Source organism: Ensifer sp. ENS10, from assembly GCF_014852025.1.
Lineage (GTDB): Bacteria > Pseudomonadota > Alphaproteobacteria > Rhizobiales > Rhizobiaceae > Ensifer.
Map to the genome: position 1 here is coordinate 1 of NZ_JACVAS010000001.1, position 448645 is coordinate 448645.

The 448645-nt window shown below is 63.0% G+C and carries 438 protein-coding genes, 5 tRNA genes, 1 rRNA gene, 1 other RNA gene and 4 pseudogenes (1 of these 449 cut by a window edge); 228 read left to right on the forward strand and 221 right to left on the reverse strand.

Annotation, left to right across the window (positions count from 1 at the left end; genetic code table 11):
* From rrf to deoA, 11 genes are all read left to right on the forward strand, one after another.
* A 5S ribosomal RNA gene (gene rrf / locus IB265_RS00005) occupies window positions 1–105 on the forward strand; the annotation flags it as partial.
* A 256-nt stretch (window positions 106–361) separates the two neighbouring features.
* Window positions 362–438: transfer RNA gene (locus IB265_RS00010), tRNA-Met, on the forward strand.
* Between the two features lie 527 nt (window positions 439–965).
* Window positions 966–1679, forward strand: a complete 714-nt coding sequence (locus IB265_RS00015) for a lysoplasmalogenase (protein ID WP_057247710.1) — start codon at window positions 966–968, stop codon at window positions 1677–1679.
* Window positions 1663–3081 carry a coniferyl aldehyde dehydrogenase gene (locus IB265_RS00020; RefSeq protein ID WP_057247711.1) on the forward strand — a complete coding sequence of 473 codons (1419 nt, stop codon included), beginning with the start codon at window positions 1663–1665 and terminating at the stop codon, window positions 3079–3081. The genes IB265_RS00015 and IB265_RS00020 overlap by 17 nt, the downstream gene beginning before the upstream one ends.
* A gap of 93 nt (window positions 3082–3174) precedes the next feature.
* Window positions 3175–5445, forward strand: coding sequence for a heavy metal translocating P-type ATPase (locus IB265_RS00025; protein WP_057247712.1), 2271 nt, complete (start codon window positions 3175–3177; stop codon window positions 5443–5445).
* Between the two features lie 245 nt (window positions 5446–5690).
* The gene (locus IB265_RS00030; RefSeq protein WP_057247713.1) at window positions 5691–7226 is read left to right on the forward strand and encodes an ABC transporter ATP-binding protein; all 1536 of its coding nucleotides are present in this window, start codon (window positions 5691–5693) and stop codon (window positions 7224–7226) included.
* Window positions 7223–8356, forward strand: a complete 1134-nt coding sequence (locus IB265_RS00035; protein ID WP_057247714.1) for an ABC transporter permease — start codon at window positions 7223–7225, stop codon at window positions 8354–8356. The genes IB265_RS00030 and IB265_RS00035 overlap by 4 nt, the downstream gene beginning before the upstream one ends.
* Before the next feature lie 4 nt (window positions 8357–8360).
* Complete coding sequence (locus IB265_RS00040) at window positions 8361–9332, forward strand: ABC transporter permease (protein ID WP_057247715.1); 972 nt, start codon at window positions 8361–8363, stop codon at window positions 9330–9332.
* Between the two features lie 4 nt (window positions 9333–9336).
* The gene (locus IB265_RS00045; RefSeq protein ID WP_034805117.1) at window positions 9337–9729 is read left to right on the forward strand and encodes a cytidine deaminase; all 393 of its coding nucleotides are present in this window, start codon (window positions 9337–9339) and stop codon (window positions 9727–9729) included.
* Window positions 9726–10532, forward strand: coding sequence for a purine-nucleoside phosphorylase (locus IB265_RS00050; protein WP_057247716.1), 807 nt, complete (start codon window positions 9726–9728; stop codon window positions 10530–10532). Before IB265_RS00045 ends, IB265_RS00050 begins: the two co-directional genes overlap by 4 nt.
* Window positions 10529–11845, forward strand: a complete 1317-nt coding sequence (gene deoA / locus IB265_RS00055) for a thymidine phosphorylase (protein ID WP_057247717.1) — start codon at window positions 10529–10531, stop codon at window positions 11843–11845. The genes IB265_RS00050 and deoA overlap by 4 nt, the downstream gene beginning before the upstream one ends.
* On the opposite strand, the gene IB265_RS00060 is transcribed toward deoA, so the two are convergent.
* The 7 genes from IB265_RS00060 to IB265_RS00090 form a co-directional block, all read right to left on the reverse strand.
* On the reverse strand, window positions 11838–12362 hold the full coding sequence (locus IB265_RS00060) for a TIGR02281 family clan AA aspartic protease (protein WP_057247718.1): 525 nt from the start codon (window positions 12360–12362) through the stop codon (window positions 11838–11840). The genes deoA and IB265_RS00060 overlap by 8 nt on opposite strands.
* A gap of 188 nt (window positions 12363–12550) precedes the next feature.
* Complete coding sequence (gene upp / locus IB265_RS00065; RefSeq protein ID WP_057247719.1) at window positions 12551–13180, reverse strand: uracil phosphoribosyltransferase; 630 nt, start codon at window positions 13178–13180, stop codon at window positions 12551–12553.
* A gap of 114 nt (window positions 13181–13294) precedes the next feature.
* A complete protein-coding gene (locus IB265_RS00070; protein ID WP_057247720.1) occupies window positions 13295–14263 on the reverse strand; it encodes an adenosine deaminase in 969 nt (322 codons plus the stop codon).
* Entirely contained in the window at window positions 14260–15480 is a 1221-nt protein-coding gene (locus IB265_RS00075; RefSeq protein WP_057248218.1) for a phosphopentomutase, read from the reverse strand. Before IB265_RS00075 ends, IB265_RS00070 begins: the two co-directional genes overlap by 4 nt.
* Before the next feature lie 144 nt (window positions 15481–15624).
* Window positions 15625–16164, reverse strand: coding sequence for a TadE/TadG family type IV pilus assembly protein (locus tag IB265_RS00080; protein ID WP_057248219.1), 540 nt, complete (start codon window positions 16162–16164; stop codon window positions 15625–15627).
* Between the two features lie 59 nt (window positions 16165–16223).
* Window positions 16224–16847 carry a TadE/TadG family type IV pilus assembly protein gene (locus IB265_RS00085; RefSeq protein ID WP_057247721.1) on the reverse strand — a complete coding sequence of 208 codons (624 nt, stop codon included), beginning with the start codon at window positions 16845–16847 and terminating at the stop codon, window positions 16224–16226.
* Between the two features lie 115 nt (window positions 16848–16962).
* Entirely contained in the window at window positions 16963–17376 is a 414-nt protein-coding gene (locus tag IB265_RS00090) for a pilus assembly protein N-terminal domain-containing protein (RefSeq protein ID WP_057247722.1), read from the reverse strand.
* 256 nt (window positions 17377–17632) lie between these two features.
* On the opposite strand from IB265_RS00090, the gene IB265_RS00095 reads away from it, so the two are divergent.
* The 10 genes from IB265_RS00095 (at window position 17633) to IB265_RS00140 (ending at window position 26706) form a co-directional block, all read left to right on the forward strand.
* Window positions 17633–17818 carry a Flp family type IVb pilin gene (locus IB265_RS00095; protein WP_057247723.1) on the forward strand — a complete coding sequence of 62 codons (186 nt, stop codon included), beginning with the start codon at window positions 17633–17635 and terminating at the stop codon, window positions 17816–17818.
* Window positions 17819–17852: 34 nt separating this feature from the next.
* Window positions 17853–18032: a Flp family type IVb pilin gene (locus IB265_RS00100; RefSeq protein ID WP_057247724.1), complete on the forward strand. Its 180-nt coding sequence runs from the start codon at window positions 17853–17855 to the stop codon at window positions 18030–18032.
* A 111-nt stretch (window positions 18033–18143) separates the two neighbouring features.
* Entirely contained in the window at window positions 18144–18656 is a 513-nt protein-coding gene (locus IB265_RS00105) for a prepilin peptidase (protein WP_057247725.1), read from the forward strand.
* Between the two features lie 118 nt (window positions 18657–18774).
* Window positions 18775–19584, forward strand: coding sequence for a Flp pilus assembly protein CpaB (cpaB, locus tag IB265_RS00110; RefSeq protein WP_057247726.1), 810 nt, complete (start codon window positions 18775–18777; stop codon window positions 19582–19584).
* A 10-nt stretch (window positions 19585–19594) separates the two neighbouring features.
* Window positions 19595–21142: a type II and III secretion system protein family protein gene (locus IB265_RS00115; RefSeq protein WP_057247727.1), complete on the forward strand. Its 1548-nt coding sequence runs from the start codon at window positions 19595–19597 to the stop codon at window positions 21140–21142.
* Between the two features lie 56 nt (window positions 21143–21198).
* Window positions 21199–21894 carry a CpaD family pilus assembly protein gene (locus tag IB265_RS00120; RefSeq protein WP_057247728.1) on the forward strand — a complete coding sequence of 232 codons (696 nt, stop codon included), beginning with the start codon at window positions 21199–21201 and terminating at the stop codon, window positions 21892–21894.
* Window positions 21895–21912: 18 nt separating this feature from the next.
* Window positions 21913–23202 (forward strand): CpaE family protein, encoded by a 1290-nt coding sequence (locus IB265_RS00125; protein WP_057247729.1) that lies wholly within the window; start codon window positions 21913–21915, stop codon window positions 23200–23202.
* Window positions 23203–23223: 21 nt separating this feature from the next.
* Window positions 23224–24693 carry a CpaF family protein gene (locus tag IB265_RS00130; RefSeq protein ID WP_057247730.1) on the forward strand — a complete coding sequence of 490 codons (1470 nt, stop codon included), beginning with the start codon at window positions 23224–23226 and terminating at the stop codon, window positions 24691–24693.
* A gap of 8 nt (window positions 24694–24701) precedes the next feature.
* The gene (locus IB265_RS00135) at window positions 24702–25712 is read left to right on the forward strand and encodes a type II secretion system F family protein (protein WP_057247731.1); all 1011 of its coding nucleotides are present in this window, start codon (window positions 24702–24704) and stop codon (window positions 25710–25712) included.
* Window positions 25713–25722: 10 nt separating this feature from the next.
* On the forward strand, window positions 25723–26706 hold the full coding sequence (locus tag IB265_RS00140; RefSeq protein ID WP_057247732.1) for a type II secretion system F family protein: 984 nt from the start codon (window positions 25723–25725) through the stop codon (window positions 26704–26706).
* A 270-nt stretch (window positions 26707–26976) separates the two neighbouring features.
* On the opposite strand, the gene IB265_RS00145 is transcribed toward IB265_RS00140, so the two are convergent.
* The gene (locus tag IB265_RS00145) at window positions 26977–27798 is read right to left on the reverse strand and encodes a tetratricopeptide repeat protein (protein WP_192494603.1); all 822 of its coding nucleotides are present in this window, start codon (window positions 27796–27798) and stop codon (window positions 26977–26979) included.
* A gap of 131 nt (window positions 27799–27929) precedes the next feature.
* Here IB265_RS00145 and IB265_RS00150 point away from each other — a divergent pair, with 131 nt between their 5' ends.
* The 3 genes from IB265_RS00150 to IB265_RS00160 all read left to right on the forward strand — a co-directional run bounded on the left by IB265_RS00150 (window position 27930) and on the right by IB265_RS00160 (window position 30623).
* Entirely contained in the window at window positions 27930–29321 is a 1392-nt protein-coding gene (locus tag IB265_RS00150) for a M17 family metallopeptidase (protein WP_057247734.1), read from the forward strand.
* An 87-nt stretch (window positions 29322–29408) separates the two neighbouring features.
* Entirely contained in the window at window positions 29409–29759 is a 351-nt protein-coding gene (locus IB265_RS00155) for a helix-turn-helix domain-containing protein (protein WP_057248220.1), read from the forward strand.
* A 9-nt stretch (window positions 29760–29768) separates the two neighbouring features.
* Window positions 29769–30623: an NlpC/P60 family protein gene (locus IB265_RS00160; protein ID WP_057247735.1), complete on the forward strand. Its 855-nt coding sequence runs from the start codon at window positions 29769–29771 to the stop codon at window positions 30621–30623.
* Between the two features lie 51 nt (window positions 30624–30674).
* Here the strand turns inward: IB265_RS00160 and IB265_RS00165 are convergent, their stop codons facing one another.
* The 5 genes from IB265_RS00165 to IB265_RS00185 all read right to left on the reverse strand — a co-directional run bounded on the left by IB265_RS00165 (window position 30675) and on the right by IB265_RS00185 (window position 37519).
* Entirely contained in the window at window positions 30675–31634 is a 960-nt protein-coding gene (locus tag IB265_RS00165; RefSeq protein WP_057247736.1) for a glyoxylate/hydroxypyruvate reductase A, read from the reverse strand.
* Window positions 31635–31644: 10 nt separating this feature from the next.
* Entirely contained in the window at window positions 31645–33273 is a 1629-nt protein-coding gene (locus IB265_RS00170; protein ID WP_057248221.1) for an ABC transporter ATP-binding protein, read from the reverse strand.
* Window positions 33274–33281: 8 nt separating this feature from the next.
* Complete coding sequence (locus tag IB265_RS00175) at window positions 33282–34427, reverse strand: ABC transporter permease (RefSeq protein ID WP_057247737.1); 1146 nt, start codon at window positions 34425–34427, stop codon at window positions 33282–33284.
* Window positions 34427–35509 (reverse strand): microcin C ABC transporter permease YejB, encoded by a 1083-nt coding sequence (locus IB265_RS00180; protein ID WP_057247738.1) that lies wholly within the window; start codon window positions 35507–35509, stop codon window positions 34427–34429. The genes IB265_RS00175 and IB265_RS00180 overlap by 1 nt, the downstream gene beginning before the upstream one ends.
* A 177-nt stretch (window positions 35510–35686) precedes the next feature.
* Complete coding sequence (locus IB265_RS00185; protein ID WP_244495496.1) at window positions 35687–37519, reverse strand: extracellular solute-binding protein; 1833 nt, start codon at window positions 37517–37519, stop codon at window positions 35687–35689.
* Window positions 37520–37772: 253 nt separating this feature from the next.
* On the opposite strand from IB265_RS00185, the gene mepA reads away from it, so the two are divergent.
* The 6 genes from mepA to IB265_RS00215 all read left to right on the forward strand — a co-directional run bounded on the left by mepA (window position 37773) and on the right by IB265_RS00215 (window position 43999).
* Window positions 37773–38828, forward strand: a complete 1056-nt coding sequence (gene mepA / locus IB265_RS00190; protein WP_375293048.1) for a penicillin-insensitive murein endopeptidase — start codon at window positions 37773–37775, stop codon at window positions 38826–38828.
* 103 nt (window positions 38829–38931) lie between these two features.
* Window positions 38932–39315: a methylglyoxal synthase gene (locus IB265_RS00195; protein WP_057247741.1), complete on the forward strand. Its 384-nt coding sequence runs from the start codon at window positions 38932–38934 to the stop codon at window positions 39313–39315.
* 120 nt (window positions 39316–39435) lie between these two features.
* The gene (locus tag IB265_RS00200) at window positions 39436–40455 is read left to right on the forward strand and encodes a glucokinase (protein ID WP_057248222.1); all 1020 of its coding nucleotides are present in this window, start codon (window positions 39436–39438) and stop codon (window positions 40453–40455) included.
* A gap of 112 nt (window positions 40456–40567) precedes the next feature.
* Window positions 40568–42385: an ABC transporter ATP-binding protein gene (locus IB265_RS00205; RefSeq protein ID WP_057247742.1), complete on the forward strand. Its 1818-nt coding sequence runs from the start codon at window positions 40568–40570 to the stop codon at window positions 42383–42385.
* Window positions 42386–42510: 125 nt separating this feature from the next.
* Window positions 42511–43329 (forward strand): 4-hydroxy-tetrahydrodipicolinate reductase, encoded by an 819-nt coding sequence (dapB, locus tag IB265_RS00210; protein ID WP_057247743.1) that lies wholly within the window; start codon window positions 42511–42513, stop codon window positions 43327–43329.
* A 34-nt stretch (window positions 43330–43363) separates the two neighbouring features.
* Window positions 43364–43999, forward strand: a complete 636-nt coding sequence (locus tag IB265_RS00215) for a 2,3-bisphosphoglycerate-dependent phosphoglycerate mutase (protein ID WP_057247744.1) — start codon at window positions 43364–43366, stop codon at window positions 43997–43999.
* Between the two features lie 117 nt (window positions 44000–44116).
* Here IB265_RS00215 and IB265_RS00220 read toward each other — a convergent pair whose 3' ends face one another.
* Both IB265_RS00220 and IB265_RS00225 read right to left on the reverse strand, forming a co-directional pair.
* Window positions 44117–45004: a bifunctional helix-turn-helix domain-containing protein/methylated-DNA--[protein]-cysteine S-methyltransferase gene (locus IB265_RS00220; protein ID WP_057247745.1), complete on the reverse strand. Its 888-nt coding sequence runs from the start codon at window positions 45002–45004 to the stop codon at window positions 44117–44119.
* Window positions 45005–45109: 105 nt separating this feature from the next.
* On the reverse strand, window positions 45110–45607 hold the full coding sequence (locus IB265_RS00225; RefSeq protein ID WP_057247746.1) for a DUF2244 domain-containing protein: 498 nt from the start codon (window positions 45605–45607) through the stop codon (window positions 45110–45112).
* A gap of 22 nt (window positions 45608–45629) precedes the next feature.
* Between IB265_RS00225 and nth the strand changes: the two genes are divergently transcribed.
* Window positions 45630–46400, forward strand: coding sequence for an endonuclease III (gene nth, locus IB265_RS00230; RefSeq protein ID WP_057248223.1), 771 nt, complete (start codon window positions 45630–45632; stop codon window positions 46398–46400).
* 30 nt (window positions 46401–46430) lie between these two features.
* Here the strand turns inward: nth and IB265_RS00235 are convergent, their stop codons facing one another.
* Window positions 46431–47024 carry a TetR/AcrR family transcriptional regulator gene (locus tag IB265_RS00235; RefSeq protein ID WP_057247747.1) on the reverse strand — a complete coding sequence of 198 codons (594 nt, stop codon included), beginning with the start codon at window positions 47022–47024 and terminating at the stop codon, window positions 46431–46433.
* Between the two features lie 68 nt (window positions 47025–47092).
* Between IB265_RS00235 and IB265_RS00240 the strand changes: the two genes are divergently transcribed.
* Both IB265_RS00240 and IB265_RS00245 read left to right on the forward strand, forming a co-directional pair.
* Window positions 47093–47521: a VOC family protein gene (locus IB265_RS00240; RefSeq protein WP_057247748.1), complete on the forward strand. Its 429-nt coding sequence runs from the start codon at window positions 47093–47095 to the stop codon at window positions 47519–47521.
* Between the two features lie 87 nt (window positions 47522–47608).
* Window positions 47609–48601: an adenosine kinase gene (locus IB265_RS00245; RefSeq protein ID WP_057247749.1), complete on the forward strand. Its 993-nt coding sequence runs from the start codon at window positions 47609–47611 to the stop codon at window positions 48599–48601.
* Window positions 48602–48639: 38 nt separating this feature from the next.
* Here IB265_RS00245 and IB265_RS00250 read toward each other — a convergent pair whose 3' ends face one another.
* Window positions 48640–49191: an SH3 domain-containing protein gene (locus IB265_RS00250; protein ID WP_057247750.1), complete on the reverse strand. Its 552-nt coding sequence runs from the start codon at window positions 49189–49191 to the stop codon at window positions 48640–48642.
* 182 nt (window positions 49192–49373) lie between these two features.
* Here IB265_RS00250 and IB265_RS00255 point away from each other — a divergent pair, with 182 nt between their 5' ends.
* Window positions 49374–50378: a D-glycerate dehydrogenase gene (locus tag IB265_RS00255; protein WP_057247751.1), complete on the forward strand. Its 1005-nt coding sequence runs from the start codon at window positions 49374–49376 to the stop codon at window positions 50376–50378.
* A 65-nt stretch (window positions 50379–50443) separates the two neighbouring features.
* On the opposite strand, the gene IB265_RS00260 is transcribed toward IB265_RS00255, so the two are convergent.
* The 3 genes from IB265_RS00260 to recF form a co-directional block, all read right to left on the reverse strand.
* A complete protein-coding gene (locus IB265_RS00260) occupies window positions 50444–50914 on the reverse strand; it encodes a GNAT family N-acetyltransferase (RefSeq protein WP_210334372.1) in 471 nt (156 codons plus the stop codon).
* A gap of 7 nt (window positions 50915–50921) precedes the next feature.
* Window positions 50922–51683, reverse strand: a complete 762-nt coding sequence (locus IB265_RS00265; protein ID WP_192494604.1) for a molybdopterin-synthase adenylyltransferase MoeB — start codon at window positions 51681–51683, stop codon at window positions 50922–50924.
* 102 nt (window positions 51684–51785) lie between these two features.
* Entirely contained in the window at window positions 51786–52910 is a 1125-nt protein-coding gene (recF, locus tag IB265_RS00270) for a DNA replication/repair protein RecF (RefSeq protein ID WP_057247753.1), read from the reverse strand.
* Window positions 52911–53217: 307 nt separating this feature from the next.
* Between recF and IB265_RS00275 the strand changes: the two genes are divergently transcribed.
* Entirely contained in the window at window positions 53218–53862 is a 645-nt protein-coding gene (locus IB265_RS00275; RefSeq protein WP_057247754.1) for a DUF47 family protein, read from the forward strand.
* The gene (locus IB265_RS00280; protein WP_057247755.1) at window positions 53862–54866 is read left to right on the forward strand and encodes an inorganic phosphate transporter; all 1005 of its coding nucleotides are present in this window, start codon (window positions 53862–53864) and stop codon (window positions 54864–54866) included. The genes IB265_RS00275 and IB265_RS00280 overlap by 1 nt, the downstream gene beginning before the upstream one ends.
* A 45-nt stretch (window positions 54867–54911) precedes the next feature.
* Here the strand turns inward: IB265_RS00280 and IB265_RS00285 are convergent, their stop codons facing one another.
* Window positions 54912–56372 carry a serine hydrolase gene (locus IB265_RS00285; RefSeq protein ID WP_057247756.1) on the reverse strand — a complete coding sequence of 487 codons (1461 nt, stop codon included), beginning with the start codon at window positions 56370–56372 and terminating at the stop codon, window positions 54912–54914.
* 76 nt (window positions 56373–56448) lie between these two features.
* Window positions 56449–57348 (reverse strand): LysR family transcriptional regulator, encoded by a 900-nt coding sequence (locus tag IB265_RS00290; RefSeq protein ID WP_057247757.1) that lies wholly within the window; start codon window positions 57346–57348, stop codon window positions 56449–56451.
* Between the two features lie 143 nt (window positions 57349–57491).
* Between IB265_RS00290 and IB265_RS00295 the strand changes: the two genes are divergently transcribed.
* The 3 genes from IB265_RS00295 (at window position 57492) to IB265_RS00305 (ending at window position 60063) form a co-directional block, all read left to right on the forward strand.
* Window positions 57492–58241: an SDR family oxidoreductase gene (locus IB265_RS00295; RefSeq protein ID WP_057247758.1), complete on the forward strand. Its 750-nt coding sequence runs from the start codon at window positions 57492–57494 to the stop codon at window positions 58239–58241.
* A 287-nt stretch (window positions 58242–58528) separates the two neighbouring features.
* Window positions 58529–59164 carry a DUF1326 domain-containing protein gene (locus IB265_RS00300; RefSeq protein WP_057247759.1) on the forward strand — a complete coding sequence of 212 codons (636 nt, stop codon included), beginning with the start codon at window positions 58529–58531 and terminating at the stop codon, window positions 59162–59164.
* Window positions 59165–59169: 5 nt separating this feature from the next.
* Window positions 59170–60063, forward strand: coding sequence for a DUF2182 domain-containing protein (locus IB265_RS00305; protein ID WP_057247760.1), 894 nt, complete (start codon window positions 59170–59172; stop codon window positions 60061–60063).
* 60 nt (window positions 60064–60123) lie between these two features.
* On the opposite strand, the gene dnaJ is transcribed toward IB265_RS00305, so the two are convergent.
* The 4 genes from dnaJ to IB265_RS00325 form a co-directional block, all read right to left on the reverse strand.
* Window positions 60124–61254 (reverse strand): molecular chaperone DnaJ, encoded by a 1131-nt coding sequence (gene dnaJ, locus IB265_RS00310; protein WP_057247761.1) that lies wholly within the window; start codon window positions 61252–61254, stop codon window positions 60124–60126.
* Window positions 61255–61506: 252 nt separating this feature from the next.
* Entirely contained in the window at window positions 61507–63429 is a 1923-nt protein-coding gene (gene dnaK / locus IB265_RS00315; protein ID WP_057247762.1) for a molecular chaperone DnaK, read from the reverse strand.
* Between the two features lie 260 nt (window positions 63430–63689).
* Window positions 63690–65954, reverse strand: a complete 2265-nt coding sequence (locus IB265_RS00320; protein ID WP_057247763.1) for a transglycosylase domain-containing protein — start codon at window positions 65952–65954, stop codon at window positions 63690–63692.
* A gap of 264 nt (window positions 65955–66218) precedes the next feature.
* The gene (locus IB265_RS00325; RefSeq protein ID WP_057247764.1) at window positions 66219–66569 is read right to left on the reverse strand and encodes a hypothetical protein; all 351 of its coding nucleotides are present in this window, start codon (window positions 66567–66569) and stop codon (window positions 66219–66221) included.
* Between the two features lie 488 nt (window positions 66570–67057).
* Between IB265_RS00325 and IB265_RS00330 the strand changes: the two genes are divergently transcribed.
* Together IB265_RS00330 and IB265_RS00335 are read left to right on the forward strand one after the other, a co-directional pair.
* Window positions 67058–67963, forward strand: a complete 906-nt coding sequence (locus tag IB265_RS00330) for a DMT family transporter (protein WP_057247765.1) — start codon at window positions 67058–67060, stop codon at window positions 67961–67963.
* 109 nt (window positions 67964–68072) lie between these two features.
* Window positions 68073–68561 carry a hypothetical protein gene (locus IB265_RS00335; protein WP_057247766.1) on the forward strand — a complete coding sequence of 163 codons (489 nt, stop codon included), beginning with the start codon at window positions 68073–68075 and terminating at the stop codon, window positions 68559–68561.
* 171 nt (window positions 68562–68732) lie between these two features.
* Here IB265_RS00335 and IB265_RS00340 read toward each other — a convergent pair whose 3' ends face one another.
* The 4 genes from IB265_RS00340 to IB265_RS00355 form a co-directional block, all read right to left on the reverse strand.
* Window positions 68733–69692: a YbhN family protein gene (locus tag IB265_RS00340; protein WP_057247767.1), complete on the reverse strand. Its 960-nt coding sequence runs from the start codon at window positions 69690–69692 to the stop codon at window positions 68733–68735.
* A 420-nt stretch (window positions 69693–70112) separates the two neighbouring features.
* Window positions 70113–71504: a M20/M25/M40 family metallo-hydrolase gene (locus IB265_RS00345; protein WP_057247768.1), complete on the reverse strand. Its 1392-nt coding sequence runs from the start codon at window positions 71502–71504 to the stop codon at window positions 70113–70115.
* Between the two features lie 336 nt (window positions 71505–71840).
* Entirely contained in the window at window positions 71841–72284 is a 444-nt protein-coding gene (locus IB265_RS00350) for a MarR family winged helix-turn-helix transcriptional regulator (protein WP_057247769.1), read from the reverse strand.
* A 362-nt stretch (window positions 72285–72646) separates the two neighbouring features.
* On the reverse strand, window positions 72647–73033 hold the full coding sequence (locus tag IB265_RS00355; RefSeq protein WP_057247770.1) for a hypothetical protein: 387 nt from the start codon (window positions 73031–73033) through the stop codon (window positions 72647–72649).
* Between the two features lie 91 nt (window positions 73034–73124).
* Between IB265_RS00355 and polA the strand changes: the two genes are divergently transcribed.
* Window positions 73125–76133 (forward strand): DNA polymerase I, encoded by a 3009-nt coding sequence (gene polA, locus IB265_RS00360; RefSeq protein ID WP_093234291.1) that lies wholly within the window; start codon window positions 73125–73127, stop codon window positions 76131–76133.
* Between the two features lie 239 nt (window positions 76134–76372).
* Window positions 76373–77227 (forward strand): formyltetrahydrofolate deformylase, encoded by an 855-nt coding sequence (purU, locus tag IB265_RS00365; RefSeq protein WP_057247772.1) that lies wholly within the window; start codon window positions 76373–76375, stop codon window positions 77225–77227.
* A gap of 52 nt (window positions 77228–77279) precedes the next feature.
* Here the strand turns inward: purU and IB265_RS00370 are convergent, their stop codons facing one another.
* The 9 genes from IB265_RS00370 to IB265_RS00410 form a co-directional block, all read right to left on the reverse strand.
* Window positions 77280–77924 carry a TetR family transcriptional regulator gene (locus tag IB265_RS00370; protein ID WP_057247773.1) on the reverse strand — a complete coding sequence of 215 codons (645 nt, stop codon included), beginning with the start codon at window positions 77922–77924 and terminating at the stop codon, window positions 77280–77282.
* Between the two features lie 61 nt (window positions 77925–77985).
* Window positions 77986–81126: an efflux RND transporter permease subunit gene (locus IB265_RS00375; protein ID WP_057247774.1), complete on the reverse strand. Its 3141-nt coding sequence runs from the start codon at window positions 81124–81126 to the stop codon at window positions 77986–77988.
* A gap of 9 nt (window positions 81127–81135) precedes the next feature.
* Complete coding sequence (locus IB265_RS00380; RefSeq protein WP_057247775.1) at window positions 81136–82356, reverse strand: efflux RND transporter periplasmic adaptor subunit; 1221 nt, start codon at window positions 82354–82356, stop codon at window positions 81136–81138.
* Between the two features lie 258 nt (window positions 82357–82614).
* The gene (locus IB265_RS00385; RefSeq protein ID WP_057247776.1) at window positions 82615–83616 is read right to left on the reverse strand and encodes an ABC transporter ATP-binding protein; all 1002 of its coding nucleotides are present in this window, start codon (window positions 83614–83616) and stop codon (window positions 82615–82617) included.
* Between the two features lie 13 nt (window positions 83617–83629).
* Complete coding sequence (locus IB265_RS00390) at window positions 83630–84694, reverse strand: Gfo/Idh/MocA family protein (RefSeq protein WP_057247777.1); 1065 nt, start codon at window positions 84692–84694, stop codon at window positions 83630–83632.
* A complete protein-coding gene (locus IB265_RS00395) occupies window positions 84691–85530 on the reverse strand; it encodes a carbohydrate ABC transporter permease (RefSeq protein ID WP_057247778.1) in 840 nt (279 codons plus the stop codon). Before IB265_RS00395 ends, IB265_RS00390 begins: the two co-directional genes overlap by 4 nt.
* Before the next feature lie 11 nt (window positions 85531–85541).
* A complete protein-coding gene (locus tag IB265_RS00400; protein WP_057248225.1) occupies window positions 85542–86492 on the reverse strand; it encodes a carbohydrate ABC transporter permease in 951 nt (316 codons plus the stop codon).
* A 366-nt stretch (window positions 86493–86858) separates the two neighbouring features.
* Window positions 86859–88118: an ABC transporter substrate-binding protein gene (locus IB265_RS00405; RefSeq protein WP_057247779.1), complete on the reverse strand. Its 1260-nt coding sequence runs from the start codon at window positions 88116–88118 to the stop codon at window positions 86859–86861.
* 57 nt (window positions 88119–88175) lie between these two features.
* Window positions 88176–89072, reverse strand: a complete 897-nt coding sequence (locus tag IB265_RS00410) for an N-acetylmuramic acid 6-phosphate etherase (protein WP_057247780.1) — start codon at window positions 89070–89072, stop codon at window positions 88176–88178.
* A gap of 199 nt (window positions 89073–89271) precedes the next feature.
* Here IB265_RS00410 and IB265_RS00415 point away from each other — a divergent pair, with 199 nt between their 5' ends.
* From IB265_RS00415 to nagA, 4 genes are read left to right on the forward strand one after another with little or no spacing between them, the layout of a single operon-like run.
* Window positions 89272–90156: an N-acetylglucosamine kinase gene (locus IB265_RS00415; protein WP_057247781.1), complete on the forward strand. Its 885-nt coding sequence runs from the start codon at window positions 89272–89274 to the stop codon at window positions 90154–90156.
* The gene (locus tag IB265_RS00420) at window positions 90153–90917 is read left to right on the forward strand and encodes a GntR family transcriptional regulator (protein ID WP_057247782.1); all 765 of its coding nucleotides are present in this window, start codon (window positions 90153–90155) and stop codon (window positions 90915–90917) included. The genes IB265_RS00415 and IB265_RS00420 overlap by 4 nt, the downstream gene beginning before the upstream one ends.
* 28 nt (window positions 90918–90945) lie before the next feature.
* Window positions 90946–91968 carry an SIS domain-containing protein gene (locus IB265_RS00425; protein WP_057247783.1) on the forward strand — a complete coding sequence of 341 codons (1023 nt, stop codon included), beginning with the start codon at window positions 90946–90948 and terminating at the stop codon, window positions 91966–91968.
* Window positions 91965–93125, forward strand: coding sequence for an N-acetylglucosamine-6-phosphate deacetylase (gene nagA, locus IB265_RS00430; RefSeq protein ID WP_057247784.1), 1161 nt, complete (start codon window positions 91965–91967; stop codon window positions 93123–93125). Before IB265_RS00425 ends, nagA begins: the two co-directional genes overlap by 4 nt.
* Window positions 93126–93198: 73 nt before the next feature.
* Here the strand turns inward: nagA and IB265_RS00435 are convergent, their stop codons facing one another.
* The 3 genes from IB265_RS00435 to IB265_RS00445 are packed head-to-tail and all read right to left on the reverse strand — an operon-like array spanning window position 93199 to window position 96190.
* A complete protein-coding gene (locus IB265_RS00435; RefSeq protein ID WP_112994222.1) occupies window positions 93199–93924 on the reverse strand; it encodes a copper homeostasis protein CutC in 726 nt (241 codons plus the stop codon).
* Entirely contained in the window at window positions 93921–94832 is a 912-nt protein-coding gene (locus tag IB265_RS00440; RefSeq protein WP_057247786.1) for an ROK family protein, read from the reverse strand. Before IB265_RS00440 ends, IB265_RS00435 begins: the two co-directional genes overlap by 4 nt.
* Window positions 94829–96190, reverse strand: coding sequence for an amidase (locus tag IB265_RS00445; protein WP_057248226.1), 1362 nt, complete (start codon window positions 96188–96190; stop codon window positions 94829–94831). Before IB265_RS00445 ends, IB265_RS00440 begins: the two co-directional genes overlap by 4 nt.
* Window positions 96191–96394: 204 nt before the next feature.
* On the opposite strand from IB265_RS00445, the gene IB265_RS00450 reads away from it, so the two are divergent.
* Entirely contained in the window at window positions 96395–97132 is a 738-nt protein-coding gene (locus IB265_RS00450; RefSeq protein WP_057248227.1) for a sulfate transporter family protein, read from the forward strand.
* A gap of 102 nt (window positions 97133–97234) precedes the next feature.
* Window positions 97235–97444: a SlyX family protein gene (locus IB265_RS00455; protein ID WP_057248228.1), complete on the forward strand. Its 210-nt coding sequence runs from the start codon at window positions 97235–97237 to the stop codon at window positions 97442–97444.
* Window positions 97445–97524: 80 nt separating this feature from the next.
* Here the strand turns inward: IB265_RS00455 and IB265_RS00460 are convergent, their stop codons facing one another.
* The 3 genes from IB265_RS00460 to IB265_RS00470 form a co-directional block, all read right to left on the reverse strand.
* The gene (locus tag IB265_RS00460; RefSeq protein WP_057247787.1) at window positions 97525–98517 is read right to left on the reverse strand and encodes a BMP family protein; all 993 of its coding nucleotides are present in this window, start codon (window positions 98515–98517) and stop codon (window positions 97525–97527) included.
* Window positions 98518–99034: 517 nt separating this feature from the next.
* The gene (gene msrA, locus IB265_RS00465; RefSeq protein WP_057248229.1) at window positions 99035–99688 is read right to left on the reverse strand and encodes a peptide-methionine (S)-S-oxide reductase MsrA; all 654 of its coding nucleotides are present in this window, start codon (window positions 99686–99688) and stop codon (window positions 99035–99037) included.
* Between the two features lie 42 nt (window positions 99689–99730).
* Entirely contained in the window at window positions 99731–100048 is a 318-nt protein-coding gene (locus tag IB265_RS00470; protein WP_057247788.1) for a hypothetical protein, read from the reverse strand.
* A 381-nt stretch (window positions 100049–100429) separates the two neighbouring features.
* Between IB265_RS00470 and IB265_RS00475 the strand changes: the two genes are divergently transcribed.
* From IB265_RS00475 to IB265_RS36565, 4 genes and pseudogenes are all read left to right on the forward strand, one after another.
* A tRNA-Ser gene (locus IB265_RS00475) sits at window positions 100430–100519 on the forward strand.
* A 140-nt stretch (window positions 100520–100659) separates the two neighbouring features.
* Complete coding sequence (locus IB265_RS00480) at window positions 100660–100965, forward strand: putative quinol monooxygenase (RefSeq protein WP_057247789.1); 306 nt, start codon at window positions 100660–100662, stop codon at window positions 100963–100965.
* Window positions 100966–101091: 126 nt separating this feature from the next.
* Window positions 101092–101949 carry a sigma-70 family RNA polymerase sigma factor gene (locus IB265_RS00485; protein ID WP_057247790.1) on the forward strand — a complete coding sequence of 286 codons (858 nt, stop codon included), beginning with the start codon at window positions 101092–101094 and terminating at the stop codon, window positions 101947–101949.
* A gap of 140 nt (window positions 101950–102089) precedes the next feature.
* Window positions 102090–102194 (forward strand): annotated as a pseudogene (locus IB265_RS36565) (SAM-dependent methyltransferase); the annotation flags it as partial.
* A gap of 30 nt (window positions 102195–102224) precedes the next feature.
* On the opposite strand, the pseudogene IB265_RS37710 reads toward IB265_RS36565, so the two are convergent.
* Window positions 102225–102446: pseudogene (locus tag IB265_RS37710) on the reverse strand (aminotransferase class IV); the annotation flags it as partial.
* A 92-nt stretch (window positions 102447–102538) separates the two neighbouring features.
* Between IB265_RS37710 and IB265_RS00495 the strand changes: the two are divergent.
* Window positions 102539–102892 (forward strand): MerR family transcriptional regulator, encoded by a 354-nt coding sequence (locus IB265_RS00495; RefSeq protein ID WP_057247792.1) that lies wholly within the window; start codon window positions 102539–102541, stop codon window positions 102890–102892.
* Window positions 102893–103042: 150 nt separating this feature from the next.
* Here the strand turns inward: IB265_RS00495 and IB265_RS00500 are convergent, their stop codons facing one another.
* Window positions 103043–103465, reverse strand: a complete 423-nt coding sequence (locus tag IB265_RS00500; protein WP_113399017.1) for a DUF6636 domain-containing protein — start codon at window positions 103463–103465, stop codon at window positions 103043–103045.
* 198 nt (window positions 103466–103663) lie between these two features.
* On the opposite strand from IB265_RS00500, the gene IB265_RS00505 reads away from it, so the two are divergent.
* From IB265_RS00505 to IB265_RS00515, 3 genes are read left to right on the forward strand one after another with little or no spacing between them, the layout of a single operon-like run.
* On the forward strand, window positions 103664–103996 hold the full coding sequence (locus IB265_RS00505; protein ID WP_057247793.1) for a helix-turn-helix transcriptional regulator: 333 nt from the start codon (window positions 103664–103666) through the stop codon (window positions 103994–103996).
* A gap of 1 nt (window position 103997) precedes the next feature.
* On the forward strand, window positions 103998–104474 hold the full coding sequence (locus tag IB265_RS00510; protein WP_057247794.1) for an SRPBCC family protein: 477 nt from the start codon (window positions 103998–104000) through the stop codon (window positions 104472–104474).
* A 12-nt stretch (window positions 104475–104486) separates the two neighbouring features.
* Window positions 104487–105110, forward strand: coding sequence for a dihydrofolate reductase family protein (locus tag IB265_RS00515; protein ID WP_057247795.1), 624 nt, complete (start codon window positions 104487–104489; stop codon window positions 105108–105110).
* A 117-nt stretch (window positions 105111–105227) separates the two neighbouring features.
* Here the strand turns inward: IB265_RS00515 and IB265_RS00520 are convergent, their stop codons facing one another.
* The 4 genes from IB265_RS00520 to IB265_RS00535 form a co-directional block, all read right to left on the reverse strand.
* On the reverse strand, window positions 105228–106157 hold the full coding sequence (locus IB265_RS00520; protein ID WP_057247796.1) for a hypothetical protein: 930 nt from the start codon (window positions 106155–106157) through the stop codon (window positions 105228–105230).
* 47 nt (window positions 106158–106204) lie between these two features.
* A complete protein-coding gene (locus tag IB265_RS00525; protein WP_057247797.1) occupies window positions 106205–107011 on the reverse strand; it encodes a MerR family transcriptional regulator in 807 nt (268 codons plus the stop codon).
* Between the two features lie 126 nt (window positions 107012–107137).
* Window positions 107138–108334: a CmlA/FloR family chloramphenicol efflux MFS transporter gene (cml, locus tag IB265_RS00530; protein ID WP_057247798.1), complete on the reverse strand. Its 1197-nt coding sequence runs from the start codon at window positions 108332–108334 to the stop codon at window positions 107138–107140.
* 248 nt (window positions 108335–108582) lie between these two features.
* The gene (locus IB265_RS00535; RefSeq protein ID WP_057247799.1) at window positions 108583–108864 is read right to left on the reverse strand and encodes a BON domain-containing protein; all 282 of its coding nucleotides are present in this window, start codon (window positions 108862–108864) and stop codon (window positions 108583–108585) included.
* Window positions 108865–108995: 131 nt separating this feature from the next.
* On the opposite strand from IB265_RS00535, the gene IB265_RS00540 reads away from it, so the two are divergent.
* On the forward strand, window positions 108996–109940 hold the full coding sequence (locus IB265_RS00540; RefSeq protein WP_057247800.1) for an AEC family transporter: 945 nt from the start codon (window positions 108996–108998) through the stop codon (window positions 109938–109940).
* Between the two features lie 149 nt (window positions 109941–110089).
* Here the strand turns inward: IB265_RS00540 and IB265_RS00545 are convergent, their stop codons facing one another.
* Entirely contained in the window at window positions 110090–110791 is a 702-nt protein-coding gene (locus tag IB265_RS00545) for a cytochrome c family protein (RefSeq protein ID WP_057247801.1), read from the reverse strand.
* 156 nt (window positions 110792–110947) lie between these two features.
* Between IB265_RS00545 and IB265_RS00550 the strand changes: the two genes are divergently transcribed.
* Window positions 110948–111706, forward strand: a complete 759-nt coding sequence (locus tag IB265_RS00550; RefSeq protein ID WP_057247802.1) for a 3-deoxy-manno-octulosonate cytidylyltransferase — start codon at window positions 110948–110950, stop codon at window positions 111704–111706.
* A 10-nt stretch (window positions 111707–111716) separates the two neighbouring features.
* Window positions 111717–112571 carry a prephenate dehydratase gene (locus IB265_RS00555; protein ID WP_057247803.1) on the forward strand — a complete coding sequence of 285 codons (855 nt, stop codon included), beginning with the start codon at window positions 111717–111719 and terminating at the stop codon, window positions 112569–112571.
* An 8-nt stretch (window positions 112572–112579) separates the two neighbouring features.
* On the opposite strand, the gene IB265_RS00560 is transcribed toward IB265_RS00555, so the two are convergent.
* Window positions 112580–112816 (reverse strand): hypothetical protein, encoded by a 237-nt coding sequence (locus IB265_RS00560; RefSeq protein ID WP_057247804.1) that lies wholly within the window; start codon window positions 112814–112816, stop codon window positions 112580–112582.
* 240 nt (window positions 112817–113056) lie between these two features.
* Here IB265_RS00560 and IB265_RS00565 point away from each other — a divergent pair, with 240 nt between their 5' ends.
* Window positions 113057–113194 (forward strand): DUF1127 domain-containing protein, encoded by a 138-nt coding sequence (locus tag IB265_RS00565; protein ID WP_064817013.1) that lies wholly within the window; start codon window positions 113057–113059, stop codon window positions 113192–113194.
* Between the two features lie 162 nt (window positions 113195–113356).
* On the opposite strand, the gene IB265_RS00570 is transcribed toward IB265_RS00565, so the two are convergent.
* The 4 genes from IB265_RS00570 to IB265_RS00585 form a co-directional block, all read right to left on the reverse strand.
* The gene (locus IB265_RS00570; RefSeq protein ID WP_057247805.1) at window positions 113357–113725 is read right to left on the reverse strand and encodes a VOC family protein; all 369 of its coding nucleotides are present in this window, start codon (window positions 113723–113725) and stop codon (window positions 113357–113359) included.
* A gap of 74 nt (window positions 113726–113799) precedes the next feature.
* Window positions 113800–114507 carry a YafY family protein gene (locus tag IB265_RS00575; RefSeq protein ID WP_057247806.1) on the reverse strand — a complete coding sequence of 236 codons (708 nt, stop codon included), beginning with the start codon at window positions 114505–114507 and terminating at the stop codon, window positions 113800–113802.
* 28 nt (window positions 114508–114535) lie between these two features.
* Window positions 114536–115516 (reverse strand): NAD(+) diphosphatase, encoded by a 981-nt coding sequence (nudC, locus tag IB265_RS00580; protein WP_057247807.1) that lies wholly within the window; start codon window positions 115514–115516, stop codon window positions 114536–114538.
* A gap of 2 nt (window positions 115517–115518) precedes the next feature.
* The gene (locus IB265_RS00585; protein WP_057247808.1) at window positions 115519–115968 is read right to left on the reverse strand and encodes an HIT family protein; all 450 of its coding nucleotides are present in this window, start codon (window positions 115966–115968) and stop codon (window positions 115519–115521) included.
* A 64-nt stretch (window positions 115969–116032) separates the two neighbouring features.
* Between IB265_RS00585 and ffs the strand changes: the two genes are divergently transcribed.
* The 3 genes from ffs (at window position 116033) to IB265_RS00600 (ending at window position 118407) form a co-directional block, all read left to right on the forward strand.
* Window positions 116033–116130, forward strand: an RNA gene (gene ffs / locus IB265_RS00590) — signal recognition particle sRNA small type.
* A gap of 45 nt (window positions 116131–116175) precedes the next feature.
* On the forward strand, window positions 116176–118044 hold the full coding sequence (locus IB265_RS00595; protein ID WP_057247809.1) for a DNA polymerase III subunit gamma/tau: 1869 nt from the start codon (window positions 116176–116178) through the stop codon (window positions 118042–118044).
* A gap of 39 nt (window positions 118045–118083) precedes the next feature.
* On the forward strand, window positions 118084–118407 hold the full coding sequence (locus IB265_RS00600) for a YbaB/EbfC family nucleoid-associated protein (protein ID WP_057247810.1): 324 nt from the start codon (window positions 118084–118086) through the stop codon (window positions 118405–118407).
* Window positions 118408–118471: 64 nt separating this feature from the next.
* Here IB265_RS00600 and IB265_RS00605 read toward each other — a convergent pair whose 3' ends face one another.
* Window positions 118472–120283 carry a patatin-like phospholipase family protein gene (locus IB265_RS00605; protein WP_192494605.1) on the reverse strand — a complete coding sequence of 604 codons (1812 nt, stop codon included), beginning with the start codon at window positions 120281–120283 and terminating at the stop codon, window positions 118472–118474.
* A 140-nt stretch (window positions 120284–120423) separates the two neighbouring features.
* Between IB265_RS00605 and recR the strand changes: the two genes are divergently transcribed.
* Window positions 120424–121029, forward strand: a complete 606-nt coding sequence (gene recR, locus IB265_RS00610) for a recombination mediator RecR (protein WP_057247812.1) — start codon at window positions 120424–120426, stop codon at window positions 121027–121029.
* 42 nt (window positions 121030–121071) lie between these two features.
* On the forward strand, window positions 121072–122310 hold the full coding sequence (locus tag IB265_RS00615; RefSeq protein WP_057247813.1) for a lytic murein transglycosylase: 1239 nt from the start codon (window positions 121072–121074) through the stop codon (window positions 122308–122310).
* 226 nt (window positions 122311–122536) lie between these two features.
* On the opposite strand, the gene IB265_RS00620 is transcribed toward IB265_RS00615, so the two are convergent.
* Window positions 122537–124171, reverse strand: coding sequence for an MFS transporter (locus tag IB265_RS00620; RefSeq protein WP_057247814.1), 1635 nt, complete (start codon window positions 124169–124171; stop codon window positions 122537–122539).
* A gap of 272 nt (window positions 124172–124443) precedes the next feature.
* Between IB265_RS00620 and rimP the strand changes: the two genes are divergently transcribed.
* The 11 genes from rimP to IB265_RS00675 all read left to right on the forward strand — a co-directional run bounded on the left by rimP (window position 124444) and on the right by IB265_RS00675 (window position 138180).
* Entirely contained in the window at window positions 124444–125064 is a 621-nt protein-coding gene (rimP, locus tag IB265_RS00625; protein ID WP_057247815.1) for a ribosome maturation factor RimP, read from the forward strand.
* Between the two features lie 45 nt (window positions 125065–125109).
* Window positions 125110–126729, forward strand: coding sequence for a transcription termination factor NusA (gene nusA / locus IB265_RS00630; protein ID WP_057247816.1), 1620 nt, complete (start codon window positions 125110–125112; stop codon window positions 126727–126729).
* A gap of 5 nt (window positions 126730–126734) precedes the next feature.
* The gene (locus IB265_RS00635) at window positions 126735–127442 is read left to right on the forward strand and encodes an RNA-binding protein (protein ID WP_057247817.1); all 708 of its coding nucleotides are present in this window, start codon (window positions 126735–126737) and stop codon (window positions 127440–127442) included.
* A gap of 105 nt (window positions 127443–127547) precedes the next feature.
* A complete protein-coding gene (gene infB / locus IB265_RS00640) occupies window positions 127548–130247 on the forward strand; it encodes a translation initiation factor IF-2 (protein ID WP_057247818.1) in 2700 nt (899 codons plus the stop codon).
* A gap of 72 nt (window positions 130248–130319) precedes the next feature.
* Window positions 130320–130727 carry a 30S ribosome-binding factor RbfA gene (gene rbfA / locus IB265_RS00645; RefSeq protein ID WP_063893313.1) on the forward strand — a complete coding sequence of 136 codons (408 nt, stop codon included), beginning with the start codon at window positions 130320–130322 and terminating at the stop codon, window positions 130725–130727.
* An 8-nt stretch (window positions 130728–130735) separates the two neighbouring features.
* Window positions 130736–131671 (forward strand): tRNA pseudouridine(55) synthase TruB, encoded by a 936-nt coding sequence (gene truB / locus IB265_RS00650; RefSeq protein WP_057247820.1) that lies wholly within the window; start codon window positions 130736–130738, stop codon window positions 131669–131671.
* Between the two features lie 183 nt (window positions 131672–131854).
* On the forward strand, window positions 131855–133564 hold the full coding sequence (locus IB265_RS00655; RefSeq protein ID WP_057247821.1) for a sensor histidine kinase: 1710 nt from the start codon (window positions 131855–131857) through the stop codon (window positions 133562–133564).
* Window positions 133565–133824: 260 nt separating this feature from the next.
* Window positions 133825–134094, forward strand: a complete 270-nt coding sequence (gene rpsO / locus IB265_RS00660) for a 30S ribosomal protein S15 (RefSeq protein ID WP_029742369.1) — start codon at window positions 133825–133827, stop codon at window positions 134092–134094.
* A 351-nt stretch (window positions 134095–134445) separates the two neighbouring features.
* Entirely contained in the window at window positions 134446–136596 is a 2151-nt protein-coding gene (gene pnp, locus IB265_RS00665; RefSeq protein WP_057247822.1) for a polyribonucleotide nucleotidyltransferase, read from the forward strand.
* 81 nt (window positions 136597–136677) lie between these two features.
* Window positions 136678–137694, forward strand: coding sequence for a class I SAM-dependent methyltransferase (locus IB265_RS00670; RefSeq protein ID WP_057247823.1), 1017 nt, complete (start codon window positions 136678–136680; stop codon window positions 137692–137694).
* Window positions 137695–137958: 264 nt separating this feature from the next.
* Window positions 137959–138180 (forward strand): hypothetical protein, encoded by a 222-nt coding sequence (locus IB265_RS00675; RefSeq protein ID WP_057247824.1) that lies wholly within the window; start codon window positions 137959–137961, stop codon window positions 138178–138180.
* Window positions 138181–138257: 77 nt separating this feature from the next.
* Here IB265_RS00675 and fabI read toward each other — a convergent pair whose 3' ends face one another.
* Genes fabI through fabA form a run of 3 tightly spaced genes read right to left on the reverse strand, consistent with a single transcriptional unit; the run spans window position 138258 to window position 140853 of the window.
* On the reverse strand, window positions 138258–139064 hold the full coding sequence (gene fabI / locus IB265_RS00680; RefSeq protein WP_057247825.1) for an enoyl-ACP reductase FabI: 807 nt from the start codon (window positions 139062–139064) through the stop codon (window positions 138258–138260).
* A 4-nt stretch (window positions 139065–139068) separates the two neighbouring features.
* Window positions 139069–140292, reverse strand: a complete 1224-nt coding sequence (gene fabB, locus IB265_RS00685) for a beta-ketoacyl-ACP synthase I (protein ID WP_057247826.1) — start codon at window positions 140290–140292, stop codon at window positions 139069–139071.
* 45 nt (window positions 140293–140337) lie between these two features.
* Window positions 140338–140853 (reverse strand): 3-hydroxyacyl-[acyl-carrier-protein] dehydratase FabA, encoded by a 516-nt coding sequence (gene fabA / locus IB265_RS00690; RefSeq protein WP_029742379.1) that lies wholly within the window; start codon window positions 140851–140853, stop codon window positions 140338–140340.
* Between the two features lie 322 nt (window positions 140854–141175).
* Here fabA and irrA point away from each other — a divergent pair, with 322 nt between their 5' ends.
* Window positions 141176–141598 (forward strand): iron response transcriptional regulator IrrA, encoded by a 423-nt coding sequence (gene irrA / locus IB265_RS00695; protein WP_057247827.1) that lies wholly within the window; start codon window positions 141176–141178, stop codon window positions 141596–141598.
* A gap of 65 nt (window positions 141599–141663) precedes the next feature.
* Here the strand turns inward: irrA and IB265_RS00700 are convergent, their stop codons facing one another.
* Both IB265_RS00700 and IB265_RS00705 read right to left on the reverse strand, forming a co-directional pair.
* The gene (locus IB265_RS00700) at window positions 141664–142299 is read right to left on the reverse strand and encodes a trimeric intracellular cation channel family protein (RefSeq protein WP_057247828.1); all 636 of its coding nucleotides are present in this window, start codon (window positions 142297–142299) and stop codon (window positions 141664–141666) included.
* A 67-nt stretch (window positions 142300–142366) separates the two neighbouring features.
* Window positions 142367–143158 (reverse strand): YdcF family protein, encoded by a 792-nt coding sequence (locus IB265_RS00705; protein ID WP_057247829.1) that lies wholly within the window; start codon window positions 143156–143158, stop codon window positions 142367–142369.
* Window positions 143159–143360: 202 nt separating this feature from the next.
* On the opposite strand from IB265_RS00705, the gene IB265_RS00710 reads away from it, so the two are divergent.
* The gene (locus tag IB265_RS00710) at window positions 143361–143675 is read left to right on the forward strand and encodes a hypothetical protein (RefSeq protein ID WP_057247830.1); all 315 of its coding nucleotides are present in this window, start codon (window positions 143361–143363) and stop codon (window positions 143673–143675) included.
* A gap of 32 nt (window positions 143676–143707) precedes the next feature.
* On the opposite strand, the gene IB265_RS00715 is transcribed toward IB265_RS00710, so the two are convergent.
* Together IB265_RS00715 and IB265_RS00720 are read right to left on the reverse strand one after the other, a co-directional pair.
* Window positions 143708–143783 (reverse strand) — tRNA-Ala (locus IB265_RS00715).
* A gap of 200 nt (window positions 143784–143983) precedes the next feature.
* Window positions 143984–144373, reverse strand: coding sequence for a TIGR02300 family protein (locus IB265_RS00720; protein WP_057247831.1), 390 nt, complete (start codon window positions 144371–144373; stop codon window positions 143984–143986).
* A gap of 383 nt (window positions 144374–144756) precedes the next feature.
* On the opposite strand from IB265_RS00720, the gene aroA reads away from it, so the two are divergent.
* From aroA to rpsA, 3 genes are all read left to right on the forward strand, one after another.
* Window positions 144757–146103 (forward strand): 3-phosphoshikimate 1-carboxyvinyltransferase, encoded by a 1347-nt coding sequence (gene aroA / locus IB265_RS00725; RefSeq protein WP_057247832.1) that lies wholly within the window; start codon window positions 144757–144759, stop codon window positions 146101–146103.
* A 150-nt stretch (window positions 146104–146253) separates the two neighbouring features.
* Window positions 146254–146889 carry a (d)CMP kinase gene (cmk, locus tag IB265_RS00730; RefSeq protein WP_057247833.1) on the forward strand — a complete coding sequence of 212 codons (636 nt, stop codon included), beginning with the start codon at window positions 146254–146256 and terminating at the stop codon, window positions 146887–146889.
* A 147-nt stretch (window positions 146890–147036) separates the two neighbouring features.
* The gene (rpsA, locus tag IB265_RS00735; RefSeq protein WP_082615707.1) at window positions 147037–148761 is read left to right on the forward strand and encodes a 30S ribosomal protein S1; all 1725 of its coding nucleotides are present in this window, start codon (window positions 147037–147039) and stop codon (window positions 148759–148761) included.
* An 87-nt stretch (window positions 148762–148848) separates the two neighbouring features.
* On the opposite strand, the gene IB265_RS00740 is transcribed toward rpsA, so the two are convergent.
* On the reverse strand, window positions 148849–150444 hold the full coding sequence (locus IB265_RS00740) for a hypothetical protein (RefSeq protein ID WP_113479333.1): 1596 nt from the start codon (window positions 150442–150444) through the stop codon (window positions 148849–148851).
* Between the two features lie 401 nt (window positions 150445–150845).
* Between IB265_RS00740 and IB265_RS00745 the strand changes: the two genes are divergently transcribed.
* Complete coding sequence (locus tag IB265_RS00745; RefSeq protein ID WP_057247836.1) at window positions 150846–151175, forward strand: DUF6665 family protein; 330 nt, start codon at window positions 150846–150848, stop codon at window positions 151173–151175.
* On the opposite strand, the gene IB265_RS00750 is transcribed toward IB265_RS00745, so the two are convergent.
* Both IB265_RS00750 and IB265_RS00755 read right to left on the reverse strand, forming a co-directional pair.
* A complete protein-coding gene (locus IB265_RS00750; RefSeq protein WP_192494606.1) occupies window positions 151176–151934 on the reverse strand; it encodes a hypothetical protein in 759 nt (252 codons plus the stop codon).
* Between the two features lie 184 nt (window positions 151935–152118).
* On the reverse strand, window positions 152119–152673 hold the full coding sequence (locus IB265_RS00755; protein ID WP_057247838.1) for a BA14K family protein: 555 nt from the start codon (window positions 152671–152673) through the stop codon (window positions 152119–152121).
* 214 nt (window positions 152674–152887) lie between these two features.
* Between IB265_RS00755 and IB265_RS00760 the strand changes: the two genes are divergently transcribed.
* From IB265_RS00760 to IB265_RS00770, 3 genes are all read left to right on the forward strand, one after another.
* The gene (locus IB265_RS00760; protein WP_057247839.1) at window positions 152888–154321 is read left to right on the forward strand and encodes a phosphomannomutase; all 1434 of its coding nucleotides are present in this window, start codon (window positions 152888–152890) and stop codon (window positions 154319–154321) included.
* A gap of 77 nt (window positions 154322–154398) precedes the next feature.
* Window positions 154399–154485 (forward strand) — tRNA-Leu (locus IB265_RS00765).
* Between the two features lie 278 nt (window positions 154486–154763).
* Window positions 154764–155720: an adenylate/guanylate cyclase domain-containing protein gene (locus IB265_RS00770; RefSeq protein ID WP_057248231.1), complete on the forward strand. Its 957-nt coding sequence runs from the start codon at window positions 154764–154766 to the stop codon at window positions 155718–155720.
* A gap of 6 nt (window positions 155721–155726) precedes the next feature.
* Here the strand turns inward: IB265_RS00770 and IB265_RS00775 are convergent, their stop codons facing one another.
* The 3 genes from IB265_RS00775 to IB265_RS00785 form a co-directional block, all read right to left on the reverse strand.
* On the reverse strand, window positions 155727–157718 hold the full coding sequence (locus tag IB265_RS00775) for an adenylate/guanylate cyclase domain-containing protein (RefSeq protein WP_057247840.1): 1992 nt from the start codon (window positions 157716–157718) through the stop codon (window positions 155727–155729).
* Window positions 157719–157870: 152 nt separating this feature from the next.
* Entirely contained in the window at window positions 157871–158911 is a 1041-nt protein-coding gene (locus tag IB265_RS00780; protein ID WP_058324535.1) for a hydroxyacid dehydrogenase, read from the reverse strand.
* Window positions 158912–159108: 197 nt separating this feature from the next.
* Window positions 159109–159420 carry a hypothetical protein gene (locus IB265_RS00785; RefSeq protein WP_057247842.1) on the reverse strand — a complete coding sequence of 104 codons (312 nt, stop codon included), beginning with the start codon at window positions 159418–159420 and terminating at the stop codon, window positions 159109–159111.
* Window positions 159421–159528: 108 nt separating this feature from the next.
* Here IB265_RS00785 and IB265_RS00790 point away from each other — a divergent pair, with 108 nt between their 5' ends.
* Window positions 159529–160155 carry a ribonuclease D gene (locus IB265_RS00790; protein WP_057248232.1) on the forward strand — a complete coding sequence of 209 codons (627 nt, stop codon included), beginning with the start codon at window positions 159529–159531 and terminating at the stop codon, window positions 160153–160155.
* A 35-nt stretch (window positions 160156–160190) separates the two neighbouring features.
* Here IB265_RS00790 and IB265_RS00795 read toward each other — a convergent pair whose 3' ends face one another.
* Both IB265_RS00795 and IB265_RS00800 read right to left on the reverse strand, forming a co-directional pair.
* On the reverse strand, window positions 160191–160550 hold the full coding sequence (locus IB265_RS00795; protein WP_082615689.1) for a YqaA family protein: 360 nt from the start codon (window positions 160548–160550) through the stop codon (window positions 160191–160193).
* Between the two features lie 68 nt (window positions 160551–160618).
* Window positions 160619–160900, reverse strand: coding sequence for a SelT/SelW/SelH family protein (locus IB265_RS00800; RefSeq protein ID WP_057247844.1), 282 nt, complete (start codon window positions 160898–160900; stop codon window positions 160619–160621).
* 220 nt (window positions 160901–161120) lie between these two features.
* Between IB265_RS00800 and IB265_RS00805 the strand changes: the two genes are divergently transcribed.
* Window positions 161121–161576, forward strand: coding sequence for a DoxX family protein (locus IB265_RS00805; RefSeq protein ID WP_057247845.1), 456 nt, complete (start codon window positions 161121–161123; stop codon window positions 161574–161576).
* 129 nt (window positions 161577–161705) lie between these two features.
* On the opposite strand, the gene rnk is transcribed toward IB265_RS00805, so the two are convergent.
* Together rnk and IB265_RS00815 are read right to left on the reverse strand one after the other, a co-directional pair.
* Complete coding sequence (gene rnk, locus IB265_RS00810; protein WP_057247846.1) at window positions 161706–162119, reverse strand: nucleoside diphosphate kinase regulator; 414 nt, start codon at window positions 162117–162119, stop codon at window positions 161706–161708.
* Between the two features lie 151 nt (window positions 162120–162270).
* Window positions 162271–162498 (reverse strand): hypothetical protein, encoded by a 228-nt coding sequence (locus tag IB265_RS00815; RefSeq protein WP_162770853.1) that lies wholly within the window; start codon window positions 162496–162498, stop codon window positions 162271–162273.
* Here IB265_RS00815 and IB265_RS00820 point away from each other — a divergent pair.
* From IB265_RS00820 to IB265_RS00835, 4 genes are read left to right on the forward strand one after another with little or no spacing between them, the layout of a single operon-like run.
* A complete protein-coding gene (locus IB265_RS00820; RefSeq protein ID WP_057247847.1) occupies window positions 162473–163228 on the forward strand; it encodes a type 1 glutamine amidotransferase in 756 nt (251 codons plus the stop codon). The genes IB265_RS00815 and IB265_RS00820 overlap by 26 nt on opposite strands.
* On the forward strand, window positions 163225–163704 hold the full coding sequence (locus IB265_RS00825) for a GFA family protein (RefSeq protein ID WP_057247848.1): 480 nt from the start codon (window positions 163225–163227) through the stop codon (window positions 163702–163704). The genes IB265_RS00820 and IB265_RS00825 overlap by 4 nt, the downstream gene beginning before the upstream one ends.
* Window positions 163701–164264 (forward strand): sugar O-acetyltransferase, encoded by a 564-nt coding sequence (locus IB265_RS00830; protein ID WP_057247849.1) that lies wholly within the window; start codon window positions 163701–163703, stop codon window positions 164262–164264. Before IB265_RS00825 ends, IB265_RS00830 begins: the two co-directional genes overlap by 4 nt.
* Window positions 164265–164297: 33 nt before the next feature.
* Window positions 164298–164810, forward strand: a complete 513-nt coding sequence (locus IB265_RS00835; protein WP_057247850.1) for a GNAT family N-acetyltransferase — start codon at window positions 164298–164300, stop codon at window positions 164808–164810.
* A gap of 77 nt (window positions 164811–164887) precedes the next feature.
* Here IB265_RS00835 and lepA read toward each other — a convergent pair whose 3' ends face one another.
* Window positions 164888–166714: a translation elongation factor 4 gene (gene lepA / locus IB265_RS00840; protein ID WP_375293049.1), complete on the reverse strand. Its 1827-nt coding sequence runs from the start codon at window positions 166712–166714 to the stop codon at window positions 164888–164890.
* Window positions 166715–166784: 70 nt separating this feature from the next.
* Window positions 166785–168026: an MFS transporter gene (locus IB265_RS00845; protein ID WP_057247852.1), complete on the reverse strand. Its 1242-nt coding sequence runs from the start codon at window positions 168024–168026 to the stop codon at window positions 166785–166787.
* 220 nt (window positions 168027–168246) lie between these two features.
* Here IB265_RS00845 and IB265_RS00850 point away from each other — a divergent pair, with 220 nt between their 5' ends.
* The 4 genes from IB265_RS00850 to IB265_RS00865 all read left to right on the forward strand — a co-directional run bounded on the left by IB265_RS00850 (window position 168247) and on the right by IB265_RS00865 (window position 171121).
* Complete coding sequence (locus tag IB265_RS00850) at window positions 168247–168825, forward strand: helix-turn-helix domain-containing protein (protein WP_082615690.1); 579 nt, start codon at window positions 168247–168249, stop codon at window positions 168823–168825.
* A gap of 2 nt (window positions 168826–168827) precedes the next feature.
* Window positions 168828–169361, forward strand: coding sequence for a GNAT family N-acetyltransferase (locus IB265_RS00855; protein WP_057247854.1), 534 nt, complete (start codon window positions 168828–168830; stop codon window positions 169359–169361).
* A 281-nt stretch (window positions 169362–169642) separates the two neighbouring features.
* Complete coding sequence (locus IB265_RS00860) at window positions 169643–170668, forward strand: histone deacetylase family protein (protein WP_057247855.1); 1026 nt, start codon at window positions 169643–169645, stop codon at window positions 170666–170668.
* Window positions 170669–170767: 99 nt separating this feature from the next.
* Window positions 170768–171121: a hypothetical protein gene (locus IB265_RS00865; protein ID WP_057247856.1), complete on the forward strand. Its 354-nt coding sequence runs from the start codon at window positions 170768–170770 to the stop codon at window positions 171119–171121.
* Between the two features lie 56 nt (window positions 171122–171177).
* On the opposite strand, the gene IB265_RS00870 is transcribed toward IB265_RS00865, so the two are convergent.
* A complete protein-coding gene (locus IB265_RS00870; protein WP_057247857.1) occupies window positions 171178–171816 on the reverse strand; it encodes an exopolysaccharide biosynthesis protein in 639 nt (212 codons plus the stop codon).
* A gap of 243 nt (window positions 171817–172059) precedes the next feature.
* On the opposite strand from IB265_RS00870, the gene IB265_RS00875 reads away from it, so the two are divergent.
* Entirely contained in the window at window positions 172060–172722 is a 663-nt protein-coding gene (locus IB265_RS00875; RefSeq protein ID WP_057247858.1) for an OmpA family protein, read from the forward strand.
* Window positions 172723–172774: 52 nt separating this feature from the next.
* Here the strand turns inward: IB265_RS00875 and IB265_RS00880 are convergent, their stop codons facing one another.
* The 6 genes from IB265_RS00880 to epmA all read right to left on the reverse strand — a co-directional run bounded on the left by IB265_RS00880 (window position 172775) and on the right by epmA (window position 178810).
* On the reverse strand, window positions 172775–173599 hold the full coding sequence (locus tag IB265_RS00880; RefSeq protein WP_057248233.1) for a class I SAM-dependent methyltransferase: 825 nt from the start codon (window positions 173597–173599) through the stop codon (window positions 172775–172777).
* 98 nt (window positions 173600–173697) lie between these two features.
* Entirely contained in the window at window positions 173698–175125 is a 1428-nt protein-coding gene (locus tag IB265_RS00885; protein WP_082615691.1) for an MFS transporter, read from the reverse strand.
* Between the two features lie 88 nt (window positions 175126–175213).
* Window positions 175214–176107 (reverse strand): RNA polymerase sigma factor SigJ, encoded by an 894-nt coding sequence (sigJ, locus tag IB265_RS00890; protein WP_192494607.1) that lies wholly within the window; start codon window positions 176105–176107, stop codon window positions 175214–175216.
* Window position 176108: 1 nt separating this feature from the next.
* Complete coding sequence (locus IB265_RS00895; RefSeq protein WP_057247860.1) at window positions 176109–176540, reverse strand: carboxymuconolactone decarboxylase family protein; 432 nt, start codon at window positions 176538–176540, stop codon at window positions 176109–176111.
* 168 nt (window positions 176541–176708) lie between these two features.
* Window positions 176709–177761 carry a lysine-2,3-aminomutase-like protein gene (locus IB265_RS00900; RefSeq protein WP_057247861.1) on the reverse strand — a complete coding sequence of 351 codons (1053 nt, stop codon included), beginning with the start codon at window positions 177759–177761 and terminating at the stop codon, window positions 176709–176711.
* Window positions 177758–178810, reverse strand: a complete 1053-nt coding sequence (gene epmA / locus IB265_RS00905; protein WP_057247862.1) for an EF-P lysine aminoacylase EpmA — start codon at window positions 178808–178810, stop codon at window positions 177758–177760. Before epmA ends, IB265_RS00900 begins: the two co-directional genes overlap by 4 nt.
* Before the next feature lie 160 nt (window positions 178811–178970).
* On the opposite strand from epmA, the gene efp reads away from it, so the two are divergent.
* Window positions 178971–179540 carry an elongation factor P gene (efp, locus tag IB265_RS00910; RefSeq protein WP_057247863.1) on the forward strand — a complete coding sequence of 190 codons (570 nt, stop codon included), beginning with the start codon at window positions 178971–178973 and terminating at the stop codon, window positions 179538–179540.
* A gap of 165 nt (window positions 179541–179705) precedes the next feature.
* On the forward strand, window positions 179706–180947 hold the full coding sequence (locus IB265_RS00915) for a cyclopropane-fatty-acyl-phospholipid synthase family protein (protein ID WP_057247864.1): 1242 nt from the start codon (window positions 179706–179708) through the stop codon (window positions 180945–180947).
* Here the strand turns inward: IB265_RS00915 and IB265_RS00920 are convergent.
* Window positions 180937–181767, reverse strand: a complete 831-nt coding sequence (locus IB265_RS00920) for a lipo-like protein (protein WP_057247865.1) — start codon at window positions 181765–181767, stop codon at window positions 180937–180939. The genes IB265_RS00915 and IB265_RS00920 overlap by 11 nt on opposite strands.
* Window positions 181768–181930: 163 nt before the next feature.
* Between IB265_RS00920 and mbfA the strand changes: the two genes are divergently transcribed.
* Window positions 181931–182914: an iron exporter MbfA gene (gene mbfA, locus IB265_RS00925; protein ID WP_057247866.1), complete on the forward strand. Its 984-nt coding sequence runs from the start codon at window positions 181931–181933 to the stop codon at window positions 182912–182914.
* 71 nt (window positions 182915–182985) lie between these two features.
* On the opposite strand, the gene IB265_RS00930 is transcribed toward mbfA, so the two are convergent.
* Together IB265_RS00930 and IB265_RS00935 are read right to left on the reverse strand one after the other, a co-directional pair.
* On the reverse strand, window positions 182986–183606 hold the full coding sequence (locus IB265_RS00930) for a transglutaminase-like cysteine peptidase (RefSeq protein ID WP_057247867.1): 621 nt from the start codon (window positions 183604–183606) through the stop codon (window positions 182986–182988).
* A gap of 288 nt (window positions 183607–183894) precedes the next feature.
* Window positions 183895–184695 carry a carboxylesterase gene (locus IB265_RS00935; protein WP_057247868.1) on the reverse strand — a complete coding sequence of 267 codons (801 nt, stop codon included), beginning with the start codon at window positions 184693–184695 and terminating at the stop codon, window positions 183895–183897.
* A 219-nt stretch (window positions 184696–184914) separates the two neighbouring features.
* Between IB265_RS00935 and infC the strand changes: the two genes are divergently transcribed.
* From infC to pheT, 5 genes are all read left to right on the forward strand, one after another.
* A complete protein-coding gene (infC, locus tag IB265_RS00940; RefSeq protein ID WP_057247869.1) occupies window positions 184915–185451 on the forward strand; it encodes a translation initiation factor IF-3 in 537 nt (178 codons plus the stop codon).
* Between the two features lie 317 nt (window positions 185452–185768).
* Window positions 185769–185972, forward strand: coding sequence for a 50S ribosomal protein L35 (gene rpmI / locus IB265_RS00945; protein ID WP_025425550.1), 204 nt, complete (start codon window positions 185769–185771; stop codon window positions 185970–185972).
* 39 nt (window positions 185973–186011) lie between these two features.
* Complete coding sequence (gene rplT / locus IB265_RS00950; RefSeq protein ID WP_025425551.1) at window positions 186012–186416, forward strand: 50S ribosomal protein L20; 405 nt, start codon at window positions 186012–186014, stop codon at window positions 186414–186416.
* 272 nt (window positions 186417–186688) lie between these two features.
* On the forward strand, window positions 186689–187771 hold the full coding sequence (pheS, locus tag IB265_RS00955) for a phenylalanine--tRNA ligase subunit alpha (protein WP_057247870.1): 1083 nt from the start codon (window positions 186689–186691) through the stop codon (window positions 187769–187771).
* A gap of 131 nt (window positions 187772–187902) precedes the next feature.
* Entirely contained in the window at window positions 187903–190329 is a 2427-nt protein-coding gene (gene pheT / locus IB265_RS00960; RefSeq protein WP_057247871.1) for a phenylalanine--tRNA ligase subunit beta, read from the forward strand.
* A gap of 64 nt (window positions 190330–190393) precedes the next feature.
* Here the strand turns inward: pheT and IB265_RS00965 are convergent, their stop codons facing one another.
* The 3 genes from IB265_RS00965 to IB265_RS00975 form a co-directional block, all read right to left on the reverse strand.
* A complete protein-coding gene (locus tag IB265_RS00965) occupies window positions 190394–190792 on the reverse strand; it encodes a VOC family protein (protein WP_058326220.1) in 399 nt (132 codons plus the stop codon).
* Complete coding sequence (locus IB265_RS00970; protein ID WP_057247873.1) at window positions 190792–191151, reverse strand: nuclear transport factor 2 family protein; 360 nt, start codon at window positions 191149–191151, stop codon at window positions 190792–190794. Before IB265_RS00970 ends, IB265_RS00965 begins: the two co-directional genes overlap by 1 nt.
* Window positions 191152–191357: 206 nt before the next feature.
* Window positions 191358–192353, reverse strand: coding sequence for an aldo/keto reductase (locus IB265_RS00975; RefSeq protein WP_057247874.1), 996 nt, complete (start codon window positions 192351–192353; stop codon window positions 191358–191360).
* Window positions 192354–192599: 246 nt separating this feature from the next.
* On the opposite strand from IB265_RS00975, the gene IB265_RS00980 reads away from it, so the two are divergent.
* Together IB265_RS00980 and IB265_RS00985 are read left to right on the forward strand one after the other, a co-directional pair.
* Window positions 192600–193490: a LysR family transcriptional regulator gene (locus IB265_RS00980; protein ID WP_057247875.1), complete on the forward strand. Its 891-nt coding sequence runs from the start codon at window positions 192600–192602 to the stop codon at window positions 193488–193490.
* A gap of 89 nt (window positions 193491–193579) precedes the next feature.
* The gene (locus IB265_RS00985; RefSeq protein ID WP_057247876.1) at window positions 193580–194215 is read left to right on the forward strand and encodes a hypothetical protein; all 636 of its coding nucleotides are present in this window, start codon (window positions 193580–193582) and stop codon (window positions 194213–194215) included.
* Here the strand turns inward: IB265_RS00985 and IB265_RS00990 are convergent.
* Together IB265_RS00990 and IB265_RS00995 are read right to left on the reverse strand one after the other, a co-directional pair.
* Window positions 194167–194640 carry a GNAT family N-acetyltransferase gene (locus tag IB265_RS00990; RefSeq protein WP_057248235.1) on the reverse strand — a complete coding sequence of 158 codons (474 nt, stop codon included), beginning with the start codon at window positions 194638–194640 and terminating at the stop codon, window positions 194167–194169. The two genes, IB265_RS00985 and IB265_RS00990, sit on opposite strands and share 49 nt — an antisense overlap.
* A gap of 19 nt (window positions 194641–194659) precedes the next feature.
* Complete coding sequence (locus IB265_RS00995; protein WP_057247877.1) at window positions 194660–195610, reverse strand: aldo/keto reductase; 951 nt, start codon at window positions 195608–195610, stop codon at window positions 194660–194662.
* Between the two features lie 200 nt (window positions 195611–195810).
* Here IB265_RS00995 and IB265_RS01000 point away from each other — a divergent pair, with 200 nt between their 5' ends.
* Window positions 195811–196797, forward strand: a complete 987-nt coding sequence (locus IB265_RS01000) for a Gfo/Idh/MocA family protein (protein WP_057247878.1) — start codon at window positions 195811–195813, stop codon at window positions 196795–196797.
* 72 nt (window positions 196798–196869) lie between these two features.
* On the opposite strand, the gene IB265_RS01005 is transcribed toward IB265_RS01000, so the two are convergent.
* Window positions 196870–197286 carry a hypothetical protein gene (locus IB265_RS01005; protein WP_244495498.1) on the reverse strand — a complete coding sequence of 139 codons (417 nt, stop codon included), beginning with the start codon at window positions 197284–197286 and terminating at the stop codon, window positions 196870–196872.
* 129 nt (window positions 197287–197415) lie between these two features.
* Between IB265_RS01005 and IB265_RS01010 the strand changes: the two genes are divergently transcribed.
* Window positions 197416–198195 (forward strand): helix-turn-helix domain-containing protein, encoded by a 780-nt coding sequence (locus IB265_RS01010; RefSeq protein ID WP_057247880.1) that lies wholly within the window; start codon window positions 197416–197418, stop codon window positions 198193–198195.
* Between the two features lie 43 nt (window positions 198196–198238).
* On the opposite strand, the gene IB265_RS01015 is transcribed toward IB265_RS01010, so the two are convergent.
* From IB265_RS01015 to IB265_RS01030, 4 genes are read right to left on the reverse strand one after another with little or no spacing between them, the layout of a single operon-like run.
* Complete coding sequence (locus IB265_RS01015; protein ID WP_057247881.1) at window positions 198239–198451, reverse strand: hypothetical protein; 213 nt, start codon at window positions 198449–198451, stop codon at window positions 198239–198241.
* A gap of 14 nt (window positions 198452–198465) precedes the next feature.
* Complete coding sequence (locus tag IB265_RS01020) at window positions 198466–198828, reverse strand: hypothetical protein (RefSeq protein ID WP_057247882.1); 363 nt, start codon at window positions 198826–198828, stop codon at window positions 198466–198468.
* A gap of 9 nt (window positions 198829–198837) precedes the next feature.
* Entirely contained in the window at window positions 198838–199542 is a 705-nt protein-coding gene (locus IB265_RS01025) for a bifunctional 2-polyprenyl-6-hydroxyphenol methylase/3-demethylubiquinol 3-O-methyltransferase UbiG (protein ID WP_057247883.1), read from the reverse strand.
* Entirely contained in the window at window positions 199539–200579 is a 1041-nt protein-coding gene (locus IB265_RS01030) for a glycosyltransferase family 2 protein (protein ID WP_082615692.1), read from the reverse strand. Before IB265_RS01030 ends, IB265_RS01025 begins: the two co-directional genes overlap by 4 nt.
* Window positions 200580–200727: 148 nt before the next feature.
* Between IB265_RS01030 and IB265_RS01035 the strand changes: the two genes are divergently transcribed.
* The 4 genes from IB265_RS01035 to IB265_RS01050 all read left to right on the forward strand — a co-directional run bounded on the left by IB265_RS01035 (window position 200728) and on the right by IB265_RS01050 (window position 205530).
* Window positions 200728–202548, forward strand: a complete 1821-nt coding sequence (locus IB265_RS01035; protein WP_246805863.1) for a hypothetical protein — start codon at window positions 200728–200730, stop codon at window positions 202546–202548.
* Window positions 202549–202625: 77 nt separating this feature from the next.
* Entirely contained in the window at window positions 202626–204230 is a 1605-nt protein-coding gene (xseA, locus tag IB265_RS01040; RefSeq protein WP_057248237.1) for an exodeoxyribonuclease VII large subunit, read from the forward strand.
* 69 nt (window positions 204231–204299) lie between these two features.
* Complete coding sequence (locus tag IB265_RS01045) at window positions 204300–204884, forward strand: chloramphenicol phosphotransferase CPT family protein (RefSeq protein ID WP_057247884.1); 585 nt, start codon at window positions 204300–204302, stop codon at window positions 204882–204884.
* Window positions 204885–204939: 55 nt separating this feature from the next.
* Window positions 204940–205530, forward strand: a complete 591-nt coding sequence (locus IB265_RS01050) for an NAD(P)H-dependent oxidoreductase (protein WP_057247885.1) — start codon at window positions 204940–204942, stop codon at window positions 205528–205530.
* A gap of 6 nt (window positions 205531–205536) precedes the next feature.
* Here the strand turns inward: IB265_RS01050 and IB265_RS01055 are convergent, their stop codons facing one another.
* Window positions 205537–206019 carry a MarR family winged helix-turn-helix transcriptional regulator gene (locus IB265_RS01055; RefSeq protein WP_057247886.1) on the reverse strand — a complete coding sequence of 161 codons (483 nt, stop codon included), beginning with the start codon at window positions 206017–206019 and terminating at the stop codon, window positions 205537–205539.
* 101 nt (window positions 206020–206120) lie between these two features.
* Between IB265_RS01055 and IB265_RS01060 the strand changes: the two genes are divergently transcribed.
* The 4 genes from IB265_RS01060 (at window position 206121) to IB265_RS01070 (ending at window position 208115) form a co-directional block, all read left to right on the forward strand.
* Entirely contained in the window at window positions 206121–206999 is an 879-nt protein-coding gene (locus IB265_RS01060; protein WP_057247887.1) for an EamA family transporter, read from the forward strand.
* A gap of 64 nt (window positions 207000–207063) precedes the next feature.
* Complete coding sequence (locus IB265_RS36570; RefSeq protein ID WP_244495499.1) at window positions 207064–207342, forward strand: sigma factor; 279 nt, start codon at window positions 207064–207066, stop codon at window positions 207340–207342.
* Between the two features lie 35 nt (window positions 207343–207377).
* Window positions 207378–207695 (forward strand): hypothetical protein, encoded by a 318-nt coding sequence (locus tag IB265_RS36575; RefSeq protein WP_246805864.1) that lies wholly within the window; start codon window positions 207378–207380, stop codon window positions 207693–207695.
* Window positions 207696–207716: 21 nt separating this feature from the next.
* Window positions 207717–208115, forward strand: a complete 399-nt coding sequence (locus tag IB265_RS01070; RefSeq protein ID WP_057247888.1) for a VOC family protein — start codon at window positions 207717–207719, stop codon at window positions 208113–208115.
* Window positions 208116–208205: 90 nt separating this feature from the next.
* Here IB265_RS01070 and IB265_RS01075 read toward each other — a convergent pair whose 3' ends face one another.
* The 3 genes from IB265_RS01075 to IB265_RS01085 all read right to left on the reverse strand — a co-directional run bounded on the left by IB265_RS01075 (window position 208206) and on the right by IB265_RS01085 (window position 211190).
* A complete protein-coding gene (locus tag IB265_RS01075; protein WP_057247889.1) occupies window positions 208206–209459 on the reverse strand; it encodes an aminopeptidase in 1254 nt (417 codons plus the stop codon).
* Between the two features lie 88 nt (window positions 209460–209547).
* Window positions 209548–210426 (reverse strand): MBL fold metallo-hydrolase, encoded by an 879-nt coding sequence (locus tag IB265_RS01080; RefSeq protein ID WP_057247890.1) that lies wholly within the window; start codon window positions 210424–210426, stop codon window positions 209548–209550.
* A 92-nt stretch (window positions 210427–210518) separates the two neighbouring features.
* The gene (locus tag IB265_RS01085) at window positions 210519–211190 is read right to left on the reverse strand and encodes a glutathione S-transferase family protein (protein ID WP_057247891.1); all 672 of its coding nucleotides are present in this window, start codon (window positions 211188–211190) and stop codon (window positions 210519–210521) included.
* An 82-nt stretch (window positions 211191–211272) separates the two neighbouring features.
* On the opposite strand from IB265_RS01085, the gene IB265_RS01090 reads away from it, so the two are divergent.
* Complete coding sequence (locus IB265_RS01090) at window positions 211273–211728, forward strand: MarR family winged helix-turn-helix transcriptional regulator (protein WP_057247892.1); 456 nt, start codon at window positions 211273–211275, stop codon at window positions 211726–211728.
* Between the two features lie 272 nt (window positions 211729–212000).
* Here the strand turns inward: IB265_RS01090 and IB265_RS01095 are convergent, their stop codons facing one another.
* From IB265_RS01095 to tatA, 5 genes are all read right to left on the reverse strand, one after another.
* A complete protein-coding gene (locus IB265_RS01095) occupies window positions 212001–212588 on the reverse strand; it encodes a dual specificity protein phosphatase family protein (RefSeq protein ID WP_082615695.1) in 588 nt (195 codons plus the stop codon).
* Between the two features lie 110 nt (window positions 212589–212698).
* Entirely contained in the window at window positions 212699–213172 is a 474-nt protein-coding gene (ybaK, locus tag IB265_RS01100; protein ID WP_057247893.1) for a Cys-tRNA(Pro) deacylase, read from the reverse strand.
* 21 nt (window positions 213173–213193) lie between these two features.
* Entirely contained in the window at window positions 213194–213538 is a 345-nt protein-coding gene (locus IB265_RS01105) for an ArsC family reductase (RefSeq protein ID WP_057247894.1), read from the reverse strand.
* A 117-nt stretch (window positions 213539–213655) separates the two neighbouring features.
* Complete coding sequence (locus tag IB265_RS01110; RefSeq protein WP_057247895.1) at window positions 213656–214288, reverse strand: YitT family protein; 633 nt, start codon at window positions 214286–214288, stop codon at window positions 213656–213658.
* Window positions 214289–214295: 7 nt separating this feature from the next.
* Window positions 214296–215465: a tyrosine aminotransferase gene (gene tatA / locus IB265_RS01115; protein ID WP_057247896.1), complete on the reverse strand. Its 1170-nt coding sequence runs from the start codon at window positions 215463–215465 to the stop codon at window positions 214296–214298.
* 209 nt (window positions 215466–215674) lie between these two features.
* On the opposite strand from tatA, the gene IB265_RS01120 reads away from it, so the two are divergent.
* A complete protein-coding gene (locus IB265_RS01120; protein WP_057247897.1) occupies window positions 215675–216157 on the forward strand; it encodes an Lrp/AsnC family transcriptional regulator in 483 nt (160 codons plus the stop codon).
* Window positions 216158–216200: 43 nt separating this feature from the next.
* Here the strand turns inward: IB265_RS01120 and IB265_RS01125 are convergent, their stop codons facing one another.
* On the reverse strand, window positions 216201–217259 hold the full coding sequence (locus IB265_RS01125) for a succinylglutamate desuccinylase/aspartoacylase family protein (protein ID WP_057247898.1): 1059 nt from the start codon (window positions 217257–217259) through the stop codon (window positions 216201–216203).
* A 276-nt stretch (window positions 217260–217535) separates the two neighbouring features.
* Here IB265_RS01125 and IB265_RS01130 point away from each other — a divergent pair, with 276 nt between their 5' ends.
* On the forward strand, window positions 217536–218162 hold the full coding sequence (locus IB265_RS01130; RefSeq protein WP_113479338.1) for a glutathione S-transferase family protein: 627 nt from the start codon (window positions 217536–217538) through the stop codon (window positions 218160–218162).
* A gap of 105 nt (window positions 218163–218267) precedes the next feature.
* Here the strand turns inward: IB265_RS01130 and IB265_RS01135 are convergent, their stop codons facing one another.
* The 5 genes from IB265_RS01135 to IB265_RS01155 all read right to left on the reverse strand — a co-directional run bounded on the left by IB265_RS01135 (window position 218268) and on the right by IB265_RS01155 (window position 221645).
* Entirely contained in the window at window positions 218268–219179 is a 912-nt protein-coding gene (locus IB265_RS01135) for an alpha/beta fold hydrolase (RefSeq protein WP_113479339.1), read from the reverse strand.
* A gap of 215 nt (window positions 219180–219394) precedes the next feature.
* Entirely contained in the window at window positions 219395–219808 is a 414-nt protein-coding gene (locus IB265_RS01140; RefSeq protein WP_057247901.1) for a GFA family protein, read from the reverse strand.
* Between the two features lie 123 nt (window positions 219809–219931).
* Entirely contained in the window at window positions 219932–220399 is a 468-nt protein-coding gene (locus tag IB265_RS01145) for an SRPBCC domain-containing protein (RefSeq protein ID WP_058324578.1), read from the reverse strand.
* On the reverse strand, window positions 220396–220725 hold the full coding sequence (locus tag IB265_RS01150) for a helix-turn-helix transcriptional regulator (RefSeq protein WP_057248239.1): 330 nt from the start codon (window positions 220723–220725) through the stop codon (window positions 220396–220398). Before IB265_RS01150 ends, IB265_RS01145 begins: the two co-directional genes overlap by 4 nt.
* Window positions 220726–220886: 161 nt before the next feature.
* Window positions 220887–221645: an alpha/beta fold hydrolase gene (locus IB265_RS01155; RefSeq protein WP_057247903.1), complete on the reverse strand. Its 759-nt coding sequence runs from the start codon at window positions 221643–221645 to the stop codon at window positions 220887–220889.
* 149 nt (window positions 221646–221794) lie between these two features.
* Here IB265_RS01155 and IB265_RS01160 point away from each other — a divergent pair, with 149 nt between their 5' ends.
* Window positions 221795–222241, forward strand: coding sequence for a MarR family winged helix-turn-helix transcriptional regulator (locus tag IB265_RS01160; RefSeq protein WP_057247904.1), 447 nt, complete (start codon window positions 221795–221797; stop codon window positions 222239–222241).
* Window positions 222242–222277: 36 nt separating this feature from the next.
* Here IB265_RS01160 and IB265_RS01165 read toward each other — a convergent pair whose 3' ends face one another.
* On the reverse strand, window positions 222278–223240 hold the full coding sequence (locus tag IB265_RS01165; protein ID WP_057247905.1) for a LysR family transcriptional regulator: 963 nt from the start codon (window positions 223238–223240) through the stop codon (window positions 222278–222280).
* A 112-nt stretch (window positions 223241–223352) separates the two neighbouring features.
* On the opposite strand from IB265_RS01165, the gene IB265_RS01170 reads away from it, so the two are divergent.
* Window positions 223353–223778 carry a DoxX family protein gene (locus IB265_RS01170; RefSeq protein ID WP_057247906.1) on the forward strand — a complete coding sequence of 142 codons (426 nt, stop codon included), beginning with the start codon at window positions 223353–223355 and terminating at the stop codon, window positions 223776–223778.
* 134 nt (window positions 223779–223912) lie between these two features.
* Window positions 223913–224257: a nuclear transport factor 2 family protein gene (locus IB265_RS01175; RefSeq protein ID WP_309140256.1), complete on the forward strand. Its 345-nt coding sequence runs from the start codon at window positions 223913–223915 to the stop codon at window positions 224255–224257.
* Between the two features lie 42 nt (window positions 224258–224299).
* Here the strand turns inward: IB265_RS01175 and IB265_RS01180 are convergent, their stop codons facing one another.
* The 5 genes from IB265_RS01180 to IB265_RS01200 form a co-directional block, all read right to left on the reverse strand.
* Entirely contained in the window at window positions 224300–225043 is a 744-nt protein-coding gene (locus tag IB265_RS01180) for a trans-aconitate 2-methyltransferase (protein WP_057247908.1), read from the reverse strand.
* A gap of 12 nt (window positions 225044–225055) precedes the next feature.
* On the reverse strand, window positions 225056–226618 hold the full coding sequence (guaA, locus tag IB265_RS01185; protein ID WP_058324584.1) for a glutamine-hydrolyzing GMP synthase: 1563 nt from the start codon (window positions 226616–226618) through the stop codon (window positions 225056–225058).
* A gap of 160 nt (window positions 226619–226778) precedes the next feature.
* Window positions 226779–227417: a 5'-methylthioadenosine/S-adenosylhomocysteine nucleosidase gene (locus IB265_RS01190; RefSeq protein ID WP_057247910.1), complete on the reverse strand. Its 639-nt coding sequence runs from the start codon at window positions 227415–227417 to the stop codon at window positions 226779–226781.
* A complete protein-coding gene (locus IB265_RS01195) occupies window positions 227414–227866 on the reverse strand; it encodes a PaaI family thioesterase (protein ID WP_057247911.1) in 453 nt (150 codons plus the stop codon). The genes IB265_RS01190 and IB265_RS01195 overlap by 4 nt, the downstream gene beginning before the upstream one ends.
* Window positions 227867–227901: 35 nt before the next feature.
* On the reverse strand, window positions 227902–228270 hold the full coding sequence (locus tag IB265_RS01200; protein WP_244495501.1) for a TspO/MBR family protein: 369 nt from the start codon (window positions 228268–228270) through the stop codon (window positions 227902–227904).
* Between the two features lie 47 nt (window positions 228271–228317).
* On the opposite strand from IB265_RS01200, the gene IB265_RS01205 reads away from it, so the two are divergent.
* Window positions 228318–228872 (forward strand): GNAT family N-acetyltransferase, encoded by a 555-nt coding sequence (locus IB265_RS01205; RefSeq protein WP_057247913.1) that lies wholly within the window; start codon window positions 228318–228320, stop codon window positions 228870–228872.
* Window positions 228873–228886: 14 nt separating this feature from the next.
* Here the strand turns inward: IB265_RS01205 and IB265_RS01210 are convergent, their stop codons facing one another.
* The 10 genes from IB265_RS01210 to IB265_RS01255 all read right to left on the reverse strand — a co-directional run bounded on the left by IB265_RS01210 (window position 228887) and on the right by IB265_RS01255 (window position 240548).
* Window positions 228887–229972, reverse strand: coding sequence for a DUF1513 domain-containing protein (locus IB265_RS01210; protein ID WP_057247914.1), 1086 nt, complete (start codon window positions 229970–229972; stop codon window positions 228887–228889).
* Between the two features lie 78 nt (window positions 229973–230050).
* Window positions 230051–231040, reverse strand: coding sequence for a magnesium transporter CorA family protein (locus IB265_RS01215; protein ID WP_057248240.1), 990 nt, complete (start codon window positions 231038–231040; stop codon window positions 230051–230053).
* Between the two features lie 344 nt (window positions 231041–231384).
* Entirely contained in the window at window positions 231385–232500 is a 1116-nt protein-coding gene (locus IB265_RS01220) for an imelysin family protein (protein ID WP_057247915.1), read from the reverse strand.
* Complete coding sequence (locus IB265_RS01225) at window positions 232500–234029, reverse strand: di-heme oxidoredictase family protein (protein ID WP_057247916.1); 1530 nt, start codon at window positions 234027–234029, stop codon at window positions 232500–232502. Before IB265_RS01225 ends, IB265_RS01220 begins: the two co-directional genes overlap by 1 nt.
* Window positions 234030–234077: 48 nt before the next feature.
* The gene (locus tag IB265_RS01230; protein ID WP_113479341.1) at window positions 234078–235358 is read right to left on the reverse strand and encodes an imelysin family protein; all 1281 of its coding nucleotides are present in this window, start codon (window positions 235356–235358) and stop codon (window positions 234078–234080) included.
* Window positions 235359–235548: 190 nt separating this feature from the next.
* Window positions 235549–236838, reverse strand: a complete 1290-nt coding sequence (locus IB265_RS01235; RefSeq protein ID WP_057247918.1) for an RsmB/NOP family class I SAM-dependent RNA methyltransferase — start codon at window positions 236836–236838, stop codon at window positions 235549–235551.
* A 136-nt stretch (window positions 236839–236974) separates the two neighbouring features.
* Complete coding sequence (locus IB265_RS01240) at window positions 236975–237349, reverse strand: septal ring lytic transglycosylase RlpA family protein (protein WP_057247919.1); 375 nt, start codon at window positions 237347–237349, stop codon at window positions 236975–236977.
* A gap of 460 nt (window positions 237350–237809) precedes the next feature.
* Window positions 237810–238685, reverse strand: a complete 876-nt coding sequence (locus tag IB265_RS01245; protein ID WP_057247920.1) for an SDR family oxidoreductase — start codon at window positions 238683–238685, stop codon at window positions 237810–237812.
* The gene (gene queG, locus IB265_RS01250) at window positions 238673–239875 is read right to left on the reverse strand and encodes a tRNA epoxyqueuosine(34) reductase QueG (protein ID WP_057247921.1); all 1203 of its coding nucleotides are present in this window, start codon (window positions 239873–239875) and stop codon (window positions 238673–238675) included. Before queG ends, IB265_RS01245 begins: the two co-directional genes overlap by 13 nt.
* On the reverse strand, window positions 239856–240548 hold the full coding sequence (locus tag IB265_RS01255; protein WP_057247922.1) for a glutathione S-transferase family protein: 693 nt from the start codon (window positions 240546–240548) through the stop codon (window positions 239856–239858). The genes queG and IB265_RS01255 overlap by 20 nt, the downstream gene beginning before the upstream one ends.
* A 163-nt stretch (window positions 240549–240711) precedes the next feature.
* Here IB265_RS01255 and IB265_RS01260 point away from each other — a divergent pair, with 163 nt between their 5' ends.
* Entirely contained in the window at window positions 240712–241518 is an 807-nt protein-coding gene (locus tag IB265_RS01260; RefSeq protein ID WP_057247923.1) for an undecaprenyl-diphosphate phosphatase, read from the forward strand.
* Window positions 241519–241756: 238 nt separating this feature from the next.
* Here IB265_RS01260 and IB265_RS01265 read toward each other — a convergent pair whose 3' ends face one another.
* The 7 genes from IB265_RS01265 to dnaN form a co-directional block, all read right to left on the reverse strand.
* Complete coding sequence (locus IB265_RS01265) at window positions 241757–241918, reverse strand: hypothetical protein (protein ID WP_093236169.1); 162 nt, start codon at window positions 241916–241918, stop codon at window positions 241757–241759.
* Between the two features lie 239 nt (window positions 241919–242157).
* Complete coding sequence (locus IB265_RS01270; protein WP_057247924.1) at window positions 242158–243138, reverse strand: complex I NDUFA9 subunit family protein; 981 nt, start codon at window positions 243136–243138, stop codon at window positions 242158–242160.
* A 121-nt stretch (window positions 243139–243259) separates the two neighbouring features.
* Window positions 243260–243547 carry a DUF1330 domain-containing protein gene (locus IB265_RS01275; RefSeq protein ID WP_057247925.1) on the reverse strand — a complete coding sequence of 96 codons (288 nt, stop codon included), beginning with the start codon at window positions 243545–243547 and terminating at the stop codon, window positions 243260–243262.
* A gap of 105 nt (window positions 243548–243652) precedes the next feature.
* The gene (gene pyrF, locus IB265_RS01280) at window positions 243653–244357 is read right to left on the reverse strand and encodes an orotidine-5'-phosphate decarboxylase (protein WP_058324595.1); all 705 of its coding nucleotides are present in this window, start codon (window positions 244355–244357) and stop codon (window positions 243653–243655) included.
* A gap of 3 nt (window positions 244358–244360) precedes the next feature.
* On the reverse strand, window positions 244361–244948 hold the full coding sequence (locus IB265_RS01285) for a histidine phosphatase family protein (RefSeq protein WP_057247927.1): 588 nt from the start codon (window positions 244946–244948) through the stop codon (window positions 244361–244363).
* Between the two features lie 4 nt (window positions 244949–244952).
* Window positions 244953–245555 carry a phospholipid N-methyltransferase PmtA gene (gene pmtA / locus IB265_RS01290; RefSeq protein WP_082615696.1) on the reverse strand — a complete coding sequence of 201 codons (603 nt, stop codon included), beginning with the start codon at window positions 245553–245555 and terminating at the stop codon, window positions 244953–244955.
* A 236-nt stretch (window positions 245556–245791) separates the two neighbouring features.
* Window positions 245792–246910, reverse strand: coding sequence for a DNA polymerase III subunit beta (gene dnaN, locus IB265_RS01295; protein WP_057247928.1), 1119 nt, complete (start codon window positions 246908–246910; stop codon window positions 245792–245794).
* A gap of 252 nt (window positions 246911–247162) precedes the next feature.
* Between dnaN and rsmI the strand changes: the two genes are divergently transcribed.
* The 9 genes from rsmI (at window position 247163) to IB265_RS01340 (ending at window position 256787) form a co-directional block, all read left to right on the forward strand.
* Window positions 247163–248092, forward strand: a complete 930-nt coding sequence (gene rsmI, locus IB265_RS01300; RefSeq protein ID WP_057247929.1) for a 16S rRNA (cytidine(1402)-2'-O)-methyltransferase — start codon at window positions 247163–247165, stop codon at window positions 248090–248092.
* On the forward strand, window positions 248082–248450 hold the full coding sequence (locus IB265_RS01305; protein ID WP_057247930.1) for a YraN family protein: 369 nt from the start codon (window positions 248082–248084) through the stop codon (window positions 248448–248450). The genes rsmI and IB265_RS01305 overlap by 11 nt, the downstream gene beginning before the upstream one ends.
* Window positions 248451–248611: 161 nt before the next feature.
* Window positions 248612–249910, forward strand: coding sequence for an extracellular solute-binding protein (locus tag IB265_RS01310; RefSeq protein ID WP_057247931.1), 1299 nt, complete (start codon window positions 248612–248614; stop codon window positions 249908–249910).
* A 5-nt stretch (window positions 249911–249915) separates the two neighbouring features.
* The gene (locus IB265_RS01315; RefSeq protein WP_244495502.1) at window positions 249916–250920 is read left to right on the forward strand and encodes an ABC transporter permease subunit; all 1005 of its coding nucleotides are present in this window, start codon (window positions 249916–249918) and stop codon (window positions 250918–250920) included.
* A gap of 10 nt (window positions 250921–250930) precedes the next feature.
* Window positions 250931–251773 carry a sn-glycerol-3-phosphate ABC transporter permease UgpE gene (gene ugpE, locus IB265_RS01320; protein ID WP_057247932.1) on the forward strand — a complete coding sequence of 281 codons (843 nt, stop codon included), beginning with the start codon at window positions 250931–250933 and terminating at the stop codon, window positions 251771–251773.
* 66 nt (window positions 251774–251839) lie between these two features.
* Window positions 251840–252952 carry a sn-glycerol-3-phosphate import ATP-binding protein UgpC gene (locus tag IB265_RS01325; RefSeq protein ID WP_057247933.1) on the forward strand — a complete coding sequence of 371 codons (1113 nt, stop codon included), beginning with the start codon at window positions 251840–251842 and terminating at the stop codon, window positions 252950–252952.
* Window positions 252949–253938, forward strand: coding sequence for an endonuclease (locus IB265_RS01330; protein WP_057247934.1), 990 nt, complete (start codon window positions 252949–252951; stop codon window positions 253936–253938). The genes IB265_RS01325 and IB265_RS01330 overlap by 4 nt, the downstream gene beginning before the upstream one ends.
* 146 nt (window positions 253939–254084) lie before the next feature.
* Window positions 254085–255032 carry a glutathione synthase gene (gshB, locus tag IB265_RS01335; RefSeq protein ID WP_057247935.1) on the forward strand — a complete coding sequence of 316 codons (948 nt, stop codon included), beginning with the start codon at window positions 254085–254087 and terminating at the stop codon, window positions 255030–255032.
* A gap of 222 nt (window positions 255033–255254) precedes the next feature.
* Window positions 255255–256787: a YifB family Mg chelatase-like AAA ATPase gene (locus tag IB265_RS01340; protein WP_113479344.1), complete on the forward strand. Its 1533-nt coding sequence runs from the start codon at window positions 255255–255257 to the stop codon at window positions 256785–256787.
* Window positions 256788–256852: 65 nt separating this feature from the next.
* On the opposite strand, the gene cysK is transcribed toward IB265_RS01340, so the two are convergent.
* A complete protein-coding gene (cysK, locus tag IB265_RS01345) occupies window positions 256853–257821 on the reverse strand; it encodes a cysteine synthase A (RefSeq protein WP_057247937.1) in 969 nt (322 codons plus the stop codon).
* 136 nt (window positions 257822–257957) lie between these two features.
* Entirely contained in the window at window positions 257958–258575 is a 618-nt protein-coding gene (locus IB265_RS01350; RefSeq protein WP_057247938.1) for a LysE family translocator, read from the reverse strand.
* Between the two features lie 175 nt (window positions 258576–258750).
* Here IB265_RS01350 and IB265_RS01355 point away from each other — a divergent pair, with 175 nt between their 5' ends.
* On the forward strand, window positions 258751–259383 hold the full coding sequence (locus IB265_RS01355; RefSeq protein WP_057247939.1) for a LysE family translocator: 633 nt from the start codon (window positions 258751–258753) through the stop codon (window positions 259381–259383).
* 22 nt (window positions 259384–259405) lie between these two features.
* Here IB265_RS01355 and IB265_RS01360 read toward each other — a convergent pair whose 3' ends face one another.
* Entirely contained in the window at window positions 259406–259711 is a 306-nt protein-coding gene (locus IB265_RS01360) for an NIPSNAP family protein (RefSeq protein WP_057247940.1), read from the reverse strand.
* Window positions 259708–260622, reverse strand: coding sequence for a DMT family transporter (locus IB265_RS01365; protein WP_057247941.1), 915 nt, complete (start codon window positions 260620–260622; stop codon window positions 259708–259710). Before IB265_RS01365 ends, IB265_RS01360 begins: the two co-directional genes overlap by 4 nt.
* Before the next feature lie 131 nt (window positions 260623–260753).
* On the opposite strand from IB265_RS01365, the gene IB265_RS01370 reads away from it, so the two are divergent.
* Window positions 260754–261191 carry an Lrp/AsnC family transcriptional regulator gene (locus IB265_RS01370; RefSeq protein ID WP_057248242.1) on the forward strand — a complete coding sequence of 146 codons (438 nt, stop codon included), beginning with the start codon at window positions 260754–260756 and terminating at the stop codon, window positions 261189–261191.
* A gap of 107 nt (window positions 261192–261298) precedes the next feature.
* Here IB265_RS01370 and dut read toward each other — a convergent pair whose 3' ends face one another.
* Window positions 261299–261772: a dUTP diphosphatase gene (dut, locus tag IB265_RS01375; RefSeq protein ID WP_057247942.1), complete on the reverse strand. Its 474-nt coding sequence runs from the start codon at window positions 261770–261772 to the stop codon at window positions 261299–261301.
* Window positions 261773–261863: 91 nt separating this feature from the next.
* On the opposite strand from dut, the gene IB265_RS01380 reads away from it, so the two are divergent.
* Entirely contained in the window at window positions 261864–263447 is a 1584-nt protein-coding gene (locus tag IB265_RS01380; RefSeq protein ID WP_057247943.1) for a peptide chain release factor 3, read from the forward strand.
* Between the two features lie 77 nt (window positions 263448–263524).
* Here IB265_RS01380 and IB265_RS01385 read toward each other — a convergent pair whose 3' ends face one another.
* From IB265_RS01385 to IB265_RS01395, 3 genes are all read right to left on the reverse strand, one after another.
* Window positions 263525–264223: a B3/4 domain-containing protein gene (locus IB265_RS01385; protein ID WP_057247944.1), complete on the reverse strand. Its 699-nt coding sequence runs from the start codon at window positions 264221–264223 to the stop codon at window positions 263525–263527.
* A gap of 33 nt (window positions 264224–264256) precedes the next feature.
* Complete coding sequence (locus tag IB265_RS01390) at window positions 264257–265174, reverse strand: DMT family transporter (protein ID WP_057247945.1); 918 nt, start codon at window positions 265172–265174, stop codon at window positions 264257–264259.
* A 90-nt stretch (window positions 265175–265264) separates the two neighbouring features.
* Window positions 265265–266071: an AraC family transcriptional regulator gene (locus tag IB265_RS01395; protein WP_057247946.1), complete on the reverse strand. Its 807-nt coding sequence runs from the start codon at window positions 266069–266071 to the stop codon at window positions 265265–265267.
* Between the two features lie 177 nt (window positions 266072–266248).
* Between IB265_RS01395 and IB265_RS01400 the strand changes: the two genes are divergently transcribed.
* The 10 genes from IB265_RS01400 to IB265_RS01445 all read left to right on the forward strand — a co-directional run bounded on the left by IB265_RS01400 (window position 266249) and on the right by IB265_RS01445 (window position 279541).
* Window positions 266249–266836 carry an ANTAR domain-containing response regulator gene (locus IB265_RS01400; RefSeq protein WP_058324614.1) on the forward strand — a complete coding sequence of 196 codons (588 nt, stop codon included), beginning with the start codon at window positions 266249–266251 and terminating at the stop codon, window positions 266834–266836.
* 38 nt (window positions 266837–266874) lie between these two features.
* The gene (locus IB265_RS01405) at window positions 266875–268176 is read left to right on the forward strand and encodes a CmpA/NrtA family ABC transporter substrate-binding protein (RefSeq protein ID WP_082615708.1); all 1302 of its coding nucleotides are present in this window, start codon (window positions 266875–266877) and stop codon (window positions 268174–268176) included.
* A gap of 346 nt (window positions 268177–268522) precedes the next feature.
* On the forward strand, window positions 268523–269815 hold the full coding sequence (locus tag IB265_RS01410; RefSeq protein ID WP_057247948.1) for a CmpA/NrtA family ABC transporter substrate-binding protein: 1293 nt from the start codon (window positions 268523–268525) through the stop codon (window positions 269813–269815).
* A gap of 64 nt (window positions 269816–269879) precedes the next feature.
* Window positions 269880–270773: a nitrate ABC transporter permease gene (ntrB, locus tag IB265_RS01415; RefSeq protein ID WP_082615709.1), complete on the forward strand. Its 894-nt coding sequence runs from the start codon at window positions 269880–269882 to the stop codon at window positions 270771–270773.
* Between the two features lie 14 nt (window positions 270774–270787).
* Window positions 270788–271588: an ABC transporter ATP-binding protein gene (locus IB265_RS01420; RefSeq protein ID WP_057247949.1), complete on the forward strand. Its 801-nt coding sequence runs from the start codon at window positions 270788–270790 to the stop codon at window positions 271586–271588.
* A gap of 4 nt (window positions 271589–271592) precedes the next feature.
* On the forward strand, window positions 271593–274055 hold the full coding sequence (gene nirB, locus IB265_RS01425; RefSeq protein ID WP_057247950.1) for a nitrite reductase large subunit NirB: 2463 nt from the start codon (window positions 271593–271595) through the stop codon (window positions 274053–274055).
* A 4-nt stretch (window positions 274056–274059) separates the two neighbouring features.
* On the forward strand, window positions 274060–274395 hold the full coding sequence (nirD, locus tag IB265_RS01430; protein WP_057247951.1) for a nitrite reductase small subunit NirD: 336 nt from the start codon (window positions 274060–274062) through the stop codon (window positions 274393–274395).
* 230 nt (window positions 274396–274625) lie between these two features.
* Window positions 274626–277283 (forward strand): nitrate reductase, encoded by a 2658-nt coding sequence (locus IB265_RS01435; protein WP_057247952.1) that lies wholly within the window; start codon window positions 274626–274628, stop codon window positions 277281–277283.
* A complete protein-coding gene (gene cysG, locus IB265_RS01440) occupies window positions 277255–278757 on the forward strand; it encodes a siroheme synthase CysG (protein ID WP_057247953.1) in 1503 nt (500 codons plus the stop codon). The genes IB265_RS01435 and cysG overlap by 29 nt, the downstream gene beginning before the upstream one ends.
* 88 nt (window positions 278758–278845) lie before the next feature.
* Window positions 278846–279541: a DUF2268 domain-containing putative Zn-dependent protease gene (locus IB265_RS01445; RefSeq protein WP_112994153.1), complete on the forward strand. Its 696-nt coding sequence runs from the start codon at window positions 278846–278848 to the stop codon at window positions 279539–279541.
* Between the two features lie 69 nt (window positions 279542–279610).
* Here IB265_RS01445 and IB265_RS01450 read toward each other — a convergent pair whose 3' ends face one another.
* From IB265_RS01450 to IB265_RS01480, 7 genes are all read right to left on the reverse strand, one after another.
* A complete protein-coding gene (locus IB265_RS01450) occupies window positions 279611–280030 on the reverse strand; it encodes a GFA family protein (protein ID WP_192494608.1) in 420 nt (139 codons plus the stop codon).
* Between the two features lie 158 nt (window positions 280031–280188).
* Entirely contained in the window at window positions 280189–280989 is an 801-nt protein-coding gene (gene iolB, locus IB265_RS01455) for a 5-deoxy-glucuronate isomerase (RefSeq protein WP_057247956.1), read from the reverse strand.
* 237 nt (window positions 280990–281226) lie between these two features.
* Complete coding sequence (gene iolE, locus IB265_RS01460; protein WP_057247957.1) at window positions 281227–282126, reverse strand: myo-inosose-2 dehydratase; 900 nt, start codon at window positions 282124–282126, stop codon at window positions 281227–281229.
* 260 nt (window positions 282127–282386) lie between these two features.
* Window positions 282387–284240, reverse strand: coding sequence for a 3D-(3,5/4)-trihydroxycyclohexane-1,2-dione acylhydrolase (decyclizing) (gene iolD / locus IB265_RS01465; protein ID WP_192494609.1), 1854 nt, complete (start codon window positions 284238–284240; stop codon window positions 282387–282389).
* A gap of 75 nt (window positions 284241–284315) precedes the next feature.
* Window positions 284316–286253: a 5-dehydro-2-deoxygluconokinase gene (gene iolC / locus IB265_RS01470; RefSeq protein WP_057247959.1), complete on the reverse strand. Its 1938-nt coding sequence runs from the start codon at window positions 286251–286253 to the stop codon at window positions 284316–284318.
* Window positions 286254–286377: 124 nt separating this feature from the next.
* Window positions 286378–287232: a MurR/RpiR family transcriptional regulator gene (locus IB265_RS01475; RefSeq protein WP_057247960.1), complete on the reverse strand. Its 855-nt coding sequence runs from the start codon at window positions 287230–287232 to the stop codon at window positions 286378–286380.
* A gap of 89 nt (window positions 287233–287321) precedes the next feature.
* Window positions 287322–288449 carry a Gfo/Idh/MocA family protein gene (locus IB265_RS01480; RefSeq protein ID WP_057247961.1) on the reverse strand — a complete coding sequence of 376 codons (1128 nt, stop codon included), beginning with the start codon at window positions 288447–288449 and terminating at the stop codon, window positions 287322–287324.
* A gap of 272 nt (window positions 288450–288721) precedes the next feature.
* Between IB265_RS01480 and IB265_RS01485 the strand changes: the two genes are divergently transcribed.
* Window positions 288722–289528, forward strand: a complete 807-nt coding sequence (locus IB265_RS01485; RefSeq protein ID WP_057247962.1) for a class II glutamine amidotransferase — start codon at window positions 288722–288724, stop codon at window positions 289526–289528.
* 200 nt (window positions 289529–289728) lie between these two features.
* On the opposite strand, the gene coaBC is transcribed toward IB265_RS01485, so the two are convergent.
* Window positions 289729–290949, reverse strand: a complete 1221-nt coding sequence (gene coaBC / locus IB265_RS01490) for a bifunctional phosphopantothenoylcysteine decarboxylase/phosphopantothenate--cysteine ligase CoaBC (protein WP_110877872.1) — start codon at window positions 290947–290949, stop codon at window positions 289729–289731.
* A 345-nt stretch (window positions 290950–291294) separates the two neighbouring features.
* On the opposite strand from coaBC, the gene IB265_RS01495 reads away from it, so the two are divergent.
* The gene (locus IB265_RS01495; RefSeq protein WP_057247964.1) at window positions 291295–293106 is read left to right on the forward strand and encodes a diguanylate cyclase; all 1812 of its coding nucleotides are present in this window, start codon (window positions 291295–291297) and stop codon (window positions 293104–293106) included.
* A gap of 162 nt (window positions 293107–293268) precedes the next feature.
* On the forward strand, window positions 293269–294849 hold the full coding sequence (locus tag IB265_RS01500) for an ABC-F family ATP-binding cassette domain-containing protein (protein WP_057247965.1): 1581 nt from the start codon (window positions 293269–293271) through the stop codon (window positions 294847–294849).
* A 10-nt stretch (window positions 294850–294859) separates the two neighbouring features.
* Here IB265_RS01500 and IB265_RS01505 read toward each other — a convergent pair whose 3' ends face one another.
* Window positions 294860–295762, reverse strand: coding sequence for a cation diffusion facilitator family transporter (locus IB265_RS01505; RefSeq protein WP_057247966.1), 903 nt, complete (start codon window positions 295760–295762; stop codon window positions 294860–294862).
* 196 nt (window positions 295763–295958) lie between these two features.
* Between IB265_RS01505 and IB265_RS01510 the strand changes: the two genes are divergently transcribed.
* Window positions 295959–296741 (forward strand): DUF4239 domain-containing protein, encoded by a 783-nt coding sequence (locus IB265_RS01510; RefSeq protein ID WP_057247967.1) that lies wholly within the window; start codon window positions 295959–295961, stop codon window positions 296739–296741.
* Window positions 296742–296746: 5 nt separating this feature from the next.
* Here the strand turns inward: IB265_RS01510 and IB265_RS01515 are convergent, their stop codons facing one another.
* From IB265_RS01515 to ubiE, 8 genes are all read right to left on the reverse strand, one after another.
* Window positions 296747–298015 (reverse strand): MFS transporter, encoded by a 1269-nt coding sequence (locus IB265_RS01515; RefSeq protein WP_210334375.1) that lies wholly within the window; start codon window positions 298013–298015, stop codon window positions 296747–296749.
* A 237-nt stretch (window positions 298016–298252) separates the two neighbouring features.
* Window positions 298253–298723, reverse strand: coding sequence for a nucleoside deaminase (locus IB265_RS01520; RefSeq protein ID WP_057247969.1), 471 nt, complete (start codon window positions 298721–298723; stop codon window positions 298253–298255).
* 11 nt (window positions 298724–298734) lie between these two features.
* Window positions 298735–299328 (reverse strand): ankyrin repeat domain-containing protein, encoded by a 594-nt coding sequence (locus IB265_RS01525; RefSeq protein WP_057248245.1) that lies wholly within the window; start codon window positions 299326–299328, stop codon window positions 298735–298737.
* Window positions 299329–299880: 552 nt separating this feature from the next.
* Window positions 299881–300660: an SDR family oxidoreductase gene (locus tag IB265_RS01530; protein WP_113479346.1), complete on the reverse strand. Its 780-nt coding sequence runs from the start codon at window positions 300658–300660 to the stop codon at window positions 299881–299883.
* Between the two features lie 168 nt (window positions 300661–300828).
* Complete coding sequence (locus IB265_RS01535; protein WP_057247971.1) at window positions 300829–301089, reverse strand: hypothetical protein; 261 nt, start codon at window positions 301087–301089, stop codon at window positions 300829–300831.
* Window positions 301090–301259: 170 nt separating this feature from the next.
* Window positions 301260–301790: a GNAT family N-acetyltransferase gene (locus IB265_RS01540; protein WP_057247972.1), complete on the reverse strand. Its 531-nt coding sequence runs from the start codon at window positions 301788–301790 to the stop codon at window positions 301260–301262.
* Between the two features lie 226 nt (window positions 301791–302016).
* A complete protein-coding gene (gene ubiB, locus IB265_RS01545) occupies window positions 302017–303591 on the reverse strand; it encodes a 2-polyprenylphenol 6-hydroxylase (protein WP_057247973.1) in 1575 nt (524 codons plus the stop codon).
* Between the two features lie 5 nt (window positions 303592–303596).
* Window positions 303597–304373 carry a bifunctional demethylmenaquinone methyltransferase/2-methoxy-6-polyprenyl-1,4-benzoquinol methylase UbiE gene (ubiE, locus tag IB265_RS01550; RefSeq protein ID WP_057247974.1) on the reverse strand — a complete coding sequence of 259 codons (777 nt, stop codon included), beginning with the start codon at window positions 304371–304373 and terminating at the stop codon, window positions 303597–303599.
* A 173-nt stretch (window positions 304374–304546) separates the two neighbouring features.
* On the opposite strand from ubiE, the gene mutM reads away from it, so the two are divergent.
* The 4 genes from mutM (at window position 304547) to dnaA (ending at window position 309317) form a co-directional block, all read left to right on the forward strand.
* Window positions 304547–305437 (forward strand): bifunctional DNA-formamidopyrimidine glycosylase/DNA-(apurinic or apyrimidinic site) lyase, encoded by an 891-nt coding sequence (mutM, locus tag IB265_RS01555; protein WP_057247975.1) that lies wholly within the window; start codon window positions 304547–304549, stop codon window positions 305435–305437.
* A 51-nt stretch (window positions 305438–305488) separates the two neighbouring features.
* Complete coding sequence (locus IB265_RS01560; protein WP_192494610.1) at window positions 305489–306262, forward strand: enoyl-CoA hydratase; 774 nt, start codon at window positions 305489–305491, stop codon at window positions 306260–306262.
* Between the two features lie 301 nt (window positions 306263–306563).
* Window positions 306564–306830 carry a 30S ribosomal protein S20 gene (gene rpsT / locus IB265_RS01565; RefSeq protein WP_034797494.1) on the forward strand — a complete coding sequence of 89 codons (267 nt, stop codon included), beginning with the start codon at window positions 306564–306566 and terminating at the stop codon, window positions 306828–306830.
* Window positions 306831–307871: 1041 nt separating this feature from the next.
* The gene (gene dnaA, locus IB265_RS01570; protein WP_057248246.1) at window positions 307872–309317 is read left to right on the forward strand and encodes a chromosomal replication initiator protein DnaA; all 1446 of its coding nucleotides are present in this window, start codon (window positions 307872–307874) and stop codon (window positions 309315–309317) included.
* Between the two features lie 57 nt (window positions 309318–309374).
* Here the strand turns inward: dnaA and gcvA are convergent, their stop codons facing one another.
* A complete protein-coding gene (gene gcvA, locus IB265_RS01575; RefSeq protein WP_057247977.1) occupies window positions 309375–310319 on the reverse strand; it encodes a transcriptional regulator GcvA in 945 nt (314 codons plus the stop codon).
* Window positions 310320–310480: 161 nt separating this feature from the next.
* Here gcvA and IB265_RS01580 point away from each other — a divergent pair, with 161 nt between their 5' ends.
* The 6 genes from IB265_RS01580 (at window position 310481) to IB265_RS01605 (ending at window position 314803) form a co-directional block, all read left to right on the forward strand.
* Window positions 310481–311413: a DMT family transporter gene (locus IB265_RS01580; RefSeq protein WP_057248247.1), complete on the forward strand. Its 933-nt coding sequence runs from the start codon at window positions 310481–310483 to the stop codon at window positions 311411–311413.
* Between the two features lie 122 nt (window positions 311414–311535).
* Window positions 311536–311910, forward strand: coding sequence for a YciI family protein (locus tag IB265_RS01585; RefSeq protein WP_057247978.1), 375 nt, complete (start codon window positions 311536–311538; stop codon window positions 311908–311910).
* Entirely contained in the window at window positions 311907–313181 is a 1275-nt protein-coding gene (locus tag IB265_RS01590) for an RNA polymerase sigma factor (protein ID WP_058323675.1), read from the forward strand. Before IB265_RS01585 ends, IB265_RS01590 begins: the two co-directional genes overlap by 4 nt.
* A gap of 79 nt (window positions 313182–313260) precedes the next feature.
* Complete coding sequence (locus IB265_RS36580) at window positions 313261–313674, forward strand: DoxX family protein (RefSeq protein ID WP_244495504.1); 414 nt, start codon at window positions 313261–313263, stop codon at window positions 313672–313674.
* Between the two features lie 35 nt (window positions 313675–313709).
* Window positions 313710–314075, forward strand: a complete 366-nt coding sequence (locus tag IB265_RS01600) for a DUF1801 domain-containing protein (protein WP_057247980.1) — start codon at window positions 313710–313712, stop codon at window positions 314073–314075.
* Between the two features lie 113 nt (window positions 314076–314188).
* A complete protein-coding gene (locus IB265_RS01605) occupies window positions 314189–314803 on the forward strand; it encodes a glutathione S-transferase family protein (RefSeq protein ID WP_057247981.1) in 615 nt (204 codons plus the stop codon).
* A 30-nt stretch (window positions 314804–314833) separates the two neighbouring features.
* Here IB265_RS01605 and hemW read toward each other — a convergent pair whose 3' ends face one another.
* The 4 genes from hemW to rph all read right to left on the reverse strand — a co-directional run bounded on the left by hemW (window position 314834) and on the right by rph (window position 317916).
* Window positions 314834–316018: a radical SAM family heme chaperone HemW gene (gene hemW / locus IB265_RS01610; protein WP_057247982.1), complete on the reverse strand. Its 1185-nt coding sequence runs from the start codon at window positions 316016–316018 to the stop codon at window positions 314834–314836.
* Between the two features lie 82 nt (window positions 316019–316100).
* Window positions 316101–316745, reverse strand: coding sequence for an RdgB/HAM1 family non-canonical purine NTP pyrophosphatase (rdgB, locus tag IB265_RS01615; protein ID WP_057247983.1), 645 nt, complete (start codon window positions 316743–316745; stop codon window positions 316101–316103).
* A 17-nt stretch (window positions 316746–316762) separates the two neighbouring features.
* Window positions 316763–317182 (reverse strand): VOC family protein, encoded by a 420-nt coding sequence (locus IB265_RS01620; protein WP_057247984.1) that lies wholly within the window; start codon window positions 317180–317182, stop codon window positions 316763–316765.
* Between the two features lie 14 nt (window positions 317183–317196).
* Window positions 317197–317916, reverse strand: coding sequence for a ribonuclease PH (gene rph, locus IB265_RS01625; RefSeq protein ID WP_057247985.1), 720 nt, complete (start codon window positions 317914–317916; stop codon window positions 317197–317199).
* Between the two features lie 160 nt (window positions 317917–318076).
* Between rph and hrcA the strand changes: the two genes are divergently transcribed.
* Window positions 318077–319156 (forward strand): heat-inducible transcriptional repressor HrcA, encoded by a 1080-nt coding sequence (hrcA, locus tag IB265_RS01630; protein WP_057247986.1) that lies wholly within the window; start codon window positions 318077–318079, stop codon window positions 319154–319156.
* Window positions 319157–319421: 265 nt separating this feature from the next.
* Window positions 319422–320039, forward strand: coding sequence for a nucleotide exchange factor GrpE (grpE, locus tag IB265_RS01635; protein ID WP_057247987.1), 618 nt, complete (start codon window positions 319422–319424; stop codon window positions 320037–320039).
* A gap of 79 nt (window positions 320040–320118) precedes the next feature.
* Here the strand turns inward: grpE and IB265_RS01640 are convergent, their stop codons facing one another.
* Together IB265_RS01640 and IB265_RS01645 are read right to left on the reverse strand one after the other, a co-directional pair.
* Window positions 320119–321354: a D-arabinono-1,4-lactone oxidase gene (locus tag IB265_RS01640; protein ID WP_057247988.1), complete on the reverse strand. Its 1236-nt coding sequence runs from the start codon at window positions 321352–321354 to the stop codon at window positions 320119–320121.
* 11 nt (window positions 321355–321365) lie between these two features.
* Complete coding sequence (locus IB265_RS01645) at window positions 321366–322133, reverse strand: SDR family NAD(P)-dependent oxidoreductase (protein WP_057247989.1); 768 nt, start codon at window positions 322131–322133, stop codon at window positions 321366–321368.
* A gap of 151 nt (window positions 322134–322284) precedes the next feature.
* On the opposite strand from IB265_RS01645, the gene IB265_RS01650 reads away from it, so the two are divergent.
* On the forward strand, window positions 322285–323097 hold the full coding sequence (locus tag IB265_RS01650) for a helix-turn-helix transcriptional regulator (RefSeq protein ID WP_057247990.1): 813 nt from the start codon (window positions 322285–322287) through the stop codon (window positions 323095–323097).
* A 42-nt stretch (window positions 323098–323139) separates the two neighbouring features.
* On the opposite strand, the gene ptsN is transcribed toward IB265_RS01650, so the two are convergent.
* From ptsN to lptC, 6 genes are all read right to left on the reverse strand, one after another.
* On the reverse strand, window positions 323140–323604 hold the full coding sequence (ptsN, locus tag IB265_RS01655) for a PTS IIA-like nitrogen regulatory protein PtsN (RefSeq protein WP_057247991.1): 465 nt from the start codon (window positions 323602–323604) through the stop codon (window positions 323140–323142).
* Window positions 323605–323776: 172 nt separating this feature from the next.
* A complete protein-coding gene (hpf, locus tag IB265_RS01660) occupies window positions 323777–324349 on the reverse strand; it encodes a ribosome hibernation-promoting factor, HPF/YfiA family (protein WP_057247992.1) in 573 nt (190 codons plus the stop codon).
* A gap of 225 nt (window positions 324350–324574) precedes the next feature.
* Window positions 324575–326113: an RNA polymerase factor sigma-54 gene (gene rpoN, locus IB265_RS01665; RefSeq protein ID WP_057247993.1), complete on the reverse strand. Its 1539-nt coding sequence runs from the start codon at window positions 326111–326113 to the stop codon at window positions 324575–324577.
* A gap of 143 nt (window positions 326114–326256) precedes the next feature.
* Window positions 326257–327075 (reverse strand): LPS export ABC transporter ATP-binding protein, encoded by an 819-nt coding sequence (lptB, locus tag IB265_RS01670; protein ID WP_057247994.1) that lies wholly within the window; start codon window positions 327073–327075, stop codon window positions 326257–326259.
* A 12-nt stretch (window positions 327076–327087) separates the two neighbouring features.
* Complete coding sequence (locus tag IB265_RS01675) at window positions 327088–327648, reverse strand: LptA/OstA family protein (protein WP_057247995.1); 561 nt, start codon at window positions 327646–327648, stop codon at window positions 327088–327090.
* 15 nt (window positions 327649–327663) lie between these two features.
* Window positions 327664–328332, reverse strand: a complete 669-nt coding sequence (lptC, locus tag IB265_RS01680) for an LPS export ABC transporter periplasmic protein LptC (RefSeq protein WP_057247996.1) — start codon at window positions 328330–328332, stop codon at window positions 327664–327666.
* A gap of 263 nt (window positions 328333–328595) precedes the next feature.
* Here lptC and sppA point away from each other — a divergent pair, with 263 nt between their 5' ends.
* The 3 genes from sppA (at window position 328596) to IB265_RS01695 (ending at window position 330429) form a co-directional block, all read left to right on the forward strand.
* The gene (sppA, locus tag IB265_RS01685) at window positions 328596–329555 is read left to right on the forward strand and encodes a signal peptide peptidase SppA (protein WP_057247997.1); all 960 of its coding nucleotides are present in this window, start codon (window positions 328596–328598) and stop codon (window positions 329553–329555) included.
* A 129-nt stretch (window positions 329556–329684) separates the two neighbouring features.
* A complete protein-coding gene (locus IB265_RS01690) occupies window positions 329685–329987 on the forward strand; it encodes an integration host factor subunit beta (RefSeq protein WP_057247998.1) in 303 nt (100 codons plus the stop codon).
* A 97-nt stretch (window positions 329988–330084) separates the two neighbouring features.
* The gene (locus IB265_RS01695; RefSeq protein ID WP_057247999.1) at window positions 330085–330429 is read left to right on the forward strand and encodes a hypothetical protein; all 345 of its coding nucleotides are present in this window, start codon (window positions 330085–330087) and stop codon (window positions 330427–330429) included.
* Between the two features lie 33 nt (window positions 330430–330462).
* Here IB265_RS01695 and IB265_RS01700 read toward each other — a convergent pair whose 3' ends face one another.
* Entirely contained in the window at window positions 330463–330921 is a 459-nt protein-coding gene (locus IB265_RS01700; protein ID WP_057248000.1) for a carbon monoxide dehydrogenase subunit G, read from the reverse strand.
* Window positions 330922–331228: 307 nt separating this feature from the next.
* Here IB265_RS01700 and IB265_RS01705 point away from each other — a divergent pair, with 307 nt between their 5' ends.
* The 5 genes from IB265_RS01705 (at window position 331229) to IB265_RS01725 (ending at window position 337071) form a co-directional block, all read left to right on the forward strand.
* Window positions 331229–332383, forward strand: coding sequence for a class I SAM-dependent rRNA methyltransferase (locus tag IB265_RS01705; RefSeq protein ID WP_192494611.1), 1155 nt, complete (start codon window positions 331229–331231; stop codon window positions 332381–332383).
* On the forward strand, window positions 332380–333240 hold the full coding sequence (locus IB265_RS01710) for an RNA methyltransferase (RefSeq protein ID WP_057248001.1): 861 nt from the start codon (window positions 332380–332382) through the stop codon (window positions 333238–333240). The genes IB265_RS01705 and IB265_RS01710 overlap by 4 nt, the downstream gene beginning before the upstream one ends.
* The gene (gene lspA / locus IB265_RS01715; RefSeq protein WP_057248002.1) at window positions 333237–333728 is read left to right on the forward strand and encodes a signal peptidase II; all 492 of its coding nucleotides are present in this window, start codon (window positions 333237–333239) and stop codon (window positions 333726–333728) included. The genes IB265_RS01710 and lspA overlap by 4 nt, the downstream gene beginning before the upstream one ends.
* A gap of 55 nt (window positions 333729–333783) precedes the next feature.
* Window positions 333784–336060, forward strand: coding sequence for an ATP-binding protein (locus tag IB265_RS01720; protein WP_057248003.1), 2277 nt, complete (start codon window positions 333784–333786; stop codon window positions 336058–336060).
* Window positions 336061–336180: 120 nt separating this feature from the next.
* On the forward strand, window positions 336181–337071 hold the full coding sequence (locus IB265_RS01725; RefSeq protein ID WP_057248004.1) for a GNAT family N-acetyltransferase: 891 nt from the start codon (window positions 336181–336183) through the stop codon (window positions 337069–337071).
* 340 nt (window positions 337072–337411) lie between these two features.
* Here the strand turns inward: IB265_RS01725 and IB265_RS01730 are convergent, their stop codons facing one another.
* Window positions 337412–339697, reverse strand: coding sequence for an NADP-dependent malic enzyme (locus tag IB265_RS01730; RefSeq protein ID WP_057248005.1), 2286 nt, complete (start codon window positions 339695–339697; stop codon window positions 337412–337414).
* A gap of 103 nt (window positions 339698–339800) precedes the next feature.
* On the opposite strand from IB265_RS01730, the gene mutS reads away from it, so the two are divergent.
* The 18 genes from mutS to IB265_RS01820 all read left to right on the forward strand — a co-directional run bounded on the left by mutS (window position 339801) and on the right by IB265_RS01820 (window position 361416).
* Window positions 339801–342554 carry a DNA mismatch repair protein MutS gene (gene mutS, locus IB265_RS01735; protein WP_057248006.1) on the forward strand — a complete coding sequence of 918 codons (2754 nt, stop codon included), beginning with the start codon at window positions 339801–339803 and terminating at the stop codon, window positions 342552–342554.
* A 235-nt stretch (window positions 342555–342789) separates the two neighbouring features.
* A complete protein-coding gene (locus IB265_RS01740) occupies window positions 342790–345633 on the forward strand; it encodes a [protein-PII] uridylyltransferase (protein ID WP_057248007.1) in 2844 nt (947 codons plus the stop codon).
* Window positions 345630–347234 (forward strand): murein biosynthesis integral membrane protein MurJ, encoded by a 1605-nt coding sequence (gene murJ, locus IB265_RS01745; RefSeq protein WP_057248008.1) that lies wholly within the window; start codon window positions 345630–345632, stop codon window positions 347232–347234. The genes IB265_RS01740 and murJ overlap by 4 nt, the downstream gene beginning before the upstream one ends.
* Window positions 347234–347626 carry a VOC family protein gene (locus tag IB265_RS01750; protein WP_057248009.1) on the forward strand — a complete coding sequence of 131 codons (393 nt, stop codon included), beginning with the start codon at window positions 347234–347236 and terminating at the stop codon, window positions 347624–347626. The genes murJ and IB265_RS01750 overlap by 1 nt, the downstream gene beginning before the upstream one ends.
* Before the next feature lie 111 nt (window positions 347627–347737).
* Window positions 347738–348802: a tryptophan--tRNA ligase gene (gene trpS / locus IB265_RS01755; RefSeq protein ID WP_057248010.1), complete on the forward strand. Its 1065-nt coding sequence runs from the start codon at window positions 347738–347740 to the stop codon at window positions 348800–348802.
* 153 nt (window positions 348803–348955) lie between these two features.
* Window positions 348956–349447 carry a universal stress protein gene (locus IB265_RS01760; protein ID WP_057248011.1) on the forward strand — a complete coding sequence of 164 codons (492 nt, stop codon included), beginning with the start codon at window positions 348956–348958 and terminating at the stop codon, window positions 349445–349447.
* Between the two features lie 166 nt (window positions 349448–349613).
* Window positions 349614–350180 (forward strand): NifU family protein, encoded by a 567-nt coding sequence (locus IB265_RS01765; protein WP_057248012.1) that lies wholly within the window; start codon window positions 349614–349616, stop codon window positions 350178–350180.
* Between the two features lie 156 nt (window positions 350181–350336).
* Window positions 350337–350996 carry a tRNA (adenosine(37)-N6)-threonylcarbamoyltransferase complex dimerization subunit type 1 TsaB gene (gene tsaB, locus IB265_RS01770; protein WP_057248013.1) on the forward strand — a complete coding sequence of 220 codons (660 nt, stop codon included), beginning with the start codon at window positions 350337–350339 and terminating at the stop codon, window positions 350994–350996.
* 6 nt (window positions 350997–351002) lie between these two features.
* Window positions 351003–351500, forward strand: coding sequence for a GNAT family N-acetyltransferase (locus tag IB265_RS01775; RefSeq protein ID WP_057248014.1), 498 nt, complete (start codon window positions 351003–351005; stop codon window positions 351498–351500).
* A 100-nt stretch (window positions 351501–351600) separates the two neighbouring features.
* Entirely contained in the window at window positions 351601–352392 is a 792-nt protein-coding gene (locus tag IB265_RS01780) for a 1-acyl-sn-glycerol-3-phosphate acyltransferase (protein ID WP_057248015.1), read from the forward strand.
* Between the two features lie 70 nt (window positions 352393–352462).
* Window positions 352463–353863 carry a tRNA (N6-isopentenyl adenosine(37)-C2)-methylthiotransferase MiaB gene (miaB, locus tag IB265_RS01785; RefSeq protein ID WP_057248016.1) on the forward strand — a complete coding sequence of 467 codons (1401 nt, stop codon included), beginning with the start codon at window positions 352463–352465 and terminating at the stop codon, window positions 353861–353863.
* A gap of 27 nt (window positions 353864–353890) precedes the next feature.
* On the forward strand, window positions 353891–354946 hold the full coding sequence (locus tag IB265_RS01790; RefSeq protein ID WP_057248017.1) for a PhoH family protein: 1056 nt from the start codon (window positions 353891–353893) through the stop codon (window positions 354944–354946).
* Window positions 354947–354964: 18 nt separating this feature from the next.
* Window positions 354965–355471 carry an rRNA maturation RNase YbeY gene (gene ybeY / locus IB265_RS01795; protein WP_058329094.1) on the forward strand — a complete coding sequence of 169 codons (507 nt, stop codon included), beginning with the start codon at window positions 354965–354967 and terminating at the stop codon, window positions 355469–355471.
* A gap of 12 nt (window positions 355472–355483) precedes the next feature.
* Window positions 355484–356653, forward strand: coding sequence for a hemolysin family protein (locus tag IB265_RS01800; protein ID WP_057248019.1), 1170 nt, complete (start codon window positions 355484–355486; stop codon window positions 356651–356653).
* 265 nt (window positions 356654–356918) lie between these two features.
* Window positions 356919–358514, forward strand: coding sequence for an apolipoprotein N-acyltransferase (lnt, locus tag IB265_RS01805; protein WP_057248020.1), 1596 nt, complete (start codon window positions 356919–356921; stop codon window positions 358512–358514).
* A gap of 145 nt (window positions 358515–358659) precedes the next feature.
* Window positions 358660–359079 carry a helix-turn-helix domain-containing protein gene (locus IB265_RS01810; protein ID WP_057248021.1) on the forward strand — a complete coding sequence of 140 codons (420 nt, stop codon included), beginning with the start codon at window positions 358660–358662 and terminating at the stop codon, window positions 359077–359079.
* 200 nt (window positions 359080–359279) lie between these two features.
* Window positions 359280–360548 carry a methionine adenosyltransferase gene (metK, locus tag IB265_RS01815; protein WP_057248022.1) on the forward strand — a complete coding sequence of 423 codons (1269 nt, stop codon included), beginning with the start codon at window positions 359280–359282 and terminating at the stop codon, window positions 360546–360548.
* Between the two features lie 169 nt (window positions 360549–360717).
* Window positions 360718–361416, forward strand: a complete 699-nt coding sequence (locus IB265_RS01820) for a tRNA (guanosine(46)-N(7))-methyltransferase TrmB (RefSeq protein ID WP_057248023.1) — start codon at window positions 360718–360720, stop codon at window positions 361414–361416.
* A gap of 222 nt (window positions 361417–361638) precedes the next feature.
* Here the strand turns inward: IB265_RS01820 and IB265_RS01825 are convergent, their stop codons facing one another.
* Both IB265_RS01825 and IB265_RS01830 read right to left on the reverse strand, forming a co-directional pair.
* Window positions 361639–361896 carry a DUF1150 family protein gene (locus tag IB265_RS01825; RefSeq protein ID WP_057248024.1) on the reverse strand — a complete coding sequence of 86 codons (258 nt, stop codon included), beginning with the start codon at window positions 361894–361896 and terminating at the stop codon, window positions 361639–361641.
* A gap of 47 nt (window positions 361897–361943) precedes the next feature.
* The gene (locus IB265_RS01830; protein WP_057248025.1) at window positions 361944–362375 is read right to left on the reverse strand and encodes an Hsp20 family protein; all 432 of its coding nucleotides are present in this window, start codon (window positions 362373–362375) and stop codon (window positions 361944–361946) included.
* Window positions 362376–362640: 265 nt separating this feature from the next.
* Between IB265_RS01830 and IB265_RS01835 the strand changes: the two genes are divergently transcribed.
* Window positions 362641–363585: a nucleoside hydrolase gene (locus tag IB265_RS01835; RefSeq protein ID WP_057248026.1), complete on the forward strand. Its 945-nt coding sequence runs from the start codon at window positions 362641–362643 to the stop codon at window positions 363583–363585.
* Window positions 363586–363659: 74 nt separating this feature from the next.
* Here IB265_RS01835 and IB265_RS01840 read toward each other — a convergent pair whose 3' ends face one another.
* From IB265_RS01840 to IB265_RS01850, 3 genes are all read right to left on the reverse strand, one after another.
* Entirely contained in the window at window positions 363660–366059 is a 2400-nt protein-coding gene (locus IB265_RS01840; protein WP_057248027.1) for a methyl-accepting chemotaxis protein, read from the reverse strand.
* Window positions 366060–366448: 389 nt separating this feature from the next.
* Window positions 366449–367348 carry a ribokinase gene (locus tag IB265_RS01845; RefSeq protein ID WP_057248028.1) on the reverse strand — a complete coding sequence of 300 codons (900 nt, stop codon included), beginning with the start codon at window positions 367346–367348 and terminating at the stop codon, window positions 366449–366451.
* 51 nt (window positions 367349–367399) lie between these two features.
* Entirely contained in the window at window positions 367400–368593 is a 1194-nt protein-coding gene (locus IB265_RS01850; RefSeq protein WP_057248029.1) for a DNA recombination protein RmuC, read from the reverse strand.
* A gap of 150 nt (window positions 368594–368743) precedes the next feature.
* On the opposite strand from IB265_RS01850, the gene def reads away from it, so the two are divergent.
* The 3 genes from def (at window position 368744) to truA (ending at window position 371128) form a co-directional block, all read left to right on the forward strand.
* Window positions 368744–369268: a peptide deformylase gene (gene def / locus IB265_RS01855; RefSeq protein WP_057248030.1), complete on the forward strand. Its 525-nt coding sequence runs from the start codon at window positions 368744–368746 to the stop codon at window positions 369266–369268.
* A gap of 181 nt (window positions 369269–369449) precedes the next feature.
* Window positions 369450–370385 carry a methionyl-tRNA formyltransferase gene (gene fmt, locus IB265_RS01860; protein WP_113479353.1) on the forward strand — a complete coding sequence of 312 codons (936 nt, stop codon included), beginning with the start codon at window positions 369450–369452 and terminating at the stop codon, window positions 370383–370385.
* The gene (gene truA / locus IB265_RS01865) at window positions 370385–371128 is read left to right on the forward strand and encodes a tRNA pseudouridine(38-40) synthase TruA (protein ID WP_113479354.1); all 744 of its coding nucleotides are present in this window, start codon (window positions 370385–370387) and stop codon (window positions 371126–371128) included. Before fmt ends, truA begins: the two co-directional genes overlap by 1 nt.
* A gap of 119 nt (window positions 371129–371247) precedes the next feature.
* Here truA and IB265_RS01870 read toward each other — a convergent pair whose 3' ends face one another.
* From IB265_RS01870 to IB265_RS01890, 5 genes are all read right to left on the reverse strand, one after another.
* The gene (locus IB265_RS01870; RefSeq protein WP_057248033.1) at window positions 371248–371844 is read right to left on the reverse strand and encodes a hypothetical protein; all 597 of its coding nucleotides are present in this window, start codon (window positions 371842–371844) and stop codon (window positions 371248–371250) included.
* Window positions 371831–373024 (reverse strand): succinyl-diaminopimelate desuccinylase, encoded by a 1194-nt coding sequence (gene dapE, locus IB265_RS01875; protein ID WP_057248034.1) that lies wholly within the window; start codon window positions 373022–373024, stop codon window positions 371831–371833. The genes IB265_RS01870 and dapE overlap by 14 nt, the downstream gene beginning before the upstream one ends.
* A 207-nt stretch (window positions 373025–373231) precedes the next feature.
* Window positions 373232–376417 carry an efflux RND transporter permease subunit gene (locus IB265_RS01880; protein ID WP_057248035.1) on the reverse strand — a complete coding sequence of 1062 codons (3186 nt, stop codon included), beginning with the start codon at window positions 376415–376417 and terminating at the stop codon, window positions 373232–373234.
* Window positions 376418–376547: 130 nt separating this feature from the next.
* Entirely contained in the window at window positions 376548–377750 is a 1203-nt protein-coding gene (locus tag IB265_RS01885) for an efflux RND transporter periplasmic adaptor subunit (protein ID WP_057248036.1), read from the reverse strand.
* 84 nt (window positions 377751–377834) lie between these two features.
* Window positions 377835–378659 carry an alpha/beta hydrolase fold domain-containing protein gene (locus IB265_RS01890; protein WP_057248037.1) on the reverse strand — a complete coding sequence of 275 codons (825 nt, stop codon included), beginning with the start codon at window positions 378657–378659 and terminating at the stop codon, window positions 377835–377837.
* 140 nt (window positions 378660–378799) lie between these two features.
* Between IB265_RS01890 and IB265_RS01895 the strand changes: the two genes are divergently transcribed.
* On the forward strand, window positions 378800–379711 hold the full coding sequence (locus IB265_RS01895) for a LysR family transcriptional regulator (protein ID WP_057248038.1): 912 nt from the start codon (window positions 378800–378802) through the stop codon (window positions 379709–379711).
* 3 nt (window positions 379712–379714) lie between these two features.
* Here IB265_RS01895 and IB265_RS01900 read toward each other — a convergent pair whose 3' ends face one another.
* The gene (locus tag IB265_RS01900; RefSeq protein ID WP_244495505.1) at window positions 379715–380065 is read right to left on the reverse strand and encodes a helix-turn-helix domain-containing protein; all 351 of its coding nucleotides are present in this window, start codon (window positions 380063–380065) and stop codon (window positions 379715–379717) included.
* A gap of 133 nt (window positions 380066–380198) precedes the next feature.
* On the opposite strand from IB265_RS01900, the gene IB265_RS01905 reads away from it, so the two are divergent.
* The gene (locus tag IB265_RS01905) at window positions 380199–380516 is read left to right on the forward strand and encodes a multidrug efflux SMR transporter (protein WP_192494612.1); all 318 of its coding nucleotides are present in this window, start codon (window positions 380199–380201) and stop codon (window positions 380514–380516) included.
* 91 nt (window positions 380517–380607) lie between these two features.
* Here IB265_RS01905 and IB265_RS01910 read toward each other — a convergent pair whose 3' ends face one another.
* From IB265_RS01910 to dapD, 3 genes are all read right to left on the reverse strand, one after another.
* On the reverse strand, window positions 380608–382578 hold the full coding sequence (locus IB265_RS01910) for a DEAD/DEAH box helicase (RefSeq protein WP_057248040.1): 1971 nt from the start codon (window positions 382576–382578) through the stop codon (window positions 380608–380610).
* A 251-nt stretch (window positions 382579–382829) separates the two neighbouring features.
* On the reverse strand, window positions 382830–383213 hold the full coding sequence (locus tag IB265_RS01915) for a DUF805 domain-containing protein (protein ID WP_057248041.1): 384 nt from the start codon (window positions 383211–383213) through the stop codon (window positions 382830–382832).
* A gap of 4 nt (window positions 383214–383217) precedes the next feature.
* Window positions 383218–384075 (reverse strand): 2,3,4,5-tetrahydropyridine-2,6-dicarboxylate N-succinyltransferase, encoded by an 858-nt coding sequence (dapD, locus tag IB265_RS01920; RefSeq protein WP_057248042.1) that lies wholly within the window; start codon window positions 384073–384075, stop codon window positions 383218–383220.
* 367 nt (window positions 384076–384442) lie between these two features.
* Here dapD and IB265_RS01925 point away from each other — a divergent pair, with 367 nt between their 5' ends.
* The gene (locus tag IB265_RS01925) at window positions 384443–385342 is read left to right on the forward strand and encodes an LOG family protein (RefSeq protein ID WP_057248043.1); all 900 of its coding nucleotides are present in this window, start codon (window positions 384443–384445) and stop codon (window positions 385340–385342) included.
* A 104-nt stretch (window positions 385343–385446) separates the two neighbouring features.
* Here the strand turns inward: IB265_RS01925 and IB265_RS01930 are convergent, their stop codons facing one another.
* Window positions 385447–385968: an EF-hand domain-containing protein gene (locus IB265_RS01930; protein ID WP_162261268.1), complete on the reverse strand. Its 522-nt coding sequence runs from the start codon at window positions 385966–385968 to the stop codon at window positions 385447–385449.
* A gap of 127 nt (window positions 385969–386095) precedes the next feature.
* Complete coding sequence (locus IB265_RS01935) at window positions 386096–386809, reverse strand: pyrimidine 5'-nucleotidase (protein ID WP_082615700.1); 714 nt, start codon at window positions 386807–386809, stop codon at window positions 386096–386098.
* Between the two features lie 156 nt (window positions 386810–386965).
* Here IB265_RS01935 and IB265_RS01940 point away from each other — a divergent pair, with 156 nt between their 5' ends.
* The 4 genes from IB265_RS01940 (at window position 386966) to IB265_RS01955 (ending at window position 390649) form a co-directional block, all read left to right on the forward strand.
* Window positions 386966–387757, forward strand: a complete 792-nt coding sequence (locus tag IB265_RS01940) for a sterol desaturase family protein (protein ID WP_057248045.1) — start codon at window positions 386966–386968, stop codon at window positions 387755–387757.
* Window positions 387758–387814: 57 nt separating this feature from the next.
* A complete protein-coding gene (locus IB265_RS01945; RefSeq protein WP_057248046.1) occupies window positions 387815–388729 on the forward strand; it encodes a DMT family transporter in 915 nt (304 codons plus the stop codon).
* A 76-nt stretch (window positions 388730–388805) separates the two neighbouring features.
* The gene (locus IB265_RS01950) at window positions 388806–389885 is read left to right on the forward strand and encodes a bifunctional transcriptional activator/DNA repair enzyme AdaA (RefSeq protein WP_192494613.1); all 1080 of its coding nucleotides are present in this window, start codon (window positions 388806–388808) and stop codon (window positions 389883–389885) included.
* Complete coding sequence (locus IB265_RS01955) at window positions 389882–390649, forward strand: isocitrate lyase/phosphoenolpyruvate mutase family protein (RefSeq protein WP_057248048.1); 768 nt, start codon at window positions 389882–389884, stop codon at window positions 390647–390649. The genes IB265_RS01950 and IB265_RS01955 overlap by 4 nt, the downstream gene beginning before the upstream one ends.
* An 88-nt stretch (window positions 390650–390737) precedes the next feature.
* Here IB265_RS01955 and argB read toward each other — a convergent pair whose 3' ends face one another.
* Window positions 390738–391625, reverse strand: a complete 888-nt coding sequence (gene argB, locus IB265_RS01960; protein ID WP_058323632.1) for an acetylglutamate kinase — start codon at window positions 391623–391625, stop codon at window positions 390738–390740.
* Between the two features lie 157 nt (window positions 391626–391782).
* Here argB and IB265_RS01965 point away from each other — a divergent pair, with 157 nt between their 5' ends.
* From IB265_RS01965 to msrB, 4 genes are all read left to right on the forward strand, one after another.
* A complete protein-coding gene (locus IB265_RS01965) occupies window positions 391783–392322 on the forward strand; it encodes a sigma-70 family RNA polymerase sigma factor (RefSeq protein WP_057248050.1) in 540 nt (179 codons plus the stop codon).
* On the forward strand, window positions 392319–393041 hold the full coding sequence (locus IB265_RS01970) for an anti-sigma factor domain-containing protein (RefSeq protein ID WP_057248051.1): 723 nt from the start codon (window positions 392319–392321) through the stop codon (window positions 393039–393041). Before IB265_RS01965 ends, IB265_RS01970 begins: the two co-directional genes overlap by 4 nt.
* 169 nt (window positions 393042–393210) lie before the next feature.
* Window positions 393211–393768, forward strand: coding sequence for a fasciclin domain-containing protein (locus IB265_RS01975; RefSeq protein ID WP_057248052.1), 558 nt, complete (start codon window positions 393211–393213; stop codon window positions 393766–393768).
* Window positions 393769–393931: 163 nt separating this feature from the next.
* Window positions 393932–394432, forward strand: a complete 501-nt coding sequence (msrB, locus tag IB265_RS01980) for a peptide-methionine (R)-S-oxide reductase MsrB (RefSeq protein WP_057248053.1) — start codon at window positions 393932–393934, stop codon at window positions 394430–394432.
* A 36-nt stretch (window positions 394433–394468) separates the two neighbouring features.
* On the opposite strand, the gene IB265_RS01985 is transcribed toward msrB, so the two are convergent.
* From IB265_RS01985 to rpmH, 6 genes are all read right to left on the reverse strand, one after another.
* Window positions 394469–395008, reverse strand: a complete 540-nt coding sequence (locus IB265_RS01985) for a DUF1269 domain-containing protein (RefSeq protein WP_057248054.1) — start codon at window positions 395006–395008, stop codon at window positions 394469–394471.
* 160 nt (window positions 395009–395168) lie between these two features.
* Window positions 395169–395822 carry a ribosome biogenesis GTP-binding protein YihA/YsxC gene (gene yihA / locus IB265_RS01990; RefSeq protein WP_057248252.1) on the reverse strand — a complete coding sequence of 218 codons (654 nt, stop codon included), beginning with the start codon at window positions 395820–395822 and terminating at the stop codon, window positions 395169–395171.
* Between the two features lie 56 nt (window positions 395823–395878).
* On the reverse strand, window positions 395879–396811 hold the full coding sequence (locus IB265_RS01995) for a DMT family transporter (protein WP_057248055.1): 933 nt from the start codon (window positions 396809–396811) through the stop codon (window positions 395879–395881).
* Between the two features lie 156 nt (window positions 396812–396967).
* A complete protein-coding gene (gene yidC / locus IB265_RS02000) occupies window positions 396968–398761 on the reverse strand; it encodes a membrane protein insertase YidC (protein ID WP_057248056.1) in 1794 nt (597 codons plus the stop codon).
* Entirely contained in the window at window positions 398761–399159 is a 399-nt protein-coding gene (rnpA, locus tag IB265_RS02005) for a ribonuclease P protein component (RefSeq protein WP_057248057.1), read from the reverse strand. The genes yidC and rnpA overlap by 1 nt, the downstream gene beginning before the upstream one ends.
* Window positions 399160–399179: 20 nt before the next feature.
* A complete protein-coding gene (gene rpmH, locus IB265_RS02010; protein ID WP_077962533.1) occupies window positions 399180–399314 on the reverse strand; it encodes a 50S ribosomal protein L34 in 135 nt (44 codons plus the stop codon).
* Window positions 399315–399708: 394 nt separating this feature from the next.
* On the opposite strand from rpmH, the gene IB265_RS02015 reads away from it, so the two are divergent.
* The 3 genes from IB265_RS02015 (at window position 399709) to IB265_RS02025 (ending at window position 404068) form a co-directional block, all read left to right on the forward strand.
* Window positions 399709–401709 (forward strand): methyl-accepting chemotaxis protein, encoded by a 2001-nt coding sequence (locus IB265_RS02015; protein ID WP_057248058.1) that lies wholly within the window; start codon window positions 399709–399711, stop codon window positions 401707–401709.
* 549 nt (window positions 401710–402258) lie between these two features.
* Window positions 402259–403740, forward strand: coding sequence for a HAMP domain-containing sensor histidine kinase (locus tag IB265_RS02020; protein WP_057248059.1), 1482 nt, complete (start codon window positions 402259–402261; stop codon window positions 403738–403740).
* Window positions 403741–403991: 251 nt separating this feature from the next.
* Window positions 403992–404068 (forward strand) — tRNA-Arg (locus IB265_RS02025).
* 20 nt (window positions 404069–404088) lie between these two features.
* On the opposite strand, the gene IB265_RS02030 is transcribed toward IB265_RS02025, so the two are convergent.
* The 8 genes from IB265_RS02030 to IB265_RS02065 all read right to left on the reverse strand — a co-directional run bounded on the left by IB265_RS02030 (window position 404089) and on the right by IB265_RS02065 (window position 412781).
* Entirely contained in the window at window positions 404089–404544 is a 456-nt protein-coding gene (locus tag IB265_RS02030) for a hypothetical protein (protein WP_192494614.1), read from the reverse strand.
* Window positions 404501–404689: a hypothetical protein gene (locus IB265_RS02035; protein WP_158539360.1), complete on the reverse strand. Its 189-nt coding sequence runs from the start codon at window positions 404687–404689 to the stop codon at window positions 404501–404503. The genes IB265_RS02030 and IB265_RS02035 overlap by 44 nt, the downstream gene beginning before the upstream one ends.
* A 467-nt stretch (window positions 404690–405156) precedes the next feature.
* Entirely contained in the window at window positions 405157–405588 is a 432-nt protein-coding gene (locus IB265_RS02040) for a DUF1810 domain-containing protein (protein WP_057248061.1), read from the reverse strand.
* 40 nt (window positions 405589–405628) lie between these two features.
* Window positions 405629–406615 carry an aldo/keto reductase gene (locus tag IB265_RS02045; protein WP_057248062.1) on the reverse strand — a complete coding sequence of 329 codons (987 nt, stop codon included), beginning with the start codon at window positions 406613–406615 and terminating at the stop codon, window positions 405629–405631.
* 185 nt (window positions 406616–406800) lie between these two features.
* Window positions 406801–407385 (reverse strand): YigZ family protein, encoded by a 585-nt coding sequence (locus tag IB265_RS02050; protein WP_057248063.1) that lies wholly within the window; start codon window positions 407383–407385, stop codon window positions 406801–406803.
* Window positions 407386–407728: 343 nt separating this feature from the next.
* Window positions 407729–411436 carry a trifunctional transcriptional regulator/proline dehydrogenase/L-glutamate gamma-semialdehyde dehydrogenase gene (gene putA, locus IB265_RS02055; protein ID WP_057248064.1) on the reverse strand — a complete coding sequence of 1236 codons (3708 nt, stop codon included), beginning with the start codon at window positions 411434–411436 and terminating at the stop codon, window positions 407729–407731.
* Between the two features lie 186 nt (window positions 411437–411622).
* On the reverse strand, window positions 411623–411934 hold the full coding sequence (locus tag IB265_RS02060) for a YkgJ family cysteine cluster protein (protein WP_057248253.1): 312 nt from the start codon (window positions 411932–411934) through the stop codon (window positions 411623–411625).
* 40 nt (window positions 411935–411974) lie between these two features.
* A complete protein-coding gene (locus IB265_RS02065; RefSeq protein ID WP_057248065.1) occupies window positions 411975–412781 on the reverse strand; it encodes a phosphodiesterase in 807 nt (268 codons plus the stop codon).
* Window positions 412782–412979: 198 nt separating this feature from the next.
* Between IB265_RS02065 and IB265_RS02070 the strand changes: the two genes are divergently transcribed.
* Window positions 412980–414014 (forward strand): proline racemase family protein, encoded by a 1035-nt coding sequence (locus tag IB265_RS02070; protein ID WP_034797259.1) that lies wholly within the window; start codon window positions 412980–412982, stop codon window positions 414012–414014.
* Between the two features lie 133 nt (window positions 414015–414147).
* Here IB265_RS02070 and IB265_RS37550 read toward each other — a convergent pair whose 3' ends face one another.
* Together IB265_RS37550 and IB265_RS37555 are read right to left on the reverse strand one after the other, a co-directional pair.
* Complete coding sequence (locus tag IB265_RS37550; protein ID WP_309140260.1) at window positions 414148–414486, reverse strand: tetratricopeptide repeat protein; 339 nt, start codon at window positions 414484–414486, stop codon at window positions 414148–414150.
* A pseudogene (locus IB265_RS37555) lies at window positions 414463–415008 on the reverse strand (sel1 repeat family protein); the annotation flags it as partial. The pseudogene IB265_RS37555 and the gene IB265_RS37550, both read right to left, overlap by 24 nt.
* A gap of 214 nt (window positions 415009–415222) precedes the next feature.
* Between IB265_RS37555 and IB265_RS02080 the strand changes: the two are divergent.
* A complete protein-coding gene (locus IB265_RS02080) occupies window positions 415223–415846 on the forward strand; it encodes a FecR domain-containing protein (protein ID WP_057248254.1) in 624 nt (207 codons plus the stop codon).
* A gap of 61 nt (window positions 415847–415907) precedes the next feature.
* Here the strand turns inward: IB265_RS02080 and IB265_RS02085 are convergent, their stop codons facing one another.
* Window positions 415908–417770 carry a CHASE2 domain-containing protein gene (locus IB265_RS02085; protein ID WP_057248066.1) on the reverse strand — a complete coding sequence of 621 codons (1863 nt, stop codon included), beginning with the start codon at window positions 417768–417770 and terminating at the stop codon, window positions 415908–415910.
* A gap of 5 nt (window positions 417771–417775) precedes the next feature.
* Entirely contained in the window at window positions 417776–418480 is a 705-nt protein-coding gene (locus IB265_RS02090) for a Crp/Fnr family transcriptional regulator (protein WP_058323618.1), read from the reverse strand.
* Between the two features lie 261 nt (window positions 418481–418741).
* Between IB265_RS02090 and IB265_RS02095 the strand changes: the two genes are divergently transcribed.
* Window positions 418742–419164 (forward strand): DoxX family protein, encoded by a 423-nt coding sequence (locus IB265_RS02095; RefSeq protein WP_057248255.1) that lies wholly within the window; start codon window positions 418742–418744, stop codon window positions 419162–419164.
* Between the two features lie 98 nt (window positions 419165–419262).
* On the opposite strand, the gene IB265_RS02100 is transcribed toward IB265_RS02095, so the two are convergent.
* Both IB265_RS02100 and IB265_RS02105 read right to left on the reverse strand, forming a co-directional pair.
* Window positions 419263–419691, reverse strand: coding sequence for an RbsD/FucU family protein (locus IB265_RS02100; protein WP_057248068.1), 429 nt, complete (start codon window positions 419689–419691; stop codon window positions 419263–419265).
* A complete protein-coding gene (locus tag IB265_RS02105; RefSeq protein ID WP_057248069.1) occupies window positions 419691–420923 on the reverse strand; it encodes an ROK family transcriptional regulator in 1233 nt (410 codons plus the stop codon). Before IB265_RS02105 ends, IB265_RS02100 begins: the two co-directional genes overlap by 1 nt.
* Window positions 420924–421321: 398 nt before the next feature.
* On the opposite strand from IB265_RS02105, the gene IB265_RS02110 reads away from it, so the two are divergent.
* The 7 genes from IB265_RS02110 (at window position 421322) to IB265_RS02140 (ending at window position 428095) form a co-directional block, all read left to right on the forward strand.
* A complete protein-coding gene (locus tag IB265_RS02110) occupies window positions 421322–422347 on the forward strand; it encodes a sugar ABC transporter substrate-binding protein (RefSeq protein ID WP_057248256.1) in 1026 nt (341 codons plus the stop codon).
* A 197-nt stretch (window positions 422348–422544) separates the two neighbouring features.
* The gene (locus tag IB265_RS02115) at window positions 422545–423630 is read left to right on the forward strand and encodes an ABC transporter permease (RefSeq protein WP_057248070.1); all 1086 of its coding nucleotides are present in this window, start codon (window positions 422545–422547) and stop codon (window positions 423628–423630) included.
* Window positions 423630–424412 carry an ATP-binding cassette domain-containing protein gene (locus IB265_RS02120; RefSeq protein ID WP_057248071.1) on the forward strand — a complete coding sequence of 261 codons (783 nt, stop codon included), beginning with the start codon at window positions 423630–423632 and terminating at the stop codon, window positions 424410–424412. Before IB265_RS02115 ends, IB265_RS02120 begins: the two co-directional genes overlap by 1 nt.
* The gene (locus IB265_RS02125; RefSeq protein ID WP_057248072.1) at window positions 424409–425029 is read left to right on the forward strand and encodes a nucleoside triphosphate hydrolase; all 621 of its coding nucleotides are present in this window, start codon (window positions 424409–424411) and stop codon (window positions 425027–425029) included. The genes IB265_RS02120 and IB265_RS02125 overlap by 4 nt, the downstream gene beginning before the upstream one ends.
* 193 nt (window positions 425030–425222) lie before the next feature.
* Window positions 425223–426260, forward strand: a complete 1038-nt coding sequence (pyrC, locus tag IB265_RS02130) for a dihydroorotase (protein ID WP_057248073.1) — start codon at window positions 425223–425225, stop codon at window positions 426258–426260.
* Window positions 426261–426385: 125 nt separating this feature from the next.
* The gene (locus IB265_RS02135; RefSeq protein WP_057248074.1) at window positions 426386–427078 is read left to right on the forward strand and encodes an orotate phosphoribosyltransferase; all 693 of its coding nucleotides are present in this window, start codon (window positions 426386–426388) and stop codon (window positions 427076–427078) included.
* Window positions 427079–427168: 90 nt separating this feature from the next.
* Window positions 427169–428095, forward strand: coding sequence for a carbohydrate kinase (locus IB265_RS02140; protein WP_057248075.1), 927 nt, complete (start codon window positions 427169–427171; stop codon window positions 428093–428095).
* 15 nt (window positions 428096–428110) lie between these two features.
* Here IB265_RS02140 and IB265_RS02145 read toward each other — a convergent pair whose 3' ends face one another.
* From IB265_RS02145 to IB265_RS02160, 4 genes are all read right to left on the reverse strand, one after another.
* Window positions 428111–428326, reverse strand: a complete 216-nt coding sequence (locus IB265_RS02145) for a helix-turn-helix transcriptional regulator (protein ID WP_057248076.1) — start codon at window positions 428324–428326, stop codon at window positions 428111–428113.
* Window positions 428327–428329: 3 nt separating this feature from the next.
* Entirely contained in the window at window positions 428330–428884 is a 555-nt protein-coding gene (locus tag IB265_RS02150) for a DUF2975 domain-containing protein (RefSeq protein ID WP_057248077.1), read from the reverse strand.
* 299 nt (window positions 428885–429183) lie between these two features.
* Window positions 429184–430809, reverse strand: coding sequence for a glucose-6-phosphate isomerase (pgi, locus tag IB265_RS02155; RefSeq protein ID WP_057248078.1), 1626 nt, complete (start codon window positions 430807–430809; stop codon window positions 429184–429186).
* A gap of 140 nt (window positions 430810–430949) precedes the next feature.
* Window positions 430950–432650: a long-chain fatty acid--CoA ligase gene (locus IB265_RS02160; RefSeq protein ID WP_057248079.1), complete on the reverse strand. Its 1701-nt coding sequence runs from the start codon at window positions 432648–432650 to the stop codon at window positions 430950–430952.
* A 339-nt stretch (window positions 432651–432989) separates the two neighbouring features.
* Between IB265_RS02160 and IB265_RS02165 the strand changes: the two genes are divergently transcribed.
* From IB265_RS02165 to IB265_RS02200, 8 genes are all read left to right on the forward strand, one after another.
* Window positions 432990–434213: an MFS transporter gene (locus tag IB265_RS02165; protein WP_057248080.1), complete on the forward strand. Its 1224-nt coding sequence runs from the start codon at window positions 432990–432992 to the stop codon at window positions 434211–434213.
* A 187-nt stretch (window positions 434214–434400) separates the two neighbouring features.
* The gene (locus tag IB265_RS02170; RefSeq protein WP_057248257.1) at window positions 434401–435567 is read left to right on the forward strand and encodes an AI-2E family transporter; all 1167 of its coding nucleotides are present in this window, start codon (window positions 434401–434403) and stop codon (window positions 435565–435567) included.
* A gap of 326 nt (window positions 435568–435893) precedes the next feature.
* Window positions 435894–435980 (forward strand): K(+)-transporting ATPase subunit F, encoded by an 87-nt coding sequence (gene kdpF, locus IB265_RS02175; protein WP_057248082.1) that lies wholly within the window; start codon window positions 435894–435896, stop codon window positions 435978–435980.
* Between the two features lie 21 nt (window positions 435981–436001).
* Complete coding sequence (kdpA, locus tag IB265_RS02180) at window positions 436002–437711, forward strand: potassium-transporting ATPase subunit KdpA (protein ID WP_057248083.1); 1710 nt, start codon at window positions 436002–436004, stop codon at window positions 437709–437711.
* A 13-nt stretch (window positions 437712–437724) separates the two neighbouring features.
* A complete protein-coding gene (gene kdpB, locus IB265_RS02185; RefSeq protein WP_057248084.1) occupies window positions 437725–439842 on the forward strand; it encodes a potassium-transporting ATPase subunit KdpB in 2118 nt (705 codons plus the stop codon).
* A gap of 2 nt (window positions 439843–439844) precedes the next feature.
* Window positions 439845–440435 (forward strand): potassium-transporting ATPase subunit KdpC, encoded by a 591-nt coding sequence (gene kdpC / locus IB265_RS02190; RefSeq protein WP_057248085.1) that lies wholly within the window; start codon window positions 439845–439847, stop codon window positions 440433–440435.
* Entirely contained in the window at window positions 440436–443132 is a 2697-nt protein-coding gene (locus tag IB265_RS02195; RefSeq protein WP_057248086.1) for a sensor histidine kinase KdpD, read from the forward strand.
* Window positions 443129–443821: a response regulator gene (locus IB265_RS02200; RefSeq protein WP_057248087.1), complete on the forward strand. Its 693-nt coding sequence runs from the start codon at window positions 443129–443131 to the stop codon at window positions 443819–443821. The genes IB265_RS02195 and IB265_RS02200 overlap by 4 nt, the downstream gene beginning before the upstream one ends.
* 38 nt (window positions 443822–443859) lie before the next feature.
* Here IB265_RS02200 and IB265_RS02205 read toward each other — a convergent pair whose 3' ends face one another.
* Window positions 443860–445137 (reverse strand): alpha/beta hydrolase, encoded by a 1278-nt coding sequence (locus IB265_RS02205; protein ID WP_082615711.1) that lies wholly within the window; start codon window positions 445135–445137, stop codon window positions 443860–443862.
* Window positions 445138–445331: 194 nt separating this feature from the next.
* Window positions 445332–446495: a class C beta-lactamase gene (gene ampC, locus IB265_RS02210; RefSeq protein ID WP_200964154.1), complete on the reverse strand. Its 1164-nt coding sequence runs from the start codon at window positions 446493–446495 to the stop codon at window positions 445332–445334.
* Window positions 446496–447030: 535 nt separating this feature from the next.
* Between ampC and IB265_RS02215 the strand changes: the two genes are divergently transcribed.
* Complete coding sequence (locus IB265_RS02215) at window positions 447031–447282, forward strand: glycine zipper 2TM domain-containing protein (RefSeq protein WP_057248089.1); 252 nt, start codon at window positions 447031–447033, stop codon at window positions 447280–447282.
* A 17-nt stretch (window positions 447283–447299) separates the two neighbouring features.
* A complete protein-coding gene (locus tag IB265_RS02220) occupies window positions 447300–447650 on the forward strand; it encodes an EF-hand domain-containing protein (RefSeq protein ID WP_057248090.1) in 351 nt (116 codons plus the stop codon).
* A gap of 83 nt (window positions 447651–447733) precedes the next feature.
* On the opposite strand, the gene IB265_RS02225 is transcribed toward IB265_RS02220, so the two are convergent.
* Together IB265_RS02225 and IB265_RS02230 are read right to left on the reverse strand one after the other, a co-directional pair.
* The gene (locus IB265_RS02225; RefSeq protein WP_057248091.1) at window positions 447734–448408 is read right to left on the reverse strand and encodes a type 1 glutamine amidotransferase domain-containing protein; all 675 of its coding nucleotides are present in this window, start codon (window positions 448406–448408) and stop codon (window positions 447734–447736) included.
* 57 nt (window positions 448409–448465) lie between these two features.
* Window positions 448466–448645: pseudogene (locus IB265_RS02230) on the reverse strand (enoyl-CoA hydratase/isomerase family protein); its annotated part runs 425 nt beyond the window's last position; the annotation flags it as partial.

A 448645-nucleotide genomic window follows, 5' to 3' on the forward strand; every position in this document is an offset into this window, starting at 1 on the left:
CTGGCGGGGTGGCTGCACCCGTTCCCATTCCGAACACGGCCGTGAAACGCCCCAGCGCCGATGGTACTTCGTCTTAAGACGCGGGAGAGTAGGTCGCTGCCAGGTCTGCAAAACGCAAGAGAAACAAACCGAAATCTTCTCGACACACACTTCGGCCCTGCCGAAAACGGGCCGCCACCAAGCGGCCCTTTTGTTTTGCTAGGATCGACACGGATAACACGAGACAAATCCTTCCGGATTTGCTCGGCACAGACAAACAACGAGATTTTGCTTCGCAAAACTCGGACCGGACTAAACGGGATTTTGCCTTCGGCAAAACCCGGAAAGAGCGGATAAATCCCATAGGGATTTACCGCGATGGCGCGGGGTGGAGCAGCCCGGTAGCTCGTCAGGCTCATAACCTGAAGGCCGCAGGTTCAAATCCTGCCCCCGCAACCAATAAAATAGCCCGCTTCAAGCGGGCTTTTTTGTTGGTAACGGGTCGAGGATTTAACGCCTCGTCAGGGGCCCGCAGACAAGCAAAAGCCGACGCAGCGGGACAGAAAACTCCAAATCCTGCCCCCGCAACCAAACATCCCAAAAGCCCGCGCGGAGAAATCCGCCGGGCTTTTTTGGCGTTTCTCAACCACCAAAACCACCGTCACCACGCGAAACCACCACGCCCGCAAGCATAAAGCGCGCTGAAACGGCAAACCGCGACGCGATGCCAGACACTTGACCAACCCCTTCTAGCCAGCGGCGATTGTTGTGTTTTGACCAATGAAACCTGACGTCGCTGGGTGGCTAAGCAAGTAGAAGCAAGCGTATGGGCAGAGTGCACGACAGCGAAGCACATCCTGCTGATCGGCCCCTCCAGGCACCCGCTCTGCGCGATGCAGCTGGACAAGCTCTCGAAAATAGAAACTATCGCCATAATCAAAAGGGAGTCGCACCAGGCTCCGAAAATGGCGGGGGGATTCGCGAGCATGGCCTATCAGGGGACTTTGGGTATCGAGCGAACCCGACTGGTCTACGCACTCTTTCTCGTTTGCGCCGGACTGGCGATCCTCGGCAGTCTGCTTGCCGCTTCAGACGAGTCCCCTTGGCGCTGGTTGCACTATCTGACGAAGCCGACGGCGACCTTGTTGCTTTTCGTCGTGGTCCTGCGCAACAGCCCGGCCTCGTCACGCACCTACGGCATGGCAGTCGCCATCGGCCTGCTTTTTGCCGCGGCCGGCGACACGTTTCTGATGCTGCCCGGCGATTATTTCCTCGCCGGGTTGATCTGCTTCCTGCTGACCCATTGCGCCTACATCTTCGCACTCACCCGCGATGCCAAATTTGCGGCCCATCCCGGGCTGTTCGGTGCTTTCGCCCTGGTCGCCTTTGCCGTCGTCGCTGGCCTCTGGACGTCCCTGCCGCCGGAGATGCGCATCCCAGTCATCATCTACGCATTGGCGCTCGGCGCCATGGCCGCCCAGGCCATTTGCCGCCTAAGGCAGTTCTTGGGAACGCCGGCGCAGGCAACCGCGCGGTTTGCCGCCTATGGCGGCCTACTGTTCATGATCAGCGACACGCTGCTTGCCTATGGCCGCTTCCGCTGGCAGATCCCCTACAACGCACTCTGGGTGCTCGGCACCTATTATGCCGCCCAGTATTTCTTCGCCCGTTCGACGCAAGCCCATGACAGCAAACGATAATTCATCCGCGCAGCTTCGCTCCACCTTCGACCGGCTGCGTGGCGCATGGCTGGAGCAGCGTCCAACGACCGAGCAACGACGTGACGACCTGAGCCGGCTCAAGGATCGGCTGCGCGCCCGCAAGGACGAGATGTGCGAAGCGATCAATGCGGATTTCGGCCATCGCGCCCGGCATGAAACGCTGCTCGGCGAAGGCGGCGTCGTGCTCTCGGAGATCGACCACACGCTGGCGAAGCTCAAGCGGTGGGTCCGTCCGGAGCGGCGGAAGGCCGGATGGAAGCTCTGGCCGGCCAAGGCGGAAGTGCGCTTCGTGCCGCTTGGCGTCGTCGGCATCATCTCGCCGTGGAACTACCCGATCAATCTGGCGCTCGCGCCCCTTGTCGCGGCGATTGCTGCTGGCAACCATGTCTACCTGAAGCCCTCGGAGCATACGCCGAAAACGGCAGAGTTCCTGCGGTCGCTGCTCGCCGAGGTCTTTCCCACGTCGCGGGTGGCGGTCGCGCTTGGCGGCCCCGAGCTTTCCGCCAGTTTCTCGGCTCTTCCATTCGATCATCTGTTCTTCACCGGTTCCACCGCCGTGGGGCGCAAGGTGATGGCGGCAGCCGCGCAAAACCTGACGCCAGTAACGCTCGAGCTCGGCGGCAAGTCGCCGGCGATCATCGGAGAAACCGCCGATCTCGCAAAAGCCGCAAGGCGTGTTACGACCGGCAAGTTCTTCAATGCCGGACAGACCTGCATCGCGCCCGACTACGTTCTGATACATGAGAGCAGACGCGATGCCTTCGTGGACTTGCTGAAGCAGGAAATCGCCACGCGTTATCCGGCAAAGCGTCGCTTCGACGATTACACCGAGATCGTCAATGCCGGCCAGCACGAACGTCTGAAACGGCTGATCGCCGATGCCGATCGGCGCGGCCACAGGGTGGTCCCGCTTCTCGATGGGACACAGGACGCGCCCGGACGCCCACGCTTTCTCCCGCCGACAGTCATCCTCGATCCGGATCGCGACAGCGCCGTCATGGGCGAGGAGATCTTCGGCCCGATCCTGCCTGTTGTCAGCTACGCTTCGATCGACGCGGCGATCGGCCATGTGCTCGGCCATGACCGTCCGCTGGCGCTTTATTGCTTCACGCGCAGCGAGGCCGAAATCGAAGCCATGCTCTCGCGCGTCGTCGCCGGTGGCGTCTGCATCAACGACACGCTCTACCAGTTCGGCTGCAACGACCTGCCCTTCGGCGGCGTCGGCGCCAGCGGCATGGGACACTATCACGGGCGCGACGGATTCCTGACATTCTCCAAGGCAATGCCGATCTTGCGGAAATACGATCCGGCGCCGAGCGACCTGGTGAAACCGCCCTATAAAGGCATCGCCGACTGGGTGATCCGCTTCCTTTCGCGATAGCTGCCAAAAATACTGCATGCGCGCTGCAATTTCGCCTTGTAGCTCTAGTTGCTAGAGGTCGTAGCCTTGCTTCAAGATTGCAAGGAGCAGGTCATGGCGAGCACTATTCGAGAAGCCCGTTATCGCGTCGAAGGCATGGATTGCGCATCCTGCGCGACCAAGATCGATACGGCGGTACGCAGGCTGTCAGGCGTCGAGGACGTTTCGGTCTCCGTATCGGCAGGCACGATGTCGGTAAAATTTGCCGATGAGAATGATCTCGCGACATCGATCGTCAGCAAAGTCGGAAAGCTGGGTTATCGTCTGCATCCGATCAATGCTGGCCAGACGCTGGAACGGAAAGCAGCGCATGTGTGCTCCGGCCATGACCATGACCATGATCATGGGCATCACCACGACCACCACGATCATCACCGTGAGGGCCACGCCGGACAGAAGGGCGAAAACGCAGCGGCTGCGGCAATGGGCCTTCATGGCCATGACCATGGCCCGGCGAGCGGCCCGTGGTGGAAATCGGGTAAGGGCAAGCTGACGATCGCCAGCGGCCTGGCGCTGATATCAGCCTATGCGGTCGGCAAGATGGTTCCGGCCACAGAGCCCTGGATCTTCACGCTGGCCATGCTGGTCGGCCTGTTGCCGATCGCGCGCCGCGCCCTTGCCGCTGCCACCATGGGCACGCCGTTTTCGATCGAGATGCTGATGACGATCGCTGCCGTTGGCGCGGTCTTCATCGGGGCGACCGAAGAAGCGGCGATGGTGGTGCTGCTCTTCCTGATCGGCGAGTTGCTGGAGGGCGTAGCGGCCGGCAAGGCGCGCGCCAGCATCCAGTCGCTGACAGCACTCGTTCCAAAGACCGCCTTCGTCGAGCGGGAGGGCCGGCTGGACGAAGTTCCCGCCGAGACGCTCAGTGTCGGCGCTGTCATTCTCGTTCGTCCCGGCGACCGCATTCCGGCCGACGGCGTGGTGCTTTCTGGCGAGAGTGCTGTCGACGAGGCGCCTGTGACCGGCGAGAGCACGCCGGTGCGCAAGGAGGTCGACGACACCGTCGTTGCGGGCACCGTCAACGGTTCCGGTGCGCTGCGCGTGCGAGTGACGGCCGCTGCTGCGGACAACACCATCGCGCGGATTGTCCGCCTGGTGGAGGAAGCACAGGAAAGCAAGGCGCCGACCGAGCGCTTCATCGACCGTTTCTCGCGGTACTATACGCCAGGTGTCGTCGTGGTTGCGGCGCTGGTCGGCTTGCTACCGCCGCTTCTCTGGGGCGGCGCCTGGGATGAATGGATCTACAAGGGCCTCGCCATCCTCCTGATCGGCTGCCCCTGCGCTCTGGTTATATCGACGCCAGCCGCGATCGCTGCCAGCCTTTCGGCTGGCGCCCGGCGCGGTTTGCTGATGAAGGGCGGCGCAGTGCTGGAGAATGTCGGCAAGGTGACCGCCGCCGCCTTCGACAAGACCGGCACGCTCACCGAAGGCAAGCCGAGGGTGACCGACATTGTCGGCTTCGGCCGATCGGAGACCGAGGTTCTGCGCTTGGCGGCGGCACTTGAGCAGGGATCGAGCCATCCGCTTGCCCGTGCCATCTTGGAGCGGAGCGCGGCTGACGGCCTTGTCGTCCCCAATATCGCGACCGTAAATGCGGTCGGCGGCAAGGGGCTCGAAGGGTCAGTCGAGGGTGGCGCATTGTTCTTCGGCTCGCCGAAGGCGGCCGCTGAGCGGGCACCGATAACGGCGGCTGAGACGGCGCGTGTTTCGGCGCTCAACGACGAAGGCAAGACGGTTTCGGTGCTGGTAGCCGGTGGCGTGATTGCTGGTGCCATTGCCATGCGCGACGAGCCGCGGCCGGATGCGGCCGCCGGCGTCAAGGCGCTGACCGATGCTGGTCTGCGCGTCGTCATGCTGACCGGTGACAACCGCCGCACGGCGGAAGCAATCGGCCGCCAGTTCGGCATGGAGGTTCGCGCCGAGCTCCTGCCCGAGGACAAGCAGCGGATCGTCCGTGAACTGAAGAACGAGGGCTTCAACGTTGCCAAGATCGGCGACGGCATCAACGACGCGCCGGCGCTGGCGGCCGCCGATATCGGCATCGCGATGGGCGGCGGCACGGATGTGGCGCTCGAGACCGCGGATGCGGCGGTCCTGCATGGACGGGTGGGCGATGTGGCGGCGATGATCCGGCTGTCCCGTTCGACGATGCGCAACATCGTCCAGAACATCACCATCGCGCTTGGCCTGAAGGCCGTCTTCCTGGTGACGACGATCATTGGGGTCACCGGCCTGTGGCCGGCTATCCTGGCCGACACCGGCGCCACCGTGCTCGTCACCATGAATGCTCTGCGTCTGCTTCGGCCCGTGCGAGCCGCCTGAACAGCTAAAATGCCTCAAAAAGACGACCGGCGGCACATGGTGTCGCCGGTTTTTCGCGTCCAGGTGCCTGTGTATATTCACGCTGGACTCTCACCAGCGATCTGGTGAGAGTATAAGGAGAACTCGATTGAGGGCTTCCGCCCCGAAAAATCGATGATAAACTTATACCAAATGGTAAAAAAATCGCCGGCACGGTTTCTGGGAAGAATGCCGAAGCGGGCCAGTTTGGGGATCGCAAGGCCAATATGGACAATATTGCCATCGAACTGCGTGGGATCGACAAAAGTTTCGGCCCGGTCCACGCCAACAAGAACATCAATCTGAAGGTCCGCAAAGGGACGATCCACGGCATCATTGGCGAAAACGGTGCGGGGAAATCGACCCTGATGTCGATCCTCTACGGCTTCTATCAGGCCGACAGCGGCGAGATCCTCGTCGACGGCAAACCCGTTGCCATCCGTGATCCGAACGCGGCGATCGCAGCCGGCATCGGCATGGTCCACCAGCACTTCATGCTGGTCGAGAACTTCACTGTTCTGGAAAACATCATGCTTGGCGCCGAGGACAGCCAGATCCTCAACAAGGGCATTGCCAAGGCGCGCGTCGAGTTGAAACGGCTGGAGCGCGAATACGCGTTGGAAGTCGATCCGGACGCCGTCATCGAGGAGTTGCCGGTCGGTCTGCAGCAGCGCGTCGAGATCCTGAAGGCGCTCTATCGCCGGGCCGATATCCTGATTTTGGACGAGCCGACGGGCGTCTTGACGCCGGCCGAGGCCGATCACCTCTTCCGCGTGCTCGAGCAATTGAAGAGCCAGGGCAAGACCGTCATTCTGATCACCCACAAGCTGCGCGAGATCATGGCGATCACCGACGAGGTTTCGGTCATGCGCCGCGGCGAGATGGTGGCGACCCGCACGACGGCCGAAACGTCGGTCGAAGAGCTCGCCGAGCTCATGGTCGGGCGCCGCGTGCTCTTGCGTGTGGAGAAAGGCGAAGCCAAGCCCGGCGAGGTCAAGCTCGCCGTCGAGGGGTTGACCGTCAAGGATGGCCGTGGGGTTACCATGGTCGACAATGTCTCGTTCAATCTGCGGGCTGGCGAGATTGTCGGCATCGCCGGTGTTGCCGGCAACGGCCAGTCGGAACTGCTGGAAGCGATCTCCGGCATCCGCCGCGCCGTTTCCGGCTCCGTGCTCCTGAACGGCAAACCGATCGATGTCACCGGGCGCGCCGACCCCTCCGAGCTGCGTGATCGTGGTCTCGCCCATGTTCCGGAAGACCGCCACCATGTCGGCCTCGTCCTGAAGTTCGAAGAATGCGAAAACGCCATCCTCGGCTATCACCATGACAAGCGCTATCTCAACGGCGTCTTCCTCGACGTTGATGCGATTCGCAAGGACGCCGAGAAGCGTATCGGCGAATACGACATCCGCCCGCCGAACCCACGCTTGAAGACCGCGAATTTCTCCGGCGGCAACCAGCAGAAGATCGTGCTGGCACGCGAGATGGAGCGCGGGCCTGATGTGCTGATCATCGGTCAGCCGACGCGCGGCGTCGATGTCGGCGCCATCGAATTCATCCATAAGCGGATCATCGAGATGCGCGACCAGGGCAAGGCTGTCCTTCTGGTCTCCGTCGAGCTCGATGAAATCCGCGCCCTGTCGGACCGCATTCTGGTCATGTTCGCCGGCCGTGTCGTCGGCGAGCGCGATCCTGATGCGACCGAGGGCGAACTCGGCCTCCTGATGGCCGGTGTAGAAGGCCGCAAGGAGGCCGCAGAATGAGCACCCCTTATGCTAAGCTCCCGGGCTGGGTCGAATATGGCCTCATCCCGCTGATCAACCTCGCGGTCGCCTTCCTCGTTGCCGGCCTCGTGGTGCTGCTCGTCGGCGAAAATCCCCTGGAAGCGGCCTATCATCTGATCAACGGTGCCTTCGGCCGAGGCGAGTATTTGGGCTTCACGCTCTACTACGCCACCACCTTCATCTTCACCGGTCTTGCCGTCGCCGTCGCCTTCCATGCCGGCCTCTTCAACATTGGCGGCGAAGGCCAGGCCTATGTTGGCGGCATTGGCGTGGCGCTCGCCTGCCTCTGGCTCGATCAGACGATGCCCTGGTTCGTGGTGTTCCCGCTGGCGATCCTTGGGTCCGCCTTCTTCGGCGCGGCCTGGGCCTTCCTGCCCGGTTGGCTGCAGGCCAAGCGCGGCAGCCACATCGTCATCACCACCATCATGTTCAATTTCATCGCGTCGAGCCTGATGGTCTATCTCTTGACACGCGTCCTGAAGCCGCTCGGCTCCATGGCGCCGCAGACGCGGACCTTCGCCGAAGGCGGGCAATTGCCGAAGCTCGACTGGCTGCTTGCGATCTTCGGACTGAATGTCGGTACGGCGCCGTTCAACGTCTCGTTCCTGCTGGCGCTCGTTGCGGCCTTCTGTGTCTGGCTGCTGATCTGGCGTACCAAGCTCGGATACGAAATGCGCACCATGGGCCACAGCCCGTCGGCGGCACGCTACGCGGGCATGAGCGAGAGCCGCATCACCGTTATCACCATGATGATCTCGGGTGGTCTCGCGGGCATGATGGCGCTGAACCCGATCATGGGTGAACAGGCGCGCATGCAGCTCGACTTCGTGCAAGGTGCAGGCTTCGTCGGCATCGCCGTGGCGTTGATGGGCCGCTCGCATCCGGCCGGCATCATCCCGGCCGCGGTGCTCTTCGGCATGCTCTATCAGGGCGGGGCCGAGATCTCCTTTGAAATGCCGTCGATCTCGCGCGACATGATCGTCATCATCCAGGGCCTGGTCATTCTCTTCGCCGGTGCACTCGAAAACATGTTCCGGCCGGCAATCACCCGGCTGTTTACGATGCAGAGCCGCCGCGCAGCCGTCGTGACGCAGACCAAGGGAGCTTGAAGCCATGGATTTCTTCCACGTCATCGTGGTGCTTCTCGAGTCCACCATCCGTGTTTCCGTTCCGCTGATCTTCGCAGCCCTTGCCGGGCTCTTCACCGAGCGCGCCGGCGTTTTCGACATCGGCCTTGAAGGCAAGATGCTTGGTGCGGCCTTTGCCGCCGGCGCCGTCGCTGCGGTCACCCAGTCTGTCTGGATGGGGCTGCTTGCGGCGATCCTGATCTCGATCGCGCTGTCGCTGGTGCACGGCTACGCCTCGATCACCCAGCGCGGCAACCAGATCGTCTCCGGTGTCGCGATCAACTTCATCGTCGCCGGCTCGACCGTCATTCTCGGTGAAGCCTGGTTCCGCCAGGGCGGCCGCACGCCGGCGCTCGGGGAAGGTTCCCGTTTCCAGACGATCACCTTCCCCTATGCCGACAGCGTCAGGGAGATTCCGATCCTCGGCCCGATCTATTCGGACCTGCTTTCCGGCCATTTCCTTCTGACCTATGTCGCCTTCGCGATGGTGCCGATCAGCTGGTGGATCCTTTACCGCACCCGCTTCGGCCTGCGCTTACGCGCCGTCGGCGAAAACCCGGGCGCGGTCGACACGGCCGGCATCTCGGTTCTCTGGCTGCGTTATCGCGCAGTTATCTGCTGCGGCATCCTCTGCGGCTTTGCCGGTGCCTATCTGTCGCTGGCGATGACCGCCGGCTTCGTCAAGGGTATGACCGCTGGCAAGGGCTATATCGCGTTGGCGGCGCTGATCTTTGCCAAATGGCGGCCGTTCAACATCATGCTGGCCTGCCTGCTCTTCGGTTTCCTCGATGCGCTGGCGATCCGCCTTCAGGGCAATCCGCTGCCGCTGATCGGCCAGGTGCCGGTGCAGTTGATGCAGGCGCTGCCCTACATTCTGACCGTGATCCTGCTCGCCGGGTTTATCGGCAAGGCCATCCCGCCGAAGGCCGGCGGCGTCCCCTATGTCAAGGAGCGCTAGAACCATGGAAAAAGAACTGTTCGAGGCCGCGCGTGACGCGATGGCCAAGGCGCATGCGCCCTATTCGAAGTTTCCGGTCGGCGCGGCGATCCGCGCCGAAGACGGCAAGATCTATACCGGCGCCAACATCGAGAACCTGTCGTTTCCTGAAGGGTGGTGCGCTGAGACCACCGCCATCAGCCATATGGTCATGGCCGGCCAGCGCAAGATCATGGAAGTGGCCGTCATTGCCGAGAAGCTGGCGCTCTGCCCGCCCTGCGGCGGCTGCCGGCAGCGGCTGGCGGAATTCTCCGGCGCCAGCACGCGCATCTTCCTGTGCGACGAGACCGGGGTGAAAAAGACCCTGGCGCTGTCGGACCTTCTGCCGCACAGCTTCGAGACCGAGATCCTCGGATGACCGCCGCCGCTGAACTGCTGAAATCCAGGCTCGGCGGCCTTTCGCCGCGCTATGGCATCGTGCTTGGTTCCGGGCTCGGCTCGCTGGTCGATGCCGTGGACGAAACGCTGCGGCTTTCTTATGCCGACATACCGGGGTTCCCGGTCAGCAGCGTCTCCGGCCATGCCGGCGAACTCGTGGCCGGAACGCTCTCGGGCGTTCCTGTTGTCATGCTTTCCGGCCGAGTCCATTATTACGAACAGGGCGACGCCAACGCGATGCGCCTGCCGCTGGAAACCCTGAAGGAACTCGGCATCGAGTGCCTGGTGCTGACCAATTCCGCCGGATCGCTGCGGGAGGATCTGCCGCCGGGATCGGTGATGCGGATTTCCGATCACATCAACTATTCGGGCTTCAATCCGTTGATCGGCGTGGAAAGCGACGATCGCTTCGTCGGCATGACCAATGCCTATGATGCCGAGCTCGCCGGAAGAATGCAGGAGAGTGCCGAACGCCTCGGCATTCCGCTTCTTGGCGGCGTCTATATGTGGTTCTCCGGCCCGAGTTTCGAGACGCCGGCCGAGATCCGCATGGCCCGCATCCTTGGCGCCGATGCCGTCGGCATGTCCACGGTTCCGGAGGTCATTCTCGCCCGTTTCTTCGGGCTGAGGGTCGTCGCCGCTTCGGTGATCACCAATTTCGGCGCCGGCATGACCGGGGGCGAGATCAGCCATCACGAGACGAAGGACATGGCGCCGGTTGGTGGCAAGCGGCTTGCCGCGATCCTCGCCGACATGATCGCAGCCGACGCGGTGCGCGGGTGACGATGCTTCCGCAGGAAACAATCAGGCGCAAGCGCAACGGCGAACGCCTCGCTCCAGCCGAGATCGCGGATTTCGTCCGCGGCCTGTCGGATGGCTCCATCTCCGAAGGGCAGGTTGCCGCTTTCGCCATGGCGGTCTGGTTTTCCGGCATGAGTCGCGACGAGACCGTGGCGCTGACGCTCGCGATGCGCGACTCCGGCGAAACACTCGACTGGAGCACCATCCGTCGCCCGATCGCCGACAAGCATTCTACCGGCGGCGTTGGCGACAACGTCTCGCTGATGCTGGCGCCGATCGTTGCCGCCTGCGGCCTTGCCGTGCCGATGATTTCGGGGCGCGGGCTCGGGCATACGGGCGGCACGCTCGACAAGCTCGAATCGATACCCGGCTACGATATCCAGCCGTCGGCGGCGCTATTCCGCAGGACAGTCGACGAGATCGGCTGCGCAATCATCGGCCAGACGGCGAACCTCGCTCCGGCCGACAAACGGCTTTATGCGATCCGCGACGTGACCGCGACCGTCGATTCCGTGCCGCTGATCACGGCCTCGATCCTGTCGAAGAAGCTGGCCGCCGGCCTTCAGTCGCTGGTGCTCGACGTCAAGCTCGGCAATGGCTCCTTCATGAGCGATGCCAAGGAAGCGGAGGTGCTTGCGCGCTCGCTGGTCGATGTCGCCAACGGCGCCGGCGTTCGTACCTCGGCGCTTCTGACCGACATGAACGAACCTCTAGCCGATGCCGCCGGCAACGCGTTGGAGATCGAAAATTGCCTGGCCTTCCTCCGGGGCGAGAAGAAGGGCACTCGGCTCGAAACGGTCGTCCTGGCCTTTGCTGCCGAAATGTTGGTGGCGGGGGGCGTCGCTGGTGATGCCGAACAGGGCGAAGCGCTGGCGCGCAAGGCGCTTTCAAGCGGGGCGGCGCTCGAATGCTTCGGAAAAATGGTGCACGCGCTCGGCGGCCCGACGGATTTCGTCGAGCGCTCGGTGGCCTATCTCGGGCGTGCGCCGGTCATCTTGCCGGTCGAAGCGAAGCAGTCCGGCTATCTTGCAGCCTGTGAGACCCGCGAACTGGGCATGGCTGTCATTGCGCTCGGCGGCGGACGGTCGCATCCGGATGACAGGATCGATCATCGGGTCGGCTTCGATGCGCTGAAGCCGCTCGGTACGCGGATCGAGAAGGGCGACCTGATTGCCTTTGTTCATGCGGCCGATCGGGATGCTGCGGACGTAGCCCGTCGGCGTCTGCACGAACTCTATACGATCGATGATATGGAGCCGACGAAGCGTTCGCCGATTCTCGCGAAAATCACCTGACGAGGTGCAGGGCACCGTCCTCGACGCGGAAGGACGACAGCCGGTTCAGGAACGTCATGCCGATAAGCGTGCCGGAGAGCGCCTTGTCCGGCAGCACCAGTGCCTGAACGTCGCGTACCGATATGCCGCCGATCTCGATACGGTTCAGCATCGCCGGAGCCCCTTCGACGACACCATTGGCAGTATTGACGCGAGCCGTGAAGGAAAGCGTGCTTGGTGCAATGCCGAGCCGGCGTGCGGTCGAAAGGTTGATGGCGATGCTGCTGGCGCCGGTGTCGACCAGGCCGCGCTCGCTGCGGCCGTTGATGCGGAAAGTGCCAAAGAAGTGGCCCCTGCCATCGGCGTCGAGCACAACGCTCCGCCCCGCCGCATACTTTGCCGTGGTCGTCGGCGGGGCTGCAGCTTCCTTGGCAGCCGTCTTGTTACCGCCTTGCGTCAAGGCGGTCGTTGCCAAGTGCGGAACCACCATGGCTGCAAGTGCGGCCAAACCTGCCAATGCGAGCAAACGGACGAGCATGGACATCACCCTTCAATGGCATCGGATGCAGCAAACGCAAATTGCTGCGGAGACCGGTCTGCACGCCCGAAAAGGAGGCGCGATCGCTATGGAGCAGTAGACCGCATGACGCCTAAGACGACATAAAAAAGCCGCCGGATACCGGCGGCTTTCTCACGGATTTGCAATCCTGGTTAAGGATCAGGAAATCATTTGGTGCCGTACATGCGGTCGCCCGCGTCACCGAGGCCGGGCATGATGTATCCGAGTTCGTTGAGGTGGCTGTCGATCGAGGCCGTGTAGATCGGCACGTCCGGGTGTGCGCCCTGGAAATTGCGGATGCCCTCGGGAGCGGCCAGCAGGCAGAGGAAGCGGATGTTCTTGGCGCCGCGCTCCTTCAGCTTGTCGATCGCTGCGATCGACGAATTGCCGGTGGCGAGCATCGGGTCGACGACGATGATGAGGCGTTCGGACAGGCTTTCCGGCGCCTTGAAGTAATACTCCACCGCTTCCAGCGTCTCATGGTCACGATAGACGCCGATGTGCGAGACGCGGGCCGAAGGCACCAGCTCGAGCATGCCTTCGAGCAGCCCGTTGCCGGCGCGCAGGATCGAGGCGAACACAAGCTTCTTGCCCTCGAGGACCGGCGAGTCCATTACCTGCAGCGGAGTCTCGATCCGCTCCATCGTCAGTTCGAGATCGCGCGTGACCTCGTAGCAGAGCAACGTCGAGATCTCGCGAAGAAGCCGGCGGAAACCTGCGGTCGAGGTCTCCTTCTTGCGCATGATGGTCAGCTTGTGCTGCACAAGCGGATGATCGATCACTGTAACGCCGTTCATGGCTCACCTTTCCGGATTTTTTGTATCCGTCCTTTTTCCATGGAATGCGTCGTCGCCGCAAGGGTATTGGCCGGCCGGAGAACGTCATCCCCAGCCGACGGATGGCGGCGGTTCCTAGATCCGCGCGAGCAGCCGCTGGCGCGTCGGTTCGTCGACGAAGGCGGCCTCGATCGCCGTGCGGGTCATGCGGTTGATCTCCTCGTCGGTGAAGCCCATCACCGCAGAGGCGATGTCGTATTCCTGAGCGAGCGACGTATGGAAGAACGGCGGATCGTCGGAATTGAGCGTGACGCGCACGCCTGCCTCGTAAAGTGCCCGCAATGGGTGCGAGGCGAAGTCCGGGAAGACCTGCAGCGAGATGTTGGAGCCGGGGCAGACTTCGAGCACGACTCCGGCATCGGCAAGGCGCCGCACCAGATCCATGTCTTCGATCGCCCGAACGCCATGGCTAATGCGCGAGGGGTGCACGTGGTCAAGCGCGTCGCGCACACTAAAGGCGCCGGAGAGCTCGCCCGCATGGATCGTCAGGCCAAGGCCTGCGTCCCGTACAATGTCGAAGGCGCGGGCAAAATCGGCCACGTTGTGCATGCGTTCTTCGCCAGCGAGGTTGAAGCCGGTGACGAGCGCATGCTCCCGCCTGGCCGCGAATTCTGCGGTCTTGATTACGGACTCCGGGCCGAGATGGCGAATGCCTGTGATCAGCATGCGCGATTCGATCCCGGTCTTCTGCCTTGCGGCTTCCATGCCGGCGGCAAGGCCCTCAAGGTAAGCCTTCGCGCCCAGGCCGATCGTGTTGCCGTGGTCGGGCGAAACGATGATTTCACTGTAGATTGTGCCGGCTTCGGCAAGCTCCGTCAGATAGGCTTCGGCGAGCAGTGCGTAGTCTTCCTCGGTCCGAAACAGCGAGGCGATGGCGTCGTAGCATTTCACGAAGCTGGTGAAGTCTTCCCAGACATAGGCCCTGTCACGGATGATCGCGCTGGTGTCGATGCCATACTTCTCGGCCTGAGCTAAAGCCAGCTCAGGCGGCGTCGCGCCTTCGATGTGGCAATGCAGCTCCGCCTTCTTCAGATGCGCGGTCAAATGAGGCTTCTCCCATGATGGCCCGGCGCGATGCCGAGATGTTTGGCGACGGATTCGCCGATATGCGCGAAGGTGTTGGCGACGCCGAGCGAGCGGCTGCGCAGCGACGGTCCGAACATCAGCACCGGCACCCGCTCGCGCGTATGGTCGGTGCCGCGCCAAGTCGGGTCGCAGCCGTGATCGGCCGTGAGGATGACGATGTCGGTGGGCTGCAGGCGGCGGTCGAGATCCGGCAGGCGCGCATCGAAGGCTTCGAGTGCTGCCGCGTAACCGGCGACGTCGCGGCGATGGCCGTAGAGCATGTCGAAATCGACGAAATTGGTGAAGACCAGGCTGCCGTCTTCGGCCTCGTCGATGGCCGCGAGACTTGCGTCGAAGAGCGCCATATTGCCGTCGGCCTTCGTCAGCTTCGTCACCCCCTGGTGGGCGAAGATGTCGCCGATCTTGCCGATCGCGTGAACCGTGCGCCCCGCTTCCGTCAGCCGGTCGAGGATCGTCGGCTCCGGCGGCAGCACGGAATAGTCACGGCGATTGCCGGTCCGGGTGAAAGTCTGCGGGCTGGTGCCGACGAAGGGGCGGGCGATCACCCGGCCGATATTGTAGTCGTCGACCAGGCGGCGGACCGTCTGGCAAAGCTCAAGCAGGCGATCGAGCCCGAAGCTCTGCTCATGCGCCGCGATCTGGAAGACCGAGTCCGAAGAGGTGTAGCAGATCGGCTTGCCGCTGCGCATGTGCTCCTCGCCGTGGCGGGCGATGATGTCGGTGCCGGAAGCATGGCAATTGCCGAGGATGCCGGGAATGTTGCCTTCGCGGCAGATGGTTTCGACGAGCTCGGGCGGAAAGGCATCGCCTTCAGCCGAAAAGTAACCCCAATCGAACATGACCGGCGTGCCGCCGATTTCCCAGTGCCCGGAGGGCGTGTCCTTGCCGCGCGAGACTTCGCTGGCGGCGCCAAAGGCACCATAGACCCGATTGGGCACCGGCATGCCCTTGGGAATCGTGCCGTTGGCGAGCTTTGCTGCGTGAACAAGGCCAAGGGCGGACATGTTCGGCAGATTGAGCGGCCCTTCTCGCAAACCAACCCGATCTGCGGCGCCGGCGGCGCAGAACTCCGCGATGTGTCCGAGCGTGTTGGCGCCCAGGTCACCGTAGGCTTCGGCATCCGGCGCGCCGCCTAAGCCGAAGGAATCGAGAACGAATAGAAACGCACGCGCCATGATGCACCTGACAGCGGAAGCGCTCGCATCGCGCTCCGAAAGCTTCTGGAAGAACGCGACGACGCCGGAGGCGCGCGCCACGCACAATCCCGAAGGGATAGCGCTGCGCACGGCGCAATGCAATTGCGCCGGATCAGTGCCCGATCAGCAATCAGTGCATTTTATAGTTTGGGCGAGACGCGAGTGGAAGTAGGCCGTCTTGGAGAGGTCTATCGTCTTCGCAGTGGCCTGAAGGCTCGGAGCGTAGAGCAGCAACTCGTGCGGCACGGTCAGCTCCGTGCGAATGACAAAGGACTTGTTGGCCGTGAATTGGCCGGGCAGGGTGACCTTCGAATTCACGCTGTAGGGAACCCCGCCGGCCTGATCGTGCGACCAAATGACGGTCCCCTCATTGGTGCTTGAGACCTCGATACCGGTGATCTTCAGTGTGTAGTTCGCGTTCCCATAGGGTTCGAGAATACTCTTTGCGATATTCGGCACCTTGGCGAGGAAGGCTTTGTTGACTTCCGATTGCTGTGCGATGATGTCGGCGACGGCGCTTGCGGCGCGGGCCGTCTTGCCTGCGACCGTAAAACCGACCGAAAGCTCGAACGCACCGAGATAGGTTATGATCAGCAAGGGTGCGACGATCGCGAATTCAACGGCTCCGACGCCGCGTTTGTCCCGCCGCAGCGCGTGAAACATGGCAGAAACCGCCCGAAGGCGCAGGATCTTTTGCTTCGCAATCTGCTTCACGGCAAACCTCACTCGCTCTCGTTTCGGAAGGTGGCGGTTGCCACCATGAGATAGTCCTTCGGCATGCTCGCGCCGGCGGGCCGCAAGTTGGTGACGAACGGCCTGACGAGGTCGGTGATCACGCTCCACCGATAGTAGGCACGCACCACGTTGAAGGTACCCGGACCGCCGGGGGCAAACTTGAAGTCGCCCGTATCAATATCGGTCGAGCCGGCCTTGCGCGGGATGTTCACAGGAAACGTGCTGAGATCCGAGACCGCCCGGACATCCAGGTAGAACTGCGAGGGCTGGTTTGCTTCGGTGGCGGAGCATTTCATCAGGACTGAGATTTCATTGCAGAAGGCCTGGCGAAACTGCGCCTGAGTCATATCCGTGGCCTTCCCCCGCTGGAAGGTAATCTGGCCGGTACGGACCTTGCGCGCCATCGTCTCCGTTGCGTTCGCCAGGAGCTGGTCGCCGTAGAAGGCGGCAAAGGTTTCGAGTGAGGCGAAAATCACCACGAAGAAGGGCAGCGCGAGGATGGCGAACTCGATGCTCGTCGTGCCTTTGCGGTTGCGGATGAAGCGGCGCAGAATGCCTTTTCGCCTGATATCAGGCCCGCTCGCACGTTCGATTGCCTGCTCGCTGCTCATTGTGCCGTCCCATCATGTTACGCCAGACGGGCGGAAGATTATGGAGCAACCGTTGATATTTCGTTCCCGCAAATCATGTGCATTTTAACGAATCGCGGGTCGAAACCCATAAAATTCAGTTGGTGCTACCTGTGGTTTTACGTTCCGCGTGTCGTTCACAATTTGGCGTACAGGAGAGCACGGTGCGCGACGTCTGTTTGTAGACGCGCACGGTGTTGCCTTCATCGATCGACACCAGAATCCGCTCATCGACAATGGCGTTTCCATCCTGGTCGAGGATGACCAGATTGGTCGTGCCAAAATTGCGGCCGGTGATGACGATGGTTCGGGCGTCGGCAACCGTGGCGTCTGCCACTTCGGCATTGCCGATGATGACCTTGCTGACCGGGCGATCGAGTTTGAGCACGCGCGCGTGATCCATATAGACGCGCATCATGTCGTTCTCTGCGCCAGCGGCGACCACCGGGGCGAGCGATGCGATCACGAAAGCAAACAGGGCGGCTCGGCCGGTCGCGAATGGCATGGTCATGGCGGGTCCTTGAGGTGGGTTCACGCCATACTCACCCGTCTTGGTGAATGAACCGTTAAATCCATGATTTCGAGACCGGATAGGCCCCGCGCCGTTTTCTGTTCGTTTACCCAAAAATCAGGGATGCGTCGTTAACCTGTCGGTAACCGCCTTCTTTAAGTCGATGGAAATGCGCCAGGACTAGTTTGAGGCCATCCGATCAACGGCAACAGTTGGCGGAAGTGCTGAACAACAAACGCGAAGTAGGAGAATCATCATGAAGAAGATTTTTGCCCGTCTGATGAAGGACGAGTCCGGCGCGACCGCTATCGAGTACGGCCTGATCGCCGCCCTCATCTCGGTTGCCCTCATTGCTGGCGCAAGCACCCTGGGCGACGCGCTCAACACCACGTTCGACGGCCTGGGCGGAAAGCTCACGGATAGCACGACTGGTAAGCTCTAATCGGTCTGACCGGTTCAAGCGAGGCGAGATTCGCATGGCGAAGATTTTCCGTCGCCTGAAGCGGGATGACAGTGGTGCGACCGCCATCGAGTATGGTCTGATCGCGGTGCTCGTTTCCGCGGCCCTGATTGCCGGCGCAACCACGATTGGCAATACGCTCGATTCCGCGCTCAATGCAATCGGATCGAGTATTGCGACGAGCGGCAAGATCTAATGAACCGGTCTTGCAAGGAACAAATGGAGCCGCTGCAAAAGCGGCTCCATTTCTATCTGGAGCCCCACGGGGAATCGGAGATTGCGTGCGCTCATCTTGGAGGCAGGAACCATGACTGAGGCTGCTATTTTGGTGGTTTTTCCCTTTTGCCTGGCGTTTGCAGCCTTTTCAGACCTGCTGACCATGACGATTCCCAATCGCGTTTCGGTAGTGCTTCTGGGCAGCTTTTTTGTCGTGGCGCTGCTGGCGGGACTCGATCTCGGGGAGATCGGCCAGCATGTGGCCGCGGCCTTGGTTGTCTTTGCCGTGTGCTTCGGCCTGTTTGCTGCAAACGTGATGGGCGGCGGCGACGCCAAGCTCCTGACAGCCAGCGCCATCTGGTTCGGATTCACCCCGTCGTTGACCGCTTTTCTGCTCTACGTTTCCATTTTTGGAGGTTTGTTGACGCTTGCCATCCTGATGTTGCGCCGGCAGGAAAACACGATACTGGCGAGTGGCATCCCCGTTCCGCAGCTCTTGCTGACGGCCAAGAAAATTCCGTACGGCGTGGCAATCGCGCTCGGTGGCTTTGTTGCCTATCCGGCTTCGCCGCTTATGGAGGCGGTCTTTGCGCGCCTTTCTTAAGGCTCAAGCGCGGGGCATCACCTTTCGTTAACTCTCCTCATAAGTAATCCGTTAACTATAATTACACCAATTCCTGATCAATCTGATCCTGGCAATTCTTCGGGGCTCGGAAACGATCATGAAACCGGTTCGCATCATAATACTGGCGGTGGCCGTTCTGTCGGCTGCAATGGCTGGTCTATTGGCGATGAAACTGACGCGCGCACCTGCGCCGTTGGCCGCCGAGCCTCTGATCGAGCGGGCGCCGACCGTCAACGTCCTGGTTGCCAGCAAGAGCCTGCCTGTCGGATCGCGCCTGGCCGGCGATTCCATCCAGTGGATGGCCTGGCCGAAGGACGGTTTGGTTGACGGCCTGATCACCGACGAAAGTCAACCGTCGGCAATCGACGACCTCACCGGAGCCGTCGTTCGCTTGCCGATCTTCAACGGCGAGCCGGTCCGTCACGAAAAGGTCGCAGACTCGTCCAACCGCATCATGTCGTCGCTGTTGCCGGCGGGCAAACGCGCCGTCGCGACGGAAATCACCGTCGCTACCGGTGCCGGCGGCTTCATCCTTCCGAATGACCGTGTCGACGTCATCATGGTCCGCAAGGGCGATGGCGAACTCTACCTGACCGAAACCGTGCTCAGCAACGTGCGTGTTCTGGCGATCGACCAGCAGGTCGAGGAGAAGGAAGACGGCACCAAGGCCGTGGTCGGAACCACGGCCACGCTGGAGCTGACGCCCGACCAGTCGAAAGTAATGACAGTGGCGCAGCAGATGGCCGAGCGCATTTCATTGGCGCTCCGAAGCGTCGCCGATGCACAGGAATCCGACACCGACGCCGCAGACTATCTATTGAGCGGCGACGGTCAGCCGAGCATTCAGGTCATCAAATCCGGGTCCATCGTCAAGAGCGATGGCGCCCTCGGCCAGACACAGCAGTAACCAGGCTAGAATGGGGCATAAGGTGAAACGGAGCGGAAACACATTTCGGGCGTCTGTCGCAGCCGGCCTATCATTCTGCCTGGCGTTTACCGGCATGTATCTGCCGGCGCCGACGGTCGCACTCGCCGCTGCTTCCTCCGTCGTGCGGATCGTTGAAAGCGGCCCAGGCGTCAAGAAGAAGGTCAGTCTCGGCTTAAACAAGGCCGTGGTCGTCGACCTGCCGGCGGACGCGCACGACATTCTCGTGGCGGACCCGTCGCTGGCGGACGCAGTGACGCGCACCTCACGGCGTATCTATCTCTTCGGCAAATCCGTCGGCCAGACCAACATCTTCGTCTTCGGCCCCAATGGCGAGGAGATCGTCAGCCTCGACATCGAAGTCGAGCGCGATATCGCCAATCTCCAGTCCAATCTGCGTCGCTTCATTCCGGACGCCGACATCAATGTCGAGATCATTTCGGACAACATCGTCTTGACCGGAACCGTGCGAACGCCGCTCGATTCCACCCGTGCCGTAGACCTTGCGAAGGCCTTCCTCCAGGGCGGCGAGGCGACCACGCGCAACATCACCGCCCAGGGCAACAATGGCGATGCCGACATCTTCGCTGAAGATCGCCAGGTTTCGCAGATCGTCAACCTCCTGACGATCGACGGCGATGACCAGGTCAACCTCAAGGTCACGGTGGCCGAAGTCAGCCGCCAGGTGCTGAAGCAGCTCGGTTTCAACGGCCGTGTTAGCGACGGCGAAAGCGGCATCGGTTTCCGCAATCCGGCCAACCTCGGGGATGCGATCGGCGTTGGTGTCAACGCCGTGATCAACAAGTCTGTCGGCGGCACGATGATCTCCAGCTACATCAACGCGATGGAGCAGGCGGGTGTGATGCGGACACTGGCCGAGCCAAGCCTGACGGCGATTTCTGGTCAGGAGGCGAAGTTCTATGTCGGCGGTCAGTTTCGCCTGTCGGGAACCCAGGAAGTCACGACCGACGATCAGACCGGCGAAAACAGGGTCACGCGCGAAGTCAACGACGTCGAATACGGCATCCGCCTGAACTTCAAGCCTGTTGTCCTGGGACCGGGACGCATCAGCCTGCAGATCGAGACGAATGTCTCTGAGCCCACCTATGAGGGATCCGTCGTCACTGGCAACGGCACGAGCAAGATTCCTGGCAATACCTTTCTCGGCATCCGCAGGCGCGAAGCTTCGACCAGCGTCGAGTTGCCTTCCGGCGGCTCGATCGTGATCGCCGGCCTGGTTCAGGACAATATTCGCCAGGCGATGTCCGGCCTGCCGGGTGCTTCGAAGATCCCGATCCTCGGAACGCTCTTCCGCAGCAAGGATTTCGTGCGCAACGAAACCGAGCTCGTCATCATCGCGACGCCCTATCTTGTCCGTCCTGTCGCCAGAAGCGCGATCTCCCGGCCTGACGACAATTTCAATCCGGCCAATGATCTCGACAGCTACTTCCTTGGCCGCGTGAACCGCATCTACGGGCGGCCGGAGGCGGCCGCTCCGGCAGGGCGTTACCACGGCAATGTCGGCTTCATCTACAAATAGGTCGGGTCATGACGCTTCGAACCGGTTCCCACCAGAATTCTGAAAGGCCGACTGCCATGCCCCTGAGCACATCCAGCGCCTTCATGCGATGCACGAGCCGCGTGGCCATGCTGGCCATCGCTGGTATCTTTCTTGCGAGCTGCGGGACAAAGGACAATCTCGCTACTGGCTCGATTCCGGACGACTATCGCACGAGACATCCGATCGTGCTCGCCGAAGGCGAACGCGCCATCGACATCCCGATCGCATCGGGCGACCGTCGCCTGACCCAGGGCACGCGCGATGTTATCGCCGGGTTCGCTTCCGACTATCGCAATTCGGCAAGCGGCGTCGTGCAGATCATGATGCCGCGCGGCGCGGCCAACAGCCATGCTGCGCAAGCGATGCGCAGGGAAATCCGCGGCGTCCTGGTTGCTGCGGGCATTCCCGCCAAACGTCTGCTCGAAACGAGCTACGACGCCGGACCTTATGGAGACGCGGCACCGATCCGCTTGAGCTACGTTGCGATTACCGCCCAGACCGCGCCTTGCGGCACCTGGCCGGAAGATCTGAACCTCAACACACTGGAAAACAAGAACTATTACAATTTCGGTTGCGCCTCGCAATCGAACCTGGCCGCCCAGATCGCCAATCCGACAGACCTGCTCGGCCCGCGCCAGACGTCGCCGATCGACGCGGAACAGCGTGGCCAGGTGATCAAGGACTGGCGTGGAACCGACAAGAGCGACGGCCCGGTCGTCATCTTCAACTGATAGCGGCGGGATGAAGAAATGAACACGATCGATTATAAGATCGGCACCGGCGGCGAGGGGGACGAGCCTTTCTTCGACCAAGTGCGCACGGGCGATCTGGAGCAAGTCCGCCCGCTACCGCGGATCTCGATCCACGCATTCTGCGAAACCAATGCAATGCAGCAGCTGATGGAGCGTTGCGGGCGGGACCGGCGCATGGCCAAGGTCAGCTTGCGCATCAACAGCGGCAGCATCGACGCGGCCGCAAACATGTTCGCGACCGTGTCTACCCCCAATCTCATCATCCTTGAAACATCGACCGAACCACGGTCGCTACTGGCCGAGCTTACGCCGCTTGCAGAGGTCTGCGACCCGAGCACCAAGGTGATTCTCGTCGGCAAACACAATGATATCGGGCTCTATCGCGAGCTCATCCGCAACGGCATTTCGGAATACATGGTCGCACCGGTGTCTATGCCGGACATTCTCACCGCCGTTTCGGCGATCTTCGTCGACCCGGATGCCGAGCCCCTGGGCCGAAGCATCGCCTTCATCGGTGCAAAGGGCGGTTGCGGTTCGTCGGTGATCGCGCACAATTGCGCCTGGGGCATCTCCAGCCTCTTCTCGACCGAGACCATTCTCGCCGATCTCGACCTTCCCTATGGCACGGCCAACATCGATTTCGACCAGGATCCGCCGCAGGGCATTGCCGAAGCGGTGTTTGCGCCAGAGCGCCTGGACGAGGTGTTCCTTGACCGGCTGCTGACCAAATGCTCCGACCACCTGTCGCTGTTGGCCGCCCCCTCCATGCTGGACCGCGCCTATGATTTTGAGACCGGTGCGTTCCACCCGATCCTGGAGATCCTGCAGCGCAGCGCCCCCGTTTCCGTACTCGATCTTCCGCATCTGTGGACGGACTGGACCCGCGCCGTGCTCGGAGAAGCCGACGAAGTGGTGATTACCGCGATCCCCGATCTCGCCAGCCTGCGCAATACCAAGAACCTGCTCGATGCAATGAAGAAGCTGCGTCCAAACGACAAACCGCCCCACTTGGTTCTGAACCAGGTCGGGATGCCGAAGCGTCCGGAGATTACGGCGAGCGAGTTCTGCGATTCGCTGGAAACCGAAGCGGCGGCCATCATTCCCTTTGACGCGGCCCTATTTGGCAACGCTTCGAACAGCGGACGGATGATAGCGGAAATCGACAAGAAGGCGCCGGCGGCTGAAACGTTCTCACAGCTCGCGCATCTTTTGACCGGCCGGGTAACGATGAAGAAGGCTCGGCGCGGCGGACTTGGAAAGGTGCTTGCCGCGCTCGGCAGGAAATAGACTGGACATAGGATCACGCAAATGTTTGGCAAACGCGGAAACGAAGGCTTCGGCAAAAGCGGCACCCCGGGTCCCGCCGTTCCGCCGCCCGTGGTTGCTGCGCAACCGATGGCGACCGAGCGGTCCGCGGTTCCGGTTCTCGGCGAAACGACGTCCGCGATCCCGAAGATCCAGCCGGCCGCCCCATCGACGACCCGACGTCGCACAGCGCGAACGGAAGACTATTACGATACGAAGTCGCAGGTATTTTCGGCGCTGATCGACACGATCGACCTGTCGCAGCTCGCCAAGCTCGACACCGAGAGCGCGCGCGAGGAAATCCGCGACATCGTCAACGACATCATCACGATCAAGAATTTCGCGATGTCGATCTCCGAGCAGGAAGAGCTGCTCGACGACATATGCAACGACGTGCTGGGGTATGGTCCGCTCGAACCGCTGCTTGCCCGCGACGACATCGCCGACATCATGGTTAATGGCGCCGGTCAGACCTTCATCGAAGTCGGCGGCAAGGTGCAGGAATCGGAAATCCGGTTTCGCGACAACGCGCAGCTGCTGTCGATCTGCCAGCGCATCGTCGGCCAGGTCGGCCGTCGCGTCGATGAATCGAGCCCAATCTGCGACGCCCGCCTGCCAGACGGATCCCGTGTCAACGTCATTGCCCCGCCGCTCGCCATCGACGGCACGGCGCTGACCATCCGCAAGTTCAAGAAGGACAAGCTGACGCTGGAGCAGCTCGTGCGCTTCGGTTCGGTAACGGCGGAGGGTGCCGTCCTTCTGCAGATCATCGGCCGCGTCCGCTGCAACATTGTCATCTCCGGTGGCACCGGCTCGGGCAAGACGACACTTCTCAACTGCCTCACGCGCTACATCGACGCCGACGAACGGGTCATTACCTGCGAGGACACGGCCGAGCTGCAGCTGCAGCAGCCGCATGTCGTGCGCCTGGAAACGCGCCCGCCGAACATCGAAGGCGAAGGTGAGATCACCATGCGCGACCTCATCAAGAACTGCCTGCGCATGCGCCCCGAACGCATCATCGTCGGCGAAGTGCGCGGACCAGAGGTTTTCGACCTGCTTCAGGCGATGAACACCGGCCATGACGGCTCGATGGGAACGATCCATGCCAACACGCCGCGCGAATGCTTGAGCCGTATGGAATCGATGATCGCCTTGGGTGGCTACAGCCTGCCAGCCAAAACCGTGCGCGAGATCATTGCCGGATCGGTTGATGTGATCATCCAGGCATCGCGTTTGCGCGACGGCTCCCGGCGCATTACCCACATAACCGAAGTGGTCGGCATGGAAGGTGACGTGATCATCACGCAGGACCTGATGCGCTACGAGATCGATGGCGAGGACGCCGGCGGACGTATCATTGGCCGCCACACGTCGACCGGAATCGGCCGGCCGCATTTCTGGGATCGCGCCCGCTACTTCAACGAGGATAAGCGTTTGGCCGCCACCCTTGACGCGATGGACAAGAACTAGGAGCTGCGATGTTCGGCATAGACATCACCGTTCTGGCGCTGGCCGCCCTTGTCGCAATATCGGCGGCGGCGCTCGCCTACGGCCTTTTGTTCTCGCGTATCGAAAGCGAAAAGAAGGCGGAAGGCCGCGTGCGTAAGGTCAGCGCGGCTGAAACGGACCGCGCCAAGGTGAAGGCCGCGCGGGACCGCGTGAGCGAACTGTCGAAGCGGCGCAAGTCCGTGCAGGATTCGCTGAAGGAACTCGAGAAGAAGCAACAGGAGCGCTCGGCCAAGTCTTCCCCTTCGATGAAGGTGCGACTGACCCAGGCGGACCTCTCAGTTTCCTTGGGGCGCTTCTATCTGTTCAGCGCGCTTTTCGGCGCCTTCGCCTTTCTCGTCGCCCTGATCATGGGAGCCGGGCCCGCTATAGGCCTCGGCATAGCAGTGATCGCCGGCCTTGGCCTACCCCGTTGGTTTGTCGGCTTCCTGATCAAGCGACGCTGCAAGAAGTTCCTGGAGGAGTTTCCGAACGCTCTCGAGACCATGGTCCGCTCGATCAAATCGGGCCTTCCTCTCAATGACGCGCTCCGCCTCATTGCCGCCGACGCGCAGGAGCCGGTGAAGACGGAGTTTCGCCGCGTGGTGGAATCACAGCAGGTCGGGTTGAGCGTCACTGATGCCTGTGCCCGCATGATCAATAGCATTCCCTTGCCGGAGGTGAACTTCTTCGCGATCGTGATCGCCATTCAGGCGCAGGCGGGCGGCAACCTTTCCGAAGCCCTCGGCAACCTGTCGAAGGTTCTGCGCGAACGTAGGAAGATGAGGGCGAAGGTCAGCGCGATGTCGATGGAGGCCAAGGCGTCGGCGTGCATCATTGGTGCCCTGCCGTTCATCGTTGCTTTGCTGGTTTATCTGACGTCACCCGCATACATGATGGTCCTGTTCACCGACCCGCGCGGCCACTTGATTATCGGTCTCGGCCTCTTCTGGATGAGCGTAGGCATCATGGTGATGCGCAACATGATCAATTTCGATATCTGAGGGGGCATCGATGAGCACGGGCCTGATCAAGACACTGACCGATCCGAACGTTGTCCTGGCCGTTCTGGTTTCGCTCGCCGTGCTCGCGACTTTTTATTCGCTGATCGTGCCGTTCTTCGAACGGGGCGACCTCGGAAAGCGGATGAAGTCGGTTGCGAGCGAGCGGGAACAAATCCGAGCACGCGAACGGGCGCGGCTTGCTGATATGCAGGGCGGCAGGGCGAGCCTGCGTGGCCAAAACAACGCCTCCATTCGCCAGATCGTCGAACGGCTCAATCTGCGCACGGCGCTCGTGGATGACAAGACGGTCAACCGTTTGAAAATGGCCGGCTTTCGCTCACAGAATGCCCTCAATACCTTCCTGTTTGCGCGTTTCTGCCTGCCCTTCCTGTTTCTGCTCGTCGCCCTCGTCTACATCTTCGGGCTCGGCAACTTTGCCGAGAAACCGCTGATGGTACGTCTCTTCTTTGCGATCGGTTTCGCCTATCTGGGCTTCTACGCGCCGAACATTATCGTCGCCAATGCCGTCTCCAAGCGTCAGGCTTCCATTCGTCGCGCCTGGCCGGATGCACTCGACCTTCTCTTGATCTGTGTCGAATCGGGTGTGTCGATGGAACTTGCCATGCGGCGTGTCGCCGACGAAATCGCAGCCCAGTCGCAGCCATTGGCGGAAGAACTCGTGCTGACGACGGCAGAACTTTCCTTCCTGCCCGAGCGTCGCGCAGCACTTGAAAACCTCGGTCTTCGCACCGGCCTCGAAGAGGTCAGGTCGGTGGTCCAGGCACTCATCCAGGCGGACCGCTACGGCACCCCGATCGCCCAGGCCTTGCGCGTCCTTGCGCAGGAAAGCCGTGATCAGCGCATGAACGCGGCGGAGAAGAAAGCGGCGGCGCTGCCGCCGAAGCTGACGGTGCCGATGATCCTCTTCTTTCTGCCCGTGCTGGTTGCCGTCATCCTTGGACCCGCCGGCATTCAGGTGGCCGACAAGTTCTAGACCACCCTGCGTTCAGACGAACGCACGAACGACGCTCTGGAACCTTGATTCCAGAGCATCTTTTTCGCTTCCAGCGATTCCGCTCGACGCGGGATGCTCCAGCGAATTTCGGAGTGTAACTGAAAATCGTCGTCCGTTACGCCCACTGCTTAGGACAGTGTCGGCTTACGACGTCGCGCGGACTGATGCGCGCTTAAACGCATGCGTTTCTGAGGTGAAATACACCGGAGGAGGGGAGAGCCGCCTGACCGTGCCTCGCCTGCAAGGTGCTCAGTTGGTCTTCGCTTCGTCAGCCTTGGCCAACTGCTTCCACGCTCCCTGCTGGGAGAGCATCGAGCGCAGATAGGCGACGTTCGCTTCCGCCTGCTCGCTGGAAAGCTCCTGCCGGGCGATGGTCTCGGCCTCCTGAAAGCGGCCCTGAAGCCCGACGGCCAGCGCCAGGTTCTGGCGAACGCTGCTGTCAGCACCGGGCTGGGCCGCCGCCGATTTGAGATAGGTTTCGGCGGTGCGGAGATCCTTGGTCAGAAGATAGGACATGCCGAGATTGGAGAGCACCGACGGTTCGTTCGGCTTGAGTTCGAGCGCTTCGCGGTAGCGCGTGCGCGCCTCCTGCGGGCGTCCGAGTTGGTCGAGGATTGCGCCCTCGGCCGATTTCAGCTTCCAGTCCGGACGGTCCGGGGTCTGGGCGCGGCTGATCGTCGCCAGCGCCTGATCGAGCTGGCCGGCCGCGGCCTGCGCCTTGCCATAGGCGCCGAGCACTTCCCGGTCCGACGGATTGTTGATCGCGACCTGCTGCATGACCGCGAGGGCCTGCTCGTTGCGGCCGGTCATACGCAGGAGGTTGGCGTAGTTGAGCCCGGCTTCGCGATCCTTGGGGTTCTTTTCATAGGCCTGGCCAATGCTTTCGGCCGCCGCCGAAAGCTCGGTCGCGGTCATCGACTGAACCGGCGTCGACGTTCTCGAAATCGAGCCCGTGGTCAGCTCCTTCTTCGGCTGATTGGCGCAGCCTGCGAGCGAGAGCGCCACCAGCGCAATCGCCGCGCCCTGGAAGAAGTGAGCGACTTTCAACGGTGAAGTCGTGCGTTTGGCCATGAGTGTCCCCAGCATGCATTCGCGCACCTGAACTTCAGACAACACCGGCGCAACTTTCACTCCAGCAATAATCTGTTAACCCTAACGGAGCGTTAATGGCGCGATTCCATCTCTGTCAGCCGAGGACTTTCATGGCTCCCTATCAGTTCATCGAGCGGCCGTCGCCGTTCAACACCAGCGCCGGCAAGACCCTGCCGATCTTCGCGGTCACGCCGGCGCATATCGAGACGGGGACGATCGATCCGATCGCTTTGGACTGGGCGCGCAAGGCTGGCTTCACGGCCGAATCCGGCGCGGTGCTGTTGATCCCGTCCTCAGACGGCCATCTCGGCGGTGCGCTCTTCGGTCTCGGCAGCAACCCGTCGGAAGCGCCGTTTCTGGCCGGCAAGCTTGCGCGAGCACTGCCGGCAGGCAAGTGGCACATCGAAACCGCGCCGCTCACCGCCAACCGGCTGGCGCTCGGCTATGGCCTCGGTTCCTATCGCTTCGAGCGCTACAAATCCACCAAGGGCGAGCCGCCGACACTGCTGATCCCCGCCGACGCCGATGCGACCGATATCAAGCGGCAGCTCGCCGGCGTCTTCCTTGCGCGCGACCTGATCAACACGCCAACCAACGACATGGGTCCCGAGGCGCTCGAAGCGGCATTCCGCGCGCTTGCCGCCCACTACAAGGCCGATGTCTCGGTGATATCGGGCGAAGCGCTGCTGACGCAGAATTTCCCTCTGGTCCATACCGTTGGACGCGCCAGCGCCGAAGCTCCGCGCCTGCTTGAGCTGCGCTGGGGCAAGAAGGGCCACAAGAAGGTAACGCTGGTCGGCAAGGGCGTCTGCTTCGACACCGGCGGTCTCGACATCAAGCCGGCCGCCTCGATGCTCTTGATGAAGAAGGACATGGGCGGTGCCGCCAATGTCCTCGGCCTCGCGTTGATGATCATGGACGCCAAACTCAAGGTCGATCTGCGCGTCATCGTGCCGGTTGTCGAGAACTCGATCTCCGCCAATGCCTTCCGCCCCGGTGACATCTATCGCAGCCGCAAGGGGCTGACAGTTCAGATCGACAACACCGATGCCGAGGGCCGGCTGATCTTGGCCGATGCGCTCGCCTATGCCGACGAGGAGAAGACTGATCTTTTGGTCGACATGGCGACGCTCACCGGTGCCGCTCGCGTCGCGCTCGGCCCGGATCTACCGCCCTTCTTTACCGACGACGCCGACCTTGCCCATGATCTCTCGGAAGCAAGCCTCGAGGTCGACGATCCGATGTGGCGCATGCCGCTTTACAATGGCTACGACAAGGATGTCTCGGCACGGATCGCAGATCTCACCAATGCGCCGGCGGGTGGTATGGCCGGTTCAATCACTGCAGCGCTCTTCCTCCGGCGTTTCGTCACCAACACCAAGAGCTGGGTGCATTTCGACATCTTCGGATGGGCACAGTCCGAGCGGCCGCATTCGCCGGTTGGCGGCGAGGCGCAGGCGATCCGGGCGCTCTACCATCACGTCCAGAAGATGGCAAAATAGCCTATCGGAACGATTGGCAAGAAAGAAACGCTTGCGTAACGATCCGCCGCTATCGTGGCGGATCAGTTTCTTGCGCAGGAGCCGCCATTGCCGATCGAGCTTACGCCCTCCCAGGCCCTCGGGCTTTGGCATACGGTGTCGCTCGCCCAGGTGCGCGTCGACAGCCGCGACCTGACCCTGCGGCAGCTGGCGATCCTTCTGCACATCTACCTCGTGCCACCGCCCCACACGGTGCGCGGACTGGCGGCGACGCTTGGCGTTACCAAGCCGGTCATCACCCGCGCGCTCGATACCATGGGCGCTCTTGGTCTCGTGGACCGGGTGCGTGACGATATCGACCGGCGCAACGTGATCATCAAGCGCACCGTCGAAGGTGCGCTTTACCTTGAAAAACTCGGCGATCTGATCATTCTTCATGGTCGCAAATTGACCTTGTGAGTCTCAGCCATGTCGCAACTGCCGGACCGTCGTCTCAACGCCTATCGCAGCGATCTCGCCGAAATCGCGCTTCGCGGCCAGGTCGAGGCGGAGCGTTATGTCGAGGGAGAGGTGGCGACGCTCGCCGTGCCGGTCGCGCCGCTCCGTGCCCGCCCGGACGCCGCCTGCGGCACGGACACCGAGGTGCTCTATGGCGAGGGCGTGCGGGTGCTTGATACGGCCGAGGGCTGGGCCTGGGTCAAAGCCGATCTCGACGGCTATGTCGGCTATCTGCCGGAGACGGCTCTTCTGCGGCAGACGACCGTTCCGACCCATATCGTCACCGTGCCGCGCACATTCGTCTACAACGGTGCCGACCTCAAGTTTCCGCATGCCCTCGCTCTCTCGATGGGAAGCCGTGTCGCGGTCATCGGCGAGGCGGAAACGCGTGGCACGCGCTACTTCCTGCTTGAGGGCGGCCGCGCGATCGTCGCCAATCATTGTGCGCCCGTTGGCCACGCCGTCAGCGCCGACTACGTCGCCGTCGCCACCCGCTTCCTGGAGACGCCCTATCTGTGGGGCGGCCGCTCCGGCTTCGGCATCGATTGCTCAGGCCTCGTCCAGACGTCGATGTTGATGGCAGGCCGTGTAGTCGAGCGCGATTCCGACATGCAGGCGGCTCGACTCGGGATGCCGATCTCTCGTGAAGAGTTGCGGCGCGGCGATCTCGTGTTCTGGAAGGGCCATGTCGCGATCATGGAAGACGAACGCACGCTGGTCCATGCCAACGGCCACACCATGTCGGTCGCGCATGAAGGATTGGAAGAGGCGATCGCTCGCATTGGCTGGCTCTACGACCAGCCGACCGGCTATCGACGGCCCTGAAGCAAGCCACGTGCAGGCGGGTTGATTCCGCCGCACCTCGCTTCCGCTAAATCAATAGCCGGCTACTTTGTCGACCACGTGTTCGAGCGATTGACCGCTTTCGAAGCGGGCGATCTGCTGCTCGACATGGCGGAACAACGCCTTGACGTCGGAGGATGCCGCCACATGCGGTGTGACATACACGTTCGGCATGGTCCAGAAGCGGCTGTCGCTGGCAAGCGGTTCCTCTTCGAAGACATCGAGCGAGGCGCCGCCGAGCACGCCATTGTCGAGTGCCTGAACGATATCGGCTTCGACCTGGCTGCCGCCACGGCCGGCATTGATGAAAACAGGCGCACCGAACGGGCCGTTGCGGCTGAGCTTGGCAAACAGGCGCAGATTGAAGATGCCGCGCGTGTCCGGCGTCAGCGGCAGCAGACCGACGAGGAAATCCGTGCGCGCCAGGAACGTGTCGAGCTCGCTGCCGCCGAAGGTCTCGATGCCTGCGACGTCTCGCTTGCTGCGCGACCAGCCGACGACCTTGAAGCCCATGGTGGAGAGCTTGCGGGCGGCGTCCTGGCCAAGCACGCCCATGCCCATGATGCCGACCGTGATGTCTGCGGCTTCCGGCTGGGTCAGATCGCGCCATTCGCGCTTCGCCGCTAGCGCCTCATAGGCGCGGTGCTGGCGCAGATGCAGAAGACATTGCATGACGACCCACTCGCTCATGCGCGTCGTCAGCGTCTGATCGACGAAGCGCACGAGCGGCACCTCGGGAAGCCCGGGAAGCGTCAGCACGTGATCGACGCCGGCGCCGCCGGAGAAGACCACCTTGAGATCCGGCGCCCGCTCGAAGAGATCCGGCGCCGATTTCCACACCACTGCATAGTCGATCCCCGAGAGATCGCGGTTGTGGTGCACGACGTCGGCGCGATTGATCACCTCGCGATCGGGAAAGGCGCCGCGAAGAGCCGCCTCGACCTCCTCCGGAATGAACTTCAGATCGACGATGACGGGGCTCTTTGCGGACATTGCGGGCACTCTACTGGCGGATCGCGGTGAGATTGACGGCTTCGAGGTTGAAGGCCGCTGCCATCAGCGCCTTCGTGTAATCTTCGCTCGGCGCATTGAAGATGCGCTCGGCCGGCCCCTGTTCCACCACCTTGCCCAGGCGCATCACGATCATCTCGTTGGCAAGCGCCCGCACGACCTTCAGGTCATGGCTGATGAACAGATAGGCGAGATCGTGTTTGCTCTGCAGGTCGCGCAAGAGATCGACCACCTGCGCCTGCACGCTCATGTCGAGCGCCGAGGTTGGTTCGTCGAGCATGACGAATTGCGGCTTCAGCACCATGGCACGCGCAATGGCAATGCGCTGCCGCTGGCCGCCGGAGAACTCGTGCGGATAGCGCCAACGGGTCGAGGGGTCGAGGCCGACCTCTTCGAGAGCGGCGGCGACGCGGGCGTCGCGATCGTTCTCCGAAAGCGAACGTTCATGGATCTTCAGGCCTTCGGCGATGATATCGGCCACCGACATGCGCGGGCTGAGCGAGCCATAGGGGTCCTGGAAAACGATCTGCATCCGGTTTCGAAGCGGCCGCATTTCGTTGAAGCTGTAGCGGTCGATGTCCTTGCCGATAAAGGCGATGCGGCCCTTCGACGAGATGAGCCGCGTCAGCGCCAGGCCGAGCGTCGTCTTGCCGGAACCGGATTCGCCGACGACCCCGAGCGTCTGGCCGGCGCGCAGCTTCAGGTCGATGCCGTCGACGGCCTTCACATGGTCGACCACCTTGCGCAGAAAGCCGGCCTTGATCGGGAACCAGACCTTCATGTCGGAGGCTTCCATCACGATCGGCTTCGACGCGTCTGATGGCGGTGGGTTTCCCTTCGGCTCGGAGGCGAGCAGATGGCGGGTATAGGCGTGCTGCGGATTGGCGAAGATCTCGGCGGTCGGCCCGGTCTCGACGATCTTGCCCTTGGTCATCACGCAGACCCGGTCGGCGATCTTGCGCACGATGCCGAGGTCGTGGGTGATGAACAGCATCGACATGCCGTGTTCGTCCTTGAGTGTCTTCAGAAGCTCGAGGATCTGCGCCTGCACCGTGACGTCGAGCGCCGTTGTCGGTTCGTCGGCGATCAAAAGCTCGGGCCGGTTGGCCAGCGCCATGGCGATCATGACGCGCTGGCGCTGGCCACCGGAGAGCTCGTGCGGATAGGCGCTGAGGCGCTTCTCCGGCTCGCGGATACCGACCTGATTGAGAAGCTCGAGAATGCGGGTGCGCGCAGCGGCTCCTTCGAGCCCCTGGTGCAGTTCGAGGATCTCGCCGATCTGCCGCTCGATCGAATGCAGCGGGTTGAGCGAGGTCATCGGCTCCTGGAAGATCATGGTGATGTCGTTGCCGCGCACGTTGCGCAGCTCCGCATCGCCGGCCTTCAACAGGTCCTTGCCGTTGAAGACGATCTCGCCGCTCGGGTGGCTGGCCGAAGGATAGGGCAGAAGTTTCAGGATCGAATTGGCCGAAACCGACTTGCCGGACCCGGATTCGCCGACAAGCGCCACGGTTTCCCCGCGCTTGATCTCGAAGGAGATGTGGTCGACGGCGATCGAGGTGTTGCCGCCCTGGTGAAAGGCGACCGAGAGGTCGCGGACGGAGAGGATGGGATCTGTCATCGTCGCGCTCACCGGAATGTCTTTCTCGGATCGAAGGCATCGCGCGTTGCTTCACCGACGAAGATCAGCAGCGATAGCATCAGCGACATGACGCAGAAGGCCGTCAGTCCGAGCCAGGGCGCCTGCAGGTTGGATTTGCCCTGCGCGATCATCTCGCCGAGCGAAGGCGAGCCCGGCGGCATGCCGAAACCGAGGAAGTCGAGCGATGTCAGCGTCGTGATCGAGCCGGAGAGGATGAAGGGCAGGAAGGTCAGCGTTGCGACCATCGCGTTCGGCAGCAGGTGGCGATACATGATCGTGCCGTTGCCGACGCCGAGCGCGCGCGCCGCATTCACATACTCGAAATTGCGCGCCCTTAGGAACTCGGCGCGCACGACGCCGACGAAGCCGACCCAGGAAAACAAGAGCATGATGCCGAGCAGGATGAAGAAGCCCGGCGGCAGGATCGCTGCAATGATTAACAGGATGTAAAGCACCGGCATCGACGACCAGATCTCGATGAAGCGTTGCATCAGGAGATCGGTCCAGCCGCCGAAATAGCCCTGGACAGCGCCCGCGGTCACGCCGATCACCGCCGAGGCAATGGTCAGCGTCAGGCCGAACAGCACCGAGAGACGGAAGCCGTAGATCATCCGCGCAAACACGTCGCGGGCCTGGTCGTCGGTGCCGAGCCAGTTGAGATTGCCGACGATACAGTTGCGGTCGTTGAGCCCCTCCGGGTAGGCGGAGCAGCGCTCCTCCTTGTCCATCAGCCAGAAGGGTTTGGTGGGCGCCGAATGTGGGATGTTGGAATTGACGGTCTGATAGGAATAGCGGACCGGCGGCCAGATCATCCAGCCATTGGCCTCGATTTCGTCGCGGATGAAGTCGGAGCGGTAGTCGGTCTCGGCAAGGAAGCCGCCGAACTTTTCCTCCGGGTAATCGATGACAACAGGGAAGAGAAGCTCGCCCTTGTAGGAGGCGACAATGGGCCTGTCGTTGGCGATGAATTCGCCAACAAGGCTGAGGCCGAAAAGCGCAAGGAAGATCCAGAGCGACCAGTAGCCGCGTCGGTTCGCCCTAAAATTCTGCCAGCGCCGCTGGTTGACCGGAGACAGCCAGCCGCGCGGGGGCACCGCCACGCGGCTTGTCGGGGAGGTCGTCACGTCCACCATCAGACGTCCCTCCGCTCGAAGTCGATGCGCGGATCGACCCAGGTGTAGATGAGGTCTGACAGCAGGCTGACGAGCAGACCCATCAGCGAGAAGATGAAGAGCGTTGCAAAGACGATCGGGTAGTCACGCTTGACGACCGAATCATAACCGAGGCGACCGAGGCCATCGAGCGAGAAGATGTACTCGATCAGCAGCGACCCGGTGAAGAAGGCCGAGATGAAGGCGCCCGGGAAGCCGGCGATGATGATCAGCATGGCGTTACGGAACACGTGGCCGTAGAGCACCTGGCGATCGTTGAGACCCTTCGCCCGCGCCGTCGTCACATATTGCTTCTTGATCTCGTCGATGAAGGAATTCTTGGTGAGCAGCGTGGTGGTCGCAAATGCCGAAAGCAGCAGCGTGATCAGCGGCAGGGTCATGTGCCAGATGTAGTCGAGTGGCTTCTGCCACCAGGGCAGTTGCCAGAAATTGTCGGAGACAATGCCGCGGAGCGGGAACCAGTCGAAGAACGACCCGCCGGCGAAGATGACGATCAAGAGGATGCCGAACAGGAAGCTCGGCACGGCATAGCCGATGACGATGATGCCGGAGGTCCAGACGTCGAAGGCCGAGCCGTCGGAAACCGCCTTCTTGATGCCCAGCGGGATGGAGATTGCGTAGGAAAACAGCAGAATCCAGAGGCCGAGCGAGATCGAGACCGGCATCTTCTCCTTGATGAGATCGATGACCGAGGTGTTGCGGAAGAAGCTCTCGCCGAAGTCGAAGCGGATGTAATTCCACATCATCGTCGCGAAGCGCTCAAGCGGCGGCTTGTCGAAGCCGAATTGCTTCTCGAGCTTGGCGATGAATTCGGGATCAAGCCCTTGGGCACCGCGATAGCGCCCGCCTTCGTCGCCGCCGGCCTGCATCAGGTCGCCGCTGCTGCCGCTCAGGCGATCGGAGCCGCCAGCATTGGTGAGATCTGAAATCACCTGCTCGACCGGGCCGCCCGGCGCGAACTGTACGATGGCGAACGAGATCGCCATGATCCCGAAGATCGTCGGGATCATCAGAAGGAGGCGGCGCAGAATATAGGCACCCATCAGGCGAGCCTTTCGATCGACGTGTGGGCGATGGCCCGGACCGGCGAAGCGTCGGCATGCCGTCTATGGTGTCTCAATCCCTGTGTCTCCTTGCGGCTGTCAGGCCCGGATCGGGGCTTGTTTCAGTGATTCGTTTTTTTGCATTTGGAATCGAGACGCCATCCGAGTGCAAGGACTTCATTTGGGGGTAGCGTTTTTCGACCACCAGATCGACGGGAAGCCGATCGCATAGGTCGGGAGTTCGGCGGGGCGAGCAAATTTGTCCCAATAGGCGATGTTCATGTCGCGCTTGTAGTAAAGCGGCACGACGAAATTGTGGGCAAGGAGCACGCGGTCGAGCGCTTTCGTCGCCGCCACCAGCGTCTCGCGATCCTTGGCGAAAATGACCTTGTTGATCAGTGCATCGACACCCGGGTCGGCAATGCCGGCGTAGTTTCGCGAGCCCTGTTCCCCGGCGGAGCGCGAACCCCAATAGTCGAGCTGTTCGTTGCCGGGACTCAGCGTCTGTGCCCAGACGATCCAGGTCATGTCGTAGTCGAAAGCGCGCGTGCGATTGGTGTACTGCGAAGCGTCGACGGTGCGCACACGCGCGTCGATACCGATCTTCTTCAGGTTCTGGGCATAGGGAAGCGCGACGCGCTCGAGCGTGGCGCTGCTGAGCAGGATCTCGAATGAGAAGGGCTTGCCCGTCTTCGCCTCGACCATCCGATTGCCCTTGAGCTCGAAGCCGGCCTCCTTTAGCAGAGCGATCGCCTGGCGAAGGTTGTCGCGTCCCGCCTGTGGCGTGCCGCCCACCGGGTTCTTGTAGGGTGTCGTGAAGACTTCCGACGGCACCTTGTCCTTCACTTCGTCAAGGATCGCCAATTCAGCGCCCTGCGGCAGGGCCGACGAGGCGAGATCCGTATTCCAGAAGTAACTGTCGATCCGCGTGTACTGGTTGTAGAACACCGTGCGGTTCATTTCCTCGAAGTCGAGGGCATAGTTCAGCGCCTCGCGCACCTTTTCGTCATTGAAGGGCGGCCGGCGCATGTTCGGGACCAGAGCCTGCATGATGCCGGTGGCCCTCAGCGGATTGGGTAGGCTCTCGCGCTTGACGCGACCGTCCTTCACTGCCGGAAAATCATAAGCGGTTGCCCAGCGCGCCGCGATGTTTTCAAGCCAGTAATCACTGTTTCCCGAACGAAACGCCTCGAACTCGACATCCCGGTCACCGAAGAAGGTATAGCTGATCGAGCCGAAATTGTTCTGCCCGACATTGACGTTCAGCGACTTGCCCCAGTAGTCGTCCCTGAGCTCGTAGCGAATGGACGAGCCGGCCGAAAATGCGGCGATCTTGTAGGGGCCGGATCCCATCACCGGCTCAAGCGTCGTCTTGTTGATGTCGCGCGGCTTGCCGTCCGTTCCTTGGCCCTCCCACCAGTGCTTCGGCAGGATCTGCAGCTGGCCGAGGATGTGGGGCAGCTCGCGGTTGTTCTTCTCATCGAAATGGAAGGTGACGTCGCGTTCGCCGGTCTTTTCCGCCGAGGTCACATGCTTGTAGTAGTTGGCGTAGAGCGGATCGAGCTCTTTGCTCTTGTCGAAGCTGAAGATGACGTCTTCCGGCGTCACAGGCTTTCCATCCGCCCATTTGGCTTCCTGCCGCAGCCGGAAGGTTGCGGATGAAATGTCTTCTGGGAACGAAACGCCTTGGGCGAGCAGACCGTAAGCGGTCGAGATCTCGTCATCGGCGGATTTCAGCAGCGTGTCGAAGACGAGCGTCAGCCCGACTGCGGGTTGTCCCTTGTCGAGGACCGGGTTGAAGGTATCAAATGTTCCGGTGCTCGACAGTTTGACGTCGCCGCCCTTGGGCGCATCCGGATTGACATAGTCGTAATGGGCAAAATCGGGCTTGTACTTCAGTTCGCCGATGAGGGAGAGGCCGTGATGCCAGTCGGCATGGTCGGCGCGTGCTGCAGGAGGAAGGAGGAGAAGTGTCGCTGCCAGTAGCGACGCTGCGATTCCAGGTTTCACGGTCCTGCAGAAGTTTGGCATCCAGCCGGTACCCCTTATATTTCAATCTTCTTTTGCGAGAGCATAGGCGAAATCGGGGCAATTGACAGGCACTGCCGCAAATCAGGCAAAATTTTTGAGTCACATCCCGGTGATTCACAAGCGCGTGACGCGTAAGGCTGAGGCAAAGACGGGGCCTTAGGATCGGGGTTCGTCGGACAGGGAATGCCGCGAGTTGGCGCTGCTGTCCGCGAGACAAATGGGACGAAATTCAATGATTGCTCCACTTCGACGTTGCGGCTCGGCGTTTCTTGCGTTGCTGCTGGGAACAAGCCTTCTGATTGCCGACAACGCGGCGGCCGAGGATGTGCCGGCAAAGGCGCTGTTCGGTGCCAAGGCCCTGCCAGCCGAAATGGCCGCGAACCCCTATGGTTTCTACGCGAAGGGCTGCCTTGCCGGCGGTGTCGCCATCCCGACCGACGGGCCCACCTGGCAGGCGATGCGGCTGTCGCGTAACCGCCGCTGGGGTCACCCGCAGATGATCGCGCTGATCGAGCAGTTTTCGCACGATGCCGCCGAAAAGGTCGGCTGGCCCGGCCTGTTGCTTGGTGACATCTCGCAGCCGCGCGGCGGTCCGATGCTTTCCGGGCACGCGTCCCACCAGATCGGTCTTGACGCCGATATCTGGCTGACGCCGATGCCGCAGCGCACGCTCACCTATCGCGAGCGCGAGGATATTTCGGCGACCTCGATGCTGCAGAAGAACAAGTTCCTGACGGTTGATCGTTCCATTTGGACGCCAAAACACGCGCAGCTCATCATGCTGGCTGCCAGCTACCCGCAGGTGGAGCGCGTCTTTGTCAATCCGGCGATCAAGAAGAAGCTCTGCGACACCTGGACCGGGGACCGATCGGCGCTTGGCAAGGTCCGGCCGATCTACGGCCATGACTATCACTTCCACATCCGCATCAAATGCCCCGCGGGCGCAGCGAGCTGCAAGGACCAGGCGGCGGTGCCGGCCGGCGATGGCTGCGACAAGTCGCTGGCCTGGTGGTTTACCGACGAGCCCTGGGCAAAGCCGAAGAAAAAGCCGGGCGAAAAGCCGGTGAAGCCAAGGCTCACGACCATGGCCGACCTGCCGAAAGCCTGCGCACTCGTGTTGAACGGTCCGGCGCCTGCCTCGGAAGAGGCCGCCACGTTTGGCACGGCCTATCGGGCGGCGGCACCTGCCCCTGCGATACAGGGTATCGAGCAGGTGATCGGCGCTGCCGCCGGAGACGTTCCGCCGGCCGATATTCCGGTGCCGCTGGCCCGTCCGACCTTGCGATGATCATGAACGCGTGAGCGGGGTGGGCGGGCTTCAATCTTCCCATCGCCGCGGCGTTCATGTATAGGGCGATCAAATCGATTTAAAGATTGATGCGAGGCCCGACATGGCGGATCGGAAATGCATTGCCCTGATCGCTCACGATCAGAAGAAGGACGATCTTGCGGCTTTCGCCAAGGTGCATGAAGCGGTTTTGTCCCAATGGCGCATCGTTGCGACAGGCACGACAGGCGGCCGTGTCCTCGATGTCTGTCCGGGGCTCGATATCACGCGCCTGAAAAGCGGTCCGCTCGGCGGCGACCAGCAGATCGGCGCGATGATCGCCACCGGCGAGGTGCAGCTTCTGATCTTCTTCGTCGATCCTCTGACGGCAATGCCGCATGACGTGGACGTCAAGGCGCTGATGCGTCTCGCGATCGTCTACGACATTCCAATGGCCCTCAACCAGGCGACAGCCGAAAGGTTGATCGACTTCAACCCAAAATCATAAACGTGATCGCTTCTCATGAATTAGGCGGCTGCGGGCGGAAAACCGGACACACTTTCCCTTATCCCGCTCTAGCTGATAGACAGCGATATACCTGCCACGACGATCAGGATGGATCTTGCGATGCCCGGCACCAGTGAAAACGCCTTCCCCTTTCCGATCCTGATCGGTGATATCGGTGGCACCAATGCCCGCTTTGCCCTGCTCCTCGATGCTTTTGCCGAGCCGAAGCAGCTGCCGCCGATCAAGACCGGCGATTTCGAAACGATCGAGGAGGCGATGCAGAAGAGCATCCTCGACAAGACCTCGGTGCAGCCGCGTTCGGCGATTCTGGCGGTGGCCGGTCCGATCCGGGGCGATGAAATTCCGCTCACTAATGCCGGCTGGGTGATCAGGCCGAAGGACATGCTCTCGAGCCTTGGCCTCGAGGACGTACTGATCATCAACGATTTCGAGGCACAGGCGCTCGCCGTGGCCGCGCCGGCGGACGAGGATCTCGTGCAGATCGGTGGCGGCAGTGTTCGTCCCCTGACGTCGCGTGTGGTCCTCGGCCCGGGCACGGGTCTCGGCGTCGGCGGACTGGTCTTTGCCCAGCACACCTGGATCCCGGTACCGGGCGAGGGTGGCCATGTCGACATCGGCCCGCGTAGCGAACGCGACTTTCAGATCTGGCCCTTCCTCGAGCCGATCGAAGGGCGCATGGCCGGCGAGCAGATCCTCTGCGGGCGCGGCATCATGAATCTCTATCGCGCCGTCTGTGCCGCCGATGGCGTGGACCCGGTGCTCATCGATCCGGCGGAAGTGACGACGCACGCTCTGGCCGAGAGCGACAGGGCGGCGATCGAGACGATCTCGCTGTTCTGCACCTATCTCGGCCGCGTTGCCGGTGACATGGCGCTAATTTTCATGGCTCGCGGCGGCGTGTTCCTGGCGGGTGGCATCTCGCAGAAGATCTTGCCGGCGCTTATGAAATCACCGTTCCGTGACGCCTTCGAAGACAAGGCGCCGCACTCGGCGCTGATGAAGACGATCCCGACCTTTGCCGTCATTCATCCGATGGCGGCGCTCTCCGGTCTGGCCGCTTTTGCCCGCACGCCGAGGGATTTCGGTGTTGCAACGGAGGGACGCCGCTGGAGAAGCTGAGCAGTCGGCGCGCGCAAAGACTCGCCAAAGCGATACCAAACTACTATAGAGCCCCGGGAAAGGTCGGGCCGGAAACCGGCTCGCCACATTGGGTCCAGGGAAGACGGGCTTTTTGAGCGCCAGCAATAGAAAACAGCACGCGGTCGATTCCGATACGATCAGCGGAATTCTGAAACGGGTCATTGCGGAAAACGGTCGCGACCACATTCGCGGCTATGTCTTTGCCATAGCCTGTCTGGCCGTCGTCGCTGCAACAACCGGTTTCACGGCCTCGATCATGGAGACCGTGATCAACGAGGCTTTCGCCAACAAGCGGGCAGATATCGTCCTGCTCGTCTGCGGCGCGATCCTCGCAGCCTTCATTCTGCGCGGCTTCGCCACCTACGGCCAGGCCGTTGCCCTGTCGAAGATCGGCAACAACATCGTCGCGCGTTACCAGCGCCGGCTCTACGCCCATCTGATGGCGCTGAGCGTAGGCTATTTTAACGAGACGCGGTCGGCACAGCTTGCAGCTCAGATAAGCCAGAATGTCAGCGGCATCCGCGACGTGCTCAACCTGACGGTCACGTCGATCGCCCGCGATCTCCTGACCCTGATCGGTCTTGTCGGCGTCATGTTCGCCAAGGACTGGCTGCTGTCGATCATCGTCTTCGTCGCGGCGCCGCCATTGCTGCTCGGCCTGCGCTACGTTTCCAGGCGCCTGCGTTCGGCAACGCGCGAATCGATCGAGGTCAATAGCCGCGTTCTCGGTGCGATGCAGGAAACGATCCAGGGCATTACCATCGTCAAGGCCTTCACCATGGAAGGCGAACTGCGCGGCAAGGTCGATGCGATCATCGATCGGGCCGAGAACCGGGCGAACCGCATTGCGCGGTTGAGCGAGCGCACGGCGCCGATGACCGAAACCTTCGCCGGCCTCGCGATTTCTGCTGTGCTTGCCTATTCCGCCTTCCGCGCGATCTATGCGGACGTGCCGCCCGGCGCCTTCTTCGCCTTCGTGGTGGCTCTTCTGATGGCCTATGATCCGGCCCGCCGACTGGCGCGGCTGCAGGTCTCGATGGAGCGTGCTGCCGTCAATGCCCGCATGGTCTACGAAATCCTCGACACCGTGCCGCATCAGCGCGACAAGGCGGACGCCAAGGAACTGACCTTCACGAGTGCCGCCGTCGAGCTGCGCGACGTCCGTTTCCAATACGCCAATGGCGACGAGGTTCTGAAAGGCGTCAGCTTCGTTGCAGAAGGCGGCAAGACGACGGCGCTCGTCGGCCCCTCCGGTGCCGGCAAGTCGACGGTCATCAGCCTCATCCCGCGGTTCTACGATCCGGCTTCCGGCCAGATCCTGATCGATGGGCAGGATATTGCCGACGTTACCAAGCAGTCGCTGCGCAAGAGCATCGCCTATGTGTCACAGCAACCCTACCTCTTCGAAGGATCGATCCGCGACAACATCCGCTACGGGCGCATCGATGCGACCGACGCGGAGATCGAGGAAGCCGCGCGGCTTGCCTATGCGCATGATTTCATTCTGGCGCAGCCGCAGGGATACGATACCCCGGTCGGCGAAAACGGCATGACGCTTTCCGGCGGCCAGCGCCAGCGGCTGTCCATCGCCCGTGCACTCGTGCGCAATGCGCCGATCCTGCTGCTCGACGAGGCCACCTCGGCGCTCGATACCGAATCGGAAGCCGCCGTGCAGAAGGCGCTCGATTACGCCATGAACGGCCGTACGGTGATCGTCATCGCGCATCGCCTTTCGACCGTCGTCAATGCCGACAAGATCATCGTCATGAAGGATGGTTCCGTCGTCGAGGAGGGCACGCATGCCGAGCTTGCACGGCGACCGGACGGTCTCTACGCTCGGCTTCACAATCTTCAGGGCCAGTCGCCTGAGGCCAAGGCGCCCGAAGCGCCGGCCGGCGCCGAAATCTAGAACATTTCCAGCAAAAGCGCGTAGCGGTTTTGCGTCCGGAAATGCGTAAGAACAATGAGATAGAGCGTTTCCCGACGCCGTTTTGACTGGGAACGCGCTAACAGCGGACGAGAAGGAAATCACCGATGGGCGAACCCGATATGAAGCTCGTGGTGGTGGGTGCTGCAGGCCGTATGGGCCAGACGCTGATACGCACGGTCCACGCGATGGACGGCGTGCGCCTGCATGCCGCCATCGAACGCCCGGGTTCTCCCTTCATCGGCCGTGACGCCGGCGAAGTGGCCGGTCTCGGGCCGATCGGCGTGCCGGTCACCGACCAGCCGCTCGAAGCGTTCGTCGAGGCGGAAGGCGTGCTTGATTTCACAGCACCCGCGGGCACCGTCGAGTTTGCCGGCCTTGCGGCCCAGGCCCGCATCGTCCATGTCATCGGGACCACCGGCTGCTCGGCCGACGACGAGGCGAAAATCCGTGCTGCTGCGCGTCACGCCCGGATCGTCAAGTCGGGCAATATGAGCCTCGGTGTGAACCTGCTCGGCGTGTTGACGGAAAAGGCGGCGCGTGCGCTCGGCCCCGCCAATTGGGATATCGAAATCCTCGAAATGCACCACAAGCACAAGGTCGATGCGCCCTCGGGCACCGCATTGCTTCTCGGCGAAGCGGCGGCGACGGGACGCGGCATCAGCCTTGCCGACAATTCGGTGCGCGTGCGTGACGGTCATACGGGCCCGCGTCCGGCCGGTACGATCGGCTTTGCGACGCTGCGCGGCGGCTCGGTCGTCGGCGAACACTCGGTCATTCTCGCCGGCGAAGGCGAGCAGGTGACGCTCTCGCACAGTGCCACGGATCGCTCGATCTTCGCGCGCGGCGCCGTCACGGCGGCGCTTTGGGCACGCAGCCAGAAACCCGGCTTCTATTCCATGCTCGACGTTCTCGGGCTCAACTGACCTTTCCACTCTCAAGTCTCAAGGGGAATTCGACATGAGCGGTACTCTCGTCCTCGTCCGGCATGGCCAGAGCGACTGGAACCTGAAGAACCTGTTTACCGGCTGGCGTGATCCGGACCTGACGGAACTCGGCGTCGCGGAAGCCAGGGCCGGCGGCAAGGCGCTTGCCGAATATGGCATCAAGTTCGACATCGCCTTCACCTCGGACCTCGTCCGTGCCCAGCGCACCTGCCAGTTCGTGCTCGACGCCGTCGGCCAGTCCTCGCTCGAAACGATCCGCGACCAGGCGCTCAACGAGCGCGACTACGGCGACCTCTCCGGCCTTAACAAGGACGACGCACGCGAGAAGTGGGGCGAAGAGCAGGTGCACATCTGGCGCCGCTCCTACGACGTGCCGCCTCCGGGCGGCGAAAGCCTGCGTGACACCGGTGCCCGCGTCTGGCCCTATTACCTGACCGAGATCCTGCCGCGCGTGCTGTCGGGCCAGAAGGTTCTGGTCGCCGCCCACGGCAACTCGCTGCGCTCGCTGGTCATGGTGCTCGATCGTTTGACCAAGGAAGAGATCCTGAAGCTCAACCTCGCGACCGGCGTGCCAATGGTCTACAAGCTCAAGGCCGACTCGACGGTCGCTTCCAAGGAAGTGCTGGGCGACATGTCCGGCGCCCACTGAGCGCTGACAAATATGGAAATGAAGAAGGGGCGCCGAGCGCCCCTTTTTTGTTTTTCCAAGCAGTTCCAGGAAAGGTGCGAAGCGGCTTTCCGTCCGGATCTGCGTGACTTGAAAGCATCAGATCGTGCCGTCCGCCGCCTTGCCGGCTTCCCAGCCGAGGATCGCGCGCTTGCGCGTCAGGCCCCAGTGGTAGCCGGTGAGATCGCCGCTCTTGCCGAGTGCGCGATGGCAGGGAACCACGAAGGAGATCGGATTACGCCCGACCGCGGCACCGACGGCGCGCGAGGCCGTCGGCTGGCCGATCGTCCCGGCGATGTTCGAATAGGTGGTGGCGCAGCCGAGCGGGATCTTCAACAATGCCTGCCAGACCCGGATCTGAAAATCGGAGCCGATCAGGAAGATATGCAGCGGCTCTTCCTGGCGCCAGCGCGAGGGATCGAAGATGCGTGCCGCATAGTGGGCGGTGGCCGCACTGTCTTCGATATAGCTGGCGTTCGGCCAGCGTTGCGCCATGTCCTCGAAGCTCGCCTGTTCGCCGCCGCCATCGTTAAAGGCGAGGCCTGCCAGGCCGCGGTCTGTGATCATCACCAGCGCCGTGCCGAAGGGCGAGGGATGGTAACCGTAGCGGATCGTCAGGCCGGTGCCGCGCGCCTTCCATTCGCCGGGCGACATCGCCTCGTGGGTGACGAACAGGTCGTGCAGGCGGCTCGGCCCTGACAGGCCGACCTCGATGCTGGTTTCGAGCAGCGGCATGTCTTCCTGGCGCAACAGGCGCTTGGCATGGTCGAGCGTCACCGCCTGGAGGAAGGCCTTCGGCGAAAGCCCGGCCCAGCGGGTGAAGACCTTCTGGAGTTGCGTCGGCGACTGCTTCAGGCGGTGCGCCACCGTTTCGAGCGACGGCTGGTCGCGATAATCCTCGGTGAGCATTTCGATCACGCGGCTGACCGTATCGTAATCGGTGCCTTTCGGCGTGATGTCTGTGGGTACGGATGTCGCAATGTTCATGGCTCTTCTCCTGTCATGTCACAGGTAATCCCTTGCTGGTCCAGGAAACCACCCGAAACTTGAACGAATGCGCGGATTTGCGTCCCATTGGTCGTTCGGCGAGCGTCAGCGGCGGCGAACGGTCGCAAGCGCACCCGAGAGGGCGAGCGCGAAGGTCTCGCGATCGTCGCGATTGAGAAACGAACCGATGTCGGTCCGGCGGCCACCACCGCTGATCGTCATCGAGATGATGCCGATTTCCTGATGGCGGGCGACATTGAAGCGGGCCCAGAACGGATTGAAGCGGTGTTCGGTGATCTGGCCCGACGGCGTGAACTTGCGCACGGAAACATCGGTTCTGGAAACGCTGACCTCTTCGCGGCTGAGCGCCGAGCGGTAATTCAGCCAGAAGGCGCCGAACAGCAGCAGGTAGTCGAGCCCGAAGAAGAACACGATCGGCCAGGCGCCGATGACGAGGAAGACAAAAGCGTGCACCAGGCTGAGCAGTCCGGCGATCAGGAAGACGATCCTGAAGCCTTTTCGCCCGAGCGAACGATAGGGCGTAAGCTCGGCGGTGAAGACCGGCGCATCCTCGGGCGGGGTGGTGACGTTGCCATTGATCATGACCTTTGACTATAGATGCATCATGAAAAACGTGAAGCCGAAATTCCCCGTCAGCGCCGCAAAACCCAAGACGAGCCGCCGCGCAACGCCGCGGGTGAAGAGCCTCTACAGCCAGGACGAGCTCAAGGAGATTTTCCGCCGCTTCTCGATCCAGCGCCCCGAGCCGAAGGGCGAGTTGGAGCACGTCAACCCGTTCACGCTCGTCGTTGCCGTGGCGCTCTCGGCCCAGGCGACCGATGCCGGCGTCAACAAGGCGACGCGCGCACTCTTCGCCATCGCCGATACGCCGGAGAAAATGCTGGCGCTTGGGGAGGAAAAGGTCCGGGACTACATCAAGACCATCGGCCTTTATCGCAACAAGGCGAAGAACGTCATCGCGCTCAGCGAAAAGCTGATCCGCGATTTTGGTGGCGAAGTGCCGCGCACGCGGGAGGAACTGGTGACCCTTCCGGGGGTCGGTCGCAAGACCGCCAATGTGGTGTTGTCGATGGCCTTCGGCCAGTCGACGATCGCCGTCGACACCCACATCCTCCGCATCGCCAACCGCCTCTGTCTGGCACCGGGCAAGACCCCAGACGAGGTGGAAGACAAGCTGATCAAGATCATCCCGGATGAATACCTCTACCACGCGCATCACTGGCTGATCCTGCACGGGCGCTACTGTTGCAAGGCGCGCAAGCCCGAATGCGAGCGCTGCGTCATCGCCGATCTCTGCAAGTCGCCGGAAAAGACCTGCGAGATCCCGGCGCCGCTCGTCGAACTGCCGCCGCAGATCATCTCCGCCGCAGGCTGAGGCACCCTGGTGTTGTCTTGACGGTCGGCGTCAGGCCGACACCAGCCGGTCGATCAGCGTGCCGATCGTCTCCGCGTAAAGCTCGGCCGAAGCACCATCGGCGATGTCGAGCGCCGCGCGATCGAAGGCGGCCGAAAGCAGCGAGGCCATGGCCGACAGCCTTTCCGGGCCCGGCACTGCCGGCGCCATCGCCTCGGCAATGCCCTCCTCCAGGGTTCTCTGGGCATTGGCCGCGTCGATCGCGGCCATTTCCTGCTTGCCGAGCACCGCCGGCCCGTCGAGCAGCAGCAGACGGATTCGGCCCGGCTCGCGCATCGCGTCGAAATAGGCGCGGGCACCGACTTTCAGTGCGTCGCGGGGCGTGAGGTCGTTGGCCGTTGCCTGCTCGATCGATATCGCCACTGCGCCCGCCTCCCGCTCCGCCACGGCACGGAACAATGCCTTCTTGTCTTCGAAGTGGTGATAGAGCGCGCCGCGGGTCAATCCGGCGGCGGCAACAATATCGGGCGTGGAGGTATCGGCATAACCCCGGGTGACGAAAAGGCCACGCGCGGCATCGAGGATCGCGGTGCGCGTCGTGTCGGATCGCTCGCGATTGGAGCGACGGGAGACTTCCTGTTGCATGCATGCAGCCTGTATGTTAATTAAAGATACATACAGATTGTATGATATTGCCGGAGCGAGGGAAAGCCATGAAATCGACGAGCTACTATCCTGTCATCATGACATCAGATGTTGCCGCCACCGCCGCCTTTTACATCGAGCACTTCCGCTTCCAGGCGCTCTTCACCAGCGATTGGTATGTGCATCTGCAGTCGGTCGAGGACGAGCATGTGACGCTGGCGGTGCTCGACTACCGCCACGAGACGATCCCGGAGGAAGCACGTACGCCCACCCGCGGTCTTCTGCTGAATTTTGAGGTCGAGGATCCGGATCGCATTTACGCGCAAGCGGTTGCCGCCGGGCTTCCGATCCTGAAGACGTTGCGAGACGAGGTCTTCGGTCAGCGTCATTTCATCACCGCCGATCCGAACGGCGTGCTGATCGATGTCATCAAGCCGATCCCGCCGAGCGCCGAATTCGCCGCAGCTTACGACGAAAGCGCGCTTCCGACGGCCTGATGCGATGGCCCCACGTCTTTTGTCTTCCAAATGGCCGGAAAACCGGTATTAACGAACACCGGCCATCACGGAGACCGGACGAGGTTCATGACAAAATACGACGTGCTGACGATCGGCAATGCCATCGTTGATATCATCGCGCGCTGCGACGATGCCTTTCTCAATGAAAACGGCATCATAAAGGGCGCCATGAACCTCATCGATGCCGAACGAGCCGAGTTGTTGTACTCGCGCATGGGCCCGGCCGTCGAAGCGTCCGGCGGCAGCGCCGGCAATACGGCAGCCGGTGTCGCCAGCCTTGGCGGTCGCGCTGCCTACTTCGGCAAGACCGCGAGCGACCAGCTCGGCGAGATCTTCGCGCACGACATCCGCGCCCAGGGCGTTTACTTCCAGACGAAGCCGCTCGAAAACGTGCCGCCGACCGCGCGCTCGATGATCTTCGTCACCGAGGATGGCGAGCGCTCGATGAACACCTATCTCGGCGCCTGCGTCGAGCTTGGCCCCGAGGATGTGGAGGCCGACGTCGTCGCTGAGGCCAAGGTCACCTATTTCGAAGGCTATCTCTGGGATCCGCCGCGGGCCAAGGACGCCATCCGCGAGACCGCGCGGATCGCCCACGAAAACGGCCGCGAAACCGCGATCACGCTGTCCGACAGCTTCTGCGTTCACCGCTATCGCGAGGAGTTCCTCGAACTCATGCGATCAGGCACGGTCGATATCGTCTTCGCCAACAGGCAGGAAGCGTTGGCCCTCTACGAGACCGAAGACTTCGATCTGGCGCTGGAAAAACTCTCGAAGGATTGCAAGCTCGCTGCCGTGACTCTCAGCGAAGAAGGCTCGGTGGTCGTGCGTGGAGAGGAGCGGGTTCGGGTCCGCGCAACGCCGATCGCCCAGGTCGTCGATACGACCGGTGCCGGCGACCTCTATGCCGCGGGCTTCCTGCACGGCTACACGACCGGACGCTCGCTCGAAGACTGCAGCAGGCTCGGCAATCTCGCCGCCGGCATTGTCATCGGTCAGATCGGCCCGCGGCCGATGGTCTCGCTGGAAACGGCCGCCAAGCAGGCGGGTCTCGCCTGATTCGTCCTGATTGAATTTTGTGAAAAGCAGGCGTGGCCTTACTTGAAGGCCTCGCCGGGATAGGCGCCCCAGATCTCGCTCTGGGCGATCCAGCCTTCGACGCCCTGCGTCTCGGCATGGCACCAGTCGCCATTGCATTCGCCGACATGCACGATGACCCCCGGCTCCATGCGGGCGACGATCGGGGATGTACCCTGCGGATCGCGGCGCATGTTGACGAAGACGCCTTCGCCCTTGCCGCGCATCCAGGGCGCTGCGACGGCTGTACGGTCGCCGGAAAGCAGCGCCTGGTTGACCCAGCCTTCGGTGCCGTCGGCGTCGCGGATACGGCGCCAGTTATCGTATTCCTGGATGATCTCCACGGGAACGCCGGGCTTCATGTAGCGGAAGGCGACCGCGTAATCGACGCTCGGGCCGATCCGGAGATTGACGCTCTTCGACTTGAGGCTCACGAAGCGCGGCAGCGGCAGTCCGCTGGCGCCCTTGGCAGCTTGAGCGTAAGCCGCCGACGCCATGATCCCGGCGCCAAGGCAGGCGGCGATCAACGAGAACGAGAATCTGGAAATGACATGACGCATGACGAAGCTCATTTTCCGTGGCACTAGCTTTTGCGGGCGCAGTTCACCTGGGGCCCAACACACGGGCTGAAATCGCGGGGACGAACGCGCGAGTTTTGTTTGTCTTCCCGGTGGGGTCTGGTAGAAATTGCGGCTACAGGGAGAAAGTATCGCCCAACTTGGTTAAGGACCCGTCAACAAGGCCCGTCGCAGCAATGACAAGCAAGAAGAAGCCCACGGTCTACATCACCCGTAAACTGCCTGATATCGTCGAGACGCGCATGCGCGAACTTTTCGATGCGGAGTTGAACATCGACGACACGCCGCGCAGCCAGCCCGAGCTCGTCGCGGCGGTGAAGCGCGCCGACGTGCTGGTGCCGACAGTGACCGATCGCATCGATGCGGCGCTGATCGAGCAGGCCGGCCCACAGCTGAAGCTGATCGCCAGCTTCTCGAATGGGGTCGACAATATCGACGTCGACGCCGCAGCGCGCAAAGGCATCACCGTCACCAACACGCCGAACGTGTTGACGGAGGACACCGCCGACATGGCGATGGCGCTGATTCTCGCAGTGCCGCGCCGGCTTGCCGAAGGTGCGCAGATCCTGACCGATCGCAAGGGCGAATGGGCCGGGTGGTCGCCGACCTGGATGCTCGGCCGGCGCATTGCCGGAAAGCGCATCGGCATCGTCGGCATGGGCCGGATCGGCACCGCGGTCGCACGCCGCGCCAAGGCCTTCGGCCTTTCGATCCACTATCACAACCGTCACCGGGTGAACGCGGAAACCGAAGAGATGCTGGAGGCGACCTACTGGGACAGCCTCGACCAGATGCTGGCCCGCGTCGATATTGTTTCGGTCAACTGCCCGTCGACGCCGGCGACCTATCACCTGCTCTCGGCCCGCCGCCTGGCGCTGATGCGGCCTGACAGCTATATCGTCAACACAGCCCGCGGCGGCATCATCGACGAGACGGCGCTGATCAAGTCGCTGCGCGAAGGCAAGATCGCCGGTGCCGGCCTCGACGTTTTCGAGAACGAGCCGGCGGTCAATCCGAAGCTGATCAAGCTTGCCGGCGAAGGCAAGGTCGTGCTCCTGCCACACATGAGTTCGGCGACGCTCGAGGGCCGCATCGATATGGGCGACAAGGTGGTCATCAACATCCGCACCTTCTTCGACGGCCATCGCCCGCCGGACCGCGTGCTTCCGGGCCGCGACTGATCGCGGGGCGCCGCACGGTCCTGCCGTGCGGCTGTCCGTCCGGCCTGCTCAAGGTTAGAAGCTAGCTAGAGTGTCTTGCGCATCTCGATCGCCGTCGGCCGGGTAAAGCCGGGGTGGCACATCGTACCGGTTTCGACGAAGCCCCAGGCGGCGAACGCCCGGTGGTTTTCGGTGAGTTCGATGCGGGTGAGTAGCCGCAACGCCGAAAGGCCGAGCGCTCGCGCTGTCGCCTCCGCTTCCGCGAGCAGCAACCGGCCGATACCCTTTCCCTGTGTCTGTGGGGCAACCGCGAGCTTGCCGATGTAGAGGCAATCGGCTTCAGGCTTGCAAAAGATGCAGCCGACAAGCCGCTCGCCGTCGCTGACGCCAAAGGCGATCTCGTCGGCACTCTTCTGCCGGAGCGATTCGACGGTGAGTACGTGCGCCGAGGAGGGCGGGTCGACCCGTCCGTCCATGTAGGAGAAGGCGCCAAGGATCAGCTTCAGCAGCTCCTCGTGCCGGTCGAAACTTTCACTGATGCGAAAGATCTGCACCATGATCGGCCTACGCTCTGCGATGGTAACGGATGGTGTTGAACTGCGCCGTCAGCGCGTCATACATCAACAGCCGACCGACCAGCGGTTCGCCGAAACCGGCGATCACCTTGATTGCCTCCATCGCCTGGAGCGTGCCGATGACGCCGGTCAGGGCGCCGACGATGCCCACTTCGGCACAGGAGGGCACGACGCCGGCCGGCGGCGGTTCCGGGAAAAGATCGCGATAGGAGGGGTTCGGCCGCCCATCGCTGCCTGCCTTGTACGGCATCAGCACCGTCAGCGATCCGTCGAAGCGGCCGACGGCGCCGGTTACAAGCGGAATGCCGACCGCGGCTGCCGTATCGGCTGCGAGATAGCGCGTGTCGAAATTGTCCGAGCCGTCGATCACCAGGTGATATTGCCGGAACAGCGCCTCGGCATTGTCGGGGTTAAGCCGCAGCCTGTGTTCGTCGACGCTGACATGCGGGTTGAGTGAACCGATCGCTTCGGCTGCTCGCTCGACCTTGGCGCGATCGATGTCCTCGGTGCGGTGAATGATCTGCCGCTGCAGGTTCGAGAGTGCAACGATGTCGTCGTCGACGACGCCGATCCGGCCGATGCCAGCGGCCGCGAGATAGACGAGCACCGGGGCGCCGAGCCCGCCGGCGCCGATCACCAGCACACGTGCCGCTTTGAGTTTTTGCTGCCCCGCGCCGCCGATTTCCGGCAGCACGATATGGCGGGCGTAGCGGGCGATCTCCGATTGGTCGAGCTTGTTCTCACCGGTCATGCAACATCCTCCTCATCCCGCTCGGCCGGGTGGCCGATCGATTCTCAAGCGAGAGCGGATGCGGGCGGAAAACCGCACACACTTTTCCCCATCCGCTCTTGCTTATCCCGTAACGCTCCCGTGCGAAACGGTCAGGAAGCGGCCGCGATCGCCAAGTGCGTCGAACATCGCCTGGTCCGTTCCCGTCATGAAGGCCTGGCCGCCGAGGCCATCGACGAGGTCGAACAGCGCCGCACGCCGGTTGACGTCGAGATGCGCGGCGATCTCGTCGAGCAACATGATCGGCGCGTGGCCAGTCATGTCGCCGACGAGGCGCGCATGCGCCAGCACCAGTCCGACGAGCAGCGCTTTCTGCTCGCCGGTCGAGCAGCGTGCGGCTTCCATGTCCTTGTCCCGATGACGCACCAGCAGGTCGCTTCGGTGCGGCCCATCGAGCGTCCGGCCCGCCGCTGCGTCGCGCGGCCGCCCGTCGCGCAACATTGTCAGATATTGCTCTTCGAGATCATAGGCCGGGCGATGGCCCTCGTCGTCGAGAAAGCCGGACAGCGCCAGGCGGGCGGACGGAAAAACGCTGTCATCGACGTTCCGCTCGACGAGCGCGGTCAAGAGGCCGAGCATCTCCTGCCTTGCCAGCGCCATGGAAACCCCGAGACCGGCCATCTCTCGCTCAATTGCGGTCAGCCAGGACGGATCCGGGCGAAACTCGCTGAGCAGCCGGTTTCGGCTGCGCATCGCCCGATCGAATTCGCTGGCGCGTCGGCCATGCTCAGGATCGAGCGAAAGCACCAGCCGATCGAGGAAGCGCCGCCGGTCGGCCGAAGGCCCGGTGAAGAGCCCGTCCATCGATGGCGTCAGCCAGAGAACGCGCAGGTGATCCGTCAGTTCGTCGACGGTTGATGCCGGAGTTCCGTTGAGCCGCAGCCGCCGGGATTGGCCCTCGGTTACCCCGGCGGTGCCGGTGCCGATTTCGACCGGCCCCTCCATGCCCTCGACCTCCGCAAAGACGGAAAACCCGTCGCTCGCGCCGACGCGGGTGACGTCGGCGTAAGCCGCGCGCCTCAAGCCTCGTCCTGGCGAGAGGAAGGAAACCGCTTCCATCAAATTGGTCTTGCCGGCGCCGTTCTCTCCCGTCAGCACCACATGGCGCTGGTCGAGCTCCAGCGAGAGAGCCGCATAGTTGCGGAACTCCGTGAGCTTCAAGCGGTTGAGAAAGACCTTGTGGGGCATGGGCAAACCGGATTCGACGTTGGGCGCCAGCTACAGCGCCGCGCGTCATATCAGACGCGCAAAGGTCGCTGTAGCACTTTGAATTGCTGCATGTCTTCGTCCTTAAATCGAGGTCGATTTAAGGAGACATGCAGTAGGACGAAAGCGTTGGCCAAGGCAAGACGAAATGGCCAGCGCGTCGATATCGCCTGGGATAGGTCGATATCGGCAGGGGATAGGCGACAAACCCCTTGAATCAGGTGCTTTTCTTGAGCGCCTCGGTCAAATATGACAGTTTCATGACAATCCACGGATGGATATATTTGTAATGCTGGCTTGGTTCCGCAAACTGCTTCCCCGCGAAGATCGCTTCTTCGACCTTTTCGCAAAACACGCGCTCACCGTTGTCGGTGCCGCCGAAGCGCTCGACAGGCTGCTTGCCGGTGGCGACGACATGGAGAAACAGTGCGACCGGATCGTCGCGCTTGAGGATGAAGCGGATCATATTACTGGCGAAGTGCTCCTGGCGGTGCGCCGGTCCTTCATCACGCCCTTCGACCGCGGCGACATCAAGGACCTGATCCAGTCGATGGACGATGCCATCGACATGATGCACAAGACGGTCAAGACGATCCGGCTCTACGAGCAGAAGACATTCGATCCGGGCATGCGCGAGATGGCGACGATCATCGTCCAGGCCGCGCATCTGATCGGCGAGGCCATTCCGTTGCTCGACCGTATCGGCGCCAATCACAATCGCCTTATCGCCATCGCCGAGGAAGTTACCCGCATCGAGGGGCGTGCCGACGAATTGCACGACCTCGGCCTCAAGGATCTCTTCCGCCGTCACGGCGCCAGCAACCCGATGGCCTATATCATCGGCAGTGAGATCTATGGCGAGCTCGAAAAGGTGATCGATCGCTTCGAGGACGTCGCCAATGAAATCAGCGGCATCGTGATCGAGAACGTCTGATGGATGCGACGCTCGCCTTTCCGTTGCTCGTCGGGCTGATCGGCATCGCGCTGTTCTTCGACTTCCTGAACGGTTTGCACGACGCTGCCAACTCGATCGCGACAATCGTCTCGACGCGGGTGCTGAGACCGCAATACGCGGTCATCTGGGCAGCCTTTTTCAACTTCATCGCCTTCCTGTTCTTTGGCCTGCATGTGGCCGAGACGCTCGGCAAGGGCATCATCGATCCCGGCATCGTCACGCCGCTGGTGATCTTTTCGGCCCTCATGGGGGCGATCGTCTGGAACATCGTCACCTGGCTCTTCGGCATTCCGTCGAGTTCGTCGCATGCGCTGATCGGCGGCCTCGTCGGTGCCGGCCTTGCCAGCACCGGCTTTAGTTCCATCGTCTGGACCGGTCTTCTCAAGACCGTCGGCGCCATCTTCATGTCGCCGGCGATAGGCTTCTTCCTGGCCTTGCTCCTGGTGTTGATCGTCTCCTGGATTTTCGTGCGGCAGACGCCCTTTGCCGTCGACCGCACCTTCCGCGTGATGCAGTTCGTTTCCGCGTCGCTCTATTCGCTCGGCCACGGCGGCAATGACGCGCAGAAGACCATGGGCATCATTGCCGTTCTGCTCTTCTCGCAGGGCTATCTCGGTTCGGAGTTCTACGTGCCCTTCTGGGTGGTCATAACCTGCCAGGCGGCAATCGCGCTCGGCACGCTGTTCGGCGGCTGGCGCATCGTGCACACCATGGGCTCGAAGATTACCAGGCTCAATCCTATGCAGGGCTTCTGCGCCGAAACCGGCGGGGCGATCACGCTCTTTGCCGCCACCTGGCTCGGCATTCCCGTCTCGACGACGCACACCATCACCGGTGCGATCATCGGCGTCGGTGCGGCGCGGCGCGTCTCGGCGGTCCGCTGGGGGCTTGCCGGCAATATCGTGATTGCCTGGTTCATCACCATGCCGGCCGCGGCGGCGATTTCGGCGCTCGCCTATTTCCTGATCGATCTGATCTTCTGATCGAAGCGAACAGCGTCTCCCGCTTCAATCGGTGGGAGACGTGCATCATTTCTCGATCCGAGGCGCGGGGCTGTCCCGCCCGCCCTGATGCAAGGTCAGGCTCCCGGCGCGGGTGCCGGTTACGGTGAAGCTGATCTGCGCATCGATAAGCTTCGCAAAGAAACGGTGTTCGGCCTCCGGAAAGATTTCGATCCGATCCTGTCCCGTTGCCTGGGCAAACAGCCGATCTCCATCGCGAAAGATCGTCAGCTCGAAGCTGGGGGCCAGCCGATAGGTGCCGACATAGGCGTCATAGCTCGTCGGATCGACGGTTATCGCAGTGCGCCTGGCATTTGCCGGCGCAAGCGGAGCGTTGCGGTTGAGCAGGTGTTGGCCGATATCGTCCACGCCGACCTCGGTCGACGCATTGGAGAGGGCGACGACGCCGATACCGGTCGACGGTCGGTAGCCGACGAAGGACCGATAGCCGCCGGTCCCGCCATTGTGCCAGATAATCTGCTCGTCGCCCTTGCCCGAGATCACCCAGCCGAGTGCCTGCTGGTCGTCTCCCCCGTTGCCGAGCGGCTGCCGGGTCGCAAGTAGCATGGTGAAGGCCGGCGCCAGCGGCGATGACGTTTTCCCCATGGCCGCCTCCAGGAATATCAGAAGATCGTTCGTCGTGGAGCGCAGCGCGCCGGCTCCTTGCAGCGCGTTGAGATCCCAGTCTCTCACCGGCTCCAGCGCCGCATTGTGGCCCGTCGCCCGCCTTTCGGCCCAGCCGGGCTGCGACGAGATCGCCGTGTCCTTCATGTCGAGAGGCGCTGTGATGCGGCTGATGACGAGCTCTTCGTAGGAAAGGCCGGCCTTCAAGGCGAGCGCGTGGCCGAGAAGCCCGGCGCCGAGATTGGAGTACTCGTGCTCGACGCCAGGGCGCCGCAGCGGCTTGTGATGGGACAGGAAGGCATAAAGCTTTGCAGTGCCGTAGTCCGCATACGGATTGCTTGTGTCTGTCGGGTCCAGATTGGTGGGTAGCCGCGGCAGACCGGACATGTGCGTCGCCAGGTCCTTCAGCGTGATCGGCTCCTCCTTGTCGTCCGGCATCGCCACACCTGGCGGAAACAACGCGGAGACGGGCGTGTCGAGGCGCAGCGTGCCTTTTTCAATCGCGTCCGCGAGCAACAGCGCGGTGAAGACTTTGGTGACCGAGCCGATCTCGAACACGGTCCGTCCATCGACCGGGCGCGGGTCACCTTTGGCCGGATGGCCATGCGCGACGATGCGTCGTCCATTGGCATCGATGATTCCGACGACAATGCCGACCGACTGCTGCTGCTTGTCGATTCGATCGGTCAGAATATTCAGGATTTCGGCATCGGTCGGAGCCGCGGAAAGGTTGTCCGCATGGGCGGCGGTGCCAAGCGTCATGGCGACGATCCAGTTCAGAAAGAAGGTCCGCATGATGAGAAGATAGGAAACCAATCTTTGGTTGCGATGGGTGCGAAGCGCATGCCAGCCGATTTCGATCAAGCTTCTGTCGAGACTCGATCGGCAATCGGCGAGATACCGTCGCCGACAGCGATTACGCCGGGGTTGCGGAAACGCTTCACGGATCCCAATAGGGCGGATCGCCAAAAGCTTCCTTCAGATGTTGGGCGATGGCTCGGAGCTTGGCGGAGACGCGTCGTCCTTCCGGATGCGCCATGTAGATGAATTCGGGCTCCGGACGCAGCCCGACATCGATCTCACGCAATTGCCCTTTGCGCACCGCGGGGCCGGCGATGAAGGCGGGCAACAGCGCGATGCCGAGCCCGGCGACGGCGGCGTCGTGCATCATGTCGCCATTGTTCATGCCGAGGGCCAGGCGCGCCCTGACGATCGTTGCACCGGAAGGTCCCTCGAACCGCCAATCGGCCGCACCGCGATTGGTGTAGAAGACGCCGCGATGGCCTTCGAGCTCGGCAAGCGACGCCGGCGTGCCGTGTCGTTCAAGATAATCGGGCGAGGCGACGAGCAGGCGCCGGCTTCTGGCAAGTTTCCAAACCATCAGGCGGGAATCTGCGATCACGCCGTGGCGGACAATCGCGTCGTAGCCTTCCGAGGCCGCATCGACCCGCCGGTCGTCGAGGTCGAGCGTCAGTTCGATTTCCGGATGGCGCGCCAGGAACGGATAGAGCGCCGGACCGAGATGCCGGCGGCCAAAGCTGACGGGCGCGGCGATCCGAAGCGGCCCCGTCAGCTGTCCGCGCCGCTCGGCAAGGTCGCTCGCGGCCGCCTGCACCTCGCTGACGATCCTGACGGCGCGCTCGCGGAAGGCGATGCCGTCCTCGGTGAGCGTCAGCTTGCGCGTCGTGCGATGGAGGAGCGTGGCGTTGAGCCCGCGCTCCAGTTCCGCCACGCGTTCGCTGACGACGGATTTCGACAGGCGCAGGCGCCGCGCCGCTTCACTGATCGAGCCAGCTTCGGCGACCGCGACAAAGGCGGTTATTCCCTCGATCTTCACCATCGTTCGACTTTTCCGAATTCGAGTTCCACAATTGGGAGACTAATCCGAACGATCGTTTTCCGCCATATCTGTCTGCATTCGAGGATGACGGTTCCAGCCAACCGAGCCGATCTCCTCTTCAACCCAACAAGAGGACTTTCATCATGTCACGTTTGCAGAACAAGACGGCACTCATCACCGGCGGCACCAGCGGCATCGGTCTCGAAACCGCACGCCAGTTCATCGCCGAAGGCGCAAGGGTCGCCGTCACCGGCACCAATCCGAAGAACATTGCCGAAGCACGCGCCGTCCTTGGCGAGACAGCTCTGATCATCGAGGCCGATGCCGGCAATGTCGCCGGCCAGGCCGCCGTCGCTGAAAAGATCCGCGCCGCCTTGGGCACGCTCGATATCCTGTTCATCAATGCCGGCATCGCCAAGCTGCAGCCGATCGAGCAGTGGGACGAGGCAAGCTTCGACCGCTCGCTCGCCATCAACCTCAAGGGACCGTATTTCCTGATCCAGGCCTTGCTGCCGGTCTTTTCCAAACCGGCATCGATCGTGCTCAACACCTCGATCAACGCCCATATCGGCATGCCGACCTCAAGCGTCTATGCCTTGACCAAGGCGGGGCTGCTGTCGCTCGCCAAAACGCTCTCCGGCGAACTCATCGGCCGCGGCATCCGGGTCAACGCCGTCAGCCCCGGCCCGATCCGCACGCCGCTGCATGACGGCCATGCCCCGACGGTGGAGGAAAACAAGCAGGTTGTTGATGCGATCGCTGCGCAGATCCCGCTTGGCCGCTTCGGCAACGCAAGCGAAATCGCCAAGGCGGTCGTCTTCCTCGCCTCCGACGAGGCTGCTTTCACTGTCGGCGCCGAACTGATCATCGATGGCGGCATGGCGACGCTCTGATCACGGCTTAACTCTAACGAACAGACAGAAGCGCCGCGTGTTCAATCGGATGCGCGGCGCTTCCCGTCGTCTTCGGCCGGCCGTTGGCATCGCTGGTTGGGAGGAGTATATTTCTGCAATCTAATGGAATGCATCCAGTCGCAAGAAATCGACCTACAGCGCCGCGCGTCCAGACGCGCAAAGGTCGCTGTAGCACTTTGAATTGCTGCATGTTTTTGTCCTTTGGTCGGCTACGATGAAACGAACATGCAGTAGACCGAACACCGATCAGATCCCAGGAGGAGACGATGACGAGTGTGAGATGGATGATGAAGGGGCGCGAATTCATACATTGCAACTGCGCCTATGGCTGTCCTTGCCAGTTCAATGCATTGCCGACACAAGGCCATTGCAGCGCCGTCGGCGCATTCGAGATTGAGGAAGGCTATCACGGCGATACGCGGCTCGATGGGCTTCGTGGCGGCCTGATCGCCGCCTGGCCGGGCGCCATCCACGAGGGGAGGGGGCAGGTTGTGCCGATCGTCGATAGCCGCGCTTCGGCCGAACAGCGCGGTGCGTTGCTGCGCATCATGAGCGGCGAGGATACGGAACCGGGTGCTACCTTCTTCCAGGTCTTTGCGACGACCTTCGAAACCATGCACGAGCCCGTCTTTGCCGAGATCGATTTCGAGGTCGATGTCGGCGCGCGCACGGCGCGGCTGAATGTGCCGGGCTGGCTCGTCGCTCGCGGCGAACCCATCCTCAATCCGGTGACCGGTGCCGCCCATCAGGCGCGCATCAATCTCCCTCAGGGGTTCGAATACGACGTCTGCGAAGTCGGGCGCGGATGGGCCGATACGAAGGGGCCGCTGACCTTGGCACTGGCGGACTCGCATGCTCATTTCGCGCGCATGCACCTGACCGAAAGCGGCGTGATCCACTGACGTCGATGAAGGATACGGCGCTCGAAACCCTGCTCAGACGTGATCGCGCCATCGTTGTGGCGGCGTTGATTACGCTGACGGCGATCAGTTGGATTTACGTCCTGTGGCTGGCTTCGGCCATGGACATGACTGCGCCCCCGGCAGCCTCCGACACCATGGATATGGGTTCGGGCATGGACATGGACATGGAGATGCCCATCGACATGCCGATGAACATGCCCATGGAGGCGCAAGGGGGATCGATGACATCGATGGCGACTGCGGCCGCCGGTCCCTGGACCGCGGCAACCTTCGCCTATGCATTTGTCATGTGGGCTGTCATGATGATGGGTATGATGGTGCCGTCGGCAACGCCGATGATCCTGCTCTATGCCCGTGTCGGAAGACAGGCGGCGCAGCAGGGCAAGCCCTTCGCCGCGACCGGATTCTTCGCTGGTGGCTATCTGCTGGCCTGGACCCTGTTCGCGCTGGTCGCCGTTCTCGGGCAATGGCTCCTTGATCGCGCCCTGTTGCTCACTCCGGCGCTCTCGAACGCCAACGAAGCCTTGAGCGGTGCGGTCCTCGTCGCCGTCGGCCTGTTTCAGTGGACGTCGCTCAAGGATCGTTGCCTCAGGCAATGCCAGTCGCCGCTACTTTTCATCCAGAACCACGGCGGATTTCGCCGCGAGGCGGGTGCCGCCTTCGGCCTCGGCCTGCGGCATGGCCTTTATTGCGTCGGCTGCTGCTGGGCGCTGATGGCGCTTCTGTTCGTCGGCGGGGTGATGAACGTGTTGTGGATCGCGGCGATCGCCATCTTCGTGCTCGCCGAAAAGGTGGTGCCCGGCGGCCGGCTCCTGTCCCGGGTCGCTGGGGTGGTGCTCGTCATGGCCGGGCTGTGGCAGCTTGCGGCCATGACGTGAAGCTTACAGCACTGCGCGCCCTATCCGGCGCGCAAGATCGCTGTGGGAACGCCGGGCGCCTTAGTCGCTCAGCGTATCGAAGAAGTCCTTCATCCGGGCGAAGAAGCCCGTCGATTCCGGATTGTTGTCCTTCGAGGAGATCTGTTCGAATTCCTGTAGCAGTTCGCGCTGGCGCTTGGTCAGCTTCTGCGGCGTTTCGATCTGGATCTGGATGTAGAGGTCGCCGGACTGGGCCGAGCGCAGCACCGGCATGCCCTTGCCCTTGAGGCGGAACTGCTTGCCGGCCTGGGTGCCCTCGGGAACCGTGACGCGCGACTTGGTGCCGTCGAGCGTGGTCACATCGAACTTGCCGCCAAGGGCCGCCGTCGTCATCGAGATCGGCACGCTGCAATAGAGATCGGCGCCGTCGCGCTGGTAGAACTCATGCGGCCGGACCGAGAGGAAAATGTAGAGGTCGCCAGCCGGTCCGCCGCGAAGCCCCGCTTCGCCTTCGCCGGAGAGGCGGATACGCGTTCCGTCCTCGATGCCCGCCGGAATGTTGACCGAAAGCGTGCGCTCTTCGGTGACACGACCCTGGCCATGGCACTTGCCGCAGGGGTCGGTGATCGTCTGGCCGCGCCCGCCGCAGGTCGGGCAGGTGCGTTCGATCGAGAAGAAGCCCTGGGCAGCGCGCACGCGACCGGAGCCGTGACAGGTGCCGCAGGTCTTCGGGCTCGTGCCGGGCTTGGCGCCGGAGCCGCTGCAGACGTCGCAGGTGATCGAGGTTGGAACGCGGATCTGCGCGGTCTTGCCTGAGAAGGCTTCCTCGAGCGAGATCTCCATGTTGTAGCGAAGATCGGCGCCGCGTTCGCGGCCGCCCGAGGAACGCCGCTGGCGCCCGCCGCCCATCATCTCGCCGAAGATGTCTTCGAAAATGTCGGAGAAGCCGCCGGCCCCCCCGCCGCCGAAGCCGTTGCCCATACCGCCCTGCTCGAAGGCCGCATGACCGTAGCGGTCGTAAGCGGCGCGCTTCTGCGGGTCCTTGAGGGTCTCATAGGCCTCGTTGATTTCCTTGAAGGTCTTCTCCGCTGCCGCGTCGCCGGGGTTCTTGTCCGGGTGATACTTCATTGCGAGCTTGCGGAAGGCGCCCTTTAGCTCCTTCTCGTCGGCGTTCTTGGCAACGCCAAGCGTTTCGTAGAGATCACGTTTCATTCGTCGAAGATTATCCTGTTGGCATGCCAGCGCGAGGGCTCGGCGGCTGCCCGTTTACCTTGCCACCGATTTAGTAAACCTTGAAGCGCGATACCATAGCCCGAGCGGTGGTAGATGCGGTTTTTTGTCGGAAAAGTAACGTTTGCGGTGGCTCACAGCGTCCGTCGTCATTCTTGTCCGCATGAACGGCCCCTCCGGCCAACAAAAAAAGCCCGGGCGAACCCGGGCTTTTCGTCTGATCGAAGGGACGGATTAGGCCGAACGCTTGCGGTCGTCCTCGTCGTTGACTTCTTCGTAGTCGGCATCGACGACATCGCCGTCGCGCGCTGCGTCTGCTGCGGCATCCGCATGGGCGGCTTCCGTCTGCTGCGCTTCATAGATCGCCTGGCCGAGCTTCATGGAAACTTCCATCAGCGTGTTGGTCTTGGCCTTGATGTCTTCGGCGTCCGGCTCGGAGGCTTCGACGGCAGTCTTCAGCGCGGCAATCGCGTCGGAGATCGCCTTGCGGTCTGCTTCCGAAACCTTGTCGCCGTAATCCTTCAGCGACTTCTCGCTGGAGTGGATCAGGCTTTCGGCCTGATTCTTGGCTTCGACGCCCTCGCGGCGCTTCTTGTCGGCCTCGGCATTGGCTTCGGCATCCTTGACCATCTTTTCGATGTCGGCGTCGGAAAGACCGCCAGAAGCCTGAATGCGGATCTGGTGTTCCTTGCCGGTGCCCTTGTCCTTGGCCGAAACCTGCACGATGCCGTTGGCGTCGATGTCGAAGGTGACTTCGATCTGCGGCATGCCGCGCGGTGCCGGCGGAATGCCGACGAGGTCGAACTGGCCGAGCAGCTTGTTGTCGGCGGCCATTTCACGCTCACCCTGGGAGACGCGAATCGTCACGGCCGACTGATTGTCGTCGGCGGTCGAGAAGGTCTGCGACTTCTTGGTCGGGATCGTCGTGTTGCGTTCGATCAGGCGGGTGAAGACGCCACCGAGCGTTTCGATGCCGAGCGACAGCGGGGTGACGTCGAGCAGGAGAACGTCCTTGACGTCGCCCTGCAGAACGCCGGCCTGAATGGCGGCGCCCATGGCGACCACTTCATCCGGGTTCACGCCCTTGTGCGGCTCCTTGCCGAACAGCTGCTTCACGGTTTCCTGAACCTTCGGCATGCGGCTCATGCCGCCGACGAGAACGACTTCGTCGATCTCGGCAGCCGAGACGCCGGCATCCTTGAGGGCTGCCTTGCACGGCGCAACGGTGCGCTGGATCAGGTCGTCGACCAGGCTTTCGAACTTGGCGCGCGACAGCTTCATCGTCAGGTGCTTCGGACCGGAAGCGTCAGCCGTGATGAACGGCAGGTTGATTTCGGTCTGCTGCGACGAGGACAGCTCGATCTTGGCCTTTTCGGCAGCTTCCTTCAGGCGCTGAAGGGCGAGCTTGTCGTTCTTCAGGTCGATGCCCTGTTCCTTCTTGAACTCGCCGGCGAGGTATTCGACGAGACGCATGTCGAAGTCTTCACCGCCGAGGAAGGTGTCGCCGTTGGTCGACTTCACTTCGAAGACGCCGTCGCCGATTTCCAGAACCGAGATATCGAAGGTACCACCGCCCAAGTCGTAGACGGCGATCGTCTTGCCGTCCTTCTTGTCGAGGCCGTAGGCAAGGGCTGCCGCGGTCGGCTCGTTGATGATGCGCAGAACTTCAAGGCCCGCGATCTTGCCGGCATCCTTGGTTGCCTGGCGCTGGGCGTCGTTGAAGTAGGCCGGAACGGTGATGACGGCCTTTTCGACCTTTTCACCGAGATAGGATTCGGCCGTTTCCTTCATCTTCTGAAGGATCATGGCGGAGATCTGCGACGGGGAATAATCCTTGCCGTGCGCTTCGACCCAGGCGTCGCCATTGTCGGCCTTGATGATCTTGTAAGGAACCATGTCCTTGTCTTTTTGCGTGGTCGGGTCCTGGAAGGTCCGGCCGATCAGGCGCTTGATCGCAAAAAGCGTGTTTTCCGGATTGGTGACGGCCTGGCGCTTGGCCGGCTGGCCGACGAGACGTTCGCCGTCGTCGCTGAATGCCACCATCGAGGGGGTCGTGCGCGCACCCTCGGCGTTTTCGATCACCTTCGCGTCTTTTCCGTCCATGACGGCGACGCAGGAGTTGGTCGTTCCCAGGTCAATACCAATAACTTTAGCCATGTCGTTCTCTCCTTGCAGCGGACTGTCGGAACCCGGTCAGGCATTCGTAAGACAGCCCCTAACGGGATGGTCTCAGGATTTCTTCGCAGTCGAGACTGCGCCGATGCGGCGTATATAAGGACCGGCGTTTCGGACTGCAAGGCATTCTGCGGGGCGTTTGGGGGCAAATGCAAGTCCGGGATTTGCCTAGCTAGAAATGGGCTATGCGCGGCTGGTGAGAATGGCGCCAGTCGCACGCTTGCAGCGCCAGTCGCGCCGGCTCAACCGCCGGTCAAAATGTCGAAGAGGGTCGTGCGGCGCGTGGCACCCGTCGTCTGGCCGACATCGGCCGGTGGTACGAGACCGCCATTGCCCTGATCGGCGCTCTGGCCATCCCATTCGCCCCCCTGGTCTACCGGGCGCTGCCCCACTGCGACCGCGCCATTGACGCCCACGGGTGCTTCCGGGAAGGCTTCCGGATCGCCGGAGAGCAAGTCGCCGGCCGGTGCGCCCACGCCTTCATCGAAGACCGGCTGCACGCCCGTCGTGCCGAAGAGCGGCGAGGGCGAGAGGCCCTCATGGGCCGCCATCATGAAATCGTGCCAGGCCTTGGCCGGCAGGCCGCCGCCCGTGACCTTCTTCATCGACTTGCCGTCGTCGTTGCCGAACCAGACGCCGGTCGTCAGGTTCGAGGTGTAGCCGACGAACAGCGCGTCGCGGAAGGATTGCGTGGTACCGGTCTTGCCGGCCGCCTCCCAGCCCTTGAGCTGCGCTTTCTTGCCCGTACCCTTGGTCAGCACACGCACCATCATCTGGTTCATTTCGCTGACGATCGCCGGGTCGAGCACACGCGGCGGGTTGTCGTAGGTGTTTTCGTAAAGCACCGTGCCGTCGGCCTTGGAAATGCGGCGAATGACATGCGGCGTCGCCTTGAAGCCGCCATTCATGAATGGGGCATAGGCCGACGTCAGTTCGACGAGGCTGACTTCGGACGTGCCGAGCGCGATCGAGGCGTTTGCCTGCATCTCGGAATCGATGCCGAGGCGATGGGCGACCTTGACGACGTTCTGCGGCCCGACCTCCATCACCAGCTGTGCGGCGATGGTGTTCAGCGAATTGGCGAGCGCATCGGCGATCGTTACCTCGCCGCGATATTTCTGGTCGTAATTCTCGGGCGTCCAGTTGCCGATCCGGACCGGGCCGTCGTTGCGGATCGACATCGGCGTGCGGCCGATCTCGAGTGCCGCGGCATAGACGAAGGGCTTGAAGGCGGAACCCGGCTGACGCTTGGCCTTGGAGGCGCGGTCGAACTGGCTCTCTGCGTAGTCCTTGCCGCCGACGAGCGCCCGGATGGCGCCGGTGCCATCGATCGAGACGAGTGCTGCCTGCGAAGCGTCGAGCTTCTTGCCGTCGGCGTCTAGCGTGGCAGCGATCACCTCCTCGGCCTTCTTCTCGAGATTGAGGTCGATCGTCGTGTCGATGATGAGATCTTCCTTGATCTCGCCGATCATGCCGGGAAGCTGGTCCATCACCATGTCGGCGACGTAGTGTTCGGCGCCGGACCAGTAGCTCTTGGCCTTGGTCGGGGTCTGCGACATCGCCGTCTTGATCTCGCTATCGGTGACGTAACCTTCCTCGCGCATGGCGCCGAGAACCACCTGGGCGCGTTCTTCCGCAGCCTTCGGGTCGCGGGCCGGCGACAGGCGGGAAGGGGCCTTGAGCAGCCCCGCAAGCAGTGCGGCCTCGCCGAGGTTCACGTCGCGCGCCGATTTGTTGAAATAGCGCCGCGATGCCGCCTCCACGCCATAGGCGTTGGAGCCGAAGAACACCCGGTTGAGATACATCGCCAGGATCTGGTCCTTGGAATATTTCTGCTCGAGCCAGAAGGCGAGCAGCACCTCCTGCACCTTGCGTTCGAGCGTGCGCTCGGGCGAAAGGAACAGGTTCTTGGCAAGCTGCTGCGTCAAGGTCGAGCCACCCTGCACCATGCGGCCGGTGGTGAGGTTCGTCAGCATGGCGCGGGCGAGACCCAGCGGATCGATGCCGAAATGCGAATAGAAGCGGCGGTCCTCGATCGCGATGACCGCCTGCGGGATATAGGGCGACATGTTTTCCAGCGACAGCGCTTCGCCGCCGGTGGTGCCGCGATTGGCGATGGCGTCGCCGCTGACCGCAAGGATCTTGACGTTCGGCGGCCGCTCGGGGATCGACCAGCTCTCGGCGCTCGGCATGCGCGCGCCGTAGTAGAGCACCAGGCCGCCGACGCCCATGGCGCCCCAGATGCCGAGCACGATGCACCAGTAGAACAGCGTGCGGACAAGGCCAACAAAGCCGCCGCCGCCAGAGTTGCGCCGTGCGCTGCCGCGCTTGCCGGCTGCCTTCTTCTTGCTGCTGCCCTTCTTGCCGCTGCCCGAAGATTTGCCGCGGGGTGCCTTGCGGCTGGCGGTCACACGATCGCTGGCCTCGACGCGAAAATCGTCATCATCGTCCTGGTTTCCGCCGAACGATGGCTCGATCCGCTCTCCTGACCTGCCGTTTGTTGCCATGCCGTTTGGATTTGTCCCTCTGCCGTCTGCGGGGCCGATTGGCTCAACCACGACGGTGACTTCGATCTCGACGGCGGTACCGGCGCTCTGCGCCCATCCGCCACGGCGACCGGGTGAACTTTAAATGCGGCAATTTAAGGGGGAGTTAAGAAGCGCATCGTGAAATACGCATGGTCTTCAACAACTTGCGTTTAAGCGACGCGCTGCGCGTGGCAGTGGGTGAGACGTCCACTCCGTTGTGCTAACGAGCCCATATGGCCGCAACTACTGGATGGAGCTGCGCAGTGGCGTATCTTCGACCGCCACGTTCGATGCCGCAGCACCGGGCTCGGTAAAGTCGTAGAGCCATTGGCTATAGGGAAGCCGAAACAGAACCCGTTTCCCCAGGTGGTTCATCGCCACTTCCTCGCAGTCCTTCGCCTGGTAGGCCTGTCGGTCGCACATGGCGCGCGGGCTGTCCACCAGCCGGTAGTCGTGCCCTTGATAAACGAGCGCCGTCATCGCTCTTAACTTGAAGGAGCCCGGTGGCAGCACGACGAGGCGCAGGCTGGCGATCCAGGTGGCGAGGATCAGGACAACGATGATTGCGGTGGGGACCTGGAGCAATAATTTCATCTGAAAGCCTGCAATTATGGAGAGTGAATATATTTCTTCTAATATTGCTGGTCGTATATCAGGAAAGCTGAAGTAGAGTAAAAAGCTATCAAAGGTTGTGGTTTCCGGCTGGTTACCGCGCCATGCATGGCTTTCGCGTGCCGGCCCGGCGACGAGTTGTTCCCTGGCTCAGGCTCCGATCAGCGGGTCAAGATGGCTCGACCTGACGCTTCGCCTTCACGATTTTGTGCAATGCAAAAATCACGTCTTGAAATTGCTGCGACGCACGATTATTATATGACTTATCGAAGCGCTGCACCTCCTCCCGCGGCGCCCGATGCGGGTCGGTGGCACTCCTCCTCCCAGTCACCGATCAAGTTCGAGAGCCCCGTGTACCTCCTCCCACACGGGGCTCTTTTCATGTCTCGAATACGGCCGTGTTTCCCTGTATGTGGCACCTGTCGTGCGCAATTGGCGGCGCGGCGGGTTCTCGCAGGTATCGGCGCGCCATGACGTCCACCGTCTCACAGGCTTCCAAGGCAAACGGCTACATCTTCACGCTTCTGGCGATCGTCATCTTTTCGATCCAGGACGGGATCTCCAAGCATCTGGGCGCGATCTATCCGCCGGCCTTCGTCGCGATGATCCGCTATTGGGCCTTTGCACTTTTCGCGATTGCGCTGGCTGCGCGTACCAAGGAAGGCCTGAAGATCACGGCGACAACCAGGAGACCGTGGCTTCAGATCGTGCGCGGCGTGTTGCTGCCGACCCAGATCGTCATGGTGATCACGTCTTTCACCTGGGTCGGGCTTGCCCATTCGCAAGCGATCCTGGCGGCGACGCCTCTGTTCGTTGCCCTCCTGTCCATGCCGCTTCTCGGCGAGCGCGTCGGCTGGCGGCGATGGCTGGCAATCTCCGTCGGTCTCGGCGGCGTGCTTCTGATTCTGAAGCCCGCAGACGGCTTGTTCGACCGGACCTTCCTCTTGCCGCTCGGGGCGGCTCTGCTGCTTGCGCTCTATGTCATCGTCACGCGGCTCGTCAGCCGGCAGGATTCGGCGATGACCAGTTTCTTCTACACCGGCGTCGTGGGTGCTGCCGCGATCAGCCTGGTCGGCCCGTTCTTCTGGGTCACGCTTGCGCCGGCTGACTGGGGCTGGATGCTGCTGCTCTGCATCACCGGATCCTCCAGCCACTACTTCCTCATCCGGGCCTATGAGGTGCTGGATGCGGTGGCCGTTCAGCCGCTCACCTACCTCCAGCTCGTCTTTGCCTCGATCATGGGCGTGACGATTTTCAGCGAGACGCTGACGGTCAACATGATCGTCGGCTCCGTGCTGGTGGTCGCCGCCGGCATCTTCACCGTGTGGCGCGAGCGCGTCGTCGCGCGCCGCCGTGCCGGCTTGCCTCCGGCCTGAGCTCAGCGCCGCGTCGGCGACGACTTGGGGAAACATGCGGGTAGCGAATCCTGCTATGGCTTCGCCTTATTGTTGTGCTCGGCTGGCGCTCGACAAAAGGAGGACTGCCATGAAGCTTCGATCCACCGTCTTCGCCCTCGGCGCGTTTGCAGCGTTGAACGGCGAGGCTCTGGCACAGGAAGGCGTCGCCTATGTCGACGACCGCTCCGACGGGGCAGCTCTCGTCCGTTCGCTCTACAATGCCATCAACCGCAAGGAATATGCCCGCGCCTACGGCTATTTCGGCGAATCGAAGCCCGTCGGCGGCTACAAGTCCTTCACCCGCGGCTATGATCGCACCGTGTCGGTCGAGGTGAAGATCGGCAAGGTGAAAACGGAGGCTGGCGCCGGCAGCATCTATTCGGCGGTTCCGGTTGCGGTGAAGTCTATCGAGAAGCGCGCGCGGGTCCGGTTCTTCGCCGGCTGCTATGTCACGCGCATCATCAACCCGTCGCTACAGGTGCCGCCCTTCACGCCCTACCAGGTCGAAGCGGCGCGGCTTAAGGAAGTGAAAGGGCCGCTCGAGCAGGCGCTGCCGACGGTCTGCAACGCGCCCTGACGTGGGTCGAGGGAAGCGTAAAGTTTCCACCACGCCGCAATTCCAGTCAAAGTGAAGCAGGCGATCCCCTTAGATCACTTCATTGTTTCATCGAAACACTGAAGTGATCTAAGTCTTTGAAATTACGCAATTCCTGACGGAAAACCGTTTCGCACTTTTCCTGGAATTACTCTAGGGAAGGTCGGTCCCTCCCGGGGGAGGGCGTTGTGCCAAGAAGCGTGCCCGCTCGAAAACGAGGATCACCACCAATGCCAGGACAAACGGGATGACCAGGTAGAGCAGGCGGAAGATGGCCAGCGCCGCCAGAACGTCGGCCGGATCCATTTCCGGCAGGGCTGCGATGAAAATCAGCTCGAGCACGCCGAGCCCGCCCGGTGCATGCGAGAGCAGCGCCGCCGAGAACGAGGCGAGGAAGATCCCGAGGATGACGATATAGCCCGGGTTTCCGGCTTCCGGCAGTGCGAAATAGATGATCCCGGCAGCGCCGATCAGTTCCACGGGTGCGATCACCAATTGCCGGAAGACGATCCTCGGCTTCGGGTAGTGAAGGTGGAACCAGCGCGTGCGGAACGATGGCAGCCCGACGAGGCTGCCGATGACATAGAGCCCGATAACGACGAGGATGAGCACGCCTGTGGTCAGCGACATTTCCACCGGCAGGAATTCGGCGAAGCGCTCGATGATGTCGGGTCGCACCAGGAGGACGATGGCCGAAAGCACCAGTGTGCCGAGCGTGAAGGTGAAGGAGCAGAAGGCGACGAGCACGCCGACTTCACCTGGAGAAAGCCCCTTGGAGCGATAGGCCCGGTAGCGCACGACCGCGCCGGAAAAGACCGAGGCACCGAGATTGTGCGACAGCGCGTAGGTCGTGAACGAGCAGAGCGTGATGAACCAGATCGAGATGCGGTGACCGAGATGGTCGAGCGCCAGCCGGTCGTAAGCCGCAAGCGCCGCATAGGCGACCAGTGTCGAGCAGATCGCCAACAGCCAGCTTTTAAGCGAGATCGCGTTGAAGCTTGCGAGGAACTCGTCGAGCGAAAGGCCGCGGAGCTCGTGATAAAGCGCATTCACCGAAAAGAGGATCGCGAGAAGGCCGACAATGGGCCAGAAATAGGTCTGCAGCCTCTTCATACAGGCGCCGCGATCGGTGTGAGGACGTGGGCGAGGCGTTCTGAGGACACTTCTGTTGCAGCTGCCGGAGTGGTTCTCCGAGCGGAGACATCCTGTTTTCTAAGCTGCTTTGTCGTAGCGTCACGCCCGCAGCGCGACGCTTCGGTCCTTACCCTTGCCAATGATCCGATTTCCCTTTGTGATGTGTTTCACAAAAAGGAAGCACCTGAGACCCCTGAGGTCAAGGATTGAGGGTCTGCCGAAACCGGAGAAACCGCCGGGAAACGGTGAAGGGGAAACGGTAAAGCGCGGACATCGCGTCGATCGTTTGGAAATGCGCGCGCGTCGGTTGATGCACTGCGCGTGAGAGCTGCGTGATTGGCGTGTGTGCAACCGCAGTCGAAAGCCGCGGCGAAGCACTTCGCCGCGGCTCTGATGATGTCAAGCGGCGAGCGCGTCCAGGATACGGATCCAGGAGCGGATGCCCTTGTGGTAGGACTGCAGCTCGTACTTCTCGTTCGGCGAATGGATCCGGTCGTCGGAAAGGCCGAAGCCGACCAGCAGCGATTCCATGCCGAGCATCTTCTGGAAGTCGCCGACGATCGGGATCGAGCCACCCATGCCGATGATGACGGCCGGCTTTGGCCATTCGTCGGAAAGCGCCACCTTCGCCGTGTTGAGCAGCGGCGATTCATAGGGCAGGTGGATGGCCGGAGAACCGCCATGGGCGTGGAACTCCACCGAGCAATCCGCCGGAACCTTGGAGCGGACATAGGCGCGGAACGCTTCGCGGATCTTCTCCGGGTTCTGGTTGCCGACGAGGCGGAAGGAAACCTTCGCCGAAGCCTCGGCCGCAATCACCGTCTTGAAGCCTTCGCCGGTATAGCCGCCGGTGATGCCGTTGACTTCGGCGGTCGGGCGCGCCCAGGTCAGTTCCAGCACCGAACGGTTCTTTTCGCCCGACGGGATCGACAGGCCGATCTCACCGAGGAACTTCTCCGCCGTCTGGCCGAGCGTTTCCCAGGAAGCCTTGACCTGGGCCGGGGTCTCTTCGACGCCTTCGTAGAAGCCTGGGAGCGTTACGCGGCTGTTCTCGTCGTGAAGGCCGGCGAGAATGGTGGTGAGGATGCGGATCGGGTTGGCTGCAGCGCCGCCAAAATAGCCGGAATGCAGATCGCGGTCGGCAGCCCTGACGATGACCTCTTCGCCGACGAGGCCGCGCAGGCCCGCGGAGATGGCCGGCGTATCGCGGTCCCACATGCTGGTATCGCAGACCAGCGCATAGTCGGCCTTGAGCTCGGCGGCATTGGCTTCCAGGAAAGGCTTCAGCGACGGTGAACCGGATTCCTCTTCGCCCTCGAACAGAATGGTGACGCGGCAGGGCAGGCCGCCATGGACGTCCTTGTAGGCGCGTACCGCTTCGACGAAAGTCAAGAGTTGCCCCTTGTCATCAGCCGTGCCGCGACCGGTGATCACCTTGCGGCCGGGTTCGATTTCCTTGATGCCCGGCTCGAACGGGTCCGTGTCCCAGAGATTGAGCGGATCGACGGGTTGGACGTCGTAGTGACCGTAGAACAGCACATGCGGCGCATCAGGCTTGGCAGCATCGTGATGAGCGACGACCATGGGATGGCCGGGGGTGTCGCGCACCGAGGCGGTGAAGCCGAGGCTGTTGAGTTCCGCCACCAGCCATTCGGCTGCCTTGCGGCATTCCGCCTTGAAGGCCGGGTCGGTGGAGATCGACTTGATCCGAACGAGATCGAACAGCCGGTCGAGGCTGTCAGGCAGGTTGGCGTCTGCGCGTTCGAGAACGGGGGTGATATCTGCCATCATGCATATCCTTGCTTCAAGTTTTGCCGGAACCTACTGCATCAATCGCCAAATCGAAATCGATTTGCGCACGAAATCACGCGGGGTCGTTCTACTGCATGTCTCCTTTAATCGACTTCGATTTAAGGACAAAGACATGCAGCAAATCAAAGTTCTGCAGCGACCTTTGCGCGTCTGATAAGACGCGCGGCGCTGTAGAGCGGCGGCGACTGACGAGCATTCGACGCTGCGCCTTCAGACACGCAAAGGCACTGGACGCGCTCGCTCTGGTTTTAGAGCCTAAGGTCATTCGCTTTAAGCCAAATATTTTGATGGATCGATCAGGGGAGGTGCGAAGCTTCAGGCGCGGCCGTCGCCACGTGCCACGCTGGCAAGCGCCATGCGCATATATTCGAGCATCAGCTCGCGCTCGAAATTCCTGAGGCCGGAAAGCAGCGACTGGTCGGCGGCAAGGGCTGCTTCCTTGGCGGCTGCCTCCATCTCCTTTGCCCGTTCGGTTAGGAAGATCTGCTGCGAGCGCTTGTCCTGAGGGTGCTTGCGTCTGACGATGAGCCCGTCCCGCTCCATGCGGGAGAGCGTGTTGGCCATCGTCGCCTGCTCGATGTCGAGGCGATCGAGCAGTTGCTTCTGCGTCAAGCCTTCCTCGGCCCAAAGTTCGAGCAGAATCGGAAACTGACCGGGTGCGAAACCAAGCTTCTGGCCGCGCTCGTGAAGCGCGCGCGAAAAGCTCTTCGCCAGCAGGCTGGCCAGATAGGTCGCAGATTCCATACGATTGAAGGCCATGCCTATCGGTACGCCCGAAGCGTCATGAAGACAAGTTACAATGCAGGCGATGAACCTTGGGAAGCGCTGAGCTCACTTCGATTTGAGCGGACATTATCGAAAGCCTTGGTGCCAAGTAAAAAACCGTCACGGCGCGGAGGCGGCGCCGTGACGGTTTCTTGAAAACGGGACAAAGGCCCGGAGAGGGGGATAAGGCCTTTGTCCTCATCTGGTGCGGGCGGGGGACAGGCCAATCACCAGAAGACGGCATCACTCGGTGCCGTTGACTAAGATTTGAGGAGTCAAATGTGGCTTTTCAAGGATAGCCGGTGCGATTCCGACATTACAAATGCGTAACGTTTGCGTGAAAGCTCACGCACCTCTCAGCGATCCGTCGAGGCCCGGTTTCGCAAGGCAAAAATGAATTCCACAACGCCGATCGCCATTGCAACCATCATCGCCGTCTTTGCCATTTCGCCAGCTGTTTGATCTGGCGTGATCGATATGACGACAATGAAGGCAACGTTGAGTGCGGCGCGGGCTGCTGCATATTCCACCTTTTGCCAACGCGGCCAGGGAGCGCCGTCCGCGCGCTTGAAATGGGTATCGAGGCCCGCCATGGCGAGCAGATAGATGGGCGCAAAGACTGTCTTGATGATGACGAGGAATGTCGGATCGGCCGACAGGAGCCAGGAAATGAGGAAGCAAAAGACGGCAAAGCCTGAAAGAAGGAGATACTGTTGCAGGGCGTAACGCACGTCATGCGGCATGGCTGGCTTCCTCTGTGGCAAGTGGAGATTGTAGTGCCCGGCGGGAAAACCGCAATGGACCTTTGCCTCACCCCGCGCTATCCATTTGCCCATGAAAAACGGTGATCATCTCTTCCTCGTCGACGGCTCCGGATTCATCTTCCGGGCGTTCCATGCCATCCCGCCGCTCAACCGCAAATCCGATGGCCTCCCGGTCAATGCGGTATCGGGTTTCTGCAACATGTTGTGGAAGCTGCTCACCGATGCGCGTGACACCTCGGTCGGCGTCACGCCGACCCATTTCGCCGTCATCTTCGACTATTCCTCGAAGACGTTCCGCAACGCGCTCTACGATCAGTACAAGGCCAATCGGACGGCGCCGCCGGAAGACCTCATTCCGCAGTTCGGCCTGATCCGTCACGCGACCCGCGCCTTCAACCTGCCTTGCATCGAAAAGGAAGGCTACGAGGCGGACGATCTGATCGCCACCTATGCGCGCCTTGCCGAGGCGGCCGGCGCGGGTGTCACCATCGTCTCGTCCGACAAGGACCTGATGCAGCTCGTCACGTCGAACGTATCGATGTACGACAGCATGAAGGACAAGCAGATCTCGATCCCCGAGGTCATCGAAAAATGGGGCGTGCCGCCGGAGAAGATGATCGATCTCCAGGCGATGACCGGTGACTCCACCGACAACGTTCCCGGCATTCCCGGCATAGGCCCGAAGACGGCGGCCCAGCTGCTCGAGGAATACGGCGATCTTGAAACGCTGCTGGCGCGTGCCGGCGAGATCAAGCAGGCCAAGCGCCGCGAGAACATCATCGCCAATGCCGACCTCGCGCGCCTGTCGCGCCAGCTCGTGGAGCTCAAGACCGACACGCCGCTCGATGTCCCGCTGGAAGAGCTGAGCCTGGAGCCGCAGAACGGGCCTAAGCTGATCGCCTTCCTCAAGGCGATGGAATTCACCACCCTGACGCGTCGTGTCGCCGCGGCGACGGGCACGGACGCGGACGCCGTGGAAGCCGCAAGCGTGCCTGTGGAATGGGGCGCGGATGCGCGCGGCCCGGATCTCGACAAGGGAGACGCGGCGACGGCTGTCAGTGAAGGTTCCACCGCCAAGGCAGCGATCCGCGGTGAGGCCGCCGAAGCCGCCGCTGTCCTGTCACGTGCCGGCGAAACGGATGCGGCAGACGCCACGCCGCAGGCGCTGGCAGCGGCTCGAGCCGAAATCTTCGCGAAGGCACCGTTCGATCACAGCGCCTATGTCACGATCCGTGATGTCGCCGCTCTCGACCAGTGGATATCAGCCGCGCGCGATGCCGGCGTCGTCGGCTTCGACACGGAAACGAACTCGCTCGATGCCATGCAGGCCGATCTCGTCGGCTTCTCGCTGGCGATCGCCGACCATCGGGCGGACCCGACGGGCACCGCCATCCGGGCGGCCTACGTTCCGTTGATCCACAAGACCGGTGTCGGCGATCTCCTGGGGGGCGGGCTCGCCGAGAACCAGATCCCGGTCGGGGAGGCCCTCAGCCGGCTGAAGCGCCTGCTCGAGGACCCCTCCGTCCTCAAGGTCGCGCAGAACCTGAAATACGATTACCTCGTGATGAAGCGGCACGGCATCACCGTGGAGAGTTTCGACGACACGATGCTGATGTCCTATGTCGTCGATGCCGGCAACGGCACCCACGGCATGGATGCGCTCTCCGAGCGTTGGCTGAACCACAAGCCGATCGCCTACAAGGATATCACCGGCTCCGGCAAGTCGTCGGTGACCTTCGACTTCGTCGATATCGACAGGGCGACGGCCTATGCCGCCGAGGATGCGGACGTCACGCTGAGACTCTGGCACATCCTGAAGGCGCGGCTGGCCGCCAAGGGGCTGACGCGCGTCTATGAACGGCTCGAGCGGCCGCTGGTCGCGGTGCTTGCGCGCATGGAAGATCGCGGCATTACCATTGATCGCCAGATCCTGTCGCGGCTTTCGGGCGAGCTCGCGCAAGGTGCGGCGGCTCTGGAGGACGAGATCTACAAGCTCGCTGGCGAAACCTTCACCATCGGTTCGCCGAAGCAGCTCGGCGACATCCTGTTCGGCAAGATGGGCTTTGCCGGCGGGTCGAAGACGAAGACCGGGCAATGGTCGACCTCGGCGCAGGTGCTGGAAGATCTCGCCGCCGAAGGCCACGAGCTGCCGCGCAAGATCGTCGACTGGCGGCAGCTGACCAAGCTCAAATCCACCTACACCGATGCGCTTCCGGGCTTCGTCCACCCGGAGACAAAGCGTGTTCACACGTCTTACGCGCTGGCCGCCACCACGACCGGTCGCCTGTCGTCGTCCGATCCGAACCTGCAGAACATCCCGGTGCGCACCGCCGAAGGCCGCAAGATCCGCACTGCCTTTGTCGCGACGCCCGGCCACAAGCTCGTCTCGGCCGACTACAGCCAGATCGAACTGCGCGTGCTCGCCCATGTCGCCGACATTCCGCAGCTTCGCCAGGCCTTCGCCGACGGCGTCGACATTCATGCGATGACGGCCTCGGAAATGTTCGGCGTTCCGGTCGAGGGCATGCCGGGCGAGATCCGCCGCCGCGCCAAGGCGATCAACTTCGGCATCATCTACGGCATCTCGGCCTTCGGGCTCGCCAACCAGCTGTCGATCGAACGCTCCGAGGCCGGCGACTACATCAAGCGCTATTTCGAGCGCTTCCCGGGCATTCGCGATTACATGGAAGGCACCAAGGTGTTCGCCCGCGAGCACGGTTACGTCGAGACCATCTTCGGTCGCCGGGCACATTATCCGGATATCCGCTCGTCGATCCCGTCGCATCGCGCCTTCAACGAACGCGCCGCGATCAACGCGCCGATCCAGGGCTCGGCCGCCGATATCATCCGCCGCGCCATGGCGAAGATGGAGCCGGCGCTGGCCGAGGCGAAACTCTCGGCCCGCATGTTGCTGCAGGTGCACGACGAACTGATCTTCGAGGTTGAGGACGCCGAGGTGGAAAAGACCATTCCGATCGTCGTCTCGGTGATGGAGAACGCCGCCATGCCGGCGCTCGACATGAAGGTGCCGCTCAAGGTCGATGCGCGCGCCGCGACCAACTGGGACGAGGCGCACTAATCCGAGCGGCCCTGTGCCTGGTTTTCTGATGGAATTCCCTCAGAAAACCTCAAAAGTCATATGCGATGAATCTTGCAGCGCCCGGGGGCATTTAATGCCCTCGGGCGTCTTTCCATCAGGATGATAGAAAGCGTCGGCCGTCGCAGCCGGAACGATTGCCGGCGCGTTCAACTCCCCATAGGCAGCGGTTGGGAGGGGGCTCGAGGCCTCATCCGGAACCGCCGCAATCGGAGGAGATCATGGCGCCGAAGACCTTCATTCTTGTGCTTTCCTGCGACGACAAACCCGGCATCGTCGCGGCCGTCACCACCGAGCTTGCCGCGCTCGGCGCGAACATCGCCGAAAGCAACCAGTTCTGGGACACAAAGACCAACAGCTTTTTCATGCGCATCGCATTTCAGGTTGCGGCGAGCGTTCAGGCTGGTGATGTCGAGCGGGCCTTGCGCCCGGCCGTCGAGCGTTTCCAGATGCGGACCGTTCTCGCGGACGCCACAGTGAAGCCGAAGATCCTCATCCTCGTCTCCAGGTTCGATCATGCGCTCCTGCATCTCATCTACCAGATCCGTGTCGGCTGGCTGAACGCGGAGGTCGTTGCCATTGTCTCCAACCACGAGGACAGCCGAGGCACGGCCGAGGCCGAGGGGCTCGCCTACCACTGTTGGCCGGTATCGAAGGACAACAAGGCCGAACAGGAGGAGAGGCTGTTGCGCCTGGTCCAGGAGACCGGCGCCGACCTCGTCATCCTTGCCCGCTACATGCAGGTCTTTTCGGACAATCTGTCGAAGCGCCTCTACGGCAAGGCGATCAACATCCACCATTCCTTCCTGCCGAGCTTCAAGGGTGCCAGGCCCTATCATCAGGCGCATGAGCGCGGGGTGAAGCTGATCGGCGCGACGGCACATTACGTCACACCGGATCTCGACGAAGGTCCAATCATCGAGCAGGAAACCGAGCGCGTCAGCCATGCGCTGACGGCCGAGGACTTTGTCGCCACCGGCCGCGATATCGAAAGCCGCGTGCTCGCCCGGGCCGTCAAGCTGCACCTGGAGCGGCGCGTGATGCTCAACGGTCACAAGACGGTGGTGTTCAGCTAACAGGGTCCGAAAGCATCTGAGCCGGTACCCGCACGGGCGCCGGCTGAGGATGTCAGGGGCGTGCGGCAACGGCGGTTGCCGTGATCGCCGGCGCGCGGAAGCTGGCAAAGAGCCGGCTCAGGCCTTCGCGTCCCTCGGCCGTCAGATCGAAGGGACGGCCGAAGAGCAGCCATTCCGTACAGAGCCCGAGCATCATCCAGTGCAGCGTCCGCGTCGCCGAGGCCGGCGTCCAGCTCTCGTGCATCTGCCCCTTGGCAAGCGCGCGCGAAAAGGCGAGCTCAAGCAGAACATTGTGGCGTTCGTCGAGTTCTTTCTGGCGGGTCAGGACCTCGCTCATGTCGCCGTCGTAATTGGTGCGCAGCATGATCGTCAGGATGCGCTGGCGCTGCTCGTCGGCGGCGAGAACATCGAGCCAGTCGCCCATGGCGCCTTCGAGGATGGAAAGGGTATCGGCGGCTTCCGCCTCGATCTCGCGGGCGACCATGTCTTCCTGCGGCAGGGGCACGGCGTCGTGCAGTGCGAGGAACAGGTCGGTCTTATTGGCAAAGTGCCAGTAGATGGCACCGCGCGTTACGCCGGCGGCCTTGGCGATTTCTTCGAGCGTCGTGTTCGAGACGCCCTTTTCGTAGAAGACGCGCTCGGCGGCGCACAGGATCTTCTGTCGGGTTACTTCTGCGTCGGCTTTTGTTCGGCGCATTCATTCCTCCTCATCAGACGGCCCGCCGACAGTGATGTGCAGCGGGCCGTCTGTTGTCATTTTACTCGGCGGGCGTGGGGTTTTCTGCGGCTGCCGGTGTGTTTTCCACTTTCTTTCGACCGAAGAGCTTCGTGACGAACACGAAGAAGACCGGAACGAAGAAGATGGCGAGCACCGTTGCCGAGATCATCCCGCCCATGACGCCCGTGCCGATGGCGCGCTGGCTGCCGGAGCTCGCACCAGTGGCGATCGCCAGCGGCAGAACGCCGAGCGTGAAGGCCAGCGACGTCATCAGGATCGGCCGGAAGCGAAGATGTGCCGCCTCCAGCGTCGCGTCGATCAGCGACTTGCCCTGCTCGCGCAGTTCCTTGGCGAACTCGATGATCAGGATCGCGTTCTTGGCCGAGAGACCGATGATCGCGATCAGGCCCACTTTGAAGTACACGTCGTTCGGCATGTCGCGCATGGTGACCGCCAGCACGGCACCGATGACGCCGAGCGGAACGACCATAATGACCGCAACCGGGATAGACCAGCTCTCGTAGAGGGCCGCAAGGCACAGGAACACCAACAGGCACGACAGCGCGATCAGGAGCGGCGCCTGGGTGCCGGACTGGATTTCCTGCAGCGACTGGCCCGTCCACTCGTAGCCGAAGCCAGCCGGAAGCTGCCCGGCGAGACGCTGCATCTCGGTGATCGCGTCACCGGACGAATAGCCGGGTGCTGCCTCGCCGCTGATGCGGACCGACGGATAGCCGTTATAGCCGATCGTCTGCGTCGACGCCTTGACCCATTCCACCGTCGCGAAGGCCGACAGCGGCACCATGCCGCCATTGGCGTTGCGGACGTTCAGGTTCAGGAGGTCGGCGGTCTGCATGCGCTGACCTTCGTCCGCCTGCACCGTCACGCGCTGCATGCGCCCGGCATTGGGGAAGTCGTTGACGTAGGACGAGCCGAGGTTGGTCGAAATCGTCGAGTTGATGTCGGCGAAGGTCACACCGAAGGTGTTCGCCTTCTCGCGGTCGATGTCGACGCTGACCTGGGCCGCATCCGGCATGCCCTCGAAGCGGACGCCGGCAAGCACCTTGCTTTCGGCCGCCATGCCGAGAAGCTGGTCGCGGGCTTGCGACAGTGCCGCCTGGCCGAGACCGCCGCGGTCCTGCAGGCGGAACGAGAAGCCGCCGGTGGTGCCGAGGCCCTGGATCGCCGGCGGCGACAGCGCGAAGCTGATCGCGTCCTTGATCTGGCTCATCGCCATAGTCGCGCGCATCGCGATCGACTGTGCGGCGTTGTTGGCGTCGCGTTCCTTCCAGTCCTTGAGCGTCACGAAGGCAAGCGCCGCGTTCTGGCCGGTACCGAAGAAGGAGAAGCCGTTGATCGCGATGATGCGTTCGACGGCCGGCTCCTGGCCGAAGATCTTCTCGGCCTGCTCCACCACCTCGGTCGTGCGGTTGCCGGTCGCTTCCGACGGCAGCTGCATCATGACGATCACGAAGCCCTGGTCTTCGTCCGGCAGGAACGACGACGGCAGCTTCATGAACAGCCAGCCGAGACCGGCCAGCACGGCCACGTAGACGATCATGTAGCGGCCGGTCCGGTGGACAAGGCGCTTCACGATGCCGCTATAGCCGTGCGAGGTCTTGTCGAAGCTGCGGTTGAACCAGCCGAAGAAGCCGCGCTTGGCGTGGTGATGGCCCTTCGGCACCTGCTTCAGGAAGCTCGCGCAGAGCGCGGGCGTCAGCGAAAGGGCAAGCAGCGCCGAGAACAGGATCGAGACGACCATCGTCAGCGAGAACTGGCGATAGATCACGCCGACGGCGCCCGGGAAGAAGGCCATCGGGATGAACACGGAGGCGAGAACCAGCGTGATGCCGATGACGGCGCCGGTGATCTGCTTCATCGCCTTGCGGGTCGCTTCCTTCGGCGTCAGCCCTTCCTCGGACATGATGCGCTCGACGTTTTCGACGACGATGATCGCATCGTCGACGAGAATGCCGATCGCCAGCACCATGCCGAACATGGTCAGAACGTTGATCGAGAAGCCCATCGCCAGCATGACGGCGCAGGTGCCGAGCAGGGCGACCGGCACGACGAGCGTCGGGATGATGGTGTAGCGGATGTTCTGCAGGAACAGGAACATCACGATGAACACCAGCGCGACCGCCTCGACCAGCGTCGAAAGCACCTTCTCGATCGAGACGGCGACGAAGGGCGAAGTGTCGTAGGGGACCGAGTATTCGAGGCCCTGCGGGAAGAACTTCGCCAGTTCGTCCATGCGTTCCTTGATGGCCGCCGAGGTCGACATGGCATTGCCGCTCGGCGACAGCTGGACGGCGATAGCCGCCGACGGCTTGCCGTTGAGCCGCGTCGAGAAGGCATAGCTTTCGCCGCCGATTTCGATACGGGCGACGTCGCGCAGGCGAACGGACGAACCATCCGGATTGGCGCGAAGGACGATGGCGCCGAACTCTTCGGCGCTCTCCAGCTGGCCCTTGACGACAACGGGCGCGCTGATCTGCTGGCTGATCGGGTTCGGCTGGGCGCCGATCGAACCGGAGGCAATCTGGGCGTTCTGCGCCGTGATCGCGTTCGTCACGTCCGCCGCGGTCAGGTTCAGACCGAGCATCTTGTCCGGGTCGAGCCAGACGCGCATCGAGCGTTCGGTGGCAAAAAGCTGCGCACGGCCGACGCCCGGCACACGCTGGATTTCGCTCAAAACGTTGCGGCTGAGATAATCGCCGAGGCCGATGGCATCCATCGAGCCGTCGGTCGAGGTCAGGGCCACGATCATGAGGAAGCCGGAACCGGCCTCATCGACCTGAACACCCTGGCGCTTGACCGAATCGGGCAGGCGTGGCTCGACGCGGCGAACGCGGTTCTGAATGTCGACCGCCGCCTGTCCCGGATCGGTGCCGGGCGCAAAGGTGGCGCTGATTTCAACCGAACCGGAGGCGCTGGAGGTCGATTCGAAATAGAGCAGACCTTCGACGCCGTTCAACTCGTCTTCGATCAGTCGTGTGACGCTCTGATAGGTGTCCTGTGACGAGGCGCCGGGGTAGCTCGTGTTGATAGAGATCTGCGGCGGTGCGACGTCAGGATATTGCGATACCGGCAGAAGCGGGATCGCAATGACGCCGGCGACCATGATGAAGATCGCCACCACCCAGGCAAAAATAGGCCTGTCGATGAAAAAACTGGGCATCAATCAAACTCACTTTGTAGCTTCGGCAGGCTTTTCGTCGGCAGAGGCCGTCGTCTGGGCTGCTTCTGCCGCAGGCTTGGCATCCGGGTTCCAGTCCGTCGGCTCGACCGGGGCGCCGGGGCCGATCTTCTGGAAGCCTTCGACGATGACCTTCTCGCCGGCCTTGAGGCCGGAGGTCACCTGCCAGCGGGTGCCGATGGTGCGGCCGAGCGTCACATTGCGGAACTCGACCTTGTTGTCTGCGGCAACGACGTAGACCTGCGATTGGCCGGCATTGTTGCGCTGGACGGCCTGCTGCGGGACGGTGATCGCATCCTTCTCGACGCCCTGCTGGACGAGCACGCGCACATACATGCCGGGAAGCAGGTCGTTTTCGGGGTTCGGGAATTCGCCACGCAGCGTCACCTGGCCGGTCGTCGCATCGACGGCCGCTTCGGAGAACAGCAGCTTGCCTTTGTGTTCGTAGGCCGTGCCGTCGTCGAGCACGAGCTGGACTTCGGCTTCTTCGTCGCCGCTCAGCATCTTGCCGTCCTCGAGCGCCTTGCGCAGGCGGATGAGGTCGGTCGCCGACTGGGTGAAGTCGGCATAGAGCGGGTCGAGCTGCTGGATCGTCGCGAGATTTTCCGAGCTGTTGGTGCTGACGAGCGCGCCTTCGGTGATCATCGCGCGACCGATGCGGCCGCTGATCGGTGCCGTCACGTCGGCATATTGCAGGTCGAGTTTCGCTGCCGCGAGGCCGGCCTCGGCGATCGCAACATCGGCGTCGGCGGTCGCGAGCAGGGCCGCCGCATCTTCCAACTGTTGCGCGGCGACGACGTTCGCCTTCTTCAACTGTTCCTGGCGATCGGCCTTCTGCTGGGCCTGCAGGCGCACGGACTGGGCGCGCCGAAGCGTTGCTTCGGCCTTTTCGACCTGCACGCGGAAGGGCGCCGGATCGATGCGGTAGAGCACGTCGCCTTCATTGACCTTGGAACCCTGCTGGAAGACGCGCTCGACGACGATGCCGGAAACGCGCGGGCGGACCTCGGCGACGCGTGTCGCGGTAATGCGGCCGGGGAGCTCGTTGGTGATCGGCAGCGTTTCGGTCTTGGTCGTGAAGACCGCGACCGCGGACGGTGGGAATGCGGCGGCGGCCGGCTGCTCGTCCTCTTTCTGGCAACCGGAAAGAAGAATCACAGTTGCCAAGGCGGCGGCCAGTGTCGGTCGGTTCATGCGCATAGCGATGTCCATATTCGGTGACCGCAGGCAACGGCTGCATCTCGCAAGGTGCCCGTGCGGTCCGGAAGTGAAGGGGAGCGGAACCGGTATCAGGTTCGGCAAATACCGGAAAGCTAATATACAAACACAAATGTATGTTAATTCGCTTTGCAGTGCAACAGCGTGATGCGGTGCGTAGAATCAAAAAATAATTCAGCCGCCACAGGGATTTAGTCCCTGTGGCGGCTGGTTTTCACGCAGCTGTGATGGGGCGTCGGCCCCAAAATGGGGTCAGGCGAGAACGCGATCGTCGTCGCCGAAACGGTGCATGCTGCCCACCATCGGTGTCGCATAGACGATATCGTCAGGTGCATAGCGATGCTCGCCGAAGAGGCGGACGGTGATCAGGCCCACCTGCTCGGAATCGATGTAGACGATGGTGTCGGCGCCGAGATGTTCGACGTGCACCACCTTGCCCTTCCAGTCGCCGCTCTCGCGCGAAAGCGCCATGTGCTCGGGGCGAATGCCGATCGTCTTGGCGCTGATATCGCCGAGCCGCGCGCCCTCGATGAAGTTCATCTGCGGCGAGCCGATGAAGCCGGCGACGAAGACGTTTGCCGGCCGGTTGTAGAGGTCCATCGGCGAGCCGATCTGTTCGATCTGGCCGGCGTTCAAGACGACGATCTTGTCGGCGAGCGTCATCGCCTCCACCTGGTCGTGGGTCACGTAGATCATCGTCGCCTTCAGGCTGCGGTGCAGCCGGGCGATCTCGAGCCGGGTGTTGACGCGCAGCGCCGCATCGAGGTTGGAGAGCGGCTCGTCGAACAGAAAGAGCTTCGGTTCGCGCACGATCGCACGGCCGATCGCCACACGCTGACGCTGGCCGCCGGAGAGTTCGGCCGGGCGCCGGGCAAGATAGGGATCGAGCGACAGCATGCTCGCCGCCTTGCCGACCTTGTCGTCGATCTCGGTTTTCGGCTTGCCGGCCTGCTTGAGGCCAAGGCCCATATTGTCCTTCACCGTCAGGTGCGGATAGAGCGCGTAGGACTGGAACACCATGGCGATGCCGCGCTTGGCGGGCGCCACATGGCCGACTTCGGTGCCGTCGATCTGCACGCTGCCGGAGGTCGCGTCTTCGAGGCCGGCGATGGTGCGCAGCAAGGTCGACTTGCCGCAGCCGGACGGGCCGACGAAGATGACGAACTCGCCGTCCTTCACCTCGAGGTCGATGCCCTTCAGCACTTCATGGCTGCCATAGGCCTTGCGGATGGATTTGAGTTGAAGCGATCCCACCTGGTTGCCCCCTTTAGAGTTTGACTGGTCTGCCGGTGCGCACGCTTTCGTCTGCGGCAAGGCAGATGCGGAGCGACTGGACGGCATCGTTCATGTGACGGTCGAGGTCGATGTCTTCGCGAATGGCTTTCAGCACATAGGCCTGCTCGCGGTCGCAGAGTTCCTGGTGCCCGGGCTCGCCGTCCATCTTGAGATCCTCATCGGCCCTCAGGAAGCGACCATTGGGACCGGTTTCGGCGTTGTGCAGCCGGATCACCGCGGTCTTGGTATGTATGTCGATGTCGTCGGACTTGGCGTTCTGGTCCATGACGATCGACACGGAGCCCTTGGGTGACATCACGTCCTTCACGAAGAAGGCCGTTTCCGAGATCATCGGACCCCAGCCGGCTTCATACCAGCCAGCCGACCCATCCTCGAAGATCACCTGCAGGTGGCCGTAATTGTACATGTCGGGGGCGATCTCGTCCGAGAGGCGAAGTCCCATGCCGCGCACTTCCACCGGCTTTGCGTCGGTGATCTGGCACATGACGTCGACATAGTGCACGCCGCAGTCGACGATCGGCGACGTCGTCTTCATCAGCGACTTGTGCGTCTCCCAGGTCGGTCCGCTCGACTGCTGGTTCAGGTTCATGCGGAAGACATAGGGGCCGCCGAGCTTGCGGGCCTCGGCGATCAGCCGGATCCACGAGGGGTGGTGGCGCAGGATGTAGCCGATCACCAGCTTGCGACCGTGCTTCTTTGCAGCCGCGACGACGCGCTCTGCGTCGGCGACGGTGGTTGCCAGCGGCTTCTCGACGAAGACGTCGGCACCGGCTTCAAACGCCATGACGGCAAAGTCGGCATGGCTGTCGGAATAGGTGCAGATCGAGCAGAGATCCGGCTTCAGTTCGGCAAGCGCCGATCTGAAATCGGGATAGATCGTGTAGCCGCTGAGCTCCTCCGGCAGCGGCACCTTCGAACGGTTGACTAGACCGACGATCTCGAAGCCGGGGTTGTTGTGATAGGCGAGCGCATGGCTGCGCCCCATGTTGCCGAGCCCTGCGACGAGGACCCGGACGGGTTTGCTGCTTGCACTCACTTGACTGCTCCTGCCGTGATGCCGCGGATCAGCTGCCGCGAGAAGATGACGTAGAGAACGAGGACCGGAAGGATGGCGAGCGAGAGGGCCGCCAGAACCGCATTCCAGTTGGTGACGAACTGGCCGATGAAGATCTGCGAGCCGAGCGTCACCGTTTTGGTCGCCTCCGCCGGGGCCAGGATCAGCGGGAACCAGAGGTCGTTCCAGATCGGGATCATCGTGAACACCGCGACAGTCGCCATGGCCGGCCGCACCAGCGGCAGAACCAGGCGGAAGAAGATCGAGTATTCCGAAAGCCCGTCGATGCGCCCCGCGTTCTTCAGGTCATCCGAGACCGTGCGCATGAACTCCGAGAGGATGAAGATCGCGAGCGGCAACCCTTGCGCCGTGTAGACCAGGATCAGCGCCGTCAGCGTGTTGACCAGGTTGGCGGCGACCATGCCCTGGAGAATGGCGACGGTGCCGAGACGGATCGGGATCATGATGCCGATCGCAAGATAGAGGCCCATCACCGTGTTGCCGCGGAAGCGGTATTCCGACAGCGCGAAGGCGGCCATCGCCCCGAAGAGCAGCACCAGCGCGATCGAGACGATCGTGACGATGAAACTGTTCTGGAAATAGGTGGCAAAATCGCCCTGGCCGAGGACCGTTTCATAGCCGATCAGGCTGAAGGTCTGTGGCGTCGGGATCGTCAGCGGCGCCCGAAAGATTGCATTGCGGTCCTTGAACGAGTTGATGATCGTCAGGAACACCGGGAACAGCGACACCAGCGTGTAGGCGATCAGCGCCACGTGGACGAAGCCGGTGCGGAGAAAAGAATCGCGTGCTTTCGACATCTCCGGTCTCCTCAGAACTGGTAGCGGCGCATGCGGCGCTGAATGACGAAGAGGTAGAGCGACACGCCGGCGAGGATGATCAGGAACATCACCGTGGCGATCGTCGCGCCCATGGAGCGGTCACCGAGCTGCAGCTGGAAACCGAAGAAGGTGCGGTAAAGCAACGTGCCGAGAATGTCGGTCGAACCATCAGGCCCGGCAAGCGCGCCCTGCACCGTGTAGACCAGGTCGAAGGCGTTGAAGTTGCCGACGAAGGTCAGGATCGAGATGATGCCGATGGCCGGCAGGATCAGCGGCAGCTTGATCTTCCAGAACTGGCTCCAGCCGGTAACCCCGTCGCATTCGGCAGCCTCGATCACCTCATCGGGAATGTTGAGCAGCGCTGCGTAGATCAGCATCATCGGGATGCCGACATATTGCCAGACCGAGATCAGCGACACGGCGATGAGCGCGGAACCCGGCTTTCCGAGCCAGGGCGCAAACAGCGACTTCAGGCCAACGAGGTCGAGTATCCAGGGCGACACCCCCCAGATCGGCGACAGGATCAGCTTCCAGATGAAGCCGACGATCACGAAGGAGAGCAGCGTCGGCAGGAAGATCGCCGTGCGGTAGAAGGTGACGAAGCGCAGCTTCGGGATCGACAGCATCGCGGCGAGGGCGACGCCGATCGGGTTTTGCACGCACATATGGATGATGAAGAAGATGACGTTGTTCTTCAGCGCGTTCCAGAAGTCGTGAGCCCAGCGCTCTTCCCCAAACAGTGTCTGGAAATTGGCAAGCCCGACGAAGGCTGGCTGTCCGTCAACCGTGTTGTACAGAGAGAGCCTGAGCGTCTCGATCAGCGGCAGGATCATCACCGCCGAATAGACCAGGAAGGCCGGGAGCAGGAAGACGAGGATGTGCCAGCGCTTCGGCCGCCTTGCGGTCGGCTGTCCGTCTTGCACTGAAAGAGCGTCACTCATTGAACCATCCGTTTCTAGAAGACCGGTTCCCCAGACAATCACGATGCGCACCGACGCCACACGGCCGGTCTCGCCGTATGCCATCTGCCCTTTTTTGAGGGCTCATGACGAAGGTTAAGTCTATCGCGTTCTTTTGCAAACGACTGCGTCGGTGGCCTCCCACGATGGGAGGCCTGTGACGCGACGGCTGGGGGAGTGCCTCATCGGCCAATGTCGCCCCGCCCGGCCTTGCTGCAAGTGTCCCAAGGACAAAACATGCAGCAATTCAAACTGCTACGGCGCCCTTCTGCGTCCGGCAGGACACGGGTGCCGTAGGGCCGACCCTCCCCAAAAAGGGGAGGGAACCTGTTGCGCTTACGTCTCTTCTCACTTCGCCGGCTTGTACCAGGAGTCGAGGCCCTTCTGCAGCTTCTCGGCGGCAACCTCAGGCGTATCGGTGCCGTTGATTACGTTGGCCGATTCGACCCAGGTTTCGTTTTCGAGGCTCGGCGTGCCGCGCGCCAGGATCTGGTAGGTCGAGCGGATCGTCGGCTTGCACTTTTCGCGCCAGGAGACGAATTCCTGGGCGAGCGGATCGGTCATCTTCACCGGGGTAGAGTTGAGGCTGAAGAAGCCCGGCAGTGCATTGGCGTAGATGTCGGCGAACTCAGGCGAGGCAACCCAGCTCAGGAAGGTCTTGGCCTGTTCGGCATGTGCGCTCTTGGCATTGAGGCCGATGCCGATGTCATTGTGGTCCGAGATGTAGCAGGTGTCGCCGGCGTTTTTGACCGGCGGCGGGAAGGCGCCCATCTTGAACTGTGCCTGGGTGTTGAACAGGCCGATTTCCCACGAGCCGGCCGGATAGATCGCGGCGCGGCCGAGCGTGAAGAGGTTCTGGCTGTCCGGATAGGTCTGGGCTTCGAAGCCGTCGCCGAGATAGTCCTTCCATTTGGCGAGAACGCGGTAGGGCTCGACCCACGGTTCGTCGGTCAGCTTCTGCTCGCCCTTGATCAGCGCAGCGCGGCCTTCTTCGCCCTTCCAGTAGTTCGGGCCGATGTTCTGGTAGCCCATGGTTGCGGCTTCCCAGAGGTCCTTGGTGCCCATCGCCATCGGGATGTAGTTGCCGTCCGCCTTGATCTTGTCGAGGGCGGCGAAGAATTCGGCTTCCGTCGTCGGGATCTGGATGCCGAGCTGGTCGAAGGCGTCCTTGTTGTAGATGAAGCCGTGGATGACTGAAGCCATCGGCACGCAGAAGGTGGACTTGCCGTCATCGGTGGTCCAGGCGGACTTGGCGACCGGCGAGAAGTTTTCCATGCCCGGCAGCGCCGTCAGGTCGGCAAGGTGCTTCTTGTTGTAGAGTTCGAGCGAGACGTCGAACGGACGGCAGGTAACGAGGTCACCCGCGGAGCCGGCATCGAGCTTGGCGTTCAGCGCCGCATTGTATTCGGTCGGCGCCATCGGGGCGAACTTGACCTTGATGCCCGGGTTCTTCGCTTCGAAGGCAGGGATCAGTTTTTCCTGCCAGATCGCCAGGTCGTCGTTGCGCCAGCTTTCGATGGTCAGCGTCACGTCCTCGGCGTGCGCCAGCCCGGCCGTGCCGAGAATGCTCGAAGCGAGCAGCAGGCCTTTGATTGTTGTACGGGTCATGCAGGTTCTCCCTTTTTATAGGCGCCGCTTTGGCGCGGTTTGGATCCCAGAATTGATTCAGGCCGAGACGATACCGATCGCCCGGCGCAGATTCTGCTTGGCCTCTTTCAGAGCGGCGTCGGCGGCTGCAACGTCCTTCGCGCCCGAGGCGAGAAGGATCGCGACCTTGACCGAGCCGGAGGCCTCGTTGATCAGCCGGCCGGCCTCAGTGGCGCTGATGCCGGTGATGTCGGTGACGATGCGGATCGCGCGGCCGTGCAGCTTGATATTGTCGGCGCGCAGGTTGACCATGTGGCCGTCGAGCACGTGGCCGAGATGGATGCCGACCAGTGTCGAGAACATGTTGAAGGCGATCTTCTGTGCGGTGCCGGCGCCCATGCGGGTCGAGCCGGAGACCACTTCCGGCGGCGTCTGCAAGAGGATCGAGACGTCCGCGTCCTTGAAGAGCGCCGCACCCGGATTGTTGGCGACGGCGATTACCTTGGCGCCGCGCTTGCGGGCCTCGTCGGCAGCGGCAAGCGCGTAAGGGGTGGAACCGCTTGCGGAAACGGAAACGAGACAGTCGCCCGCGCCGATGCCCGCCTTGCGCACGTCCTCTCGGGCGAGGTCCATATCGTCCTCATAACCTCCCGCGAGGTCGCTGAGGCTGGCAGCGCCGCCGGCAAGCAGGATGACGATCTGATCCTGCGCGATACCATAGGTGCCGGGCAGCTCGAGCGCGTCGGCCATCGCCATGAGACCGGAGCTGCCGGCGCCCGCATAGGCAAGACGCCGCCCGGAGCTGAGCGCTTCGGCGGCAATCGAGGCGGCGGCGGAGATCGACTCGATCGCCGCATCGACGGCCTTGGCCGCTGCCTGCTGGCCGGCGGCGAGCAGTCGCAGCGCCAGCGCCGGATGCATAAGATCCAGGCCCTTGGCGTTGTCGTGACGCTCTTCGGTCTTTGCTGACGGCATGGGTCATGTCTCCTCTCGGTTGAAATTAATGCCAAAAAAATACCAATTGTCCAGCAGAATTTAACTTTTGGCGCCTGAAAAAACCGATCGTCTAAATTAGTCCTTGAATTTCAATGAATTGCAACGAAATCGAAAGCGTGGGCGGATTCAGACTTGGTTATTGGTATTTTTTTGGTATCCTCAATGGGCGGAGGTACTCATGACAAATTACCTGATAGGAATCGACGGGGGCGGGACGAGCTGCCGAGCTGCCGTGGCAACGGCAGATGGGCGCATTCTCGGGCGTGGCAAGGCCGGCGCCGCCAATATCCTGACAGACCCGGAAACCGCGCTCGCCAATATCGGCGGAGCCGCCCGCGCAGCCTTTGAAGAGGCGGGCCTCGACCCTGAGGGCATTGCCGCCGCCAAGGCGATCGTCGGTGTGGCCGGACATAATGTCGGCGATGCCGTGCATTACGTAAAGCGTCGTCTGCCCTTCGCCGCCGCGGATATCGAATCCGACGGTTTGATCGCGCTGCAGGGTGCGCTCGGCAACCAGGATGGCGCGGTCGCCATCCTCGGTACGGGCACCATCTATATTTTGCGCCAAGGAGATACGGTCAGTTATGTCGGCGGCTGGGGTTTCACCATCGGCGACCATGGCAGCGGAGCCCGCATCGGCCATGCGCTTCTGCAGGAAAGCCTGCTTGCCTTCGACAGTATTCATGCAGCTTCCGCGGTCACGGATAGCGTTCTGGCCGAATTCAACAACGACGCGCGCGATGTCGTCGATTTTGCCCGTCTTGCGAAGCCCGGCGAGTTCGGCCGCTATGCGCCGCGGGTCTTCGAAGGGGCTGCCGCAGGCGATCCCGTCGCCGTGCGGATCCTGAAGGCCGCCGCACTTACGGTGGATGAGGCGCTGGATGTCGTGGTTGCACGAGGCTGCGAGAGGCTTTGTCTGCTTGGCGGATTGGCGCCGCTCTATCGCCCCTGGCTTGCCGAGCGCCATCAGGCATTGCTCGTCGAAGCCGAGGCGGACGCACTGACCGGGTCGGTCGCTCTGGCCGCGCAACGGTTTGGCTCACATGCGAGGGCGAGTGCATGACGCACCAGCTCGCTTCCATTCTGCCGCTTGAGGGCCTGCAGTCCGGAGGATCGGGGCCGCTCTATCTCAAGCTTCGGCAATCGCTCGAAGACGCAATCCAGTCGGGCAAGCTCAACCATGGCGACGCCTTGCCGCCAGAGCGCGATCTTGCCGACTATGCCAACATCAGCCGCGTGACCGTGCGCAAGGCGGTAGACGATCTCGTGCGCGATGGGCTGCTTGTCCGCCGCCACGGTTCCGGCACCTTTGTCGTCAAGCCGGTCTCCAAGGTGCAGCAGTCTCTGTCGCGGTTGACGTCGTTCACCGAAGACATGGCGCGCCGCGGGTTGAACACCCATGCGCGCTGGCTGGAACGCGGCCTGTTTCATCCTTCGCCGGATGAGATGATGGCGCTTGGCCTTCCCGCCGACGCGCTGGTCGCCCGCCTCGGGCGCCTTCGCATCGCCGACGACATGCCGCTTGCGATCGAGCGCGCCAGCATCTCTGCGGAGTTCCTGCCGGACCCGCAGGCCGTCACCTCGTCGCTCTATTCGGCGCTTGACAAGACGCGGTCCCGGCCGGTGCGCGCCGTCCAGCGCATCTCCGCTTGCAACATCAAGGACCCGGATGCCTCGATGCTCGGCGTTGCCGTTGGCTCGGCCGGCCTTTCCATCGAACGCGTCTCCTATCTCGCATCCGGACGCGTCGTCGAATTCACCCGCTCGCTCTACCGGGGCGATGCCTATGACTTTGTCGCGGAACTGACGCTGTCGGAATCCTAAAGCGACCGCCCGCAGAAAGGAATTGACCATGCAGACCAATATGCGCCGAGAAATCGACGAGATCCCCGAAGCCGCCCAGCGCCTGCTGGAACGCTCGGCCGATCAGCTCAAGGCCGCCGGCGCGGCACTCCGCGTCAAGGATCCGGCCTTCCTGGTCACGATCGCCCGCGGCTCCTCCGATCATGCCGCGCTTTTCCTCAAATATGCGATCGAGCTGCAGGCCGGTCGACCGGTCGCCTCGCTCGGCCCGTCGCTCGCCTCGATCTACGGCGCCAAACTGAAGCTCGGCGGTGCCGCGGCGATCGCGATTTCGCAGTCGGGCAAGAGCCCGGATATCGTCGCTATGGCCCAGGCCGCGACCGATGCCGGCGCCGTCTCGATCGCGCTCACCAACACGCTGCCCTCGCCGATCTCCGAGGCCTGCACCAACCCTCTCGACATTCTCGCCGGTCCGGAAATCGCCGTTGCGGCCACCAAGTCCTACGTCAATTCGATCGTCGCCGGCCTTGCCGTGCTCGGCGAATGGACCGGTGACGCAGCGCTTAAGCGGGCAGTCGCCGATCTGCCGAACCAGTTTGCGAAGGCCGTCAAGCTCGACTGGCAGGCCTTTGCCGACGATCTCGGCGAGGCGGAATCGCTCTATGTGCTCGGCCGTGGCCCGGCGCTTGCGATCGCCAGCGAGGCGGCGCTGAAGTTCAAGGAAACCTCCGGCATGCATGCGGAAGCCTATTCCGCGGCCGAAGTTCTGCACGGGCCGGTGGCGCTCGTCGGCGCCAAGTTCCCGGTGCTGACGCTTGCGGCCCGTGATGCAGCCGAAACTTCGGTCGCCGGCATTGCCGACGGTATGGCCGAAAAGGGCGCAGTGGTTCATGTTACATCGAGCCTTGCCGGCAAGGCCAAGCGCCTGCCGTTCGTCGAGACGGGCCACCCGATCACCGACGCGCTGACCTTGATCCTGCCGTTCTATGGCTTCGTCGAAGCCTGGTCGCGCTCGCGCGGTCTCAACCCCGACGCACCGGCGAGCCTCAAGAAGGTAACGGAGACGAGATGAGCGAGAGGAAAGCAATCACCGGCGCCCGCCTGTTCGACGGCGTCGAATGGCATGACGGCTGTGCTCTCGTGATCGAGGCCGGCCGCGTCAAGGCGATCGTGGCAGTGGCGGACGTCCCCGCCGATGCCAAAAAAATCGATGCGCATGGCATGCTGCTGGTGCCGGGCTTCATCGACCTGCAGGTCAACGGCGGCGGTGGTGCGCTTCTGAACGAAGAACCGTCCGTCGAGGGTATCCGGCAGATCTGTTCGGCGCATGCCAAGTTCGGCACCACCGCACTGCTGCCGACGCTGATCACCGACACACGCGAAATCAGAAGCGCCACCATCAAGGCGGGTCTCGACGCCAAGGCCGCTGGCGTGCCGGGTTTCCTCGGGCTGCATCTCGAAGGTCCGCATCTCTCGGTCGCACGCAAGGGCGCCCATGATCCGACGCTGATCCGTCCGATGGACGATGCCGATCTCGCCGAAATGCTCGATTGCGCCAAGGCGCTCGGCGTGCTGATGGTGACCGTGGCGCCCGAAAACGCCACCCGGGAACAGGTGCGGGCGCTGGCCGAAGCCGGCGCCGTCGTCAGCCTCGGCCACACCGATGTCGGTTACGAAACCGCCGTCGCCTATGCCAAGGCGGGCGCAAGGACGGTGACCCATCTCTTCAACGCCATGAGCGGCCTTGGCCATCGCGAGCCGGGCGTGGTCGGTGCGGCACTTGCCACCGGCACGCTGCATGCGGGCCTGATTGCCGACGGCTACCATGTCGAGCCGGCCTCGATGGGCGTGGCGCTGCGCGCAAAAGTCGGCCCGGGCCAGATCTTCCTGGTGACCGACGCGATGTCGCCGATCGGCACGGACATGACCAGCTTCCAGCTGAACGGCCGCGAGATCCTGCGCGAGGGCGGTCGCCTGACGCTTGCCGACGGTACGCTCGCCGGCGCCGACATCGACATGCTGTCGTCGGTCCGTTTCGTGCACGACAAGCTCGGCCTGCCGGTGGAAGAAGCCTTGCGGATGGCCTCCGCCTATCCGGCCGATGCTATGGGTCTCGCCACCCACAAGGGACGGCTGAAGCCCGGCGCCGATGCGGATTTCGTGCTTCTGACGCCGGAGCTTGGCATGGGCTCTACCTGGATCGGCGGCACGCAGGTCTACGCCGCCTGATCATAACGCATCAAGCAAAAGCCCCGGACAGCGCAAATGTTGTCCGGGGCTTTTCATTTCGGGCAACGTTGTCTCAGCGCGCTGAAAGTCTCGCCTTCATCGCCCGGACCGTTTCCGCATCGGTGCGGCGCCGGTCGGCCGAAACGAAGCCCATTTCGACCAATCGCGGATCCTGAGCCGGCTCACGAACGGAGCAGGAGGAGTGCACTTCGCTGACGGTCACCCGGTCGAGAAGGGCATCGACCGTATCGAGGGTGACGCCGGACCCCGGCATGATCGACAGCCGGCCCTTGGCGAGATCGACGATTTCGGCCAACCGATCGATCGCCTGCGGTGCGCTCCTGGCACCGCCCGAGGTCAGGATGCGTTCGAAGCCGAGCTCGACCGCCACCTCCATCGCCTCGGCGAAATCCGGAACCAGATCGAAGGCGCGGTGCAGCGTCATCCTGAGTCCGGCCGCATGGCCTGTGAGCTTGATCAGCATCGACTTATCGAGGCGACCGTCGGCAAGGGAGGCGCCGAGCACCACGCCGGCGAGACCTGCCGCCCGCGCCGCGTCGATATCGCGACGCATGACATCGAGGTCCGCGGCGGAGAAGACGAAATCGCCCGGGCGAGGGCGGATCATGGCGTAAACGGGCACCGGCGGCGGACCGGCCAGCGCCATCAGTCCGGGATTGGGCGTCAGGCCACCGACGGACAGGGCGGCGCAGAGCTCGATCCGGTCTGCGCCGCCCTCGATCGCCGCGTAAAGCCCGTCGGCATCGTCGACGCAGACTTCCAGTTTGATGTCGCTCATATCTTCTCCTCGCCGAGGCCAAGCAGCGCCGCGCCGATCAATCCGGGCTCGACCCGGCATTCACCACGCACCACCAGCGGCCGTTCGAACTGCCGGAGAATCCGGCTACGCACTGTCCTGTCGATTTCGGCGAGCAGTTCCTCGGAATTGGAGAGTCCGCCGCCGACAGGCACGATCGTCGCGCCGGTGATGTTGATGACGAGTGCCAAAGGCGAACTCACGAGATCGACGAGCAGATCGACCGTGCGCTTTGCCTCTGCATCCCCAGCCTTCCAGGCCTCGATGATCTCATGGCTTGAAAGCGTCTTGCCATGGGCGGTCTGGTGCAGCCGCTCCAACCCGCGGGCGCCGCCAACGGTATCGACGCAGCGCTTCTGGCCGCAGCCGCAGTCATAGGCGGGAATGGCGATCGGCGGGTTGCCGGCCTCGGCCGCGATCGCCGGGCCGTGTCCCCATTCGCCGGCAAAGCCGCCATCGGCATTGATCAGCCGGCCGTCGATCACCAGGCCGCCGCCGACCCCGGTGCCGAGAATGGCGCCGAAGACGATACGGTGGCCGCGCCCGGCGCCGGCACCTGCTTCGGCAAGCGCGAAACAGTCGGCGTCATTGGCGATCTTCACCGGCAGGTGCAGCGCCGCTTCGAGTTCGGTGACTAGGTCACGTCCGTCGATGCAGGGGATGTTGGCGCATTTGATCCGCCGCGTCTCGGGATCGATGACGCCGGTGATCGAGATCGCCACGCAATCCGGGTGTCCGCCCGCTTCGTCCAGGACCGATTCGAGCGCCTCAATGAACTGGCGGAAGTTGCTGAGCGGCGTTGTCCGTCGCGGCAACGGAAAGATCCGGTCGCGCGAATGCACGATCGCGCCCTTGATCGCCGAGCCGCCGATGTCGAAACAGACGATCATGCCTCACCCCGGATGATCGTTTCGGCAGAGAGCGCGACGGAGAGCAGCCGATCGTCCTGGTGATGCGGCGCGGCAAGCTGCAAACCAACGGGCATTTCGGCCGCCCCGGTACCGCAGGGAATGGAGATGCCGCAGAAATCCAGGAAGTTACCGATCGACGTGTTGCGCAGTGTCTTGGCGTTGGTCTTGAAGAACAGCTCGTCGTCCTCGATCAGTGGCGCGATCGGCGGCGCCACATGCGGCAGGGTCGGGTGGGCGATGAGCTCGTTCGGCTTCAGGCTGTCGACCGTCTCATGGATCAGTTGGTCGCGCGCGTCGAGCAGGGCAATGTAGTCGGGCATGGTGATCTTCTCGCCGAGCCTGGTGCGGGCAACGACACGGGGATCCATCTCATTGGCCTCGTGCCCGGCCAGCCGCTCGCGATGAAGCGCATAGGCCTCGGCCGTCACCAGGGCGCCATGGCGCGCCATCAGCCCGAAGACCGCCGAGAAGGTCGGGAAGGCGCGGCGGCTGATAGCAACGCCGGCTTTCTCGAGCCGCCTGATGGCATCCTCGAACGCCTCGACGACTTCCGTTTCCGCATCGTCGAAGACCACCGTTTCCGGGATCACCAGCGCGACGCCTGAAAGGTCGGCGCGGCGCACGGTCGGAGCCGTCAGCCCGTGCATGGCAGCGTCCACCCACACGGCGTCCTGCACCGTGTGGCAAAGGGGCCCAAGCGAATCCAGGCTTTCAGCCAGCGGAAAGACGCCCTTCATCGTGTAGCGGCCGCGTGTTGCTTTGTAACCGACAATGCCGGTCATCGCCGCGGGGATGCGGACGGACCCGCCGGTATCGGTGCCGATGGCTGCTGGCACCAGCCCGGCCGCGACCGCGACCGCCGAGCCTGACGACGAGCCGCCGGGAATGCGCTCAACGTCGGTGGCCGCGGGGTTCCTCGGCGTGCCGTAATGCGGGTTGATGCCAAGGCCCGAAAAGGCGAACTCGCTCATATTGGTGCGGCCGACGCTGACCATGCCGGCTGCGGCAACGGCGGCAACGACCGGAGCGTCGCTCCTCGCCGGGGCGTGCGTCTGCAGCACCTTCGAGCCGGCGGTCGTGACGCTGCCGGCCACATCGAAGAGGTCCTTCCACGCGACCGGCAGGCCGTCGAGCAGGCCGAGCGAGCGTCCCGCCCTGAGGCGTTTCGAGGCGGCCTCGGCATCCCGCGTCGCGCGCTCAGGCGTCAGTTCGACGAAGATGGCATAGTCGCCGTGTGCGTCGATCGCCGCATAGGTTTGCTTGGCGAGGTCCACGGGGTCCAGCTTGCCGCTCTGCACCAGCACGGAAAGGCTGGCGAGTGTCTTTTGTTCTGTCATGTCATCCTCCGCGGAATGCTGTTCTTGCCTGCGGCTGCTGTCCGCTACGTCTACAATATCGCCGCCCTTGGCGTTTTCCATGCTTCCCTTAGACGAGGCGCGTGAATCTTGCATAAAGACTGGCTTCCGCCGCGTGTGTCTTGTCGCTGGTGGTGCCCCTGCCTACATGCATCATCGAACCTTGGGCCATACTGGAGAGCGATGATGATCTTGGACGCGGCGCGACTTTCGCTTGCCAATCTCCTTGCGCCCGAGACCCGATCGGTTTTCTGGAAGGTGCTGGGCCTGACGATACTGGCGCTCGTCGCGCTCTGGTTTGCGGTGCGCGAAGTGTTTATCTGGCTGGCGCTGCCGTGGATCGATACGCTGATGCCAGGCACGCCCGTCTGGGCCGGTTGGCTGACCTTCGTCGTCGGCATCTTCGCGAGCCTCGGGCTGGCGCTCGCCTTGGCTTTGCTTCTGGCCCCCGTCACCGCGCTGATCGCCGGCTTCTTCCTCGACGATGTTGCCGAGGTGATCGAGAAGCGGGACTATCCGAGCGAGCCGCAGGGCCGGCCGCTGCCGCTTGGCGAGGCGATCGCCGGATCGCTGAAGTTTCTCGGCGTTGTCATCCTCGGCAACCTGCTGGCGCTCTTCCTGCTGCTCGTTCCGGGCGTCAATCTCGTCGCCTTCTTTCTGGTCAACGGCTATCTGCTCGGCCGCGAATTCTTCGAGTTCGCGGCAATGCGCTATCGTGCACCGGCGGAGGCGCGGCTCTTCCGCGAGAAGCACCGTTCCACCGTTTTTCTCGCCGGCCTTCTGCTCGCGGCCTTTCTGGCGGTGCCGTTCGTCAACCTTTTGACGCCGCTCTTTGCTGCCGGACTGATGGTGCATCTGCACAAGCGGCTTTCGGCAAAGGATCCCGGATTTTCGCTCTCGGGCAGTGCGGCGGCGAAGGCCTGAGAGGCTCTTGCTTGACATGATGCCGGCTATGGCCAATCTGCCGGCAAGATCCCATTGTGCTGCGCGGGCGCGCCGGCGCGTGGCAGGACGGAGTTGGCGGACATGAACAAGACGGACGAACGGATCACCCACCTCGAGGAAACGGTGGCCCACCAGGCCAAGACCATCGAGGAACTTTCCGATCAGCTTGCCGAGCAATGGAAGGTGGTGGAACAGACGCGCGCCAAGCTCGACCGGCTGACCGAGCGTTTCCTGTCGCTCGAGGAGCAATCGCTCGATGCGCCGGCGATCACCCGGCCGCCGCACTACTGATCGAGCGCCACGGCAAACGGAAATTAAAAGGCCGCCGGTCCAACGAACCGGCGGCCTCTCTATTTACATAAGTGCTGCTCTTAGTAGGGGCAGGACTCGTCGCTCATGTAGTCGTGAACTTCGACCTTGCCGGCAATGATTTCGGCTTTCACCTTTTCCACTGCGTCGAGCATCTCAGGCGTGATCAGTGCCTTGTTGTTGTCGTCGAGCGCATAGCCGACGCCATCTTCCTTGAGGCCGAGGTTGGAAATGCCGAACTCGAACTTGTCGTTCTTGGCCGCCGTGAAGGCTTCATAGACGGCAACGTCGACGCGCTTCAGCATCGAGGTCAGGACCTTGCCCGGCTGCAGGCCGTTCTGGTTGGAGTCGACGCCGATGCCGAGCTTGCCCGCATCTGCTGCTGCCTGCAGAACGCCGACGCCGGTGCCGCCGGCTGCGTGGTAGACGACGTCCGAGCCTTGGTCGATCTGCGACTTGGCGATTTCGCCGCCCTTGACCGGGTCGTTCCAGGCGTCCGGCGTCGTTCCGGTGTAGGCTTCCAGAACCTTGACGTCAGCGCCGGTCGACTTGGCGCCGCCAACGTAGCCACAGGCGAACTTGTGGATCAGCGGAACGTCCATGCCGCCGATGAAGCTGACGGTCTTCGACTTCGAAGCGAGGCCGGCGAGAACGCCGACGAGGTAGGAGCCTTCCTGTTCCTTGAAGACGACCGATTTGACGTTCGGCTTCTCGACGACCATGTCGATGATCGCAAACTTGATATCAGGGTATTCCGGCGCGATCTTCTCGAGCGAAGCCGCCCAGTTGAAGCCGGCCATGACGATCGGGCTGTTGCCGTCGCTCGCAAAGCGGCGCAGCGCCTGTTCACGCTGGGCATCGTTGGCGATTTCGAACTCGCGGTATTCGACGCCCGATTCCGTCTTGAACTTTTCGGCGCCGTTGAAGGCAGCCTCGTTGAAGGATTTGTCGAACTTGCCGCCGAGATCGTAGATGATCGCTGGCTTGATGTCGGCGGCCAGTGCCGTCGCGGACATCATCGAAAAGGCAAAGAGACCGAGAATGGTTTTTTTCATTGTGCAGCCCTGTTGTCGCTATTGATCTTATTGGGTCCTCCCGCCGGCTCCCCGACGGAACCTGTCTGCGGAACCCACCCCCTTCTCCTTGGGGCTAGGGTGGCGCATCCTTGCACGGTCACGGCAAAAAAACACTCAAAATTTTTCAGATGGTAAAAATACAAGCCACAGAAGCCGGTACCCGTAAGGCACCGGTTCTGTTGCGCTTTTGAGATCGCCGGCAAGTGTGCGCGCCCATCCGGCGCGACCTCTGGGTTGTGGGTATCGCGCTTGCTTTCGAGAGGGCCAAAGCGGCCCCCGGTGTCGGAGCGGGATGAGGAAAAGTGTGTGCGGTTCTCCGCCCGCATCCAGCGCTTGTTTACACGAAACGATCTGGTGAAGGTTTGGGTCGATTGAGGCCAAGCACATCGGCCTGTCTAGAGCATCCCGCTCTCGAGTGGAACCACCGGAGGCGGAAAGATGCTCTAGAATCAAAGTGCTAGAGCGTCCTTTGTGCGTCAGTCGAACGCACGGCGCCCTAGTACCCGATCGGGCAACTCACCCCGGTGCCGCGCAGGCCGCAATAGCCGTTCGGGTTCTTCGCCAGATATTGCTGGTGGTAGTCCTCGGCGAAGTAGAATGGGCCGGCCTTGCCGATCTCGGTGGTGATCGTGCCGCCATGGTTGGAATACTTCAGCGCCGCCTGGAAAGTGGTGCGCGCGGCCTTGGCCTCCGCCAGCTGCTCGTCGTCATAGGTGTAGATTGCCGAGCGGTAGGTGGTGCCGATATCGTTGCCCTGGCGCATGCCCTGGGTCGGGTCGTGCTCCTCGAAGAAAGTCTTGAGCAGGGTCGCAAGCGGAACCGTCTCTGGATCATAGACGACCAGCACCACCTCGGCATGGCCTGTGAGCCCGGTGGTCGTCTCCTGATAGGTCGGGTTCCGTGTCAGCCCGCCAGCGTAACCGACAGCCGTCACGTAGACACCGGGGATCTTCCAGAGCAGCCGTTCGGCGCCCCAGAAGCAGCCCATGCCAAGCAGGACCTGCTTCGTGCCGTCGGGGTAGGGGCCATTCAGCGGCCGCCCGGAGACGAAATGCGTCTCGGCCGTCGGGATCGCCTCGTCGCGACCCGGCAGCGCTGTCTGCGCATCGGGCATGATCGTCTTCTTGTTGAACATGTCGATCAGGAACATCAGCATACTCCTCGTCGGTGCAGAGACGGGCTCCGCTAAAAATCAGGCGGCGAAGCGGCCCGCGGCCGGCCGCTTCTTGTAACCGACCATCCACAGAACGAGCGCGAGCAGCGCCAGCACGGCGAAGGCCGGCTGCATCAGCAGCCAATGCAGCACCGAATGCCAGATCGTCTGCGCCGTATCGGAACGCTGCGCAAACTGGATCCAGCTCGCCGTGTCGGCGCCCAGCGCCTCCAGGTCGTCGCCAAGCGAGGTCATCACCAGTTCCGATGCGGCGACCGACTGAATCGCGTCGACGGCGCCGGCAAGCACGGCGGCAAACAACACGACGGCGCTCGCCAGCCTTAGTAGAAACCGCATCGGTCCAATTATCCCTTCATGTCACTGGTCGCGTCATGTCATGGTCAAGCGCAACGCCCCGGCGGCATCTTCTTCGATCGCAGGGGTCTCGGACAAGGCCCAGTGGCGAAATTATGCGGGGATCGCAGTAGAGCCGAGCTGGCATCTGGACGCTGCCGGGACGTGACACTCGTCCCGGCGCAAGAGATAAGCGTGCCGCCTGGTATGCACAATGGGGACGACGGGCCGCTCGTTTCACAAGATGTCAACAATCTGTCAGAAAGCAGTTGATCCCAAGCAAATCATCGGTATATAGACGCGCGTCCGCCGGTTTACACCGGTCGACACCGAAGGGCCCCGCCCTTCCCATCCAGCCGGATTGACCATCGGCTGCTGACGGATGGACAGGTGGCCGAGTGGTTGAAGGCGCACGCCTGGAACGCGTGTATACGTGAAAGCGTATCGAGGGTTCGAATCCCTCTCTGTCCGCCATTTCTCTCCCTTGCCACAGCGATCAATATCAAGACGTTGCCAACCCGCTTGGCGCCAACCCGCAAAAAATCTTCTTCGGCGCGATCCGTTTCGCCTCTCCGGTTCGTCTTTGCTGTGTCCGTAGCAAAGGAGACACGCTGATGACCACCGAACCTGTCACACTCGTCAATCTGCTGAAGGTCGAACCCGGCAAGCAGGCGCAATTGATTGCGCTCCTGAAGCGCAACATCGAAACCGTGATCAGCACGCTCGGCGGTTGGCACACAAGCCGGCTGATCGCCGCCAAGGACGGCGCCAGCGTCATCATCTATTCGGAATGGGAGACGCCGGCGGCCATTGAGGCGATGCGGGCCGATCCCCGGATGAAGGCCTACTTCCCGCAGATCCTGGAATTGGCAAGCCTTGAGTCGATCCTGGGCGAGGCCGTGTTCAGCGATAACAGGTGATGTCGATCCGCCGCCGACGCCCGCCGACAGTGGCCGGAAGGCGGCGGACATTTCTTTGGACCCGCGTTATCGTGCCGTCGTCGCCGATGGGCTGACGCCTGGAAATGCGCCCATGGAGCTCGATACATGAACGTGGAAGATTTCGAGGATCGCCTGCGCGAGTTCAGGCCGCGGCTGCATCGCTATTGCGCGCGCATGACCGGCTCGGCCGTGGACGGCGAGGACGTGCTGCAGGATACCTTGATCAAGGCCCTGCAGGCGCGGGCGGACGGTGTGGTCGTGGACAATATCGAGGGCTGGTTGCTTCGCATCGCCCACAATACCAGCCTCGATTTCCTGCGCCGGCGGTCCCGGCACAGGGTCGTTCCGCTGCGCGATGATCTGGAGGACGCACGGCTGCCCGAAGCGGACATCGTTGCGGTCGGCTTTCACACCTTCCTGCAGCTGCCTGAACTTCAGCGCTGCGCCGTGATTCTCAAGGATGTGCTCGGACATTCGGTCGAAGAAATCGCGGATATTGCCGACTGCACGCCGGCGGCTGCCAAGTCGGCGCTCCAGCGCGGACGCGCGTCGCTCCGGCAACTGGCGGATCGCCCGGACGATATGCGGCTGCCGCTGATGTCCGATGCCAACCGGCAGAAGATGGCGACCTATGTGCGCCTGTTTCAGGGGGGCGATTTCGATGCGATCCGCGCCATGCTGGCCGAAGACGTCAAGCTCGAGCTCGTCAACAGGCTGAGGCTGGAGGGCCGTGAGGGCATTGGCCGCTACTTCACCCGCTATGCCGAGGAGACGAGGTGGCGGTTCGCGCTCGGTGCGATCGAGGGGCGTCCGGTCATGCTGGTTTTCGACAGCGCCGGGCCCATGGAGATGCCTGCGCATTTCGTTCTTCTCGATTGGCGCGAGGACGAGATCGCTGCGATCCGCGACTTTCTCTTCGCGCCCTATGTGCTTGAAACCGTCGATTGGGTTCGTCTGGCCTAGCGCGAAGGGGCCTTCGCTGATTGACCGTCCGATCTCCGCCATTTGTTGACGATTGCGCGGTAGCCGGAATCCCTTGACCGGCGTGGCTCCGGCCTCGACCGTGCCGAGGAGATCTGGTCGCGCTCTGGGGAGCAGGCAGCATGAAGACGGCGAGTGACGCGCGTTTCTGGGACCGGACGTCGCAGCGATACGCCAAGGGGGCGATCGCGGACCCGGCCGGATATGAGCGCACGCTCGACCGTACCCTCCGCCGGACCTGCGTCGATTGCCTGTTTGATGTGGGCGCGCAACTCTTCGTCGGGCAGCGCGCGGCCGAAGAAGGAGAGAGAGGCGTTGCTGAGGCGCTTCAGATGCAGGTCCAGACCTCTGATCTTGCAGTCCCTGACCTGAATTGCGGTGAAGTGGGCGAAGCCGGCAAAAGCCAAGGGGATCAGATCGGCAGCGCTGGCCGGGCGGCCGTTGAGCGCTGCGGGATAGAGGCTTGTTTCGTTCGGCATGGTCTTGCTCCTGGGTGTGTTCACATGAAGGAGCCAATAGGTCTAAGGTCTGACAGCGCTGTCAGAGTCAAGGGCGAGGCGAAGGGACCGGAATGAAAATAGGCGAGCTGTCGAAACGCACCGGCGTCAGCATTCGGATGCTGCGCTACTATGAAGCCGAAGGGCTGTTGAAGCCTGGACGCACCGAAAGCGGCTATCGCGACTATGATCTGGCGGAGGTGAGAACCGTCGAGCGCATCAAACTCCTGGGCGCCGGCGGCATGACCCTTCCGACGATCCTGCAGTTCCTGCCGTGCGTTCGCGGAGAAGGTCCGATCTTTGAGCCCTGCGACGAACTGCGCGTCACCCTGCACGAGCAGATCCGGCTTGTCGAAGAGAAGACGGAAAAGCTGGCGCAGAGCCGCAGCGTCCTGGAGACTTTTCTGCAGGAGATAGGCGAGCGCTGATCTTCTGCCGGATCGAGCTACCGCGTGCTGCGGCGACCCCTTGCTGGCCTCGTCAGCGCTAACGCGACAGGATTGCGACCAAACCCGCTCTGGCCATCAACCAGAAGTCAGGGCGCGCGGCAAACCGTATGCACCTTTCCTGCTGCCGCTCTAATAGACGTCGGTCTTCGATCGACTGATGTAAAAACCGTGGCCGTCACTGCGCTCGCAGCTGAGCCCGGTCTTGCTGGACCGACAGCTAAACGGCCCCTTCTTCCAGCTGTTGCCGTAGCTCAGGATATGGGAGCCGTCGCAGCATGCTGTATCGCCCGCGTTCTGGAATCGTCGGGCCTTGCCCGCCTTTCCCAGAATGAACCTCTGATAGGTCGGTTCGATGCGGTCACAGCCAAGTTCCGGGCCGCCGTCCTCCGGGACATAAACATCGGAGCCACCGGCTGGCGTGTATTGGCAACCGATGTTGCCGGTCGGCATGTTGAAATAAATCAGACCGCCATCGGCGGGGAAATTCTGCTCTGCTGCATTCCCGTCGAATGCGATGAGCGCGGCGACCGCGAACACAAGAAAGCGCATCATTCGAGCTTTGGCCCCTGACCTTTGTCGATCCCGCAAAGTGCAGCAAGTAAAACATATCAGCGGGAAATGGGGAAATGGTCTCGGCTCTCGACCTGCGGTCGACGGCACGGCGCCGTGAGACAAATTGGCTCGAGCCTGTCGGGGAGGACTTCAATAGTTAGCTGTTGCGCTAAGTGTTTGGTCATGATACTTAGCCTTATGGAACAGTATTCAGGCCGATTGGACGTGATCTTTCAGGCGCTCGCCGATCCCACCCGGCGCGCCGTGCTTTCGCGGCTCGGCGGCGGCCCGGCGAGCATCAGCGATCTCGCCAGACCCTTCGACATGGCCCTGCCGTCCTTCATGAAGCACATCCACTTCCTGGAAGGCAGCGGCCTGATCCGCACGCACAAGCAGGGCCGGGTGCGGACCTGCGCCATCGAGAAGGCGCAATTCGCCGTGGTCGAGACCTGGCTTTCGGCGCAGCGCGCGCTCTGGGAAGGCCGTGCCGACCGGCTGGAAAAATTCGTCACTGAACACGAGGAGGAATGACATGATCCGCTCTCCAGATCCCGAACTCGACCTGACGATGGCACGCATCATCAAGGCGCCGCGCGCGACCGTCTGGCGCGCCTGGAGCGATCGGACCCGGCTTGAGCAATGGTGGGTCCCGGCGCCGGCAATATGCAAGGTGATCGATATGGACCTGAAGCCGGGCGGCGGCTTCGTGACCCGGATCAGCGAAGGCGGCGGCGAGTTCGTGCCGCATATCAATGCCTGCTTCCTCGCGGTCGACGAACTCTCGCGCATCGTCTTCACCGATACGCTCGTTGCCGGCTGGCGGCCGGCCGAGAACGCCTTCATGACGGCAATCATCACGCTCAGCGACCATCCGGCCGGCACTGAGTACGCCGCCCACGTGATGCACCGCAACGGCGCGGACCGGAAGATGCACGAGGAGATGGGTTTCCACGACGGCTGGGGAACGGTGGCGGAGCAACTGGCCCGGCTCGTCGAGCAAACCCATTAAGGAGGCGAAGACATGCGCAACATCGTCCTGCAGATGATGACGACGCTCGATGGCCGCCTCGACGATCCGCTTGCCTGGATGGGCACGGTGGTCGATGAGCAGTACCGGGCGATCGACCGCCTCTATGCCGGCTACGACACGGTACTCGTCGGGCGCACCACCTACGAGGAGATGGTCGGCTATTGGCCCGGCGCGCTGAACGATGAGGTCAACGGCGAGACCAATCGCGTGATGGCCAAACGCATGCACGACTCCCGCAAGATTGTGTTCTCCCGCACCGGTGAGCAGGCAATCAGCCCCTGGCACAATGCCGAACAGGTCGTGGCTGCCGACGACGCCGCACTTTCGCGCTACCTGATGGAGCTGAAGGCTGAGCCCGGCGGCGATATCCATCTCTCGGGTGGCGCCAGCCTGGCGCAGACGGTGATCGGCCTCGGGCTGGTCGATCGCTACCACTTCTTCGTCTATCCCGTCGTCTCGCCGGGTGAACCGTGGTTCGCCCGGCTGAGGGATAAGAACGAACTGCAGCTGATCGGCAGCGAACACTACGACAACGGTGTCGTCGGACTTCACTACGCAACCGTACGCGACGCCAAGTCGGAGCGGCCGAAGAGCTTCTCCGAGCTCATTGCCTAAAGCAATTCCAGGAAAAGTGCGAAGCGGTTTTCCGTCCGGAATTGCGCCCGTGCCAAGTGAAGCAATTCCAGGAAAAGTGCGAAGCGGTTTTCCGTCCGGAGTTGCGTGTTGCTGGAATCAGTCTCCGCCTCGCAGGGCGGAGAGCAGCCGATCGTAGGTCGGAGCCAGCCGCCGCAGGGCTTCCGCCGCTTCCGCATCTCTGCGCAAGACCAACGGATATTGCAGCGCGCCGATGAGTCGCGCCTGTTCGCCGGCAACGGCGGCGGACTTGGCAAAGCCGGCGCGCTCGAGGCAGGTTTCGGCGTCAGCCGCACGGCGGGCGCCGACGCGAACGGCGAAATGGATCAGGTGCGCCCGCAAGCCCTTGTCACAGCGTTCCTCGATGCGCGCCGCCAGCGCTTCGGCGGCCTCGGCATTGCCGAGGCTCCTAGGCGGCATCGCTCGATCCGTAACCATCGACAGCCAGTGGATCGCGGCCGGGATCGAGGCCCGGATCCCGTCCACCTCCGAGACCTCCGCCACCCGCGAAAAGCCCGACCGCATCGTGAAAGAATCGCCGTAGGTGAGCGTCTTCGCGCTCCAGGCCGCCATGAAATCACTGATCGGCAGCGAGGCGTAGGGGTAGCCCTGCGGATCGTGCATCAGCACCCGCTCCTCGTCGAGCGCGAGGACTACGACATAGTGGTCGGCCTCGATCGGCCCGGTCATGCCGGGCTGATGGCGGAGATGTCCCATTTCCACCGGGCCGACCCAGACCGGGCCATCCTTGAGCGTCGACCGGAGGCGAGAAAGCGCGTCCTCGGCATCGTCACCCTTGCTGACTTCCGAGGTCCAGCCGAGCGCAGCAAGCGCGCCGTCGAACCCGGCTTCCGGGTCCCAGCCATAGGGGTCGAAGAACGGCAGCGAGCCGCCGATGAGCTGCATTCCGAACGGGCTGCTTGTGGCAAATTCGATGACGGCGGGCGAGGGCGCCGCCTCGCCGAACATCATGGCGAAGGAATTGGCGTAGCAATAGGGGCCGGAGCCCACATAGGGAACGTGCTGCATCGGATGGAACCCTTGAGCGATTGAGGGGGGATGTGAAGGGAGGCTTGTTAAGGCACGATGGGATAGGCGACATCGAAACGGGCGTCGCCGCTGCCGGGGTAGATTTCGTAGGGGCTGCCGAAACAATTGAGATCGTTGCTGTGCTCGAACCAGGCCTCGATCGCGTCGTAGACACGCAGCACCGCCGGAAAGGTCTCGAACGTCTCGGACACCGGCAGGAATGCTTCGCGCCCAGCCGGCTGAAGTCGCATGCGCAGATCACCTGACGGTTCGAGGCTGCCGGTGTAGCCGATCGCGACCTCGACGAGGCCCTTGCCATCATGGTTCACGGGCTCGTGGAAATGCAGCGTCATCGGCCCATCGTCGTCCTTGCCGCATAGTGCCAGGTAGCTGCGGATCGCCGCTTCGGCGCTTTCCGTGAAAGCGTCGAGCGCATCGACCGTCACATGACCCTGCCGATAGACGATCTTCGAAGGGGCAGTGTCGCGGACGCGGACGGCTTTGATCAGCGGATCATCGCCGCCGGACGATTGCCGGAAGATCGCCTGCACCAGCTCGCTCTGCTCCTCGAGCCGTTTGGTCTGTACCTCCAGCCAGGCGCGAAGTTCGGCGAGGCGCACTTCGGGCTGAAGCTCGATCAGGCGGGCGATTCGGGCGATCGGCAGGCCCAATTGCCGCAGCCTTGCGATCAAGCGGGCGCGGCCCGCCTGCTCGGCGGCGTAGTAGCGGTAGCCGGTCACCGGATCGACGTGGGCGGGCACGAGCAGGCCCTGCTCAACATAGAGCCGGAGCGCCTTCGGCGACAGTCTTGTGGCAGCGCCGAAACGGCCGGCGAGGAAAAAAGAATCGGTCATGAGACAAGTCTGGGGCCTGCCCCAGGGGCGAGGTCAAGAGGCATCTTGCGGTCTTGCTGGCAGCCGCCGGACCGGTTGGCTGAATACCTCCCGGAGCAGGCAACCGCTCCGGGAGGTACATGGCAGCTATTGTCTTCCACGTCGGTTCAGGAGCGCCAGCGCCAGGAGCGTGACCGTCGCCATCACCAGGCAGTAGCCGACGAGCGGCCAGGCCGTATAGCCCTTCAGAAACAGAACGGCGCCGGTGCCGACGACGGCGACGATCACGCTCTGGATGCAGAAGTAGAGCGCCACCGCCGTTCCGGCGATCGCGTCAAAGGCCTTCAGCGCGCCGTTCGCAGTCACCGAGGCGCTCATGACAATGCCGACGGCGATCACCCACATCGGCAGCACGAAGCTTGCGAAGGAGGGTGTCGTGAAGACTTCGCCGGCGGCAAGCAACAGCCCGCCAAGGATCAGCGCTGCCATGCCGCGCATGAGGCAGCCGGACATCCCGTAGCGGCCGACGAAACCCTTGGCGAAGCGCGTGGTCAGGATCATCACCACTGCCGCCGTCGCGAAGGCGAGGCTGAAGCCGAACTGCGAATAGCCGGCGCGATCGATGAGCAGGCGCGGCGCGGTCGAGAAGAACACGAAGAACGCGCCCATCGCCGTGCTGAAGCCGAGCGTATAGGTCCAGAACGCGCCGTTCCTGAGAATGGGCTTAAAGCTGGGCTTCCCGTTGCCGGAAGGGATTGGCCGGGTTTCCGACCAGCGCAGCAGCGCCTGGCCGAGCGCGGTAAGACCGAGCACGCCGAGCGTCAGGAAGATCGCCTGCCAGCCGAGAGCGCCTGAGATCAGCGCGCCGGCAATCGGTCCGAGCGCCGGAACGAAGGACAGCATGGCGCTGAAGAGGCCGTATATGGTGACGCCTTCCGGACGTGCGCCATAGACGTCCCGCACCGTCGCGAAGGTCGCGACCAGCGCCGCCGAGGCGCCCGCCGCCTGCGCAAGCCGGAGTGCCACGAAGACCGGCGCTGAGGTGGTGACCGCCAGCAGCAATGACGTCAGTGCAAACAAAGTCGCGCCTCCGAGAAGCACCGGACGGCGGCCGAACCGGTCGGAGAGCGGGCCGAAGAGCACCTGTCCCAAGCCCAGCATGAGCATGTAGAGGCTCAGCGTCAGCTGGACGATTGCCGGCGACGTGCCGAGAATGCCGGGCATTTCCGGCACGACAGGCAGATAGATGTCCATGGCGAGCGACGCCAGGATATCGAAAGGCGCCATCAGCAGCAGAGCCGCCGGCAGCGTATAGGGCCAGGTGGGCAAGTTATGATCGGGCATGATGAAACATCCGCGCAAATGGGTAACATTCGGCGGCGATCTGCCACTTCATCAAATCTTGGGAGTGTGAGCCGACAGACGCCGCAACAACTTTTTCAAACCGTTGTTGCGGCTTACCTGGTTGCTGACTCGTCGGTCCTCATCTGCGGCTCCTGCAGGCTGACGGCAATGCCAGGCCCATATCGACATCAATAGTGGCGCATGTCCTATCATTCGGCTTTTGACGTGGCAACCCGTCGGATCACCGCTCAGGCATGCGGGTCGGCGTCGCCCGGCTTCGCGTTCAGCCGGTTCTCGACGCTGGCAACACCGATCACCGATGCCGCCGCATCCCCGGCGCAGGCGACGTCCGTTTCGCTCGCGACCTCACCGGAAAGAACGACGAGCCCGCCAAGCGCCATCACCGAGATGCGGCTCGTGTCGACCAGGGCGGCATACTGGATGAAGCGCAGCACCTTGTCGGCGAGCGCGTCATCCGTCAGATGCGGATCGTCGTCTCCATGGGCATAAATGGGCTTATCTGGCGGCATGGCATGTTCCTCATGCTCTTCCCGAACGCCTGCGGTCTGCGAAGGTTCCCTTGAAAGTGCTCTGCCGCGCCGCGCTTGCGATCCTGGCGTGAACGCGGTTATTGCTGGCAGTCCCATCCCAAGGCCTGCGCATGTCCGACATCTTCCAGAACGTTCTGCCCATCTTCGTCCTGATCCTTGCCGGCTGGCTGCTGGTTCGGTCAGGCTATCTGAAACCGGCTGTCGGCGAAGCGCTCGGCGACTTCGTCTTTCGTGTTGCCGTTCCCGTTCTATTATTTCGCACGATTGCCGAAGCGGATTTCAAGGACGGTTCGCCCTGGCCGCTCTGGGTCGCCTACTTTTCCGGCGTTGCCGTCACCTGGGCGGCCGGGCATCTGGCTGCAACGCTCATCTTCCGGCGTGACCCACGCATGGGCGTTCTTGCCGGCGTCTCCTCGGCCTTCGCCAACACCGTGTTCATCGGCTTGCCGTTGGTTTCACGCATCGTCGGCGAGGAGGGAATAGTGGCGATTTCGATCCTGCTGTCCGTCCATCTGCCGGTCATGATGATCGCCGGCACGCTGCTGATGGAGCGTGCCGAGCGCCGTGCAAGCGGCAAACCAGGGCAAAGCCCGTTGCATCTTCTCGCCGGCGTCGGCCGCAACCTGGTGCGCAATCCGCTGGTCATCGGGCTTGCTTGCGGCGCAGCGTTTCATCTCGTCGGCCAGCCGCTTGGCGGACCTGTGAAGACTGTCGTCGATCAGCTTGCCTCGATGGCGGCGCCGGCAGCGCTGATCTCGATCGGCATGGCGCTAGACAAATACGGCCTTGCCGGCAATCTCGGTCTTGCTTCCTTTACGAGTGTGCTGAAGCTCCTCGTCATGCCCGGGGTCGTGTTCACCAGTTGCCACCTGCTTGGCCTCAACGACAACTGGACGACGGCGCTGGTGCTGACATCGGCCGTTCCAACCGGCGTCAACGCCTGGCTGATCGCCAACCATTTCAACGTCGGCCACGCACTCGCCTCCTCGACCATCACATTGACGACCGCGCTCGGCGTCGTCAGCGTTTCGGTCTGGGCCTATCTGCTGGTGTGACTGCTTCGGAACTTCGGGAAGTGTTTCCTCGGGAGGAGCGAAATCCCGTCTATCGATTCGCGTGGATGTGTCGCGTCACCGTGCCCCGCAAATGCAAAAGGCCCGGCGCGAGCCGGGCCTTTCGAATGGGTTGTTTCCAACCGCTAAGCTTATTGCGCCGGTGCCGGCTGGCCTTCGGCAGGCTTGGATTCCGTCGCCGGAGCGGCCTGGCCTTCAGCCGGCTTGGTTTCGGTTGCCGGAGCCTCTGCCGGCTTTGCGCCTTCGGCGCCAGCAGCCGGTGCCGCTTCGGCAGCGCCGCCAGCCGCATCCGGCAGCGGAGCCGGAGAATCGGCCTGCTCGCGCAGCCACGCGATCAGGTTGGCGCGCTCGTCCGGCTTCTTGACGCCGGCAAAGCCCATGGCGGTGCCCGGAACGTGCTTCTTCGGCGCTTCGATGAAGAAGCTCAGGTGGTCGTAATCCCAGACGACCTTGCTGCCCTCGGAGAAGGTCTTCATGCCGGCCGAATAGCTGAAGCCTTCATGCGAGGCGATCGGACGGTTGACGAGGCCCCAGAGGTTCGGACCGACTTTGTTTGCGCCGCCCTTGTCGGCGGTGTGACAGCTTGCGCACTTCTTGAACACGGCTTCACCGGCAGAAGCATCGGCCTTGAGAAGCAGCGGCTTGATATCGACTTCGACTTCTGCGGCGCCGCCGGCGCCGGCTTCAGACGTGCCCTCTTCGGCAACGATCGCGAAGCCTTCCTTCTCGGGAGCCTCGGAGTGGAAAATGCCTTCCGATGCAATGGACACGGACATCAGAACGAAGACCGTCCCCAGAAAGGCACCCACGCCCATGTTCACATATGAATTCATCTGCAAACGCTCCCTTTGCCACCGGCGCAAACAAAAACCCGGCCTATCTTGAAATCGCGCGGAACCTATGTCTTTTGGCTCTGCGTTGCAACAGTGATTATCGGCCCCTAACTGAGACTTATTGACACTTTCAGCGGGGTTTTTGAAGGCCAGATCATGAATCGCGAAAATTCAGGTAAAGCCATCGTGCTCATTCCGGCGCGCATGGCCTCGACTCGCCTGCCCGGAAAGCCGCTCGCCGACATTTGCGGCCTGCCAATGATCGTCCAGGTGGCGAAACGCGCCGAGGAAGCGGACGTCGGCCGCGTGGTCGTCGCCGTCGACGACCAGCAGGTCTTCGACGTGGTGCGGGAGGCCGGCTTCGAAGCGATCATGACCCGCATCGATCACCAGTCCGGATCCGACCGGATCTATGAAGCGCTGCAGAAGGCCGACCCGACCGGCGAAGCGGAGATCGTCATCAACGTGCAGGGCGATCTGCCGACGGTCGAGCCGGCATCGATCCGTGCCGCACTGAACCCGCTTGAAAACGCCAGCACGGATATCGCGACGCTGACGGTGGCGATCGCCGAAGAGAGCGAAAAGACCAATCCGAACATCGTCAAGGTCGTTGGTTCGCCGCTTTCGGACACGCGCCTGCGCGCACTTTACTTTACCCGCGCGACCGCGCCCTACGGCCAGGGGCCGCTCTACCATCACATCGGTCTCTACGCCTATCGCCGCCAGGCGCTGGAGCGCTTCGTATCGCTAAAGCCCTCCGTGCTCGAACGCCGCGAATCGCTTGAGCAACTGCGCGCGCTCGAGGCCGGCATGCGCATCGACGTCGAGATCGTCGATTCGGTTCCGCTCGGCGTCGATACGCCGGTGGAGCTGGAAAAAGCCCGCCGTATCCTTTCCGCCCGCCATCCCGAATAAGGAAGCTACCGTGACCGTCAAGACCAACAGGATTTCCTTTCAGGGCGACTACGGCGCCAACTCCGACATGGCCTGCCGCGACATGTTTCCGTCGATGGAGCCGCTGCCCTGCCAGACATTCGAGGATGCCTTCGTCGCCGTCGAGAACGGTGACGCCGATCTCGCGATGATCCCGATCGAGAACACGATCGCCGGCCGCGTCGCCGATATCCATCATCTGCTGCCGGAATCGCGGCTGCACATCGTCGGCGAATACTTCATGCCGATCCGTTTCCAGCTGATGGTGCTGCCCGGCGTCACGCGTGACGAAATCCGCACCGTGCACAGCCACATCCACGCGCTCGGCCAGTGCCGCAAGATCGTGCGTTCCAATGGCTGGAAGCCGGTCGTCGCCGGCGATACCGCCGGCGCGGCGAAGCTTGTTTCCGAAAAGGGCGACCGCTCGATGGCGGCGCTTGCACCGCGGCTTGCCGCCGATCTCTATGGTCTGGAGATCATCGCCGAGAACGTCGAGGACACCGAAAGCAACGTCACCCGCTTCGTCGTGCTTTCCCGTGAAGAACAGCGCATAGGGCGTTCCGCGGACGACGAGTTGATCATCACCACCTTCGTCTTCAATGTCCGCAACATTCCTGCGGCCCTCTACAAGGCGATGGGCGGTTTCGCGACCAACGGCATCAACATGACCAAGCTCGAGAGCTATCAGCTCGGCGGCAAGTTCGTGGCGACGCAGTTCTACGCCGATATCGAAGGCCATCCCGACGATATCGGCGTGCGCCACGCCATGGACGAGCTGCGTTTCTTCTCCGAGAAGGTCCGCATCCTTGGCACCTACAAGGCGCACCCGATGCGCGGCGTGCTCTGACGCTTGGCTCAGACCTGCTCGAAAGTTCCTCGAAAGGGAAAGTCGGGCGAGACGAGCCGCCACACCTCACCGGACGCAAGGTGCCGATACCACTTTTCGTCCGGTAAGCTCCCCGCGCGAGATGTCCTCACCGGGACCTCCAGGGCGATCCCCGCGCCCACCTGATCTGCAATCCAGCGCTCGAAGCGATCGAATTCCGGCGGCATCTGAAAGGCTGCGATCTTCTCCCATTCGCATGTCGTCATCTTCGTTTATCAAGCCTGGCTAATAGAATTGGCTGTGGCAACACCCCTTCGTTCCGGCCGTGATCCAACGCGGTTTTGCAACGGGAATCATCAGCTTAACGATCGTGTCGCGACGTAAGAAAGTGGCAAAAATTCGTTAACCGGCTACGCGTCTGGCGCATGCCTAATCTGCAATCGCGGCGGTACACAAATTTTAGGCAAATGCCTATCTAACGCTCGTTCACGTAAGGAGTGTTAAAGATGAAGATCCGTCAGAAGATCATGGAATATGCGAAGACCCGCCGTGCGATCCGCGAGCTGAACGCTCTCGACGATCACGCACTGAGCGATATCGGTCTGTCCCGTTCGCAGATCCAGGCCGCCGTTTACGGCCGCTAATCCGCATCATTCGCGTATCCCGCCGCGTCTGCATGTGTCCTTTGATCGTTCCGATCAAAGGACAAAAATATGCGGCAATGTAAGTGCTGCAGCGACCTTTGCACGTCTGCTAAGACGTGCGGCGCTGTAGGGCTGGCGGGATACGCGCCGCTGTCCTCTCGATCACGAATCGAAGAGGCGGACGCGCAGCCGGTGACCATCCGGATCGAGCGCGACGAAGGTCGGACCGAAATCCATCTCGGTCAATTCCTGCGCAATCTGCAGCCCTTCCGCCTTCCATTTCTCGTAGTGCGCGCGCACTGCGCCCTCATCCTCCACCATGAACGCCAGTTCCGAGCGATGGCCTGATGCCGTCGGCTCCGGCGCGACCGTATGTTCGGCCCAGAGCCCGAGGGTGAAGCCGCCGGGCAGTTCGAAGGACGAAAAGGTCTGGTAGGTGACGCTTGGTTCCTGCGCGAGGACATCCCGGTAGAACGCCACGCTCGCCAGCGGGTCCTTGACATAAAGAACGATGAGATTTGCCTTGGCCATGTTGTTTCCTCCTTGTTGCGGGGAATTGCAGGCTAGGCGTGGTGGCTGCCAACTTCTGTCAGCATCGAGAGTTGTCAGGAGCCGACCGTCTGGCGCTTGGATGCGGCGATGTCCTGGCTGGCGCGCCAATCCTTCATCAGTACCTGGCGGCGACGAGGATAGCGCGCTTCGGTCACGGTCATCCGGCGCATGCGGTCAGCGCGGAAGTGCCGGAAGTCCAGGCGCAGTTCACACCACGCCATGACCATGCGGACGTTCTCGAAGAAGCCGAGCGCAAAGGGCCAGATCGTGCGCTGCGTTGCACTGCCATCATTGTCCACGTAGTCGAGTTCCACCTTGCGCTCGTTGCGGATCGCCCGCCTGAGTGCGGCAATGTCGATGCCGTTGGTGGCCGGCGGGCTCGGCCCGACGAGCAGGGTCGAGCTGTCCAGCTCCTCGCGAAGCTCGGCCGGAAGCACCGCGGCGATCTTGGCAAGGGCGTTTGCTGCAGCACCTGCGAGATCGTCGTCGGTACGCTTTGAAACCCAGCGCGATCCGAGCACCAGTGCCTCGATTTCCTCCGCGGAAAACATCATCGGCGGCAGCATGAAGCCGGGTTTCAGCACATAGCCGAGCCCCGGTTCGCCCTCGATATGGGCGCCCTGAGCCTGCAGACTGGCGATATCGCGATAGAGCGTTCGGAGGCTGACACCGGTCTCTTCCGCCAGCCGCTGGCCGCTCACCGGCTGGCGGTAGCGCCGGAGCACCTGCAGAAGATCCAGCAGCCGTTCGGAGCGGGACACGGTCGGCCCTCCTCGTAACCCGTCGCCCTCAGGCCCGCTCGTCCCAGGCGAGCCAGTCGCGCATCAGCTGGTGCGCGATCGCGCCCTTCGGCGGCGGAATATGCTCGTCGCCGGTATTGGCAACGCCGGTCGAGCGTTCGAGCATCGCGATCGTTTCCTCGCGGGTGAACCAGCGCACGTCTTCCAGCTCCTGCTCGTCGCGCTTGATGACGGTCGATTTCGCCTCGGCGTAACAACCGATCATCAGCGTGTGCGGCATCGGCCAGGGCTGCGAGGCATGGTAACGCACCCGGCCGATGTGGATGCCGGACTCCTCGTGCGTTTCCCGGCGCACGGCATTTTCGATCGTCTCCCCCGGCTCGACGAAACCGGCAAGGCAGGAATACATGCCCGGCGCGAAATGTGGGCTGCGGCCAAGCAGGCAGAGGTCGCGCTCAAGGTCGATCGTCATCATGATGACGACCGGATCTGTTCGCGGAAAGACCATGTGGCCGCAGGCGGTGCAGACCCGGCGATAGCCGCCGGCCGTGCCTTCCATCGGCCCGGCGCAGCGGCCGCAGAAGCGGTTGTTGGCGTTCCAGGTAATGAGGCTCGAGGCCTGGGCGAATTGGCCGAGCAGTTCCTCCGGCAGCATCTGCTGCCGGTAGAGCGTGCGGCCATCGGCGATCTTGAAGGGTTCAGTGATCGTCTCTTCGGTCAAGCCCGTCGGCACGGCAAGCCGTGGCTCGCCGTTCGGCAGGTAGCCGAGCAGGATGGTCTCGTCGAGCACGGGTTCGAGCCCTTCGAGTTCGTAAGGGGCAAACAGCGGGTCGATGATCTTCTCGTCGTGCTTGACGATCAGCTTCGGTCCCGAGAAGGCCAGGAAATGGGCGCCCGGGTGCTTGAGCGCCAACTCGACGCAATCGTCGCTGCGGTGCTCCGACTGGCGGTCCAGATGGTTTTCGGAAAAGGCGACGAGAGTGCTTGGCTCCGGATGCGGGCTACGAAGGTCAAAGATCGATTTCGTCATGTTCAGAGGTTTTCCAGAATGCGCGCTGCGAAGTCCCGATGTTCTTTCTCGTCCCACGGCTCCGGCTTGCCGAAGCCCCAGACCGGCCCCGGCCAGTTCGGGTCGCCGTCGTTGCGGGCGATGATATGCACATGTAGTTGCCGAACGATATTGCCCAATGCGCCGACATTGATCTTTTGAGCGCCGGTGACCGTCTTCAGGGCGGTTGCCGCCATGGTCGTCTCGAAGGTCAGCATCGTCTGGTCGAGTGGGGTCAGGTCGAAGATTTCCGAAATGCCTTCACGCTGCGGAATGAGCACGAGCCAGGGCCAGCGGCGGTCGTTCATCAGCCGCATCTGACACAGGCCGATCGAGGCGATCGGGATGCCGTCGCGTTCGAGCCGCTCGTCAAGAGTGAAGGTCGCCAAGTCATTCTCCTCAGGCAAAGACAACGGATTCACCTTGTTTTGCATATCGATATCAGTTTTTTGATGGCTTGGCTTGCATTTGCTTTCGATATTGCCGATATGGAAGCCGGGAGGTTGGTGGTGGACGAGCCACTCGCCAACCGGGTCAGGTCCGGAAGGAAGCAGCCCTAACGAGCCCCGGCACGGGTCATCGTGCCAGCCTCCCACCTTTTCCGTCCTGTCGGGACAAGAGTTCGAACAGCGGCAGGGTCGATGAGCGACGACACGTCCATTTCATCCGTTGAGAAACCGGCCGCCTACCGTGTTCTGGCGCGCAAGTATCGCCCCAAGGATTTCTCCGACCTGATGGTCGGCCAGGAACCGATGGTGCGCACGCTCACCAACGCTTTTGAAACGGGTCGCATCGCGCAGGCCTATATGCTGACCGGTGTGCGCGGGGTCGGCAAGACCACCACCGCCCGCATCCTCGCCCGTGCGCTGAACTACAAGACCGCTGAGACCGACAGGCCGACGATCGACCTTCGTGTGCCGGGCGAACACTGCCAGGCGATCATGGATGGCCGCCATGTCGACGTCATCGAAATGGACGCCGCCTCGCATACCGGTATCGATGACATCAGAGAGATTATCGAACAGGTTCGCTACCGCCCGGTATCGGCGCGCTATAAAGTCTACATCATCGACGAAGTGCACATGCTCTCGACCCAGGCCTTCAACGGCCTGTTGAAAACGCTCGAAGAGCCGCCGGAACATGTGAAGTTCATCTTCGCCACCACCGAAATCCGCAAGGTTCCGATCACGGTTCTGTCGCGCTGCCAGCGCTTCGATCTGCGCCGCATCAGCGCGTCTGATCTCGTCGGCCTGTTTTCGACGATCCTCGGCAAGGAAGGCGTTTCCTTCGATCCGGAAGCGCTCGCCATGGTCGCCCGTGCTGCCGAAGGCTCGGCGCGTGACGGCCTGTCGCTGCTCGACCAGGCGATTGCGCACGGCGGCGGTGCGGTCGAGGTCGAGACCGTGCGCTCGATGCTCGGCCTTGCCGACCGCGCCCGCATCGTCGATCTCTTCGACCATGTCGTCAAAGGCGATGTTGCGGCCGCACTCCAGGAATTTACCGCGCAATACGAAGCCGGCGCCAATCCGACGGTCGTTCTGACCGATCTCGCCGATTTCACCCATCTTGTCACTCGCATGAAATATGTGCCGGAGGCGGTCAACGATCAGTCGCTGAGCGAGATCGAGCGCACCCGCGGTGCCGTCTTCGCCGAAAGCGTTGCGGTCACGGCACTCTCGCGTATCTGGCAGATGCTGCTCAAGGGCATTCCGGAAGCGGAAAGCTCGTCGCGCCCGGCGGGAGCTGCCGAAATGGTGCTGATCCGGCTGGCGCATGCCGCACACCTGCCGGCGCCGGAAGAGGCTGCGCGACGCGTGCTTGAGCTTTCCGGCGGTGAAGGCGGCGGCGCCCGTTCCGGGCCGGTTGGCGGCAATGGCGGCGGGGCACAGGCCTCCGCCTCAGGATCGATTTCGGCGCAGGCAACGCAGGCGATGCCGGTGCAGCGCCCGACGAGCAACGGCGCGACGATGCTGCGCGCCGTGCCGGATGCAGCACCCCAGCCGGTCACCGTCGGCCGTATCGAGGAGCGACCCGCGGTGGCCCCAGCTGCCAAGCCGCAGCCGTCGGTTCCGGTCAATTCGATCGCAGATATCGCCGAACTTTGCGCCAAGAACCGCGACATCAAGCTGAAGACGCTGGTGCGCGGCTTCCTGCGGCTGGTGCATATCGAGGCCGGTCGTCTCGACGTCAATGTTTCCGACGATGCGCCGAAGACGCTGCTTGGTGAAGTCGCGGTCAAGCTCAAGGAATGGACCGGCATCCATTGGATCGTCAGCTACAGCCGCGAGCGCGGCGAGCCGACGCTGATCGAGGCCGAACAGCGGGCGCAGGAACAGCGCGTCAACGACGCACGGCAGGACCCCGATGTCGCTGCCATTCTTGCCCGCTTTCCGGGTGCCAAGATCACCGACGTGCGCATTCGCGCCGTCGAGGAAGAGGCCGAGAGTGTTGCTCCGGCTACAGCCGAATCCGCCGACGGCGATATCGTCCCTGGCGACGACATCGAATAGTCCCGTCTGCGAGCAGAAACAGAAAAACAGGAGACGACGATGCGCGACATCATGGGGATGATGGGCAAGGTCAAGGAAATGCAGGCCAAGATGGAGAAGATGCAGGCGGAGATCGCCGCACTCGAAGTCGACGGCACGTCCGGCGGTGGTCTGGTGACCGTCCGCCTCGACGGCAAGGGCACCCTCAAGAGCCTGAAGATCGATCCTTCGCTCTTCAAGGAAGACGACGTCGAGATCCTCGAAGACCTGATCGTCGCCGCCCACAAGGACGCCAAGGACAAGGCCGAAGCCGTCCAGGCGGAAAAGACCGCCGAACTGACCGCCGGCCTGCCGATCCCGCCCGGCATGAAGCTGCCGTTCTGACCGGTTTGAACGAGTTGGAGCGCGGTGCGTTCGGAAAACCGCACGCATTATTCCGCATCCCGCTCTATTGATTGGGCGCCGGTGGCGTGTCCGGCCGCGGAGGGTTCGCCCCGCGTGGATTGGTATCCATGCTGGCGGTGATCCTGAGATCCACCTTCTGGCTGGAAGGTGGAGGAATCGGGCGCCGATCGAGTTCGGCGCCTATGGCTGCGAGCTTCTGGGTAAGCTCGTTCAGCGCTAGGCGATCAGCCATTGTAACGCCGACGAGGCCGGTCGGATCGTATTCCGTCAGGATCGCCGGATAGTCGATCCTGCGCTCGGTCGCCGGTTCCATGTAACGATTGGACAGCTTGCGCAGCGACTCGGAAAGTGTCGGCAGCATCGTCATCGCCCGGCGCCATCGATGTTCGTTGAAGTCGAAATTCTTGAGCACGACGTCGCCGGCCTTGCCGCCGAGCATGCTCAGGAAATTCACGGTTTCTCCATCCATGTCGAGATTGAGCCCGCCTTCCTTGGCATCGTCGAGCCTCACCTCGACAATGCGTTCGCTGTAGCCATGGAGTTGGCTCTGTAGCGTGTCCTGCCAGTTGCGGGCTGTGTCGAGGATAGCGCCGACGAACCCCAGGAGCCCCTTGACCGGATAGACTGGCGTTGCCTTGCCCTCGGCCGTCCGGCGCGGCAGGTGGACGCGGCTGCCACCTGATCCGTCCTCATCCTCTCCATGGCGCCTCGGATCGTAACTCGCCAGCGAAATACCGAAGGTCGGGCGACCGGGCAGTAGTCCGTCGAACAAATGGATCGGGAAATTGCTGGTGATGCCGCCATCGGAAAACAGGCAGCGGATATGGGTCGACGGATCGCGCCGGGCTGCCGCGCGCAGGGAATAATCGTAGCGATAGAGTGGAACGCCGCGGATCAATCCGGGGAAGCTGAGACTCATGCGGGCGATGATCGCCACCGGCAGCTTCCTTGCCGGCGGTAGCTGGTAGTAATCCCGCACGCCGTCCGGCCCTACGATGTCGCGTGGTTTGCTCTCCTTCAGGAGGTAGCTCATGATGGACGGCGGAAACAGCCTTTCGAATTCCGACTTGCGGTAATTGTGCACCCGGTCGCCAAAGGGTAGCTCGTAAGGCCGCCGCGAAGAGAGATCGGTGGTGACGCTCTTCAACGTTAGATCGCCGATCGTCAAAGGCCGCGCTTCTCCGTCGGAGCGAACCGGGCCGGCAATGGCTTCGATCCGCTCGGCAATCCAGTTGGTGAATGCAGGTTTCTTCGCGCCCGGTTGGGTCAGGCCGCTGCATAGGCCGAAGTCGTGGGCCGGCAACACCACCGCGACCGCGCGATAGAGCTGATAGGTCAACATCGCCATCGCGCCGATCAGGACGACGAGCGCCCCCAGGATGCCAAGCGCCCAGTCGGTCGCGGCGATGCCGGCGACGATCAGCGCGAGGCCGGGGAGGGCGGCAAGAAGCAACGCCAGGTGAAAAACCCTGAGGGTCTCCAGAGCTGCCGCCACCACCTTGTTTCCCTGCGTTCGCACCATCGCCATCCCGACGCGAAAGAGCGGCGCTGTTTCCGCCGATGGCTGGAAGAAGGTCGGGAGATTGGCAGCCAGCTCCTTCGGCATCGCATCGATCAGCGCGAAGCCAGCGTTCTTTTCGTCCGCCGTTGCGGCACTTTGGCGTCGGTATTCGGCGGCCGCTGTCATGACGGCGGCAATCGCACCGGCCGATGTGCCGCCGATGTGCATGAAGCGGTAGCGGGTCGCGAGTTCGGTAATGGCGCGCGGGAAGACCACACCGGAGGTGATGCCGCCTTTCATGATCAGATCGCATTCATCGCTGGGGGCTGCATAGCGGAAAGGCGTATTGGTCATCGGAGCCTCCATCTGCTGCAATCAACAATAGATTGCGCCTTGCTCGAATGCACGCCGATTTCTCCTGTGCCCTTTGCGATGGCCCACTGCAGTGTGCGAAGTCGATTCCGTTCGGGCTCGATATGGGCTAAAAGCGCCGCATGGCAAAACGAGTCACCGGCCCCGAAATCGAAAAACTCATCCAGCTCCTGGCAAAAGTCCCGGGGCTCGGGCCGCGTTCGGCACGGCGCGCCGCCCTCCATCTCGTCAAGAAGAAGGACCAGTTGCTGGGGCCGCTCGCCGACGCGATGGGCGAGGCGCACCGCAAGGTCCGTATTTGCTCCTGCTGCGGCAATGTCGATACGATCGATCCCTGCACCGTCTGCTCCGACGAGCGTCGCGACCAGTCGGTCATCATCGTCGTCGAGGATGTTTCCGACCTCTGGGCGCTGGAGCGCGCCGGCGCGATGAACGCCGCCTATCACGTGCTTGGCGGCACGCTCTCCCCGCTCGACGGTGTCGGTCCTGAAGACCTCAACATCAAAGGACTTGTCCAGCGCGTCGCCAATGGCGGCGTCCGCGAACTGATCATCGCCGTGAATGCGACGGTCGAGGGCCAGACCACGGCGCACTACATCACCGACCAGCTCGAGGGCATGGAAGTGAAGATCACCCGGCTTGCCCATGGCGTGCCTGTTGGCGGTGAACTCGACTATCTCGACGAGGGCACGCTGGCCGCCGCCCTTCGCGCCCGCACGTCGATCTGACGCTATTTTCGAACGCCGCGATCCAACCGATAGGGAAGCCTTATGCTGAGACTTCTTTCACTTTCGACCTTGTTGCTCTGTGGCTGGCTGGGGTTCGCGCATGCCGCGACGAAGGCGGATGTCGAGGCGGAGTTTCGCGCCTGGCTCCAGAGCGATCTCTGGCCGGAAGCGCAGAAGGCTGGCATTTCCGCCGGTTCATTCAAGGCCGCCTTCGCCGACGTGAAGCTCAACTGGGACCTGCCGGATCTGGCGCCTCCCGGCTTCCCGAAGCCGAAAGAGCAGAAGCAGAGCCAGGCGGAGTTTTCCTCGCCCGGCAGCTACTTCTCGGAGAAGCGCCTGCAAGGACTGGCGGCAACCGGCCGCAGCCTTGCCTCCACCCATGCGTCGACCCTGAAGAAGATCGAACGCACCTATGGCGTTCCGGCCTCGGTGGTCGTGGCGATCTGGGGCCGTGAGTCCGGCTTCGGCCGTGCCAAGATCCCCTATCCGGTCGTTGATGTGCTGGCGACCAAGGCCTTCATGTCGTCGCGCCCCGACCTTTTCAGACGCGAGCTGATCGCGGCGCTGCACATTCTCGACAGCGGCGACGTCGACGAGACGGCGATGCGCGGTTCCTGGGCCGGCGCCATGGGCCAGCCGCAGTTCATGCCGTCGAGCTTCCTGCAATATGCGGTCGATTTCGACGGCGACGGCCGCCGCGACATCTGGAATTCGGTGCCGGACAGCCTGGCGTCGATCGCCAACTATCTCGTCAAGAAGGGCTGGCAGCGCGGCCGCGACTGGGGCTTCGAGGTGTCGATTCCCGACGCTGTCTCCTGCGCACAGGAAGGCCCGGACCTCGCACGGCCGATTTCGGACTGGGCCAACAAGGGCATCACGCGGATTTCCGGCAAGGCCTTCCCGTCGCATGAACTGTCGGCGTCGTCGATGATGCTGGTGCCGGCCGGCCGGCATGGGCCGGAATTCATCGTCACGCCGAACTTCTATGTACTCAAGGAATACAACAACTCCGACCTCTATGCGCTGTTCATCGGCAATCTCGCCGACCGCATCGCCACCGGCGGCGGTGCGTTCCGCGGGAGCTGGGGCGACGTCGGCAACATGCTGCGCTCGGACGTTCTCGCCATGCAGAAGGCGCTCGTCGCCAAGGGCTATGACGTCGGCAAGGTCGACGGCCTTCCCGGCTACAAGACGCGCCGCTCGCTTGGCGACTGGCAGGCAAAGAGCGGGCTTGCCGCCACCTGCTTCCCCGATGCCTCGCTGAAGGCGAAGCTGCGCTAAGGCAATTTCCAACCAGAGGCGTCGACGCTCTCTCAAGCTGAACCGCTGAACCGAAAGAGGCCCTGCGTGACGGGGCCTCTTTCGTTGCATTGGTCGATGTCAGCGTTGGGGGCGACAACGGCATTTAGAGCAATTCCAGGAAAAGTGTGAAACGGCTTTCCGTCCGGAATTGCGTAATTTCAAAGACTTAGATCACTTCAGTGTTTCGATGAAACAATGAAATGATCTAGTGCATGTCGACATCGACCTGGCGTTTGTAGCGCTCGTAATGCGTCGGCACGATCGTCTGGCGTTCGATCATCCGGTGCACGCGCGGTGGTGCCGCACCGCTGTGCAGTGCCGTCAGCTTGTCGCCGACGGCGGCGTCGGCCTGGGTGCGCCGCTGGTTGTGGCGCACATATTCGACCCAGGTCGGCACGTGATAGGTCTCGGTCCAGGTCGTCGGGTTCTCGAGGTCGCGCATCAGCGCCCAGTGGCCCGCACCGTCGCGGATGCGGATGCGCCGGCGTTCCGCCATGGTCGTGAGGAACTCGGGGATATCGTCGTCCGCGATCTCGTAATCGATCATGATGACGATGGGGCCGCTGCGCGGCTTCAGGTCCAGTTCGAGCGGCGGTTCGTTGAAGCGGTTGAGCGGATCAAGATTGAGCGAAGTGAACTCCGGCAGGGGCAGCCGGAAGCCGACCACGACGCCAGCGAACATCAGCAGACAGGAGCCCATCAGCGCATTGGCGGCACCATATTGTTCGGCCGCCGTGCCCCAGAGCCAGCTGCCGCCAGCAATGCCGCCGAAGGTCATAGTCTGGTAGAGCGATAGCGCCCGGCCAACGACCCAGCGCGGTGTCGAGAGCTGTACTGTCGTGTTGAACAGCGACAGCGCCAGCACCCAACAGGCGCCGGAGACGAGCAGCACGAGACAGCTGAGCCACGCATAGGTGCTCCAGGCCGTGATCGCGGCGCTGGCGGCAAAACCGGTGAAGGCGATGCGCACGATCGCCTCGCTCGACAGCTTCTCCCTCAATCGCGCACTGAGCAGCGCCCCGCCGATCGCGCCGAGGCCGAAGGCGCCGAGCATCAGGCCGTAGGTGAGCGGCCCGCCTTGAACGAGGTCGCGGGCGACGAGCGGCAAGAGTGCGAGGATCGCGCTTGCCGAAAGACCGAAGAGAAAACCGCGCAGCAGAACCTTGCCGATGTTCGGCGACATCGCGACATAGCGCAGGCCCGCGGATATGGCGCGGCCGAGCGTCTCACGCGGCAAGGTGTTCGTCGGCACTTCCCGCCGCCAGCGCACCAGCGCAAAGAGGATCGCGAAATAGCTGAGCGTATTGGCGAAGAAGGCGGCGGCAGCCCCCGCCGCGGCGACGATCGCGCCGCCGATCGCCGGGCCGACGCTGCGGGTGATGTTGAAGCCCATGCTGTTGAGCGCGACTGCCGCCGGCAGGTCGTCGCGCGGGACCATGTCGCCGACCGAGGCCTGCCAGGATGGGTTGTTGAGCGCCGTGCCGCAGCCGATGAGGAAGGTGAAGAGCAGGAGCAGCCAGGGCGTGATCAGTCCGACATAGGCGCAGATGGTCAGAAGCGCCGAGACGGAGAGCATGAAACACTGCGCCACCAGCATGATCCGCCGCCGATCGAAATTATCGGCAAGCGCGCCCGAGATGAGCGAGAAGAGCATGATCGGCAGCGAGGTCGAGGCCTGCACCAGTGCCACCATGTTTGCCGACGGTGAGATCGAGGTCATCAGCCAGGCGGCGCCGACCGATTGGATGAGGCCGCCGAAGTTGGATGCGAGGCTCGCGATCCAGATCGTGCGGAAGATGTCGTGCTTAAAGGGTGCAAGCGGCGAATTACGGTGGGGCACCTCGTCTTCTCTCTTGTCCTTGATTGTCGTCTCGAAGCGGTTCTATCCCTGTTATAGGCCCGAGGACGCGAAGTGCCACCCGCTGAAATTGACCTTGTTGTCGAAGATCGTCGTCTGCGAGCGGATCGGCGCATTTGGAGCGCACGGCCCAATGCCTTGCAATTTGCGGCGATGAAGCGTATATGAGCCTCAAATTCTTGATCGGTAGATGAAGAGTGGGCCCGTCAGGACCCGCTCTTTTTTATTAGCCGGTCCGATGAGGAGATGATCGTTTGTCCGATACGACAACGGCTGAAAATGCAAATGAACCGCGCCTGATCACCGAAACCGGTCTCGACCAGCGCATCGCCGACATCATCGAGCCGGTCATCGTGCCGATGGGTTACCGCCTGGTGCGCGTGCGCATGTCCGGCCAGAACGGCCTGACGTTGCAGATCATGGCCGAGCGCAACGACGGCACCATGACCGTCGAAGACTGCGAAGAGATCTCCAAGGCCATTTCGCCGGTGCTCGATGTGGAAGATCCGATCGACAAGGCGTATCATCTCGAAGTGTCGTCGGCCGGCATCGACCGTCCCATGGTGCGCAAGTCCGACTTCTTCCGCTGGCAGGGGCACCTGCTGAAATGCGAGACGTCGGTTCTGGTCGATGGCCGCAAGCGGTTCCGCGGCAAGATCGTTTCCGTCGATGACGATGGTTTCCGGCTTGAGCGCGACCAGCCCGCGTACGGCGAGGAACCTGTCGTCGTCATCCCGTTCACCACGCTTGCCGAAGCGCGGCTGATCCTGACCGACGATCTGATCCGTGATGCGCTGACGGCCGACAAGAAGGCGAAGGCCGAGCGCGCCGCGAACGAGAATTTCGAAGACGAAGATTCACCTATTGAGGAATAAGTCGGGCGGAGCGTGAAGCCCCCTGCAACCCAACGGAGATAAGACATGGCAGTCAGTGCTAACCGGCTCGAGCTTCTGCAGATCGCGGATGCCGTCGCGCGTGAAAAGGTGATCGACCGCGAGATCGTTCTGGCCGCAATGGCCGATGCGATCCAGAAGGCCGCCCGCTCGCGCTATGGGTCGGAATCGAACATCCGCGCCGACATCAACTCGAAGACCGGTGAAATCCGCCTGCAGCGTCTTCTGGAAGTGGTCGAAAAGGCTGACGACTATTCCACGCAGATCCCGCTCGAGCTTGCTCGCGATCGCAATCCGGACGCCAAGCTCGGCGATTTCATCGCCGACCCGCTGCCGCCGATGGACTTCGGCCGCATCGCCGCCCAGTCTGCCAAGCAGGTCATCGTCCAGAAGGTTCGCGAAGCCGAGCGTGATCGCCAGTTCGACGAATTCAAGGATCGCGTCGGCGAGATCGTCAACGGCACGGTCAAGCGCGTCGAATACGGCAACGTCATCGTCGACCTCGGCCGTGGCGAAGGCATCATCCGCCGCGACGAGATGATCCCGCGCGAAAACATGCGCTACGGCGACCGCGTCCGCGCCTTCGTCTACGACGTTCGCCGCGAACAGCGCGGCCCGCAGATCTTCCTGTCGCGTACCCATCCGCAGTTCATGGTGAAGCTCTTCACCATGGAAGTGCCTGAGATCTACGACGGCATCATCCAGATCAAGTCGGTTGCCCGTGACCCGGGTTCGCGCGCCAAGATCGCCGTTGTCTCCAACGACTCGTCGATCGACCCGGTCGGCGCCTGCGTCGGTATGCGCGGTTCGCGCGTTCAGGCCGTCGTCGGCGAACTGCAGGGCGAAAAGATCGACATCATTCCGTGGTCGCAGGATCCGGCATCGTTCATCGTCAACGCGCTGCAGCCGGCGGAAGTGGCCAAGGTCGTTCTCGACGAAGATGCGGAGCGCATCGAAGTGGTCGTTCCGGACGAGCAGCTTTCGCTCGCCATCGGCCGTCGCGGCCAGAACGTTCGCCTCGCCTCGCAGCTGACCGGCTGGGACATCGACATCCTCACCGAACAGGAAGAGAGCGAGCGTCGCCAGAAGGAATTCACCGAGCGCACCAACCTGTTCATGGACGCGCTCGACGTCGACGAAATGGTCGGCCAGGTTCTGGCGTCCGAAGGCTTTGCCGCCGTCGAGGAGCTTGCCTATGTCGACCTCGACGAAATCTCGTCGATCGACGGCTTCGACGAGGAGACCGCTACCGAAATCCAGACCCGTGCGCGCGAATTCCTCGACAAGCTCGAAGCGGAAATGGATGCCAAGCGCAAGGAACTCGGCGTTGCCGACGAGCTGCGCTCGATCGACGGCCTGACGAGCCAGATGCTCGTTGCGCTCGGCGAAGAAGGCATCAAGACGATCGAAGACTTTGCCGGCTGCGCCGCTGACGACCTCGTCGGCTGGAGCGAACGCAAGGACGGCGAGACCAAGCGCTTCGAGGGCACCTTCTCGAAGTTCGACGTTTCGCGCGCCGAAGCCGAAGCCATGATCGTTCAGGCCCGCCTCGCGGCCGGCTGGATCACGGAAGAGGACCTGGCAAGCGATGAGGTCGAAGGCGAAGAGCCGATCGACGTTGCCGAAGGCGCCGAGCAGGACGCTTAAGGACGATGACCGCCTCTGATGATGCCGACAGCCTGCCTTCGGACACATTGCCCTTGGATGGGGGCCCGAAGGATCGGAGCGGCAGCACGCGGACGTGCATCGTCACCCGCGAAAGCGGTTCGCCGGATGAGTTGATCCGCTTCGTTGCCGGGCCCGACGGTCGCGTCGTTCCCGATCTGAAGCGTCAGCTTCCGGGACGCGGCTGCTGGGTGAAGGCCGAGCGGGCGCTCGTTGAAAAGGCGGTGGCGAAGAAGTTCTTCGCCCGCGCCCTGAAGGCGGACGTCAAGGCCGACGCGACGCTCGCCGACGACGTCGACCGGCTGCTCGCCGAGCAGTTGGCCGGCATGATGAACATGGCGCGCAAGGCGGCCCAGTTCATCTCCGGCGCGACGAAGACGGAGCAGGCCGTGCGCGGTCTTGCAGCGCTTGCCGTGTTCCATGCGGCCGATGCTGCAGCCGACGGTGTGCGGAAGATAGACCAGGCCCGCAAGGCGATGAGCTTCGTGGCCGACGATGAAATGGAAATACCTTCGTTCCGTCCCTTCACCGGGGCGGAAATGGAGGGCCTTTTAGGAAGTAATGCTTTTATCCATGCCGCAGCGCTTGCAGGGCAGGCGGGTGAGGGTGTAGTGAAGCGCGCAATCATGCTCGAAAAGTACCGAGGATCCGTCCCGGTCCGGGCCGACGGCGGCGCTGGCAAGCCACAGCAATGACCCGCGTCACCAGCACAGTCTGGCATCGCGTACATTGTTTGAGACAATTTGGAAGACAGGGTCAGGTGATACGCATCCGGCCCTGATCGCTAGGAACGGAACGGAATGACCGACAACAACGACGACAAGACAGGCAGCGCAGCAGGCAAGAAGACGCTGACCCTGAAACCCCACGGGGTTTCGCAGGGGACCGTGCGTCAGGACATGGGCCGTGGCCGCACCAAGGCGGTCGTGGTCGAAACCAAGAAACGCCCCTTCCATCGCCCCAAGGACGAGCGTCCGATCACGCCGGTCGCCGCGGCTCCCGCAGCACGCCCGGTCGAACAGCGTCCGGCTCAGCCGCAGCCTTCCGGCCGCCCGGCCCCGCAGCCGCAGCAGCACTCGACGCGCCAGGAAGCCAATCAGGCCAACCGTCCGCGTGTGGGTGTCGTTCTGAACCAGCTTTCCGCCGGTGAGATCGATGCGCGCCGCCGTGCTCTCGCCGAAGCGCAGATCCGCGATGCCGAAGAAGCGGTCATCCGCGCCGAGAACGAAGCACGCCGCAAGCGCGAGGAAGAAGCCCGTCTCCTTCAGGAGAAGGAAGAGGCCGCACGCCGCGCCGCTGAAGAAGCGGCCCGCCCGGCTGTCGAGCCTGAAGCAAAGGCCGAAGAGGTTGTCGAAGAGCGCCCCGTGGCAGCTCGCGCACCGGCTTCCACTGAGCGTCGCGTCGACAACCGCCCGCAGGCTGCACGGCCTGCTGAAGCGGCAACTGGACTTCCGACCCCGGCTCCGGCCGGCGCTCTGCGCGGCCGTAAGGTCGACAACGAAAAGGATGACGATCGTGGTCCGCGTTCGGGCGCAGGCCCGGCACGCGGCAAGGTCGTGCGTCCCGAGCCTGCCAAGGTTCCTGCCCGCCCGAAGGCCGACGACGGTCGTCGCCAGGGCAAGCTGACGCTGACCGCTGCCGTCGACGAGGATGGCGGCCAGCGCGCCCGTTCGCTGTCGGCCATGCGTCGCCGCCAGGAGAAGTTTAAGCGCAGCCAGATGCAGGAAACCCGCGAGAAGATCTCGCGCGAAGTCATCCTGCCTGAGACCATCACCATTCAGGAACTGTCGCAGCGCATGTCTGAACGCGCCGTCGACGTCATCAAGTACCTGATGAAGGAAGGCCAGATGATGAAGCCCGGCGATCTGATCGACGCCGATATGGCTGAACTCATCGCCGGCGAATTCGGCCACACGGTCAAGCGCGTCTCGGAATCCGACGTCGAGGAAGGCATCTTCAACGTGACCGATTCCGACGAGGAACTGCTGCCGCGTCCGCCGATCGTCACGATCATGGGGCACGTCGACCACGGCAAGACCTCGCTGCTCGATGCGATCCGCCACGCCAACGTGGTGGCCGGCGAAGCTGGTGGCATCACCCAGCACATCGGCGCCTATCAGGTCGAGCAGAACGGCAACAAGATCACCTTCATCGACACCCCCGGCCACGCGGCGTTCACCGCCATGCGTGCCCGCGGTGCCCAGGCGACCGACATCGCGATCCTGGTGGTTGCGGCCGACGACAGCGTGATGCCGCAGACGATCGAATCGATCAACCACGCCAAGGCGGCCGGTGTTCCGATCATCGTGGCGATCAACAAGGTCGACAAGCCGTCGGCAAATCCGCAGAAGGTTCGCACCGAGCTGCTGCAGCACGAAGTCTTTGTCGAATCCATGGGCGGTGAAGTCCTCGACGTGGAAGTCTCCGCGAAGAACGGCACCAACCTCGACAAGCTGCTGGAAGCGATCCTGCTGCAGTCCGAAATCCTCGACTTGCGCGCCAATCCGAACCGGACGGCCGAAGGTACGGTGGTTGAAGCCGAGCTTGACCGTGGTCGCGGTGCGGTTGCAACCGTCCTCGTCCAGAAGGGCACGCTGCGTCCTGGCCAGATCATCGTCGCCGGCGACCAGTGGGGCCGTGTGCGCGCTCTGGTCAACGACAAGGGTGAACACGTCAAGGAAGCCGGTCCGTCGATGCCGGTCGAGGTTCTCGGCCTGTCCGGAACACCGGCTGCCGGCGACAAGTTCGCCGTCGTCGAGAACGAAAGCCGCGCCCGCGAGATCTCCGAGTACCGCCAGCGGCTCGCCCGTGAGAAGCAGGTTGCCCGTCAGTCCGGCTCGCGCGGCTCGCTCGAGCAGATGATGACCCAGCTCCAGACCTCCGGTCTCAAGGAGTTCCCGCTGGTCATCAAGGGCGACGTGCAGGGTTCGATCGAAGCGATCGCCGGTGCTCTCGACAAGCTCGGAACCGACGAAGTGCGTGCCCGCATCGTGCATTCGGGTGCCGGTGGTATCACCGAGTCCGACATCTCGCTCGCCGAGGCGTCGAACGCAGCGATCATCGGCTTCAACGTCCGCGCCAACGCGCAGGCCCGTTCGGCCGCCGAGCGCGCCGGCATCGAGATCCGCTACTACAACATCATCTACGATCTGGTGGATGACGTGAAGGCGGCGATGTCGGGTCTGCTCTCGCCGGAGCGCCGCGAAACCTTCCTCGGCAACGCCGAGATCCTGGAGGTGTTCAACATCACCAAGGTCGGCAAGGTCGCGGGTTGCCGCGTCACCGAAGGCAAGGTCGAGCGTGGCGTCGGCGTCCGTCTGGTTCGCGACAACGTCGTTATCCACGAAGGCAAGCTCAAGACCCTCAAGCGCTTCAAGGACGAAGTCTCGGAAGTCAACGTCGGTCAGGAGTGCGGTATGGCCTTCGAGAACTACGAAGACATCCGCGCCGGCGATACGATCGAGTGCTTCCGCGTAGAGCACATCACGCGGACGCTTTAAGAACCGTCCGATTAGAGATTATGCGGGCGCCGGGTTGTCCTTCGGCGCTCGCATTTTTTTGAGGTACCGTCCATGACCAAAGCCACATCCTCTGCCCCTTCACAGCGCATGCTGCGCGTCGGCGAACAGGTGCGCGCTGCCATCACCCAGGTTCTGCAGCGCGGCGAGGTCCGCGATCCCGTGATCGAGAAGACCGTCATCGCGATCTCGGAAGTGCGCATGTCGCCGGATCTGAAGATCGCCACGGCCTATGTCACGCCGCTCGGCGTGCCCAACCATGACGAAGTCATCGACGCGCTGAACCGCAATGCCAAGTACATCCGCGGCCGCCTCGGCCCCCAGCTTCGGCAGATGAAATACATGCCCGACGTTCGTTTCCGCGACGATACGAGCTTCGACAACTACAAGAAGATCGATGAGCTGCTGCGTTCGCCGGAAGTCAGCCGCGATCTCGACCAGTCCAGCGAAGACGAAGAATAGTAGATTTCATGTCCAAACCGCGTAAGCCCAAGGGCCGCCCGATCTCGGGCTGGCTGATCCTCGACAAGCCGCTCGACTTCGGCTCCACTGAAGCCGTCTCGAAGATCAAGTGGCTGTTCAAGGCCCAAAAGGCCGGCCATGCCGGCACGCTCGACCCGTTGGCCTCCGGTATGCTGCCGATTGCACTCGGTGATGCGACGAAGACCGTTCCTTACGTGATGGACGGCCGCAAGATCTACGAATTCACCGTTGCCTGGGGCGAGGAACGCTCGACCGACGATCTCGAAGGCGAGGTTACGCATTCCTCGACCGAACGACCGAACGAAGAGGCGATCCGCGCGCTGCTGCCGAAATATACCGGCGTCATCAGCCAGGTGCCGCCGCAGTTCTCTGCGATCAAGATCGATGGCGAGCGTGCCTACGACCTCGCCCGCGATGGCGAAACGGTCGAAATTCCGGCTCGTGAAGTCGAGGTGCACCGGCTGACGCTCTTGGGTGCCGCTCCCAATCTCGCGCATTTCGAAATCGAGTGCGGCAAGGGCACCTATGTGCGTTCGCTCGCGCGTGACATGGGCCGCGATCTCGGTTGTTTCGGCCACATCGCCTCGCTGCGCCGCACCTTTGTCGCACCGTTTGGTGAAGAGGACATGGTGCCGCTCGCCGATCTGGTGGCGCTGGAGAAAATCGAGAGCGACGAAGAACGCCTGGCGGCGCTCGACGCCTATCTGATCGAGACCGGTGAAGCGCTTTCCAACCTTCCGCATGTTGCCGTCAACGATGATCAGGCGCACCGCCTGAGAATGGGCAATCCCATCATCCTGCGCGGGCGCGATGCGCCGCTTGCGACGCCTGAAGCCTATGCGACGGCACGCGGCAAGCTGGTCGCCATCGGTGAGATCGCCGAGGGTGAGTTCCGCCCGAAGCGTGTTTTCGCCACCGGCTAAGCGCCCGGAAGCGTTTGCCTTTGCCCCATCCTTGACGCATGATCCCCGGCATGGGCTTCCAATCCATCCGAGGTGATTCCGTTTCCGTCCCGTGCTCCGGAGCCGACTGCCGATCGCACCGACTCTTGCGGCGCGCGCCGAAAGCGGCTGTGTGCCGGCGCGGAACGAAGAAGGGCGACTGAGGTGACGGGCGTGCTGGACGAAGAAAAGCGGAAGGCTGCGAACGGTCTGGCGACGATCGTCGATCTCGTTCGTCATCGCCTGACCCGGCCGTTCAGTTTTTATCTGACGTCGCTGCTCCTGGTGGCCATCGTTCCGGCCTTCATCTTTTCGCTCGTGGTGCTGAAGCGCAGCGTCGACCAGCAGGAACAGGTGATCACGGCGCTGCTGCAGGCTTCGACCGGGTCGGTGACGCGCATCGTCGAACGTGACATCGAGGGCATGCTGACGACGCTCAAGGTGCTGTCGACATCACAAGAGATCGAAGACGGCAATATGGAGGCCTTCTACCGCAGGGCCGCCACGGCGCTCGCCGAAACGGACTCCTACCTGATCGTCATCGACCGCAAGCACAACCAGCGGCTCAACACCAGGGTGCCTTTCGGTGCGCAACTCAGCAAAGCCTCGGATACGGGCTCGGTCGAGCGGGCCTTCACCAACAATGGTGCGCCGCTCGTTTCCAACGTCTTCTTTGGCCAGACCGCGGGAAAGTGGGTTTTCAACGTCTATCTGCCGGCGAAATTGGCGACCGGTGAGGAGTATCTGCTGACGCTGACGCAAAACGCCGAGAACATGGCCAAGGCCGTCAACCGCGACACGCTTTCTCCCGGTTGGAACGCGGCACTCGTCGATGGCGCAGGCAAGGTCATCATCTCGTCGGATGCGGCCGTCAAGGCCGGGGAACCATTCTTCCTCGACAAGGTGCCGGCGATCAGCATCGGTGTCCGCAACATCAAGGAAAACGGCACTAAATATCGCGTCGCGACCGAGTTTTCCGTCGTCACGGGATGGCGGATCATCGCCTGGGCGCCTAGCGCGACCGTCGATGCACCGGCCGTCTGGTCGTTCCTGTGGCTGTCGCTCGGCGGCATCCTTTTCGCGGGCATCGCGATTGCCGGCTCGCTGGCGATTGCGCGGCTGTTGTCGCAGGGCGTCAAGCTCGTGGCGCAGGATGCCCGCCGTCTCGGCGCCGGCGAACGGATCGAATCGCGGCCGCACATGATCTCGGAGGTCGAGCAGGTCTCGGCAGCGCTCGCACGGGCAGCGGCGGCGCGCGGCAAGGCCGAAAACGAGATCCGCTTCCTCATGCGCGAGGTGGCGCATCGCTCGAAGAACCAACTGACGGTGATCCAGTCGATGCTCAACCAATCGGTCTATTCGGCCGAGAGCGCGTCGGACTTCGCCGACAGCTTCCGCAAGCGCATTGCCGGGCTCGCGCGCTCCACCGACCTGATGATCACCAACGCCGCGCAAGGGGTCGATTTCCGCGAGCTCGCCCAGAACCAGTTGCAGCCGTTTACACCTGACGACCCGAAGCGCGTGATCTTCTCCGGCCCGGCTCTGAGGCTCGACACGCAGATCGCCCAGACCCTCGGCATGGCCCTGCACGAACTCGCAACCAACGCCACCAAATACGGCGCGCTCGCCAACACCACCGGGGTCGTCAAGCTGAGCTGGTCGCTGGAGGATGAAGGCATTGCCATTCGCTGGCGGGAGGAGGGCGCGGATCTCGCCGACAAGCCCTCCGATCCGATCCGCAAGGGCTTCGGAACACTGGTGCTGGAGCGCATGCTCGGCATGGCGCTGAACGCCGCGCTGGAGCGGGTGATGCATGCCGATGGCATCGAGTGGCGGATCACCATTCCGCGCGAGGCGAAGGACGAAGATTCGTGAATGCGGATGGGCCCCTTTAAAAACGGCGCGAAGGTCGGCCGGAGCGTCGATCGCGACCGTCGGAAATCGGCCGCGACCGACAAGCTTCCGAGGCCCTCCGGAAGCCCATCGGGGTGCAGGTCCATGACCCTTTCCTTTTTCATCCAATTCGTTTATAGGCACGCCAGCAAAAGGCGCATGCCCGTTGCATTCACGGCCGCAGCTGGACGACATCCCGGCTGACGGCGTCCCTAAATCCTCGAAATCGAAAGGATCATCCGATGTCGATTGCTGCAGAGCGTAAGGCTCAGCTCATCAAGGAATTTGCAACCGTTGAAGGCGACACCGGTTCTCCGGAAGTCCAGGTTGCTATCCTGACGGAACGGATCAACAACCTGACCGAACACTTCAAGGGCCACAAGAAGGATAACCATTCCCGCCGTGGTCTGCTCGCAATGGTTTCCAGCCGTCGTTCGCTCCTCGACTATCTGAAGAAGAAAGACGAAGCGCGCTACACCAAGCTGATCGGTGCCCTGGGCATCCGTCGCTAAGCGACTTATCCGGCGGGTCTTTGCGGCCCGCCGGCTTTTTTATGGAGCGTTCAACGCTCAAGCAATGATCTCTCCGGCCGCTTAGGAAGCGTGGTACCAGGAGAGAATCCAGCGAACCGGATGGGCCGGTATCGCGGATCAACCGATGGCCCGTCATGGGGCAGGATTGCAGGATGCTTCGGCTCTGCTTGCCGGAACGCCGCAGATAAGCGGCGCGGTGAAGCGGAAACAAGCCGATTTCAAGCGTGAAGCCTCCCGTTGTCTTGCCCGTGATGCGCCATTTCATGCGGCCCCTCGACCACCCGCGCTGCAACAGCCGCGGAAAGGTCCGCCGCACATGAAGGACAGAACATGTTCGATACCCACAAGGTTGAAATCGAATGGGCTGGGCGTCCGCTCAAGCTCGAAACCGGCAAGGTCGCCCGTCAGGCTGACGGCGCCGTCATCGCCACCTACGGCGAAACCGTCGTTCTCGCCACCGTCGTTTCGGCCAAGTCGCCGAAGCCGGGCCAGGACTTCTTCCCGCTGACCGTCAACTACCAGGAAAAGACCTACGCTGCCGGCAAGATCCCGGGTGGTTACTTCAAGCGCGAAGGCCGTCCGAGCGAGAACGAAACGCTCGTTTCGCGCCTGATCGACCGTCCGATCCGTCCGCTTTTCCCCGATGGCTACAAGAACGATACCCAGGTCATCGTCACGGTCATGCAGCATGACCTCGAAAACAACCCCGACGTTCTGTCGATGGTTGCCGCTTCCGCAGCGCTGACGCTGTCGGGCGTCCCGTTCATGGGCCCGATCGGCGGCGCGCGCGTCGGCTACATCAACGGCCAGTACGTGCTGAACCCGCATCTCGACGAGATGGACGAATCGACGCTCGACCTCGTTGTCGCCGGCACCCAGGAAGCGGTGCTGATGGTCGAATCGGAAGCCAAGGAACTGGCTGAAGACGTCATGCTCGGCGCCGTCGTCTTCGGTCAGAAGGGCTTCCAGCCGGTCATCGACGCGATCATCAAGCTCGCTGAAGTCGCTGCCAAGGAGCCGCGCGAATTCGAACCGGAAGATCATTCCGCGCTGGAAGCCGAAATGCTCGGCATGGCCGAAGCCGAACTGCGCGACGCCTACAAGATCACCGAAAAGGCTGCCCGCTACGCTGCCGTCGATGCCGTCAAGGCGAAGGTAAAGGCACACTTCTTCCCGGAAGGTGCGGAGCCCAAGTACACCGCTGAAGTCATCGGCGCCGTCTTCAAGCACCTGCAGGCCAAGATCGTTCGCTGGAACATCCTCGACACCAAGAGCCGTATCGACGGCCGCGATCTGGAAACCGTTCGTCCGATCGTCTCGGAAGTCGGCCTTCTGCCGCGTACCCACGGTTCGGCGCTCTTCACCCGCGGTGAGACGCAGGCGATCGTCGTTGCCACGCTCGGCACCGGTGAAGACGAACAGTATGTCGACAGCCTGACCGGCATGTACAAAGAACGCTTCATGCTGCACTACAACTTCCCGCCCTTCTCGGTCGGCGAAACCGGTCGCATGGGCTCCCCGGGCCGTCGCGAAATCGGTCACGGCAAGCTCGCCTGGCGCGCTATTCGCCCGATGCTGCCGGAGGCCGAGCAGTTCCCCTACACACTGCGTGTCGTATCCGAGATCACCGAATCCAACGGCTCGTCGTCGATGGCGACGGTTTGCGGCACCTCGCTCGCTCTCATGGACGCCGGCGTTCCGCTGGCAAAGCCGGTTGCCGGTATCGCCATGGGCCTGATCAAGGAAGATGAGCGCTTCGCCGTTCTCTCCGACATCCTCGGCGACGAAGACCACCTCGGCGACATGGACTTCAAGGTCGCCGGTACCGACGCTGGTATCACCTCGCTCCAGATGGACATCAAGATCGAGGGCATCACCGAAGAGATCATGGGCATTGCGCTCAACCAGGCCAAGGGTGGCCGTCTCCACATCCTCGGCGAAATGGCCAAGGCCATTTCCGAAAGCCGTGGCCAGCTCGGCGAGTTCGCTCCGCGCATCGAAGTCATGAACATCCCGGTCGACAAGATCCGTGAAGTCATCGGCTCCGGCGGCAAGGTCATCCGCGAAATCGTCGAGAAGACCGGCGCGAAGATCAACATCGAAGACGACGGCACCGTGAAGATCGCCTCCTCGTCCGGCAAGGAAATCGAAGCGGCCCGCAAGTGGATCCACTCGATCGTCGCCGAGCCGGAAGTTGGCCAGATCTATGAAGGTACCGTTGTGAAGACCGCCGACTTCGGCGCCTTCGTCAACTTCTTCGGCGCCCGCGATGGCCTCGTCCACATCTCGCAGCTCGCTTCCGAGCGCGTTGCCAAGACGACCGACGTCGTCAAGGAAGGCGACAAGGTCTGGGTCAAGCTCATGGGCTTCGACGAGCGCGGCAAGGTTCGCCTGTCGATGAAGGTTGTCGACCAGGCCACCGGCAAAGAAGTCGCTGCCGAGAAGTCTGAGAAGAAGGGCGACGGCGAAGCCGCCGAATAAGCGAGCTTCACCCGAATGCATTCGGGGCGCGGGGCGGAACGCTCCGCGCCCCTTTCTTGTAGGAAGATGACGGATAGACCGATGAGCCGAGATGCGTTGAAGACCCTGTTTTACCCGTTCGATAGCGGTGTGATCGACCCGCCGGGCGAAGGCGAGCGTGTTCTCTTTCTCGGCGCCGAGGCGGGCTACAGGCTGCCCAAGGGCTTCGAAGCCTCGATCGCCGCCGTTCAGCCGCTGCGGCCGCTCTATCGCGCCCTGGAGGCCATGCGCGCCGATGTGACGCCTGAGATCACCGGCGAGGACTACGACGTCACGCTGGTGCTCTGTGGCAAGCATAAGGGCGAGAATGAGGACCGGATCGCCGAGGCGCTGAAGCGCACCCGCGAGGGCGGCCTGATCGTCGTTGCCGGCGGCAAGGAAGACGGCATCCAGTCGCTGAAGAAGCGGATCGCCAAGTTCGAATGGGACGGCGATCATCTGCCGAAATATCACGGCGTCGCCTTCTGGTTCACCCGTCCCGAAGACGTCACCGACGCGGTGCACAAGCTCGCCAAGGTGCCGGTGCGCGTCGATGGCCTGTTCGAGGCTTCGCCGGGCATGTTCTCACACGACCGCATCGACGCGGGTTCGGAACTGCTCGCTTCGCGTCTGCCGAACGACTTCCACGGCCATGCCGCCGATTTCGGAGCCGGCTGGGGCTATCTCGCCGTCAAGCTCGCTGAAGCCTCGCCGGGCCTCAAGGGCGTCGATCTCTTCGAAGCCGACCATGAGTCGCTCGAAGCTGCCCGCGTCAACATGATGGCAAACGTGCCGTCGACGCCGGCGCGCTTCCACTGGTTCGACCTGACGAGCGAAGAGCCGCGCGACAAGTATGATCTCATCGTCATGAATCCGCCCTTCCATGAGGCCCACGCCGCCGAGCCGGCGCTTGGCATTGCCATCATCAAGACGGCGCTGAAGGCGCTGAAGCAGGGCGGAAAGCTGATGCTGGTCGCCAACCGCGGCCTGCCCTACGAGCAGGTACTGGCCGAGAATTCCAAGGAATACGGCGAAACCTGCCGCAACGCCCGCTTCAAGGTGCTCTGGGCGAAGCGCTGAAGACCATCAAGGATTAAGCAAGGAGCCGGGCCAATCGCCCGGCTTTTTTCGTTCCGGGTCTACAGCGCCGCGCGTCTTATCAGACGCGCAAAGGTCGCTGTAGCACTTTGATTTTCTGCATGTCTTCGTCCTTAAATCGAGGTCGATTTAAGGAGACATGCAGTAGCGCCCCGGCCAACGGGCAGCGACAGTTTGCCTGTTGCCATCGCCCCTGTTCGGGCTCACCATGACGCCGTCGGTATTTCTCGTCGGAGGATGAGTGCCATGACGTGGGGAGTGAACAGGCCGCCTTTGACCGAGGATGCGGCCGAGGCTGTTGCCAAGGACATAAAGCATGCCGAGGGACATGGAGCGACCTCCGAGGTACCCATGTCGTTCCTGAAGAGCCTCTATCACCTGCCGCTGGAGCCGGGGCGGCGCACGCATACGGGGTTCATCGCGCTGGCGATCGTCGTCGCCGTGCTCGCACTCTTTCTATTTCCCTGAGCGGCTCATGAATGACAAAGCCCGCGGATCGAGGCCGATCCGCGGGCTTTGTTCCGTTTTCCGGTCGGTTGAGGGTGTTACTCGACGTCGGCCGTCCGCAACGTGTCGAGCGCCGGCATCGAGGTGATGTTGTAGCCGGAATCGACGTAGTGGATTTCGCCGGTGACGCCGCGCGACAGGTCCGAGAGCAGGTAGAGCGCGGAATTGCCGACGTCGTCGATGGTGACAGTACGACGCAGCGGCGAATTCTTCTGCTGCCAGGAGAGCATCGCCCGGGCGTCGGAAATACCGGCGCCGGCAAGGGTGCGGATCGGGCCGGCGGAGATCGCGTTGACGCGAATGCCGCGCACGCCGTAGTCGGCCGCGAGGTAACGCACGGAAGCCTCGAGCGCCGCCTTGGCAACGCCCATGACGTTGTAGTTCGGCATGACGCGCATCGAGCCGCCATAGGTCAGCGTCAGCATCGAGCCGCCATCATTCATCAGCTCGGCAGCACGCTTGGCGATTTCGGTGAAGGAGAAGCAGGAGATCACCATCGTGCGGCTGAAATTGTCGCGCGAGGTGTCGGCATAGAGGCCCTTCAGCTCGTTCTTGTCCGAAAAGCCGATGGCATGCACGATGAAGTCGAGATTGCCCCAGCGTTCCTTGATCGCATCGATCACGGCATCGACGGACGCAATGTCTTCGACATCGCAAGGCAGCAGGAAGTCCGAGCCGAGCTCGGCGGCGAGCGGCTTGACACGCTTGCCCAGCGCCTCGCCCTGGTAGGTGAAGGCGAGTTCCGCCCCTTGCGCCGCAAGCGCCTTGGAAATGCCCCAGGCAATGGAATGGCTGTTGGCCACACCCATGATGAGGCCACGCTTTCCGGTCATCAGTCCCGTCATGGTGTTATCCGTTGTAGCGCTGGAAGACGAGCGTCGCATTGGTGCCGCCGAAGCCGAAGGAGTTCGACAGAACCGTATCGATCTTGGCATTGTCGATGCGTTTGCGAACGATCGGAACGCCGTCGAATTCGGGGTCGAGTTCGGTGATATGCGCGCTTTCGCCGATGAAGCCGGCCTGCATCATCAGGAGGCCGTAGATCGATTCCTGCACGCCGGCAGCACCCAGCGAGTGGCCGGTCAGCGACTTGGTCGACTGGATGTGCGGCATCTTGCTGCCGAACACTTCGCGGATCGCGCCGATTTCCTTGCTGTCGCCAACCGGCGTCGAGGTGCCGTGCGTGTTGATGTAGTCGACATCGCCCTTCACCGTCGAAAGCGCCTGGCGCATGCAGCGGATTGCGCCTTCGCCCGAGGGAGCCACCATGTCGTAGCCGTCGGAGGTCGCGCCGTAGCCGACGATTTCGGCGTAGATCTTCGCACCGCGGGCCTTGGCGTGTTCCAGTTCTTCGAGAACGAGAACGCCGGCACCGCCGGCAATGACGAAACCGTCGCGGTTGACGTCATAGGCACGGGACGCGGTCGCCGGCGTCTCGTTGTATTTCGAGGACATGGCGCCCATGGCGTCGAAGAGGTTGGACATCGTCCAGTCAAGATCTTCATGGCCGCCGGCAAACATCACGTCCTGCTTGCCCCACTGGATCATCTCAGCGGCGTTGCCGATGCAGTGCGCCGAGGTCGAGCAGGCCGAGGAGATCGAGTAGTTGACGCCGTGGATCTGGAACCAGGTGGCGAGCGTTGCGGATGCCGTGGACGACATCGCCTTCGGAACGGCGAACGGGCCGATGCGCTTCGGGCTCACATTCTTGCGGGTGATGTCGGCCGCTTCGACGATCGTGCGGGTGGACGGACCGCCCGAGCCCATGATGATGCCGGTGCGTTCGTTGCGGGCAACGACGGTTTCTTCGAGGCCGGAGTCGGCGATTGCCTGTTTCATCGCCACGTGGTTCCAGGCGCCGCCCTGCGACAGGAAGCGCATGGCGCGACGGTCGACGAGCTCGGTCGGATCGAGCGACGGGGCGCCCCAGACCTGGCACTTGAAGCCGTTCTCCGCGAAATCGGGAGAAAACGTGATGCCCGACTTTGCATCGCGCAGCGACGCCGTGACTTCGTCCGCGTTGTTTCCGATCGAGGAAACGATGCCGAGGCCCGTGACAACAACCCGTCTCATGATACTGACCTTTTCTTTATTTCGTTCGGTGCAGGCAGGCCTGGACTACTCGGCCTTATCCTTGGACAGACCGACGCGCAGGTCGGTTGCCTGATAGATAGTCTCTCCATCGGCCTTCAGCCAGCCGTCGGCGGTGCCAAGCACGAGCCGGCCGCGCATGACGCGCTTGAAGTCGATGCCGTATTCGAGAAGCTTGGTGTGGGGACGAACCATGCCCTTGAACTTCACTTCGCCGGTGGAAAGCGCCATGCCGCGGCCAGGCTCGCCGAGCCAGCCCAGGTAGAAGCCGGTCAATTGCCACATGCCGTCGAGGCCGAGGCAGCCCGGCATGATCGGATTGCCCTGGAAGTGGCAGGGAAAATACCAGTCATCGGGGCGCACGTCGTATTCGGCGCGCAGATAACCCTTGTCAAAGGCACCACCCGTTTCGGAAATCTCGGTGATGCGATGAACCATCAGCATCGGCGGCAGCGGCAGCTGCGCGTTGCCAGGGCCAAACAACTCGCCACGGCCGCAGGCCAGGATTTCCTCGTAGCTGAAGCTGGATTGTCTGGTGGTCATGAATGGATGCTTCCCCGAATGACTTAACGTGTTGTCCGATCTGCTTTAGAGCAAGTTCGGCTTGAAATGAAGCGTGGCGAACCCGAACCTTCTCGTTTCCGGCCAGGTTACCGCCGCCTCAGATGGCATTTTCGTTCCGCCGTCGCTTACAGGATCAATGTGGGCGCGACCAGAGTTAATTGCCAGCCTTCCCCGAGTTTGACCGGTTTTTCGGGCTTTGCAACGCATGTTTGACCGAGAATCTATTGAAAGCGCGGGGCGCAAAAGTTATATCGCAACGGAAGTATTGTGAATTTCGCCGGGATACATGGAACGACCCTTGATGACGAAAGCAACAGAAGTGAGTTCGGAAGAAAGGCTGCGTCACTCAGGCCTGCGTCCGACCCGTCAGCGCGTTGCCCTCGCCGATCTGATCTTTGCCAAGGGTGACCGTCACCTGACCGTCGAGGAACTGCACGAGGAGGCTGTCATGGCCGGGGTGCCTGTTTCGCTCGCAACCGTCTACAATACGCTGCACCAGTTCACCGAGGCCGGCATGATCCGTGTCCTGGCGGTGGAAAGCGCCAAGACCTATTTCGACACCAACGTGTCGGATCACCATCATTTCTTCGTCGAGGGCCAGAACGAGGTACTCGATATCCCCGTCAGCAACATCCAGATCGACAATCTCCCGGAACCGCCCGAGGGCATGGAGATTGCGCATGTCGACGTGGTGATCCGCCTGCGCCGCAAGAACGGCCGCTGATCCGACCGAGGTCGATCATCAAGATAAATTGATTGCAGATCTTGCGTCTGTCGGCGTGTGAGCCTTCACATCACGTCGTCGGGATCGCGACCCGGCAACGCCTTGCCCGTCGGCAGGGTCCAGCCAAACTTGAGCGCGCCGCCGCGCACGGCAAAGGCGGAGAGAACACCCAGTGTCGACGTTGCCACAAGCGGCAGGCCCGCGACCGTTGCAAGCACGAAGGCGCCGGCGCCGACGAGCGCCGCCGTAACATAGATTTCCGGCCTCAGAAGCACGGAAGGCTCGCCGGCGAGCATATCGCGTAAGACCCCGCCGAAGGTGGCGGTCAGCATGCCGGTGACAAGTGCCACCGTCGCCGAGCCGGTGGCAGCATACCCCTTCGCAGCGCCCATGACGCAATAGGCTGAAAGGCCGATCGCATCGAGCCAGACGAGCACCCGGTAGCGCGAGCCGAAGAGATGGGCGGTGAAGAAGAGGATGACCGCCACGGTGGCGCAGACCAGAAGATAGGTCGGGTTGGTGACCCAGAAGACCGGTGTCGCGCCCAAAACGACATCGCGCATCGTGCCGCCGCCGATCCCGGTCACCGAGGCGAGGAAGAGATAGCCGATGATGTCGAGCTGCTTGCGTGACGCCGACAGCGCTCCGGTCGCTGCGAAGACGGCCACACCGGCGTAGTCGAGAATTTCGAGGATCGGCATGGGTGCTCCGGGCAAGATTCGGCGGTTCGCTTTGAAGCTGGGCTATCTCGGGCCCCGCCGTCAACTCTCAGGGCGCCGGCAGGATCGAGGGTGTCCGGCCGGCAAGGTGATAGGCGAGGAGGCCGATCCATTCGCGCACCGCCGTCGTCGTCAATTGTGCGTTGAGCGACGGCTGGGTGAAGTCGAAGCTAAGGCCAAGCTTGCCGCTGGTGCGGTAATCCGTCGGCCAGGGAATGACCGGGATGTCGAGCGCGCGGAAGAGCCCGACCGAACGGGGCATATGGAAGGCGGAGGTGACGAGTGCGCAATTCGAGAGCCCATTCGCAGCCAGCAGATCCTTGGTGTTGCGGGCGTTCTCGAACGTCGTGCGCGACTGTTCTTCGCGAATCAGCCGTTCGCCGCCGACGCCGAACGCGGCGAGGAAGCCCTGCGAAGCCTCGGCGTCGCCGGCATAGGCGCCGCTGAAGGAGCCGTCACCGCCGGAAACCAGAATACGCGCCTCGGGGTAGCGTTTTGCGAGCGCCACCGTCTCGATGAAACGGTCCGCCGCCTGGTTGAATTCCATGCCGCCGCGGCCTGCCATCACCTCGTTCTCGAAGGCGCCGCCGAGCACGATGATGCAGGAGAGCGTTGCAGGTGATGGCGAGGGGCGTGTGAAACGATCTTCGAGCGTCTGGAGCGCGTAGGGCCCCGCGGTGGTGAACAGGCTGATGAAGAGCACCAGCGCGCCAAGCCCGCCAAGGAAGCCGCCGATGCGGCGCAGGCCCGCCGCCGTCGCCAGCAGCCCGGCAAAGGCGGCGAAGAACGAGAACGACAGCGGCTGTGCGGCCAGCCAGAAGATTTTCGAGATCAGGAACATGGCATCAGCTTCTGCGTTCCGATGCTTAACAAATTATAAACGCGCGCTGGAGGGGCCGGCTGCACCGATGCGTTGACTGTGCAGCTTGGTCGCCTTGTTCGCCTTCGCGCAAGGTCGCTCGCGTAGCCTGTTCATCCGAACGTTGCACGGGTGGGTCCGGGCACCACTTTCATTTGAAGCCGAAAGGAGTATCATCTGGGAGATGACCACGATATCGGGCTTCAGATCCCAGCTGTTTCGTGCCGCCAATGAGGTCCATGAACTCACCCCGGTGCAGGCACAACGGCTGCTCGAAGGCGCAGTGGCGCTGATCCGCTGCATGCGCGAACAGACCGGCATGGAACCCAACACCGATGCACCCGATGTCACCAATGTCCTGCTGAACATCGCCGCTTCCGTGCCCACTCGCTCGGAGCGCGAAATCCGCAACGCCCTGCTCGAGTCGGCCGACATCATCCGGCTACTGACGATGATCCTGGATTCGCTGGACGAATTGGAAAGCAGTGACGGACCTTGAAGGTCCATCGGTCATCAATCGAAGAAGAAGTTTGGTGGAGCTAAGCGGGATCGAACCGCTGACCTCTTGCATGCCATGCAAGCGCTCTCCCAGCTGAGCTATAGCCCCATATCGGGTTCCGGCTAGGCCGGTCCGGGAAATTCGTCGGGCTGTTGTGTCCGGCGAGTGGCGGCTTATTACTTCCCCTTTTTGAGGATGGCAAGCCGAAAAATGCGTGGCCTGTGGATTTATTTCCAGTCCGGGCCGATTTTCTCCCGTCCGGGCCCTATAGGCCGAGGACGGGAGCATTCCCATGTCATTTGAAGCGCTTAGACGTCTTCTTCGTCGTCGGAGACGCCGATGAGGCCGCTCATGTCGTCGTCGTCTTCGTCTTCGTCGGCTTCGAGGAAGGTGTCGTCGTCGTCACCGTCGATCTCGACATCGTCGTCGCCGAGATCCGGCAGGTCGTCGCCGCCCGCTGCCTCATCATCGGCATCCTCGAGCGAAACGAGTTCGACTTCGGTGTTCTCTGCATCGACTTCCGTGACGTCTTCTTCTTCTTCCTTCTCGAGCACCTTGGCGACCGAGGTTTCTTCGAAGAAGTTCAGCGGATAGGACTTGCCGGTGTAAGGCGAAACGATCGGATCACGGTTCAGATCGTAGAATTTGCGCCCGGTTTCCGGGTCGATGCGCTTTGTTCCAAGTTCCGGTTTTGCCACTGTCAAAGCCTCTTGAATGGCCGGCCGAGCCGGCTCTTGCCGAAAACCGGCGGGTGGAAAGGGTATCAAGCCTATGATGATTAGCCGGTCCCCATAATCATCTTGACCGCATCTGTCAAAGGCAAAACTTGCAAGGCCCTGTGTCACGGGCGTTCCGGCGCGCGCAAGCATGGCCGCGCGCCGCGATTCAAGGAAGCATGCAGCAGGGGTTGTGGCAGGAGTGCTGCCGATAGCAGGCCGGCCTGCAAGACGCCTTACGAGTTGCATTGTCTTCTTCAATCCTATCCGGTCTAAGGATAAAAACAGTCAGTCATTCAGCTGCCGCCGCGACTTTGGCGCGTCTTGAGCGCGCGACACTGTCTTGCATGTTTCGAGGATTCCGCATGTCGCAAGGATTGGGCCAAAGCCCTGCCACCGCCCGCAAATCAGACGGCCTTAAGGGGACGGTCCGAATTCCCGGCGACAAGTCGATCTCGCATCGGTCGCTGATGCTGGGCGGGCTTGCCGCCGGCGAAACGCGTATCACCGGCCTGCTCCAAGGCGCGGATGTGATCGCCACCGGCCGGGCCATGCAGGCGATAGGTGCCAGGATCCGCAAGGAGGGCGACACCTGGATCGTCAACGGCGTCGGCAATGGTGCGTTGCTTGCGCCGGAAGCGCCGCTCGATTTCGGCAACGCCGGCACCGGTTGCCGCCTCATCATGGGTCTCGTCGGCGTCTATGATTTCGAAACGACCTTCATCGGTGATGCCTCGCTCAGCCGGCGGCCGATGGCGCGCGTGCTTGATCCCTTGCGTGAGATGGGCGTGCAGGTAGAGGCTGCTACGGGTGACCGGCTGCCGGTGACCCTTCGCGGACCGAAGACGCCGACGCCGGTCACCTACCGCGTGCCGGTCGCGTCCGCCCAGGTGAAATCGGCGGTGCTCTTCGCCGGTCTCAATGCGCCCGGTATCACCACCGTCATCGAACCGGCGATCACCCGTGACCACACGGAGCGCATGCTGCGCGGATTCGGCGCCGAACTCTCGGTGGAAACCGATGCCACCGGTGTCCGCACCATCCGGCTCGAAGGCCGCGGCAGGCTCGTCGCCCAGGAGATCGATGTGCCCGGCGATCCGTCCTCGACGGCTTTCCCGCTGGTCGCGGCGCTCGTCGTTCCGGGTTCTGACATCACCATCCGGAACGTGCTGATGAACCCGACCCGTACGGGGCTGATCCTGACCTTGCAGGAGATGGGCGGCGACATCGAGGTGATCGACATCGGGCAGGTCGGCGGAGAAGACGTGGCGGATCTGAGGGTACGCCATTCCGAACTGAAAGGCGTTACGGTCCCCGAAGAGCGTGCCGCCTCGATGATCGATGAGTATCCCATTCTCGCCATCGCCGCCGCCTTTGCCGAAGGCGCGACCATCATGCATGGTCTCGATGAGCTGCGCGTGAAGGAGTCCGATCGCCTCGCCGCCATCGCCGCGGGCCTGAAGCTCAACGGTGTCGACTGCGAGGAGGGCAGATCCTCGCTCGTCGTGCGCGGTCGCCGCGGCGGCAAGGGCCTCGGAAATGCCTCAGGCGGAGTGGTGAAGACCCATCTCGACCACCGTATCGCCATGAGCTTCCTTGTCCTGGGTCTTGCCGCGGAGCACCCCGTCAAGGTGGATGACTCGACGATGATTGCGACGAGCTTTCCGGGGTACATTGATCTGATGGCGGGGCTCGGGGCGAGGATCGCGTGAAGCCGACGGGCGAACCGGCCGATATCCGCTCAGGTTCGTCGGCGGAGGATGCTTCTTTGATTGTGTGGATTAAGATAGTCGCTGTTCAAGCATGGAAGCCAGCATCGCTTTCAGTTACAGGCCAGTAACAACATCGATTGCAGGAAACTTATGATCACCATCGCCATCGACGGGCCGGCAGCGGCCGGCAAGGGCACGCTCTCGCGCCGGATCGCCGAGGAATACGGCTTTCATCATCTCGATACGGGGCTGACCTATCGTGCCACCGCCAAGGCGCTGCTGGATAGCGGGCTGCCGCTCGATGACGAGGCGGTCGCCGAGAAGATGGCGCGCGAGGTCGAGCTCGCCGGGCTTGATCGGTCGGTGCTTTCCGCCCACGCGATCGGCGAGGCGGCATCGAAGATCGCCGTCATGCCGGCGGTGCGCCGGGCACTGGTCGAGGCGCAGCGCGCCTTTTCGCTGCGCGAGCCCGGAACGGTGCTCGACGGACGCGACATCGGCACGGTTGTCTGCCCGGGTGCGCCGGTAAAACTCTATGTCACTGCGTCGCCGGAAGTACGGGCGAGACGCCGTTACGACGAGATCATCGGCAGCGGTCAGCCGGCCGACTATGCGGCGATATTCGAGGATGTGAAGAAGCGCGACGAGCGCGATATGGGCCGCGCCGACAGTCCTTTGCGGCCGGCCGAAGACGCGCACTTGCTTGATACGTCTGAAATGAGTATAGAGGCGGCGTTTCAGGCCGCGAAGACTTTGATCGATGCGGCCCTGATCAAGAAGATCTGAAGAAGAGCCCTTTCACAACCCTCGTTTGAAACGCTCTTCTTGCATAGCCTGAAATTCCGTCCACGCGCCGGATTGCCCCTTCGATGGGGCGGACTGGGTTCAGGCCTGTTCAACACCAGCCCCCGGCGCATGTGCGTCTCGAATGAGATGCATGCAGGAGATTCCATGTCTGCTACCAATCCTACCCGTGACGATTTCGCCGCTCTTCTCGAAGAATCCTTCGCGAAGACCGATCTCGCCGAAGGCTATGTTGCCAAGGGCATCGTTACGGCCATCGAAAAGGACGTCGCCGTTGTCGACGTCGGTCTGAAGGTCGAAGGCCGCATCGCTCTGAAGGAATTCGGCGCGAAGGCCAAGGACGGCTCGCTCAAGGTCGGCGACGAAGTCGAAGTCTACGTTGAGCGCATCGAAAACGCGCTCGGCGAAGCTGTTCTGTCGCGCGAGAAGGCTCGCCGCGAAGAAAGCTGGATGCGCCTGGAAGTGAAGTTCGAAGCCGGCGAACGCGTCGAAGGCATCATCTTCAATCAGGTCAAGGGTGGCTTCACCGTCGATCTCGACGGCGCCGTTGCCTTCCTTCCGCGCTCGCAGGTCGACATCCGTCCGATCCGCGACGTCACCCCGCTGATGCACAACCCGCAGCCCTTCGAAATCCTCAAGATGGACAAGCGCCGTGGCAACATCGTCGTATCGCGTCGTACGGTTCTGGAAGAGTCCCGCGCCGAACAGCGTTCTGAAATCGTTCAGAACCTTGAAGAAGGCCAGGTTGTCGAAGGCGTCGTCAAGAACATCACCGACTACGGTGCGTTCGTCGACCTCGGCGGCATCGACGGTCTGCTCCATGTCACCGACATGGCATGGCGTCGCGTGAACCATCCGTCGGAGATCCTGAACATTGGCCAGCAGGTCAAGGTTCAGATCATCCGCATCAACCAGGAAACCCACCGCATCTCGCTCGGCATGAAGCAGCTCGAGTCGGATCCGTGGGATGGCATCGGTGCGAAGTACCCGGTCGGCAAGAAGATCTCCGGTACCGTCACGAACATCACCGACTACGGTGCGTTCGTCGAGCTGGAGCCGGGCATCGAAGGCCTGATCCACATCTCCGAAATGTCCTGGACCAAGAAGAACGTACACCCCGGCAAGATCCTGTCCACGAGCCAGGAAGTCGACGTTGTCGTTCTCGAAGTCGATCCGACCAAGCGTCGCATCTCGCTCGGCCTCAAGCAGACGCTCGAGAACCCGTGGCAGGCATTCGCGCATAGCCATCCGGCTGGCACCGAAGTCGAAGGCGAAGTCAAGAACAAGACCGAATTCGGCCTGTTCATCGGCCTCGACGGCGATGTTGACGGCATGGTGCACCTTTCCGACCTCGACTGGAACCGTCCGGGCGAGCAGGTCATCGAAGAGTTCAACAAGGGCGACGTTGTTCGCGCCGTTGTTCTCGACGTCGACGTCGACAAGGAGCGCATCTCGCTCGGCATCAAGCAGCTCGGCAAGGATGCAGTCGGCGACGCCGCTGCTTCCGGCGAACTGCGCAAGAACGCCGTTGTTTCGGCCGAAATCATCGCGATCAACGATGGTGGCATCGAAGTGAAGCTCGTCAACCACGAAGACATCACCTCGTTCATCCGCCGCGCTGACCTCGCGCGCGACCGCGACGAACAGCGTCCGGAGCGTTTCTCGGTTGGTCAGGTTGTCGACGCCCGCGTCACCAACTTCTCCAAGAAGGACCGCAAGATCCAGCTGTCGATCAAGGCTCTGGAAATCGCTGAAGAGAAGGAAGCCGTTGCTCAGTTCGGTTCGTCCGACTCGGGCGCTTCGCTCGGCGACATCCTTGGTGCGGCTCTGAAGAACCGCCAGAACAACGAGTAATCGTTGCCTGACACCTGAACTGAAAAACCCGCGGAGAGCGATCTCCGCGGGTTTTTCTTTGGCCGAATTCTTGCTCGGGTCGCGCCCTCAGCCGAGGCCGCCGAGCCTGCGATAAAGATCATAGGCGTCGGGTGCTTCCGGCGTCTCGCCCTCGAGCATGGCTTCGTCCGTTGGCTCTGCTCCATCCCCTTGATCGTGGCCGTCGCCTTCTTCTGCGCCCTGCTCTTCGTCCGATGCTTCATCTTCCGATCCGCCAGGCATTTCGTGGCTGAGATTTTCGGTCTCCGCCGTGTCGTTGGCGGCCGGCGGGTAGGGGATCATGGCAAAGGGAATGGCTTCGCGCGGCAGGCCGTTTTCGACCAGCCTGGCGATGACCTGCTGCATCGTCTGTTCATCGGTTGCGCGCTGCGGCCGCATGTCCACAGGCAGGCGCTGGGCAGCCTTCGTGTCCTCGGCCTGGTCGTCGAGCAAGGACGGCAGGGCGTTGCCGCCGTCCGGGGCCTCGCGCTGGCGCGCCGCGGCGTCGTTTGCGCGCACCAGTGTGACGGTTTCTTTTGACGGGACCGGCGCCGGCGCGTCGGTACCATTGGCGTGCTCAGCCGCCGGCTTGGTCTCGGCGCCGGCCGCGCTTCCGGGCAGGGTTACGCTGTCGCGAATGAGCGTCTTGATCGCCTCGAAGAGCACCCGCACCGGCCGGGCCTCAGGATTGCCGCGGCCGGTCGCCGTTGCTGTCTTGGCGTCCTTCTCCTCCGCATCAGGCATTGGGCCATAGGTGCCATCGGGGTCGGCGTCCTCAGCGGTTTCGGCAGTCGCGTCGGCTTCGGCCGGCGCCGCCGTGCTCTCGCTGGCCGGGACCTCGGTTTCGGCATGCCCGCCATCGGGCGGCGGCCCGGTTTCCTCAGGCTCAGGCCCGAGGGCCGTTTGCGGCGCTTCCTCGACTTCGCCTTCGCCTGCCAGCAGGGCGGCGGCGGTTTCGACCGGCGTGCTTTCCTGTGGCGTGGGCTTGCCTGTGCTCGCACGCGTTTCGCTTCGCTCCGGTGCGGCGTTTCGGGCTTTTGAGGGCGCCTCTGTCGTTCCGGCCTGGTCCAGGTCATCACCCCGCGGTTCGAGCGCGTCGGTGTCGTTGCCGACCCCAAAGGTCTTGCGCAGCACCGCCTGCAGCAGCGCGACTTCGCCGGCAACCGGGGTACGCGCAGCAACCGGGTTGAAAGGCATTGCCGGCTGGAGAGAGGGGTTACGCAGGATGACGTCGCGCGCTTGAGTGGGCATCGGAGTGACGGTGCTGCTCGGGGCACTCGTGCCATTGCGGATCGCGGGCAGTTCGGCAAGCAGGCCGACCCGGACGGCGAGGCTGCGCCCGCCGAGCTGGCGCTCGAGCAACAGCCGATCGGATGCAGGCATCGTTTCGAGGAAGGCCACCAGGCGCCGAACGAAATCGCGCCCGCCTTCCTGAGGCAGGGGTGGGAACTTCAGGATGCGCGCCAGATCCTCCATCAGCCGCACCAAAGCGTCCTTGGAGAGGATTTCCCGGCCCGAGAGGTGTCGGGTCAGGGCGTCCAGGATCTTTTGAATGGCTTCGCCGCGTTGGCCGGCGGGCAACAGCGCTGCCGGCTGCTGCGCTTTGGTGTTCGTGTCTTCTGCGGTAGCGGCCGCGGCTCGGGCCGTCTGGATGGGTATCAGCATTCTGGTCTCCATCTCGCTTGACCTCAGGTTGACCAATCGTCGTTGACCGACGAAACGCGAGTGCACGCTTGGACACGGACCGATTTCCGGCTCGCGTGCGAACTGTTTTCTTTGTCACTTACGGGTTGGCGCCTCATGCGCGTCTACAGCGCCGCGGGTCTATGAGACGCGCAAAGGTCGCTGTAGCACTTTGAGTTGCTGCATGTTTTTTAAAGAAACATGCAGGGGTCCAATGGCCGGACAGCCGCGACCAGGTCGCGGATAAGGGAATCGGCATGATCACTGAGGCTAGGTGAAAGAGGTTTATGAAATCTTAACCAAGTTTCGATCGCTGCGGCAGCCGCCCGCCCTTGCCTGCGGGCTTCGACAGCGCCATCTTCAGGACTTCTGAGGAGTTTCGGATGAGCGTTCGTCCCCCAAAAGCCCTGAGCCCGACCTTCTCGACCACCGGCGCCTTCAACGTGCTCGAATATGAACTCATGTCCGAGCGGGCCGATGCGCTCGGCCGGCATGGGCTGAAGGTGGAAAAGGCGCTTGCCGCACTGTCGGAACTGAAGGCGGAGGCGGCCCCGGATTTGCGCGAGCGGCTTCTCGATGAAGCAGCCGATGCCGTCTGGGCGTTTTTCATCCAGCGCGAGATCTGCGGGCTGCGTGACAGTCGCGATGCCGTTCGCCGCTACTGCATTCCCAAGGAGGTCATGGCAAGGCTCGGTATCGTGCGGAGGAAATGATCAGAAGTTTTGCGCCGTCAGGCTGTACAGGCCGTTCTCGTCGAAACGGACCAGGTTTTGCAGCTCGGCTTCGCGGCGCTCGGCGACATTTTCCATCTCGTCCTTGAGTTGGAGCGCACGAAGCTGCTCGTTTTGTTCGACCAGCGACTGCTTGTCGGTTCTGCGCGTGGGATCGCTGCGCAAGCTGTCGACTTGGGCTTCCTCGAGCGAACCGGATTCCGCTGTGCTCTTCAGCCGATCCACCGCCTTGGCAGCCTGTGCCTGGCTTTGAGAACTCTTGCCGCTCGTCTCTCCAAGCGCTGCCTTCAGTGTCTCGTTTTCCCGCCCGCTCGGATTCTTGAGTGCCTCAGCCAGTTCGGTGAGGGAGAGGCCGAGTCTATCCAGCCCAAGCTGCTCCTCGACCTTGGCGATATCGCTCGGATCCAGATCCTTGATCTGGTTCTCGAGCGCTCTGGCGAAGGCGGCGTCGGATGTGAACGTCTCGCGGTCGAGGTCGAAGAACGCTCCGACTTGGCGAACGAGAGCCGCGCGATTGCTGTTGGGGTCGTTCTGGGTGCGATCGAAGAAGTGCGCGTTGATCTTGTCGTTGGCCGCCCTACGGGCATCGTCGGACTGGACCTGCGCCTTCAGGACCTTGTCGTCCTTGGTGCCCTTGGCCTTTTCTTCTTCTTCCGCCTGCCGCTTTTCGATGTCCTTGAGGATCGAGCCGACCAGGCTGGTCGTTGCGGTGGCGGTCGATTGCTGGGTCGGAAGCAGCATGTATGATCCCCGGACAGCATCGTGGAGCTTTCCGAAAAGGTAGGTCGTCGCGGTTAATGCCGGCTTAACCGACGTTTCCCACAAATCGGGACCGATCGGGCAGACGAAGCCATCTGCTCCGCGATTGCGCACGGAGAAATGCGTGAGGCAGCATCGCCTTTGCGCGGCGGCGCGTCAGTCTCGCCTATCGGTAAGGCGAGTAGCAGACCCTGTAGGCACCACCGTAGCTTAGGAACCGGTTGGTCGCCGGATTGTAGGAGCGGTAGCGCGACATGCACCAGCTCACATGTGAGCCGCCGCGAACATACTGGTCCCGATAATAGTAGTTATTACCGTAGTAGCTATTACCGTAATAGCGGTTACCGTAGTAGCGACGCGGATAGTAGCCGCCATAGTAACGGGGATAGTATCCACCGCCATAGTAGCTGCCGTAGCCGCCGCCATAATAGCCGCCGGAGCCGAAGTAGAAGCTCAGGCCCGAACCACCATAATATGGGCCACCCCATCCTCGCCGGTAGTAAGGCCCTCCTCCCCATCCTGGACCCCATCCGCGACGCCAGCCGTACCCGCCATATCCGCCGTAGCGCCGGTGGTAATACTGCACATTCTGGACGTCGCCCTGTGCCTTGATCTGGAGATCGGGCGCCTGGATCGGCATTGCCTCGACAGGTCCGATGGGGGTGATCAGGGAGGTGGCGGCCAAGCTGCAGCCGATAACGAAATTGCGAAATCCCGTCATTTTATCCTCACTTTCAGAAGGCCATGCCTTCCGTTTGTGTCCCTGCCTGTATTACGTTTGTTTTTCTTGGTTTATTCATGGCGCCGGACGCTGTGTGTGGTTGCGGGAACCACTGGATTTCCGCCCGTTGCTCTCTTCAGTACGATGCGCCTATCCGTCGGTCGTGTCACTGTGGTTCTTGTCCGGTCCCTTCCCGTCGTCAGCGAGGTACACGATGCAATTGAAGTTTGGCACCAGTGGTTTGCGCGGCCTCTCCGAGGAACTGAAGGGCGAACCCTCCGCCCGCTATGCGACGGCCTTCGCCCGGCATCTTGTGGAGTCCGGGCACAGCAAGCCTGGCGATCCCATCCTCATCGCCCGCGATTTTCGCGATTCGAGCCCGGAGATCGCGGCCGTTTGCGCCGCGGCGCTGTCGCGCGAGGGGCTGCGCGTTTTTGACTGCGGCACGGTGCCGACGCCCGCACTGGCGCTCTACGGCCTCGCCAACGGGGCAGCGGGCTTGATGATCACCGGCTCCCATATTCCGGCCGATCGCAACGGCATCAAGTTTTATCGCCCGGATGGCGAGATCGACAAGGCGGACGAGGTGGCGATCAGCCGCATCGCCGACGGCATTGCAAACCAGATCGCACCGGTCGCCGATGCCGGAACCGGTGAGGACCACGCGGCCAGGGCCGCCGCCCTCTTCATGGAACGGAACCGGCAATTGCTGGCGGCCGGGGCGCTGTCCGGGCTCAAGGTCGGTGTCTACCAGCATAGCACCGTCGCCCGCGACCTGATCGCCGACCTGCTGACCCACTCTGGTGCCGATGTCGTGGCCCTTGGGCGCTCGGAACACTTCATTCCTGTTGATACCGAGGCGGTTTCGGCGGAGACGATCGAGCGGCTTCAGGATTGGGCGCGCGAACATCGCCTCGATGCGATCGTGTCGGCGGATGGGGACGGCGACCGGCCCCTCGTCGCCGACGAAAATGGGCTGCCCCTGCGTGGTGACCTGCTGGGCCTGATGGCTTGCGGTTTCCTCGGCGCCAGACTTGCGGTCACTCCGGTCACGTCGAATTCCGGCCTTGAGGGCAGGGAAGGGCTTTCCGTCCTGCGCACCCGCGTCGGCTCGCCCTTCGTGATCGCCGGCATGCAGCAGGCGCTGAAAGAGGGTACGCAGAAGGTCGCCGGCTTCGAGGCCAATGGCGGTACGCTGACCGCGAGCCCCTTTGAGATCAATGGCGCAACGCTGGAAGCGCTACCCACCCGGGATAGCTTTCTGCCGATTGTCGCGGCACTGGCCGCGGCGGCTGAGGCCAAGCTTTCGCTTTCCGCGCTCGCCGCTTCCTACCGGTTGCCTGTGGCGCTCAGCGATAGGCTCGAAAATTTCCCGGTGGAAACAAGCGCCCGGCTGATGGCCTATCTGCGCGGAGACGAGGCAAATCTTGCGGAATTCCTGGCGCCGATCGGCGGCGTCGCTGCGGTGAGCGACATCGATGGGCTGAGAGTGACGCTGGATGATGGTCGGATCATCCATTTCCGACCCTCGGGCAATGCGCCGGAGATGCGGTGCTACGTCGAGGCGGAGTCGTCTGAGGCTGCCGAAGCGCTGCTCTCAAGGGGGCTATCCACAATCCGCCGGTGGGCAGAATCCGCTTCGAACTGAGTTTTTTGCAATCCGACACGAAAACTTCAAAAACCCTGTTGACACTTCAGCTCGGGCCTTTTACACCCCAGCCCGTCGCCCAGATGGCGGAATTGGTAGACGCGCCAGCTTCAGGTGCTGGTACTCGCAAGGGTGTGGAGGTTCGAGTCCTCTTCTGGGCACCAAATTCCCAACCAAGTCTTTGATTTGGTTTTGAAAAACCCCGGTTAGCCGGGGTTTTTTCGTTTCTGGCGTTTGCCCGCAAATCGAGGCGATTTCCTGTCGCGCGGCGCGCTCTTTCCGTCGATATGGTTGCGCGTCGCCGTTATTTTCGCGCGACGCGCCTTGAAGCTTTGACCGGCAGCATTGATATTCTATTCGCAACGAAGTGGCGTGCAGACCGCACGAACGCGGCACCATGCAATCGTCCGCCGGGGCGGCGGAACTGAGCGAGGACGAGGCGATGTCTGAGACGCGTCGCAAGCTGACGACTATCCTATCCGCGGATGTTCAGGACTACACCCGGCTGATGCGTGCCGACGAGGAGGGCACGCTCGCCACGTTGAAGCGCTATCGCGATGCCATGGGACGGCTCATCGAGGCGCATGAGGGCCGTGTCGTCAACACCTGGGGCGATGGCCTCATCGCGGAGTTTCCGAGCGTCGTCGAAGCCGTGCGCGCGGCGATCGACGTGCAGAACGAGTTGGCCGGTCGCAACGAGAAATGCCCCTCGGACGAGCAGATGCTGTTTCGCATAGGCATCAATCTCGGCGACGTGATCGCCGAGGGCGACGACCTCTATGGTGATGGCGTCAATGTCGCGGCGCGCCTGCAGGCTTCAGCACCCGCCGGTGGCATCGTCATTTCGAATACGGTCTATGACCAGGTGCGCAACAAGGTCGCCGTCGGGTTCGATTTTCTGGGGCCGCTGGAGGTGAAGAACATCGATGGTGGTGTTCCGAGCTACGCCGTGCGCATCGGCACGGCCGATCCCCGCCCGGCAATCGGCATCCAAGGCTTCGGACGTTCCGCTGGTCAAGCGAGCGGGAATGGCGGCCGATCAGGGGCTGAGGCAAAGGGGGGCGGCGGGGCGGTCGCCGCGGCGAAGCGAGGATCTCTTCCCGTGCTCGCCGTCATCGCCGCAGGACTGGTCGTGCTGAACCTCCTCACCTGGAACGGGGTGCTCTGGTCCGTTTGGCCATTGCTCGGGCTCGGCATTTTGTCGGGCCTTGCGTGGCTCAAGGCAAACCCGTGGGTGGATCGCGGCATCGGTGTGCTGGCCCTTTCCGGGCTGGTGCTCCTGACGATCAACGTGCTGACGTGGCATGGAGTGTTCTGGGCCGTCTGGCCGCTACTCGCCTTTGCTGTCGTCGCCGGTATCCGCTGGGTCACCCGATCGCGCCGCAGTGTTGGTCACTGAGGCCGCCTATACGCTTTCCCCGCCTTGCGTGCCTTCCGGCTTGGTTGCCGGCATGTCTGCGGCTGCCGGCTCTGCGCCCAGCACCTCATAGATCTCCAACGCAGAGGCGCGGCCCTTCGCCTGCGCCGAGCCGAGGGGCCGGAAGCGGATAGCGGTGCCGGCATGGGCGACGACGGCGCCGCTCGCCATGATCGTGGTGTCGTAGTTCTTGTTCATGCCTTCCAGGCGGGAGGCGACGTTCACCGTATCGCCCATCGCCGTATATTGCAGTCGCTCCTTCGCGCCGACATTGCCGACGACGGCGGTGCCGGTATGAATGCCGAAACGGGTGCGGAACTCCGGAAGACCCTTTTGACGCTGCGCCTCGTTGAAGACACGCAAGCGTTCCTCGACCGCCAGCGCGCACCGACAGGCATGTTCTGCGTGCTTTTCGTCCGCCGCCGGTGCGTTCCACATCGCGAACACCGAATCGCCGAGGAACTGGATGATCGTTCCGTCGTGTTCTCCGACGGTCTCGCTGAAGATGTCGAAATACTCCGACAGCATCGCCACTACATCTTCCGGCGGATATTTTTCGCTGAGCGTGGTGAAGTCGTAGATGTCGGTGAAGAGCGCCGTCACCTCCTGTCGCCAGGCGGAGCGTCCGCTGAACTGACCGGACTCGATGCCCTTGCGCACCAGTTCCTTGGGCACATAGAGCGCGAAGGTGAAGATCGCGTCTCGCGCCCGGTTCATGGCCCCGCCGAGCGTGGAGATCTCGCTGACATGCGACGAGACGTCGATGGGCGTCGTGAAGTCGAGATCCTGCAGCCGGTTGGCGCTGGCCGTCAGCTGGTTGAGCCCCTTGGTGATCAAATGCGCAAGCACCAGCGAAGCGAGCACCGCGAGCGCCACGACCGATCCGGAAATCGCCAGCCCTTGCACGAGCGTCTGGTTGGCCTCCGCCATCAGTTCGTCCAGCGGCGCCGCCACCACGGCGCGGTTGCCGGAGAGAAGCAGCGCGGATTCGAGCGGCGTCACCATGACGAGATAGGTTCGGTCTCCGACCTCGACGAAGTCGGCCTTGCCGGGCTTAGGCGGATTGAGGCGGATGCTCTGGATCAAGGGATCGCTCTCGGCCTGCACGATCGGGCTATCCTTGTCCTTCGCCGCCATGATGCGTCGCATCATCACCAGGTCCGAGTGGATGATCGGACGCCCGACGGCATCGAGGATGAAGGAGACGGACCCGGCCGTCAGCCGCTCGCGGGCCAGGAAATCGGTGATCGTATCGAGAATGACGTCCGCGCCGATGACGATCTCCGGATTGCCCCGATGCGCTTGCGAGATCGTCATGCCCAGCGTTTCGGTGGTGGCACTTTCATAAGGGCCGGTCGAGACCGCGGCCTTTCCGTTGACCGCCGCGCGATACCACGGCCTGGTCCGCGGGTCGAAGCCGGTAGGTGGCAGCCGCCGCTCGGAAAACTGCGTGCCGTCCTTGTCGAGGAAGAGCACGCGCTGCAGAGACTTGCCGCTCGCATCCTTTTCCATCGAGCGCACGGCAATGGCAGCACCACGTGGCGCGTCCAGCGCCATGCGCCAGGCGACCTGCTTGAGATCGACCACCTGAAAGAAAGCACCGTTGGGATAGCCGACATAGACCCCGTCAATATGCGGCGAGCGGGTGATGCCCTCGCGCAGCACCGCCACCTTGTCGTTCATGCGCTCCGGCGGCGGCACGAGGAAGGAGTTGGCGACCGAGGAAACGAGGTTGACGAGGGCCGAGGTATCGCCCGAGAGCACGCCCAGTCGATCCACGAGGCGGTTCATGAAGCCGCGCATATTGGCCTCGGCGTCGGCGATCGCGGCGTTGCGCGAGCGATGATAATCGAGCCCGACGAGTGTGGCCGAGACGACAATCAGCATGGTGACGATGACCAGGCTGAACAGCGACCGCAGCGAGCTGTTCCAGCCATCGCGTGTTCTGCCTTGTCGAGCACCGGACGCCGTGTCTGCCATTGCGGTTCTCTGCTTCCGTACCGATCAACTGGCGACGACCTTAGCGTGCAAGGATGGTCGCATGTGCAAGGAAAGTTAAATGCGATTCCCATAAAACACGTTAACCGGCGGGATGCACGCCCCGCCGACACCCGCCTCAAAAAATCGCTGGGTCAGTTCACCGTCACCGGTTTCGAGCGCATGCGCGCGACGGTTTCCCGCTCGGCCCGCTTGCAGCGCATCGGCGGCAGGTTGCGGTCCATCAGATCCATGTCCTCGAGCACCATGTCGCCCATCTTCTTGAAGGCGCTGTCGAGCGCGCCGGCGCGGTGGGCGGAGCGCAGGAAACCTGGCAGGCGGCGAACCGGATGATCGAGCGGTAGCGGCTCTTCCGGAAAGACGTCGCTGGCCGCCACGATATGGCCGCGTGCGACCGCCGCCATCAGCGCATCGAAATCAACGACGCCGGCGCGGCTCAAGAGGATGAAGGCAGCGCCAGGGCGCATGCGGGCAAAGGCCTTTTCGCCGAGGAAGCCTTCGTTCTCGCTGGTGACCGATGCGACGACGAAGACGAAGTCGCTGTCGCCGAGGACCGTATCGAGCGATGCCGGCTCGACGCCGTTGTCCCTCAGGATCGAGGCTGGCATCCAGGGATCGAAGACGCGGATCCTGGCGCGGAAACCGGAGAGCACGCGGTTCAGCGCCTTGCCGAGATCGCCGAAGCCGATGATGCCGATGTCGGCGCCGGCGAGAAGCCGCGCCGATCGGTTGCCGTCGCCGCCCCACAGTTCACGGCCTTCGCGGAAGGCAAGGTCGGCGTCGACGATGCCGCGGGCGATGTTGAGCGCCATGGCAAGGCCGAGTTCGGCGACCGGTTCGGCAAAGACCTGACCGGTGGTCACCACATGGATGCCGCGCGCAAACAGCACCTCGTAGGGCATGTTGTTGATCAGGTTGCTCTCGACATTGAGGATCGCCCGGAGTTGTCCCATGCGCTGGAGCGTTGCATGATCGAGCGGCGGCTGGCCGATGATGTAGCGCGCTTCGGACAGGATATCGTCGCTAAGCCCGGCGATATCGTCCGGTTCGGCTTCGACGATCCGGTAACGCTGGTGCAGGTCCTTCAGCGCCTGCGGCGTGAAGATCAGGTCAAGCGTGCGTGGAGCGGGCGCGCTGATGGCAAGCGGCCGATTGTTGGCCATAATATCGGGCATGGTTCCTCCCACTGCATGTTTCCTTTGATCGTAACCGATTCAAGGATGAAAACATGCAGCAATTCAAAGTGCTGTAGGCGGAGGCAGTCCCGCTTCCGTACCGTCAGGCTAGGAAGAAATCCCCGCCTTGCCAAGCGGCGTGGTCGTCGAGGAGGCAAGCTTGCGAGCAACGCGACGGGCGCCGAGGCACGCCTGCTTCAATAGCCGAGGCCGCGTTTCTGGCGATAGAGCGACGGCGGCAGGTCGCTGCCCTGGAAGACCGGTCCATCACCGCGGCGGCAATTGTAGATCGTGTCGTAGACGGGGCCGCCGCGGGCCGTCGATTCGAACGGATAGTTGCGGTCGACGAAGGTCTGTTCGCAGACGGTATGGTCTCCGCCGCCATTCAGCGGATCCATCTGGCGCACGCCGGGCAGGTCCCGGTAGGTCTGTGCCGTTGCCGGGACGATGGAGAGCCCCAAAGTCAGCGCGAGGGCCGAAAGGGCGAGAGCGGAGCGAAAAGACGTCATTGTCAGGACTTTCGAACGGGCGACCGTCTGGCGGGATACGGTAACGGTATCGCCGGCGCCAAACTTGCGCTATAGGCCACACCACTTCGTTTGATCTGGGGATTTTCGATGGCGAATGCAATAAGGGTCCATGAAGGCGACATTTCCGCAGCCGATGCTGCGCGCTATACCGGTGCGATCGCCATCGACACTGAAACGCTTGGTCTCATCCCCCGCCGTGACCGTCTCTGTGTCGTACAGCTTTCGCCGGGCGACGGCACCGCCGACGTCATCCGCATCGCCGCCGGCCAGAGGCAAGCGCCGAACCTCGTCGCCATGCTCGCCGATCCGGCCCGCCAGAAGATTTTCCACTTCGGCCGCTTCGATATCGCCGTGCTCTTCCACACGTTCGGAGTGACGACGACGCCGGTTTTCTGCACCAAGATCGCCTCGCGGCTGACCCGGACCTATACCGACCGCCACGGCCTCAAGGACAATCTCAAGGAAATGCTCGACGTCGACATTTCCAAGCAGCAGCAGTCGTCCGATTGGGCGGCGGACATCCTCTCGCCGGCGCAGCTCGAATATGCGGCTTCCGATGTACTGCACCTGCATGCGCTGCGCGACAAGCTGACGGCCCGCCTGCTTCGCGACGGCCGCATGGAGCATGCCGACGCCTGCTTTGCCTTCCTGCCTACGCGCTCCAAGCTTGATCTGCTGGGCTGGGACGAGACGGATATCTTCGCTCACAGCTGAGCCGTGATCGCAACGTCTGATCGCTTTGCTTGGCGTCAGGGCGTCAGGTACAGGACGACGGCATAACGTGCCGCCTTGCCGATGGCGACGAACAGCAGGAATAGCGGCAGCTTCATGCGCAACAGGCCGGCGACCAGCGTCAGCGGGTCGCCGATGACGGGCAGCCAGGAAAGCAGCAGCACCGGCTGGCCGTAGCGGGCAAAGAGCGCCTCCGCCTTCTGTCGGCTTGCCGGAGAAACCGGAAACCAGCGTCGACCTTCGAAGCGGATCAGGAAGCGCCCCAGCGCGAAGTTGACGACGGCGCCGAGCACGTTGCCGAGCGTTGCCGCAACGAACAGGGCAGGGCGGCTTGTTTCTCCATGCAAGGCGGCAGCAACGACTGCAGCCTCCGACATGCCAAAGAGCAGCGTCGCCGACAGGAACGCAGCGGAAAAGACGCCGGCAAGAATTCCGAAATCCAGGATCAGCTCCTGTCCGTATGGCCGAGATCGCGCTCCGGATCGATGATGTCGCGGATGCGCTGTTTCAGTTCCTTGGGACCGGGGAAGCCGCCGTCGCGCTTGCGTTCCCAGACGAGCGCGTCATCGACGCGGATCTCGAAATTGCCGCCGGTGCCGGGAATGAGCGCCACTTCGCCGAGCGATTGCCCGAAGGTCTGCAGCAGTTCCTGTGCCATCCAGCCGGCGCGCAGCAGCCAGTTGCATTGGGTGCAATAGAGGATGGTGATACGCGGTTTCGGATCCATCGGCCTGGTCTCTGACGTGTGTCGGGGCGGCGACCATACCGGCGGCGCCAGGTGGAAACAACTGCGTCGCTCCGCCTCAGATGCTCACGTCCTGCTCACATAATTGTCAACAAATATAGTCATGTTTTTATCGGGGGATAGCTTGCTTTGCGCTGCCGTCGCGGCGAGACAATGCGGCATTGCACAAATTGTCGCACCCCAACCGCCGGAGAGGCCATTCATGACCGACGTCACCGCTTCCAGTTCCCGCCCGCGTACCATCCTGCCGGCGCTGGAAAAAATTTATCTGCCGCTGGATACATCAGCCGAGACGCTGCTGCGTGTTCTGGCGGGTGCCCTGCTCGCGGTCCACGGCTTCGGCAAGATCACCGATCCCTTCGGCGCGATCGGCATGGTTGAAGGCCTCGGCTTTTATCCCGGTGTCTTCTGGTCACCGCTGCTGGCTGCGACCGAATTCTTCGGCGGCATCCTGATCGCGATCGGCCTGCTGACGCGCCCGGCTGCTTTCGCCGGCATGATCGTTCTGCTTGTCACAGTCTACTTCCACGGCATCGTGCAGGGCGAGGGTCTCTTCGGCGCGGAGAAATCCATCCTCTGGGCAGCGATCCTGTTCTTCTTCGCCATCCGTGGCGCTAACAGCCAGTCGGTCGACGCAAAGCTCGGCAAGCAGTTCTGATCGATCGAACGTTGACTAGGGAAACGGGGAGGCGGTGAAGACCGGCCTCCCCGTTTTCGTTTGGCGGCACGTAGCGCCCACGCCGCCGGCCTGCCTTCAGAGAATACGCGATTCCGGATGGAAACCGTTTCACACTTTTCCTGGAATTGCTTGGGGCGTCACGCTGCGAATGGTCATGCGGTGGACCTTGCCCGACCGGTCCTGCCAGTCGATCGACTGGCCGACGGAAAGACCGATCAGGGCTGCTCCAACAGGCGTCAGCACCGAGATGCGTCCGGTCTCGATATCGGCCTCGCCGGGGTAGACGAGCGTCACCTGCTTGGCAAAGCCGTTGTCCGCCTCGAAGGCAACGCTGGAGCCCATCTGCACGCTGTCGGCAGGCAGCGCCTCTGGCGCGCCAATGCGGGCGCGGTCGAGCTCTGAGAGCAGCGCTTCGGCCACGTCGGGCACGCGGTCGAGCGCGGAGGACGCCAGCGCCGTCAGCCGCTTGTGATCGTCGGCATTGATGATGATGGGGGGAAGTTTCTTGCGGGATGCCGCCATGATGTGACCTGCCGTGTTCGGCCGTGGCGCCCACGGGCGCACTCGGAATCAATTTTCTGGGAATTCGGCGCTCGTTCAGCCGCGTCTAAAATTTCTTCTGCCGACGCGAAAGGCTCCCCTTACCCGGAGAGCGCAAGCATCCGGGCTGGGGTCAGGTTCCTGCGATCGGGCACACCCGGAAGCAGTGATAGGAAGAAATCGTCGACATCATGATGCCCCAAAGGTCGGAAAGTTTGACCGGGAAGTCAAGGCCCGTGGCGGAAGCGCAAAGCGCAGGGCGGATCATCGCGCCTCTTGAACAGCGGCCACGCTCGTGTTCAATCTCGGTTCGCGACGGCGAAGGGAAGGTGACGATGCGGGTATTGGTGGTTGAAAACATGGCGAAGACCGAGCTCGGCCAGGTGGGCACGGCGCTTCGCGAGGTCAAGGCGCAGATCGAGATCCACCGCGCCTATCTGGGCGAAACCGTTCCTGCAACGCCCGAAGGTTATGATGCGCTCGTCGTGCTTGGCGGCGAGCAGAGCGCGCTTGACGATGCCACCTATCCCTATTTGCCTGAACTCGCCGCACTGATGCGCGCCTTCGGGGACAGCGGACGCTCCGTGCTTGGCATCTGCCTCGGAAGCCAGCTTCTTGCGCGCGCCTATGGCGGGGAAAATCTGCTGGGCGCCGCCAAAGAGTTCGGCTGGTGCCAGATCCAGGTGCGCGGCGAAGGCGCTGAGGACCCGGTGCTGTCCAGCGTCGGTGAGAGCTTCCCGATCTTCCAATGGCACGGCGATACCTTCACCCTGCCCGAGGGCGCCGTGCATCTCGCCGAAAACGCCGTCACCACCCATCAGGCCTTCCGCATCGGCCGCGCCGCCTATGGCACCCAATTTCATTTCGAGGCGGACACCCATCTCGTCGAGGACTGGAACCGTGCGTTCCCGGATACGATCAACCGGCTCGATCCCACCTGGCTTGCCCGCTATCGTGAGCACGCCGCCCGCCATGGCCGGGAAGCCGATGCTGCCGGCCTGACGCTGGCGCGCGCCTGGGTGGCGACGATCGGTCGGCGTGTGGGCGCCGCCGCGATCGCGGATCCGGTATTGGAGGAGATGGACAGATGAGCGAGACACTAAACGGCGGTTGCTTCTGCGGCAGGATCCGATACCGGCTGAAGGCCGCGCCGATGTTCGTCAATTGCTGCCATTGCAGCGATTGCCAGCGCCAGGTCGGCAGCGCTTTCGTCGTCAACGGTGTCATCGAGCGCGAAAACATCGAGCTCACCGAGGGCGAGCCCATCGTCGTCACGCTCCCCACCGACAGCGGCCGCCCGCACGACGTCTATCGCTGCGCCGAATGCCAGACGGCGCTCTGGAGCGACTATGGCCGGCGCAGCTGGCTCTCCTTCCTCCGCATTGCGAGCCTCGACCGTCCCTCGGACTTCCCGCCGGATGCGCACATTTTCACTCGCTCCAAGGTGGAGTGGCTGTCGCTCGAAGGCGGCGCTCCAGCCTTCGAGATCTATTACGACATGAAGACGATGTGGCCGGCCGAAAGCCTGGCCCGGCGCGAAGCGGCGGAAGCAAAGGCAAGAGCATGACCGCCAGCGAACGCGACAAGATGGCCGCAGGTGAATGGTACTCGTGCCTCGATGCCGAGCTCGATGCGCTTCGGCTGACGGCACGCGAAGCGGTCCACCAGCACAACACCATGTCACCGGCCGCGCGCGGAAGCATGGCGCCGGCTTTGCGTGCACTGTTCGGTGCGGTTGCCGATGACGTCTTCATCGAAGCACCGTTCCATTGCTCCTACGGCATCAACACAAGTCTCGGCGCCCGCGTCTATCTCAACGCCGGCTGCACGATCCTCGACAGCGGTCGGGTGACGATCGGCGAGGGCACGATGCTGGGACCGAGCGTGCAGATCTATTGTGCCGAGCACCACAAGGACGCGGATCTGCGTGGCCAGGGCCTCGAAGTCGCCCGCCCGGTGACGATCGGCGCGGATGTCTGGATCGGCGGCGGCGCCATCATCCTGGGCGGTGTGACCATCGGCGATGGTGCGATTGTCGGCGCCGGCGCGGTGGTGACGAAGGATGTGCCCGCCGGGGCGACCGTCGCCGGAAACCCGGCACGCCCGCTGCCGCGTGCAGGAAACTGAATACTTTAGACCTTTTCAAGGAGTGTTTTTCTTATGGTCGATGCGACGAAAACGATCCATGTGCGCCCGGCGCGGCGGGACGATGCGCCTGTTCTGTGCGCCTTCCTCAACGAGATCATCCGGATCGGCGGCACCACCGCCCATCAGACGCCGTTCACGCCAAAAAGCTTTGCGGAACACTATCTCGAAGGTCCCGGCTTCGTCAGTTGCTTCGTTGCGGAGGATGAGAATGGTGAGCCTTGCGCTTTCCAGGGACTGGAGCGCTCGGACGGAATACCCAAGGATTGGGCCGATATCGGCACCTTCTCCCGCCCCGGCAACAAGGTCAAAGGCGCCGGCACGGCGCTTTTCGAGGCCACCCGCGACCACGCCCGTTCCATCGGCTTCAAGGCGCTCAACGCCACCATCCGCGCCGACAACGTGGGCGGCCTCACCTATTACGGCAGGATGGGCTTCACAGACTACAAGATTGATAAGGCGGTGCCGCTGAGTGACGGGCGGCTGGTGGATCGGATTTCGAAGCGGTATTTGCTCGACGCGGACTGACGCGCGTCTTAGTGGCAAACCAAAAAGGGCGACCCGAGGCCGCCCTTTTCAAACGTAGAAGCATGCGGTTCTGCCGCTTACTCGTCGCCCATCTTGAGTGCGGCGATGAACGCTTCCTGCGGGATCTCCACCTTGCCGAACTGGCGCATGCGCTTCTTGCCGGCCTTCTGCTTTTCCAGAAGCTTGCGCTTGCGGGTGGCGTCGCCGCCGTAGCACTTGGCCGTCACGTCCTTGCGCAGCGCGGAGATGGTTTCGCGGGCGATAACATTGCCGCCGATTGCCGCCTGGATCGGGATCTTGAACATGTGCTTCGGGATCAGTTCCTTGAGCTTCTCGCACATCTCGCGACCGCGCTTTTCCGCCGCCATCCGGTGTACCATCATTGACAGGGCGTCGACCGGCTCGCCGTTGACGAGGATCGACATCTTCACAAGGTTGCCTTCCTTGTGGTCGGTGATCTGGTAGTCGAACGAGGCGTAGCCCTTGGAGATCGATTTCAGGCGGTCGTAGAAGTCGAAGACGACTTCGTTGAGCGGCAGGTCGTAGGTCAGCATCGCGCGGGTGCCGACATAGGTCAGCTCGATCTGGATGCCGCGCCGGTCCTGGCAGAGCTTCAGGATGCCACCGAGATAGTCGTCGGGCGTCAGGATCGTCGCACGGATCCACGGCTCGTGGATCTCGGCGATCTTGACGACGTCGGGCATGTCGGCCGGGTTGTGCAGCTCGCGTTCCGAGCCGTCGGTCATGAACAGCTTGTAGACGACCGAAGGGGCCGTCGCGATCAGGTCGAGGTCGAACTCGCGCTCCAGCCGTTCCTGGATGATTTCAAGGTGCAGCAGACCGAGGAAGCCGCAGCGGAAGCCGAAGCCGAGAGCTGCGGACGATTCCATTTCGAAGGAGAACGACGCGTCGTTGAGGCGCAGCTTGCCCATGGCCGAACGCAGGTCCTCGAAATCGGCGGCGTCAACCGGGAAGAGGCCGCAGAACACCACCGGCTGTGCCGGCTTGAAGCCCGGCAGCGCCTTGGCGGTCGGGCGCTTGTCTTCGGTGATGGTGTCGCCGACGCGGGTATCGGCCACTTCCTTGATCGAGGCGGTGATGAAGCCGATCTCGCCCGGGCCGAGCGCATCCATCGCGACCATCTTCGGCGTCAGCACGCCGACACGTTCGATCGTGTACTTGGCGTCGGTGCCCATCATCCGGATGGTCATGCCCTTCTTGAGCGTGCCGTCGATGATGCGCACGAGAACCATGACGCCGAGATAGGTGTCGTACCAGCTGTCGACCAGCAGCGCCTTCAAGGGGGCCGCATCGCCGCCGTCGCTCTTCGGCGCCGGCAGCTTGGTGACGATCGCTTCGAGCACGTCGGGAATGCCGAGGCCGGTCTTGGCCGAAATCAGCACGGCGTCGGACGCGTCGATGCCGATCACTTCCTCGATCTGTTCCTTGATCCGCTCCGGTTCGGCGGCGGGAAGGTCGATCTTGTTGAGCACGGTGACGAGCTCGTGGTTGTTGTCTATCGCCTGGTAGACGTTGGCGAGCGTCTGGGCTTCCACACCCTGGGAGGCGTCGACGACGAGCAACGAGCCTTCGCAGGCCGACAGCGAGCGCGAGACTTCATAGGCGAAGTCGACGTGGCCGGGCGTGTCGATCAGGTTGAGCACATAGGTTTCGCCATCATTGGCCTTGTAGTGCAGACGCACCGTCTGGGCCTTGATGGTGATGCCGCGCTCGCGTTCGATATCCATGCTGTCGAGCACCTGCTCGGACATCTCGCGCTCGGCGAGGCCGCCGGTGGACTGGATCAGCCGGTCGGCAAGCGTCGACTTGCCGTGGTCGATGTGGGCCACGATCGAGAAGTTGCGGATATGCGAAAGGGGCGTCTTCGAAGATGTTGTGCTCATGGGCCGCATATAGCAGTGCCTTCAACCGCCGCAAAGCGGGAAATGAAGGCTTCGTTCACTATAAATCGGGCTATTCGGCGCCTGCCTCAGCATCGACGAGCGCGCCGGCATTCGGCACCTGTGCGCTCCTGATCTCGAAGCTTTCGCGCTCGGCTGCTGGCACCTCGTCGCGTTTCCTCAGTCGCATGAGCACGAAGAGCGCATAAAGTGCTGCAACCGCCATCGCCGCATAGATGAAAGTGCGCTGCCCGAACACCGGTGTCAGCAGTGTCACCAGCATCGGCACGACGGTCGCGGCGATCGACCAGGCGACCAGCATGGTGCTGGCAAGCGGCACGAAATCGGCGGGATCCGTACGGTCGTTGGCATGGGCGTTGGCGATCGAATAGACCGTCTCGATCGCGCCGGCAAAGAGCGCAAAGACCAGCATCAAGAGGATCAGATTGCTGAAGGAGGCGGAGAGCGCGAAGAAACCGGCGACAAGGATCAACAGGCAGGTGCCGATCAGCACAAGGCGTCGGTCGATCCGGTCCGACAGCGTGCCCATCGGATACTGGATGGCGATGAGCCCAAACTGCATGACGAACATCAGATTGGCGACGTCGCGCTGGCTGACATCATTGGCGGCCGCATAGATCGGCGTGAAGCCCTGCACCACCATCGACAGGCCGCCGGCGGCAAGCACGCCGATGAAGGCAACGGGGGAATTGCGCCAGACCATCGGGATATCGATGCTGACCTTGGCCGGTGCCGGCGGCGTCGGCAGCCGCGTCAGGCCGATCGGCAGAAGCGCAAGGGCGGTGAAAAAGATGGTCACGAGCGGCGGCAGGTTGCCATCGGCCGGGATCTGCCCGAACAGCCAGGCGCCGGTGCCGAGCCCGATGACATAGGCCATGTAGAACAGCGCCATCGCCTTGCCGCGCCAGTGGTTCTCACTCGCATGGTTCAGCCAGCTCTGGGCGATAATGAAGTTGGTGTTGCCGGATGCACCATAAATGCCGCGGGCGAGTACCCAGAGAAGCGGGTGCATGCCGAGCGCGATCGTCAGTGCCGAGAGGATGACAAGCGCCATCGAGCAGGAGAAGGCGCGGGCATGGCCGACGCGGCGGATCATCGGCCCCGCGATGACGCAGCCGACGAGCCCGCCGAAGGCGATCATCGTCACGGCCGCACCCGGCACCCAGTCCGGCGCGTCCGAGCGCGTCAGCGCGAAGGGCACATAGGCGAGCATCATGCCGTTGCCGATCGCGACCGAAGTCATCGAGGCAACGATACTGGCGATCGAGGTCAGCGAGGAGGGCTGCGTTGTCATGTCCAACCTGTCGATGGAAGGCCGCGCCTTCGGGCGCGCTGGCGTGATGGATGAGGACTATCTAAAGTATTGAAGTGTAAGCTTTTCTCGTTTCTGCTCACGAAGCTGCCATGATAGCCGAAAGGCCGTCGATGCGCTGTCGCCAAAGCGGCATCGCATGCCCGTATTTTCAGTCTTTCCCAGTCTTGACTCCACTATATGAGAAATGCAATCTCAAATAATGGAAAACATCACCGACCCCCTCGAACATGCCATCGGCGAGCGCATTCGCACCCTGCGCACGGAGCAGAATCTGACGCTCGACGAACTCGCCACCAGCTCCGGCGTCAGCCGGGCGATGATCTCGCGTATCGAGCGTGGTGAAGCGAGCCCGACGGCCCAGCTCCTCGCCAAGCTCTGCAGCGCGCTCAGCACCACGCTTTCAGCGCTCTTCGCCTTCGAGGCTAAGGAAGCATCTCCGCTTGCAAGGCGTGCAGACCAGCGCCTCTGGCGCGATCCGGAATCCGGCTATCTGCGCCGCTCCGTCTCGCCGGATGGCCTCGGCTCGCCGGTCGATATCGTCGAGGTCGAGTTTCCGCCGGGTGCGCGCGTCGTCTTCGAGCGGCAGCCGTCTGACCGAGGGATTACCCAACACCTCTGGCTCTTCTCCGGTCGGCTGGAACTGACAACCGAATCCGGCTCCCATTCGCTGGAAGCAGGCGACTGCCTGTTCATGGGGCTGGGGGCTGGCCACATCTTCCACAACCCTCACGATGAGCCGGCTCACTATGCCGTCGTCCTCTGCCGCACCAAGGTTTGATCATGTCCGATATCCAGATCCGTCTGCTCGATGAAACCCAGGCCCGCGCCGCCATGCCGGCGCTTGCCGAGGTACTGTCCGATTGCGTCGAGGGTGGCGCCTCGGTCGGTTTCATGCAGCCCTATCCGCCGGAATGCGCGGTTGCCTATTGGCAGGGCGTCGCCGAAGCGGTTGCCGGCGGCGACACGCTGCTGATGGTGGCGGAGGAAGCGGGCCGCATCCTCGGCACCGTGCAGGTCGGCGTTGCACAGATGCCGAACCAGCCGCACCGCGGCGATCTGAAGAAGCTGCTCGTTCATCGCGCAGCCCGCGGCAAGGGCCTGGCGCGGCGGTTGATGGAGGCTGTCGAACGCGAAGCGGCGGCGCGCGGCAAGACGCTGCTGGTGCTCGATACGGCGACCGGCAGCGAGGCGGAGGCGATCTATCCGCGCCTGGGCTGGGAGCGCGTTGGCGTCATTCCCGATTATGCGATGTGGCCGGAAGGCGGGCTCTGCGCCACCACGTTCTTCTACAAGCGGATCGCGTTGAGCGAGTGATCGACATTGGTGAAATTGCCCCTCACCCTAACCCTCTCCCCGCGGGGCGGGGAGAGGGGACGAGCCCGCCTCACAGTATTGTTGCACCGAGCCGTGGTGAGGGGGAGGTTCACGGTGCGATGCCTATTGTCGCCCGCGAGCGGGTGCCGCGAGTCTCCTTCGCCCCGCTGGCGGGGAGAAGGTGGCCGGCAGGCAGGATGAGGGGCCCCGTCGAGGTTGCGAAGTCCGAAACCTTGGGTACGGTACCGGCACCCGTCGATTGCCTTTCAGGACACCTCCCCATGCGCATCTTCTACACCGAGGATCATAAGCTCCGCGACGCTAAGACCGAGCTCTTCGGTGGCGAACTCGTGCCGCCCTTCGAGGCGCCGTTCCGTGCCGAATGGATTCTCGCGGCGGTAAGGGAAGCGGGTTTCAAAGATGTCGTCTCGCCGGAGCGTCACGAGCTCGAGGTCGCCCTTAAGCTGCACGCGCCCGATTATCTCGAGTTCCTCGAAACCGCCTGGTCGCGTTGGGTCGCCGACGGCTATCGCGGCGAAGCGATCGCGACCTGTTTCCCGGCCCGACGCATGCGCCAGCACCCGCCGAAAGATATCGACGGTGCGCTCGGCTACTATTCCTTCGCGGCGGAAACGGCGATCACCGAAGGCACCTATGCAGCTGCACGGGCGGCGATGGACTGCGCCATCTCGGCTGCCGACCACATCCATGCGGGCAACCGCGCCGCCTTCGCGCTCTGCCGTCCGCCCGGTCACCATGCGGCGATCGATCTTTATGGCGGCTATTCCTTCATCAACAATGCCGCCTGTGCCGCCCAGCGCCTGCGCGATCACGGCGCCCGCAAGGTTGCGGTGCTTGACGTCGACTTCCACCACGGCAATGGCACCCAGGATATCTTCTACGAGCGCGGAGACGTCTATTTCGCCTCGCTCCACGGCGATCCCGTCGATGCCTTCCCCTATTTCCTCGGCTTTGCTGACGAGGAGGGCGCCGGCGAGGGGCTTGGCACGACGAAGAACTATCCCTTGCCGCGTCGTACCGGCTACGATGTCTGGTCGGATGCCATGGCCGACGCGCTGTCACGCATCGCCGCCTTCGGTGCTGAGGCGCTGGTCGTCTCGCTCGGCGTCGACACTTTCGAGCGCGACCCGATCTCGTTCTTCCGGCTGACGTCTGAAGACTACATCCGCATGGGCGAGGCCCTGAAACGCTCAGGCTTGCCGGTCGTCGTCTGCATGGAGGGCGGCTACGGCGTGCCGGAAATCGGGCTCAACGTTGCCAATGTGCTGACGGGCCTCTCCGGCTGAGCACTCGTTGTTGAAAAACAGCAGTGCCCTCTATTGACCTCAACTTTACTTGAGGTCGTACGACTGCTCCTGTTCAAAAGAGATCAGAGGAAAAGAGTAATGAGCAGCCTATCGAATACGTCCGTTGTCGCGCCGCTTTACCGCATCAACAAGTACACCGTGCCGGTCGAGGCGCGGCAGCAGTTCGTCGAACTGGTGGACAAGACGCTGGCCGTCATCCGCAAGCAGGATGGCTATGTGAAGGACCTGTTCCTGGAACAGCATGCCGGCCCGGGCCAATTCGATTTCATCACCATGATCGAGTTCGCCAATGCCGACGTCGCGCCCAAGGTCGCCGCTGCACTCGGCGAGTTCGACCGCCAGCTCGGCCTCGATCGCGAGGCAATGATGAAGACGCTCGGCATCCGCACCGACTTCGCCAGCTACCGGGCCTTCGGCGGTCTGGCTGCTTGAAAAACGAATGGCCCGGCAGTCAGCCGGGCTCACCCAATGTCACGGAACGAGTTTCGTCAGGAGACGAAGAAAGACGACAGTCCCTGACCGGCGGCGAAGGCCATGTAGGCAAGCACGGTGAAATAGACAGTCGTTGCGATCAGGAATAGGTAGCCGCCGGCGACCATCAGCCCGTCGCGCTGGATGATGCCGAGCGAGAGCAGCAGGATCGCGATTCCCGGCAGTGTGTTCGACAGAGGGATGAGCCCGAGCGGGAACATCAACAGCACGCCGCCGGCCATGATCATCAGCCCGTTGAAGCGGTTCATCACCGCGCCCTGCGTCAGGAAACCCAGGCGCGGGCGGACGTAGCGATCGAGCTTGGAGACGATGCTCGCCCCCTTTTGCAGGGTCGGAACTAGCTTTTCTGTCTCGATCTTGCGGTCGAGAATGCGTTGCGGCACCCAGGGCAGGCGGTTGAGGGTGATCGATACGGAGATCAGGATGATTGCGGCGCCGAAAACGGTGCTGACGCCGGGGATCGACACCGGCAACAGGAACGGCAGCGTCAGCAGGGCGCAGAGCAACAGAAATCCCTGTTCGCCGATCTCGGTCATCAGTTCGCGCAGCGTGATCGTCTCGCCGCGAATGGAGGCAATCATGCCGTTGAGCGTGTCGCTGAGACTGCGTTGCGTGTCGCCGAACTCGATTGCCATCAAATCTGCCTCGTCTTTATCAATGAGCGGCGGCGGAAAGCCGCACACATTTATCCTGGTCGCTAGATGTCCGTCCTATCAAGGGCATGTGAAGGATCGGTTATAGTGGCCCGACCGGCACACCCGGTCCGAGCAAACCGGCATTTGCCGGTAAACCATGGCGTGATTGGGACGCCTCTTCATCTTCCTGCCGCAATCGCTAGTATGAAGCACCTTTGAGCACCAATGGGGACAACTGATTCCATGATCAAGAAATGCGCCATTCTGGCTGTTGCGGCCATCTATCTTTCGGGATGCACGACCACCGATCCCTATACGGGTGAGCAGAAGATGTCGAACACCGCCGGCGGCGCGCTGATCGGCGCGGGCCTCGGTGCAGCGACCGGTCTGCTCGTTGGCGGCAGTGCTGCCGGACGGCGCGACTCGGCGCTTGTGGGCGCCGCAATCGGCGGCCTCGGCGGCGGCCTGATCGGCAACTACATGGACAGCCAGGAAGCGGAACTGCGCGCCCAGCTTCAGGGCACCGGCGTTTCGGTCACCCGCGCCGGCGACCGCATCATCCTCAACATGCCGTCGAACATCACCTTTGCGACCGACCGCGACCAGGTGATCCCGGCCTTCTACGACACGCTGAACTCGGTAGCGATCGTGCTGCGCAAGTTCAACAAGACGATGATCGACGTCGACGGTCACACCGATGCGACCGGCAGCGCCTCCTACAACCAGGGCCTCTCCGAGCGCCGTGCCGCCTCGGTGGCCAACTACCTGGCAGGCCAGGGCGTCGACCAGCGCCGCATGTCGGCCATGGGCTACGGCAAGGAGCGTCCGATCGCTTCCAACGCGACCGAGTCCGGCCGCGCGCAGAACCGCCGCGTCGAAATCTCGATCGCGCCGATCAAGGCCTGATCGGCAGACATCGATTGCTTGCAAGGGGCTGCGCCGCGAGGCGCGGCCTTTTTCATGTCTGCTTGAAACGGTAGCGCAGCAGGCGCCCCATACGGCGCAGCATCGGGACCGCGCTGAAGAACTGGATCGCGATCCGCGCCATCGGTGACATGCGCGCGATCTGCGCGGCATCGTAGTTGTAAATGTCTTCGAGCAGTGTCAGCCCGGGCACGCCCCTCTCCAGCGACCGTGCGTCCTCGATCCCCCAACGAAGCTCAGCACCTGTTGCACGCAAGGACGGGTTGAAGCGCAGCAGTTCGATGCCGAGATGGCTGTAGGCGTCGAAGACGATCTCGCCGCCGGCAAGGCAGGTGACGACCCGTCGCAGGAGGTCCCGCACTTCCTGATCGCGAAGATAGGGCAGCACCCCTTCGGCGACGACGATCGTCGGCCGATTGTCGGGGATGCGGTCGATCCAGTCCCGCTCGGTAATGGAGGAGGCGATTGCAGTGCAGCCGACGCGATCGGGAAAGAGGCGCTGCCGCAAGGCGATGACATCCGGAAAGTCGACGTCGAACCAGGCGACGGAGGAAGGCGGATCGAGCCGCAGGATCCGCGTGTCGAGGCCGCAGCCGAGGTTGAGCACGATCGCATCCGGATGGCTCGCGATGAAAGCCCTGGTCCATCGGTCGAGCAGATAGGCGCGCATCGCGATGCCGATCGTCATGTCGTGACCGACATCAGGCGCTTTCGCCTTGCCGTCGAGGCGCCGCAACAGCTCGGCAGCAAAGCGATCGTGCAGAAGAGAATCGGGTAGTGCGCTCTCCGCAGCCTTCGCTCGAAGCGTGATCAGCAGCGTTTCGCGCACGCCATGAAGGCCGATGCCCTCGGCTTCCATCGTTTCCTCCTGACCGCGCTCCATCGAATGAGTCGGGACGCCGCAGTCTTTTCGTTGCGACCCGCCGTCGTTTCGGCGGGCCGCATTGCCCGATAGGCTCACGCCACCGTGCGTCTCGCGCGCCGTACGCGCCTGGCGGTCAGCACTGCCAGCACGGGCAGCAGCGCGAACAGACCGAAAAGCCAGGTCGTCGCGAGCGCCACGCCACCCTCCGACGACGCCTCGATCCCGGCGAGGTTGGCAGTCAGTCCGGCAAGCGCTGCGCCGAGTGCAGCGGCAAAGAGCTGGACAGTGGTGATCGAGCTCGATGCCTTCTCCGCTTCGCCCTCCGGCGCGAATTCGTAGACGGCGGTAACGATATGCGGCCAGGCAAAGCCCATGCCGAAGCCGACCGCGATGATGCCGACGCAGAGCGGCGCGGCGATCACCAGGAACTCTGCGCCTGCCATCGGCATGAACAGGGCGATCAGGGCCAGGCCGATAAAACCGAAGGCCGGACCGGCAAAGATTGTCTGTTTCGCCCGTTCTCCGTGCCAATGAGCACTTGTCATCGATCCCGCCGTCCAGCCGATCGACATCAGCGCAGCGATATAGCCGGCCACCAGTGGCGATAGCCCATGCAATTCTTGCAGCAGGTACGGCACATAGATCTCCGGCTGCAGGCCGACCATCAGCAGGGTGATCGTAGCATAAAGGGCGGCCAGCGGGGAGGTGAGTGTGAAGCTGCCGGAGGGCAGAAGCTTGCCCGTCACTCGACGTTCGACGAATAGAAGGCTCAGGAACAGGAGGATCGCAACGCCGACGCAGCCGATCTGCTCCGAGGCCATCGTGCGCGTGCTCGCGACCGAAAGCGCAAGCACGATGCCGACGAGGAGCAGGAGTTGCAGCAGAGGGAGCGGCGTGCGCTCCTCTTCGCCGGTGGCCTTGCGCGGCAGCGTCGAGAAGGCGAGTGCGGCAAGCAGCGCCGTCAGCGGCAGGAGAGACCAGAAGGCAACGCGCCAGGTGGAGAACTCGGCAAACATGCCGCCGATCGCGGGCCCGATCAAGGTCGCCGTTCCCCAGGTTGCCGAAATCAGCCCGATGGCGCGGGTCCAGAGTTCGGGCCGGAAGACCTGCCGGATCACGCCGTAGGCGAGCGCATAGAGCAGGCCGCCGCCGAAGCCCTGGATCGCGCGGCCGGCAAGCAGCATCGCCATCGAAGGGGCTGTGGCGCAGAAGAGCGTCCCCAGGCCGAAGACGAGCGCGCCGATCGCATAGGCGCCGCCGGCGCCGACGGCGCCGAGCAGCCGCGCCGACAATGCGGCGCCGAGGATCGAAGTCGCGACGAAGACGGTGGTGCTCCAGGCATAATATTCGAGCCCGCCGATCTCGCGCACGATCGACGGCATGATCGTCGTCACCACGTAGATGTTGAGCGCATGCAGCGCGACGCCGCCGCTGAGCACCAGCGAATGCACGGCGTTTTCGCCCGTCAGCAGCGCGCGCCAGCCGGCTTCCTGTGGGGGAGCGGGAGTTTTTTCAAGCATGTCAGTACCTCACGCAGGACATCGCAAGCGAACGCGCACCGGCTCATCCGGTATCGGAAGATCGCGTTCGCTCGGCGGTGCCGCTATGTCAGTGGAGCGCAGCCTCGCCAAAATGCGTGAGCTTGTCCGGGTTGCGCATGATGAAGATGTCGTTGACGTTTCCGTCACGGTCATAGCCGAAGGCGACCGTCGCGGCGATCTCGTTTTTCGCCTCGTCCCGAAGCACGATGCCGCGACCGCCATTGATGTCGCCGATTTCCCAGACGTAATGCGCCCAGTATTCGGTAAGCCGATCGATGATGAAGGCGAGCACGGTCTCCTTGCCGGAGAGCACGCCAAGCACGGTCGCCACCTTGCCGCCGCCGTCGGCCGTCAGCTTCACGTCGGCCGAAAGCAGCGTCGTAAGTCCGGCGACGTTGCCGCCGTGGATTGCCTGGTGGAACGCGGATAGCAGCTCATCCTGGCGCTCGCGCGGGGTCTGGTGCCGGGTTTTCTCCAGGCCGATATTCGTCTTGGCGCGCGATACCAGCTTGCGGGCGGCCGTCTCCTGCATGTCCAGGGTTTCCGCCACCTCGTCATAGGGCTGGCCGAAAATCTCGTGCAGCAGATACGCTGCGCGCTCCTTCGGTGTCAGCCGCTCGAGCATCAAAAGGAATGCGGTGGTGAGCGAGGAGGTCAGCGCCAGCTTCTCCTCGGCATTGTCGGCGCTTGTCGTGTGGATCGGCTCGGGCAGCCACGCGCCGACATAGTCGACGCGTTTGCGGTGCGCGGCCTTCAGCAGATCCAGGCAGCGGCGCGTGCAGGCGGTCGTCAGCCAAGCCGCCGGCGTTTCGATCGATGCCCTGTCGACCTCCTGCCATTTCAGGAACGTGTCTTGCACCGCGTCTTCTGCATCGGCGCGCGAGCCGAGGATGCGGTAGGCAAGGCCGAGGAGGCGCGGGCGCGCCTCCTCGAAGATCTGCATGTGCTGCCTGTCATTCATGTCAGTGCCTCGAAATCTGGATGCGGTTCCAAAGGTTGATCATCGCCACCGTCGAGGTGATGACGCTGATCTCCTTCTCGCTGAAGTGCTGGCGCAGCTCGGCGCGGAGCGGTGCGAAGTCGGTGCGCGGTTCGAGTTCGGTCAGCGCTTCGGTCCAGGCAAGCGCTGCCTTCTCGCGCGGTGTGAAATCATTCACCTGGTCCCAGACGATGATTCGGTCGAGCCGTTCGTTGCTCTCGCCCTCGGCGCGGGATTCCTTGGTGTGCATCTTCACGCAGAAGCCGCAGCGGTTGATCTGCGAGGCGCGCAGCTGCACGAGATTGTGGATCGTCCGGTCGAGCCCGTGCAGGTCCATGGTCTTGTGCACATCGGCGAGCGCGCCGAGCACATCCGGGATTTCCTGTTCGTAGCGGACGGCTTTCGTATCGGTCATGGTCTCAACTCCATCGTTGTTGTGTTGCCTATGACCATGTGACGATTGACGTCGAAAGCCTGTGACGCGGCTCTACGATTTTTCTCGAAAATCGCCAAGAAAAATACAGGTCCGCAATATTTAGATGAAATTTCAATGTGTTGGCGAGACGCGATTTCTCGCGGCGTATCAGGCTTTCGGCGGGTAGCTGTGCTCGCCGCCGCGAAAATCGGTGACCGTGTAGCAGCCGCCGCCATCGGCCGCGATCGTCGCGGCGCTGATGACCGCCTTGCCGTGACCACCTGGAATGTCGAGGATGTAGGTCGGCTGGCAAAGGCCGGAGACCCGGCCGCGCAGGGCTGCGACCAGCGCCTGGCCTTCCTCGATCGACAGACGGAAATGGCTGGTGCCAGGGGCCAGATCCGGGTGATGAAGATAATAGGGCTTGATCCGTGTCTCGACGAAGGCGCGCATCAGGCTAGCCAGCACATCCGCGTCGTCGTTGACGCCCCTCAAGAGCACCGACTGGCTGACCATGACGATGCCGGCATCGATCAGTCGTGCCGAGGCGGCGCGCGCCTCTTCAGTCAGCTCGCGCGGGTGGTTGGCGTGCAGAGCCACATAGGTCGCCTTGCCGTTAGCCTTCAGTGCAGCGATCAATTCGGCGTCGATGCGCGACGGCTCGACCACCGGTACGCGGGTGTGGAAGCGGACGATCTTCACATGCGGGATCGGTTTCAGCCGTTCCATGAGCTCGGTGAGCCGCCGCGGCGACAGCACCAGGGGATCGCCGCCGGTGAGGATCACCTCCCAGATTTCCTCGTGTTCGGCGATGTAGGCGATCGCCGCATCGAGTTCGGCGGGTGTCAGCGTGCCGAGCCCCTGCGGCCCGACCATCTCGCGGCGGAAGCAGAAGCGGCAATAGACCGGGCAGACATGCACGGCCTTCAAGAGCACCCGATCCGGATAGCGATGGACGATGCCGGCAACGGGACTGTGCGGCTTGTCGCCGATCGGGTCTTCGCGCTCTTCGGGAAGCAGCGTCAGCTCGGCGGCATCGGGCACGAACTGCCGGGCGATCGGATCGGCGGGATCGGTGGGATCGATGAGGCCGGCAATGACAGGGCTGATCGCAACCGCATAACGCTCGGCGACGGCGGCAACCGCGGCCTCATTGCTGCGGTCGACGAGACCTGCCTCAACGAGCTCTCGCGCAGTCTTGATCGGGCGATGTACGTTCACGGCTGCGTCTCCGCCACCGGTGCCCAGAGCACCTGGTCGATACGCGACGCACCGGTTGCAAGCATCACCAGCCGGTCGAAGCCAAGCGCAATGCCGCTCGCTTCGGGCATGATCGCGAGTGCTGCCAGGAAATCCTCGTCGAGCGGGTAGGTCTCGCCGTAGACACGCGCCTTTTCCGCCATTTCCATCTCGAAGCGCCGGCGTTGTTCGGCGGCATCCGTCAACTCGCCGAAGGCATTGGCGAGCTCGACGCCGCAGGCATAGAGCTCGAAGCGCTCGGCGACGCGCCGGTCGCGCGCGGCCGGTCGCGCCAGCGCCGCTTCGGCAGTCGGGTATTCGTCGAGGATCGTCGCACGGCCGAAGCCGAGATGCGGCTCGACCTTTTCCACGAGCACGCGGCTGAAGAGATCGGCCCAGGTGTCGTCGGAGGCGACCCGAAGTCCGGCTGCGGTCATAGCTGCGGCGAGGCGCTCGCGGTCGGTCTCGCCGTCGGCGGCGACCGAGGTCAGCAGGTCGATGCCGGCAAAGCGCTCGAAGGCGTCCGCGACGCTCAGCCGCTCGGGCTTGGCGAAGGGGTCGCAGATGTGTCCCTGGAAGGTGAATTGTTTGGCCCCGGTGGTCTCTGCCGCAAGAGCGAGGATCTCGGCGCAGTCGCGCATCAGCGCCTCGTAGCTTTCGCCGGCGCGGTACCATTCGAGCATGGTGAATTCAGGGTGATGCAGCGGTCCACGCTCGCGGTTGCGGTAGACATGGGCGAAACAGGCGATGCGCCGTTCGCCGGCGGAAAGCAGCTTCTTGCAGGCAAATTCCGGCGAGGTGTGCAGATAGAGTGGATGGCTCGATCCGTCGTGATGGAGAGCCTCCGTCGCGAAGGCGTGCAGATGCGCCTCGTTGCCGGGCGAGACCTGCAGCGTCGCCGTGTCCACCTCGATGAAATCGCGTGTCTCGAAGAACCGGCGCAGGGCCGATTGGATCCGGTTGCGGCCGAGAAGAAACGGGCGCCGGTCGGCATGGACATCGGGTGTCCACCAGGGTGAGGCATGCGACATGATCGGTTCAGTCCAGGCTTTCTTCGCGCAGACAGCGGCTCAGGCTGGCTATTTGCACGAAATTAGGGTAGTTGCGGCGCGAAATCCTTCTTTCCGCGTCCTTCAGGGCCAGTGTTTCCGGCCCGCGGTGTCGCGCATACCTCTGTTACAAGGAAGACTAATGGTCAAGGTCATCGCTTCATCTGTCCGTAAGGGCAACGTTCTCGACGTCGACGGCAAGCTCTATGTCGTGCTTACCGCCCAGAACTTCCACCCGGGCAAGGGCACGCCGGTGACCCAGGTCGACATGCGCCGCATTTCCGACGGCGTGAAGGTCTCCGAGCGCTACCGCACGACCGAACAGGTCGAGCGCGCCTTCGTCGAAGACCGCGAGCACACCTTCCTCTATGAAGATGCCGAAGGCTTCCACTTCATGAACCCGGAAAGCTATGACCAGCTGGTCATGAGCACCGACGACATCGGCGACCTCAAGGCCTACCTGCAGGAAGGCATGGCCTGCATTCTTTCGGTGCACGAAGGTCTGGCGATCGCCATCGACCTGCCGCGTCACGTGACGCTCGAAATCACCGAGACCGAGCCGGTCGTCAAGGGCCAGACGGCATCGTCGTCCTACAAGCCGGCGGTTCTCTCGAACGGCGTCCGCACGCTGGTTCCGCCGCACATCCAGGCCGGCACCCGCGTCGTCATCGCGACGGAAGACGGTTCCTACGTCGAGCGCGCCAAGGACTGAGGCTAACGCCGAATAACAGTTGAACGGGGACGGTGGCGAAGGCTGCCGTCCCCGTTTTCGTTCCGGGAAGAGCTTGATGAGCAACCAGAAATTTAAGGGGAGCATTTCGAAAAACGGGTGCTAGGATGCCGGCGCTGATACGACAGTTGTCTCAAGAGGGCCTGCATGTTCCCATTGTCGCATATGATGAAGTCGTTCATTCGCAAGGGTCGCCTGACGGTGATCGACGCCGACGGCAAGCGCCACGTCTTTTCCGGCACGCCCGGACCGGAGGTGACGATGCGGCTCACGGACAAGAAGCTCTACCGCAGCCTCGTCTTCAACGCTGAACTCGCCGCCGGCGAAGCCTATATGGACGGCACCATGCGCTTCGAGGAGGGCTCGACGCTCAGGGACTTCCTGACGCTTTTCTCGATCAATCGGCTGTCGCTCGGGTCCTATCCGATCCAGAAACTTCTGCGGGCGGTGAAGATGCGGTTCCGCAAGCGGCAGCAGGCCAATCCCAAGGGCAAGGCGCAGCAGAACGTCGCGCATCACTACGATCTCGGCAACGAATTCTACAAGCTGTTCCTCGACGAGAACATGCTCTACTCCTGCGCCTATTTCCGCGAGCCCAACGAGACGCTCGAAAAGGCCCAGCGCAACAAGCTGAGGCTGCTCGCCTCCAAGCTCTGCCTGGAACCCGGCATGAAGGTGCTGGATATCGGCTGCGGCTGGGGCGATCTCGCGATGTACCTTGCCGAGCTCGCGGATGTGCAGGTGCTCGGCGTGACGCTTTCCAAGGAGCAGCAGGCGCTTGCCACCGAACGGGCGCGGAAGGCAGGTCTAGGGGACCGGGTGCGTTTCGAGCTTAAGGATTACCGCGATGTCCAGGGGCCCTTCGACCGCATCGTTTCGGTCGGCATGTTCGAACATGTCGGCGTGCATCACTATGACGAGTTCTTCAAGAAGCTGAATGCGCTGATGCCGGATGACGGCCTCGCGGTGCTGCATTCGATCGGTCACATGAGCCCCCCCGGCATGGCGAGCTCCTGGCTTCGGAAATACATCTTCCCGGGCGCCTATTCGCCGGCGCTCTCGGAGGTCTTCGAGGTGGTCGAGCGCAACAGTCTTTGGGTCACGGATCTCGAATTCTTGCGGGTGCACTACGCCACGACGCTCGCCCATTGGGGCGCGCGCTTCGAGGCCAACCGCGACAAGGTGATCGGGCTTTATGACGAGCGCTTCGCCCGCATGTGGGAGTTCTATCTGATCAGCGCCGAGATGATGTTCCGCACCGGCAGCCAGCTCGTCTTTCACATGCAGCTCTCGCGCTCGCGCGATGCGGCGCCGATCGTGCGCGATTACATCACCGATCGTCAGCGCGATTTCATGGCCCGCGAACAGGCGCTCGCCCTCAACCTTTGAACGGGTGATCGCCGTCGCCGTTCCAGCGCAGCCGCTTGTAGTCGAAGCCGAATTCGAGCGTCGGCTTGACGATCGCGAAGAAGGGCGAGAGGTCGAAATCCCTGGGCGTATAGAGCGAGTGGTGCCGGATGTGCAGGATCTCCTCGCGCGAATAGGTCGAGGTCGCCGCCGCCCGCCCGGGCGCGCGTGTGACTTCCGGCAGGATCGGATAGCGGATCTGCTCGAAGGCGGCAGCAATCAGCGTCGAGCAGATCGCCCGCGTCGGATCGCCGGAGCCGAAGGCAAGCAGGCGCCGCCGCCAGCGCACCGGCACCGGCGGGGTCGGCATGAAGTAGCGCAGCATGTCGAGGATGTTCTTCAGGTCATACTTCATCCCGAGCCGCGAGATCATGAAGCCGACGAGCGCCGTGCGATCATCCGGCGTCAGCGCGATCGGCCGGCAGATGCGCGTGTTGAACGACGCGTATTTCTTCAGCGGCACCGCAACACAACCCTCGCCGATATTGACCTCGATGAGTTGTGGCCGCTCGATGACCGGCAGCGTTGCCTGGTCGAGCGTCAACGGCATCTGGTCGCCGGCAAAGAACGCGGCGTGTGACCAGGTCGATTGCGTCAGATACTTGATCGCCGCCGAAACCCTCTGGTTGCCCTCGATCAGGAGAACGTCGCCCGGGCGCAGCGTGCGCGCCAGGGTTTCCTGATCGGAAGGGGTGTAGGGCTCGTAGCCGGATGTCTGCGCTTGCAGCCGCGCGGCAAGCCTGGCTCCAAGCCGATCCAGTAACGTGTCCTTGCTTTCGGAAAGCGGATAGATGGTCCTCATCGAGGCGATCGCTCCGGAAATGAAGGGAATTCGCGAGAGCCTTCATCGTGGCTCAGCCGCAACACTCTGTCGAGAGATTGTCGCATGATTGCATGGCTTTGGCCTTGACGGTGCCGTCTCGGTTTTCTATTTTTAGAATTATTCTAAAGAAGGTTTTCTCCCAATGTTTTCGCGCCTCTTCTCCCGTTCCAAACGTCCCTTTCTTTCCTTAAGCGAGCAGGAAATCCTGGCGCTCGCGATCTCGTCCGAAGAGGACGACGGACGCATCTATCTCGCCTATGCCGATGCGCTCCGGCAGCAATATCCCCATTCGGCAAAAGTGTTTGAGGAGATGGCGGAGGAAGAAAGCCACCACAGGCAGTGGTTGATCGATCTGCACGTCCAGCGCTTCGGCAGCCGCATTCCCCTTGTCCGGCGCGAACACGTGCGCGACTTCCCCGAGCGCAAGCCCGACTGGCTGATTGCCGAAATGCCGATCGAAAAGGCGCGCGAGGAAGCCGAAGCGATGGAGGAAGCGGCGCACCGTTTCTATGTCGAGGCCGCGGCGAGAACCCAGGATGCCGCCACCCGCAAGCTGCTCGGCGATCTCGCGATCGCGGAAAAATCGCATGAATCGCTCGCCCGGCGGCTTGGCGAAGAGCACACGCCCGAGGACGTGCGCGCCGAAGAGGACCAGACGTCGCGCCGCCAGTTCATCCTCACTTACGTACAGCCCGGCCTTGCCGGCCTGATGGATGGTTCGGTTTCGACGCTGGCGCCGATCTTTGCCGCCGCCTTCGCGACCCAGGATACCTGGCAGACCTTCCTCGTCGGTCTCTCGGCCTCCGTCGGCGCCGGCATCTCCATGGGCTTCACCGAGGCGGCCCACGATGACGGCAAGCTCTCCGGCCGCGGTTCGCCGATCAAGCGCGGCCTTGCCTCCGGCATCATGACCGCACTCGGCGGCCTCGGCCACGCGCTCCCCTATCTGATCCCGCATTTCTGGACGGCGACCGCCACGGCGGCGGTGATCGTCTTCTTCGAACTCTGGGCGATCGCCTTCATCCAGAACCGCTATATGGAAACACCGTTCCTGCGGGCGGCATTCCAGGTGGTGCTCGGCGGTGGCCTGGTGCTCGCGGCCGGCATCCTGATCGGCAACGCGTGACGGGTGAGCGGCAAATACGAAAAAGGGCCGGTCTGACCGGCCCTTTTTGAAACTCTTTACTTTGCTTTGGATCAGTTGCCGACCGAGCCGACGACGACTTCGGCGCCGTTCTGGATGGTGACCCAACGGCCGCTGTGGTTCGAGGCCTGGCGCTTCAGGTAGCGGTAGGGCGTGTTGGTCCAGAGCCTTACGCCGTTTTCGAGATTGTCGAGAATGAAGTCGCCCTGCGCCGTGCGCACGGTCAACACCGCATGGCCTTCGCCATCGGGCTTGCGAACGACGGTGATCAGGAGATCGCTCGCCGGGAAGCCCTTGCTCATCAGGCGCTTGCGCTTCTCAAGCACGAAGTCCTCGCAGTCGCCGGCGTTGTCCGGATAGGACCAGACTTCGTCCCTGCCGTGCAGTTCCAGGTCGGTGACCGGCGTGATCTCGCGATTGACCGCAGCATTCACCTGCCGGATGGCGGCCCAGCCGCGTTCGGTCACGCGCGGAGCAACCGTTCCCTTGGAGCGCACATTGCATTCGCTCTTGTACTTCTGGCAGAATTCGTAGTGGCCGATCGGCTGCGATGTCGCCGAGCCGGTCTGCATCCATGGAGAAGAACCTGCCTGTGCAGGAATTGCCGTGTTTGCTGAAATGAAAAGTGCGCAGAACGCCGCGATACTTCCCTTAACTCCAGTCCAAGACGCCATACAAGTCCCCTGCAACGCGGTATGCCGGGCTCTTCCTGTCCGGACGTATTCGCGCAATCCTGAGTTGAAGGCAGCTTCTTTAGGTTCGTCCCCGTCGCTGCTCTAATCGTTAATAAAGAGTTAATAGCGTCGGCGCGGCAGAGTCAATCGCCGGAATCGGGACATCGGATTTTATGGTTAAAAGCGAGACCACGCGCACGAAAACCCTTGCATCGTGGGCGGTCCACGGGGCAGCGCGGTTTTGGGGCAATTTGCGGCGGAAGGGGCGGGGCGTTCTCCCGCCCGGGCTCAGGCGAGCATCGTGCCGATGGCCTGCTTCATTTTAGCGATGTCTTCTTCACGCGAAAGGCGATGGTCGCCATCGCGGATGAGTGTCATGACGACATCGTCGGAGGGCAGGTGCTCCATCAGCCGCAGCGCATGGGTATAGGGAACGTCGGGGTCGCGCATGCCTTGCAGAATGTGCACCGGACAGCCGGTGGTGATCGTGCCCTCAAGCACCCGGTTCACGCGCCCGTCTTCGATGAGGGCGCGGGTGAAGATGTTCGGCTCCGGGCTGTACTCGGAGGGTTCCTCGAAAAAGCCGCGTTCGGCAAGCGAGGCCCTCTCCGCTTCGGTCAGGTTGGGTTCGATCAGTTCGGCGGTGAAATCCGGCGCCGGCGCAATCAGCACCAGGCCGGCGACACGGTTTCCGTCGCCACGCTGCCTGAGCTCCTGGATGACCCGCAGCGCAATCCAGCAGCCCATCGACGAGCCGATCAGCACGACGCGGCCCGGCGCCGCCCGATCAATGACCGCAAGGCTCTCCTCGAGCCAGCGCGAGATCGTGCCATCAGTGAAGGCGCCGCCGGAGGCGCCGTGGCCGGAATAGTCGAAGCGCACGCAGGCCGCGCCCCGTTCCATGGCATAGCGCTCGACCTCGACCGCCTTGGTGCCGGTCATGTCCGAACGGTAGCCGCCGAGCCAGACGAGCGTCGGCTGTCCCGATGGCTTCTCCGGGTGGCGCACGCGCATCGCGATCCTGCGCTGAGCCGCATCCGTGCCGACCTCGATGAAGCTGATTTCCGTCTCGGCTGGCGTATTGTGCATGCCCGTAATCTCCAAAAGCCCGTTTAACTGGCGATTTTCTTTCTAAAACAGATTCGCCTTGGTATCGACAGGTGGTGATTTTCCTTGAAAGCCGTGCTATTGACTCTCGCGCCGCAATTCACACATTGCCGTCGGTGACAGATTCAGGCGCTTCGTTTGTGATCGCGCCGGCGAACGAATTAAACAACATTTCGGAAATAGCTCGAGGAGAGTACGACCATTCGCAGACCGTTCAAAACGGACGCCCCCGTCAAGGAGGGACCGCGCTCAAACAAGGAAATCCGGGTGCCCCGGGTTCAGCTTATCGATGCCGAAGGCCAGAATATCGGTGCCGTCCCGATCGACCAGGCGCTCCGCATGGCGGAAGAAGCAGGTCTTGATCTGGTAGAGATCGCACCGAACTCCGAACCGCCGGTGTGCAAGATTCTGGATCTTGGCAAGCTGAAATACGCCAACCAGAAGAAGGCGGCCGAAGCGCGCAAGAAGCAGAAGATCGTCGAAATCAAAGAAATCAAGATGCGCCCGAACATCGACACGCATGACTATGACGTGAAGATGAAGGCGATGAACCGGTTCTTCGAGGACGGCGACAAGGTCAAGGTCACGCTGAAGTTCCGCGGCCGCGAAATGGCCCACCAGGAACTGGGCATGAAGCTTCTGCTCCAGGTCAAGGATGATACCCAGGCGATCGCCAAGGTGGAGGCCGAGCCGAAGCTCGAAGGCCGCCAGATGATGATGGTTCTGGCGCCGCGCTAAGCCGCCGCTGCCGTCAGTCGTAAGACCAAATTGATGAAAGCCGCCTTCCGGGCGGCTTTTTTCTTCGAGGCTGGCGGCGGCCGCCGCAGATCGCGCTCCCGCCTGGAGCATGCGCTGACGAACGTGCTAGAGGTGTATGGGGAAGCGTTCGGCCACCGCTTGCAGCGCCATCTTCGATTCCCCAGTTGCGCTTTTCGGCATGTGCGGTTATAAGCCCCCGTCCGAACGGTCCGGCAGGGCATGCCGTGGCCGTTCTTAACGCTGGAAATGGACCTCGTCTGTCCGTTTCGAATTCTTAAGAAAAATGGAGTAGCAAAATGCCCAAGATGAAGACGAAATCGTCTGCCAAGAAGCGGTTCAAGATCACCGCTACTGGCAAGGTTCGTGCAGCAGCTGCTGGCAAGCGCCACGGCATGATCAAGCGTTCCAACAAGTTCATCCGCGACGCACGTGGAACCATGGTTCTCGCGGAGCCTGATGGCAAGAAGGTCATCAAGAACTACCTGCCCAACGGTCTCTAAGACTTTCAGGCATTTTGGACACGTTAAGGAGATCATGACATGGCACGTGTAAAACGCGGCGTAACCGCTCACGCCAAGCACAAGAAGACACTCAAGGCAGCCAAGGGCTTCTACGGCCGCCGCAAGAACACCATCCGCGCTGCGAAGGCTGCGGTTGATCGTTCGAAGCAGTTCGCTTACCGCGACCGCAAGGTCAACAAGCGCAACTTCCGCGCTCTCTGGATCCAGCGCATCAACGCTGCCGTCCGCGAATTCGGCCTGACCTACGGCCGCTTCATCGACGGCCTGAACAAGGCTGGCATCGAAGTCGACCGCAAGGTTCTGTCCGACATGGCTATCCATGAGCCGGCAGCATTCGGCGCCCTCGTCGAAGCTTCCAAGAAGGCGCTTGCCTACCTCAAGGAAGCCGGCACGACAAACGAGTTTGAAAGCGCTGTCCGTTAAGCCAGCGTTTTCCCAAAACCGTACTTAAAATTCGTTGGGAAACCCGCGCTGGCAGGGCTAGCGCGGGTTTTTCTTATTTCGCGAGATGAACGTGCGAGACGATCGAAAGGAACTGCCCCGGTTCCACCTTCCGACGACGCTTCAGCCGGGCCTCCGGCTTCGTCGTCCCTGCGTCTTTGCACTGGCATTCTTTGCGACCGCGGCGCGATCACATTCCTGAAGACTTGAGCCGATATAGAACCGAACCCATTCCCGCATCGAGGCAGGACAGAATGAGCGAACTGGAAACACTGGAACGGATACTGCTGGCGGACATCGATGCCGCAGGTGATGAGGGATCGATCGAGGCCGTGCGCGTCAACGCGCTCGGCAAGAAGGGCTCGATCTCCGAGCTCCTGAAGACGCTGGGCACCATGACGCCGGAAGAGCGCCAGACCCGCGGTGCGCAGATCAACGCGCTGAAGACCACGGTCGCCGACGCGATCGCCGCCCGCAAGTCGGCGCTGAAGGATCAGGCGATCGCCGAGCGCCTGGCGCGAGAGACCGTCGACATCAGCCTGCCGGTCCGCTCGTCGCCCGCCGAGCGCGGCCGCATTCATCCGATCAGCCAGATCGTCGACGAGATCACCGCGATCTTCGGCGACATGGGTTTCTCGATTGCCGAAGGTCCGGATATCGAGACCGACTACTACAACTTCACGGCGCTGAATTTCCCGGAGGGCCACCCGGCCCGCGAGATGCACGACACCTTCTTCTTCAATCCGGATGAGAAGGGCGACCGCAAGGTGCTGCGCACGCACACCTCGCCGGTGCAGATCCGCACCATGGAAGCGCAGCAGCCGCCGATCCGCATCATCATCCCCGGCAAGACCTATCGCCAGGATTCCGACGCGACCCATTCGCCGATGTTCCACCAGGTCGAAGGCCTGGTGATCGACAAGGCGGCGAATGTCGCCAACATGCGCTGGGTGCTGGAAGAGTTCTGCAAGGCCTTCTTCGAGGTCGACCAGGTGACGATGCGCTTCCGTCCGTCGTTCTTCCCCTTCACCGAGCCGTCCTTCGAGGTCGATATCCAGTGCGACCGCTCCGGTCCGATCGTGAAGTTCGGCGAAGGCACCGACTGGATGGAAATCCTCGGCTGCGGCATGGTGCACCCGAACGTGCTGCGCTCGGGCGGGCTCGATCCTGACGAGTACCAGGGTTTTGCCTGGGGCATGGGCCTCGACCGCATCGCCATGCTGAAATACGGCATGCCTGACCTGCGTGACTTCTTCAATGCGGACGTCCGCTGGATGACCCATTACGGCTTCCGCCCGCTCGACATGCCGACGCTGTTCGGCGGTCTCTCGGCCTGATCGCGCAGCTGATCAGAGTGGATGCGCTCACATTCGTTCGCGCTTCCGCTCTTTCTTTTTGTTTTGCCGCATTTGTGCGACGTCAGGTGATGCCACCTGACTGCAAAATGCTCTAGGACACAGGTGAAATCATGAAATTCACGCTTTCCTGGCTCAAGGACCACCTTGATACCGACGCTTCGCTGGAAGAGATCTGCGCGCGGCTGACGATGATCGGGCTCGAGGTCGAGGACGTCGACGACAAGGCCGCCTTCAAGCCCTTCGTCATCGCCAAGGTCGTCTCGGCCGAGCAGCATCCGAATGCCGACAAACTGCGCGTGTTGATGGTCGACACCGGCTCGGGCGCCCCGATCCAGGTCGTCTGCGGCGCGCCGAATGCGCGCACCGGCCTCGTCGGCGCCTTTGCCGCTCCCGGAACCTACGTGCCCGGCATCGACGTGACGCTCGCCGTCGGCACCATCCGCGGTGTCGAAAGCCGCGGCATGATGTGCTCGGAAAAGGAGCTGCAGATCTCCGAAGACCACAACGGCATCATCGACCTGCCGGCTGACGCGCCGGTCGGTACGAGCTACGCCGCCTATGCCGGTCTCGACGATCCGATGATCGAGATCAACCTGACGCCGAACCGCCCGGACTGCACCAGTGTCTACGGCATTGCCCGTGACCTCGCGGCCTCCGGCCTCGGCACGCTGAAAGCACGGCCTGCGCCCTCCTTCGCCGTCGAAGGCGAAACGCCGGTGAAGCTGACGCTCGACCTCGGCGAAGACAGGCACTTGTGCCCCGGCTTCTCGTTGCGGCTCGTGCGCGGCGTCAAGAACGGCCCGTCGCCGAAGTGGATGCAGCAGCGGCTGCTGGCGATCGGCCTTCGCCCGATCAACGCTTTGGTCGACATCACCAACTACATGACCTTCGACCAGGGCCGACCGATGCACGTCTTCGACGCCGCCAAGGTCAAGGGCAACCTGACGGTCCGCCGCGCCAGGGACGGCGAGACGGTGCTGGCGCTCGACCAGCGCGAATACAAGCTCGGCCCCAACAACGTCGTCATATCGGACGAAAAGGCGATCGAATCGATCGGCGGCGTCATGGGCGGCGAGCATTCCGGCTGCGACGAGAACACCACCGACGTGCTGATCGAATCGGCGCTCTGGGATCCGATGAACATCGCCAAGACCGGCCGCACGCTCGGCATCATCACCGATGCGCGTTACCGTTTCGAGCGTGGTGTCGACCCGGAATACATGGTGCCCGGCCTTGAGCGCACCACCGAGCTCGTGCTCGAGCTCTGCGGTGGCAAGGCCGCCAAGGCGGAAGTGGTCGGCTATGCCGGCTATCAGCCGAAGATCGTCGATTTCCCGGTTTCCGAGGTGAAGCGCCTGACCGGCCTCGAGGTTTCTTCGGAAGAAAGCGTCTCGATCCTGAAGAAGCTCGGCTTCGGTGTCGAGGGTTCGGGTGAACGCTTCAAGGTTTCGGTTCCATCCTGGCGTCCGGATGTCGACGGCAAGGCCGATCTCGTCGAAGAGGTCATGCGCATCCACGGCGTCGACAACATCGTCGCCGCCCCGCTGCCGAGCCATGGCACGGTCAACGGCAAGATCCTGACGACGCTGCAGATCCGCACCCGCCTTGCCAAGCGTACGCTTGCAAGCCGCGGCATGCTGGAAGCGGTCACCTGGTCGTTCATCTCCGAGGATCAGGCAAAGCTCTTCGGCGGCGGTGCGCCGGCGCTCAAGCTCGCCAATCCGATTGCCTCGGACATGTCGGACATGCGCCCGTCGCTGCTGCCGGGTCTGTTGACGGCCGCCCAGCGCAATGCCGACAAGGGTTTTGGCGACGTCGCGATCTTCGAGGTATCCGGCACCTATGAAGGCGATACGCCGGACGCCCAGCGCCGCGTCGCTGGCGGCATCCGCCGCGGCACCGCCTCGCTGAACGGCGCCGGCCGTCTGTGGTCGAACGCGGCCAAGGGCGGTGGCAAGGCGGTCGACGTTTTCGACGCCAAGGCTGATGCGATTGCGGTGCTCGAAGCCTGCGGTGTGGCGATGGGCAACGTCCAGTTCGAGCCGGGTGGTCCCGCCTGGTACCATCCGGGCCGCTCCGGCACGATCAAGCTCGGCCCGAAGATCGTTCTCGGCACCTTCGGCGAGTTCCATCCGAAGACGCTGGAAGCGCTCGACGTCTCCGGCGCGCTCTGCGGCTTCGAGATCTATGTCGACGCCATGCCCGAACCGAAGAAGAAGGCGACCCGCACCAAGCCGGCGCTCGATCTCTCGCCGTTCCAGGCGGTCAAGCGCGACTTCGCCTTCGTCGTCGACAAGGCGGTCGAGGCCGGCGCCATCCTGCGCGCCGCTTCCGGCGCCGACCGCAAGCTGGTCACCGGCGTCAGCGTCTTCGACGTCTTCGAGGGCGCTTCGCTCGGCGAAGGCAAGAAGTCGATCGCCATCGAGGTCACCATCCAGCCGGTCGAGCGCACGCTGACCGACGAGGATTTTGAAGCGCTCACCGCCAAGATCGTCGCCAATGTGACGAAGTCGACGGGCGGCGTTCTGCGGGCGTAACCGGCTCAAGCACGTATCAATCGAAAGGGCCGCTGCGATCCAGCGGCCCTTTTCGTTTTGCGGTTCAATCCACGCGCTGCATCAGTTCGATGCGATTTCCGAAGGGATCGTGGACATAACATCTGCGGTAGCCGGCAAGCGGCTCGTCCTGGGCGATCGTCACACCGGCCGCTTCGAGCCGCAGCGTCAGGCGGTCGAGATTGTCGACGAGAAAGGCCGGGTGGGCCTTGCGTGCCGGCCTGAAGTCTTGGTCGATGCCGAGATGCAGGCGGATGCTGCCCTGTTCGAACCAGCAGCCGCCACGCGCGAGAAGATTGGCCGGCTTGCTCACCTCCGAGAGGCCGAGGAGACCGCTGTAGAAGCCGCGTGCCGCCGGTTCGGCACCCGCCGGCATGGCAAGCTGGATATGGTCGATGCCGATGAGCCTGCCCGTCGGCTCGGGTTTCTCTGGGGGTGCCGTCATCACGCGTGCTGATGGAAGACCTTGTTGACGATCACCCAGCGCCCGTCGATCTTCACCAGCGACAGATGATCGGAATAGCGTTCGCCGGCGAAACTGTCGACCACCCTCACGGTTGCAGTGTCACCGGTGATATCGATCTTCTGCACGTCCATCTCCGGCTGGGTTCCAGGGGGGGCTGCACCCGTCTCGATGATCGTCTTGATGAAGCCGTCGCGCGTCGTCCATTCGAGCGCGCCCTTGTAGTTGCCGATAATCGCCGCATCGGGGTGAAACGCCTTGCGCAGCGCGCCCTCGTTGGCAAAGGCCATGCCGTCGACATAGAGGTGCACCACCGCGCTGATCGCCTGCTCGTCGGACATTCCCGCTCCTCCGGATTTGTTGCCGTTGGTTGAGAGGTAGTGCGTCCGGCGTGAATTTCGATGGGAATCTCCCCGCCCTTCACGGGAGGCGGGGAGAAATGGAGCATTCCAGGAAAAGTGCGAAGCGGTTTTCCGTCAGGAAATGCGGTGAAATCACAGAGATAGAGTGTTTCCAAGACTCCGTTTCTCCCTGGAAACGCTCAAGGTCAACGGTTGGTGAGCGCCAGCGAGGCGTCCGTGTAGCGATTGCCGGCGACAAGTGCCGGCGATAGCGCTTCGGCGAGGCGGCTGGATTCCTCGGCACTGAGCGGGATGCCTGCCGCGGCCGCATTCTGCTCCAGATGGTCGAGCTTGCGGGCGCCCGGGATAGGCACGATGAAATCACTCTGGTTGATGACCCAGGCGAGCGCGAGTTGAGCCGCGGTCACGCCTTTTTCCTCAGCCAGCGCTTGAAGCGTTTCGACCAGCCGGACGTTGGCGTCGAAATTCTCCGCCTGGAAACGCGGCAGCGAGCGCCGGAAATCGTCGGCTTCCAGATCATCGGCCTTGCGCAGCGCGCCGGTCAGCATGCCGCGCCCGAGCGGACTGTAGGGCACGAAGCCGATGCCGAGTTCGCGGCAGGTGGCGAGCACGTCCGCTTCCGGGTCACGCGACCACAGAGAATACTCGCTTTGGACAGCGGCGATCGGATGAACCTTGTGGGCCCGACGGATGGTGGCGGCACTCGCTTCGGAAAGGCCGAGGGCCCGCACCTTGCCCTCGCGCACCAATTCGGCCATGGCGCCGACGGTATCCTCGATCGGAACCTCCGGGTCGACACGATGCTGGTAATAGAGATCGATGACATCGGTTCCGAGCCGCTTGAGCGAGGCTTCGGCCACCGCCTTCGCGTGCTCCGGCCGTCCGTCGACGCCCTTGATCGCCTGGGCCGCCGGCACCCCGGCTTCGATGCGGAAGCCGAATTTGGTGGCGATCGTCACCTTGTCGCGCATGGAACCGAGCGCCTTGCCGAGCAGTTTCTCGTTTTCGAAAGGACCATAGACTTCGGCTGTGTCGAAGAAGGTGATGCCGAGGTCGACGGCGCGGTGAAGGGTGCGTATCGATTCCGCCTCATCGGCTGCGCCATAGGCGAAACTCATGCCCATGCAGCCGAGGCCGATGGTGGAGACGGTAAGGTCGTTCCCGAGTTTGCGGGTCTTCATGTCGTTTCCTTTGTCTGGCTGTCACGCGTCGGAACGAACGCGCTGGGAGGGCGCGTCTATCGTCCGAGGCATGAATTGGTGGCTGGACACCGCCGATGCGCCTGAATGGCGGGCGACGGTTCCTCGTTGCCATCGCAGACGAGCTCCTCGCTTCGTCCAGACGTTGGCGACGATTGAAGAATAGGGCCATACGCGGCGGCTGAAAATCACTGTCAATTCTCACGGGCTGTTCTATTATTTCGATCAATGAACAGAACGCAGCTCTCTCAACTCGCGGTATTGGCCGCCGTTGCCGCCCATGGCAGTTTTCGCGGGGCCGCCCGAGAACTCGGCGTGGCGCCGTCGGCCGTCAGCCACGCCGTCGGCAGCCTCGAGGCGAGCCTCGGCATTCGCCTGCTGGCGCGCACCACACGCAGCGTCGCGCCGACCGAGGTGGGGCGCCGGCTGCTGGAAAGGCTGGCGCCGGCGCTGGAAGAGATCGCCCATGCGCTGGAAGCGGCCGCCGACGCCCGCGAGCGTCCCGCCGGCAATCTGCGCATCACGGCGCCGCGGTTTGCAGCAGATCTGATCCTCGCGCCAAGGCTCGGCGCGTTCCTGGACCTCTATCCGGAGATCGTCCTGGAGATCGCCAATGAGGATGGCTTCACCGATATTGTCGAAGAAGGCTTCGACGCTGGCATCAGGCTCGGCGAAAGCCTGGAAGCCGATATGATCGCCGTCAAAGTTGGGCCTGAGCTGGAAAGCGCCGTCGTCGCTTCGCCCGACTACTTCGAGCGCCACGGCCGGCCGCAGCACCCACGCGACCTGGCGGAGCATCGTTGTATCCGCCGACGCTTCTCCAACGGCACGCTTTATCGCTGGGAGTTCGAGAAGGGCGGCGAGGAGCTGACGGTATCGGTCGAGGGCCCGCTGATCCTCGGCGAGGACCGGCCGATCATCAAGGCGGCGATGGGCGGCGCCGGCCTTGCCTATCTCTTCCTGTCGCGGGTGGAAACGGCGATCGCCGAAGGACGGCTGGAGCGTGTCATGGAAGACTGGTGCGCACCCTATGCCGGCCCCTATCTTTATTATCCAAGCCGCAGGCAGATGCGGCCGGCACTGCGCGCCTTCATCGATTTCTTCCGGCACAGCAGATAGCCGCGGTGTGGAAACGGGTGGCGCCGTTGGGCCGGATTTGGAATGCCATTGGTCTCGCACTCCGTTTGTTCGGATGAGAAAGGAAAACGATGAAGAAGCCCGGTTCGATGAAGGGTCTCGAAGATCTCGGCCGGGTACGGTTGTCCAGGAATTTCTTCTTCCGCGACTTTCTGCATTCGGAGATCGCCGATTTCTATCGCATCCCGAACATTCCTGACGATCCGGATCTCGCGATCGAGGCCGGGCGCCGCCTCTGCGAGGAGTTGCTGGAGCCGCTAGAGGCGACCTTCGGTCGCCTCGTCATTCGCTCAGGCTACCGCAACCGCGCCGTCAACGGCTTCGGCAATGCCAATGGTCTCAACTGCTCGACCAATGCCGCTTCGGCCGCCGACCATATCTGGGACATGCGCGATGCCGACGGATGCATCGGCGCCAGCGCCTGCATCGTCATCCCCTGGGTCTGGGATCGCCGCGGCGATATCGGCGGCTGGCAGTCGATCGCCTGGTGGATCCACGACCATCTGCCCTATGCCTCGCTTTGCTTTTTCCCGAAGTTATGGGCCTTCAACATCCAGTGGCACGAGCGGCCGGCGCGTCGGATATCGAGTTTTATCCAACCGCGCGGGCTGCTGACGAAGGCCGGCATGGCAAATCAGGCCGGTAGCCATGCGGAGGCCTATGCCGGATTTCCGGATTTGAGGAACGTGCCGAAATTGACCTTGTAGCGCACGTGGTCGTCGGTCCCGGAGTAGCGGTCGTAGAGCCGCCGCGCCATGGCATTGTCGGCCTCGGTGTACCAGTAGAGCCGGTCCCAGCCTTTCTCCTGACAATGCGCGATGAGATCGTCGATCATTGCCCGTGCCACGCCCTGGCCGCGTGCGGCGGGATCGACATAGAGATCCTCGATGTAGCAGATCGGTTGCCGGAAGAAGGTGGCGAGCTGCTCCTGGCAGATGGCAAAGCCCACCGTCTTTTCGTCGAGGATCGCCAAGCGCGCGAAAAGCGGCGTCGAGGGATCGGTCAGCCTCTTCCAGGTGAGGTCGATGATGTCCCCGGCGAGATCGGTGCCGGAAAAGGCGACATAGCCGGCCCAGAGGCGGCGCCAGTCCGCCTCGTCGCCGGCTGTCGCAGCGCGTGTCGTCAATGCCATCGGGTTGGTTTTGCTCCCGTCATTCGCCCACATCGTTGAGCTTCCGGATCGCTTCATCCGACAGCTCCAGTGCGGCAGAACGAATGAGGCTCTCCAATTGCGCGAGGCTGGTGGCGCTGGCGATCGGCGCCGTGACGCCCTTGCGCGTCCGGATCCAGGCGAGCGCGATTTCCGCCTGGGTCGCTCCGGTGTCGGCGGCGATGTCGTCGAGCACGCCGAGGATGCGCATGCCGCGCCCGTCAAGATATTTCTCGACGCCGCTGCCGCGTGCCGAGCCTTCGAGGTCCTTGTGCGTCCGGTACTTTCCCGAGAGAAAGCCGCGCGCCAGCCCGAAATAGCTGATGACGCCGATCTCCTCGGCAATGCAGAGATCGCGCAGCGGCCCTTCGAACGCGTCGCGGTCGTAGAGATTGTATTCCGGCTGCAACACCTGATAGCGCGGCAGGCCCTGGTTTGCGGATACGTCGAGCGCCTCGCGCAGTTGCAGCGAGTTCAGGTTGGAGGCGCCGATGGCCCGGACCTTGCCCTCGGTCAGCAATTGGTCGTAGGCCGCCAGCGTCTCCTCGTAGGGCGTTTCCGGATCGGGCCAGTGGGAGAGATAGAGATCGATATGGTCGGTTTGCAGCCGCTGCAGCGAATCCTCGACCGCCTGCAGGATCCAGCGGCGCGAAAGCCCCTTGCGGTCGGGCCCGAGTTCGGAGCCGACCTTGGTGACGATGACGGCCTTGTCGCGCGACCGTCCCGACTGTTTCAGCCATTTGCCGATGATCGTCTCGGATTCGCCGCCCTGATTGCCCGGCGCCCAGGAGGAGTAGACATCAGCAGTATCGATGGCGTTGAATCCGGCATCGAAAAAGGCGTCGAGCAGCGCAAAGGAGGTCTTTTCGTCGGCGGTCCAGCCGAAGACATTGCCGCCGAAGACAAGGGGCGCAATTGTCAGGTCGGTACGGCCAAGTCTCAGTTTTTCCATGGTTTCGCTCCATTGGACTGGATGAAAGCATAACGCGATCGGGAGGATTGCGAAGGGAAAGATAGGGCAGAAAAGCTGACATTGTCACCCGTCTGCCGGGTTTTTTCTGCGAAACGCGAATCTCGGCCGGAACGGTATCAATCGCTTGATAGGTACGTACCTCGGCGCTAGTCTCGGCCGCAAAATCAGGGAGCTTCACCATGTTACGTTTCGGAATTCTGTCCACGGCCCGGATCGGCCGCGACCTCGTCGTGCCGGCCATTCAGGACGCGGAAAACTGTGTCGTTTCGGCTGTAGCCAGCCGCGACTTCGCAAAAGCCCGGGCGATGGCAGACCGCTTCTCCGCACCGCATGCCTTCGGTTCCTACGAGGAGATGCTGGCGTCCGACGTGATCGATGCGGTCTATATTCCGGTGCCGACGGCACAGCACGTGGAATGGTCGATCAAGGCGGCCGACGCCGGAAAACACGTGCTGTGCGAAAAGCCGATTGCGCTGCGGGCCTCCGAGATCGATACGCTGATTGCCGCCCGCGACCGCAACGGTGTCGTGATCGCCGAAGCCTTCATGGTCACCTACAGCCCCGTCTGGCGCAAGGTGCGCTCGCTGCTGGCCGAAGGCGCGATCGGCCGGCTGCGCCACGTCCAGGGCGCCTTCACCTATTTCAACCGCGACCCCAACAACATGCGCAATATTCCGGCGCTCGGCGGCGGTGGCCTGCCGGATATCGGTGTGTACCCGACGATCACCACCCGCTTCGTCACGGCCAAGGAGCCGCTGCGGGTGCAGGCAAGCACCGATCGCGATCCGGAATTCGGCACGGACATCTATTCGAGCGTGCGGGCAGACTTCGGCGATTTCGAGCTGAGCTTCTATATCTCCACCCAGCTCGCCGCCCGCCAGGTCATGGTCTTCCATGGCGACAAGGGCTTCATCGAGGTGAAGTCGCCCTTCAACGCCGATCGTTACGGCCGTGAGGAGGTGGAACTCACGAACCAGAACCACGCCCAGTCCCAGCTCTTCCGCTTCCAGGATGCCCGCCAGTACAAGCTTCAGGCGGAAGCCTTCTCGCGCGCCGCCAAGGGTGAGGACGAGGAAGTGGTGACGCTCGAGAATTCGCGTCTCAATCAGAAATTCATCGACGCGATCTATCGCGCCAGCGCCAAGGATGGCTGGGAGACCATCTGAGGCCATCGAAGAAGACGAGAAGGTCCGCCGGTATGACCGGCGGACGCCTTTCGCGATCTCTTGAGACCATCGTCAGGCGATCGCCGCGCGCTCCTGCGCCAGACCGCGCAGCTTGAAGAACAGGAAGTCGGCGACGCCGATCATGCCGATGACGACGAGGGCAATGCCGGCGGCGGAAAGATTGGCATAGGCCGTGAGCAGCAGCGCCAGGCTGGCCACCTGCCAGAGCACGTCACCGGCAATGCTGATGCGCGCCGAGGCCGCCACCGGGCCGCCATTGCGCGCCGCCGAGAGGTGGAATATCCCCCAGATCAACAGACCGGCACCCAACGCCTTCAACATGACAGGCGTGATGAAGGGCGTTGCGGCGGCATTGACCAGTGCAGCCAGCGGCACTGCTGCGAGGATCAGCACGGCACCGGAGGCGAGTGAGAAGGCGCCGTCGGCGAGGAAGGTCTTGTTGAGCAGGCTGCGGTTCGAGAGGGTCATCTTCGGCTCCATCCGTTTGTCGATGGCCGGATGTTGCGCCGATGACGTCATCAAACCAATTACCTCTGACGTAATGGATTTTACTCGGCCCGCGCGCCAGTTTTACGGACAAATGGAGAATCACGACACATGCAGTTTGGCGAACATCTGAAGGAATGGCGCGGACACCGCCGCATGAGCCAGCTCGACCTAGCGGTTGCCGCCGGCATTTCGGCGCGTCACCTCTCGTTCCTCGAAACCGGCCGCTCGAAACCGTCGGAAGGCATGATCCTGCGGTTGGCCTCGGTACTGGAAGTCCCGGCCCGCGACCAGGGGACACTGTTTTCGGCAGCCGGCTATCGACCGCGCATGGCGACGCGGCCGGCCGCAGGCCTGGACGCCATGCCGCCGGCCGTCGCCAATGCCATCAGGCTCATCCTGGCGCGCCACGATCCCTATCCCGGCCTGGTGCTCGACCACGAATATACGTTGCTGGTGGTCAACCCGGCGCTGGCGAGCCTCGCCACGGCGGCCGACATTCCGTTCCAGCCGGGAGAAAATTTCCTCGACACCTTCCTCGGCAACGACAATGTGCGCAAGCTGGTCGTCAATTGGGAGCCGGCGGCCGCCGATCTCGTCCAGCGCGTGCGCACGGAGGCCTGGCTGCAAGGACCGCGCAGCGGCCTCGGCAAACGCCTGGAGAAGGTCGCCTCCAATCCTGCGGTGGTGCGCGCGGTCGAGAACCATCCGGATACTGACCGCTTTCCCGTTCTTCCAATCGAACTCGATGTCGGCGGCCTGCGGCTGAGCTTCATCACCACGCTGCAGACCTTCGGCTCGACCCAGGATGCGCTGGTGGAGGGTGTGCTGATCGAATCCTTCTTCCCTGCGGACGAGGAGACCAAGGCGTTTTTCGAGCGAAAAGGATAAGTGCTAAAGCGTCCTTTGTGCGTTCGTCTGAACGCGCGGCGCTCTAGCGGCTGTCGCGCTGCAGGCCGACTGCGATGGCGCCGCATAGCATCAACGCGACGCCCATATTATAGGCGCCGATCGCTGCCGCCGCTTCGACCCAGCTGCCGCTGGCACCCGCCAAAGCCAGCAACACCGCACCGACCAGCAGGCAGACACGCGCAGAGCGCAGACCGCATGTGATGATGCCGAGGAGGAAGGAGGCGGTGACGATCATGGTCCCGGGTATCCTTACGAGTTGATGATGATCATGCCGCCGATGATCAGCGCGGCACCGAGGGCGTAGCGCAGCGTTACCGCCTCGCCGAGAAAGACGGCGGCAAGCAGCGGCACAATGCAGAAGGTGAGCGCCATGAACGAATAGGCGATCGTCAGCGGCACGGACTTGATCGTGAAGATCCAGATGATCGTGCCGATGCCGTAGACGGCCAAGGCGGTGAGCAATGTCGGGTTAAGGGCCAGCGCCAGCAGCCCTTGCGCGTTGGCATCCCCGGTCTTGGCGCTTGTCAGCTTGAAGAGGATCTGACCGGCCGAAATCAGCACCGGCGTGAAGAACAGTCCGAACCAGACGGCGGGCTGAAGATTGAGGTTCATCGCCACGTCTCACACCGCCAGAGCTTTGTCTTCGCGATAGTAGATGTCGCGGCCGATATCGATGCACTCGTGCTCGGCTGGCACCGGATGCACCGCGCGAAGGAAGGAGTGGGTATAGGGGAAGAAATTGAAGTGCGGATTGAAGGTGTAGCGATACTCGCGCTCGCGTGGCACGACAATGATCAGGCGCCGGCGGGCAATCCGTCGAAGTTCGGAGATCGCTTTGCGATAGTCGAGGATATGTTCGATGACATGGGTGCAGACGACGGTGTCGAACTCGCCATCCGCAAATGGCAGGTCCTCGATCATCGCCGCGTGATATTCCACGCCCTCGATCCGGGCCGCGTCGTCGATGGCGAAGTCGACGCCTGTCAGGCGCTTGACCTCGGGATTGGCAGCGCGGATCCGTTTCAACAGAACGCCGGTTCCGCAGCCGACGTCGCAGACGCTGTCGCCGGCGATGCTTGCGGCGATCTTGCGTACGCAGGCTTCGGAATTGTCCGTTCCCTCGTGAACCCTCGGATGGCGCCGATAGAGGTCTTCGTATTCGCGTGCCGACAGGAACGGCGCCCGTGCGCGAAACTCCGCGAGATGCGCGATGTGCTTGCCCCAGGCGAGGCTCGCCATGCCCTTGAACAGGCGCGAATCCCTGAGGATCGGCGGTATGACGTCTTCGATGATGAAGCGTATGCGGTTGGTTGTTTCCCGGTTCATCCGTGATGTTCCCGAACGATCCGTGCCTGCGTTCCGATCACCAAGTCCTCGGTCTGGGACAAAGCGAGGCCGCCCTTCGCGCTGTCGAGGGGAGCGGCCCGTGCGGCGGTTGCGATATAGTGAAGACGAAGCTGCTCGGTCCGGGCCCGTGAGACGGAATCGAGGATCAGGCCCGCCGTGAACATGATGATCGACACCATCAGCATGGCCAGCGCGAAGACCCAGGTCGGCATGCGCGGCACGAGCCCGGTGGCGAAATACTCGAGCAGCACCGGCATCATGAAACCGACGCTCGTCGAGAGGAAAGCCATGCCGATCAGTCCGAAGAACGTGAAAGGCCGCGTTTCTTTCATGAGCATTGCGAAGGTCCAGAGGATCTTGGCGCCGTCCCTGTATGTCGACAGCTTGGAATGGGAGCCGTCGGGTCTTCGGCCATAGTCCAGTTCAAGCTCTGCGACCGGCAGTTTCAGCCGCGAGGCATGGACCGACATCTCCGTCTCGATCTCGAAGCCGTTCGAAACGGCAGGGAAGCTCTTGGCGAACCGCCGCGAAAAGACCCGGTAGCCGGAGAAGATGTCGTTGAAATCCGTACCGAACATCGATCGGTAGAGAAGGTTGAAGAGCCTGTTGCCGAGCGCATGACCCTGTCTGCCCGCGTCGTTGTGGACGCCGCGCCGCGTCCCGACGACCATGTCAGCGCGCTCTGTGATCAAGGTGCGGATCAGATCTTCCGCATCCGTCGGACAATAGGTGCTGTCGCCGTCGGCCATCACATAGATGTCGGCATCGATATCGGCGAGCATCCGGCGCACCACGTGCCCCTTGCCCTGCCGGCGCTCGCGCACGACGGTCGCACCGGCAAGCATGGCCTTCAGCGCCGTGCCGTCCGTCGAATTGTTGTCGTAGACATAGATCTGCGCCGTCGGCAGTGCCGCCTGGAAGCCCTGAACCACTTGCCCGATGGTCGACGCTTCGTTGTAGCAAGGCAGCAGAACGGCGATGTTGAAACGGTCGAACATCCGGGTGGCTCGGCTCATGTTGGGTCGGCGTCATCATAGGCATCAGGGTGTTAACAAGACGCCAAGGGCCGCGTCCGTGCGCGCAACCCCCCAAATTGTCGCGGGCTTTACGCTTTTTTGAGCGCTCGTCGTTAGGTTGCGATGTGATCGAGACGGGCGAGGATCCATGGCGAACGGGACGGCGACGCTTTCTGAGGCGATTTCGAAGAACGCGCCGAGGCCGTTCTGGTCGAGCCTGCGTTCGATGGTGTTCGTCTACGGCGCTCCCACCATCCTCGTCCTTGTCGCCCGGTTCCTGATGGCGTCCGACTATGTTGGCCGCGACAATGATGATGTCATGCGTCTGGTTCAGGTCCGCGATCTCCTCGCTGGCCAGAGCTGGTTCGACCTGACGCAAGCCCGCCTCGGCCTGGAAGGCGGCACGCTGATGCACTGGTCGCGCCTCATCGACCTGCCGATCGCCGCACTCATTTCCGTCTTCAGGCCGTTCGTCGGGACGGCGCAGGCTGAAACTTTGGCCTTGGGGTTCTGGCCGATTTCGCTTGCGATCCCGTTGCTGGCGGCCATGGGCCTGGCCGGCCGTCGTGCCGGTGGCGTGGCGGCGATGCATTTCTGCCTGGGACTCACCACGATCTTCATCGTCACCACCAATCGCTTCCTTGGCGGCTCGATCGATCACCACAACGTGCAGTTGGTACTCGTCGCAGCCATGGCAGCAACGCTGGTCGATCGAGAGTTTCGCGCGTCGAGCTACGCCATTGCAGGATTGGCGGCGGCGCTGGCGATTGCCATTGGTGCGGAAACGACGCCGTTTGTGGCCGTGGTCTGCGCGGTCGTTGCCTGCCAGTGGGTTTGGGTCGGCCGACAGGCTTCGCAGGCTACCGTTGCCTTTGGCCTTTCGCTCGCTGCAAGCCTGAGCCTCTTCTTCTTCGTGACGGTACCGCCGCGCCTCTACCTGGCTGCAACCTGCGACAACCTCTCGATCGCCTTCTATTCGCTGGCGCTGACCGGAGGCGGCCTGCTGGCGCTTGCCGCCGCCACGCTAAGCCATCGGTCGACGGTCGTCCGGTGTTTTGCCCTTGGCGCTTGCGGCCTGGGGGTCATTGCCGTGGCACTGTTGGTGGCGCCGCAATGCCTGGGCAATCCCTTGGCAGCACTTGACCCGCTGCTCCGCGAGCTGTGGCTCGACAACGTCACCGAAGCGCGCTCTTTCGCAGCCGTTGCAACGGGGGAACCCGCGAGCATCGGCGCCTACTATTTCACCGGTGCCTTTGCCGCGCTTCTCTGTGCCTGGCGCATCTGGCGCCGCGATAGGGTCGATCTCAACCTCATCCTCTTCGCGCTTGTGTTTTCGAACCTGATGATTGCGCTCATCCAGGTACGCGGAATGGCCTTTTCCAATCTCCTGGCGATCGTACCGATCGCGTTGCTGCTCTCGAATCTGCGTGCCCGCTCAAACGGCGGAACGGCAGGCGTGGGCGCGTCTCTGCTCTATGTCGGCACGCTTCTCATTTCGGTTCCAGCGGTTTGGGCCATTGCCGGGGTTCTTGTCGACAAGGGAATCGGAGGAGTTGTGGCGGGTGAAACCGCAACCTCGAACGGTAAGGCGTGCCTGACAATGTCATCGCTGACCGATCTGGAAGGCTTGCCGCCGTCGTTCATTGTCGGGCCATCGGATATCGGTGCAACCCTGCTTCGCCGCACCCAGCACCGCGTGCTGAGCGCACCCTACCATCGCAATGCCGCCGGCATGCTCATGGAGCTGAAGATCGGTCTGGCACCGGCCGAGGACGCGGCGGCCATGTTGCGCCAGCTCGGACATCCGGTCCTGGCCTTCTGCGCTGCGGACGTGCAGGCGCGAATGATCGCCGCGCGGGCGCCACAAGGCTTCTATGCTGAGCTTGCCGCCGGGCGCGTGCCGGCGTTCCTTTCGCCCCTTCCGGTTTCCGAGGGTTCGCCCATTCGCCTCTATGCGCTGAAACCGTAAGCGGCGTCGGCCGCTTGGGGCGTTGGAAAGCGCAACGGATGTGCTGGCCTTCGGCGAAGGGTGCGGTAAAAGAAGCCATGGCTTCTTTCTTCGACAGCGATTCTCCGAGCAACCTCACCGAATATTCGGTGTCCGAGCTTTCGGGCTCGATCAAGCGAACGGTCGAGCAGGCCTTCGATCAGGTGCGCGTACGCGGCGAGATCTCGGGCTATCGCGGCCCGCACTCGTCGGGCCATGCCTATTTCGCGCTCAAGGACGACCGGGCGCGCATCGATGCGGTGATCTGGAAAGGCACTTTCTCGCGCCTGCGCTTCCGCCCGGAAGAGGGCATGGAGGTGATCGCGACCGGCAAGGTCACGACCTTCCCGGGCTCGTCGAAGTACCAGATCGTTATCGAATCGATGGAGCCGGCCGGTGCCGGCGCGTTGATGGCGCTCCTCGAAGAGCGCAAGCGCAAGCTGGCTGCGGAAGGGCTGTTTGATGCCAACCGCAAGCGGTCGCTGCCCTACATGCCCAAGGTGATCGGCGTCGTGACCTCGCCGACGGGCGCTGTCATTCGCGATATCCTGCACCGCATCGCCGACCGCTTTCCGGTTCATGTCGTCGTCTGGCCCGTTCGGGTCCAGGGCGACGGTTCCGGTGACGAGGTAGCGGCAGCGATCCGCGGCTTCAATGCGATCGAGCCCGGTGGGCCGATCGCCCGGCCGGACGTGCTGATCGTTGCCCGCGGCGGTGGCAGCCTTGAGGACCTCTGGGGCTTCAATGACGAGGCGGTGGTCCGGGCTGCGGCGGCTTCCGAGATCCCGCTAATTTCCGCCGTCGGTCACGAGACCGACTGGACGCTGATCGATCACGCCGCCGACCAGCGGGCGCCGACGCCGACGGGTGCGGCGGAAATGGCGGTGCCGGTCAAGGCCGATCTCGAAGCCGGGGTCTCCGGCCTCTCGGCCCGCCTCAAGGCGGCGGTCGGGCGGCAGATGGACAATCGCCGCCAGGCGGTGCGTTCACTGGCGCGCGCCCTGCCGTCGCTCGATCAGTTGTTGGCTTTGCCGCGCCGCCGCTTCGACGAGGCCGCCCTCGGCCTCGGCCGTGGCCTGCAGATGAACACCGCCAACAAGCGCCGCCAGTTCGAGCGCGTCTCGTCTGAGCTGCGTGCCGATCTTCTCAAAGGCAAATTCTCGGAGCGCCGCCAGCGTCTGGTCGATGCCATGAACAAGGCCGAGCGCATCGTCGAGCGGCAGGTGCATCGCGGCGAGGCGCGGGTCCAGGCGGCGGATGCGGCGCTGCGCGCGCTGCCCTCACGCCTCATCGGCCAGATCCATCGCGCCTCGGACCGCGTCGGAGGCCTTGCCGCCCGGTCCGACGTTGCCGTGCGCGCCGACGTGCGCCGCCTTCGCAGCGTCATCGTCGCCCAGGACCGCATCCTGCAGTCGCTCTCCTATCGCAACGTCCTGCAGCGCGGTTTCGCGCTGGTTCGCGATGCCGATGGCGGTCCTGTGCGCCAAGCGGCGGCCGTCTCCGCCGGCATGGCACTCAGCCTGGAATTCGCCGATGGCCGCGTTTCGGCGATTGCGGGCGAGGGGGAGAGCGAACCGGTTTCTCCGCCGTCGGCGCCGCGCAAGAAGCAGCAGAAGCCCACGGAGCCGGCGGCAGACCCGCCAAAGCAGGGTAGCCTGTTCTAGAGCGTTTCATCCTGCTGTCACGGAGGTGGCATAACGCCAGCGTTCGCTCCCTCGGAGATTGAGTCGGATATGGTCGAACGAGCCAAGATCATCTTCATCCATGGTGCCTCCAGCAGCGGCAAATCCACGCTGGCGCGCGCGGTCCAGGCGCAGATCGGCGAACCGTTCTGGCACGTCTCGATCGACCATCTGCGCGACTCGGGCATGCTGCCGATGGAAAGATTTCGGCGCGGAGATTTTCGCTGGAGGGACCATCGTGCCCGTTTCTTCGAAGGGTTCCATCGCTCGCTGGTTGCCTATGCTTCGGCCGGCAACAATCTCCTGCTGGAGCATATTCTCGAGGAGCCCGGCTGGGCGGCTGAGCTGGCGGTGATGTTCGAGCCCTTCGATGTCTTCTTTGTCGCGCTTCACTGTGAGCTTGCGGAACTCGTGCGACGAGAAACGCTTCGGGCCGATCGACCAATTGGCAGCGCCGCAGACGACTTTCACCGCATTCATGAGGGGCAGCGCTACGACCTTCAGCTTCATTCGCGAGACGCGGCCGAAGACAACGCGGCTAAGCTCATCTCCGCCTGGACGTTGCGCCGGTCGCCATCCGTCTTCGATGAACTCGCTCTCAAGGCTCGATCGAAAAAGGCCGTTCCGCCTCGTTAGCCGGGCAAAAGCTTGCCTTCGTTTTCGGCCCCAGCCTACGAATGAGGAACAACAGATGCATATTCTGCTCGTGCTTGCTCACCCGCTCGAAGACAGTTTTGCCGCGAACGTGGCGCGTGAAGCGCGTGCTGCTTTGGAGGCGAGCGGCCATTCCGTCGACCTGCTCGATCTCTATCGCGAGGATTTCGATCCGCGCCTGAGCATGGCGGAGCGCGGCAGCTATTTCACCGACGCCTATGATCGATCGGCAGCCGCCGACTGGATAAAGCGGCTGCAGGCAGCCGATGGCATGGTCCTTGTCTTTCCGCAATGGTGGTTCAATTTCCCGGCGATCCTCAAGGGGTTCTTCGACCGGGTCTTCGCACCGGGCGTCGCCTTCGACAACGACCCGGCCGGAGGCCGCATCATCCCGCGCCTCCACAACATCAAGGTCTTCTGGGCGCTGACCACGACAGGTTCGCCCTGGTGGGTGGTGCACCTCTATATGGGCAATCCGGTGAAGCGGCTGCTGAAACGCGGCATCGCCGCCTTTTGCGCCAAGAGGCTGAATTTCCGCATGCTCAGCCTGCACGACATGGACAGGGCGACTGACGCCAAACGCAAGGCGCACCTGGCGCGTGTCCGTCGGCTCGTCGCCCGTATCTAGCCGCAGCTACTCGAAAGCCGCGAGATACTTGCGCAGCAGCCCATCAAGCGTCGCGCGTTCCTCCGGCGAGAGCTCTGAAACGACGCGATGCTGGTTCGCCACATGGGCGGTTGCCGCTTCGTCGACGCGGCGCAGCCCTTCGTCCGTCAGGGCGATGATGACGCTGCGCCGGTCCTCTGGATTGGCGATCCGCTCGACCAGTCCCGCCTTCTCCAGCTGGTCGATGCGGTTGGTCATGGTTCCGGAGCTGACCATGGTCGTATCCAGAAGTTCGCCGGGCGAGAGCCGATAGGGTGCGCCGGAGCGGCGCAGTGTTGCCAGCACGTCGAAGCTCGAGGCCGAGAGGCCGCGTTCGGAAAACGACTTCTCGATTTCCCGGGCGATATGGGTCGAAACCCGTGACAGACGGCCAAGCAGGCCCATGGCCGACACGTCGAGATCCGGCCGTTCCCGGTGCCACTGGGCCAATATCCTGTCAACGCGATCCATCCGAAGCCTCCATCGTTTCGCCAGCTATAGGGTATCTTGACGTAGAGATAAACTATGGTAGCCTCGATTTATCTTGATATAGAGATTCTTGAGATAAAGATATGAGCAGGAACCGTAACGTCGATCTCGCCTTGACCGCACTCGCGCCGGCCATCTGGGGCAGCACTTACCTCGTAACGACCGAGTTTCTGCCATCGGGCTATCCGTTTACGGTCGCCATGCTGCGCGCGCTGCCAGCCGGGCTTCTCCTGTTGCTCATCGTCCGGCGCCTCCCTGAAGGCATCTGGTGGCCGCGTACCTTTATCCTGGGCGCTCTCAACTTCTCCTTCTTCTGGGCGATGCTGTTCGTCTCTGCTTACAGGCTACCGGGCGGCGTCGCCGCAACGGTAGGCGCCGTCCAGCCGCTGATCGTCATCCTACTGTCGCGCGTCTTTCTCGGCTCGCCGATCCGCGTACTCAGTGTTGTTGCCGGTCTGGCCGGCATTGCCGGCGTCGCCCTCCTGGTGCTGACGCCCGGCGCCGTGCTCGATCCGCTCGGCGTTCTTGCTGGCCTCGCCGGTGCCGTCTCCATGGCCTTTGGCACGGTGCTGAGCCGTCATTGGGCGCCACCGGTGCCGCCGCTCACCTTCACCGCCTGGCAATTGGCGGCGGGTGGTCTGCTGCTCGTGCCGGTGGCGCTGTTCTTCGAGCCGTCGCTACCGCCGCTGACCACGGCCAACGTCCTCGGGCTTGCCTATCTCGGCCTGATCGGCGCCGCCTTCACCTATCTGCTCTGGTTCCGCGGCCTGTCGCGCCTCGAACCGTCAGCCGTATCGCCGCTCGGCTTCCTGAGCCCGGTCGTTGCCATCCTGCTCGGCTGGGGCGTGCTTGGCGAGCATCTGACGTCGGTCCAGGCCCTCGGTATCCTCGTCGTCTTCGCCAGTGTCTGGCTCAGCCAGCGCGCACAATTGATGCCGAAGGTACGACCGGCCCGCGCCTGAGCGTGGTCTTGCAACCATAGGGCAAGCGCTTCACATTGCCGGGAACCTCAATCCCTGAGCCCTGATGACCGAGCACCTGACGCCGGCGCACTATTTCGATCTCCTCCGCTTCGCCAAGCGCCAGACCCGCCGTGCGGCCGAAGCGGAGGATTTGCTGCATGAAGCGTTGATCGTGGCGCTCAAGGCAAAGCGCTTCCCCACGTTGGTGATCGCGCCTGGTTCCGCGGTGTCATTCGCAAGCTCGCCGCGATGCAGGCGCGCACGGCCGCTCGTCGTCTTCGGCGCGAGCGACAGGCGCCTGAGCCGGAAACGCAGGGCGCGGCGGCGTCGAGCGATCCTCTAAGCTTTGCGGCCACGCTCGCGCCCAGTCTCAGGATCGTGATGCTGCTCGCCATTGCGGGTCATAACCGACTGGAGATCCGCCATCTCCTCAAGATTTCCGACGAGGCGCTGCGTCAGCGCATCCTGCTGCTGCGCCGAGCCTGGCGCGATGCCGGCCACCTCGAGACCAATCTGGAACTGACCGGGCTGCGTTATCCGCTGGATAGCGGCCGCATCCGCCAGGCGCTCCTGCCGGTGACGCGCAGCGGCCGTGCCGCCTTTGCTAGCCACGATCCCGATGGTCACCTCTTCGCGGTCAATTTTTCTTTGCGTGCGTCTCACGAAACGGCGGCCGGCGGCAACAAGCCGGTGTAACCAACAGAAAGGGAGCAACCAATGCTGTCGAAACCACGTATCGGAGCCATCTGCTACTACGTCTCTGATATCATCCGGACGGAAGCCTTCTATCGCGATGTGCTTGGTCTTGAGGTGCAGCGGATGGATGACGATGAAGCCGGCGTCTGGCTGATGGCCACCATCGAAAGCAATGTCGAGCTGATCTTCTTTGTCGCCGAAAGCAAGCCCGGCAATTCACCGATCGTCGTCTTCGATCTCGCCGAGGGTGGCATCGACGATGTGGTCGGTGGACTTGCCGAAAAGGGCACCACGATCGTCACGCCGGTGAGCCACGCGCCAGGCGGCTGGTCGGCGGAATTCGCCGATCCAGATGGCCACGTGCTGTCGCTCTACCAGTCGGCGGAGATGCCGCGTCTGAAACGCGTTGCCAACGGCTGACGGGGTCAACTCTCCAAAGGAAAGGCCGCCGCATTTTTAGCGACGGCCACCGAAACTTTCAGAATGCCCGAGTCGGGGGAGAAGCCGTGATCAGGCCCACTCGCCCTTCCGCATGACCGGAACGCGGCTGCCGTCGGCGCGCACGCCGTCGATGTCCACCTCACCCGAGCCGATCATCCAGTCGATATGGATCAAGCTTGAATTGCCGCCCTGGGCGCGGATCTGTTCCGGCGTCAGCTTGGCATCGTCGACGAAGCAGCCGGAATAGCACTGGCCGAGCGCGATGTGGCAGGAGGCGTTTTCATCGAACAGCGTGTTGTAGAAGAGGATACCGCTTGCCGAGATCGGCGAGGAATGCGGCACCAGCGCCACTTCGCCAAGCCGGCGTGCACCCTCATCTGTGTCGAGCACCTTGTTCAGCACCTCTTCGCCGCGCGAGGCCTTCGCCTCGACGATGCGGCCGCCTTCGAAGCGCACCTGGATATTGTCGATCAGCGTTCCCTGGTGCGACAGCGGCTTGGTCGAGGAGACATGGCCCTCGACGCGCAGCGCATGCGGCGTCGTGAACACTTCTTCGGTCGGGATGTTCGGGTTGCAGGTAACGCCGTTCTTGGCTTCCGACGCGCCGCCGCACCACAGATGACCATCGGCCAAGCCCACGGTCAGGTCGGTGCCGGGGCCGGTGAAGTGCAGTGCTGCGAAACGCTCGCCATTCAGCCAGGCCGAGCGCCGGGCAAGATTGGCATTGTGCTCTTTCCAGGCCGCAACCGGATCGGCGACATCGACGCGCGAGGCGGCGAAAATGGCGTTCGCAAGCTTCTCGACGGCAACGTCTTCCGGATCGTTCGGGAAGACGAGCTTTGCCCAGGACGGGTTCGGGTAGGAAACGATGTTCCAGTTGATGTCGAAGTTCGAGATCTTTTCGAGCGCCGGCTTGTAGGCGATCGAGTTCGCCTTGTTGGCGCGCGCGACCTTGGCCGGGTCCTGCGCCGACAGCATCATCGGATTGTCGCCGGAGATTGCGAGGCGCGCCGCACCGCCGGCAAAGGCCTTGGCCATGCCGTCGAAGAGCCAGTCGCTCGCCCGGTCGAAGCTTTCGTCGGGAGCGTAGGCATAGCGCGAAAGCGTCGTGTCTTCATCGGAGTAGAGTGTCGTCACCAGTCCGGCACCCGCCTTGTAGGCGTGCTTGGTGATGAGGCGGACGAGTGGCATTGCCGCCACCGGCGCGGTCATCACCAGGTCCTGGCCGCGCTGGAGCTGCAGGCCGACCTGGATCGCGACTTCCGCAAGCTTGTCGAGTTTCACCGGATCGATGGGAGTGGGCGTATTGGCGGGATAGGTCATGATCTGCCTGTCTATTGAATCGGAAGAAGAAGATTTAGAGCGCTTTGCGGCGAAAATGAAGGCTGAACGCCAGAGCTTCGTCCGGTGATCAGCGTGCCGCGCGGGCAGCCCGCACCCGTTCGACATTGCTCCGGTGCACCGCCTCGTAGGGTTCGAAATAGAGGATCGCGCCTGAGGCGATCTCCTCGGCGGCGAAATCCTTGAGCGTGCCGATAGGGGCGCCGGTCGCGATCGCATCGGTCAGCCGTTCGATGTAGAGGCGATTGGCATCGATGAGCTCCGGCCCGTAGCCGCCATCAGCTATCCTCTGGCGGTCGCCGTGAGCAGGCAGGATCCTTTCGATCGGCCATTGCCGCAGGCGCACGAGTTCGGCGACATGCGTCGCCGTCTGGTCAGCCTCGCTGATATAGGTCGTTGTATCCTCGAGCGTATCGCCGGCAAGCAGCAATTTTTCCTCGGGGAGCCAGATGACGTTGCCGTCGGCACTGTGGATGGCGAAGTGGTGCAGCTCGACTCGACGTTCGCCGACAGTGAGCGCGAGCGTCCGTTCGAACAGCCGGTTCGGCATGACGAGGGGCCGGATCGGTGGCGTCGCTGTTTCGATCTTTTCGCGGTTTTCGTGAAGTCTCTCCGCCGTCAGCTTCAGCGCGATGATCTCGCAATCGGCAAAGACAGCGTTTCCGGCGACATGGTCCTTGTGCCAATGGCTGAGCACCACGCGGATCGAGGTGACGCCGAGGCTTTCGAGGTGATTGCGGATCGCCCGGGCATGGTCGAGCGAGATATGCGTGTCATAGACCAGCGCCTCGCGGCCATCGACGATGGCATAGGAGGCGACGCCCAGTTCATAGGCGCCGTCGTCGAGCCAGTTCGGCGCCTCCGAATGAAGCCGTACGCCAGCGACACGCCCGTCGTAATAGGCAAAGACGCCGGGGTAGGGCTCCAGGATCGTCAAGGTCGAAGTCATGTCCGTCACGTTGCGCTCCTCCAGCAGGGCTTGGGCACTGTCATAGGGCAGTCCCAAGCCAAACTGAAGGACGACATGATAGACTTATCGGCCTACGCCTGCCGGGCGTTGAGCAGATAGGCGTCGTGATCCCTGAGGAACACCATCAGCCGCTCGCCGTAATCGGCCGTCACCGCCGCTTTGACGCTCGGTCGCTCGGAGAGCGCCTTGCGCCAGACACGGACGCGATCGAGCCCGTCGAAGATGCCGTGATCGGCGAGTGTGTCGAAAAGATCGAAATAGCGGAAGATCGGCGCGAAGACCGCATCGACCAGTGAAAAGCCGGCGCCGGCGAAATAAGGGCCGTCGCGCAATGCCGCCTCGATGGTCGCAAACTTGCTGGCGAGCGCCTTGCGCTTCTGCTCGTAGGTTTCCTGGTCCTTGGCAGTCTCGAAGCCCCAGAGATCCGAAAGGATCTTCGAACCAAACTCCATCCAGCCGCGATGCCGGGCGCGCTCCAGCGCATCTTCAGGGTGAAGCTTCGGGCCGGCTTGGCTTTCCTCGACGTACTCGGCGATAACGGAGCTTTCGAACAGCACGGCTTCGCCGCCTTGCTGCGGCACCTGCAGCAGCGGCACCTTGCCGAGCGGTGAGATCTTCAGGAACCAGTCGGGCTTGGCCTTGAGGTCGATATAGGTCCGCTCGAACCGAACGCCTTTTTCGTCGAGCGCGATCGACGCACGTTGCACATAGGGGCAGAGGTGGTGGCTGACGAGGGTAAGCATGGCAGTCTCCCGGTTGAACAAGTAGATGCATTTGCATGTATGTGGGCTTGATTCGATTTTCAAGATGGATGTAATTGCATCTATGACCACTGAGACAAGAAACGACGGAAAGCGTCCCGAACCGGAAACCACGGAAGCCTGGATCGGGTTGATGCGCGCGCGTGAGCGCGTGCTTGCGCGGATCGAGGCCGATTTCAAGGCTTCAGGCTTGCCGCCGCTCGGCTGGTACGACGTGTTGTGGGAGCTGGTTCAAGCGGAAGGTGGTCGTCTGCGTCCCTTCGAGATCGAGGCGCGCACGCTGCTTGCGCAATACAATCTCTCGCGCCTGATCGATCGGCTGGTGAAGGAAGGCCTGGTCCGCCGCGAAGCCTTCGACGCCGACGGACGCGGCCAATGGGTAGTGATCACGCAGGCGGGCCGGGTGATGCGCGAACGCATGTGGCAGACATATGGCCCATCGATCGAGGCCCATGTCGGCGCGAGACTGACCGAAGCAGAGGCGCGGCAACTGGCGGCGCTGCTGGCGAAGCTCAGGTAGGGCGTTTCAAGCGTGCAACGGCTTCGCGTCTTCGCAATGCCAGGTAATCGGACTGCCGCCTGTGCGCAAGTTTGCCCCTCACCCTAGCCCTCTCCCCGCAGGCGGGGAGAGAGGACGTGCCCCGCTCGCAACGCTGTCGAACGGAGACACTGTGAGGAGGAAATCGAGGGAGATACTTGCTGTTGAGGTGAGCGGTTGTCGCGAGTCTCCTTCGCCCCGCCTGCGGGGAGAAGGTGGCCGGCAGGCCGGATGAGGGGCAGCAAGCGCCGTCCTCAACTATTGAGACCAAAAGATTTTTCGAGGGCTTCCCAGGTTTCGTCCATGGCAAACGTGCCCGAGAGATAGGGGAGCGCGACATGGCCATAGAGCGGCGAAAGCTGCCACTCGGCCGTCTCCTCGTCGACGCCGGCGATCTGTTGCAGGTAGATCGTCGAGACGAGCCCGGTGCGGTCGGCGCCGGCCTTGCAGTGGATCAAGAGCGGCTTCGGCGCGTCCCGGAGGATCGCCATCAGCGCGTCGGTTTCCTTGGCGTCGATCTCCGCCGAGGCGGACATGGGAAAGTTGATGAGCCGGATACCGTTGCGCTCGGCGGCAGCAACCTCGTCGCGGTACCAGCGCTCATTCGGTTTCTCGCCACGCAGGTTGAGAATGGTGCGGATACCGTAGCCCTTGGAATAGGCGGCGATCGCCTCAGGGCTTGGCTGCGCCGAACGATAGACCTCACCAGCGACGAGCGTGTGGAAGTTGCCGGTCCATTGCAGGCCGACGAGATAGAGCGCCAAGGCTGCACCAAGCGCACCCGTGACGACGACGAGGCGTTTCAAAAGACGCTTCGCGGTGAGAAACCCTGCAGATGCCATGAGACAGACCCGACGCCGTTCGTGAGCGGACGTGCATGCGAAAGTTGCACAGTTTCATCCCGCTTCTGCGGCACGTATAAGGCATCTGCGATATTTTGATGGCGGGCGTTTCAGGCGATCAGCGCTGCCGCGATCGCCTTCAGTGCGGCCTGTGCGTCGCGCGGCGCGAGCCGGACCTGCAGCCCGCGCTGGCCGCCATTGATATAGACCTCAGCCTCGGCAAGCGCTGCCTCCTCGATCGCCGTCGGCACGAGCTTTTTCTGGCCGAACGGGCTGATGCCGCCGACATGGTAGCCGGTCAGCCGTTCGGCATCGGCCGGCTTCATCATGGCGGCCGACTTGCCGCCAAAGGCGCTAGCAAGCTTCTTCATGCTGACTTCGCGGTCGGAGGGCACGACGCAGCAGACCGGCTTACCGTCCACTTCTGCCATCAGGGTCTTCAGCACCCGGCTCGGATCTTCGCCGAGCGCTTCCGCCGCCTGCAGGCCGACGCGCTCGGCACTGGGATCGTAGTCATAGCTGTGCACGCTGAAGGCGACGCCGGCCTTCGAAAGCATCTGCGTGGCGCGCGTGGTCTTCGACATCGTTTGGCTCCGGCTCAGGTGCTACAGCGCGGCCTCGTAGAGGTCAGGCTTGAAGCCGATCAAGAGATTGCCGTCGGCCTCGAGCACCGGGCGCTTGATCATCGAGGGCTGCGCCAGCATCAGCGCAATTGCCTTTTCCTGGTCAAGGTCCTGTTTGTCGGCGTCGTCGAGCTTGCGGAAGGTCGTGCCGGCGCGGTTCAGCACCGTTTCCCACCCGGCTTCCTTGCACCAGCGTTCGAGGTGCGGGCGGTCGATCCCCTCGGCCTTGTAGTCGTGAAAGCGATAGTCAATGCCCCGGCCTTCGAGCCAGGTGCGCGCTTTCTTCATCGTGTCGCAGTTCTTGATGCCGTAGATCGTAACCGTCATTCCATGCCCCAACATCGTCGTGAGCAACTCCGGGAAACCATCCGGAATCGCACAATTTCAAAGCGTGGCAGGAGTGATAGCGTCCCGGCGAGCCCGAGGGAAGACGCCGACCTTGCTTCAGGTCACGCCGGCGTAGCGGCCCGGCCTGTGGTTGATCGCCAGCGTCATGTTGACGACGGCCGCACCCACGACCGAAAGCACGAGGTTTGCGGGTGGCAGCACGAAGTAGGCGGCGGCAAGGATGGCGAGATCGACCGCGAGCTGGAAGTAACCGGCGCGGACGCCGAACTTTTCCTGAAGATAGATCGCTACGATGTTGATGCCGCCGAGCCCGGTGCGATGGCGGAAGAGGATGAGCAGGCCCGTGCCCATCAGTCCGCCGCCGACAACCGCCGCATAGATGGGATCGAGCCGGGCGATCTCTACCCACCCGGCCGTTAGCCGCGAAAACAGCGAGACGAGGCTGACGGCGATGAAGGTGCGCAGCGCAAACATCCAGCCGAGCCGTTTGACCGCCAAAATGTAGAAGGGCAGGTTGACGAGGGAGAAGACCAGCCAGAACTCGGCGCCGGTCGCATATTGCAGGAGCAGCGCCAGGCCCGATGTGCTGCCGCTCAAGAGCATCGCCTTGCTGTAGATGATGACGCCGAGCGACATGATCAGCGTGCCCATGAGAATCGCCAGCGCATCCTCATAGAGGCGATGGCGTTCTACCGGGGCTTCGGACACGTCGATACTGCGCTCGGCCATCTTATCCTCAGAGGCTTTTGAACTTGGCGATGACGCCCTCGACTTCGGCCGTCTTCAGGCCGGCGATGTTGATGCGGCCGGAGCCGGGCATGTAGATGCCGTGCTCGTTGCGGAGCCGCATGACATCGGCCTCTGTGAGTGGCAGCAGCGAGAACATGCCTTCCTGGCTGGCGACCGCGCCGAGCGCCTGCCAGCGATCGCGCAGGCCCTCGGCCAGCGCCCGTCGGATGTTGGTGATACGCAACCGCATGGTTTCGAGTTCTTCCTTCCAGTCGCGCTTAAGGTCGGCGTCGGAAAGGATCAAACGCACGATGGCGGCGCCATGATCCGGCGGCATCGAATAGCTGGTGCGCGCGAGGCCGGCGAGGTTGGAGCGGACCGTATCGGCCGAGGAGGACGAGGTCGTCACCGCGAAGATCGCGCCGGCGCGCTCGCGATAGAGGCCGAAGGACTTGGAGCAGGAGACGGCAACCAGCGCCTCGGGCACGACGCCGATCAGGTGGCGAAGGCCGGCGACATCCTCGTCGAGGCCACGGCCGAAACCCTGATAGGCGAGATCGACGAGCGGCAGTAGGCTGCGCTCGGCGATGACGGCGGCAAGCTCCATCCACTGTGCTTCGGTAATCACGCCGCCGCTCGGGTTGTGGCAGCTCGCATGCAGCAATACGGCGTCGCCGGCAGAGGCTCCCTGCAGCGCGGTGATCATGTTGTCGAAGAGCACCGTCTGTGTTGGTACATCGAAGAACGGGTAGCCGGCGGGTTCAAGGCCGGCCGTCTTGAAGATGCTCGCATGGTTCGGCCAGCTCGGCAGGCCGATCCAGATGCGCTTGCCGCCCATCTGATGGATGAGGTCGGCCGCGAGCCTGAGAGCGCCGGACCCCCCCGGCGTCTGCACGCCGGCAATGTGGCTGCGATCGATGGTATCGCCGCCGACCAGCGTCCAGAGATGATCGATAAAGACGAGGTCGCCTTCCGGGCCGACATAGGCCTTGCTGTCCTGGGTTTCGAGCAACCGCTTCTCGGCCGCCTTGACGGCGCGGAAGATCGGCGTGTGGCCGGTTTCGTCGCGGTAGACGCCGACGCCGAGATCGACCTTTCCGGGGCGCTCGTCCTTGCGGTAGAGCCCGATCAGGGCGAGCAACGGATCGTCGGGTTGGCGGGTCAGTGCGTCGAACATGCCGGAAAATCCCCCTTGAGTGGCAGCGATGCGTTATCGGTCGAGAATGCCTGCCGGCCGCCGTTCCTCCGGCTTGCCCTGCGACTTCCTTCTTAAGTCAGGATCAGCGCAAAATCGATGCGATTTTTGCCGCAGAAGCAATATCGACAGCGTGCTATTTGCGCAAAACTCTGCAATTGATTTGCTGATTTGCGCGTTGGAGCTTGGTTATGGTTGAAAAGGTGGCGATGGAGCTGGATCAGGTCGACCGACGCATCATCCGTCTGCTCGTCGAGGATGCGTCGTTGAGCAACAACGAGCTCGCGGCCCGGGTCGGTCTCTCGCCGGCGCCACTGTCGCGCCGCCTCGCCAGGCTCTATGCGACGGGCGTCATCCGCCAGCAGGTCGTGGTCGATCCGAAGGCGGCCGGTGTCGGCTTCCAGGCTTTCGTCGAAGTGACGCTGGAGCGCACCGCAAGCAAGGTCGGTCACCGTTTCATCGAGTTGGTCTCGCGCATGCCGGAGGTGGTGGAATGCCACACGGTCGCCGGCGACTTCGATTTTCTCCTGAAGATCGCGGTGCGCGACGTCGCCGACTACAAGCGCCTGCTATGGAGCGAGTTCGAACAGATTGCCGAGATCAAGACGCTGCGCTCGACCATCCTTCTCGATAGCCCGAAGATGACGGCCGCCACCTTGGGTGACGGCCGCTGAATGAGCCGATTGGGGATGGCTTCGCGCGTTCTCGGGATTGCGCTTAGGCTTCGAGCGGTCCCGGCTTGCGCAGGGCGTTGGAGGGCTGAGCGCAGGCGATCTTCATCAGGTCCGAACGTCGGCGTGCAAGGCGGGTCGAGACGCGGGTGACGATCAGCCCATCCTGCGGCGCGCGCACGTCGAGCGAGCCGTCGAGCCGGCCGGGACGGGTGAGAATGGTCGCGAGCAGGTCACCGGCCTTTACGCTTTCGCCGATGTCGCGATGAAACAGGATGGCGCCCGCCTCCGGCGCGCGGATCATCTCGATGTTGTCGAGGGGCGCGACGATGCCAGAGAACGGCGCGATCGCCTCTTCGTCACCGGTAACGACGCCACGGGCGACGAGGAAGCGGAAGACACCCTCTGCGTCCTTACGGGCAAGCTCCGGATAGACGTCGCGCGTGCCGCGAAGCTCGACCGTGACCGAGAGGCGTCCGGGAAGACGCGCCTTCTTCTGCCCGGTCTCATACTTCCAGGCATAGGCGACAGCCTCCTCGAAGGCGGAACTTTCGCCGTCCGAGAGGAAGACCGCTTCCATGTCGAGCGCAGAAGCGAGGTCGCCCGCCTCCGGCCAGAAGGCGTCGTCGATATAGGCGTATTGCAGCGCCTCGTCGTCGCAGTGAAGGTCGAGCATCAGGTCGGCGCCGAGCGCCATATGCAGCAGCTGGCGCTTCAACCGGTCGGTCGCCGAATAGCGATCGAGATCCTCGATGAGGTAGTCCCGGTCGGCAAGCGAGATCAGCGGAAAATCGCGGTTGAAGTTGGTGCGTGAGCCGAGGTCGAAGCGGCCCTGCAACTCGCCGAAATGCGATTGCGCCGTGCCGATCGGGTTCGCCTGCGGTACGACTGTGATGTCGCCGAGGATTGCGCCGTCTTTTTCTGCCTGCTGCAATCTTTGCAGAAGGAAATGCGCCAGCGCCGTGCCCGGCAGCTCGTTGGCGTGCAGCGCCGCCTGGATATAGGTCTTCGGTGCCGCGGCATTCCTGCCCTTGAAGCGGTAGACAGGCAGGCGCCATTCGATGCCGGACGTATCGCCGGCGATGATGATTTCGGAAATGTCCATGGGCTCCTCCCGTATCGTTTTGTTGGTGGCGCTTATCGGCATTCCAACGGCGCTCCGCAAGTCGCTAAGAACCGGGGTGCGGAATCGGGTTGCGCCGAAGTCGCTCTGGCTTTGACCGCCGGGGAAGGCCTATTGTTCCCAGAAACCGCTACAGCGCCGCGCGTCTTATGAGACGCGCAAAGGTCGCTGTAGCACTTTGAAGTGCTGCATGTTTTTGTCCTTATAATCGGCGACGATTAAAGGAAACATGCAGCGGCACAGGCAGGAGACGGCAAAATGATCCTGATCGGCCAATACGACTCTCCGTTCGTTCGTCGCGTGGGCATCGCGCTCACGCTCTACGGTATCCCCTTCGAACACCGCCCCTGGTCGTCCTTCGGCAACGCCGACGAGATTCGCGCCCACAATCCGCTGACGCGCGTGCCGACCCTGGTGCTGGACGATGGGCTGGCGCTCACCGACAGCCACATCATCCTCGACTATCTCGATAGCCTCGTTTCCGACGATCAGGTCATGTTCCCGCGAACCGAGCCGGCACGACATCGGGCACTCCGGATCGCCACGCTCGCCACCGGCCTTGGCGACAAGGCGGTCAGCCTGTTTTACGAGAAACGCCTGCACGGTGAGGTCTCGGCGCTCTGGGTCGATCGCTGCCGCCGCCAGATCGAGGAAACGCTCGGCGTGCTCGAGGCGAGCCGTGCGCAAGGCCAGAGCGAATACTGGCTCTCGGAGCGCATCGGTCATGTCGATATCGTCGTTGCGGTCGTCCTGCGGTTCCTTAACGACGTGCATGCCGATCTTGTGGCGATCTCGAACTACCCTCATCTGCAGGCACATGCGCAGAAGCTGGAAGCGCTCCCGGTGTTCCAGACGATCAGCCAGCCTTTCATTCCGCCGGCTTGAGGCTTCGGCGCGATCCGGCGAGCGGCAAAGTGCAGCAATGCCGCGCGTCGGAGAGGACGCGCGGCGATCTCGATCGGCAATGCTGGCTGGCTTCAGGCGCTCCGGCTACTCGGCATCGAGGAAGCTGCGGATCGCTTTCACCGTGGCCCCTGGTTGCTCCTCTATCAGCCAGTGGCCGGATGCCGGAATGACCACTCCCGTGACGTTTTCGGCAGCCGCGCTGGCAACGACGGCCATCGTGGGGCCGAAGGATTTTTCGCCGCCAACGGCCAGAACCGGCATGCCGAGTTTGCCTTGCTTCAGGAGGGCCTGGTTGTCGGTCGCGTCCTGGTCGAAGGCTGCGAACTGGGCGAAACCGGCGCGCATCGCCCCCGGCTGGGCATAGAGCTTGGCGTAGTGTTCGCGCGATGCTTCGTCCCACTTCTTCGGGTCGGCGGAGAATTCGTTCCAGAAGCGATCGAGATAGATGCGCTCGCGGCCGGCAACCAGGCGCTCCATGTCAGGCCCGCCAAAACGGAAGTGCCAGAGCAGCGGGTTCTTGAGGATCTCTTCCCAAGGGCCGATGCCGGGAAGCGGCGCATCCATGAGCACAAGTTTTGTCGTCCGGGACGGGTACTGCGCGGCAAATTGGTAGCCGACCATGTTGCCGATGTCGTGCGCGACAACGTCGACTTTTTCCGCCTTCAAGGCGTCGAGCACGCCGGCGATATCCTTTGCTTCGTTCTTCTTGTCGTAGCCGGTTGCCGGTTTCTCAGAGAGCCCCATGCCCCTGAGGTCGGGCACGATGACGCGGTGGTTGCGGGCAAGCTCGGCGGCAAGCGGCGCCCACATGTCGCCGGTCTCGCCATAGCCGTGCAGCAGCACGACAGTTGGCCCGGACCCGCCGATGCGGACGTGAAGGGTGGTGCCGTTGGTGGCGATGTCCTGGGTGGTGAAGGTCGCCGGATAGGGCTGAACGTCGGCCAGGGCCGGGGCGGCAAGGGCGATGGCTGCGCCGGCAATGAGGGAACGGAGCATTCTGTCTCTCCTGTTTGTCGGTATGTGCCAAAAGGCGTTTCGATAAGCAGAAAATGACATTGGATAGTTGTTCGAACTAGTAGCCGAAAAGCGGAGTTATTGTTCGCCTTTGCCGAACGCTGTGCGGTCTTGTTCGCGTTCCCGCCGGGGTAGCGACCAGATGAGTGTGGGCGGGCACTCCAAGGCCCGCCCTGCGAAACCTTCCGTTGCCGATCCTAAGCCGGCGGCATGGTCTCGAATTTGGTCAGGGCCGGATCGAGATGGTCCCAGGCATGGCCGCGTATGCCGTAGGTCACGACCTGAGGCTTGTAGCGGCTGGGATCGTCGAGGCTTGCCGCGCGAACACTGAAGAACTCCGGCATGGCCGAGAAGGTCATGTAGACGGGTGAGCCGCAGGTGGGACAGAAGCCGCGCGTCTTCACATGGCCACTATCGGCGACCATGTCCCAGTGCGTCGCTTCACCTTCGAGCTTCACCCCGTCGCGGCGGAACGTCATATGTGAACCATGCCCGGTTCCGCTCTCCTGCTGGCAGTCGCGGCACTGGCAGTCGTTGGAGAAAACCGGTTCTCCGGAGATTTCGTAGCGGATCGCACCGCAGGCGCATCCGCCGATATAGGACTTGCTCATACATTCCTCCTGTTTCGGGCACGGCAAAGCCTGGCGCGCGGCCGTAAGGGCGACGCCGACCATTCTCTTTGCTCGTTCGGGTTGGTGAGGTGCCGGATTGCCGTGACGATCCGGCTTTAGCATTTAGTGCTGTTCGTCGGTGACAGAGCCGAGGCGCGACAGGACCTTCGTCCAGCCCTCGCTCATGTTCTTGTAGGCGCTGTCGTTCTTCGGCGTGACGAAGCCGGAATGCACAAGGCGAAGACGGGTGCCGTTGTCGACCTTTGCCAGCGTCCAGGTGACGACCGTATCGAGGCGGGAGCCGTAGCCGGTATTGCCCTCGTGCCCGCCCTGCCAGGAGTAGACGAAGCGCTCATGCGGACGCACCTCCAGCACCTGGCAACGGATCGTCCCGTCCCAGGCGCCGGCCGGCGTCGTCTGGAAGGTGAAATGCGTGCCCTCCACGGGTTGAAAGCCCGTCGGCGGCATGATCCATCGGCCCATCAGGTCGCCGTTGGTCAGCGTCTTCCAGATCGTCTCGGGCGTATGCGGAAACACCTCGTCGACGACGATGTCTTGCGTCTCGGACTTCAGAACTGCTGCGTCGGTCATGGATCAATCTCCTTGAGAAGTGTGCGTAGGTCGGCAAAGCGCTCGCGCCAGAAGGTGCCGTAGTGGCTCATCCAGTCGACGAGCGGCGCCAGGCCTTCGGGCTCGGCGCGGTAATAGACGTTGCGGCCCTCCGGACGCTCGGCGACGAGACCCGCCTGCTTCAGCGATTTGAGGTGCTGGGAAATCGCGCCCTGCGTCACGCCGCTGCCGCGGGTGAGCTCGACCACGGTGATTTCCTCGGCATTGGCGATGCGCTCGAAGACGGCGCGCCTTGTCGGGTCGGCAAGGGCGCGCATGACGGCGGTGATGGGGGCGGTTTCAATCATCATGGCTAAATCATTAGTGTAGGCTGATTGATTAGTCAACGCTATTTGTTTCGCCCGGCGCTCCTGAAACGATAAGGCTGTCGTCCGAGTTTGGGTTCGAGACGAGAAAAAGGGGCGCCACCCAAGGTGCGCCCCTTTGTATTGTTGTCGGTTGAGGTTGCTTATTCGCTGGCTTGAGCGGCCTGTTCGATAAGCGCTGCGACGGCATCGGGCTTCGAGACGTAGACGGCGTGGCTGCCGGATGTTTCGACGACGGTGGAGCCGGCGCGTTTTGCCATCTGGCGCTGGGCGGCCGGCGGGATCATGTGGTCGTCGGTGGCGACCAGATAGAAGCTCGGCTTTTCCTTCCAGGCCGGCGCGGTGACGGCACCGGCTGCCGCTTCCACGCCCCACGGCACCTGGGAGTCGGCCATGAAGGCTGCAATCTCGGGATCGACGTCGGCCGCGAAGGCGGCGGCGAACTTCGCCTTGTCGAGCGCCAGGAAACCATCGACCGGCGGCAGGATCGGCGGAACGGAGGCGCCGGCCGGCGGGTTGGCGATCAGCGTGGAAACGGACTCGCCCTTATCCGGCGCGAAGGCGGCGATATAGACGACGGACTTCACCTTTTCGTCGGTACCGGCTTCCGAGACGACCACGCCGCCATAGGAATGACCGACGAGTACGACCGGGCCATCCTGTGCGGCGATCGCGCGCTTGGTGACGGCAACGTCGTCTGCAAGCGACAGGGTCGGGTTCTGGACGATGGTGACGTTGTAGCCGTCCTTCTTGAGGATGTTGTAGACGCCCTGCCAGCCGGAGCCATCGACGAAGCCGCCGTGAACGAGCACGACATTCTTGGTGGCGGGGGCGGCCTCAGCCGGTGTGAGCGCGCTTGCGGAGAGGGCGAAAGCGGCGGCAGTGATGAGGGTCTTGATCATTTTCGGGTCTCCTTGGTTGAGTTGGTTTCCGCGAAAATCGTTATCGCGATAATCATCGTATACGCCGACTCGATTTCGTTGTAAAGATACTTTTTATCGCGATATTGATTTTCGCAGCACAAGGTTCGAACTGCGCCAAGGAGACTACGATGTCTGATGCACCCACCCTGCCACTGGACAGCCAGCTCTGTTTTTCGATCTATTCGGCGTCGATCGCCATCAACCGCGTCTACAAGCCCATGCTCGATGCGCTGGGTGTGACCTACACGCAGTATCTCGTCCTGAGTACGCTTTGGGAAAAGGACGGCCTGACGATCTCGGCGATCGCCGATCGGCTGAGCCTTGAATCCAGCACCATTACGCCGGCGGTCAAGCGGTTGGAGGCCGCCGGTTTCGTCGGCCGGCATCGCAGCATGGTCGACGAACGCCTGGTCGAGGTTCACCTCACCGCCAAGGGTCGGGATCTCCACGTGAAGACCGGATGCTTGACGGCCTCCCTGCTGGAGCATTCGGGTTTCACCGTACCGGAGATGATCGATCTGAACGAAAGGGTCCAGAAGTTGCGCAACGGAATGCGGGACGCAGCCAAGGCGTAGAGGCGGGCGAGCATTGCGACGCGGTTGGGCGCCGGGCTATGTCTGCTTTCTTCGCTGGTGCGGTCGTTTCCAGCCCATCACCGCTTCCGCGCTCCAACCCGCATCCGTCAGCCCGGCGATCAGGAAATCAGCCAGGGCAGAGACCTTGGCGGGTCGCGCGCGGGCCGTCGGCGTCACGAAGTACAGTCCGCCTTCCGGTAGACGCCAGTCGGTGAGAACAGGTTCCAACCGTCCGTCCGGAAAATACTGGGTGGCGATGAACTCGGGGAGCTCGGTCATCGCCAGCCCTTCGAGTACTGTCGGCAGCAAGGCCTCCGCGCTCGTCCCTCGCAGCAACCCCCTGGGCGCAACCGCCACTTCCTCGCCGGTCTCGTGATGGGTGAAGCGCCAGACGTCCCGTTTCGCCCGGTTGGCGTAGCTCAGACACTGGTGGGCGATAAGGTCGTGCGGGTGCTGCGGGCGGCCATTTGTTTCAAGGTAAGCCGGCGAAGCGACGACGAACCGTTGGACAGGTGCGATCAGCCGCGCGACGAGCGATGAATCCTCCAGCACGGCGATGCGCAGCGCAGCGTCGAAGCCATCGCCGATGAGGTCCGTCTGCGCATCGGTCAAGTGAAGGTCGACTGCAATCTCGGGGTAGCGCCGAAAGAATTCCGGCAGAAGGGGAGCGACCCAGCGCGTGCCGAAGGACAGCGGCGCCGCTAGCTTCACCAGCCCTCGCGGACGGCTGGCGGCCTCGCGCGCCAGGTCCTCCGCCTCTTCGGCATCCGCGAAGATCCTGGACGCCCGTTCGGCCAGCATGTGGCCGTAGTCGGTCAGGGCAAGTCGGCGCGATGTTCTATTGAGCAGACGACCGCCAAGTCGCTCTTCGAGACGGGTGACGGCGCGCGATACGGTTGCGACCGAAACCCCCATCGTCCGTGCCGCCGCAGCGAAGGAACGCTCCTCCGCCACCTTGGCAAACATCGCCAGCGCTTCGAAATCGGGCAGCTTGGACATCGACAATTCTGCAATGATGACTTTCAATCATTTCTATTTCGAAAAGAGCGGAGTTGCAACATCATGGCCTGGTCCGCAACGAATTGCGAAGTCCACGTCAAGGAGACGTTCAATGTCTGCGACCCGTTATCTTCCCTTTGTCGGCCGGCTGCTGATCGGCCTTCCCTTCGCCATGAGTGGTTTCAGCAAACTCGGCGCCTACAGCGCCACGACCGGCATGATCGATGCCGTCGGGCTGCCTTTTCCACCGCTGGCCTTCACCGTGGCAGTGCTTGTCGAGCTTGGTGGAGGTCTGCTTCTCATTGCCGGCTATCGCACCCGATCCGTGGCGGCTGCTCTCGCGCTGTTCTCCCTCGCAACGGCCTTCTCGTTTCATAGCAATTTCGCCGATCAGAACCAGATGATCCATTTCCTCAAGAACGTCATGATGGCGGGTGGGCTTCTTCAGATCGCTGCATTCGGCGCCGGTGCTTTCAGCATCGACAATCGGCACCAGGCCGGCGAGCCGGGCACAGGCGCGGCGGTTGCCGCCCATTAGTCAGCCAATGCCGGATCGGCGGATGTTGCCACCGGGCTGAGCGATCCAGACCTGACCCTGTGCCCTGTCCTCACGCTTCCGGCAATCGGCCCGACCCCAACCGGAGAAATGTGATGTCTTTCCCCGTTTCGACCTTGTTGCTTCGCAACCTCCACGACGTGTTCGGTGAGATTGACGCTGAGCGCCGGCGTGCCGCGATCGACGAGATCTTCCATGAAGACGCCGTGTTCTATGACCCCAATGGCGGTATCTTCCGCGGCCGCGACGAGATTGATCGGATCGCGGGCGTGATCAAGGCCACACATCCCGACTTTCAATACCAGCCGATCGCCCCAGCTGAGGAAATAGGCAATGGCGGCCGGGTCCGGTGGGTGTCAGGCAGTCCCGGCAAAACAGCGGCCTATGCCGGGACCGATTTCATCATCGCCCGGGATGGCAAGATCGCCGCCGTCTATCTCTTTTTTGATGCGCTTGCATAGATCAGACGCATCGCGATCGCTTTCCGGGCACCGGGCAAGCGGCTATCTCAGCCGGCCGATCGGAATGATCTCGGGCGCGGAAGTTTCGAACGAACTGCCGTCCCAGCCGCCGAGCCACTGTTCGACGACGAGCCCGGCCTCGTCCATCATCGCGACGAGGTCTTCATGGGAAGGGAAGGCGATTTTCGACTGGGCCGCGTAAGTGCGTCCGTCGGCTGCGATCCGATAGAAAGTTCCGTATTCCACGATACCCGTCGCCGGATCATGCTGCACGTCGTTCCAGGCGAGAACCTGGCCTAGGACCGGATGAACGATGTCCCGTTCGGATTCGGCCGCGGTCCACTCCCGCCATTCTTCGACCAGCGGATTGCGGCTGTCGAAAATGAAGCGCCCGTCGGGAGCCAGATGCGCTGCGATGGTCTTGAGTGCGGCGAGCTGATCCTCCCTGGTCAGGAAGACCTGGAAGGCATGGCCGCTGAGCAGCACCATATCGAAGGTCTCGTCGAGGCGGATGGTCCGCCCGTCGCCCTCGACCCAACGCACCCGGTCGCCGCCGGGTCGTGACCTCGCGACATCGAGCATCGCGGCCGCCGGATCGACGCCGACGACCCGTTTGCCACTCACAGCAAGAGCAGCAGCCAACAGGCCGGTGCCGCACCCCAGATCGAGGATCGAGGTGCGCCCAGCGGCCATGGTCTTCAGATATTCGGAATCAGCGGTCCAGCCGTTCTCGATGTCGTAGAACTCTACAAGGCTTGGATCGCTATAGAGCTTGTCTGACGGCATCGAGATGACTGCTTATTCCCACTCGATCGTGCCCGGCGGCTTCGAGGTGACGTCGTAGACGACACGGTTGATGCCGCGGACCTCGTTGATGATGCGCGTTGCCGCGCGGCCGAGGAATTCCATGTCGTAGTGGTAGAAGTCGGCCGTCATGCCGTCGACCGAGGTGACGGCACGCAGCGCACAGACGAACTCATAGGTGCGGCCGTCGCCCATGACACCGACGGTCTGCACCGGCAGAAGCACGGCAAACGCTTGCCAGATGGCGTCGTAGAGGCCGGCCTTGCGGATCTCGTCGAGATAGATCGCATCAGCCTCGCGCAGGATCTCGAGCTTCTCGCGGCTGATGCCGCCCGGGCAGCGGATGGCAAGGCCCGGGCCCGGGAAGGGGTGGCGGCCGATGAAGCTGTCGGGCAGGCCGAGCTCGCGGCCGAGCACGCGGACTTCGTCCTTGAACAGTTCGCGCAGCGGCTCGACGAGCTGCATATTCATGCGCTCCGGCAGGCCGCCGACATTGTGGTGCGACTTGATCGTCACCGACGGGCCGCCGGTAAACGAGACGCTTTCGATCACATCGGGATAGAGCGTGCCCTGGGCAAGGAAGTCCGCGCCGCCGAGCTTCTTCGCCTCTTCCTCGAACACTTCGATGAACAGGCGGCCGATGATCTTGCGCTTGGTCTCGGGGTCGCTGACGCCTTCGAGTTCGCCGATGAAGCGGTCGGACGCGTCGACGTGCAGGAGGTGCAGGTTGTAATGCTCCTCGAACATCGCAACGACGTTCTTCGCCTCGTCCTTGCGCATCAGGCCGTGGTCGACGAGGATGCAGGTGAGTTGGTCGCCGACAGCCTCATGGATGAGGAGTGCCGCGACCGAGCTGTCGACGCCGCCCGAAAGCGCGCAGATCACCTTCTTGTCACCGACCTGGTTGCGGATCGCCTCGACCGCCTTGGCGCGGTAGGCCGACATCGACCAGTCGCCCTTGATGCCGGCGATCTTGTGCACGAAGTTGGCAATCAGCTTGGCCCCGTCGGGGGTGTGCACCACTTCGGGGTGGAACTGCACGGCGTAATATTTGCGCTTCTCGTCGGCGATGAAGGCGAAGGGCGCGTTGGCCGAGGTCGCGACGACCTCGAAGCCCTCGGGGATCGCGGTGACGCGGTCGCCATGCGACATCCAGACCTGGTGGCGCGAGCCGACGGACCAGAGGCCTTCAAACAGCGGGCAGTCCTTTTCGACTTCCAGGAAGGCGCGGCCGAATTCGCGGTGATGTCCGCTCTCGACCTTGCCGCCAAGCTGGGCGCACATGGTCTGCTGGCCATAGCAGATGCCGAAGACCGGCAGGCCGGAATCGAAGATAACCGAGGCCGCGCGCGGCGAGCCGATGTCGAGCGTCGAGGCGGGGCTGCCGGAGAGAATGACGGCCTTCGGCTTCAGCTGGCGGAAGCCTTCCTCCGCCGACTGGAACGGCACGATTTCGCAATAGACACCGGTTTCGCGCACGCGCCGGGCGATGAGCTGCGTCACCTGGCTGCCGAAATCGACGATGAGGACGGTATCGGGATGGGCTGTCTGGGTCATTGGGGGCCTTCAAACAAGCTTGATCATGGCGAGCCTTTAATGAAAGGCCGTCATCAGCGCAACGATTCAATTGCACCCCGACAATTCCGGGGTTTCAGAGCGGGATGAGGAAAAGTGTGTGCGGTTTTCCGACCGCATCCCGCTCTGACTTACGATCACATTAGAGCCGGATCGCGCCGCTTGAGATCGCATTCTCCAACCGGTCGATCACGGCTGCAAGCTTCTCGTCGATGACGTGCAAATATTCCGTCCAGTCGCTGACGTGCTTGAGCTCGGCCTTGCCGTCGGAAATGCCGCGAAGCGCAATTAGCGGAACCCCGAAGGACTGGCAGGCGCGCAGGACCGCAAAGGTCTCCATCTCCACCATGTCGGCGTCGATCGTCTCGTACGCCGCGCCCGAGACGATGTTGGCGCCGGTCGAAAGCCGGGCCTCCGGCACGCCGGGAATCCTGAGCGGCAGCGGCACCGCGGCCGGCAGGTCGAGAAACGGCGTTGCGCCCTTCTCGAAGCCGAGCGGCGAGGCATCCATGTCGCGATAGCCGACGGAAACGGCCTGGTAGACCTCCGTCTGTTCCAGCCTGGCGGCACCGGCGGACCCGAGCGAAACGACCAGATCGGGCAGGGCTCGCTCCGCGGCGAGCTCCGCGAGCGTTCGCGTCAGCACCACGGCGGCCTCGACCGGGCCGACGCCGGTCATCAGCGGTTTGATCCGCTGCTTGAGGTGCGTCCCGTATTCGGCATCCACGGCCATGACGTAGAGAACCCTGCGTCCGGCAACGGTTTTGACGGCAAAACTCATCCTTCGATCCCCTGGCGTCCGCGTACCACCATCATCGTCCCGGTCATCGAGGCGATCAGCTTCGCCGGCCCATCGGCGCGGATCGCGTAGCCGCGCCCGTCGGAGACGATGATCGTCGAGCCGGGTTTGGTCACTTCACCGCGAAACAGGAAACGCTCGCCGCGCCCCGGCGAAAGCAGGTTGACCTTGAACTCGATCGTCAGGATCGAGGCATCCGGGTCGATCACCGAATAGGCGGCATAGGTGCCGGCCGAATCCAGCGCCGCCGAGATCACGCCCGCATGCAGGAAGCCATGCTGCTGCGTCAGCTTGTCGTCGAACGGCAGTTCGATCTCGACCGTGCCCTGTTCAACGAGCGTCAGTTCGGCGCCGACCGTGCGCATTGCCGCCTGCCGCGCGAAACTCTCACGGATGCGCTTTCGGAAATCGGGGGGATCACGGTCGTCCATCAGTCCACATGGTCTTTTTTTGTCGGGTGGCATCATTATGCCTGCGGGACAGTGGCACGCTCGTGAAGGTCCGACAAGTTCAATTCATGAGCAAAATCGAGCTGTTGAGCGTCGTCGCAAACGCAACCCAGGCGAGATAGGACCAGGAACAGCAGGGCCGAAACGCGATCCCGCCGCCGGCTTGCGACGACGAAACCGGCGACTGCAATCAATAGCGCGATGATCAGGCCCGAGGAGATGTCCTCAATCCCGAAGAACAGCGGCGACCAGAGGAAGTTGAGGAACATCTGCGCCAGCCACAATCGCATGGCGGCGCGAGACCGAGACCAGTGGCGAATAGGACTGCGCACACGATCGTTCTGTTCATGGCCTCGACAGATAAAACAGACTTTCTGGCTTTCCATGGGGGCTGCCGTTTTGAAGCCGTGATCTGCCACCTATATCATGTGCCATGAAGAGCTTCAGACGCATCGACATCCGGCCGGCCGGTCCGGATGACATCATGATGATCGCCTCCGTCATCGTCGAAAGCTGGCGATCGACGTTCCGCGGACTGATTTCCGACGCCTTCCTCGATGGGATGAGCGTCGAAGAGCAGGCGCTGCGCCACGCAAGGCGCATGCGCGTCGCCGATGTCTTTCATCTGGTCGCGGTCGACATGAGCACGAACAAGGTGATCGGTTTTGCCAATTATGGAAAAGCCCGCTCGATGCCGCCGCGTTTCGATCGCGAGCTCTACGCGCTCTATATCCTCAAGGAATTCCAAGGCGCCGGCATCGGCTCGGCACTGGTGCGCAGCGTTGCCGCCCATTGCCGGGAACTGGGCGGCAAGTCCCTGTTTGCCTGGGTGCTTTCCAGCAATCCGAACAGGGCGTTCTATGAGCATCTGGGTGCGGTTGCCGTCGGCCAGGGTCAGGTAAGCCTCGGCGGTGAAAACCACGACCAGATGGCCTATCGCTGGGACGACTTGGCAAAGCTCTCCGGCGCGGGCCGCTTTTCGGCCTGAGGCATGTCTCCGGCCTATGCCAAACGAACGATGTGCTGATCCCAGGCGACCCGGCTTTGGCGCTCCTTGAAGTGGCCGTCATAGGACGAAACGGCAAAACCGTGGTCGGCTGTGGCGACCCCTGCTGCATCGACGACGCGCTCTTCCTTCAAAACAGCGCCGGTGCGGGCATCGAGCGTCACGGCCACGTTGCCCTTCGGTGAGGTCAGGCCGATCAGCCCTTCGTGCCGGTTGACGGCGATCGCGCCGACATAGTTCGCCAGCGCTTCCGTCGTGCGTTCGGGCAGCGACAGGAATTTCAGGTCCTCGCCCTTGGAGAAGGATCCGACCAACGGCGGCAGGTCGTTGCGCGCGCCTTCGTACTGGCAGGCAAACCAGATCTCGCCCTTCGGGCCGATGTCGACGTGGCGCGTCGAAAGACGGCTGAGTTCAGCAGGCAGACCGTGCCTCTGTACGAGCGCGCCGGTTTTCGTGTCCACCAGCGTCAGGCTCGGCTCCATATGGTCGAGATTGAGCTTGGTGCGGCCGAAGTCCGGGTGGGTTTCGATGCCGCCATTGGCGATCGCGAGCAGGCGTCCGTCGGCAGCGAGCGTCATGTCGTGCGGACCGATGCCATAGGTCGGGAATTCGCCGATGCGGGCGAAGTTGTCGGTGCCGTCATAGATGCCGACCATGCCGCGATTGCCGGCAAAGTCGTTCTCGGTAGCATAGAGCAGCTTGCCATCCGCCGAGAAACAGCCGTGACCGTAAAAGTGCCGGCCCTCTGCTGCAGCGATGACCACTGGTTCCGCCGAGCCGTCGGTCGAAAGGATCATCGCATAGGTGCCGGGCCGGCGGGCGAAGGCGACCGCTCGATGGCTGACGGGCGAATAGGCCATGCCATGCGCGCGCGCCGGAAGCGTCGTACGGTCGATGATCTCGCCGGCTTCCGTCAGCGTTGCAACGCCATAGCTTCCATCCGGCGCCATGAAGGCCGAGGCGAAGACGGCATCGGCTCTGCCTAGGGCGAAAGCCCGGTCAAGCGCCAGGCTTGCCACCCAGGCTGCGCCTGCCATTTTCAGGAAACTGCGCCGGTCGATCAGACCCGTGGCGGCTGTCATGCCATCCTCGCTCGTCGTGGAAATCTGCAGCCCTGAACGGAGGTGCCGCTCAGGGCTGCGATATAGCAGGTTGCGGGGTCAGAGCCAGCCCCGGCGCTTGAAGTAGAAATAGGGCACGATCGCCGATATCACCATCAGCATCAGTGCCGCAGGATAGCCGAACTCCCACTGCAGCTCCGGCATCACGCCGAAGTTCATGCCATAGATCGAGGCGACCAGCGTCGGCGGCAGGAAGACGACGGCGGCGACCGAGAAGATCTTGATGATCTGGTTCTGCTCGAGATTGATGAGGCCGAGCGTCGCGTCGAGCAGGAAGTTGATCTTGTTCGACAGGAACAGCGCGTGGTCGCCAAGCGAAGTTGCATCCCGTTGGATCAGCTTGATCCGCTGCCGGCTTTCCTTTCCTGCCTTGCGTGGCCCCATGCCTTCGAGCGCCACGTGATAGGCAACGAGCCGACCGATGCTGACGAGGCTTTCGCGGATGACCGTCAGGAGGTCGCCCTTCTGGCCGATCTGCTCGATCAGCGACTGCAGGTCGCGCGTCTTCTTGGTGGCGCTGGCATTCGTCTTGCGGAACACTTCGCGCGAAATCGCGTCGACCTCGCTGCCGGCGCGCTCCAGCGCGTCCGCCGTGCGATCGATGATCGCTTCCAGCAGGCCGAGCATCACCAGTTCGCCGGTCTCGCAGATCTGGCCGTTGGCCTTCTGGATGCGGTTGGAAAAGGTCTGAAACGGCTTGGGGTCGGCATGGCGTACCGTGACCAGCGTCGCGCCCTTGAGGATGAAGGTCACCGGCACCTTGACCGGATAGTCGCTGTCGAGCTTGGCGGTGGCCGTCATCGTCATGAACTCGGCGCCGTCCTCCTGGTAGAGGCGGTCGGAAAGCTCGATTTCCTGCATCTCGTCACGGGTCGGGATCTCGATGCCGAGCTGGCCCTCGACGAGGCGCGTTTCCTCAACGGACGGATTGAAGAGGTCGAACCAGATGGCGGGCGTCGGCGATGCGATGCCGTCAAGCATGTCGACGAGCACGAGGTGGCTGTTCTGGCTTTTGTAGATGCGCAGCATATAGGGCTCCATAGGGCGAGTCATCCGACCGCCACGGAGCCCTGATCAAATCAGGACCGGACGGCCGTGAGCGTGAAGGCTCGACTTCGACTGTCGGGGTTCATTGTGAGTTGGTCCTTGTGGTGAAACGTGCCCGCGAGAGCGGACACGGGAAGCGCTTTGCGCCTAAAAGCCTTGATTGTCAACACTCTGAGTTTGAGCGGGATGCGGGCGGAAACCGCGCACACTTTTCCTCATCCCGCTCTGGAGCGCGTGCGTTCAATTGAACGCACTAAGGACGCTCCAGCACTTTGATGCGAGAGCATCTTTTCCGCTCCAGTGCCTACACCTGCGAGCGGGATGCTCTAGTCACCGTCGGCGAAGGAGAAGCCGGCGCCAAGCCCGATCGCGCCTCCGAAATCCTTGTTCAGACGGTTGAGGAGGTCGTTGGTGTTGAGCGACAGGAAGGCGAGCTTGGCGCGCTTGTCGTCGTCAGTGAGCGCGGCATCGATCGGCCCGTCGATGTTGCCGGCCATGCCGATCACCGACTTGAAGACGAAGTCGGCCGAACCCGCCACGGAGCGGCTGTCTTCCGGCAGCAGGCTTTGCATGTCAGCGACATCGAACAGCGTCTTGAGCCCGCGCACGTTGCCGGCGATCGAGGCCATGGTGTTGCCGGAGCGCCAGTAGATCGCAAGTTTCGGATGCCCCTTGTCGTCCTTGCCTTCGTAGAACGGCTTCAGCCGCTGGTCCTTCACCGTCTCGACGCCATGGACGAGAATGCCGAGCAGTTCGGTCGTCGCCTCGCGATTGTCGCGGAATTCGGGATTGTCGGGGCCTGGGTGTTTCCAAGCGGCCTGGATTCCCTCCGGCTTCTGCCAGGCGGCCAAAAATTCGTTGGCGATCGTGTCGAGGTTCCCAGTGATCGCCAGGCCATAGCGGCAGCGGAAGTCACCCTCCTTGCCCGAAAGCGCCTCGGCGCCGGTGCCATAGAGAACATATTCGAGTGCGCCCAGCCCTTGCGCCGCGACGCTCTTGCCCTTGAGCTTGGCTTCGTCCGTTGCGCTTTCGTCCGCCTTCGAAAGGATCGCCTGCACCTGCTTGAGCCCGGTGCTCTTGCGATCGGGGTAGAAGAGGAAGCGTTCGAAGCGGTTCTGTTCGAGAGCCGGACCAAGCCTCACGACCTCGATCGCCGACCAGGCGGCGACCAGGTCGGAGAACGCACTCTGCGCGTTCTTGAGTGCCGGCTGCGACGGCGCCTCGCAGAGCTTCGCCGTCGCTTGCCTTGCAGCGGCGGTCTTTTCCGACAGGTTGCGGTAGCCGGGAATGATGAAGTCGTCGACGGCCTTGGCCATGACGGCGGGCACGGCGGCCTCGTTGACGACGCGCGGCGAGAGCGCGCTCCCCTCCTGAGCTATTGCGGGCAATGCGGTCGTCAGCGCCAGGGAGAACGCGAGGGTGAGCGTATGCGTAGAGGGCATCAGAGTGACTCCAGGAAGGCAAGGAGATCGCGGCGATCGCTTGCGGCAAGGGCGGCGAAAGCATCGCGGGCCTTCTGCCCTTCGCCGCCATGCCAGAGGATCGCTTCGGTGAAATTGCGGGCGCGTCCGTCGTGCAGCAGGAAAGTGTGCCCACTGACGGTCTTCGTCAAGCCGATGCCCCAAAGCGGCGGGGTGCGCCATTCTCGGCCGGTGGCGACGCCCACTTCCTGGCCGTCCGCGAGACCTTCGCCCATGTCGTGCAGCAGGAAATCGGAATAGGGCCAGATGAGCTGGAAGGACTGCGCCTTGTTTGCGGCATCCCGGCGGGTGACGAATTTCGGCGTGTGGCAGCTCGTGCAGCCGAGGTCGTAGAAGACCTTCTTGCCACGAAGTGTTTCGGCAAAGCTCGCCTTGCGACGCGCCGGAACGGCAAGGTTCTCCGAATAGAAGGTCACGAGGTTAAGCACCGGATCGGGCGCTTCGGTCGGACCAAGCCGTTCCTGCACACCGGTCGCCATGGTGAGGCATTTCGCTTGGGCGGCTGTGCAGTCGCCATGCGGCCGGTCGGCGTCGGGGGAGGAGATGCCGATATCGGTGGCAAAGGCATCGGCGCTCTGCTGCCGCACGGTGGCATTCTGCGCCTTCCAGCCGAAACGTCCGATGGTCAGCCTGCCGGACTTCGCGTCACGTCTGAGCGCCGGGCGGCCGCTGATCCCGTCGCCGTCGGCGTCGTCAGGATCGGCAAGCGCGAGGATGTCCGCCTCTTGGATCGCCTCGATGAGGCCGAGCCCGATCATCGGCTGGGCCACGCGCGGTGAGAGCGTCGTTGCCGGATCGAGCGGTCCGTAGGCAAGGTCGGTCACCGAGTAGCGCGGCCGGCGCAGTGAAACGGTCTCGCCGTCGGGGAAGGTGAAGGGTTGCTCGGTGTAACTGACCTTCAGATGGCCTTCGGCAGCAAGGCCCGGCACGGCGCTATCCTGAAGCTGGGCGCCATAGACCGGATCGGGGAAATTCACGGCCTGATGCGCCTCGATCGACCGGCGCTCTTTGTCGTCGCGCGGCGGGCGCGCCAGACGGAAGAACATCGAAGTCGTATCGGTGGAGCCCTCCGGCGGGCGTCCGCGTCCGTCCTTCAGGTGGCAGCTCTGGCAGGCGCGGGCGTTGTAGAGCGGGCCGAGCCCGTCGGATGCCTGGGTCGAGGAGGGCGAGGAGACCCAGAGCTTGCGAAACAGCGCGTTGCCGAGCTTGAAGCCTTCCTCTTCCTGGAAGCTGAGATTGGCCGAAAACTGCGAGAAGCTGTCGGCATTGACGGGCGCGATCGAGGTCGCAGCACCGCCGGACATGGCCTCGAAGCTTTCCGCCTTGGAAAAATCCGCAGTCGGTCGCGTCACCGTTGCGACGCGATCGCGGTCGGTGTTGCTCAGGTCGATACGTTTGGTCGGAAGATCGTCGCCCGCGGCGGCGGGCAAGGCGAGAAAGAGCGCCTGCGCAAAAAGAAGCGCGAAAAGGCGAGGAGCGCCAAGTTTCATCGGTAGAGGATCGGGCCGCACCGGTTTCGGGCGGCCCGCCTTTTCAGCTTATTGGAAGACGGCGTTAGGATTGTCCAGGCTGTCGGAACCTTCAAGCTCGATCGTGCCGAGATCCAGCGACGCAATGACGCGCTGAACGGTCTTTGCCTGGGCGATCAGGCCGTCGATCGCTGCCTGCACCGTGGCGTTGCCCTCGGCATTGCCTTCGCCGATCATCTGGTCGTAGGCCTCGGTGGTCTCCGCGCGCTTGGCCATCGCCTGCATCTTCTCGACTGTAGTCGAAAGGTTGCCGGTCATTTCCTTGTCGAGCGCTGCGTCCTTGGCGGCAACGAGTTCCGAAAGCGACGGGCCGGTCATCTTGGTGCCGTCGACGCGGATGTACTCGCCCGTATAGGCCGACTGGATGCCGATCGCGTCGTGCAGATGCGAGTTGTGCGTGTTGTCGGAGAAGCAATCATGCTCTTCTTCCGGATCGTGCAGCAGCAGGCCGAGCTTCATGCGCTCGCCGGCAAGTTCGCCATAGGAGAGTGAACCCATGCCGGTGAGGATGGCGACGAGACCAGCCTTCGGATCGGCCTCGACGGCCTTGGTTGCGGCACCGTCCGGTGTCCAGTTGGCGACCATTTCCTTGAGGTCGGAAACCAGGAGCTCGGTCGCGGCCTTCAGATAGGCGGCGCGGCGGTCGCAATTGCCACCGGTGCAGGCCTTGGTGTCGTAGTCGGTATAGGGGCGGTTTCCGGCGCCAGCCTTGGTGCCGTTCAGGTCCTGGCCCCAGAGCAGGAATTCGATCGCGTGGTAGCCGGTGGCGACGTTCGCCTCGATGCCGCCGGCTTCCTGCAGCGTGCCCGCCAGGAATTCCGGCGTGATGTTGCTGGCATCGACGTCCTTGCCGTCGATCTTGATCGTCTTGTTGGCGATGACGTTGGCGGTGAACAGCGCGTTCTCGTCGCTTTCGCTGCCGTAGCTCGGGTCGACATAGTCGATCAGGCCTTCGTCCAGCGGCCAGGCGTTGACCTTGCCTTCCCACTCGTCGACGATCGCGTTGCCGAAGCGGTAGACTTCGGTTTCCTGGTAGGGGTTGCGGGCCTTCCGCCAGGCGTCGCGCGCGGCCTTCAGCGTTTCTTCGCTCGGCGTCGCGATCAGCGCGTCGACCGCCTTGTCGAGTGCCTCGGCCGTCGTCAGCGCATCTTCGAACTTGGCATGGGCGACGGCGGTGTAGTGCTTCACCACGGCGGCGGCATCGGTTGCGGCGTGGGCCGGCTGCAGGGCCAGCGCCGACGTTGCCGTCATGAACGCCAGCGCGGCGCCGCGGATGAATTTCTTGGTCATGACCCTCTCCTGTTGCTTCCTTCGGCGCAGCCGATCGAGCCCGCAAACGCGGCATCGTTCAGGCGTCGGGCCATGAGAAAAGGCCCCGGCCGGGCCTGCCTCTCATGAACCAAAAGCAAACTTGTGTCAAAGTGTATAGTTTAGAACGTTTTCAATCTGATGCCGGGTCCTCGGCGGCATGCGAAGGGCATCAGCCCTTGCGTTGCATCAGGCAGAAGAAGAAGCCGTCCGTGCCGGTCGAGGCGGGCGTCAGCGTCACCGTCTTCATGTCGGCCGACCAGGGTTGCGGCTTGTCGGTTCCAAAGAGCGTCGCCCAGATGTCGGCTGCCGACAGGATCTCGAATTCCGGGTTGTCTTCGCAGAAGCCGTAGACCTGGGCCTCGTTTTCCTCAGGCAGTACCGAGCAGGTGACATAGATGAGGTGGCCGCCCGGGCGGACGAACTGGGCAGCGCTCGCCAGCGCTTCCTCCTGCTGGGAGATGCGCTCTTCAAGATTCTTCTGGTTGAGGCGCCATTTCGTGTCGGGCCGGCGGCGCCAGGTGCCGGTGCCGGTGCAGGGCGCATCGACCAGCACCCGGTCGAAGCGGCCGGCGAGCGGCGCGAGGCTGTCGGTGGATTCATGCACCTGGACATTGCGGGTGCCGGCGCGCTTCAGCCGTTCGATGATCGGCGCGAGGCGTTTGCGGTCGGTGTCGTAGGCGTGCACCTGGCCCTTGTTGTTCATCGCCGCCGACATGGCGAGCGTCTTGCCGCCACCGCCGGCGCAATAGTCGAGCACCTGTTCGCCTTCCTGCGGAAAGGCGAGATCGGCAACGATCTGCGAGCCTTCGTCCTGGACTTCGAACCAGCCCTTCTGAAAGGAAAGCTCCGCCGTCACGTTCGGCAGGCGCGAGGCGCCTTCGCCGGCCGGAATGCGAATGCCGTTGCGGGCGATCGTCGCCGGTTCGGCGCCGCTGCGCTCCAGCGCCTTCAGCACCTTGGCGCGCGAGGCCTTCAGCGTATTGGCACGCAGGTCGAGCGTCGGCCGGCCGGCGAGGGCCTTCGCTTCATCGAGCCAATCGTCGGAGAAGTTTTCCTCGAAGGAGGCCTGGACCCATTCGGGAATGTCGCCCTGGATGTGGGCTGCGGCGTCTTCGAGGCGGCGCGTGGCGAAGGCTTGCGCCATCTCGGCTGACGGCATCTCAGGCGCAAATTTGTCGCCGTCGAGTTCGGCAGCGAGCGCTTCCGGGGTGAAGCCCCATTGCCGGTACATCACGGCATGGCCGAGCGCCGACGCGCTGTCGCTGTCCATCAGGAAGGCGTGCGAGAGTTTCATGCGAAGGGCGTCGTAGACGATGTTGCCGATCGCCGAGCGATCGCCGGATCCGGCGAAGCGATGGGAGAGGCCCCAATCCTTGAGCGCGTCGGCGACCGGGCGCTTCCGCTTTTCGATATCCTCAAGAACCTCAATGGCTCCAGCGAGCCTGCCGCCCAAACGCATCTTCGATCAACTCCTTTTTCGCCGTGGTAACGGCGATGGCATCGAAGAGCAAGACGGCGGAGAAGATTAACCGCCGAGAATGGTCTTTCTCAAGTAAACCCACCCGACGATCGGTCGGATGGCAGTATTTCAAAAATCAGGAATTGATGACGCGATAACAGATGCTGGCGTGGCCGGAGCGGATCATGCCGATCTGCGAGGCTGCAGCCTTGGAAAGGTCGATCACGCGGCCACGAATGAATGGCCCACGGTCGTTGATCCGAACGATCACGCTCTTGCCGTTGCGCTTGTTGGTGACCTGAACCTTGGTTCCGAACTTCAGGCTGCGGTGGGCGGCGGTCAGGCGGGCGGCATTCATGCGCTCGCCGGAGGCGGTCTTGGAGCTCAGCGCGTACCAGGACGCGCCGCCGCAGCCGGCGCCGGCTGCATGGCTATCGGAAACGGAAACGAGACCGATAGCGGTCGTGAACAGCGCTGCAGCGGCAGCAGCCTTGATCTTCGCTGGCGTCAACTGGCGATCCCCTCGGTCAAATGGTTGAATAAAAATCTTCTGGGAACCGCTAATTGGGGCGAAAAATGGCGAAAACGTGCTTCAACCATTTACGATCTATTAGGATTTATTAAAAAATGACGAAAATTCAAAAACGAAGATTGTTTGAAATAGTTTAAATGGAGCCAGGAAGTTCTTTGGAATCAGCGGTTGAACGCTCACAGCCTTCCGCACGCAGGCGCAACTCAGTGGTAAACGAAAAATTTCATTAAAAATTTCGAATTGGACGAAATTTCCGGAATCCGGATGGTCGAAAACTCGTTACTAGCGCACAGGTTGTATTCAATTCGTCAAGTATCGAATGAATATCCAGAGAAAGTCACAATTCTGGCGGCGCTGCCGCCGCCATTACTGATGGACTGACTATCGGCTTTCTATAAGCATTTCGGGTTATGTTATTGATTGAGCGCCGAGTTGCGTTTCAGGCGTTGCGCCATGTGCCGGATTGCCAGAGCTGCGCAAGCGAAACGCGATAATCCGGATACGCGAACTCGAAACCGGTGGCGCGCATGCGGGCGTTCGATACCCGCTTGTTCTCGCCATAGAAGGAGCGGGCCATCGGTGACAGCTCCGCCTGCTCGAAGGGAATTTCCGGCGGCGGTTCGACGCCCATCAGCCGCGCGGCCTCAAGCACCACGTCCTGTGGTGGCGCCGGCTCGTTGTCGGTGATGTTGAAGACGCCGCTCGTGCCGTTGTTGGCGAGGAACAGGGTGGCCGCGCCGATATCTTCGACCCGGATGCGGTTGAACACCTGCCCAGGCTTGATCAGGCGCCGGGCCGTGCCGTTTGCGAGATTGCAGAAGGCGTTGCGTCCGGGGCCGTAGATGCCGGCAAGCCTCAACACGGCAACCGGAATGCTCTGCTTCGCGCCGAAGGCGATCCAGGCATCCTCCGCCTCCACCCGCTCGACCGAGCGGGCCGAGACCGGTTTGCGCAGCATGTCCTCGGTGACCCATTCGCCGCCGTGGTCGCCATAGACGCCGACGGTCGAGAGATAACCGATCCACTTGAGGTTCGGCGCCAGTTGCGCGAGATCCGGGCTGGAAGGGCGAAACATTGGATCGCCGTCGCGGCCGGGCGCGATCGACTGGATCAGGTGCGTCGCCTGGCCAAGCGCAGCAGCGAGTTCGCCGGAGACCGTTTCGCCGTCGAAGAGGATCGGGCGGATGCCGGCCTTTTCAAGCTTCGTTGCCTTCTCCTCGGTGCGGGTGGTGCCGACAACGCTTGTCGCCGTCGGGGCCATGGTCCGCGCGATTGCCATACCGGAGTAACCGGCGCCAAGGATCAGGACTTGCATCGGCTCACTCCCGCCATTTGCCATTCGTTGAGGACGTCTTCGTCGGTCTCTGGCTCGCATTGTTCGGCAAATTCCGCAAGCGCCGCCGGCGCGACCAATCGTGACAGCGCCCAGACCGCCATCGCCCGCACCACGGGCGAGGTATCGCCGATGCGCGCCCTGACCGCAGGCACGAGCGCCTGGTCGCCGGAGTTTCCGGCGGCGATCAGCACGTTGCGCACGAAACGGTCGCGGCCGATGCGCTTGACCGGCGAGCCCGAGAACAGGCTGCGGAAGGCCGGGTCGTCGAGGCCGAGCAAAGCTTCCAGCGATGGCGCCTTCAGGTCCTCGCGCGCCTTCAGCTTCATTTCGGAGGCTGCCTGCGCGAACTTGTTCCAGGGGCAGGCGGCGAGACAGTCGTCGCAGCCATAGATGCGGTTGCCCATCAACGGGCGCAGCTCCGGGTCGATTGGACCCTTGTGCTCGATGGTCAGGTAGGAAATGCAGCGCCGCGCGTCGATCTGATAGGGCGCAGGAAAAGCGCCGGTCGGGCAGGCATCGAGGCAGGCGCGGCAGGAGCCGCAATGGTCGCGCTCCGGCTCGTCGATGACGAGGTCCGCCGTGGTGAACAAGCTGCCGAGAAACAGCCAGGAGCCGAATTCGCGACTGACGAGATTGGTGTGCTTGCCCTGCCAGCCGAGGCCGGCCTTCTCCGAGAGTGGTTTCTCCATCACCGGGGCGGTGTCGACAAAGACCTTGACGTCCTCGCCGGCGCGCGCGGCGAAGCGGGTCGCGACTTCCTTGAGCTTGCCCTTGATGATGTCATGATAGTCGCGGTTCTGGGCATAGACCGAGATCGCGCCGCGATCGGTCTTTTCGAGAATCCCGCGCGGATCGTCTTCCGGCCCGTAATTCATCGCGAACATCACCACCGAGCGCACGTCGCTCCAGAGCGTGCGCGGATCGGAGCGTCGCTCGGCAGTCTCGGCCAGCCAGTCCATCGTGCCGTGGAAGCCGTCGTCGAGGAAGTCCTGGAGCCGAGCCGGCGCCTCGGGAATGGCGTCAGGGCGGGTGATGCGACAGAGATCGAAGCCCTTGTCTGCCGCCTCGGCTTTCAGGAATTCGGTCAGCTTCAGCCGCCGTCGATCCCCATTGTCAGCCTTGGCAGCGATGCCGGGCACGGATTCATCCTCAGAAGTCGAGGTCCGCATAGTGCGGAACCGGAGTCACGCCGCGCACACGCTCGGCAAGCAGCGGGCGGAAGGAGGGGCGGGACTTCAGCCGCTGGTACCACTCCTTGGCGGTCGGGGCATCCGACCAGTCGATCTCGCCGAGATAGTCGAGCACGGACACCGTCGCGGCCGCGGCGAGATCCGCATAGGAGATGCGGTCGCCGGCAAGCCAGGTGCGCGAACCGGCGAGCCAGGAGAGATACTTCATATGCTGGCGGATATTGGCGCGCGAGGTGCGCAGGACCTTGCTGTCGGGCGCGCCGCCGCCCTGGTCCGGTGTCATTTGCAGCTTGAAGATCCGCTCGCGCACCAGCGGCCGCGTCACGTCCGCTTCCATCTTGTGCAGGAACCACTCGACCAGGCGGCGGATTTCCGCCCGCTGGAACGGGTCCTCGGCCAGAAGCCGGCGATCCCGCTTCATGATTCCGTTCGTTTCGTCGAGATATTCCGAGATGATCGTGGCGCCACAGAGCGCTCTCATACTGTCGTCAACATAGACCGGTAGCGTCCCGGCCGGGTTCAAGGCCAGGAAGTCGCGCCGGTTCTCCCAGGGCTGTTCCTCGGACAATTCCGTCTGATAGCCATATTCCGAGAGGATAAGGCGAACGAACCGTGAAGCGGAGGACATGGGGTGATGATACAGTGTCGGCATCGATGATCTGGCTTCTCAGAGTCTTTTTTGCTGGGGGCGTCAGCGTGGCGGCGCAAGCGTCTGGCCACGGCTCCTGTGATAGAGCTATAGAAATTTGTGGTGGCAAACACAAGCGAATCAGCCTTTTCCTCCCACTCCAAAACTTGTCAGGAAAATCTCATATATGGCGGATCAATCGATCATCAGCGCGCTTGTCCTCGGACTCATCGAGGGCTTGACGGAGTTTATCCCTGTTTCGTCGACGGCGCACGTCCTCCTTGCCGGCCACTTCCTCGGCTTCAGGTCGCCGGGCAACACCTTCGCCGTCCTCATCCAGCTCGGCGCCATTCTGGCCATCCTGCTCGTCTATTTCCAGAAGCTTCTGTCGATCGCGCTGGCGCTGCCGACGAGCATCAAGGCGCGCCGCTTCGTCCTGTCCGTTTTGATCGCCTTCCTGCCGGCGGCCGTCATCGGCGCAATCGCCCATGATTTCATCAAGACGGTGCTGTTCGAAACGCCGATGCTCATCTGTGTCGTGCTGATCGTCGGCGGCTTCATCCTCTACGCGATCGACCACCTGCCGCTGAAGCCGCGCTACACTGACGTCATGGACTATCCGCCGTCGCTGGCGCTGAAGATCGGCCTGTTCCAGTGCCTGGCGATGATCCCCGGCACCTCGCGTTCCGGCGCGACGATCGCCGGCGCCCTGCTGATGGGGACCGACAAGCGCTCGGCCGCGGAGTTCTCGTTCTTCCTGGCGATGCCGACCATGCTCGGCGCCTTCACGCTGGACCTCTATAAGAACCGCGACGCGCTCTCCTTCGACGATTTCACCCTGATCGCCGTCGGCTTCATCGCGGCGTTCGTCGCCGGCATCTTCGTCGTGCGTTCGTTGCTCGATTTCGTCTCGCGGCGCGGTTTCACGCCCTTCGCCATCTGGCGCATCGTCGTCGGCACGGCCGGCCTGATCGGCCTCTGGTTGCTCGGCTGATCTCGGGATCAACGATCTCAAATGAAAAAGGCGCGTTCTGGACGCGCCTTTTTCTTTGACCTCAGTCTTCTTCGAACTCGGATAAGGCCTCAAAAACAAAGCCGCGTGCGTCTCAAGGTGAAACGCACGCGGCCACTGGCCCCCGCCAATAACTCTAACTATGCCCTTCCAAAGCAATTCCAGGAAAAGCGCGAAGCCGCTTTCCGTCCGGAAACGCCTGATCTAAAGGGCGCCGGCCTTAGTTGCCGGAAAGATCGATCGATGCCGTCGTGCACGGATCGACGCCATAGGCCGGCGCGCAACCCTTGCCGCTGCTCGCGACCGTGTTCGGCGCGATGAATGAGCCAGCCAGAATGATCAGTGCCGCAGACGCAAAAAAGATTGCGATCGACTTGCCCATGGACGCTATGCCTTTCGAGATTGCTGCTGCCGCCCGCCGTCATGCCTTGCGATCGGGGCGCGAGGCGGTGTTTAGTCGCTGGATATGACATGATCAATATCAGGACATGTTGAATTTGCGGTAAATGCCATTCGCTTTCTTAACTGCGGCAGAACTGCAACGCTGTTGCCTGGATACCACAGCAAACGGCCGCCCGTGGGTACCGGCGGCCGTTCAAAATAAGATGGGCTTTGCGGCGATCAGGCGCCGCGGCCGCTGCGCGTGTACTGGCCCTGCGGGCGATAGCGCACCAGATAGGTCGGCAGGATCGACTCCAACATGGTCGGATCGATGCCAATGCCGGCGAACGTACGTCCCTCGGAAACCGCCTTTGCCGAGACGACATTGTCGGATTTCAGCAACACCACCTGGTCGGGGGTGAGCGGCGGCGTGATGAAGGGGACCATCGACGCGATGCTGCCGATGAAGGATGCGACGCCGAAGGGCAGCGAGACGAGCGTGCGCTTGCGGTCGATCGTGTTCAGCATGATCTCGAGACAGTCGCGGAAGCTTAAGACATCCGGGCCGCCGAGTTCGTAGATCTTGCCCTTGGTGATCTTGCCGTCGACGGCGCGCGCCACGGCCTCGGCGACATCGGTCACGTAGACGGGCTGGAACTTGGTGTGGCCGCCGCCGATCAGCGGCAGGACCGGCGAGAAGCGGGCCATGTTGGCGAACTTGTTGAAGAAGCCGTCCTCGGGACCGAAGACGATCGACGGACGCAGGATGATCGCGTCAGGCTTCGTTTCCAGGATCGCCGCCTCGGCGCGGCCCTTGCTGCGGGCGTATTGCGACGGCGAGGAAGCGTCCGCGCCGATCGCCGAAATGTGCGTCAGCGTGGCGCCGACGCTACGTGCCGCTTCTGCCACCGCGCGCGCGCCGAAATCCTGGACGGCGTCAAACGTGTTGCGGCCTTTTTCAAACAGCACGCCGACGCAGTTGATGACGTGGTCGGAGCCTTCGACGGCGCGATCGACGGATTTCCGGTACCGCAAGTTCGCCTGGACAAAGGAGATCTGGCCGACATTGCCGAGCGGCTGCAGGTGGCCGGCAAGGTCGGGCCGGCGAACGGCAACGCGAATGCGGTAGCCGCGCTTGGCGAGTGCGCGCACGACATGACGGCCGACGAACCCGGATCCGCCGAAAATCGTCACCAGCGGCGGAAGGTTGGACAAGGTCATGGGAAACGCACTCCTGATCGCAGAGGAAAGAATTGATTGCTACATAGCCCAACAGCCGCGAGAGGTGAAGGCCAATCCACGCGGCTTGTCGGGTCTGTCGGAAGATGGGGATGCCGGGTCGTCAGACGCCTTCGACGACGACCATCTCCGCGTCGGCGACTTCCTGGCGGATCGCGGCGGCAATCTGGTATTCGGGCGAGTTGTAACAGTCGACCGCTGCCTGCAGCGACGGAAATTCGATGACGACGTTGCGCGCGCGCACGCCGCCCTCAAGGCGATGATGTTCGCCGCCGCGCGCGAGAAAATTCGCGCCGTATTTCTCGAAGGCCGGCTTTGCTGCCGTCACATAATCCTTGTAGCGCTCGGGGTCGCGGACATCGACCCGTGCGATCCAGTATCCCTTGGCCATAGTGAGCTCCTCGTCTTGCACCGCTGAAGGCTGACGCGAGACTTACTTCCGGCAAATTTTGATTGAGGTCAAGCGGATCGCGATGGGTTCCTGGCGCCGCCCGCATCAGCGGGCAAGCGCGCCGTTCATTTCCGCGAGAATGGCGCGGGCGGCCGCAAGCGGCTCCGCGGCTGCGACGATTGGGCGCGCGACGACGAGGTGGCTGGATCCGGCCTTCAAGGCTTCGGCCGGCGTCATCACCCGCTTCTGGTCGCCCTTGTCGGCGCCGGCAGGGCGGATACCCGGCGTCACCAGCGCCATGTTCGGTCCGATGATCTTGCGGACCGCTGCGGATTCTTCCGCCGAGCAGACGATGCCGCCCATGCCGGCGGCGCGCGCCTGTTCGGCCCGGCGCAGCACCAGCGTGTGCGGGTCGTATTCGTAGCCGGCATCGATCACGTCCTGCTCGTCCATCGAGGTGAGCACGGTGACGCCGAGGAGGCAGAGATCGGAACCTCTAGCGGCTTCGACGGCCGCCTTCATCGCCTTCGGATAGGCGTGCAGGGTCAACATCGACATGCCCATCTTGACGATGTTCTCGACACCCTTGGCAACCGTGTTGTCGATATCGAGCAGCTTCATGTCGAGGAAGACGTTCTTGCCGCTGGCGGCAAGGTCGCGCGCGAATTCGAGCCCGCCGGCAAAGACCAGCTGATAGCCGATCTTGTAGAAGGAGACGTCGTTCCCGAGCGTCGACACGATCCTCTCGGCATCGGCGATCGTCGGAAGGTCGAGGCCTACGATCAATCTGTCGCGCGCGGTTTCGGTCATCGTCTAGATCCCCTGCCAGTTTTCCATCGGGGTCCAGTCGCATGCGACGGCGCGATCCGCAAGGCGGAAAGCGAAGACGTTGCCGCCGCCACCGCCCTTCTGGTCGGAACTGCGGGCAATCGGCGCGCCGAGCAGCCGGCACTTCAAAAGGGTGCCGACGCCGCCATGGCCGACGAAGGCGATTGGGATCTTGGTGTCGTGCCCTTCGAGGACACGGAACACTGCGTCCGAGATCCGCGTCTGGGCGTCGATCGCGCGCTCCCAGCCCTTAAAACTTTCCGCCGGATGGGCGAAGAACCAGTCGGCCGCCTTCTCGAATTCCGGCGGCGGTAGGAAGCCGGTGGCGGAGCGATCGTTCTCGCCCATGTCATGGTGAATTTCGACCGTCAGGCCGGCGGCATCGGCAAGCAGCTGGGCCGTTTCGATCGCCTTGGTTTCGTCGCTCGAGACGATCCTCCCGAGCGAGCGCACCCACGGCAACGCCGCCGTCAGGGCCGCACGATCGCGGCCAACAGCGGAAAGTCCCCATTGCGGGACGGGCACGTCCGGATCGATCCAGACCTGCGGATGGGTGACGTAGACGCCGAACATCCCGTCAGTGCGCCCGACGATAGACCCAAAGCTGTGCCGGCGGGATGTTGCGCACGACGAAGTCGAGATGCTGGATGCTGTAGCGGTCCGGCATGGCGACGACGGGCGAGAGCGGCCCATAGGAAATCTGCACGACCGGCCGGCCGGCCGGAATGCGCGAGAGCAGGTCGTCGATCAGCTCGACGCGCCGATGCATCGGGAAGTTCAAGAGCGGCACTGCCGAGACGACACTGTCGAAGGTCTGTCCCTTCAGCTCGCCGAGCGTATGTTCCAGATCGAAAGCATCGCCATTGACGAAATTGACGCCGGCGAAGTTGGCCCTGAGCTGGTTATAGAAGTCGGTCGAATATTCGACCGAGACAAGGCTCGATGCGGGCAGGCCGCGTTCCAGAATTGCCTTCGTGATGACACCCGTGCCCGGGCCCAGCTCAAGAACCGGCAGGCCCGAAGCGGGATTGATGACGCTCGCCATTCGGCGCGCGGTTATGGAAGAGGTCGGCAGGATTGCGCCGACAGCCTTGGCATTGCTCATCCATCCCTTGAAAAAGCGAATTTCCTCATCGAACTTCCGTCCGAGCCGTTCCTTCACCTTCACGCGCAAATTCATTGAACCCCTCAAAACCGTCGTCCTCTCCTCATACGGGCCGCCCGCTGTAATCCCGGCTCGCTGATTCGAGCCGGTCCGGGCGGCGGCAATCATAATGTGTCCCCATCTGCGGCAAAAACAAGTCTGTCTGCGCCTGAAAGCGTCGGCTTATCAACAGCCGCCGGATGGATCGATCAACAAAAAACCCGTCACGAGCGGGCGTGACGGGTTGGCATTTCGCGCCGCGTCAGGCCCGGTTACACGCGCATCGGCATGAGCACGTAAAGTGCATCCTCGGCAGCAAGATCGCGAACGAGCGTCGGCGAGCCCGGATCGGCCAGCATGAAAATCGCATCGGTGCCGGTCAGCTGCGAGGTGATGTCGAGCAGATACTTGGCGTTGAAGCCGATTTCGAGCGGGTCGTGGTCGTAGCCGACGGGCAGTTCTTCCGTGGCGCTACCCGAATCCGGATTGTTGACCGTCAGCGTCATCTGGCCTTCGTTCAGCGCCAGCTTGACGGCGCGGCCGCGCTCCGACGAGATCGTCGAAACGCGGTCGACGGCCTGGGCGAAGGACTGGCAATCGACGCGCAGTTCCTTGTCGTTGTTGGCCGGGATCACGCGCTGGTAATCCGGGAAGGTGCCGTCGATCAGCTTCGAGGTCATGACGATCGAACCCATCGTCAGTCGGATCTTGGCGTCCGAGACTTCGACGGTGACGACGAGGTCCGGGTTGTCGAGCAGCTTCTGCAGTTCGCTGACGGTCTTGCGCGGGATGATGATGCCCGGCATGCCTTCGGAGCCGGACGGGGCTTCAACGTCAGCGCGGGCGAGGCGGTGACCGTCCGTGGCGACGGCGCGCAGCTTCAGTTCGCCCTTGCTCTCGACGGTGTGCACGAAAATGCCGTTGAGATAGTAGCGGGTTTCCTCGGTTGAGATCGCAAACTGGGTGCGATCGATCAACATCTTGAGGTCGGTCGCCTTGAGGCGGAAGGAGTGCGAGAAGCTGCCGGCGGTGAGATCCGGGAAGTCGGACTGCGGCAGGCACTGCAGCGAGAATTTCGAACGGCCCGAGGCAACGGTCATCGCCGTGCCCTCGGCATTGGTGGCGAGCAGCACTTCCGAACCGTCAGGCAGCTTGCGCACGATGTCGTAGAGCAGATGCGCCGGCACCGTGGTCGCGCCCGACTGTTCCACCTGCGCCGGTGTCGCCTCGGTGATTTCGAGGTCGAGGTCGGTCGCCTTCATTTCGAGGCTCGCACCGTCGGAACGCAAGAGCACGTTCGAGAGGATCGGGATCGTGTTTCGCCGCTCGACCACGCGGTGCACGTGGTTCAGCGATTTCAGGAGGTTGGACCGCTCGAGAGTAATGCGCATGGGATGCCGCTTTCAACCATTGCCCGGCAGACGAGGCGTCCGCCTGAGCGTCAACTGCGAGTGTCCCGGCCGACCGACCGGAAATATGTGGACCGGCAAAATGGCAGAAACAGCGCCCGGAACGCAAGGGGTTTAAGGGCTTCTGTCCCCAGATGCAGCGCGCTGGACCATTGCCTTGCCCTTGCCCTGCCCTGCCGGCTCACTCATAAAGACCGGACCGACGCATCGGTGAGCACGATCAGGACGTTACAGGTGGAAAAGCAGAAGACATCGGAAGCATCGGGCGGGCAGAGAGAGCGTAGCTATCGCCTGCACAATGTCAGCGTTCCGGCCCGGCCCCTCGATGCGGCGCTCTATCTGGTGGCGACCCCGATCGGCAATCTCGGCGACATTACGCTGCGCGCACTGGAAACGCTTGCCGGCGCCGATGTGCTCGCCTGCGAGGACACGAGGGTTACGCGCGTGCTGCTCGACCGCTATGGCATCGTGAACCGGCCCTACGCCTATCACGAGCACAATGCCGACGAAGCCGGCCCCCGGCTGCTTGCAGCACTCGCCGAAGGGCGATCGGTGGCGCTCGTTTCCGACGCCGGAACACCGCTGGTTTCCGACCCGGGCTACCGGCTGGGGCAGCTTGCGATCGAAGCCGGTCATCGCGTCGTGCCGATCCCGGGCGCCTCGGCGCCGCTTGCAGCACTCGTCGGCTCCGGCCTGCCAAACGATGCCTTCCTCTTTGCCGGTTTCCTGCCGACCAAGGACAAGGCGAAACGCGATCGCCTCAGGGAATTAGCGGCCGTGCCGGCGACAATCATGTTCTTTGAATCGCCGCACCGCATCGCCGCGACAGTGGCGGCCGCAGCCGAGGTGCTGGGCGAGGGTAGGCGGGCTGCCGTCTGCCGCGAGCTCACCAAGACCTTCGAGGAGTTCCGCCGCGGCACGCTCGGCGAGCTTGCTGCACATTATGGAGAAGCTGGCGCCGTCAAAGGCGAGATCGTGCTCGTCATCGGGCCGCCGGATGCCGCACCCGAGCCGGAAGCGGCCGATGTCGACGCCCTGCTGCTGAGCCTTGTCGCCGACATGCCGGCCGGCAAGGCGGCGACCGAAGCCGCCCGCCAGACGGGCGTGCCGCGCAAGGAGCTCTATGACCGGCTGCTGCAGCTGAAGAAGCGCCATGACGGCTGACGGCAGCGACCGGCGGAAGCTGAAAGCGCTGAGGCGGGGGCAACTCGCCGAATACCGCGCGGCGCTCTGCCTGCTGCTGAAGGGCTACCGCATCGTCGCCATGCGCCATCGCACCAAGCTCGGCGAGATCGACATCATCGCCCGGCGCGGCGATCTCATTGCCTGCGTCGAGGTCAAGGCGCGCCGCTCGGCCGAGGACGGCGTATTCGCGGTGACGGCCACGGCGCAAAAACGCATTCGCGCTGCGAGCGATCTCTGGCTGGCCAGGCAACCGGACTTCAACAGGCTTTCCGTGCGCTACGACATCATCACGGTGACCCCTTGGGGCTGGCCGCGGCATCTGCCGGATGCCTTCTGAACCGGCGCGGGATGAGGGAAAATGATTGCGGTGTTCCGCCCGCATCCCGCCTTGGAACAAAATCGCGAATTTGTAATCGTTCCGACATAAAAGCGTTACGGGCCTGTCATTGAACGTCACTAGTCCAAGCCATCCGCAACCCGGTGGAGAGGGACCAAGTCATGTTCAAGAAGTTTTCATTCGCAGCCCTTAGCTTCGCTTTTTCCGCGACGTCATCATTTGCCGCGACCAATATCACCTGGTGGCACGGCATGGCCGGCCGCAACGGCGAAGTCATCAATGAAGTTTCCAAGAAGTTCAACGAAGCCCAAAGCGCCTGCGCGCTGACCCCGGTTTCCAAGGGCACTTACGAGGAAGCGCTCGCTTCCGGCATCGCCGCATTCCGTTCGGGCGAACAGCCGAACATCCTGCAGGTCTTCGACGCCGGCGCCGCCACGATCATCAACGCCAAGGGCGCGGTCATTCCGGCCGAAGACCTGATCATCAAGGCTGGCCACAACTTCGACCGCAACGCCTTCATTGACGGCGTGCGCTACTTTTACGCCGACAGCGAGGGCAAGTTCGTCGGCATGCCGTTCAATTCCTCCGCGCCGATCATGTACATCAACGACGAGGCCCTGAAGAAGGCCGGCGTCGAAGCGCCGAAGACCTGGGAAGAGTTTGAAGCGGTTGCCCCGAAGCTGAAGGAAGCCGGCTACATCCCGCTCGTCCAGTCGCAGCTCACCTGGCAGTTCACGGAGAACTTCTTCTCCCGCAACAACATCCAGTTCGCCACCAACAACAACGGCTATGACGCCGTCGTCGACACGCAGCTGAAGGTCACCGACCCGAACCTCATCATGATGTTCGACAAGCTCAAGGCCTGGAAGGACGAAGGCTACTTCGCTTTCTACGGCGCCGGCTGGAACGACAACCAGAAGGTCTTCGAAGAAGGCAAGGCTGCGTTCTGGATCGGTTCGTCGGGCTCCTTCGGCGGCCTGCAGAAGACGGCGCAGATGCCGTTCTCGGCAACCTTCCTGCCCTATTGGGGCTCGATCAAGGGTGCCGGCACCAATTCTTTCATCGGCGGCGCGGCACTGTTTGCCATGTCCGGCAAGTCGGATGAAGAGAACAACTGCGTTGCCGACTTCTTCCAGTTCCTGACCTCGCCGGAAATCCAGTACTTCTACCACAAGGCCACCGGTTACGTTGCCATCACCAAGGCAGCCTACGAGCTCGCCCAGAAGGACGGCTACTACAAGGAAAAGCCGGTTGCTGAAGTCGGCATCAAGCAGCTGCTGCTGCCGGCCGGTGACTGGTCGAAGGGCTACCGCCTCGGCTTCTACCCGCAGATCCGCGAAATCATGGAACGCGAATACGGCCGCATCTTCTCGGGCGAAACGACCGTCAAGGACGCTTTCGACACGATCGAAAAGGAAGGCAACGAGCTGCTCGCTCGCTTCGCCAAGACGGCCGGCTGATCTCCATGTCGACCGCGACAGATCTCCTCCCCGCCTCGCGGGGAGGAACCGGAACCCAAACCGGCGGGCGTCGCTTCGGCGCCTTCCGGTTTTTCGGTGGCCAGTCGAAGAGCGGAGGAGAAGGCGTTGCCAAGCGCGTTCAGTTCTCCTCGCCGTTCCTGCCCTACCTCTTCCTCGCGCCACAGCTCGCGATCATCTTCATCTTCTTCTACTGGCCGTCGGTTCAGGCGATCCAGTCGTCCTTCTATCTGGAAGACCCCTTCGGCTTCGGCTCGACCTTCGTCGGCATGACGAACTATACCGACGTGCTGAAATCGGGCGAGTATCTCGGAATCGCCCGCTTCACTGCCGTCTTCACGGCGCTCGTCACCTTCTTCGCGCTGTCGATCGGCTTGCTGCTCGCCGTCAAGGCCGATGGCGTCATCCGCGGCAACGCCGCCTACAAGACGCTGCTCATATGGGTCTATGCCATCGCGCCGCCGGTCGCCGGCCTCATCGGCATGATGTTCTTCGACCAGCATATCGGCCCGATCGTCGAACTCGCCCGCTGGTTCGGCTGGGACATCAAGGTCGGTCTGAATTACTTCGACACCGCCTTTTCCATGGTGGTCGTCTCCGTCTGGAAGCAGATCCCGTATAACTTCATCTTCTTCCTCTCGGGCCTGCAGGGCATCCCGGTCTCGGTGCGCGAGGCGGCGGCGATCGATTGCCGCTCCGGCTTCCGCCGCTTCTGGACGGTGATCCTGCCGCTCTTGGCGCCGACCGCCTTCTTCCTGTTGATCATCAATGTCACCTATGCGCTGTTCGATACCTTCGGCGTCATCGACGTGATGGTGAAGGACAAGGCCGCCAACAACCCGATCACCCTTGTCTACAAGGTCTACATGGACGGTTTCCGCGGCAACGATCTCGGCGGCTCTTCGGCCCAGTCGGTGATCCTGATGCTGATCGTCTTCGTTCTCACCATCTTCCAGTTCCGCTTCATCGAGCGGCGCGTGCACTACAACTGAGGCGGCGCCGATGTATCGCACCAAGATTTTCGACCACGTCATCCTGCTCTTCGGCGTCTTCATCATGGTGGCGCCGGTCGTCGTCGCCTTCATGACCTCGACGCACGAGGCAGCCGATATCCACCGCAATGGCCTCAGCCTCACCTGGGGCGGCCATTTCGTCGAGACCTACCAGACGGTCTTGACCCGTCAAGGCGGCTTCACCGGCAAGATCACCGGCTTCAACATGATGCTGAACTCGATGATCCTCGGCTTAGGTTTCGCCGTCGGCAAGATCGTGCTCTCGATGCTCGCGGCCTATGCGCTGGTCTATTTCCGCTTTCCGCTGGCGACCTTCTTCTTCTGGGTAATCTTCACCACGCTGTTGCTTCCGCTCGAAGTGCGCATCCTTCCGTCCTACGAAGTGATGAACACGCTGAAGCTGACCAACACCTACACCGGCCTGATCGTGCCGCTGCTCGCCTCGGCGACGGGTACGTTCTACTTCCGGCAGTTCTTCAAGTCGGTGCCGGACGAGCTGCTTGAGGCGGCGCGCATCGATGGCGCCGGGCCGTTCAAGTTCTTCATCGACGTGCTCGTGCCACTGTCGCGCACCATGATGGCGGCGATCTTCATCATCATGTTCGTCTACGGCTGGAACCAGTACCTCTGGCCCACATTGATGACCACCGACGAAGGCTTCTTCACCCTGGTTCGCGGCATCAAGCAGATCCTGCTTGTCTGGGTCGGCTCGAACATCCCCGACTACAACGAGGCCTTTGCACTGGCGATCCTCGCCATGCTGCCGCCTGTGATGATCGTCGTGATCTTCCAGCGCTGGTTCATCAAGGGCCTGACCGAAAGCGACAAGTAAGCGGAGTGGAGGCGGGACAACTGTCCCGCCCGCTTCTGAAACGGTACCATTTTAACGGAGGCAGCCATGGCGGCCATTACCATCGCCGAGGTCTCGAAGATCTATCACGGCAATGTCGAGGCGGTGAAATCCGTCTCGATCGATATCGAGGACGGCGAGTTCATCGTGCTGGTCGGCCCGTCCGGCTGCGGCAAGTCCACGCTTTTGCGCATGGTCGCCGGGCTCGAGACGATTTCGAAGGGCACGGTGACCATCGGTTCGCGCGTCATCAACGACGTCGATCCGGCCGAGCGCGACATCGCCATGGTCTTCCAGAACTATGCGCTCTATCCGCACATGACCGTCTACGACAACCTCGCCTATGGCCTGAAGAACCGCAAGACGCCCAAGGCCGAGATCGATGCCCGCGTCGCCGAAGCCGCGCGGATGCTGGAAATCGAGCCCTATCTCGCGCGCAAGCCGCGCGCCCTTTCCGGTGGCCAGCGTCAGCGCGTCGCCATGGGCCGCGCGATCGTGCGCAAGCCGGCGGCCTTCCTGTTCGACGAGCCGCTCTCCAACCTCGACGCCAAGCTGCGCGTCTCGATGCGCGGCGAGATCAAGCGCCTGCAGAAGCGCCTCGGCACGACCTCGCTCTACGTCACCCACGACCAGCTCGAAGCGATGACGCTCGCCGACCGGCTGGTGGTGCTGAACGGCGGCCGGATCGAGCAGATCGGCCGTCCGCTCGACGTCTACCACCGTCCGGCCTCGACCTTCGTCGCGAGCTTCATCGGCTCGCCGGCGATGAACCTGATCAAGGGCCAGATCGAGGGCGGCAGCCTGCAGATCGGCCTCTACAGGATTGAGCTTGGCAGCCGCGCCCCGGTCGAAGGCGCTGTGACCGTCGGCCTGCGCGCCGAGGACCTCCGGCTTGCCGGTGTCGGCGAGGATGCGATGCTGTTCCAGGTCGACTATGTCGAGGAGCTCGGTGCTCAGCGGCTCGTGCACGGCACCATCGAGGGCCAACCTCTGACGATAGCGCTCTCTCCGGAAATGCCGCTTTCCGGTGATCTCGCCGTGACGATTGCCGTCGACCGCCTGCACTTCTTCTCGCCCGAAACCGGCAAGCGGCTGGAACGGGGCACGTCTTTTGCCGGTGATGCACCGGCGCAGAACCTTCGGCTGGAGACGGCATCGTGATCCATGAAGCCGTTGAGCAGCTTGCCGTTCCATCGCTCGAACTGCGTGCAGGATTTGCTTCGATGCTGCGCACCATTGCGGCCCATGACGCCGCCATGGCCGCGCGACCGGAAATGAACAGCATCGAGGTCGGCGCCGCGCCGTCCTCGACCGCGCCGCTCGCCTTTCCCTTCACCGTCGCTGCCTGGAACCTGGAGCGCTGCCTGTTCGCACCGGAAAGTGCTGGACATCTCGCAGCAACCAAGGCCCCAGTCGTGCTGCTATCGGAAATGGACAACGGCATGGCCCGCACCGGCCAGCGCCATCCGACCGCCGAAGTCGCTGCTATACTCGGCATGCAATATGCCTATGGCATCGAATTCATTGAGATGGGCCTCGGCTCCGATACCGAGCGCGCGTTCTGCGAGGATGATTTCAACGCCAGGGGCTTTCACGGCAATGCGCTGATGGCTTCGGTGCCGCTCGGCCGGCCCTTCATGCTGCGCCTCTGGGGCGAGCGTCTCTGGTTCACCGATGGCGAACAGCCGCGTCTCGGCGAGCGTTTCGCGATCGGTGCCGTTATCGAGACCGAGTCAGGCCCCTTCGTCGCCGTCTCCACCCATCTTGAAAGCGCGACGACCGCGGCCTACCGCGAACGCCAGGTCAGGGAATTGATCGATGCGCTCGACGAAGCCTTTCCCGGTCTGCCGGTGCTGATCGGCGGCGATCTCAACACCGGCAACCATGCTGGCGGCGACTTCGAAGCCGAAGGGCTCTTTGCGATGAGCGCTGCCCGCGGCTTCACCCGTCACGGTGGACCACTTGAGGTGATGACCACCCGGCCGAGCCTGATCACCCGTTGGCCGGAGCGCGCGATGAAGCTCGACTGGTTCCTCGCGCGCGGCCTGAAGATCGGCGAAACCAGGATCATTCCCTCGCTCGATGAAACCGGCCGGCCGCTTTCGGATCACGATCTCATCACCTGCGTGGTCGAAGGCTTCGAATAGGCTCAGCTCTCCTTGCCTAAGGCACGCCCGCATTCTACATGTCGAGGGCTTTTCCAGTGCGGGAGAGGGCAGCGGTTTTCTCGTCCTCTTCCGTTCTGACGATTTGAAATCGATCACGCTTGGCGTGATCCACAGGGGACGGGAAGATGGCGAAAATCGTCAATGTCGGGGTCCAGATGGACCATGTGTCGGGCATCAATATTGCGGGTGATTCTACCTTCGCCATGAGCCTCGAGGCACAGTCGCGCGGCTACCGCCTTTTCCACTACACGCCCGAAAAACTGTCGCTGCGCGACGGCAAGGTCTATGCGAGCGTGCAGCAGATGACGCTGCGCGACGTCAAGGGCGATCACTTCACGCTTGGCGAAGCCGAACGCGTCGATCTGTCGACCATGGACGTCATCCTGCTCCGCCAAGATCCGCCCTTTGACATGGGCTACATCACCTCGACGCATCTTCTGGAACGCCTGCATCCGAAGACGCTGGTTGTCAACGATCCGGCCTGGGTGCGCAATTCGCCGGAGAAGATCTTCGTCACCGAATTCGCCGACCTGATGCCGAAGACGCTGATCACCCGCGACCCCCAGGAGATCGCCAGCTTCCGCCAGGAGATGGGCGACATCATCCTGAAGCCGCTCTACGGCAATGGCGGCGCCGGTGTCTTCCATTCGACCCGTGACGACCGCAACCTGTCTTCCCTTCTGGAAATGTTCGGCCAGATGTTCCGTGAGCCCTTCATCGCCCAGGAATACCTGCCGGCGGTACGCAAGGGCGACAAGCGCATCCTGCTCGTCGACGGTGAGCCGGTCGGCGCCATCAACCGCGTTCCGGCCGAACATGATGCGCGCTCCAACATGCATGCCGGCGGTCGGCCGGAGGCGACCGAGCTTACGGCGCGCGAAAGGGAAATCTGCGCCCGCATCGCTCCGGCGCTGAAAGCCCGCGGCTTCCTCTTCGTCGGCATCGACGTCATCGGCGACTACATGACCGAGATCAACGTCACGTCGCCGACCGGCATCCGCGAAGTCAAGAAGTTTGGCGGCGCCGATGTTGCGAGCCTGCTCTGGGACGCGATCGAGCGCAAACGCGCCTGATCCGGCGCTTCCGGTAGAACCTGTCTCCGGATGACGGAGATTGCCGCGGCTTCCGCCCGCGGCTGCGGGGGTGCGCCCTTGCCAACGGCAGCGCGTAGGTCTTGCCTCAGATGTTCCGTAATTGTTCTTGTTTTTGTGCGTGAACCGTGCAAGGCTCCGTCTTGCAACCCAAGGCGGTTGCGGCGCCCGTAATGACGGGACGCCCGGGGCGAGGGAGCAACCATGGTCGCGCGCGTCAGCACGGTCGCATTTCAGGGTATCGAGGGTCTGCCGGTCGACGTTCAGGTGATGATCGCGCCGGGCAAAGTCGGCATGCAGATCGTCGGCCTGCCGGACAAGGCGGTGGCCGAAAGCCGCGAGCGGGTGCAGGCAGCGCTTCATGCTTCGGGTCTGGCGCTGCCGGCCAAGCGCGTCACCGTCAATCTCGCCCCCGCCGATCTGCCGAAGGAGGGCAGCCACTTCGATCTTGCGATCGCGCTCGGCCTGATGGCGGCGCTCGGGGCCATCCCCGGCGATGCGCTGGCGCCCTATGTCGTGATCGGCGAGCTCAATCTCGACGGCACCATTGCCGCCGTTGCCGGCGCGCTTCCCGCCGCCATCGGCGCCAATGCGCTCGGCAAGGGGCTGATCTGCCCGGCCGAAAGCGGGGCGGAGGCGGCCTGGGCAGGTGCGGAGATCGACATTCTCGCGCCGCGCAGCCTGATCGCGATCGCCAATCATTTCCGCGGCACGCAGGTGCTGTCGCGGCCCCAGGCCGCGATCCGCTCGGGCGCTGCCAACCTGCCCGATCTCGCCGACATCAAGGGACAGGAAAGCGCCAAGCGGGCGCTGGAGGTGGCTGCTGCTGGCAACCACAATCTGCTGATGGTGGGACCGCCGGGATCGGGGAAATCGATGCTCGCCGCACGGCTGCCGTCGATCCTGCCGCCGCTCAATCCGGCCGAGCTGCTCGAAGTGTCGATGATCCACTCGATCGCCGGGCAGTTGCCGGGCGGCAAACTCTCGGACCGGCGGCCGTTCCGCACGCCGCACCATTCCGCAACCATGGCCGCCATGGTCGGTGGCGGCTTGCGCGCCAAGCCCGGCGAGGCCTCGCTCGCCCATCATGGCGTCTTGTTCCTGGACGAGTTTCCGGAGTTCACGCCGCAGGTGCTCGACGCACTGCGCCAGCCGCTCGAAACCGCGGAATGCATCATCGCCCGCGCCAATCACCGGGTGAGCTATCCCGCCGCCATCCAGCTCGTCGCCGCCATGAACCCCTGTCGCTGTGGCATGGCCGGCGAGCCCGGACGCAGCTGCGCCCGCGGCCCGCGCTGCATGACCGATTACCAGGCGCGCATCTCCGGCCCGCTGATGGACCGCATCGATATCCGCATCGACGTGCCTGCCGTCAGTGCCGCCGATCTGTTGAAGCCGGCTGCAGCCGAAAGCAGTGAGGTCGTCGCCCGTCGGGTTGCCCGCGCCCGTGCCCTGCAGACCGACCGCTTCGCTGCCCTCGGTCATCCGGAGTTGACGAGCAACGCCCGGTGTTCGACATCGATGATCGAGAAGATCGCCGAGCCCGACGCGGCCGGCCTGCAACTCCTCCGGGATGCCGCCGAGAAGATGAAATTTTCTGCGCGCGGCTATCATCGTGTGCTGAAGGTCGCACGCACGCTCGCCGATCTCGATGGCGCGCAGACGGTCGGCCGCATCCATCTGGCCGAAGCGATTTCCTACCGCATTGCCGGCGAGAGGCTGCAGGCGGCGGCGTAGAGGTCGGTTCGAAACAAAAGGGCGCCGCGAGGCGCCCTTTCCTTTCGTGGGAGAAGGCTTGTCGATCAGCCGCCGAGGCCTTCAAACAGCGCGGTCGAGAGATAGCGTTCGGCAAACGACGGGATGATGACGACGATGGTCTTGCCGGCGTTTTCTTCGCGCTGGCCAACCTCGATCGCCGCCGTCAGTGCTGCGCCGGCGGAGATGCCGACCGGCACGCCTTCGAGCCTGGCGACGAGGCGAGCAGCCTCGATCGCTTCGCCGCTGTTGACGGTGACGATCTCGTCATAAACGGAGGTGTCGAGGATCGCCGGCGCAAAGCCCGCGCCGATGCCCTGGATCTTGTGCGGGCCCGGGTTGCCGCCGGAAAGCACAGGGGACTCTTCCGGCTCGACCGCGATCACCTTGATCGAGGGTTTGCGCGCCTTCAGCACCTGGCCGGCACCGGTAATCGTGCCGCCGGTGCCGATGCCGGACACGAAGATGTCGACAGCACCTTCGGTGTCGTTCCAGATTTCCTCGGCGGTCGTCTTGCGGTGGATTTCCGGGTTGGCCGGGTTCTCGAACTGCTGCGGAATGATGGCGTCGGGCAGCGTCTCGACCAGTTCCTGCGCCTTGGCGATCGCGCCCTTCATGCCCTTGGCACCTTCCGTCAGCACCAGCTCGGCGCCAAAGAGGGCCAGCATCTTGCGGCGCTCGACCGACATCGTTTCCGGCATGGTGAGGATCAGCTTGTAGCCCTTGGCGGCGGCGACGAAGGCGAGCGCGATGCCGGTGTTGCCCGAGGTTGGCTCGATCAGGGTCGTGCGGCCGGGAGTAATCTTGCCCTGGGCTTCCAGGCTCTCGATCATCGCCACGCCGATGCGGTCCTTGACCGAGGCGATCGGGTTGAAGAATTCGAGCTTGGCGAGCAGGTTCGCCTTGACGCCCTTCTCCTTGGCAAGCTTGTCCAGCCGCACGATGGGTGTATCGCCGATCGTCTCCGTGATCGAGGAATAGACGCGGCCGCGGCCGGGCTTGCGTGTGTCGGACATGGGTTTCTCCCTTGGGCGTGAACTGTCAGCTATGAGAATAGGAACAATGACTGCTCAATTCCAGAACGACAAACACGCAGCGACGATTCGCCGGAGGAAAAAGCACCGGCGAAGTTGTTGTTCAGGAAAAGTTTTTTCAGCTCGCGCGGACGGCGATATAGGCGGCCGTTCCCGCCAACACGCTGGCTGCGACCCGGTTCAGTGTTCGGAGCGCCTTTGGCTGCTTGAGCAGCAGACGTGCGCGCGCCGCGAGCAGCATATAGGGAACCAGCACGGCCAACAGCACCAGGAAGGTTGCCGTCAGCAAAAGGCCGTAGTCGCGGGGGCCGATGTCTGCGATGTCGATCAGCGTCGGCACCAGCGCCACATAGAACAGCATCGTCTTCGGGTTGCCGAGGGTGACGAGCAGGCCGGACAGGAAGGACATCACCGGACTCGTCGACGGCTTCGCTTTGATATCCTCGGGCAGCAGCCCCGCGGTCCAGAGTTTCCAGGCGATGTAGCCGAGATAGAGGACGCCTGCAAATTTCACGACCAGGAAGACCGTGGTGAAGGTCTGGGCGATCAGCGCCAGCCCGAGCACGACAGCCGTCAGGTAGATAATGTCGCCGAGTACGATGCCAAGACCCATGAAGAAGGTTTCGCGGAAACCGGAGCCGAGCGCACGGGCGACGAGCGCCGTCACGCCGGGACCCGGTATGGCCGCAGCGATGAAGAGTGCGCCGCTATAGGCAACGAGAGCCGCGAGCGTCATGGACATTCCTTCCGATGGTGATGCCGATTTCTAGCGCAGACGGACAAAAAAGGGAAATCAAGGAACGACGACCGATAGGCGCCTGACGACAAAATTGATCGGGTGACAAGTCTGGCGTTGTCCGCCGACGCGGGATCGGTAGAGCTTGCAGAAAACGAGCGAAAGGCGCCTCTCCATGCCCGAGTTGAAAGATATGATCGGCTTTGCCCTCCTTGCTCTCGGCATGGTGCTGACGCCGGGGCCGAACATGATCTACCTGATCTCGCGTTCGATCAGCCAGGGGCCGGGCGCCGGATTGATCTCGCTCGGCGGCGTTGCGCTCGGTTTCGTCGTCTACATGATTTCGGCCGCACTCGGCATCACCGCGCTGCTTCTCGCCGTTCCCTTTGCCTATGATGCGCTGAGAATTGCCGGCGCCGGCTACCTTCTCTATCTCGCCTGGCAGGCTGTGCGGCCTGGCGGGCGTTCGCCGTTTCAGGTCCGCCATCTGCCGAAGGATGGGCCGAAGAAGCTGTTCGTCATGGGGTTTCTGACGAGCCTGCTCAATCCCAAGGTGGCGGTGCTCTATCTCTCGTTGCTGCCGCAGTTCATCCGGCCGGAACTCGGCAATGTGCTCGGCCAGTCGCTGGTCTTCGGGTCGATTCAGATCATGACCAGCGTTACCGTCAACGCGATGATCGCGCTTGCCGCCAGCGGCATCGCGGCCTTCCTCGCCGGGCGACCGCTGTTCATGGTGGTGCAGCGCTGGGCCATGGGTACGGCGCTTTTCGGCTTCGCGCTGAGCATGGCATCGGAGGCGCGGCGTTAATCCGCGCTTTATCGACCAGGGACTATTCGAAGACCGGCCGCATGAAGCTGCGCTCATAGCTGACGATGCAGCGCGTCTTCTCGGCATAGGCGAAGGCTTCCTGGCATTCCGGATCCGCGGCCATTTCCTGGCGGTAGCTTTCATAGGCCGCAAGGCTCGGAAAGCTGAAGAGCGCGAGCGCGATGTTGTTTGCCCCTTCATGCGGCATGAAATAGCCGTGATGCGTGCCGCCGAGACGGTTGACGAGCGGAATCCAGAGCTTGGCATAGTGCTCGAACTCGGCGGCCTTGTAGGGGTCGATGACGTATTTCAGGTAGCAGGTGATCATGCGGTTCTCCCTTCGCGCTCCCGCTTGATAGAAGAGGGCAGGCGAAGTTTCCAGCCGAGATTCATGCCGGCGGCGGCAATGAGGATGGCGATCGAGCCGAGGATCTGGATCGGTTGCAACTGATGGCCGAAGGCGATGCGATCGACGACGATGGCGGCGATCGGGTAGACGAAGGAGAGCGCGCCGGTCATATGCGTCGGCAGTCGCTGGATCGCGCCATAGAGCAGCACATACATCAGCCCCGTGTGGACGATGCCGACCGTGACCAGGATCGACCATTGCGCGGCACCAGACGGGGCGGGCGCCGCGAGCGCCATCGGCGCCAGCATCAAGGTGCCTGTGATCACCTGGATCAGCGCGATCAGATGCGGCGGCGTACCCTTGAGCAGCTTCGTCGCGATCGCTGCGATCGCGTAGAAGAAGGCCGCGCCGATCGCCAGCGCAACACCCGTCAGATAGCTTTCCGGCGCGAAGCCGTGGCCGGGTTTGGCCGAAATGATCGCCAGCATGCCGGCAAACGAGACCGACAGCCAGAAGATCTTGGTGGCCGTGATCTTCTCGCCGAGGAAGAGCGCACCGAGCCCCAAGAGCATGAAGGGCTGGGTGTTGTAGACCATCGTCGCGATCGAGATCGAGGCGTGGGAATAGGCGGCGAAGAGCAGCAGCCAGTTGACGACGATCGCGACGCCGCCGACGATCGAAAGCAGCAGCATCCGTCGGCTGAAGTGGCGGCGATCGAACAGACCGAGAAACCAGGCAATGCCGACGAGTGTCACGGCGCCGAAGACACAGCGCCAGAAGACGACGCTCGTCACCGGCTGCCCCGACTTCAGCACGAACCAGCCGATGGTTCCGGAAATCAGCATCGCGGCTGTCATCTCGATGCTGCCGCGTTTGAGTTCGGTATTCATGTTCGCCGCTCCATGTTGGTGATCGGAGAATAGCCGGTGCTTGCAGCCTTTCCCATGGATGAACGAAGGCAATTGTGTTATATTGCCTAATTATCGAAGTTCTGTTCGTTACTATGACTTATGGTGCCGTGATGCTGGACGAGATTGACCGACGGATCCTAGACATTCTGGCAGCCAATGCCCGGGTATCGCTGAAGGAGCTGGCGCAGGAGGCAGGCCTTTCCTCGCCGAGTGCTGCGGATCGTCTGCGCAAGCTGGAAGAGCGCGGCGTTCTCGATGGCTTCACCATCGCCCTCAATCCCCAGAAGGTCGGCTATCCCCTGCAGGCGGTCATCCGCGTGCGGCCGATGCCGGGCATGCTGCACATCGTTGAGCGGCTGATCCAGGACACGCCCGAAATCGTAGAATGCGACAAGGTCACCGGCGACGATTGCTTCATCGCCAAGCTCTTCGTGCGCGACATGGCGCAGCTCGACACGATCCTCGACCGGATCGCCGAGAAGGCGCAGACCAACACTTCGATCGTCAAGTCGTCGCCGGTCAAGCGCCGCTTGCCGCCGTTAATTTAAGAGAGCAATTCCAGGAAAAGTGTGAAGCGGTTTTCCGTCCGGAATTGCGTAGACGAGAGCAATTCCAGGAAAAGTGTGAGGCGGTTTTCCGTCCGGAATTGCGTAGATTAAACCCCGGTCGAGCCGAAGCCGCCGGCGCCGCGCGTCGTCTCGCTGGCATTGTCGCTCTCGCGGACAGTCACCTGCGTGACCGGCGCGATCACCATCTGGGCAATGCGCATGCCGCGCTCGATGATGAAGTCTTCGTCAGCGAGATTGATGAGCAGCACCTTCACCTCGCCGCGATAGTCGCTGTCGATGGTGCCGGGTGTGTTGAGGCAGGTGATGCCGTGCTTGAAGGCGAGGCCCGAGCGCGGGCGGATCTGCGCTTCATAGCCCACGGGAACCTCGAAGATGAAGCCGGTCGGAACGAGGGCGCGTTTGCCCGGGGTGAGCATGAGCGGCCGATCGCCGGGAACGGCTGCGCGCAGATCCATGCCGGCGGCGCCTGCCGTCTCATAGGCGGGCAACTCGAGGCCTTCGCCATGCGGCAGGCGAACAAGGTTGAGGGTCGGGCGGGATTCGGATGGGTGCGTGCTCATGACCGCATAAGCCGGGCGGCGGGCGCCTCGGTCAATTGCATAATCGGGGCCGAGCCTGTAAAGGACGCGGCAACTCACAGGATTCTACGACATGGCTGAAACTCTCGCCGAGGCGGTCTCCCGCCGCCGCACATTTGCGATTATCGCCCACCCGGACGCCGGTAAGACCACGCTCACCGAAAAATTGCTGCTGTTCGGCGGCGCCATCCAGCTCGCCGGCGAGGTCAAGGCCAAGAAGGATCGGATCCAGACCCGTTCGGACTGGATGAAGATCGAGCGCGAGCGCGGCATCTCGGTCGTCACCTCGGTGATGACCTTCGAATATGGCGGCAACGTCTTCAACATTCTCGATACGCCCGGTCACGAAGACTTCGCCGACGACACCTACCGCACGCTGACGGCGGTGGATGCCGCGGTCATGGTCATCGACGCCGCCAAGGGTATCGAGCCGCGCACGCTGAAGCTTTTCGAAGTCTGCCGCATGCGCGATATTCCGATCATCACCTTCGTCAACAAGATGGACCGCGAAAGCCGCGATCCCTTCGAGATCCTGGACGAGGTCGAGGAAAAGCTGGCGCTCGACTGCGCGCCCGTCACCTGGCCGATCGGCCGCTCGAAGACCTTCTGCGGCTCCTACAATCTCGCCCACGACACCGTGCGCGGCTCCGACACGCAGGAAATCCCGACCAAAGTCAACGGTCCGGAGATGGCCTCCCATCGCCTGCCGGAAAACGAGCGCGACGTCTTCACCGACGAGCTGACGCTGGCGATCGAGGCCTGCAAGCCCTTCGACAAGAAGGCTTTCCTCGAAGGTCACCTGACGCCGGTGTTCTTCGGTTCGGCGCTGCGCAACTTCGGTGTGCGCGATCTCATCAACGCGCTCGGCGACATCGCACCGCCGCCGCGTGACCAGGTGGCCGATATCCGCACCGTGCACGCCACCGACGACAAGATGACGGCCTTCGTCTTCAAGATCCAGGCCAACATGGACCCGAACCATCGCGACCGTATCGCCTTTGCCCGCGTCTGCTCCGGCAAGCTGGAGCGCGGCATGAAGGCGCGGCTGTCGCGCACCGGCAAGCAGTTGGGCCTCAGTGCCCCGCAGTTCTTCTTCGCGTCGCAGCGCCAGCTCGCCGACACCGCCTATGCCGGCGACGTCGTCGGTATCCCCAACCACGGCACGCTCCGGATCGGCGACACGCTGACCGAGGGCGAGTCGCTGGTGTTCCAGGGCGTGCCGAATTTTTCGCCGGAAATCCTGCGCCGCGTGCGTCTGGAAGATGCAATGAAGGCCAAGAAGCTGAAGGAAGCGCTGCAGCAGATGGCGGAAGAGGGCGTCGTGCAGCTCTTCTCGCCCGAAGACGGCTCGCCGGCAATCGTCGGCGTCGTCGGCGCGCTGCAGCTCGACGTGTTGAAGGAGCGCCTCAGCGCCGAATACGGCCTGCCGGTTTCCTTCGAAATGTCGCGCTTCTCGGTCTGCCGCTGGATCTCGGCTGATCAGCCTGCCGAACTCGACAAGTTCGTCACGGCCCGTCGCGGCGACATCGCCCGCGACCTCGATGGCGACCCGGTGTTCCTGGCGCAGGACAGCTTCTCGCTGCGCTACGAGGCGGAACGCTATCCGGCGATTAAGATGGTCGCGATCAAGGAGTATCACGTCGCCAAGGCGGCGTGATCGATTTCTCGTCCGGCCGGTGCCTGAGGCATCGGCCGGTTTTCCGGCGCCTGCCGCGCCGTGTCGGAACGACTTCCCTAAATCGAAAAATCGAAACGCGGTGACGAGCGATCCAGCATGGCCATGCTCGGGCGAGTGCTCCAAGCTGCAGAGATCGCTTCCGAAAGCGCAGTCATCAAACGCGCGACGTCCTCTCGCGCCGTTTCGTGCATGGCTTCGGCAACGATCAGCGCATGCGCCGTCTGCGGCCGGATCGCCGAATGGCCGCTCTGCCGGTTGGTCCAGCGCCGGGCATGGGCCCGTCCTTCGGCATCCGCGAAGATCACTTCGCCGGGTTCCGGGTTTTCCGTTTCGTCTGCGAAGGTCAGATAGGTCTCGTTGCCGACCGCGCGGCGGACGTGCAGAAAATCGCTGACGTTCGAAAGGTCGAAGACCGCGATGGGAATCGCGGAGGCGAGCGAGGCGGCGTTGCACAGATCGATCAGCGGATGGATCGCCGGCAGGCTGCCTTCTTTCCGGAAGCGCCGGAGCAGCGCCTCGGAGGCGGAGCGATACTGTGTCGGCTTCAGCCCCATCCTGGCAAAGGTTCGGCGCCATGCCTGGATTTCCGGCAGATCGCTTTCCGATCCGGCGCCGAGGCGGTCCTCTGCGATCGCCTGGAAGCGGCGAACATGGTCCTCGACCGAAACTTCGCTGCGTACGTTGTCGATGAAGAGTGCGCCGACGTTGAGCTCCGGGAAGTCGCGCCAGATATCGTCTGCGTGTTGGAAGTGCATGGAGGCCCTCGGATTAGATGCGTTCATTCTGGCTCAAGCCTTCCCTGCCTGAAAGGCGCGCGCTGTCCTTCGGCTGGCGCGGATCTGGGGCACGGTCAGGCCAAGTACGGCGGCGAGCACGCAGCCGATCCCAAGCAACTGATGGGTGCCGACCGGTTCGCCGAGCAGAAGAAAGGCAAAGAGCACGGCAGAGACAGGCGCCAGCGCCGTGAAGACGGAAGCCTCGGTGCCGCTCACCCTTGCGGAGCCGGCATACCAGAGCACGAAGCCCACCACCGTCGGAATGAGCGCATAGTAGAGAACCGCAACGATCGCGCCCTTGTCGATCCGTGCGGCCGAAGGTGCCTCGAAGAGCGCGGGGATGAGGGCGACGGCGAGGCCGAGACCTGCCATCAGCGTCGAAAGGGCAAGCGGAGAGATCTCGGCCCTGACGCGCTTGTTGATGAGGATGAACAGGCCCTCGCAGATGACGGCGCCGAAGATGAGGGCGATGCCGAACGGGGAGTGCGCGGCGCCTTCGCCGGGCTTGAAGACGATGGTAAGCACGCCGGCAGCGGCGAGCACGATCGCCGCAAGCATCCGGCGGTCGGGGCGCTCGCCGAGAAGCAGGATGGCGATTGCGGCGGAAACGATCGGCAGGGTCCCGATCACCACGCCTGCGTCGGTTGCGGACGTCAGGCTCAGGCCGGCGATCAGCAGGGTGGTGTAGCCGACGCTACCGGCACCCGCCTGGGCGATGAGGATCAGCCAGTCGCGCCACCCGAGTTTCGGCCAGGGCGTCTTGGTCAGTCGCATCAAGAGCAGGAACAGCGGGAAGGCGATGGCGAAGCGCAGAGCTGTCGCGGTGAAGGGCGCAAGCCCGGCGGCAATGATCTTGCTGGCGATCACCGTGCTGCCGACGAGGATCATCGCCAGCGACAGATAGAGATAGCCCTGAAATTTTTCCGACATGTCCGTTCTCCGTTGCAGTGCCGCGCTGTCGATGCGCAGGTTGAGCAATGCGCCGGAGGGGGAGACGGGTCTTGAACGGAATTGCGGGTGTTACTTCCTGGCCTCGGCATAGGTGCCGGGCGAGAGGCCGTATTTGCTGACGAAGACGCGCGTCATGTGGCTCTGGTCGGCAAAGCCGGCCGCGAATGCGGCCTCTGCCAGCGGTGTGCCTGCGCCGATCAGTCGGCGGGCGAGATCGATGCGGCGCTGGACGATATAGGCATGCGGCGTCAGGCCGACCGCTTTCGCGAAGTTGCGCACCAGCTGGAAGCGGCTGAGCCTCGCCTCGGCGGCGAGGTCGGTAAGCGTGATCGTCGCCGTCGGATCGTCGTCGATCATCGTTTTTGCAGCGGTGACGGTTGCCGGCCTTTCGTGATGCTGGGGTTTCCCGGTGCCAAGAACGTTCGCAAGCAGCAGCAGAAGCTGCTCCTCGCGCCGGATCGTCTCATCCTCTGCTTCGGGACCGGTGATCGCCGTGAACAGTGCCCGGAACTGGTTTGCCGCTTCGGCGTCCTTAAAAGCCGGTGAGGCAAATTCTCCAGCGTCCGAGCGGCCCTGGCTGATATCCGCGGCGGCGGTGGCAATGACGGAAGGATCGAAATAGAGTATGCGCCAGGAACGGCCGGCGTCACCGATCGGTGCGCCGTCGTGCACCTCGCCGGGGTTGACGGTGATCATGTCGCCGGCGCCGGCCTCGACCATGCCGCGGCCGCTGAGCGATTTCTGTGCGCCCTGGTAGATGAGGCCGATGCCGAACTGGTCGTGGGTATGGCGGGCGAAGGAATGGCGCGTTTCCGCCTCCACCGCGTCAATGCCCGCGGTAGCGCTGCGCAGCATCCTGAACTGACCCTTTGCCATCCGCGCGCCGCTCCTTTTACTACGACGTCTTTTACATCGTCCGACCGCATCCCGCTATCGTCCTCAACCTCGCCCAATCGATTGGCGTTTCGCCTAAATTTTATGCATCTAATACAAATGTCAAAACATTAGGCAAATCCTGTTGCGAAAAATGCTGCGCTGCATCATGATCGAGCGATGACGCACCGGGACCTCACCATTCTCGTGATTGACGAGAACGCCATCCGCGCCTCGATCATCGAGGAAGGCTTGCATGAGGCCGGTCATCGCAAGGTCACAGTCATTCACGAGGTCCAGGGCGTCGCGCGCACCATCGACACGCTCAGGCCCGATGTCATCGTCATCGATATCGAAAACCCCAACCGCGACATGATGGAGCATCTGTTCCAGCTCACCCGCACCGTCGGGCGGCCGATCGCCATGTTCGTCGACCGCTCCGATACGGCGTCGATAGAGGCGGCGGTGGAGGCGGGCGTCTCCGCCTATGTGGTCGACGGGCTGAAGAAGGAACGCGTCAAACCGATCCTCGACATGGCCGTCAGCCGCTTTAATGCCTTCAGCCGGCTGCAGCGCGAGCTCGCCGATGCGAAATCGGCGCTGGAAGAGCGAAAGGTGATCGAGCGCGCCAAGGGCATCCTGATGAAGATGCGCGGGCTTTCAGAGGACGAGGCCTTCGCACTGCTGCGCCAGACGGCGATGAACGAAAAGAAGAAGATGTCGGAGATCGCGCAGAGCGTGGTGACGGCCGCGGGCCTGCTGATGTGAGAGCGCGGTTTCCGATGCTGTCGGAAGGAGACACCGGAGTGAACATCATGACGACCATCGACAATTCGCGACCCGGAGCGGCGATGGGTGACGGGCTGCCGGCGCCGGTGAGACTGGGCGGCGAGGGGGCACGGACGATCCGCGCCGGCTTCATTCCGCTGGTCGATGCCGCCGTGCTGATCGTGGCGGCGGAACTTGGCTTCGCGCGCAAGGAGGGGCTGACGCTTGATCTCGTCAAGGATGTCTCCTGGGCCAATGTACGCGACCGCCTCGCCTTTCGTCAGTTCGATATCGCCCATATGCTCTCGCCGATGCCGGTCGCCGCCATGCTCGGCCTCGGCTCCAATCCTTCGCCGACGATCGCCCCTTTCTCGCTCGGGCGCGGCGGCAATGCGATCACGCTTTCCAACCGGCTCTTCGCCCGCATGCAGGAGGAAGGCGCCCTTGGCGAAGTAGAGGATGCGCTCGCCCATGCGCGTGCGCTCGCCGCGGTGCTTGCCCGCATGCGCCAAAGCGGCGAGGCGGCGCCAAGGCTCGGCGTCACCTATCCCTTCTCCTCACACAATTACGAGGTCCGCTACTGGCTTGCCGCAGGCGGCATCGATCCGGACCGCGACGTCAAGCTTGTGGTGGTACCGCCGCCGTTGACCTCGGATGCCCTTGCCGCCGGCGCCATCGATGGTTTCTGCGTCGGCGCGCCCTGGAACATGGTGGCCTCCGAGCGTGGACTCGGGCGCATCGTCGCCGCCAAGCAGGACATTTGGCCATTGGCGCCGGAAAAGGTGATCGGCATGCGGCCCGAATGGGCGGAGAGCAACGCCGAGACCGTATCGCGCCTGCTTCTGGCGCTCGACCAGGCGGCGCGCTGGTGTGATGAGCCGGACAATCGCGGCACGCTTGCCGAACTGCTTGCCGCCCCCCGTTACATCGGTGCCCCGATCGAAATCATCCGCCGGGTTCTCGCCGGAGAGTTCGCCATCGACGCGGCCGGCAACAGGCGTGTGATCGATGATTACTTCGTCTTTCATCGCGACCACGCCAACTACCCCCGTCCCGGCCAGGCGCTCTGGATCTATAGCCAGATGGCGCGCTGGGGACAGGTGCGGCTATCGCCCGAGATGCAGGCGCTGGCGGCTGCCGCCTATCGCCCCGACCTCTATCGCCACGCGCTCGGCGAGGCCGCCGCTCCCGCCGCTCCCGCTATTCGTGTCGAAGGCGAGAGGCCGGGCGAACGCTTCATGGATGGGCACGTTTTCGATCCCGCAGATATCGGGGCCTATGTTCGCACTTTCCCCGTTCGCGCTTTGGCGGAGAGCGTTTCGGTCGAGCAGGAGGGTTGAGGATGGCGCACCATGTTTGTGCAGAATCCCGATGCGGAATGTGTGCACCGCACAATAATTCAGCAGAGTCTACAATAGGCGCATTTATGGGCGCCGCATCTGCATCCGGAAATTACGATTTGAATTCAAACCACTAAGGGGCGTGGCGGCGAACTGGCACGGCCCTTGCTTTTCTAGAAATGCTTCGGTCAACGGCGATTGAAGCTATCTCAAACGCCAGATCGCGTTTGCCAACGACACCGACGTCGCAAGGTTTTTGTTTTCCGAGGGTTCCTCCCGATCCCGGACGCAAGCACCGAGCGGCGTTTTTTTATGTCCGTTATCCGGCCAGCAGAGGAACCTGCGCATGACCAAGTTTTCGACCGGCGGTCTGACCCGCCGAAGCCTGCTGAAGACCACCGCGACCGTTGCGCTCTTCGGCGCGGTCAAGTCGGCCTTCCCATCCGGTGCCTTTGCGCAAGGCTCCGGGCCGGAAACCACCAAGGCCGTGCTCGGCTTCATCGCGCTCACCGACTCGGCACCGCTGATCATCGCCAAGGAGAAGGGCCTCTTCGACAAATACGGCATGACCGAAGTCGAGGTGGTCAAGCAGGCCTCCTGGGGCACGACCCGCGACAACCTGGTGCTCGGCTCCGCCGGCGCCGGCATCGACGGCGCCCATATCCTGACGCCGATGCCCTATCTGATCTCGACCGGCAAGGTCACTCAGAACAACCAGCCGCTGCCGATGGCGATCCTTGCGCGCCTCAACCTCGATGCCCAGGCAATCTCGGTCGGCCAGGCCTATGCCGACCTCAAGGTCGGCCTCGATGCATCCGCGCTCAAGGAAGCTTTCGCCAAAAAGAAGGCCGAAGGTGCCGCCGCCAAGGTGGCTATGACCTTCCCCGGCGGCACCCACGATCTCTGGATCCGCTACTGGCTCGCCGCCAGTGGCATTGATCCCGATAGCGATGTCGAAACCATCGTCGTGCCGCCGCCGCAGATGGTCGCCAACATGAAGGTCGGCACCATGGACTGTTTCTGCGTCGGCGAGCCCTGGAACGAGCAGCTCGTCAACCAGAAGATCGGCTACACCGCCGTCAACACCGCCGAAATCTGGAACGAGCATCCGGAAAAGTCCTTCGCCATGCGCGCCGACTGGGTGGAGAAGAATCCGCGTGCTGCCAGGGCGCTTACCATGGCGATCCAGGAGGCGGCGCAATGGTGCGACGACATGGCGAACAAGGACGAACTGGCGAAGATCGTCGGCAAGCGTAGCTGGTTCAACGTGCCGCCGAAGGACATCGTTGATCGCCTCAAGGGCGAGTACGACTACGGCAATGGCAAGGTCGTCGAACAGAGCCCGCACTTCATGAAGTTCTGGCGCGATCACGCCTCCTATCCCTTCCAGAGCCACGATACCTGGTTCCTCACCGAGAATATCCGCTGGGGCAAGTTTGCGCCCGATACCGACGTCAAGGCGCTCGTCGCCAAGGTCAACCGCGAGGATATCTGGCGTGAGGCCGCCAAGGATCTGGGCGTCACCGACGTGCCGGCTTCCACCTCGCGTGGCGTCGAAAAATTCTTTGACGGCAAGATCTTCGATCCCGCGGATCCGCAAGCCTACCTCAAGAGCCTTTCGATCTCGCGCGTCGCCTGAGCCATCGCCGATGCTGGCCGGCATGGCCCGCCAGCATCCGCTTTCGAATACCAAGGAGAACGGCATGACCGTCACCAACCTCAAACTCAAGGGCCAGTCGGCGCCGCGACCTGCCGCGCGCGTGATCGCCTTTACCCGCTCGGCGAAACCCGGAAGCAGCCGTCCGCTGCTCGAAAGGCTCGCCGCCGGTGCCGCGAACATCGCGCCGCTCATCGTCACGCTGTCGCTGATCCTCATCACCTGGCAGGTTGTCTGTTCGGCGCCCGATTCCAGCCTGCCGTCGCCGGCGCGGGTGCTGGAGGAAAGCTGGGAGCTCATCGCCCATCCCTTCTATATCGGCCAGGGCGTCGACCAGGGTCTCTTCTGGCATATCGCGGCGAGCCTTCAGCGCGTCGCGGTCGGCTATGCGCTCGCAGCGGTCGTCGGCATCGCGCTCGGCGCGCTGGTTGGCCAGAGCCAGCTTGCCATGCGCGGGCTCGATCCGATCTTCCAGGTGCTGCGCACTGTGCCGCCGCTTGCATGGCTGCCTTTGTCACTGGCTGCTTTCCAAGACGGCAACCCCTCGGCGATCTTCGTGATCTTCATCACCGCCATCTGGCCGATCATCATCAATACCGCTGTGGGCATCCGCAACATCCCGCAGGATTATCAGAACGTCGCCAGGGTGCTGCGCCTCAACGCCTTTGAGTACTTTTCGAAGATCATGTTGCCGGCCGCCGCCCCCTACATCTTCACGGGGCTGCGCATCGGCATCGGCCTCTCCTGGCTGGCGATCGTCGCGGCTGAAATGCTGATCGGCGGCGTCGGCATCGGTTTCTTCATCTGGGACGCTTGGAACTCCTCGCTGATCAGCGACATCATCGTCGCGCTGATCTATGTCGGCATCGTCGGTTTCCTGCTCGATCGCCTCATCGCCCTCGTCGGCCGCGTTGTCACCCGCGGCACCGCAACCGCTTGAGAGAGGGGAAAGCCATGACCAAGAGCTATCTTTCGCTGGAACTGATCGACAAGAGTTTTGAACGCGGCGGCGTGCGCACAGAAGTGCTGAAACAGGTGTCGCTCTCTGTGGACAGGGGCGAGTTCATCTCGATCATCGGCCATTCCGGTTGCGGCAAGTCGACCTTGCTCAACATCGTTGCCGGCCTGACGCTGGCGACGACCGGCGTCGTGCTGCTCGACGGCCGGGTCGCTGACGAGCCGGGGCCGGACCGCGCCGTCGTCTTCCAGAACCACTCGTTGCTGCCCTGGCTGACCGTCTACGAGAACGTCCGCCTCGGCGTCGACAAGGTCTTCTCGCGCACCAAGAGCAAGGCCGAGCGCCACGACTGGACGATGCGCAATCTTGAACTCGTGCAGATGGCGCATGCGACGGACAAGCGCCCGTCCGAAATCTCCGGCGGCATGAAGCAGCGCGTCGGCATCGCCCGCGCGCTTGCCATGGAGCCGAAGGTGCTGCTGCTCGACGAGCCTTTCGGTGCGCTGGACGCGCTGACCCGCGCGCATCTGCAGGACCAGGTGATGCAGATCCATGCCGAGCTCGGCAACACGGTGCTGATGATCACCCATGACGTGGATGAGGCGGTGCTGCTTTCCGATCGCATCGTCATGATGACCAACGGCCCATCGGCCCGCATCGGCGAGATCCTCGACGTGCCGCTCGCCCGCCCGCGCCGCCGCATCGAGCTTGCCGGTGACCGAACCTACCTCAAATGCCGCGAAGCCGTGCTCAAGTTCCTCTACGAGCGCCACCGCTTCGTCGAAGCTGCGGAGTGATCCCATGGCTGAACACACCACTGAAAAGCTCGTGATCATCGGCAACGGCATGGCGCCGGGCCGCATGCTGGAAGAACTCTTCGAGAAGGCCTCGGGCCGATACGCGGTGACGATCTTCAACGCCGAGCCGCGCGTCAACTACGACCGCATCATGCTGTCGCCGGTGCTTTCGGGCGAGAAGGACTACGAGCAGATCATCATCCACGGCGACGGATGGTACATCAAGCACGAGATCACGCTCTACAAGGGCCACAAGATCATCGCCATCGACCGTGACGCCAAGACCGTCACCTCCGACCATGGCGTCACCGAGAGTTACGACAAGCTCGTGATCGCGACCGGTTCGGTGCCATTCATCATTCCGGTACCGGGCAAGGACCTGCGCGGTGTCATCACCTATCGCGATCTCGACGATGTGCAGGCGATGCTGCTTGCGGCCCAGTCGCGCGAAAAGGCTGTCGTCATCGGTGGCGGTCTTCTCGGCCTCGAAGCGGCAGCCGGTCTCAATGCACGCGGCATGGACGTCACCGTCCTGCACGTCATGCCGACGCTGATGGAGCGGCAGCTCGACCCGTCCGCCGGCTACCTGCTGCAGAGGGCGGTCGAAGAGCGTGGCATCAAGGTCATCACCAAAGCGAATACCAAGCGGATCGTCGGCGACGAGAAGGTCGAGGGCATTGAACTCGACGACGGCCGGATCATCCCGGCGACACTGGTCGTGATGGCGGTCGGCATCCGACCGAATGTCGGCCTTGCCAAGGAGGCGGGGCTTGCCACCAACCGCGGCATCGTCGTCGACGCCGGTATGCAGACGTCCGACGGCCACATCATGGCGCTCGGCGAATGCGCCGAGGTCGGCGGCATGGTCTATGGCCTGGTGGCGCCGCTGTATGAGATGGCGCGGGTTGCCGCGCGTCACCTGGCCGGCGATCGCAGCGCCGCCTTTGTCCATTCCGATACGCCGACAAAACTGAAGGTGACCGGCATCAACCTCTATTCGGTCGGCGATTTCGCCGACGGCGACGGACGCGAGGAGATCGTCCTTCGCGATGCTACCGCCGGCATCTACAAGCGGCTGGTGCTCAAGGAGAACCGCATCATCGGCACGGTGCTCTACGGCGAGACCGGCGACGGCGCCTGGTTCAACGATCTGATGAAGCGTGGCACCGACATTACCGAAATGCGCGACACGCTGATCTTTGGCCAGGCCTATCAGGGAGGGTCGCCGCTGGACCCTATGGCGGCCGTTGCAGCCTTGCCGGATGATGCGGAAATCTGCGGCTGCAACGGCGTCTGCAAGGGCAAGATTGTCTCGACGATCGCGACCAAGAGCCTGACCTCGCTCGACGACGTGCGCGCCCATACCAAGGCGTCCGCCTCATGCGGCTCCTGTACCGGCCTCGTCGAGCAACTGATGTCGCTGACGCTCGGAGACACCTACAATCCCGCTGCCGTCCAGCCGATGTGCACCTGCACCGAGCTCGGCCATGACGACGTGCGCCGGCTGATCAAGGCCAAGGGGCTGAAGACCATTCCCGCCGTGATGCAGGAGCTGGAGTGGAAGACCTCCTGCGGCTGCGCCAAGTGCCGCCCGGCGCTCAACTACTATCTCGTCTGCGACTGGCCGGACGAATATGCCGACGATTACCAGTCGCGCTTCATCAACGAGCGCGTCCACGCCAATATCCAGAAGGACGGCACCTATTCGGTGGTGCCGCGCATGTGGGGCGGCGTCACCAATTCCGGGGAATTGCGGGCGATCGCCGACGTGGTCGACAAGTTCGATATCCCCCTGGTCAAGGTGACGGGAGGCCAGCGCATCGACCTGCTCGGCATCGAGAAGGAAGACCTGCCGGCGGTCTGGGCGGATCTCGGCAAGGCCGGCTTCGTCTCCGGCCAGGCCTATGCCAAGGGGCTGCGCACGGTGAAGACCTGCGTCGGCTCCGACTGGTGCCGCTTCGGTACCCAGGATTCGACGGGGCTCGGCATCCGCATCGAAAAGTTCATGTGGGGCTCGTGGACGCCGGCCAAGCTGAAGATGGCGGTCTCCGGCTGTCCGCGCAATTGCGCGGAAGCCACCTGCAAGGACATCGGCGTCGTCTGCGTCGACAGCGGCTTCGAGATCCATTTCGCCGGTGCTGCCGGGCTCGACATCAAGGGTACGGAGGTGCTCGGGCTGGTGAAGACCGAAGACGAGGCGCTGGAGCATATCGTGGCGCTGACGCAGATGTACCGCGAACAGGCCCGCTATCTCGAGCGCATCTACAAATGGGCGAAACGCGTCGGCCTAGACGAAATCCGCCGCCAGATCATGGGCGATGCCGACAAGCGCAAGGCCTATTTCGACCGCTTCGTCTTCAGCCAGAAATTCGCCCAGGTCGATCCCTGGTCGGAGCGCGTCTCCGGCAAGGACAAGCACGAGTTCCGGCCGATGGCGACGGTCGGTTTTTCAGAAGCCGCGGAGTGAGGGGATGGATATGAACTGGATCTCAATCGGCGACATCTCCGACATTCCGCTGAGGGGCGCGCGTTGCGTGAAGACACCCCAGGGCAAGATCGCCGTGTTCCGCACGGGCGAAAACGAGGTGTTCGCCATCGAGGATCATTGCCCGCACAAGGGTGGACCGCTGTCGCAAGGCATCGTGCACGGCACGGCGGTGACCTGCCCCTTGCACAATTGGGTGATCTCGCTCGAAACCGGCAAGGCGCTCGGCGCCGACGACGGCGCAGTGCGCACGATCCCGGTGCGCAACGACGGCGGCGCGCTGTTCATCGCACTCGAAAGCCTGCTGATCGCGGCGGAGTAATCGCATGGATGATTGCGTTCCCCGTTCTGTTCTCTTGCGCGCTACCTCACGCTCTTCCTCATCCTTGTGCTTGTCACAGGGATCCAGCAGCGCCGCGTCCACGGCGCGAAGGGGACCCATCACGCGAAAGATTTCGCGTGATTGGATTCCTGTCACAAGCACAGGAATGACGGAGGAAGGGCTTCAGGGCGCCGGTTCAACAGCGCCTCGATGCCGGAGGAGGACAGGCAATGCCCTCTGAGACGAGAACCACCTGTCCCTATTGCGGTGTCGGCTGTGGTGTTATCGCGACGGTGGCCGAGGACGGCGCCGTCTCCGTTCGCGGCGACGTCGAGCATCCTGCCAATTTCGGCAGGCTGTGCTCCAAGGGCTCGGCGTTGGCCGAGACCCTCGATCTAGACGGCAGGCTTCTTTACCCCGAGGTCGACGGCAAGCAGGCCGGCTGGGACGAGGCGCTCGATATCGTCGCCACACGTTTCGCTCAGACGATCGCAGAACATGGGCCGGATTCGGTTGCCTTCTATGTCTCCGGGCAGTTGCTGACCGAAGACTATTACGTCGCCAACAAGCTGATGAAGGGCTTCATCGGCTCGGGCAACATCGACACCAATTCGCGGCTCTGCATGTCCTCCTCGGTCGCCGGTCATCGCCGCGCCTTCGGCTCGGACACGGTGCCGGGCTGCTACGAGGATCTGGAGCTTGCCGATCTCGTGGTGCTGACGGGCTCCAATCTCGCCTGGTGCCACCCGGTGCTCTACCAGCGCCTTGCCGCGGCAAAGGCGGCGCGGCCCGAGATGCGGGTGGTGGTGATCGATCCGCGCCGCACGATGACCGCCGATATCGCCGACATGCATCTTGCCATCCGGCCGGATGGCGACGCGGCGCTGTTCAACGGCCTTTTCGCCCATCTGGCCGCCAGCCCCACTAACGACCGGTCCTTTATCGCTGCCCATACCAGCGGCTTCGCCGAAGCCTTCGCAGCGGCGAGCGCGCTTGACGAGTCCGCCTTGGCACAATCGACCGGGCTCGAACCGTCGGAAATCACCGCCTTCTTCCGCCTGTTCGAAACGACGGAAAACGTCGTCACCTGCTACAGCCAGGGCGTCAACCAGTCCTCCTCGGGCACCGACAAGGTCAACGCCATCATCAACTGTCATCTCGTCACCGGCCGCATTGGCCGGCCGGGCATGGGGCCGTTTTCGCTGACCGGTCAGCCCAATGCCATGGGCGGCCGCGAGGTCGGCGGCCTCGCCAACATGCTTGCCGCCCATATGGACATCGAAAAGGCCGGGCACCGCGATCAGGTGCGCCGCTTCTGGGGCGCGCCATCGATCGCGACCAGGCCGGGGCTGAAGGCGGTCGACATGTTTCGTGCGGTTGCAGACGGCCGGATCAAGGCGATCTGGATCATGGCGACCAATCCCGTGGTCTCCATGCCGGATGCCGACGCCGTCGAGGCCGCACTCAAGGCCTGTCCCTTCGTCGTCGTCTCCGATGTGCTCCAGGAGACCGACACCACCCGTCACGCCCATGTGCTCCTGCCCTCGCTCGGCTGGGGCGAGAAGGACGGGACGGTCACCAATTCCGAGCGCCGCATTTCCCGTCAGCGCGGCTTTCTCGCGGCCCCGGGGGAGGCCCGCGCCGACTGGTGGCAGCTGAACGAAGTGGCGCGCCGTATGGGGTTCCAGGGTGCCTTCGCCTATACCTCACCCTCAGAAATCTTCGCCGAGCATGCTGGTCTTTCGGCGTTCGAGAATGACGGGCGGCGCGATTTCGACATCGGCGCCCATGCGGAGATCGATGCTGCGGCCTACGACGCGCTCGCGCCGTTCCAATGGCCGCAATCGCTGGGGAAGCCAGAGGGCGAGACCCGCTTCTTTGCCGATGGTGGCTTCTTCCACGCGGATGGGCGTGCCCGCTTCGTCGCGGTTGCGAGCGCCGTGCCGGCCCGCGTCAGTGGCGGCTTCCCTTTGACCTTGAACACCGGCCGCGTGCGCGACCACTGGCACACGATGACCCGCACCGGTAAGAGCGCGCGCCTCTCCGCCCACCTCGCCGAACCTTTCGTCGAGATCCACCCGCGTGACGCGATGGATCTTGGCATCGCCCCCGCCGATCTCGTTTCCCTTGAGAGCCCTTACGGCTCGGCGATCGTCCGCGCACTCATCACTGAGCGCCAGGCGCGTGGCAATCTCTTCGTGCCCATGCACTGGAACGACCAGTTTGCCGCCAAGGCGCGCATCGATGCGCTGGTCCCGCCGGTTACCGATCCGGTCTCGGGCCAGCCGGCCTCGAAAAATGCCGCCGTTGCGATCCGCCGTTTTTCCGCTTCGACCTACGGCTTTGCGGTCAGCGCGTCGAAACCCTCGGGTCTCGATCTCGGCTACTGGGCCGTCGCCAAGGCGAGGGGCGGTTGGCGTCTGGAACTTGCTGCAGAGACGACGCCGGAGGATTGGGTCGCCTGGTGCCGGAAGACCTTTGGCCTTACTGGGGACATCGAGCCGATCGGCTATGCGGATGGGCCCTCCGGCCAAAGACGGCTCGCCTTCTTCGACGGCGATCGCTTGCTGCTGGCGCTGTTTCTCGCACCTGAACCCGTCGCCGTAGCCCGCAACTGGGCGGTCGAACAGCTGAGCGCCTCGCATACGGACCTGCGCACGCGCTTTGCGCTCGTTGCCGGCCGGCCGGGCGCCGACCGGCCGGACCCCGGCGCGACCGTCTGCTCCTGTTTCAATGTCGGCGTCAATCAGATCGTCGCGGCTGTCCGCGGCGGCTGCCGTTCGGTTGAAGCTGTCGGGCGGGCGCTGAGCGCCGGAACCAATTGCGGCTCCTGCCGCGCCGAGATCAGGGGGATCGTCGATGGATGCCTTGCTGCCGCTGCGGAATGAAATTCAATCGCGCCGCGAGCCGGTGAGCATGGCCGCGCTTGCCAAGCTGCCGGTCTTCTGGTCGCTCGAAGCCAAGCGTGTCGTGGTGGCGGGCGGCAGCGATGCCGCGGCCTGGAAGGCGGAACTGCTGGCCGCCTGCGGCGCCGAGGTTCATATCTATGCGCCGGAGGAAGAGCTCGGCGAGGTCTGCGCGGCTTTGATCAGCCAGGGCGCCGCTCATCCCACTGGTCGTCTCGTCCATCACCGCGAGAGCTGGCAGGCGAATGTGCTTGCCGGTGCCGCGCTTGCGGTCGCCGATTGCGAGAGCGACGACGAAGCGCAAGCCTTTTTTGCGGCGGCGCAACAGGCCGGCGTACCGGTCAATGTCATCGACAAGCCCGCTTTCTGCCAGTTTCAGTTCGGTTCCATCGTCAACCGCTCGCCGGTCGTGGTGTCGATCTCGACCGATGGTGCGGCACCCATCCTCGCCCAGGCGATCCGCCGGCGCATCGAGACGCTGCTGCCGCCGGTGCTGAAGGATTGGGCAGCGCTGGCGCAGGCTTTGCGAGACAAGGTCAATGCCCGGCTCAAGCCCGGCGCGCCGCGCCGCGCCTTCTGGGAGCGGTTCGTCGATCTCGCTTTTCAAGCGACACCGGAGGAGGGTGTCGAGACGCGGCTGGTGGCGGAGATGGAGCGCTTGTCGGCGAACCATGCCGCCACCGGTCGCGTGACGCTTGTCGGCGCTGGCCCCGGCGACAGCGAGTATCTGACGCTGAAGGCGGTACGGGCCCTACAAGCCGCCGACGTCATCCTGTTCGACGATCTCGTTTCGAACGAGGTTCTGGAGCTCGCCCGGCGCGAGGCCAAGCGCATGCTGGTCGGCAAGCGCGGCGGGCGCGAGAGCTGCCGGCAGGAGGACATCAACGACATGATGGTGGCGCTGGCGCGCGCCGGCAAACGTGTCGTTCGCCTGAAGGCCGGCGATCCCATGATCTTCGGCCGTGCCGGCGAAGAGATCGCCCGTCTGGAGCAGGAAGGGATCCCGGTCGATGTCGTGCCCGGCATCACCGCCGCAAGCGCCATGGCGGCGCGTCTCGGCCTGTCGCTCACCCATCGCGACCATGCCCAGGCGGTGCGCTTCGTCACCGGCCACTCCCGTCATGGCGGTTTGCCGTCGGACATGGACTGGCGCGCTTTGGCCGATCCGAAGACCACGACGATCTTCTACATGGGCGGTCGCACTGCACCTGCTATCGCCGCGCGCCTCCAGGCGGAGGGATTATCCGGCGAGACCCCGGTCGTCATCTCGGCCAATGTCAGTCGCGACAACGAGCGGCGCTGGCAAGGCGCCTTGCGCGACCTTGCCACAGGCATCGCCGTGATCGGCTACGACGATCCGGTCCTGATCGGCATAGGTGCCGCTTTTGGCGTCAGGCGGGTGCCGAGGGCGGCCATCCGACCTGCGCCTTTTGCCGCAGGTTCGCTTGCAGGTTGAAACCTTCTCTCGCTCGGCGTTGCAATCACCGGCCGCATGCTTACCTTGCCGCGCGGTAGAGTGATGTCGATGACGGGAGATTCGCCAGATGCTGGACCTGCGTGTTCACTTCCTTGAGGCCTATGGATCGCTTGCCGCTTGGCGCGAACAGATTTTGCGCCAGGTGGACGAGACGGCCGAGCGGGTCGGCGCGCGTGTTCCTGCCGCCGACAGTGCCGCTCCCATCGATATCGTCGTCGAAAACAGGCCGGGAGAGACCATTCCCGAACTGGGTGTGGCCGGTAGCTGCTATCGCAGAGGATTGGTCTACCTGACGCTCGACCCCGACAACGAGAACTTCCATGCCAGCCTTGCCGCCGGCGAGTTGCGGAGAATGTTGACGCATGAGCTGCATCATTCCTTCCGCCACGCGACCTGCGGCTACGGCTCCAAGCTCGGCGAAGCTCTGGTCACCGAGGGCCTTGCGGATGCCTTCGATGTCGAGATCAATGGCGGCGACGGCCATCCTTGGAACCACGCGATTGCAGCGGGCGATTGGGCAGATTTGCTGGAGCGCGCCGAGCGGGAACTCTGGGCGGAGGGCTATGATCATGCCGGCTGGTTCTTTGGCTGCGATCGTGCGCTGCCGCGCTGGGCCGGCTATACGATCGGCTATCACCTTGTGAAAACTTATCTCGCAGCGAACCCCGATGCACACCCGTCGCAGATGACGGCGACACCTGCTTCCGTCGTCATCGGCGAAGCCTGGGCGCCGTTGAAGCAAGGCCTGCTGGCCGCCGCTTGAGCGGCCAGAGCGGGATGAGGAAAAGTGTGTGCGGTTTTCCGCCCGCATCCCGCTCTAAACCATCGTGATCTAAGAGTAGGGCGCCTCATCGCGGTCGCGTCCGGGCAATTTCCTGACATCGCCGATCCAGGGCAGCGCCGAGGAGCACCAGATCTGCGACCGTGGCTTGAGCTCCCGGCGCTGGTTGATCGTGCCGACCCGGATGCCGACTTCCAACGCATCCTCGTCCGTGCCGGTCGTATAGATCGGCGAGCCGCAGTTCGGGCAGAAGAACTGCAGCCGCTGGCGACCGTTTTCAGCGACCTTCGTATAGAGATTCGGTTCGCCGCCGGTCAGCCGGAAGTTCTCGCGGGCAGTACCTGCGGTCACGCGATAGGCGGATCCCGTCAGTTGCTGGCAATCGGTGCAATGGCAGATCGCGACGTCGCCCGGATCGATCTCGGCCTCATAGGTCACGTAGCCGCAGTGGCATTGCCCGTCGATGCGCATGGAGGCCTCCCTGAAAGCACAGAAGCTAGAGCGGAGCAGCAAAAAGTGTATGCCGCTTTCCGGGTTTGAGCTTGGATAGCTCACGCCTGACTATCGACGACAATCGCCACTGGCTGCAGCGGCTGGAGGCATGGGGCCACGATTGCGTAAGTAGAAACTTACACGCCGGTGAACAGCCACTCGTGTTCGCGGGCGTTGTGGAACTTCCAGATACGCTTCGGCCCGGCCATGACGTTGAGATAGTAGACGTCGTAGCCGTGTACTGCGGCAACGGGGTGATATCCCTTCGGCACCAGCGTCACGTCGCCGTCCTCGACCGCCATGGTCTCGTCCAGCGAGCGGTCGTCGGTATAGACGCGCTGCATGGCGAAACCCTGCGGCGGGTTCAGCCGGTGATAGTAGGTCTCTTCCAGATAGCTTTCGGCCGGCAGGTCGTCCTGGTCGTGCTTGTGCGGCGGGTAGGAGGAGGTGTGGCCGCCGGGCGTAATCACTTCTACGACGAGCAGAGACTGCGCCGAACCGTCATCTTCCGGCATGATGTTGGTGACGTAGCGGGTGTTGGTGCCCTTGCCGCGCGTCATCTGCGGATGCGTGCCCGGCGCGATGACCTTCGCCTTGAAGCCCTCGCCGCCCGGTGCCGAGCAGATGGCAAGATCCAGATCCGAAGTCGCCGTTGCCTGCCAGCGGCTGCCCTTCGGCACATAGACGGCATAGGGCTGGCCCTCGAACGGCGTCATGCGCCCGCCGAGTTCGCCGAAGCTTTCGCCGTCAACGGATACCTTCGCCTTACCGGAGACCAGCACGAGGCAGACTTCCTTGTCACCGGTCTCGCCTTCGGTCGTTTCGCCGGCCTTCAGCCGTTCAAGCGCGAAGCCGACATAGGTCCACCCGGCGCTCTCCGGCGTCACGTTTTGCATCAGGCCCGATTTGGCCTTCGGTTTGACGAGCAGCTTGGACATGTGACGGTCTCCCTGATTCCTTTCCCGGGGCGCTCTGAACGTGTGGCTTGCCCCTCACCCTAACCCTCTCCCCGCAGGCGGGGAGAGGGAATCTGGAGTTTGCCGCATGCTCTCCACCTTACGTCGCGAGGAATTGGGGAGCCAGCGGCATATCCCTTCTCCCCGCAAGCGGGGAGAAGGTGGCGGCAGCCGGATGAGGGGCAATCCCCGTGAAGTCCGGCGACCGAAACCGTGAGCTTACTTGTCGAGCCCGGCTTCCTTGGCAAGGGCCTTCAGCGACTTCAGCCCGAGTGACTGGTATTCGAACGGGTTGCGCACGGCCGAATCCTGTTCGGCCTCGATCACCAGCCAGCCGGAATAGTCGTGCTCGGCCGCGATCTTCAGCACGGGCAGGAAGTCGACGCCGCCCTCGCTGTCGCCGGGCACGGTGAAGACGCCGCGGCGCACGCCTTCGAGGAAGGAGAGGTCTTCACCTTCGACGACTTTGCGGATGGCCGGCCGCACGTTCTTGCAATGGATGTGGCGTACACGGTGCATGTACTTGCTTGCGACTTCCGCCGGATCGGAGCCGCCGAACCAGGCGTGGCCGGTATCGAGCAGCAGCTTGGTCGCCGGCCCGGTGTTCTGCATCAGGAGGTCGATTTCCTCGCCGGTCTGGACGATCGTGCCCATGTGGTGGTGGTAGACGAGGTCGATGCCCTGGCCGGCGCAATACTCAGCGATCGCTTCGAGGTCGGCACCGAACTTCTTCCACTGGTCGGCCGGCAGCACCGGCTTATCGTTGGCAACCGACTTCGTGTCGTCGCCATGAATGGCGTTCGAGGTTTCGCAGACGATCGCCACCTTGCAACCATTGTGCTTCAGGAGGTCGAGATGTGGCTGGATCGCCTTCTTCTCGGCCTCGACGTCGTGGGTGAGCAAGTTGGTCGAATGCCAGCCGGAAACGAAGACGAGATCGTAGGAGGCGAGCTTCTGCTTCAGTGCCTCCGGATCGCTTGGCATCTTGTGCCCCTTCTCGATGCCGTCGAAGCCGATCTTCTGGCAATCGGAGAGGCAATCCTCGAGCGTCAGATGCGCGCCGATCGTATGATCGTCGTCGTTGCTCCAGGCGATCGGGTTGGTTCCGTAGCGGATCATGTTAGTCGTTTCCTATAGCATTGTCCGCGCAGGCGGATCGTTCGTGGTGCCTCATGGGTGCGCAGCGGGGACGGGGCGATTGCCCCCTCATCCGGCTGCCGCCACCTTCTCCCCGCAGGCGGGGAGAAGGGAAATGCCGCGCCCTCCGTGTTCCCTCTCCCCGCTCGCGGGGAGAGGGTTAGGGTGAGGGGCCGCTCTCGATGTCTCATCCTTCCGGACGTTGCCCGACAGGCAAAGACGCGGGCGCCGAAAGGGCAATCTTAGCCGAAGCGCTGGGAGGTGAGCGCCTTTACGTAGCCCTCGCGCGCCTCGTTGACTTGCTTGCGGCCCGAGACTTCGGGCACTGCCACATCCCACCAGTGGCCGCCGGCCTCGGTGGTGATCAGCGGGTCGGTGTCGATGACGATGACGGTCGTGCGCGCCTCGCCCGCCGTCTCCTTGAGGGCCGCTTCGAGCTCGGAGATCGAGCCGACCTTGCGGGTGACGGCGCCCATCGCGGCAGCGTGGGCCGCGAAGTCGATCTGCGGCAGCTCGACGTGATGGGTGTCCTTCAAGAGATTGTTGAAGTTGGCGCCGCCGGTGCCCATCTGCAGCCGGTTGATGCAGCCGTAGCCGGCATTGTCGAGCAGCACGATGGTGAACTTGGCGCCGAGCATGATCGAGGAGGCGATCTCCGAGTTCAGCATCATATAGCTGCCGTCGCCGACCATGACGATGACATCGCTCTCGGGCTTGGCAAGCTTGACGCCGAGGCCGCCGGCGACCTCGTAGCCCATGGTCGAGAAGCCGTATTCCATGTGGTAGCCGCCAGGCTCTTCCGCCTGCCAGAGCTTATGCAACTCGCCCGGCAGACCGCCGGCGGCGCAGACGAGGGTCGTGTTCTTGCCGCCGCGGGCGCGCTGGACGGCGCCGATCACCTGGGCATCGGAGGGAAGCGCCGCATTGGTCGTGGCGGTCGCCTTGTCGGCAGCCGTCAGCCATTCGGCCTTGCCGGCCTTGGCCTTGGCGGTCCAGCTCGGGTCGGCCTTGTAGCTGCCGAGACCGCCAGAGATCCGGTTGAGACCGGCGCGGGCGTCGGCAATCAGAGGCAGGCCGTTGTGCTTGCCGGCATCGAACGGCTGGACGTTGAGGCCGATGATCTTGAGGCCCTCATTCTTGAAGAGCGCCCAGGAACCGGTGGTGAAATCCTGCAACCGCGAACCGACGGCGAGAACCACATCGGCGTCCTCGGCGAGCGCGTTGGAGGCGGAAGTGCCGGTGACGCCGACCGAGCCCATGTTAAGGGAATGCGAATGCGGCAGCGCCGACTTGCCGGCCTGCGTTTCGACGACGGGAATGCCGTGCCGTTCGGCAAAGTCGCCGAGCTCCTTGGTCGCTTCCGAATAGAGCACGCCGCCACCGGCGATGATGATCGGCTTCTTCGCTTGCTTCAGCGCTGCGATTGCCGTTGCCAGTTCGTCGAGATCGGGCTCGATGCGGCGCGGCACCCAGACCTTCTCGTCGAAGAAGTTTTCCGGATAGTCATAGGCTTCAGCCTGCACGTCCTGGCAGAGCGACAGCGTGACGGGGCCGCAATCAGCCGGATCGGTGAGAACCTGCATGGCGCGGCGGAGCGCCGGCACGATCTGTTCGGGCCGTGTGATGCGGTCGAAGTAACGCGACACCGGACGGAAGCAGTCATTGGCCGAGATCGTGCCGTCGCCGAAGCTTTCCACCTGCTGCAGCACCGGATCGGGGCGGCGATTGGCGAAGACGTCGCCGGGCAGGAACAGGACAGGCAGGCGGTTGACATGGGCGAGTGCCGCCGAGGTCACCATGTTGAGTGCGCCGGGGCCGATCGAGGTTGTGCAGGCCATGAAGCGGCGGCGGAAGCTCGCCTTGGCAAAGGCGATCGCTGCATTGGCCATGCCATGTTCGTTCTGAGCGCGGTAGGTCGGCAGCGTGTCCTTGATTGCATGCAGCGCTTCGCCGACGCCGGCAACGTTGCCGTGGCCGAAGATGGCGAAGACGCCGCCGAAGATCGGTACCTTCTTGCCGTCGATCACGGTCATCTGGCGGGTCAGGAACCGCGCCACGGCCTGGGCCATGGTCAGGCGCACGGTCTTCTGGCTCATTGTCTGTTTCCTCCTCGTGGCGGAATCGTCCCGTTCCACCCTGTCCGCAGCATTATCGATGGTTATCCGTCGATCCTATGCCGCCTTTGTTTCACCCAGTTGCAGCCAGAGATCCACCAACGCCCCAAATTTTCCGGCCATGTCGGCGATCGCCTGCTCGTCTGTCATCGTACCGCCGAGCCAGGCCTTGCCGGCATCGGCGAAGATCGTGCGGCCGACGGCGAAGCCTTTGACCGTCTTCGAGGTGCGGGCGGCTGCAAAGCCATCCTTCAACTGCTCATAGGGCGCCTCGAGGCCCAGGAGCACCACGCCGCGGCAGAGCGGATCGCGGGCCTCGATCACGGCGTCGATCGCCGCCCAGGCGCCGCGGCTTGCCTGCGGCTCGAGCTTCCACCAGTCGGGCTTGAGGCCGGCGTCGTAGAGTTCGGTCAGCGCCCGCGGGATCGTCTGGTCGTCGAGCTTGCCATGCTTGCCGGCGATGATCTCGATCAGGATCTCGCGACCGACCTTGCGGGCCGCTTCGAAGGCCGAGCGGAGCTTCGCCACCTGCTGCGCCTTGAGGTCTGCGGGATCATCCGGGTGGTAGAAGGAGAGCACCTTGATGCAATGATCGACCGGCCAATCGATCAGGCGGCTGCCGAGGTCCTGGCTGAATTCGAACTGCAGCGGCCGCGAGCCCGGGAGCTCGATCGGCTTGCCGATCCAGAAATCGTGGTGTGCGCCGGCGGCATAAAGCGCATCGCGGCCGTATTTATCGTCGATCAGCATGCCGAAGCCGGAGCGACCGGCCGCGACCTGGGCGGCGGCCTTGACCGCCAGCACCTTGAAGGCGGGAATACGGGCAAGCAGAGCCTGGTCGCCGGCGGCCATATCTTCGAGCTGGCTGCGATGGTCGATCGCAAGCGCCATCAGAAGCGGAATGTCGCGGCGACGGGTGGTCGCCCAGTGAACGTGGTTGATCGCCTCGTCCTTGCGCAGCGCCCGTTCCTTGCTGCCGTTTTCCAGGAAGAACTGCAGCTCGGTCCAGGTCGGAATTTCAGGCGCACAAAGCAGCCGCGATACGGCAAAGGCGCCGCAAGCATTGGCCCAGGTGGCAGATGTTGCATGCGGTTCGTTCTTCAGCCAGCCGCGCAGGAAGCCGGACATGAAGGCGTCGCCGGCGCCGAGCACGTTGTAGACCTCGATCGGGAAGCCCTTGCCGACGATGCCGTCTTCGAGATTGTCGGAGATAGGGCCGTCATAGACGATGCAACCCATCGGTCCGCGCTTCAGAACGATCGTCGCCTTGGAAAGCGAGCGGATTGTCTTCAGCGCTTGCAAGAGGTCGCTTTCGCCGGACGCGATCAGCACTTCCTCTTCCGTGCCGACGATCAGGTCGCAATCGGCAAGAACGGTCTTCAGGTGCGCCGAAACCCGGTCGGAGGCGATGTAGCGGCTCTCGCCGGCATCATGGCCGGCAAGACCCCAGAGGTTCGGACGGTAGTCGATGTCGAAGACGATCTTGGCGCCGCTTTCCTTGGCAAGGCGCATGGCCTTGCGTTGGGCGGCGTCGGTGTTCGGCTTGGAGAAATGCGTGCCGGAGACGAGGATGGCGCGGGCCGAGCGGATGAAGTCTTCCGAAACGTCGTCTTCGCAGAGCGCGTTGTCGGCGCAGTTGTCGCGGTAGAAGAGCAGCGGGAAGGACTTGTCGTTTTCGACCGCGAGGATGGCGAGCGCCGTCAGCCGCTCCGGATCGGTGACGATGCCGCGCGTCTCGACGCCTTCACGGATGAGCTGCTCACGGATGAAGCGGCCCATCTGTTCGTCGCCGACGCGGGTCAGCAACGCCGACTTGAGGCCCAGGCGGGCCGTGCCGACCGAGATGTTGCACGGGCACCCGCCGACCGACTTGGCAAAGCTCGAAACGTCTTCAAGCCGCGTGCCGATCTGCTGGCCGTAGAGATCGACCGAGGCTCGGCCGATGGTGATCAGGTCGAGCGACTTTGCTCCCTGTGCCGAAACGTTCTGGCTCACTGCTTCCTCCCCGCGGACACCTTGGCGGGCCCGACCATTTTCGTACTGTGGGTGATGGCGGTATGAAACATAAATTCCGACGTTTCGTCAATATGGAATTTTCATTCTATCTGTTCCGTTTGACCTAGCCACCTTCGGCAAGGCGCTGACGCTTCTCGGCGATGGCGACGGTCAGCGCCATGGCGAAGGCCATGCTGGCGGAGAGCGAACGGAACCCGGCATGGTCGGCCTCGACCAGTTCGAACCAGACCTTCGAGGATTCCGCGAGCGGCGAGAAGGCCGAATCCGTCAGCGACACGACCGGCACCTTGCGTTCCGCGAGAAGCCTCGCCTGGGCGGCGCTTTCGGAGGCATAGGGTGAGAAACTGACGGCAAAGGCCGCATCGTTCTTCGTCGCCATGGCCAGCACATCCTCGTCGATGCCGGCGGCCGTGCCGACGAGCTGGTACTTCACCTTCAGCTTGCCAAAGGCATAGGCCATGTAGCTGGAGATCGGGTAGGAGCGGCGCTTGGCGATCAGGTAGATCGTGTCAGCTTTGGCCAAAATGTCGACGGCCCGCTCGAAGGCTCCCGGATCGACCGAAGAGGCGATGTTGTCGAGCGAGCGGTGGGCGGCGGCGACGAAGCCGTTGAAGATCGAGCCGCTTTCGAGCCTGCTATGGTCGTTGTTGCTCAGCGCCTTCAGCCGATCCTCGTAGCCGGGCGTGCGCTCGCGCAGCCGCGCGCGAAAGATCTGCTGCAGGCTGGAGAAGCCCTCGAAGCCGAAATGCTGAGCGAAGCGCACCAGCGTCGACGGCTGCACTTCGGCGGAGGTGGCGATGCTCGCCGCCGTGCCGAAGGCGATTTCGTCAGGATTGTCGAGCGAATAGGCGGCGACCTGGCGCAGCCGTTTCGGTAGCTGCGCCTTGCGTTCCAGAATGGCGGCCTTCAGCGCCTCGAAATCCTGCGGGACCTCCGTCGTCGTTTCCGGCATGGCCATGTCTTATTCGTCTCCTCGGTCTTCGGTGTCGTTTGCATCCTCACTCTAATCGATTAGCCGGGAACGGCATAGAACAGACGTTCCATTTTCTAGATATGCACCCATTCATTGGTCCTGGCAGACTGATAGGTCGCCGACAGCACCTTCTGTACCTCAAAGCCTTCGCGGAAATCGGTCGAGGGTGATTTGCCCCCGGCGATGGCGTCGAGGAATTCCTTGACCTCGATCGCCTTCAGGTCGTTGAAGCCGATCTGGTGGCCGGGAGCCACGCAGAAGGCGCCATAGGGCGGATGCTCCGGTCCCGCCCAGATGGTGCGGAAGCCGCGGGTGCGGATGTCGTCGCCGGTCTTGTAGAGGCGGATTTCGTTCAGCCGCTCCTGGGTGAAGACGATGCTGCCCTTGGAGCCGTAGATTTCGAAATCGTGCTGCATCTTGCGCCCCGTTGCGATCCAGCTGGCCTCGAAGCTGCCGGTGGCGCCGTTCTCGAACCGCACGAAGGCGCGCGTGATGTCGTCGACCTCGACGGCGCGTGTTTCGCTGGAGCCGGCGGCAACGGGGCGTTCCGGAATCTGGATGATGGTTTCGGCCAACACCGCTTTGATCGGGCCGACGAGGTGGCGCATGGAGGCGATGATGTGGCTGCCGATATCGGCAAGCGCGCCGCCGCCGCTGGCCGGGTTCAGGCGCCAGCCCCACGGCACGTTGGCATCGGCCATGAAATCTTCCGCATGGATGCCGCGCATCGAGCGGATCTCGCCGATCTCGCCGCTTTCGATGATGTCTTTGGCAAGGAAGATCAGCGGGTTCTTGAGATAGTTGAAGCCAACCTGGGTGACGACGCCGGCCTTCTCGGCGGCCTCGACCATCTCGCTGCATTCGGCGACGGTCGGCGCCAGCGGCTTTTCGCAATAGACATGCTTGCCATGGGCGATTGCCGCCAGCGCCATTTCCTTGTGCAGGAGGTTCGGCGTGGTGATGTCGATGATGTCGATATCCGGATCGGTCAAAAGTTCGCGCCAGTCGGCAGTCGCCTTGCGGAAGCCGAGTTGGCCGCGAGCCCGTTCAGCGCTCTCGGTGGTCACGTCGGCGACCGAAACGAGATCGAGCTCGAAGGGCAGGTCGAAGACCCGCGCGGCAATGGTGAAGCCGAGCGCATGGGCCTTGCCCATGAAGCCCGTGCCGATCAGGCCGATCCCGAGTTTGCGCTTGCTGGCCATGTTGAAGTCCTCCCGGTCGGCGCCGCTGCAATCGGTCCAAAATGAAATGAATTGTGCAAGTTTTGTCAAGATGGAATATTTATTCGAAATGCGACGGTAATAGGGGAACGGTGTCCATCGAAACGGCCAAATCTGTGCGTTCCGGCCAGGCTCATCTTGACCAAGGGGGAATGTGTTAACGCATTTTTACCATGTTCCGTTGGAACATCGCACTTCGTCATGGTTAACGAATCGCTCCGGAGTCTACGGGGCGGAGCTGGAGTGAAATCAGCATGTGCCGCTGGGCAGCCTATCGCGGGGACCCGCTCTATCTCGAGGAACTGGTAACCTCTCCCGCGCACTCGCTGATCGAACAGTCCCATTGCGCGACGCGGGCGAAGACGGCCACCAATGGCGACGGCTTCGGCATCGCCTGGTATGGCGATCACCCGGAGCCGGGGCGCTACCGCGATATCCTGCCCGCCTGGTCGGACTGCAATCTCAAGAGCATTGCCCGCCAGATCCGCTCGCCGCTCTTTCTTGCCCATGTGCGCGCCGCGACCGGCGGTGGCACAAGGCGCGACAACTGTCATCCTTTCGTCTTCGGCCGCTGGTCGTTCATGCACAACGGCCAGATCGGCGACTTCGAGCATCTGCGCCGGCCGATGGAGAGCATGCTCGACAACGATCTCTATTCGGCGCGCACCGGCACGACCGATTCCGAGCTTCTGTTCCTGCTTGCCATGCAGTTCGGGCTCGACCGCGATCCGCTCGGCGCGATCGCCGAGGCACTCGCCTTCGTCGAGCAGCTTGCCGAACATCTCGAACGCCAGGTGCTGGTCCGCTTCACCGCCGCCTTCTCCGACGGCCAGGATCTCTACGCCGTGCGCTATGCCTCCGACTGGAAGGCGCCGACGCTCTACGCGGCACCCATGGGCCCGAGCGGCGGCTATTGCCTCGTTTCCGAGCCGCTCAACGACGACGATAGCGCCTGGGTGGAAATCCCGGACGGCACGGCGGTCATTGTCGGTGAGAATGGTGTCGATGTCCGGCTGTTCTCGACGCAGGGGACGCCGGTGAAGACACGTCAGATGGCTTGAGGCGCAGTATCTTGATGGTCGATGGCAGGTGGCCCCTCATCCGGCTGCCGCCACCTTTTCCCCGCAGGCGGGGAGAAGGGACATGCCGCACTCTCCCGAATCTATCTGCTTGCTGCGAACGCTTCGTTCACTCAGGGCACGTCCCCCCTCGCCCCGCTTGCGGGGAGAGGGCTAGGGTGAGGGGCATCGGTAATTCGGAGCTAGCCCTTGTCGATCCGCGCCAGTTGCTCGGCAATCATCACGGCCAGCTTTTCCGCAACCGCGTCCTTGTCCATCTCCGGCCAGTCGTCGTTGCCGGCAGGGGAGATCAGCTTCACCTTGTTGCGGTCGCCGCCCATGATGCCGGTTGCCGGCGAAACGTCGTTGGCGAGGATGAAGTCGGCGCCCTTGCGCTCGAGCTTGGCGCGGCCGTTGTCGGCGACGTTTTCGGTCTCGGCGGCAAAGCCGATCACGAGCTTCGGCCGCTTGGTATGATGGCCGACCGTCTTCAGGATATCGGGGTTTTCGGCAAGCTGCAGCGGCGGCGGGGCCTCGCCCGGCTTCTTCTTGATCTTGTTGCCGGCAGCGCTGGCTACCCGCCAGTCGGCAACGGCGGCAACCATCACGGCGACATCGGCGGGCAGGGCGGTTAGCACCGCGTCGCGCATTTCCTCGGCCCGCTCCACGTGCACGACCTTGACGCCGGCGGGATCCGGGATCGTCACCGGGCCGGAGACGAGTGTGACATTAGCGCCGAGCTTTGCCAGCGCGGCGGCGATCGCGTGGCCTTGCTTGCCGGAGGAACGGTTGGCGATGTAACGCACTGGGTCGATCGGCTCATGCGTCGGCCCTGAGGTTACGATCACGCTGCGCCCGGCAAGCGGCTTCGCGGCGCCGCCGAGAAGATCCTCGACGGCGGCCACGATCGAAAGCGGCTCGCTCATGCGGCCTTCCCCGGCCTCGCCGCTTTCCGCCATCTCGCCGGCTTCGGGGCCAATGAAGCGGATGCCGTCTTTGGCGAGCGTCGCCCGGTTGCGGCGCGTTGCCGGATGCGCCCACATCTTCGGGTTCATCGCGGGAGCGATCAGCACCGGCCGGTCGGTCGCGAGCAGGATGGTGGAGGCGAGGTCGTCCGCATGGCCGTTCGCCATCTTGGCCATCAGGTCGGCGGTCGCCGGCGCAACGACGATCAGGTCGCACTCGCGCGCCAGTCGGATATGGCCGACATCCTGCTCGTCCTCGCGCGAAAAGAGATCGATATAGACGTGCGAGGCGGACAGCGCGCCGACGGCAAGCGGGGTCACGAACTGCTGCGCGCCGGCCGTCATCACCGGCCGCACGCTCGCCCCGCGTTCCCGCAAACGTCGGATGAGATCGAGGCTCTTATAGGCCGCGATGCCGCCGGAGATGATCAGGAGAATACGCTTGCCCGACAGTGTCATTTGCACCCGGCCTTTCGGCCGTCCTCTTGCCCGGCATGGGCTGCCGGGTTCTACGCGATACCAGAATATTCCAGCGGCTGGCCTCACCAGCGCCTTCGAGATCGAACCTACTTGAGCGATCCGCTGCGCGCAACGTGTCCCACCGGAGGAGGTAGCCTGCGCTGACATCCGTGCGATATGGCGTTTCGCTATGCTGGCCCCCCGGGCATCACCACCGGTTGTTCCCGCCCGTAGCGCGCAATGGAACAAAAGCCGTGCCGCCCGCGTCAACATGCTCCGGGCCTGTTGCCGAAGCCAGGGAATGCGATTAATCCGCTTTCAATCCGCGCAGGGTAAGCTCTTCTCATGCGAATAAATGCGATCACCAACTGGGCCTACGGCGTTACCGTGCTTCTGACGGGGCTTTCGGGCGCCGCCTTCATCCTGTCGACGAATAGCGCTCTCGAGGAGAGGCGCGCGGTCGAACAGCATCTTGCCCTCGATACGCTTGGCGAAGAACTTGCGCTCGGAGCGGAAGTACGGACCGACGAGGCGCGCCTTTACGTCATGCGCGGCGACGAGCGTCACCTCGAAACCTTCCATCGCGCGGAGGAAGAGGAGCGCAAGCGCGAAGAGGCGATCAAGACGGCCACGAGTTTCGGCGCGTCCCAGGGCGAGATCGCAGCCCTTCAGGAGACGATGCGCGAGGCAGAGGCACTCGACAAGATCGAGGTTGCCGCCATCGAGGCCTATCAGAAGGGCGATCGCACGACCGCCCTGGAGAAGCTATTCGGCCCGGAGCACGAGCGCCTGCAGACAGCGCTTCTCGACACGGTCGCACGGTTTCGAGACTTGACCAATGCTCGCACAGGCGGGGCGCTCAACGAGGCACAGGCGCGCAGCGACTGGTTCGCCATCGCCGCCAAGACGATGCTTGGCATCACCGCCGCCCTGTTCCTGAGCGTGCTCTATTTCATTCTCAAGCGCCGCGTCGCCATGCCGCTCACCCGCATGAGCGGCATCGTCACGCGTCTCGCCGAGCAGGACTACGCTGTGGAAGTGCCGCTCGATCGGCGCCGCGATGAAATCGGCGAGATGAACAAGGCGATCCATATCTTTCGGGAAAACGGTATCGAACGTGATCGGCTCGATGCGGAGCGGCGCCTGGACCAGCAGACCAAGGACCTGATCCTGCAGATGATGCACCGGCTGCAGGCCTGCCAGAGCCAGGACGAACTGGCCGAGGTCGTGGCCCGCTTCGCGCCGCAGGTCTTTCCCAATCTTGCTGGCCATCTCTACGTGCTGAGCGACAGCCGGACGCTCTTGACCCGCGTCGGCAGTTGGTTCGATCCGCAGCATTCTGCGCCATCCTTCCCGTCCAGCGCCTGCTGGGGACTTCGCCGCGGCCGGCCGCATGTCAGCAATCGCGGTCACAGCGACATCGCCTGCCAGCATCTCGACGACGATGGCGCGGTCGGTCTCTGCGTGCCGCTGACAGCCCAGGGCGATACCATTGGTCTCCTCTATTTCGAGGAGCGCTCTGACGAAACATTCGCAGTCGAAGCATCGCGCCTCTATCTCGAATTGATCGCCGAAAACATCGGGCTGGCCGTCGCCAATCTTCAGCTGCGCGAGAAGCTCACCAATCTGGCGGTGCGCGACGCGCTGACGGGCCTGCTCAACCGGCGCTGCCTCGACGAGGCGCTGAACCGTGAGCCGCGCGGGCAGGGCGGCAAGCCACTCACCTGCCTGATGATCGATATCGACCATTTCAAGCGCTTCAACGATGAGTTCGGCCACGATGCCGGCGACGTCGTCATGCAATATGTCGCGCAGATCATCGTCGATACGGTGGCCGACGCCGGCAGCGCCTATCGTTTCGGCGGCGAGGAATTTACGGTGTTGCTGCCGGAAGCAGACGAGGCGGCAGGTTTCGAGCTTGCCGAGCGGCTGAGGACCCGGATCGGCACCACCCCTCTGTCGCATCGCGGCCGGATTCTGGGCACGGTTTCAGTCTCGGTCGGCATTGCCTCGGCTCCGGACGACGGGCCCGTCGCTACCCTGCTGACGCGGGCTGACGCCGCTCTTCTCGACGCCAAGAACCACGGCCGAAACCGAAGCGTGCGCGCCTCCGGGCTGACTTTCGGCCATGACGAGGCGCGGCGCAGCCTCGCCTGATCCTCCGCTTATCGCCGCGCGGCAATCGAATGTCCCGCCTTGAAACGGGCGCATTCGATGCTATCTATTGCCGCGATAGAAATTTGAACAGGATACACGCATCGATGGATTTCACCCTGACCGCCAAGCCGAACCGTCTTGCCATCAGGGAAAACCGTATCCATGCCTGCTTCGATTTCACTCTCCCAACTTTCGTGGTCCACGCCTGAGGGCCGAAGCCTCTTTTCCAATCTCGACCTGAGCTTTGGTGCTTTGCGCACCGGTCTCGTCGGCCGCAACGGCGTCGGCAAGTCGACGCTCCTGCGGCTGATCGAAGGTTCACTCGCGCCGCAGGCCGGCAAGGTTACGGTCACGGGCAGCCTCGGCATGCTCAGCCAGACCGTCCAGGTCGCGGACAATGAAACCGTCGCCGACCTGTTTGGCATCCGCGATGCGCTTGGCGTCCTCAAGCGTGCGGAAGAAGGGCTGGCCAGCATGGACGAGCTTGCCGCGGCCGACTGGACGCTCGAATCCCGGCTGGAGGCAGCACTTGCGCGCGTCGGTCTGGAGGCGTCGGCGGGGACGCGCCTTGCAGCACTTTCCGGCGGGCAGATGACCCGCGTGAAGCTTGCCGCCCTCGTCTTCCAGGAACCGGATTTCATCCTGCTCGACGAACCCACCAACAATCTCGACCGCGAGGGGCGGGCTGCCGTTGCCGCGTTGATGGCGGGCTGGCGCGGCGGCGCCATCGTCGTCAGCCATGACCGCGAACTCCTGGAGACGATGGATGCGATCGTCGAGCTGACATCGCTCGGCGCCACGACCTATGGCGGCAACTGGAGCCACTACCGCGAGCGCAAGGCGATCGAGCTCGCGTCGGCCCGTCACGATCTCGCCGACGCGGAGCGCCGTCTGGCCGAGGTCCAACGAAAAACGCAAGAGATAGCCGAGCGCAAGGCGCGCAAGGACGCGTCAGGCCGCCGTAAGCGGGCCAAGGGGGATGAGCCGCTGCTGCTGCTCGATGCGAGGAAGGAGCGCAGCGAGAAGACGGGCGGCGACAATGCCCGTCTTGCCGAGCGCCGCCGCGATTCTGCGATCGGCGATGTGGCCGAGGCACGCGAACGCATCGAAATCCTGCAGCCGCTGACCGTCCGCCTGCCTGCGACCGGCCTGCCCGCCGGCCGGGGCGTGCTGCAGGTCGATGCCGTCACTGCGGGTTATCAGCCGCGAACGCCAGTGATCGACCGGCTGTCGCTCTCGATCGTCGGCCCCGAGCGCGTAGCACTCACCGGCCGCAACGGCTCGGGCAAGACGACGCTGCTGTCGCTGTTGACCGGTGATCTCAAGCCATGGTCCGGCAATGTGCGTGTCCTGGTCGAATACGCCATGCTCGACCAGCAGGTGAGCCTGATCGATCCCCGTCTTTCGATCCGTGACAATTTCCGGCAACTTAATCCTGACGCCAGCGAGAACGACTGCCGCGCGGCGCTCGCCCGTTTCATGTTCCGGGCAGACGCGGCCTTGCAGGTCGTTTCGAGCCTCAGCGGCGGCCAGATGCTGCGTGCAGGGCTTGCCTGCGTGCTCGGCGGCAGCAGCCCACCGCAGCTCTTGATCCTCGACGAGCCGACCAACCATCTGGATATCGAATCCGTCGAGGCGGTCGAGGCGGGTCTCAGAGCCTATGACGGCGCGCTGCTCGTCGTCAGCCACGACCACGCCTTCCTGGAGGCGATCGGCATCAACAGGCGGATCGAGCTTTCCTGACGGGGGAAGATTACTCAGCCCAGCGCGCTTCGCCGGTAAAGGCGATCGTCAGCCAGCGGTCGTGGCCGGGATCGCCGATCTCCTCGCCGACCTCGGCGCGGATCCGGTCGAGTTCGGCGAGGGTGCCGACCTTGGTTTCCGGCGTTCCGATAAGATAGACCTCGATCGTCTTGGAGCGCCCGACCTTGGCGACATAGGTGCGATAGTCGGCAAAGCCGTGGCGCGCGACCGCATTTGCCGCCGCCTGACGCACGCGCTCGTCGAGTTCGGCAGGCGCGACCAGGAAGATCTCCTTCAATGCCTGGAAGACCGTGCGGATCGGCAGCGGAATAAGGCAGAGCGTCAGCACGATCAGGATCGCCGGGTCGACATAGGGCGTCCAGTGTTCGTAAGCCGTACCCTTCAACGCCGCGGCGATCACGAAGGCGACGAGCAGGGCCGAGGTGATCGCACCGGACATCGCCCAGGCACGCACGTCGAGCGCCAGGAACTCCGAGCCGATCGGCCGGTTTGCCCGGCGAATGTAGAAAAACATGACGAGGCAGATCACCACGACGACGGCGGCATAGGCAATCGCCCAGTCGAAGGCGAGATGGTTGCCACCCGACAGGAGCGATCCGACGGCGTTGACCATCGCGTAGAAGGAAAGCAGCGTCAGCAGCCCGGCATTGAAGAGCAGCACCATGGGCTCGATATGCCAGAAACCCATCTGGAACCGCTTGCTCTGCTTCGGGATCAGTTGCGTCACGCCGAGCGCAAGCACGGTCATGGAGGCATCGACGGCCGAGAACACGCCGTCGAAGACGATGGAAACCGAGCCCGAAAGCAGACCGAAGATCACGCCCGTCACCCCGACGACGACGGTGGCCGCGATCGATTGCTTGAGGACTGTCTGTTCGCTTGGGGCGGTCATGATGTTGTTTTTACTCCTGTTTCGGCGCGGCGCTTACGGGTTGGCAATGTCGAAATGGTGGCGGCGGCTGCAAACATAGCGGTTTGCCTGCAGGCAAGACAGCTGTTGCGTGCATTTGCTAATAAAGCGAGGCGTTGTGTTTCCAGGCCTCGACGCTCAGAATTGCCGATGTTATCGGCGGCCGGCGGAGGGGAAAATGATCGTCGAGATGTTGCTCGGTGCCTTATTCGTCTTCGGCACGGTCGCCCTGACGCTCGCGTCCTACTTTGCAATGCGGCTGATCATGGGCGGCGAGGCGGAAGGGCACGAAAAGGAACTTGCCAGTTTGGTCATCTTTCGCATTTCGGCGCTGCATGGCTTGATCCTCGCGCTGGTCTTTGCGCAGGAGATGGTCGAGTACCAGCAGCTCAAATACGAGATGGCTACCGAAGCCGGGGCGACCGCTGACATCTTCTACGACGCCGAACGTTACGGTGAAGCCGTCAAGGCGCCGATCCAGCAGGCGATCTCCGCCTATGCGGCCGAGGTGATCGATGGTGAATGGCAGTCACTGGCGGACAAGGGACGTCTTTCACCACAGGCTTGGGTGCACTGGGATCGCGCCTATCAGCACGTGCTGAACCTGGTCCCGGCCGACAAGCGCCAGGAGAGCCTGCGCAGCCAGATGCTGGAGCGGCTGCACGACATCTCGCAAAGCCGGACCAAGCGGGAAAGCAATGTCGCGGACTCGATCGACAGTATCTTCTGGTTCGCGGCACTCTCCGGCGTCATCTTCATCGCGCTCGCCTATTATTCCTTCCCGCCAATGCGGCGCAATCTGCTGCTGCTCTGCCTCTTCGGCGCGTACACGGGCATCATTCTGTTTCTGATCTATGCCTTCTCCAATCCGTATCAGCCGCCAGCGGCGTTGGCGCCGGGGCCGCTCGAACGGGTGCAACAGCAGATCAACGCCTCGTCGGCGCCTGCGACGGGAGGATAACGGCGCTAGGCGAATTGACCCAGCCGCAGGAGATCGCCGCTAATGGCGCCACCGTCGGACGCATCGGCGCGCGCGGTCTCAGGGCGCGGCGGCGGCATGGAGTGGCCGATCGCAAACAGAAGCGCGCTTGCCGCCGAAAGAAATGCAAACAGCAGGAACATGCCGGCGCCGCCGATGGTGCCGAGTGCCAGGCCGCCGATCAGTGGCCCAAGGAAGTTCCCGACCGTCGAGAGCGAATGGGCGCCGAAATAGGTGCCGCGATTGCCGGCATCGGAGATACCATCGACCAGCACATATTCCGAGGGCACGACGAGCACCTCGCCGATGGTGAAGAGGATCATCGAGGCGACGAGCATTTCCATTCCGGACGAGGCCGCAAAACCGACTTCGCCAAGCAGAAACAAGAGGCAGCCGAGTGACAGTGCCGGCAGCGCGCCGATCCGTTCGATGACGAAGCGGGCAGGCGTGCTGGCGATCAGCACCGTTGCGGCATTGGTCGAAACCAGGAGCGCGAAGAGGGTGACGCCATCCGCAAAGCCGGTGTTGAGATACTGCGACAAGGTCACCGACCATTGACCATGAACGGCCAAGAGCAGCGTGCCGCCGATGACGAAGAATACCAGCCTTCGGTCGCGCAGGGCGGCAACAAGCCCGCGCCAGCCACCGGCAGCCTGTGTTGCCCCTTTGGTTTGGATCATCTGCCTGTTGCCGGCTTCGGGCACGTTCAAGAAGAGCACCAGGCCGAAGGCTGCGTGCATGACGCCGGCGCTGACGAACAGCGTCGAATAGGCAGCACCGACCCAGACGCCGATCAGCGGCCCGATGGCCCAGCCGGCATTGATGGCGAGATAACGCCAGGAGAAGACTTTAAGGCGCAGATGCTCAGGCGCTGCATCGCTCATCAAGGCACGCGCAACCGGTTCGTAGACGGCGGCTGCGACGGCAGACACGATGTGCGCCAGCGCGAAGGCGGCGATCGATTGCGCCAGTCCGAGCCCCGCCAGCGCCAGCCCGGCCATGAAAAGCGCTGCGGTCAGCACCCCTTTTCGGCCGATGCGATCGGACAGCGTGCCGGCAAAGGGGCTGACGATTGCGCCGAGCAGCGGGCCGGCGCCGATGAGAGCGCCGATGCCTGCGGGGCTGAGGCCAAAATCACGCTGCAGGCGGATCGCGAGGAAGGTCAGGCTCATGCCCTTCGCGATCGTCACCACGCCGGAACCCGCGATGAGAAGCAGCGCAACACGGCGACCCGCTTTTTCGGAATAGGCATTCATCACGGGCACCTGCAGGCTGGGAGCGCTCGGTTTCCGTGGGAATGTCGAGCGACGGGAGTAAGGAAGAAGACTCCCTTTGCGATTACATCCGTCGCGTGTACTCGGCAAGTGGGCAGCTATCCAGCGGCAATCTGTCCCTGTCGGCTGAGGGCGTCGGTTTCCCACTCGGCCGTGGTCTGAACGAAAATGCAAGGCGGCCACCGGCCGTGGCCGCCTCAGGGCTGTTTCACCTGCCGGCTATTCGTTCCCCTGCCGCTCCTGCCAGGTCACGTAGAGCGGTGTTGTGTCGGAATCGTCGACCGGTACATGGCGGAAGCGCATGGCCTGCTCGGCAAGCGGTTTTGCCAGTTCCGCGTAGATCGCCGCTGTCGACAGGCCGAAAGATTCGGCATCGGCGTTCGAGTTCGCATAGGCGATCTCGGTGATCCCGGCCATGCGCATGGCCGCAAGGCACATCGGGCAGGGCTGTCCACTGGCATAGACGGCAGCACCTTCGAGCCGCGGGGAGCGGAGCGTCCGGGCGGCGGCACGCAATGCGTTGAGTTCCGCATGCGAAGTCGGGTCCCCGGTCGACAGCATCTCGTTGACGCCGCGGCCGACGATCTCGCCGTCCTTGACGACGACAGCGCCGAAGGGCCGTCCGCCATCCTCGATGTTGCGGCGGGCAAGCGTTACCGCCTCGGCCAGATAGGTCTGTTCCTGGTTCATGGGAGTTCTTTCTAACGCGCGCCGGCGTCGACCAGCAGCGTTTCAATGCTGCCGTAGCCGCGCTGGCGCGCGTGGCTCAGCGGGCTGACGCCTTCGCCATCGGCGAGGTTGACGTCGGCGCCGGCCTTGATCAGCAGCCGCACGATCTCGGTGTGCTTTTCGCCGCCGGTGCCAAGGATGATCGCCTCAAGCAGCGCTGTCCAGCCGAGGCGATTGACGTGGTTGATATCGACGCCGGCTTCGATCAGCGCCTTGACGGTCTCGACATGGCCGCGCTCGGCGGCCGGAATGAGCGCCGTGCCGCCATAGCGGTTCGTGCTCTTGAGGTCGGCGCCATGGGCCAGCGTCAGCTTCATGATTTCGAGATGGCCACGTGCGCCGGCGTAGAGGTAAGGACTGTCCTGGATCTTGTCCTTGGCGTTGACGTCGGCGCCGGCCTCGATCAGCGCGCGTGCCGCATCGACGCGGTTTTCGTGGGTGGCGACGAGAAGGGCCGTGGCGCCGCTGGCATCACGGGTCTCGATGCTTGCGCCCTGTTGCAGCAGCGATTTGACCTTGTCCGTATCACCGGCCTCGGCAGCAGAAATCAGTTGGGTTTCGAGCATGGAGGCCCCCACGGCTGCGGGTGAAAGGCTGAAGGCGGCGATCGATGCGCCGACCAGCGAGCCGAATAGTCTTGGTCGCATTTGGTCTTTCCGATCATGCCGACCGGTCGAACAGGCCGACCGATCGCAGTGGTTCCGGTTAAGGGCGAGACGTGGAAGCCCGGAATTGGCCGCGCTTTCGTGCCGCTCTCGCTCTTTGCGATCTCGTGCTTACTTGAGCCGGCCCGTGACCTTTTCAAGGGCGCAAGATGCGCGTCTTGCCGAACCTGTCCCGCGCCCGGCATGGCGCCCTGGACGCCGACCGTAGGTGGCGGGCCATCCATTTGGAAATTAAATGTATGAATGATGAAAAGGGGAAATATGAATGCGTTGCCGTTCGACCTGGATCTGCTCATAGCATTCGCGACCGTGGTCGATTGCTGAGGCTTCAGGGCCACGGCGAGCCGATTGCATTCCACCTGGTCATCAGCCCGGAGGTGATGGGTACCAGAAGCGAGGTGTGATCTGACGGATAATCACACCATCCGTGGACGGACGCTGTCCTGAACGGCCCTAGAGCATCGAGCGGCTGAGACCGCCGTCGACGGGCAACGCGACGCCGGTGATGTAGCTTGCTTGGCGGCTGGCGAGGAAGGCCGCGGCCGCGCCGAATTCCGCCGGCGTGCCGTAGCGCCCAAGCGGGATCTCCTGCTGGCTGCGCGCCGCGACCGTGGCGATATCGACGCCCTCGCTTTCGGCATCCATCCGGTCGAAGCTGAGCGTGCGGTCGGTGGCAAGCCGCCCTGGAAGAAGCAGGTTGACGGTCACGCCCTCGGCTGCGACCTCGCCGGCAAGTGTCTTCAGCCAGCCTGCAACAGCGCTTCTGAGCGCATTCGAGGCGGTGAGCCCGACGATCGGCTCGCGGATGCTGGTGGAGGCGACGGCGATGATGCGTCCGAACCGGCGTTCCCGCATGCCGGGCAGCAGCCGTCCGGTGATGCGCATGCCGGCCAGCACCATGGTTTCGAATTGCGCCCGCCAGAAATCGGGCTCGATCGCCGAGGCCGGCGAGGGCGGCGGTCCGCCGCCATTCAGCACCAGAATGTCGATCGCGCCGAAATCGGCTTCGAGCCGATCCAGCAGGCGGTCGAGCATATCGGGTTTCGAGAGGTCGAGCGCGTAGCCCCGCGCCGACGGGCCGATGTCGCTTGCGACCTTGGCCGCCGATGCGGCATCGCGACCGGTCAGCGCAACGATGACGCCTTCGCTTGCCAGCGCCTCGGCAATGCCGCGGCCCAATCCCTTGCTGCCGCCGAGCACCAGCGCGCGCTTTCCAGCAATACCAAGATCCATGACCGGTTCTCCTCGATGTGGAATTCAGAATGACCAGGAACTGGAGCTACTACAGTTTTACTCGAAGCGGAATCGAATTGACCGTCGGCGAATGGCGAAGGCAGGCCGAACGGAAAAGCCCGACCGGAAAACCGACCGGGCTTTTGCCCCTCGCCCTTCTTGAGTGCATCAGCGGCAGATGCGAATTTTCTTGAAGTAGACGTTGCCGTAGTGGTCGTAGCGCTTGACCTTCTTGAGGAAGCAGTACGGTTCGTCTTCGTAATAATAGGGGCCGCCGTAGTAGTCGCCGACATAGCCGACATGCCCACCCCAGCCATGACCGTAGTGGCCATTGCTGAAGCCGATCGAGAAACCGCCGGCCTGCGACGGGGCGGCAAAGGAGACGGCGGCGGTAACGGCAACAACGGCTGCGATGATGATCTTGCGCATGATGGTCTCTCCTCTGGATTGGTTGGGATGATCGCTTCGTCATCCATGAGAAGAAGGTCTCACATCGCGGATAAGCGCGCAGTTCCGGATGGAACATGGTCATGGCCGGCTGCTGCCAAGGGGGCTGCGAACCCGGCCATGACCGGTGCCGATCGGCGCATTGCCGCCCGTCAGGCAGCGCGCGATCCGCTAGGAGTGCGGATGCGCGCCATCGCGAAGACGTCGGCCAATGCGCCGTTCCTGAGCGCATAGGCCCTGTGTGTGCCCTCCATCTCGAAACCCGCCTTGCGGTAGAGTGCGATCGCAGACTCGTTGTCGGTGAAGACCGTGAGCTCGATGCGGCTGATGCCCAGCCAGTTGTCGGCGGCATCGATCAAAGCCGTAAGCAGTGCCTTACCGATGCCTTCGCCACGGTGATTGTCATCGACGCTGATGCCAAGGGCAGCCGAATGCTGACGACGTCCCTTGCTGCGGTGCAGGCCGGCCATGCCGACTATATGCCCGTCGCGTTCGGCAACGATGACCGTGTCGTCGTCCGATCTTGTCTCGATCCACTTGCGCGTTTGTTCCGGGGTGGAAAAGGGCAGTCGGAGTGTTCCAGATCGGATGCCTGGCTGGCTCATCAAGGCGGCGACCGCCTCCCAGTCGACGATGCGCGCCGCGCGGATCTTGGTTTCAGGAGGAGCGTGTGTTTCGGTCATTGTTTCCTCTCTTTGCGCCGAGGAAACAGGACCCGACCCTGCTCGCCTCGGCAGGGTTGGTGGGGGACATTTCGCTTAAATCAGCGCAACAGGTCTCCCGCACACCCCTGGGGTATGCGTGCAAAGCACCATTGCGATTGTCGAGCGATTGTCCATGGCGGAAGAATAACAAGCGCAAGTGGAAAGGCAAGTCCGCAGAACGCGCAGAACGCTCTGCGCGCCGCGATCAGGTGACCTGCCAGGCGATATAGACGAGCGTGGCGGCGATCAGCCAGAGGGCGACGCGGCCTGAACGGGTATGCCGGGCCTCCGCCTTGCCGATCGCGTGCGCCGTCTCGGCGTCGAAGCGCAGGCCGTTCTCGCTCATCGCCATGATCTCGCTGGAGAATTTTTCCGTGCGGGCGGCGATCTCGGGGGCGGCCTCGGCGAGCCGGAGCGCCGCGTGCAGGCCGTCGCGCAGATCCGTGACGATGCGCTTCGGTCCGAGATTGTCGCGAATCCATTTGCCGACGACCGGTTCCGAAGCCTTCCACATGTTGAAGCGCGGATTGAGCGTGCGGGCCACACCTTCGACGACCACCATGGTCTTCTGCAGCATGACGAGCTCGGGGCGCGTCTGCATGTCGAAGAGTTCAGTGACCTCGAAGAGCAGCGTCAAGAGCTTCGCCATCGAAATGGTTTCGGCCGGCTGGCCGTGGATCGGCTCGCCGATCGCGCGGATCGCCTGGGCGAAGCTCGCGGCGTCGTGATGCGAAGGCACATAGCCCGCCTCGAAGTGCACGTCGGCGACGCGCTGGTAGTCACGGGTAATGAAGCCGAAGAGGATTTCCGCCAGGAACCGGCGCTCTTTCTTGCCGAGACGGCCGACGATGCCCATGTCGACGGCGACGATATGGCCGGCATCGTCGACGAAGAGATTGCCCTGGTGCATGTCGGCATGGAAGAAGCCGTCGCGCAGCGTGTGGCGCAGGAAGGACTGAATAAGCGTCTCGGCAAGCTCGTTGAGGTCGTGTCCGGCGGCCTGCAACCCCTCGATATCCGACATCTTGACGCCGTCGATCCATTCCATCGTGACGACGTCGCGCCCGGTCCGTTCCCAATCGACTTTCGGCACGCGGAAGCCGGAATCGTCCTTGGTGTTTTCGCCAAGCTCGGAAAGGGCGGCGGCCTCCAGACGAAGGTCCATTTCGATCTTCGTCGTCTGCTCCAGAGTCTTGGTGACCTCGACCGGCTTCAGCCGGCGCGTATAGGGCAGGAACCGTTCCTGCATATGGCTGACGAGATACATCGCCTCGATATCGGAGGCGAAACGCTGGCGCACGCCGGGGCGGATGACCTTGACGGCGACCTTTTCGGGCTTGCCGTCGCGAAGCACGATGGCCGGATGCACCTGCGCGATCGAGGCGGCCGCCATCGGTTCGGAGAGCTCGGCGTAGAGGTCCTCGACCTTGCGGCCGAGCGAACCTTCGATTGCGGCCTTCGCCTCGCTCTGCGGGAAGGTCGCCATGCTGTCCTGCAAGAGCGACAGGTCGGCCGCGAACTCTGCGCCGACGACATCCGGGCGCGTCGCCAGGAACTGACCGATCTTGACATAGGAGGGCCCGAGGCGGGCGACCGCGCGTGACAAGCGGTCGCTGCGTTCCTCGCCCGGCACCCTGCGGCGCGCCAGAAGTCCTGCCGCCTTCTGGGCGAAACGGGCAAACGACGGCAGATGCTCGGTTGGGACGGCTGAGACGACGCCTTCGCGCACGAGAACCCACCCGATCCGCGCAAGGCGGACATATGTTCCAGGCGTGCTCATCGGGTTCAGATTTTCCAGCCGGAATGCAGCGCTGCGATGCCGCCGGTGTAATTGGTGAAGGAGACGCGTGAGAAGCCGGCCTCCTTGATCATCGTCGCGAAGTTGCGCTGGTTCGGGAACTTGCGGATCGATTCCACCAGATACTGGTAGGGCGCCTCGTCGCCGGTGATCAGCTTGCCGAATTTCGGGATCGCGTTGAACGACCAGGCATCATAGAAGCGATCGAGCAGCGGCATCTCCACTTCGGAGAATTCCAGTACCAGCAGGCGACCGCCGCGCTTCAGCACCCGGTGCGCCTCTTTCAGCGCCACGTCGATGCGCGGCACGTTGCGAATGCCGAAGGCGATCGTATAGGCGTCGAAGGAATTGGCCTCGAAGGGCAGTTCCTCGGCATTGGCCTCGACGAATTCGAGATTGGCGGAAAGCTTCCTCTTCTCCGCCCGTTCGGCGCCGACGGCGAGCATCGAGCCGTTGATGTCGAGCACGGTCGCATGCGCCTTGCGGTCGGAGGCCTCGATGATGCGGAAGGCGATATCGCCGGTGCCGCCGGCAACGTCCAGAACCTTGTAGTCTTCGCGGCGCGGCGGGTTGAGGGCGGCGATCATCGCGTCCTTCCAGGCGCGGTGTAGGCCGGCCGACATCACGTCGTTCATGATGTCGTAGCGCTTCGCCACCTTATGGAAGACGTCGTTGACGAGCGGCTGCTTTTCGCCGGCGTCGACATTGCGGAAACCGAAGGATGTTTCCATGCCGCCATCGGCCGATACGCGCTGATCCGTCATACGAAGAACTCCACCTGAACCAATTTTTCCGGCACCATAGCGAAAAGGCCCCATCCGCGCTATCTCGTGGACGGGACCGCGCCTGCGGCATAGCGCACTCCCTATAGGATAAGAAGGCCGCCAAGGAAATGCCAACCACCGCATCCGGTGGCTGAGATCGTAGGAGTGCATTTATGCCGGAGTTGCCCGAGGTCGAAACCGTCAAGCGCGGCCTGGCGCCGACCATGGAGGGCGCGCGGATCGTCAATGCGGAATTGCGCCGTCCGGACCTGCGCTTCCCGTTTCCGGAGAATTTTTCTTCGACCGTTGCCGGCCAGCGCATTGTCTCGCTGTCACGGCGGGCGAAGTACCTGATGATCGATCTGGAAGCCGGCGACGTGATCATCGCCCATCTCGGTATGTCCGGTTCCTTCCGCATCGAGGCAGGGCCGGCTGCAGCGACGCCGGGCGAGTTTCACCATCCGCGCGGCAAGGACGAGAAGCACGATCACGTCATCTTTCATCTCGACGGCGCCGAAGGCCCGGTGCGGGTGATCTACAACGACCCGCGTCGTTTCGGTTTCATGGATCTTGCCCGCCGCGACACGGTGTCAAGCCACGCCTATTTTCGCGCGCTTGGCGAGGAGCCGACCGGAAACGCGCTCGATGCCGCCTATCTCGCTGTACGCTTTTCCGGCAAGGCGCAGCCGCTGAAGGCGGCCTTGCTCGATCAGAAGAACATCGCCGGTCTCGGCAATATCTATGTCTGCGAGGCGCTCTGGCGCTCGAGCCTGTCGCCGGTGAAGCCCGCGGGCGAACTCGTCGACAAGCGTGGCAAGCCCAAAGATGGCCTGGTGCGCCTGACGGACGCGATCCGCGAGGTGATTACCGATGCCATTGCGGCTGGCGGCTCGTCGCTGAAGGACCACATCCAGGCCGACGGCTCGCTCGGTTACTTCCAGCACTCCTTCTCCGTCTACGACCGCGAAGGAGAGGCTTGCCGCACGCAGGGCTGCAACGGTACGGTCGCCCGTATCGTGCAGGCGGGCCGGTCGACCTTCTATTGCCCGCATTGCCAGAAATGAACGTCGGGCTGTCCGCGGCCTGGCGTCGGAGATGAACCGGAGGAAACAGGAATGACCTACGAAACGCTGCTGGTCGAAACGCGCGGCCGCGTCGGCCTCGTGACGCTCAACCGTCCGCAGGCGCTGAATGCGCTGAATTCGACCGTCATGCGCGAGCTTGCCGCAGCGCTGAAGGCCTTCGATGCCGACAAGGAGATCGGCGCCGTCGTCGTCACCGGCTCGGAGAAGGCATTTGCAGCCGGCGCCGACATCAAGGAGATGCAGGCGCTCGATTTCGTCGACAGCTATCTTGGCGATTTCATTGGCGGCTGGGACCAGGTGGCTGCGGCCCGCAAGCCGGTGATCGCCGCTGTCTCTGGCTATGCGCTCGGCGGAGGCTGCGAGCTGGCGATGATGTGTGACTTCATCATCGCCTCCGAGACCGCGAAGTTCGGCCAGCCCGAAATCACCCTCGGCGTCATTCCCGGCATGGGTGGCTCGCAGCGCATAACGCGCGCCGTCGGCAAGGCGAAGGCGATGGACCTGGTTCTGACCGGCCGCATGATGGACGCGGCGGAGGCGGAACGCGCAGGACTCGTTTCGCGTGTGGTGGCGTCGGAGAAATTGATGGAGGAAGCGCTGGCTGCCGCAGAGAAGATCGCATCCTTCTCGCTGCCGGCGGTCATGATGGCGAAGGAGGCGGTGAACCGCTCTCTCGAGCTGACGCTCGCCGAAGGCCTTCGTTTCGAGCGGCGTCTCTTCCATTCGCTGTTTGCGACCGAAGACCAGAAAGAAGGCATGGCCGCCTTCGTCGCCAAGCGTAAGCCGGAGTTCAAACATCGCTAGAGCGGGATGAGGAATAGTGTTTACGGTTTTCCGCCCGCATCCCGCTCAAGCCTGTTAGAAACGATCACGTTTATGGTTTTGGGTCGATCAGACCCAAGACCATCGTGATCTAAGCCAGAGCACGGCGCAGATTCTAGAAAATGCGCGTTGACGGGGCGGCTGTTTCCCGCTATACGCCGCCCTCAGTTTGGAACGCCATTTTGGGCTTTCCGGAAATATTCCCGAATTGCTTTGATGACAGGTCGCAGTGACCCGGCACGGCGAGGGCGGAGTTCATGTCAGTTTTCGAAGAGAGGCACCAATGGCCAATACAACTTCGGCGAAAAAGGCGACCCGCAAGATCGCACGCCGCACCGCAGTGAACAAGGCCCGTCGTTCGCGCGTTCGCAACTTCATCCGCAAGGTCGAAGAAGCGATCGCTACCGGCGATCAGGCAGTTGCAGCCGCAGCGCTCAAGGCAGCTCAGCCCGAGCTGATGCGCGCAGCCACCAAGGGCGTCCTGCACGCCAACACTGCATCGCGCAAGGTTTCGCGCCTCGCGCAGCGCGTGAAGTCGCTTTCGGCCTAATCCGGCTAAGAAAAATCTGTTGACGAAAAGCCCGGCCCTTGCGCCGGGCTTTTCGGATTCATACTTCTGTCATCGCGATGGTTAATCCGACGGTATTACGTTGTGTCAATGCGATGACAAAATTTATGAAATAAATTCAATGACATACGGGAGGTCCTTATCAAAAGGATGTCTCTGGCCGGGGCTCTCCTGACCCCGTAATGAGTCAAGCGATTTTTTATTTTTTTTCTTTTTCGCCAGCTAAGCAAAGGGCGAAAAATCAAAACCCTTGATTCAAAAGCGATTCTTCACGGACTCGGAATGCGGCAAGCAAAAGGCAGGCTGAGAGTCAACGGTCAGTGCCTAAGGTTGCTTAAAAATCGCGATTGATCTTGCCCATCGATCCTGCCTAAATGCCCTCCACAGGGGACACGGACCACATCTGTAAAGGAAGCAGAAGACGCCATTTCGAAGAAATGGTTTCGATGTTTCTGTCCTTTGTATCAGGGCGGCTCCGCGTCGTTCAATCAGACAAGTCGAAGGTGAAAAAACCGGATGGTTCGTTCCACTCCGGGTGAGGAGCTTTCGTCCTATGGTTGTGTGGCGGGGCTTGGCTCGTGACGGCGGGTGCAAGCGGCGCCTGCCGGCAGACAAAGGTCCAACGCGCGGCTCATCGCTTCGTACGAGGGTGCGAAGAGCTGTTGACGAGGAGGAGGATCCGAGGCGGTGCGGAAGCGCACCGGAGGATTGTTGACAAGAGGCGCGAGGGGACATCTCCGGCCACAGGTGGGCTGGTGGATGCGCGTAGCGCGCAGCGAGGCGGGAGATGAGGAGCCCGGCGTCGACTGCGACTGTGACGTTCGGCGAGTGCGGCATGGCCTTTCGGGGCGCCGCGGGCGACGGACATACGAGATGACGCCGGCAGTGATGACGGCATCTGAACATGAACTGGAAGGCGGCAAAATGCAGATGAATTTGGTGACGGCGGGCGCACTTCAGAAAGAAGGAGACGCATTCCAAGCCGGAAGCAATCTATCTCAGGCGGCGGGGGAAAAAGTCGACATGAGGCACGACGCACTGTTCGAGCGAGTAAGTGCGCGTCTCAAGGCTCAGGTCGGTCCGGATGTCTTTGCGAGCTGGTTTGGGCGTCTGAAGCTCCATTCCGTATCCAAGAGCGTCGTGCGCCTCTCGGTGCCGACCACGTTCCTGAAGTCCTGGATCAACAATCGTTATCTCGATCTCATCACGTCGCTCTTCCAGCAGGAAGACGGCGAGATTCTGAAGGTCGAAATCCTGGTGCGCACCGCGACCCGTGGCGCCCGGCCGACGACACAGGAAGACGTGTTGCCGCAGGCGACCGAAGCGGCTCCAACCGCACCGGCGCGCCGTCCGGCAGCAGCCCAGCCGGTCGCAACCGTTGCCGCAGCGGCGATTGCGAGCGTACAGAGGCCTGTCCAGGCGCCGCTTTTCGGCTCGCCGCTCGACCAGCGCTATAATTTCGAAAGCTTCGTCGAGGGTTCCTCGAACCGCGTGGCGCTTGCCGCTGCCCGGACGATCGCGGAAGCCGGCGCCGGTGCCGTGCGGTTCAACCCGCTCTTCATCCATTCGAGCGTCGGTCTCGGCAAGACGCACCTCCTGCAGGCCATCGCCATCCAGGCGCTGCAGAGCGCGCGTGCACCGCGTGTCGTTTATCTGACGGCCGAATATTTCATGTGGCGTTTCGCCACCGCCATTCGCGACAACGATGCGCTGTCGCTCAAGGAGTCGCTGCGCAACATCGATCTGCTGATCATCGACGACATGCAGTTCCTGCAGGGTAAGTCGATCCAGCACGAGTTCTGCCATCTCTTGAACATGCTGCTCGACTCCGCCAAGCAGGTCGTCGTCGCCGCCGACCGCGCTCCGTGGGAACTGGAATCGCTCGACAGCCGCGTTCGCTCGCGTCTCCAGGGCGGTGTCGCCATCGAGATGGACGGCCCCGACTACGACATGCGCCTCGAAATGCTGAAGCGTCGGCTGGACGTCGCCCGCCAGGACGATGGATCGCTCGACATTCCCGGCGATATCCTGAGCCATGTCGCCCGCAATGTGACGGCGAGCGGCCGCGAGCTGGAAGGCGCGTTCAACCAGCTTCTGTTCCGTCGTTCCTTCGAGCCGCAGCTTTCGATCGAGCGCGTCGATGAACTGCTCGGCCACCTCGTCAATGCCGGCGAACCACGCCGCGTGAGGATCGAGGACATCCAGCGCGTCGTCGCCAAGCATTATAACGTCTCGCGCCAGGAGCTCGTCTCCAACCGTCGCACCCGCGTCATCGTCAAGCCGCGCCAGATCGCCATGTATCTGTCGAAGACGCTGACGCCGCGCTCCTTCCCGGAGATCGGCCGTCGCTTCGGCGGACGTGACCACACGACGGTGCTGCATGCCGTGCGCAAGATCGAAGAGCTGATTTCGGGCGATACCAAACTCAGCCACGAGATCGAGCTTCTGAAGCGTCTGATCAACGAATAGTCGCAGCTGACTGTTTCAAAGAAAAGGCCCGGTTTTCCGGGCCTTTTTTCGTTTGGGCTAACGCACCGCCTTCAACGTCGGTCGCTGAGACGGCCTGATCGGCTGGTCCTCGACGACCTGCGATGTGCGGGCCTCCGCGATGATCCAGCTGCGAAAGGCGACGACAGGCGGTCGGTCGAGAGCGGCCGGCGGATAGACGAGGTGATAGGCAAGGCCGGTCATCACTCCCTCCGGGAAGGGGGCAACCAGCAGGCCTTCCGCAAGCTCCCGCGCCACGAGCGACAGGCGCACCAGGGCGACCCCGTCGCCGGCCTTGGCCGCCTCGATGGCGCCGTTGCTGTTGACGAAGACCGGCCCGCGCCCGGGATCCACCCCTTCGGCCCCTGCCGCATCCAGCCACAGCCGCCAGTCCTGGCGGTGCACGTCGTGCAACAGCGCATGGCGGGCGAGGTCGCTGGGCGTGTCGAGCGGCAGTTTGGCCCGAAGCGCCGGATGGATGACCGGAACCGGGTCGTCGTCGATCAGCCGTTCGCTGACCAGACCGTCATACCGGCCGAGCCCATGCCGGATGGCGACGTCGACGCCGTCACTGTTAAAATCCGTCAGCCGGTTCGTGGTGCTGATGCGGACGTCGATGCCAGGCACCTTCTGTTCGAAGGCGCCGATGCGCGGCACCAGCCATTGCGCGGCGAAGGTCGGCGTGCAGCTCACCGTCAGCACCGGCGCACGTTTGCGCGCCGTCAGCTCCTCGGTTGCCTCCCGCATCATGCGGAAGGCACGTCGGAGCGTTGCGAAATAGAGGCTGCCGTCTTCCGTCAGAACCAGTTGCCTGGGCCTTCGTTCGAAGAGCGTTACACCCAGCGTCTGCTCCAGCTCCCGCACCTGCAGGCTGACGGCGCCCGGCGTGACGTTGAGTTCGTGCGCGGCCTTGGTGACGCTTGAATGACGCGCCGTCGCCTCGAAGGCGCGAAGCGATGCAAGGGAGGGAAGGGATGTGGTCATGGTTTAACCAAACTCAATCATCCAGCGAGAAATGATCGTTTGTCCGAAGCGTAATATGCTGAGAATAATGGCATAAATTCACGACGGTCAACACCGTTTCGATTTAGTCAGATAAACAAATGAGGGTTTTCGCGATGGTGCAGCCGGTTCAGGCCAAGGTCATGGGAGCGCGGGAATGGGGCATGTTGATCATGCTCTCTCTCCTCTGGGGCGGCTCCTTCTTCTTCATCGGTATCGCCGTCAAGGCGCTGCCGCCATTTACGATCGTGGCGCTGAGGGTCAGCCTCGCGGCGGTCGCACTGCTCGTTTTCCTGCGCCTTGCGGGACTGTCGATGCCGCGGGACCCGCGTGTGTGGCTGGCGTTCTTCGGCATGGGGCTGCTCAACAATCTCATCCCCTTTTCGCTCATCGTCTGGGGGCAGACGCATATCGCCAGCGGCCTCGCCTCGATCCTCAACGCCACCACGCCGCTTTTCGGCGTGATCGTCGCGCATCTGCTGACCGATGACGAGAAGCTGACCGTCAACCGCTTCGCCGGCGTGGTCGTCGGTTTCCTGGGCGTTGCCATGATGATTGGTCCGGCGGCACTCGGCGGGCTCGGCTCGAACCTTGTTGCTCAGCTTGCCGTTCTCGGTGCGGCGCTCTCCTATTCGCTCGCCGGTGTCTTTGCCCGCCGCTTCAAGCGCATGGGCGTGGCACCGATCGTGACGGCCACCGGCCAGGTCTCTGCTGCCAGCATCATGCTGGTGCCGCTGTCGCTGCTCGTCGATCATCCCTGGACGCTTACGATGCCCGGCCTCGACGTCTGGGCCGCAATCGTCGGCATTGCTCTGGTCTCCACGGCGCTCGCTTATGTCCTGTTCTTCCGCATCCTGGAAACGGCTGGAGTCACCAACCTGATGCTCGTCACCTTCCTGATCCCGGTCAGCGCCATTCTGCTTGGCGCGACGTTCCTGGGCGAGACGCTGGAGCCCAAGCACTTTCTCGGCATGGCGCTGATTGCAGCGGGTCTGGCAGCAATCGACGGGCGACTTCTTCGCCTCTTTTCTCGGCCGGCCGTCGACCCCAAGTTAGAGTGCCGCGAGAACGTCTGAGCGTTCCCTTCTTACACGCATTGCGGGCCGGTGGGCGAAAGCACCACCGGCCCTGTTTTTTTCAGCTGGGTTGTCGGCTATTCCTTGCCGCCACCGTCTTTGTTTCAGGAGCAGGAGTTCCGATGCTTTACGCCGTGTTTTGCTACAACAACGAAAATGTCACCAGTGAGTGGAGCAAGGAGCAGGATGATAAGGTCATGCGTGACTTGGCGGCCGTACAGAGCAAATATGCTGAAGCCGGAAAACTTGGGCCGGTGGCCCGCCTGATGCCAACGACAACGGCGACGACGCTTCGGCACACTCACAGCGAGACGATCGTCACCGACGGCCCTTTCGCCGAAACCAAGGAACAGTTGCTCGGCTTCTATGTCGTCGACTGCGCGTCTATGGACGAAGCACTCGAATTTGCTCGTGATCTGAGTTCTGCCAACCCGGCGGCCGGCTCCTACGAAATCCGACCCCTTGCCATCTACAAACCCAGTGAGCTTGCTTCATGACAGACACAGCCTGGATAGACCTCGCACTCGTTTCAGCCCGGCCGCAGGCAGTGGGCGCATTGCTGCGCTATTTCCGTAATCTCGATACGGCCGAGGAAGCGTTCCAGGAGGCTTGCATCCGGGCTTTGAAGACCTGGCCGAAGAGTGGCCCGCCGCGCGATCCTGCGGCGTGGCTGATCTTCGTCGGCCGCAACAGCGGCATCGACAAGGTCCGGCGCCAGTCCCGCGAGACGGCGCTGCCACCGGAGGAAATGCTCTCCGATCTCGAGGATCAGGAGAGCAATCTCGCCGACCGGCTGGATGGCTCGCAATATCGCGACGACATTCTTCGGCTGCTGTTCGTCTGCAGCAACCCGGCTCTGCCGGCAACCCAGCAGATCGCGCTGGCTCTGCGCATCGTCTCGGGCCTTTCGGTCAAGCAGATTGCCCGCGCCTTTCTCGTCAGCGAAGCGGCGATGGAGCAGCGCATCACCCGCGCCAAGTCCCGCGTCGCGGCGGCCGGCCTTGCTTTCGAAACGCCCGATGTTGCCGATCGTGCCGACCGGCTCGCCGCCGTCGCAACGATGATCTATCTCGTCTTCAACGAAGGCTATTCGGCGATGAACGGCCCGGAAAGCGTCTCGGCCGATCTCTGCGAGGAGGCGATCCGGCTCGGGCGTCTGCTGCTGGAGCTTTTTCCCGCGGAACCGGAGATCATGGGGCTGACGGCGCTGATGATGATACAGCATTCCCGCGCGCGCGCCCGTTTCGATGCCGATGGCGCCGTCATCCTGCTCGAAGACCAGGATCGCGGATTGTGGAACCGCCCACTGATTGATGAGGCGCTGGCGCTGATCGACAGGGCGATGCGCCACCGCCAGCCCGGCGCCTATCAGATCCAGGCCGCGATCGCTGCCCTGCATGCGCGGGCGGAACGCCCTGAAGACACCGACTGGGCGCAGATCGACCTGCTGTACCAAGCGCTCGAACGGCTGCAGCCCTCGCCGGTGATTACCCTCAACCGGGCCGTTGCCGTCTCGAAGCGTGACGGTCCGGAGGCGGCACTCGCCATGATCGAGCCGCTGGCCGGCAAACTGTCTGGCTACTTCTATTTCCACGGCCTCAGCGGCCACCTCCTGAAGCAGCTCGGCAAGGTCCGCGAGGCACGCGTCGCTTTTGATCATGCCATCGCGCTTGCGACCAACGCCGCCGAATGCGCCTATATCCGCATGCAACTCGACAAGCTCGACGAGGAGCCGGGCGTCGAAGACGCCGTCGTCAAAAAAAGATGAAAAAGCCACGAGGCGGCTGTCGGGGCGGGCCGCCTTGCTTCGTCCTTGGACTGAAAACGAGATCCAAGGAGAAATCCCAGTGAATACCAGCCTTGCCATTTCCGCCCCGACTGCCAAATCCGTCATCCTCGGCCGCGTCCTCAGTGGCGTGCTCGTCGCCTTCCTGGTCTTCGATGCCGTCATCAAGCTCGTGCCGCTTCAGGTCGTTACCGAAACCATCTTGGCGCTTGGTTACTCGGCAGATCAAAACCTGGCGCGTCTGCTCGGGGTGCTCACGCTGCTCTGCACCGTGCTCTACGTGATCCCGCGGACCTCGATCCTCGGCGCCATTCTGCTGACCGGTTATCTCGGCGGCGCCATGGCGACGCATCTTCGGGCCGGCAGTCCACTCTTCAGCCATCTGTTCTTCGGTTTCTACCTGGGCGTCATCGCCTGGGGCGGCCTGTGGCTCCGAGATTCGCGCCTGCGCAGCCTGATCCCATTCAAGAACTGAAAACTGCCTTCCAACCGAACAAGTGAAAGTCGATCATGACCAGGACTGTCGAAGATTACATTGCCGGCCTTTCCGGGGTTCCGGGAGACGTGGCAAAACGTCTGCACGCAGCGCTCATTGCCGCAGGCGGGCTCACCGATATCGTGAAGTGGGGCCACCCCATCTACGAGGCCGGCGGCGCAGTCTGCCTCCTGAAGGGAGCAAAGGATCACGTGACCTTCGGCTTCTGGCGTGGGGCGGAGATGCTCGATCTCGATCCGCGCCTGGAAAAGGGCGGCGGCAAGGGTGACATGGCCTATATCCGCCTGCGCGCCACGGACGACGTCGACGACGCCCATGTGGCCCGCTTGGTCGCAAAGGGCATTGAACTCAACCGGCTGAAAGGCGATCCGATGAAGTAGCGGTTCGCGAAACAAACTTGCAGCGCTGCCGGTAAAACAGAGCGCCTTTATCGGCTGCGATGCAATATCTCTTCACGGGAACAGGCATTCACGCCAGATCCCGCGAGGCAAACATGATCCTCTACTATCAGACCCACTCCCCCTTCGCCCGCAAGGCGCTCGTCTTCGCCCACGAGGCCGGTCTCGCCGAACGGCTGAAGGTCATCCACCACGAGACCAGCCCGACTCGGCGCAACGACGAAGTCTATGCCGAAAACCCGCTTGGCAAGGTGCCGGTGCTGTTGCGCGAGGGGCAGGAACCGATCTTCGACAGCGACGTCATCTGCGCCTATCTCGACACGCTGCAGGATGGACGCAAGCTGATCCCGGAAAGCGGCGAACCGCGCTGGCGGGCGCTGCGCATGCAGTCTGTGGCGCAGGTCCTCGCCCAGACCGGCATCGGTCTTCGCTGGGAATGGGAGCGTCGGCCGGAGCACTTGCGTTTTCCGGAACTCGCCAAGGGGTATGAAGAGAAGATCGAGGAGACCTACGATTGGCTGGAGCGCACGCTGGAGCCCGAGGCGGCCGTTGATATCGGCCAGATCGCGCTGGCGACGGCGCTCTCCTGGATGGCATTTCGCAACCTGCCATCGTTCCGTAACCGCCCGACGCTGACACGCTGGTTTGACGTGTTCGAGGAGCGCGCCTCGATGCGGTCGACACCGCTCTCCGGTGAAACGTTCGATTGAGTCTGTAGCCGGCGAAGACCGCCTGCTGCCTCAGGGGCAAGCGAGGTCGGCCACCACGGCGTCGAGGATCAGCATTCCGGCCGGCGTGCAGCGCAGGCGCGAATTGCCGAGCCGCTCGATGAAGCCGTTGTCGATCAGGAACTGTTCGCGCTCCGGGTCCGGATCGCGGCCGGAAAGGGTCTGCCAGCGGGCAAGGTCGACACCTTCCTTGAGGCGCAGGCCCATTAGCAGCAGTTCATCCGACTGCGCTTCGAGGTCGAGCGCCTCGCGTTCGACCATGCCGTGGCCGTAGGTCTCGACGAGGCGCAGCCATTCCTCGGGCTTGCGTTCGGTGGCCGTCGCGACCTTGCCGCCGCCGATGCCGAGGCGCCCGTGTGCGCCGGGGCCAATACCCGCATAGTCGCCATAGCGCCAGTAGGTCAGGTTGTGCCGGCTTTCAGCACCCGGACGGGCGTGGTTGGAGACCTCGTAGGCCGGCATGCCGATCGATGCCGTGATCGCCTGCGTTGCCTCGTAGAGCACGGCCGATTGTTCGCCGTCCGGAACGATGAGCTTTCCGGCCTTGTGCAGGCCGTAGAAGGGCGTGCCCTCTTCGATTGTCAGCTGGTAGAGCGACAGGTGATCGACCGCGTAGGAGACGGCCTCCTTCAACTCGCGCTCCCACTCTTCGACCGTCTGGTTCGGGCGGGCATAGATCAGGTCGAAGGACATGCGCGGGAAGATCTCGCGCGCCAGCCGGATCGCCTTCAGCGCGTCTTCGACATTGTGCAGCCGCCCCAGGAATTTGAGGTCGCGGTCGTTCAGCGCCTGGACGCCGAGCGAGACGCGGTTGACGCCAGCAGCACGATAGCCGTGGAAGCGCGTCGCCTCGACACTCGAAGGGTTGGCTTCCATGGTGATCTCGATGCCGTCGGGCACGTGCCAATGGCGAGCGATACCCTGGAGGATCGCGTCCACCGTCGAGGGCTCCATCAGCGACGGCGTGCCGCCGCCCATGAAGATGCTGGTGACGGTGCGCGGACCTGAGAGCTCACGCACCTCTTCCATCTCCTTCAGGAAAGCGGCAACGAAACGCGGCTGGTCCACGGGCTGGTGGCGCACATGGCTGTTGAAGTCGCAATAGGGGCATTTGGCCGCGCAGAACGGCCAGTGTACATAGACCCCGAAACCGGGGTCCATGCCGTCACCAATCGCCGATAGCGTGGCCGTCTGCATCGTTGCGTCTCTCATGGTCACTTTCAGTAGGGAGCGGGATGCGGGCGGGAAACCGCACACACTTTTCCTCATCCCGCTCAGATCAGGCTCCGAGGCAGGTCTCGGCAAAAATCTTGAAGGCGCGGGCGCGGTGCGACAGGGCCTGCGCATCGCCCGGCTTCCAACCGTGTTTCTCGTCGGCGCTCATTTCGCCGAAAGTGGTCTCGTAGCCCTTCGGCTGGAAGACCGGATCGTAGCCAAAACCCTGGCTGCCGCGCGGCGGCCAGACCACGAAGCCTTCGACCTCGCCACGGAAGAGCTCGACATGGCCGTCCGGCCAGGCAAGGCAGAGCACCGAGACGAAGCGGGCGGCGCGCTCGGAGGGCGTCGTTGCGCCCTTTTCCTGCAGTGCGTTTTCGACCTTCTCCATCGCCATGGCGAAATCACGGCTGCCGTCCTCGCGCTCGGCCCAGTTGGCGGTATAGACGCCGGGCGCGCCGTCGAGTGCGTCGATTGAAAGACCGGAATCGTCCGAAAGCGCCGGCAGACCCGAGGCCTTGGCGGAGGCGAGCGCCTTGATGGTGGCGTTCTCCTCGAAGGTGGTGCCGGTTTCGTCGGGCTCGATGAAATTGAGGTCCGCCGCCGACTTCGCCTCGAAGCCGAGCGGGCCGATGAGATCGCGGATTTCGCGGATCTTGCCGGCATTGTGGCTGGCGACGATCAGCGTCTTGTTGTCGAGTTTGCGCATGGTATCTCGTTTCATATTCATTCGATGGACCAGAGGCCCGGCTCCGCACATTCAAGGCTGTTGCCGGCCGGATCGCGGAAGTAGAACGACCGCGCGCCGTTCGGCCAGCGCAGATCGCTTTCGATCTTGATACCGGCCGCTTCCAGTTTCGCTTTCCAGGCGTCGAGCGTCTCGGCGCGCACGCGAAAGCACATGTGTCCCCGGCCGGTCGTGCCATGCGGTGGCACCGGCAGGGCGGCGTCCGGCGCTGGCGGTTTCACCGTCTCGGCCGGATTGAAGATCAAAAGCACGCCTTGGCCGCAGCGGAAGAACACGTGCCGGTTTCCAGCGCGGGTGATCTTCTCAAGGCCGAGAACGCCGCCGTAGAAGGCCTCGGCGGCATCGAGATCGGTCGCGTAGAGCGCAGTCTCGAGTATGCCTTCCAGTGCCGGGGCCATCTTTTCTCCTGTGGTCAGCCTGCAATCGCCTGCTTCTGCAGCGCGACCAGTTCGGCAATGCCGTTCTTTGCCAAGCCCATCAGGCTTGCGAATTCCTCTTCCGAGAACGGCTTGCCTTCGGCCGTGCCCTGGATTTCAACGATGCCGCCGGAGCCGGTCATGACGAAGTTGGCGTCGGTCTCGGCGGCGGAATCTTCGAGGTAATCGAGGTCGATCACGGACTGGTTGGCGAAGATGCCGCAGGAGATGGCGGCGACATGGTCCTTCAGGACCTTCTCGACCTTGACCATGTTGCGCGCTTCCATCCACTTCAGGCAATCGTAGAGAGCGATCCAGGCACCGGTGATCGAGGCCGTGCGCGTGCCGCCATCGGCCTGAATGACGTCGCAGTCGATCGAGATCTGGCGCTCGCCGAGCGCCGGAAGGTCGACGACGGCGCGCAGCGACCGGCCGATCAGGCGCTGGATTTCCTGGGTGCGGCCGCTCTGCTTGCCGTTTGCCGCCTCACGCTTCATGCGCTCGCCGGTGGCGCGCGGCAGCATGCCGTATTCCGCCGTCACCCAACCCTTGCCGCCGTTGCGCAGCCAGGCCGGAACCTTTTCCTCAAGGCTGGCGGTGCACAGCACGTGCGTGTCGCCGAACCGCACCAGACAGGAGCCTTCCGCGTGCTTGGAAAAATTGCGCTCGAAAGAAACCTTGCGCATTTGGTCGGTTTTTCTGCCGGATGGCCGCATCGTCAACTCCTATCGTATCTCGTCAGCCTTCTAGAGCATGGCGCAGGCAAAGGGAACCGGTGGATAGCCGGGGGACCAGTCGATTTTTCCCTTTTGCCATCGGGCGGCAGGATCATTATATTCCGGGCACGGCAGGATGTGCCTGCGAGTGTGGAGTGACATGGTACTGCGCAATCCCGGAGCAAAGGAAATCGCAGCCGCGCTGGATGAGCGCTCGGGCGAAATTTTCCGTCGCATCGTGGAAACCTATCTGACGAGCGGCGAGCCGCTCGGCTCGCGCAATCTGTCGCGGCTCCTGCCGATGTCGCTCTCTCCCGCTTCCGTTCGCAATGTGATGAGCGATCTCGAAGATCTCGGTCTCATCTACTCGCCGCATGTCAGCGCTGGCCGTCTGCCCACCCAGACGGGGCTGCGCTTCTTCGTCGATGCCTTCATGCAGGTCGGCAATCTCTCGGTCGAGGACCGGGCGTCGATCGACCGTCAGGTGCGGCGCGATGATCATATGCAGCCGGTCGATGCGCTGCTGACCGAAGCCAGCCAGATGCTGTCAGGCATGTCACGCGGGGCCGGCCTCGTCATCACCGCCAAGGCCGATCCCGTACTGAAGCATGTCGAGTTCATTCGCCTGGCGCCGACCAAGGCGCTGGCCGTTCTCGTCGGCGAGCACGACCAGGTGGAAAACCGCATCATCGAACTACCCGCCGGGGTCACCAGCTCGCAGCTCACCGAAGCCGCGAATTTCCTTAACGCCCATCTTGCCGGCCAGACGATCGGAGAGGTGCGCACCCAGCTTGAAACGGTGAAGCAGACGGTGCGCGGCGAACTCGACGCGCTGTCGCAAGACCTCGTCGAGCGCGGTCTCGCCATCTGGTCGGGCAATGAAGGCGACGAGAAGCCGGCGCGGTTGATCGTGCGCGGCCGTGCCAACCTGCTCGAAGGGCTGGAGGGGGCCGAGGATATCGATCGGCTGCGCATGCTCTTCGACGACCTCGAAAAGAAGGACAGCCTGATCGAGCTGCTCGATCTTGCCGAGAGCGGTCCGGGCGTCCGGATCTTCATCGGCTCGGAAAACAAGCTCTTCTCGCTCTCCGGCTCCTCGCTGATCGTCGCGCCCTATCGCGATGGCGAGGATCGCATTGTCGGCGCGGTCGGCGTCATCGGACCGACGCGGCTCAACTACTCCCGCATCGTGCCGATGGTCGATTATACCGCGCAGCTGATGTCGCGGCTTTCCCGCTAAAGGCGGGCTTTTAGTCGCTGCATGTCTCCTTAAATCGACCTCGATCAAGGACAAAGACATGCAGCAAATCAAAGTGTTACAGCAACCTTTGCGCGTCTGATCAGTCGCGCGGCGCTGTAGGAGCGCGATTGAACCCTTGATTTTTCGGCCCCAAACCTCGATATCGGCTTCAAATCCAGTCACAGGGCATTTTTGCTGACACGCAGGCTCGCGCTTGCGGCGTGGAAATGCGAAGGACGATAGAGACGACACTGCGGAGAACGTCATGACCGACGATACGAACAAGCACGGACCCGAGGCCACCGACGAGGTATTCGATGCCGCGCCCGATGCGGCCGACGCCGCTGAAGCTGCGCCGGTTGCCGAGCCCGATCCGTTGGAGCTCGCCAGGGCGGAGAGCGCCGAGCTGCGTGACAAGTACCTTCGACTTGCCGCCGAGATGGACAACCTGCGCCGCCGCACCGAACGCGACGTGAAGGATGCGAAGTCCTATTCCGTCGCCGGCTTCGCCCGCGACATGCTCGCCGTTTCGGATAACCTGCGCCGCGCCCTCGATGCCATTCCGGCAGAGGCCAGGGAAGCAGGCGAGGCTGGCCTCACCGCCCTGATCGAGGGCGTGGAAATGACCGAGCGCTCGATGCTTTCAGCGCTTGAGCGCCACGGCGTCAAGAAGCTTGAGCCGGAAGGCCAGAAGTTCGACCCGAACTTCCATCAGGCAATGTTCGAGATTCCCAATGCGGACGTGCCCAACAACACGGTGTTGCAGGTCGTTCAAGCCGGCTACGTGATCGGTGACCGTGTTCTGCGTCCGGCCATGGTCGGCGTCTCCAAGGGCGGACCGAAGGTCGTGGCCGGCGAAAACGGTGACGCACCGACTGCCTGATCCAACTGATCAGAGTTTAAAGAAACGCCGCGCGAAGTTCGCGCGGCGTTTTTGTTTTGAGCGGCGTCAGCCGCAAACGCTATCCGAAAAGCTGGTGTAGGTGATCGTTGAGGAAGCGGCCCTCCGGATCGACCTTGGCCCTCAGCGCCCGGAAATCGCCTGCACGGGGATAGAGCGCCGTCACATCCTCGGCGCCGAGGAAATGCAGCTTGCCCCAATGCGGCCGTGAGCCGTACTGCCGCAGGATCGTATCGACATCCCTCAGGTAGTCCCAATAATCGGTTCCCGGCTCGCCCGAGACCGAGAGCGTGATCGAGTCCTGCTCGAAGAAGGGGCTGATCCAGCCGGTGTCTCCGGCGGTGAAACGGTACTCGATCGGATAGATGCAGGTCGGGTGCTTTTCCAGCATCAGCTTGCGCACCGCCTTCACCGCATCCTTGCCGTGGGCGACGGGCACCGCATATTCGAGTTCGTGGAAATTCGGCACGTATTCGATCGGATAGATCTCGGAGGAATATGCGATCTTCTCGAAGCGGCGCTCCGTCGGTGCTTCCTCGGTGATGTCGATCACCTTCATCTCGCAGACGTCGGAGGTGCTGTCTGTGGTCGAGACCGATGCGGTGTCCGGCAGGCAATAGCAATGCCGGCTCTCGGGCACTGGGCACCAGAAAAAGCCGAAGTGGCGGTGTTTGGCGGCCAGTTCGTCGTGCTGTTCGATCATTTCGTCGAAGGTGCAGCGCCAGAGCCTTTCATGCAGATTGTAGCTGTCCATCGCCTGCAGCGTGATCTCCGAGATCACACCAAGCATGCCGACCGATACCCGCGCCGCCTCGAGCAGATCCGGTGTCGTCTCGTCGACAACGAGAATGCTCCCATCCGGCTGCACCAGGCGCATGCCGACGATCTGCGAGGCCATGTTGCCGAGCTTGGCGCCGGTCCCATGCGTCCCGGTCGTCAGCGCGCCAGCCAACGCCTGGCTGTCGATGTCGCCCTGATTGATCAGCGACAGGCCGTTGGATTTCAGCACCTTGCCGAGCTGATTGATGGTGGTACCCGCCTTCACCGCGACGCGCTTGCGCGCGTAGTCGATGCCGACGACACCCTGCATGTTGGAGAGCGTCAGCTGCAGCCCGCTGGTCAGCGCCACCGGCGTGAAGGAATGGCCGGAGCCGGCGCAGCGCACGTTCAGCCCTTGCGACGTCGCCTCGCGCACCATTTCGGCAAGAGCTGCCTCGCTCTCCGGCGCGCCGCGATGACGCACGATGCATGATTGGTTTCCGACCCAGTTGCGCCAGTGGCCACCTGCCTGAAGCATTTTCCCCTCCCTCAAACCGCGGTGAAGCAATTGTCGACGAACAGATGCGTGCCGTTGATGAAGCTCGCCTCATCGCTCGAAAGAAACAGCGCCGCGTTCGCCACCTCTTTCGGGTCGCACATGCGGCCCTGCTGCACGGCGATGGCCGCCTCCGAAACGTCGACCCCGTATTTGCTGAGGCCGACGAGCTCGCGCTTGCCATGATCGGTGGCGATAAAGCCCGGGCAGACGGCATTGCAGCGGATGCCGCGGTCGCGGAACTCGACGGCGATGGCGCGGGCGAACATGTGGCAGGCGCCCTTGGTCGTGTCGTAGAGCACCTCCATCGGCGTTGCCGCCACGGCCGAGATCGACGAGGTGCAGACGATGCTGCCGCCGCCGGCGGAAAGCATGCCGGGCAAAACAGCCTTGGTCATCAGAAACATGCTGCGCACATTGACCGCCATCAGTCGGTCCCATTCGTCTTCCTCGACCTCGAGGAAGGGGCCGACGGCAAGAATGCCGGCGTGATTGAAGAGCACCGTGATGGCGCCGAACGCCGCCTCCACCGCCTTGACGGCCGATGTCACTTCTGCGGATACCGAGACGTCGGCAGGGGCAAAAATCGCCTCGCCGCCATTGGCGCGGATCGATGCCGCGACCTCTTCGCCCTTGCTGCGCGGCAGGTCGACGATACCGACCTTGGCGCCTTCGCGCGCGAAAAGCTCCGACGCCGCCAGGCCGCAGCCTCCCGCGCCACCGCTGATCAGCGCCACCTTGCCTGAAAGCCTGCCTGCCATTGCGCCCTCCTCATCGGCGTTCGCCGCAGTGTTCGCCAAGGGCGACCCGTTTCGCGACGACCTGTTGCTCTCCCGGGGGGAATTATTGTTGACGAAGCAGGGGCTGTCGATATCCCATGGGGGATACGAGGAGCGGGGGGATGAAACCGGAATGCTGGCAAGGGAGTCCGCTGATATTTCGGCGATGATCGGTCTGATCGGCACGCAGGATTTCGGCCAGGCGCTCGACCGGATGCTGCGGTCGTTCACCAGTTTCGACCTCTCCGTCGCCTTTGCCTATCCGTACGATGCCAGGCCGATCGTGCTGCACGACGGCTACACGGCAAAGGTATCGGCGAGCGCGCTTTCCGCCTATCTCGGCGGCGCCTATCTGCTCGATCCCTTCTACGTCGCCTGCTCTGCCGGCCAGCCGGCCGGCCTCTGGCGCATGCGAGAACTCGCGCCGGACCGATTCTTCCAGTCCGACTTCTCGTCGTCCGCCGAGGTTCACCCCTGCGTATCGATGGAATCGGGTGTGCTGGTGGAGGAGGTCGGCTTCGTCATTCCGCTCGACGGTGGCCTGCAGGCGACCTACTCGCTGATGCGCGGCCGCGGCGGCCAGCCTTTCAGCGAGGCCGAACTCGAGCGACTGCGCGTCTATGAGCCGATCGTGCGCGAGGCGGTCCGCTCGAACTGGCGCCAGCACGGCCGGAGCTTTGCGCCGCCGCCCTCCGAAGAGGGCGACAATGTAATGGAAGCGGCGTTCGACAGCCTTTGTTCAGACCGGCTGACGAAGCAGCAGCGCAACATCGTGCGGCTGATCCTTCGGGGACACAGCAACCTTTCGATCGGCAAGGTGATGAACATTGCCGAGGGAACGGTCCGGATCCATCGCAAGAACATCTATCGCCGGCTCGGCATTTCGAGCCAGGGCGCTTTGTTCCGGATTTTCATAGATCATTTGAACGGTCGTCAGCTTTACTGACGCAGGCACTGCGCGTCCGGCGGACGCGCGCCGTTGCTATTTTCAGGCGGCGTGCGAGGTCGCGTCGTCGTCGAGCAGCGTGTAGATCGCGCTGGCGGAATCGCTCGAGCGGATCTTGGCGACCATGTCCTGATCACGCAGGACGCGGGCAATGCGCGACAGGGCCTTGAGGTGATCGGCGCCGGCACCTTCCGGGGCGAGCAGCAGGAAGACGAGGTCGACGGGCTGGTCGTCGAGCGCTTCGAAATCGACAGATGTTTCCAGTCGCGCGAAGATGCCGATGATCGAGGGAAGATTGTTGAGCTTGCCGTGCGGGATGGCGATGCCATTGCCGACACCGGTGGAGCCAAGACGCTCCCGCTGCAGGATCACGTCGAAGATTTCACGCTCGGGAAGCCCGGTGATCTTTGATGCTTTTGCCGCCAATTCCTGGAGGAGCTGCTTTTTCGAGTTGGCCCTCATGGCCGGGATGATCGCATTTTGATGCAGTAGACCTGCCAATGCCATTCTTTTGTCCTCGTTCGCCGGTTAGAGCCGGACAACATCATCATAAATGCGTCGCAATGGCTCTAACCATCTTTGTCATGGCGGGTTCCATGCACAGAAAAGTCACATTTTCCGGCCTGCCCGCTGATTCTGGGCGCGGGGAGTGCCGGCGTGCCGGCACTCCCCTATCCGCTCATGCTTTGATATTGGCAGCGTCAATCCAGCCAATATTTCCATCGTTGCGTCTGTAGACGATATTCAGATCGTCCTTGCCGGGGCTACGGAACATCAGGACGGGTTCATCGGTCATGTCGAGTGCCATCACGGCGCTGGCGACAGACATCGTCCTCAATTGTTTCGTGCTTTCGGCGACGATCGTCGGTGCATAATCCTCGGGGACCTCATCGTCCTCGAACGGCACCGAATCCATCACTGTGTAAGCCACTTCGGCAGCATTCGTACCGTTGCCGTTATGGTGATCCTTCAGCTTCCGCTTGTAGCGGCGCAGACGCTTTTCGATGCGATCCGACGCCGCGTCAAACGCAGCCTGTGGGTCGTTCGCCTGACCGTTCGCCTGCATAACCACGCCCGTATCGAGATGAAGCTTGCAGTCGGCGCTGAAGCGCGGCCCGGATTTTTCCACAGTGACCTGGCTTGAATATCCTCCGTCGAAATATTTGGTAACGGCCTGCTCGATCTGCTCGCCGATGCGAGCTCGAAACGAATCGCCGATTTCCATCTGTTTACCGGATACACGCACACTCATGGAGTTTCCTCTCTCGTTCGTGATTTGCGCAGCCAGTCTATTCCAAGCGGTCCCGTCATCCAAGCCTTTCAGGCTTGCGGGCGCGCCTCTGTCGCAGCTACCGGTCGTACCGGTCCGCTTCCGGGGCGAGCTTGTCCCCGGCAATTGCGGCGGGCTCATATCGCCTGTGTCGGAGAGAGTCAATCGAAGGTCGCAAAAAAGTTAATGCGGCTTAACTTCCGGTGCTCAGAAACCGGCGGCTTTGGCCAGCGCCCGCTTTTCCCGTCGCCGCTGTACGGAGGAGGGGATGCTCATCGCTTCGCGATATTTGGCGACAGTGCGACGGGCAAGGTCGATACCAGCCTTCTTGAGGACATCGACGATATCGTCGTCGGAAAGCACCGCTTCGGCGCTTTCCTCCTGGATCATCGCGCGGATCCGGTGGCGCACGGCTTCCGCCGAATGGCTGTCGCCGCCCTCGGCCGAGCCGATCGAGACGGTGAAGAAATATTTGAGTTCGAACAGCCCGCGCGGCGTCAGCATGTATTTGTTCGAGGTGACGCGGCTGACGGTCGATTCATGCATCTTGATCGCGTCAGCGACGGTCTTGAGGTTCAGCGGCCGTAGGTGACCGATGCCGTTGGCCAGGAACGCGTCCTGCTGGCGAACGATCTCCGTGGCGACCTTCATGATCGTTCGGGCGCGCTGGTCGAGGCTGCGTGTCAGCCAGTTGGCGTTCTGCAGGCATTCGTTGAGGAAGGCTTGGTCGGCACTGTTTTTCTGCGTCCCGCGCGAGACCTTGGCGAAATAGTCCTGGTTGACCAGCACGCGCGGCAGCGCGTCCGGATTGAGTTCGATCATCCAGGAGCCGTCGGGCGCGGCCCGCACGACGATGTCGGGCACGATCGCCTCGCTGACGCTGGTCTCGAAACTGGTTCCGGGCTTCGGATCGAGCTTGCGGATTTCCGCCAGCATGTCGATCAGGTCCTCTTCATCGACGCCGCAGATCTTCTTGAGCGTCGCGAAATCGCGCCGCGCCAGCAGTTCGAGATTGGCGAGCAGTGCCTCCATCGCCGGATCGAGGCGGTCGCGGGCGCGCAACTGGATTGCAAGACATTCGCCAAGCGAACGCGCGAAGACACCGGGCGGATCGAACTGCTGCAGCGTCAGCAATACCCGCACGACATCCGTATGCGCGGCGCCCAGCCGTTCGGCGACTTCGCCAAGGTCCGCCTGGAGATAGCCGGCGTCGTCGAGCTGATCGATAAGGTGCTGCGCGATCAGCCGATCCGAGGGGGCGGGCAGCGCAAATGGCAATTGCTCCGTGAGCGTCTCGCGCAGGCTCTTGCGGCCGGCAACGAAGTCGTCGAGGTCATAGTCTTCGCCTTCACTGCTGCCGGGCATCGATTTCCACTGGCCGAGCAGTTCCGGGGCATCGGCGCGCTGCGGTGTCGTGTCGTCCTGAAAGACATTGGCGAAGTCGGCGTCGAGTTGCTCGCCAAGCCGCTCGCTGGTCGGCGATGTCGCGCTGTCGTAGAGATCGTCCTGCGCGCCGAAGTCGTCGCCGGCAGGCTCGTCCCCGGCTGTGCTCTCGCCGCGCTCCGGCGTGCCTGGCAGATCGTCATTCGCCTGAAATTCGAGCAGCGGGTTCTTTTCGACTTCCTGGGCGATGAACTGATTGAGTTCGAGATGCGTCATCTGCAGCAGCTGGATCGACTGCATCAGCTGTGGCGTCATCACCAGGGACTGGGACTGGCGCAGATGAAGGCTGGCGGACAGTGCCATGCTGACGCGAAACTCCCGAGAAATCTCCTGGGCCGCGGTGTTTCTCCGGTCGCCGGGGTGGCCCTTATCAATTGGCCCAAAAATTGCTTATCGAGAAGGTTTGGTCAAGCGTGGTCGCGGGCGGAATCGCCCGCGAAGCGGTCTCAAAGGCTGAAATTGTCGCCGAGATAGAGCCGGCGCACGTCAGGATTGGTGACGATATCGTTGGCGCGACCATGAGTCAGCACTTCGCCGGCATGGATGATATAGGCGCGGTCGATGAGGCCGAGCGTCTCGCGGACGTTGTGGTCGGTGATCAGCACGCCGATGCCGCGCGAGGTCAGGTGACGGACAAGCGCCTGGATATCGGCGACCGAGATCGGATCGACACCGGCAAAGGGCTCGTCGAGCAACATGAAGGTCGGATCTGTCGCAAGCGCACGGGCGATTTCGAGACGCCGCCGCTCGCCGCCCGAAAGCGCAATCGCGGGGGACTTGCGCAGGTGCGTGATGTTGAACTCGCCGAGCAGGTCGTTGAGCTTGCTCTCGCGCCGCTCCAGGTTCTTGTCATGGACCTCGAGCACGGCGCGGATGTTTTCCTCGACCGTCAGCCCGCGAAAGATCGATGCTTCCTGCGGCAGGTAACCGACGCCAAGACGGGCACGCCGGTACATCGGCATGGTCGTGACGTCGTTGCCATTGATCTCGATCGAGCCTTCGTCGACCGGTACGAGGCCGGTGATCATATAGAAGCAGGTGGTTTTGCCGGCGCCGTTCGGTCCGAGCAGGCCCACGGCTTCGCCGCGCCGCACCACCAGTGAAACGCCGTTGACGACGCGGCGCTCGCGATAGGCCTTCGTCAGGCCGCGCGCGATCAGCGTGCCGTCGTAACGCGCCTTGTCGACCGCGTGTCCGGAAACAACCGCAGCTGTCGCCGACGGCTTGCGGACCCGTTTGCGCTTGTGAAGGAAGGGAAAGTGCACGAGCGATCTACGTCAGTTCTGCTTGCGGGACTTCGGGTCGAGCTGGATCTGCACGCGGCCGCCGCAGGCTTCGAGCTGAGCCTCCCCGGTTTCCATTTGGACGTTGAGCTGGCAGCCGACGAAGACGTTTTTGCCTTCCGACAACACCACCTTTTCGCCCTTCAGCACGAAGACCTGTTTCGTCATGTCGAAGGAACCGGTGTCTGCCGTTGCCTGCTGCGTGCCCGAGCTCAGGAAAACCTTCTGGCTGACCTCGATGCGGTCGATGTCGGCGTCGCCGCTCGAAACCGAGCCGCCGCCGGACTTGTAGTACACCACCATGTTGCCGGCCTGCAGCGTCGTCGTGCCCTGCACGACCTTGACGTTGCCGGTGAAGATCGCCTTGCTCTCCGGATCCTTGATTTCGAGCTTGTCGCTCTCGATCTGGATCGGCTTGTCGTTGGAGAGTTCAAGGCCCTTCATCTTGCTGGATGTGGCCTGCGCCGAAGCGCCGGAGGCAATGATCAAAGCGCCGACACCGGCAATCGCCAGGCTGGCGGAAATCTTGAAAAAAGAGGCGGTTGTGACCGACATGGAGTGCACCGGGTCCTATTTCGCGTTCTTGCGGATGGCGGTGGGCTCGACGTTCACCCTCACCATGCCCTCAAATATTACAATACGTCCCTTATCCGTCATTCGCAGCGTCTGCGCAATGATCGAACCGCCCTTCATGCTGATCGCAACGGGCTGTTTCGTTTCCATCTCGCCGGCATTGATGTCCAGATAGGCCGACTGGAAGTCGGCGTTGATGCCATTATTGACGGAAATGGTGAACGGGGCGTTCATATCGAGCGTATTGGCGCCGCGGTCGTAGATGCCGTTGGTGGCGTCCACCGTCGCGACCATCGAATCCTTCATCGGCATTTCCGCATGGATCGTCTGCAGCGTGATGATGTCAGGATTGGCGATGTCCTGGAGCGCTCGCTGGGCCTTCATCGAATAGCTGATCCCCTGCTTGTTGCGGCCGGAGATGGCCGGATTCTGCATCACGATCTTGCCGTCCTCGATCGTCGCCGTTTCGAGTTGCAGATCGACGGGCATGAAGGCCCGGACGAAGGAAACGGCGGCAAAGATCACCGCGATGACGCCGGCGACCACGGGCAGGATGACTTTCAGCCGGCGGACGCGCACGGAGTGTCTCGCGGCGAGCGCATAGGCGTCGGCGGAGCTCTCACCCGTATCGGCAAAAATGCCCGGGGCTGGCGCGTGGTTCAACATGAAAGGGCCTGTCGGTTCTACTGCTTTTATCGCTGAACCCATCAAGGGATCATATACATACAATGGTGTAAGTCGTCGCAAATATGGATATTTTTTGCTGCTGCACAATGGCGCTGCAAAAAAACTCGGGTGAAGCACGAAAACGCCAGCCGCGGCTTTCAACCGTGGCCAAGCGCGTTTATGGAATATGCCTCTGCGCGCGCAGATAGCACGTTCCCGCGGAAACTGACAGAAGCTGCGCCAACAATTCGGGAGAAACCCACATGGACGAACTCGCCATCGCCGATCGCCGCAGCCTGCGCCGGAAACTCAGTTTCTGGCGCTTTGTGGTGGCGGGGCTGCTTCTTGTGGCAGCGCTCGCGATCTTTGTCTGGTCGGGCGCTGCGGACGATGTCGGCCGCACTCGTCAGCACGTGGCTCGCGTCACCATTAGTGGTCTGATCCAGGACGACCGGGAGCTTCTCGATCGCCTCCAGAAGATCGCCGACAACGACAGCGTCAAAGCACTGGTCGTCACCATTTCGTCCCCGGGCGGCACCACCTATGGCGGCGAAGTGATCTACAAGGCGATCCGCAAGGTTGCCGCCAAGAAGCCCGTTGTCTCCGATGTGCGCACGCTCGCCGCTTCTGCGGGTTACATGATTGCGCTCGCAGGCGACACGATCGTCGCGGGCGAAAGCTCGATCACCGGCTCCATCGGTGTCATCTTCCAGTATCCGCAGATCAAGGACCTGATGGACAAGCTCGGCGTGTCGCTGGAATCGATCAAGTCGCGGCCGCTGAAGGCGGAGCCGTCGCCCTTCCATCCGGCGAGCGACGAGGCGAAGGCGATGATCCAGTCGATGATCGATGACAGCTATGCCTGGTTTGTCGACCTGGTTGCCGAGCGCCGCAAGCTTCAGCGCCCCGAGGCGCTGCTGCTCGCCGACGGCCGCATTTTCACCGGCCGCCAGGCGCTGAAGGCGAAGCTCGTCGACACGCTTGGCGGCGAGGACGAAATTCGCGCCTTTCTGACGGAGAAAAAGGTATCGAAGGACCTGCCGATCGTCGATTGGGAAGCACCGCGCAAGACCCTGCCTTTTGGCCTCGGCGCGCTGGTCGGCAACTGGATCAAGATGTTGGGATATGACGCTTTTCCGGCAATGAGCGGCCTCGAAAAAATTGCGGGCGACAAGTTGTTTCTTGACGGTCTTGTTTCCGTTTGGCAGGTTGATGGCCAATGAGGAAGGCGACATATACCCAGCCTGAGCCGTGAGGAGTTGGCGGCGTTTTTGCAAGCGTCGTCGATATTCTTGCAGCAATCACAATGCAGACCGAAAAAGCAAAACAAACAAGAATTTGAGGGGGCGACAGTGATCAAGTCAGAACTGGTGCAGATTGTTGCAGCTCGCAATCCGCATCTCTATCACCGCGATGTCGAAAACATCGTCAATGCGGTTCTCGATGAGATCACGGACGCGCTCGCGTCAGGCAACCGGGTCGAACTGCGCGGCTTCGGTGCCTTCTCCGTCAAGAACCGGCCGTCGCGTTCCGGGCGCAACCCGCGCACCGGCGATTCCGTCTTCGTCGAGGAAAAGTGGGTGCCGTTCTTCAAAACCGGCAAGGAATTGCGCGAGCGCCTTAATCCCGGCATGAATGGTGACGACGAAGACTGATCGTCTTTCTCGGTCTCAGCGGCCTGGCGCAATGGACGCCCGTCGTCCCGCGTGGCCAACGGAAACCACGCGGCCGCTCGCAAGCTGGAGCGCTTGAATGTTCAAGAAACTGATCAATATCGTTGTTCTCATTCCGGTTGGCGTGATCCTGATCGTTCTCAGCGTCGCCAATCGCCAGAGCGTGACGCTGGCACTGAACCCTTTCCGCCCGGAAGACAGCGTGCTTTCGGTCAGCGCGCCCTTCTTCGTCTTCCTGTTCCTTGCCGTCATCGTCGGCATGATCCTCGGCGCAGCAGCGACCTGGTTCAGCCAGGGCACGTACCGTCGCCGTGCACGCACCGAGGCGAATGAGGCGGTGAAGTGGCATCGCGAAGCCGAGAAGCATCGCAGCCAGGCAGAAAAGCTCGCCACTCAGGCGACGTTGGCTGCCCCTCAGAACTGAACGTTTGACTTGACGCTGCGGAGTGGCGAGCCGTCAGCTCGCCGCTTCCGCGGTACCGCTGACGGCGGCGCCGAAGTCGGTAAAGAACTGCTGGGCCAACTTCTTTGCGGTCGAATCGATGAGGCGCGAGCCGAGTTGGGCGAGCTTGCCGCCGATCTCTGCCTTGACGTCGTAACGCAGCACTGTGTCTGCGCCATCCTCCGTCAACGTGACGTCGGCGCCCCCCTTGGCAAAACCGGCGATCCCGCCCTTTCCTTCGCCCGAGATCGTGTAGCCCTCTGGCGGATTGAGATTGGAGAGCACGACATTGCCGGTGAAGGAGGCAGAGACCGGTCCGATCTTGATCTTCACAACCGCTGCAAGTTCGGTCGGCGAAGTCATCTCCAGCGACTGACAGCCGGGGATGCACCGTTTGAGGATTTCCGGATCGTTGAGGCCGCGCCACACGGCGTCGCGCCCAGCCGAAATCCGTTCTTCGCCGGTCATGTCCATGCGCTTTCCTCCCATTGCAGTGCCGCGCATCGGCATCGACGCGCCAAAGTCGTTGTAACACTTTAGGTCTGCTGCAGAATTTTGTCCTCACGCCGTTTCCGACCCGAGGAAATTTGCAGCGGGTTCTCCCGCGCCGATCTTCGCAAAACGGAAACGACTTTGCCAAGTGCATCAGCGATGCTATTTGCAGCTTCAATAGATGCTGCGGCTGAAGGCTGCGGCGACAAACCTCATGGCGTCCGCCCGCGCGCACTCGATACTGCAGCGGGCAGGCGGCACATGCACTAACAAGCCCAGGGATCTCAGCGTGAAGGAAAAGGACCGGCGGTCGAAGAATGCCTCCGTGACGATGGCCAAAGGCCGCGGCGCCGAGGCGCGTGGCGGCGGTCGCCACGATCAGAAGCGTCCGGTACCGCCGAAGGGCGGCGGCTTCAAGGAACGGCCGGCGCGCCCGGTGGCAGCGCAGGCCGCGGAGACACGCGACAGGCCCGCCAAACAGGCAGCCGTGCAGGAAGCACCTGTAGGGGCGATTGCTCGGCGAACCGGCGAAAAGCCGGCCGAGCGCGTGCCGCTCATTCTCGAGACCGTGGGCGCTTCCGGCTACCATCTGATCGACAGCGGCGCCGGCGAGAAGCTCGAACAATACGGTCCCTATCGCATCGTGCGTCCCGAGGCGCAGGCGCTCTGGCCGCGCAGCCTGGCGGACGGCGTCTGGGAAAAGGCCGACGCGATTTTCACCGGCGACACCGACGAGGACGGCATGGGCCGCTGGCGCTTTCCGGGCGCCGTGCTCGGCGAAACCTGGCCGATGCAGCTTCTCGGAACCGATTTCCACGGCCGCTTCACCTCGTTCCGCCATGTCGGCGTCTTCCCCGAACAGCTCGCGCACTGGAGCTGGGTCAAGGACCAGGTGGAAGCTGCAGGGCGACCGCTCAAGGTTCTGAACCTGTTCGGCTATACCGGGGTCGCCTCGCTGATCGCCGCCAAGGCCGGCGCCGAGGTCACCCATGTCGACGCCTCGAAGAAGGCGATCGGCTGGGCACGCGAGAACCAGCTGCTGGCGCGGGCCGACAAGCTGCCGATCCGCTGGATCTGCGACGACGCAATGAAGTTCATCCAGCGCGAAGAGCGCCGCGGCAGCCGCTACGACATCATTCTGACCGACCCGCCGAAGTTCGGCCGTGGTCCGAATGGCGAGGTCTGGCAGCTTTTTGATCACCTGGCGGCGATGCTCGACATCTGCCGCGAGATCCTCTCGCCGGAGGCGCGCGGCCTGGTGCTGACCGCCTATTCCATCCGGGCGAGCTTCTATTCGATCCATGAACTGATGCGCGAGACGATGCGCGGCCGCGGCGGCCGGGTGGAATCGGGCGAGCTCATCATCCGCGAGGGCGGGCTTGACGGACGCGAGCCGGGCAGGGCGCTTTCGACCTCTCTCTTCAGCCGCTGGGTACCGCAATGACGAACGACAGAAGCGAACACGGCGCCGGTCGTGTGGGTCAGGTAAAGGAGGTCACGAGCCTCACCAACCCGATCATCAAGGATATCCGCGCGCTGGCACAGAAGAAGCATCGCGACGAGACGCGGTCCTTCATGGCCGAAGGCCTGAAGCTGGTGATCGACGCGCTCGATCTCGGCTGGAAGATCAAGACGCTGATCTATGCCAAGGCGGCCAAGGGCAAGCCGCATGTGGAGCAGGTGGCGGCGAAGACCTTCGCCAAGGGTGGTCTGGTGCTCGAGGTCAGCGAGAAGGTGCTGACGACGATCACCCGGCGCGACAATCCTCAGATGGTCGTCGGTATCTTCGAGCAGCGCTACCAGGCGCTAAAGGATCTGAAGCCGCAACTGGGAGAAACCTATGTGGCGCTGGACCGGGTGCGCGATCCCGGCAACCTCGGCACGATCATCCGCACGGCCGATGCCGCCGGTGCCTCCGGCATCATTCTCGTCGGCGAGACCACCGACCCGTTTTCGCTTGAAACCGTGCGCGCCACCATGGGCTCGGTCTTCGCGATGCCGGTGGCACGCGCCAGCGTGGACGACTTCATCCGCTGGCAGAAATCCGCCGGCGTGAAGGTGGTTGCCACCCATCTCGCCGGCGCCGTCGATTACCGCACCATCGATTACAAGTCGAAGCCCGTGGTGATCCTTATGGGCAACGAACAGGCGGGTCTGCCGGAGGAGCTTGCCCGTGAGGCAGGTGCGCTCGCACGCATCCCGCAGGCCGGACGCGCCGATTCACTCAACCTTGCGATCGCTACCGGCATCATGCTGTTCGAGGCGCGCCGTCATCTGCTGACGCTGGACGCCCGCGCATGAGCGAGAGGCAGGTTCTGTTTTCGCGGCCGCTGCCGATCGCGGTCTTCATCCTTCTCGCGCTCATCGCCGATCAGTTGATCAAGTATCTGGTCGAGATCTACCTGCCCTTTAATCAGGCGGTCCACGTCGTGCCGATGCTGGCGCTTTACCGTACCTACAACTATGGCGTCGCCTTCTCGATGCTGTCGGGCATGGAAGGCTGGTTCATCGTCGGCATGCGGCTTGCCGTCGTCGCTTTCGTGCTCTGGCTCTGGAAGCGCACGCCGAAGGACCGGTTCTTTGCGCATTTCGGCTACGCGCTGATCATCGCCGGCGCACTCGGCAACCTCGTCGACCGGCTGATCTTCGGCTACGTGATCGACTACATCCTTTTCTATACCGAAACATGGTCCTTCGCCGTCTTCAATCTGGCCGATACCTTCATCACCATCGGCGCCGGAGCCATCATCCTTGACGAACTGCTGCACGCGAAAAAGGCCGATCGTTAAGATTTTACCGGTGCATTGAAGCCATTCGGAACGCTTGTCGTGTTAGCCGGATTGCATGAGCGAACCGTCACGATTGCTGGAGCGGATCGAATCCGGCTTCCGGACAGGAAGCCGGACGGGTGACGCGCCGCCGGTGGCTCCGCTCCCTGTCGAGGTATCGCCTCCGGCTCACGAGCAGGAAGCACCCGTCAAGGGCAAGCGCCATGCGGTCAATCAGGCGTCGCTGGCATTGCTCGGCCTTGTCGCCTCCGGTCTCATTCTCGTCATCGGCATGAGCGCCGGCTTTTACCTGTTTTCCGCAGCGATTGCGGCGGCAGGCTCTGTCGGCGTGTTCCTGCTCGTCGTCGAAGCCATACGGTCGTTCGATGGCAGGCAGGCAGGCGACGAAGCGGACCGGGATCGCGATTGGCATCGCTCCGAGACGTCGGCGTTGCTCTCGACCATTCACGATGCGCTGGGTGACCTCGCGATCATGCGCGGCATGGACGGAAAGATCGTTCATGCCAACGCGGTCTTCCATCAGGTCTGCGGCCACTCCGATGTCCACGGCCTCGATTGCGCGGCGCTTGGCCTGAGCTTCGAGCCAAAGGCTGCGCCCAATCACTATCTGGTCCGGATTGCCGCATCGGACGGCGTGCGCCTTTACGACTGGCACGACGTGATCGCCCGCGATCCGGCAAGTGGCAGGCTCATGCGCCACAGCATCGCGCGCGACGTCACCGAGGAGGCCGCGGCGGCGCGTGAGCGCGAAGCGGCGCGCCGGCGGGCAGAGGAGGCGAGCAAGGCGAAGTCGAGGCTTCTCGCCACAGTCAGCCATGAGATCCGTACGCCGCTTTCCGGCATCCTCGGCGTGAGCCACCTGCTCGGCCAGACCCGGCTGTCGAGCGAGCAGAAGAACTACCTCGCCGGCATGCAGCAGTCCGGCCATGCGCTGGTCCAGCTCGTCGAGGACCTGATCGATTTCTCGTCGCTGTCGGCCGGTCGCTTCCAGTTTCGCCCGACCCGACAGGATCCGCGTGGCGTCATCGAGAGCGTGGTGGAAATGCTCTCCAACCGGGCGCATGAGAAAGGCATCGAGATCGGTGCCACGGTCGCCGTCGATGTGCCCGCTGAGATGGCCTTCGATGCGGCGCGCCTGCGCCAGGTGCTCTTCAACGTGATCGGCAATGCGGTGAAGTTCACCGAGGTCGGCGGCGTCTTTGTCGGCGCCGATACGGTCGACGAATGCGTGCGGATCCGGATCGACGACACCGGTCCGGGCATGTCGCCTGACGACCTGAAGCGCATTTTCGAGGAGTTCGAGCAGGCCGGAAACGACGAACAGCGGGCGAAGGGCACCGGCCTTGGCCTCGCCATCTCCCGCAGGATCATGCAGGCCTGCGGTGGCAGCCTTACGGCCGCAAGCGCGCCGGGACGCGGCAGCCGTTTCGAAATTCGTCTGCCATTTGCCGAGATCGAGGCGGTCGCACCGGAGCGCCGGTCGTGCCTTGCGGGCTCGCATGTCCTGGTGATGGCGCCCGATGGTCCGGCCTCGGCGGCGCTCGCCGCGACGATCGCGACACTCGGCGGGCGGTGCCATCGTGCCACCACGCTTGCCGCGGCCCAGCATGTCCTTGCGGACGTGCTCGCCGGCGGCGCGCCGCTGACGGACGTGATCGTCGACCACCGCCATGCCCAGCAATACAAGCAGCTTCTTTCCCTGCAGCCGTCCGTTGCACGGCTGGAGGTGCGGCGCACCTATCTGATCAATCCGGAGGAGCGCAACAGCCACCCCGTCAACCAGATGGACGGCTACGAGGCATGGCTGATCCGGCCGCTGCGCGAAAAGTCCCTGGTCGAGGTGCTGCTCGGTCGCCTGAAGGGTATCGAGAAACGCGACGCGATCAACGACAACCGGCCCGTTCTGCGAGAGGAGCCTGCGACCACGCCTGTTTACAACAGGGCGAATGGGATCCTGCTGGCCGAAGACGATCCGGTCAACGCGCTGATCGTTCGCACCGTGCTCCAGCGCTCGGGGTATTCGGTCCGCCTTGTCAGCGACTTCGGCGCCGTTGCTGAGGCCCTGCATGCGCCCGGCCAGCGCTCGCTTCCGGAGCTGCTGGTGACCGATCTCAACATGCCGGGTGGCGACGGCCTTTCGCTGCTGCAGCACCTGCGCGCCGATGAGGCCGCGCGATCCGCGCCCCGGCTGCCCGTCATCGTCCTGACGTCGGATGTTCGTGCCGACATGCGCGAAAGGCTGATGGGCGCCGGCGCCGACTTCGTGTTGTCGAAGCCCGCCGATCCGCAGCTGCTGACATCGGAGATCGCCCGCCTGCTGCGCGAACGGTAACTTCGGCAGTGGTAACCGTAACCATCGGGGCGTGGGGGTTGTATGCCGCTTTCATGTCACTATGTTGTTGCAGAAACGTGGTCTAAGCCCGGCAGATAGAATTGATTCGGGATGACGCGGATGGCCATCGAGCTACTGGATTCAGCGAACGTGGTTGACACTTCTCAGGCTTGCATCGGCAAGAAGGCTGCCGCCCCGACGACTGACGTTCTTGGCAGGATCGCCAATCTCGAGACGCGCCTGGCACGGACGGCATCGGAGATCGATGCCGCCCAGGCCGTACGCTACAAGGTTTTCGTCGAAGAGATGAATGCGCAGGTTGGCGCCGAAGCCGACCGCCGCAAGCGCGACATCGACAGCTGGGACGCGATCTGCGATCACCTTCTGGTTCTCGATACCTCGATCGAGGGCGATGCCGAGGATCAGATCGTCGGCACCTATCGCTTGCTCCGCCAGGACGTGGCCGAGCGCTCGGGCGGTTTCTACTCGGCTTCCGAATTTGCCATCGACCAGCTTCTCGCTCGCCATCCGACCAAGCGCTTCATGGAGCTTGGCCGTTCCTGCGTGTTGCCGGACTACCGTACCAAGCGGACGGTGGAACTGCTTTGGCAGGGAAACTGGGCCTACGCCCTCAAATACGGCATGGACGCCATGTTCGGCTGCGGTTCGTTCCCCGGCGTGGTGCCGGCCGAGCATGCGCTGGCGCTTTCCTTCCTGCATCACAACATCCGCGCCCGTGACGAATGGGCCGTGAGCGCACGTCCGGAACTGCATCGGACCATGGATTTGATGCCGGCCGAGGCGATCAATGCGAAAAAGGCGCTCGGCGCCCTGCCGCCGCTGATCAAGGGCTATATGCGTCTGGGCGCAATGGTCGGCGACGGCGCGGTGGTCGATCATGCATTCCGCACGACGGATGTTTTGATCGTGCTGCCGATCAGCAATATCTCCGGCCGTTATCTCAATTATTACGGCGCAGACGCAGGGCGGTTCGCGACCTCCGTCTCCTGACGGGCGCGCGACTGGATTAACCAAGTCTTAATGACGAGTTTGACTTTCGAGACTGAAAGAGAGACTTGTATTGTCAAGTTATTCTCTAATTTCATCACGAGAGAATAGAGAAAATAACGGAGGAATGGCCGATCATTTCCGGAGGTTGGCCGGCATGAAATCCCAAATCCTCCGTCTTTCATTACCTGAAACGTAGTTCGGTTGCCTGATTATGAGCTCGCTTCTTCTCTCCAGGGGATGCGGGCTCTTCTTTTTATAACTTGTAGCGATTTGTTACTATTTCGGCAGACCTGGCGACTTTGAGTGCCAGGCCTGCGCCAAAATAGTACATCCGTCGGTGTCACATGCCGGCGTTGTAGGCGGCAATCGCCGCCATGTTGACGATGTCGGAATCCTTGGCCGACATCGAGACGATCTGGATCGACTTGTCGAAGCCGACGAGCAGGGGACCAATCACCGTCGAGCCGCCGAGTTCCTGCAGCATCTTGGTCGAGATCGACGCCGAGTGGAACGCCGGCATGACGAGCACGTTGGCGGTGCCGGAGAGGCGGCAGAACGGATATTGCTCCATGACGCGGGCGTTGAGCGCCACGTCCGCCGCCATTTCCCCGTCATATTCGAAGTCGACGCGGCGCTTGTCGAGGATGTTGACCGCCTCGCGCACCCGCTCGGAGCGTTCGCCCGAGGGGTGGCCGAAGGTGGAATAGGCGAGCATCGCCACGCGCGGCACGTAACCGAGCCGTTTGGCGAGGCCGGCTGCCTCCTCGGCGATATCGGCAAGCTCCTCCGAAGAGGGCATGTCGTGCACTGCCGTGTCGGCGACGAGCACGGTGCGGCCGCGGCAGAGCGCGATCGAGACGCCGATGACGCGATGGCCCGGCTTCGGATCGATGCAGCGGCGCACGTCCTCGAGGGCGGTCGAATAGTTGCGGGTGAGGCCCGTCACCATCCCGTCGGCGTCACCGAGTGCCACCATGCAGGCGGCGAAGTGGTTGCGGTCGTTGTTGATCAGGCGCTGGGCGTCGCGGAAGAGGAAGCCCTTCCGCTGCAGGCGGGCATAGAGATAGTCCGTATAGGCGCCGACGCGCTTGGAAAGGCGTGCATTGACGATCTGGATGCCGGGGCGGTCTAGGTCGATGCCCTCGCGCTCCGCCGTCTCGCGCATGCGCTCCTCGCGGCCGAGCAGGATGGCGGTGCCGAGCTGCTGGTTGGCATAGGCGATCGCCGAGCGCATGACCTGCACCTCTTCGCCTTCGGCAAAGACAATGCGCTTCGGCTGGCGCCGGACGCGTTCGTAGATACGCTGCAGCGTCGAGGCGATCGGGTCGCGGCGGGCGGAAAGCTGACGGCCATAGGCTTCGAGATCGGTGATCGGCTTCTGCGCGACGCCGCTTTCCATCGCAGCCTTGGCGACCGCCATCGGGATCGACGAGATCAGCCGCGGATCGAAGGGGACCGGGATGATGTATTGCGCGCCGAAGCGTGGACGGTTGCCCTGGTAGGCGGCCGCAACATCATCAGGCACATCTTCCTTGGCAAGGCTTGCCAGCGCTTCAGCCGCCGCGATCTTCATCGCGTCGTTGATCGTCGAGGCGCGCACGTCGAGCGCGCCGCGGAAGATATAGGGGAAACCAAGCACGTTGTTGACCTGGTTCGGATAGTCCGAACGGCCGGTCGCGACGATCGCGTCGTCACGGATGCGGGCGACTTCCTCCGGCGTGATTTCCGGATCCGGGTTGGCCATGGCGAAGATGATCGGCCGCGGTGCCATCGAGCGGACCATGTCTTCCGAAAGCGCACCCTTGGCCGAAAGGCCGAAGACCACGTCTGCGCCCTCGAGCGCTTCTGCGAGGGTGCGGCGGTCGGTCTTGACCGCGTGCGCCGACTTCCACTGGTTCATGCCTTCGGTGCGACCCTCGAAGATCACGCCCTTGGTGTCGCAAAGGATGATGTTTTCCGAATTGAAGCCCATCGACTTGATGAGCTCGATGCAGGCGATGGCAGCAGCACCCGCGCCGTTGCAGACGAGCTTCGTCGTCTTGAAGTCGCGGCCGGTCAAAGCCAGCGCATTGATCAGGCCGGCAGCGGCAATGATCGCGGTGCCGTGCTGGTCGTCGTGGAACACCGGGATGTCCATGACCTCGCGCAGCTTCTGCTCGATGATGAAACAGTCCGGGGCCTTGATGTCTTCGAGGTTGATGCCACCGAAGGACGGCCCCAGGAAGCGCACGCAGTTGATGAACTCGTCGACGTTCTCGGTATCGACTTCGAGGTCGATGGAATCGACGTCGGCGAAGCGCTTGAACAGCACCGCCTTGCCTTCCATGACCGGCTTGGAGGCAAGCGCCCCGAGGTTGCCGAGGCCGAGGATGGCGGTGCCGTTCGAGATGACGGCGACCATGTTGCCGCGCGTCGTGTAGTCATAGGCGGTGCTGGGGTCCTCGGCGATCGCCTTCACCGGCACCGCGACACCCGGCGAATAGGCAAGCGACAGGTCGCGCTGGGTCGCCATGGCCTTGGTGGGGGAAATCTCCAGCTTTCCGGGACGACCCTGCGAGTGAAAATCGAGCGCTTCTTGCGCGGTGACGCTCGTCATTGTGCGATCGGTCTTGTCGGTGGCCGGCATGTTTCCTCTATCCTCCTGTGGGCGAGCCTTGCGGCGCGCCTCTTTATGGTTGTCGTCTACAATTGCTTGGGGATAGTGTGCCATCTCTTTTTTCGGAACAATCATGAATTTCGTGACAGACCAATCGAACCGCGCCGGGGAGGTGTTGTCCGCAGCCGAACTGGCGAGCGAGGAAAGCCGTTCCACGGCCACGCCGATGATGGAACAGTTCATCGAGATCAAGGCGAACAACCCGGATTCGCTGCTGTTCTACCGCATGGGCGACTTCTACGAGCTGTTCTTCCAGGACGCGGTCGAAGCGTCGCGCGCGCTCGGCATCACGCTGACGAAGCGCGGCCAGCACATGGGACAGGAAATCCCGATGTGCGGCGTACCGGTGCATGCCGCCGACGATTATCTGCAGAAGCTGATCGGCCTCGGCTTCCGCGTCGCCGTCTGCGAGCAGGTCGAAGACCCGGCGGAGGCCAAGAAGCGCGGCGGCAAGTCGGTGGTGCGCCGCGACGTCGTGCGCCTGGTGACACCGGGCACGATCACCGAAGAGAAGCTGCTGTCGCCGTCGGAGACCAACTACCTGATGGCGCTGGCGCGCATCAAGAGCGGGTCCGAACCCGCTTACGCGCTTGCCTGGATCGATATCTCCACCGGCATCTTCCGGCTGGCCGAGACCGCCGAAAGCCGGCTGCTCGCCGATATCCTGCGCATCGAGCCGCGCGAACTGATCCTTGCCGATACGGTGTTTCACGATCCGGAATTGAGGCCCGTCTTCGACGTGCTCGGCCGCGTGGCCGTGCCGCAGCCGGCGGTGCTGTTCGACAGCGCGACGGCCGAGGGCCGCATTAGCCGCTATTTCGGCGTCAAGACGCTCGACGGCTTCGGCACATTCTCGCGCGCCGAATTGGCCGCCGCTTCGGCTGCGATCTCCTATGTCGAGAAGACCCAGCTTGCCGAACGTCCGGCGCTCGGCACCCCCGAGCGCGAAAGTGCCGCCTCGACGCTGTTCATCGATCCGGCGACCCGCGCCAACCTTGAACTGGTCAAGACACTCTCCGGCGCGCGCGAGGGCACGCTGCTGAAGGCGCTCGACCGCACGGTGACGAGCGGCGGCGCCCGGCTTCTCGCCGAGCGGCTGATGTCGCCGCTGACCGATCCGGACCGTATCAACCAGCGCCTCGACTCGATCGAGATCCTTGCGGATCAGCCTTCCTTCGCAGGCGACCTGCGCGACGCGCTGCGCCGTGCGCCGGATATGCCGCGCGCCCTGTCGCGACTGGCGCTCGGCCGCGGCGGTCCCCGTGATCTCGGCGCCATCCAGGCCGGCTTGCATGCGTCGGCGTCGATTTCGCGCCGGATGGCGGCCGGCACGCTATCGGATGAGCTGAAGGAAGCACGCGCCGCGATCGATGCGCTGCCTGCGGGTCTGCTCGGCCTGCTCGACGCCACCCTTGGCGAGGAACTGCCACTGCTGAAGCGCGACGGCGGCTTCCTGCGCTCAGGTGCCAATGCCGAGCTCGACGAAGTCCGGGCGCTGCGCGACCAGTCGCGGCGGGTGATCGCCGGGCTGCAGCTGCAATATTCCGAAGAAACCGGCATCAAGTCGCTGAAGATCAAGCACAACAACGTGCTTGGTTATTTCATCGAGGTGACCGCCGGCAATGCCGGCTCGATGACCGATACGGATGCCGGCCGCGCCCGCTTCATCCATCGCCAGACCATGGCCAATGCCATGCGCTTCACCACGACGGAGCTGGCGGAACTTGAAAGCAAGATCGCCAACGCCGCCGACCGCGCCCTGTCGATCGAGCTTGAAGCCTTCGAGGCGATGACGGCCGAGGTCGTTGCGGCTGCCGAGACGCTCAAGGCGGCGGCATTGGCGCTGGCGACCGTGGACGTCTCCGTCGGCCTTGCCGTGCTTGCTGAGGAGCAGGCCTATGCACGGCCTAACGTCGACCGCTCGCGCAAGTTCGCGATCGACGGCGGCCGCCATCCTGTCGTCGAGCAGGCGCTGAAGCGCCAGGCAAGCAATGCCTTCGTCGCCAATGGCTGCGATCTCTCACCTCCTGAGGGCGAAGAAGGCGGTGCGATCTGGCTGCTCACCGGTCCCAACATGGGCGGTAAATCGACCTTCCTGCGCCAGAATGCGCTGATCGCGATCATGGCGCAGATGGGCACTTTCGTTCCCGCCGCAAGCGCCCATATCGGCATCGTCGACCGGCTCTTCTCCCGCGTCGGCGCCTCCGACGATCTGGCGCGCGGCCGCTCGACCTTCATGGTCGAGATGGTCGAGACGGCGGCAATCCTCAACCAGGCGACCGACCGCTCGCTGGTGATCCTCGACGAGATCGGTCGTGGCACCGCCACCTTCGACGGCCTGTCGATCGCCTGGGCGGCGGTCGAGCACCTGCATGAGGCAAACCGCTGCCGCGGCCTGTTTGCCACCCACTTCCATGAGCTGACGGTGCTTTCGGAAAAGCTCGGCCGTCTCTCGAACGCGACGATGCGCGTCAAGGAATGGCACGGCGACGTGATCTTCCTGCACGAGGTAGGCCCGGGCGCTGCCGACCGGTCCTATGGCATCCAGGTCGCCCGCCTTGCCGGCCTGCCGGCCTCGGTGGTGGCGCGTGCCAAGGACGTGCTCGCCAAGCTCGAGGATGCCGACCGCAAGAACCCGGCGAGCCAGCTGATCGACGATCTGCCGCTCTTCCAGGTGGCGATCCGCCGCGAAGAGGTGAAGGCCGCAGGTCCGTCCAAGGTCGAGGAGGCGTTGAAGACGCTGAACCCAGACGACATGACGCCGCGCGAAGCGCTCGACGCGCTCTATGCGCTGAAGAAGGAACTGAGCGTCGCCAAGGCGGGATGAGGAAAAGTGTGTGCGGTTTTCCGCCCGCATCCCGCCAACCGCTGGCTAAAGCGGCGCGCGCCTTTTTCCTGTGCAGCCTTCCGTAAAAAGGCTATACAGCGCCGCGCGCCTTTGCCGGCGCGGCGATTGAAATGCTGTGTGGTCTTTGTTCGGCCTCGGTCGTAAGGATCATGCAGGAGCGCTCGATCGCGAGCGAACCACGCAACCAGTCGGACAGGACGCCCCTCGGCACTACATGGGCAGACACGAAACTTTCTTTCCCGAAATCCTCGATGTCGCAGCGCTCCGGGCAAAATGCGACTTCATCGCCTCGGCCCATGCCGAGCAGCGCGAGCCGATGCGCCAGGCGCTGCTGGCCGCCTTCAAGCAGGCAAACGTCGCCGGCCGGGCCAAGGCGCGCGAACTGTTTTATGCCGACGGAGCCGGCATTCTGTGCGCCGAGCGCATTTCCTGGCTGCAGGATCAGCTGATCACCGTACTGCATGATTTCGTGCTGAACGAGATCTTCGACGCTGCCAATGCGCCGCCGGCCTCGCGCATCGCGGTGGCTGCGGTCGGCGGTTATGGCCGCGGCACGCTGGCGCCGGGCTCGGACATCGACCTTCTGTTCCTGCTGCCGGTCAAGAAGGCCGTGTGGGCGGAACCGGCGATCGAGTTCATGCTCTATATCCTCTGGGATCTGGGCTTCAAGGTCGGCCACGCCACCCGCACCATTGACGAATGCATCCGCCTGTCGCGCGCCGACATGACCATTCGCACGGCCATTCTCGAGACGCGTTACATCTGCGGCTCCGAGACGCTGAGCGCCGAGCTCGAAACGCGCTTCGATCATGAAATCGTGCGCAACACAGGCCCGGATTTTATCGCCGCCAAGCTTGCCGAGCGTGATGAGCGCCACCGCAAGGCCGGTGATACGCGCTATCTCGTCGAGCCGAACGTCAAGGAAGGCAAGGGCGGTCTTCGCGACCTGCACACGCTGTTCTGGATCGCCAAATATTTCTACCGCCTCAAGGACACCGCCGACCTCGTGAAGGTCGGGGTATTGTCGCGGCAGGAGTACCAGCTTTTCCAGAAGGCCGAGGATTTCCTCTGGGCTGTGCGCTGCCATATGCATTTCCTGACCGGCAAGGCGGAAGAGCGGCTCTCCTTCGACATCCAACGGGAGATCGCCGAAGCGCTGGGCTACCACGACCATCCGGGCCTTTCCGCCGTCGAGCGCTTCATGAAGCACTTCTTCCTGGTGGCGAAGGACGTCGGCGACCTGACCCGCATTTTCTGCGCCGCACTCGAAGACCAGCAGGCCAAGGATGCCCCCGGCATCTCCGGCATCATCGGCCGCTTCACCCATCGCAGTCGCAAGATCCCCGGCACGCTCGATTTTGTCGACGACGGCGGCCGCATCGCGCTCGCGAGCCCCGACGTCTTCAAGCGCGATCCGGTCAACCTGCTGCGCTTCTTCCACATCGCCGACATCAACGGGCTTGAGTTCCATCCGGCGGCACTGCGCCAGGTGACGCGGTCGCTGAGTTTGATCAAGCCGGCGCTGCGCGAAAACGAGGAGGCGAACCGCCTCTTCCTGTCGATCCTCACCTCGCGCCGCAAGCCGGAACTCATCCTCAGGCGCATGAACGAAGCGGGCGTGCTCGGCCGCTTTATTCCGGATTTCGGCAAGATCGTCTCGATGATGCAGTTCAACATGTATCATCACTATACGGTCGACGAGCACCTGCTGCGCACCGTCGACGTGCTCTCGCGCATCGAAGGCGGCATCGAGGAGGAGGCGCATCCGCTGGTCGCCCAGCTGATGCCGGGGATCGAGGAGCGCGAGGCGCTCTACGTCGCCGTGCTGCTGCACGACATCGCCAAGGGCAGGCCCGAGAATCACTCGACCGCCGGCGCAAAGGTGGCGCGCAAGCTCTGCCCGCGCTTCGGGCTGTCGCCAAAGCAGACCGAACTCGTCGCCTGGCTGATCGAGGAGCATCTGTTGATGTCGATGGTCGCCCAGACGCGCGACCTCAACGACCGCAAGACGATCGTCGACTTCGCCGAGCGGGTGCAGTCGCTCGACCGGCTGAAGATGCTCTTGGTTCTGACCGTTTGCGATATCCGCGCCGTCGGTCCAGGCGTCTGGAACGGCTGGAAGGGGCAACTGTTGCGCACGCTCTATTACGAGACCGAACTGTTGCTGTCGGGCGGCTTCTCGGAACTGTCGCGCAAGGAGCGCGCCGCGCATGCCGCGATGATGCTCGGCGAGGCGTTGACGGACTGGTCCGAGAAGGAGCGCGACGACTATGTGCGCCTGCATTATCAGCCCTATCTGCTGACCGTCGCGCTCGAAGATCAGGTGCGCCATGCACGCTTCATCCGCGAAGCGGACGCCGCCGACAAGGCGCTGGCGACGATGGTGCGCACGCACCAGTTCCATGCGATCACCGAAATCACCGTGCTTTCGCCCGACCATCCGCGTCTCCTGACCGTGATCGCCGGCGCCTGCGCTGCCGCCGGCGCCAACATCGTCGATGCCCAGATCTTCACGACCTCTGACGGACGGGCACTGGACACGATCCTGGTGAACCGCGAGTTCGCCGTCGACGGGGATGAGATGCGGCGAGCGGGCAGCATCGGCAAGCTGATCGAGGACGTACTTGCCGGCCGCAAACGCCTGCCCGAAGTGATTGCCAGCCGGACGAAGGTGAAGAAGCGCACCAAGGCGTTTACCGTGACGCCCGAGGTGACGATCAGCAACACATTGTCGAACAAGTTTACGGTGATCGAGGTCGAGGGCCTCGACCGTCCGGGCCTCTTGTCCGAGATCACCGCAGTGCTTTCCGATCTCTCGCTCGATATCGCCTCGGCGCACATCACCACCTTCGGTGAGAAGGTGATCGACACCTTCTATGTCACCGACCTCGTCGGTCAGAAGGTGACGAGCGAGAACCGTCAGATGAACATTGCCGCCCGCCTCAAGGCCGTCATGGCCGGTGAGGGTGACGAAGCCCGCGACCGCATGCCCTCCGGCATCATCGCGCCGCCACCGGGTGTCTCCTCCGCTCAAAGAACGACAAAAGCCGAAACATGAGTCTGGTCAAGAAATTTGCAACCGTCGGCGGCGCGACGCTTGGAAGCCGCCTGTTCGGCTTCATCCGCGAAACCTTCATGGCGGCCGCCCTCGGCACCGGCCCGGTCGCCGATGCCTTCAACACGGCCTTCCGCCTGCCGAACACCTTCCGCCGGCTGTTTGCCGAAGGGGCCTTCAACTCCGCCTTCGTGCCGCTCTTTGCCAAGGAGATCGAGGCGAACGGCATGGAGGGCGCGCGGCGCTTTTCCGAGGAAGTCTTCGGCGTTCTCTTCACCGTGCTTCTGTTCCTGACGATCGCGATGGAACTGACGATGCCCTTCATCGTCAGCAAGCTGATCGCCCCCGGTTTTGCCGACGATCCGGAAAAGCTCGGCAACACCATCGTCTTTGCAGGCATCATGTTCCCCTATCTCGCCTGCATGTCGCTGGCGGCGATGATGGGCGGCATGCTGAACTCGCTGCATCGCTTCTTTGCGGCAGCGATTGCGCCGGTGTTCCTCAATGTCATCCTGATCGCGGTGCTGGCCTACGCCTGGTATGAGGGCCAAGATCCGGTGGCCGTCGGCTATGCGCTGTCCTGGGGGGTCATGGCGGCCGGTCTGGTGCAGCTTGCGATCGTCTGGATCGCCGTGCGCGACGCCGGCATCAAGATCGGCCTCCGCCGGCCGAAGATGACCGCCAGTGTCAGGCGCCTGCTGGTGCTAGCCCTGCCGGCGGCGATCACCGGCGGCATCACCCAGATCAACCTCTTGATCAATACCAATATCGCCTCGGCGAGCGAAGGCGCGGTCTCGTCGCTGGTCTATGCGGACCGGATCTACCAGCTTCCGCTTGGCGTCGTCGGCATCGCGGTGGCAACCGTGCTGCTGCCGGAACTTGCCCGGGCGCTGCGTTCCGGCAATGTCAACGAAGCGTCGAACCTGCAGAACCGCTCGGTCGAGTTCACGTTGTTCCTGACGCTGCCGGCGGCAGCTGCGTTGCTCGTGATGTCCGAGCCGATCGTCCGGCTGCTCTTCGAGCGCGGCAAGTTCTCGCCGGAATCGACCGTCATCGTCGGTCACATCCTGGCAATTTACGGTCTCGGCCTGCCGGCTTTCGTCTTGATCAAGGCCTTCATTCCCGGCTTCTTCGCGCGCGAGGATACGCGCACGCCGATGATCTTCGCCGCCATCTCCGTCGTCGTGAACGTCTCGCTGGCGCTGACCCTGTTTCCGCGGCTCGGCGCAAGCGGCATCGCTACAGCCGAGATCGTCGCCGGCTGGGTGAACGCCGTCCTGCTCTTCGCAACACTCGTCTGGCGCGGCCATTGGGGCAGGGACATCCCGTTGCTGACCCGCATTCCGCGCCTCGCCATCGCGGCGGCGGGCATGGCTGCGGCGCTGTATTTCGCGATCGACTGGTTCGCCTTCGAGCTCTCTTCCGCCGCGCCGCTCGTGACACGGGCAGTAACCCTGCTCGGTCTGGTCTCGGTGGCGATGGTGATCTACTTCGCGCTCGCCTTCGGTCTCGGCGGCGCCAGCCTCGGCATGATCCGCCGGAGCATCAAGCGCAAGGCCAAAGCACCGGCAGAACCCGCTGCAGCACCGGAGGCGAGCGACTGATGCGCCAGACGATCGCACGCATTGCCCTGGTCGTGCCGGACTACGATGCCGGCATCGCCTTCTATTGCGGCAAGCTCGGCTTCGACCTCGTGGAAGACACGAGGCTCGACGACAGCAAGCGCTGGGTCGTCGTTCGCCCCAAGGGCGCGGTTGAGACTTCGCTGCTGCTTGCCAAGGCCGACGGCGAACGCCAGGAGGCGGCGATCGGCAACCAGACCGGCGGCCGTGTCGGCTTCTTCCTCTTCACCGACGATTTCGCGCGCGACCATGCGGCGATGCTGGCCGACGGCGTCGCCTTTCTGGAAGCGCCGCGCCACGAGCCCTATGGCACGGTGGCGGTCTTCAGCGATCCGTTCGGCAACCATTGGGATCTGCTGCAACCGGCGGAATAGACGAGGCTGCGGCGACCTCTTGATTGCCTACCGCCACCCGTGCATAAGCCATGCCGTTAGCTACATGGGCGACAAAGCCCTGGGGCCCTCCACCAGCCTATTGAGGACGACATGAACGAATTCAAGCCGCTCGTATTCTCCGGCGTACAGCCGACGGGCAATCTCCATCTCGGCAATTATCTCGGTGCGATCCGCAAGTTCGTGGCACTGCAGGAAAACAACGACTGCATCTACTGCGTCGTCGACCTGCATTCGATCACGGCCCAGCTCGTGCACGAGGACCTGAAGGGGCAGATCCGCTCGATCGCCGCCGCCTTCATCGCTTCGGGCATCGATCCGAAGAAACATATCGTCTTCAATCAGTCGGCCGTGCCCCAGCATGCCGAACTCGCCTGGATCTTCAATTGCGTCGCCCGCATCGGCTGGATGAGCCGCATGACGCAGTTCAAGGACAAGGCCGGCAAGGACCGCGAGAACGCCTCGCTCGGTCTGCTAGCCTATCCGAGCCTGATGGCGGCCGACATTCTCGTCTATCGTGCCACCCACGTTCCTGTCGGTGACGACCAGAAGCAGCACCTGGAGCTGACGCGCGACATTGCCCAGAAGTTCAATATCGACTTCATGGAGCATATCCGCAGCGCCGGCTACGGTGTCGATATGGTTGTCGGCGAAGAGCCGATCCACGCCTATTTCCCGCCGGTCGAGCCGCTGATCGGCGGCGCGACGCCGCGCGTCATGTCGCTGCGTGATGGCACGAAGAAGATGTCGAAATCCGACCCGTCCGACCTTTCGCGCGTCAACCTGATGGACGACGCCGAGACGATCTCGAAGAAGATCCGCAAGGCCAAGACCGATCCGGATGCGCTACCAAGCGAGGTCGAAGGGCTCAAGGGTCGTCCGGAAGCGGAAAACCTCGTCGGCATCTATGCGGCGCTGTCGGACAAGACCAAGGAGCAGGTGCTGGCCGAGTTTGGCGGGCAGCAGTTCTCGGTCTTCAAGCCGGCGCTCGTCGACCTCGCGGTCGAGGTCCTGTCGCCGATCACCGCCGAAATGCGCCGCCTGATGGGCGACACCGCTCACATTGACGCCATTCTCCGCGATGGCGGCGAGCGAGCGCGGGCGCGGGCGGAAAAGACGATGAGCGAAGTGCGCGAGATCATCGGTTTTCTGCAGTAGTTGACTGAATCCGGGTCCTCGGACCCGGATTCACTTCGGTTCAGGAGTCGGAGCGGACCAAGAGCGGAAGGCCACGGGCACTTTTCCGTGTCCCGCTCCGAAACGCGAAAATCAGACCTTGCGGCGGCCAACCCGGGATGTATTGTTCACCCTATGGTCTCGACCCGACTCTCTCGACTTGAAGGTCACCGCCGCAAATTCATGGCGGTGATAGACGATACCCCGGAATGCGGGCGCGCCGTGCACTATGCGGGCATGCGCGCCAAGAACTCCAATGGCGGTCTCGTCCTGCTCTATGTGATCGCCGATGGCGACTTCCAGCAATGGCTGGGGGTCGAGGAAATCATGCGTGCGGAAGCGCGCGAGGAAGCCGAGGCGACGCTCGCCAAGGTGGCCCAGTCGGTCCGCGAACGGATCGGTATCGAGCCGGAGATCGTCATCCGCGAGGGAACTGCCACGGAGCAGATTCATGCGGCGATCGAGGAGGACCGCGACATCGCCATTCTGGTGCTCGCCGCCGGATCGGCAAAAGAGGGCCCAGGCCCGCTGGTGTCGTCGATCGCGGGCAAGGCAGCCGCCTTCCCGATCCCCGTCACGGTCATCCCCGATGCCCTGACGGACGAGGAGATCGACGCGCTCAGCTGACCTGCGTCGCTTTTCATGGGTCAAGCGGGATGCGGGCGGAAAACCGCTCACACTTTTCCTCATCCCGCTTTATGTACTCTTGCGACCAGAGGGCCATGCCCCTATATTCTTTTGAATAATTCTAAAGAGCTGGGCGACTGTCGCTCCCGGCGAAACGGAGACAGACATGTTCATTCAGACCGAAGCCACGCCGAATCCGGCAACGCTGAAGTTTTTGCCGGGCAAGGTTGTTATGGAAAACGGCACCGCCGAATTCCGCGACGAGGAAGAAGCCCGCGCCGGCTCGCCGCTGGCGGCACGGCTGTTTTCGATTCCGGGCGTCACCGGCGTCTATTTCGGCTACGATTTCATCACCGTCAGCAAGGAAAGCCAGGAGTGGCAGCACCTGAAGCCAGCGATCCTCGGTTCGATCATGGAGCATTTCATGTCGGGCCAGGCGATCATGGCTGGCAGCGGCCGCGCCGAGCAGTCGGATCAGGAAGACGAGTTCTTCGACGAAGGTGACGAGACGATCGTTGCCACGATCAAGGAGCTTCTGGAAACCCGCGTGCGCCCGGCCGTTGCACAGGACGGTGGCGACATCACCTTCCGAGGCTTCAAGGACGGCACCGTTTTCCTCAACATGAAGGGTGCCTGCTCGGGCTGCCCGTCGTCCACGGCGACGCTGAAGCATGGCGTGCAGAACCTGCTGCGCCATTTCGTTCCCGAGGTGCAAGCCGTCGAGGCCGTCTGACACCGGACGCCGTCCGGCGTCTCGCGAAAAAGGGCGGGATGAAGAAAAATGTGCGCGGTTTTCCGCCCGCATCCTGACCTGACCGAGTAGTATCGATTTTGCCGCAAAGCCTGGTCGGCCTTGCGGCTTGTGGCGTCTGAAAGATCCAGCGTTGAAATGATTGTACTTGCGATCGACACGTCCGGCTCCGGCTGCTCCGTTGCCGTCTACGACGGCGAAGCGGCTGTCGTGCTCGGGCGCTCGGGCGCCGATCTCGGCAAAGGTCATGCCGAGCGGCTGATGGAATTCGTTGACGAGGCGCTGGCCGCGGCTGGCCGATCGCTTGCCGATATCGACCGCATCGCGGTCACCGTCGGTCCGGGCTCGTTCACCGGCATTCGCGTCGGCGTGGCGGCCGCTCGTGGCCTGGCGCTGGCGCTCGGCAAGTCTGCGGTCGGCGTCTCGACGCTCGCAGTCCTGGCTGAAGGCATACGTGCTGCAGCGCCCGGCAGGGACATCCTCGTGGCCATAGATGCCAAGCGGGACGAAGTCTATGTCCAGGCTTTCGGCGCGACCGGTGATGCCATAAGTGAGCCCGAAGCGCTCGCTGTCGAGGTGGCGCGCGAACGCTTCTCCGGCTTTGATGGCGTCATCGGCGGCTCCGGCGCGGCTCTCGTTGCCCCGAACGCCCCTGCCAAACCCTCCGAACTCATCGATGTTGCCTTTGTCGCCGCGCTCGGCGCCGCTGCTGATCCAGCCTCGGCCAAGCCGCGACCGCTATATCTCCGAGGCCCCGACGCCAAGCCGCAGGTGGGCTTCGCGATTGCCCGAGCGTAGACCGAGATGAGCTTCACCGATTACTTCACTCGCCGTACCGAGTTCGACATTTTTCCGCTGGAGGAAGCCGACCTTCTTGCGGCGGCAGCGCTGCACCGCCAGCGTTTTGCAAGCCCCTGGACCGACGGCGAAATTCACGCGCTGCTGGTGCAGGACACGGTATTCGGTTTTGTCGCCCGCCAGACGAACGGCTCGTTCCGTCCGGCCTTTGGCGGTTTCGTCCTGTCGCGCGCCGTCGCCGGCGAGGCCGAAATCCTGACGATCGGCGTCGAGCCGCGTTATGCGCGCTCCGGTCTCGGCTGGCGGCTGATGCAGGCGGCGATGCGCGAGGCCCTGGTCAAGGGTTCCGAAGCGCTGTTCCTCGAAGTGGACGAGACCAATCAAGCGGCGATGGGGCTTTACCGTAAGCTCGGCTTCAACAAGGTCGGCGAACGCCGCGCCTATTACCAGGACAAGGCCGGCCAGCGGACTGCCGCGCTTGTCATGAGGCTTGATCTTCGCTAGTCCCAAGCGCGGATTAGCGTGGGATGAGGAAAAGTGTATGCGGTTTTCCGCCCGCATCCCGCTCTAACTTTTCAAGGATGCGCGCGGGAACTCTTTCCGGATGATCAATTGGCTACGGATTGCGATCTTCGCAGCGCTTCTGGCGCTGGTTTCGGTCGTTCTGATGCCGATCCAGATCGTCTGCCTCTGGCTCGACCTGAAACCCCGCCGTCGCTTACCGCGATACTGGCACCGGCTCGCCTGTTATCTTCTCGGCATTAAGGTGCGGGTTCACGGCGAGGTCGAGCGGCGGCGGCCGCTGCTCATCTGCGCCAATCACGCCTCCTGGAAGGACATTCTGGTACTGTCCTCGGTCACCGACGTCGTCTTCGTCGCAAAGTCCGAAGTGAAAAGCTGGCCGGTCTTCGGCCACCTCGCACGATTGCAGGCGTCGATCTTCGTCGAGCGCGAGCAGAAGCGCTCGACCGGCAAGCAGGTGAGCGAAATCGGTCAGCGCATGGCGTCGGGCGAAATCGTCGTGCTCTTTCCGGAGGGAACGACCTCGGATGGCAACCGCCTGTTGGAGATCAAGACCTCGCTCTTCGGCGCTGCTGCTTCCGCCGTGCCGCATTCGCCGACCGGGCTCGTGCATGTCCAGCCAGTCGCGATCTCCTATACCGGCATCCACGGCATGCCGATGGGTCGCTTCAATCGGCCGATTGCCGCATGGCCGGGCGACACCGAACTGGTGCCGCATCTGCTCGGCATCCTGCGCGAAGGGGCGATCGAGGTTGACGTCGATTTCGGTGAAGCCATCGACTACGATCGGCACACCAATCGCAAGGAAGTGAGCCGCAAAGTCGAACAGCGCATCCGTAGCATGCTGTCGGACCGGTTGCGCGGACGGACCTGACGCCTGCCGGCAAAGGCAGCCGTGCCGAAAATACTTCAACTTCGGGCCGCTTTGCACTAAGTAAGCCGCCATGACCCAGGATACAGCCCTTCTGTCGACAACGCCCGTAACGGGCGACGAGCGCGTGCCGGCCCGCAAGGTCTTCGTCAAGACCTATGGCTGCCAGATGAACGTCTATGATTCCGACCGCATGTCGGATGCCTTGTCGCGTGATGGTTATGTCTCGACCGACGTGCTGGAAGATGCCGACTTCGTGCTCCTCAACACCTGTCATATCCGTGAGAAGGCGGCGGAAAAGGTCTATTCCGAGCTTGGCCGCCTGCGTGACCTGAAGAAGGCGAAGGCCAAGGAAGGCCGCGAGATGGTGATCGGCGTTGCCGGCTGCGTCGCACAGGCCGAAGGCGACGAGATCCTCAGGCGCGCGCCGGCGGTCGATCTGGTGATCGGCCCGACGACCTATCACCGCCTGCCGGAAGCACTGAAACGTGCCCGCAGCGGCGAGCGCGTCGTCCAGACGGACTATGCCGTCGAGGACAAGTTCGAACACCTGCCGGCGCCCGACAGGGCGAAGACCCGCGCCCGCGGCGTCACCGCCTTCCTGACGGTGCAGGAGGGTTGCGACAAGTTCTGCACCTTCTGTGTCGTGCCCTATACGCGCGGCTCGGAAGTTTCCCGCCCGGTTGCGCAGATCGTCTTTGAAGCGGAAAAGCTGGTCGATGGCGGCGTCCGTGAAATCACCCTGCTCGGCCAGAACGTCAACGCCTGGCATGGCGTCGGACCCGATGGCCGCGAATGGGGGCTTGGCGACCTGCTCACGCGTCTCGGCGAGATCGAGGGGCTTGCGCGGCTCCGCTACACGACGAGCCACCCGCGCGACATGGACGACAGCCTGATAGAAGCGCATCGCTCGATGGGCAAGCTGATGCCTTACCTGCACCTGCCCGTGCAGTCCGGCTCCGACCGCATCCTGAAGGCGATGAACCGGAGGCACACCGCGGCCGAATATCTGGCGCTGATCGAGCGTATCCGCGCGGTCCAGCCGGACCTCGCACTGTCGGGCGATTTCATCGTCGGCTTCCCGGGCGAGACCGACGAGGACTTCGAAGACACCATGCGCCTGGTCGAGGCCGTGGGTTATGCACAGGCATTTTCATTCAAATATTCGACACGCCCCGGCACGCCCGGCGCCGAGCTCGGCGACCAGGTTCCCGAGGACGTAAAGGCCAAGCGCTTGGAAAAATTGCAGGCTTTGCTGTTTTCGCAGCAGCGCGCCTTCGCCGAATCCTGCGTCGGCCGCGAAATCGACCTGCTTTTGGAGAAGGCAGGACGCATGCCGGGCCAGCTCGTCGGGCGTTCCCCTTGGCTGCAGCCCGTGAATGTTGATGCAAAAGCATCGCAAATCGGTGACATTATCAAGGTGCGAATCATCAAGGCCGGGCCGAACAGCCTGTTTGCGGAGATGATCGGGTAAGGACCGAACACAAGGAGCCTGAACCGCTTGAACGGACACGAACTGATCTCTTCATCATCGCGCCAGTCGAAAACAACTGCGACAGACGCCAATCACTTCGTGCTCACGTTCGAGAACAACCGGTTCGCCAGCGAACTCTTCGGGCAGTTCGACCAGAATCTGAAGCTCCTCGAAGAGCGGCTCCGGATCGAAGCGCACCCGCGCGGTAATTCCGTTGCGATCTCAGGTGATGTCGTCGCCACCAATCAGGCGCGGCGCGCTCTCGATTTTCTCTATGGACGGTTGCAGAGCGGCGGATCGATCGATACGTCGGATGTGGAAGGCGCGATCCGGATGGCGGTCGCTGCCGACGATCAGCTACAATTGCCGACCATGGAGAAAAAAGCCAAATTGACGATGGCGCAGATTTCGACGCGCAAGAAGACGATCGTCGCCCGCACGCCGACGCAGGATGCCTATATCCGCGCGCTCGAGCGTTCCGAGCTCGTCTTCGGTGTCGGTCCGGCTGGTACCGGCAAGACCTATCTCGCGGTTGCCCATGCAGCACAGCTGCTGGAGCGCGGCGCCGTCGACCGTATCGTGCTTTCGCGTCCTGCCGTCGAGGCAGGCGAGCGCCTGGGCTTCCTGCCCGGCGACATGAAGGAGAAGGTCGACCCCTATCTCCGGCCCCTCTACGACGCGCTCTATGACATGATGCCGGGTGACAAGGTCGAACGGGCGATTACCGCCGGCGTCATCGAAATCGCGCCGCTCGCCTTCATGCGCGGCCGTACCCTCGCCAATGCCGCCGTCATCCTCGACGAGGCGCAGAACACGACATCGATGCAGATGAAGATGTTCCTGACCCGTCTCGGCGAAAACGGCCGCATGATCGTCACCGGCGATCCGAGCCAGGTCGACCTGCCGCGCGGCGTCAAGTCCGGCCTGGTCGAGGCCCTGCAGATCCTGAGGGGCGTCGAGGGCGTTTCGGTGGTGCGCTTCAAGGACGTCGACGTCGTCCGTCATCCGATGGTGGCGCGTATCGTCAGGGCTTACGAGTCCCACACGGCCGTTCACGACGAAAGCGAGCAGAGCGACCGCTGATCGGCGGTCGTTGCGATCATGACGGCATTGGACATCCAGATCAGCGTGGAAGAAGGCAATTGGCCCGAGGAAGAGGCCTTGCTTGCCTTCTCAACGCCCGTGCTCGAAGCGGCTGCAGCCTATCTCGCGGCCGAAGAGAAGCAGCCGCTGCCGCAGATGCCGCCGGAACTTTCCCTTGTCTTCACCGACGACGCTTCCATGCGGGCGATCAACGCCGAATGGCGCAACCAGGACAAGCCGACCAATGTGCTGTCCTTCCCCGCTTTCCCGGTGAAACCGGGTGCGATGCCGGGACCGATGCTGGGTGACATCATCGTCGCCCGCGAGACGCTCGAGCGCGAAGCCGTGGAACTCGAGAAATCCTTCGATGCGCATCTGACGCATCTTCTCGTGCATGGATTCCTGCATCTTTTCGGTTATGATCATATGGAAGATGACGAAGCCGAAAGAATGGAAAGCCTGGAGACTCGCATTTTGGCGCGTCTTGGCTTATCTGACCCCTACGGGGATCGTACCCCGGATTAACAGTTTGGACCGATGAGCGATTACAAAACACAGCCCGTCGCGCTGGCGACCGAGGAGGCAGACGCCTCCGGAGAGGCGGAGGCGGGCAGTAGTAGCACCGCCACTCGACACGAGGGCACGAAATCCACTTCTACCTTCTGGAGCCGGGCCGCGCGCCTGTTGCGCGGCGCAAGTCCATCGAGCCTGCGCGAGGATCTTGCCGACGCGCTTCAGACCGATGCCGACAGCAACACGGCCTTCTCGCCCGGCGAACGGGCGATGCTCAACAACATCCTGCGTTTCCGCGAGATCAGGGTCGAGGACGTCATGGTCCCGCGTGCCGACATCGAAGCAGTCGACCAGAGCATCACCATCGGCGAGCTGATGGTGATCTTCGAGGAGTCCGGCCGCTCGCGCATGCCGGTCTATAACGAAGGGCTCGATGATCCCCGCGGCATGGTGCATATTCGCGACCTGCTTTCCTATGTCACCAAGCAGGCCCGCAACCGGCGCCGCAACGGCAAGGCGCCGGCTGCCGTGACGGTCACGGGCGAAAAGACCGAGAAGACGCCCCGATCGCCGAAGGCGAGCTTCGACCTCTCCCGCGTCGATCTCGGCAAGTCGCTGGAAGAGGCGGGCATCGTCCGCCAGCTCCTGTTCGTGCCGCCTTCGATGCTGGCCTCGGACCTGATGCAGCGCATGCAGGCCGCCCGTATCCAGATGGCGCTCGTCATCGACGAATACGGCGGCACCGACGGTCTCGTTTCGCTCGAAGACATCGTCGAGATGGTCGTTGGCGATATCGAGGACGAGCACGACGATGACGAAGTGATGTTCGCCCGTACCTCGGACGATGTTTTCCTCGCCGACGCTCGCGTCGAGCTGGAAGAGATCGCCGCGGCGATCGGCCCCGATTTTGACGTGCGTGAGCAACTCGAAGACGTCGACACGCTCGGCGGCCTGATCTTCGCCTCGCTTGGCCGCATTCCGGTGCGCGGCGAGGTCGTTCAGGCCATTCCGGGCTTCGAGTTCCAGATCCTCGACGCCGACCCGCGTCGTGTGAAACGCGTTCGCATCATGCGCAAGCGTCCGCCGGCTCGCCGTCGCCCGTTGCGGCCGGAGGGTGAAACCGTTCCGGAGACGGTTATGGTCAATCGTGCCAACGGTGCAGCATCTTCCGAAGCAGCGGCCGACGAGCAATAATCGTTCGGCTCCCGCGCACGTTTCCATGTGCGCGGGGCAGGGTGCGCGGGGCAGATGCCTCTCACCCATCCACTTGACGTCTCCCGGCTTGAACGCGGTTCTCAAGGACCGGCGGCTCGACCCAAGCCGGAGCACATGCCTTCCATATCCAAATCCGCCCCTGAAGGGGACAAGCAGCCGGTTTTTTGGAACACTGGCGGCGATTGATTCGGTTGTTGTTTCGCTCCGGCGCCGCGGCTAGCGGCCGGGATCGACTGGAGGCTGCATGGTAAGACTGGCTGGCAGGGTGATGCTTCTCTCCGGTTTCCCGAGGGCATTGCTCGCGTTCCTTGCGGGGCTTCTCGCGGTTCTGGCGCAACCGCCCTTCGGCATCTTCGCCTTTGCTTTCGTCGCTTTCCCGATCCTCGTCTGGCTGCTCGACGGCGCGACCGGAAATCCGGATGGCGGCATCGTCAGGCGGCTCTGGCCGGCGGCGGCGATCGGCTGGTGGTTCGGCTTCGGCTACTTCCTCGGCGGTCTCTGGTGGCTCGGCAACGCGCTCCTGGTGGAGGCCGACGACTTCGCCTGGGCGTTGCCGCTCGCTGTGGTCGGTCTCCCGGCCTTCCTGGCGCTCTTTTATGCGCTCGCGACGCTGATCGCGCGCCTGTTCTGGTCCGATGGTGTCGGGCGGATCGCGGCGCTTGCTCTGGCCTTTGGCCTTTGCGAATGGCTGCGCAGCTTCCTCTTCAGCGGATTTCCCTGGAATGCCATCGGCTATGCGGCGATGCCGATGCCGCTGATGATGCAGTCTGCAAGCGTCGTCAATCTTGCGACCATCAACGTGCTGGCGGTCTTCGTCTTCGCGGCACCCGCACTCATTGCCACCGGCAGGGGAAGTCGGATTGGTCTCGCGGCCGCACTCGTCCTCCTCACGGCGCATATCGGCTTCGGCTTCTATCGCCTGGCACAGCCAGCCCCCGCTGCGGCCGAGCCGCCGTTGACGGTCCGTCTCGTCCAGCCGGTGATCGATCAGGCGAAAAAGCTCGACGACCGCGAGCGTGCGGCGGTCTTCGAGGAGCATCTTTCGCTCACCACCGCCGCGCCCGAAAACGGCGGCAAGCGCCCGGACATCGTCGTCTGGCCCGAGACCTCGATCCCCTTCATCCTCACCGACAACCCGGACGCCCTGGCGCGCATCGCCGAGGTGCTCGACGACGATCAGATCCTCATCGCCGGTGCGGTACGCGCCGAGGACGCGGGCGCCGGCCTGCCGCCGCGCTACTACAACTCGATCTATGTCATCGATGGCCGCGGTCAGATCATTGGTGCCGCCGACAAGGTGCATCTCGTCCCGTTTGGCGAGTATCTGCCGTTCGAGGAGGTGCTGTCGTCCTGGGGCTTGAGTTCCATCGCCGCCTCCATGCCGGGCGGGTTTTCGGCGGCAAAGAGCCGCTCGCTGCTGACCTTGCCCGGCGGCAGGAAGTTCTATCCGCTGGTCTGCTACGAGGCGATCTTCCCCGACGAGATCGACGGGGCCGCGCGCGGAACGGATGCGCTTCTCAACATCACCAATGATGCCTGGTTCGGCGACACGCCCGGTCCGCGCCAGCATTTCCATCAGGCACAACTGCGCGCCATCGAGACCGGAACCCCCCTGATCCGCGCAGCCAACAGCGGTATATCAGCAATTGTTGATGCACGTGGGGTTTTAATGGTAGGATTGTCCTACAATTATAGGGGAGTGGTCGACACACTTCTGCCGGGAAAGATGCCTACGCCTTTGGACGACGCTATGCGAAGCCGAATCTTCTGGCTGAGTGCACTCTTGCTCCTTCTGGTTGCAGTGTTTTCGCGTGTTGGTTTTAATATTAGGAAGAATTGACCTAAAACCCCTAAAATTGCATAGTGGTCCGCACCATCGTCCTTGTTGTGGCGGCTTTGTCGTATCACCGTGGCGGTCGCCTCGGTGAGCGGTGCTTCATGCCGGGCGGTGGATCAAACGAAACAGCGTGTTTGGGAACGCAGATATGATCGAAAACAAAAAGAAGCCGAACCCGATCGACATTCATGTCGGTAGTCGGATTCGTCTTCGCCGCACGATGCTTGGCATGAGCCAGGAGAAGCTCGGCGAAAGTCTGGGGATCACTTTTCAGCAGATCCAGAAGTATGAGAAGGGCACGAATCGCGTCGGCGCGAGCCGGTTGCAGAACATTTCGGGCATCCTGAATGTTCCGGTTTCCTTCTTCTTCGAAGATGCCCCGGGTGATAGCGGTACCGGTCAGCCCGGCATGGCAGAAGCGTCCAGTTCCAACTACGTTGTCGATTTCCTGTCGTCCTCCGAGGGGCTGCAACTCAACCGCGCTTTCGTCAAGATCACCGATCCGAAGGTTCGCCGCCGGCTTGTCGATCTGGTCAAGGCTCTCGCTGCGGAAGCAGAAAGCGAATAGTTCCAACGTTCCCCGTCGGGACTTGAAAACAAAGCGGCCTTTGTGCCGCTTTTTTCATGCGCGCTTTTCTCCGGGCGCGCCAAAGTGATTGGCCCTGACGGTGATATAAAGATATATTTATGTCGTTGTGCGCTTGTTTTTCGGGCGCAAAACCACTAACACCATGCCAGCGCTTTTTCTTCATTGAGGGGACTTCCCGCATGCGTGCAAACTACCTGTTCACGAGTGAATCTGTAGCCGAAGGTCATCCGGACAAGGTGTGTGACCGTATCTCCGACGAGATCGTGGATCTGGTCTACCGCGAAGCGGCCAAGACCGGTGTCGACCCGTGGGGCGTTCGCATCGCCTGCGAAACCCTGGCGACCACCAACCGCGTCGTCATCGCCGGCGAAGTGCGCCTGCCGCCGAGCCTTCTGAAGAAGGACAAGGACGGCAACGACGTCATCAACCCCTCGAAGTTCAAGTCCGCCGCCCGCAAGGCGATCCGCGAGATCGGCTATGAGCAGGACGGCTTCCACTGGAAGACGGCCAAGATCGACGTGCTTCTGCACTTCCAGTCCGCCCACATCGCTCAGGGCGTCGACAGCGCTGCCGACATGCAGGGCGAAGAGGGTGCCGGCGACCAGGGCATCATGTTCGGCTACGCCTGCCGCGAGACCGCCGAACTTATGCCGGCGCCGATCTACTACTCGCACCGCATCCTCAATCTGCTCGCCGCCGCCCGCAAGAAGGGCGAAGGCGAAGTCGCCAAGCTCGGTCCGGACGCCAAGAGCCAGGTCACCGTGCGCTACGTCGATGGCAAGCCGGCGGAAGTCACCTCGATCGTTCTGTCGACGCAGCATCTCGATGACACCTGGGATTCGGCCAAGGTTCGCTCGGTTGTCGAGCCCTATATCCGCGAAGCGCTCGATGATCTGAAGATCGCCGACGATTGCACCTGGTACATCAACCCGACTGGCAAGTTCGTCATCGGTGGCCCGGACGGCGACGCCGGCCTCACCGGCCGCAAGATCATCGTCGACACCTATGGTGGTGCTGCGCCCCATGGCGGCGGCGCCTTCTCGGGCAAGGACACGACCAAGGTCGACCGTTCGGCTGCCTATGCCGCGCGCTACCTGGCAAAGAACGTCGTAGCCGCCGGTCTTGCCGATCGTTGCACGATCCAGCTCTCCTACGCCATCGGCGTTGCCCAGCCGCTGTCGATCTATGTCGACCTGCACGGTACCGGCAAGGTCTCGGAAGACCAGGTCGAGCAGGCCATCCGCAAGACGATGGACCTGTCGCCGTCTGGCATTCGCCGTCACCTCGACCTCAACAAGCCGATCTACGCCAAGACGTCTGCCTACGGCCACTTCGGCCGCAAGGCTGGCCGCGACGGTTCCTTCTCCTGGGAGAAGCTCGATCTGGTGAAGCCGCTGAAGGCGGCGATCGAGCAGAGCGGTGCCGTCAACGGCCGGGCAGCCGCGTAATCCTGCGATTGGCGTGGCGTGTAACGCCGCGCATTGAAGATAGCGCAGCGGCCTGCTATCAGGCGCTTGCGAAATTCAGGGCGGGCGCTCCGGCAAGGAGCGCCCGCTTCGTTCATTTTGATTTTGGGTCGGCTTGATCGGGGATCAGCGTGACCAAGGGACAAACGACATGACCGAACCGCGCCGTGCCAGAGCAACCGAGGCCTTTTTCGGCCGCCGCAAGGGCAAGCCGCTGCGCGAGCGGCAGGCGGCGCATCTGGAAACCGTGCTGCCGACGCTGAAGCTCGATCTGTCGAGCCCGGCTCCGGCGGAACTGAAGACGTTGTTTCCTCAGGGCGTCGATCGCATCCGGCTGGAAATCGGCTTCGGCGGCGGCGAACATCTGATCCACCGCGCCGCCGAGACGCCTTCGACAGGCTTTATCGGCGTCGAACCCTTCGTCAATTCCATGGCCAAGCTCGTCGGCCACATCGAGGCTCGCGGTGTCAGCAACATCCGCCTTTATGACGACGACGCCACCCAGGTTCTCGACTGGCTGCCGGCCGCTTCCGTCGACCAGATCGACCTGCTCTATCCGGACCCGTGGCCGAAGCGCAAACACTGGAAGCGCCGCTTCGTCTCCAAGGTCAATCTCGACCGCTTTGCGCGCGTGCTGAAGCCGGGCGGGCTTTTCTGCTTCGCCTCGGATATCGACACCTATGTCAATTGGACGCTGTTGCATTGCCGCGATCACGCGGCCTTCGAATGGACGGCGGAGAAGGCAGCCGACTGGCTGACGCCGTACGAGGGGTGGCCGAGCACACGCTACGAGGCCAAGGCACGCCGGGAAGGCCGGAGCTCCGCCTATCTCACTTTCCGCCGAGCCTAGCAATTCCAGAAAAAGTGCGAAGCGGTTTTCCGCCCGGAATTGCGGCACTCCAAAATCAATTCCAGGAAAAGTGCGAAGCGGTTTTCCGTCCGGAATTGTGTCGCTTCACAGTCAATTCCAGGAAAAGTGCGAAGCGGTTTTCCGTCTGGAATTGCGTCGTTCAATGCAGAGCGGCGGCTTCAATTCAGCCCCATAGATCTACCGTCAGCGACGGCAGCCTGATCAATGCAGGGTGACCGTCTTCAGGTCATCCTCGGCGGCCTTGAAGAAGGTGCTGGAACGATTGTCGGTCAGGAGGATCGGCGTGCCGTCGGCGCCGAACAGGGCCCAGAGATCGATGCCCGGTCCCATCTCGGGTGCTTCCGGGAAGCAGCGCGAGACTTCTTCCGAACGCATTTTCCGGATGTAGCCGATTTCGCCTTCGCCGAGATGTGCGAGGTCGTTCTTCGACAGTGACGAGCTGACAGCTTTCAGTCCCATGGTGATACTCCGTGGTCGCCGGCCAGGGGAAAATCCCGCCGGTTATCCTACTCTGGGACTGAAATGTTAATTTTCTTTACCATACGCACCGGTTCGGGACGGACGAGGTCGACGGAGAGCAAGCCGTTGCGCAGCTCGGCGCCGAGAACTTTCATGCCATCGGCGAGAACGAAGGTGCGTTGAAACTGGCGCGCAGCGATACCGCGGTGCAGGTACTCGCGATCGCCGTTGTCGACCTGGCGGCCACGGATGACGAGCTGATTCTCTTCGGTGGTCACTTCGAGGTCTTCTTCGGAAAACCCGGCCACGGCAAGCGTGATTCTGAGCCGCTCGGGTGCGTCAACGGCGGCATCGCCGCGGATCCGCTCGATGTTGTAGGGCGGGTATCCGTCATTGCCCTTGGCGATGCGCTCAAGGGTCTTTTCCATTGTGTCGAAACCCAGCAGAAGCGGGCTCGTAAAGGGCGTAATTCGGCTCATTCTTCAAGTCCTTGCGAGATCAAGCGACCGATGTTCGGACCTGCCCAGCAGCATCCTTGCCGCAATATGGTAGCTGTGCGCAATGAGTGCAAGCCGCTTGCCTCGGACGTGCACGCAAATCATAGTCCGCTCTCGCAGAATCCAAGAGTGGGACGAGGAGGGCGCATGCGACGCTACCCGTATCCGCTCCGGTGCATTGAAATCGATCGCGCCTGGCTTTGGGTCGGGTCGACCCAGCCAAACGTGATCCAGGGAGGACGAGAGAGTGCCCGTGCCCAGAAAGATAATCATAGACACCGATCCCGGGCAGGACGATGCCGCCGCCATCATGCTCGCTTTCGGCAGTCCGGAAGAGATCGACTTGCTCGGCATCACCACGGTCGCCGGCAACGTGCCGCTGACCTTGACGGCCCGCAATGCGCGCATTCTCTGCGAGCTCTGCGACCGGCCGAAGGTTCGGGTTTTTTCCGGCGCCGACAAGCCGATCGCCCGTCCGCTGGTCACCGCCGAGCACGTGCACGGCAAGACCGGCCTCGACGGCCCGACGCTCGATGAGCCCAGGATGAAACTCGAGGAGCAGCACGCGGTCGACTTCATCGTCGAAACGCTGCGCAACGAGGCAGAGGGCTCGGTGACGCTCTGCACGCTGGGACCGCTCACCAACATCGCGCTCGCGCTCCAGAAGGCGCCTGAGATTGCGCCGCGGGTGAAGGAACTGGTGATGATGGGCGGCGGCTTCTTCGAAGGCGGCAACATCACGCCGGCGGCCGAGTTCAACATCTATGTCGATCCGGAAGCCGCCGATATCGTCTTCCGCTCGGGCATTCCGATCGTGATGATGCCGCTCGACGTCACCCATCGCGTGCTCACCCACAAGGCGCGGGTGCAGAAGATCCGCGACATCGGCAGCCGCCCGGCGATCGCCATGGCCGAGATGCTCGAATTCTTCGAACGCTTCGACATCGAGAAATACGGCACCGATGGCGGCCCGCTGCACGACCCGACGGTCATCGCCTATCTGCTGCGCCCCGAGCTTTTCACCGGTCGGGATTGCAACGTCGAGATCGAAACCAAGTCGCCGCTGACGGCGGGCATGACGGTTGTCGACTGGTGGCAGGTCACCGGCCGGCCGCACAATGCCAAGGTCATGCGCTTCGTCGACGACCAGGGCTTTTTCGATTTGTTGACCGAGCGCCTGTCGCGCATCTGAGCCTACGCTCGATCATCATGCTTCAAACAAAAACGGCGCCCCGAGAGGCGCCGTTTCTTTTCTCGATCTGTTGATCAGAACTCTTCCCAATTGTCCTGGGCAAGCGCGTTGGCGCCCGAGGTCTGGGTGAGCACCCGCTGCGTTGAAGCCGAGTAGCTGCTTCGTGCCGGGCTTGCTGCCGGAGCCGGCCGCGCCTCGCGGGCAGGTGCCGGTGCCGGGCGTTCGGCCGCACGCATGCGTTCGGCGGTGCCACGCAGCATCTCCGACGAGGTAGGCTGGGCCGACGTCGAGGACTGGGCGACGCGGAAGCGGGCAACCAGGGCGTTGAGCGTGCGGGCCTCTTCGTTGAGCGCCATGCCGGCGGCCGTCGTCTCCTCGACCATGGCGGCGTTCTGCTGGGTCACCTGGTCCATCTGGTTGACGGCCGAGTTGATCTCCTTGAGGCCGACGGCCTGCTCGGAGGCCGAGCTCGAGATCTGGCGGATGAGGCCGTTGATCTGCACCACCTGCTCGGCGATCTTTTCGAGCGCGCCGCCCGCCTTGCCGACGAGGTCGACACCTTCGCGCACCTGGCCGGCCGAAGTGTTGATCAGCGTCTTGATCTCCTTGGCGGCATTGGCGGAGCGCTGGGCAAGCTCGCGTACTTCCTGGGCGACGACGGCAAAACCCTTGCCGGCTTCGCCCGCGCGGGCCGCTTCGACGCCGGCGTTGAGCGCCAGAAGGTTGGTCTGGAAGGCGATTTCGTCGATGACGCCGATGATGCGGCTGACCTCGTGCGACGACTGCTCGATGCCCTTCATCGCGGCGATGGCCTTCTGTACCACTTCGCCCGACTGTCCGGCATCGCTGCTGGCCACTTCCACCGACTTCGCGGCGACCTTGGCGTTTTCGGCGCTGGCGTTGACCTGCGAGGTCAGCTCGTCGAGGGCTGCTGCCGTTTCTTCGAGGCTCGCCGCCTGCTGTTCGGTGCGGTGCGACAGGTCGTTGGCGGCGCTGCTGATTTCGCTCGTGCCGTTGCCGATGTTGACGACCGAATGGTTGACGGTGCGGATCGTCGCTTCGAGGCTTTCCATCGTCGCGTTGAAGTCGCGCTTGAGCTGGGCATATTCGCCCGGGAACTCGTCGGTGATGCGGAACGCGAGATCGCCGGACGAGAGATGGGACAGGCCCTTGCCGAGGCGGGCGACGATGTCGCGCTGCAAGGCGCTGCTCTCGGCACGCTCGGTTTCCGACCGGCCGCGTTCGCGCTCGGCCTGTTCGCGCTCATGGCGGGCTTCGCCTTCCAGGCGCTTGGTGTCGGCAAGCTGGTGGCGGAAGCCCTCGAGTGCCTTGGCGACTTCGCCGGTTTCGTCGGAGCGATCCTGGCCGGCGATCGCCTTGGTATAGTCGCCGTGGCTGAGTCCTTTGACGTCGTTCACGAGGGCGGCGAGAGGCTTCTGCACGAAGCCGCGGACGGCGAGATAGAGACCGAGCAGAACGGCGCCGAGCACGACCAGGCCGCCGACGATCATCATGTAGGTCTGGTCCTTGACCGGGGCATTGATCGCGGCGCGCGGCACGTCGACGAGCACGACCCAGCTGGTGTTCACGCCTGAAAGCGCGAAGGGATAGACGAGGCGGTCGAAGGGTTCGTTGCCGTCATAGGAAAGGTTGGAAATGACGCCAGGCTTGCCGGAATCAAGCGCATTCTTGACGATGTCGTTGCCTTCGCCGTCATAGGCTTTGAGCAGCAGTTCCGGGATCGGCGCGACGAGCCACTTGCCGCTCTGCGACAGCAGGTAGACGCGGCCGGTTTCGAACGGCTTCAACTTCGCCAGACCCTCGGCCAGCGAGGCGAGTGAAATGTCGACGCCGGAGACGCCGATCAGCTTGCCGCCTGACATAACGGGATAGGCGATCGAGCTCATCGCGGTCGGAATGTCGGTACCCTCGGCAGTATAGGGCTGGGTGATCGCGCCCTTGCCGCTCTTTGCCGCGAGCGCATACCACTCCGCCGGATAATCGGCCTTGAAGGTGGAGTACTGGATTTCGTTGTTCCGGGTCTTCGACCAGTAGGGCGTGAAGATGCCGAGCTCGTTGCCGCCCAGTTCCTTATTGTTGACGACATCTTCCTGGCGGCCGTCGAAGGCCTTGGGCTCTTCCGCGAACCAGCTGCCGAAGGCGAAGGGGTTCTGCTCGAGGTTCGCCCTCAGGATATTGATCACCCCGGTGCGCTCCATCGACTTTTCCGCATGTGCCCGGCCGAGAACGCCGGCCATCGAGCGGGCAGCGCTCGCAAGCTCGCCGACGTCGCCGGCGATGTCGGAGGCGATCGCGCGGGCTTCACCGTTTGCCTGTTCAAGGACCAGCGTTTCGACGCGATCCTGGGTCTGGGAGATGAGAACGAAATTCGAGGCGAGCAGGACAAGTGCAATCGTGCCGCCTGTCACCGCGATCAGTTTGGTCGCCAGCGATTTGGCTTGGAACTTGAACATGAAATCCTCACGTGCTGGGAGGTCCGCCGGCTCTCGCCTGCGGTGGACGCATTTCGCAATGGGGGTGAACTCCATCATGGAGCGTCAGATGCCGACCGGCATGTTGGAGGCAACCAGATCGCTTCGACCGGCCTTCTCAGGCTCCTGAATAGACTGGAGATTCTTAAAATAGGCCCAACGCGGACGCTGTTTTACCTGTTGCTTTGATAAAATTGCGCGCGGAGTTTTATCTCCGCGACATCGGCTGTCCGGATTGCGCAAGCGGAGATTTTGAGACGGTTGGAAACGCGCGGCGGCAGAGAGCCGGCAAGAAAAATGCGGGCGATCTCCGCCCGCACCAGATGCCCTTTGGCCTATCACGGGTCGGTCCGACCCAAGGTTGTCGCGATCTAGATACGCGACGCCACTTCCGAGGAAAGCGGGATCGAGGGCTGGGCGCCGCTCTTCAGGCAGGCGAGCGAGCCGGCGACGGCTGCACGGCGCAGCGCATCGGGAAAGGCAATGCCGGCGTCGAGGCTGGCGGCAAGATAGCCGCAGAAGGTGTCGCCGGCGCCGACGGTATCGACCGGTTCGATCTTCAGGCCCTTGGCACGCTGGATCTCGCCTTCGTGCACGGCGACGACGCCTTCGGCGCCGAGCGTGACGATGACCGTCTGGCCGGTCTCGGCGTGAAGCGCCTTCATCGCGTCTTCGCGTTCCGCGCTGCTGATGCCGCTCCTGCCGGCAAGCAGCTCGAATTCGGTCTCATTGGCAATGACGATATCGGCCATGCGCCCGAGGCGAGCCGCATCCGCGGTCAACGGCGCGATGTTGATGACAGACCGGACGCCCTTCTGCTTGGCTACATTGAGCGCCTTCTCGACGGAGGCTGCCGGAATTTCGAGCTGCAGCATCAGCGTGTCGCCGGGCTTCATGCCGTCGACGGCTTTCACCGCATCGGCCTCATTGACAGTCGCATTGGCACTGGCGACGACGACGATGACGTTTTCGCCGTCACCGCCGACCAAGATATGCGCGGTGCCGGTTGGCTCTTCCACCGTCTTGGTCAGGGAGAGGTCGGTGCCAGCACCCTTCAGCAGTTCCAGCGCGCCATCGGCAAAACTGTCCTTGCCCACAGCACCAGCCATCTTAACTGTCGCTCCCGCACGTCGCGCGGCAAGCGCCTGGTTTGCGCCCTTGCCGCCGGCGGCGGTCGAAAAACCAGTTCCGGCAACGGTCTCGCCCGGCTTCGGAAGGCGTGCGGTCGTGGCGATCAGGTCCATGTTGATGGACCCAAAAACAGTGATCATGTGAAAATTTCCCGTCGGATTGCAAAGTGGGCCGGAGAGTGCCCGACAGCCTCAGTCCTCGTCAACCACCCGCAGGCGCAATTGCCCGACGCGGTTGTCGACGGCGGCACGCGGATCGCTTGCTTCTTGCGTCCCGCCTTCGGCTTGAAGTTCGAGCGCCTCGATCTTGGCGCCGCGCCGCGTGAGCTTGCTGGACGAAATCAGAATATCCTCGACGTCCTTCTGGCTCATGGCGAAATGGCCCTGAAGCTTGCGCACGCGCTCGTCGAGACGGCTGAGGTCCTCCATCAGCCTGGCTACTTCACCCTGGATCAGATGCGCCTGCTCGCGCATGCGCGCATCCTTGAGGATCGCCTGGATCACCTGGATCGACAAGAGCAGCAGCGACGGCGAGACGATGACGATCCGCTGGCGATGCGCCTTCTGCACGATCGCTTCGAAATGCTCGTGGATTTCGGCGAAGATCGATTCCGATGGCACGAAGAGGAAGGCGGTGTCCTGTGTCTCTCCGGGGATCAGGTATTTGCTGGCGATATCGCGCACATGGGTTTCCATGTCGCGGCGGAAGAGTTGCGCGATCTGTTGGCGGCGTTCCGCATTCGGGGCATCCCGCATCGCGTTCCAGGCTTCCAGCGGAAATTTCGCGTCGATGACGAGCGCCGGCTGGCCGTTCGGCATGCGGATGGTGCAGTCGGGTCGTGCGCCGTTCGACAGCGTCGTCTGAAATTCAAAGGCGCCCATCGGCAGCCCATCGGCGATGATCGCCTCCATGCGTGACTGGCCGAAGGCGCCGCGCGTCTGCTTGTTTGAAAGGATCGCCTGCAACCCGGCCATGTCCTTGGCCAGCGACTGGATGTTGTTCTGGGCATTGTCGATGACCGCCAGGCGCTCCTGCAGCCGCCTGAGGTTTTCGTGCGTCGCCTTGGTCTGTTCGGTGATCGAAGTGCCGATCCGATGGGTCATGCCGTCGATGCGCTGGCTGAGGGACTGGTTGAGTTCGGCCTGCCGGGCGCCGAACACCTCGGCCATGGCGGCAACCCGCCCCTGCATCTCCGTCTGGGCGGCAAGCAGCATCGCCATCTGTTCCTGCCGCTCCTCGTCGCGGGTATCCCGCCGCCGCGAGAGCGCCATCAGCAGCGCGACTACCACTATCAGGCCGCCGGCGATGGCGAGATGGCCCAGCGTGACCGGCAGAGTGCCGATGAAAAACAATGGCTGGGAAAGGTCGATGGGCGCTGGTTCCATGGTGTAAGCCTAACAGATTCGCGGATGTTTTATAGATCAAAACATGAACATCTGTACCGTGCGGTTAACGCGAGGCCATGGGAAACGGCCGCTGAGGGTGGCAAGGCAATTTTCTTGCACGCCGGTGGAAAGATCGGCTATGGGAGCAGCATGACGATCAAGCCGCTTATCATCCTTCCCGATCCTGTGCTTCGCCAGGTTTCCACGCCGATCGAAACCATCGACGCGGACATCCGCCGTCTGGCCGACGATATGCTCGAAACCATGTATGACGCGCCCGGCATCGGCCTTGCCGCGATCCAGATCGGCGTTGCCAAACGCATGCTGGTGCTCGACGTTTCGAAAGAAGGCGACGACAAGACCCCGCTCGTCTTCATCAATCCCGAGATCGTTGCTTCGTCCGATGAGCGTTCGATCTACGAGGAAGGCTGCCTGTCGATCCCGGACTATTACGCCGAGGTCGAGCGCCCCGCGGCGATCACCGTCAAGCATCTCGACCGTGACGGCAAGGAACAGATGATCGAGGCCGATGGCCTGCTCGCCACCTGCCTGCAGCATGAGATCGATCACCTGAACGGCGTGCTGTTCATCGATCACATCTCCAAGCTCAAGCGCGACATGGTGATCCGCAAGTTCACCAAGGCCGCCAAGACGCGCGGTGCGAAGGCGATCTGACGCCGACCACGCAAGCGGTCGCGAACAGATCGCGCGATGGCACGATTTGAGGGCGGGGATCCACTGAGCAATCCCAGGAAAGCGTGAAACGGTTTTCCGCCCGGGGTTGTCCTGTTTCAGAGAATGAGATCATTTCGCTGTTTCCCCGCATGAAGTGATCTGAAAGGACGGAGTTACCGCCTTGTCACTTCGCATCATCTTCATGGGTACGCCGGAGTTTTCGGTGCCGACGCTGGCGGCGCTTGCCGAGGCTGGCCACCAGATTGTTGCCGCCTATACGCAGCCGCCGCGGCCGGGCGGCCGACGCGGGCTCGATCTGCAGAAGTCGCCGGTGCACCAGGCGGCCGAGCTGCTCGGCATCCCCGTGCTGACGCCGGTCAACTTCAAGGACGAGCCGGATCGCCAGACCTTCCGCGACTTCGACGCCGATGTCGCCGTCGTCGTCGCCTATGGCCTGCTTCTGCCCGAGGCGATCCTCACCGGCACCAAATACGGCTGCTACAACGGCCATGCTTCGCTGCTGCCGCGCTGGCGGGGTGCTGCCCCCATCCAGCGCGCCATCATGGCCGGCGATCATGAGACCGGCATGATGGTGATGAAGATGGACAAGGGGCTCGATACCGGCCCCGTCGCCCTCACCAAGGCCGTCCAGATCGGCGAGACGATGACGGCGGGCGAATTGCACGACCGGCTGATGCAGGTCGGTGCGACGCTGATGAAAGAGGCGATGGCCAAGCTTGCGGCCGGCGATCTGCCGCTGACCGCGCAGCCCGACGAGGGCGTCGTCTATGCGGCGAAGATCAGCAAGGCGGAAACCCGCATCGACTTTGCCCGCAGCGCTCGCGAGGTGCATGATCATATTCGCGGCCTGTCGCCATTCCCGGGTGCGTGGTTCGAGCTCGAAATCGCCGGCAAGCCGGAACGTATCAAGGTTCTGAATTCCGAGCCGGCATCGGGTGCCGGCGAGCCCGGCACGGCGCTTGACGACAATCTCACGATTGCCTGCGCCGAGGGTGCGGTTCGGCTCACGCGCCTGCAGCGCGCCGGCGGCAAGGCGCTCGGCGCCGCCGACTTCCTGCGCGGAACGCCGGTCGCGTCCGGCACGAGGGTCGGCTGATGCCGCGGTTCAAGCTGACCGTCGAATATGACGGCTCCGACTATGTCGGCTGGCAGCGGCAGGACAACGGCCAATCCGTGCAAGGGGCGATCGAAAAGGCGGTGCTGTCCTTGACCGGCGAGACCGTTTCGATCCGCGGCGCCGGCCGCACCGATTCCGGCGTGCATGCCAGTGGCCAGGTCATGCATGTCGATCTGACGCGCCCGTGGAAGCCCTATACGCTGCGCAACGCGCTGAACGCGCATCTGGGGCTTGCGGGTGAGCGTGTGGCGATCCTCGAAGCCGAGGAAACGTCGCCGGAGTTCGACGCGCGTTTCTCGGCGCTGCGCCGGCACTATCTCTACCGCATCATTTCCCGGCCGGCGCCGCTGGCGCTAGAAGCCAGGCGCGCCTGGTGGGTGCCAAAGCCGCTCGACCACGCGGCGATGCACGAAGGCGCGCAACGTCTAGTCGGCCACCATGACTTCACCACGTTCCGCTCCGCCCATTGCCAGGCAACGAGCCCGGTGCGCACCCTCGATCGGCTGGATGTCGCGCTCGTCGCCGGTGTCATCGAAATCCGCGCCACGGCGCAGAGCTTCCTGCACAACCAGATCCGCTCCTTTGCCGGTTCGTTGAAGCTGGTGGGCGAGGGGAAGTGGACGCCGGACGACCTGCAGGCCGCACTCGAAGCGCACGATCGCAAGGCCTGTGGCCCCGTGGCCCCGCCCGACGGGCTCTATTTCCTGCAAGTGGATTATTGATCGCCGGCTGATCCCGGGCTCCAAGCGTGTCTCGATCTTCAGATTCGCTCGCGCTTTGAGTCCTTGAAATTCCGCATGTCGTTATCGCAAAACCGCTGCGCACTTTTGCGCGACATGCGCTAGCCCGGGATCAGGCCGAAGAAGCGCTGCAGGAGATCACCGATCATCATCGACGGCAGCAGGAAGAGCGCCGTCAGCGCCGAGGCAAGCAGGGTCTGGCTGCCGGTAATCATGCGCAGGAGCCGGAAAAGCACCGCGACGCTGACGACGAGCAGCGCCAGCCAGATCAGGCTCGTCAGGCCCTGGCTTCCCGGAATGATCAGGCGGATGGCGGCGGGAATGGCCATCGCATAGGAAAGCGGGACGGAGAGCCAGTTGGTGGTGACGACGATGGGCACCACGGCCCCGGCAAAGCCGAGCGGGCGCGACAGAGTGGCGATCAGCACCAGCGGCAGCAGCCAACTGACGAGATCGACGACCAGAAGCTTGAAGATGAAACCGATGCCGATGGTCGTTCCGGCAGGCATCGCCGAGAGATAATAGAACCGCCAGGACGCCCATGTGACGGCGATCGCCGGCAGGCACCAGAGCATGGAGGTGAAGGAGCGCCAGAGGCCGCTCTCACTGAAATCCAGCCAGCGGAATCCCTCCTCTTTGCCCTGCGCCAAGAGCCAGAGGCCCTTGATATAGGCAAGCACCTCATCAAGCAGCGGCATGGCCGAACCAGCTGAAAATGAAGGTTTCATAGATATTCGTCAGCGTCTCGAGGTCGGCGACGGCGACGCGCTCGTCGACCATATGCATGGTCTGGCCGACCAGACCGAATTCGACCACCGGGCAATAGTCCTTGATGAAGCGCGCATCCGAAGTGCCACCCGTGGTCGACAGCTTCGGCTGCCGGCCGGTGACAGCCTCGACCGCGCCCGAAAGAGAATCGATCAGCGCATTGTTGCGCGTCAGGAACACGTGGCTCGGGCGCTCGGCCCAGGTGATCTCGTAGCGGACGGGCGCGCGGTCCGGGCGCAGGCTGCCGGCGGCTGCGGCACGGTCGAGCCGCGCGACGATCTCCGCCATCAGGCTTTCCGCCGTCCAGGTGTCGTTGAAGCGGATGTTGAAGGCGGCACTCGCCTTGGCCGGAATGACGTTGACGGCGCCATTGCCGACATCGATCGTCGTCACCTCAAGGTTCGATGCCTGGAAACTCTCGGTGCCGTTGTCGAAGGGCGGATCCATCAGCGCCTGGGTCAGTTGCAGGATGCCGCGCACCGGATTGTCGGCAAGGTGCGGATAGGCGGCATGGCCCTGCACGCCATTGACGGTGATGCGGCCGGAGAGCGAGCCGCGCCGGCCGATCTTGATCATGTCGCCGAGATGGTCCGGATTGGTCGGTTCGCCGACGAGGCAGGCGTCCCAGCGCTCGCCCTTGTCGGCCGCCCATTGCAAGAGCTTGGTGGTGCCATTGATTGCCGGCCCCTCTTCGTCACCGGTGATGAGGAAGGAAACCGAGCCTTTCGGGAGCCCATGTTTTTCGATGTGGCGGGCGATCGCCGCCACGAAGCAGGCGATGCCGCCCTTCATGTCGACGGCGCCGCGGCCGTACATCTCATCACCGGCGATGTCGGCCGAGAACGGGCCGTGGCTCCATGCGGCTTCGTCGCCGACGGGCACGACGTCGGTGTGGCCGGCGAACATCAGGTGCGGGCCTTCCGTTCCGAGCCGGGCATAGAGGTTCTCGATATCGGGCGTGCCGACGTCCTTCGCCACCACGCGATCGACCGCAAAGCCGAGCGGCTTCAGCATCGCCTCAAGGGCGGAAAGCGCTCCGCCTTCGGCTGGGGTGACAGAGGGGCAGCGAATGAGGGTGGCGAGATTGGCGATCGGATCGGTGGGGGTCATCTAACGCTATGCCGTCTGCTTGGCCGCTGGGGCCAATGGAATGGAGGCTGCTGGTTTATCCGATCGCCAGCGAACTGTCACGCGGGATGGGGAACTGTCACGCGGGGATGCAATGCGGCGCCGCGCCTGGGCGGAGGCGCGACGCCGCAGCGTCAGCGGGCCGGGATGGATCCGGCCCGCGTGAAGAGTGTAACGGGTAGAAGGGCCCTATTCTCCGGGTGCGAGATGCGGCGCTTCGATATGGGCTCCGGCGTGCTTCAGAGGCCGCTCGCCGGTAAGCTTGCGGATCAGCACGTAGAAGACCGGCGTCATGAAGATGCCGAAGGCGGTGACGCCGATCATGCCGGCAAAGACCGCGACACCCATGGCCGAGCGCATTTCCGCACCGGCCCCCGTGGACGTGACCAGCGGCACGACGCCCATGATGAAGGCCATCGAGGTCATCAGGATCGGACGAAGACGCAGCCGGCTCGCCTCGATCGCGGCCTTGACCGGGGTGCTGCCCGACAGTTCGAGTTCGCGGGCGAACTCGACGATCAGGATGGCGTTCTTCGCCGAAAGGCCGACCAGCACGATCAGGCCGATCTGGGTGAAGACGTTGTTGTCGCCTCCCGTCAGCCAGACGCCCACCAGCGCCGCCATGATGCCCATTGGTACGATCAGGATGATCGAGATCGGTAGCGTCAAGCTTTCATACTGGGCCGCAAGCACGAGATAGACCAGCAGCAGTGCCAGCGGGAAGACCAGGATACCGGAATTGCCGGCCAGGATCTGCTGGTAGGTGAGATCGGTCCACTCGTAGCCGATGCCGGGCGGCAGGGTTTCGGCGGCGATCTTCTCGATGGCTGCCTGCGCCTGGCCGGACGAGAACCCCGGAGCCGGGCCGCCGTTGATGTCGGCCGACAGGAAGCCGTTATAGCGGATCGCCCGTTCGGCGCCGACGGTCTGCTCGACCTTCAACAGTGCCGACAGCGGGATCATCTCGCCGGTCTGCGAACGCACCTTCAGCTTGCCGATGTCGTCGGCATGGCTGCGGTAGTTGGCATCCGCCTGGATGCGCACGCTGTAGGTGCGGCCGAAGGCGTTGAAGTCGTTGACATAGAGCGAGCCCAGGTAGATCTGCAGCGTCTCGAAGACGTCGGTGACCGCCACGCCGAGCTGGCGCGCCTTGACACGGTCGAGGTCGGCATAGAGCTGCGGCACGTTGATCTGGAAGCTCGAATAGAGCCCGGCCAGCTCAGGCGTCTGATAGGCCTTAGCAAGGAACGCCTTGGTCGCCTCGTCGAGCGCCTGGTAGCCGAGGCCATTCTTGTCCTCGAGCTGCAGCTTGAAACCGCCTGTTGTGCCGAGGCCCTGCACGGGCGGCGGCGGGAACATGGCGATGAAGGCATCCTGGATCGCGCCGAATTCCTGGTTGAGCTGCATGGCGATCGCACCGCCGGACAGTTCGGGCGTCTTGCGTTCCTCGAAGGGTTTCAGGGCGACGAAGACGATGCCGGAGTTCGACGAGTTGGTGAAGCCGTTGATCGACAGGCCCGGGAAGGCGATGGCGTTCTTGACGCCCGGATGCTTGAGCGCAATCTCGCTCATGCGCTTGATCACGTCTTCCGAGCGGTCGAGCGTTGCCCCATCCGGAAGCTGGGCGAAGCCGATCAGATACTGCTTGTCCTGGGCCGGCACGAAGCCGCCGGGGATGGCGCGGAACAGCGTGAAGGTGACGCCGAGCAACAGGACATAGACGACCATGATCAGCGACTTGCGCGTCAGGATCCGGCCGACGCCGCGGCCATAGGCCCCCGAGCTTGCCCCGAAGAAGCGGTTGAAGCCGCGGAAGAACCACCCGAAGGCCTTGTCCATCGCCCGCGTCAGCCAATCCTTCGGCGCGTGATGGTCCTTCAAGAGAAGGGCGGCCAGCGCCGGAGACAGCGTCAGCGAGTTGAGAGCAGAGATGACAGTCGAGATCGCGATCGTCAGCGCGAACTGGCGATAGAACTGGCCGGTGAGGCCGGTGATGAAGGCAAGCGGCACGAAGACGGCGACGAGCACCAGCGCAATCGCGATGATCGGGCCGGAGACCTCCTGCATGGCGCGATAGGTCGCCTGAACCGGCGACAGGCCCTGCTCGATGTTGCGTTCGACGTTTTCCACCACCACGATCGCGTCGTCGACGACGATGCCGATTGCAAGCACCAGGCCGAAGAGGCTGAGCGCGTTGATCGAGAAGCCGAAGACATACATCACCGCGAAGGTGCCGACGATCGAGACCGGCACGGCGACGAGCGGGATGATCGAGGCGCGCCAGGTCTGCAGGAAGATGATGACGACAAGTACCACGAGCGCGATCGCTTCGAGCAGGGTATGGATAACCGACTCGATCGAGGCGCGCACGAATTGGGTCGTATCGTAGACGATCTCGTAGTCGACGCCTTCGGGCATGGTGAGCTTCAGCTCGGCCATGGCCTTGTGCACGTTTTCGGAGATCTGGATCGCGTTCGAGCCCGGGGCCTGGAAAATGCCCATGCCGACCGCTGGCTTGTTGTCGAGCAGCGAGCGCAGCGAGTAGTCGGCAGCGCCCATCTCGACGCGGGCGACGTCGCCAAGGCGGGTCACTTCGCCCTCGGCGCCGGATTTGACGACGATGTTGGCGAAATCCTCAGGCGTCTGCAGACGGCCTTGAGCGTTGACGGAAAGCTGCAGGTCGAGGCCGGGCACGGAGGGCGAGGCGCCGATGACGCCGGCGGCCGCCTGGACGTTCTGACCGCGCACCGCATTGGCGATGTCGCTTGCGGCAAGACCGCGCTCGGCGGCCTTCTGCGGGTCGATCCAGACGCGCATCGAATAGTCGCCGCCGCCGAAGATCTGCACCTGGCCGACGCCGTCGATGCGGGCCAGCCGATCCTTGACGTTCAGCACACCGTAGTTGCGCAGATAGTTGATGTCATATTGCCCGTTCGGCGAGATCAGGTGCACGACCAGCGTCAGGTCTGGCGAGCTCTTGACGGTGGTGACGCCGAGGCGGCGCACTTCCTCAGGCAACCGCGGCTCGGCCTGCGAGACGCGGTTCTGCACGAGCTGCTGGGCCTGATCGGGATCGGTGCCGAGTTCGAAGGTGACCGTCAGAGTCATCAGGCCGTCGGCGGTCGCCTGGCTCTGCATGTAGAGCATGCCTTCGACGCCGTTGATCTGTTCTTCGAGCGGTGTCGCCACCGTCTCGGCGATAACGGCTGGGTTGGCGCCCGGATACTGCGCGCGCACGACGATCTGCGGCGGCACGACTTCGGGATATTCGGAGATCGGCAGACCGGTCATGCCGATCAGGCCGGCCACGAAGATCAGGACCGAAAGAACGCCCGCGAAGACCGGGCGGTCGACGAAGAAGCGTGAGAAATTCATGGTATCCCCCTTGGGACGAGTTCGCGCAGACGGCGGGTGTCCCGCGGCGAAAGGTGTCGCCGCGCGGCGCTGTCTGCTGAGTGATGCCTAGGCCGGCCGCCTCTTCACACCAGGCGAAGAGGCACCTGGATTACTTGGCGATCGAGGCAGTCGTTTCCTCGACCTGCTGCGGCGCCACGACAACGCCGGGGCGAACCCGCTGCAGGCCGTTGACGACGATGTTCTCGCCAGACTTCAGGCCGCTTTCGACGATCCGCAGACCATCGGAATTCGGCCCGAGTTTCACCTGGCGATACTCGACCTTGTTGTCGGTGCCGACGACGAAGACGAACTTCTTGTCCTGGTCGGAGCCGATGGCGCGGTCGCTGATAACGAGCTTTTCCTCGGGATCCGGCTCGCCGATGCGGATGCGGACGAACTGGCCAGAGATCAGCTTGCCGTCGGCGTTTTCGAGCGCTGCACGCACCCGGATCGTGCCGGTTGCCGCATCCACCTCGTTGTTGATGAGCTGGATATGGCCCGTGATCGGCGTGCCCTCGTCCGCGGCGGTGCCGACCTGGACCGGAAGGCGCTCGATCGCGTCGCCGCCTGCCGAGGAGGCAAGTTTGGCGAGTGCGGTCGTGACCACCTCTTCGCTGGCGTTGAAGCTCGCATAGATCGGATCGACCGAGACGAGTGTCGTCAGCACCGGCGAGGCAGAGCCTGCGGCGACCAGGTTGCCGGCGGTGACGTCGAGCCGGCCGACGCGGCCGGAAATCGGCGCCCGCACCTCCGTATATTGCAGGTCGAGTTCGGCGGTGCGCAGCGCCGCCTTGGCCGAGCGCACTTCGGCTTGAGCTTCGTCATAGGCGCTGGAGCGCTGGTCGACGCTGCTCTGCGGCACGGCGCTGGTGGTCACCAGCTTGCGGCCGCGCTCGAGTTCGATCTTGGCAAGCGCGACGCGCGCTTCGGCTGCCTCGACCTGGGCCTTCGCCCGTTCGACGGCCGCGGCATAGGGCTCGGGATCGATCGTTACCAAGAGATCGCCCTGCTTGACGAGCGCGCCTTCGCGGAAATGCCCCTTGAGAATGGCGCCGCCGACGCGCGGGCGAACCTCGACGCGCTCGATCGCTTCGAGCCGGCCGGAGAATTCCTCCCAGGTGGTGATACGCTTGGACTGCGCCCGCGACACCGAGACCGGCACGGCCGGAGGTGGCGCCGCGGCGGTCTCGGTTGCAGCGTCGGCCTCGAAATGCTGCGGCAGGCCGAGCATGACGGCACCACCGCCGGCGACAGACAAAAGGATACTCAGGCCGGCGCCCCAGAGGGCCCGACGGGTCACTATCGATGTCATCTTTTCTCTCCTTGCCGGTTGGGAGCCGGCGCGTTGCTTTCGATGTCAGACAAGGTGAAGGGGCTGGGTGACCGCCGCTCTCGTCTAACGCACCGTCATTTCCGCCGGCTTCGCCCCCGTCTTCTGGAAGAATCGGGAGAAGATGCCGGTAATTTCTTCCTGCTGTGCCGCCCAGTTTTCCTTGGCGACCGTATTCTGCGGCAGCCATCCGGCTCGTCCCGGCAGGACGTGAGATTCAACCGACACGCCGGCCTGACGCAGGCGTTTGGCGTAGGCTTCGGTTTCGTCGCGCATCGGACACTCCTCGCTGGTCAGGATCAGCGAAGGCACGAGGCCGGCGAGCCGCGTGCAGTGGGCCGGCGCGGCGTAAGGATGCGTGAAGCCGCCGCTTTGCCCGAGGTAGCGCTGCCAGCCGTCGGCGATCGATTGCGCCGAGGACTGCGGACAGTATTGCCGGAACGATTCCGTCGCCAGGCAAGGGTCGAGCATCGGCGACAAAAGAATCTGACCCTTGAGGTCGGTCAGATACTGGTCACGCGCCATCAGCGCGGCGCCGGCGGCAACATTGCCGCCCGCCTCTTCGCCGGCCACGAACAGCGACGATTTCTTGTGCGCGAACTGTGGGCAGCGCGAGCGCATCGACGACAGCATGGCGTAGGCGACATCGAGCGCCGCGGGAAACGGATTGAGGCAAGCTGTGGAATATTCCGGCGAGATCACCACCGCTCCAGCCGCCGCAAGCGCCTCGGCGACGCGCTCACCGGCGGCGATCGTTCCGCCCATGAAGGAGCCGCCATGCAGGTGCAGCACGATCGGCGGCGGATTGAGCAAAGCTTCGCCGCGGTAGACGCGTGCCGCGCAGCAGCCTTGGCCGGTCTGCATCGTCTCCACCTTGAACAGTTCGCCCATCTCTCTTGCCTTCGGCCCGAGCTCAACCCACATGTGGCGACAACACGCCACGGTAGGAGAATAACATTGTCTTCTGTCTGGAATAGTCTTTTCAAACTGACTACACTATTCGTATTCTCGAACAATTATGGCTCTTGAAAATGGACCAGCTCACGGCCATGCGTGCGTTCCTCCGGGTCGTCGAAACCGGAAACTTTACCCGCGCCTCCGCTTCGCTGAATATGCCCAAGGCGACCCTCACCAATCTCATTCAGGGGTTGGAAGCGCATCTGCGCACAAAACTTTTGAACCGCACCACCCGCCGGGTGCTGGTGACGCCGGATGGCGCGCTCTACTACGAGCGGGCCGCTCGGTTGCTGACCGATCTCGATGAACTCGACGGCAGCCTGTCGAGCGCCCAGAGTTTGCCGAAGGGGCGATTGCGTGTCGAGACGGCGGGCGCCTTTGCCAATCTGATCATCGTTCCAGCGCTTCCTGAGTTCAATCGGAAGTATCCGGACATCCAGATCGACCTCGGCGTTTCCGATCGCACCGTCGACTATCTCGCGGAGAACGTCGATTGCGCCATCCGTGGCGGCGCACTGACGGATCAGTCGCTGATCGCCCGACGCATTACAGAGATGAAATTCGTCACCTGCGCCTCGCCGGAATATCTCAAGCGGCACGCAATGCCGCAGCATCCTTCCGATCTCGCGAAGAATTGCTCCGTTGTCGGCTATTTCATGCCGAAGACCGGCCAGCCGATGCCCTACCAGTTCCGCCGCGGCAACGAAGAGATGGAGGTCCAGGGTCGTTACAGCGTCGCGGCAAACGAGGCGACGACCTATCTTGCTGCCGCGCGCGCCGGATTGGGTGTCATCCAGGTGCCGCTCTTCATGGTCCGCGACGATCTGCGGGCCGGCACCATGGTTCCGGTGCTCAGCGACTGGCAGATCGATCCGGAGCCGGTCTATCTTGTCTATCCGCCGAACCGCCACTTGAGCAGTCGCCTGCGCGTCTTTGCCGACTGGGTGGTGAAGGTGGTCGCCCAGTCGCAACTCGACGCGGAGTGAGCCTCACTTGTCTCGTTCGGCGTCGTAGCGCTCGCGGGCCACATCCAGCGCGCCGAAATGCGTCTCGGCCCAACGATCGAGCACCAGCAAGGTTTCGCTGAGTGAGCGGCCGATCGGGCTCAAGCTGTATTCCACATGCGGCGGCACGGTCTTCTTGTCCTCGCGGACAACCAGGCCGTTGCGCTCCAGCTCCTTCAGCGTCTGCGTCAGCATCTTCTGCGAGATGTCGCCGAGCCGGCGCATCAGCGCGGCATTGCGCATCGGCCCACCTTCGAGCGCCGAGATAATGAGCATCGGCCATTTGCCGGCGATCAGCTCCAGCGCGTGGCGTGACGAGCAGGTTGGATCGAACACGTCAGGGATCGAGGCTGCGGGCGCTTTCGCCGGGCTTTCCGGATTTTCCATAGTTACCAAAAGGTGCGTAATTGTTATTTGGTGCCTACTCTACCAGATTGTGAACCATGTGAGAATTCCGATGGAGACGAACATGGCATGGATCATTCTGATAGCGGCGAGCCTCGTCGAGATCGTCATGGGGCTGGCGCTGAAATACGCCGAGGGCTGGACGAAACTGGTGCCTAGCGCGATCGGCATCGCGGCAGCGCTCGCCAGCGTCTATCTCCTGACGATCGCCATGCGAGACCTGCCGGCAGGCACAGCCTACGCCGCCTGGACCGGCATCGGCTCGGTCGGCATCACTGTGCTCGGCATCGTGCTCTTCGGCGACCCGATCTCCTGGATGCGCATCACCTGCATCGCGATGATCATCGTCGCCGTCGCCGGCCTTCGCTTCCTGGAAGCCTGAGACCACATCGTTCGCAACCCTGCTCACGAAAAAAGCGCCGCGATCCGATCGCGGCGCTTTTTAATTGACTGAGAACTCTGCCGGTGTCGGCTTAGCCCTGGCGGTTCTTGGCGTTGCCCTTGGGCTTGGTTTTGGGCTTGAAGCCGCCGTCCTTGCTGGCGTCCGGCTTGCCCTTCTTCTTGTTGTTCCAGGGCTTGTCGGCACCCTTGGCCGGCGGCCGGTCCTCGGTATGGGCCGGTCCATCGGAATAGGCGGCCTTCTTTTCGAACTTCCGCTTCGGCTTGAAGTCGCCGCGATCATCGCTCCGCACAGCATCGTCGGAATAGGGGCGCTTCTTGGCAAAGCCCGGCTTGTCCTTGGAGAAGTTTGGTTTGTCCTTGGAGTAACTCGGCTTTTCCTGACGCTGCTGCGAAAGGTCAGGCGCGCCAGCGAGCGGCTTCACCCGAATGCCTTTCTCCAGCATCTTGTCCTTGCCGATGGCCGACAGGAACCGTTCGGCACCCTCGGAGGTCATCTCGACGAAGGTTTCCTCCTGCTGCATGCGGATCGCGCCGATGTCGCGCTTCGTCAGCTTGCCGTGGCGGCAGAGCATCGGGATCAGCCAGCGCGGCTCGGCGCTCTGCTTGCGGCCGACCGAAAGCGAGAACCAGCTGCCGTCGCTGAAGTCCGCCCGTTCGGCGCCGAAGTCCTCGCGCGGTGCACGGTCATCGCGCGGTGCGCGTTCGTCGCGGCGCGGCTTGGCGCCGACAGTAACTTCGATCAGGTCTTCCGGGGCTGAGCGTCCCGAGCGGAACTGGCGCACAAAGGCAGCGGCCATCTGTTCAGCACCGTGGCGTTCGATGAGCGCTGCGACGATCGCCTCCTCGTCCTCGCGGATCGGCTCGGCAAAGCTGGTGTCGGCAAGCAGGCGCTCGTCGTCACGCTGGCTGACCTCGTCGGCCGACGGTGGCCGCGCCCATGTCGCGGTGATCCGTCCGCCGTCGAGCAAGCGCTCGGCCTTGCGGCGCTGGTTGACCGGCACGATCAGCGCGCTCACCCCCTTCTGGCCGGCGCGTCCGGTTCGGCCGCTGCGGTGCAGCAGCGTTTCCGAGTTGGTCGGCAGGTCGGCGTGGATGACCAGTTCGAGGCCCGGCAGGTCGATGCCGCGGGCGGCGACGTCGGTGGCGATGCAGACACGGGCGCGGCCGTCGCGCATGGCCTGCAGCGCGTGGGTGCGTTCGTTCTGGCTGAGTTCGCCCGAGAGCGCCACCACCGAGAAGCCGCGGTTGTTGAAGCGGGCGGTCAGGTGGTTGACCGCGGCGCGGGTCGAACAGAAGACGATCGCGTTTCTGGCCTCATAGTAGCGCAGCACGTTGATGATCGCGTTCTCGCGATCGTTCGGCGCCACCGTCAGGGCGCGATATTCGATGTCGACATGCTGCTTCTGTTCGGAAGCGGTGCTGATGCGCACGGCGTCGCGCTGGTAGTTCTTGGCAAGCGTCGCGATCGATTTCGGCACGGTTGCCGAGAACATCAGCGTGCGGCGGTCATCGGGGGATTCCTCGAGAATGAATTCGAGGTCCTCGCGGAAGCCGAGGTCGAGCATCTCGTCGGCCTCGTCGAGCACGATGGCGCGCAGCGAGGAAATGTCGAGCGAGTTGCGGCGGATATGGTCGCAAAGACGTCCGGGCGTGCCGACGACGATGTGCGCGCCGCGTTCCAGCGCCCGCTTCTCGGTACGCATGTCCATACCGCCAACACAGGAAGCGATGGTCGCGCCGGTTTGTTCGTAGAGCCATTCGAGCTCGCGCTTCACCTGCAGCGCCAATTCGCGCGTCGGGGCGATCGCCAGCGCCAGCGGTGCGCCGGCCGGGCCGAAGCGGCGCTCGTCACCCAGCAGGGTCGGCGCGAGCGCAAGGCCGAAGGCGACCGTCTTGCCGGAACCGGTCTGCGCCGAGACCAGCGCGTCCCTGTCGGCGAGCTCCGGGTCGCGCATCGCCTTTTGAACCGGCGTCAATTCGTTGTAACCGCGTTTTGCCAACGCCTCGGCGATCGCAGGCGCGATCCCTTCGAATTCAGTCATATCGTGTCTTTCGGATTTCGGTCGTCATGCCCAGGACGATCGGATCGTCATTGGCGCGAATTGCCGTGGCCAGCACGTCGCGGGCCTGTCATGGCGCGCTACATACGCGCTCGCACGGTTCTTGTACAGGGGCGAAGGGTCCAGAGCGGGATGAGGAAAGGTGTGCACGGTTTTCCGCCCGTATCCCGCTCCAACTTACAGGAAACGATCCGTTTGTGATTTTGGGTCGATCCGATCCAAAATCATCGTGTCTAGATTCCCGGTTGGTCGCTGCGCGCGCCGAATTCGTTGGGTCCCGGCTCACCCGGCCACAGGCAAAGCGCGATGAAAACCACCGGGCTGAGGACGGGAATGAACAGACAGAGCGAGAGCGGTCCGGGATAGCCGATATCGTGCAGGCGCTTGATCGCCAGCATGGCGATCGAGGGCAGGGAGACGATCGCCGAGATGGCGAACGCCAGTGTCCAGAGGGCCAGCGCCGTCTCGTGTTCTTCGTTGGCAACCATCCTGGCGACGATGAAGCCGCCGATGAGGAACCAGAACAGCCAGGACAGGAAGAAGGGCAGGCGGCCGATGCGACCAGAGGGGCTGAAGAACAGCCAGGTCATGCTCGGCTGCGGCCCCTCCGGTGTCATCGCATCAGTCCCGCAGCAGTTCGTTGATGCCGGTCTTCGAGCGGGTCTTCTCGTCGACGCGCTTGACGATGACGGCGCAATAGAGGTTCGGTGCCGGCTGGCCGTTGCCCATGGTCGAGCCTGATGGCATCGAGCCTGCGACGACGACGGAATAGGGCGGCACTTCGCCATAGGTGATTTCGCCGGTGGCGCGGTCGACGATCTTGGTCGACTTGCCGATGAAGACGCCCATGCCGAGGACCGAGCCCTCGCGCACGATGCAGCCTTCGACGACTTCCGAGCGGGCGCCGATGAAGCAATTGTCCTCGATGATCGTCGGGCCGGCCTGCATCGGCTCCAGTACGCCGCCGATGCCGACGCCGCCAGAGAGATGCACGTGCTTGCCGATCTGGGCGCAGGAGCCCACGGTTGCCCAGGTATCGACCATCGTGCCTTCGCCGACATAGGCGCCGAGGTTGACGAAAGATGGCATCAGGATCGCGTTGGGGGCGATATAGGCCGAGCGGCGCACGACGCAGTTCGGTACGGCGCGGAAACCAGCCTTCTCGAATTCGTTGACGCTCCAGCCGTCGAACTTCGACGGTACCTTGTCCCACCAGACGGACTGGCCCGGTCCACCCTTGACGATTTCCATCGGGTTGAGGCGGAAGGAGAGCAGCACCGCCTTCTTCAGCCATTGATTGACCGTCCATACGCCATCCTCGCCGCGCTGGGCAACGCGGACCTTGCCGCCGTCGAGCAGGTTCAGCGCCGTCTCCACGGCATCGCGCACTGCGCCGCGCGTTCCGGTGCTGACGGAATCGCGGTCTTCAAAGGCGGTCTCGATCGTCTGCGACAGGGAGGTGAGGTCGTGGTTCGTCATCGGAATTCCTTAAAGTTCGGCGGTTATCCTGCGAAAGCTCTACTGCATAATTCCTCAAATCGGAATCGATTTAAGGACAAAAATACGCAGCAGATCTAGGTGCTGCAGCGATCTTGACACGTCTTGGCGGACGTGTGGCGCTGTAGAAGCCGGTCCTGAAAAGTTGAAGGGCTTTTCAGGCCGATGCGCTTGCCCGGGGTTGGCAAATCCGGGCGATTCCTGCACTACAGCGCCGCGCACCCGTTCGGGACGCGCAAGGGGCGCGCAGCGCAGTGGTGCGCTTGCAACCTTCATGACCGAGGATTGAGGATAGGACGCGTCTGGCCGAGATGCCGATTGTCCGGAACGCGACGAGAAAGACGACACGATGGCACGCATGAAGAAGCGCGCACTGCGCCGCAAGGACGGGGTCTGGGATCCACTGGCCGACAGCTCGCAGAGCCGGCAGCGAGCGCAGACGGTCCCGATCACGCCGCAATCGGCATCGCCCTCCTATCGCCTCGCCTATATCGACGACGATTTCCTTTGCCGCGAGGAACTGCGCCCGGTCCGTCTGCAGCTCGAACTCATGAAGACCGAGATGATGCTGGAAGAACGCGGCATCAATTCCACCATAGTGATGTTCGGCGGTGCCCGCATTCCCGAGCCCGGCGGTGATGCCTGGGCGGCAAAGAACGAGACCCAGCGCAAGAACCTCGAGGCGGCCTCGGTCTATTACGAGGAAGCGCGCAAGTTCGCGCGGCTCTGCTCCGAGCATTCGGCCAAGCTGCACCACAAGGAATATGTGGTCGTCACCGGCGGCGGACCTGGCGTGATGGAGGCGGGCAACCGCGGCGCCCACGATGTCGGTGCACCGTCGATCGGCCTCAACATCGTGCTGCCGCATGAGCAGGCGCCGAACCGCTTCGTGACGCCGGAACTGTCGTTCAACTTCCACTACTTCGCCATCCGCAAGATGCACTTCCTCTTGCGTGCCAAGGCCGTCACCGTCTTCCCCGGTGGCTTCGGCACGCTCGACGAGCTCTTTGAAACGATGACGCTGATGCAGACCGGACGTCTGGCGCTGGTGCCGCTCATTCTCTTCGGCGAAAAGTTCTGGCGTTCGATCGTCAACTTCGAGGCGCTTGCCGAGTTTGGCACGATCGCACCCAATGACATCGATCTGGTACACTTTGTCGAAACGGCGGACGAAGCCTGGGAGATCATTGCCCGCTTCTACGAAACCGTCGATCCGAAGTCGGTGCCGATGGCGAACGGGCGGCGCTAGGCGCGGCGTTCAATAATGCACATAGCCCCTTGCGCGGGTTGCAAGGGGCTATGGGTCAGGCAGGAGCCTCTCCACCGGGCGGTGGAAAGAGGGGGATGCTCCCGTCAGATCTTCTTGGTGAAGTCGGCTGCGTCGATGACACCGTCACCGTTCTTGTCTCGCCGCTTGAACATGGTCTCGGCGGCGCTCGAAACTTCGCTCGCGCTGAGCGAGCCATTGCCATCGGTGTCGATGCGTTTGAAGGCCTTCGGCCTGAGACCCGGCAGCATCGTTGGGCGAACTTCCTTGACCTTGGCAAGGGCCGCTTCGCGCTCGGTGCCAGTCTTGTCCTTGGCCTCTTTCCAGGCCTTGCGTGCCTCGCGGAAGGCTTCGCGTTTGGCCTTCATCTCATCGGCGCTGATCTGGCCATCGCCATTGGTGTCGAAGGTTTTGAAGTTGTCGGAGATCCGCGCCTGGAACTCGGCGAGCGAAACCTTCTGGTCCTTGTCGGTGTCGAGCCGCTGGATCATGCGCTCGCCCCGTTGCTCGGGCGTCATCTTTTCGCGCGCGGCAAAAGAGGGGCCGGCCATGCCGGTGACGGCGACTGAGAGCGCGGTCACGGTAAGGATCAGGATCTTGTTCGGCATCATGCTTCCTTTCGATCGGGTTGTCCCTGATCGAAAGGATAGCCGGTGAAGCGCGCCGTTCCAGTTAAACTTTCGTAATTTAAGTCATTGGCCGGAAAGAGGTTTTTTGCCGGCCAAATTGTGTCGGTCAGAGATCGGACAGGACGTGGCGCAGGAAGCCGGTGAGGTCCTCCGTCACGTAGTCGATCTGCTCGTCGGTATCGTTCGACTTCTCCCAGGATTCGGCGAACGTATATTCGAGGTTGTGCGGCACCAGCAGCACCGTCTTCATGCCGAGCGCCTTCGGCACCAGGAGGTTGCGCGGCAGGTCCTCGAACATCACGGCGTTCCGGGTGTCGACCCGGTGCAGGCTCATGAACTTGTCATAGGTCTCACCAGCCGGCTTCGGCACGAAATCGGCGGCAACGATGTCGAAGATGTCGTCGAAATGGTCGAGGATCCCGAGCGCTCGCGCCGTCATCTGCGCATGCGCGACACTGCCGTTGGTGAAGATGAACTTGCGGCCTGGAAGCGACTTGATGGCTTCGCCGAGTGCCGGATCCGGCGGCACGATCGAGTAGTCGATCGCATGCGCCTGCTCGAGGAACTCGTTCGGGTCGATGCCGTGGTGGATCATCAAACCTTTGAGCGTCGTGCCGTGGTCGCGGTAGTAGTCTTTCTGCAGCTTCTTCGCATCGGCCGGGTCCAGCGACAAAAGCTTCGCCACATAGGCCGTCATGTTGCGGTCGATTTGCGCAAACAGGTTGACGTGGTGCGGATAGAGCGTGTTGTCGAGGTCGAAGACCCAGTCGGTGACATGGGCGAAGTCGGATTGGTTCGGCAGGCGGTTGAGCTTTTTCATGACCGCCTTATGACATGGGGAAAGGTGGCGGCAAATGAGAAAAATGCAAATCGCTGCTCGGGCCGCAATGCTGGCGCATAGAATTCCACTTTGAATTGTCAAACCGGCGTGGCATCTTCCGGCGCGCGGTTTTGGCTCGGGGGAATGTAGGTGCCAATGTCGGACGAACTGTTCTATCTGCTGTTTCTGTTCGGATTCTATTCGTTCACTGTCGGGACCTATTTCGCGCTCGGTTACGGCATCACTTGGCTCAACGAGCGCAATCCCGAGCGAAAGATCCAGAAGGGACGCGGCTCCGACAAGCGGCGCAAAGCCGAGATCCGCCAGAGCCTGGCATCGATGTTCAGCGCCTGCCTGCCGCTGACGATCGGCCTCTATGCGCAGCAGAAAGGCTGGGCGCCGGCACCCTGGGATTTCAGCTGGTGGTGGGCGGTGCCGTTCTTCGTGCTCAGCATGATCCTCTACGATGCCTGGTTCTATTTCATGCACCGGCTGCTGCACACCAAGTGGCTCTATCCGCTGCATGCCCTGCATCATAAAAGCGTCGCGCCGACGATCTGGAGCACCTATTCGGAAGATGTCTTTGACAACTTCCTGCTTCAGAGCTTTTCCGCCGTCGTCGTTTTCGTCGTGCCGTTTCCGCCAGTGATCCTCATCGGGCATAGGCTGTTCGAGCATTTCAATGGCATGATCGGGCATTGCGGCTTCGAGTATTTCGCCACGTCGACGGCCCGTTATCCGTCTCCCCTGTTGTGCACGACGTTCCATGACCAGCACCATTCAGGCTTCAAATACAATTACGCCAACTATTTCTCGTTCTGGGATCGTGTGCTCGGCACGCTCGCACCCAACTACGATCAGCGCGTGAAGACGTTTGAGGACGAGGCGCCGCGGATCGCGATCAATCCGTCCGTTGTGCTCGCCGAGGCTCAGGAAAAGGCGGACTGAAACGCTGGAGCGCGCGGGGCCTTGGCAATGCCGGGAGCCGCGTGCTAGCTCGCAGCCATGGAAACCTGGGTCCTCATCACCGTCGCTGCGGCATTCCTTCAGAACGTCCGCTCGGCCATGCAGAAACACCTGAAAGGCGTCATGGGCACGACGGGCGCGACCTTCGTGCGCTTCGGCTTCGGCCTGCCTTTCGCCTTTCTCTATCTGTTTCTGCTCTGGCAGGTGGCCGGTCGTCCGCTTCCAGTGCCGAATGGCACGTTCTTCCTCTGGGCTATTATCGGCGGGCTGGCGCAGATTGCTGCGACCTTCCTGCTCGTCCACCTCTTCTCGTTCCGCAACTTTGCTGTCGGCACTGCCTATTCCCGCACCGAGCCGGCGCAGGCGGCGGTGTTTGGCCTTATCTTCCTCGGCGAAAAGGCGAGCCAGGGAACCCTGGTGGCAATCGCCATCTCGGTCGTCGGCGTGATGCTGATCTCGGTGGCGCGCACGACACTCAGCCCACGCACGCTCGTGACCTCGGTGTTCAGTCGCACGGCCGGCATCGGTCTGCTGTCAGGTACGTTCTTCGGTCTTTCGGCCGTTTCCTATCGTTCGGCCTCACTGGCGCTCGCGCCGAGCCTTCCGGCGCCCGACTACATCATGCAGGCGAGCTATACGCTCGGATTCGTCATCCTGCTGCAGACCGTGGTCATGCTGATCTGGATCGTGCTTCGCGAGCGTGACGAGCTGCCACGCATCGCCGCCGCCTGGAAGCCCGCCTTCGTCGTCGGCTTCGTCGGCGCATCCGCCTCCTTCGGCTGGTTCATGGCGATGACGCTGCAGCAGGCCGCTGTCGTCAAGGTCGTGGCGCAGGTGGAAATGCTCTTCACCTTCGCCTCGTCCTTCTTCATCTTCCGCGAATGGATCAACCGGCTCGAACTTTTCGGCTGCCTGCTGATCGTGCTCGGCGTGGTGATGCTCGTACTGATCTGAAAACGCGTGCTGATCTGAAAAAATAGGCGCCCGAAAACCGGCGCCTTCGCGCATGCGGGCGTGGTAGAACGCCTGCATGTTGTTCGATCTTCCCTCCGATGAAACGCTCTACGACGCGCTGATCGCGCGAAGCACCGAATACGAAGGTGCTGCCTTCGTTTGCGTCAAGACGACAGGCGTCTTCTGCCGCCTGTCTTGCCCCGCCCGCAAACCGAAGCGCGAGAACACGATCTTCGTGGGCTCTATCGGGACCTGCCTGGAGACGGGTTTCCGTCCATGCCAGCGCTGCCGGCCGCTCGCGACGTTCGGCGCCAAGGACCCGCTCGTCGAGGACCTGCTGCAGGCGCTGGAAGCGGCACCGGAACGGCGCTGGAGTGAGGACGATATCGTTCGCCGTGGCCTCGATCCCTCGACGGTGCGGCGCGCTTTCAAGCGCAGCCTCGGTATCACCTTCCTCGATCTCGCGCGGCACCGTCGCCTGGGGCTCGCCGCCCGCCAGCTTGCCGACGGCGGCCGGGTGATCGATGCCCAGCTCGAAGCCGGATATGAATCGCCAAGCGGCTTTCGCGCTGCGTTCCAGCGGCTGCTCGGCGACGCACCGGCGGCAGCGCAGGGGAGGGCCCTGCTTTTCTCCGACTGGATCGAAACGCCGCTCGGGCCCATGGTCGCCGTTGCCGATGCCACGCATCTGCATCTGCTCGAGTTCCACGACCGCAAGGCGCTGCCGACCGAACTGGAGAAACTGAAGAAAGGGACACGCTCGGCCATTGTATCAGGCAGAACGGGGCCGATCGACGAGATCGAAAGCGAGCTCATCGCCTATTTCGCGGGCAAAACGGGCGCTTTCGAAACGCCGCTCGCACCGGGCGGAACGGCCTTCGAACGCAACGTTTGGGCGCAGCTTGCCAAAATTCCCGTCGGCGAAACGCGATCCTATGGTGACATTGCCCGCGAGGTCGATACGATCCAGGCCGCGCGTGCCGTGGCCAAGGCCAACGGTTCCAACCGGATCGCGATTGTCATCCCCTGCCACCGTTGTATCGGCTCGGACGGTTCACTGACGGGGTATGGCGGCGGGCTCTGGCGGAAGCAATGGCTGCTCCGGCACGAAGGAAAACTGAAACCCAAGGGATTGTTCGTGGAGGAAATGCAATGAGCCAGAAGGAAAAGGCGCTCGCCTTTGCTGCCCTGCATCGGAAGGGCGACCCGGTGGTGCTCTATAATATCTGGGACGCCGGCAGCGCCAAGGCCGTGGCCGAAGCCGGTGCCAAGGCTCTTGCCACCGGAAGCTGGTCGGTGGCGGCCGCCCATGGTTTCGGCGATGGCGAGAAGGTGCCGATGGCGTGGCTCGCCGATGTCTCGCGGCTGATCGTGGCTTCGACGGAGCTGCCCGTCACCGTTGACTTCGAAGGCGCCTATTCCGACGATCCGGCGACGGGTGCCGCCAATGTCTCGCGCATTCTCGATGTCGGTGCCATCGGCATCAATTTCGAGGACCAGGTGGTCGGCAAGGGCGGCGTGCATGCGGTCGACAAGCAGGCGGCACGCATCCGCGCCATTCGCGAGATGGCCGATAGGCGCGGCATACCGTTGTTCATCAATGCCCGCACCGACCTGTTCCTGCAGGAGAGCGATGAGACGCGACACGGCGGCCTCGTCGACGAGGCGATCGCGCGCGGCAAGGCCTTTGCCGAAGCGGGCGCCAACGGTTTCTTCGTTCCGTGGCTGGTCGACGAAGGGCTGATTGCCAAGGTCTGTGCTGCCTCCAGCCTGCCGGTCAACATCATGATGCGGCCGGCAGCGCCCGACGTGAAGACGCTTGCCCGCGCCGGCGTCGCGCGCATCAGCTATGGCCCGTTCCCCTACCGGGTGATGATGGAGAAGCTGAAAGCCGCAGCGACCGAGATCTACAAGGGCTGATCGGGCACCGCCCTCAAAAGGAAAGCGGGAGAAGGCCGATGCCGTCTCCCGCTTCTTTGTTTGATACGGTGTAGGTCGTTAAAGCCGATCAGGGCACGATCAGCGTGCCGGCTCCGCGCTCGGTGAAGATTTCGAGCAGCACCGAGTGGGCCGTCTTGCCGTTGAGGATGACGACGCCCTGGACGCCCGCCTTGATCGCCTCGATGCAGGTCTCGACCTTGGGGATCATGCCGCCGGAGATCGTGCCGTCGGCGATCAGCGCGCGGGCCTGGGAAACCGAGAGCTCCTTGATCAGGTTGCCCTGCTTGTCGAGAACGCCCGGAACATCCGTCAGGAACAGGAGGCGCGTGGCGTTCAGCGCGCCGGCGATGGCGCCGGCGAAGGTGTCGGCGTTGATGTTGTAGGTGTGGCCGTCGCGGCCGGGCGCCACCGGTGCGATGACCGGGATCATCTCCGAGCGCGCGAGCAGGTCGATCAGCGTGCGGTCGACTTCGACCACTTCGCCGACGAAGCCGAGATCGAGGACGCGTTCGATGTTGCTATCCGGATCCTTGATGGTCTTGCGCGCCTTTTCGGCGAAGACCATGTTGCCGTCCTTGCCGCAAAGGCCGATCGCCCATTCGCCCGTCTGGTTGATCAGCGCGACGATCTCCTTGTTGATCGAGCCGGCCAGCACCATCTCGACGATCTCGACCGTCTTCTCGTCGGTGACGCGCAGACCGCCCTCGAACTTCGATTCGATGCCCATCTTCGTCAGCATCGCGCCGATCTGCGGGCCGCCGCCGTGCACGACGATCGGGTTGACGCCTGACTGCTTCAGAAGCGCGATGTCGCTGGCAAAGGCGCGGCCGAGCTCGCTGTTGCCCATGGCATGGCCGCCATATTTGACGACGATCGTCTTATTTTCGTAGCGCTGCATATAGGGCAGGGCCTGGGTGAGCAGGCGTGCCTGGATTTCACTTTCATTGGCGGACATGGCGGACCCTCGAAAAATACCGGCTGCTGTTTAGCGCAAGTTCCGGACCGATGGAATGATCGGCGAGCAATATAAAGCCGGAATGACGGAGATGGCTGGTGCATTGTGATCCGCGCCCTATCTCTGTTTACGGACGAGATTTTGGGGCGCACGCTGAATGATCGAGGAGGATGTAGCCGAGTTGCTTGGTCGCGTCTCGCTTGGCGATCGCGACGCCTTCGCCGAACTCTACCGGCAGACGAGCCCGAAACTCTTCGGCATCTGCCTTCGTATCCTCGGAAATCGGGGTGAAGCGGAAGAAGCGCTGCAGGAAATCTACGTCAAGATCTGGCAGCGGGCTGACCGATTTTCCCAAGGACAGGCGGCGGCGACGTCCTGGCTGGCGGCCGTTGCACGCAATCAGGCGATCGACGTCGTCAGGGCGCGAAAACCGGCCGCCAACGCGATTGACGAAGCCTACGATTTGGCTGATCCTGCTGCCGATCCGGAAAAATCGGCGGTCGTCAGAGCAGAGGGCAGGCGGATCGATGCCTGCATGGAGGAGCTTGAAAAGGACCGCGCGGAGGCGGTTCGGCGTGCCTATGTCGAAGGTCTGAGTTACCAGGAACTGGCGGATACCTTCGCTGTGCCGCTGAACACGATGCGGACTTGGTTGAGGCGCAGCCTCATGAAGTTGCGAGAGTGTATGGAGCGATGACGACACCAACCCCAGAGGGCCGAGACTTCCGCCGCGACGAGGTGATCGCCGGCGAATATGTGCTTGGCGTGTTGTCTGCTGACGACCGACGCAAGGTCGAGGCCCGTCTTGCCTCCGATCGCAACTTCGCCGCCATGGTCGACCGCTGGCAGAGCAATCTCTCCTCCTTCGACGAGGCCTATGACGCGGTGGTGCCCCCACCCAGGAGCTTTTCGGCAATCGAGCGGCGGCTCTTCGAAACGGCGCGGCCCGAGCCGGTCACGCCGCGCCGCGGGCTGTGGAACTCACTGGCCCTTTGGCGGAGCCTGGCACTGGCTTCGCTCGCCGCTGTCATGGTCATGGGCGCTTCGCTCGCCAGCCTGTTCGAAGCGCCTTCGGCCGGCACCTCGCTCGTCGCGGAACTCGCCGGCAAAGGTACTGCCATCGATCTCGTCGCCCACTTCGATCGGGCATCGGGGCGGCTGAAGGTAACGCCGGTTGCAGCAAGGCAGGCGGAGCAGAAATCGCTTGAGCTCTGGCTCATCAATGGCAGCAATCCGGCGATCTCGCTCGGCGTGCTGCCGCAGTCCGGCGAAGGCGAGATCGCCGTTCCATCGGCCTTCCGGTCGAGAATTTCGACCGGCTCGGTTCTTGCGGTCAGCGTCGAGCCGCTGGGCGGGTCGCCGACCGGATCGGCGACCGGGCCGATCATCGCGCTCGGCAAGGCGCGAAACCTCTAATCCGCCATAGAGCAAGAATTCCCATTTTCTATCAGATAGATACGTTTCAGGAAAATTCCTGAAACTCTTTCTCTCGCGCTTCCGTTGCTTGTTATGTTCCCGCGGTGGGAACGGCAGCTTCGGCGGGGCGGCTCACGCGTCGCCTCCCTCAACAGGAAGGAAGAGAAAGATGTTCACGTCTGCTATCCGCACTCTGGCGACAGCGTCCCTTCTTGCGGCAAGCGCACTTGTCGCCCATGCCGAAAATCCGATGGTCGGCGGCGCGCCGATGTATGCGGAGAAGAATATCGTCGAGAACGCCGTCAATTCGAAGGATCACACCACGCTGGTCGCGGCCGTCAAGGCAGCCGGTCTGGTAGAAACCTTGGAGGGCAAGGGCCCGTTCACGGTGTTCGCTCCGACGAACGCCGCCTTCGACGCGCTGCCCGCGGGCACGGTCGAGACACTTCTTAAACCGGAAAACAAGGAGAAGCTCACCAAGATTCTGACTTGCCACGTTGTTGCCGCCGACGCGATGTCCTCGGCGATATCAGGCATGATCAAGGACGACGGTGGCGAACATGACGTGAAGACCGTCGGCGGTTGCGTTCTCAGGGCCAAGGAGGATGGCGGCAAGCTGATGCTGACCGACGAGACCGGCGGCACGGCGACGGTAACGATCGCCGATGTCAAGCAGTCGAACGGCGTCATCCATGTGATCGACAAGGTGCTGCTGCCGAAGGGTTGACGAGCTTGCGCCGAGGCGGCGGTTCGTCGTCCCGGCGCTTTGCCAGCGGCCAGATGGCCGCTGGCTTTTTCGAACCGCGCCTCACGGTGCTTTGATCCGCATTGTTTTGCCGTCGTTGTGGCCGGTCGCTATGCTCACGAAAGGATCGGTAGGGGAGGCTTCTATGATCAACCGGCGCGTCTTCCTGTTGGCGGGCTCCGCATTCGCCGCGCTGCCGACAATCCAAAGTCTCACGCCGCTCGCCCGGGCGGCCGGCGGCGAATCCTTCGAGATCGTTAGGAGTGATGAGGAGTGGCGGGCGGTTCTGACCGACGACCAATACCGAATCCTGCGGCATGAGGATACGGAGCGCCCCTTCACCAGCGCGCTCAACCACGAGAAGCGCAAGGGTATCTTCCAATGCGCCGGCTGTGCGCTTCCGCTCTATTCGTCCGAGGCGAAATATGACAGCGGTACCGGCTGGCCGAGCTTCTGGCAATCGCTGCCCGGCGCCGTGGCAACGCGCGAGGACACTTCCCTGTCCATGACCCGCACGGAGTGCCATTGCCGCCGCTGTGGCGGGCACCTCGGCCATATCTTCGATGACGGTCCACGGCCGACCGGCAAGCGCCATTGCATCAATGGCCTGGCGCTTGCCTTCGTACCGGCGGCCAAATCCAGCTAGGCGCTCCGGCGGGAGCGCTAGCGTCGCGCGGCGGGATTAGAACGACCCGGCTGGCGGCGAGGCTGCCGCGGCGCCGGAGAGTGCAGCCTGGAGCTTCTGCTCCTGTTCCGGTGAAAGCGACGTCTTCAGGACGCGGCCGCGCAGGTCCGGGAATTCGGCGAGCACCTTCTCAGGCTGGACCTTGCGCACGAGGATGAACAGTGCCGAGGAATTGTTCGGAATGGTGTTGCCGAGCGATTTGATGAACTCGTCGTCGATGCCGTAGTCCGTCAGCGACCCGGAGAGGGCACCGGCACCGGCGCCGAGCGCGCCGCCGATCGCAAAGCCCGCCAGCGGGTTGAGGAAAAGGAGGCCGACGAGCCCGCCCCAGATCGAACCGGAGAGCAGCCCGGACGTGGCACCGACGGCTGTCAGGTTCAGGCTCTGCTTGAGATGAACCTTGCCTTCCGTGTCGCGCACGACCACGACCGCGTCCTCGAGGTCGATCAGGTATTCCTTCTTCAGCCCGGCGAGCCGGACCAGAACCCTATCGGCTTCCTCAGGGGAATCGAACCCGACAACGATCAAATCGGACATGACTTTCTCCTATCTCTGGCCGCGCCACCGATGTGGACGCAACGCAGAGATAGAGCGGATTGCATATCGGGGTAGTGACAGAGATCAAAGACTTTGGGTCGATCGACCCCGTGCGCAGCGCGCAGTTCAAGACGCGCTTCGAACGCTTTCCAGGATCCCCTTAGCGGGCGATCGCCGTGCCGATCGCGGCACGCAGTTCGTCGATCCCCTGGCCCTTTTCCGAGGAGGTCGAGAGAACCTCCGGGAAGGCTGCGGGATGCTTCTTGATCTTCTCGAGCGTCTCGGCGATCAGCCGCGGCACGCCGGCGGCCTTGATCTTGTCGGTCTTGGTGAGGACGACCTGGTAGGAAACAGCCGCCTTGTCGAGCAGGGCGAGCACGTCCTCGTCATTCTTCTTGATGCCGTGGCGGGAGTCGATCAGCACATAGACGCGCTTCAGCGTCGAGCGGCCGCGCAGATAGTCGAACACCAGCTTCGTCCAGGCGTCGACCTGGTCCTTTGGCGCCTGGGCATAGCCGTAGCCCGGCATGTCGACGAGCGCCATCGGCGGCAGGTCGTCGGCCTCGCCGGAATAGCCATCGGGTACGAAGTAGTTGAGTTCCTGCGTGCGGCCCGGCGTGTTGGAGGTTCTCGCCAGCCCCTTATGGCCGACCAGCGCATTGATCAGCGACGACTTGCCGACATTCGAGCGGCCGGCAAAGGCGATTTCCACCGGTCCCTCCGGCGGCAGGAACTTCATGGCGGGCACGCCGCGAATGAAAATCCACGGCCGGCCGAACAACGGCTTGTCGTCTTTGGTTTTGCTTTCGGCCATCGGCGGTCGGTCCTTCATCGAGAAAGTCCATGGCTTCCCGGTTTTGGCCGTGGATGTCAAGGCGTCGGCGTGCGGACCGGCCGTGTGGGGATGGTTTGCGCCCGCCGGAACTCGTTGAAGAGATAGGCAAGCAGCGCCAGAAAGATGAAGGTGCCGCCGATGATCGTCCGGCTGCTCGGCACTTCGCCATGAATGATCGCGACCCAGAGCGGACCGAGCACGGTTTCGGCGGTGCCGAGCAGAGCGGCCAGCGCCGAAGGCACCAGCCGGGCACCGGTGACGAAGAGCGCCATGCCGAGCCCGAGGTTGAAGGCGCCGAAGACGAAGAGAAGTGCCAATTCGCCCGATGTCACCGCAAGCCCGGAAGACTGGCCCCCCGCAATGGCGCTGGCCGCGAAGCAGCCGAAGCAGGTGGCGGGCGTCATCCGCACATGCGGATAGCGGCGCGTGATGACGGTTGCCAGCGCGAAGACCACAGGGATCAGCAGCGCCAGCGCATCGCCGACCGGCGACACACTGCCCGTCAGGCTCTCCGATACCATGATCGCGACCCCGACGATGACGGCCGTGATCGCGCCCCAGGTGAAGCGCGATACCCGCTCGCGAAACAGGATCCAGCTCATCAGCGCCGCAAACAGCGGCACGCCGGCGCCGAGCAGCACGACATTGGCGATCGTCGTATAGGAAATGGCGATGATGAAGGAGGTCGAGGCGATGGTGAAGCAGAGCCCGACGGCGATGCCCGGCCAGCCCATGCCCTTGAAGAGTGCCAGAGTGCCGCGCGGTCCGTCGCGCACCAGCATGAAGGCAAGCAGGAAGAGGCCGGCAAACAGGCAGCGCCAGAAGACGATCGTCCAGCTGTCGGGGATCTCCAGGAAGCGGGCGATGGCTCCTCCGAAACTCCAGAAGAAGGCCGAGCCGAAGACGAGCAGGGCGCCAAGCTTCTCGTTGGCGGCGAACGGAGCGGAGGTGGCCGACGGGTCGGTCATGGCAAATTGTCCTGGAGCGAGGCGCAGAGATTTCGATATCGCCTGATGCCCGCGCCGCGCGCCCGCGTCAACGCCATTGCGTGTCGCGCGAGGGCGCAGAAACGAAAAAGCCCCGGACCGTGGTCCGGGGCTTTGGGATTGTCGTGCCGGCCGGCGTCATTCCGCCGGTTTGGGTTTCTTCGAAAACAGGCCCTTCAGGTTGTCGAAGAGCTCGATCTTCACGCCCTGGCGCTTCATGATGATCGACTGCTGGAGCACCGAAAGGGTGTTGTTCCAGGCCCAGTAGATCACGAGACCGGCCGGGAAGGATGCCAGCATGAAGGTGAAGACCACGGGCATCCAGGTGAACAGCATTGCCTGGGTCGGATCCGGCGGCGTCGGGTTCATGCGCATCTGCACGAACATGGTAACGCCCATGATGATCGGCCAGACGCCGAGATGCAGGAAGGTCGGACCGTCGAACGGCAGCAGGCCGAAGAGGTTGACGATCGTCGTCGGATCGGGCGCCGAGAGGTCGTGGATCCAGCCGAAGAACGGCGCATGGCGCATCTCGATGGTGATGTAGATCACCTTGTAGAGTGCGAAGAACACCGGGATCTGGATGAGGATCGGCCAGCAGCCCGCCAGCGGATTGATCTTCTCGTCCTTGTAGAGCTGCATCATCGCCTGCTGCAGGCCCATGCGGTCGTCGCCGAACTTCTTCTTCAGTTCCTCCATCTTCGGCTGAACCTTCTTCATGTTCGCCATCGATGCGTACTGCTTGTTGGCGAGCGGGAAGAAGAGGCCCTTGACCACGATCGTGGTGATCAGGATCGCGATGCCGAAGTTGCCGAACAGACGGAAGAAGAAATCCATCATTTTGAACATCGGCTTGGTGATGAAGTAGAACCAGCCCCAGTCGATCAGCTTGTCGAAGTTGGGGATCGAGTAGGCCACTTCGTAATTGTCGACGACAGGAACTTCCTTGGCGCCGGCGAAGACGAGGTTCTTGACCTCGGACGTCTGGCCGGGGGCCACGGTCACGGCGTCGCTCTTGTAGTCGCTCTGGTAGCGGGCGCGGCCATCGGTGAAGTGCGTGAAGCGGGTGTCGTAAGGGGTCGCCTGCGGCGGGACGATCGCTGCTGCCCAGTACTTGTCGGTGATGCCGAGCCAGCCGCCGGTCGCCTTGCCGGGTTCGACGGACTTTTCGTCTTCGATCTTGCCGTATTTCAGTTCCTGCAGGCCGTGTTCGCCGAGGACGCCGATGAAGCCTTCATGCAGCACGTAGACGCTCGGCGTCGTCGGCTTGTTGAAGCGGGTCACGCGGCCATAGGACGAAAGCGCCAGCGGCTCGGCCGTGCCGTTCTTGATGCTGTCGACCACCTGGAACATGTAGTGGTCGTCGACCGAGACCGTGCGGGTAAAGGTGACGCCCTTTTCGTTGGTGAAGCTCAGCGTTACCGGGGTCGCCGCAGTCAGCTTGTCGCCGCCTGCAAGCGTCCACACGGTCTGCGGGCCGGGCACGCCGCCGGTCGCATCGCTGCCGACATAGCCGAGTTCGGCGAAGTAGCCGTCGGTGGTCTCTGCCGGACTGAAGAGGGTGATGACGGGGCTCTTCGGATCGACCGTCTCGCGGTATTCCTTGAGCTTGAGGTCGTCGAAGCGCGCGCCGGTCAGGTTGATGGAGCCGGAAAGGGCTGGCGTGTCGATCGCAACGCGGGCCGTTTTGGCAATTGCCTGGTCGCGGTTCTCGCCGGCGCCCGGAATTGCACCGCTGCCCGGCAGAGCTTGGCCCGAAGGCTGCTGCGTCGGGGTCGCTGGCTGCGACTGCGACTGCGCCTGTTGCGCCTGCAGGGCTTCCGCAGCGATGCGTTCCTTTTCCATCTTCGGATTGACGTAAAGGAACTGCCAGGCAATGAGGATCAGCACGGACAGGCCAATCGCCACGAAATAGTTGCGGTTTTTTTCCATCATGGTTTCCTGGAACCGGCCGGCGGCCGCTTCTGTTTCGGCTTGTTTTCGATGCGCTCGCCAAGCCCCCGGGTCAAGGCGTCGAAGGGGGCGTTCAGGAGATCGCGTCGGGCGACAATCACATAGTCGTGTCCGGGTTTCATTGCAAACCCGGCGGAAAGCCGCACCGCCTCTTTCAGGCGTCGGCGCATCCGGTTTCGCTCGACGGCATTGCCGTGTTTCTTGGTAACGGTGAAGCCGACGCGGGCTTCGCCCTCCGGATCGTTGCGGTCGAGCACTTCGAGGAGAAACAAGGGGCCTCTACGGCTTTCTCCTGCCCGAACGGCCAAAAACTGCGGACGGCTTTTCAGCCGCCCGACAGTCGTTTTGTCTTTATCTGACGTCATGTGCCCGGACACTGGTTTCGGGCAGTTTCGGCTTAAGCCGAAAGACGCTTGCGGCCACGAGCCCGGCGGGCTGCGAGGACCTTCTGGCCACCCTTGGTAGCCATACGCGAACGGAAGCCGTGACGACGCTTGCGGACAAGCTTGGACGGTTGGTAGGTACGCTTCATTTATTTAATACCGCGGTGTGCGGCCCTTCTTGGGTTTGCGTGTAGCAAGGAGCGTTTACGTTACCGGACGCGGCTCCGCCTTGCGGGCAGGAGGGCTTGACCGGACGTGCGCGGCTTATAAGGGGAAATTTCCCGGAAAGTCAATTGCGGCCGGCGATTCAGTGGCCGCGGGATCGTAAAAGTAACCGGCACACTGGATTGAGGCGTGTCACAGGCGCGCGAAAGGCGGGCATCTAGCCGAGATTGGTAAACAGAACTCTAACCGGCGCTCCCCAGAATGCCTGCCGGCTGCGACGAGTTTTATTAACTACGGCTATTTTAGGGTCGCCTCGGTGCAATGGGGTGGCGGCGTGTCCGATAAGCGGACAGGTCTCGCGACCTTGTGGAGGTCGGGATGAAAATACGCGGTAAAATCTATCTGATCGTCGGGATCATGAGCCTGCTGGCGGTTGCGGTGACCGGGATGTCGCTGGTCGCTGTCAGCAGATACAACGAGAAATTCCACCAGTACGAGAATGTCGCGACGCGCGCCTTCAACGCGGAACGCCTGAACCGTCTGGTGACCGCGGTCGTCATGGAATCGCGCGGTATTTACGCCGCCCCGACCATCGAGAAGGCCAAGCCCTTCGCCGAAGGCATCCGCAAGAACCTCGACAAGATCGACGCGCTGCTCACCGAGTGGCGCCCGCTGATCCCGGCTGAAACGAAAGCGTCCTTCGATACGTTGGTCGCCCGCGCCGCGGAGTTCAAGACTTTCCGCGTCGAGACGGCGCGGCTTGGCGAGGAGGTCTCGCCGCAGGCCGCCAACGAGCAGGGCAACACCGATGCCAATCGCGCGAACCGCAAGGCTTTCCAGCAGCAGATCGACGGCGTTGTCGACATAAACCTGAAGACGCTTGAAGTCGTTACGGCTGACGTTGCCACCTTCGAGCGCGGTGTAATCATCACCATTTTCGCCATCGCCGGCCTCGGCATGCTCGCCGGCCTCGGCGCGGCCTTCTATATCGCAACGAACCATTTGAGCCGCCCGATCCTCGAGCTGACCGGCAAGATGAAGCAACTGGCTGGCGGCGATCTGACCGTCGACGTGCCCTTCGCTGGCCGCAAGGACGAAATCGGCGAAATGGCTGAAGCCGTTCAGGTCTTCAAGCAGAACGGCCTTGCCGTTCGCGACCTCAATGCACAGGAAGCGGTGCTGCGTGAAAAGAGCGCCGACCTCCAGTCGAGCATCGGCGTCGTCGTGGCGGCCGCTGCCGCCGGCGATTTCACCAAGCGCATCGGCAAGGACTACGAGAACGACGACCTCAACCGGTTCGCCACAAGTGTCAACGAACTGGTCGGCAGCGTCGATGCGGGCATCGCCGAGACCCGCCGGGTCGTCGCGAGCCTGGCGGGCGGCGACCTGACCCAGAGCATGAACGGCCATTTCCAGGGCGCCTTCGCCGAACTGCAGAAGAACGTCAATGAAACGCTGTCGACGCTGCAGAAGACGCTGCGTGAAGTCCGCGTGACGACCGACACGATCAACGGCAACTCGTCCGAACTGCGTGCCGCAGCCGACGACCTCTCGAAGCGCACCGAGCAGCAAGCCGCGGCCCTCGAGGAAACCTCGGCCGCCCTGGACGAGATCACCGTTGCGGTGAAGAGCTCGACCGAGCGGGCGCAGGAAGCGACCGTCATGGTCAACGAGGCCAAGCACAGCGCCGCGCAGTCGGCCGCTGTCGTGCGCAACGCCGTCGACGCGATGGGCCGCATCGAGCAGGCGTCGAGCGAGATCGGCCAGATCACCAACGTGATCGACGAAATCGCCTTCCAGACCAACCTTCTGGCGCTGAACGCCGGCGTCGAGGCGGCACGTGCCGGTGATGCGGGCAAGGGCTTTGCGGTCGTCGCACAGGAAGTCCGCGAGCTTGCCCAGCGTGCGGCAAGTGCCGCCAAGGACATCAAGTCGTTGATCTCGAAGTCCGGCAGCGAAGTGGCGACCGGCGTCCGGCTGGTTCAGGAAACCGGTTCGGCTCTTGGTGAGATCGAAGACCGCGTCCTGAAGATCAACGATCATATCCACTCGATCGCAACGGCGGCGCGCGAGCAGTCGACGGGCCTCAGTGAAGTCAGCACCGCGGTCAACCAGATGGACCAAGTGACCCAGCAGAACGCGGCGATGGTGGAGGAGGCGAATGCCGCCACCCACAAGCTCTCCGCCGAGGCCAACAACCTCGCCAACCTGATCGCCTACTTCAAGGTGGACAATACCGTGGCAAGGCCCGTGGTCGTCGCGCGTGAAACCGCCCGCCCGGTCGAATCGCCGGCGCGCCGCATGATGGGCAACGTCGCTCGCGCCTTTGGCGGTAGCTCCGCTGTGGCTGTTGCAAAGGACGATTGGCAAGAGTTCTGATCGGCGACTTGCCTCGCGACTGCTTGTTTCCGCAAGTGGTAGGTGAATAGGGGCGAAAGCAGGCAGCATTTGAAAGCGCTACAGCAACCTTTGCGCGTCTGAGAGGACGCGCGGCGCTGCAGGTGATCGGAGCCCGCGGTACCGTCATGGTGCCGCGGGTTCGCTGTTTTGGCAGCCTCGAATGCCAGCCGCCGGTCTGGCGTCATTGCCCCCGCGACGCACCGGCCCAGAGGATTGCAGCACTGTTCCCTGGGTGACTTACACCGATCCGGATTCTGTGCAGGTAGGCCAGACCGAGGCGGCAGCGCGCCGAAGATTTCTCTTCGGCGATGCGAGGGGAGGGAGATAAGCGGGATGTGGTCCTTTGCAATTGCCAACGGCGCGACACTGAATGATGTCCGCGCCTATGTCGCACCCCGCCCGGCCGCTCCGAGATTGGAAAACAGACGGCCATCTCCTATTATGGACCCTTGGCGCGAAACCGCTTGGCTCGGGCACGTGTGCGGGCTCTCGGGCGTTTTGGTTGACGGGCAGGGAAGTTTGTAAGGCATGGCGGAAGAGACGCGTCCGGCAACGGCAAGTGAGCCACTGAAGACGAGTGCGGGGTTCTTCCGGGGCCTTTCCGGCAAGCTGCTCCTGCTGACCATCGTCTTCGTCATGCTGGCGGAGGTGCTGATCTTCGCGCCGTCTGTCGCCACCATGCGCATTCGTTGGCTTGAGGATCGGCTGAACACGGCTGCCGCCGCTGCCGTCGTCGTCGATGGCCTGCAGAATGTCGAGCTGCCGCGCAGCGTGCAGAAGGACACGCTGATGGCGACCGGCACCAAGGCGATCGTCATCCGCCGCAAGGATGCGTCGCGCATGATCGCGCTCACCGACATGCCCCTTGAGATCGAAGGCGAGTACGACGTCGCCAATTCCACGGCCTTCGCAGCGATCCGCGATGCCTTCGATACCCTGCTCTTCGGCGGCGATCGTGTAATCCGTGTCTACGGGCCGCTCGGCGAAAGCGACGCGACGATCGAGCTCCTGATGAAGGATGCGAGCCTGCGCAAGGCGATGCTCGTCTATTCGCGCAACGTCTTTGTCCTGTCGCTTATCATTTCGCTGATCACGGCGGCGCTGATCTTCCTTGCCATCAACCGCATGCTGATCACGCCGATCCGGCGGATGACGGCGAGCATGCAGGAATTTTCCGACGATCCGGCTGATCCGGGTCGGGTGCTCGTGCCGCCGGAGGGGCGAGATGAGCTTGCCGTCGCCGGCCAGCATCTCGCCACCATGCAGCGCGAGTTGCAGAAGACGCTGAAGCAGCAGAAGAGCCTTGCCGAGCTTGGCCTTGCCGTGTCGAAGATCAACCACGACATGCGCAATATTCTGTCTTCGGCACAACTGATCTCCGACCGCTTGGCCGACGTGGATGATCCCGTGGTCAAGCGTTTCGCCCCGACCCTGCTGCGCACCATCGACCGGGCTGTCGGCTATACGCGCGAGGTCCTCTCCTATGGCCGCACCACCGAGGCCGAGCCGCATCGCCGCTTCGTGGCGTTGAAGCCGCTTGTTTCCGATGTCGCCGAACTGCTGGCGATCGATCCCCAGGCGGGCATCGATTTCCAGATCCAGATGCAGGACGACATCGAGGTCGATGCGGACAGCGAGCAGCTCTTCCGGGTGGTGCACAATATCTGCCGCAATGCCGTCCAGGCCCTGACCAACCATGAGCCGGAGGACGGCCGTCCGCGGCTTGTCACGGTGTCGGCCATGCGCATCGGCAGCGTCGTCACCATCTCCGTCGACGATACCGGCCCCGGCATGCCGCCGAAGGCGCGGGAAAACCTGTTCGCCGCTTTCCGCGGCTCGGCCCGCTCCGGTGGCACCGGACTTGGTCTCGCGATCGCGCGCGAGCTGGTGCTTGCCCATGGCGGCACGATCGCGCTTGTCGAAAAGCCGACGCCCGGCACGCTCTTCCGCATCGAACTGCCCGACCGGCCGGTGCCGCTCGACGCATTCCGCTCGAAGTTTCGCCACTAGCGCACGGCAATTCCCGCCCCATGAGGCGGGTAGCCGCTAAGGCTGGCGCCTCCAACAAATTTTTCCGGGGCCGCTTCCGCGGCGCAACACCCTGCTTTTCAGGGCATTGCTGCACCGCAGTCGTAGCGACTGTCCACAGCAAGTCGGGGCATCGTCGTAAAAATGAAATTTTTTTGCCGAACGGCGCTTGCAATCCCCGAAAGGACCCTTTAGAGAACCGCTCACGCAAGCGGTTCGACCGCTTCAGGCAAGCACCCGTAGCTCAGCTGGATAGAGCACCAGACTACGAATCTGGGGGTCAGGAGTTCGAATCTCTTCGGGTGCGCCATTCTTCTTCAATAGCTTAGGCTAGTCCAGATCCCCGTCGTTTGTGCGGGGATTTTTGCGTTTTGGGGCCATCCTTTCAGTAAAGCGCGGCGCTGTGCGACGTTGGCGCAGCTGTCGGTCGCGCAGCCGTTCGGCCACGCTTGGTTGCGAGCCGATTGCTTTGGCGGCGGTGCGCGAACGGCCGAGCGATCCCGCTCGCTCGGATGGCGGCCCGAGTTTCTCGATATGACGCAGCGCCACCGCTACGAGGACCGCAAGGATGGTCACGGCGATCGCGCTGAGGATGGCCGCGCTGTTGAAGCCTGTCGTAAAGGCCGCCCGGGCATTCTCGATGAGGCCCGCCGGCAGTTCCGCCCGCACCGCCCGCGGGCCCCACAGACTGTCGCTGACTGCCTCGCGGGCCGCGTCCCCGAGGTCATCGGGTGTGCTGAGATCAATCGAATGGCGATAGATCGCAGTCGAGATGCTGCCGAGCACGGCGATGCCGAGCGAAATGCCGAGATTCCTGCACGGTTTCGGTCATGGCCGAGGCGGAGCCTGCCTTCTCGGGCGGTGCGGAGCCGACGACGAGGTCGGTACCGACTTCGCACATGAGACGTTGCTCGTCGACGAGCATCGTCATTTGCGGATGACCGTCCACTTCGAGGGGTAGGGGCCTTGCCCACAGTCACGACGATTTTTGATACTGCGACATATTCGCCGCACGGAGCGTGGGGTAATTGTTCAATGCTCCGAAGTGGTTACGTGACAAGGAATATATATTAGTATAATGTAATTTCTAGAGGTCGTGGAGGCGCCGAACCCGTCTCGGAGCCTTTGGGGGATAGTGACTCCGGATCACAAAAAGGCGGAAGCGCCTTCACGAACTTTTGACGCCTGTGTCTGAGAATTGGCCCAATGACTTCCTATATTCAGGAAGATATTGCGGCCACTGAAGGAAAGGAGGTGCCGGATGTATCGCTATATGATGAAAGAACTGCTGGTGATCGTAGCTGGCCTTTCGATATGTGCCTTCACGATCCTGTTCTTCCTGGTTAACTCGACGCCCAATCTCTGACGGAACCAAACGACGTTCCGCGAGCGTTAGCGTCACCGAAGGTGCGCCAGTATGTCCAGAGTGCGCCGATCCTTCTCTCCCCCGAAATAGTGCTCAAGCGCCTGTTCGAACAGGTGCCCGCCCTCGTCGGCCTCGGCAAACAAGGTCATCGATGACCGGAACTTCACGTCGTCGGGGCTGGAGAATATGTCGTGTGCCGATTTCCCTGAAACCGAATTGACCAGTTCGGTGCATTGCCGAAGCCGCAACCCCAACAGTGGATGGGCGAGATAGGCCCGCGCTTCGTCGAGCCCGGAGATCGCGTAGCGCTCTGCCATCGGCGAGTGCCCGAGGCCGGCGATCTGCGGGAAGACGAACCACATCCAATGTGTCCGTTTGCGGCCGTGGCCGAGTTCGTCCAGAACCGCGGCATAGACACGGTCCTGGGCTTCGACGAAACGTTTGAGCTCGAAGGGATCAGGCATTGCCGCGTCTCCTTCTCCACGCCTGCGGCGGTGGCGTCAGTTACCAGCGATGATGAACATGAACCTTCACCAGCCGCTCGTAAACTGCGGTGATGGCCGCCTTGGTCTGCTCGTCGATGGCTGCAAGCGCGCTGGCGGCTGCGTTGGATTTTGCCTGCGCCTCGTTGCGGGCGCCGGGGATGACCACCGAGACGGCCTGCTGCTCGAGGATCCAGCGTAGCGCGAACTGTGCCATCGGCACGCCTTCGGGCACCAGCGGACGAAGTTGCTCGACGGCTTCCAGCGCCGCTTCGAACGGCACACCGGCAAAGGTCTCGCCGACGTCGAAGGCTTCGCCGTGCCGGTTGAAGTTGCGGTGATCGTCAGCGGCAAAGGCGGTTTCCCGGGTGATCTTGCCGGAAAGCAGGCCGGAGGCGAGCGGCACGCGTACGATGACGCCGACATTCTTCTTCTGAGCTTCGGTGAAGAACAGCTCGTGCGGGCGCTGGCGGAAGATGTTGTAGATGATCTGCACGGTCGCAACGCCGGGATATTCGATCGCCTTCAGCGCTTCCTCGACCTTTTCGACTGACACGCCGTAGTGCCGGATCTTGCCCTTGGCGACGAGCCGGTCCAGCGCACCGAACAGCTCCGGACGATAGTAGACCTCGGTCGGCGGGCAGTGCAGCTGTACGAGATCGAGCGTCTCGACGCCGAGATTGGCGAGGCTGCGGTCGATGAAGGCCTCGATGTTCTCGCCCGTATAGCCTTCGGTCACGTGCGGGTTGAGCCGGCGGCCGGCCTTGGTTGCAACGAAGGGCCTGTCGCCGCCGCGCTCCTTCAACACTGCCGCGATGATCTTTTCGGACCGGCCATCGCCATAGACGTCGGCCGTATCAACGAAGGTGACGCCGGCATCAAGTGCGGCATTGAGTGCACGCTTGCCGTCTGCCTCGCTGACATCGCCCCAGGAGCCTCCGATCTGCCAGGCGCCGAAGCCGATCTCGGAAATGGTTGCGCCGGTCTTGCCAAGAACTCTCGTTTTCATGGTGCTGTCTCCTGTTTTGCGTCGTCGATCATAGGCTGTGTGGAGCGCTTCTATTATGACCGGTCTGATCGAGTAAATTAGAGCGAGATAGAGAGCGGGAAACCGCGCACACTTTTCTCGACAGGCTGGCTGAGAACGCGTTTTCGGGCGGAAGCTGATCGCTTGGGGCGTGGGCGCGCCGGGAGCTAGTCGTCGAGCGAGACTAAGGCCTTGCCGCGGCTGAGATCGACGACCATGGAAAGGATCGCCTCCGCTTCATCCTTGCGCAGGTCCACGGTCAGAACCGGGCCCTTGTCCGTGAAGCTCTCGCCGGCAATGGTCACGTCGCGGGCGAGGAGCCGCGCCTTGATCAGCGCCATGTCGGAAAAGTCGACTGCGACGGTCGCACGCACGGTTTCGATCATCTCGATCTTTTCCGCCGCCCTCAGGCAAAGCGCCGCCGTGCCGCCATAGGCGCGCACCAGGCCACCGCTGCCAAGCAGGATACCGCCGAACCAGCGGGTGACCACCACGGCGACCCGGTCGAGCTCTTGGCCGTCAATCGCGGCGAGAATAGGCTTGCCGGCCGTGCCGCTCGGCTCGCCGTCGTCGCTGAAGCGATAGGCCTGGCCGATGCGCCAGGCCCAGCAATTGTGGTTCGCCGTGGGATCGGAATGGGCGCTCAGGAAATCCTTCGCCGCCTGTTCATCGGCAATAGGCGCGGCAATGGCCAGAAACCGGCTCTTCTTGGCGTCCTGGGTTGCCGTTTCGATGCGCGTGAGGGTGAACATGGCTGCTTCCGTTTCTGAAACGCTGATAACGGATTGCGGGCAAGGGCGCCACCATGGTTTGGGGCGCGACACAGGGCTTGAGTATCGGAGCGGGTCCGAACTTTTCCGGCCCTCATTTCTGTGCTTGTCACGGAAATGCAGTCACGGCGCGTCTGCGGCGCCGTCTGCAGTGTCGCCTTGAAAGGTTCTTTCGCGCCGCCGACGCGGCGCAGCTGGATCTCTGTGACAAGCACAGAGATGAAGAGGAGAGGGCAGCGCCACGACGACCGGGTGAAGCCCCAGCCCCTTCATCGCCTCTCCCGCGTTCGGGAGAGGCATTCTTGTCTGTGAGGACGAGTGACGATCAGCCGATCGCCATCAGGCTGGCATTGCCGCCGGCGGCCGCCGTGTTGATCGAGGTCGAGACCTCCTCGAGCAGCCAGTTCAGGCAATAGGCGTCGGGGTTCCTGCCGATCTCTTCGGTCGAAGCCGCCTGGACGAGAACGAGCGGGCCCGGCAGGCCGGCAATCGCCTTGCTGACCTCGCGCACGCGTTCGCCGTCGCCTTCGACGAGTGCACCAGCGAACGGACCATCGGCCGCCCATTCCTTCGACCAGGAAAGTCGGGCGGAAACGCTCGCCGGCAGGTCCTTCAACGAGGCCTGGAGGCCGGAAGCGGCGTCGACGACCACGGTGTTGCCGGTCGCAAGCGCAGCACCCAGCTGGTGGTAGAGACCGGTTTCCGTCGCCGGAACCAGCAGGACGCGGCCGCGCGGGTGCAGCGCATAGAGGTTGCGTTCGCCGACCGGGCCCGGAAGCTCCGAAAGCAGGCCGAGGGCCGAGTTGCTGCCGGCGGTGCGGGCAGCTTCTGCCTCAGTCTTGGCGCCCTTGCCGTCGAGCCACTTGGCAAAGTCGAGCAGCGCCGGATCGGTGTGAACCGAGCTGTGCTGTGGCGGAACCGGTGCGGTGGCGACGAGACGGCCGAGATAGAGCGGGCCGCCGGCCTTCGGGCCGGTGCCGGAGAGGCCGCGTCCGCCGAAGGGCTGAACGCCGACGACAGCGCCGATGACGTTGCGGTTGACATAGAGATTGCCCGCCTTCACCCGGGCGGTCACATGCGCGATCGTCTCGTCGAGGCGCGTGTGCAGGCCGAAGGTCAGGCCGTAGCCGGTGGCGTTGATGTCGTCGATCAGCTGGTCGAGATCGTCGCGGCGGTAACGGATGACGTGCAGCACCGGACCGAAGACTTCGCGCTTGAGGTCGGAGAGCTTGTCGAGCTCGATGATCGTCGGTGGCACGAAGGTGCCCTCTTCGGTTCCGGAGGCAAGGCCGATCTGCTCGACCTTGCGGCCGAGACCGCGCATCGCGTCGATATGCTTCTCGATGATGCCCTTGGCTTCGGCGGTGATGACCGGGCCGACATCGACCGAGAGCCGGTCCGTGCGGCCGATCTTCAGCTCGTGCAGCGCACCCTTCAGCATCGAAAGCGTGCGGTCGGCGACGTCTTCCTGCAGGCAGAGAACACGCAGCGCCGAGCAGCGCTGGCCGGCGCTGTCGAAAGCCGAGGCGATGACATCGCCGACGACCTGTTCGGCAAGTGCCGAGCTGTCGACGATCATGGCGTTCTGGCCGCCGGTCTCGGCGATCAGCGGGATCGGTCGGCCGGCGGGCGAAAGCCGGTCGGCAAGCTGCGCCTGGATCAGGCGCGCGACTTCGGTCGAGCCGGTGAACATGACGCCGGCGATTTCCGGTGCAGCCACCAGGGCCGCGCCGATACGGCCGTCGCCGGGGAGCAACTGCAGGGCGTCGGCGGGGATGCCGGCCTCGTGCAGGATGCGCACGCCTTCAGCGGCAATCAGCGGCGTTTCCTCGGCCGGCTTTGCCAGCACCGGGTTGCCGGCAACGAGGGCCGCGGCAATCTGGCCGGCGAAGATCGCCAGCGGGAAGTTCCACGGGCTGATGCAGACGATGGGTCCAAGCGCCTTGTGGGCCGGGCCGAGCGTGCGGCGCGTCTGTTCGGCGTAGTAACGCAGGAAGTCGATCGCTTCGCGTACTTCGGCAATGGCGTTCGGCAGAGACTTGCCGGCTTCGCGGGCAATCAGGCCGAGCAGCGTCGGCATGCGTGCCTGCATCAGATCGGCGGCGCGCACCAGGCAAGAAGCACGTTCGGCCGGCGAGACGGCGGCCCAGCTTGCGGCGGCCTTGGCGGCAAGGGTCGCGGCCTGACGGGCATCGGCTTCCGAAGCCTCGGTGACCGAGCCGACCACGTCGCGGTGATCGCCGGGGTTGACGACGGCCCGCGTTTCGCCCGAGGCAGTGCCGGTTGCCAGCTGCGGAACGGCCTTCCAGTCGACGGTTGCACTCGCCTGCAGCGCGGCGGTCAGCGAGGTGAGGCCCGCTTCGTTTGAGAGATCGAGACCGGCCGAGTTGCGGCGCGTTTCGCCGAAGAGATTGTCGGGCAGAGCGATCTGGTCATGCGGCGCGCCGACGATGGGCATGGCGCGGACGATCTCGACCGGGTCGGCGGTCAGTTCGTCGACCGAAACCTTCGGATCGGCGATGCGGTTGACGAAGGAGGAGTTCGCACCGTTTTCGAGCAGTCGGCGAACGAGATAGGCAAGCAGCGTCTCATGCGTGCCGACCGGGGCGTAGATGCGGCAGGGACGGTCGAGATTGCCTTTGCCGACCACTTCGTCATAGAGCGGCTCGCCCATGCCGTGCAGGCACTGGAACTCGTATTTTCCGACCTTGAAGTCCTTGCCGGCCATTTCGTAGATGGTCGCAAGCGATTGGGCGTTGTGCGTCGCAAACTGCGGGAAGATCACGTCGGTCGCGGCCAGCAGCTTCTTGGCGCAGGCGATGTAGGAGACGTCGGTGTAGATCTTGCGGGTATAGACCGGGAAATCTTCGAGACCGTCGAGCTGGGCGCGCTTGATCTCGGCGTCCCAATAGGCGCCCTTGACGAGGCGAACCATGACGCGGCGTTCGGCGCGGCGGGCAAGATCGATGATGAAATCGAGCACGTAGGGGCAGCGCTTACCGTAGGCCTGGACGACGAAGCCCATGCCGGCCCAGCCGGCGAGGTCCTTGTCGAGGCAGAGTTCTTCTAGCAGGTCGAGCGAGAGTTCGAGGCGATCGGCTTCCTCGGCGTCGATGTTGAGGCCGATGTCATATTTCTTGGCGATGAGAGCGAGCGCCTTCACCTTCGGCAGCAGCTCTTCCATGACGCGCAAGGCCTGCGAACGGGCGTAGCGCGGGTGCAGCGCCGAAAGCTTGATCGAGATGCCGGGACCTTCATAGATGCCGCGGCCGGCGGACGCCTTGCCGATGGCATGGATCGCCGTCTCGTAGTCGCGGTAGTAGCGCTCCGCGTCGGCAGCCGTCGTCGCCGCTTCGCCGAGCATGTCGTAGGAATAGCGGAAGCCCTTCTGTTCGAGCGCGCGCGAACGGCGCAGCGCCTCGTCGATGGTCTCGCCGGTCACGAACTGTTCGCCCATCATGCGCATCGCCATGTCGACGCCGCGGCGGATGACCGGCTCGCCGCAACGGGCGATGAGACGGGTCAGAGCGGCCGAAAGGCTGCGGTCGTTCACGGTGGCGGTGAGCTTGCCGGTGACGACGAGACCCCAGGTGGCGGCGTTGACGAACAGCGAGCGGCCGCCGCCGATATGCGACTTCCAGTCGCCGTCGGAGATCTTGTCGCGGATCAGCGCGTCGCGCGTTGCGGTATCAGGAATGCGCAGCAGCGCTTCGGCAAGGCACATCAGCGCCACGCCTTCCTGGCTCGACAGCGAATACTCCTGCACCAGACCCTCGACGCCCGAACCCTTGTGCTTGGCGCGCAGTGCCTCGATCAGCTTGCGTGCGGTCTTGGCCGCTGCCGCGCGGGTCGCGGCGTCAAGCGTTGCGGCTTCGATCAGCGCCGGCAGCGCTTCCGTTTCCGGGCGGCGGTAGGCGGCAGTGATTGCCTGGCGCAGCGTGCTCTGCGGCCGCACCGGCGGGGCGAAATCGGCGAAGGGAGCCTGCGGCGCGCCGGTTTCGGTCGTGGTCTTTTGAAGCGGTGTCTGGCTCATCGAGCGCTATCCTCCGGGAAGCGGTTTGGAGGGCGCGGCGCGCCCCCGATCGTGGGCGGAAAATACGCTTCCTTTCGCCGTACATCCATCCGGCATTTTTTGTCTTTTGCGGAATGTTTCACCGCTACGGCCGAACATGACCGGAGACAATGCGGATTGTTCGCGATACCACCGGATGATCAGAGATCAGGCCGCCTTGCCGAAATGCTTCTCGCGGGCCATCAGGCACTCGTCGTCGCCGGGCATGCAGGTGCGGCAGACGATTGGCCTGATCGCATAGATCTTGCAACCGACGTGTTCGCCGAGCTTGCCGCCGAGTGCGGAGCAACGATCGTCCTCGCAGCGCATGCCGCCGAGATCGGCCGACACATATTCCGCCGGTATCAGGTCGAGCTCCTCGTCCGTCTCCAGCGAGAAGCGCGGCCAGTCGGCCGAATAGGCGCAGCAGGCGCCGCAGCTCTGGCAATCGAAGATGTCGTCGGAAGCGGAATGGGTCATGCGCCAAACTAGCATGAAGGTCCGCGGTCTGAAATGGCCCTCACGCGATGGTCGCGTCCCGGCGGGCAATCTCATAGTCTTCCGTATGCACCAGCACGCCATCGTCGGTCACGACGGCGATGCCGTAGGCTGCCGGTTCGTCGACGGACAGAGACGTATCGGGTGTGTCGAAGGGCATCGGCTGCTGGTGCACGGGGCTCTTGAAGATCGAGAAAGGAATGCCGCGGCTGGAGCCGCTGATCGTGCGGTGCACGTGGCCGGCAAAGATATGCCGCACGTTGCCGTGTCGTTTGACGAGCGCGTAGAACTCCGTCTCGTTGGCGAGCCGGATCATGTCCATGCCGGTAAAGCCCGTTCTGTGTGGCGGATGATGCATGAACAGCAGCGCCGGCCTGTCGCCGGCGTCGGCAAGCTGCCGGTCGAGCCAGGCAAGACGTTTGGCGCAGAGCACGCCGACATGGCTGGTGGGATAATCATAGGGCGGCGCAAAGAGCGTATCGAGCAGGATGACGCGGCAATCCGGGAAATCGATCGCCTGCTGAATGAAACCGTTCTCGTCCGCCACGGCGTCCGGGAAGGTATCGAGAAAGACCTCGCGCCGATCGTGGTTGCCGATGGTTATGGCAACCGGCGGCGCGAGCTGATCGATAAGCTGCTTCAGCCGTTCGTAGGAAACGCGATCGGCGTAGTGGGTGAGGTCGCCGGTGAAAATCACCCGGTCGGCGTCCGCATGGTAACGGTTGACGTGTTCGATGCCATTGGCCAGGCGCTGGTAGGGATCGAGCCCGATGATCGTCGTGCCTTCGGGCACCATGTGTAGGTCGGTAAAGATGATCAGCTTTGTCATGGAGATCCAGAAGGTTGCGTCGCGGGTGGCCCAAGCTGTCGCGCGGCGTATGACGCGTCAAGCGGCAACTTTGGGGCGACTCTCTCGGAGCTCGGCGGTTCTTCTTGCGGCGGGCCTAGGAAAGCGCTAATGCAAACGCATCTGATATATCAGCTATGATCGCCGCTAGGGCGACGGCAAGCGAATTGGAGAAACGGCATGCGGTGGAAGCGCACAATCCAGTTGCTGGACGTTCATTGCGAGGGTGAGATCGGCAAGGTCGCGATCGGCGGCGTGCCGAAGATCCCGGGAAACTCGATCGCCGAGCAGCTCAACCACATCAACACGGTCGATGACAGCCTGCGCCGGTTCCTGTGCCTGGAGCCGCGCTCCGGTTCGATCGGCTCGGTCAACCTGCTGGTGCCGCCGAAGCGGCCGGAGGCAGACGCCGGCTTCATCATCCTCCAGGCCGACCAGGCGCATGCCATGTCCGGCTCGAACTCGATCTGCGTCACGACGGCGCTGCTCGAATCCGGCATCATCGAAATGAAAGAGCCCGAAACGGTGGTCATGCTCGACACGGCCTCCGGCCTCGTCAAGGCCACCGCCACCTGTCGCGACGGCCGTTGCGAGAAGGTGAAGCTGACGATGGTCCCGTCCTTCGTGCATGAGCTCGACGTCGAGGTCGACACGCCGAAGTGGGGCAAGATCAAGCTCGACCTCTGCTACGGCGGCATCTTCTACGCGCTGGTCGATGTCGGCCAGATCGGCACCACGATCGACAAGGCGAACGCCCGCGAGATCGTCGAAGCGGGCATGATCCTGAAGGATATCGTCAACCGCACCATCCCCGTCGTCCATCCGGAGATCCCGGAAATCAAGGGCGTCGCCTACGTCATGTTCCGCGATGTCGAGGCGGACGGCACGATCCGCACCTGCACGACCATGTGGCCGGGCCGCGTCGACCGCTCGCCTTGCGGCACCGGCAGCTCGGCCAATCTCGCGACGCTGCACGCCCGCGGCAAGGTCAAGGTCGGCGACGTCCTGAAGTCGCGCTCGATCATCGGCTCCGAGTTCGAAGTGGGCCTCGAAGGCGTGACGACCGTCGCCGGCCGCGAGGCGATCATCCCGACGATTGCTGGCCGCGGCTGGACCTTCGGCCTGCACCAGGTGGCGCTCGATCCCTTCGATCCGCTGGCCGACGGCTTTGCGCTGACCGATACCTGGGGACCGCAGGCGGGCGAAATTCGCTAACCCGACCTGCTTTGAAACATGCAGTTCCGAATGAATCGTCGCTTCACACCGTTTCTGGAATTGCCCAAACGAAAACGCGGGCCGAAGATCCCTATGATCTCCGGCCCGCGCGGCCCTTGGGAGGCGTGTTGGATTATTTGATGCGGCTGGTCTTGCCGAGCATGGCCGTCTGCAGGGCGTCGTTGCCGGTAAGTTCCGCGAGCTTGCGTTCGGCGAAGGCGTCACCTTCGTTGGCGGCCTTGCGGAAGATCGCACGGGCGGCCGGGATACCCTTGGCGGTGCCTTCACCGTTCTCGAGCATCAGGCCGAGATTGACCATGGCATCGACATTGCCGCGGTCTGCGGCCAGGCGATAAAGCTTGGCAGCCTTGGCGTTGTCTTCCGGCACCAGCTTGCCTTCGTCCAGGATCACCGCGAGGTTGAAGGCGGCGACGTCGTCGCCGGCGAGCGATGCCCGTTCGAACCATTCGATCGCCAGCTTGCCGTTGACCGGCGTGCCCATGCCGTCGCGGTAGGAGACGCCGAGATTGTAGGCCGCGAGAACGTTGCCGGCAGCAGCGGCCTTCTGGTTCAGCGCGAATTCGGTTGCCGTGTCGCCCTGTTCACCGACGAGAACGGCATAGTTGGTCATCGCCAGCGCGTGGCCATGTTCGGCGGCTTCACCGAGAATGCGCAGCGACTGGGTCTTCTGCCCGGCCTTGTCGAGCACGCGAGCGAGCTGAAATTCGGTGCGGGCGCCGCTCTTCTGGTTGTAGGCCTCGCGGCAGGCCGAAAGCGCCACGCCGATCCTGATGTCTTCGGCGGAAACGGCCGGGAAAGTCTGGTTGCGCTGCAGGTCGAAGATGCTGCCCGCTTCGCGGTCGCAGACTTCGGCGGCGGAGAGATCGGCAGCGCGTGCCGACGGGAGGGCGATCGCGGCCACTGCCAGCAGACTGACGATCGCCAGGAAGAGGGCATTGATGATGCGGGTTCCGGATGTGCTGCGCTTTTCCATGATGCTCTCCCCGTGTCTTCAGGATCAATTTATCGGCGACCGTCACGGAGGGCTGTTACGGCGGGAACAGCCTGGTGGCGAAAGCTCTGGCGAAGTGACGGAGGGACATAGAGAGCCGGGCCCTTGAGCCGGCTTGCATCCGGGAACGCCGGGGCTATCCTCGAAGGTCGCAACGCTCAAACGGGAGAGGGCAATGGAAGATCTGGCAGCGCCAATGCGCAAGATGCTGGTGAGCCGACGCGTTGTCGTCGGCGGCCTGCTGCTGACGGCGGCCGGCGGCGGTGTCGCCACCTCCTGGGCAAGCCCTTCACTTGGCGAGGCAACGGAGGTCCGCGGCGACGTTAGACGGAAGCAGGCGAAAAAGGACGACCCGCTCACGGTCGGTAGCCAGCTCTTCGAGAACGACCGCGTGCGCACGAACGTCGAGAGCTATGCGACCTTGAACCTCGGCACCGATACGCGCGTGCTGCTCGGCGCCGAAACCGAGCTGCTCGTCGACAGCTTCATCGCCGGTCAGGGTGGTACGCTCGAACTCGGAACGGGCCGCATGGTGTTCGATCGGCCCGAGGGCCTGCCCAAGGTCGATGTGGCGGTCCGCACGGCCTTCGGCATGATCGGCGTGCGCGGCACCAAGTTCTTTTGCGGACCGAGCCGGGCCGCATTTGCCGTCTTCGTCGAACATGGGAGCGTTTCGGTCGCGCGTGGCGGCGTGACCCGGATCGTCGCTGCGGGGCAGGGGGTGGAGTTTCATCATCGCGGTGACGCCCCGAGCGAGCCCATCAACTGGGGTGAGCCGCGCATCAGGGAAGCCTATGCCAGCGTCGGGCTAACGCGTTGAGCCGTCGCTACTCCCGACGAAAAGCGCGCTCCGCGCATTGTGTCCCAGGCTTTGCGGCGCTTTACTCCGAAACCGTGAAAAGCTCCATCGTCGAGAAGCCGCGAATTTCGTGGCTGCCGAGCGGGCGAAGCGGCTGCTTGCTTTCCGCCGCTGCAGCAGGCCCGACGCAGATCGATGTGCCTAGGAACTTGTTCGCCTCCTGAAGCCGCGCCGCCAGATTGATCGCGTCGCCATGGGCGGTGTAGTCGAGCTTGCCGCCGGCGCCGACTTCGCCGACCACCGCCGGTCCGGTCTCGACGCCGATCCGGGTCCTGCCGAAGCTGTTGGCGGCAAACTGCGGGCGTCCCCGCATCTCTTCCGTCAATGCATGGATCGCTCTGGCACACGCGATCGCCCTGTCGACGTGTTCCGGCAGGTCCTCGGGCGCGTTGAAAAAGGCGTGCACGGCATCGCCCACCACCTTATCGACCATGCCGCCGTGCTCGGCCACCAGCGCGTTGACCTCCGAAAAGTAGATGTCGAGCAAGGCAATGAGGTCCCGCGGCTTCAGTCTCTGCGACAGGGAGGAAAAGCTCTCGATGTCGGTGAAGAGCGCCGTCACCTGGCGTTCCTCGCCGGCCACGCGTGTAAGCCCGGGATTGTCGATATAGCGGGCGACGACCGATTGCGGCAGGTATTGCGAAAATTTCTGCCGTGCCGCCGCTTCGGATCGCCGCACCCGAGCAAATTGCAGGATGCTCGTCACCGCCAGAACGAGGGCGAGCGCGACCGAAATGCTGATCGCATCGATAAGCCAGCCACTGGTGTCATAGATGATCGCTGCTGCCGCGACGACGGCGCCGACGGCGATAAGGCCAAGGGCCGCGGATATCATTGGCCGAAGGCGCGCGGCCGCGAAGGCGATACCACATCCGGCGACGAGGGCCATGGCGGCCTCGGCGAGCGGAAGCCGGCTGTCACGCTTCGGTATGAAGCCGGTCAGGACCGCGTTGGCGATATCCGCGTGGATCTGCACCGAGGGTTCGAGCGGCATCGAGGCGCTGGGCCGTAAGCCCCCGAGGCTCGGCAGGCTGCTGCCGATGAGCACGAGTTTGCCTGCAAAGCGATCCGCCGCCGCCTTGCCGGACAACACATCGGCGGCGGAAACGGTGCGGGCGGCGAGCCGGTCCGCAGCACTGGCGACGAAGCGCAGGCTGCCGGTTTCATCGAGCGCCATCACCCGTCCGTCGATGCGCAACCAGGCGGGTGCGCCGCCGAGGATCGGCGTGCCGGCGCCGCGCATCAGCCGTGTCGCCTCGATCGCCAGCGTCGGATAGGCGTCGTTGCCGAGGATGGCATAGGCCTGTACCCGCCGGATCCGCGCGTCCTCGTCGCCAACGAGAAACGAAGCGGCGGCCGCCTTCGCCCGGTCCATGAACGCGGCACAGGAGGTTTCGGCGCCGTCGAGGAACCAGAGTTCGGGCGGGGCGAAGGGGCGGCTCAGTGCCAGCGGCGGTACCGGACGCGGCCGCTCCTGGATCGTATCGGCAATCAGAAAGCCGAGCACGACGGGGACACGTCCAAGCGCGGAGGCGAGGGCCGCATTGCCGTCGCCGGTCGTGTTGCAATCGGCGCTGAAGACGAAGTCGACCGCCACGGCCTCGGCGCCGGCCGTCGCAAGCCGCGACAGAAGATCGGCGGTTGCCGTCCTGTCCCATTCGCCTGACGGGCGCGATTGATGGGCCTGGCGGTCGATGTCGACCACAATGATGTCAGGCGACTGCGGCGCGGGAATCCACTGTGTCAGGCTGTCGAAGAACAGCTCGCGCTGCGTTTCTAATACCGGCTCGGCGAAGAGATAGAGGGCGACGGCAACCAGCAAGCTCGTCAGGAACCCGCCGGCAAGCGGAGTGAAACGCAATTGCCGGCGCGGCTCAGCGGCCATGCGCGCTAGTCCTCCTCCGGATCGGCGATGCTTTGCAGGCGGCCGACCTTGCAGGCGATGATGCCCTCGTTTCTTCTGATCGCGCCGCTTTCCTCCAGCCACTGGATGGCGCGGTTGACCTTCGGCCGGCTGGCGCCGAGCACACCGGCGATGTCCGTCTGGCTCATGGTCAGCCTTAGATTGGCGCTTTCCGGCAGCTCGTTGCCGTGGATCTGGCGGAGCGTGGCGAGGAAGAAGCGCGCGACGCGGGCATTGAGATCATAGAGCGCGATGGTCTCGAGTCGCTCGGTCGTGTCGCGCAGCTGGGCGCAGAGGAAGCGGATGACGGCCTCGGCCGCTTCCGGCCGGTTGGTGACGATATCGAGGAACGACTTCTTGCCGATGACATACCCTTCCGACGCTGTCATCGCCGTTGCGTCGGCCGACCGCGTCTGGCCATCGAGCACCGCCATCTCGCCGAAGATCGCGCCGGCTTCGTGCTGGCGCAGCATTAGTTCCCGGCCTTGCGGCGTGATCAGCGACAGCTTGATGCGCCCGGAAATGACGACAATCATGTAATTGCCTTCGTCGCCACGCTGGAAGATTACGGTGCCGGCCGGCCACTTCCTGTAGGTCGCGATGTCGGCAAGCTCGGCAATGGCATTCTTGTCGAATTCTTCAAAGATCGGAAACGAGCGCCAGAAAGTCGGGCTCCTGTTGATTTCGTTCATGACATGCCCCCGCGCGGCGTCCCCTGCCGCGCCGAAATTCTTCGCCCAGCCGCCTCGTCCTTGCAATAGAAAAGAACGATGTGCCGACGATGTAGTTCCGTGTTTGTCTGCGGATAAGTCAGAAAGCGCCAAGCTCGGAGGTTGACGATGCCGGCTGGTCGTTTCATTTTCTTGAACGATCTGTCGCTCTCGGAGCGGCTAGATGAATTTCAAAATGCTGATACTTCTGTTGCCAACAACCGTTTCTCACAGGAGCCTCGCATGCCTCAGAATGTTGTCGTCCTCATCGGACGCGTCCTCCTCTCTATCATGTTCATCATGTCCGGTTTCAGCAAGCTGATGGATCCGTCGGGCACGGCCCAGATGATCACCGGCGCTGGCTGGCCGGCACCGACCGCACTCGCTTACCTTGCCGGCCTCTTCGAACTCGTCGCCGGTCTTGCCGTTCTCGTCGGCTTCCAGACGAAGATTGCCGCCTATCTGCTTGCGGCGTTCAGCCTTATCACCGCTTTCGCCTTCCACAGCGGAGCGATCAACATCCCGAACTTCCCGCCGGAAGCCAACGGCCTGCTGACCGTCTTCAACGGCCTGATGATGATGAAGAATATCGCGATCGCCGGTGGTTTCCTCGTGCTCGCCGTCTTCGGCCCCGGCGCTCTGTCGGTCGACAAGCGCGGCGCCTGAGACCGAACATGCCGCGCGTTGGGATCAACGCACAAGGCATACTCTGGTTTACCGCAGTAACATCAAGCCCGTCGCTCGTTCGGCGGGCTTCTTGCATTTCAGGGATAAATCACGCCCTTGCGCAGAATGACGTTGCCGTAGAGCCTGGGCTCGCTCGTCTGGACGACCGTGTGGGCGGCTCTTACGCGCGGGTAAAAATCCGCTCCGAGCAAGGGCACGACACGGCGGCCGGGCTCGTGCCGGGCGCAGCACGCGACGATCTCCTGATGCACCGGGTCCAGCGCCTCCCTGTCCTGTTTGACGGTGGCGCGGAAGATCGCTTCGGGCACGAAATCGTCGATTGGCAAAACGCTGAGGATGGCGTCGAGCACCGGGATCAGCGGGTGCCCGTCGAGCCGGACGAGACGGCGTGCATGTTCCTGGCCCGGATAGTTGCCGTCGACCAGCGCGATTTCATCGCCGTGCCCCATCGCCCGGAGCGTTGCGAGCAACTCGGGACTGAGGATCGGGTTTAGTCCTTTCAGCATCAGCCGAGCTCCTTGAAGAGGACATTGGTGTCGAGCAGATAGCGGGAGAAGAGCGGCAGGCTGGCGCCGCCGATGGCGCGCGCGTGGCTACCAACCAGGCCTTCCACCAGTTCAGGGATGGTAACGCCCTGGAGGTCGAGCTCGTAGAGCGCCCTGCGGGTGGCGGCGAGCAACCGGGCCCGGACCCAGGGTGGGAAGCCGCCGTCGATGACAACGGCCGAGAAGTCGACGATCGAGACGGCCGACACGACAGCCTGGGCAAGCGCCGCGCCACAGTCGTCGATCCAGATGTCGAGCGGTTCGCCGAAGTCGATCCAGTCGTCAGCCGAGTACCAGAGCGGCCGCGGGTCGATGCCGCGTTCCCGCAGCAGATTTTCGAGCACGAAGACCGAGGCGATCTTGAGGAGCTGGATGGTCCTGCCGTCCTTGCCCGAGACCGGCAGGGGGCCGATGGCGCCAGCCGTTCCGGTACGCCCGGAGAAGAGCGCCGAGTTCAGGACGACGCCGCCGCCGATGAACGAGCCGATATAGAAATAGACGAAGTCCGGGTAGATGGCGCCGACGCCGAAGGCGAGCTCGGCGCCGCAGGCGCTGGTGCCGTCGTTCTGCAGGAAGACCGGATAGGTGGTGCGGGCCGAGATTGCCGCCTGCAGATCGATGTCGCGCCACTTGTTCATTTCTTCCCGCGGCGCGCCCACTTCCTCCGCCCAGTTCCACAGTTCGAAGGGCGTGGCGATGCCGATGCCGGCGATCCGCTTGCGCTGATCGGGGTTGAGTTGCTGTTCGAGCTTCGCCATGCCGGAAATGATGAAATCGACGAGATCGCCGGGCAGCGGATAGGCATGCACATGATGCAGATGCAGCCGGATGGTGCCGACGAAATCCATCAGCACGAGATCGGCGCTGCGCCGGCCGATTTTCACGCCGAAGGAAAAGACCGCGTCCGGATTGAGCCGCATCGGTGTCGATGGTTGTCCAACCTTGCCGCGAACGGGATCGCCCTTGACCAGCAGGCCGTCGCTTTCCAGCGCCCGCATGATCACCGATACGGTCTGCGCCGAAAGGCCGGAACGCCGGGCGATATCGGCTTTGGAGAGGCCGCCGTGACGCCTGACCAGCGACATGACCAGGCGCTCGTTATAGGCGCGCACGCGCGTCTGGTTGGCCCCGCCGCTAGGGTCAATGACCTCAGGTTGCATCGGTCCCCGATCAGGACCGTCTGTCAGTGACATGCCACCGTCTCCTCCCGTTGGCATTAGATCACGATGGTTCAGGGTCGGATCGACCCAAAACCATAGACGTGATCGCTTCTCAAAAGCTGGAGCGGGATCAGGCGGAAAACCGCATGCACTTTTCCTCATTCCGCTCTGGTGCCCGCTTGGCGCAGGTCTGTTGTTTCCGCTTGCTGTGACTCTGTCAATTTGTCTGACGCTCCGCTTCTCGGACGGAGCGTCGTCATCCCAAGAATGCCACATCGAAATAATAATTCAATTTGATTTATTTATTGACACCCCGGAATTTTAATGTTTGTTTTTGTCTCGGAAGCGTCGATTGCAACGGAGGAAAATGTTGCTGTCGCGTGGCCTGGGGGCGGTCCGCCGACCCGATTTTCAATCCTTGGGAGGATTTCATGAAGAAGACTGTTCTTTCCGCTGCTTTCGGCGCGCTGTCCCTTGGCGTCGTTTTCGCCGCGCCGGCACAGGCTGCTGATGTCGGCGCCTGCCTCATTACCAAGACCGACACCAACCCCTTCTTCGTCAAGATGAAGGAGGGTGCTACCGCCAAGGCGCAGGAACTCGGCGTGACGCTGAAGGCCTATGCCGGCAAGATCGACGGCGACCACGACAGCCAGGTGGCTGCAATCGAATCCTGCATCGCCGATGGCGCCAAGGGCATCCTGATCGCCGCCTCCGACACCAAGGCGATCGTCGATCAGGTGAAGAAGGCGCAGGACGCTGGTCTGCTCGTGATCGCGCTCGATACACCGCTCGATCCGCCGACCGCTGCCGACGCGACGTTTGCAACCGACAACCTGCTCGCCGGCAAGCTGATCGGCCAATGGGCCGTCGCCACCATGGGCGAGGGTGCCAAGACCGCCAAGATCGGCTTCCTCGATCTACTTCCGTCGCAGCCGACGGTCGACGTCCTGCGCGACCAGGGCTTCATGATGGGCTTCGGCATCGACACGAAGGATCCGAACAAGATCGGCGACGAAGATGATCCGCGCATCGTCGGCCACGACGTCACCAACGGCAACGAAGAAGGTGGCCGCAAGGCGATGGAAAACCTTCTGCAGAAGGATCCCGACATCAACGTGATCCACACCATCAACGAGCCGGCCGCCGTTGGCGCCTATCAGGCGCTGAAGGCCGTCGGCAAGGAGAAGGACGTGCTGATCGTCTCGGTCGACGGCGGTTGCCCGGGCGTCAAGTCGGTCGCTGAAGGTGTCATCGGCGCCACCTCGCAGCAATATCCGCTGATGATGGCGGCCCTCGGCATCGAGGCGATCAAGAAGTTCGCCGATACCGGTGAAAAGCCGAAGCCGACGGAAGGCAAGGACTTCTTCGACACCGGCGTTTCGCTCGTCACCGACAAGCCGGCTGCCGGCGTCGAGTCGATCGACACCAAGGTCGGCACGGAGAAGTGCTGGGGCTGATCGCCTTTGCTCTTCGAACGCATGAGCCATTAACGGAAGGGCGGCCCCGGCCGCCCTTCGCGTAAGCGCCGATGTCTTTGACACGGCGATGAAAACCGCGCAGCTTCTTAAGAGTGCTTATGCCCGCGTCTTTGTGGGCGGGCTGTGCACGACTGCATCGCAACCCCTTGGGAGCGGGGTTCACGGGAGGAAGGTCCATGGGCGAGCCCAACACAGCCGCACAACCATCCCAGGAATTCGAAAAAGTCCTGGTCAACAGTTCGACGCAGGTCGCGTCGTTCGATACGCATGACAAGACCGCGATCCAGAAGATCCAGCATTTCCTGCATTCGACGCCGGCGGCCGTGCCGTTCATCGTGCTTGTCGCAGCAATTCTGATCTTCGGCATTGCCATCGGCGGGAAGTTCTTCTCGTCCTACACGCTGACCCTCATCCTCCAGCAGATCGCCATCGTCGGTATCCTCGGCGCCGCGCAGACCCTGGTGATCCTGACCGCCGGTATCGATCTTTCGATCGGGGTGATCATGGTGCTTTCGGCGGTCATCATGGGCAACTGCGCCGTGACCTATGGGCTTCCGGCACCGATCGCGATCTTCCTCGGCTTCGTCGTCGGCGGCGCCTGCGGCTTTCTCAACGGCTTCCTCGTCTCCAGGGTCAAGCTTCCGCCGTTCATCGTCACGCTCGGCACCTGGTACGTGATCATGTCGACGAACTTCATCTATTCGGCCAATGCGACGATCCGCGAGGCCGATGTGACGGCCGTCACCCAGATGCTCCACGTCTTCGGTGTCAGCTTCAAGGTGGGCTCCGCTGTGTTCACGCTCGGTGTGGTGATGATGGTCTTGCTGGTCTTCGGCCTCTGGTATGCGCTCAATCACACGGCCTGGGGGCGTCATCTTTACGCTGTCGGCGACGATCCGGAAGCGGCCAAGCTCTCCGGTATCCGCACCAGCCGCGTCCTGCTCAGCGCCTATACACTGGCCGGGCTGATCGCCGCACTCGCCGCCTGGGTCTCGATCGGCCGCAATGGTTCGATCTCGCCGTCGGCAGCCGTCACCGACTACAATCTGCAGGCCATCACAGCAGCCGTGATCGGCGGCATCTCGCTCTTCGGCGGACGTGGGTCGATCCTTGGAACCCTGATCGGCGCGATGATCGTCGGCGTCGTCTCCATGGGCCTCAACATGCTGGGCGCTGACCCGCAATGGAAGGTCTTCCTCACCGGCGTGCTGATCATCACCGCCGTCGCCATCGACCAGTGGATCAGAAAGGTAGCTGCCTGATGACACAGGAACCCATTCTCACAGCCCGCGGCCTCGTCAAGCGCTACGGTCGCGTGACCGCCCTCGACTATGCCGACTTCGACCTCTATCCCGGCGAGATCCTCGCCGTGATCGGCGACAACGGTGCCGGCAAGTCCTCGATGATCAAGGCGATATCGGGCGCCGTCACGCCCGATGAGGGTGAGATCATGCTCGAGGGCCAGCCAGTCCACTTCCGCTCGCCGATGGATGCACGCTCGGCCGGCATCGAGACGGTCTACCAGAACCTGGCGCTGTCGCCGGCGCTGTCGATCGCCGACAACATGTTTCTCGGCCGCGAGATTCGCAAGCCGGGCATCATGGGCAAGCTCTTCCGCACGCTCGACCGTGGGGAGATGGAGAAGCGGGCACGGGCAAAGCTGTCCGAGCTCGGTCTGATGACCATCCAGAACATCAACCAGGCGGTGGAAACGCTTTCGGGCGGCCAGCGCCAGGGTGTGGCCGTGGCGCGCGCCGCAGCCTTCGGCTCCAAGGTGGTGATCATGGACGAGCCGACGGCAGCACTTGGTGTCAAGGAAAGCCGGCGGGTGCTGGAGCTGATCCTCGACGTGCGTTCCCGCGGTCTGCCGATCGTGCTGATCTCGCACAACATGCCGCATGTGTTCGAGGTGGCTGACAGAATCCATGTCCATCGTCTCGGCAAACGGCTATGCGTCATCAATCCGAAGGAGCACACGATGTCGGATGCTGTCGCCTTCATGACCGGGGCGAAGGAGCCGCCGCGCGAAGCGCTCGCGGCATGAACGTCGAGCCGATCGCCAACGAAATCCTGAAACGGGCGGCTGGTGCTGCCCGTTTCGTCGTCGCCATTGCCGGCCCTCCGGGTGCCGGCAAGTCGACGCTGTCGGACGCGCTCGCCGAGGCCCTGGTCGCCCGCGGCGAAAAGGCGGCGGTGCTGCCAATGGACGGCTTCCACATGGACAATGCCGTCCTGGAAGAAAAGGGCCTGCTCCCTCGCAAGGGCGCGCCGGAAACGTTTGACGTTAGGGCGTTCCTGTCGACGGTTCAGGCGGTCCGCGCCAATGACGGCGAGGTGCTTGTTCCGGTTTTCGACCGGTCGCGGGAATTGGCGATCGCCTCGGCCCGGATCGTTGCGCCCGAAACACGCATGGTTCTCGTGGAGGGCAACTATCTGCTTCTCGACGAGGCCCCCTGGAACAAGCTCGCGGGTGCCTTCGATTTCTCCATCTTTATCAACCCGGGGATCGAGGAGCTGGAGCGGCGTCTTTTGAAACGCTGGTACGATCACGGTTACGAGGAGGAGGCGGCGAAGCGGAAAGCCCACGGCAACGACATCCCCAACGCGCATCGCGTCGTCGAGCACCAGCGACGCGCAGATCTCGTGCTTGCGGATTTCTGATCGATGGTCGGATTGCGGATTGTGTTTCCTGGCGCATTGGTGTTATCGAGACGCGGTTCCACCACATGAGTAACCGCCCGCCACCCGCACCTGCCGGCTGCAAAGCCGCGCGCGCGGATCGGGCGCGAGCAGAGCGGGATGAGTGTAAGCGGTTTCCGCCTGCATTCCGTTCTGAGCTAGGAGAACGCTGACCATGCAAGACCTCGTTATCCGCCGGCCGGATGATTGGCACCTTCACCTGCGCGACGGCGACATGCTGAAAGGCGTTATCGCCGATACCAGCCGCCATTTCGCCCGCGCGATCATCATGCCCAACCTGGTGCCGCCGGTCGTGACGACCGCCGACGCCAGCGCCTATCGCGAGCGCATCCTCGCCGCGCTTCCCGCGGGCGACCGGTTCGAGCCGCTGATGACGCTCTATCTCACCGCAGGCACCAATCCTGACGACGTCGAGGCCGGCCACAGGAGCGGCCTCGTCAAGGCGGTCAAGCTTTACCCGGCGGGCGCGACGACCAATTCGCACAGCGGCGTGCGCAACATCGATGAAGCGATGCCGGTGCTGGAGCGCATGGCGAAGGTCGGCCTGCCGCTCTGCGTCCATGGCGAGGTCACGAGCTCGGATGTCGACATCTTCGACCGCGAAGCCGTGTTCATCGAGACCGTGCTCGATCCGTTGCGCAAGCGGCTGCCGGAACTGAAGGTGACGATGGAACACGTCACCACCAAGGACGGCATCGATTACATCAAGGCGTCGAAGGCAAACCTTGCCGGCTCGATCACCACCCATCACCTGATCATCAACCGCAATGCGATCCTGGTCGGCGGGATCAAGCCGCACTACTACTGCCTGCCGGTCGCCAAGCGTGAGAACCACCGTCTGGCGCTGCGCGCGGCCGCCGTCTCCGGCGACAAGCGCTTCTTCCTCGGCACCGACTCCGCCCCCCATGTCGATCCGCTGAAGGAATGCGCCTGCGGCTGCGCCGGCATCTACACCTCGATCAACACCATGAGCTGCCTGGCGCATGTGTTCGAGGAGGAGGGTGCACTCGACAAGCTCGAAGCCTTCGCCTCGCTGAACGGCCCCACCTGGTACGGTCTGCCGGTCAACGAGGAAACGATCACGCTGCGCAAGCAGGCTGAAGCGGTCACCTATCCCAAGAAGATCGAGACCGGCGCCGGTCTGGTCACCGTTTTCGATCCGATGTTCCCGCTGCACTGGGCCGTCGTCTGATCACTGCATAATTCCTTGGATCGGATGGATCCAAGGACAAAATTATGCAGCAGTTAAAAATGTTACAGCGACCTTTGCGCGTCTGAACAGACGCGCGGCGCTGTAGAGTTTTGAAGGAGAGTTTGATGTTTTCCAACGCGTTCACCGACAAGGCCGTTATGGCTGAGCTGGTCGCCAAGATGCTCTGGGAGATCAAGGCTGTACACTTCCGTGCCGATGAGCCCTACAAGCTGTCGTCCGGCATGGCGAGCCCCGTCTATATCGACTGCCGCAAGCTGATTTCCTACCCGCGCATCCGTTCGGCTGTGATGGATTTTGCCGCAGCCACGATCCTGCGTCAGGCCGGTTTCGAGAAATTCGACGTGGTTGCCGGCGGCGAAACGGCCGGCATTCCCTTCGCGGCCATGCTCGCCGAGCGCCTGGGCCTGCCGATGATCTATGTCCGCAAGGCGCCGAAGGGCCACGGCCGCAACGCCCAGATCGAAGGGCACATGCCGGAAGGCGCACGCGTGCTCGTTATCGAGGACCTGACGACGGCCGGCGGTTCGATGTTCAAGTTCATCGACGCCATTCGTGCGGCCGGCGGCATCGTCGACCACGGCATTGCGCTCTTCTACTACGACATCTTCCCGGAAGCGGTCGGCGAGATGAAGGGCAAGGGCGTCGATCTGCACTGGATCGCGACCTGGCGCAACGTCCTTGCGGTTGCCCGCGAGCAGGCGCTGTTCGACGAGAAGACGCTGAGCGAAGTCGAAGCCTTCCTCAACGCGCCGCTCGCCTGGTCCGGCCGCAACGGCGGCGTGAGCGCCCTGGCCTAACGATTGAAGAGGCCCCGGCTATGCCGGGGCCTCGCAACTCCTGAGTTTTCGTTTTTAAATCGATTGAAGTCCATCGAGGAGGAAGAGCCGATGATCGTATGTTGCGGAGAAGCGCTGATCGACATGCTGCCGCGGGACACGGCCGCGGGCGAGAGCGCGTTTGCGCCCTATGCCGGCGGAGCGATCTTCAACACGGCAATCGCGCTCGGGCGCCTTGGCATCCAGACCGGTTTCTTCACGGGCCTCTCCGACGACATGTTCGGCGATATCCTGCGCGAAACGCTGAAGGCGGCGAATGTCGATTTCGGTCCGTGCGCGACGCTTTCGCTGCATACGACGCTTGCCTTCGTTAAGCTCGTCAATGGCCATGCAAGCTACGCCTTCTTTGATGAAAACACGGCAGGCCGGATGATCACGTCAGAGCACCTGCCGGCGCTTGGCGATTTCTGCGAGGCGCTGCATTTCGGTGCGATCAGCCTGATCCCCGAGCCCTGCGGCTCGACCTATGAAGCCTTGATGACGCGCGAGCACGAGAAGCGGGTCATCTCCTTCGATCCGAACATCCGGCCCGGCTTCATCCGGGACCGCGAGGCACATCTCGCCCGCATGAACCGCATGGCGGCGATGTCGGATATCATCAAGTTCTCCGACGAAGATCTTGCCTGGTTCGGCATGGAAGGCAGCCACGACGACCTTGCCGCCGAATGGCTGAAGCGCGGACCGAAGCTGGTGCTGATCACCAAGGGCGCCGATGGCGCCGTCGGCTACACGGCGCGCCACAAGGTCGAAGTTGCGGGCGAGAAGGTCACGGTGGTCGACACTGTCGGCGCCGGCGACACGTTCGATGCCGGCGTGCTGGCATCCCTCAAGCTCGGCGGTCTCCTGACCAAGGCCGATGTCGCCGATCTCAGCGAAACTGCCGTTCGCAACGCGCTGGCGCTCGCCGCCAAGGCCGCCGCGGTCACCGTCTCGCGCGCCGGCGCGAACCCGCCGTGGAAGCACGAAATCGGCCTCTGAGTCATTTTCTCTGGCCTACTCTTCCTGTTCCGGGCGGTATTCCAGGATATCGCCCGGCTGGCATTCCAGCACGGCGCAGATCTTCTCCAGCGTATCGAAGCGCACGCCTTTCACTTTTCCCGATTTCAACAGCGAGATGTTCTGCTCGGTGATCCCCACCTGCTCGGCGAGATCGCGTGAGCGGACCTTGCGCTTCGCCAGCATCACATCGAGATTGACGACGATCGGCATCCGCTAGACGAAGCTCCTGTTCTCCGCCTCGACCCCCGACGCGATGACCAGGACGTGGCCGAGACCGACGACGAGCCCCGCCATCAGCAGCACGATGATAGCGCCGCCACTGATATCGAAGACCACCGCATGTCCCGTGGTGCCCGGGTTGTCGTAGGTGACAGCCAGGATGCCGATGCCATTGCTGATCGTCATGCATAGTGCTCCCGCAAGCGCCGTCAGCCCCACGCGCCGCAACAGCACGCCATTGCGGCTGGTGAGAATCTCGCCGCGCTGGAAGCCGTCGAACAGCTGCCACGCGAAGGCGAGGCCGGCGATGACGAGCGCATTGTTGATCGCGGTCAGGAAAATGACGGTGGCGATGGCGCGGTAGGAAAGGGTGATTACCTCCACGCGGGGAAAGACGACGTCGCGAATGCCCTGCTCGAAGCCCTGCCTGTCAAAGAAAATCTGCCAATGCGCATAGACGACTGCCGAGCAAAACAGTGCGCCGCTCAACACCACCATGAGCTTCATGAAGCGACTGAGCTTGCGCAGCCTCTCGGCGGTTTCCGTCATAAAAATTCCCTTATCGTTTGGCTTGTGTTTTTATCGTAAAACAATAAGTAATTCTCGTCAATTGTGATTTTGGTGTCGTGCCATGCCTCTTCGATTTCTCAAAAATCCCTGCCTTTTCCTGCTGTTGAATACTATCTTCCGGTCCTATCAGAATCTCGATCTGATGCAGGTGCTGAAACCGGCGGGCGCCACGGTGCTGCCGGCCTGCGCTATATGATAAGGCCCGAGGCGCGATCTGCGCTTCGGGCCTTATCGTTTGACGCGATGCGGTTCAGGATGGAACCGCTTGGGGATGCTCCTCAGCGAGCGGCCTTCAGCAACGCTGCGACCAGACCTGCGGTTGAAGAATCGTGGCCGGCAGCGCTTTCCTTACCTTCGACAACAGGAAGCAGGCCGGTTGCCAGCTCCTTGCCGAGTTCGACGCCCCACTGGTCGAAGGAGTTGATGTTGAAGAGCGCGCCTTCGACAAAGACGCGGTGCTCGTAGAGCGCGATCAGACGGCCGAGCGCGAACGGGTCGAGCTGGTCGTAAACGATCGTCAGCGACGGGCGGTTGCCGGTGAAGACGCGGTGCGGCGCGATCTTGTCAGCCTTGACGTCGGCCATGCCCTTGGCGGTGAGCTGCGCCTTGGCCTCAGCCAGGGTACGCCCCTTCATCAGCGCCTCGGATTGCGCCAGGCAATTGGCAATCAGCAGTTCGTGCTGGTGGCGCAGGTTCTTTTCATGGCCGTTTGCCGCGATCATGAACTCGGCCGGGATGATGTCCGTGCCCTGGTGGATGAGCTGGTAGAAGGCGTGCTGGCCATTGGTGCCGGGTTCGCCCCAGACGACCGGGCCGGTTGAATACTCCACAGGGGTGCTGTCGAGCGTTACCGCCTTGCCGTTCGATTCCATGTCGAGCTGTTGCAGATAGGCAGGGAAGCGCGACAGACGCTGGTCATAGGGCAGGATCGCGCGCGACGGGTAGCCGAGCACGTTGCGGTTATAGAAGCCGAGAAGGCCGAGCAGGACGGGAATGTTCTTGCGGATCGGGGCGGTGCGGAAATGCTCGTCGATGGCATGGCCGCCATCGAGGAAGCGCCCGAAATTCTCCTTGCCGATGGCGATCATCAGCGGCAGGCCGATCGCGGACCAGATCGAGTAGCGGCCGCCGACCCAATCCCAGAAACCGAAGACGCGGGCCTGGTCGATGCCGAAGGCGGCGACCTTGTCGAGCGCCGTCGAGACGGCAGCGAAGTGGTGGCCGACGGCGACCTCGCCGAGCTTGTCGGCGATGAAGGCGCGGGCGGTCGCGGCATTGGTCATCGTCTCGATCGTCGTGAAGGTCTTCGAGGCGATGATAAAGAGCGAGGTTTCCGGATCGACGAGCTTCAGCGTGTCGGCGATGTGGGCGCCGTCGATGTTGGAGACAAAGTGAAGGCGCGGGCCGTCATGGAAGGGCGCGAGAGCCAGCGTCGCCATGACCGGGCCAAGGTCGGAGCCGCCGATGCCGATGTTGATGACATCGGTGATCTTCTTGCCGGTGGCGCCTTTCAGCGCGCCCGAGCGGATGCCGTCGGCAAAGGCGCCCATGGCGTCGAGCACGCCGTTGACGTCGGGCATCACGTCCTTGCCGTCGACGAGGATCGCGCGGTTGCCGCGGTTGCGCAGCGCCGTGTGCAGCACGGCACGCTCCTCGGTGATGTTGATGATGTCGCCGCGGAACATGGCGTCCCGCTTCTCCTCGACCTTGGCCGCCTTGGCTAGCGCTTCGAGGCCGTCAAGCACCCTGTCATTGACGGCGCATTTCGAATAGTCGAGCAGCAGGTCGCCGAGCGTGGTGCTGAAGCGCTGGAAGCGTTCGGCGTCGCTGGCGAAGGCAGCGCGGATATCGGTTGCGTTGGTCTCAGAGGCGGTTGCTTTGAGTTGGTCGACAAGCGCTTTCATCGCAGGGCTCCTTGTGTCGGACAGGGGTGTCGGACAATCGCCTGCGTAGCTATTCGCTTTAAGCCGCTCAAATCAAGCCCGCAAAACCGCCGAAGTGGCGGTTTTCAGGATTTATTAAATCGTTTGAATTTTGGACTAATTCAGCCGCGCAGGTCTTTACGCAGGATCTTGCCGACATTGGTTTTCGGCAGCTCGGTGCGGAATTCGACGTAACGCGGGCGCTTGTAGTTGGTGAGGTTGGCGGCGCAGTGGCGCTTCACGTCGTCCTCCGTCAGCGCCGGATCCTTCTTGACCACGAAGAGCTTGACGGCCTCGCCGGAATGCTCGTCGGGAACGCCGATCGCGGCGCATTCGAGAATGCCCGGATGGGTCATCGCTACTTCCTCGATCTCGTTCGGGAAGACGTTGAAGCCGGAAACGAGGATCATGTCCTTCTTGCGGTCGACGATCTTGACTAGGCCGTCCGTGTTCATGAAGCCGATATCGCCCGAGCGGAAGAAACCGTCCGGCGAGATCGCCTTGGCTGTTTCATCCGGCCGCTGCCAGTAGCCGGCCATCACCTGCGGGCCGCGAATGCAGATCTCGCCGACTTCGCCAATCGGCAGCGTGTTGCCCAGGTCGTCGCGGATCTCGACTTCGGTCGAAGGGATCGGCATGCCGATCGTGCCGGTGAACTCGGTCGCGTCGAGGATGTTGGCCGTTGCTACCGGCGAAGTCTCCGACAGGCCGTAGCCTTCGGCAATCGAGCAACCGGTCATCTGCTTCCAGCGTTCGGCGACCGGACGCTGGATCGCCATGCCGCCACCGAAGGTCAGCATCAGCGACGAGAAATCGAGCTTCTGGAACTCCGCATTGTTCATCAGCGCGTTGAACAGCGTGTTGAGGCCCGGGAAGATATTGGTCTTGTGCTTGCCGAGTTCCTTGACGAAGCCCGGAATGTCGCGCGGGTTCGGGATCAGGATGTTGTTGCCGCCGGTGGCAAGGCCCATCAGCGAATTCACCGTCAGCGCGAAGATGTGGTAGAGCGGCAGCGCGCACATGAAGACGAGATTTTCCGGGCGGGCGCGTGAGCGGAACGCCGTGTGGAACCAGATCTCCATCTGCGCCATGTTGGAGAGCAGGTTCGAATGGGTGAGTGTTGCGCCCTTCGAAACACCCGTGGTGCCGCCAGTATACTGCAGGAAGGCGACGTCGCTGGGAACAACGTTCGGCTTCGTCAACTTGGCTCGGCCGCCCTTGGCGAGCACGTTTTTGAAGGAGAGGTGACCGGGGATCGACCAGGCGGGAACCAGCTTCTTGACGCGACGGACCACGAGATTGACGATCGCGCCCTTGAGGCCCAGCATGTCGCCCATCGTTGCGACGACGACGTGCTTGACCGAGGTCTTGTCGGCCACCTGCTGCACCGTATGCGCGAAGTTTTCCAGAACGAAGATCGCCTTGGCGCCGGAATCGACGAGCTGGTGCTGCAACTCGCGCGGCGTATAGAGCGGGTTGACGTTTACGACGGTAAAGCCGGCTCTAAGAATGCCGTAGACGATGACGGGGTTCTGCAGGATGTTCGGCATCATCACGGCGACACGGTCGCCCTTGACGAGGCCGAGAGATTGCAGCCAGGCACCGATCTTGGCGGATTCGGCATTGAGGTCCGCAAAACTCAGCGTCTTGCCCATGCAGGTGAAGGCTGGGCGGGTCGAATAGCGGGCGACGGCGTGGTCGAAAAATTCGCCGATCGATTTATAGGGCAGGGGGCCGATTTCGGCGGCTATGCCGGGTGGATAGGATTTCAGCCAGATCTTGCCTGGGCTGGTACCCGTTTGTTGTGCGCTGACTTCCACCATGACCTCTCTCCCTCTGGTCGCCACAGGCTGGCCTGCTCGCGGCCTGAGAAAATCCCTCCTGACCTTCTCATGCCGATGAAGATGATGCTTTTGAGACACCTCTTCAAGCTGAGATTCGGGATTATATAACTTTGACGTAAACGTCAACTGAGCTTACGGTTAACGGGCGCGGATTGCGCCCTTGAAAAAGTATGACGAGAGCTGCAAAGCCTTTGCCTGCTAGGGCAAAACACTGTATTGCATTGCAGCATATCCCTGTTGGTTCGATCCAACATCCGCCGACATATCCCCCAGATTCTTCTCCGGTCCGCTCGGGCCGGACGACGCAGGCCATTGCTCATGTGTGACGAAGCTTGTTCTTCCGCCGTCGAACCGCGCCGTGCCCGTGTTTCTGCTGCCGAAGTGGCGCTTGCAGTCGGCGGCTTCGGGATCGGCACCGGCGAGTTCGCGATCATGGGTCTCTTGCCGCAGGTCGCTGAGGATGTCGCCGTTTCGGTGCCGCGGGCAGGGGCAGTGATCAGCGCCTATGCTCTCGGCGTCGTCGTCGGCGCGCCGCTGATCGCGGTGCTTGCTGCCCGCTTCTCCCGCTTCCGCGTGCTGCTCGCGCTGATGCTGGTTTTCGCCGTCGGCAATTTTGCAAGCGCGATCGCACCGGATTTCTACACGCTGATCGCCGCGCGCTTCTTCGCCGGCCTGCCGCATGGTGCGTATTTCGGTGTGGCCGCCTTGGTGGCCGCCGGCCTCGCGGCGCCGAACCAGCGGGCGCGCGCAGTCGGCCGGGTGATGATGGGGCTGACGATCGCAACCCTCTTCGGCACGCCGCTTGTCGCGTGGTTCGGCCAGGCGCTCGGCTGGCGGTCCGCTTTCGCCATCGTCGGCGCCATCAGCCTTTTGACCGTGGCGCTGACCTTCGTCCACGTGCCGCGCGACAAGGGCAATCCGAAGGCAACGCCGCTTCGCGAGCTCGGCGCGCTTGGCAAGCTGCAGGTCTGGCTGATGCTTGGCATCTGCGCCATCGGCTGCGGCGGCATGTTCGCAGTCTTCAGCTACATCACGCCGGCGCTGACCGAGGTCGCAGGTGTTTCTCTTGCCAATGTGCCGGTCATGCTCTCGGTCTTCGGCGCCGGCATGATCCTCGGCAACATCGTCGGCGCGCGACTGGCCGATTGGGCGCTGCTGCCGGCAATCGGCATCGCCATCGTCTTCAACATCTTCGCCTATGTGCTTTTCTATTTCACCATGGGCAATCCGTGGATCGCGATCGTCAACGTGCTCTTCATCGGCGGCGGTTTCGCCGTCGTGCCGGGCGTGCAGACCCGGCTGATGGATGTCGCCGGCGAGGCACAGACGCTTGCCGCCGCCCTTAGCCATTCCGCCTTCAATCTCGCCAACGCGCTTGGCGCCTGGCTCGGCGGTGCCTCGATCGCTGCAGGCTATGGCTGGACCTCCACAGGCCTCGTCGGCGCCGTTCTCGGCGTTGCCGGCTTCGGCATCTTCCTCGCATCCGTCTTTGTCGATCGCGCTCAACCGGCCGGCATGCGTGCCAAGCCTGCGGCGGAATGACCGATCAGGCCGAAAGAAAGCCTGGGGATCTTGAACCCTCCTAAATTTTTCTGTCATGTCCCGCCGCTAGCGTCAGTTATCGCCCTCAAACTACCGTAAAGCAGGGGCAAAGGGCCGCGCTTGGCGCTGCAAAGGCTGGCAAGGCCTCTGGATTGTTGTAAGCTCGTCGAAAGACGGAGGATCATTGGTGCAATTGGGCAATCGCGAACGAGAAAACTTCGCCGTGGAGCCACGGCTTCTCGGGCACACCGCGATTTCGCGCCATGCCCTCGTTGGACCGATGACGGCTGCCCGCTGGATGCTGGTCTTCGTTCTTCTTGCCGGCGTTTACTTTTTCCACGGTTTCCTCGTCCCGGTTCTGGCCGCCGTCGTCATCGGCTTTGCCAGCTGGCCGATCTATCGCCGGCTGCTTGCCGCCGTGAACGGCAACCGCACGCTTGCGGCCACCATCGCCATCGTCTGCGTCATCTCCTTCATCGTCGTGCCGATTTCTCTTGCTGCCGTCTATGCGGTGGACGAAGTGCGCGACTGGGTCGTCTGGGCCGTCGAGACCAATGCCAACGGTGCCGTGGTTCCCGCCTGGCTGACCAGCATTCCGATTGCCGGCGTTTGGCTTGGCGAACAATGGGTCAAGCATGTCGGTCATCCGGGTGCGCTCGGGGAACTGGTCCAGTTGGTCAGCGGCTCCAACATCGGCAACATCTACCGCGGCGTCCTCGTCGTCGGCGCGTCGACCTTTCACGCCTTCCTGACGCTGCTCTTCATGCTGATCACGCTGTTCTTCGTCTATCGTGATGGCCAGTCCTTCTCCGGCCAGCTCGACCGTCTCGGCGAACGCATCTTCCCGATGCGCTGGGAGCGCTTGTCGCGCGTCGTGCCAATGACGATCAGCTCCACAGTCACCGGCATGGGCATCATCGCCATCGGAGAAGGCATAGTTCTCGGCGTCGCCTACTGGCTCGCCGGCGTTCCGTCGCCGGTCACGCTCGGCATCATCACCGGCCTGATGGCGCTTGTTCCTGGTGGTGCGCCGCTGTGCTTCTCGCTGGTCTCGGTCTATCTCGTCGCCAGCGGTTCGCCGGTTCACGGCATCGCGCTGTTTGCCTGGGGCACGACCGAACTCTTCATCGTCGACAAGACGCTGCGTCCGCGCCTCGTCGGCGGGCCGATCAAGCTTCCCTTCCTGCCGACCTTCTTCGGCCTCGTCGGCGGCGTGAAGACCATGGGTTTCCTCGGCCTCTTCGTCGGCCCGGTGCTGATGGCGCTGCTGGTTGCCATCTGGCGCGAGTGGATGCGTGAAGTCACCACCCCCACCCCCACCGACACGACCGTCAACCACATCATCAAGGGCTGAGTCACCAATGGCTGAGCCGCCGGTTGCCTGGGCGCGGCCGGTGAGACCGTCTCCCTGTTTCATTGGAAACGCGAGATGATCCGATGCCTCGTATCTGCGCTTTCCGCCTCTCTCGGAATGTCGTCGGCGGGCGTCTTTATCTTTTCCTTACACCCCCTCCCAACCATCGCAATCGATAATTGACCCTGAGCGGACGCAAGATCCGGACTTCAATAGTCCGGAGTATTTTTGCATGTCCGATGTTCTTTTCCTTGCCGCCGGCATCGGCGGCTTTGTCGTGTTTGCGCTTTATGCGCGCGCGCTGAGCCGTCTTTGAGGAGGGCGTCATGTTCGAAGCCCTGATTGGTCTCGCAGTCGCCGTCGCCCTTGCGGCCTATCTCGTCGTCACCCTCGTTCGCCCCGAACGATTCTGACGCCCTTCGCGGAGAAATCTCATGTCTATCATCGGGTGGCTGCAGATCAGCCTCCTCTTCATCGCCGTCCTGATCGTCATCAAGCCGCTGGGGCTTTACATGGCGCGGGTCTTCTCCGGTGAACGCAACGTCTTTTCACCTGTCCTCGGTCCTGTCGAGCGCGGTCTTTATCTCGCCGCCGGCGTCGATCCGAACAAGGAGCAGGGCTGGCTCGCCTACGCGATGTCGATGCTCGCCTTCAGCCTTGCAGGCTTCGTTTCTCTCTATGCGATTCTGCGGCTGCAGGCTTACCTGCCGATGAACCCGCAGGGTTTTGCCGGCATGCCATCCGATCTCGCCTTCAACACGGCTGTCAGCTTCGTCACCAACACCAACTGGCAGAACTACGGCGGCGAAACCACGCTCAGCCATTTCAGCCAGATGGCGGGGCTGACGGTGCATAACTTCGTGTCGGCGGCGACCGGCATCGCCATGGCGCTCGCCGTGACCCGCGCCTTTGCCCGCTCGAACGCCTCAACCGTCGGCAATTTCTGGGTCGATCTCACCCGTTCGACCCTCTACGTGCTGTTGCCGATCGCCGTCGTCATGGCGCTTGCCATGGTCTGGACCGGCCTGCCGCAGACCTTCCACGCGGACCTCACCGCAACGACGCTCGAAGGCGCCAAGCAGACGATCTCGCTCGGCCCGGTCGCGAGCCAGGAGGCGATCAAGCAGCTCGGCACCAATGGTGGCGGCTTCTTCAACGTCAACGCCGCCCACCCGTTCGAAAACCCGACGGCCCTCTCCAATTACCTCAACATCTTCGCGATGCTGTCGATCTCGGCCGCCCTCGTCTACACCTTCGGCCAGATGGTCGGTAACCGTCGCCAGGGCTGGGCCTTCATCGCCGTTACCGGCATCCTTTTGATATCGGGCGTCGCGGTGGTCTACTGGGCGGAAGCGCAGGGCAACCCGATCCTGACGACACTCGGTCTCGATGCTGCCCAGGGCAACATGGAAGGCAAGGAAGTCCGTTTCGGCCAGGCGATGACGGCGCTCTATGCCGCGGTCACCACCGGCCTGTCGGATGGCGGCGTCAACGGGATGCACGGCTCGCTCACCGGTATCGGCGGTCTTGTACCGATGTTCCTGATGCAGCTCGGCGAAGTTCTGCCTGGTGGCGTTGGGTCCGGTCTCTACGGCATGGTCGTCTTTGCCATCCTCGCCGTCTTCGTCGCCGGCCTGATGGTTGGCCGCACGCCGGAACTGCTCGGCAAGAAGATCGAATCTCGCGAGATGAAATACGCGATGTTCGCGGTCCTCATCCTGCCGGTGACGATCCTCGGCTTTGCCGCCGTCTCCGCCATGCTGCCTTTTGCCGTCGCAAGCATCGGTACCGCAGGCCCGCACGGCCTGTCGGAAATCCTCTATGCCTTCACTTCGGCTGCCGGCAACAACGGCTCGGCCTTTGGTGGCCTTACCGGCAATACGCCCTGGTACAACACCACGCTTGGTCTCGCCATGCTGCTCGGTCGCTTTGCCTATGCGGTGCCCGTCATGGCGATCGCCGGCTCGATCGCGGTCAAGACCCGTGTACCGGCCTCCAAGGGCACCTTCCCGACCGACACGCCGCTCTTCGTCGGCCTGCTCGTTGGCATCATCCTCATTCTCGGCGGGCTGCAGTTCTTCCCGGCGCTCGCTCTCGGTCCCATCGTCGAGCATTTTTCCATGCTTGCCGGCCAGACCTTCTAAAGGAATTCGACACATGTCTTCCAAACCAGTTGCTCCAAGTCTGCTGGATCCGGCAATCCTCCTGCCGGCTGTCAAGGCGGCCTTCGTCAAGCTCGATCCACGCCAACTCGTGCGCAACCCGGTGATTTTCGTCACCGAAGTGGTTGCGGCCGTGGTCACTGGCCTCTTTGTCCGCGATCTTATGACCGGCACCGGAAGCCCGCTCTTCTCCGGGCAGATCGCCGCCTGGCTGTGGTTCACCGTGCTCTTCGCCACCTTTGCCGAGGCTGTCGCAGAAGGCCGCGGCAAGGCTCAGGCCGACAGTCTGCGGCGCACCAAATCCGAACTGACGGCACGCAAGCTCGTATCGGCCGAGGGTCGCGAAACCCAGACGATCCCGGCGACCTCGCTGAAGGTCGGCGACGTCGTGCTGGTCGAAGCCGGGGAACTGATCCCCGGTGACGGCGACGTCGTCGAGGGTGTCGCTTCCGTCAACGAAAGCGCGATTACCGGTGAATCGGCTCCTGTCATTCGTGAATCCGGCGGCGACCGTTCGGCCGTCACCGGCGGCACGCAGGTGCTTTCCGACTGGATCAAGGTCCGTATCGGCGTTGCGCCCGGCAATACCTTCGTCGACCGCATGATTGCGCTGATCGAGGGTGCACAGCGCCAGAAGACCCCGAACGAGATCGCGCTGTCGATCCTGCTCTCGGGCCTGACGCTGATCTTCCTCGTGGCCGTCGTCACACTCTGGGGGCTCGCCGGCTATTCCGGCACTCTGCTGTCGGTTACCGTGCTGTCTGCGCTGCTCGTCACGCTGATCCCGACCACCATCGGTGGGCTGCTCTCGGCGATCGGCATCGCCGGCATGGACCGTCTGGTCCGCTTCAACGTCATCGCCACCTCTGGCCGTGCAGTTGAAGCCGCCGGCGACGTCGATACGCTGCTGCTCGACAAGACGGGTACGATCACCTTTGGCAACCGCATGGCCGCCGACTTCATGCCGGTGCCGGGTGTCACCGAGGCAGAGCTTGCCGACGCAGCGCTGCTTGCGAGCCTTGCGGACGAAACGCCCGAGGGGCGTTCGATTGCAGCGCTTGCGACGGGTGAATTCGGCCGCCAGGCGCCTGCCGTTTCGCTTCCCGCGTCCGGAAAGGGTGAAGTCGTCGCGCTTGCCGTTGGCGGTGGCACAAGCCCGGCTGGTGCGACCCGGATCGACGCTGTCATTCCCTTTGCCGCGGAAACGAGGCTCTCGGGCGTCGACTTTGGCGGCCGCCGGCTGCGCAAGGGCGCCGTCGACTCGATCCTGAAGTTCACCGGCATCCGCGACGAAAACGTGCCGAACGAATTCCGCCGCGCCGTCGACCAGGTGGCGCGCACCGGCGGCACGCCGCTTGCCGTTGCCGACGGTCCGCGCCTGCTCGGCGTCATCCATCTGAAGGACGTCGTCAAGCCGGGCATCAAGGAGCGTTTCGCCGCCCTTCGTGCCATGGGCATCCGCACCGTCATGGTGACCGGCGACAACCCGGTGACCGCCGCGGCGATCGCCTCCGAAGCCGGTGTTGACGACTTCCTCGCCGAAGCAACGCCAGAGGACAAGCTCGCTTATATCCGCAAGGAACAGCACGGCGGCCGCCTCATCGCGATGTGCGGTGACGGCACCAACGACGCGCCGGCGCTTGCCCAGGCCGACGTCGGCGTTGCCATGCAGACCGGCACGCAGGCCGCTCGCGAGGCCGCCAACATGGTGGACCTCGATTCCAGCCCGACGAAGCTCATCGAGATCGTCGAAATCGGCAAGCAGCTCCTGATGACCCGCGGTTCGCTGACGACCTTTTCGATCGCCAACGACGTGGCGAAGTACTTCGCCATCATCCCGGCGCTGTTCATCACCACCTATCCGGCGCTCGCCGCACTCAACGTCATGAACCTCGGCTCGCCGCAATCGGCGATACTCTCGGCGGTCATCTTCAACGCGCTGATCATCGTCGCGCTGATCCCGCTAGCGCTGAAGGGTGTCAAGTATCGGCCAGTCGGTGCCGCAGCGCTCTTGCGCCGCAACCTCCTCGTCTACGGTCTCGGCGGCATCCTGTTGCCCTTCGCAGGTATCAAGCTCGTCGATCTCGCCGTCAACGCACTCAATCTGGTGTAACCATGCTGAACCAACTTCGCCCTGCCATCGTGATGACATTGCTCCTGACGCTCATCACCGGGCTTGCCTATCCCTTCGCCATCACCGGCATGTCGCAGGTGCTGATGCCGGCACAGGCAAACGGCAGCCTCATCGAGAAGGACGGTGCCCTGATCGGTTCCGAGCTGATCGGTCAGAACTTCACTTCCGACAAGTATTTCTGGCCGCGCCCATCGGCGACCGGACCGGAAGCCTACAATGCCGGCGCCTCGAGTGGCTCCAACCTTGGCACGACCTCGGTCAAGCTGAAGGATCGCGTCGCCGCCGACGTCGAGCGACTGAAGACCGCCGGCCTTGCCGGCGAAATTCCCGCCGACGCGGTGACGACGTCAGGCTCCGGCCTCGATCCGCATATCACGCCGGCTTTTGCCCAGGCGCAGGTGGCCCGCATTGCCAAGGCGCGCGGTCTCACCGAAGCCGATGTTACCGCGCTGGTTGACAAGGCAACGGAAGGCCGTCTGCTCGGGGTCGTAGGCGAGCCGCGCGTCAATGTGCTAGAACTCAATCTGGCCCTTGATGCGCCCGAACCTGATATCTCACGCCTGAGACGATGAATGCCCGACAGTGAACGCGACGCCAAAAGTCGCCCGGACCCAGACGCACTGCTTGCCCTTGCCGCGCAGGATCGCCGAGGAAAGCTGACAGTTTTCCTCGGCGCAGCCCCCGGCGTCGGCAAAACCTATGCGATGCTGACGCGGGCCCGCCGGCTCAAGCAGGACGGCGTCGATATCGTCATCGGGCTTGTCGAAACCCATGGGCGCAGCGAGACCGCCGCGCTCATTGAGGATCTGGAAATCTTGCCGCGCCGCGATGTGAACCATCGCGGCCGCGTGCTGTCCGAGTTCGACCTGGATGCGGCCCTTGCCCGACGTCCCAAGATCATCGTCGTTGACGAACTCGCTCACAGCAACCCGGCTGAATGCCGGCATCCGAAGCGCTATCAGGACATCGAGGAACTGATCGCTGCGGGCATCGATGTCTGGACGGCGCTCAATATCCAGCACCTCGAAAGCCTTTCGGACATCGTCGCGCAGATCGCCGGGGTACCGGTGCGCGAGCGGGTGCCGGATACGGTGCTGAAGCGCGCCGACGAGGTGCTGCTCGTCGATCTGCCGCCGGCCGAACTGATCGAGCGGCTAAAGGAAGGCAAGGTCTATCTGCCCGACAGCGCCAAGCGTGCTGTCAATCGCTTCTTTCGCCTCGGCAACTTGACGGCACTGCGCGAACTGGCGCTCAGGCGCACGGCCGACCGGGTCGACGACCAGATGGTCGACTACCTCAAGCAGAATGCGATCGAAGGCGTTTGGGCGAGCGGCGAGCGCCTGCTCGTCTGCATCGGGTCCGATGCGCTTTCCGAGAAGGTGGTCCGCACCGCAAGCCGGCTGGCAGAGGGATTGAACGCTCCCTGGATTGTCGTCTTCATTGAGCGCGCCGACCGTGAGAGCGGCGATGGTGAGGATGTGCGCCGGCTCGACGAGACCTTTCGTCTTGCCGAACAGCTTGGCGCCGAGACGCGCCGCATCATCGGCAACGACTTCGTCGAGGAGATCTTGAAGCTTGCGCGTCGCGAACATGCGACGCAGATCGTCATCGGCGCGCGCCGCCAGTCCTTTCCGATGCGGCTGTTCCGCCAGTCGCTTCCCGACGCCTTGGCCGAGCGCGTGTCCGGCGTCGGCATTCATCTCGTCACCGATCGTGAGACGGTGCCAACCAAGCGACGGTCCGCTGCGAAGAGGACGCTGCCGCCCGGAACCGCGCGCGCCGTTGGCATCGCCGCCGGGTCAGTGGCTGTGTCGACGGCAGTCGGCCTTTTGCTCGGCCACTTCGTCGTCCTGCCCAACATTTCGCTGCTTTATCTGCTAGCAGTGCTCGCTTCGGCGACCTATGCCGGCCACATCTCGGCGATCGCCGCCTCGCTGTTTTCGGTGCTCGCCTACAACTTCTTCTTCATCAAGCCCACCGGTACCTTCACCATTGCCGAGCCGCACGAGGTTTTTGCACTGGTCATCTTCCTGGTCGCCGCTGCCCTTGCCGGCAGCCTCGCATCGCGGGTGCGCGAACAGGCGAAGACCGCCCGCCGGCGCGCCGCAGCGACCCAGGCGCTCTACGATTTCTCCCGCAAGCTTTCCGGCACCGCCAAGGCCGACGACGTGCTTTGGGCGGCGGTGACGCAGATGCAGACCACACTCAGGCGCAGCTCGGCGCTGTTGCTGCCGGAGGAGGGCGACCTGCAATTGAAGGCTGCCTGGCCGCCGGATACCGAGCTCGATGTCACCGATATCATGGCGGCGCGCTGGGCGATGGACAAAAGGGAGCCGGCCGGCAATGGTACGGGCACCCTGCCCAACAGCCCGTTTCATTTCCGCCCTCTGACCAGCCCGCACGGTGTCGTCGGCGTCTGCGGCTTCGTTCAGGCGGATAAGCCGCTTGAAATCAACGAGGAGCGCGCGCTGGCGGCGATCCTCGACCAGACCGCGATCGCTGTCGACCGGGCGCGTCTGTCGCGCGAAAGCCTGGACCAGGCGGCGAAGCTCGAAGGCGAGCGCTTTCGTGCGGCCCTCCTGTCGTCGATCTCCCATGACCTCCGGACGCCGCTTGCGACCATCACCGGCGCGGTCACCAGCCTGCGCCAACTCGGCGACCGCATGCCGCCGGAAAGCCGCGATGACCTGCTGCAGTCGATCGAGGAGGAGGGAGCGCGCCTGACGCGCTTCGTTGCCAACCTGCTCGACATGACCCGCATCGAAGCGGGCACCGTCAACGCCAAGCGCGACTGGGTCGACGTCGCCGACGCAGTGCGGGCGTCCGTCGATCGTGCCCGCAAGTACTTTCCCGAGCGCGAGATCGAAACCAGCATCGCGCCGGACCTGCCTTTGATGCGCGGCGACAGCGTGCTTCTCGGGCAGGTGCTTTTCAACCTGCTCGACAACGCCAACAAATACGGCGGCGACGAGCCGATCAGCATCTATGCCCGCTCGGACGGCAACGAGATCGTGCTGTCGGTGACCGACCTCGGCAGGGGCATTGCGCCGAAGGATCTCGAGCAGGTCTTCGAGAAATTCTTCCGCCGCGGCAAGGCGGATGGCCGTACGCCAGGGACAGGCCTTGGGCTGTCGATCGCCAAGGGCTTCGTCGAGGCCATGGGCGGGCAGATCAAAGCGGAAAGCCCGGCGCTTCGCCGCCGCGGCACGCGCATTTCCATGCGCTTTCCTGCCGCCAAGGCCGAAATCTCCGAAAAGGACAGTGCATGAGCGTGGAGCGTATCCTCGTTGTCGACGACGAACCGCAGATCCAGCGTTTCCTGAAGCCCGCATTGAGCGCTGCCGGCTATGACGTGCTGGAGGCCATGACCGGTGCCGAGGCATTGAAGGCGGCCGCAACGACGGCGCCGGACCTCGTCATCCTCGATCTCGGCCTGCCCGATATGGACGGCAAGGAGGTCATCGCAAACCTGCGTGGCTGGTCCCAGGTGCCGATCATCATCCTGTCAGCCCGCGACCGTGAAAGCGAAAAGATCGCCGCGCTCGACCTTGGCGCCGACGATTACATTGAAAAACCCTTCGGCATCGGCGAGCTGACCGCCCGCATCCGCACGGCACTGCGTCACCGCATCCAGATGGAGGGCGGCCAGACGCAGCTTTCTGCCGATGGCGTATCGATCGACACCATCAAGCGCGTGGTGACGAAGGATGGCGAGCCGGTGCGGCTGACGCCGAAGGAATATGATCTCTTGGTGATGCTGGCGCACCATGCCGGCCGTGTCGTCACCCACAAGACGCTGCTGACCTCGGTCTGGGGCGTCGCGCATGGCGAGGACCTGCACTATCTCAGAGTCTTCATCGGTCAGTTGCGCGGCAAGATCGAGCGTGACCCGGCCGACCCGAAGATCATCCGCACGGAGCCGGGCGTCGGCTACCGCTTCGTCGGCGACGACGGTTGATGGCGGGCTGCCGTCAAAGAGCGGCAGCCGCTGATCCGTCACTTGATCTTCACGGGCTGCGGCGTGTCGCTTGACAGCGTATCTCCGACGACCACCCTCTTCTTCTTCGTCGGCTGCGGATTTTCGAGGATCGATACCGGCGCCGAGACGGTGACCGCAGCGACATTGCCGACATTTCTCGCCGTGCCGGCAACAACCGCGGCAATGCCGGTTCCGACCGAGATGTCGGAGTCGGTGAGCGTCTGCCCCGTGGCAAGCCGCGTGCCGATGAGCTGAACGATCTGCGGGCTTTCTGCGAACTTGCCGTGATGCAGGCCGTCCTCCGTCTTGACCTTGGTCAGGTCGATGGCGGTGATGCCGGCCCTTTCCAGCTGGGTACGGTAGGGCTCCGCCGATGGGTCGATCGCGCCAAGGCGAGATACGTCACCGGAAATGAAACTCGAAAGTGCCAGCGCACGATCGTCCTGCGAAACGAAGATCGTGAACTTCGGCCGCTTCTTGCCCATCTCGACGAATTGCTTGGCAAAGACGTCGAGATCGATATCCGGCGAGGCGAGAATGACGTTCTCGATCTTCGACGGCACGTTGCCGTCGCGGATGGCCATCTGCCGGAGCGATTCCATCGTCAGCCAGGTCCCCATCGAATGGGCGAGGATGGTGATGTCCTTCACCTTCGGCGCGTCCGAGAGCTTTTTCAGAATGTCTTCGAGTGCCGTGCGCGAATAGTTCGTGCTTTCCTTGTCGTAATTGTAGTCGAACACATTGGCACGGGACGGCCAGGTAAACAGGACTGGCGTTGCCTGGACCTCCGAGTCGTGGACGATCTGGGCAAGGCGGTAGACGGAATCCTCGTAGCGGTTGTTGAAGCCGTGGACGAAGACGAAGGCGTGGCCGCCGACGTCGTGTTGTAGAAACCAGGACTTGGCTTCATCGAGTGTCTGGAGCTCACGCACACGCGTGACGGCGAATTCCTTGGCGGGATCCGGGGGCAGCTTGCGCGGCCATTGCACGGTGCCAGATTTCCGCACCGTGTCCGGCGGGATCGAGACCGCGACGTCGGTGAGGAAGGTATTGGCGTCTCGCTCGCCGGAAAACAGCGTCGCCGGATCGCCGGACGGTTGGCGCGTGGTTGCGACAAGCATGTCTACGGTCGATGTACCGGGGGTGGGAGCGGTGACCGCGACAGGTGCCATCACGCCCTTGGCATGACCACCGCATCCGGCAAGCAATGCCAAAGCCGCCAGGACGAAGGTTGTCCGCCCTCCTCTTGCACATCCGTGCTGCAGCGAACCCTGAAACCCCACCCGCTCGAACATCGGCATCCCCATATACGCCTGAACTTGGCCGCATCTGATCGCGCTTTCGCGAAACGAAGATGACAACACTCGGCGCTAATATGCAAGCGGCTGGGGATTGCGGTTTCGCCGTTGGGTTGTTGATGAGCGCAGGTTCTCCCGTGCTGCGGGCTGCCGCAACACGGGGAGGGTGCCTTTGATGGACGCTTGGCCGCCTATTCCGCCGCAGTTGCCAGCGTCTTCAGAATTGCATGCACTGCCTTGATGCGCTCCGGATTCGGGAAGTTCCGGTTCGCCAGCATGACGACACCGATCTTCTTTTCCGGAACGAAGGCGACATAGCCGCCGAAGCCGCTGGTGGATCCGGTCTTGTTGTAAAGCGTCGCGCCATCGGGCCGCTTCGGAGGGTTCAATGCCGTAGCCGGATTGGCTTCCATGGCCATCGTCCCGGAGTTGCCGTCGAGCAGCCGCTCCAGCGAAACCGGGTAGGGATACTGCTCCCAGCCGAGGCTCTGGATCATCTTGCCGGTATCGAAGTAGCCGATATGCGTTCCCTCTAGGGCCTTGCGAACGGGGCCGTCGAACTGCTCCGGCTGGATATTGGCTTCGACGAAGCGGATCATGTCTGCCGCGGAGGATTTCACGCCGTAGGCCTCGGCGTCGAACATGCCCGGGTTGACCCGGATCGGCTTGTCTGCCTTGCCGTAGCCCCAGGCGTAGCTGCCCATCGCGCTTCTGGGCACGGTGACATAGCTGTGCTTGAGGCCGAGCTTCGGAAACAACTCGGTCTCGAGCGCCGTGGCGAAATTGCTGCCCATCGCCAGGCCCGCGGCATGGCCGAAGAGGCCGATGCTCGGGTTGGAGTAGCGACGCTCCTTGCCTGGTTCGGCGCCCGGTTTCCAGTTGCTGAAGTAAGTCAGCATGTCAGCGTTGCTCTTGACCTCGTCGGGGAACTGCAACGGCAGGCCGCCGGCGGTATAGGTGGCGAGATTGAGCAGGGTCGCCTTGTCGATCGCGCTGCCGCTGAGATCTGGCATGTATTTGCCGGGATGGTCGTCGAAGGACAGCTTGCCGAGCACCTGCGCATAGGATGCGAGCGTGCCGGCAAAGGTCTTGCTGATCGAGCCCAGCTCGAACAGTGTGTTTTCGGTGACGGGCGCCTTCGTTTCCTTGGAGGCGACGCCGTAGTTGACGAAGTAGTGCTGGCCGTCAACGGTGACCGCGATCGCCATGCCCGGCACCTTGTATTCGCCCATGATCGGTCGGATTGCCTTGTCCACGGTGGCGGCAATTCGGGCCTGCTCGCCGTCCGCGGCAAAGACGGTCGCGGTGAGTGAAAAGAGGATTGCAGTAGTAAGCCCTAATTTGATTGTCGTCATTCTATCCATTCGGTCTGCTCTTTCTTGCAAGGCGGGGATGCCCATGGTTTGGCCGGATCGGGCATCTGCCCGAAACAGCAGCGGATAATCGGGTCGGTTCCGCTGAATGTGCGTTTCGTCCGTGCGGTGGATACGCGAGGTGAAAGCAAGAGGCCCGTGCCGGGCAAGCCAGACCTAGCCCGCTCGCCGCTAGGCCACAAACGATGATATCTCGCGGGAGACCCAAATAAATCTAGGGCGAGGGGATTTTTCGTCCGTCGGCGCACGTCCCTGGCCAAGGCTGTGGGTTATTGCGGCGGGAAAGCTAATACTACGCGGAACATTGTCATTGCCGGCGGCAAAGGGTAGTATTCGCCCGTCAAGTTTGGGGCCCTTGTCTCCGGACTATGTGTTTTATTGGTGAGCTGCTTCAGAAAAAACAGAAGAGCCTCCCTTATCCTGGGAGCATACTCGGAAGCTTATTTACATCCGACGCCACTCAATGGCGCCTCCGCCCGATCTCTATTCCAAACAGACGGCCATATTGGAGGATAAAATGAGCAAACAGACCGTAACTATCATTCTTGCCGGCGCCCTAGCCTTGTCCGGGTGCCAATCTGCCTACGTGTCGAAGAGCGGCCCGACGGGCAACGAATTCGGCTGCATTGCCGGAACGGTGGGTGGCGCAATCGTCGGCGGCCTGATCGGCTCGACGATCGGCTCTGGTACTGGTCAGCTCTGGGCGGTTGGCGGTGGTGCGACACTTGGCGCTGCAGCCGGCAATGCGCTGACGTGCCGCTACTATTGATCGCGGAAGGTTGAGGGATGAGAAAGCTCGTTCTTTTCAGCGTCCTTGTGTTCTACCCGGCTGGTCTCGCTGTCGCGCAGCAGGCTGCAACGATGAACCAGGGCCAGATGAGTGCGCTCGACAGCAACAAGGACGGCGCGGTCGAACGTTCCGAATACGAGAGCTTCATGACGGCCGCCTTTGCCAACCTCGACAAGAACAAGGACGGAAGTCTCAGCCCCGACGAGACGAAGCAGGCGCTGAACGCTCAGCAGTTTGCTGCCACCGACGCCAACAGCGACGGCAAGGTCACCCAGAAGGAGTTTCTGGACAGGGTGATGGCCGACTTCAAGACTGCGGATCGCAGTGGCGACGGCAACCTGAAGTGACGGCTGAAACGGCAGGTTGGTCTGGGTTTGATGTCCCGTTGTGAATGTAGCGGCCGGCTGAAATGCCGGCCGCCACCTCGCATTCACCGCAGAAGCTTCAGCAATTCCTTGGCGCCGGAGGTCGAGGACGCCGGATTCTGTCCGGTGACGAGACGGCCATCGACGACCGTGAAATCCGCCCAATCGGCTGCCTTCTCGAAGCGACCGCCGAGACGCTTCAATTCGTCTTCGACGAGGAAGGGGACGACATCCGTCAGTTGCACGGCTTCCTCCTCCGAGTTGGTGAAGCCGGTGACGCGCTTTCCCTTGACGATAGGCTCACCCTGATAGGTTACCTTGCGGAGCACCCCCGGCCCATGGCAGACGGCAGCGACCGGCTTGCCGGCATTGTAGAAGCTCTCGATCAGCGCGATCGAGTTCACGTCGTTGGCGAGGTCCCACATCGGTCCGTGACCGCCCGGATAGAACACCGCGTCGAAATCATCGGCCTTGACGTCGGCAAGCCGGTGGGTGTTGGCGAGGACCCGTTGCGCGGCGGGATCGTCCTTGAAGCGGGCCATCGCTTCGGTCTGGTTGCCCGGATCGTCGCTTTTCGGGTCGATCGGCGGCTGCCCACCCTTGGGCGAGGCCAGGGTAATGTCGACGCCCGCATCCCGGAAAACGTAATAGGGCGCAGCGAATTCCTCGAGCCAGAAACCGGTCGGTTTGCCGGTATTGCCAAGCTGGTCATGTGAGGTCAGAACCATCAGTATCTTCATCTTTCGCTCCCTTTGACGCGGCGGCTCCCGTTGAGCCGCCGATTGGCATGGCACCGGCTACTCGCGGTACTTCGCGGTGTAGTGGCCGAGGTTCCTTTCAATGTCGCCGGGTTGCTGCAGTCCCTGCTCGACCAAAGCCTTGACGCGGGATTGCGCCGCTGGGCGCTGGACCGAAGTGATGAACGCATCCCACCCGGGTTGCATTTCCGCCTGCGGTGGCAGGCTGGCGCTGTCAAT

Coding starts and splice junctions, on each gene's coding strand:
- IB265_RS00125 (WP_057247729.1), top strand. CDS start 21,913: ATGAACACGATCGATTATAAGATCGGCACCGGCGGCGAGGGGGACGAG.
- IB265_RS00040 (WP_057247715.1), top strand. CDS start 8,361: ATGGATTTCTTCCACGTCATCGTGGTGCTTCTCGAGTCCACCATCCGT.
- IB265_RS01585 (WP_057247978.1), top strand. CDS start 311,536: ATGCTTTACGCCGTGTTTTGCTACAACAACGAAAATGTCACCAGTGAG.
- kdpF (WP_057248082.1), top strand. CDS start 435,894: ATGTTCGAAGCCCTGATTGGTCTCGCAGTCGCCGTCGCCCTTGCGGCC.
- IB265_RS00995 (WP_057247877.1), bottom strand. CDS start 195,610: ATGGAAAAACTGAGACTTGGCCGTACCGACCTGACAATTGCGCCCCTT.
- IB265_RS01845 (WP_057248028.1), bottom strand. CDS start 367,348: ATGATCACTGTTTTTGGGTCCATCAACATGGACCTGATCGCCACGACC.
- IB265_RS01305 (WP_057247930.1), top strand. CDS start 248,082: ATGACGGCTGACGGCAGCGACCGGCGGAAGCTGAAAGCGCTGAGGCGG.
- IB265_RS00855 (WP_057247854.1), top strand. CDS start 168,828: ATGTCCGATATCCAGATCCGTCTGCTCGATGAAACCCAGGCCCGCGCC.
- IB265_RS01540 (WP_057247972.1), bottom strand. CDS start 301,790: ATGACCGAAACACACGCTCCTCCTGAAACCAAGATCCGCGCGGCGCGC.
- IB265_RS01050 (WP_057247885.1), top strand. CDS start 204,940: ATGCATATTCTGCTCGTGCTTGCTCACCCGCTCGAAGACAGTTTTGCC.
- mutS (WP_057248006.1), top strand. CDS start 339,801: ATGAATTTCGTGACAGACCAATCGAACCGCGCCGGGGAGGTGTTGTCC.
- IB265_RS00540 (WP_057247800.1), top strand. CDS start 108,996: ATGTCCGACATCTTCCAGAACGTTCTGCCCATCTTCGTCCTGATCCTT.
- IB265_RS00770 (WP_057248231.1), top strand. CDS start 154,764: ATGTCTGAGACGCGTCGCAAGCTGACGACTATCCTATCCGCGGATGTT.
- lepA (WP_375293049.1), bottom strand. CDS start 166,714: ATGAGCACAACATCTTCGAAGACGCCCCTTTCGCATATCCGCAACTTC.
- IB265_RS00880 (WP_057248233.1), bottom strand. CDS start 173,599: ATGGAAGCCGAGGGCATCGGCCTTCATGGCGTGCGCGAAACGCTGCTG.
- IB265_RS01910 (WP_057248040.1), bottom strand. CDS start 382,578: ATGACTGAATTCGAAGGGATCGCGCCTGCGATCGCCGAGGCGTTGGCA.
- IB265_RS02215 (WP_057248089.1), top strand. CDS start 447,031: ATGAGCAAACAGACCGTAACTATCATTCTTGCCGGCGCCCTAGCCTTG.
- IB265_RS00295 (WP_057247758.1), top strand. CDS start 57,492: ATGTCACGTTTGCAGAACAAGACGGCACTCATCACCGGCGGCACCAGC.
- IB265_RS01535 (WP_057247971.1), bottom strand. CDS start 301,089: ATGCGCAAGATCATCATCGCAGCCGTTGTTGCCGTTACCGCCGCCGTC.
- IB265_RS02070 (WP_034797259.1), top strand. CDS start 412,980: ATGCGGTGGAAGCGCACAATCCAGTTGCTGGACGTTCATTGCGAGGGT.
- IB265_RS01390 (WP_057247945.1), bottom strand. CDS start 265,174: ATGTCGGAAAAATTTCAGGGCTATCTCTATCTGTCGCTGGCGATGATC.
- IB265_RS00740 (WP_113479333.1), bottom strand. CDS start 150,444: ATGCTGATACCCATCCAGACGGCCCGAGCCGCGGCCGCTACCGCAGAA.
- IB265_RS00245 (WP_057247749.1), top strand. CDS start 47,609: ATGACAAAATACGACGTGCTGACGATCGGCAATGCCATCGTTGATATC.
- IB265_RS01515 (WP_210334375.1), bottom strand. CDS start 298,015: ATGAATGCCTATTCCGAAAAAGCGGGTCGCCGTGTTGCGCTGCTTCTC.
- IB265_RS00745 (WP_057247836.1), top strand. CDS start 150,846: ATGAGCGTTCGTCCCCCAAAAGCCCTGAGCCCGACCTTCTCGACCACC.
- IB265_RS01005 (WP_244495498.1), bottom strand. CDS start 197,286: ATGACCCTCTCGAACCGCAGCCTGCTCAACAAGACCTTCCTCGCCGAC.
- IB265_RS00710 (WP_057247830.1), top strand. CDS start 143,361: ATGACCACGATATCGGGCTTCAGATCCCAGCTGTTTCGTGCCGCCAAT.
- IB265_RS00485 (WP_057247790.1), top strand. CDS start 101,092: ATGAACGTGGAAGATTTCGAGGATCGCCTGCGCGAGTTCAGGCCGCGG.
- IB265_RS00355 (WP_057247770.1), bottom strand. CDS start 73,033: ATGCCGCATGACGTGCGTTACGCCCTGCAACAGTATCTCCTTCTTTCA.
- IB265_RS00160 (WP_057247735.1), top strand. CDS start 29,769: ATGTCGCAACTGCCGGACCGTCGTCTCAACGCCTATCGCAGCGATCTC.
- IB265_RS00785 (WP_057247842.1), bottom strand. CDS start 159,420: ATGACGTCTTTTCGCTCCGCTCTCGCCCTTTCGGCCCTCGCGCTGACT.
- IB265_RS00460 (WP_057247787.1), bottom strand. CDS start 98,517: ATGAAAAAAACCATTCTCGGTCTCTTTGCCTTTTCGATGATGTCCGCG.
- IB265_RS01210 (WP_057247914.1), bottom strand. CDS start 229,972: ATGACAGCCGCCACGGGTCTGATCGACCGGCGCAGTTTCCTGAAAATG.
- IB265_RS00815 (WP_162770853.1), bottom strand. CDS start 162,498: ATGTTTTCAACCACCAATACCCGCATCGTCACCTTCCCTTCGCCGTCG.
- iolE (WP_057247957.1), bottom strand. CDS start 282,126: ATGATCCGCTACGGAACCAACCCGATCGCCTGGAGCAACGACGACGAT.
- IB265_RS01205 (WP_057247913.1), top strand. CDS start 228,318: ATGAAGAGCTTCAGACGCATCGACATCCGGCCGGCCGGTCCGGATGAC.
- IB265_RS01125 (WP_057247898.1), bottom strand. CDS start 217,259: ATGGACATTTCCGAAATCATCATCGCCGGCGATACGTCCGGCATCGAA.
- pheS (WP_057247870.1), top strand. CDS start 186,689: ATGAGCGAACTGGAAACACTGGAACGGATACTGCTGGCGGACATCGAT.
- IB265_RS01195 (WP_057247911.1), bottom strand. CDS start 227,866: ATGGACGACCGTGATCCCCCCGATTTCCGAAAGCGCATCCGTGAGAGT.
- IB265_RS00100 (WP_057247724.1), top strand. CDS start 17,853: ATGGCGAAGATTTTCCGTCGCCTGAAGCGGGATGACAGTGGTGCGACC.
- nirD (WP_057247951.1), top strand. CDS start 274,060: ATGGATATGAACTGGATCTCAATCGGCGACATCTCCGACATTCCGCTG.
- nudC (WP_057247807.1), bottom strand. CDS start 115,516: ATGACGAAATCGATCTTTGACCTTCGTAGCCCGCATCCGGAGCCAAGC.
- ybaK (WP_057247893.1), bottom strand. CDS start 213,172: ATGTCGAAGACCACGCGCGCCACGCAGATGCTTTCGAAGGCCGGCGTC.
- IB265_RS02050 (WP_057248063.1), bottom strand. CDS start 407,385: ATGTTCACCCTCACGCGCATCGAAACGGCAACCCAGGACGCCAAGAAG.
- IB265_RS01160 (WP_057247904.1), top strand. CDS start 221,795: ATGTCTGATGCACCCACCCTGCCACTGGACAGCCAGCTCTGTTTTTCG.
- IB265_RS00335 (WP_057247766.1), top strand. CDS start 68,073: ATGAAGCTTCGATCCACCGTCTTCGCCCTCGGCGCGTTTGCAGCGTTG.
- IB265_RS00835 (WP_057247850.1), top strand. CDS start 164,298: ATGGTCGATGCGACGAAAACGATCCATGTGCGCCCGGCGCGGCGGGAC.
- IB265_RS00965 (WP_058326220.1), bottom strand. CDS start 190,792: ATGACGGCACCCCCAGAGAAACCCGAGCCGACGGGCAGGCTCATCGGC.
- rpmI (WP_025425550.1), top strand. CDS start 185,769: ATGCCCAAGATGAAGACGAAATCGTCTGCCAAGAAGCGGTTCAAGATC.
- IB265_RS01105 (WP_057247894.1), bottom strand. CDS start 213,538: ATGACGGTTACGATCTACGGCATCAAGAACTGCGACACGATGAAGAAA.
- IB265_RS01760 (WP_057248011.1), top strand. CDS start 348,956: ATGGTCTCGACCCGACTCTCTCGACTTGAAGGTCACCGCCGCAAATTC.
- dut (WP_057247942.1), bottom strand. CDS start 261,772: ATGAGCACGCACCCATCCGAATCCCGCCCGACCCTCAACCTTGTTCGC.
- IB265_RS01325 (WP_057247933.1), top strand. CDS start 251,840: ATGGCGGCCATTACCATCGCCGAGGTCTCGAAGATCTATCACGGCAAT.
- IB265_RS01275 (WP_057247925.1), bottom strand. CDS start 243,547: ATGGCCAAGGGATACTGGATCGCACGGGTCGATGTCCGCGACCCCGAG.
- IB265_RS01965 (WP_057248050.1), top strand. CDS start 391,783: ATGATCGAGGAGGATGTAGCCGAGTTGCTTGGTCGCGTCTCGCTTGGC.
- rph (WP_057247985.1), bottom strand. CDS start 317,916: ATGCGGCCATCCGGCAGAAAAACCGACCAAATGCGCAAGGTTTCTTTC.
- msrB (WP_057248053.1), top strand. CDS start 393,932: ATGATCAACCGGCGCGTCTTCCTGTTGGCGGGCTCCGCATTCGCCGCG.
- IB265_RS01710 (WP_057248001.1), top strand. CDS start 332,380: ATGACGAACGACAGAAGCGAACACGGCGCCGGTCGTGTGGGTCAGGTA.
- IB265_RS00565 (WP_064817013.1), top strand. CDS start 113,057: ATGAAGATCCGTCAGAAGATCATGGAATATGCGAAGACCCGCCGTGCG.
- IB265_RS01035 (WP_246805863.1), top strand. CDS start 200,728: ATGGCGAACGGGACGGCGACGCTTTCTGAGGCGATTTCGAAGAACGCG.
- ubiE (WP_057247974.1), bottom strand. CDS start 304,373: ATGACGGATCAGCGCGTATCGGCCGATGGCGGCATGGAAACATCCTTC.
- IB265_RS00305 (WP_057247760.1), top strand. CDS start 59,170: ATGAAGGATACGGCGCTCGAAACCCTGCTCAGACGTGATCGCGCCATC.
- IB265_RS00395 (WP_057247778.1), bottom strand. CDS start 85,530: ATGTCGAAAGCACGCGATTCTTTTCTCCGCACCGGCTTCGTCCACGTG.
- rbfA (WP_063893313.1), top strand. CDS start 130,320: ATGACCAAAGCCACATCCTCTGCCCCTTCACAGCGCATGCTGCGCGTC.
- IB265_RS00225 (WP_057247746.1), bottom strand. CDS start 45,607: ATGATCAATGGCAACGTCACCACCCCGCCCGAGGATGCGCCGGTCTTC.
- IB265_RS01730 (WP_057248005.1), bottom strand. CDS start 339,697: ATGCCGGCCACCGACAAGACCGATCGCACAATGACGAGCGTCACCGCG.
- dapD (WP_057248042.1), bottom strand. CDS start 384,075: ATGACGAACCACGACCTCACCTCCCTGTCGCAGACGATCGAGACCGCC.
- IB265_RS01830 (WP_057248025.1), bottom strand. CDS start 362,375: ATGAGCCGAATTACGCCCTTTACGAGCCCGCTTCTGCTGGGTTTCGAC.
- IB265_RS00930 (WP_057247867.1), bottom strand. CDS start 183,606: ATGGCGTCTTGGACTGGAGTTAAGGGAAGTATCGCGGCGTTCTGCGCA.
- IB265_RS36570 (WP_244495499.1), top strand. CDS start 207,064: ATGACCGAGCACCTGACGCCGGCGCACTATTTCGATCTCCTCCGCTTC.
- IB265_RS00870 (WP_057247857.1), bottom strand. CDS start 171,816: ATGGCAATCGAGTTCGGCGACACGCAACGCAGTCTCAGCGACACGCTC.
- IB265_RS02085 (WP_057248066.1), bottom strand. CDS start 417,770: ATGGCCGCTGAGCCGCGCCGGCAATTGCGTTTCACTCCGCTTGCCGGC.
- IB265_RS00525 (WP_057247797.1), bottom strand. CDS start 107,011: ATGACCGATTCTTTTTTCCTCGCCGGCCGTTTCGGCGCTGCCACAAGA.
- IB265_RS00865 (WP_057247856.1), top strand. CDS start 170,768: ATGAGCAGCCTATCGAATACGTCCGTTGTCGCGCCGCTTTACCGCATC.
- tatA (WP_057247896.1), bottom strand. CDS start 215,465: ATGTTCGACGCACTGACCCGCCAACCCGACGATCCGTTGCTCGCCCTG.
- IB265_RS02140 (WP_057248075.1), top strand. CDS start 427,169: ATGATCGTATGTTGCGGAGAAGCGCTGATCGACATGCTGCCGCGGGAC.
- IB265_RS01285 (WP_057247927.1), bottom strand. CDS start 244,948: ATGTTCGGCGTCTACGTCACCCATCCGCAGGTCTGGATCGATCCGGAC.
- irrA (WP_057247827.1), top strand. CDS start 141,176: ATGACGAAAGCAACAGAAGTGAGTTCGGAAGAAAGGCTGCGTCACTCA.
- nusA (WP_057247816.1), top strand. CDS start 125,110: ATGGCAGTCAGTGCTAACCGGCTCGAGCTTCTGCAGATCGCGGATGCC.
- cml (WP_057247798.1), bottom strand. CDS start 108,334: ATGCCCGATCATAACTTGCCCACCTGGCCCTATACGCTGCCGGCGGCT.
- putA (WP_057248064.1), bottom strand. CDS start 411,436: ATGAGCCAGACACCGCTTCAAAAGACCACGACCGAAACCGGCGCGCCG.
- gcvA (WP_057247977.1), bottom strand. CDS start 310,319: ATGACCACATCCCTTCCCTCCCTTGCATCGCTTCGCGCCTTCGAGGCG.
- IB265_RS00480 (WP_057247789.1), top strand. CDS start 100,660: ATGACCACCGAACCTGTCACACTCGTCAATCTGCTGAAGGTCGAACCC.
- IB265_RS00265 (WP_192494604.1), bottom strand. CDS start 51,683: ATGACCGGTGAGAACAAGCTCGACCAATCGGAGATCGCCCGCTACGCC.
- IB265_RS01155 (WP_057247903.1), bottom strand. CDS start 221,645: ATGATCAAGACCCTCATCACTGCCGCCGCTTTCGCCCTCTCCGCAAGC.
- pmtA (WP_082615696.1), bottom strand. CDS start 245,555: ATGAATTTGCGCGTGAAGGTGAAGGAACGGCTCGGACGGAAGTTCGAT.
- grpE (WP_057247987.1), top strand. CDS start 319,422: ATGACCGACGATACGAACAAGCACGGACCCGAGGCCACCGACGAGGTA.
- IB265_RS01180 (WP_057247908.1), bottom strand. CDS start 225,043: ATGCCGTCAGACAAGCTCTATAGCGATCCAAGCCTTGTAGAGTTCTAC.
- IB265_RS00260 (WP_210334372.1), bottom strand. CDS start 50,914: ATGGTGCAGATCTTTCGCATCAGTGAAAGTTTCGACCGGCACGAGGAG.
- epmA (WP_057247862.1), bottom strand. CDS start 178,810: ATGTCGCATGCCTCACCCTGGTGGACACCCGATGTCCATGCCGACCGG.
- IB265_RS02090 (WP_058323618.1), bottom strand. CDS start 418,480: ATGAACGAAATCAACAGGAGCCCGACTTTCTGGCGCTCGTTTCCGATC.
- IB265_RS00605 (WP_192494605.1), bottom strand. CDS start 120,283: ATGACCAATACGCCTTTCCGCTATGCAGCCCCCAGCGATGAATGCGAT.
- IB265_RS00585 (WP_057247808.1), bottom strand. CDS start 115,968: ATGCAAAACAAGGTGAATCCGTTGTCTTTGCCTGAGGAGAATGACTTG.
- IB265_RS00250 (WP_057247750.1), bottom strand. CDS start 49,191: ATGAGCTTCGTCATGCGTCATGTCATTTCCAGATTCTCGTTCTCGTTG.
- fabI (WP_057247825.1), bottom strand. CDS start 139,064: ATGACGGGACTGATGACCGGAAAGCGTGGCCTCATCATGGGTGTGGCC.
- IB265_RS01170 (WP_057247906.1), top strand. CDS start 223,353: ATGTCTGCGACCCGTTATCTTCCCTTTGTCGGCCGGCTGCTGATCGGC.
- recR (WP_057247812.1), top strand. CDS start 120,424: ATGGCAAAACGAGTCACCGGCCCCGAAATCGAAAAACTCATCCAGCTC.
- IB265_RS00860 (WP_057247855.1), top strand. CDS start 169,643: ATGCGCATCTTCTACACCGAGGATCATAAGCTCCGCGACGCTAAGACC.
- miaB (WP_057248016.1), top strand. CDS start 352,463: ATGACCCAGGATACAGCCCTTCTGTCGACAACGCCCGTAACGGGCGAC.
- IB265_RS02100 (WP_057248068.1), bottom strand. CDS start 419,691: ATGCTGAAAGGACTAAACCCGATCCTCAGTCCCGAGTTGCTCGCAACG.
- IB265_RS00405 (WP_057247779.1), bottom strand. CDS start 88,118: ATGACCCGTACAACAATCAAAGGCCTGCTGCTCGCTTCGAGCATTCTC.
- IB265_RS00025 (WP_057247712.1), top strand. CDS start 3,175: ATGGCGAGCACTATTCGAGAAGCCCGTTATCGCGTCGAAGGCATGGAT.
- IB265_RS00875 (WP_057247858.1), top strand. CDS start 172,060: ATGATCAAGAAATGCGCCATTCTGGCTGTTGCGGCCATCTATCTTTCG.
- IB265_RS01810 (WP_057248021.1), top strand. CDS start 358,660: ATGATCGAAAACAAAAAGAAGCCGAACCCGATCGACATTCATGTCGGT.
- IB265_RS01475 (WP_057247960.1), bottom strand. CDS start 287,232: ATGGCCATGCCGGAAACGACGACGGAGGTCCCGCAGGATTTCGAGGCG.
- IB265_RS00175 (WP_057247737.1), bottom strand. CDS start 34,427: ATGGTGGACGTGACGACCTCCCCGACAAGCCGCGTGGCGGTGCCCCCG.
- IB265_RS01410 (WP_057247948.1), top strand. CDS start 268,523: ATGACCAAGTTTTCGACCGGCGGTCTGACCCGCCGAAGCCTGCTGAAG.
- IB265_RS02200 (WP_057248087.1), top strand. CDS start 443,129: ATGAGCGTGGAGCGTATCCTCGTTGTCGACGACGAACCGCAGATCCAG.
- dapE (WP_057248034.1), bottom strand. CDS start 373,024: ATGACCCCCACCGATCCGATCGCCAATCTCGCCACCCTCATTCGCTGC.
- IB265_RS01725 (WP_057248004.1), top strand. CDS start 336,181: ATGGCCATCGAGCTACTGGATTCAGCGAACGTGGTTGACACTTCTCAG.
- IB265_RS02225 (WP_057248091.1), bottom strand. CDS start 448,408: ATGAAGATACTGATGGTTCTGACCTCACATGACCAGCTTGGCAATACC.
- IB265_RS01265 (WP_093236169.1), bottom strand. CDS start 241,918: ATGGGCAAGTCGATCGCAATCTTTTTTGCGTCTGCGGCACTGATCATT.
- pgi (WP_057248078.1), bottom strand. CDS start 430,809: ATGAAAGCGCTTGTCGACCAACTCAAAGCAACCGCCTCTGAGACCAAC.
- IB265_RS00705 (WP_057247829.1), bottom strand. CDS start 143,158: ATGTTCCTGATCTCGAAAATCTTCTGGCTGGCCGCACAGCCGCTGTCG.
- IB265_RS02220 (WP_057248090.1), top strand. CDS start 447,300: ATGAGAAAGCTCGTTCTTTTCAGCGTCCTTGTGTTCTACCCGGCTGGT.
- IB265_RS00145 (WP_192494603.1), bottom strand. CDS start 27,798: ATGGCCAAACGCACGACTTCACCGTTGAAAGTCGCTCACTTCTTCCAG.
- dapB (WP_057247743.1), top strand. CDS start 42,511: ATGGGCGAACCCGATATGAAGCTCGTGGTGGTGGGTGCTGCAGGCCGT.
- IB265_RS02095 (WP_057248255.1), top strand. CDS start 418,742: ATGCCTCAGAATGTTGTCGTCCTCATCGGACGCGTCCTCCTCTCTATC.
- yihA (WP_057248252.1), bottom strand. CDS start 395,822: ATGGCCGAAAGCAAAACCAAAGACGACAAGCCGTTGTTCGGCCGGCCG.
- IB265_RS00470 (WP_057247788.1), bottom strand. CDS start 100,048: ATGCGGTTTCTACTAAGGCTGGCGAGCGCCGTCGTGTTGTTTGCCGCC.
- IB265_RS00435 (WP_112994222.1), bottom strand. CDS start 93,924: ATGAGCGACATCAAACTGGAAGTCTGCGTCGACGATGCCGACGGGCTT.
- IB265_RS01895 (WP_057248038.1), top strand. CDS start 378,800: ATGGACCAGCTCACGGCCATGCGTGCGTTCCTCCGGGTCGTCGAAACC.
- IB265_RS00790 (WP_057248232.1), top strand. CDS start 159,529: ATGGCGAATGCAATAAGGGTCCATGAAGGCGACATTTCCGCAGCCGAT.
- IB265_RS01385 (WP_057247944.1), bottom strand. CDS start 264,223: ATGCACTTCCAACACGCAGACGATATCTGGCGCGACTTCCCGGAGCTC.
- IB265_RS01010 (WP_057247880.1), top strand. CDS start 197,416: ATGCAGTTTGGCGAACATCTGAAGGAATGGCGCGGACACCGCCGCATG.
- queG (WP_057247921.1), bottom strand. CDS start 239,875: ATGCGGACCTCGACTTCTGAGGATGAATCCGTGCCCGGCATCGCTGCC.
- IB265_RS00050 (WP_057247716.1), top strand. CDS start 9,726: ATGACCGCCGCCGCTGAACTGCTGAAATCCAGGCTCGGCGGCCTTTCG.
- IB265_RS01915 (WP_057248041.1), bottom strand. CDS start 383,213: ATGACACCGGAGGGGCCGCAGCCGAGCATGACCTGGCTGTTCTTCAGC.
- IB265_RS00075 (WP_057248218.1), bottom strand. CDS start 15,480: ATGGCGCGTGCGTTTCTATTCGTTCTCGATTCCTTCGGCTTAGGCGGC.
- IB265_RS02015 (WP_057248058.1), top strand. CDS start 399,709: ATGAAAATACGCGGTAAAATCTATCTGATCGTCGGGATCATGAGCCTG.
- IB265_RS01140 (WP_057247901.1), bottom strand. CDS start 219,808: ATGAGCAAGTCCTATATCGGCGGATGCGCCTGCGGTGCGATCCGCTAC.
- IB265_RS00345 (WP_057247768.1), bottom strand. CDS start 71,504: ATGATGGCAGATATCACCCCCGTTCTCGAACGCGCAGACGCCAACCTG.
- IB265_RS01165 (WP_057247905.1), bottom strand. CDS start 223,240: ATGTCCAAGCTGCCCGATTTCGAAGCGCTGGCGATGTTTGCCAAGGTG.
- cpaB (WP_057247726.1), top strand. CDS start 18,775: ATGAAACCGGTTCGCATCATAATACTGGCGGTGGCCGTTCTGTCGGCT.
- ntrB (WP_082615709.1), top strand. CDS start 269,880: ATGACCGTCACCAACCTCAAACTCAAGGGCCAGTCGGCGCCGCGACCT.
- IB265_RS00235 (WP_057247747.1), bottom strand. CDS start 47,024: ATGCAACAGGAAGTCTCCCGTCGCTCCAATCGCGAGCGATCCGACACG.
- IB265_RS01145 (WP_058324578.1), bottom strand. CDS start 220,399: ATGACCGACGCAGCAGTTCTGAAGTCCGAGACGCAAGACATCGTCGTC.
- IB265_RS01190 (WP_057247910.1), bottom strand. CDS start 227,417: ATGAGTTTTGCCGTCAAAACCGTTGCCGGACGCAGGGTTCTCTACGTC.
- IB265_RS00990 (WP_057248235.1), bottom strand. CDS start 194,640: ATGGCATTGACGACACGCGCTGCGACAGCCGGCGACGAGGCGGACTGG.
- IB265_RS01870 (WP_057248033.1), bottom strand. CDS start 371,844: ATGCCGCTGCTTGATGAGGTGCTTGCCTATATCAAGGGCCTCTGGCTC.
- IB265_RS00255 (WP_057247751.1), top strand. CDS start 49,374: ATGACAAGCAAGAAGAAGCCCACGGTCTACATCACCCGTAAACTGCCT.
- IB265_RS01070 (WP_057247888.1), top strand. CDS start 207,717: ATGCTGTCGAAACCACGTATCGGAGCCATCTGCTACTACGTCTCTGAT.
- fabA (WP_029742379.1), bottom strand. CDS start 140,853: ATGACCACCAGACAATCCAGCTTCAGCTACGAGGAAATCCTGGCCTGC.
- IB265_RS00090 (WP_057247722.1), bottom strand. CDS start 17,376: ATGACCATGCCATTCGCGACCGGCCGAGCCGCCCTGTTTGCTTTCGTG.
- IB265_RS01080 (WP_057247890.1), bottom strand. CDS start 210,426: ATGACTTCGACCTTGACGATCCTGGAGCCCTACCCCGGCGTCTTTGCC.
- IB265_RS00935 (WP_057247868.1), bottom strand. CDS start 184,695: ATGCACAATACGCCAGCCGAGACGGAAATCAGCTTCATCGAGGTCGGC.
- hrcA (WP_057247986.1), top strand. CDS start 318,077: ATGGTACTGCGCAATCCCGGAGCAAAGGAAATCGCAGCCGCGCTGGAT.
- dnaK (WP_057247762.1), bottom strand. CDS start 63,429: ATGGCTAAAGTTATTGGTATTGACCTGGGAACGACCAACTCCTGCGTC.
- IB265_RS00300 (WP_057247759.1), top strand. CDS start 58,529: ATGACGAGTGTGAGATGGATGATGAAGGGGCGCGAATTCATACATTGC.
- aroA (WP_057247832.1), top strand. CDS start 144,757: ATGTCGCAAGGATTGGGCCAAAGCCCTGCCACCGCCCGCAAATCAGAC.
- IB265_RS00830 (WP_057247849.1), top strand. CDS start 163,701: ATGACCGCCAGCGAACGCGACAAGATGGCCGCAGGTGAATGGTACTCG.
- IB265_RS00030 (WP_057247713.1), top strand. CDS start 5,691: ATGGACAATATTGCCATCGAACTGCGTGGGATCGACAAAAGTTTCGGC.
- IB265_RS00350 (WP_057247769.1), bottom strand. CDS start 72,284: ATGGCCTTCAATCGTATGGAATCTGCGACCTATCTGGCCAGCCTGCTG.
- IB265_RS00845 (WP_057247852.1), bottom strand. CDS start 168,026: ATGACAACGCAGCCCTCCTCGCTGACCTCGATCGCCAGTATCGTTGCC.
- IB265_RS00500 (WP_113399017.1), bottom strand. CDS start 103,465: ATGATGCGCTTTCTTGTGTTCGCGGTCGCCGCGCTCATCGCATTCGAC.
- IB265_RS02125 (WP_057248072.1), top strand. CDS start 424,409: ATGAACGTCGAGCCGATCGCCAACGAAATCCTGAAACGGGCGGCTGGT.
- IB265_RS01580 (WP_057248247.1), top strand. CDS start 310,481: ATGGGAGCGCGGGAATGGGGCATGTTGATCATGCTCTCTCTCCTCTGG.
- IB265_RS00325 (WP_057247764.1), bottom strand. CDS start 66,569: ATGAAATTATTGCTCCAGGTCCCCACCGCAATCATCGTTGTCCTGATC.
- IB265_RS01520 (WP_057247969.1), bottom strand. CDS start 298,723: ATGAACCAGGAACAGACCTATCTGGCCGAGGCGGTAACGCTTGCCCGC.
- IB265_RS01605 (WP_057247981.1), top strand. CDS start 314,189: ATGATCCTCTACTATCAGACCCACTCCCCCTTCGCCCGCAAGGCGCTC.
- IB265_RS01945 (WP_057248046.1), top strand. CDS start 387,815: ATGGAAACCTGGGTCCTCATCACCGTCGCTGCGGCATTCCTTCAGAAC.
- IB265_RS01085 (WP_057247891.1), bottom strand. CDS start 211,190: ATGCTTACCCTCGTCAGCCACCACCTCTGCCCCTATGTGCAACGTGCG.
- rnk (WP_057247846.1), bottom strand. CDS start 162,119: ATGGCGGCATCCCGCAAGAAACTTCCCCCCATCATCATCAATGCCGAC.
- IB265_RS02080 (WP_057248254.1), top strand. CDS start 415,223: ATGCGCAAGATGCTGGTGAGCCGACGCGTTGTCGTCGGCGGCCTGCTG.
- rpsT (WP_034797494.1), top strand. CDS start 306,564: ATGGCCAATACAACTTCGGCGAAAAAGGCGACCCGCAAGATCGCACGC.
- IB265_RS02040 (WP_057248061.1), bottom strand. CDS start 405,588: ATGCCTGATCCCTTCGAGCTCAAACGTTTCGTCGAAGCCCAGGACCGT.
- iolB (WP_057247956.1), bottom strand. CDS start 280,989: ATGTCCAAGCTGCTCGTCAAACCGAAGGCCAAATCGGGCCTGATGCAA.
- IB265_RS00805 (WP_057247845.1), top strand. CDS start 161,121: ATGACCGACGTCACCGCTTCCAGTTCCCGCCCGCGTACCATCCTGCCG.
- IB265_RS00095 (WP_057247723.1), top strand. CDS start 17,633: ATGAAGAAGATTTTTGCCCGTCTGATGAAGGACGAGTCCGGCGCGACC.
- IB265_RS01110 (WP_057247895.1), bottom strand. CDS start 214,288: ATGGCCGAGCGCAGTATCGACGTGTCCGAAGCCCCGGTAGAACGCCAT.
- IB265_RS01880 (WP_057248035.1), bottom strand. CDS start 376,417: ATGAATTTCTCACGCTTCTTCGTCGACCGCCCGGTCTTCGCGGGCGTT.
- IB265_RS01270 (WP_057247924.1), bottom strand. CDS start 243,138: ATGACCTTGTCCAACCTTCCGCCGCTGGTGACGATTTTCGGCGGATCC.
- IB265_RS00375 (WP_057247774.1), bottom strand. CDS start 81,126: ATGCCCAGTTTTTTCATCGACAGGCCTATTTTTGCCTGGGTGGTGGCG.
- IB265_RS00920 (WP_057247865.1), bottom strand. CDS start 181,767: ATGAGGACCATCTATCCGCTTTCCGAAAGCAAGGACACGTTACTGGAT.
- IB265_RS01820 (WP_057248023.1), top strand. CDS start 360,718: ATGACCGAACCGCGCCGTGCCAGAGCAACCGAGGCCTTTTTCGGCCGC.
- purU (WP_057247772.1), top strand. CDS start 76,373: ATGGCGCCGAAGACCTTCATTCTTGTGCTTTCCTGCGACGACAAACCC.
- IB265_RS00420 (WP_057247782.1), top strand. CDS start 90,153: ATGACGCACCAGCTCGCTTCCATTCTGCCGCTTGAGGGCCTGCAGTCC.
- IB265_RS00505 (WP_057247793.1), top strand. CDS start 103,664: ATGGAACAGTATTCAGGCCGATTGGACGTGATCTTTCAGGCGCTCGCC.
- IB265_RS01825 (WP_057248024.1), bottom strand. CDS start 361,896: ATGGGACTGAAAGCTGTCAGCTCGTCACTGTCGAAGAACGACCTCGCA.
- IB265_RS01505 (WP_057247966.1), bottom strand. CDS start 295,762: ATGACCGCCCCAAGCGAACAGACAGTCCTCAAGCAATCGATCGCGGCC.
- IB265_RS01560 (WP_192494610.1), top strand. CDS start 305,489: ATGACCTACGAAACGCTGCTGGTCGAAACGCGCGGCCGCGTCGGCCTC.
- IB265_RS00085 (WP_057247721.1), bottom strand. CDS start 16,847: ATGAGCAGCGAGCAGGCAATCGAACGTGCGAGCGGGCCTGATATCAGG.
- IB265_RS02020 (WP_057248059.1), top strand. CDS start 402,259: ATGGCGGAAGAGACGCGTCCGGCAACGGCAAGTGAGCCACTGAAGACG.
- truA (WP_113479354.1), top strand. CDS start 370,385: ATGCCGCGGTTCAAGCTGACCGTCGAATATGACGGCTCCGACTATGTC.
- IB265_RS02120 (WP_057248071.1), top strand. CDS start 423,630: ATGACACAGGAACCCATTCTCACAGCCCGCGGCCTCGTCAAGCGCTAC.
- IB265_RS00130 (WP_057247730.1), top strand. CDS start 23,224: ATGTTTGGCAAACGCGGAAACGAAGGCTTCGGCAAAAGCGGCACCCCG.
- IB265_RS00885 (WP_082615691.1), bottom strand. CDS start 175,125: ATGCTTGAAAAAACTCCCGCTCCCCCACAGGAAGCCGGCTGGCGCGCG.
- IB265_RS00275 (WP_057247754.1), top strand. CDS start 53,218: ATGCTGGCTTGGTTCCGCAAACTGCTTCCCCGCGAAGATCGCTTCTTC.
- IB265_RS00515 (WP_057247795.1), top strand. CDS start 104,487: ATGCGCAACATCGTCCTGCAGATGATGACGACGCTCGATGGCCGCCTC.
- IB265_RS01130 (WP_113479338.1), top strand. CDS start 217,536: ATGATCCTGATCGGCCAATACGACTCTCCGTTCGTTCGTCGCGTGGGC.
- IB265_RS01340 (WP_113479344.1), top strand. CDS start 255,255: ATGGTCGCGCGCGTCAGCACGGTCGCATTTCAGGGTATCGAGGGTCTG.
- IB265_RS00850 (WP_082615690.1), top strand. CDS start 168,247: ATGGAAAACATCACCGACCCCCTCGAACATGCCATCGGCGAGCGCATT.
- IB265_RS01675 (WP_057247995.1), bottom strand. CDS start 327,648: ATGTCGGTCACAACCGCCTCTTTTTTCAAGATTTCCGCCAGCCTGGCG.
- efp (WP_057247863.1), top strand. CDS start 178,971: ATGGTCAAGGTCATCGCTTCATCTGTCCGTAAGGGCAACGTTCTCGAC.
- IB265_RS01260 (WP_057247923.1), top strand. CDS start 240,712: ATGGCGGATCAATCGATCATCAGCGCGCTTGTCCTCGGACTCATCGAG.
- xseA (WP_057248237.1), top strand. CDS start 202,626: ATGGCTTCTTTCTTCGACAGCGATTCTCCGAGCAACCTCACCGAATAT.
- recF (WP_057247753.1), bottom strand. CDS start 52,910: ATGCCCCACAAGGTCTTTCTCAACCGCTTGAAGCTCACGGAGTTCCGC.
- IB265_RS01750 (WP_057248009.1), top strand. CDS start 347,234: ATGCGCCAGACGATCGCACGCATTGCCCTGGTCGTGCCGGACTACGAT.
- IB265_RS01485 (WP_057247962.1), top strand. CDS start 288,722: ATGTGCCGCTGGGCAGCCTATCGCGGGGACCCGCTCTATCTCGAGGAA.
- IB265_RS00015 (WP_057247710.1), top strand. CDS start 966: ATGGCCTATCAGGGGACTTTGGGTATCGAGCGAACCCGACTGGTCTAC.
- IB265_RS01200 (WP_244495501.1), bottom strand. CDS start 228,270: ATGGAAAGCCAGAAAGTCTGTTTTATCTGTCGAGGCCATGAACAGAAC.
- IB265_RS00115 (WP_057247727.1), top strand. CDS start 19,595: ATGGGGCATAAGGTGAAACGGAGCGGAAACACATTTCGGGCGTCTGTC.
- nth (WP_057248223.1), top strand. CDS start 45,630: ATGAAAAACGTGAAGCCGAAATTCCCCGTCAGCGCCGCAAAACCCAAG.
- IB265_RS01695 (WP_057247999.1), top strand. CDS start 330,085: ATGTTCAAGAAACTGATCAATATCGTTGTTCTCATTCCGGTTGGCGTG.
- metK (WP_057248022.1), top strand. CDS start 359,280: ATGCGTGCAAACTACCTGTTCACGAGTGAATCTGTAGCCGAAGGTCAT.
- fabB (WP_057247826.1), bottom strand. CDS start 140,292: ATGAGACGGGTTGTTGTCACGGGCCTCGGCATCGTTTCCTCGATCGGA.
- IB265_RS01940 (WP_057248045.1), top strand. CDS start 386,966: ATGTCGGACGAACTGTTCTATCTGCTGTTTCTGTTCGGATTCTATTCG.
- IB265_RS00520 (WP_057247796.1), bottom strand. CDS start 106,157: ATGCAGCACGTTCCCTATGTGGGCTCCGGCCCCTATTGCTACGCCAAT.
- IB265_RS01620 (WP_057247984.1), bottom strand. CDS start 317,182: ATGGCCCCGGCACTGGAAGGCATACTCGAGACTGCGCTCTACGCGACC.
- IB265_RS01480 (WP_057247961.1), bottom strand. CDS start 288,449: ATGGCCAGCAAGCGCAAACTCGGGATCGGCCTGATCGGCACGGGCTTC.
- trpS (WP_057248010.1), top strand. CDS start 347,738: ATGAACGAATTCAAGCCGCTCGTATTCTCCGGCGTACAGCCGACGGGC.
- IB265_RS00400 (WP_057248225.1), bottom strand. CDS start 86,492: ATGAGTGACGCTCTTTCAGTGCAAGACGGACAGCCGACCGCAAGGCGG.
- IB265_RS00545 (WP_057247801.1), bottom strand. CDS start 110,791: ATGAATTCATATGTGAACATGGGCGTGGGTGCCTTTCTGGGGACGGTC.
- IB265_RS01095 (WP_082615695.1), bottom strand. CDS start 212,588: ATGGCATCTGCAGGGTTTCTCACCGCGAAGCGTCTTTTGAAACGCCTC.
- pyrF (WP_058324595.1), bottom strand. CDS start 244,357: ATGACCGAAACCGCGCGCGACAGATTGATCGTAGGCCTCGACCTTCCG.
- IB265_RS00795 (WP_082615689.1), bottom strand. CDS start 160,550: ATGTCGGAGGCTGCAGTCGTTGCTGCCGCCTTGCATGGAGAAACAAGC.
- cysK (WP_057247937.1), bottom strand. CDS start 257,821: ATGTCCGACACACGCAAGCCCGGCCGCGGCCGCGTCTATTCCTCGATC.
- IB265_RS01420 (WP_057247949.1), top strand. CDS start 270,788: ATGACCAAGAGCTATCTTTCGCTGGAACTGATCGACAAGAGTTTTGAA.
- IB265_RS01090 (WP_057247892.1), top strand. CDS start 211,273: ATGACCACTGAGACAAGAAACGACGGAAAGCGTCCCGAACCGGAAACC.
- IB265_RS00895 (WP_057247860.1), bottom strand. CDS start 176,540: ATGACCGATACGAAAGCCGTCCGCTACGAACAGGAAATCCCGGATGTG.
- gshB (WP_057247935.1), top strand. CDS start 254,085: ATGGCGAAAATCGTCAATGTCGGGGTCCAGATGGACCATGTGTCGGGC.
- IB265_RS02105 (WP_057248069.1), bottom strand. CDS start 420,923: ATGTCACTGACAGACGGTCCTGATCGGGGACCGATGCAACCTGAGGTC.
- IB265_RS00780 (WP_058324535.1), bottom strand. CDS start 158,911: ATGCCCGATATTATGGCCAACAATCGGCCGCTTGCCATCAGCGCGCCC.
- IB265_RS01800 (WP_057248019.1), top strand. CDS start 355,484: ATGAGCGATTACAAAACACAGCCCGTCGCGCTGGCGACCGAGGAGGCA.
- IB265_RS01215 (WP_057248240.1), bottom strand. CDS start 231,040: ATGCTGCGCATCTACAAAAGCCAGAACAGCCACCTCGTGCTCGTCGAC.
- IB265_RS00915 (WP_057247864.1), top strand. CDS start 179,706: ATGTTCCCATTGTCGCATATGATGAAGTCGTTCATTCGCAAGGGTCGC.
- IB265_RS01890 (WP_057248037.1), bottom strand. CDS start 378,659: ATGGGCGAACTGTTCAAGGTGGAGACGATGCAGACCGGCCAAGGCTGC.
- IB265_RS01885 (WP_057248036.1), bottom strand. CDS start 377,750: ATGACATCGATAGTGACCCGTCGGGCCCTCTGGGGCGCCGGCCTGAGT.
- IB265_RS00120 (WP_057247728.1), top strand. CDS start 21,199: ATGCCCCTGAGCACATCCAGCGCCTTCATGCGATGCACGAGCCGCGTG.
- IB265_RS00440 (WP_057247786.1), bottom strand. CDS start 94,832: ATGATCGTCTGTTTCGACATCGGCGGCTCGGCGATCAAGGGCGCGATC.
- rplT (WP_025425551.1), top strand. CDS start 186,012: ATGGCACGTGTAAAACGCGGCGTAACCGCTCACGCCAAGCACAAGAAG.
- ugpE (WP_057247932.1), top strand. CDS start 250,931: ATGTATCGCACCAAGATTTTCGACCACGTCATCCTGCTCTTCGGCGTC.
- pheT (WP_057247871.1), top strand. CDS start 187,903: ATGAAATTCACGCTTTCCTGGCTCAAGGACCACCTTGATACCGACGCT.
- IB265_RS00510 (WP_057247794.1), top strand. CDS start 103,998: ATGATCCGCTCTCCAGATCCCGAACTCGACCTGACGATGGCACGCATC.
- IB265_RS00200 (WP_057248222.1), top strand. CDS start 39,436: ATGCCCGGCACCAGTGAAAACGCCTTCCCCTTTCCGATCCTGATCGGT.
- pyrC (WP_057248073.1), top strand. CDS start 425,223: ATGCAAGACCTCGTTATCCGCCGGCCGGATGATTGGCACCTTCACCTG.
- ybeY (WP_058329094.1), top strand. CDS start 354,965: ATGACGGCATTGGACATCCAGATCAGCGTGGAAGAAGGCAATTGGCCC.
- IB265_RS00060 (WP_057247718.1), bottom strand. CDS start 12,362: ATGCTCGTCCGTTTGCTCGCATTGGCAGGTTTGGCCGCACTTGCAGCC.
- rpmH (WP_077962533.1), bottom strand. CDS start 399,314: ATGAAGCGTACCTACCAACCGTCCAAGCTTGTCCGCAAGCGTCGTCAC.
- IB265_RS02035 (WP_158539360.1), bottom strand. CDS start 404,689: ATGACGATGCTCGTCGACGAGCAACGTCTCATGTGCGAAGTCGGTACC.
- IB265_RS01355 (WP_057247939.1), top strand. CDS start 258,751: ATGCCCGAGTTGAAAGATATGATCGGCTTTGCCCTCCTTGCTCTCGGC.
- IB265_RS00165 (WP_057247736.1), bottom strand. CDS start 31,634: ATGTCCGCAAAGAGCCCCGTCATCGTCGATCTGAAGTTCATTCCGGAG.
- kdpA (WP_057248083.1), top strand. CDS start 436,002: ATGTCTATCATCGGGTGGCTGCAGATCAGCCTCCTCTTCATCGCCGTC.
- IB265_RS01395 (WP_057247946.1), bottom strand. CDS start 266,071: ATGGCAAAGGGTCAGTTCAGGATGCTGCGCAGCGCTACCGCGGGCATT.
- pnp (WP_057247822.1), top strand. CDS start 134,446: ATGTTCGATACCCACAAGGTTGAAATCGAATGGGCTGGGCGTCCGCTC.
- IB265_RS00195 (WP_057247741.1), top strand. CDS start 38,932: ATGGCGGATCGGAAATGCATTGCCCTGATCGCTCACGATCAGAAGAAG.
- polA (WP_093234291.1), top strand. CDS start 73,125: ATGAAAAACGGTGATCATCTCTTCCTCGTCGACGGCTCCGGATTCATC.
- IB265_RS01650 (WP_057247990.1), top strand. CDS start 322,285: ATGCTGGCAAGGGAGTCCGCTGATATTTCGGCGATGATCGGTCTGATC.
- IB265_RS00800 (WP_057247844.1), bottom strand. CDS start 160,900: ATGGATCCGAAACCGCGTATCACCATCCTCTATTGCACCCAATGCAAC.
- IB265_RS01365 (WP_057247941.1), bottom strand. CDS start 260,622: ATGAATACCGAACTCAAACGCGGCAGCATCGAGATGACAGCCGCGATG.
- IB265_RS00975 (WP_057247874.1), bottom strand. CDS start 192,353: ATGAAGACCCGCAAACTCGGGAACGACCTTACCGTCTCCACCATCGGC.
- upp (WP_057247719.1), bottom strand. CDS start 13,180: ATGAACGGCGTTACAGTGATCGATCATCCGCTTGTGCAGCACAAGCTG.
- IB265_RS01020 (WP_057247882.1), bottom strand. CDS start 198,828: ATGAACCTCAATCTTCAGCCCGCCGTCTGGTTCGGACTGTTCTTCACG.
- IB265_RS00825 (WP_057247848.1), top strand. CDS start 163,225: ATGAGCGAGACACTAAACGGCGGTTGCTTCTGCGGCAGGATCCGATAC.
- IB265_RS01025 (WP_057247883.1), bottom strand. CDS start 199,542: ATGAACCGGGAAACAACCAACCGCATACGCTTCATCATCGAAGACGTC.
- IB265_RS00570 (WP_057247805.1), bottom strand. CDS start 113,725: ATGGCCAAGGCAAATCTCATCGTTCTTTATGTCAAGGACCCGCTGGCG.
- IB265_RS00340 (WP_057247767.1), bottom strand. CDS start 69,692: ATGAAGAGGCTGCAGACCTATTTCTGGCCCATTGTCGGCCTTCTCGCG.
- IB265_RS00455 (WP_057248228.1), top strand. CDS start 97,235: ATGAACAAGACGGACGAACGGATCACCCACCTCGAGGAAACGGTGGCC.
- hemW (WP_057247982.1), bottom strand. CDS start 316,018: ATGCAGACGGCCACGCTATCGGCGATTGGTGACGGCATGGACCCCGGT.
- IB265_RS01075 (WP_057247889.1), bottom strand. CDS start 209,459: ATGACCTATCCCGCCAATACGCCCACTCCCATCGATCCGGTGAAACTC.
- IB265_RS00330 (WP_057247765.1), top strand. CDS start 67,058: ATGACGTCCACCGTCTCACAGGCTTCCAAGGCAAACGGCTACATCTTC.
- IB265_RS00425 (WP_057247783.1), top strand. CDS start 90,946: ATGCAGACCAATATGCGCCGAGAAATCGACGAGATCCCCGAAGCCGCC.
- IB265_RS02060 (WP_057248253.1), bottom strand. CDS start 411,934: ATGACCCATTCCGCTTCCGACGACATCTTCGATTGCCAGAGCTGCGGC.
- IB265_RS01530 (WP_113479346.1), bottom strand. CDS start 300,660: ATGGATCTTGGTATTGCTGGAAAGCGCGCGCTGGTGCTCGGCGGCAGC.
- IB265_RS01015 (WP_057247881.1), bottom strand. CDS start 198,451: ATGATCGTCACCGCCTCCTTCCTCCTCGGCATCATCACATGCGGTCTG.
- IB265_RS00495 (WP_057247792.1), top strand. CDS start 102,539: ATGAAAATAGGCGAGCTGTCGAAACGCACCGGCGTCAGCATTCGGATG.
- IB265_RS00750 (WP_192494606.1), bottom strand. CDS start 151,934: ATGCTGCTTCCGACCCAGCAATCGACCGCCACCGCAACGACCAGCCTG.
- IB265_RS00240 (WP_057247748.1), top strand. CDS start 47,093: ATGAAATCGACGAGCTACTATCCTGTCATCATGACATCAGATGTTGCC.
- IB265_RS01120 (WP_057247897.1), top strand. CDS start 215,675: ATGGTTGAAAAGGTGGCGATGGAGCTGGATCAGGTCGACCGACGCATC.
- IB265_RS01360 (WP_057247940.1), bottom strand. CDS start 259,711: ATGATCACCTGCTACCTGAAATACGTCATCGACCCCTACAAGGCCGCC.
- def (WP_057248030.1), top strand. CDS start 368,744: ATGACGATCAAGCCGCTTATCATCCTTCCCGATCCTGTGCTTCGCCAG.
- lnt (WP_057248020.1), top strand. CDS start 356,919: ATGGTAAGACTGGCTGGCAGGGTGATGCTTCTCTCCGGTTTCCCGAGG.
- IB265_RS02205 (WP_082615711.1), bottom strand. CDS start 445,137: ATGTTCGAGCGGGTGGGGTTTCAGGGTTCGCTGCAGCACGGATGTGCA.
- cysG (WP_057247953.1), top strand. CDS start 277,255: ATGGATGCCTTGCTGCCGCTGCGGAATGAAATTCAATCGCGCCGCGAG.
- guaA (WP_058324584.1), bottom strand. CDS start 226,618: ATGACCCAGACAGCCCATCCCGATACCGTCCTCATCGTCGATTTCGGC.
- IB265_RS01950 (WP_192494613.1), top strand. CDS start 388,806: ATGTTGTTCGATCTTCCCTCCGATGAAACGCTCTACGACGCGCTGATC.
- IB265_RS00755 (WP_057247838.1), bottom strand. CDS start 152,673: ATGACGGGATTTCGCAATTTCGTTATCGGCTGCAGCTTGGCCGCCACC.
- tsaB (WP_057248013.1), top strand. CDS start 350,337: ATGATTGTACTTGCGATCGACACGTCCGGCTCCGGCTGCTCCGTTGCC.
- IB265_RS00080 (WP_057248219.1), bottom strand. CDS start 16,164: ATGTTTCACGCGCTGCGGCGGGACAAACGCGGCGTCGGAGCCGTTGAA.
- infB (WP_057247818.1), top strand. CDS start 127,548: ATGACCGACAACAACGACGACAAGACAGGCAGCGCAGCAGGCAAGAAG.
- rdgB (WP_057247983.1), bottom strand. CDS start 316,745: ATGCGCAAACTCGACAACAAGACGCTGATCGTCGCCAGCCACAATGCC.
- IB265_RS01255 (WP_057247922.1), bottom strand. CDS start 240,548: ATGCCGACACTGTATCATCACCCCATGTCCTCCGCTTCACGGTTCGTT.
- IB265_RS01590 (WP_058323675.1), top strand. CDS start 311,907: ATGACAGACACAGCCTGGATAGACCTCGCACTCGTTTCAGCCCGGCCG.
- IB265_RS00550 (WP_057247802.1), top strand. CDS start 110,948: ATGAATCGCGAAAATTCAGGTAAAGCCATCGTGCTCATTCCGGCGCGC.
- IB265_RS01380 (WP_057247943.1), top strand. CDS start 261,864: ATGGCTGAAACTCTCGCCGAGGCGGTCTCCCGCCGCCGCACATTTGCG.
- IB265_RS00980 (WP_057247875.1), top strand. CDS start 192,600: ATGAACAGAACGCAGCTCTCTCAACTCGCGGTATTGGCCGCCGTTGCC.
- IB265_RS01600 (WP_057247980.1), top strand. CDS start 313,710: ATGACCAGGACTGTCGAAGATTACATTGCCGGCCTTTCCGGGGTTCCG.
- lptC (WP_057247996.1), bottom strand. CDS start 328,332: ATGTTGAACCACGCGCCAGCCCCGGGCATTTTTGCCGATACGGGTGAG.
- IB265_RS00670 (WP_057247823.1), top strand. CDS start 136,678: ATGAGCCGAGATGCGTTGAAGACCCTGTTTTACCCGTTCGATAGCGGT.
- ampC (WP_200964154.1), bottom strand. CDS start 446,495: ATGACGACAATCAAATTAGGGCTTACTACTGCAATCCTCTTTTCACTC.
- IB265_RS00535 (WP_057247799.1), bottom strand. CDS start 108,864: ATGCCGCCAGATAAGCCCATTTATGCCCATGGAGACGACGATCCGCAT.
- cmk (WP_057247833.1), top strand. CDS start 146,254: ATGATCACCATCGCCATCGACGGGCCGGCAGCGGCCGGCAAGGGCACG.
- IB265_RS00180 (WP_057247738.1), bottom strand. CDS start 35,509: ATGGGTGCCTATATTCTGCGCCGCCTCCTTCTGATGATCCCGACGATC.
- IB265_RS00215 (WP_057247744.1), top strand. CDS start 43,364: ATGAGCGGTACTCTCGTCCTCGTCCGGCATGGCCAGAGCGACTGGAAC.
- IB265_RS00675 (WP_057247824.1), top strand. CDS start 137,959: ATGACGTGGGGAGTGAACAGGCCGCCTTTGACCGAGGATGCGGCCGAG.
- IB265_RS01645 (WP_057247989.1), bottom strand. CDS start 322,133: ATGGCAGGCAGGCTTTCAGGCAAGGTGGCGCTGATCAGCGGTGGCGCG.
- IB265_RS01765 (WP_057248012.1), top strand. CDS start 349,614: ATGTTCATTCAGACCGAAGCCACGCCGAATCCGGCAACGCTGAAGTTT.
- IB265_RS00560 (WP_057247804.1), bottom strand. CDS start 112,816: ATGACGACATGCGAATGGGAGAAGATCGCAGCCTTTCAGATGCCGCCG.
- nirB (WP_057247950.1), top strand. CDS start 271,593: ATGGCTGAACACACCACTGAAAAGCTCGTGATCATCGGCAACGGCATG.
- IB265_RS00615 (WP_057247813.1), top strand. CDS start 121,072: ATGCTGAGACTTCTTTCACTTTCGACCTTGTTGCTCTGTGGCTGGCTG.
- IB265_RS00775 (WP_057247840.1), bottom strand. CDS start 157,718: ATGGCAGACACGGCGTCCGGTGCTCGACAAGGCAGAACACGCGATGGC.
- argB (WP_058323632.1), bottom strand. CDS start 391,625: ATGTCCGCCAATGAAAGTGAAATCCAGGCACGCCTGCTCACCCAGGCC.
- mbfA (WP_057247866.1), top strand. CDS start 181,931: ATGTTTTCGCGCCTCTTCTCCCGTTCCAAACGTCCCTTTCTTTCCTTA.
- IB265_RS01510 (WP_057247967.1), top strand. CDS start 295,959: ATGATCGTCGAGATGTTGCTCGGTGCCTTATTCGTCTTCGGCACGGTC.
- ubiB (WP_057247973.1), bottom strand. CDS start 303,591: ATGAGCACGCCTGGAACATATGTCCGCCTTGCGCGGATCGGGTGGGTT.
- IB265_RS00370 (WP_057247773.1), bottom strand. CDS start 77,924: ATGCGCCGAACAAAAGCCGACGCAGAAGTAACCCGACAGAAGATCCTG.
- IB265_RS01935 (WP_082615700.1), bottom strand. CDS start 386,809: ATGAAAAAGCTCAACCGCCTGCCGAACCAATCCGACTTCGCCCATGTC.
- IB265_RS00290 (WP_057247757.1), bottom strand. CDS start 57,348: ATGGTGAAGATCGAGGGAATAACCGCCTTTGTCGCGGTCGCCGAAGCT.
- nagA (WP_057247784.1), top strand. CDS start 91,965: ATGAGCGAGAGGAAAGCAATCACCGGCGCCCGCCTGTTCGACGGCGTC.
- IB265_RS01150 (WP_057248239.1), bottom strand. CDS start 220,725: ATGATTGAAACCGCCCCCATCACCGCCGTCATGCGCGCCCTTGCCGAC.
- IB265_RS01525 (WP_057248245.1), bottom strand. CDS start 299,328: ATGCTCGAAACCCAACTGATTTCTGCTGCCGAGGCCGGTGATACGGAC.
- kdpB (WP_057248084.1), top strand. CDS start 437,725: ATGTCTTCCAAACCAGTTGCTCCAAGTCTGCTGGATCCGGCAATCCTC.
- mutM (WP_057247975.1), top strand. CDS start 304,547: ATGCCGGAGTTGCCCGAGGTCGAAACCGTCAAGCGCGGCCTGGCGCCG.
- IB265_RS01045 (WP_057247884.1), top strand. CDS start 204,300: ATGGTCGAACGAGCCAAGATCATCTTCATCCATGGTGCCTCCAGCAGC.
- IB265_RS00220 (WP_057247745.1), bottom strand. CDS start 45,004: ATGAACATTGCGACATCCGTACCCACAGACATCACGCCGAAAGGCACC.
- IB265_RS01775 (WP_057248014.1), top strand. CDS start 351,003: ATGAGCTTCACCGATTACTTCACTCGCCGTACCGAGTTCGACATTTTT.
- IB265_RS00135 (WP_057247731.1), top strand. CDS start 24,702: ATGTTCGGCATAGACATCACCGTTCTGGCGCTGGCCGCCCTTGTCGCA.
- IB265_RS02110 (WP_057248256.1), top strand. CDS start 421,322: ATGAAGAAGACTGTTCTTTCCGCTGCTTTCGGCGCGCTGTCCCTTGGC.
- IB265_RS00970 (WP_057247873.1), bottom strand. CDS start 191,151: ATGTCCGACGAGCAGGCGATCAGCGCGGTGGTGCACCTCTATGTCGAC.
- IB265_RS01445 (WP_112994153.1), top strand. CDS start 278,846: ATGCTGGACCTGCGTGTTCACTTCCTTGAGGCCTATGGATCGCTTGCC.
- IB265_RS01640 (WP_057247988.1), bottom strand. CDS start 321,354: ATGCTTCAGGCAGGTGGCCACTGGCGCAACTGGGTCGGAAACCAATCA.
- IB265_RS01975 (WP_057248052.1), top strand. CDS start 393,211: ATGTTCACGTCTGCTATCCGCACTCTGGCGACAGCGTCCCTTCTTGCG.
- IB265_RS00410 (WP_057247780.1), bottom strand. CDS start 89,072: ATGCCGTCAGCAAAGACCGAAGAGCGTCACGACAACGCCAAGGGCCTG.
- IB265_RS00035 (WP_057247714.1), top strand. CDS start 7,223: ATGAGCACCCCTTATGCTAAGCTCCCGGGCTGGGTCGAATATGGCCTC.
- IB265_RS01720 (WP_057248003.1), top strand. CDS start 333,784: ATGAGCGAACCGTCACGATTGCTGGAGCGGATCGAATCCGGCTTCCGG.
- dnaJ (WP_057247761.1), bottom strand. CDS start 61,254: ATGAAACGTGATCTCTACGAAACGCTTGGCGTTGCCAAGAACGCCGAC.
- IB265_RS00170 (WP_057248221.1), bottom strand. CDS start 33,273: ATGACAGATCCCATCCTCTCCGTCCGCGACCTCTCGGTCGCCTTTCAC.
- IB265_RS01970 (WP_057248051.1), top strand. CDS start 392,319: ATGACGACACCAACCCCAGAGGGCCGAGACTTCCGCCGCGACGAGGTG.
- msrA (WP_057248229.1), bottom strand. CDS start 99,688: ATGTTCCTGATCGACATGTTCAACAAGAAGACGATCATGCCCGATGCG.
- IB265_RS02165 (WP_057248080.1), top strand. CDS start 432,990: ATGTGTGACGAAGCTTGTTCTTCCGCCGTCGAACCGCGCCGTGCCCGT.
- IB265_RS01370 (WP_057248242.1), top strand. CDS start 260,754: ATGCTGGACGAGATTGACCGACGGATCCTAGACATTCTGGCAGCCAAT.
- IB265_RS01315 (WP_244495502.1), top strand. CDS start 249,916: ATGTCGACCGCGACAGATCTCCTCCCCGCCTCGCGGGGAGGAACCGGA.
- IB265_RS00380 (WP_057247775.1), bottom strand. CDS start 82,356: ATGGACATCGCTATGCGCATGAACCGACCGACACTGGCCGCCGCCTTG.
- IB265_RS01500 (WP_057247965.1), top strand. CDS start 293,269: ATGCCTGCTTCGATTTCACTCTCCCAACTTTCGTGGTCCACGCCTGAG.
- IB265_RS00140 (WP_057247732.1), top strand. CDS start 25,723: ATGAGCACGGGCCTGATCAAGACACTGACCGATCCGAACGTTGTCCTG.
- IB265_RS01235 (WP_057247918.1), bottom strand. CDS start 236,838: ATGCGTTTGGGCGGCAGGCTCGCTGGAGCCATTGAGGTTCTTGAGGAT.
- IB265_RS02045 (WP_057248062.1), bottom strand. CDS start 406,615: ATGAAAACGAGAGTTCTTGGCAAGACCGGCGCAACCATTTCCGAGATC.
- IB265_RS00700 (WP_057247828.1), bottom strand. CDS start 142,299: ATGCCGATCCTCGAAATTCTCGACTACGCCGGTGTGGCCGTCTTCGCA.
- IB265_RS00045 (WP_034805117.1), top strand. CDS start 9,337: ATGGAAAAAGAACTGTTCGAGGCCGCGCGTGACGCGATGGCCAAGGCG.
- IB265_RS01230 (WP_113479341.1), bottom strand. CDS start 235,358: ATGACCAAGAAATTCATCCGCGGCGCCGCGCTGGCGTTCATGACGGCA.
- IB265_RS01700 (WP_057248000.1), bottom strand. CDS start 330,921: ATGGACATGACCGGCGAAGAACGGATTTCGGCTGGGCGCGACGCCGTG.
- IB265_RS01350 (WP_057247938.1), bottom strand. CDS start 258,575: ATGACGCTCGCGGCTCTCGTTGCCTATAGCGGCGCACTCTTCATCGCT.
- IB265_RS01495 (WP_057247964.1), top strand. CDS start 291,295: ATGCGAATAAATGCGATCACCAACTGGGCCTACGGCGTTACCGTGCTT.
- IB265_RS00985 (WP_057247876.1), top strand. CDS start 193,580: ATGAAGAAGCCCGGTTCGATGAAGGGTCTCGAAGATCTCGGCCGGGTA.
- IB265_RS01840 (WP_057248027.1), bottom strand. CDS start 366,059: ATGTTCAAGTTCCAAGCCAAATCGCTGGCGACCAAACTGATCGCGGTG.
- IB265_RS01060 (WP_057247887.1), top strand. CDS start 206,121: ATGAGCAGGAACCGTAACGTCGATCTCGCCTTGACCGCACTCGCGCCG.
- IB265_RS01135 (WP_113479339.1), bottom strand. CDS start 219,179: ATGCTCCGTTCCCTCATTGCCGGCGCAGCCATCGCCCTTGCCGCCCCG.
- IB265_RS02135 (WP_057248074.1), top strand. CDS start 426,386: ATGTTTTCCAACGCGTTCACCGACAAGGCCGTTATGGCTGAGCTGGTC.
- IB265_RS02160 (WP_057248079.1), bottom strand. CDS start 432,650: ATGGTGGAAGTCAGCGCACAACAAACGGGTACCAGCCCAGGCAAGATC.
- ptsN (WP_057247991.1), bottom strand. CDS start 323,604: ATGGCATTGGCAGGTCTACTGCATCAAAATGCGATCATCCCGGCCATG.
- IB265_RS00280 (WP_057247755.1), top strand. CDS start 53,862: ATGGATGCGACGCTCGCCTTTCCGTTGCTCGTCGGGCTGATCGGCATC.
- IB265_RS00595 (WP_057247809.1), top strand. CDS start 116,176: ATGAGCGACGACACGTCCATTTCATCCGTTGAGAAACCGGCCGCCTAC.
- iolD (WP_192494609.1), bottom strand. CDS start 284,240: ATGAGCCAGAAGACCGTGCGCCTGACCATGGCCCAGGCCGTGGCGCGG.
- IB265_RS01955 (WP_057248048.1), top strand. CDS start 389,882: ATGAGCCAGAAGGAAAAGGCGCTCGCCTTTGCTGCCCTGCATCGGAAG.
- IB265_RS01245 (WP_057247920.1), bottom strand. CDS start 238,685: ATGCAAGTCCTGATCCTTGGCGCCGGTTACTCCGGTATGGCAATCGCG.
- lspA (WP_057248002.1), top strand. CDS start 333,237: ATGAGCGAGAGGCAGGTTCTGTTTTCGCGGCCGCTGCCGATCGCGGTC.
- IB265_RS01740 (WP_057248007.1), top strand. CDS start 342,790: ATGGGCAGACACGAAACTTTCTTTCCCGAAATCCTCGATGTCGCAGCG.
- IB265_RS01225 (WP_057247916.1), bottom strand. CDS start 234,029: ATGAAACTTGGCGCTCCTCGCCTTTTCGCGCTTCTTTTTGCGCAGGCG.
- IB265_RS01450 (WP_192494608.1), bottom strand. CDS start 280,030: ATGCGCATCGACGGGCAATGCCACTGCGGCTACGTGACCTATGAGGCC.
- IB265_RS01850 (WP_057248029.1), bottom strand. CDS start 368,593: ATGGAACCAGCGCCCATCGACCTTTCCCAGCCATTGTTTTTCATCGGC.
- IB265_RS00415 (WP_057247781.1), top strand. CDS start 89,272: ATGACAAATTACCTGATAGGAATCGACGGGGGCGGGACGAGCTGCCGA.
- IB265_RS01055 (WP_057247886.1), bottom strand. CDS start 206,019: ATGGATCGCGTTGACAGGATATTGGCCCAGTGGCACCGGGAACGGCCG.
- IB265_RS00450 (WP_057248227.1), top strand. CDS start 96,395: ATGATCTTGGACGCGGCGCGACTTTCGCTTGCCAATCTCCTTGCGCCC.
- IB265_RS01995 (WP_057248055.1), bottom strand. CDS start 396,811: ATGACCGACCCGTCGGCCACCTCCGCTCCGTTCGCCGCCAACGAGAAG.
- IB265_RS00820 (WP_057247847.1), top strand. CDS start 162,473: ATGCGGGTATTGGTGGTTGAAAACATGGCGAAGACCGAGCTCGGCCAG.
- IB265_RS01000 (WP_057247878.1), top strand. CDS start 195,811: ATGTTACGTTTCGGAATTCTGTCCACGGCCCGGATCGGCCGCGACCTC.
- IB265_RS00600 (WP_057247810.1), top strand. CDS start 118,084: ATGCGCGACATCATGGGGATGATGGGCAAGGTCAAGGAAATGCAGGCC.
- IB265_RS00150 (WP_057247734.1), top strand. CDS start 27,930: ATGGCTCCCTATCAGTTCATCGAGCGGCCGTCGCCGTTCAACACCAGC.
- IB265_RS00760 (WP_057247839.1), top strand. CDS start 152,888: ATGCAATTGAAGTTTGGCACCAGTGGTTTGCGCGGCCTCTCCGAGGAA.
- IB265_RS01780 (WP_057248015.1), top strand. CDS start 351,601: ATGATCAATTGGCTACGGATTGCGATCTTCGCAGCGCTTCTGGCGCTG.
- IB265_RS01925 (WP_057248043.1), top strand. CDS start 384,443: ATGGCACGCATGAAGAAGCGCGCACTGCGCCGCAAGGACGGGGTCTGG.
- sigJ (WP_192494607.1), bottom strand. CDS start 176,107: ATGAATGACAGGCAGCACATGCAGATCTTCGAGGAGGCGCGCCCGCGC.
- murJ (WP_057248008.1), top strand. CDS start 345,630: ATGAGTCTGGTCAAGAAATTTGCAACCGTCGGCGGCGCGACGCTTGGA.
- IB265_RS01310 (WP_057247931.1), top strand. CDS start 248,612: ATGTTCAAGAAGTTTTCATTCGCAGCCCTTAGCTTCGCTTTTTCCGCG.
- rpsA (WP_082615707.1), top strand. CDS start 147,037: ATGCATGCAGGAGATTCCATGTCTGCTACCAATCCTACCCGTGACGAT.
- IB265_RS01030 (WP_082615692.1), bottom strand. CDS start 200,579: ATGAGCCGAGCCACCCGGATGTTCGACCGTTTCAACATCGCCGTTCTG.
- dnaN (WP_057247928.1), bottom strand. CDS start 246,910: ATGCGCATTACTCTCGAGCGGTCCAACCTCCTGAAATCGCTGAACCAC.
- rpsO (WP_029742369.1), top strand. CDS start 133,825: ATGTCGATTGCTGCAGAGCGTAAGGCTCAGCTCATCAAGGAATTTGCA.
- IB265_RS01930 (WP_162261268.1), bottom strand. CDS start 385,968: ATGCCGAACAAGATCCTGATCCTTACCGTGACCGCGCTCTCAGTCGCC.
- IB265_RS01435 (WP_057247952.1), top strand. CDS start 274,626: ATGCCCTCTGAGACGAGAACCACCTGTCCCTATTGCGGTGTCGGCTGT.
- IB265_RS02115 (WP_057248070.1), top strand. CDS start 422,545: ATGGGCGAGCCCAACACAGCCGCACAACCATCCCAGGAATTCGAAAAA.
- IB265_RS02145 (WP_057248076.1), bottom strand. CDS start 428,326: ATGCCGATCGTCGTCAATCTCGATGTGATGCTGGCGAAGCGCAAGGTC.
- IB265_RS02150 (WP_057248077.1), bottom strand. CDS start 428,884: ATGACGGAAACCGCCGAGAGGCTGCGCAAGCTCAGTCGCTTCATGAAG.
- sppA (WP_057247997.1), top strand. CDS start 328,596: ATGGACGAACTCGCCATCGCCGATCGCCGCAGCCTGCGCCGGAAACTC.
- IB265_RS02065 (WP_057248065.1), bottom strand. CDS start 412,781: ATGACAAAGCTGATCATCTTTACCGACCTACACATGGTGCCCGAAGGC.
- IB265_RS01220 (WP_057247915.1), bottom strand. CDS start 232,500: ATGCCCTCTACGCATACGCTCACCCTCGCGTTCTCCCTGGCGCTGACG.
- IB265_RS00635 (WP_057247817.1), top strand. CDS start 126,735: ATGACCGCCTCTGATGATGCCGACAGCCTGCCTTCGGACACATTGCCC.
- mepA (WP_375293048.1), top strand. CDS start 37,773: ATGATTGCTCCACTTCGACGTTGCGGCTCGGCGTTTCTTGCGTTGCTG.
- IB265_RS02195 (WP_057248086.1), top strand. CDS start 440,436: ATGCCCGACAGTGAACGCGACGCCAAAAGTCGCCCGGACCCAGACGCA.
- kdpC (WP_057248085.1), top strand. CDS start 439,845: ATGCTGAACCAACTTCGCCCTGCCATCGTGATGACATTGCTCCTGACG.
- dnaA (WP_057248246.1), top strand. CDS start 307,872: ATGAGGCACGACGCACTGTTCGAGCGAGTAAGTGCGCGTCTCAAGGCT.
- IB265_RS01985 (WP_057248054.1), bottom strand. CDS start 395,008: ATGTCCGATTTGATCGTTGTCGGGTTCGATTCCCCTGAGGAAGCCGAT.
- rpoN (WP_057247993.1), bottom strand. CDS start 326,113: ATGGCACTGTCCGCCAGCCTTCATCTGCGCCAGTCCCAGTCCCTGGTG.
- coaBC (WP_110877872.1), bottom strand. CDS start 290,949: ATGACACTGTCGGGCAAGCGTATTCTCCTGATCATCTCCGGCGGCATC.
- truB (WP_057247820.1), top strand. CDS start 130,736: ATGTCCAAACCGCGTAAGCCCAAGGGCCGCCCGATCTCGGGCTGGCTG.
- IB265_RS00445 (WP_057248226.1), bottom strand. CDS start 96,190: ATGACAGAACAAAAGACACTCGCCAGCCTTTCCGTGCTGGTGCAGAGC.
- yidC (WP_057248056.1), bottom strand. CDS start 398,761: ATGGAAAAAAACCGCAACTATTTCGTGGCGATTGGCCTGTCCGTGCTG.
- hpf (WP_057247992.1), bottom strand. CDS start 324,349: ATGAGTGTGCGTGTATCCGGTAAACAGATGGAAATCGGCGATTCGTTT.
- IB265_RS00320 (WP_057247763.1), bottom strand. CDS start 65,954: ATGGCAACAAACGGCAGGTCAGGAGAGCGGATCGAGCCATCGTTCGGC.
- IB265_RS00105 (WP_057247725.1), top strand. CDS start 18,144: ATGACTGAGGCTGCTATTTTGGTGGTTTTTCCCTTTTGCCTGGCGTTT.
- IB265_RS01905 (WP_192494612.1), top strand. CDS start 380,199: ATGGCATGGATCATTCTGATAGCGGCGAGCCTCGTCGAGATCGTCATG.
- IB265_RS01400 (WP_058324614.1), top strand. CDS start 266,249: ATGACGCACCGGGACCTCACCATTCTCGTGATTGACGAGAACGCCATC.
- IB265_RS00020 (WP_057247711.1), top strand. CDS start 1,663: ATGACAGCAAACGATAATTCATCCGCGCAGCTTCGCTCCACCTTCGAC.